475 protein-coding genes, 12 tRNA genes, 5 pseudogenes and 1 riboswitch are annotated in these 461373 nt (G+C 43.6%); of the genes and pseudogenes, 267 read left to right on the top strand and 225 right to left on the bottom strand.

Features of this window, described 5'->3' with window-relative positions:
• Nucleotides 1-174: 174 nt before the first annotated feature.
• Both NWF01_02630 and NWF01_02625 read left to right on the top strand, forming a co-directional pair.
• Nucleotides 175-1056 (top strand): VWA domain-containing protein, encoded by an 882-nt coding sequence (locus tag NWF01_02630; GenBank protein MCW4023913.1) that lies wholly within the window; start codon nt 175-177, stop codon nt 1054-1056.
• 2 nt (nt 1057-1058) lie between these two features.
• A complete protein-coding gene (locus NWF01_02625) occupies nt 1059-1535 on the top strand; it encodes a hypothetical protein (protein MCW4023912.1) in 477 nt (158 codons plus the stop codon).
• A gap of 22 nt (nt 1536-1557) precedes the next feature.
• Here NWF01_02625 and NWF01_02620 read toward each other — a convergent pair whose 3' ends face one another.
• Entirely contained in the window at nt 1558-2580 is a 1023-nt protein-coding gene (locus NWF01_02620; protein ID MCW4023911.1) for a Stp1/IreP family PP2C-type Ser/Thr phosphatase, read from the bottom strand.
• Nucleotides 2559-2921, bottom strand: coding sequence for a zinc ribbon domain-containing protein (locus NWF01_02615; GenBank protein ID MCW4023910.1), 363 nt, complete (start codon nt 2919-2921; stop codon nt 2559-2561). The genes NWF01_02620 and NWF01_02615 overlap by 22 nt, the downstream gene beginning before the upstream one ends.
• A gap of 152 nt (nt 2922-3073) precedes the next feature.
• On the opposite strand from NWF01_02615, the gene NWF01_02610 reads away from it, so the two are divergent.
• The 3 genes from NWF01_02610 to NWF01_02600 all read left to right on the top strand — a co-directional run bounded on the left by NWF01_02610 (nt 3074) and on the right by NWF01_02600 (nt 5933).
• Complete coding sequence (locus NWF01_02610) at nt 3074-3820, top strand: hypothetical protein (protein MCW4023909.1); 747 nt, start codon at nt 3074-3076, stop codon at nt 3818-3820.
• 123 nt (nt 3821-3943) lie between these two features.
• Nucleotides 3944-4891 (top strand): zinc ribbon domain-containing protein, encoded by a 948-nt coding sequence (locus NWF01_02605; protein MCW4023908.1) that lies wholly within the window; start codon nt 3944-3946, stop codon nt 4889-4891.
• A gap of 178 nt (nt 4892-5069) precedes the next feature.
• Complete coding sequence (locus tag NWF01_02600; protein ID MCW4023907.1) at nt 5070-5933, top strand: zinc ribbon domain-containing protein; 864 nt, start codon at nt 5070-5072, stop codon at nt 5931-5933.
• A 15-nt stretch (nt 5934-5948) separates the two neighbouring features.
• Here NWF01_02600 and NWF01_02595 read toward each other — a convergent pair whose 3' ends face one another.
• The gene (locus NWF01_02595; protein MCW4023906.1) at nt 5949-6536 is read right to left on the bottom strand and encodes a zinc ribbon domain-containing protein; all 588 of its coding nucleotides are present in this window, start codon (nt 6534-6536) and stop codon (nt 5949-5951) included.
• Nucleotides 6537-6759: 223 nt separating this feature from the next.
• Between NWF01_02595 and NWF01_02590 the strand changes: the two genes are divergently transcribed.
• Both NWF01_02590 and NWF01_02585 read left to right on the top strand, forming a co-directional pair.
• Nucleotides 6760-7641 carry a radical SAM protein gene (locus NWF01_02590; protein ID MCW4023905.1) on the top strand — a complete coding sequence of 294 codons (882 nt, stop codon included), beginning with the start codon at nt 6760-6762 and terminating at the stop codon, nt 7639-7641.
• A 382-nt stretch (nt 7642-8023) separates the two neighbouring features.
• Nucleotides 8024-9055, top strand: a complete 1032-nt coding sequence (locus tag NWF01_02585) for a radical SAM protein (protein MCW4023904.1) — start codon at nt 8024-8026, stop codon at nt 9053-9055.
• Nucleotides 9056-9130: 75 nt separating this feature from the next.
• Here the strand turns inward: NWF01_02585 and NWF01_02580 are convergent.
• From NWF01_02580 to NWF01_02555, 6 genes are all read right to left on the bottom strand, one after another.
• A tRNA-Ser gene (locus NWF01_02580) sits at nt 9131-9258 on the bottom strand.
• A 55-nt stretch (nt 9259-9313) separates the two neighbouring features.
• Entirely contained in the window at nt 9314-10339 is a 1026-nt protein-coding gene (locus NWF01_02575; protein ID MCW4023903.1) for an archaeosortase/exosortase family protein, read from the bottom strand.
• A 31-nt stretch (nt 10340-10370) separates the two neighbouring features.
• On the bottom strand, nt 10371-10985 hold the full coding sequence (locus tag NWF01_02570) for a DUF116 domain-containing protein (protein ID MCW4023902.1): 615 nt from the start codon (nt 10983-10985) through the stop codon (nt 10371-10373).
• Between the two features lie 78 nt (nt 10986-11063).
• Nucleotides 11064-12314 (bottom strand): Glu/Leu/Phe/Val dehydrogenase, encoded by a 1251-nt coding sequence (locus tag NWF01_02565; protein ID MCW4023901.1) that lies wholly within the window; start codon nt 12312-12314, stop codon nt 11064-11066.
• Nucleotides 12315-12602: 288 nt separating this feature from the next.
• A complete protein-coding gene (locus NWF01_02560) occupies nt 12603-13742 on the bottom strand; it encodes a hypothetical protein (protein ID MCW4023900.1) in 1140 nt (379 codons plus the stop codon).
• 144 nt (nt 13743-13886) lie between these two features.
• Nucleotides 13887-14984 (bottom strand): hypothetical protein, encoded by a 1098-nt coding sequence (locus NWF01_02555; protein ID MCW4023899.1) that lies wholly within the window; start codon nt 14982-14984, stop codon nt 13887-13889.
• Nucleotides 14985-15162: 178 nt separating this feature from the next.
• Between NWF01_02555 and NWF01_02550 the strand changes: the two genes are divergently transcribed.
• Nucleotides 15163-18477 carry a hypothetical protein gene (locus NWF01_02550; protein ID MCW4023898.1) on the top strand — a complete coding sequence of 1105 codons (3315 nt, stop codon included), beginning with the start codon at nt 15163-15165 and terminating at the stop codon, nt 18475-18477.
• A 72-nt stretch (nt 18478-18549) separates the two neighbouring features.
• Here NWF01_02550 and NWF01_02545 read toward each other — a convergent pair whose 3' ends face one another.
• The 8 genes from NWF01_02545 to NWF01_02510 all read right to left on the bottom strand — a co-directional run bounded on the left by NWF01_02545 (nt 18550) and on the right by NWF01_02510 (nt 25889).
• Nucleotides 18550-20160 carry a glutamate synthase-related protein gene (locus NWF01_02545; protein MCW4023897.1) on the bottom strand — a complete coding sequence of 537 codons (1611 nt, stop codon included), beginning with the start codon at nt 20158-20160 and terminating at the stop codon, nt 18550-18552.
• Between the two features lie 500 nt (nt 20161-20660).
• Nucleotides 20661-21890 carry a replication factor C large subunit gene (locus NWF01_02540; protein MCW4023896.1) on the bottom strand — a complete coding sequence of 410 codons (1230 nt, stop codon included), beginning with the start codon at nt 21888-21890 and terminating at the stop codon, nt 20661-20663.
• 1 nt (nt 21891) lies between these two features.
• Entirely contained in the window at nt 21892-22890 is a 999-nt protein-coding gene (locus NWF01_02535) for a replication factor C small subunit (protein MCW4023895.1), read from the bottom strand.
• A gap of 101 nt (nt 22891-22991) precedes the next feature.
• Nucleotides 22992-23324: a methionine--tRNA ligase subunit beta gene (metG, locus tag NWF01_02530; GenBank protein ID MCW4023894.1), complete on the bottom strand. Its 333-nt coding sequence runs from the start codon at nt 23322-23324 to the stop codon at nt 22992-22994.
• 39 nt (nt 23325-23363) lie between these two features.
• Nucleotides 23364-23990 carry a hypothetical protein gene (locus tag NWF01_02525; protein MCW4023893.1) on the bottom strand — a complete coding sequence of 209 codons (627 nt, stop codon included), beginning with the start codon at nt 23988-23990 and terminating at the stop codon, nt 23364-23366.
• 66 nt (nt 23991-24056) lie between these two features.
• Nucleotides 24057-24215, bottom strand: coding sequence for a hypothetical protein (locus NWF01_02520; protein ID MCW4023892.1), 159 nt, complete (start codon nt 24213-24215; stop codon nt 24057-24059).
• 149 nt (nt 24216-24364) lie between these two features.
• The gene (gene twy1, locus NWF01_02515; protein MCW4023891.1) at nt 24365-25324 is read right to left on the bottom strand and encodes a 4-demethylwyosine synthase TYW1; all 960 of its coding nucleotides are present in this window, start codon (nt 25322-25324) and stop codon (nt 24365-24367) included.
• 118 nt (nt 25325-25442) lie between these two features.
• Entirely contained in the window at nt 25443-25889 is a 447-nt protein-coding gene (locus NWF01_02510; GenBank protein MCW4023890.1) for an Lrp/AsnC family transcriptional regulator, read from the bottom strand.
• Nucleotides 25890-26091: 202 nt separating this feature from the next.
• On the opposite strand from NWF01_02510, the gene guaA reads away from it, so the two are divergent.
• The 5 genes from guaA to NWF01_02485 all read left to right on the top strand — a co-directional run bounded on the left by guaA (nt 26092) and on the right by NWF01_02485 (nt 31466).
• Entirely contained in the window at nt 26092-27642 is a 1551-nt protein-coding gene (gene guaA, locus NWF01_02505) for a glutamine-hydrolyzing GMP synthase (GenBank protein MCW4023889.1), read from the top strand.
• Nucleotides 27643-27783: 141 nt separating this feature from the next.
• Nucleotides 27784-29151 (top strand): phosphoglucosamine mutase, encoded by a 1368-nt coding sequence (gene glmM / locus NWF01_02500; GenBank protein ID MCW4023888.1) that lies wholly within the window; start codon nt 27784-27786, stop codon nt 29149-29151.
• 33 nt (nt 29152-29184) lie between these two features.
• Nucleotides 29185-30513, top strand: coding sequence for a 3-hydroxyacyl-CoA dehydrogenase NAD-binding domain-containing protein (locus NWF01_02495; GenBank protein ID MCW4023887.1), 1329 nt, complete (start codon nt 29185-29187; stop codon nt 30511-30513).
• Nucleotides 30510-31175, top strand: a complete 666-nt coding sequence (locus tag NWF01_02490; GenBank protein ID MCW4023886.1) for a Gfo/Idh/MocA family oxidoreductase — start codon at nt 30510-30512, stop codon at nt 31173-31175. Before NWF01_02495 ends, NWF01_02490 begins: the two co-directional genes overlap by 4 nt.
• A gap of 51 nt (nt 31176-31226) precedes the next feature.
• Nucleotides 31227-31466 (top strand): Gfo/Idh/MocA family oxidoreductase, encoded by a 240-nt coding sequence (locus tag NWF01_02485; GenBank protein ID MCW4023885.1) that lies wholly within the window; start codon nt 31227-31229, stop codon nt 31464-31466.
• Here the strand turns inward: NWF01_02485 and NWF01_02480 are convergent.
• Both NWF01_02480 and NWF01_02475 read right to left on the bottom strand, forming a co-directional pair.
• Nucleotides 31458-31727, bottom strand: a complete 270-nt coding sequence (locus NWF01_02480) for a Trm112 family protein (GenBank protein MCW4023884.1) — start codon at nt 31725-31727, stop codon at nt 31458-31460. The two genes, NWF01_02485 and NWF01_02480, sit on opposite strands and share 9 nt — an antisense overlap.
• Before the next feature lie 39 nt (nt 31728-31766).
• Entirely contained in the window at nt 31767-32624 is an 858-nt protein-coding gene (locus NWF01_02475; protein MCW4023883.1) for a class I SAM-dependent methyltransferase family protein, read from the bottom strand.
• Between the two features lie 79 nt (nt 32625-32703).
• Here NWF01_02475 and NWF01_02470 point away from each other — a divergent pair, with 79 nt between their 5' ends.
• Complete coding sequence (locus NWF01_02470) at nt 32704-32865, top strand: DNA-directed RNA polymerase subunit P (protein ID MCW4023882.1); 162 nt, start codon at nt 32704-32706, stop codon at nt 32863-32865.
• A gap of 51 nt (nt 32866-32916) precedes the next feature.
• Here NWF01_02470 and NWF01_02465 read toward each other — a convergent pair whose 3' ends face one another.
• The 3 genes from NWF01_02465 to cysK form a co-directional block, all read right to left on the bottom strand.
• Nucleotides 32917-33204, bottom strand: coding sequence for a hypothetical protein (locus NWF01_02465; GenBank protein MCW4023881.1), 288 nt, complete (start codon nt 33202-33204; stop codon nt 32917-32919).
• 174 nt (nt 33205-33378) lie between these two features.
• Entirely contained in the window at nt 33379-34428 is a 1050-nt protein-coding gene (locus NWF01_02460; GenBank protein ID MCW4023880.1) for a serine acetyltransferase, read from the bottom strand.
• Between the two features lie 63 nt (nt 34429-34491).
• Nucleotides 34492-35421 carry a cysteine synthase A gene (gene cysK / locus NWF01_02455; protein ID MCW4023879.1) on the bottom strand — a complete coding sequence of 310 codons (930 nt, stop codon included), beginning with the start codon at nt 35419-35421 and terminating at the stop codon, nt 34492-34494.
• 146 nt (nt 35422-35567) lie between these two features.
• On the opposite strand from cysK, the gene NWF01_02450 reads away from it, so the two are divergent.
• A tRNA-Leu gene (locus NWF01_02450) sits at nt 35568-35655 on the top strand.
• Nucleotides 35656-36006: 351 nt separating this feature from the next.
• Here NWF01_02450 and NWF01_02445 read toward each other — a convergent pair.
• Nucleotides 36007-36699, bottom strand: coding sequence for a hypothetical protein (locus tag NWF01_02445; GenBank protein MCW4023878.1), 693 nt, complete (start codon nt 36697-36699; stop codon nt 36007-36009).
• Nucleotides 36700-36867: 168 nt separating this feature from the next.
• Here NWF01_02445 and NWF01_02440 point away from each other — a divergent pair, with 168 nt between their 5' ends.
• Complete coding sequence (locus NWF01_02440; protein MCW4023877.1) at nt 36868-37449, top strand: hypothetical protein; 582 nt, start codon at nt 36868-36870, stop codon at nt 37447-37449.
• A 200-nt stretch (nt 37450-37649) separates the two neighbouring features.
• Here NWF01_02440 and NWF01_02435 read toward each other — a convergent pair whose 3' ends face one another.
• On the bottom strand, nt 37650-38324 hold the full coding sequence (locus NWF01_02435) for a winged helix-turn-helix transcriptional regulator (protein MCW4023876.1): 675 nt from the start codon (nt 38322-38324) through the stop codon (nt 37650-37652).
• Nucleotides 38325-38441: 117 nt separating this feature from the next.
• On the opposite strand from NWF01_02435, the gene NWF01_02430 reads away from it, so the two are divergent.
• Entirely contained in the window at nt 38442-38810 is a 369-nt protein-coding gene (locus NWF01_02430) for a hypothetical protein (protein ID MCW4023875.1), read from the top strand.
• Nucleotide 38811: 1 nt separating this feature from the next.
• Here NWF01_02430 and NWF01_02425 read toward each other — a convergent pair whose 3' ends face one another.
• A complete protein-coding gene (locus tag NWF01_02425; protein MCW4023874.1) occupies nt 38812-39282 on the bottom strand; it encodes a hypothetical protein in 471 nt (156 codons plus the stop codon).
• A 161-nt stretch (nt 39283-39443) separates the two neighbouring features.
• Between NWF01_02425 and NWF01_02420 the strand changes: the two genes are divergently transcribed.
• The 4 genes from NWF01_02420 to NWF01_02405 all read left to right on the top strand — a co-directional run bounded on the left by NWF01_02420 (nt 39444) and on the right by NWF01_02405 (nt 41718).
• On the top strand, nt 39444-40178 hold the full coding sequence (locus NWF01_02420; protein ID MCW4023873.1) for a DUF996 domain-containing protein: 735 nt from the start codon (nt 39444-39446) through the stop codon (nt 40176-40178).
• 252 nt (nt 40179-40430) lie between these two features.
• Nucleotides 40431-40886 (top strand): hypothetical protein, encoded by a 456-nt coding sequence (locus tag NWF01_02415; protein ID MCW4023872.1) that lies wholly within the window; start codon nt 40431-40433, stop codon nt 40884-40886.
• Nucleotides 40887-40997: 111 nt separating this feature from the next.
• Entirely contained in the window at nt 40998-41456 is a 459-nt protein-coding gene (locus NWF01_02410) for an Lrp/AsnC family transcriptional regulator (protein MCW4023871.1), read from the top strand.
• A gap of 100 nt (nt 41457-41556) precedes the next feature.
• The gene (locus NWF01_02405) at nt 41557-41718 is read left to right on the top strand and encodes a 50S ribosomal protein L40e (protein MCW4023870.1); all 162 of its coding nucleotides are present in this window, start codon (nt 41557-41559) and stop codon (nt 41716-41718) included.
• A gap of 39 nt (nt 41719-41757) precedes the next feature.
• Here the strand turns inward: NWF01_02405 and NWF01_02400 are convergent, their stop codons facing one another.
• The gene (locus tag NWF01_02400) at nt 41758-42003 is read right to left on the bottom strand and encodes a hypothetical protein (GenBank protein ID MCW4023869.1); all 246 of its coding nucleotides are present in this window, start codon (nt 42001-42003) and stop codon (nt 41758-41760) included.
• 118 nt (nt 42004-42121) lie between these two features.
• Nucleotides 42122-42532, bottom strand: coding sequence for an Lrp/AsnC family transcriptional regulator (locus NWF01_02395; GenBank protein MCW4023868.1), 411 nt, complete (start codon nt 42530-42532; stop codon nt 42122-42124).
• Nucleotides 42533-42753: 221 nt separating this feature from the next.
• Between NWF01_02395 and NWF01_02390 the strand changes: the two genes are divergently transcribed.
• The 11 genes from NWF01_02390 (at nt 42754) to NWF01_02340 (ending at nt 57697) form a co-directional block, all read left to right on the top strand.
• Nucleotides 42754-42963: a lysine biosynthesis protein LysW gene (locus NWF01_02390; GenBank protein MCW4023867.1), complete on the top strand. Its 210-nt coding sequence runs from the start codon at nt 42754-42756 to the stop codon at nt 42961-42963.
• A 73-nt stretch (nt 42964-43036) separates the two neighbouring features.
• Nucleotides 43037-44215, top strand: coding sequence for a hypothetical protein (locus NWF01_02385; protein ID MCW4023866.1), 1179 nt, complete (start codon nt 43037-43039; stop codon nt 44213-44215).
• Nucleotides 44216-44243: 28 nt separating this feature from the next.
• Nucleotides 44244-45293 carry an N-acetyl-gamma-glutamyl-phosphate reductase gene (gene argC, locus NWF01_02380; GenBank protein ID MCW4023865.1) on the top strand — a complete coding sequence of 350 codons (1050 nt, stop codon included), beginning with the start codon at nt 44244-44246 and terminating at the stop codon, nt 45291-45293.
• A 12-nt stretch (nt 45294-45305) separates the two neighbouring features.
• Complete coding sequence (locus NWF01_02375) at nt 45306-46112, top strand: [LysW]-aminoadipate/[LysW]-glutamate kinase (GenBank protein MCW4023864.1); 807 nt, start codon at nt 45306-45308, stop codon at nt 46110-46112.
• Entirely contained in the window at nt 46105-47322 is a 1218-nt protein-coding gene (locus tag NWF01_02370; GenBank protein ID MCW4023863.1) for an aspartate aminotransferase family protein, read from the top strand. Before NWF01_02375 ends, NWF01_02370 begins: the two co-directional genes overlap by 8 nt.
• Nucleotides 47285-48418, top strand: a complete 1134-nt coding sequence (locus NWF01_02365) for a M20/M25/M40 family metallo-hydrolase (protein MCW4023862.1) — start codon at nt 47285-47287, stop codon at nt 48416-48418. Before NWF01_02370 ends, NWF01_02365 begins: the two co-directional genes overlap by 38 nt.
• 88 nt (nt 48419-48506) lie before the next feature.
• Nucleotides 48507-52841 carry an AAA domain-containing protein gene (locus NWF01_02360; GenBank protein ID MCW4023861.1) on the top strand — a complete coding sequence of 1445 codons (4335 nt, stop codon included), beginning with the start codon at nt 48507-48509 and terminating at the stop codon, nt 52839-52841.
• A 187-nt stretch (nt 52842-53028) separates the two neighbouring features.
• The gene (locus NWF01_02355) at nt 53029-53967 is read left to right on the top strand and encodes a homoserine kinase (protein MCW4023860.1); all 939 of its coding nucleotides are present in this window, start codon (nt 53029-53031) and stop codon (nt 53965-53967) included.
• Nucleotides 53968-53979: 12 nt separating this feature from the next.
• Entirely contained in the window at nt 53980-55233 is a 1254-nt protein-coding gene (gene thrC / locus NWF01_02350; protein MCW4023859.1) for a threonine synthase, read from the top strand.
• A 5-nt stretch (nt 55234-55238) separates the two neighbouring features.
• A complete protein-coding gene (locus NWF01_02345) occupies nt 55239-56267 on the top strand; it encodes a homoserine dehydrogenase (protein ID MCW4023858.1) in 1029 nt (342 codons plus the stop codon).
• A 20-nt stretch (nt 56268-56287) separates the two neighbouring features.
• On the top strand, nt 56288-57697 hold the full coding sequence (locus tag NWF01_02340) for an aspartate kinase (protein MCW4023857.1): 1410 nt from the start codon (nt 56288-56290) through the stop codon (nt 57695-57697).
• Between the two features lie 12 nt (nt 57698-57709).
• Here the strand turns inward: NWF01_02340 and NWF01_02335 are convergent, their stop codons facing one another.
• The 4 genes from NWF01_02335 to NWF01_02320 form a co-directional block, all read right to left on the bottom strand.
• Entirely contained in the window at nt 57710-58198 is a 489-nt protein-coding gene (locus NWF01_02335) for a GIY-YIG nuclease family protein (protein ID MCW4023856.1), read from the bottom strand.
• A 17-nt stretch (nt 58199-58215) separates the two neighbouring features.
• The gene (locus NWF01_02330; protein MCW4023855.1) at nt 58216-60270 is read right to left on the bottom strand and encodes a thioredoxin domain-containing protein; all 2055 of its coding nucleotides are present in this window, start codon (nt 60268-60270) and stop codon (nt 58216-58218) included.
• Nucleotides 60271-60356: 86 nt separating this feature from the next.
• Complete coding sequence (gene queC, locus NWF01_02325; GenBank protein ID MCW4023854.1) at nt 60357-61013, bottom strand: 7-cyano-7-deazaguanine synthase QueC; 657 nt, start codon at nt 61011-61013, stop codon at nt 60357-60359.
• Entirely contained in the window at nt 61010-61531 is a 522-nt protein-coding gene (locus NWF01_02320; protein MCW4023853.1) for a QueT transporter family protein, read from the bottom strand. The genes queC and NWF01_02320 overlap by 4 nt, the downstream gene beginning before the upstream one ends.
• Nucleotides 61532-62067: 536 nt before the next feature.
• On the opposite strand from NWF01_02320, the gene NWF01_02315 reads away from it, so the two are divergent.
• On the top strand, nt 62068-63162 hold the full coding sequence (locus tag NWF01_02315) for a hypothetical protein (GenBank protein MCW4023852.1): 1095 nt from the start codon (nt 62068-62070) through the stop codon (nt 63160-63162).
• A gap of 4 nt (nt 63163-63166) precedes the next feature.
• Complete coding sequence (locus tag NWF01_02310) at nt 63167-63697, top strand: hypothetical protein (protein ID MCW4023851.1); 531 nt, start codon at nt 63167-63169, stop codon at nt 63695-63697.
• A gap of 39 nt (nt 63698-63736) precedes the next feature.
• Here the strand turns inward: NWF01_02310 and NWF01_02305 are convergent, their stop codons facing one another.
• Nucleotides 63737-64315 carry an ACT domain-containing protein gene (locus NWF01_02305; protein ID MCW4023850.1) on the bottom strand — a complete coding sequence of 193 codons (579 nt, stop codon included), beginning with the start codon at nt 64313-64315 and terminating at the stop codon, nt 63737-63739.
• Between the two features lie 123 nt (nt 64316-64438).
• Here NWF01_02305 and NWF01_02300 point away from each other — a divergent pair, with 123 nt between their 5' ends.
• The 7 genes from NWF01_02300 to NWF01_02270 all read left to right on the top strand — a co-directional run bounded on the left by NWF01_02300 (nt 64439) and on the right by NWF01_02270 (nt 74745).
• Nucleotides 64439-65644, top strand: a complete 1206-nt coding sequence (locus NWF01_02300; GenBank protein ID MCW4023849.1) for an argininosuccinate synthase — start codon at nt 64439-64441, stop codon at nt 65642-65644.
• A gap of 21 nt (nt 65645-65665) precedes the next feature.
• The gene (gene argH / locus NWF01_02295; protein ID MCW4023848.1) at nt 65666-67162 is read left to right on the top strand and encodes an argininosuccinate lyase; all 1497 of its coding nucleotides are present in this window, start codon (nt 65666-65668) and stop codon (nt 67160-67162) included.
• 36 nt (nt 67163-67198) lie between these two features.
• Entirely contained in the window at nt 67199-68347 is a 1149-nt protein-coding gene (gene carA / locus NWF01_02290) for a glutamine-hydrolyzing carbamoyl-phosphate synthase small subunit (protein MCW4023847.1), read from the top strand.
• Complete coding sequence (carB, locus tag NWF01_02285; GenBank protein MCW4023846.1) at nt 68347-71616, top strand: carbamoyl-phosphate synthase (glutamine-hydrolyzing) large subunit; 3270 nt, start codon at nt 68347-68349, stop codon at nt 71614-71616. Before carA ends, carB begins: the two co-directional genes overlap by 1 nt.
• Nucleotides 71617-72102: 486 nt before the next feature.
• Nucleotides 72103-73611, top strand: a complete 1509-nt coding sequence (locus NWF01_02280) for a homocysteine biosynthesis protein (GenBank protein ID MCW4023845.1) — start codon at nt 72103-72105, stop codon at nt 73609-73611.
• Between the two features lie 2 nt (nt 73612-73613).
• The gene (locus NWF01_02275) at nt 73614-74063 is read left to right on the top strand and encodes a 4Fe-4S dicluster domain-containing protein (protein MCW4023844.1); all 450 of its coding nucleotides are present in this window, start codon (nt 73614-73616) and stop codon (nt 74061-74063) included.
• Nucleotides 74044-74745, top strand: a complete 702-nt coding sequence (locus tag NWF01_02270) for a UPF0280 family protein (GenBank protein ID MCW4023843.1) — start codon at nt 74044-74046, stop codon at nt 74743-74745. The genes NWF01_02275 and NWF01_02270 overlap by 20 nt, the downstream gene beginning before the upstream one ends.
• A 4-nt stretch (nt 74746-74749) precedes the next feature.
• Here the strand turns inward: NWF01_02270 and NWF01_02265 are convergent, their stop codons facing one another.
• Nucleotides 74750-75145 (bottom strand): hypothetical protein, encoded by a 396-nt coding sequence (locus NWF01_02265; GenBank protein ID MCW4023842.1) that lies wholly within the window; start codon nt 75143-75145, stop codon nt 74750-74752.
• A gap of 153 nt (nt 75146-75298) precedes the next feature.
• Between NWF01_02265 and NWF01_02260 the strand changes: the two genes are divergently transcribed.
• Both NWF01_02260 and npdG read left to right on the top strand, forming a co-directional pair.
• The gene (locus NWF01_02260) at nt 75299-75781 is read left to right on the top strand and encodes an Ig-like domain-containing protein (GenBank protein ID MCW4023841.1); all 483 of its coding nucleotides are present in this window, start codon (nt 75299-75301) and stop codon (nt 75779-75781) included.
• A 378-nt stretch (nt 75782-76159) separates the two neighbouring features.
• Nucleotides 76160-76849, top strand: coding sequence for an NADPH-dependent F420 reductase (gene npdG / locus NWF01_02255; GenBank protein ID MCW4023840.1), 690 nt, complete (start codon nt 76160-76162; stop codon nt 76847-76849).
• A 3-nt stretch (nt 76850-76852) separates the two neighbouring features.
• Here npdG and cofC read toward each other — a convergent pair whose 3' ends face one another.
• The 4 genes from cofC to NWF01_02235 all read right to left on the bottom strand — a co-directional run bounded on the left by cofC (nt 76853) and on the right by NWF01_02235 (nt 80237).
• Nucleotides 76853-77500, bottom strand: a complete 648-nt coding sequence (cofC, locus tag NWF01_02250; GenBank protein MCW4023839.1) for a 2-phospho-L-lactate guanylyltransferase — start codon at nt 77498-77500, stop codon at nt 76853-76855.
• Nucleotides 77501-77598: 98 nt separating this feature from the next.
• The gene (locus tag NWF01_02245) at nt 77599-78594 is read right to left on the bottom strand and encodes a 5,10-methylenetetrahydromethanopterin reductase (protein MCW4023838.1); all 996 of its coding nucleotides are present in this window, start codon (nt 78592-78594) and stop codon (nt 77599-77601) included.
• Between the two features lies 1 nt (nt 78595).
• The gene (locus tag NWF01_02240; protein MCW4023837.1) at nt 78596-78907 is read right to left on the bottom strand and encodes a hypothetical protein; all 312 of its coding nucleotides are present in this window, start codon (nt 78905-78907) and stop codon (nt 78596-78598) included.
• A 217-nt stretch (nt 78908-79124) separates the two neighbouring features.
• Nucleotides 79125-80237 (bottom strand): hypothetical protein, encoded by a 1113-nt coding sequence (locus NWF01_02235; protein ID MCW4023836.1) that lies wholly within the window; start codon nt 80235-80237, stop codon nt 79125-79127.
• Between the two features lie 163 nt (nt 80238-80400).
• On the opposite strand from NWF01_02235, the gene cofE reads away from it, so the two are divergent.
• Both cofE and NWF01_02225 read left to right on the top strand, forming a co-directional pair.
• Entirely contained in the window at nt 80401-81192 is a 792-nt protein-coding gene (gene cofE, locus NWF01_02230; GenBank protein MCW4023835.1) for a coenzyme F420-0:L-glutamate ligase, read from the top strand.
• A gap of 49 nt (nt 81193-81241) precedes the next feature.
• Nucleotides 81242-81571 (top strand): SCP2 sterol-binding domain-containing protein, encoded by a 330-nt coding sequence (locus tag NWF01_02225; GenBank protein MCW4023834.1) that lies wholly within the window; start codon nt 81242-81244, stop codon nt 81569-81571.
• A 64-nt stretch (nt 81572-81635) separates the two neighbouring features.
• Here the strand turns inward: NWF01_02225 and NWF01_02220 are convergent, their stop codons facing one another.
• Entirely contained in the window at nt 81636-82799 is a 1164-nt protein-coding gene (locus NWF01_02220) for a cation:proton antiporter (GenBank protein MCW4023833.1), read from the bottom strand.
• 314 nt (nt 82800-83113) lie between these two features.
• Here NWF01_02220 and NWF01_02215 point away from each other — a divergent pair, with 314 nt between their 5' ends.
• Together NWF01_02215 and NWF01_02210 are read left to right on the top strand one after the other, a co-directional pair.
• The gene (locus tag NWF01_02215) at nt 83114-84073 is read left to right on the top strand and encodes a deoxyhypusine synthase (protein MCW4023832.1); all 960 of its coding nucleotides are present in this window, start codon (nt 83114-83116) and stop codon (nt 84071-84073) included.
• Nucleotides 84074-84146: 73 nt separating this feature from the next.
• Nucleotides 84147-84713 carry a helix-turn-helix domain-containing protein gene (locus NWF01_02210; GenBank protein MCW4023831.1) on the top strand — a complete coding sequence of 189 codons (567 nt, stop codon included), beginning with the start codon at nt 84147-84149 and terminating at the stop codon, nt 84711-84713.
• Between the two features lie 26 nt (nt 84714-84739).
• Here the strand turns inward: NWF01_02210 and NWF01_02205 are convergent, their stop codons facing one another.
• The 5 genes from NWF01_02205 to NWF01_02185 form a co-directional block, all read right to left on the bottom strand.
• On the bottom strand, nt 84740-85204 hold the full coding sequence (locus tag NWF01_02205; protein MCW4023830.1) for a DUF523 domain-containing protein: 465 nt from the start codon (nt 85202-85204) through the stop codon (nt 84740-84742).
• Nucleotides 85205-85276: 72 nt separating this feature from the next.
• A complete protein-coding gene (locus NWF01_02200) occupies nt 85277-86350 on the bottom strand; it encodes a deoxyhypusine synthase family protein (protein MCW4023829.1) in 1074 nt (357 codons plus the stop codon).
• 430 nt (nt 86351-86780) lie between these two features.
• On the bottom strand, nt 86781-87128 hold the full coding sequence (locus NWF01_02195) for a hypothetical protein (protein ID MCW4023828.1): 348 nt from the start codon (nt 87126-87128) through the stop codon (nt 86781-86783).
• A 91-nt stretch (nt 87129-87219) separates the two neighbouring features.
• Entirely contained in the window at nt 87220-89559 is a 2340-nt protein-coding gene (locus NWF01_02190; GenBank protein ID MCW4023827.1) for a hypothetical protein, read from the bottom strand.
• Nucleotides 89560-89680: 121 nt separating this feature from the next.
• Nucleotides 89681-91633, bottom strand: a complete 1953-nt coding sequence (locus NWF01_02185) for an arginine--tRNA ligase (GenBank protein MCW4023826.1) — start codon at nt 91631-91633, stop codon at nt 89681-89683.
• A gap of 79 nt (nt 91634-91712) precedes the next feature.
• On the opposite strand from NWF01_02185, the gene NWF01_02180 reads away from it, so the two are divergent.
• Nucleotides 91713-92561 (top strand): histone deacetylase, encoded by an 849-nt coding sequence (locus tag NWF01_02180; protein ID MCW4023825.1) that lies wholly within the window; start codon nt 91713-91715, stop codon nt 92559-92561.
• 16 nt (nt 92562-92577) lie between these two features.
• On the opposite strand, the gene NWF01_02175 is transcribed toward NWF01_02180, so the two are convergent.
• Nucleotides 92578-93201, bottom strand: a complete 624-nt coding sequence (locus NWF01_02175) for a 4Fe-4S dicluster domain-containing protein (protein MCW4023824.1) — start codon at nt 93199-93201, stop codon at nt 92578-92580.
• A gap of 207 nt (nt 93202-93408) precedes the next feature.
• Nucleotides 93409-94248, bottom strand: a complete 840-nt coding sequence (locus NWF01_02170) for an OB-fold nucleic acid binding domain-containing protein (protein ID MCW4023823.1) — start codon at nt 94246-94248, stop codon at nt 93409-93411.
• Between the two features lie 113 nt (nt 94249-94361).
• Here NWF01_02170 and NWF01_02165 point away from each other — a divergent pair, with 113 nt between their 5' ends.
• A complete protein-coding gene (locus tag NWF01_02165) occupies nt 94362-94616 on the top strand; it encodes a DUF131 domain-containing protein (GenBank protein ID MCW4023822.1) in 255 nt (84 codons plus the stop codon).
• Nucleotides 94617-94622: 6 nt separating this feature from the next.
• Complete coding sequence (locus NWF01_02160; protein MCW4023821.1) at nt 94623-94916, top strand: DUF131 domain-containing protein; 294 nt, start codon at nt 94623-94625, stop codon at nt 94914-94916.
• Nucleotides 94917-94918: 2 nt separating this feature from the next.
• Here the strand turns inward: NWF01_02160 and NWF01_02155 are convergent, their stop codons facing one another.
• The 3 genes from NWF01_02155 to NWF01_02145 are packed head-to-tail and all read right to left on the bottom strand — an operon-like array spanning nt 94919 to nt 96127.
• Nucleotides 94919-95041, bottom strand: a complete 123-nt coding sequence (locus tag NWF01_02155) for a hypothetical protein (GenBank protein MCW4023820.1) — start codon at nt 95039-95041, stop codon at nt 94919-94921.
• A 46-nt stretch (nt 95042-95087) separates the two neighbouring features.
• The gene (locus NWF01_02150) at nt 95088-95495 is read right to left on the bottom strand and encodes a hypothetical protein (protein ID MCW4023819.1); all 408 of its coding nucleotides are present in this window, start codon (nt 95493-95495) and stop codon (nt 95088-95090) included.
• Between the two features lie 35 nt (nt 95496-95530).
• Nucleotides 95531-96127 (bottom strand): Hsp20/alpha crystallin family protein, encoded by a 597-nt coding sequence (locus NWF01_02145; GenBank protein ID MCW4023818.1) that lies wholly within the window; start codon nt 96125-96127, stop codon nt 95531-95533.
• Between the two features lie 256 nt (nt 96128-96383).
• Here NWF01_02145 and NWF01_02140 point away from each other — a divergent pair, with 256 nt between their 5' ends.
• Complete coding sequence (locus NWF01_02140) at nt 96384-97160, top strand: AAA family ATPase (GenBank protein MCW4023817.1); 777 nt, start codon at nt 96384-96386, stop codon at nt 97158-97160.
• Between the two features lie 3 nt (nt 97161-97163).
• On the opposite strand, the gene NWF01_02135 is transcribed toward NWF01_02140, so the two are convergent.
• Entirely contained in the window at nt 97164-97538 is a 375-nt protein-coding gene (locus NWF01_02135; protein MCW4023816.1) for a hypothetical protein, read from the bottom strand.
• Nucleotides 97539-97608: 70 nt separating this feature from the next.
• Complete coding sequence (locus NWF01_02130; GenBank protein MCW4023815.1) at nt 97609-97902, bottom strand: hypothetical protein; 294 nt, start codon at nt 97900-97902, stop codon at nt 97609-97611.
• A 144-nt stretch (nt 97903-98046) separates the two neighbouring features.
• Between NWF01_02130 and tsaA the strand changes: the two genes are divergently transcribed.
• From tsaA to acsC, 8 genes and pseudogenes are all read left to right on the top strand, one after another.
• A complete protein-coding gene (gene tsaA / locus NWF01_02125; GenBank protein ID MCW4023814.1) occupies nt 98047-98532 on the top strand; it encodes a tRNA (N6-threonylcarbamoyladenosine(37)-N6)-methyltransferase TrmO in 486 nt (161 codons plus the stop codon).
• A gap of 92 nt (nt 98533-98624) precedes the next feature.
• Entirely contained in the window at nt 98625-99389 is a 765-nt protein-coding gene (locus tag NWF01_02120; protein MCW4023813.1) for an AAA family ATPase, read from the top strand.
• A gap of 140 nt (nt 99390-99529) precedes the next feature.
• Nucleotides 99530-101878, top strand: coding sequence for a CO dehydrogenase/acetyl-CoA synthase complex subunit alpha (gene cdhA, locus NWF01_02115; GenBank protein MCW4023812.1), 2349 nt, complete (start codon nt 99530-99532; stop codon nt 101876-101878).
• Between the two features lie 6 nt (nt 101879-101884).
• Complete coding sequence (gene cdhB / locus NWF01_02110; GenBank protein ID MCW4023811.1) at nt 101885-102430, top strand: CO dehydrogenase/acetyl-CoA synthase complex subunit epsilon; 546 nt, start codon at nt 101885-101887, stop codon at nt 102428-102430.
• Nucleotides 102431-102440: 10 nt separating this feature from the next.
• Nucleotides 102441-103841, top strand: coding sequence for a CO dehydrogenase/CO-methylating acetyl-CoA synthase complex subunit beta (gene cdhC, locus NWF01_02105; GenBank protein ID MCW4023810.1), 1401 nt, complete (start codon nt 102441-102443; stop codon nt 103839-103841).
• Nucleotides 103842-103847: 6 nt separating this feature from the next.
• Nucleotides 103848-105065 (top strand): CO dehydrogenase/acetyl-CoA synthase subunit delta, encoded by a 1218-nt coding sequence (cdhD, locus tag NWF01_02100; GenBank protein MCW4023809.1) that lies wholly within the window; start codon nt 103848-103850, stop codon nt 105063-105065.
• Between the two features lie 17 nt (nt 105066-105082).
• Entirely contained in the window at nt 105083-105241 is a 159-nt protein-coding gene (locus NWF01_02095) for a hypothetical protein (protein ID MCW4023808.1), read from the top strand.
• A 27-nt stretch (nt 105242-105268) separates the two neighbouring features.
• Nucleotides 105269-106501 (top strand): annotated as a pseudogene (acsC, locus tag NWF01_02090) (acetyl-CoA decarbonylase/synthase complex subunit gamma).
• A gap of 112 nt (nt 106502-106613) precedes the next feature.
• On the opposite strand, the gene NWF01_02085 reads toward acsC, so the two are convergent.
• Nucleotides 106614-107834: an ABC transporter permease gene (locus tag NWF01_02085; GenBank protein MCW4023807.1), complete on the bottom strand. Its 1221-nt coding sequence runs from the start codon at nt 107832-107834 to the stop codon at nt 106614-106616.
• The gene (locus NWF01_02080) at nt 107827-108582 is read right to left on the bottom strand and encodes an ABC transporter ATP-binding protein (GenBank protein MCW4023806.1); all 756 of its coding nucleotides are present in this window, start codon (nt 108580-108582) and stop codon (nt 107827-107829) included. Before NWF01_02080 ends, NWF01_02085 begins: the two co-directional genes overlap by 8 nt.
• Before the next feature lie 73 nt (nt 108583-108655).
• Between NWF01_02080 and NWF01_02075 the strand changes: the two genes are divergently transcribed.
• Together NWF01_02075 and NWF01_02070 are read left to right on the top strand one after the other, a co-directional pair.
• Nucleotides 108656-109489, top strand: coding sequence for a hypothetical protein (locus tag NWF01_02075; protein MCW4023805.1), 834 nt, complete (start codon nt 108656-108658; stop codon nt 109487-109489).
• Between the two features lie 75 nt (nt 109490-109564).
• Complete coding sequence (locus tag NWF01_02070) at nt 109565-110551, top strand: hypothetical protein (protein MCW4023804.1); 987 nt, start codon at nt 109565-109567, stop codon at nt 110549-110551.
• A 12-nt stretch (nt 110552-110563) separates the two neighbouring features.
• Here the strand turns inward: NWF01_02070 and NWF01_02065 are convergent, their stop codons facing one another.
• From NWF01_02065 to NWF01_02050, 4 genes are all read right to left on the bottom strand, one after another.
• Nucleotides 110564-111175: a hypothetical protein gene (locus tag NWF01_02065; protein ID MCW4023803.1), complete on the bottom strand. Its 612-nt coding sequence runs from the start codon at nt 111173-111175 to the stop codon at nt 110564-110566.
• Between the two features lie 148 nt (nt 111176-111323).
• A complete protein-coding gene (locus NWF01_02060) occupies nt 111324-112862 on the bottom strand; it encodes a hypothetical protein (protein MCW4023802.1) in 1539 nt (512 codons plus the stop codon).
• A gap of 118 nt (nt 112863-112980) precedes the next feature.
• A complete protein-coding gene (locus NWF01_02055) occupies nt 112981-114402 on the bottom strand; it encodes an RtcB family protein (GenBank protein MCW4023801.1) in 1422 nt (473 codons plus the stop codon).
• Nucleotides 114403-114508: 106 nt separating this feature from the next.
• Nucleotides 114509-115429 carry an MBL fold metallo-hydrolase gene (locus tag NWF01_02050; protein ID MCW4023800.1) on the bottom strand — a complete coding sequence of 307 codons (921 nt, stop codon included), beginning with the start codon at nt 115427-115429 and terminating at the stop codon, nt 114509-114511.
• A gap of 121 nt (nt 115430-115550) precedes the next feature.
• Between NWF01_02050 and NWF01_02045 the strand changes: the two genes are divergently transcribed.
• Complete coding sequence (locus tag NWF01_02045; protein MCW4023799.1) at nt 115551-116204, top strand: nucleoside monophosphate kinase; 654 nt, start codon at nt 115551-115553, stop codon at nt 116202-116204.
• Here NWF01_02045 and NWF01_02040 read toward each other — a convergent pair.
• Both NWF01_02040 and NWF01_02035 read right to left on the bottom strand, forming a co-directional pair.
• A complete protein-coding gene (locus NWF01_02040; GenBank protein MCW4023798.1) occupies nt 116201-116650 on the bottom strand; it encodes an archease in 450 nt (149 codons plus the stop codon). The two genes, NWF01_02045 and NWF01_02040, sit on opposite strands and share 4 nt — an antisense overlap.
• A 70-nt stretch (nt 116651-116720) precedes the next feature.
• Nucleotides 116721-117764, bottom strand: a complete 1044-nt coding sequence (locus tag NWF01_02035) for a M42 family metallopeptidase (protein ID MCW4023797.1) — start codon at nt 117762-117764, stop codon at nt 116721-116723.
• 263 nt (nt 117765-118027) lie between these two features.
• Between NWF01_02035 and hypA the strand changes: the two genes are divergently transcribed.
• The 4 genes from hypA to NWF01_02015 all read left to right on the top strand — a co-directional run bounded on the left by hypA (nt 118028) and on the right by NWF01_02015 (nt 120857).
• Nucleotides 118028-118429: a hydrogenase nickel incorporation protein HypA gene (gene hypA / locus NWF01_02030; GenBank protein MCW4023796.1), complete on the top strand. Its 402-nt coding sequence runs from the start codon at nt 118028-118030 to the stop codon at nt 118427-118429.
• Nucleotides 118429-119181: an Mrp/NBP35 family ATP-binding protein gene (locus NWF01_02025; protein ID MCW4023795.1), complete on the top strand. Its 753-nt coding sequence runs from the start codon at nt 118429-118431 to the stop codon at nt 119179-119181. The genes hypA and NWF01_02025 overlap by 1 nt, the downstream gene beginning before the upstream one ends.
• Nucleotides 119168-119908 carry an HAD family hydrolase gene (locus tag NWF01_02020; protein ID MCW4023794.1) on the top strand — a complete coding sequence of 247 codons (741 nt, stop codon included), beginning with the start codon at nt 119168-119170 and terminating at the stop codon, nt 119906-119908. Before NWF01_02025 ends, NWF01_02020 begins: the two co-directional genes overlap by 14 nt.
• An 82-nt stretch (nt 119909-119990) precedes the next feature.
• Nucleotides 119991-120857, top strand: coding sequence for a hypothetical protein (locus tag NWF01_02015; protein ID MCW4023793.1), 867 nt, complete (start codon nt 119991-119993; stop codon nt 120855-120857).
• Here the strand turns inward: NWF01_02015 and NWF01_02010 are convergent.
• Genes NWF01_02010 through NWF01_02000 form a run of 3 tightly spaced genes read right to left on the bottom strand, consistent with a single transcriptional unit; the run spans nt 120814 to nt 122650 of the window.
• Nucleotides 120814-121278: a CoA-binding protein gene (locus tag NWF01_02010; protein ID MCW4023792.1), complete on the bottom strand. Its 465-nt coding sequence runs from the start codon at nt 121276-121278 to the stop codon at nt 120814-120816. The genes NWF01_02015 and NWF01_02010 overlap by 44 nt on opposite strands.
• A gap of 10 nt (nt 121279-121288) precedes the next feature.
• Complete coding sequence (locus tag NWF01_02005) at nt 121289-122221, bottom strand: trypsin-like peptidase domain-containing protein (GenBank protein MCW4023791.1); 933 nt, start codon at nt 122219-122221, stop codon at nt 121289-121291.
• A 54-nt stretch (nt 122222-122275) separates the two neighbouring features.
• Nucleotides 122276-122650 carry a hypothetical protein gene (locus NWF01_02000; protein MCW4023790.1) on the bottom strand — a complete coding sequence of 125 codons (375 nt, stop codon included), beginning with the start codon at nt 122648-122650 and terminating at the stop codon, nt 122276-122278.
• 80 nt (nt 122651-122730) lie between these two features.
• Here NWF01_02000 and NWF01_01995 point away from each other — a divergent pair, with 80 nt between their 5' ends.
• On the top strand, nt 122731-123744 hold the full coding sequence (locus tag NWF01_01995; GenBank protein MCW4023789.1) for a hypothetical protein: 1014 nt from the start codon (nt 122731-122733) through the stop codon (nt 123742-123744).
• A 96-nt stretch (nt 123745-123840) separates the two neighbouring features.
• On the top strand, nt 123841-124590 hold the full coding sequence (locus tag NWF01_01990; protein MCW4023788.1) for an ATP/GTP-binding protein: 750 nt from the start codon (nt 123841-123843) through the stop codon (nt 124588-124590).
• Here NWF01_01990 and NWF01_01985 read toward each other — a convergent pair.
• Nucleotides 124587-125210: a DUF4443 domain-containing protein gene (locus NWF01_01985; protein MCW4023787.1), complete on the bottom strand. Its 624-nt coding sequence runs from the start codon at nt 125208-125210 to the stop codon at nt 124587-124589. The two genes, NWF01_01990 and NWF01_01985, sit on opposite strands and share 4 nt — an antisense overlap.
• 64 nt (nt 125211-125274) lie before the next feature.
• Nucleotides 125275-125652, bottom strand: a complete 378-nt coding sequence (locus NWF01_01980) for a Rid family detoxifying hydrolase (GenBank protein MCW4023786.1) — start codon at nt 125650-125652, stop codon at nt 125275-125277.
• A gap of 157 nt (nt 125653-125809) precedes the next feature.
• On the opposite strand from NWF01_01980, the gene metK reads away from it, so the two are divergent.
• Nucleotides 125810-126982 (top strand): methionine adenosyltransferase, encoded by a 1173-nt coding sequence (gene metK / locus NWF01_01975; protein ID MCW4023785.1) that lies wholly within the window; start codon nt 125810-125812, stop codon nt 126980-126982.
• A gap of 63 nt (nt 126983-127045) precedes the next feature.
• On the opposite strand, the gene NWF01_01970 is transcribed toward metK, so the two are convergent.
• Nucleotides 127046-127924 carry a TIM barrel protein gene (locus tag NWF01_01970; GenBank protein MCW4023784.1) on the bottom strand — a complete coding sequence of 293 codons (879 nt, stop codon included), beginning with the start codon at nt 127922-127924 and terminating at the stop codon, nt 127046-127048.
• 197 nt (nt 127925-128121) lie between these two features.
• Between NWF01_01970 and NWF01_01965 the strand changes: the two genes are divergently transcribed.
• A complete protein-coding gene (locus NWF01_01965; protein MCW4023783.1) occupies nt 128122-129087 on the top strand; it encodes a hypothetical protein in 966 nt (321 codons plus the stop codon).
• 27 nt (nt 129088-129114) lie between these two features.
• Here the strand turns inward: NWF01_01965 and NWF01_01960 are convergent, their stop codons facing one another.
• The 11 genes from NWF01_01960 to NWF01_01910 all read right to left on the bottom strand — a co-directional run bounded on the left by NWF01_01960 (nt 129115) and on the right by NWF01_01910 (nt 139494).
• A complete protein-coding gene (locus NWF01_01960; GenBank protein MCW4023782.1) occupies nt 129115-131328 on the bottom strand; it encodes a hypothetical protein in 2214 nt (737 codons plus the stop codon).
• Nucleotides 131303-131719, bottom strand: a complete 417-nt coding sequence (locus NWF01_01955; GenBank protein MCW4023781.1) for a hypothetical protein — start codon at nt 131717-131719, stop codon at nt 131303-131305. Before NWF01_01955 ends, NWF01_01960 begins: the two co-directional genes overlap by 26 nt.
• 10 nt (nt 131720-131729) lie before the next feature.
• On the bottom strand, nt 131730-132542 hold the full coding sequence (locus tag NWF01_01950; GenBank protein MCW4023780.1) for a type II secretion system F family protein: 813 nt from the start codon (nt 132540-132542) through the stop codon (nt 131730-131732).
• 6 nt (nt 132543-132548) lie between these two features.
• Nucleotides 132549-133499 (bottom strand): type II secretion system F family protein, encoded by a 951-nt coding sequence (locus NWF01_01945; protein MCW4023779.1) that lies wholly within the window; start codon nt 133497-133499, stop codon nt 132549-132551.
• Nucleotides 133496-135004, bottom strand: a complete 1509-nt coding sequence (locus tag NWF01_01940; protein ID MCW4023778.1) for a type II/IV secretion system ATPase subunit — start codon at nt 135002-135004, stop codon at nt 133496-133498. Before NWF01_01940 ends, NWF01_01945 begins: the two co-directional genes overlap by 4 nt.
• 161 nt (nt 135005-135165) lie before the next feature.
• Entirely contained in the window at nt 135166-135954 is a 789-nt protein-coding gene (locus tag NWF01_01935; protein MCW4023777.1) for an energy-coupling factor transporter transmembrane protein EcfT, read from the bottom strand.
• Nucleotides 135951-136772, bottom strand: a complete 822-nt coding sequence (locus tag NWF01_01930; protein ID MCW4023776.1) for an energy-coupling factor ABC transporter ATP-binding protein — start codon at nt 136770-136772, stop codon at nt 135951-135953. Before NWF01_01930 ends, NWF01_01935 begins: the two co-directional genes overlap by 4 nt.
• A complete protein-coding gene (locus NWF01_01925) occupies nt 136769-137620 on the bottom strand; it encodes an energy-coupling factor ABC transporter ATP-binding protein (GenBank protein MCW4023775.1) in 852 nt (283 codons plus the stop codon). Before NWF01_01925 ends, NWF01_01930 begins: the two co-directional genes overlap by 4 nt.
• A gap of 200 nt (nt 137621-137820) precedes the next feature.
• Complete coding sequence (locus NWF01_01920) at nt 137821-138825, bottom strand: DHH family phosphoesterase (GenBank protein MCW4023774.1); 1005 nt, start codon at nt 138823-138825, stop codon at nt 137821-137823.
• Nucleotides 138822-139109 (bottom strand): DUF3194 domain-containing protein, encoded by a 288-nt coding sequence (locus tag NWF01_01915; protein ID MCW4023773.1) that lies wholly within the window; start codon nt 139107-139109, stop codon nt 138822-138824. Before NWF01_01915 ends, NWF01_01920 begins: the two co-directional genes overlap by 4 nt.
• 10 nt (nt 139110-139119) lie before the next feature.
• Entirely contained in the window at nt 139120-139494 is a 375-nt protein-coding gene (locus NWF01_01910; protein ID MCW4023772.1) for a prefoldin subunit beta, read from the bottom strand.
• A gap of 148 nt (nt 139495-139642) precedes the next feature.
• Between NWF01_01910 and NWF01_01905 the strand changes: the two genes are divergently transcribed.
• Entirely contained in the window at nt 139643-139828 is a 186-nt protein-coding gene (locus tag NWF01_01905; protein ID MCW4023771.1) for a hypothetical protein, read from the top strand.
• Nucleotides 139829-140325: 497 nt separating this feature from the next.
• Here NWF01_01905 and glgP read toward each other — a convergent pair whose 3' ends face one another.
• Nucleotides 140326-142128, bottom strand: coding sequence for an alpha-glucan family phosphorylase (glgP, locus tag NWF01_01900; protein ID MCW4023770.1), 1803 nt, complete (start codon nt 142126-142128; stop codon nt 140326-140328).
• Nucleotides 142129-142264: 136 nt separating this feature from the next.
• On the opposite strand from glgP, the gene NWF01_01895 reads away from it, so the two are divergent.
• A complete protein-coding gene (locus NWF01_01895) occupies nt 142265-142822 on the top strand; it encodes a flavodoxin domain-containing protein (protein ID MCW4023769.1) in 558 nt (185 codons plus the stop codon).
• A 102-nt stretch (nt 142823-142924) separates the two neighbouring features.
• Nucleotides 142925-144274, top strand: a complete 1350-nt coding sequence (locus NWF01_01890; GenBank protein ID MCW4023768.1) for an MFS transporter — start codon at nt 142925-142927, stop codon at nt 144272-144274.
• Here the strand turns inward: NWF01_01890 and NWF01_01885 are convergent.
• Nucleotides 144268-144501 carry a NifU family protein gene (locus NWF01_01885; protein ID MCW4023767.1) on the bottom strand — a complete coding sequence of 78 codons (234 nt, stop codon included), beginning with the start codon at nt 144499-144501 and terminating at the stop codon, nt 144268-144270. The genes NWF01_01890 and NWF01_01885 overlap by 7 nt on opposite strands.
• Before the next feature lie 244 nt (nt 144502-144745).
• Between NWF01_01885 and NWF01_01880 the strand changes: the two genes are divergently transcribed.
• Nucleotides 144746-145507, top strand: a complete 762-nt coding sequence (locus NWF01_01880; protein ID MCW4023766.1) for a DUF1349 domain-containing protein — start codon at nt 144746-144748, stop codon at nt 145505-145507.
• A gap of 50 nt (nt 145508-145557) precedes the next feature.
• Here the strand turns inward: NWF01_01880 and NWF01_01875 are convergent.
• Nucleotides 145558-145636: transfer RNA gene (locus NWF01_01875), tRNA-Gly, on the bottom strand.
• 137 nt (nt 145637-145773) lie between these two features.
• On the opposite strand from NWF01_01875, the gene NWF01_01870 reads away from it, so the two are divergent.
• On the top strand, nt 145774-146067 hold the full coding sequence (locus NWF01_01870; protein MCW4023765.1) for a hypothetical protein: 294 nt from the start codon (nt 145774-145776) through the stop codon (nt 146065-146067).
• Nucleotides 146068-146147: 80 nt separating this feature from the next.
• Here NWF01_01870 and NWF01_01865 read toward each other — a convergent pair whose 3' ends face one another.
• Nucleotides 146148-147308 (bottom strand): mannosyltransferase family protein, encoded by a 1161-nt coding sequence (locus tag NWF01_01865; protein ID MCW4023764.1) that lies wholly within the window; start codon nt 147306-147308, stop codon nt 146148-146150.
• A 103-nt stretch (nt 147309-147411) separates the two neighbouring features.
• Between NWF01_01865 and NWF01_01860 the strand changes: the two genes are divergently transcribed.
• The gene (locus tag NWF01_01860) at nt 147412-148008 is read left to right on the top strand and encodes a DNA-3-methyladenine glycosylase (protein MCW4023763.1); all 597 of its coding nucleotides are present in this window, start codon (nt 147412-147414) and stop codon (nt 148006-148008) included.
• 9 nt (nt 148009-148017) lie between these two features.
• Here NWF01_01860 and NWF01_01855 read toward each other — a convergent pair.
• The 3 genes from NWF01_01855 to NWF01_01845 form a co-directional block, all read right to left on the bottom strand.
• A tRNA-Glu gene (locus NWF01_01855) sits at nt 148018-148092 on the bottom strand.
• Nucleotides 148093-148163: 71 nt separating this feature from the next.
• Complete coding sequence (locus NWF01_01850) at nt 148164-148727, bottom strand: hypothetical protein (GenBank protein ID MCW4023762.1); 564 nt, start codon at nt 148725-148727, stop codon at nt 148164-148166.
• 77 nt (nt 148728-148804) lie between these two features.
• Nucleotides 148805-150085, bottom strand: a complete 1281-nt coding sequence (locus tag NWF01_01845) for an HD domain-containing protein (GenBank protein ID MCW4023761.1) — start codon at nt 150083-150085, stop codon at nt 148805-148807.
• Nucleotides 150086-150160: 75 nt separating this feature from the next.
• Here NWF01_01845 and tmk point away from each other — a divergent pair, with 75 nt between their 5' ends.
• A complete protein-coding gene (gene tmk / locus NWF01_01840) occupies nt 150161-150778 on the top strand; it encodes a dTMP kinase (protein ID MCW4023760.1) in 618 nt (205 codons plus the stop codon).
• Nucleotides 150779-150940: 162 nt separating this feature from the next.
• Here the strand turns inward: tmk and NWF01_01835 are convergent, their stop codons facing one another.
• Nucleotides 150941-151690, bottom strand: a complete 750-nt coding sequence (locus tag NWF01_01835) for a TrmB family transcriptional regulator (GenBank protein ID MCW4023759.1) — start codon at nt 151688-151690, stop codon at nt 150941-150943.
• 119 nt (nt 151691-151809) lie between these two features.
• Here NWF01_01835 and NWF01_01830 point away from each other — a divergent pair, with 119 nt between their 5' ends.
• Genes NWF01_01830 through NWF01_01820 form a run of 3 tightly spaced genes read left to right on the top strand, consistent with a single transcriptional unit; the run spans nt 151810 to nt 154165 of the window.
• The gene (locus NWF01_01830) at nt 151810-153291 is read left to right on the top strand and encodes a radical SAM protein (protein MCW4023758.1); all 1482 of its coding nucleotides are present in this window, start codon (nt 151810-151812) and stop codon (nt 153289-153291) included.
• A gap of 22 nt (nt 153292-153313) precedes the next feature.
• Nucleotides 153314-153643, top strand: coding sequence for a hypothetical protein (locus tag NWF01_01825; GenBank protein MCW4023757.1), 330 nt, complete (start codon nt 153314-153316; stop codon nt 153641-153643).
• A gap of 42 nt (nt 153644-153685) precedes the next feature.
• Nucleotides 153686-154165 carry a hypothetical protein gene (locus NWF01_01820; protein ID MCW4023756.1) on the top strand — a complete coding sequence of 160 codons (480 nt, stop codon included), beginning with the start codon at nt 153686-153688 and terminating at the stop codon, nt 154163-154165.
• Here the strand turns inward: NWF01_01820 and NWF01_01815 are convergent.
• From NWF01_01815 to NWF01_01800, 4 genes are all read right to left on the bottom strand, one after another.
• Nucleotides 154162-154548, bottom strand: a complete 387-nt coding sequence (locus NWF01_01815) for a cyclophilin-like fold protein (protein ID MCW4023755.1) — start codon at nt 154546-154548, stop codon at nt 154162-154164. The genes NWF01_01820 and NWF01_01815 overlap by 4 nt on opposite strands.
• 215 nt (nt 154549-154763) lie before the next feature.
• A complete protein-coding gene (locus tag NWF01_01810; GenBank protein ID MCW4023754.1) occupies nt 154764-155015 on the bottom strand; it encodes a DUF2795 domain-containing protein in 252 nt (83 codons plus the stop codon).
• 46 nt (nt 155016-155061) lie between these two features.
• Nucleotides 155062-155205, bottom strand: coding sequence for an Em GEA1 (EM1) (locus NWF01_01805; protein MCW4023753.1), 144 nt, complete (start codon nt 155203-155205; stop codon nt 155062-155064).
• Nucleotides 155206-155343: 138 nt separating this feature from the next.
• Nucleotides 155344-155661, bottom strand: a complete 318-nt coding sequence (locus tag NWF01_01800) for a general stress protein B (GenBank protein ID MCW4023752.1) — start codon at nt 155659-155661, stop codon at nt 155344-155346.
• A gap of 210 nt (nt 155662-155871) precedes the next feature.
• Here NWF01_01800 and NWF01_01795 point away from each other — a divergent pair, with 210 nt between their 5' ends.
• Nucleotides 155872-158256 carry a PQQ-binding-like beta-propeller repeat protein gene (locus tag NWF01_01795; GenBank protein MCW4023751.1) on the top strand — a complete coding sequence of 795 codons (2385 nt, stop codon included), beginning with the start codon at nt 155872-155874 and terminating at the stop codon, nt 158254-158256.
• Nucleotides 158257-158296: 40 nt separating this feature from the next.
• Here the strand turns inward: NWF01_01795 and NWF01_01790 are convergent, their stop codons facing one another.
• The 6 genes from NWF01_01790 to NWF01_01765 all read right to left on the bottom strand — a co-directional run bounded on the left by NWF01_01790 (nt 158297) and on the right by NWF01_01765 (nt 163117).
• On the bottom strand, nt 158297-160132 hold the full coding sequence (locus tag NWF01_01790; protein ID MCW4023750.1) for a beta-propeller domain-containing protein: 1836 nt from the start codon (nt 160130-160132) through the stop codon (nt 158297-158299).
• A gap of 71 nt (nt 160133-160203) precedes the next feature.
• On the bottom strand, nt 160204-160650 hold the full coding sequence (locus tag NWF01_01785; protein MCW4023749.1) for a winged helix-turn-helix domain-containing protein: 447 nt from the start codon (nt 160648-160650) through the stop codon (nt 160204-160206).
• 128 nt (nt 160651-160778) lie between these two features.
• Nucleotides 160779-160857: transfer RNA gene (locus NWF01_01780), tRNA-Arg, on the bottom strand.
• A 137-nt stretch (nt 160858-160994) separates the two neighbouring features.
• Nucleotides 160995-161297: a DUF5658 family protein gene (locus NWF01_01775; protein MCW4023748.1), complete on the bottom strand. Its 303-nt coding sequence runs from the start codon at nt 161295-161297 to the stop codon at nt 160995-160997.
• Between the two features lie 192 nt (nt 161298-161489).
• Nucleotides 161490-161816, bottom strand: a complete 327-nt coding sequence (locus NWF01_01770; GenBank protein MCW4023747.1) for a four-helix bundle copper-binding protein — start codon at nt 161814-161816, stop codon at nt 161490-161492.
• A 407-nt stretch (nt 161817-162223) separates the two neighbouring features.
• Nucleotides 162224-163117, bottom strand: coding sequence for a glycosidase (locus tag NWF01_01765; GenBank protein ID MCW4023746.1), 894 nt, complete (start codon nt 163115-163117; stop codon nt 162224-162226).
• Between the two features lie 162 nt (nt 163118-163279).
• Between NWF01_01765 and NWF01_01760 the strand changes: the two genes are divergently transcribed.
• Together NWF01_01760 and NWF01_01755 are read left to right on the top strand one after the other, a co-directional pair.
• Nucleotides 163280-164470, top strand: coding sequence for a glycosyltransferase family 4 protein (locus NWF01_01760; GenBank protein MCW4023745.1), 1191 nt, complete (start codon nt 163280-163282; stop codon nt 164468-164470).
• A 52-nt stretch (nt 164471-164522) separates the two neighbouring features.
• Nucleotides 164523-165506, top strand: a complete 984-nt coding sequence (locus tag NWF01_01755; GenBank protein ID MCW4023744.1) for a glycosyltransferase — start codon at nt 164523-164525, stop codon at nt 165504-165506.
• On the opposite strand, the gene NWF01_01750 is transcribed toward NWF01_01755, so the two are convergent.
• The 3 genes from NWF01_01750 to NWF01_01740 form a co-directional block, all read right to left on the bottom strand.
• Complete coding sequence (locus NWF01_01750; GenBank protein MCW4023743.1) at nt 165496-166551, bottom strand: L-threonylcarbamoyladenylate synthase; 1056 nt, start codon at nt 166549-166551, stop codon at nt 165496-165498. The two genes, NWF01_01755 and NWF01_01750, sit on opposite strands and share 11 nt — an antisense overlap.
• Before the next feature lie 14 nt (nt 166552-166565).
• Nucleotides 166566-166931: a hypothetical protein gene (locus NWF01_01745; protein MCW4023742.1), complete on the bottom strand. Its 366-nt coding sequence runs from the start codon at nt 166929-166931 to the stop codon at nt 166566-166568.
• 376 nt (nt 166932-167307) lie between these two features.
• Nucleotides 167308-167460: a ribbon-helix-helix domain-containing protein gene (locus tag NWF01_01740; GenBank protein ID MCW4023741.1), complete on the bottom strand. Its 153-nt coding sequence runs from the start codon at nt 167458-167460 to the stop codon at nt 167308-167310.
• A gap of 102 nt (nt 167461-167562) precedes the next feature.
• On the opposite strand from NWF01_01740, the gene NWF01_01735 reads away from it, so the two are divergent.
• The 3 genes from NWF01_01735 to NWF01_01725 are packed head-to-tail and all read left to right on the top strand — an operon-like array spanning nt 167563 to nt 168082.
• Nucleotides 167563-167790, top strand: a complete 228-nt coding sequence (locus NWF01_01735; protein MCW4023740.1) for a hypothetical protein — start codon at nt 167563-167565, stop codon at nt 167788-167790.
• On the top strand, nt 167778-167957 hold the full coding sequence (locus NWF01_01730) for a hypothetical protein (GenBank protein MCW4023739.1): 180 nt from the start codon (nt 167778-167780) through the stop codon (nt 167955-167957). The genes NWF01_01735 and NWF01_01730 overlap by 13 nt, the downstream gene beginning before the upstream one ends.
• Nucleotides 167933-168082: a hypothetical protein gene (locus tag NWF01_01725; GenBank protein ID MCW4023738.1), complete on the top strand. Its 150-nt coding sequence runs from the start codon at nt 167933-167935 to the stop codon at nt 168080-168082. The genes NWF01_01730 and NWF01_01725 overlap by 25 nt, the downstream gene beginning before the upstream one ends.
• A 118-nt stretch (nt 168083-168200) precedes the next feature.
• On the opposite strand, the gene NWF01_01720 is transcribed toward NWF01_01725, so the two are convergent.
• The 4 genes from NWF01_01720 to NWF01_01705 form a co-directional block, all read right to left on the bottom strand.
• A complete protein-coding gene (locus NWF01_01720; protein ID MCW4023737.1) occupies nt 168201-169115 on the bottom strand; it encodes a hypothetical protein in 915 nt (304 codons plus the stop codon).
• Between the two features lie 5 nt (nt 169116-169120).
• Complete coding sequence (locus NWF01_01715; protein ID MCW4023736.1) at nt 169121-170083, bottom strand: ParB/RepB/Spo0J family partition protein; 963 nt, start codon at nt 170081-170083, stop codon at nt 169121-169123.
• Nucleotides 170058-171194 (bottom strand): DNA methyltransferase, encoded by a 1137-nt coding sequence (locus NWF01_01710; protein ID MCW4023735.1) that lies wholly within the window; start codon nt 171192-171194, stop codon nt 170058-170060. Before NWF01_01710 ends, NWF01_01715 begins: the two co-directional genes overlap by 26 nt.
• 110 nt (nt 171195-171304) lie before the next feature.
• Nucleotides 171305-171380: transfer RNA gene (locus tag NWF01_01705), tRNA-Met, on the bottom strand.
• A gap of 132 nt (nt 171381-171512) precedes the next feature.
• Between NWF01_01705 and NWF01_01700 the strand changes: the two genes are divergently transcribed.
• The 12 genes from NWF01_01700 to hisI all read left to right on the top strand — a co-directional run bounded on the left by NWF01_01700 (nt 171513) and on the right by hisI (nt 179871).
• Nucleotides 171513-172184, top strand: a complete 672-nt coding sequence (locus NWF01_01700; GenBank protein MCW4023734.1) for a PAC2 family protein — start codon at nt 171513-171515, stop codon at nt 172182-172184.
• A 12-nt stretch (nt 172185-172196) separates the two neighbouring features.
• Nucleotides 172197-172433 (top strand): hypothetical protein, encoded by a 237-nt coding sequence (locus NWF01_01695; protein MCW4023733.1) that lies wholly within the window; start codon nt 172197-172199, stop codon nt 172431-172433.
• A 174-nt stretch (nt 172434-172607) separates the two neighbouring features.
• Nucleotides 172608-173186 carry a hypothetical protein gene (locus NWF01_01690; GenBank protein ID MCW4023732.1) on the top strand — a complete coding sequence of 193 codons (579 nt, stop codon included), beginning with the start codon at nt 172608-172610 and terminating at the stop codon, nt 173184-173186.
• Nucleotides 173187-173231: 45 nt separating this feature from the next.
• Nucleotides 173232-173435, top strand: a complete 204-nt coding sequence (locus NWF01_01685) for a hypothetical protein (protein MCW4023731.1) — start codon at nt 173232-173234, stop codon at nt 173433-173435.
• Nucleotides 173423-174424 (top strand): ATP phosphoribosyltransferase, encoded by a 1002-nt coding sequence (hisG, locus tag NWF01_01680; protein ID MCW4023730.1) that lies wholly within the window; start codon nt 173423-173425, stop codon nt 174422-174424. Before NWF01_01685 ends, hisG begins: the two co-directional genes overlap by 13 nt.
• On the top strand, nt 174403-175704 hold the full coding sequence (hisD, locus tag NWF01_01675) for a histidinol dehydrogenase (GenBank protein ID MCW4023729.1): 1302 nt from the start codon (nt 174403-174405) through the stop codon (nt 175702-175704). Before hisG ends, hisD begins: the two co-directional genes overlap by 22 nt.
• Entirely contained in the window at nt 175701-176819 is a 1119-nt protein-coding gene (gene hisC / locus NWF01_01670) for a histidinol-phosphate transaminase (protein MCW4023728.1), read from the top strand. Before hisD ends, hisC begins: the two co-directional genes overlap by 4 nt.
• A 1-nt stretch (nt 176820) precedes the next feature.
• The gene (gene hisB / locus NWF01_01665; protein ID MCW4023727.1) at nt 176821-177396 is read left to right on the top strand and encodes an imidazoleglycerol-phosphate dehydratase HisB; all 576 of its coding nucleotides are present in this window, start codon (nt 176821-176823) and stop codon (nt 177394-177396) included.
• Nucleotides 177396-178001, top strand: coding sequence for an imidazole glycerol phosphate synthase subunit HisH (gene hisH / locus NWF01_01660; protein ID MCW4023726.1), 606 nt, complete (start codon nt 177396-177398; stop codon nt 177999-178001). Before hisB ends, hisH begins: the two co-directional genes overlap by 1 nt.
• A 7-nt stretch (nt 178002-178008) precedes the next feature.
• Nucleotides 178009-178734 carry a 1-(5-phosphoribosyl)-5-[(5-phosphoribosylamino)methylideneamino]imidazole-4-carboxamide isomerase gene (hisA, locus tag NWF01_01655; GenBank protein MCW4023725.1) on the top strand — a complete coding sequence of 242 codons (726 nt, stop codon included), beginning with the start codon at nt 178009-178011 and terminating at the stop codon, nt 178732-178734.
• A gap of 4 nt (nt 178735-178738) precedes the next feature.
• Nucleotides 178739-179542, top strand: a complete 804-nt coding sequence (gene hisF / locus NWF01_01650) for an imidazole glycerol phosphate synthase subunit HisF (GenBank protein MCW4023724.1) — start codon at nt 178739-178741, stop codon at nt 179540-179542.
• On the top strand, nt 179539-179871 hold the full coding sequence (gene hisI / locus NWF01_01645; GenBank protein ID MCW4023723.1) for a phosphoribosyl-AMP cyclohydrolase: 333 nt from the start codon (nt 179539-179541) through the stop codon (nt 179869-179871). The genes hisF and hisI overlap by 4 nt, the downstream gene beginning before the upstream one ends.
• Nucleotides 179872-179915: 44 nt before the next feature.
• Here hisI and NWF01_01640 read toward each other — a convergent pair whose 3' ends face one another.
• Entirely contained in the window at nt 179916-181001 is a 1086-nt protein-coding gene (locus NWF01_01640) for a hypothetical protein (GenBank protein MCW4023722.1), read from the bottom strand.
• A gap of 223 nt (nt 181002-181224) precedes the next feature.
• On the opposite strand from NWF01_01640, the gene amrS reads away from it, so the two are divergent.
• From amrS to prf1, 3 genes are all read left to right on the top strand, one after another.
• Entirely contained in the window at nt 181225-182280 is a 1056-nt protein-coding gene (gene amrS / locus NWF01_01635; GenBank protein MCW4023721.1) for an AmmeMemoRadiSam system radical SAM enzyme, read from the top strand.
• Nucleotides 182281-182418: 138 nt separating this feature from the next.
• Nucleotides 182419-183372: a formylmethanofuran--tetrahydromethanopterin N-formyltransferase gene (gene fhcD, locus NWF01_01630; protein ID MCW4023720.1), complete on the top strand. Its 954-nt coding sequence runs from the start codon at nt 182419-182421 to the stop codon at nt 183370-183372.
• 72 nt (nt 183373-183444) lie between these two features.
• Complete coding sequence (prf1, locus tag NWF01_01625; protein ID MCW4023719.1) at nt 183445-184713, top strand: peptide chain release factor aRF-1; 1269 nt, start codon at nt 183445-183447, stop codon at nt 184711-184713.
• Between the two features lie 127 nt (nt 184714-184840).
• Here the strand turns inward: prf1 and NWF01_01620 are convergent, their stop codons facing one another.
• Together NWF01_01620 and NWF01_01615 are read right to left on the bottom strand one after the other, a co-directional pair.
• The gene (locus tag NWF01_01620) at nt 184841-185917 is read right to left on the bottom strand and encodes a hypothetical protein (GenBank protein ID MCW4023718.1); all 1077 of its coding nucleotides are present in this window, start codon (nt 185915-185917) and stop codon (nt 184841-184843) included.
• A gap of 171 nt (nt 185918-186088) precedes the next feature.
• Nucleotides 186089-186406, bottom strand: a complete 318-nt coding sequence (locus NWF01_01615) for a ferredoxin family protein (protein ID MCW4023717.1) — start codon at nt 186404-186406, stop codon at nt 186089-186091.
• 106 nt (nt 186407-186512) lie between these two features.
• On the opposite strand from NWF01_01615, the gene NWF01_01610 reads away from it, so the two are divergent.
• Complete coding sequence (locus NWF01_01610) at nt 186513-187277, top strand: DNA primase (protein MCW4023716.1); 765 nt, start codon at nt 186513-186515, stop codon at nt 187275-187277.
• Here the strand turns inward: NWF01_01610 and NWF01_01605 are convergent.
• The 3 genes from NWF01_01605 to NWF01_01595 all read right to left on the bottom strand — a co-directional run bounded on the left by NWF01_01605 (nt 187274) and on the right by NWF01_01595 (nt 189600).
• A complete protein-coding gene (locus NWF01_01605; protein MCW4023715.1) occupies nt 187274-187651 on the bottom strand; it encodes a DUF2095 domain-containing protein in 378 nt (125 codons plus the stop codon). The two genes, NWF01_01610 and NWF01_01605, sit on opposite strands and share 4 nt — an antisense overlap.
• A 77-nt stretch (nt 187652-187728) precedes the next feature.
• Complete coding sequence (locus tag NWF01_01600; GenBank protein ID MCW4023714.1) at nt 187729-188337, bottom strand: nucleotidyltransferase domain-containing protein; 609 nt, start codon at nt 188335-188337, stop codon at nt 187729-187731.
• A gap of 12 nt (nt 188338-188349) precedes the next feature.
• Nucleotides 188350-189600, bottom strand: a complete 1251-nt coding sequence (locus NWF01_01595; protein MCW4023713.1) for a glycosyltransferase family 4 protein — start codon at nt 189598-189600, stop codon at nt 188350-188352.
• 161 nt (nt 189601-189761) lie between these two features.
• On the opposite strand from NWF01_01595, the gene NWF01_01590 reads away from it, so the two are divergent.
• Entirely contained in the window at nt 189762-190349 is a 588-nt protein-coding gene (locus tag NWF01_01590; GenBank protein MCW4023712.1) for a hypothetical protein, read from the top strand.
• Between the two features lie 54 nt (nt 190350-190403).
• Here NWF01_01590 and NWF01_01585 read toward each other — a convergent pair whose 3' ends face one another.
• Together NWF01_01585 and NWF01_01580 are read right to left on the bottom strand one after the other, a co-directional pair.
• The gene (locus NWF01_01585) at nt 190404-191390 is read right to left on the bottom strand and encodes a fructose-bisphosphatase class II family protein (protein ID MCW4023711.1); all 987 of its coding nucleotides are present in this window, start codon (nt 191388-191390) and stop codon (nt 190404-190406) included.
• A gap of 6 nt (nt 191391-191396) precedes the next feature.
• On the bottom strand, nt 191397-192314 hold the full coding sequence (locus NWF01_01580) for a DUF2090 domain-containing protein (GenBank protein ID MCW4023710.1): 918 nt from the start codon (nt 192312-192314) through the stop codon (nt 191397-191399).
• Nucleotides 192315-192448: 134 nt separating this feature from the next.
• On the opposite strand from NWF01_01580, the gene NWF01_01575 reads away from it, so the two are divergent.
• Both NWF01_01575 and NWF01_01570 read left to right on the top strand, forming a co-directional pair.
• Nucleotides 192449-192949, top strand: coding sequence for a hypothetical protein (locus NWF01_01575; GenBank protein ID MCW4023709.1), 501 nt, complete (start codon nt 192449-192451; stop codon nt 192947-192949).
• Nucleotides 192950-192994: 45 nt separating this feature from the next.
• Nucleotides 192995-193073 (top strand) — tRNA-Arg (locus tag NWF01_01570).
• Nucleotides 193074-193082: 9 nt separating this feature from the next.
• Here the strand turns inward: NWF01_01570 and NWF01_01565 are convergent.
• The 3 genes from NWF01_01565 to NWF01_01555 all read right to left on the bottom strand — a co-directional run bounded on the left by NWF01_01565 (nt 193083) and on the right by NWF01_01555 (nt 194774).
• On the bottom strand, nt 193083-193247 hold the full coding sequence (locus NWF01_01565) for a hypothetical protein (protein ID MCW4023708.1): 165 nt from the start codon (nt 193245-193247) through the stop codon (nt 193083-193085).
• A 139-nt stretch (nt 193248-193386) separates the two neighbouring features.
• Entirely contained in the window at nt 193387-194442 is a 1056-nt protein-coding gene (locus NWF01_01560) for a hypothetical protein (GenBank protein ID MCW4023707.1), read from the bottom strand.
• Between the two features lie 89 nt (nt 194443-194531).
• Nucleotides 194532-194774 carry a hypothetical protein gene (locus NWF01_01555; GenBank protein MCW4023706.1) on the bottom strand — a complete coding sequence of 81 codons (243 nt, stop codon included), beginning with the start codon at nt 194772-194774 and terminating at the stop codon, nt 194532-194534.
• A 140-nt stretch (nt 194775-194914) separates the two neighbouring features.
• Between NWF01_01555 and NWF01_01550 the strand changes: the two genes are divergently transcribed.
• The 3 genes from NWF01_01550 (at nt 194915) to NWF01_01540 (ending at nt 198679) form a co-directional block, all read left to right on the top strand.
• On the top strand, nt 194915-195841 hold the full coding sequence (locus NWF01_01550; protein ID MCW4023705.1) for a hypothetical protein: 927 nt from the start codon (nt 194915-194917) through the stop codon (nt 195839-195841).
• A 77-nt stretch (nt 195842-195918) separates the two neighbouring features.
• Nucleotides 195919-197262, top strand: a complete 1344-nt coding sequence (locus NWF01_01545) for a B12-binding domain-containing radical SAM protein (protein ID MCW4023704.1) — start codon at nt 195919-195921, stop codon at nt 197260-197262.
• An 85-nt stretch (nt 197263-197347) separates the two neighbouring features.
• Entirely contained in the window at nt 197348-198679 is a 1332-nt protein-coding gene (locus NWF01_01540; GenBank protein MCW4023703.1) for a coproporphyrinogen III oxidase family protein, read from the top strand.
• Nucleotides 198680-198740: 61 nt separating this feature from the next.
• Here NWF01_01540 and NWF01_01535 read toward each other — a convergent pair whose 3' ends face one another.
• A complete protein-coding gene (locus tag NWF01_01535) occupies nt 198741-199436 on the bottom strand; it encodes a hypothetical protein (GenBank protein MCW4023702.1) in 696 nt (231 codons plus the stop codon).
• 201 nt (nt 199437-199637) lie between these two features.
• On the bottom strand, nt 199638-201791 hold the full coding sequence (locus tag NWF01_01530; protein MCW4023701.1) for an RnfABCDGE type electron transport complex subunit D: 2154 nt from the start codon (nt 201789-201791) through the stop codon (nt 199638-199640).
• A gap of 251 nt (nt 201792-202042) precedes the next feature.
• Between NWF01_01530 and NWF01_01525 the strand changes: the two genes are divergently transcribed.
• Complete coding sequence (locus NWF01_01525) at nt 202043-203134, top strand: radical SAM protein (GenBank protein MCW4023700.1); 1092 nt, start codon at nt 202043-202045, stop codon at nt 203132-203134.
• 61 nt (nt 203135-203195) lie between these two features.
• Here NWF01_01525 and NWF01_01520 read toward each other — a convergent pair whose 3' ends face one another.
• A complete protein-coding gene (locus NWF01_01520; GenBank protein MCW4023699.1) occupies nt 203196-204242 on the bottom strand; it encodes a TrmO family methyltransferase in 1047 nt (348 codons plus the stop codon).
• 86 nt (nt 204243-204328) lie between these two features.
• On the opposite strand from NWF01_01520, the gene NWF01_01515 reads away from it, so the two are divergent.
• Together NWF01_01515 and NWF01_01510 are read left to right on the top strand one after the other, a co-directional pair.
• Nucleotides 204329-204838: a GyrI-like domain-containing protein gene (locus NWF01_01515; GenBank protein ID MCW4023698.1), complete on the top strand. Its 510-nt coding sequence runs from the start codon at nt 204329-204331 to the stop codon at nt 204836-204838.
• Complete coding sequence (locus tag NWF01_01510; GenBank protein MCW4023697.1) at nt 204835-205215, top strand: winged helix-turn-helix domain-containing protein; 381 nt, start codon at nt 204835-204837, stop codon at nt 205213-205215. The genes NWF01_01515 and NWF01_01510 overlap by 4 nt, the downstream gene beginning before the upstream one ends.
• Before the next feature lie 11 nt (nt 205216-205226).
• On the opposite strand, the gene NWF01_01505 is transcribed toward NWF01_01510, so the two are convergent.
• Together NWF01_01505 and NWF01_01500 are read right to left on the bottom strand one after the other, a co-directional pair.
• A complete protein-coding gene (locus tag NWF01_01505) occupies nt 205227-207347 on the bottom strand; it encodes a hypothetical protein (GenBank protein ID MCW4023696.1) in 2121 nt (706 codons plus the stop codon).
• Nucleotides 207348-207530: 183 nt separating this feature from the next.
• Complete coding sequence (locus NWF01_01500; protein MCW4023695.1) at nt 207531-209822, bottom strand: hypothetical protein; 2292 nt, start codon at nt 209820-209822, stop codon at nt 207531-207533.
• 122 nt (nt 209823-209944) lie between these two features.
• On the opposite strand from NWF01_01500, the gene NWF01_01495 reads away from it, so the two are divergent.
• Genes NWF01_01495 through NWF01_01485 form a run of 3 tightly spaced genes read left to right on the top strand, consistent with a single transcriptional unit; the run spans nt 209945 to nt 211735 of the window.
• Nucleotides 209945-210376, top strand: coding sequence for a cobalamin-dependent protein (locus tag NWF01_01495; protein ID MCW4023694.1), 432 nt, complete (start codon nt 209945-209947; stop codon nt 210374-210376).
• A gap of 19 nt (nt 210377-210395) precedes the next feature.
• The gene (locus NWF01_01490) at nt 210396-211304 is read left to right on the top strand and encodes a hypothetical protein (GenBank protein MCW4023693.1); all 909 of its coding nucleotides are present in this window, start codon (nt 210396-210398) and stop codon (nt 211302-211304) included.
• A gap of 41 nt (nt 211305-211345) precedes the next feature.
• Nucleotides 211346-211735, top strand: a complete 390-nt coding sequence (locus NWF01_01485) for a DUF1616 domain-containing protein (protein MCW4023692.1) — start codon at nt 211346-211348, stop codon at nt 211733-211735.
• Here the strand turns inward: NWF01_01485 and NWF01_01480 are convergent.
• A complete protein-coding gene (locus NWF01_01480) occupies nt 211703-213085 on the bottom strand; it encodes a cobalamin-dependent protein (GenBank protein ID MCW4023691.1) in 1383 nt (460 codons plus the stop codon). The two genes, NWF01_01485 and NWF01_01480, sit on opposite strands and share 33 nt — an antisense overlap.
• Nucleotides 213086-213170: 85 nt before the next feature.
• Nucleotides 213171-214556, bottom strand: a complete 1386-nt coding sequence (locus NWF01_01475; GenBank protein MCW4023690.1) for a cobalamin-dependent protein — start codon at nt 214554-214556, stop codon at nt 213171-213173.
• Between the two features lie 201 nt (nt 214557-214757).
• On the opposite strand from NWF01_01475, the gene NWF01_01470 reads away from it, so the two are divergent.
• Both NWF01_01470 and NWF01_01465 read left to right on the top strand, forming a co-directional pair.
• Nucleotides 214758-215819, top strand: coding sequence for a hypothetical protein (locus tag NWF01_01470; protein MCW4023689.1), 1062 nt, complete (start codon nt 214758-214760; stop codon nt 215817-215819).
• 229 nt (nt 215820-216048) lie between these two features.
• Nucleotides 216049-216696, top strand: a complete 648-nt coding sequence (locus NWF01_01465; protein ID MCW4023688.1) for a hypothetical protein — start codon at nt 216049-216051, stop codon at nt 216694-216696.
• A 12-nt stretch (nt 216697-216708) separates the two neighbouring features.
• Here NWF01_01465 and NWF01_01460 read toward each other — a convergent pair whose 3' ends face one another.
• Together NWF01_01460 and NWF01_01455 are read right to left on the bottom strand one after the other, a co-directional pair.
• Entirely contained in the window at nt 216709-217323 is a 615-nt protein-coding gene (locus NWF01_01460; GenBank protein MCW4023687.1) for a superoxide dismutase, read from the bottom strand.
• Nucleotides 217324-217426: 103 nt separating this feature from the next.
• On the bottom strand, nt 217427-217603 hold the full coding sequence (locus tag NWF01_01455; protein MCW4023686.1) for a hypothetical protein: 177 nt from the start codon (nt 217601-217603) through the stop codon (nt 217427-217429).
• Between the two features lie 183 nt (nt 217604-217786).
• Here NWF01_01455 and NWF01_01450 point away from each other — a divergent pair, with 183 nt between their 5' ends.
• A complete protein-coding gene (locus NWF01_01450) occupies nt 217787-218206 on the top strand; it encodes a small multi-drug export protein (protein ID MCW4023685.1) in 420 nt (139 codons plus the stop codon).
• A gap of 20 nt (nt 218207-218226) precedes the next feature.
• Here NWF01_01450 and NWF01_01445 read toward each other — a convergent pair whose 3' ends face one another.
• Complete coding sequence (locus tag NWF01_01445) at nt 218227-218775, bottom strand: LOG family protein (protein ID MCW4023684.1); 549 nt, start codon at nt 218773-218775, stop codon at nt 218227-218229.
• A 141-nt stretch (nt 218776-218916) separates the two neighbouring features.
• On the opposite strand from NWF01_01445, the gene NWF01_01440 reads away from it, so the two are divergent.
• Nucleotides 218917-219648: an ArsR family transcriptional regulator gene (locus tag NWF01_01440; GenBank protein ID MCW4023683.1), complete on the top strand. Its 732-nt coding sequence runs from the start codon at nt 218917-218919 to the stop codon at nt 219646-219648.
• A 101-nt stretch (nt 219649-219749) separates the two neighbouring features.
• Here the strand turns inward: NWF01_01440 and NWF01_01435 are convergent, their stop codons facing one another.
• From NWF01_01435 to NWF01_01425, 3 genes are read right to left on the bottom strand one after another with little or no spacing between them, the layout of a single operon-like run.
• Entirely contained in the window at nt 219750-220550 is an 801-nt protein-coding gene (locus tag NWF01_01435) for an ABC transporter permease (GenBank protein ID MCW4023682.1), read from the bottom strand.
• Complete coding sequence (locus NWF01_01430) at nt 220551-221348, bottom strand: ATP-binding cassette domain-containing protein (protein ID MCW4023681.1); 798 nt, start codon at nt 221346-221348, stop codon at nt 220551-220553.
• Between the two features lie 14 nt (nt 221349-221362).
• Nucleotides 221363-221803 carry a MarR family transcriptional regulator gene (locus tag NWF01_01425; GenBank protein ID MCW4023680.1) on the bottom strand — a complete coding sequence of 147 codons (441 nt, stop codon included), beginning with the start codon at nt 221801-221803 and terminating at the stop codon, nt 221363-221365.
• A 381-nt stretch (nt 221804-222184) separates the two neighbouring features.
• On the opposite strand from NWF01_01425, the gene NWF01_01420 reads away from it, so the two are divergent.
• The 4 genes from NWF01_01420 (at nt 222185) to NWF01_01405 (ending at nt 226251) form a co-directional block, all read left to right on the top strand.
• Nucleotides 222185-223294, top strand: coding sequence for an iron ABC transporter substrate-binding protein (locus tag NWF01_01420; GenBank protein MCW4023679.1), 1110 nt, complete (start codon nt 222185-222187; stop codon nt 223292-223294).
• Nucleotides 223295-223383: 89 nt separating this feature from the next.
• Nucleotides 223384-224430 carry an acetylserotonin O-methyltransferase gene (locus NWF01_01415; protein ID MCW4023678.1) on the top strand — a complete coding sequence of 349 codons (1047 nt, stop codon included), beginning with the start codon at nt 223384-223386 and terminating at the stop codon, nt 224428-224430.
• Between the two features lies 1 nt (nt 224431).
• Nucleotides 224432-225499, top strand: a complete 1068-nt coding sequence (locus NWF01_01410) for an iron ABC transporter permease (protein ID MCW4023677.1) — start codon at nt 224432-224434, stop codon at nt 225497-225499.
• Nucleotides 225496-226251: an ABC transporter ATP-binding protein gene (locus NWF01_01405; protein ID MCW4023676.1), complete on the top strand. Its 756-nt coding sequence runs from the start codon at nt 225496-225498 to the stop codon at nt 226249-226251. The genes NWF01_01410 and NWF01_01405 overlap by 4 nt, the downstream gene beginning before the upstream one ends.
• A 113-nt stretch (nt 226252-226364) precedes the next feature.
• Here the strand turns inward: NWF01_01405 and NWF01_01400 are convergent, their stop codons facing one another.
• Nucleotides 226365-228782 (bottom strand): DEAD/DEAH box helicase, encoded by a 2418-nt coding sequence (locus NWF01_01400; protein ID MCW4023675.1) that lies wholly within the window; start codon nt 228780-228782, stop codon nt 226365-226367.
• A gap of 104 nt (nt 228783-228886) precedes the next feature.
• Nucleotides 228887-228974: transfer RNA gene (locus NWF01_01395), tRNA-Leu, on the bottom strand.
• 153 nt (nt 228975-229127) lie between these two features.
• Here NWF01_01395 and NWF01_01390 point away from each other — a divergent pair.
• The 8 genes from NWF01_01390 to NWF01_01355 all read left to right on the top strand — a co-directional run bounded on the left by NWF01_01390 (nt 229128) and on the right by NWF01_01355 (nt 234302).
• A tRNA-Thr gene (locus NWF01_01390) sits at nt 229128-229204 on the top strand.
• Between the two features lie 59 nt (nt 229205-229263).
• Nucleotides 229264-229896: a chloramphenicol acetyltransferase gene (locus tag NWF01_01385; protein MCW4023674.1), complete on the top strand. Its 633-nt coding sequence runs from the start codon at nt 229264-229266 to the stop codon at nt 229894-229896.
• Between the two features lie 109 nt (nt 229897-230005).
• The gene (locus NWF01_01380; protein MCW4023673.1) at nt 230006-230449 is read left to right on the top strand and encodes a hypothetical protein; all 444 of its coding nucleotides are present in this window, start codon (nt 230006-230008) and stop codon (nt 230447-230449) included.
• 70 nt (nt 230450-230519) lie between these two features.
• On the top strand, nt 230520-230891 hold the full coding sequence (locus NWF01_01375) for a hypothetical protein (protein MCW4023672.1): 372 nt from the start codon (nt 230520-230522) through the stop codon (nt 230889-230891).
• Between the two features lie 35 nt (nt 230892-230926).
• Nucleotides 230927-231199: a hypothetical protein gene (locus tag NWF01_01370; protein MCW4023671.1), complete on the top strand. Its 273-nt coding sequence runs from the start codon at nt 230927-230929 to the stop codon at nt 231197-231199.
• The gene (locus tag NWF01_01365; GenBank protein ID MCW4023670.1) at nt 231192-231599 is read left to right on the top strand and encodes a hypothetical protein; all 408 of its coding nucleotides are present in this window, start codon (nt 231192-231194) and stop codon (nt 231597-231599) included. Before NWF01_01370 ends, NWF01_01365 begins: the two co-directional genes overlap by 8 nt.
• Nucleotides 231600-231705: 106 nt before the next feature.
• On the top strand, nt 231706-232377 hold the full coding sequence (locus tag NWF01_01360) for an endonuclease III (GenBank protein MCW4023669.1): 672 nt from the start codon (nt 231706-231708) through the stop codon (nt 232375-232377).
• A complete protein-coding gene (locus NWF01_01355; protein MCW4023668.1) occupies nt 232371-234302 on the top strand; it encodes a DEAD/DEAH box helicase family protein in 1932 nt (643 codons plus the stop codon). Before NWF01_01360 ends, NWF01_01355 begins: the two co-directional genes overlap by 7 nt.
• 3 nt (nt 234303-234305) lie before the next feature.
• On the opposite strand, the gene NWF01_01350 is transcribed toward NWF01_01355, so the two are convergent.
• On the bottom strand, nt 234306-235379 hold the full coding sequence (locus tag NWF01_01350) for a Clp1/GlmU family protein (GenBank protein MCW4023667.1): 1074 nt from the start codon (nt 235377-235379) through the stop codon (nt 234306-234308).
• Nucleotides 235372-236010, bottom strand: coding sequence for a hypothetical protein (locus NWF01_01345; protein MCW4023666.1), 639 nt, complete (start codon nt 236008-236010; stop codon nt 235372-235374). The genes NWF01_01350 and NWF01_01345 overlap by 8 nt, the downstream gene beginning before the upstream one ends.
• Before the next feature lie 78 nt (nt 236011-236088).
• Here NWF01_01345 and NWF01_01340 point away from each other — a divergent pair, with 78 nt between their 5' ends.
• The gene (locus tag NWF01_01340) at nt 236089-236784 is read left to right on the top strand and encodes an AAA family ATPase (protein MCW4023665.1); all 696 of its coding nucleotides are present in this window, start codon (nt 236089-236091) and stop codon (nt 236782-236784) included.
• 16 nt (nt 236785-236800) lie between these two features.
• Nucleotides 236801-237316: a CDP-2,3-bis-(O-geranylgeranyl)-sn-glycerol synthase gene (locus NWF01_01335; protein ID MCW4023664.1), complete on the top strand. Its 516-nt coding sequence runs from the start codon at nt 236801-236803 to the stop codon at nt 237314-237316.
• A gap of 182 nt (nt 237317-237498) precedes the next feature.
• Here the strand turns inward: NWF01_01335 and NWF01_01330 are convergent, their stop codons facing one another.
• Nucleotides 237499-237930 (bottom strand): hypothetical protein, encoded by a 432-nt coding sequence (locus NWF01_01330; protein MCW4023663.1) that lies wholly within the window; start codon nt 237928-237930, stop codon nt 237499-237501.
• Nucleotides 237931-238028: 98 nt separating this feature from the next.
• On the bottom strand, nt 238029-240104 hold the full coding sequence (gene topA / locus NWF01_01325; GenBank protein MCW4023662.1) for a DNA topoisomerase I: 2076 nt from the start codon (nt 240102-240104) through the stop codon (nt 238029-238031).
• Between the two features lie 695 nt (nt 240105-240799).
• Between topA and NWF01_01320 the strand changes: the two genes are divergently transcribed.
• Together NWF01_01320 and NWF01_01315 are read left to right on the top strand one after the other, a co-directional pair.
• On the top strand, nt 240800-243091 hold the full coding sequence (locus tag NWF01_01320; GenBank protein MCW4023661.1) for a hypothetical protein: 2292 nt from the start codon (nt 240800-240802) through the stop codon (nt 243089-243091).
• 29 nt (nt 243092-243120) lie between these two features.
• The gene (locus NWF01_01315) at nt 243121-243987 is read left to right on the top strand and encodes a hypothetical protein (GenBank protein ID MCW4023660.1); all 867 of its coding nucleotides are present in this window, start codon (nt 243121-243123) and stop codon (nt 243985-243987) included.
• Between the two features lie 5 nt (nt 243988-243992).
• Here the strand turns inward: NWF01_01315 and NWF01_01310 are convergent, their stop codons facing one another.
• The 3 genes from NWF01_01310 to NWF01_01300 form a co-directional block, all read right to left on the bottom strand.
• The gene (locus NWF01_01310; protein ID MCW4023659.1) at nt 243993-246716 is read right to left on the bottom strand and encodes a DNA-directed DNA polymerase I; all 2724 of its coding nucleotides are present in this window, start codon (nt 246714-246716) and stop codon (nt 243993-243995) included.
• 87 nt (nt 246717-246803) lie between these two features.
• Nucleotides 246804-246971, bottom strand: a complete 168-nt coding sequence (locus tag NWF01_01305; protein ID MCW4023658.1) for a hypothetical protein — start codon at nt 246969-246971, stop codon at nt 246804-246806.
• 34 nt (nt 246972-247005) lie between these two features.
• A complete protein-coding gene (locus NWF01_01300; GenBank protein ID MCW4023657.1) occupies nt 247006-247140 on the bottom strand; it encodes a hypothetical protein in 135 nt (44 codons plus the stop codon).
• 140 nt (nt 247141-247280) lie between these two features.
• On the opposite strand from NWF01_01300, the gene NWF01_01295 reads away from it, so the two are divergent.
• A complete protein-coding gene (locus tag NWF01_01295; protein MCW4023656.1) occupies nt 247281-248081 on the top strand; it encodes an orotidine 5'-phosphate decarboxylase in 801 nt (266 codons plus the stop codon).
• A gap of 5 nt (nt 248082-248086) precedes the next feature.
• Here NWF01_01295 and NWF01_01290 read toward each other — a convergent pair whose 3' ends face one another.
• Nucleotides 248087-248242 (bottom strand): type II toxin-antitoxin system ParD family antitoxin, encoded by a 156-nt coding sequence (locus NWF01_01290; GenBank protein MCW4023655.1) that lies wholly within the window; start codon nt 248240-248242, stop codon nt 248087-248089.
• 76 nt (nt 248243-248318) lie between these two features.
• On the bottom strand, nt 248319-248810 hold the full coding sequence (locus NWF01_01285; protein MCW4023654.1) for a 4Fe-4S dicluster domain-containing protein: 492 nt from the start codon (nt 248808-248810) through the stop codon (nt 248319-248321).
• Nucleotides 248811-249191: 381 nt separating this feature from the next.
• Between NWF01_01285 and NWF01_01280 the strand changes: the two genes are divergently transcribed.
• On the top strand, nt 249192-250142 hold the full coding sequence (locus NWF01_01280; protein ID MCW4023653.1) for a TIGR03560 family F420-dependent LLM class oxidoreductase: 951 nt from the start codon (nt 249192-249194) through the stop codon (nt 250140-250142).
• Here the strand turns inward: NWF01_01280 and NWF01_01275 are convergent, their stop codons facing one another.
• Nucleotides 250143-250493, bottom strand: coding sequence for a hypothetical protein (locus tag NWF01_01275; protein ID MCW4023652.1), 351 nt, complete (start codon nt 250491-250493; stop codon nt 250143-250145).
• 387 nt (nt 250494-250880) lie between these two features.
• Here NWF01_01275 and NWF01_01270 point away from each other — a divergent pair, with 387 nt between their 5' ends.
• The 4 genes from NWF01_01270 to amrB all read left to right on the top strand — a co-directional run bounded on the left by NWF01_01270 (nt 250881) and on the right by amrB (nt 255128).
• Nucleotides 250881-251942, top strand: coding sequence for a hypothetical protein (locus NWF01_01270; GenBank protein ID MCW4023651.1), 1062 nt, complete (start codon nt 250881-250883; stop codon nt 251940-251942).
• 255 nt (nt 251943-252197) lie between these two features.
• A complete protein-coding gene (locus NWF01_01265; GenBank protein MCW4023650.1) occupies nt 252198-253451 on the top strand; it encodes a phosphopyruvate hydratase in 1254 nt (417 codons plus the stop codon).
• Between the two features lie 15 nt (nt 253452-253466).
• Complete coding sequence (rpsB, locus tag NWF01_01260; protein ID MCW4023649.1) at nt 253467-254276, top strand: 30S ribosomal protein S2; 810 nt, start codon at nt 253467-253469, stop codon at nt 254274-254276.
• 6 nt (nt 254277-254282) lie between these two features.
• Nucleotides 254283-255128 carry an AmmeMemoRadiSam system protein B gene (gene amrB, locus NWF01_01255; GenBank protein ID MCW4023648.1) on the top strand — a complete coding sequence of 282 codons (846 nt, stop codon included), beginning with the start codon at nt 254283-254285 and terminating at the stop codon, nt 255126-255128.
• Nucleotide 255129: 1 nt separating this feature from the next.
• On the opposite strand, the gene NWF01_01250 is transcribed toward amrB, so the two are convergent.
• Nucleotides 255130-255783: a hypothetical protein gene (locus NWF01_01250; GenBank protein MCW4023647.1), complete on the bottom strand. Its 654-nt coding sequence runs from the start codon at nt 255781-255783 to the stop codon at nt 255130-255132.
• Between the two features lie 313 nt (nt 255784-256096).
• On the opposite strand from NWF01_01250, the gene NWF01_01245 reads away from it, so the two are divergent.
• The 3 genes from NWF01_01245 (at nt 256097) to NWF01_01235 (ending at nt 259968) form a co-directional block, all read left to right on the top strand.
• A complete protein-coding gene (locus tag NWF01_01245; protein ID MCW4023646.1) occupies nt 256097-257272 on the top strand; it encodes a hypothetical protein in 1176 nt (391 codons plus the stop codon).
• Between the two features lie 70 nt (nt 257273-257342).
• Nucleotides 257343-259097: a glycosyltransferase family 39 protein gene (locus NWF01_01240; GenBank protein ID MCW4023645.1), complete on the top strand. Its 1755-nt coding sequence runs from the start codon at nt 257343-257345 to the stop codon at nt 259095-259097.
• A gap of 133 nt (nt 259098-259230) precedes the next feature.
• Nucleotides 259231-259968: a glycosyltransferase family 2 protein gene (locus tag NWF01_01235; protein ID MCW4023644.1), complete on the top strand. Its 738-nt coding sequence runs from the start codon at nt 259231-259233 to the stop codon at nt 259966-259968.
• Between the two features lie 12 nt (nt 259969-259980).
• On the opposite strand, the gene NWF01_01230 is transcribed toward NWF01_01235, so the two are convergent.
• Complete coding sequence (locus tag NWF01_01230) at nt 259981-260502, bottom strand: hypothetical protein (protein MCW4023643.1); 522 nt, start codon at nt 260500-260502, stop codon at nt 259981-259983.
• Nucleotides 260503-260623: 121 nt separating this feature from the next.
• Here NWF01_01230 and NWF01_01225 point away from each other — a divergent pair, with 121 nt between their 5' ends.
• On the top strand, nt 260624-261013 hold the full coding sequence (locus NWF01_01225) for a zinc-ribbon domain-containing protein (GenBank protein ID MCW4023642.1): 390 nt from the start codon (nt 260624-260626) through the stop codon (nt 261011-261013).
• Here the strand turns inward: NWF01_01225 and NWF01_01220 are convergent.
• Nucleotides 261010-262149, bottom strand: a complete 1140-nt coding sequence (locus tag NWF01_01220) for a GH3 auxin-responsive promoter family protein (protein ID MCW4023641.1) — start codon at nt 262147-262149, stop codon at nt 261010-261012. The two genes, NWF01_01225 and NWF01_01220, sit on opposite strands and share 4 nt — an antisense overlap.
• A gap of 69 nt (nt 262150-262218) precedes the next feature.
• Here NWF01_01220 and NWF01_01215 point away from each other — a divergent pair, with 69 nt between their 5' ends.
• The 5 genes from NWF01_01215 (at nt 262219) to NWF01_01195 (ending at nt 267820) form a co-directional block, all read left to right on the top strand.
• Nucleotides 262219-263139, top strand: coding sequence for an S-methyl-5-thioribose-1-phosphate isomerase (locus tag NWF01_01215; protein ID MCW4023640.1), 921 nt, complete (start codon nt 262219-262221; stop codon nt 263137-263139).
• A 67-nt stretch (nt 263140-263206) separates the two neighbouring features.
• Nucleotides 263207-263560: an FYDLN acid domain-containing protein gene (locus tag NWF01_01210; protein MCW4023639.1), complete on the top strand. Its 354-nt coding sequence runs from the start codon at nt 263207-263209 to the stop codon at nt 263558-263560.
• On the top strand, nt 263554-265176 hold the full coding sequence (locus NWF01_01205) for a hypothetical protein (protein ID MCW4023638.1): 1623 nt from the start codon (nt 263554-263556) through the stop codon (nt 265174-265176). Before NWF01_01210 ends, NWF01_01205 begins: the two co-directional genes overlap by 7 nt.
• The gene (locus NWF01_01200; GenBank protein ID MCW4023637.1) at nt 265176-266510 is read left to right on the top strand and encodes a radical SAM protein; all 1335 of its coding nucleotides are present in this window, start codon (nt 265176-265178) and stop codon (nt 266508-266510) included. Before NWF01_01205 ends, NWF01_01200 begins: the two co-directional genes overlap by 1 nt.
• A 74-nt stretch (nt 266511-266584) precedes the next feature.
• Nucleotides 266585-267820, top strand: a complete 1236-nt coding sequence (locus tag NWF01_01195; GenBank protein ID MCW4023636.1) for a haloacid dehalogenase-like hydrolase — start codon at nt 266585-266587, stop codon at nt 267818-267820.
• Here the strand turns inward: NWF01_01195 and NWF01_01190 are convergent.
• A complete protein-coding gene (locus tag NWF01_01190) occupies nt 267812-268291 on the bottom strand; it encodes an MGMT family protein (GenBank protein ID MCW4023635.1) in 480 nt (159 codons plus the stop codon). The two genes, NWF01_01195 and NWF01_01190, sit on opposite strands and share 9 nt — an antisense overlap.
• 240 nt (nt 268292-268531) lie before the next feature.
• Here NWF01_01190 and NWF01_01185 point away from each other — a divergent pair, with 240 nt between their 5' ends.
• The 5 genes from NWF01_01185 to NWF01_01165 are packed head-to-tail and all read left to right on the top strand — an operon-like array spanning nt 268532 to nt 273580.
• Nucleotides 268532-269332, top strand: coding sequence for an isopentenyl phosphate kinase (locus NWF01_01185; GenBank protein ID MCW4023634.1), 801 nt, complete (start codon nt 268532-268534; stop codon nt 269330-269332).
• 4 nt (nt 269333-269336) lie between these two features.
• The gene (fni, locus tag NWF01_01180) at nt 269337-270437 is read left to right on the top strand and encodes a type 2 isopentenyl-diphosphate Delta-isomerase (GenBank protein MCW4023633.1); all 1101 of its coding nucleotides are present in this window, start codon (nt 269337-269339) and stop codon (nt 270435-270437) included.
• A gap of 1 nt (nt 270438) precedes the next feature.
• A complete protein-coding gene (locus tag NWF01_01175) occupies nt 270439-271509 on the top strand; it encodes a polyprenyl synthetase family protein (protein ID MCW4023632.1) in 1071 nt (356 codons plus the stop codon).
• Nucleotides 271510-271525: 16 nt separating this feature from the next.
• Nucleotides 271526-273277: a glutamate--tRNA ligase gene (locus tag NWF01_01170; protein ID MCW4023631.1), complete on the top strand. Its 1752-nt coding sequence runs from the start codon at nt 271526-271528 to the stop codon at nt 273275-273277.
• 12 nt (nt 273278-273289) lie between these two features.
• A complete protein-coding gene (locus NWF01_01165; protein MCW4023630.1) occupies nt 273290-273580 on the top strand; it encodes a signal recognition particle protein Srp19 in 291 nt (96 codons plus the stop codon).
• Between the two features lie 14 nt (nt 273581-273594).
• Here the strand turns inward: NWF01_01165 and NWF01_01160 are convergent, their stop codons facing one another.
• From NWF01_01160 to smc, 4 genes are all read right to left on the bottom strand, one after another.
• Nucleotides 273595-273987 carry a 30S ribosomal protein S8e gene (locus NWF01_01160; GenBank protein ID MCW4023629.1) on the bottom strand — a complete coding sequence of 131 codons (393 nt, stop codon included), beginning with the start codon at nt 273985-273987 and terminating at the stop codon, nt 273595-273597.
• Between the two features lie 448 nt (nt 273988-274435).
• Nucleotides 274436-275038, bottom strand: coding sequence for an SMC-Scp complex subunit ScpB (gene scpB / locus NWF01_01155; GenBank protein ID MCW4023628.1), 603 nt, complete (start codon nt 275036-275038; stop codon nt 274436-274438).
• Nucleotides 275010-275726: a hypothetical protein gene (locus tag NWF01_01150; protein MCW4023627.1), complete on the bottom strand. Its 717-nt coding sequence runs from the start codon at nt 275724-275726 to the stop codon at nt 275010-275012. The genes scpB and NWF01_01150 overlap by 29 nt, the downstream gene beginning before the upstream one ends.
• Nucleotides 275723-279277 (bottom strand): chromosome segregation protein SMC, encoded by a 3555-nt coding sequence (gene smc, locus NWF01_01145; GenBank protein MCW4023626.1) that lies wholly within the window; start codon nt 279275-279277, stop codon nt 275723-275725. Before smc ends, NWF01_01150 begins: the two co-directional genes overlap by 4 nt.
• Before the next feature lie 333 nt (nt 279278-279610).
• Here smc and NWF01_01140 point away from each other — a divergent pair, with 333 nt between their 5' ends.
• On the top strand, nt 279611-279832 hold the full coding sequence (locus NWF01_01140; protein MCW4023625.1) for a hypothetical protein: 222 nt from the start codon (nt 279611-279613) through the stop codon (nt 279830-279832).
• 42 nt (nt 279833-279874) lie between these two features.
• Here NWF01_01140 and NWF01_01135 read toward each other — a convergent pair whose 3' ends face one another.
• Nucleotides 279875-280375: a hypothetical protein gene (locus NWF01_01135; protein ID MCW4023624.1), complete on the bottom strand. Its 501-nt coding sequence runs from the start codon at nt 280373-280375 to the stop codon at nt 279875-279877.
• A gap of 130 nt (nt 280376-280505) precedes the next feature.
• On the opposite strand from NWF01_01135, the gene NWF01_01130 reads away from it, so the two are divergent.
• Entirely contained in the window at nt 280506-280874 is a 369-nt protein-coding gene (locus NWF01_01130) for a hypothetical protein (GenBank protein ID MCW4023623.1), read from the top strand.
• Between the two features lie 91 nt (nt 280875-280965).
• Nucleotides 280966-281253 carry a MoaD family protein gene (locus NWF01_01125; protein MCW4023622.1) on the top strand — a complete coding sequence of 96 codons (288 nt, stop codon included), beginning with the start codon at nt 280966-280968 and terminating at the stop codon, nt 281251-281253.
• Here NWF01_01125 and NWF01_01120 read toward each other — a convergent pair.
• Nucleotides 281250-282014: a sugar phosphate isomerase/epimerase gene (locus NWF01_01120; GenBank protein ID MCW4023621.1), complete on the bottom strand. Its 765-nt coding sequence runs from the start codon at nt 282012-282014 to the stop codon at nt 281250-281252. The genes NWF01_01125 and NWF01_01120 overlap by 4 nt on opposite strands.
• A gap of 460 nt (nt 282015-282474) precedes the next feature.
• Here NWF01_01120 and NWF01_01115 point away from each other — a divergent pair, with 460 nt between their 5' ends.
• From NWF01_01115 to NWF01_01090, 6 genes are all read left to right on the top strand, one after another.
• Nucleotides 282475-284310 carry a ribosome biogenesis/translation initiation ATPase RLI gene (locus tag NWF01_01115; protein MCW4023620.1) on the top strand — a complete coding sequence of 612 codons (1836 nt, stop codon included), beginning with the start codon at nt 282475-282477 and terminating at the stop codon, nt 284308-284310.
• Nucleotides 284311-284375: 65 nt separating this feature from the next.
• Complete coding sequence (locus NWF01_01110) at nt 284376-284969, top strand: hypothetical protein (protein MCW4023619.1); 594 nt, start codon at nt 284376-284378, stop codon at nt 284967-284969.
• A gap of 218 nt (nt 284970-285187) precedes the next feature.
• Nucleotides 285188-286195, top strand: a complete 1008-nt coding sequence (locus tag NWF01_01105) for a hypothetical protein (GenBank protein ID MCW4023618.1) — start codon at nt 285188-285190, stop codon at nt 286193-286195.
• A 477-nt stretch (nt 286196-286672) separates the two neighbouring features.
• Nucleotides 286673-287221 (top strand): THUMP domain-containing protein, encoded by a 549-nt coding sequence (locus NWF01_01100; protein MCW4023617.1) that lies wholly within the window; start codon nt 286673-286675, stop codon nt 287219-287221.
• A 121-nt stretch (nt 287222-287342) separates the two neighbouring features.
• Nucleotides 287343-288983 (top strand): thermosome subunit beta, encoded by a 1641-nt coding sequence (gene thsB, locus NWF01_01095; protein MCW4023616.1) that lies wholly within the window; start codon nt 287343-287345, stop codon nt 288981-288983.
• Between the two features lie 214 nt (nt 288984-289197).
• Nucleotides 289198-289272 (top strand) — tRNA-Glu (locus NWF01_01090).
• Between the two features lie 17 nt (nt 289273-289289).
• Here the strand turns inward: NWF01_01090 and NWF01_01085 are convergent.
• The gene (locus NWF01_01085) at nt 289290-289751 is read right to left on the bottom strand and encodes an ester cyclase (GenBank protein MCW4023615.1); all 462 of its coding nucleotides are present in this window, start codon (nt 289749-289751) and stop codon (nt 289290-289292) included.
• 209 nt (nt 289752-289960) lie between these two features.
• On the opposite strand from NWF01_01085, the gene mgtA reads away from it, so the two are divergent.
• A complete protein-coding gene (gene mgtA / locus NWF01_01080) occupies nt 289961-293026 on the top strand; it encodes a magnesium-translocating P-type ATPase (GenBank protein MCW4023614.1) in 3066 nt (1021 codons plus the stop codon).
• On the opposite strand, the gene NWF01_01075 is transcribed toward mgtA, so the two are convergent.
• Nucleotides 293023-293592 (bottom strand): PadR family transcriptional regulator, encoded by a 570-nt coding sequence (locus NWF01_01075; GenBank protein MCW4023613.1) that lies wholly within the window; start codon nt 293590-293592, stop codon nt 293023-293025. The genes mgtA and NWF01_01075 overlap by 4 nt on opposite strands.
• 89 nt (nt 293593-293681) lie before the next feature.
• Here NWF01_01075 and NWF01_01070 point away from each other — a divergent pair, with 89 nt between their 5' ends.
• Nucleotides 293682-294698: an ATP-binding cassette domain-containing protein gene (locus NWF01_01070; protein ID MCW4023612.1), complete on the top strand. Its 1017-nt coding sequence runs from the start codon at nt 293682-293684 to the stop codon at nt 294696-294698.
• A gap of 5 nt (nt 294699-294703) precedes the next feature.
• A complete protein-coding gene (locus NWF01_01065; GenBank protein ID MCW4023611.1) occupies nt 294704-295708 on the top strand; it encodes an ABC transporter permease in 1005 nt (334 codons plus the stop codon).
• 339 nt (nt 295709-296047) lie between these two features.
• Here NWF01_01065 and NWF01_01060 read toward each other — a convergent pair whose 3' ends face one another.
• Nucleotides 296048-296605 (bottom strand): hypothetical protein, encoded by a 558-nt coding sequence (locus tag NWF01_01060; protein MCW4023610.1) that lies wholly within the window; start codon nt 296603-296605, stop codon nt 296048-296050.
• Nucleotides 296606-296666: 61 nt separating this feature from the next.
• Nucleotides 296667-297089 (bottom strand): NEW3 domain-containing protein, encoded by a 423-nt coding sequence (locus NWF01_01055; GenBank protein ID MCW4023609.1) that lies wholly within the window; start codon nt 297087-297089, stop codon nt 296667-296669.
• Nucleotides 297090-297314: 225 nt separating this feature from the next.
• Between NWF01_01055 and NWF01_01050 the strand changes: the two genes are divergently transcribed.
• The 3 genes from NWF01_01050 to NWF01_01040 all read left to right on the top strand — a co-directional run bounded on the left by NWF01_01050 (nt 297315) and on the right by NWF01_01040 (nt 299542).
• Nucleotides 297315-297755: a 30S ribosomal protein S15 gene (locus tag NWF01_01050; GenBank protein ID MCW4023608.1), complete on the top strand. Its 441-nt coding sequence runs from the start codon at nt 297315-297317 to the stop codon at nt 297753-297755.
• Nucleotides 297756-297855: 100 nt separating this feature from the next.
• Nucleotides 297856-299322: a DHH family phosphoesterase gene (locus NWF01_01045; protein ID MCW4023607.1), complete on the top strand. Its 1467-nt coding sequence runs from the start codon at nt 297856-297858 to the stop codon at nt 299320-299322.
• A complete protein-coding gene (locus NWF01_01040; GenBank protein ID MCW4023606.1) occupies nt 299300-299542 on the top strand; it encodes a KEOPS complex subunit Pcc1 in 243 nt (80 codons plus the stop codon). Before NWF01_01045 ends, NWF01_01040 begins: the two co-directional genes overlap by 23 nt.
• A gap of 5 nt (nt 299543-299547) precedes the next feature.
• Here NWF01_01040 and NWF01_01035 read toward each other — a convergent pair whose 3' ends face one another.
• Both NWF01_01035 and NWF01_01030 read right to left on the bottom strand, forming a co-directional pair.
• Entirely contained in the window at nt 299548-300645 is a 1098-nt protein-coding gene (locus tag NWF01_01035) for a DNA topoisomerase IV subunit A (protein ID MCW4023605.1), read from the bottom strand.
• Nucleotides 300632-302257 (bottom strand): DNA topoisomerase VI subunit B, encoded by a 1626-nt coding sequence (locus NWF01_01030; GenBank protein MCW4023604.1) that lies wholly within the window; start codon nt 302255-302257, stop codon nt 300632-300634. Before NWF01_01030 ends, NWF01_01035 begins: the two co-directional genes overlap by 14 nt.
• Nucleotides 302258-302695: 438 nt before the next feature.
• Between NWF01_01030 and NWF01_01025 the strand changes: the two genes are divergently transcribed.
• Nucleotides 302696-303469 carry a HesA/MoeB/ThiF family protein gene (locus NWF01_01025; protein MCW4023603.1) on the top strand — a complete coding sequence of 258 codons (774 nt, stop codon included), beginning with the start codon at nt 302696-302698 and terminating at the stop codon, nt 303467-303469.
• Nucleotides 303470-303519: 50 nt separating this feature from the next.
• Here the strand turns inward: NWF01_01025 and NWF01_01020 are convergent, their stop codons facing one another.
• Nucleotides 303520-305076 (bottom strand): ATP-binding protein, encoded by a 1557-nt coding sequence (locus NWF01_01020; GenBank protein ID MCW4023602.1) that lies wholly within the window; start codon nt 305074-305076, stop codon nt 303520-303522.
• A gap of 177 nt (nt 305077-305253) precedes the next feature.
• Between NWF01_01020 and NWF01_01015 the strand changes: the two genes are divergently transcribed.
• A complete protein-coding gene (locus tag NWF01_01015) occupies nt 305254-306045 on the top strand; it encodes a hypothetical protein (GenBank protein ID MCW4023601.1) in 792 nt (263 codons plus the stop codon).
• A gap of 43 nt (nt 306046-306088) precedes the next feature.
• Here NWF01_01015 and ilvC read toward each other — a convergent pair whose 3' ends face one another.
• Nucleotides 306089-307150, bottom strand: coding sequence for a ketol-acid reductoisomerase (gene ilvC / locus NWF01_01010; GenBank protein ID MCW4023600.1), 1062 nt, complete (start codon nt 307148-307150; stop codon nt 306089-306091).
• A 188-nt stretch (nt 307151-307338) separates the two neighbouring features.
• On the opposite strand from ilvC, the gene NWF01_01005 reads away from it, so the two are divergent.
• On the top strand, nt 307339-307701 hold the full coding sequence (locus NWF01_01005; protein MCW4023599.1) for a PadR family transcriptional regulator: 363 nt from the start codon (nt 307339-307341) through the stop codon (nt 307699-307701).
• A 61-nt stretch (nt 307702-307762) separates the two neighbouring features.
• On the opposite strand, the gene NWF01_01000 is transcribed toward NWF01_01005, so the two are convergent.
• On the bottom strand, nt 307763-308248 hold the full coding sequence (locus NWF01_01000; protein ID MCW4023598.1) for a GyrI-like domain-containing protein: 486 nt from the start codon (nt 308246-308248) through the stop codon (nt 307763-307765).
• Nucleotides 308249-308346: 98 nt separating this feature from the next.
• On the opposite strand from NWF01_01000, the gene NWF01_00995 reads away from it, so the two are divergent.
• Nucleotides 308347-308820 (top strand): DUF3795 domain-containing protein, encoded by a 474-nt coding sequence (locus NWF01_00995; protein ID MCW4023597.1) that lies wholly within the window; start codon nt 308347-308349, stop codon nt 308818-308820.
• Between the two features lie 17 nt (nt 308821-308837).
• Here the strand turns inward: NWF01_00995 and NWF01_00990 are convergent, their stop codons facing one another.
• Nucleotides 308838-309746 (bottom strand): ornithine carbamoyltransferase, encoded by a 909-nt coding sequence (locus tag NWF01_00990; protein ID MCW4023596.1) that lies wholly within the window; start codon nt 309744-309746, stop codon nt 308838-308840.
• Nucleotides 309747-309850: 104 nt separating this feature from the next.
• Between NWF01_00990 and NWF01_00985 the strand changes: the two genes are divergently transcribed.
• On the top strand, nt 309851-310678 hold the full coding sequence (locus tag NWF01_00985) for a hypothetical protein (GenBank protein MCW4023595.1): 828 nt from the start codon (nt 309851-309853) through the stop codon (nt 310676-310678).
• A 3-nt stretch (nt 310679-310681) separates the two neighbouring features.
• Here the strand turns inward: NWF01_00985 and NWF01_00980 are convergent, their stop codons facing one another.
• Nucleotides 310682-311173, bottom strand: a complete 492-nt coding sequence (locus NWF01_00980; protein MCW4023594.1) for a hypothetical protein — start codon at nt 311171-311173, stop codon at nt 310682-310684.
• A gap of 187 nt (nt 311174-311360) precedes the next feature.
• Here NWF01_00980 and NWF01_00975 point away from each other — a divergent pair, with 187 nt between their 5' ends.
• The 6 genes from NWF01_00975 (at nt 311361) to NWF01_00950 (ending at nt 314471) form a co-directional block, all read left to right on the top strand.
• Nucleotides 311361-311531 (top strand): protein translocase SEC61 complex subunit gamma, encoded by a 171-nt coding sequence (locus tag NWF01_00975; protein MCW4023593.1) that lies wholly within the window; start codon nt 311361-311363, stop codon nt 311529-311531.
• A 13-nt stretch (nt 311532-311544) separates the two neighbouring features.
• Entirely contained in the window at nt 311545-312018 is a 474-nt protein-coding gene (locus NWF01_00970) for a transcription elongation factor Spt5 (protein MCW4023592.1), read from the top strand.
• Between the two features lie 9 nt (nt 312019-312027).
• Complete coding sequence (locus NWF01_00965) at nt 312028-312519, top strand: 50S ribosomal protein L11 (protein MCW4023591.1); 492 nt, start codon at nt 312028-312030, stop codon at nt 312517-312519.
• Between the two features lie 56 nt (nt 312520-312575).
• Nucleotides 312576-313226, top strand: coding sequence for a 50S ribosomal protein L1 (locus NWF01_00960; GenBank protein MCW4023590.1), 651 nt, complete (start codon nt 312576-312578; stop codon nt 313224-313226).
• 12 nt (nt 313227-313238) lie between these two features.
• Nucleotides 313239-314102 carry a 50S ribosomal protein L10 gene (locus NWF01_00955; protein ID MCW4023589.1) on the top strand — a complete coding sequence of 288 codons (864 nt, stop codon included), beginning with the start codon at nt 313239-313241 and terminating at the stop codon, nt 314100-314102.
• Between the two features lie 132 nt (nt 314103-314234).
• Entirely contained in the window at nt 314235-314471 is a 237-nt protein-coding gene (locus tag NWF01_00950; GenBank protein MCW4023588.1) for a winged helix-turn-helix transcriptional regulator, read from the top strand.
• Nucleotides 314472-314486: 15 nt separating this feature from the next.
• On the opposite strand, the gene NWF01_00945 is transcribed toward NWF01_00950, so the two are convergent.
• A tRNA-Thr gene (locus tag NWF01_00945) sits at nt 314487-314560 on the bottom strand.
• Between the two features lie 164 nt (nt 314561-314724).
• On the opposite strand from NWF01_00945, the gene NWF01_00940 reads away from it, so the two are divergent.
• Nucleotides 314725-315504 (top strand): winged helix-turn-helix domain-containing protein, encoded by a 780-nt coding sequence (locus NWF01_00940; GenBank protein ID MCW4023587.1) that lies wholly within the window; start codon nt 314725-314727, stop codon nt 315502-315504.
• A 216-nt stretch (nt 315505-315720) separates the two neighbouring features.
• Nucleotides 315721-316737, top strand: coding sequence for a nitrogen fixation protein NifH (locus tag NWF01_00935; GenBank protein MCW4023586.1), 1017 nt, complete (start codon nt 315721-315723; stop codon nt 316735-316737).
• 12 nt (nt 316738-316749) lie between these two features.
• Here NWF01_00935 and NWF01_00930 read toward each other — a convergent pair whose 3' ends face one another.
• Complete coding sequence (locus NWF01_00930) at nt 316750-317214, bottom strand: hypothetical protein (GenBank protein MCW4023585.1); 465 nt, start codon at nt 317212-317214, stop codon at nt 316750-316752.
• A 154-nt stretch (nt 317215-317368) separates the two neighbouring features.
• On the opposite strand from NWF01_00930, the gene NWF01_00925 reads away from it, so the two are divergent.
• The gene (locus NWF01_00925) at nt 317369-317827 is read left to right on the top strand and encodes a flavodoxin family protein (GenBank protein MCW4023584.1); all 459 of its coding nucleotides are present in this window, start codon (nt 317369-317371) and stop codon (nt 317825-317827) included.
• A gap of 4 nt (nt 317828-317831) precedes the next feature.
• Here the strand turns inward: NWF01_00925 and NWF01_00920 are convergent.
• Nucleotides 317832-317939: transfer RNA gene (locus tag NWF01_00920), tRNA-Met, on the bottom strand.
• Between the two features lie 218 nt (nt 317940-318157).
• On the opposite strand from NWF01_00920, the gene NWF01_00915 reads away from it, so the two are divergent.
• Nucleotides 318158-319396 (top strand): site-2 protease family protein, encoded by a 1239-nt coding sequence (locus NWF01_00915; protein MCW4023583.1) that lies wholly within the window; start codon nt 318158-318160, stop codon nt 319394-319396.
• Nucleotides 319397-319446: 50 nt separating this feature from the next.
• On the opposite strand, the gene rpiA is transcribed toward NWF01_00915, so the two are convergent.
• From rpiA to NWF01_00900, 3 genes are all read right to left on the bottom strand, one after another.
• Entirely contained in the window at nt 319447-320154 is a 708-nt protein-coding gene (rpiA, locus tag NWF01_00910; protein MCW4023582.1) for a ribose-5-phosphate isomerase RpiA, read from the bottom strand.
• Complete coding sequence (locus NWF01_00905; protein MCW4023581.1) at nt 320144-320905, bottom strand: hypothetical protein; 762 nt, start codon at nt 320903-320905, stop codon at nt 320144-320146. Before NWF01_00905 ends, rpiA begins: the two co-directional genes overlap by 11 nt.
• 161 nt (nt 320906-321066) lie before the next feature.
• Entirely contained in the window at nt 321067-322818 is a 1752-nt protein-coding gene (locus tag NWF01_00900) for a thiamine pyrophosphate-binding protein (GenBank protein ID MCW4023580.1), read from the bottom strand.
• Between the two features lie 124 nt (nt 322819-322942).
• Between NWF01_00900 and NWF01_00895 the strand changes: the two genes are divergently transcribed.
• The 4 genes from NWF01_00895 to gltA all read left to right on the top strand — a co-directional run bounded on the left by NWF01_00895 (nt 322943) and on the right by gltA (nt 327585).
• On the top strand, nt 322943-323875 hold the full coding sequence (locus NWF01_00895) for an FAD-dependent oxidoreductase (GenBank protein ID MCW4023579.1): 933 nt from the start codon (nt 322943-322945) through the stop codon (nt 323873-323875).
• Between the two features lie 257 nt (nt 323876-324132).
• Nucleotides 324133-325341: a hydrogenase iron-sulfur subunit gene (locus tag NWF01_00890; protein MCW4023578.1), complete on the top strand. Its 1209-nt coding sequence runs from the start codon at nt 324133-324135 to the stop codon at nt 325339-325341.
• Entirely contained in the window at nt 325341-326186 is an 846-nt protein-coding gene (locus NWF01_00885) for a sulfide/dihydroorotate dehydrogenase-like FAD/NAD-binding protein (protein MCW4023577.1), read from the top strand. Before NWF01_00890 ends, NWF01_00885 begins: the two co-directional genes overlap by 1 nt.
• A 34-nt stretch (nt 326187-326220) precedes the next feature.
• Nucleotides 326221-327585: an NADPH-dependent glutamate synthase gene (gene gltA / locus NWF01_00880; protein ID MCW4023576.1), complete on the top strand. Its 1365-nt coding sequence runs from the start codon at nt 326221-326223 to the stop codon at nt 327583-327585.
• Nucleotides 327586-327629: 44 nt separating this feature from the next.
• Here the strand turns inward: gltA and NWF01_00875 are convergent, their stop codons facing one another.
• Nucleotides 327630-328379, bottom strand: a complete 750-nt coding sequence (locus tag NWF01_00875) for a transcriptional regulator (GenBank protein MCW4023575.1) — start codon at nt 328377-328379, stop codon at nt 327630-327632.
• 283 nt (nt 328380-328662) lie between these two features.
• Between NWF01_00875 and mvk the strand changes: the two genes are divergently transcribed.
• From mvk to NWF01_00810, 13 genes are all read left to right on the top strand, one after another.
• Nucleotides 328663-329604, top strand: coding sequence for a mevalonate kinase (gene mvk, locus NWF01_00870; protein MCW4023574.1), 942 nt, complete (start codon nt 328663-328665; stop codon nt 329602-329604).
• A gap of 115 nt (nt 329605-329719) precedes the next feature.
• Nucleotides 329720-331027 (top strand): UbiD family decarboxylase, encoded by a 1308-nt coding sequence (locus tag NWF01_00865; GenBank protein ID MCW4023573.1) that lies wholly within the window; start codon nt 329720-329722, stop codon nt 331025-331027.
• Nucleotides 331028-331032: 5 nt separating this feature from the next.
• Nucleotides 331033-332232, top strand: coding sequence for an aconitase X catalytic domain-containing protein (locus NWF01_00860; GenBank protein MCW4023572.1), 1200 nt, complete (start codon nt 331033-331035; stop codon nt 332230-332232).
• Nucleotides 332220-332606: a DUF126 domain-containing protein gene (locus NWF01_00855; protein MCW4023571.1), complete on the top strand. Its 387-nt coding sequence runs from the start codon at nt 332220-332222 to the stop codon at nt 332604-332606. The genes NWF01_00860 and NWF01_00855 overlap by 13 nt, the downstream gene beginning before the upstream one ends.
• Before the next feature lie 87 nt (nt 332607-332693).
• Nucleotides 332694-332879 (top strand): zinc finger domain-containing protein, encoded by a 186-nt coding sequence (locus tag NWF01_00850; protein ID MCW4023570.1) that lies wholly within the window; start codon nt 332694-332696, stop codon nt 332877-332879.
• A gap of 11 nt (nt 332880-332890) precedes the next feature.
• Nucleotides 332891-333166, top strand: coding sequence for an elongation factor 1-beta (locus NWF01_00845; GenBank protein ID MCW4023569.1), 276 nt, complete (start codon nt 332891-332893; stop codon nt 333164-333166).
• A gap of 117 nt (nt 333167-333283) precedes the next feature.
• Entirely contained in the window at nt 333284-335455 is a 2172-nt protein-coding gene (locus NWF01_00840) for a CDC48 family AAA ATPase (protein MCW4023568.1), read from the top strand.
• Between the two features lie 16 nt (nt 335456-335471).
• Nucleotides 335472-335702 (top strand): hypothetical protein, encoded by a 231-nt coding sequence (locus NWF01_00835; GenBank protein MCW4023567.1) that lies wholly within the window; start codon nt 335472-335474, stop codon nt 335700-335702.
• A 204-nt stretch (nt 335703-335906) separates the two neighbouring features.
• Nucleotides 335907-337115, top strand: a complete 1209-nt coding sequence (locus tag NWF01_00830) for an NAD(P)/FAD-dependent oxidoreductase (GenBank protein MCW4023566.1) — start codon at nt 335907-335909, stop codon at nt 337113-337115.
• A gap of 34 nt (nt 337116-337149) precedes the next feature.
• Nucleotides 337150-337512 carry a peptidyl-tRNA hydrolase Pth2 gene (gene pth2, locus NWF01_00825; GenBank protein MCW4023565.1) on the top strand — a complete coding sequence of 121 codons (363 nt, stop codon included), beginning with the start codon at nt 337150-337152 and terminating at the stop codon, nt 337510-337512.
• A 9-nt stretch (nt 337513-337521) separates the two neighbouring features.
• Nucleotides 337522-338868: a tRNA pseudouridine(13) synthase TruD gene (truD, locus tag NWF01_00820; protein ID MCW4023564.1), complete on the top strand. Its 1347-nt coding sequence runs from the start codon at nt 337522-337524 to the stop codon at nt 338866-338868.
• Nucleotides 338869-338953: 85 nt separating this feature from the next.
• A complete protein-coding gene (gene proS, locus NWF01_00815) occupies nt 338954-340396 on the top strand; it encodes a proline--tRNA ligase (protein MCW4023563.1) in 1443 nt (480 codons plus the stop codon).
• A gap of 113 nt (nt 340397-340509) precedes the next feature.
• The gene (locus tag NWF01_00810) at nt 340510-341745 is read left to right on the top strand and encodes an aminotransferase class I/II-fold pyridoxal phosphate-dependent enzyme (protein MCW4023562.1); all 1236 of its coding nucleotides are present in this window, start codon (nt 340510-340512) and stop codon (nt 341743-341745) included.
• A 735-nt stretch (nt 341746-342480) separates the two neighbouring features.
• Here NWF01_00810 and ilvE read toward each other — a convergent pair.
• The 3 genes from ilvE to NWF01_00795 all read right to left on the bottom strand — a co-directional run bounded on the left by ilvE (nt 342481) and on the right by NWF01_00795 (nt 345568).
• A complete protein-coding gene (ilvE, locus tag NWF01_00805; protein MCW4023561.1) occupies nt 342481-343365 on the bottom strand; it encodes a branched-chain-amino-acid transaminase in 885 nt (294 codons plus the stop codon).
• 83 nt (nt 343366-343448) lie between these two features.
• Nucleotides 343449-345347: a threonine--tRNA ligase gene (locus NWF01_00800; GenBank protein MCW4023560.1), complete on the bottom strand. Its 1899-nt coding sequence runs from the start codon at nt 345345-345347 to the stop codon at nt 343449-343451.
• Between the two features lie 14 nt (nt 345348-345361).
• Nucleotides 345362-345568: a hypothetical protein gene (locus NWF01_00795; GenBank protein ID MCW4023559.1), complete on the bottom strand. Its 207-nt coding sequence runs from the start codon at nt 345566-345568 to the stop codon at nt 345362-345364.
• Nucleotides 345569-345748: 180 nt separating this feature from the next.
• Here NWF01_00795 and NWF01_00790 point away from each other — a divergent pair, with 180 nt between their 5' ends.
• Complete coding sequence (locus NWF01_00790) at nt 345749-346645, top strand: glycosyltransferase (protein MCW4023558.1); 897 nt, start codon at nt 345749-345751, stop codon at nt 346643-346645.
• A gap of 17 nt (nt 346646-346662) precedes the next feature.
• Here NWF01_00790 and NWF01_00785 read toward each other — a convergent pair whose 3' ends face one another.
• Nucleotides 346663-347583, bottom strand: coding sequence for a carbohydrate kinase family protein (locus tag NWF01_00785; GenBank protein MCW4023557.1), 921 nt, complete (start codon nt 347581-347583; stop codon nt 346663-346665).
• 140 nt (nt 347584-347723) lie between these two features.
• Nucleotides 347724-347800, top strand: a riboswitch (Fluoride riboswitch).
• 13 nt (nt 347801-347813) lie between these two features.
• Between NWF01_00785 and crcB the strand changes: the two genes are divergently transcribed.
• The gene (crcB, locus tag NWF01_00780; protein MCW4023556.1) at nt 347814-348203 is read left to right on the top strand and encodes a fluoride efflux transporter CrcB; all 390 of its coding nucleotides are present in this window, start codon (nt 347814-347816) and stop codon (nt 348201-348203) included.
• The gene (locus NWF01_00775; GenBank protein ID MCW4023555.1) at nt 348200-348511 is read left to right on the top strand and encodes a DUF190 domain-containing protein; all 312 of its coding nucleotides are present in this window, start codon (nt 348200-348202) and stop codon (nt 348509-348511) included. Before crcB ends, NWF01_00775 begins: the two co-directional genes overlap by 4 nt.
• Before the next feature lie 78 nt (nt 348512-348589).
• Here NWF01_00775 and NWF01_00770 read toward each other — a convergent pair whose 3' ends face one another.
• Nucleotides 348590-349696 (bottom strand): AbrB/MazE/SpoVT family DNA-binding domain-containing protein, encoded by a 1107-nt coding sequence (locus NWF01_00770; GenBank protein MCW4023554.1) that lies wholly within the window; start codon nt 349694-349696, stop codon nt 348590-348592.
• Between the two features lie 276 nt (nt 349697-349972).
• On the opposite strand from NWF01_00770, the gene NWF01_00765 reads away from it, so the two are divergent.
• The 6 genes from NWF01_00765 (at nt 349973) to NWF01_00740 (ending at nt 356448) form a co-directional block, all read left to right on the top strand.
• Entirely contained in the window at nt 349973-350416 is a 444-nt protein-coding gene (locus NWF01_00765) for a 4Fe-4S dicluster domain-containing protein (protein MCW4023553.1), read from the top strand.
• A complete protein-coding gene (locus tag NWF01_00760; protein MCW4023552.1) occupies nt 350416-351696 on the top strand; it encodes an FAD-dependent oxidoreductase in 1281 nt (426 codons plus the stop codon). The genes NWF01_00765 and NWF01_00760 overlap by 1 nt, the downstream gene beginning before the upstream one ends.
• Nucleotides 351696-352826 (top strand): glutamine amidotransferase family protein, encoded by a 1131-nt coding sequence (locus tag NWF01_00755; GenBank protein ID MCW4023551.1) that lies wholly within the window; start codon nt 351696-351698, stop codon nt 352824-352826. Before NWF01_00760 ends, NWF01_00755 begins: the two co-directional genes overlap by 1 nt.
• Nucleotides 352823-354334 carry a glutamate synthase-related protein gene (locus tag NWF01_00750; protein ID MCW4023550.1) on the top strand — a complete coding sequence of 504 codons (1512 nt, stop codon included), beginning with the start codon at nt 352823-352825 and terminating at the stop codon, nt 354332-354334. Before NWF01_00755 ends, NWF01_00750 begins: the two co-directional genes overlap by 4 nt.
• Before the next feature lie 85 nt (nt 354335-354419).
• A complete protein-coding gene (locus NWF01_00745; GenBank protein MCW4023549.1) occupies nt 354420-355145 on the top strand; it encodes a hypothetical protein in 726 nt (241 codons plus the stop codon).
• A gap of 133 nt (nt 355146-355278) precedes the next feature.
• Complete coding sequence (locus tag NWF01_00740; GenBank protein MCW4023548.1) at nt 355279-356448, top strand: right-handed parallel beta-helix repeat-containing protein; 1170 nt, start codon at nt 355279-355281, stop codon at nt 356446-356448.
• Nucleotides 356449-356452: 4 nt separating this feature from the next.
• Here the strand turns inward: NWF01_00740 and NWF01_00735 are convergent, their stop codons facing one another.
• The gene (locus NWF01_00735) at nt 356453-357616 is read right to left on the bottom strand and encodes a hypothetical protein (GenBank protein MCW4023547.1); all 1164 of its coding nucleotides are present in this window, start codon (nt 357614-357616) and stop codon (nt 356453-356455) included.
• 199 nt (nt 357617-357815) lie between these two features.
• Here NWF01_00735 and NWF01_00730 point away from each other — a divergent pair, with 199 nt between their 5' ends.
• Nucleotides 357816-358208, top strand: coding sequence for a hypothetical protein (locus NWF01_00730; GenBank protein MCW4023546.1), 393 nt, complete (start codon nt 357816-357818; stop codon nt 358206-358208).
• Here the strand turns inward: NWF01_00730 and NWF01_00725 are convergent.
• Together NWF01_00725 and NWF01_00720 are read right to left on the bottom strand one after the other, a co-directional pair.
• Entirely contained in the window at nt 358205-358747 is a 543-nt protein-coding gene (locus tag NWF01_00725; GenBank protein MCW4023545.1) for a flavodoxin family protein, read from the bottom strand. The two genes, NWF01_00730 and NWF01_00725, sit on opposite strands and share 4 nt — an antisense overlap.
• A 36-nt stretch (nt 358748-358783) precedes the next feature.
• Entirely contained in the window at nt 358784-359056 is a 273-nt protein-coding gene (locus tag NWF01_00720) for an acylphosphatase (GenBank protein ID MCW4023544.1), read from the bottom strand.
• Between the two features lie 139 nt (nt 359057-359195).
• On the opposite strand from NWF01_00720, the gene NWF01_00715 reads away from it, so the two are divergent.
• Complete coding sequence (locus NWF01_00715; protein ID MCW4023543.1) at nt 359196-359525, top strand: hypothetical protein; 330 nt, start codon at nt 359196-359198, stop codon at nt 359523-359525.
• On the opposite strand, the gene NWF01_00710 is transcribed toward NWF01_00715, so the two are convergent.
• Together NWF01_00710 and NWF01_00705 are read right to left on the bottom strand one after the other, a co-directional pair.
• Nucleotides 359512-359838 (bottom strand): arcadin 1, encoded by a 327-nt coding sequence (locus NWF01_00710; GenBank protein ID MCW4023542.1) that lies wholly within the window; start codon nt 359836-359838, stop codon nt 359512-359514. The two genes, NWF01_00715 and NWF01_00710, sit on opposite strands and share 14 nt — an antisense overlap.
• Before the next feature lie 46 nt (nt 359839-359884).
• Nucleotides 359885-360322, bottom strand: coding sequence for a hypothetical protein (locus tag NWF01_00705; protein MCW4023541.1), 438 nt, complete (start codon nt 360320-360322; stop codon nt 359885-359887).
• A 155-nt stretch (nt 360323-360477) separates the two neighbouring features.
• Between NWF01_00705 and NWF01_00700 the strand changes: the two genes are divergently transcribed.
• Both NWF01_00700 and NWF01_00695 read left to right on the top strand, forming a co-directional pair.
• Nucleotides 360478-361020, top strand: a complete 543-nt coding sequence (locus NWF01_00700; GenBank protein ID MCW4023540.1) for a DUF308 domain-containing protein — start codon at nt 360478-360480, stop codon at nt 361018-361020.
• 248 nt (nt 361021-361268) lie between these two features.
• A complete protein-coding gene (locus NWF01_00695; protein ID MCW4023539.1) occupies nt 361269-362288 on the top strand; it encodes an NERD domain-containing protein in 1020 nt (339 codons plus the stop codon).
• Here NWF01_00695 and NWF01_00690 read toward each other — a convergent pair.
• A complete protein-coding gene (locus NWF01_00690; GenBank protein ID MCW4023538.1) occupies nt 362271-362993 on the bottom strand; it encodes a hypothetical protein in 723 nt (240 codons plus the stop codon). The genes NWF01_00695 and NWF01_00690 overlap by 18 nt on opposite strands.
• Before the next feature lie 128 nt (nt 362994-363121).
• Between NWF01_00690 and NWF01_00685 the strand changes: the two genes are divergently transcribed.
• Nucleotides 363122-363820, top strand: coding sequence for a TIGR00266 family protein (locus NWF01_00685; protein ID MCW4023537.1), 699 nt, complete (start codon nt 363122-363124; stop codon nt 363818-363820).
• Between the two features lie 17 nt (nt 363821-363837).
• On the top strand, nt 363838-364200 hold the full coding sequence (locus NWF01_00680) for a DUF5518 domain-containing protein (GenBank protein MCW4023536.1): 363 nt from the start codon (nt 363838-363840) through the stop codon (nt 364198-364200).
• Between the two features lie 10 nt (nt 364201-364210).
• Here NWF01_00680 and NWF01_00675 read toward each other — a convergent pair whose 3' ends face one another.
• Together NWF01_00675 and NWF01_00670 are read right to left on the bottom strand one after the other, a co-directional pair.
• Nucleotides 364211-365755, bottom strand: coding sequence for an AMP phosphorylase (locus NWF01_00675; GenBank protein MCW4023535.1), 1545 nt, complete (start codon nt 365753-365755; stop codon nt 364211-364213).
• Between the two features lie 35 nt (nt 365756-365790).
• Nucleotides 365791-367734 (bottom strand): hypothetical protein, encoded by a 1944-nt coding sequence (locus tag NWF01_00670; protein ID MCW4023534.1) that lies wholly within the window; start codon nt 367732-367734, stop codon nt 365791-365793.
• A 108-nt stretch (nt 367735-367842) separates the two neighbouring features.
• Here NWF01_00670 and rbcL point away from each other — a divergent pair, with 108 nt between their 5' ends.
• From rbcL to NWF01_00655, 3 genes are all read left to right on the top strand, one after another.
• Entirely contained in the window at nt 367843-369066 is a 1224-nt protein-coding gene (gene rbcL, locus NWF01_00665) for a type III ribulose-bisphosphate carboxylase (GenBank protein MCW4023533.1), read from the top strand.
• A 57-nt stretch (nt 369067-369123) separates the two neighbouring features.
• Nucleotides 369124-369813 carry a zinc ribbon domain-containing protein gene (locus NWF01_00660; protein ID MCW4023532.1) on the top strand — a complete coding sequence of 230 codons (690 nt, stop codon included), beginning with the start codon at nt 369124-369126 and terminating at the stop codon, nt 369811-369813.
• Nucleotides 369814-370070: 257 nt separating this feature from the next.
• Nucleotides 370071-370214, top strand: coding sequence for a YHS domain-containing protein (locus tag NWF01_00655; GenBank protein ID MCW4023531.1), 144 nt, complete (start codon nt 370071-370073; stop codon nt 370212-370214).
• 33 nt (nt 370215-370247) lie between these two features.
• Here NWF01_00655 and NWF01_00650 read toward each other — a convergent pair whose 3' ends face one another.
• The 4 genes from NWF01_00650 to NWF01_00635 all read right to left on the bottom strand — a co-directional run bounded on the left by NWF01_00650 (nt 370248) and on the right by NWF01_00635 (nt 375032).
• Nucleotides 370248-371525, bottom strand: a complete 1278-nt coding sequence (locus NWF01_00650) for a DUF1015 domain-containing protein (GenBank protein MCW4023530.1) — start codon at nt 371523-371525, stop codon at nt 370248-370250.
• A gap of 135 nt (nt 371526-371660) precedes the next feature.
• Nucleotides 371661-372689: a hypothetical protein gene (locus NWF01_00645; protein MCW4023529.1), complete on the bottom strand. Its 1029-nt coding sequence runs from the start codon at nt 372687-372689 to the stop codon at nt 371661-371663.
• Nucleotides 372690-373056: 367 nt separating this feature from the next.
• Nucleotides 373057-373956 (bottom strand): hydroxyacid dehydrogenase, encoded by a 900-nt coding sequence (locus tag NWF01_00640; GenBank protein MCW4023528.1) that lies wholly within the window; start codon nt 373954-373956, stop codon nt 373057-373059.
• Nucleotides 373953-375032 carry an alanine--glyoxylate aminotransferase family protein gene (locus tag NWF01_00635; protein ID MCW4023527.1) on the bottom strand — a complete coding sequence of 360 codons (1080 nt, stop codon included), beginning with the start codon at nt 375030-375032 and terminating at the stop codon, nt 373953-373955. The genes NWF01_00640 and NWF01_00635 overlap by 4 nt, the downstream gene beginning before the upstream one ends.
• Nucleotides 375033-375233: 201 nt before the next feature.
• Here NWF01_00635 and rtcA point away from each other — a divergent pair, with 201 nt between their 5' ends.
• The 3 genes from rtcA to NWF01_00620 all read left to right on the top strand — a co-directional run bounded on the left by rtcA (nt 375234) and on the right by NWF01_00620 (nt 378503).
• Nucleotides 375234-376286 (top strand): RNA 3'-terminal phosphate cyclase, encoded by a 1053-nt coding sequence (rtcA, locus tag NWF01_00630; GenBank protein ID MCW4023526.1) that lies wholly within the window; start codon nt 375234-375236, stop codon nt 376284-376286.
• Nucleotides 376264-377328, top strand: a complete 1065-nt coding sequence (locus NWF01_00625; GenBank protein ID MCW4023525.1) for a class I SAM-dependent methyltransferase family protein — start codon at nt 376264-376266, stop codon at nt 377326-377328. Before rtcA ends, NWF01_00625 begins: the two co-directional genes overlap by 23 nt.
• Nucleotides 377329-377450: 122 nt before the next feature.
• The gene (locus tag NWF01_00620; protein MCW4023524.1) at nt 377451-378503 is read left to right on the top strand and encodes a flippase-like domain-containing protein; all 1053 of its coding nucleotides are present in this window, start codon (nt 377451-377453) and stop codon (nt 378501-378503) included.
• Here the strand turns inward: NWF01_00620 and NWF01_00615 are convergent.
• Together NWF01_00615 and NWF01_00610 are read right to left on the bottom strand one after the other, a co-directional pair.
• Nucleotides 378500-378925, bottom strand: a complete 426-nt coding sequence (locus NWF01_00615) for a DUF371 domain-containing protein (protein MCW4023523.1) — start codon at nt 378923-378925, stop codon at nt 378500-378502. The two genes, NWF01_00620 and NWF01_00615, sit on opposite strands and share 4 nt — an antisense overlap.
• The gene (locus NWF01_00610) at nt 378925-379890 is read right to left on the bottom strand and encodes a helix-turn-helix domain-containing protein (protein ID MCW4023522.1); all 966 of its coding nucleotides are present in this window, start codon (nt 379888-379890) and stop codon (nt 378925-378927) included. Before NWF01_00610 ends, NWF01_00615 begins: the two co-directional genes overlap by 1 nt.
• A gap of 196 nt (nt 379891-380086) precedes the next feature.
• Between NWF01_00610 and glmS the strand changes: the two genes are divergently transcribed.
• Together glmS and NWF01_00600 are read left to right on the top strand one after the other, a co-directional pair.
• The gene (gene glmS, locus NWF01_00605) at nt 380087-381916 is read left to right on the top strand and encodes a glutamine--fructose-6-phosphate transaminase (isomerizing) (protein MCW4023521.1); all 1830 of its coding nucleotides are present in this window, start codon (nt 380087-380089) and stop codon (nt 381914-381916) included.
• A gap of 56 nt (nt 381917-381972) precedes the next feature.
• Nucleotides 381973-382650 (top strand): protein-L-isoaspartate(D-aspartate) O-methyltransferase, encoded by a 678-nt coding sequence (locus NWF01_00600; protein MCW4023520.1) that lies wholly within the window; start codon nt 381973-381975, stop codon nt 382648-382650.
• Here the strand turns inward: NWF01_00600 and fen are convergent.
• Nucleotides 382647-383681, bottom strand: a complete 1035-nt coding sequence (fen, locus tag NWF01_00595) for a flap endonuclease-1 (protein MCW4023519.1) — start codon at nt 383679-383681, stop codon at nt 382647-382649. The two genes, NWF01_00600 and fen, sit on opposite strands and share 4 nt — an antisense overlap.
• 301 nt (nt 383682-383982) lie before the next feature.
• On the opposite strand from fen, the gene rplV reads away from it, so the two are divergent.
• The 18 genes and pseudogenes from rplV (at nt 383983) to NWF01_00505 (ending at nt 394344) form a co-directional block, all read left to right on the top strand.
• Nucleotides 383983-384459 carry a 50S ribosomal protein L22 gene (gene rplV / locus NWF01_00590; protein ID MCW4023518.1) on the top strand — a complete coding sequence of 159 codons (477 nt, stop codon included), beginning with the start codon at nt 383983-383985 and terminating at the stop codon, nt 384457-384459.
• Between the two features lie 2 nt (nt 384460-384461).
• A complete protein-coding gene (locus tag NWF01_00585) occupies nt 384462-385268 on the top strand; it encodes a 30S ribosomal protein S3 (protein ID MCW4023517.1) in 807 nt (268 codons plus the stop codon).
• Nucleotides 385268-385555, top strand: a complete 288-nt coding sequence (gene rpmC, locus NWF01_00580; GenBank protein ID MCW4023516.1) for a 50S ribosomal protein L29 — start codon at nt 385268-385270, stop codon at nt 385553-385555. The genes NWF01_00585 and rpmC overlap by 1 nt, the downstream gene beginning before the upstream one ends.
• Nucleotides 385552-385833 carry a ribonuclease P protein component 1 gene (locus tag NWF01_00575; GenBank protein MCW4023515.1) on the top strand — a complete coding sequence of 94 codons (282 nt, stop codon included), beginning with the start codon at nt 385552-385554 and terminating at the stop codon, nt 385831-385833. The genes rpmC and NWF01_00575 overlap by 4 nt, the downstream gene beginning before the upstream one ends.
• A 7-nt stretch (nt 385834-385840) precedes the next feature.
• Nucleotides 385841-386155 (top strand): 30S ribosomal protein S17, encoded by a 315-nt coding sequence (locus NWF01_00570; GenBank protein MCW4023514.1) that lies wholly within the window; start codon nt 385841-385843, stop codon nt 386153-386155.
• A 1-nt stretch (nt 386156) separates the two neighbouring features.
• Nucleotides 386157-386600 (top strand): 50S ribosomal protein L14, encoded by a 444-nt coding sequence (locus tag NWF01_00565; GenBank protein MCW4023513.1) that lies wholly within the window; start codon nt 386157-386159, stop codon nt 386598-386600.
• An 11-nt stretch (nt 386601-386611) separates the two neighbouring features.
• Nucleotides 386612-386974 (top strand): annotated as a pseudogene (rplX, locus tag NWF01_00560) (50S ribosomal protein L24).
• A 313-nt stretch (nt 386975-387287) separates the two neighbouring features.
• On the top strand, nt 387288-388043 hold the full coding sequence (locus NWF01_00555; protein ID MCW4023512.1) for a 30S ribosomal protein S4e: 756 nt from the start codon (nt 387288-387290) through the stop codon (nt 388041-388043).
• A 1-nt stretch (nt 388044) separates the two neighbouring features.
• Complete coding sequence (locus tag NWF01_00550) at nt 388045-388581, top strand: 50S ribosomal protein L5 (protein ID MCW4023511.1); 537 nt, start codon at nt 388045-388047, stop codon at nt 388579-388581.
• A gap of 11 nt (nt 388582-388592) precedes the next feature.
• Nucleotides 388593-388757, top strand: a complete 165-nt coding sequence (locus NWF01_00545; GenBank protein ID MCW4023510.1) for a 30S ribosomal protein S14 — start codon at nt 388593-388595, stop codon at nt 388755-388757.
• Between the two features lie 12 nt (nt 388758-388769).
• Nucleotides 388770-389153 (top strand): 30S ribosomal protein S8, encoded by a 384-nt coding sequence (locus NWF01_00540; GenBank protein MCW4023509.1) that lies wholly within the window; start codon nt 388770-388772, stop codon nt 389151-389153.
• Between the two features lie 10 nt (nt 389154-389163).
• On the top strand, nt 389164-389709 hold the full coding sequence (locus NWF01_00535) for a 50S ribosomal protein L6 (protein MCW4023508.1): 546 nt from the start codon (nt 389164-389166) through the stop codon (nt 389707-389709).
• Nucleotides 389709-390101, top strand: a pseudogene (locus NWF01_00530) (50S ribosomal protein L32e). The gene NWF01_00535 and the pseudogene NWF01_00530 overlap by 1 nt, the downstream one beginning before the upstream one ends.
• A gap of 167 nt (nt 390102-390268) precedes the next feature.
• Nucleotides 390269-390724 carry a 50S ribosomal protein L19e gene (locus NWF01_00525; GenBank protein MCW4023507.1) on the top strand — a complete coding sequence of 152 codons (456 nt, stop codon included), beginning with the start codon at nt 390269-390271 and terminating at the stop codon, nt 390722-390724.
• A 1-nt stretch (nt 390725) separates the two neighbouring features.
• On the top strand, nt 390726-391331 hold the full coding sequence (locus NWF01_00520) for a 50S ribosomal protein L18 (protein ID MCW4023506.1): 606 nt from the start codon (nt 390726-390728) through the stop codon (nt 391329-391331).
• Nucleotides 391328-391975 (top strand): 30S ribosomal protein S5, encoded by a 648-nt coding sequence (locus tag NWF01_00515; GenBank protein ID MCW4023505.1) that lies wholly within the window; start codon nt 391328-391330, stop codon nt 391973-391975. Before NWF01_00520 ends, NWF01_00515 begins: the two co-directional genes overlap by 4 nt.
• A 2-nt stretch (nt 391976-391977) precedes the next feature.
• Entirely contained in the window at nt 391978-392466 is a 489-nt protein-coding gene (locus NWF01_00510; GenBank protein MCW4023504.1) for a 50S ribosomal protein L30, read from the top strand.
• 231 nt (nt 392467-392697) lie between these two features.
• On the top strand, nt 392698-394344 hold the full coding sequence (locus NWF01_00505; GenBank protein ID MCW4023503.1) for a hypothetical protein: 1647 nt from the start codon (nt 392698-392700) through the stop codon (nt 394342-394344).
• Between the two features lie 103 nt (nt 394345-394447).
• Here the strand turns inward: NWF01_00505 and NWF01_00500 are convergent, their stop codons facing one another.
• Entirely contained in the window at nt 394448-395803 is a 1356-nt protein-coding gene (locus tag NWF01_00500; protein MCW4023502.1) for an MBL fold metallo-hydrolase, read from the bottom strand.
• A 161-nt stretch (nt 395804-395964) separates the two neighbouring features.
• On the opposite strand from NWF01_00500, the gene NWF01_00495 reads away from it, so the two are divergent.
• A complete protein-coding gene (locus NWF01_00495) occupies nt 395965-396411 on the top strand; it encodes a hypothetical protein (GenBank protein ID MCW4023501.1) in 447 nt (148 codons plus the stop codon).
• 7 nt (nt 396412-396418) lie between these two features.
• Here NWF01_00495 and NWF01_00490 read toward each other — a convergent pair whose 3' ends face one another.
• The gene (locus tag NWF01_00490; protein MCW4023500.1) at nt 396419-396985 is read right to left on the bottom strand and encodes a hypothetical protein; all 567 of its coding nucleotides are present in this window, start codon (nt 396983-396985) and stop codon (nt 396419-396421) included.
• Nucleotides 396986-397236: 251 nt separating this feature from the next.
• Here NWF01_00490 and NWF01_00485 point away from each other — a divergent pair, with 251 nt between their 5' ends.
• The 8 genes and pseudogenes from NWF01_00485 (at nt 397237) to ftsY (ending at nt 401129) form a co-directional block, all read left to right on the top strand.
• A complete protein-coding gene (locus tag NWF01_00485; protein MCW4023499.1) occupies nt 397237-397701 on the top strand; it encodes a 30S ribosomal protein S19e in 465 nt (154 codons plus the stop codon).
• Nucleotides 397698-398036 carry a DNA-binding protein gene (locus tag NWF01_00480; protein MCW4023498.1) on the top strand — a complete coding sequence of 113 codons (339 nt, stop codon included), beginning with the start codon at nt 397698-397700 and terminating at the stop codon, nt 398034-398036. Before NWF01_00485 ends, NWF01_00480 begins: the two co-directional genes overlap by 4 nt.
• Nucleotides 398037-398038: 2 nt before the next feature.
• On the top strand, nt 398039-398197 hold the full coding sequence (gene rpl39e, locus NWF01_00475) for a 50S ribosomal protein L39e (protein ID MCW4023497.1): 159 nt from the start codon (nt 398039-398041) through the stop codon (nt 398195-398197).
• Nucleotides 398198-398408: 211 nt separating this feature from the next.
• Nucleotides 398409-398690, top strand: coding sequence for a 50S ribosomal protein L31e (locus tag NWF01_00470; GenBank protein MCW4023496.1), 282 nt, complete (start codon nt 398409-398411; stop codon nt 398688-398690).
• Between the two features lie 57 nt (nt 398691-398747).
• Entirely contained in the window at nt 398748-399416 is a 669-nt protein-coding gene (locus NWF01_00465) for a translation initiation factor IF-6 (GenBank protein ID MCW4023495.1), read from the top strand.
• A gap of 122 nt (nt 399417-399538) precedes the next feature.
• On the top strand, nt 399539-399766 hold the full coding sequence (rpl18a, locus tag NWF01_00460; protein MCW4023494.1) for a 50S ribosomal protein L18Ae: 228 nt from the start codon (nt 399539-399541) through the stop codon (nt 399764-399766).
• A 3-nt stretch (nt 399767-399769) separates the two neighbouring features.
• The gene (gene pfdA, locus NWF01_00455) at nt 399770-400216 is read left to right on the top strand and encodes a prefoldin subunit alpha (protein ID MCW4023493.1); all 447 of its coding nucleotides are present in this window, start codon (nt 399770-399772) and stop codon (nt 400214-400216) included.
• A gap of 4 nt (nt 400217-400220) precedes the next feature.
• Nucleotides 400221-401129 (top strand): annotated as a pseudogene (gene ftsY, locus NWF01_00450) (signal recognition particle-docking protein FtsY).
• Nucleotides 401130-401151: 22 nt separating this feature from the next.
• Here the strand turns inward: ftsY and NWF01_00445 are convergent.
• The 10 genes and pseudogenes from NWF01_00445 to NWF01_00400 all read right to left on the bottom strand — a co-directional run bounded on the left by NWF01_00445 (nt 401152) and on the right by NWF01_00400 (nt 407982).
• Nucleotides 401152-401511 carry a hypothetical protein gene (locus NWF01_00445; protein MCW4023492.1) on the bottom strand — a complete coding sequence of 120 codons (360 nt, stop codon included), beginning with the start codon at nt 401509-401511 and terminating at the stop codon, nt 401152-401154.
• A gap of 47 nt (nt 401512-401558) precedes the next feature.
• On the bottom strand, nt 401559-401762 hold the full coding sequence (locus NWF01_00440) for a hypothetical protein (GenBank protein ID MCW4023491.1): 204 nt from the start codon (nt 401760-401762) through the stop codon (nt 401559-401561).
• A gap of 604 nt (nt 401763-402366) precedes the next feature.
• A complete protein-coding gene (locus tag NWF01_00435; GenBank protein ID MCW4023490.1) occupies nt 402367-402672 on the bottom strand; it encodes a YhbY family RNA-binding protein in 306 nt (101 codons plus the stop codon).
• Nucleotides 402672-403001, bottom strand: a complete 330-nt coding sequence (locus NWF01_00430) for a ribonuclease P (GenBank protein ID MCW4023489.1) — start codon at nt 402999-403001, stop codon at nt 402672-402674. The genes NWF01_00435 and NWF01_00430 overlap by 1 nt, the downstream gene beginning before the upstream one ends.
• Nucleotides 403002-403017: 16 nt before the next feature.
• Nucleotides 403018-403911, bottom strand: a complete 894-nt coding sequence (gene rfbD / locus NWF01_00425) for a dTDP-4-dehydrorhamnose reductase (GenBank protein ID MCW4023488.1) — start codon at nt 403909-403911, stop codon at nt 403018-403020.
• Nucleotides 403908-404915: a dTDP-glucose 4,6-dehydratase gene (gene rfbB, locus NWF01_00420; GenBank protein ID MCW4023487.1), complete on the bottom strand. Its 1008-nt coding sequence runs from the start codon at nt 404913-404915 to the stop codon at nt 403908-403910. Before rfbB ends, rfbD begins: the two co-directional genes overlap by 4 nt.
• Nucleotides 404916-404925: 10 nt before the next feature.
• The gene (locus tag NWF01_00415) at nt 404926-405429 is read right to left on the bottom strand and encodes a dTDP-4-dehydrorhamnose 3,5-epimerase family protein (GenBank protein MCW4023486.1); all 504 of its coding nucleotides are present in this window, start codon (nt 405427-405429) and stop codon (nt 404926-404928) included.
• A gap of 79 nt (nt 405430-405508) precedes the next feature.
• Nucleotides 405509-406567, bottom strand: a pseudogene (locus tag NWF01_00410) (glucose-1-phosphate thymidylyltransferase).
• 56 nt (nt 406568-406623) lie between these two features.
• Nucleotides 406624-407481, bottom strand: a complete 858-nt coding sequence (locus NWF01_00405; GenBank protein ID MCW4023485.1) for a nucleotide sugar dehydrogenase — start codon at nt 407479-407481, stop codon at nt 406624-406626.
• Between the two features lie 6 nt (nt 407482-407487).
• A complete protein-coding gene (locus NWF01_00400) occupies nt 407488-407982 on the bottom strand; it encodes a hypothetical protein (protein MCW4023484.1) in 495 nt (164 codons plus the stop codon).
• 550 nt (nt 407983-408532) lie between these two features.
• On the opposite strand from NWF01_00400, the gene NWF01_00395 reads away from it, so the two are divergent.
• The 4 genes from NWF01_00395 (at nt 408533) to NWF01_00380 (ending at nt 412519) form a co-directional block, all read left to right on the top strand.
• Nucleotides 408533-409288, top strand: a complete 756-nt coding sequence (locus NWF01_00395; GenBank protein MCW4023483.1) for a hypothetical protein — start codon at nt 408533-408535, stop codon at nt 409286-409288.
• A complete protein-coding gene (locus tag NWF01_00390; GenBank protein ID MCW4023482.1) occupies nt 409281-410216 on the top strand; it encodes a hypothetical protein in 936 nt (311 codons plus the stop codon). Before NWF01_00395 ends, NWF01_00390 begins: the two co-directional genes overlap by 8 nt.
• Entirely contained in the window at nt 410216-410692 is a 477-nt protein-coding gene (locus tag NWF01_00385) for a phosphopantetheine adenylyltransferase (GenBank protein MCW4023481.1), read from the top strand. Before NWF01_00390 ends, NWF01_00385 begins: the two co-directional genes overlap by 1 nt.
• 147 nt (nt 410693-410839) lie before the next feature.
• On the top strand, nt 410840-412519 hold the full coding sequence (locus tag NWF01_00380; GenBank protein ID MCW4023480.1) for a chloride channel protein: 1680 nt from the start codon (nt 410840-410842) through the stop codon (nt 412517-412519).
• Here the strand turns inward: NWF01_00380 and NWF01_00375 are convergent.
• A complete protein-coding gene (locus tag NWF01_00375) occupies nt 412516-413445 on the bottom strand; it encodes a ribbon-helix-helix protein, CopG family (protein MCW4023479.1) in 930 nt (309 codons plus the stop codon). The genes NWF01_00380 and NWF01_00375 overlap by 4 nt on opposite strands.
• Nucleotides 413446-413693: 248 nt before the next feature.
• Between NWF01_00375 and NWF01_00370 the strand changes: the two genes are divergently transcribed.
• Together NWF01_00370 and NWF01_00365 are read left to right on the top strand one after the other, a co-directional pair.
• Nucleotides 413694-414740 carry a hypothetical protein gene (locus tag NWF01_00370; GenBank protein ID MCW4023478.1) on the top strand — a complete coding sequence of 349 codons (1047 nt, stop codon included), beginning with the start codon at nt 413694-413696 and terminating at the stop codon, nt 414738-414740.
• A complete protein-coding gene (locus NWF01_00365) occupies nt 414737-417394 on the top strand; it encodes a hypothetical protein (protein ID MCW4023477.1) in 2658 nt (885 codons plus the stop codon). Before NWF01_00370 ends, NWF01_00365 begins: the two co-directional genes overlap by 4 nt.
• A gap of 13 nt (nt 417395-417407) precedes the next feature.
• Here the strand turns inward: NWF01_00365 and NWF01_00360 are convergent, their stop codons facing one another.
• A complete protein-coding gene (locus NWF01_00360) occupies nt 417408-419081 on the bottom strand; it encodes a hypothetical protein (protein ID MCW4023476.1) in 1674 nt (557 codons plus the stop codon).
• Nucleotides 419082-419136: 55 nt separating this feature from the next.
• Here NWF01_00360 and NWF01_00355 point away from each other — a divergent pair, with 55 nt between their 5' ends.
• Entirely contained in the window at nt 419137-421551 is a 2415-nt protein-coding gene (locus NWF01_00355) for a hypothetical protein (GenBank protein MCW4023475.1), read from the top strand.
• Nucleotides 421552-421556: 5 nt separating this feature from the next.
• Here NWF01_00355 and NWF01_00350 read toward each other — a convergent pair whose 3' ends face one another.
• From NWF01_00350 to larC, 3 genes are all read right to left on the bottom strand, one after another.
• Nucleotides 421557-422378 (bottom strand): hypothetical protein, encoded by an 822-nt coding sequence (locus NWF01_00350; GenBank protein ID MCW4023474.1) that lies wholly within the window; start codon nt 422376-422378, stop codon nt 421557-421559.
• Between the two features lie 115 nt (nt 422379-422493).
• Nucleotides 422494-423321, bottom strand: a complete 828-nt coding sequence (larE, locus tag NWF01_00345; protein MCW4023473.1) for an ATP-dependent sacrificial sulfur transferase LarE — start codon at nt 423319-423321, stop codon at nt 422494-422496.
• Nucleotides 423322-423336: 15 nt separating this feature from the next.
• Nucleotides 423337-424584, bottom strand: a complete 1248-nt coding sequence (gene larC / locus NWF01_00340; protein ID MCW4023472.1) for a nickel pincer cofactor biosynthesis protein LarC — start codon at nt 424582-424584, stop codon at nt 423337-423339.
• 69 nt (nt 424585-424653) lie between these two features.
• Here larC and larB point away from each other — a divergent pair, with 69 nt between their 5' ends.
• Nucleotides 424654-425439: a nickel pincer cofactor biosynthesis protein LarB gene (gene larB / locus NWF01_00335; protein ID MCW4023471.1), complete on the top strand. Its 786-nt coding sequence runs from the start codon at nt 424654-424656 to the stop codon at nt 425437-425439.
• Here larB and NWF01_00330 read toward each other — a convergent pair.
• Nucleotides 425436-425678 carry a hypothetical protein gene (locus NWF01_00330; GenBank protein ID MCW4023470.1) on the bottom strand — a complete coding sequence of 81 codons (243 nt, stop codon included), beginning with the start codon at nt 425676-425678 and terminating at the stop codon, nt 425436-425438. The two genes, larB and NWF01_00330, sit on opposite strands and share 4 nt — an antisense overlap.
• A gap of 218 nt (nt 425679-425896) precedes the next feature.
• Between NWF01_00330 and NWF01_00325 the strand changes: the two genes are divergently transcribed.
• Nucleotides 425897-426217: a hypothetical protein gene (locus NWF01_00325; protein MCW4023469.1), complete on the top strand. Its 321-nt coding sequence runs from the start codon at nt 425897-425899 to the stop codon at nt 426215-426217.
• A complete protein-coding gene (locus NWF01_00320; GenBank protein ID MCW4023468.1) occupies nt 426214-427272 on the top strand; it encodes a V-type ATPase subunit in 1059 nt (352 codons plus the stop codon). The genes NWF01_00325 and NWF01_00320 overlap by 4 nt, the downstream gene beginning before the upstream one ends.
• Before the next feature lie 242 nt (nt 427273-427514).
• On the opposite strand, the gene NWF01_00315 is transcribed toward NWF01_00320, so the two are convergent.
• From NWF01_00315 to NWF01_00280, 8 genes are all read right to left on the bottom strand, one after another.
• Complete coding sequence (locus NWF01_00315) at nt 427515-427859, bottom strand: ATP synthase subunit C (GenBank protein ID MCW4023467.1); 345 nt, start codon at nt 427857-427859, stop codon at nt 427515-427517.
• 82 nt (nt 427860-427941) lie between these two features.
• On the bottom strand, nt 427942-428088 hold the full coding sequence (locus NWF01_00310) for a hypothetical protein (GenBank protein MCW4023466.1): 147 nt from the start codon (nt 428086-428088) through the stop codon (nt 427942-427944).
• Between the two features lie 12 nt (nt 428089-428100).
• Nucleotides 428101-428541, bottom strand: coding sequence for a universal stress protein (locus NWF01_00305; GenBank protein ID MCW4023465.1), 441 nt, complete (start codon nt 428539-428541; stop codon nt 428101-428103).
• Nucleotides 428538-429170 carry a V-type ATP synthase subunit D gene (locus tag NWF01_00300; GenBank protein MCW4023464.1) on the bottom strand — a complete coding sequence of 211 codons (633 nt, stop codon included), beginning with the start codon at nt 429168-429170 and terminating at the stop codon, nt 428538-428540. Before NWF01_00300 ends, NWF01_00305 begins: the two co-directional genes overlap by 4 nt.
• A complete protein-coding gene (locus NWF01_00295) occupies nt 429160-430575 on the bottom strand; it encodes a V-type ATP synthase subunit B (protein ID MCW4023463.1) in 1416 nt (471 codons plus the stop codon). Before NWF01_00295 ends, NWF01_00300 begins: the two co-directional genes overlap by 11 nt.
• Nucleotides 430572-432344 (bottom strand): V-type ATP synthase subunit A, encoded by a 1773-nt coding sequence (locus NWF01_00290; protein ID MCW4023462.1) that lies wholly within the window; start codon nt 432342-432344, stop codon nt 430572-430574. Before NWF01_00290 ends, NWF01_00295 begins: the two co-directional genes overlap by 4 nt.
• A complete protein-coding gene (locus NWF01_00285; GenBank protein ID MCW4023461.1) occupies nt 432334-432969 on the bottom strand; it encodes a V-type ATP synthase subunit E in 636 nt (211 codons plus the stop codon). Before NWF01_00285 ends, NWF01_00290 begins: the two co-directional genes overlap by 11 nt.
• Nucleotides 432970-432971: 2 nt before the next feature.
• Complete coding sequence (locus NWF01_00280; protein ID MCW4023460.1) at nt 432972-433280, bottom strand: V-type ATP synthase subunit F; 309 nt, start codon at nt 433278-433280, stop codon at nt 432972-432974.
• Between the two features lie 57 nt (nt 433281-433337).
• On the opposite strand from NWF01_00280, the gene NWF01_00275 reads away from it, so the two are divergent.
• Complete coding sequence (locus tag NWF01_00275) at nt 433338-435353, top strand: V-type ATP synthase subunit I (GenBank protein ID MCW4023459.1); 2016 nt, start codon at nt 433338-433340, stop codon at nt 435351-435353.
• A gap of 70 nt (nt 435354-435423) precedes the next feature.
• On the opposite strand, the gene NWF01_00270 is transcribed toward NWF01_00275, so the two are convergent.
• From NWF01_00270 to NWF01_00240, 7 genes are read right to left on the bottom strand one after another with little or no spacing between them, the layout of a single operon-like run.
• The gene (locus NWF01_00270) at nt 435424-435906 is read right to left on the bottom strand and encodes a hypothetical protein (GenBank protein MCW4023458.1); all 483 of its coding nucleotides are present in this window, start codon (nt 435904-435906) and stop codon (nt 435424-435426) included.
• The gene (locus NWF01_00265) at nt 435903-437198 is read right to left on the bottom strand and encodes an FAD-dependent oxidoreductase (GenBank protein ID MCW4023457.1); all 1296 of its coding nucleotides are present in this window, start codon (nt 437196-437198) and stop codon (nt 435903-435905) included. The genes NWF01_00270 and NWF01_00265 overlap by 4 nt, the downstream gene beginning before the upstream one ends.
• Nucleotides 437195-437803: an L-2-amino-thiazoline-4-carboxylic acid hydrolase gene (locus tag NWF01_00260; protein ID MCW4023456.1), complete on the bottom strand. Its 609-nt coding sequence runs from the start codon at nt 437801-437803 to the stop codon at nt 437195-437197. The genes NWF01_00265 and NWF01_00260 overlap by 4 nt, the downstream gene beginning before the upstream one ends.
• Nucleotide 437804: 1 nt before the next feature.
• The gene (locus tag NWF01_00255) at nt 437805-440609 is read right to left on the bottom strand and encodes an AMP-binding protein (GenBank protein MCW4023455.1); all 2805 of its coding nucleotides are present in this window, start codon (nt 440607-440609) and stop codon (nt 437805-437807) included.
• Nucleotides 440597-441823, bottom strand: a complete 1227-nt coding sequence (locus tag NWF01_00250; protein MCW4023454.1) for a polysaccharide pyruvyl transferase family protein — start codon at nt 441821-441823, stop codon at nt 440597-440599. The genes NWF01_00255 and NWF01_00250 overlap by 13 nt, the downstream gene beginning before the upstream one ends.
• Before the next feature lie 23 nt (nt 441824-441846).
• A complete protein-coding gene (locus NWF01_00245; protein MCW4023453.1) occupies nt 441847-442413 on the bottom strand; it encodes a flavodoxin domain-containing protein in 567 nt (188 codons plus the stop codon).
• Nucleotides 442414-442466: 53 nt separating this feature from the next.
• Nucleotides 442467-443147, bottom strand: a complete 681-nt coding sequence (locus tag NWF01_00240) for a class I SAM-dependent methyltransferase (protein ID MCW4023452.1) — start codon at nt 443145-443147, stop codon at nt 442467-442469.
• Between the two features lie 105 nt (nt 443148-443252).
• Here NWF01_00240 and NWF01_00235 point away from each other — a divergent pair, with 105 nt between their 5' ends.
• Nucleotides 443253-443672 (top strand): MgtC/SapB family protein, encoded by a 420-nt coding sequence (locus tag NWF01_00235; GenBank protein ID MCW4023451.1) that lies wholly within the window; start codon nt 443253-443255, stop codon nt 443670-443672.
• A 162-nt stretch (nt 443673-443834) separates the two neighbouring features.
• Nucleotides 443835-444911 carry a hypothetical protein gene (locus tag NWF01_00230; protein MCW4023450.1) on the top strand — a complete coding sequence of 359 codons (1077 nt, stop codon included), beginning with the start codon at nt 443835-443837 and terminating at the stop codon, nt 444909-444911.
• 13 nt (nt 444912-444924) lie between these two features.
• Here the strand turns inward: NWF01_00230 and NWF01_00225 are convergent, their stop codons facing one another.
• The gene (locus NWF01_00225; protein ID MCW4023449.1) at nt 444925-446769 is read right to left on the bottom strand and encodes a hypothetical protein; all 1845 of its coding nucleotides are present in this window, start codon (nt 446767-446769) and stop codon (nt 444925-444927) included.
• Between the two features lie 172 nt (nt 446770-446941).
• On the opposite strand from NWF01_00225, the gene NWF01_00220 reads away from it, so the two are divergent.
• Nucleotides 446942-447442, top strand: a complete 501-nt coding sequence (locus NWF01_00220) for a GNAT family N-acetyltransferase (protein ID MCW4023448.1) — start codon at nt 446942-446944, stop codon at nt 447440-447442.
• 21 nt (nt 447443-447463) lie between these two features.
• Here the strand turns inward: NWF01_00220 and NWF01_00215 are convergent, their stop codons facing one another.
• The 7 genes from NWF01_00215 to NWF01_00185 all read right to left on the bottom strand — a co-directional run bounded on the left by NWF01_00215 (nt 447464) and on the right by NWF01_00185 (nt 454910).
• Nucleotides 447464-448465: a hypothetical protein gene (locus NWF01_00215; GenBank protein MCW4023447.1), complete on the bottom strand. Its 1002-nt coding sequence runs from the start codon at nt 448463-448465 to the stop codon at nt 447464-447466.
• Nucleotides 448466-448467: 2 nt separating this feature from the next.
• Nucleotides 448468-449922, bottom strand: coding sequence for a hypothetical protein (locus NWF01_00210; protein MCW4023446.1), 1455 nt, complete (start codon nt 449920-449922; stop codon nt 448468-448470).
• A gap of 211 nt (nt 449923-450133) precedes the next feature.
• The gene (locus NWF01_00205; GenBank protein MCW4023445.1) at nt 450134-451366 is read right to left on the bottom strand and encodes an FtsX-like permease family protein; all 1233 of its coding nucleotides are present in this window, start codon (nt 451364-451366) and stop codon (nt 450134-450136) included.
• A gap of 2 nt (nt 451367-451368) precedes the next feature.
• Nucleotides 451369-452973, bottom strand: coding sequence for a hypothetical protein (locus tag NWF01_00200; protein MCW4023444.1), 1605 nt, complete (start codon nt 452971-452973; stop codon nt 451369-451371).
• Nucleotides 452970-453995, bottom strand: coding sequence for an ABC transporter ATP-binding protein (locus NWF01_00195; GenBank protein ID MCW4023443.1), 1026 nt, complete (start codon nt 453993-453995; stop codon nt 452970-452972). The genes NWF01_00200 and NWF01_00195 overlap by 4 nt, the downstream gene beginning before the upstream one ends.
• A 299-nt stretch (nt 453996-454294) precedes the next feature.
• The gene (locus NWF01_00190) at nt 454295-454561 is read right to left on the bottom strand and encodes a hypothetical protein (GenBank protein MCW4023442.1); all 267 of its coding nucleotides are present in this window, start codon (nt 454559-454561) and stop codon (nt 454295-454297) included.
• 13 nt (nt 454562-454574) lie between these two features.
• On the bottom strand, nt 454575-454910 hold the full coding sequence (locus NWF01_00185) for a hypothetical protein (protein ID MCW4023441.1): 336 nt from the start codon (nt 454908-454910) through the stop codon (nt 454575-454577).
• 530 nt (nt 454911-455440) lie between these two features.
• Here NWF01_00185 and NWF01_00180 point away from each other — a divergent pair.
• Nucleotides 455441-461044: a DUF2341 domain-containing protein gene (locus NWF01_00180; GenBank protein ID MCW4023440.1), complete on the top strand. Its 5604-nt coding sequence runs from the start codon at nt 455441-455443 to the stop codon at nt 461042-461044.
• A 65-nt stretch (nt 461045-461109) separates the two neighbouring features.
• On the top strand, nt 461110-461373 hold a 264-nt coding region (locus NWF01_00175; protein MCW4023439.1), incomplete at its 3' end, for a BNR repeat-containing protein.

Here is a 461373-nt window from a genome sequence, read left to right as displayed (position 1 = left end):
CCACAAACCTTAAAGTGACTTATTGGCAAATAAGGAACTGCTGGTGTAAAAACGAAGCAAAAAGACAAGCGTAAACTGCAAATTATCATTGCAATAGCTATTCTTGTTACAGCAGGTATTGCCAGTTATCTATCAGTCTCTGGATCAGAAGGTAAATACGCGGTTTACTTGGTTTTGGATGTTTCTGGAAGCATGTCAAGTTCTTCAGGAACGGGGACTCAAACAAAAATTGATGCAGCAAAAGAAGCCGCATTAAACTTTGTGCAGGATGCTCAGGTGGGAACCAAACCTAACATACAAGTAGCTTTAATCTCATTTTCCGATAATGTGTATATTAATTGTCCCTTAACATCAGATGCCGCCAAATTAAATACTGCAATTAATCAACTCAGCTATATAGGTGGGACCGCGCTTGGGGATGGCTTGCAGGAAGCTGTGGATCAAATTAAAAATTCGAAAGACTCAGGCACTGCTTATTTTATTGTTTCAATGACCGACGGCTGCACTAACTCCGATAGAAGGTCCACGCCAGTAGATGCAGCAGATGATGCCGCAAACAACGGTATTACTGTTTATTCTGTAGCGTTTGGAGCTGATGCGGACATAATCACTTGCCAGCAAATTGCTATCCGCGGAAACCCCAGTGATCCAGACGCGGTTGCAAACTTTTATTTCTTTGCTGCTTCGGGGTCGCAGCTTGTTCAAAACTTCAAGCAGATAGCAACATCAGTGATTTCGCCCACTTTACATTATGGTTCACGTATACTGATGATGATAGCGATTCCTTTGATTTTGTTCCTTCCTGAACTTGAAAAAGGCGCAACCATCCTTACACGTGCAGTCCAAACGACAATCCTCAAAAGACCACCTACCGTGCAAGGAATAAGATGCCCCAACTGTGAACACATGAACAGGGCAGATGCAAAATTCTGCGGATCATGTCGTTCGCCGCTGTACCTTTCACATGCAACTTGTCCAAGATGCGGTGAACCTGTTAGACCCGGGGCAAAGTTTTGTGGGAAATGCAGGTTACGGCTAGAAACGGAGGAGGATTAATTATGCAAAAGTTTAGATGGTCTATGAAACATGAGTTCTGGAATAATTTTCCCCTGTTTCTCTGCGGTGTATACCTAATTTACATGGCAGGGTTTGATGATGGTTTATTTGTGTTAATCGCTGGTGATTTAACAAACAGGGTTTTGGTTACTATTGCAACAATGACTGCCGCGGGGGTTCCTGTGTTTTTTGCTATTGGAACCATTAAAAACAGCATTTTGATTGGAAGAGAAACCATCTATTTCTATGAAAAAATGTTAATGCACTGGTCTTTTTGGCTTTTTGCAGGTGTCTTCTGCTTCTTACTGGGAGGACTAAAAATTGCTCAAGCAGGCGCCGAAATGTCATCCGTTAGTATAATGGTAATGGTGATGAGTTTTCTTGCTGGTGCATACTTGGTTTACTACAGTTTACTATTTGCAGCAAAAATCAACTCGATAAAACAATGGTTCTTCAACCTCTTCCAACGCGGATACTAACTGAAAAAACATTTCAATACCTTTAATTTTTAAAGATGCGTTCAAGTGGCGGTGTTAAAACTATTGAGATATTATCTTTGCCGCCGCGGTCATTTGCCAAGTTTATGAGGTTTTTGCATGCTTCTTGAGTGTTTGGCGATGACAGGGTGATTTCTTGGATTTCTTTGTCTTTAACATGGTTAACTAAGCCGTCACAGCAAATTAGCAGTTGCTCATTATTACCCCACGGATATTCGTACGTGTCAACATTAACGTCTGCGTAAACGCCTACAACTCTTGTTATAACGTTTTTCTGCGGATGATATCTTGCTGCCTCTTCAGTTAATTGACCCTTATCAACCAGTTCCTGCACTAACGAGTGGTCTTTTGTTAGCTGGACTATTGTTTCGTCAGTGACTTTGTATGCTCTTGTGTCTCCAACATGTCCAATGTAGATTTTGTTCTGGTCCAGAATTGATGCAGTCATGGTTGTGCCCATGCCCTCACATTCAGGATGATCCATTGCATAGTTAAGGATGGCACTGTTTGCTTCTTTTAAGCTTGAAGATAAAGCAGTTTTGTAGTCAACTTCTTTAGGTGACATGAGCTGGGGGATTAACTGATTGACAACTGTGGCAACTCCTAATGCACTGGCGACTTCACCTTTACTGTGACCGCCCATGCCGTCAGCTACTATCATCAAAATTTTTTGGCTTGTCACACCACCTATTGTGGAGAACACTCTTGAGGCAAAAACGCTGTCCTCGTCGAGTTCTCTTACTTTTCCTATATCTGAAATGCAACTGATTTCGTTTGTTGAAAGAAAACTTTTTTTTGTTGCTTTTCTAAGCTTCAGAATCTTTTTTCTTTCCTCAGCGTAACTGCTTATGCTTATGGATAAGAGAATTGAGAAACCCACAATTATTGTTGATGAGAGAATGTCCAGAAGGTTGTACACTCCGCCGTGTGGCACAAAAAGCCAAAAAGCTGTAACTCCAACTACTGCCAGAACAGTAATTAAGATTGAAAGCTTTTTTGTGTAAGCTACTTTAATGGTTTTCCACATTTACGACAGAACCTCGCTGTGGATGAATTAGACGCGCCACATTTTGGGCAAGCAACACTGCTGGGTGCAGATGCAGTGCTGAGTAATTTTGCTCCACATGCTCGGCAGAATTTTGCGGCTGAAGTGTTTTTCTGTTTGCATTTCCAGCAGAGCACTTCTGCAGTTTTTTGATTGGATTTTGCAAGTTTTATTTTCTTTTTGGTTTTAAGAAGAAGAACCATGAAAATGCTTAGAAGAACAGCGGTTACGATTATCAAAACTATTGCTGCTATATTTAGTGCCTCAGGTAAATACGAAGCAGCCGCCGCTTTCCATTGAATAACGAGGTCTGAAATTTGCATGTTCAACCTTGTACTCATCTCTGGAATTTGATGAATAATGGATATGTCAAGTAGGTATTTAATTGGTTTGCGGTAATCAAGGGAACAGGGGATTACCCGCTCAATTTAAAAAGGGTTAATAGCAATATAAAAAATGGTTCTGGCGAAGAAAAATGAGTAACTACTGCGAAATCTGTGGAAAACCAAATAATGAAAAAGCTGCATTTTGCGAATCATGCGGAAGCCCCATCACAAAAGTAACCACTTCAAAGAGTACTCAGTCAACACCTTTTCAAGAACTCGCTTTTGGCTATTCCAGTTTAGCAAGTCAAGAAGTAGAAAATAAAGACAGTTTCACACTGCTGGATGTAACTTCACTGTTTAATCAGGAAAACCACAGACGAATACTGTGTGTTATTGTGAAGGGGTTAGCAAAAGTCATAGATGGACGCAACCTGCTAAGTATGCTCTTGTCTCATGTTACGTGGGATAAACAAAACACAAACTACAAGCAGTGTTTAACTGAGTTAAAAGAGCATTTAGACCAACAATACCCTTTTGCATTCTCTAACGCCCAAGAAAAAGAAGAAACAGGACTGCTGGTTAGCATAATAGACAACGGGGTCGTCACAGCCTTATGTATTGATGGTCCAAGACTTTTGCTGGTAAAAGAGAATGAGACAATTCAAACGTTTAAAGGAACCAAGACAGACCCCTACATCAGCATATCAATGGCAAAAGGAGATTATATTTGCCTAAGCAATCTTGATTTACCCCACGTAATTGGGCAGAAAGAAATAGTGGCTAAAGTCGCCAAGTTCAATAATCCTCAGGTTGCCTGTGATGAAATTGCAACGTTAGTGAACTCAAAAAAGTCTGGGCTTGCCCTTTCTTTGGCTATTGCTTGGTCAATAGTTTAATAGTTGCTTCTTTTTTGCTGTTTTATCTCGACATTTATTTTGATATTTTTTGTATTTTAAGAAAAATCTAAACTCCCTTTAATCGACAAACCTTAAAAAGGCAACGAGATATTATAGGATAATATGTCCCACAGACGATTTGCCAGTAAAGTGGTAGTAACTCTTCTATGTATATTTCTGCTTACAGCAATCGGTATCACTGTCGTTCAAGCAAAAACCCAAACAAAAACATGTTCTTTCTCAGTAAGTAACGATTGGATTTCAGGCAGTTTCAGTTCAACAATAAACATGACCACGGGAACAATCAGCCCTGGAGAAAAAGCAAATGTTTCCTGCACCTTGATCAATAGCAACCTAAACTTGGTATTGAACTTGGAAAACATAACGGGCATTTCAAGTGATAGCTTCTCTGGAAGTATTAATCCCATTAGTAAAGGAAACGCCACACTAACTGGTCTTAGTTACATATCCTCAACTGGCGAAAATATGAGTGTGCTTCTGAATTTTGAAGCATATATAAGTGGGATAGTTGCCAGTAACGGTACAACCAACAAAGCAAGCTTGACATGGGTGAATACAACAAGCCCCGGACTTACTTTAACAGCACCCAGCACCTCTAAAGAAGGAGATCTGGTTAGCCTAAGTTTAACCAATATAACTTACACGTTATCAATTGGTCTGTTAGCTCAAGGTGCAACTGAAACAATAACCCTAATTCCAGCTAATCAAGCTAGTTATGCTACTTCTTCCTCAGACGTAACACTAGACATGTCTGTAGTAAACCCATACTCAACTAACTGGCTCCTATGGGTTGTCGCGATAGTGCTAATTGCAGCTTGCAGCCTTGTCAGTGTCATGTTTGTTCGTGCCAAAAAAGAACTAAAAACCATAAAAACACAACCACCAAAACAAATCCCAACTCAACAAAACACGCCTGTCGTGCCAGCAGTCGCTCCCGCACCCGTAGTCAAACCAGCCCCAGCACAGCCTGCCATTATTAGATGCAAGAGTTGCGGTGCAGATAACAGGGGAACAGCGAAATTCTGTAGGAAATGCGGAAAACAACTTTAATTTTACCCGAACAAGTTACGGCTTGTTTTTTTGAACATCTGCCCCTTTTATAATAAAAGCTTAAGAAGCAAAAAGGTCAATAAAACATCTTAACACAATTGAGCAAAAAGCAAAATTTTGCTCTCAAGGCTGTAGAGGGTGAACTGGCTTAAACCATCCAAAAGCTGTTAACAATGATGTGTATGAGATAGCTGGAGGGCTGATCCTATCTATTATTGGTTCCTCTCTTTTGGGTTCATGGACAAAATATTCGATTGAATATTATGCATGTTTAGGTGTCATTCTTGTAGGAGTAGTAATCATCGTTTTCGGTATTTTCGGGATAATCACATCAACCATTATTTGCAACATAAACTATAAAAAATCACTTTTCATAAGGACAACAATAGCAGCAGCAGGAATAAGCCTGTTTTTTATAGGTTCAATTATTACCAGAAGTTTAGATAAATCCACATTTCAAAACAATATAGGTTTTGGAATATACCTACTCGGAATTATGGTTTCCATTTTTGGAGTAACAGGAACAATTGTTGACTGCTTAAACGGTTACCTAGATGCAGCCGCAATGTTTTGGATAAAACGTCGAAACCTCTTAACAAGATATGCTTGGGTTGTTGCTGTTGGAGCAGTTTTACTCTCTGTTGGCTTAATAACAGCAGACAACGTTGACAAGCATTCAATAATAAACAATATAGGTTACAATTTAGCCCTGCTGGGCATGCCGATTTGTGCATGTGGTGCCCTTGTCGAGTCAGGTGCTTTACTTGCAGATTACGGAAACTCTGTGCAATCCCGCAGAAAACTGATGCCCTACGCGAAGTCACCCGCCATGGTTAGATGCCCAAATTGCGGGTTTGAAATAGTGCCCGGTTTAGTTTACTGTGGCAAATGCGGTCACTACTTAGTACAACAAAAGCAACCAATGCTGACGCCAGGTACCGTACGGTGTTTCAGATGTGGCAAAATAAGCCCTGTAAAAAATCGGTTCTGCGGCAGATGTGGGGCGTCTCTAAAAGAAGAAGATGACACAAAAATCTACTAATCCACATATTTTCAGTTATGCTAGATGCACGGAGGTAGTGCAATCTCCACCGGTAGATGCCTTAATGCTGACTTTTACGTAATCTCCTCTGTTCCAGTCACCTGTTCCATATGACGTGGTTGGTAAGTGAATTTGTCCGTAGACGTGTTGATCTGGCTGAACTATTTGTTTCAGTAGCCCATATTGTTCTGGAGTAGATGGTAAACTGTAACTATCATAGGGGTTTCCGTTAAGATAAATCGAATCTATTAATTTAGGGGTCGAGTCAATGTTTTTGATGTCAATATTTATCCTGTATATTTCAGTCCCATAAGAATTATATGTGTCAGTGTAAATGTTGGCGAAAATAAGCGTTTCATGTCCAGCTTCACTGCCCAATAATATAAACGCTACTATGAGAATAATGATTAAAAAAATCAAGACCGTTTCCACTTTCCTAGCTATACGGGGTCTGTTTGAGGTTATCTGCAGTGGTGTTATAATGGGGGCTTTTGGTGGTGAAGCAGGGTATCTGTTATTTAGTCTAGGAATTGGTTTGCTGCAGTAATTGCAGTAAACTGCATCGTCAGGATTGGCTTTTCCACACGAAGGGCAAAACACCATAGACTCACAGCGAAGTCTAACTCGGCGTAAAAACAATTTAAGCCTTATGGGAAAACAAACCAAACATAAAATCGCCCTTAAACCTGTTTTCGTTAGTTTTCTGGTTCCCGTAACATATCAGGTTTGAACTTAGGATGGTGTTATATGTTTTCTTTCTAGTTTCATGATGATTTATAGACTAAAAGTAAGAAGACTTTAACTGTTGCCCAACTTGTACGTTTTTATGAAAAACTATGCTCAGACACTTTTGTACCTGTTATGGCTTGAACTAAAGAGAAGTGTATTCAAAACAAAATATTTCGCGGAAATCGATATCACGGATAATTGCAACCTCAGGTGTAAACACTGTTATCATTTTCAAGATAGAAAGGACCTTAAAACACAAGATCTCCCGATTTCTGTTTGGGAAAAAAGATTTGAAAACCTGTATAAGTCAGGCATAAGAGCTGTTTTACTGGTGGGCGGCGAGCCTGCGCTAAGACCAGACGTTTTAATGCTTGCAGATAAACTATTTCCATTAGTGTATGTTATAACAAACGGAACAATCAGAATACCAGACGAGTTTAAGCACAGATTGTTTGTTTCGATAGATGGATTATCAAAAACAAATGATGCCATTAGAGGCGAGGGCGTTTTTTCAAGGGTAATAAAAAATTATTCAGGAGATAAACGCGTTATCATCAATATGACCCTTACCAAAGATAACTACAAGGAACTTGACGGTGTCATAAAAATTGCAGATGAAAATGGATTTGATGGGGTAGTGTGTAACATATGTGCTGGTGGACTGGATTTTTCTTCATCTATGGTAGTCAAGGAAAACGAAAGAACCCCAATAGTTGAAGAATTAAAGAAAGCAAAGGCATTATACCCTAAGCGTTTCTTGATGACAAAAGCAATGATAAAATGGTATGAATATCCAGACCACACACGTGATTGCCCCTGGAGGGATGGTGCCCTTCATTTGGATGTTTCCTGGAACAAAAGAAGATGTTTTTCAAATGCAGATTGCACCAGCTGTGGCTGTTTAGCTGGGTCTTTTCAAACACCCCTAAAAATGCTTAGAGAATTAAGAAAAATGGTGAAGATATCAGTATACCCATAAGCAAATCACTGAAATCAGTAACATCATCGAGAGTTAGTCTTGTATGTTTTTTGGTGTTGGGGAAGAGATTAAAACTTTTTAGAATGATGGTGTCGCCAGAAATCTCGTTTTCTCCACAACTCTTTTTATGTCCACGTTGGACAGGCGAAACCCGTGCTATTACTTAGAAAGATGGAGTGGGCAAGACCTAATGGCATTAATAGAGTAACGTTAACTTGCGTAGAAATTAGGTTATCGCTTTTTCGAGGTTGACACATTGAAAAATATTTATTAGCAGATTTAGGCTGTATCATTAAGCGAACACATTCAACTGGATAACGCCAGTGCTGTGTTCGACATATTTTTGAATAAATCCAAGAACCATGATTGTACGGTGAGGCTTTTGAAAGCAACAGTAGCGGCAAACGCTTTTTCTCATTTTCTTAGAAATTTTGGAGAGCTAAAATTTGCCTTCCTTCAAGTTACAACTAGGTGCAATGCAATGTGCTTGGATAGATGCAACATTTGGGCTTCAAAACCCATTGACCTATCACTTGATGATGCAACATTTGCGGTTGATGTGCTTGCGAAAAATAGTTTTTCATTTATTTACTTCACAGGGGGCGAAACTGGGTTGTATCCTCATTTGGCTGAGGTATTGGCGTATGCAAAAAAGAAGGGCATGATAACTTCCATAACATCTAACGGCACGATTAGTCCGAACACTTTGATAGATATCAGCAAGAACTTGGATATTTTATCAGTTTCTGTTGATCACTATGATGAACGACTCTGGGATCAAGCAAAACATGTTGCCGGGATATCAAAAACGGCTAAGGAAACCATACGAGTTGCGAAAAAATGCGGATTAAGGTTATACGCCATCACTTTTCTTAATCCCACTTGGACAGTGAAAGATGTTGAACAAACCATCCATTACGTCAACGATCAATTAGGTATTTCATTTGCTATGTCATATCCTTACTTTTCCTTAAATGATGGAACATTCACCGTTGGGGGCAACTTGTCTTGCTCGCACTTTCAAACACAAAAGAACCTTAGAAACATGGTTGCCAAAGTCTTAGAAATGAAACTGCTTGGTTCCGATGTGGCAACGGTTTCTGGTTATCTAAGAGATGTGGTCAGTGCACATGACGGGTTGCCCATGCGTTACCCCTGCACAGCAGGAAGAACTTCACTGGTGATTGATTGTAACCTAGACGTTTTTCCCTGTTATATGCGCCAAAAAATATTCAACCTAAGAGATTGTCAAAATCTCAAAAACTGTTGTCCAGATACAACATGTGGAAGGGACATGTCCTGTTTTATTAATTGTTTCCGAGAAGCCTCTCTTGCTTCAAAGGGGGTTATCCTTAAAGCAGTCAGAGAAGAAATCTGTTCAAATCCGAAATTTTACCTAAAACTTCTAATGTAAACCTGTTAAGGTAAGTTTCTTTTTGTCTCTTGGGTTATTTCAACAAGTATCTTGGCTTTATTCGGGGCATAAGTTTGGCGCCGGGGAAGGGATTCGAACCCCTGCGAGCACAAAGCCCACCAGCTATCTTGCCTTACCTTTTGGTCTGGCTGCCCATTTTTTAGATCTCGAGGCTGGCGCGATAACCACTCCGCCACCCCGGCTCACCGTTAAAAGTTGCTGTGGTAGCTAAAAGAGTTTTCATTTAAAGAGGTGCCTTTACGTTTTTTTCATTGTTTTTTGTGTCTGTTTAGGTGCTTTGTGTTTTTGCCAAAGCATCAACCCCAAAATCAGAATCAGCGGGTAAACAATAATCCACGTCATCGAATACATGGGGCCAAAGTAGAAATGGAACTCCTGCACCTGCGCCGAGGTCTCACCAAAATTCATCCCCAACAAAAAAATCCACACAATCCTAAAAATATTAATCAAATACGTCACAGCCGCTCCCAAAGCAAAAAACCCTGCTTTAGCCTTCCAAGAAAGTGGTATCCGCTTCAAAAACAGCAAAGCAATCACCGTGAAAATAAGCAGGCTTTCAATTCCAGCGCATGGCCAAGCAATTTGAAACTGTGTGGTTCCTGATGTGCCCCAAACTTGGAGCGTTGGTGTCTGCGAAGTGTCCAGGCTTGTGTGGTACCCCATTACGGCAAGGACTGATTGGGCTACTGCTGCGGTTGTTGGAACAAAGATTTGAAAAGGCGTAAACTGTCCATACGGAAAAACATTATCGATAGTGTAGATTGCCCCGATTAAGACTGCAAAAAACACTGGAATGGCAAATGCTGCTAAACCCTTCTTCCCGTAAGCCAGAAAAATCATTATACAGAAAAATAACCCGAAAACTAGGTATTCTGTTGAAAGCGGCATCGATGAAGCCCAAGCTACCCCATTTTGAACAGAAAGAGTAGTTATTGCATTGTTTAGTCCACCATAAAACGACAAGACAACATACAAGATGGGAAGCAACAAGGAAATACCAAAAAGAATCCTTCTTACCCAGACTTTTTTGTCCAGCCTATTTGTTGGCAATGTGTCCCAGCCTAACATCAACTCCAATCCAATGAGCCAGATGAAGAATAACTCAAAAGTTCTACCCTTCCACAACGCTCCAAAAGAGTTTGGTTCAAGAAGACCCAGCAAAACAAACGCAGCTACAAAGGCAATCAGGGGTAGCAGCCGAATTTTGGTTTCGTGATTAATTTTTAATTTGAAAATTTGGGGTTTGGATTCTTGACTGTTCATTGTATACTTATTGGCTAAAGCTGAATTAAATCTAGAGGGTTTTTGTAAGGGTTTCCATGCTGAAAACCGTGTTGGCGCAACCGTTTTTAATCAACGGAATAGCTTGCCCAGCAACATTCATTGCTTCAAGCATTGGACCTAACAATCGGGTTTCTTCCCCGCAAGCAACACCCACAAGCCCCTCATAATGTGTTTTTGCCAAAATCTTGGGAATACAGGAACCACCGGGTAAGACATACACGTCATAGCCTTTCTGTTTGGCATATTGCTCTGCCTGATAAACTAGGCAGTCTGGGGAGCAATGTGCACAGGTGTAGGATGGAACTTCGGAGTTAAATTCTGCTTTGCATCGTCCATCCCTATATTTTCTGCTGCAGTGTGGAAGGAACAGGGCTCTTTTTTTGGTTTTTAGAAACTTTTTGCGTTCAATCATGTTGATTGCTTGTAAATCCAGTATGTCTTGTATGAGTACCAGTGAATCGTTTAGGTTGAGTCCTGTGGCTTCTTGGATTTTGAATTTTTTGTTTATGTCCATCAGCGTTGTGATTAAGGATTTATGCATGCCCTTCTGATAACTAACTGTTGCGAGTTCAGTAAAGAAAAATCGTGGAACCTTGGACAAGTCAAATGTGAACTTATAGGGCATAAGATAATTATCTCATTTTCAAGCTTAAAAAAATACCTGTGTCTTTTTTGGAATTAAATGTAACAGAAAGAAAAGTTGTTATGGCCATAGTCCCCGCGTTTTTATGGCATTTGCCACTCTACCCACACCCAACATCAAAGCACCCGTTCTCATGTCGCTTTCCTGCCGCGTCACAACTGCTTCCACATCATTAAACGCCTTGCTCATTTTCTCCTCAAGCTTACGATTCACCATCTCAAGCGTCCACTGCTCCCGCGTGAGGTTTTGCACCCACTCAAAATAGCTCACGGTTACGCCGCCACTGTTGGCGAGAATGTCAGGAATCAGATAGACACCTTTCTCGTCGAGGATTTTATCTGCTTCTGGCGTGGTTGGTCCATTAGCGGCTTCCGCAACCATCTCTGCTTTGATTTTGTCCGCGTTTTTACCCGTGATTTGCCCAGCCAAGGCTGCGGGTATGAGAACGTCACATTTTAGTTCAAGTAATTCTTGGTTACTGATGTTTCTGCTGCCCGGGTAGCCTTGCACAGAACCCGTTTTTTCTTTATACTCCAAAATGCCATGTGGATTTAATCCGTCCGGACAATAAATAGCGCCTGAGGAATCGCTTACCGCCACTACTTTGCAGCCAATTTCCCTTGCCGCTACCGCAGCGTGATATCCCACGTTTCCAAAGCCCTGAATGGCAACGCTGGCGCCTTTGAGTTTTAGACTGTTGTTTTGGGCTGCTTGTTTTATGCAGTGGATTACGCCTCTGCCTGTTGCTTCTACTCTGCCCCATGAACCCCCAATTTCAACAGGTTTTCCTGTGACGCTTTCGGGTACGCTGTAACCTTTGAGTTGACTGTACGTGTCCATTATCCAAGCCATAGTCTGCGCGTCCGTGTACATATCAGGAGCTGGAATGTCTCGTTGTGGACCAAGATAATCGTAAATTAAGCTGACGTAGCGTCGTGTTATGCGTTCTTGTTCGGGATTGCTTAGTTTTTTGGTGTCCACGCATACACCGCCTTTTGCGCCTCCAAAGGGAACATCTACAATAGCGCATTTCCAAGTCATCAGCATCGCTAAAGCAGTAACCTCATCCAACGTAACGTCGGGGTAGTAGCGGATGCCGCCCTTGAATGGACCATACGCATCCCAATGCTGCACGCGGACTCCTTGAAAAACACCTATTGCACCGTCGTCACGGTGAATATTTATGCTAACTGTAATGGAACGTTTAGGCTGGCTTAGCATCTGGTGGATGCCGCTGTCGAGTTGGAGTTTTTCTGCTGCCAGCCTGAGCTGTTCTTGTGCAACATTTAAGCTGCCTTGTTCTTGCGCCATAAAAGTGTCCCCCTAACAAGAAAATGTTAACAGTGCAGGACAAGTTAAGAGTTGCTCTTTGTCTGGTTGATGCTTCTGTATTCAAAAAACATTTTTTCAATATTTAATTGGTTGAAATTTCGTCATAGTGACCTGCCTCTTAGGGACTTCTTAGACCTCTCTCTATCTTTTGTGCATAGTTTGGCTATTAGGCTCCAAATAGAAACGCAGCTACCCCTACCCCTCTATCGTTTCTGCATAGTATTTCTAATAGGCTCCAAATAGGTGGCTAATAGGAATGTTGACGGTTTAAGGAGGTTTGGAATGTTTGAAACGTATAACAACAACCGCTGCTCCCGCCAGAACCGCCACAGCAACAACCACACCCGCCACAGAAAACAACCAAGAATTCACATCGCCATCACTCGAGGAAGATACACTGTAACCCAAAGGAACATAACGATAATCAACCTTAAAGCTCTCGATTGAAGACCCATACTGATTTCTGCCAGCTACACTTCCACCAATCAGGTAAAAAACATCATTAACTACTGCAACTTGAAAACTGTCGAGAGTATTTCCAAAAATAGCGTTAGGGTACTGCTTGGTTATGTATTCGGGGATTGTGTGGTTTGGATAGGGCATGTTGTCAAGTGTTTCTGTTTGGGGGTCAAATATTTGTATAACCTTTGGTGAGAAGAAATAGATTTTTTGTGGCGCATATTTGCCAGTTGTGGCTGCAGCACACCTACAATAATAATTAAGCTGAAGCTCGCCAATTGTTCTCCACTGATCTGTTTGGGGGTCATAGAATTGTATGTATCCTGCTCCAAAAACGTAAATCTTATCACCAATAGCAATTGCCATTGGGTCTAGTACTGGCTTGTTTAGTGATTGCTTAGTTTCCCATGTGTCTGTTGCGGGGTCGTAGGTTTCAATCAAGCTTGAAGTTGACCCGCCTATCAAGTAAATTTTACCATTAACTACGCATGCAGCTGGGTCAATTCTTGAGTGTGGGTCAGGTGTTATGCTTGACCAATGATTAGCGCTGGTGTCGTATACTTTATTGTTTAGCATGCCTTCCATGTAAACTCCATGTCCAAAAAAGTAGATGCTGTCACCAACTACACCTGTGGTAAATTGTGCAGGCTGGATTTCACCATCTCCCCAAGGTTTGTCAGAGGTTGCCGTTTTGGTTTCCCAACTGTTAGCCTGTGGGTCATATACGTAAACAGTACTTATCCATGTGTCTTTCAACACAAAGCTCAGACAATAAATTTTATCATCCACAGCAACAACACTACACAAGGTTTCTATCTCCTGCTCAGGCAAAGTCGTCCAAGAATTCGCCTCCAATTCTTCTGCAGCAAGGACCTGTGGAGATTCAGCTATGCAAAGAATGGCTAACAGAAGAAAGCAGTAAAGCACAAGCCAAGCCCTATTTGCCACTTCTCTATCCTCTAAGAAGGTATGGCAAGCTTTTGTCTTATAAGATTTGTTGATGGTGTCTTGAAATGTTTTATTGATAGCTGGTAACTGCATTTAAAAAACTATTTTTGGTGTATATAATAAACTCTAAATGAAAAACTGAATCTAAAGTAGCTGAGATTTGTTTTGTTTAGGTTTGCGGTAAAACATTAAAACCCCTACAGCAGCAATCACTACTGCGGCTACTATTATGCCTGCCACTGTGAAAACCAAAGACAAACCGCCACCTGCACCATCATTTGGGCTGGTTGCACTGTAGCCTAACGGAACATACATATAATCAATCATGTGACCGCTTCCTCCTCCGCCAATCAAGTAGAAAATATCCGCTATCACTGCGGTGTTAAAACTTTGGTAGTAGCCGATAGTTGAGAAAAACGGGTATGTGAATTTAGTTTCAACTGTTTCTGTTTGCGGATTAAAAACTAGTACTTTTTCGGTTCCAAACAGGTATATTTTTTGGGGTGCATACTTGCCTGATGTTGCGCCTTGGCCACAAACGTATCGTGTGTCTAACTTATACTCGGTAATTGTTCTCCACCTATCAGTTAAGGTGTCGTAGACTTGTATGTAGTCTCCTCCGAAAACATAGATTTTATTCTCAACGGCTACTGCGCTGGGGCGACCTGCAGGTTTGTTCATGGGTTGTTTGGTGGTCCATGTGTCTGTTGCTGGGTTGTAGGCTTCTACCAAAGTTGTTCCTGGCCCGTCTCCGCCGCCTCCCATAACATAAATTATATCGTTAACAGCACATGCAGACGGAGCATATCTTGAGTGTGGGTCTGGTGTTATGTTTGACCAGTGGTTGGTGTTGGTATCGTATACTTTGTTGTTTATGATGCCTTCTCTGTAAACTCCCGCTCCAAAGCAGTAAATCTTATCTTTGAATACTGCGGTGGCAAAGACTGCCGGCTGGATTGCTCCGTCCCAGGGCTTGTCAACTGATGGGTACTTTGTGTTCCATGTGCTTGTTTGTGGGTCATACACGATTACAAAGTTTTTGCCCGTGCTATCAAAACCAGTAGCATAAATTTTTCCATCAACAACTGCAACTGCAGCAAATAGCGTGTAGGGTTGCTCGGGCAGAACCGTCCATGTGTTCTCTGTTAACTCTTCAGTTGCAAAACTATTTGGCGTCTCAGCTATGCATAGAGTTGCTGCTAGTAGAGTGCAGCATAACACTAACCACGCCCTGTTTGCCACCTAACAAACCCCTGAAAAGGATATGGCAAACTTTTGTCTTATAAGATTTGTCAATATTGCAGGTAATGTGGGGTTTTTTTGCTTTTTCAAGTTTTCCGTTTTTTGGCAAAACCTTAAAAGACAAACGCCTGAAAAGGATGGTTAGCCAGCACATAGCTAATTAAGGCGGGGAAAAGTATTGGTTAAAACATTTAATCAGAAAACTCTTTTAACATTAATTATATCAGTTACCCTATTGATTGCTATTTATCCGTGCTCTTTTGCAGCGGCAGATTCTCCAAGTGTCCAAGAAAAAGCATTTCAGTTGCTTGGTGATGTTGCAGATGTTAACTTGGCTGCTTATGCGCCGTCGTTTAAGCCTGTGCAGGCAGAGTCGTATTTGTCTCTTGATAAGCAAACAAGTGAGGCTACTTTGGTGTCTGCGGACAGCAGTTTTAGGGTTAGGTATTCTTTTGTTGGAGATCGTTTGCAGATGCTTTTTGTCAGTCATAAAACAGGCGAGGTTGCCCTTAACAGTTTTAAAGCGGCTAGTGTTGTTGAGGATGCTAAAGGGTTCCTGTCAAGATACCAGGTCTACAGTAATGATTCTTTTTATGGGTCTCTAAATTCAATGCTGGATGATATGCCTGTCGATAATGCTTCTAAGACGCAGAGTGATTTGAGGTTGGATGTTGATATTAATTTGTTGCGTACTGAGTTTGTTTGGACATACGTTGATGCATCGGGTGTTGAGGCTCCTGTTAAGAATGTGGCTTTAACGTATGAGGATGGCTCTTTGAAGAGTTTTGTGGATAACTGGCAATTCTACACCGTTATGGGCGAGCCTAAGGTTTCAAGTGAGCAAGCTGTAGATTTGGCGCTTGCGACTACTGCGAATTTTTCTTATGCTTCGCCGTTGGGCGGTAATGTTACGGTTTCTGGTTTTAAAGTTGCCTCGGTGGGCAATGCTTCACTGTGCTACCTTAACTATCAAGAAACTGATTTAGCGCGTGGCGGTGACCCCTTTACACTTTATCCTGCATGGTTTGTTCCTATTGGCTTTGATCGGGTGTATCCCGGTGGGGTTTCAGGCGTTTACGTTCGGCTTTGGGCTGATATGGGCGAAATAAAAGAGATTGTTCCTATGGTTATTGGGCAGGAGGCGGGTGTTTCTGATGATTTTTCTGAGGCACCTGTGGTGGTTGAGCCAACTGAGATTGTATCTGATGCTGGTTTGCAGATGGTACATGCCGATTTCACACTGGTTTCTGTGGTTTTGGTTGCCTCCTTTTGTGTTTTGGGCATTTGTTTGCGTTCTCGCTTGGCAGGTTTAGTTGGGGTTGCTAGATTGCCTAGGTGGCGGTTTAAGCCGTTGACTGGTTTGCTGTGCGTTTTGATGGTGTCTAGTTTGGTTTTGGTTTTTGTTCCTTCAGCGGAGGCGTATTTGCCCAATCAGTCGGCGGGGTCATTGGTTTTCGGTTCAAGATACCAACAATTTAATGATTGGTCTGATGGAACGTATTTTGATGAGCCTGGGGCAGTAAATGAGGTGACAAATGCAGTGTATAATTATTTTGTTAATAGCCCTGAATATGATTCTACTTCAACTAAAAAGGAACTTGATTCAACGCAAAATCCAGATGTGCCATCTACTAATTTTACTAAGTCTGTTATGTTGAGTGATATTACTTATATGAGGCAGAATTATGATACTTTTTGTGCGCTCTATATTGGGCATATGAATGGCACTGGCAATTACTGGTTTGATAATTCAACGGGGGAAAATAATGTCCGTTGGGAAGATATTGAGCCTTTAACTTATGGTAAGACCTTTTTTGCTTGGAGCTGGACATGCTTTAGCGCAACTGGCAGGTCTGAGGGGTTAGCGCGCGGCTGGTTTGGAACGCGCTTGTATAGTAGCAGTAGTACTTGCTATCTGGGCTTTAATGAGGCTTCTCCTGCTTTGTCGGCAAGAAGTTTTAACTCTTCGACAGGGCTTGGCAAAGAGTTCATTACTCATTTTTATTATTATGCGCTCATGTATGAGTATACTGTTTATGATTCTTTAGATGAAGCTTCTTGGGATGTTTTTGGGGTTTCATACGCTAATTCACCGTTAACTGATTTTTCAACTTATTGGCCTGTTTATTCTCCTGGCATTCCTAACACTCCAGGTTGGCATGAGGGTTCTATGAATATTTTTGGCAATCCAAATATTTACTTAATAGAACGTATGCATGGTGCACCTCCATCCTTGCCTCAAGGTGATCCTACTGTTACTATTGTTGCTAGTTATTGGGATCAGGAATATGAGATGGAAATGTTTTTGTCAGTTCCCTTCTATATCGGCGGCTACATTTACTATAGCGGTTGGGATGTTGTGCCGATTTATCAGAATTTTTTGCCGGCGGCTGTCTATGAGGTTTATGTGCCTGAGTATCTTGAGGCTGAGGATATGTATTTTTGTGATGTCCTAGTTAGCGGTAATTATTATACGTCGGTTCCCTTCATTGTTGATGCGCGTTATTCTACGCAGCAGATTAGTGTTTTGTATGGGTTTGGCGTAAACGTTACTGCTGGTGAGGGCGGTGGGGTGTCGCCGTCTGGATTGACCGTTTGCAGTGGGTTGCCTGTGGAAATATCTGCAACACCCAATCAAGGTTGGGCTTTTGATTACTGGACTCTAAACGACCAATACTACAGTTCCGAATCAACTTTGGAGTTTGTTGCCTCTGAAAGCTGCGAGTTACATGCGGTATTTGCGCCTTGCTATACTTTGACGGTTCAGTATGGCGAGGGCGGGTATGCTTCTGCTGATGGCTCCACCTATGTTAATGGTTCATTGGCTACTGTTACTGCTTATCCAGATGAGGATTACCTTTTTGATTATTGGACAGTAAACCAAACTATTGCAGGCAGCAATAGCACGTTGCAGTTAATTATGGATGCTAACTATACGGTAACTGCCCACTTTTTAGATGTCTCACAGTTGCCTACCTGTCATTTAACCGTGCAAACTCAGGGCCCTGGGTCTGCGTACTCTTCTAGTTATCTTTATCTTGAGGATGATGTGGCAACAGTTTATGCTTCTGCAAACGGCGGATGCACGTTTATCGGCTGGACTGTGGATGGTAATCCTGCAGGGTTGAACAGTACTTTGACTGTGACTATGGATGCTAATCATACGGTGGTGGCTATGTTTGCTTATGATTGGGCGATGGTTGATTTTTACTTGACGGCTATGTATGGTTTTTATCAGCCTGTTACTGTAGATTTAACTATTGACGGCAACTATGTAGGCACCACAGTGGGCAATCATCGGGTTACTGAGGGTTATCACAGTTTGGAGGTTCCAGACGCTATTTATGTTAGTGGAAGCTGGCATTATTTTATTAGGTTCTCTTTGACAACGGATTTTGGTATGCTGTTGGAGAGCTGGACGGGTAACCCTGCCTCTGTTTTTATAGAAGACCAGACCTATTCAGGAAACTTGTACATAGCAGAATACACCTAACACCCACTTAACATAGCGCAACAAATAGAAATGTTGACAGCTTAAAAAAAGAAAAATAAGAAGAGGATGAGTTTAGTAGTCAAGAATTTTTTTGACTGCGTCGTTTTCAACTTCATGCGCCAATGGAATGCCTGTGACTTTTGTGGCAAGTTCGCTAAGACTCATGAGGTCACCGCGTGCAAGCAGATTCAGGTTCCATTTACGGTTGCCTGCCAGTAGCTGCTTTAAGCCAACTCCTACTCTGTCCATCAGATAGGTGTATACGCCGACGCTTTCCAGTGGAATTTCACTGAATCGTAGTCCATATTTTGCTTTTAGTTCGGGTAGGGCGATGAAGAATTTCTCTGGGGTTGAGCCGAACTTGTCAGTGAAGCTTCTTGGCAGTTTGCCTTCTGCTGCGAGTTGTTTGAAGTAGCTTGCTTTCATCGCCGCCGTGATTGGGCTGCGTCCCATCAAGACCGCTTTTACCATTGGTCCGTCTCCGAAGTTGCTCATTGCGATGGTTTTGAAGATGCTGCTTTCTTCGATGAATCCGCCTGCCATAACAAGGTCTGGAACGTACTTGCCTTTGCTCTTTAGAATCTGAGCACACTGCATAACGAGTGCTTGCAGATATAATGTTGGAATGCTCATTTCATCCATCATTGGCACTGGGCTCATTCCTGTTCCGCCGCCTGCGCCATCAAAGCTGAGCGCATCAATTTTTGCTTCAGATGCCCATTTCATTGTGTAGGCTACTGCTGTGGGTCGGTATGCGCCTGTTTTGAGGAAGACTCTTTTGGCGCCTTGCCTTCTGAGCCATTCTATGTCTTCTAAGAAGTTTTGTTCTTTGGGTATGTCTACTCTGCTGTGGCGTTCAAACGTGTTAAAGACGCCTTCTCGAAATGCTTGCTGAACCACTGGGTCTTCTGGGTCTGGAATGACAATGTAGCCTCGTTTTTTAAGCAGGATGGCTTTTTCGATATTTTTGAGGCGTACTTCTCCACCGATGGCTTTTGCACCTTGTCCCCATTTGCGTTCGATAATGTTGACTTCAAGTTTTGAAAGTGCATATGTGTCAATGCCTAATCTTTGGTCTTCAACGTTTGTTTGGATAATTACGTCACCGTATTTTCCATCCCAGAACTTGCGGAAGGATTCAACTCTTCGCTTAAGCTCGGGGGAATGAGTGACTTTTCCGTTAGTTAATTCTGATTGGACATCCATGCCGGCAATGTTTTCGCCAATGGTAACAGAAACACCTGCTAAAGCAGCACCAATGGCCAGTCCATCCCAGTTTGCTCGTGCGACTTCGGTTGAGCCAAATGCGCCTGTTAAGACGGGGAGTTTCAGGGACATTCCGCCAACTACGGTTTCAACGTTTGCGTTTGGGAATATGGCTGCTTCCGATGTTTCTTCTATTCCTTGCGCTTCAAGTAAGCCTGCTTGGATGCTTAGGTGTGACCAGTCTAAGCCAAAGTTTTTGAGTGCGCCTGCTGTGCTTGTTCCGAATTGTGAGGGTTCTGGGTAGAGTGCTTCGCGTCCTCGGAAGGCTGAGAGGCTGATTTCGCAGAGAACTGGGCAGTCGCGGATGCATATTGGGCACATGCCGCTGAGTGTGTTGGTGTCTTTTAGTCGTGTGTTTGTTCCACAGGTTGATTTACCGTTCAAAAATGAACTGTTTTTATGTACTCTTTCGTTCATTTGTTCATTTCTCCAAGTTCCACTATGATGTGTTACCACACTTGTGCAATTGTTCAGTATTTAGCCCTTATCAATAGCATATATGTGAAAAAATCAGTATTCATGCGAAATAAATGTAACAGTTGTACAATCATATACGTGACTAAAAAGACAAATGAAGTGAGAAAAACCCTAGACAAACGTCTAAAAATTCTGCATTAAACACTCAGGACAAACACAAGTAAACGGCAAATTCTTCGTAGCACAATTCTCCTTATACTTACATTTCTCACATCCAAAACTCTTCCCGCAAACCATACAGGTCTGCATAAACACAACCTCAGACTTCAAAATCTCCGAAACCGCAGCCGTAATCTTGTCAATATTATTAAAATTCTTGACACTAAACAAGCCCAAGTCACGATTATAATCCACACCCAACCTCAACAACGAAACAAATTTTTCTTTATCAAACCGTGGAAGCTTAAACCCTTTTTTATCCAAAACAATAACCATACAATTCAGAACCTGTCCATTTTAAGCAGAAAATCAACCTCTTCAGGCAAAAGACCCAAACCCAAAACAATCCCTTCTGAACTTGGTTTTTGCAGCATAATTTTGAGGAAAAGAACCACGTCTTTTTTTGCGGTTGCTTTGGAGATGTGGCATTGGGCTGCGATTTTTGCGCATATTTTGTCCAGTGTGGTGCGTTTGCTTTTTGTCCAGAAGAGTGTGATGATTTTTTCGGGTGGCGTTTTGATTTGGAAGGGCTTGTAGGATGTTGGGGCAACTGCGGCTGCCTGTGCCATTGTACTGTAGAAGTATTTGAGCAGGTGCCAGTTCTCCGTACCAATTCTGCCTCTAAACATGTCAGCTTTAGAAACAAGGTCATACGCTTCTGCCAACTCGTTGCAATCGGCGTATCTTCGGGGCAAATTGTCGCTAACTGACATTAAAAGCTCATCAAAATCCACATTTGAGCGGCTAAGCAAAATGTTAGCATCGGTTAAAGATTTAGCTGAAAAAAAGCTTGCAAGCGTTTCGTCCATGCTGATGTCTTTGTTGCGGTAGCTAAGCATCATCGTGTCCTTAGCGGTTAGCACCTTGTTTTCTTCACTTAACCCCTGAAGGTCATTAATGGCTGAGCGTACATCGCCACGGCTATTTTCCGCAATCCGCTCCAACGCCTCAAACTCTGCCTTTATGCCTTCAGCTTTGCAAATTCTCTGAAGCGCCAAGATGATTAGGGGTATGCGAACCTGTTGGAACCTGATTAGCAGGCACACTTTCTTGAGAGGGCGTAGCTTGCTTAGGTCGGGGTCGTTGGCTGCCATGATAACAGGGATGCGGGATTTTTCCACAATTTTTACAATTGCGCTTACTCCGCCGCGGTCTTCGTTGCCTGCGATGCCATCCACTTCATCCATGAACAGGATGTTTCCTTGGCTCCCAGACGAAAAAGTGTCCAGTGCGACAAAGGCTGTTGCTGGTCCCGCGATTTTGTTTATGGCCTTCTCAGTTCGTGTATCAGAAGCGTTCATTTCGATAACACGAAAATTAAACTCTTTAGAAGCAGCGTTTACAAGGGTTGTTTTGCCAACACCTGGTGGACCGTAGAGTAAAACGGCTTTTTTGGCGGTGCGTTTTTTGCCTTTGAACCATTCAATAAAGGTGGATTTGGCTTCTTCGTTACCTATGGCATCCGCTATTTTTTGCGGTCTGTACTTTTCAACCCAAAGCTCATTTTTCAAATTATTCGCCTAATGATTTTCCAAACTTAGCAAATTGAGCTAGCAGCGCGCTGAGTTGGATGTCGCTGTTTGCGCCCTGTGTTAGGCGGTAATCGTACTCCGCAATCAGATTGGTTAATTCAGCTTTCTGCTCAGGGGTAATGTAGGACATTTTCATTAGTTCCCGCTGAACCTGCTTGATGATTTCTGCACCTGAAAACCCAAAACTGCCAATCAAATCATACATCATTTTTCGAGCTTCCATAAAATCACCATTCAAAGCCTTGTTAATCATCATCTGCACCTGTTTGGGGCTAGCTTCGCCGACAACCTGCAAAACTGTTTTCTCATCCACGACTTTGTCCTCACGGTAAACCGCCGTAGTCTGCAACGTGTTAATCGCATGACGCAAATCACCCTCAGAGTAATCAACAATTCGCTCAGCTGCTTCAGGAGATAAAGTCACGTTTTCTTTGCTTGATATCCATAGCAAGTGGTCAATCATGGCTTTGCGGTCCAGTTTGGAGAAGCGAAAGATTGCACATCGGCTCTGGATGGGCTCAATGATTTTGCTGGATTGGTTACAGATTAGAATGAATCGGCTGGTTCGGCTGCTAGTCTCCATGATGCGCCTTAGCGCGGTTTGTGCGGCGCCAGTCATCTGGTCGCTTTCATCCAAAATGACAAGTGAAAATGGGATTTCGCCAAAGCTGGATCGGCTGTAACGTGAAAAGTCTTTGACGCGGTCGCGGACAGTGTCGATGCCTCTCTCGTCAGAAGCGTTAAGCTCTAAGGTGAAGTTTCTCCAGTTTTGCTGTCCGTAGAGTTCGTGGGCGATGCAAAGGGCAAGGGTGGTTTTGCCTGTGCCTGGGATGCCTGCGAACATGAGGTGTGGCATGGTTTTGGGGTTTTTCATGAATGCTTTGAGGCTTTCTACGATGTCTTTTAGGTCAACGACTTCGTCAAGTTTTTTGGGGCGGTACTTTTCAACCCACATCAATGCTTCTTGGTTTGCAGCCATAAAGTCACAATCCACAAATAATGATACAGATACGTTGCTTAATAGCTAATTATCTTTTCGTACCTGTATAACGCAAAAATCAAGTTTTGGCAGGTTTAGGTTTAACCGATTTTGCTGCCTTCCGCCACATCTTTCTCAGGCATAAGAACCGACACGTTCCCCTCATCATCCTCCGCAGCTAGCACCATACATTGAGATTCCAGCCCCGCCAACATCCGCTTCTGCAGGTTTATGAGAAAAACAACTTTTTTGCCCACAAGGTCTTCGGGCTGGTAATATTTTAGGAGTCCCGCGACTGCTTGGCGTTTTTCGGTTCCGAAGTCAGCGATGATTTTGATGAGTTTTTTGCTGTCTGGAACAGGTGTTGCCTCAATTATTTTACCTACTCGCAAATCAAGTTTTTCGAAGTCGGCAAATGTTATTTCTTCAGCCATGTAGTTCACGCTCAACGTTAAACTGTGTGTTTTGATATTTTACTTTGCTGGTTCAAACCGTTTTAACTGTTCCTCAAGTGATTCTCTGCGGATTTCTAAGGTTATGTCGCCGCGGGTGGTCTCGATGATTTTTCGGGCAACATCTTGCTTTCTACGTAGCCCCGGAACCAACATGTACGCCTCATCCAGCGCCATTAGTTCCATAAAGACTTCATCCATCAATTCAAGACATTCCTCGCCCCGTTTCACGTTACCCTCACGCAGAGCATCTAAAGCATACCGCCTATACTCGCCAACCACATCGGCTAAGCCCAAAACATACTCGACAGGGGGAACGCTGATTTCTTCTGGCTCAACAAAACGTGACTCAGTTATTAGTGTGTAGAATATGTTTGCTTCCGCGTATTCTTGCAGGGCGTCGCTAAACATTCCACTGTAGATTATGGCGGGATACTGGGTGGCTTGGGTTTGTAGGTTGCTGATTTGGTTTTTGGCGGTTGTTAACATTTTTTTTGCTTCATCCATTTTTCTTCTGTGGATGAGCAGTATGGCTTGTTTTGAAAGGCTGGTTGCTTGCCTCATGTTTTCTTGGGTTTCTTTTCGGATTTTGTCTTTTTGTTTTAAGTCTTCTTTTATGTCTCTCAAAACAGTGTTTAGTGTGGGCAAGTTCTTCACCTGTTTTTATAAAATCAACTGCTTATTTATTCTATTCCTACTTAGAAAGGTCACGTTTTATCTTTCAGACCATTGTTCCACTAATAGCTGGCGGTCTCCTACCTTGAAGCTGACTTTCACAAAAATTGAGTCTGCTCCTTTGAAGGGAAACATGCTGTCTTCAGCTAGGTCTTTTGGTATGTAGACTAGGTACTTGCCGTCTTTTCTTCTGAACAAGCGACCTTTCCCCTCGCTTACCACTAAATTCTCCTCTGCTAACTTGCTTAAAGCAAAACAACGTTCGGGTTTTCGTATTTAAGGTTATCCTTAAAATGTAGTGTAAGTTGTCATTTAAATGAAATTTTGTGGTAGAATTGAATTGTTTGCTATGGTTCAACTGCATTTGATTTTTTCAGTTGACTTAGCAGTACAACTCGGCTATCCGGTGACTCATCAATAACTCTATACCCTGTTTTCTCTGCCAAATCCGTCGCAAACGCCCTCACCTCACCATGAGTGGGCATGCTGTCAAAACCCAACCGCAAACTCGAAAACCCAATATGCATATACGCCTTAGCCTCAATATACGTCGGATTCGCCTTCGCTATTAACTTGGCATATTCATCAACCCTGTTCATATTGCGGTTCTTAACCAGAGTCATACGCGTAACAGTAGGACACCGAAAACTCTGCAACGACTCCAACGTCTCATTCAGCTTCTCCCAAGCCTCTGGAACCATTGGGCGACAAAGCTGCTTATACACCTGTTCATTTGGGGCACAAAGCGAAACATACAACTGACTGGGCTCTTTGGTTAGCTTCAAAAGCCTATTAGGCAAGGTTCCGTTGGAAACCAAAAACGTTGTCAATCCCCGCTTAAAAAAGCCCGCAATCAGCTCCCCCAGCGGCTCATATAACGTGGGCTCACCCGTCAGGCTGATTGCTACATGCTTGGGCTCTTGAGCTTCAACAAATTTCTTCCAATTCGTTTTCAGGTTGCCCTTATAGCCACTGAGTATTTTCTGTTGTGCTTTTAGGCTGCCTTCAATGATTTGTTGCACGCTGTCTTGATGGGGTATTGTAAGTTCATCCCATTTAACCTGTAAGTCCCCGTTTTGGGCGCGCCAACAAAACATGCACTGCTGAGTGCAACAATACAGTGACGGCGTCATCTGCATGCACCGATGGCTCTTGATTCCGTAAAACTTTTCCTTGTAGCAATTTCTGCCGTTAACTATGGATTCGTAGAGCCATTTGCAGCGTTTTACTGCAGAGTGGCTACCGACTATGTGATATTTCTGTTTTTTTAATGCTGTAACAAGCTGGTTTGGGATTGTTTCTTCCACGATTTGCCCAGTCCAAAGTTTTACTATTTTTACTGCTGGCTGCCTTTTAATATTGCGCTAAAAACCAAAGTTTACTCTAATCCATATGCGCAGAAGAATAATTGAGATGAAAGGGTGCTTATAGCAGGTTTTGGAAGTTTTCCTTAACTGTTGTTAGAACTACATGCGTGTTAGTTCTTTCAATATAAGGTAGTGCCAAAATGTGCTTTGTGAATGCTCCAAGGTCTTCGCGGTTTTTGAATTTGCCGATGATTACTGCATCAGTTGAACCTGTTACATCGTAGACTCCGCAGACGTTTGGGATTTTTGCGATTTCCATTTCCATTTCGACTAGTCTGCCTTTTGAAACGGTGATTTCGGTTACGACTGTTAGTTGGAAGCCTAGTTTTTCGTGGTCAAGAATTGCTGCGTAACCTTTGATTAGTCCTTCGTCTTCCATTTTTTTAATTCTTGATAGAACGGTGCCTACGGATACTCCTACGTTTTTGGCTATTTGTCTGCTTGAGAATCGGGCGTCTTCTAGGAGACCTTTGAGGATTTTAATGTCTGTTTCGTTTAACTCCATTTATATGCCTCTGTACATTCTTTCAGTTAACCGTATCTTTTTGAAACGTTTATTGTTATAAACAATCAATTATCTTAATAAAGATTCAGTTTATTATGTGCCAGTCAAATGATTAAAAATGCCTAAAACCATGTGGCAGAAAAAATAATTTGAGACAGCAATCTTAAATTACGAGCAAAACCCACAAATAGCCTGAAGCCCGATGCAAACAAAATACAACACCATACTTGTTCTGGATTTCGGAGGACAATACTGCCACCTAATCGGCAGACGAATACGCGAACAAGGCGTCTACTCAGAAATCGTTCCACACGACATAACCCCTCAAGAAATCCAAGCGCTCACCCAAAAATTCAACATTTGCGGCTTAATCTTCTCAGGTGGACCCTCCAGCGTCTATGACGAGAATGCTCCAAAAATTGACCCCCGCATTTTAGATTTGGATTTGCCAATTCTTGGTTTATGTTACGGGCACCAGTTGCTTGCACAACTGTCAAAGGGCAAAGTTGAGCCAGCAACCTGCAAAGAATACGGTATCGCACACATTAACGTCGACAAACCTGTCGGTGTGCTGTCGGGTTTGAGCTCAAAAGAGCAGGTTTGGATGAGCCACGGCGACACAGTCTACAATTTACCGTCGGAATTTGAACCCCTTGCCCACACAAACAGCTGTCCAGTAGCAGCTTTCCGACATAAAAACAAGCCAATATACGGTTTACAATGGCACCCTGAAGTAATCCACACTGAAAAAGGTGAATTAATGCTTAAAAACTTCATCTTTGAAGTGTGCAAATGCCAAGCTAACTGGCAAATGGAAGATTTAATTACAAAAATGGTGCAAGAACTCAAAACTGAAGTCGGAAACGACACAGCAATCATCGGCTTAAGCGGCGGAATCGACAGTAGCGTCGCCACGGCACTGGCAGCAACAGCATTAGGCGACAAGTTAACTGCAGTGTTTGTCGACCATGGCTTCATGCGTGCCGATGAGCCAGAGGAAATCCGACAGGCATTCTCAAAATTCAACATTAACTTCATCATCGCAGACGCTCAAGACCGCTTCATGAAACGCCTGCAAGGCATTGTTGAGCCTGAACAGAAACGCAAAATCATCGGCGAAGAATTCATCCGTGTCTTTGAGGAAATCGCGGTGAAATCAGATGCACAGTACCTTATTCAGGGAACCATTTATCCTGACAGAATTGAATCAGGTTTTCGTAAAAACAGCAACAAAATAAAATCCCACCACAACGTTGCAGGGCTTCCTGAAAAAATGAAGTTCAAAAAAATCCTCGAACCCCTGCGTGACCTCTACAAAGACGAGGTCAGAAAAGTCGCCAAAATGCTAGAGTTACCGCCAGAAATCGTTGGCAGGCAACCCTTTCCAGGTCCTGGTTTAGCAGTACGCATAATCGGGGAGTTGACGCCTGAAAAAGTCAAAATCACTCAGTTAGCCAACAAAATTGTGCGGCAAGAAATTGAACGTAACGGTTTAGCAGAGAACTTGTGGCAGTACTTTGCAGTTTTAACCGACACCAAAGCCACAGGCGTTAAAGGCGATGCGAGGGCGTATGGTTACGTGGTTGCAGTACGTACCGCAGAGAGCAGAGAGGCTATGACGGCAAGCTTTGCTAAGATTCCCTACCCTGTGCTGGAGGCTATTTCAACAAGGATAACCAACGAAATCCCGCAGGTTACCCGTGTAGTTTATGATATAACCCATAAGCCGCCTGCAACAATCGAGTGGGAATAAGAAACTCTGTACTCTCACCTCTTATTTTTTGCTTGTTGATAAATTAGGCGTATAAGCGGTTAACCATGTGCCTGTTCTGAAAGCGACTGAAACGTTTTAAAAACCCCTTCACCTTTCTCTTAACTATTCAAGGTAATTGTTATGAGTGCAAACAAGCTTTTCGGGACAAACGGGGTCAGAGGACTCGTAAACAAAGAGTTAACCGTTGAAATGGCAATCAAACTTGGCGCCGCAATAGGCACATTTTTTGGAAGAAAAAACCTCATCATCGGATATGACGCACGAACCAGCGGACCAATGTTTGCCAAAGCAGTAATGTCAGGCTTAACCGCAACAGGATGCAACGTGTTCATAGCAGGAATGGCATCCACACCCGCCCTACAGTTTTCCGTAAAAAACCACAAAATGGATGGCGGAGTAATAATAACCGCATCACATAACCCTCCAGAATACAACGGCATCAAAGTCATCTGGAGCGACGGCATAGAAACTAGTCATGAGCAGGAAGCAGAAATCGAAAAAATTTATTTTGATAACAAAATCGTTTATGCCGACTGGGACAAACTGGGCACGGTTCAAGAGTCATCAGGTATTAATGATGAGTATGTTGCAGCAATGAAAAAGCACGTTAATGTTGAAGCTATCTCAAAGAAAAAATTTCATGTTGTCGTAGATGCTGCAAACAGTGTAGGCGGAATAGCAACTCCAGTTTTGCTGCGTGAACTAGGCTGCAAAGTAACCACAATAAACGCTAACATTGACGGAACCTTCCCCGGACGCATGCCTGAACCCCGACCTGAAAACCTCAAAGACATGCCCCTTGTTGTCAAAGCCGTCGGCGCAGACATGGGCGTTGCCTTTGACGGAGATGCCGACCGCAGCATCTTCTGCGACGAGAACGGCACGATTTACTGGGGCGATAAAACCTTTGCAATCGTGATTAAACAGTATTTCCTCAAAAACCCAGGAGCCACAATTGTTACCCCCGTTAGTTCATCTACGCTAATCAAAGACACTGCCGAAGCATACAACGGCAAAATCGCATGGACCAAAGTTGGCAGCGTAACCGTCTCACAGAAAATGAAGGAAATAGACGCAGAACTTGGCGGGGAAGAAAACGGCGGAATCTTCTACAGACCACACCAGGCCGTGAGGGATGGTGCAATGACTACTGCGTTGCTTCTTGATATTATGACTCAGACGGGTCAATCGCTTTCACAGTTGGTTGCTGAGCAGCCTCAATACTTTATTGAAAAAGGCAAAATCGATTGCCCAGACGACAAAAAAGCCTTGGTGCAACAGGCAATTTATGAGCAGGTAAAAAATCTTAAAGTTAGCACGATTGATGGCGTGAAAATCTGGTTTGATGATGCCAGCGCGATTTTGATTCGTCCAAGCGGAACCGAACCAGTCTTCCGACTCTACGCTGAAGCTAAAAGCCAAGACAAAGCATTAAAGCTAGTAGAGGACTACACTTTACGGCTTAAAAACATCCTACAAACAGTTTAAGCCCAAACTGTCTCTCCACGGAGTAATCATGTAATGCCCTCAGCACTAGCCCTCACCCCCCAAGATCTTCTCACTTTCGAGAACCACTCAAACTACACCATTGCTGTTGTAGGTTGTGGGCAAAGAGGTGTTCTCTACGCGGACCAGTTTGCTGGGGCAGGCTTCAATGTTGTCTGCAGTGATGCTGACCAAAGCTTAGTGAAGCGGCTGGCTAAGGGTAAATCTGTTTTTGTTGAGCCTGAAGTGGAGAAAAACCTCAAAAAACACATCACCAAAGGAAACCTGAAGGCTTCAAACGAGATAAAAGACGTCGTTGCTAAAAGCGACATTGTTGTGCTGGCGGTTCCACTAAAAATTGATGACAAAAAAAATTCCCGTTCTCAAGAAATCGTTAACGTCTGCAAGCAGATTGGTTCGGTACTGCCTGAGGGTTCACTGGTTATTTATGGGGAAATCTCTGGGTTTGGACTCTTAGAGGGCATAATCAAGGAAACTTTGGAGAACACTTCGGGTTTAAGTGCTGGTAAAGATTTCGGTTTAGCATACGCACCCTACCCTAACAAACCCAATCATCATTTAGCATTTAACGTTGCCGCTCAAGACCCAGTCAGCCTCAATTGTGCCTGCACCGTTTTGTCTGTATTATCCCCAAATGTTGTGTCCATTGATAATGTTAGAGTTGCAGAGTTAACACAACTGTTTGAGGCAGTAAAAGATGATTTACAGTTAGCGTTGGCAAATGAGTTGGCTGTTTACTGTGAGAAAGCTGGAGTAGACTATTTTGAAATCCTAAAACTGCTCAACCTACCCAGCACCAGTTTTTATCCTGCAGTAAGCGAAGAAAAAAACAGTGACCAAATTTTCCTGATGCTTGAGAGCTCAGAAAACCTAAACACTACACTACGGTTGCCCACGCTGGCTAGACAAATTAATGAGGCAATGCTTAAGCATGGAGTAGCCTTAACGCAGGAAGCTCTTGTGGCTTGTGACAAAACACTTAGGCGCGCCAGAGTAGCCGTTTTTGGGGCAGTAAACCCCGACTCATCTACTGAGCAGTTTGCCAAGCTTTTAGTACAGAAAGGTGCCAAAACAAGAGTTTATGACCCCTTGCTTAGCAGAACTGATGTTTCAGAAACCTCAAGCATTTTAAAGAAAACCTCAAATGAAGCCTTCGAGGGCGTTGACTGCATTGTCATCTTTAGTAGAACAGAACAGTTTAAACGCTTAAATCTGAAGAAGATTCATACTTTGATGAAATCGCCCTGTGCGTTAGTAGATTTAATTGGTGTTGTGGAGCCTGTAAAGGTGGAAGCTGCAGGCTTCATCTACAGGGGTTTAGGTAGAGGTTTGAAGAAAAATTGAAGAAACTAGGCGTTGCCGTAATCGGAACAGGATTTTGGGGAAAAAACCACGCAAGAATCTACAAAGAACTGCCATCAACCGAACTAATTGCTATCTGCGACATTAACGCTGAACGGGCAAAAGCTATCGCAAACCAGTATGGCGTAGAAGCCTACACCAGCAGCCAAGAAATGCTTAAAAACGAAAAAATCGAGGCGCTCAGCATCTGCACGTGGTCAACAATTCTTGCCACTGAAGCATTAGCTGCGTTGCACGCTGGAAAACATGTTCTTGTAGAGAAACCCATGGCAACCAATACTACGCAAGCCTTGCAGCTTGTAGAAACCGCCAAACAAAACAATGTCCACCTAACCGTCGGTTTTCTGATGCGGTTTATTCCTGGGTTGCAAGCAATCCGTAAAGCAGTTGAATCAAAACAAATCGGTGACCTTGTTTGTGCTACTGCAAAGCGGGTTTCTCAGTGGCCTGAACGCATCGGCGATGTGGGTGTGGTTAAAGATACCGCGATTCATGATATTGACGTTATGCATTTCATTTCAAACGATGACCCCGTTTCAGTTTACGCGAAGATGGGTAGTCGAAAAATCCAAAAATTCGAGGATTACGCACAGATAATGCTGACTTATAAAGATGGCAAAAGCGCCTTTATCGAATCTAACTGACTCACACCATACAAAACCCGAACATTAATTGCAACAGGCAGCGAAGCCATAATGCGTCTTGACTACATCACGCAGGACCTGTGGATTGAGAAAAAAGACGAAACCGTTCAGCCCCGTTACCCCTTCCAGGAACCCTTAAAATGTGAACTGCAGCATTTCGTTGAATGCATAACTGAAAAGAAAACTCCCTTAATCACGGGTTTAGATGGACTGAAAGCTTTACAGGTTGCCGAAGCAGCGATAGAGTCATCTGCAAAAAATAAGGCAGTAGAAATAAAAAGTTTATTTTAGGTTGAAGGGTTTTCCTTCAGTCACAATTTTTTCTGGTGCTTTTTCTTTCCATTTTTTAAGGAACGGCAAATCCTCGGTGTCTTTGCGTAGCTCATCGGGAAGCATTTCTGGAATTTCATCGCGGATTGGGTACCAACGTAGGCATTTGGGGCAAACAATTACGCCTTCAACAACTTCATCTTTTTCTTCAAAAACGTGCAATTCCAGCGGGTGATGCTTGTCAATTGGGCAAGCCAAGATTTCCATTAATTTACGCTTCATACCTGTAAACTTCCGCTGTATAATTACTTGGTTTTGCTATTAAAACTTGGCTTTTCTACCGCTAAGATGAATGTCTAAAACGGTTTGATACCAGTTAGGTCCAGTACTCCTGATGATTCTGGCATAACTAACGCTGTAATCAAGACCCTCCAAAACATCACTAATTTTCTGCTTGGTTTTTTCTATGGCTTCATTGCGGTTTTCTGCGTGCTCAAAATCGTGGAAGTGAATCCAGCCGCCTGACGGTTTAAGCGTTTTAACAGCGTATGGCAAATATTCAAGTGCCAGTTCAGGAAGTGGCATCAAAACCCTGTCTGCTACACCTTGCAAGCCAATAACCGCCTCTTTAGCATCCCCTAGAAGCGAAATCACCCTACCCGAAACTCTGTTCAGCTTAACATTTTCTTGCATAAACTCAAAAGCGATAGGGTTAACATCAATCGAGTACACTTTGACACTTGGTTGGACTTTGGCAATTTCTATCGAGAAACAGCCTGCCCCCGCGAACATGTTAACCACTACTTCGCCGTTGCCAACTAAGCCTGCGATTCTACCCCGTTCAAACTGAAGACGCGGCGAAAAATAACATTTTTCAACATCAACCTTAAAGATGCAGCCTGCCTCCCGATGAACTGTAACTGTGCAGCCGTCACCAGCTAAGCATTCAAGTTTGCGAATCCGAAAATCGCCGCCGACTTGGCTTGTCTGCAAAAACACCGACTTAACGTTACGGTACAGGTTCATTATTGCTCGTGCAGCTTTATCTGCAGCTTCTCGGTTGTTGTTGGGAACTTTGATGATTGCTATATTGCCTACTACGTCATAGGAGTTGTAGATTTTGCTGGGTGCTCCTTGCCCAAGTGTGCGGTTGGCTCGCTCTTGCAGGCGTATTCTCAAATTAGGCTATCCGTCCAAGCTAAACTATTGGAAAGCTTTAAAAGCCAAATACTTTTCTTTGTAGGCAAAGGCGTTTCTTATGGAAAAGAGCGGAATTGTTTACGAATGCATCCGATGTGGCTCCCGGGTTCCTTCTGAAGAGTTGGAGCTCCGTGGCGGCGAAACTAAATGCATAATTTGCGGTTACAGAATTTTAAAGAAAGTTAAACCGCCAGTTGTTAAACGGGTTCAAACAAGATAAAAATGGAAAGCCCAGTTAAGAACTGAGCAATAGAATTTTTCTTTTTTTAGTTTAGTAGATTTCTTTGTCTCCGAGTTTACGCAGTGCCTTTCCTTTAATCTTCACTGGATCATCAAAGTCGTCTTCGGGCATTTTCTCAGTTGTTTGTCGTCTGACAGTTTCGCCGCAGATGCCTCCTGGAAGCAACCGGCGTTTCATGCACATTGAGTATGTGCAGTTTGCAACGTTGCAGGCTTCTTCGGTCCATCTACACCAAACTGAATCTCGTCGGTAGAATGCAGAGTTTTTAGCGCATTTAAAGGAACGACATGTTGGAGAACAAGGTTTTGATTGAGCCAAATCAATACACCCTCTAATCAAAAATCAATTCATAGACGTTTTTGACACATTTAAGATTCATTTCCCAAAAAAACCATATAAACCTTCTTGTTCGTCACTCAATAAAACAAAACTAACCCCACAAGCAGAACCATGTAATCTGCGTCTATCAAGGGAAAACAGGAAAAAGTAGGTCTATTTTTTGTGGTTGTTTTCTTTTTTGAACTTCAATTCAGGCGGCGCAATGGTGATTCGGGTGTCTGACGCGACAGGTGAAGTTATCCACACGTTTCCGCCGATAACCACGTTGTCGCCGATGATTGCCTGTGCCCCAAGCAGAGTTGCTCCAGAATAAATCACCACATTATTACCTATTGTTGGATGACGTTTCCTGCCCTTGATTATTTGTCCCTTCTCATCCTTGAGGAAGCTTAAGGCTCCAAGTGTTACGCCTTGATAGAGCTTGACGTTGTTGCCGATTTCGGTGGTTTCTCCAATCACCACGCCTGTGCCGTGGTCAATGAAGAAGTTTTTGCCGATTTTTGCGCCTGGGTGAATATCTATACCTGTTAGGGAATGAACGTGTTCGCTCATGATTCGGGGAATTACAGGTACACAGCGCAAGTAAAGCTCATGTGCGATTCGGTATGTAGTTATTGCAAGTACACAGGGGTAACTTAGAATGACTTCTTCTGTGCTCAGTGCTGCAGGGTCACCTGCATAAGCCGCCTCAATATCGCCGCGTAGTACCGCGCGTATTTCGGGAAGTTTCTCAAGCAATTCTTTAACTACTACTTGAGAACGTTTTTGGCAGAGGTCTTTGGGGCAATCGCTGATTTTCCTGCAGATGCACTTGAGGCTCTTTTCCACCTCATCAGTTAATCTTATGTAAACTGAATTGAGCGTGTTCCCAAGATGGTATCTTACGTTGGCTTTGCTGATTTCAGTTTTACCCAAATAGCCCGGAAAGAGCACTGTGAATAGGTCTTCTAAAATTTCGATGACTACCTTTTTTGAGGGAAGCTCTTTTCCTGCTAGGTGATCCATACCGCCAAAAGTTTCATAATTTGCCATCATTTCATCGACAAGTTTAGGTAACCCTGTTTCTACCCAGTTATCCTCAACAGTTTCCAAGTTTTCCATTAGAGCACTCAAGATTTTCTCTGGATTCCAACCTGCCGCCTCCAAGTTTTTATCGAGGCATTTTTCGCATTCTTTTGAGCACTCTGAGGTTTTCTTTGACATAAGCTTCCCTTTCTCAAAGTATTAGAGAAAGCAGAATATAAAAAAAGCGTAATAACCGAGAAATTATGTTGACTCTTGAAACAAAACAGTGCTTAAATAACGTTCCCCAGTGTCTGGTAAAATCACCACAACAAGTTTGCCGCTGTTTTCTTGACGTTTAGCAATTTGCAGAGCCGCATACACTGCTGCACCTGAAGAAATCCCTGCCAATATCCCCTCTTTCAGCGTCAATTGCCTTGCAGTCTGGATAGCATCCTCATCAGTAACCTGAAAAACCTCATCAACCAAATCCATCCTAAGCACATCAGGTTTAAAGCCAGCACCTATGCCCTGAATTTTATGCGGTCCTTTTTTGCCGCCGCTTAGCACTGCCGAGGATGCTGGTTCCACCGCTACCGTTTTGAAGCTGGGTTTAAGTGGCTTGATGTATTCTGCGATGCCTGTTATTGTTCCACCTGTGCCCACGCCCGCAACTATAATGTCAATTTTACCTTCGGTTGCATCCCAGATTTCTGGACCAGTTGTCTCTACATGCGCTTTAGGGTTTGCTGGATTCTTGAATTGCTGGGGCATAAAACTGTCTGGTGTGCTGGCAGCTAATTCTTCAGCTTTCTTGATAGCGCCGCCCATGCCGTTTATTCCAGGTGTCAGGACGATTTGGGCTCCGTAGGCTTTGAGCAGTGTGCGGCGTTCTATGCTCATATTTTCAGGCATGGTCAAAATCAGCTTGTAACCTTTCACTGCAGCTACCATGGCAAGACCAATGCCTGTGTTGCCGCTTGTGGGCTCAATTATTGTTGCACCCGGCTTGATTATGCCTTGTTTTTCAGCTTCTTCAATCATGCTTTTGCAGACGCGGTCTTTGATACTGCCGCCTGGGTTTCTTGCTTCCAGCTTGGCAACCACGGTGGCGCCCACGTTTTGGGTTAGCTTGTTTAAGCGTACCATGGGGGTTTTGCCGATTGTTTCCAAAATGTTACTGTCAATATCCATTTTTTCTGCAATCATCCTTAAAACAGCAAACGCTGCTCGCTTATGATACAATCAGCAATAGTTGATAATAAAGAAATCTGAATATGCCCACATAAACGGTAAAGCCTTTAAATGGGCTAGGTGTTTCTATATTGCGCTAACGTTGTGCGGAGGTCGCCCAGCATGGCCAACGGCGTAGGACTGAGGCTCCTATCCTGCAGAGGTTCGTGGGTTCAAATCCCACCCTCCGCACCAACAAAGAACCATTAGTTTAGCTCATTTTATGTTCGTTTTTAGTGCAAAACCGAGAAAATCGACTTTGATTTGAGCGCACAATTTGATTTCACTTGAGCGTTTAAACTGGCATTCCTTGGTTACTAAATCGGATGGGCGTTTCTATCGAAGAACGAAAAATAAAGTTGCCCTATTTTTATGGGGAAAAGTGAATAAAGTTTCTGTTGATTCTGGCAAACCCTATTGACGTTTGCTAAGCTTCAGGGATAGTTTCTGCGTTACTTGAGTTTATGGTAACCAACTTGAGAAAAAAGAAAGAAGGTTTACTGATTTCAACGAAGCCATAGATGGAACATCGACTGCCGTTTTTTTTCAAGCTATAATTTCGCGTCTTCTCTTAACGTCGTAGGCAATCCCTGTTACAACAACTAATATCATAACTATATCAGAAACATAGCCCAGAAGGGAAAGAATAGTATAGGAATTTGTTCCTTCTGCGTCAAACATTGTTAGAGGCCACCCAAAGATTGCTATTGCAACTGAAAACCAAAACATGATAACAAAGAGGATTAAAGTCCATGGCCATAACTTTGCAAGAATGTTAGCTGAGTTACCGCCTAGATGTGCATTCCACCAGTTTAACGGTTTGTTTATTCTAGTGGCGACGGCGCTGGCGACAACTCCGAGGACTAGTGGGGGAGTGCCACCTCCAACCAAAAAAAGTACAAGGCAGAGAAGTAACAAAACTAAAGGGCCGTATCTTTTTTGAACAAATGCAACTGCCCATATAGTGACAACTAAACCAACAAGTACTGCAAGAAGGCCTGAGATAAAAAAATTGGGGATAACCGTAAAGGCCGGTTCTGTTGCACCTATCCAAAATTTTTGCGCGGGACCAATCGCATCAATAACTAAGTCGCTTGGTGTTGTGTTACCTTGAAGTATTTCAAAGAAACCATGCTCCATGCCAGCTAGCCCAACAATAGCTCCAAGAGTAGATGCTATTATTCTTGTAGCGCTAATCTGCGTGTTATTTTGTTTTGGGATGGCTTTCTCCTCTTTCAATTTTATCCCGCCTCAAGAGAGTTATTTTGAACTTTTTAGTTTATATAATATTCCATGATTGTTTGGTGAGATGATTCATTCATGCCTCCGTGATTTTGTATATCTAGTTCAATTAGCAGCCACAAGTTTCATAAGCAAACTAGCATAAACTAACTAACGGTGTGTAGATTGAGGCTTTGGCCGCAGAAACGATGGAAACAAGTAATCCTAATACTACTAATTGCTCTTGTTGTAGTGTTCATTGTATTCATATCAATTGCGGGTATGTTGATGTCTGGCATGATTAACAGAGAAATCGTCAGTGAAGTCGAAATCTTAAACGCGGATGGCACCAAAACTGCGTTAATAGTGTATCAGCCAGGGTTTAGCAGTTCTCCAAGAGATTATTCTTATGCTTTCGCCGAGGGATTAGCCGCAAGCAATTGGAAGGTAGAAATCACCACAGCTAGCCCTCAAGCACCTTCCGACCTCTCCAAATACAGTCTAGTCACGTTTGCGTTTCCAGTGTATGGTGGAACCGCGGGAACAGCCGTCGTAAGCTACATCAACAGGATTGGCGACCTTGGGGGGGTTGACACGGTAATTCTTGCATGTGGCGGTGGAGACGTTAAAGAAAACTTGAATCCTCCTCTAAAACAGCAAGTCCAAGATGCAAACGGTAACTTCTATAAGGGGCTATCATTGTCTGCTCAAGATAGTTCAGGCTCGATGCAAATAATCCAACAAACCACAAGCAGCATTACTCCCTAACCCGATTGTAGATTCTTTGAAGTCCACCCGAGAATCTGCATGAAAAAACTTGGTCGCTTAATGCACAAGTTTGCTTTGGGATGGTTGGGAGATGGGCAGTTTGCTGTGTATGATGTTGCTTATCAACTACGTCTCTAATGCTGTCGCATGCTTGGTTACCAGTTCTGTCTCTTCAAAAGCCTGAAAGTTTAAACGCAAGTTTAAAACTTCCCTCCGCGCAACTCAACCAACCTTAATTGTTCACTAAATGAAAGAATCAGACTTCCAATGTCCACGGTTTTAAGGTTGTAGGCAACGTTTACACCTGTCTTCTCCGCACAGACATAACCCGCCTCTCTGAGCTGGTTTATTTGCCAAGTGAGCGCCTGCGAAGACAAACCTAATGTGGCTGCGATGTCTCGGTGCAGAGCATTTTCGTTTTGGGCTAAAATCAATAGAATCTGTCCTGTGGTTTGATGCCGCATAAGCGAAATCAGTTGCATATCTGTTTCTGAGAATGCACCCTGTAAAAAGAAGCGCACGTTTTGCCCATCCGCGTACGCTACAATCAAGCCTGCATGTCCAAGCACATCCAAATGATACTGCACCACACCAACAGACAAGCATAGCCCGTCACAGATTCCTCTGAAATGCACTCCTGGGTTATCTTTGATGAAAACGTAAATTTGGTTTCTGGTCGGCTGATTGAGGCAATCTGAGGCGTTGCTGTGTAAACCTGCGACAACAGCTATTGGGATTGTGCCCAGCTGGTGGAGGTTGTCACTGTTTTGTGGTGCAGTAAAAAAGTTGCTGGGCTCAGCGGAAGCTACGGTTACAAAGCAAGCTGAAAGCATCAAGATAACAAACATTATCACTGCAGTGTTTTTTTGGTTCAAGGAGCATCCAGCAAATTTTGGTGTTGCACTTATTTAATGAATTCTGTAAGGTACTGTACTACTGGTAAAGTCGTGTACCAGAATCCCTTTCTTTAGGTTTCACATTTACACCTGTAGGTGAACGAAACGTCGCAGATTCAAAAGAAAAAACGAAAACGGCAACTCACCACCATCGAGCAGATAACCGAAGACTCAGCAATCCAAAACGCTGCACAAGTTACAGAGGTTCTAAACGAGCTTGAAGCACAGGGAGTTAGCCTTGACATTCAGGTTTGTCCCAAATGCAAAAGCCCCAAGCTTAAGCGAGTGGAGAGCACAGGAGGCGATGTATTGGGAAATATGGGTTTGACACCGCCAAGTTACAAGTGCCTTGATTGTGGCTGGCAGGAACGGTTGGTTTTGAAGGCTACCAATAAACGGTGGAATGTTAAGGATGTTGAGTTAATCCGTGAAGCCATGGACCTCGAAGATGAACCATCCGAATAGCCTATTTTAATTCTTTAAGTAATGCTTTGGCTTCCTGTGACAGTTTAGGTCTGCTTCTCCCACTAATAACTAAAAACACCGTACCAATGGCGATAAGGGCAGCTCCAAAAAACACCACACTCAACGGCGGCACCCACCCAAACTGCAAAGTAACCGTGAACACAATCATGACAATTCCAATGATTATCATGGAGAGGTTGCTTTGGGATGCCGTTGCGTGCATGGCAAACTCTTTTTTTCCCTCATCCGTCACTTGGTAGTAGCCTTGTTTTTCCTCAATCATACCCGCGTTAGCGAGATAATTCCAGTCATAATGAAAGTGGCCATCAGATTTGTAGCCCAGCGCCGCGCAAATGTTTGATTTTACTCCAGGTTCAGCTTTGATTTTGCTGTTTGAAGCTGAATAGATGAAGTAGAGTAGTTTGGTTCGGGGTGACTGGATATCAGCGTTTATTCCGCGGGGCTTGGACAATTGTTTCACTCTGTCTCTATTTTTGGGTTCGAGTAAGATAAACCCAGCTATGTAGACTGCTTTTTATTGCGTAAGTTTTCCTTAAAAGTCTCTGTTTTTGTTGCTCTAACCCTTAGAGTCCCGTATCTAAATGTTAGGGCTATATCTGCCCTGTGCCTTCTATGGTTTTCAGAAATCAAATTAATGGAGGAAAAAACAAGATGGGAACAAGTTTCCAATACAGCAAAAATCTCGCCTGTGAAGGCGCAATACTAATGACCCTCACCATAATTCCTTACGTTGGCTGGGTTTTAGGTATCATCGGTGTATTTCTGCTGCTTAGAGGTCTTAAGGAGCTCTCAGGCTACTATCAAGACACTGACATATACAAGAACTCACTCACAGGTCTCAAATACTACATAGTTGCAATAATTGCGGCTGCCGTAGCAATACCAGCAATGATGATTGGTCTGGCATCAGTATCGCTTATCCCAGACTTTCCAGGATTTGGAGCAGTTGGATTTGCCGCCGGAATCGCAATCACTCTTGCAGCTATAGTTATCGCTTTCATATTCTACATACTCGCTGCTTCAAACCTAAAAAAAGCTCTCAACACACTGGCGCAAAAATCAGGTGAGCATTCATTTGAAACCGCAGCAACCTTCCTGTGGATAGGTGCTATCCTAACGATAGTGTTTGGGCTTGGTTTGCTCTTAATGCTGGTTGCTTGGATATTTGTGGTAGTTGGGTTCTTCTCAATGAAGCCCCCAGCAGGTACCTACCAGCCAAACGGGTACACAGCACAACAAGCACAAGCAACAACCACTCAGACTGCACGATACTGCCCTCACTGCGGCGCTCCTGTAGCCTCAGATGCCACCTACTGCGCACACTGCGGAAAACAGCTATCCACTTAAATCTTTAAAACCCTTTTTTCTTTTTTATTTTTTTTTGAGTAGTGGTTACCAACGACGTTAAGGTCACTGTTGTTAACAGTGCAATAATTATTTGTCTGTTGGATTGAAGCAGTTTTCCTGAAGGCATGAAACAGCGGTTGCTTGGTTATAAACTGTCATGTTAGCAAGAAAATATGCACGCTGCTTTTGTTGAGTCTTGCTGAAAAAATATAATACTCTGTTGTTCTCATCTTAACGTGCTGGTGCCCAAATATGCCTGTCTTAGTTAACTATCATTTTAGTCAACGATTTACTGTAAGCGCTAAAGAAGCCTTTGATTGGTGTACAGATTTTAGCCCACAAGATCACTGGTTAATGGGCGTAGAGAATGCCACGCGGGAAATCACGCAAATAACCGAGAACACAGTAATCTTAACCGATACTTTCCAAACACCCGAAGGCATTGTTGTAAAACAAAAACTCGTGCAACTCTACCCTGACGATTTAACTTGGACATGTACTCACCTAAGTGGACCAAACAGGCACTCACAATTCTTATACACGATTACGCCACAAGAAAAAACCGCTTCAACACTGACCTTTAACGCTAACTATCTAGAATGTGCTGAGCAAGCTGATGCGAAACTTGTAGCTGAGAATCTTTGTAAGGCTGATGCTGCTGCCTGGATGCTGTTGGCAAAATTCATGGAAACTGAACTTAAAAAATAGTTTTTTGTCTTCAGGAACAGTTTATTGATTACTTGCTTGGCAGTCAGATTCTTAAGTAACATAGCACTATGTAAACCTTAAAGTTAACAAACTAATCAATCAGTGACCACTTTGGAGCCATTAACTAAACGTTCAATCCAACTCTTAAAAACCCTCTACGAAAAAGGCAAATCCACAAGCACCTACACACTTAAAGTCAAACAAGATGAACTCTCCGACCAGCTAGGTGTCAGCCGTCAAGCCCTCAATGTGCACCTGCGCAAACTCAAAAACAGCGGCTACATTCGAACAGGCAGAGGATTCATTGATGTAACCGACAAAGGCTTGGCTGCCCTGAGCATATCAACTACGCCTGCATTTATTTTCCTCAAGATTTCTCCAATAAAACGCATACAGGTTTATGAGCAAATACGTGCCTTGAATGTTTCTAGAGCTTTTCGTGTTGCTGGGGAAGTTGACGCATTGATTATGGTTGAGCGTGAGAATCTTGATGAAATCCTTAAAAAACTCTACGCAATAGACGGCATTGAAGACACCCGCTCATACGTCACAATTGAAGTCATTAAATAGCCCAAACAGGTTTTTTACTGTCTTTTTTGTTTATCTTGCAAAAGGTATATTTGACACGTAGCCATGAAAGACTGTGCTAAAATAGAAGGTTCAGTATAAAATGCCGATATTAGACCCAATAAAGAAAACGTTAGCTCAAAAGCACAGGTTGTACATGAAAATCTGCAGAGACTGCGGTGCACGTAATGCGGCATCTGCTCTAAAATGTCGAAAATGTAAAGGCAAAAATCTCCGTTGGAAGAAACGTGAGATAGTAAAGTAAAACCCTGTTTTCTTTTATTTTCCTCTTACTTTAAAATATCTAAGTCAAATTTTTTGCTTTATAAATAGTCAGAGTTCCTTCTTCTTCCTTAAAAGATAAATTGCTTTTTTGCAAAATTTCTTTCAGCACTTGCTTGTCTGAGGTGTCAAGGTTTGCTTTTATCCGAAGCTGGTAGCTTGAAGTTTCGTCTTCTGAGTCTGCAATTAATGTTATGGCGACTTCATTTAGGCTCCTGCAAACAGAATTAAGTTCTCTGAGCATTGTTACAGCGTCAGATCTTTTCAAAAAATTCACCATTAACTTGTTAGTTGTTCTCAGAATTAAATTTATGCTGACTCAAAAATGATAAAAAAGTGATGTTTTTTGAATTAAAATTGATTGTAATATTTAATTTTTTACGGAGCTACCAACTGCGTAGTATTATCATAGTGTTGGTTTTCATGATTCCCTCCACGCGACGGATTCTCTCGATACATTCATTAACTTCTGCAACGTTCATGCCTCCAATTACTGCTACAATATCATACTCTCCAGTGACCTCGTAAATTGTTTCTACATTAGGAACAGCTTGAATAAGCTTTGAAACTTCATGAGTTGGATAAACTGGGTTTGTTGCAAGCAGGATTATGGCTTCTGCGCCTTCGGTTACTCCAATTTTCACAGTGAATTTTCGGATAATTCCTTCATCGTTTAGGGTTTTGATTCTTTTTCTGATGGCTCCTTCAGATAAGCCAACTTTGCTGCCTATTTCTCCAAACCCTGCTCTTCCATCGTCTTTGAGGATTTTTATTATTTTTTTATCCACTTCATCCATGAGGTTCGCCACTAACTGTTGTATATTTAAAAAATTTAACGATTTCTATTCTTGCCCTTGGATGGTTGGTTCGAAATCCGCTCTGTAATTGCTTATTTGAACATGGATTCGGTGGCTTGGCGGCTTGTCCTAAATAGAACATTTTAAAACCAAGCTGTAACAAATAAGTCACAACCTTTAAAAGTTAGCCAACTTTATTACAGAAGTCATTTCCAAAAAAAGTGGCGAATAAAATGATAAAACAAGCAAACACAAGCCTCAAAGCAAAATGTCCTGACTGCGACGCTGACCTAGACGTGCCAGCCGACACTGAGAAAGGAGAAATCGTAAGTTGCCCCGGATGCGGACTCGAACTTGAAGTCAAACAGGTAAAATGCGGCTGCGTTGACCTTCAAGAGCTAACCATTGAAGGCGAAGACTGGGGCGAATAAGAGTATTCTATTCACCTAAAATGGTTAATTCTCAATTTTTAAACAATATTTTTTAATCAAGGAGCCTGCAGCGATGAGCATTGCCTTACTCTACGAGCGCTCCGAAAACGACGAAAACGGCATAAAACAAACTGCACGTCAAATGGGCATAGACCTCACTTTTCTGCCCTTCCGCAAAATCGCGCTCTCAATCGGAAAAGATGGATTTTGTGCAAAAACCAAAGGCAAAGACTACACAGAAACAATCAACAACCCCGCCGTCGTGCTAAACCGTGCGCAGAGCAAAAACCGCCGTTTACAAGCCAGCTACTTCATGGAGCAACTGGGCAAAAAAACCCTAAACACCAGCCAATCAGAATTTGTCTGCTACAGCAAACTACGCACCCTGCTCAACCTCTGGAAGGCAGGTGTCCCAATTCCCCAAACCGTTTTTGTTCCCTGCGACGCATACGACACCTTAAAGAACGGCAAAGAAATCCATAACGAAAAAGACCTAGCCGAGCTTTTTGAGCAGCAAATTCCCCTTAGCGAAGGCATCGTGCTAAAAGCGGACGCTGGAACACACGGCAAAATGATAACGCTTGCTCAAACCAATGAGCAACTAATCGCCAACATTGGCGAAACCAAACCAACAATCATAAACCCACTCGGAGTTGTTGCGCAGGAAGTCATTCAGAAATGGTTCTACGACCTACGCATTATTGTTTATCAAGAAAAAGGCAAGCAGCCTGTTTGCTATCCTTTGGCGATGGCTCGTGCGGGCTTTAAGGATTTTCGCACAAATACCTTCTTAGGCAATTTGGTTTTTGGAGCTAAACTACCCAGTGGCATTCAAGATTTAGCTGTTAAAGCTGGAAAAACTCTTGGTGTGAGTAGTGAGGCATGGATTTTTGCGTTAGACGCTATGGTTAACGTGAAAGAAAACAAGCAAGTTGATGATGCTTGCCTTAAAGGTGAGTTAGAGAAGGCTGGGCAAGCTTTTGTTCCTGTCCAGAAAGTTAAGCAGGATGAGACGCGCTTAACCGATTTTGAGGCATGGAATACCCGTTTAGAGACTGCTTTCCAATCGTACTCGGGCAGTGAAAGCTACCAGAAAATCACAAAAGTGATTGAAAACAGCATAGAAAAAAATAAGAGCGCCTTGGTGTTTCATGAATCCAACTCATGTCCCGAGTTCTGGGAGAACACACGGTTGGCAACAGGGCTAAACGTGGCTGAGCCTCTGCTGAAAGCCGCACAAAGCTTAACTTAAAATAACCAAATCATAGGAGAAAAAAACAGTGAGAATTGGAATAATTGGTGGTTCAGGATACGTTGGCAGTGAACTGCTGCGCATATTGCTAATGCACCCTCAAGTAGAAGTGACTATGGTGACTTCACGTCAAAGCGCAGGCGAGTTCATCTTCAACATGCACCCTAACCTTCGCGGATTAACACAACTCAAATTTGTTCCTCAAGACATGGCGGAGTTGCAGAAAAACTGCGACTTAATCTTCACAGCCACCCCACATGGCGGCTCAGTAAACCTCGTCCCCAAACTCTTAGAAGCAGGACTAAAAGTCATCGACATGAGCGCCGACTTCCGCCTCAAAAACCCCGTTGACTACGAAACTTACTACGGCTGGAAACATGCTCACCCTGAAATGCTCAAAGACGCCGCCTACGGCTTACCCGAGCTACATCGGGAAGAAATCAAAAAAGCCAACCTTGTAGCCTGTGCGGGTTGCGAGGCAACAGCTGCAATCTTGGGATTAGCCCCAATAATTAAAGCTGGATTAGTTGACAAAGAAAAAATTGTGGTTGACCTCAAAGTGGGTTCCTCAGGTGGAGGCAGCAAACCCAACGTTGCCAGCCATCACCCCGAACGTGAAAACGGAGCACGCCCATACAAGGTCGTTGGGCACCGTCACATCGCCGAGGTCGAACAAGAACTTGCGCCTCTTGGTGGACCAGTAAAAATCTCATTCACACCCCACGCTGTAAACATGGTCCGCGGCATTTTAGCAACCATACACACGTTCCCAACGCAGCCCATTGCAAGCAAAGACCTTTGGAAAGCGCTACGCGGCATGTATGGCACTGAACCCTTCATACGCTTAGTCAAATACATCAAAGGACCATACCAGTTGCCTGACCCTAAAATCACTACGGGCACAAACTTTTGCGATGTCGGCTTTGAAATTGATGAGCACGCTAATCGTCTCATAATGTTCTCAGCCGTTGACAACATGGTTAAAGGCGCAGCGGGGCAGGGCGTACAGTGTCTTAACTTAATGATGGGAATTGATGAAACCACGGGCCTTAAAAGCACAGGATTCCACCCAATATAGGTGAACAAAATGTTGCTTGTTATCAAAATGGGCGGAAGCATCCTCAAAGAAGGCGCATCAAGCGACCTCGTAGCCGACCTTAAAGAAATCGCCAAAACCCACCACGTCGTTATAGTCCACGGCGGCGGCGCAGAGGTCACCGAAATCGCCAGCAAACTGGGTAAAGAACAAAAATTCATCATGAGCCCCGAAGGATTCCGCAGCCGATACACTGACAAAGAAACCATCGGAATCTACACCATGGTTATGGCGGGCAAAATGAACAAACAAATCGTTCTTGCTCTGCAAGCCCAAGGCATACCAGCGGTTGGTTTAAGCGGACTTGACGCAGCAATTTTGCAGGCTGAACGCAAAACCCGCCTCATCGTCGTTGACGAACGCGGACGCAAAAAAGTCATTGATGGTGGTTACACAGGTAAAATTACTCAAGTTAACACGGAACTGCTCAAGTTGCTCTTGGAGAAAGGCTACGTGCCCATTGTCACACCGATTGCGCTTAGTCAGGATTTTGAGTCACTTAATGTGGATGGCGACCGAACCGCAGCCATCGTTGCAGGAGCCCTAAAGGCTGACAAGCTCATTCTGCTAACCGATGTTGAAGGCTTAATCCTCAAAGGCGAGCGTGTACCAAAAATTGCTGCAACCGAAGTCAAGGAAGTTCTATCCAAAATCGGCGGCGGCATGAGCACTAAGGTTCACGCGGGATTAGAAGCGCTTAATCAGGGTGTCGGTGAGGTTTTGGTAACTTCGGGCACGGCTTCTGCTCCTATATCTTCGGTTCTTAATCATCAAGTTGGTACAGTGATAACCAGTGAATGACAAAGAAATAATGGATATTGAAACTCGTTACTTAGCTAACGTGTTTAGCAAAAAACCAGTGGTATTCACAAAAGGCAAAGGTGCATTACTGTGGGATATTAACGGGCGACAATACATTGATTGTGGAACCAGCTACGGCGTTGCGCTACTGGGTCATTGTCACCCAAAAGTCGTAGAAGCTGTCAAGGCACAGGTTGAACAACTCATCACCTGTCACAGCTGCTACTACAATGACAAACGCGCCGAATTCATTCAAAAACTGATATCTATAACCCCAAGCGGCTTAGACAAGGCATTTTTGTCAAACAGCGGTGCCGAATCTATTGAATGCGCTATAAAGGTTGCACGTAAATTTACAGGAAAAACCGAACTCATCGGCTTAATGGGTGCATTTCACGGCAAAACAATGGGTGCAGTATCTTTAACTTGGGACAAGAAATACCGTGAACCCTTCATGCCTCTTGTTCCTGACATGAAACATGTCCCAGCAGACAACATCGACAAACTCCGAGAAGCAATCACCGAAAAAACCGCAGCAGTCCTCATGGAGCCCATCCGCGGTGAAGGCGGAGTTCGTATTCCCTCTGACGGGTATCTGCAGGAAGTGCGGGAACTTTGCAACCAAAAAGGTGTCTTACTAATCTTTGATGAGGTTCAAACCAGTTTTGGACGCACAGGTAAACTGTTTGGTTGCCAAAACTGGAATGTTACACCTGACATTATGTGCCTTGCAAAACCTTTTGCTGGCGGCTTACCCATCGGCATAACCGTAGCCAAAGAAGAAATAATGGCGTCTCTGCGGATAGGTGAACATTCAACCACTTTCAGTGGCAGTCCACTTGTTTGCGCTGCAGGATGCGCCGCGATAGATGCTCTTGTGCAGGAGAAATTGGTTGACCGCGCAGCAGAGTTGGGCGCTTACTTTAAGGCTGGCTTAGAACAGTTGCAGGCTAAACACAAAATAATCAAGGAAGTCCGCGGTAAAGGCTTGATGCTTGGCATGGAACTGCGCTATGACGTGCTTGGCGTTATCTTAAAGGCGTTATCTAAGGGTGTGTTGGTGTTGGATGCTGGCAGAACTGTTGTTCGACTGCTTCCGCCGCTGGTTATTTCCAAAGAACAGATTGATTGTGTATTAACAGTTTTAGATGAGGTACTTGGAGAAGAAGAAAATGAGCGAGCAAACAGTAGCCGTACGGTTTCTAACTAACCTGCTGGGTATCTATAGCCCTTCAGGTAAAGAACAAGATATAGCTAACTTTCTAGTTAATCGAATGAAGCGTCTGGGTTTTGAAGTCGGCTTAGACACAATAGGTAACGTTATCGGTGTCGTCGGAGACGGCGAACCCGTAATTCTGCTATGTGGTCATATGGACACGGTTGCTGGACACATGCCCCTTCGCATCGAGGAAGGAAAACTCTATGCACGCGGTGCAGTCGATGCCAAAGGACCATTGGCTGCCATGATTATGGGTGCAATTGAGGCATCAAAAGAACCCAGCTTCAAAGGCAAAATTCTGGTCGCCAGCGTCGTGGAAGAGGAAGCAACAAGTAAAGGTGTTCGCCACCTAATCACACAGGGCATCAAGGCTGACTACGCCATTTTCGGTGAACCCAGCGGCGTAGAAAACATCACCATCGGCTACAAAGGACAAATCCAACTCAAAATCATAGTAAAAACCGAAACAGGACATGCTTCAACACCGTGGCTCTTTGATAACGCTTTGGATAAAGCCTATGAATTATGGGGTCAAATCAAATCTGCCTGCTCTTTCCCGTCCATTGACCCTCAGGAGACACCATTTACCTCAATCACCGTTTGTTTGGTTAAAATGGAGGGTGGTCAGGGTGACTCGGTGATTCCTTTTGAGGCAGAAATGATTCTTGACGTACGTGTACCTATACAGTTCACGACAACGCAAGTTTACGATAAAATGATAAAAATCATCGCCAACTACCAAACAGCAAACCCCACAGTCAGCATAAAACCCAGCGTTCAAGACACAGTAGAACCCTTTGAAGCTAACAAAGCCTCCCCGCTGGTACACATGTTGTCTGCGTCAGTGCGCAAGGTTCTATGTAAACCTGCTACGCTTCTGCGCAAAACAGGAACCGGTGACATGAACCTACTTGGAAAAGCCATGAACTTGCCAATCGTAACTTACGGACCAGGCGATGGGCATCTTGACCACACACCTGATGAGCACATAAAAATCCAAGACTACCTAGATGCCATCGCAATCTACAAAGAAATGTTGCTACGTCTCTCAGAGTTGCATAACAGCAAAAAAGCGCGTAAGAAATGATTTCCCAATTTTTTAGAAATGCCTTTTAAGGCTTAGCTGTTACTTTCGTATTCAAAATTATTTAACTAACGTGAAGGGGTGGCTATGGTTGAGTGATGATTACTTTGACATGGGCGATTCTGAGGAACATGTGCAGCCAAACGGGTTGCCTACTCTTCCAGCTTCAGGAATCGCCGAGTACATCCGCTTCAACTGTTGCCCCAGATTCTTCAAACTAAAACTTGACAGCAAAGACAAAAACAACCGCTGGAAAAACCAGTTCAAACCCATCAACCCCCTACTTTTCACTGCAGGAAAAGCCCTTGAAGAGAAAAAAGTAGCTGAAATCCAAACCAAAGCTGCCCATTATATTGATTTTAACAAATACGACCCGCACCTTCATGGGTGGGGGACAACTCAGGATTCTATGGATAATCTGCGTTATGTTATTGAGCAGCAGGTCTATGCTAGTGAAGGCGCCGATGACAAACCCGTTTTGCTCTATCAGGTTCCTATGATGGGGCAGATTGGTGTTTGGACGGTTAAAGGCATCTCTGACCTGATTGCAGTTTGGCCCATTAAAGACGGTAAGGTCAAGGTTAGAATTTTTGAGTTAAAGTCTTCTTGGAAAGAGCAGACTGCACATCGCATCCAAGTCGCAATTTACTACTTGCTTCTTTCAAAACAGTTAGCTGACCTAATTTCAAAAGTTGAGCTTGAAGGCGGCGTTATCAACAAAGAAACCGACTTAGAAAACCTCACGCCTGAGCATTTGCCCAAATTCAAGCTTGGTCCTCTGGTTCAAGATGTTGAGCGACTACTATCTGAGAATGGCGAGTTAAATCGTCTCCACAAAACCTCCATAGACGAGGTTGAGTATCAGCTTTGCTGGCGATGCGACAACTGCGGCTACAACGAATGCTGCATAATCGACGCGGTTGAACGCGAAAGCATATCCCTACTTAATCTGAGCCGTGGTGAACAAAACGCTCTAAAACACTACAGCATCACCGCCCTTGAAGATTTAGCCAAGCTCAAGCCTGTGCTACAACAAACCGACCTGCGACCCTACGAGTTCAAAGCTATCCCTGCAAAAGATAAACAAAAAGTGCAAGAACTCTCAACTGACCCCGTGGTCGGCACAAAACTTGACTGGCTAATCCAACGTGCCCAGTTCATGCTTGGAGGAATCCGTTCTGGTAGCCCAAACGCGAGCAAAACCCGCTACATGCCATGGTTAACAGGCACAGGCTATGGCAGCCTCCCCGAGGACAGCCCAATTCCCGGCTCAGACACCAATCTGCTCTCCAGTCCAGATGGCATGATTCGTGTGTACCTTTTCGTGGAATGGGATTACATGCTTGACGTTATCTCTCTTATCAGCGCCCGCGTAGACTGCACAAAACTCAAAGGCGAAGCCCCAAGCATCTCCAAAGTCATCAGCAGCCTGCCCGAATCACATCAAGACTGCCTCGATGAAGAAAAGAAACTGCTTGAAACCTTCTTTATCGAATTAACCGCTTCAATAAACAAGGTTGCCGCTGAAACTGGCAGCCCAGACGAAGCCCCCATTCACTTGTACTTTTTCAGCCGCCAAGAACGCGACCAACTAATGAAGGCCGTATGCCGCCAACAATCTGTCATGAGCGCACCCGCCGTGCGCGACCTACTGGGTCTGCGGCAAGCCATTGACCAACCAATGTTCTCCATACTTCAAGACGAAGTCGTGCACCGCAAAGCTCTGCGCTTCCATAGTTACGGTTTGCTGCCTGTGCTTGAGCAAGCTTGCTATTTTGGGCATGAGAACTGGATGGCTAAACGTCAAGACGGCACAACGGTGAATCTGCGCCAGATTTTTAATGACGGATTTTTCAACTATATGCTTCCTTTCCTAAGAAAACCCAATGGTGCCCTAAGTTTTCCCGGCAAAAAACTGGAGCACAAAGACGGCTTCTACCCTGCCCGTGCAATGTTCGGTGACCAGTTACCTATCGAGTACATTTGGGGTGCCAAAAACCGCCTAGACATGTACCAGGACAAGATTGAGCATAAGGTTTTGCTGGAAAAACACAAATGGTGTGATTATCCCATTCGTACTCGGCGCATAACTGATGAAGAACTCGGTTTGATGGGGGAGAAAATCTGTTTAGCACTTGAATGCATCGAACGTTCGCTCACCATCCGTAACCGAAGGCTGGGCAAAAAACCAATTCCTATCCCAAAAATTTCCGAGTTCACTTTGGGTGACTCTACTTTAGAGCGTAGTTGCCGAGAATTTTTAGATTTAGAATATTTCTCTAAGCGTCAAGAAATGTACCAATACTACGCGTTGCTGCCTTATCAGCGGGTGGCGTCGGGTCGTTCCCTAATTTTTGAGTGCACAGACGTGTTTGAGTCTGACCGCGAGTTCAAGGTTTACGGTAAACTGGTTTATGCTGGTTTGGGTTTGCCTAAGGCGGATTGTGTTGCTAATGCTTGTCGCATCACGGGTTCGGAGGGTTCAAGCAGTGGAGACTGGATGGTTGCTACCGAGTTGCAGCTTAATGGGCAGGGACAGTTTGAGGAAGTTACCAAGCGTGGGCCCTCAGAAGTTGAGAAGTCTGCGCGGGCTATTGTGCAAAAAGTTGACGTTAAAACCCTTGAAGTCGTGATTAACTTGGTTACTTGGCCAAGCGGTAGAGGCGGCAAATACAGTGCCTGGCACAACCTGCCCACAAGTGACCCTGAGAAAGCCAAAAAAGGTTACCTGCAACTCTTCGAAGCAGGCAGATACTATATTTTGGATGCCTTAGCTGATGACATCGTTTCTGACCGCGCCGCCAAAGGTCTTGACTATGCTGCTAACAACGTTCTCTATTTGCTTCTATCTCAGTATCTTGCCGGGAAAACTGGAACATCAGCCCACATTGCCCTACCCCGAGCAGGTGCAGAACCCTTCTTGAAATGGGTAAACAGTCGCCTTTTAAAACCCAAACCCGAACAAGCCCGATTCATAGACCGCATTTTTGGAGCTGAACAGGTTGTTATGCTTCAAGGTCCCCCAGGCACAGGCAAAACCGAAACACTGCAACTTGCGGTGCTCTCGCATGTGGCTGCACATCAGGCAAGGGGACGATGCAGGGTGTTGATGGTTGCGCCTACGCATAAGGCAATTGCAGAGTTTGTGGCTAAACTGGCACGATGCCTCAAAGATTATCGTGATGCTGGCGGAGCGGACCTCAAAGATCTCCACATTTACCGTGTGCTCAGTAGTAGCTCGTCTTTGGTGGAGCCTCTTGAAGGCGTAACTTACGTTAACTATAACGAGGACAAAAACGCCGTCAAGGAACTCACGGATTGTCTCATGAATCAATCCACTCTTAACGCTAGTCCCGCCGAGGCTTACCCAATGATACTGTGTCTCACGCCGCCGGGTTTGTATGGTCTTATGAAGAAAATCGGGGAGCAGGAACCACCATGGGGTGAAGCATTCTTTGACTTGCTAGTCGTGGATGAAGCAAGTATGATGCGACTACCCGAACTCATCCTTTCGGGTTCCTTCCTTACCAAAGGCAGCCAAATTCTCGTTGCAGGAGACCACCGCCAGCTCCCCCCAATTGTTTCGCATAACTGGGAAAAAGAAGACCGCCGCACACTCGAAGAAACCGCCTCCTTCCTCTCCGCCATGGACTTCCTGCGTTTACTACGAAACGAGGACCTTGGCTTGGAACGCATCAAATGCCAAAACCCCGCCGACATCACTGCCGTGCGCCTATGTGAGAGTCATCGATGCCACAGCATAGTTTCTGAGTTTTTGCGGGAATGGGTGTATGAGAAAGACGGCATTAATTTCCATTCAGACCAGCACCAAACCTTAACGGTTCAAGAGCCTAAAACCGAAGGATTAACCGTAGCGCTCTCACCTGAGAACGTGTTTGTCCTAATTGTGCATGATGAAGCCGAAAGCTTCCAATCAAACCTTGTCGAAGCCCAAATCGTTGAAGCCCTTGTCCGCAGCGTTCCCGAAGGCACCGTGGGCGTAGTTACCCCACATAACGCACAGAAAGGCTTGCTAAAAAACATGTTTGCAGATGCAGGTGTAAAAGCAAGGGTGGATACAGTGGAACGTTACCAAGGCGGAGAAGCCGACTTCATAATTATCAGCTCAACTGTGAGTGACCCTGACTATGTCAGAAGCGAAAGCGACTTCCTCCTAAACCTTAACCGTATCAACGTGGCGATTAGTCGCATGAAACAAAAACTCGTCGTGGTTGCCAGCCGTAGCATTTTTGAGTTTATGCCTCAGGAAGCCAAAGATTATGATAAGGCGATTTTGTGGCGGGGTATCGCGCAAACAGTGGGTTATACTGCTGACAAAAATCCTCAATGGACGGGGGCTCTAAGCGAGTTACTTGGTAAAGTAGCTTGTAATGCTAAGGTAGAGGTTTACGTTAAGGCGCAATAATTTCGTTTCCATATTGTACGCCTTCATATTTGCAGTCTATTAGGCGCCTATTAGTTAATCATTGCAGAAACGATAGAGGGGTCTACTTTCGCCTAAGAAGGGGCGTCGTATTGGCGGGTTTTTGTATAGCAACCTTAAAATTGATACGGTTCACTTAGCAGTGACTTAGAGTATGTGATGTTTGATGTTGCCTAAGCCAGTAACTGTTAGGGCACCTGCAACCACGGCGAATCTGGGTCCCGGGTTTGACATTTTCGGGTTAGCACTAGATTCCCCATGCGATATTGTAATGCTCACGCCAACCTCCGCATCAACCATAAAGATTTCAGTAACAGGGCTCCTGTCAAACACTATCTCGGTGTTGCCTGAAAAAAACACCGCGGGAATCGTAGCTAAAGCTATACTTACCCAATATAACATAGAGAATGGCTTAGACATTAAAGTCCACAAGGGCATCATGCCCGGTAAAGGATTAGGCAGCAGCGCTGCATCAGCAGCAGCCGTCGCATACGGACTCAACCAGCTCTACAAATTAGGATTAGATAATGATGAGTTAATCGCGTTTGCGGCAAAGGGTGAAGTGGCATCTGCAGGCAGCGCACATGCAGACAACGTTTCCCCCGCAATATGCGGAAACTTTACCATCATCAAAAACTTTACCCCAATAAAAGTCATCAACCTAACCGCGCCAGAAAATTTGCACCTCGCCGTTGCAACCCCCTACATCACCACACCCGCCAGCAAAACAAAAAAAGCCCGCATGGTCATACCAAAAATGGTTCCTCTCAAGAAACTGGTTCATAACACCAGCAAAGTAGCTTCCATCGCTGCTGGGTTTGCAGTGGGCGATGTAGATTTGATTGGGCAATCAATGGATGACGCCATTGTTGAGCCTGCACGGGCATCACTAATTCCGGGTTATCAAAAAATTAGGGAAAACGCCCTGGCAGCAGGGGCGTGTGGTGTAGCCATCAGCGGTGCTGGGCCTTCCATGCTGGCAATTGTTAACAGTAAAAAAGTGGATGCCCAAAAAGTTGCTCAAGCCCTCAAGGAAGGTTTTGGTTCGGCAGGTTGTGATTCAACGGCGTTTGCAACTAAGCCCGGAAAAGGAGTATGTGTAGTTTAAGAGGAATGTTTGATGAGCTTTCAGCAATGTATCAACTGTGGAACAAAATACGATATTGACCAGATTGTTTATTTCTGCCCCAAATGCGGCGACATCTTAGAAATAAAAATTGACCTAAACCAAGTAAAAGAAAACCTCAAAACCAGCAACTGGCAAAACACTCCTCTGTCAGTTTGGCGCTACCGCGACTTCTTGCCCATCCACGAAACCACACGATTAGTCACCCTAAGCGAAGGCGGAACAGGTCTACACCACAGCGTACGCTTAGGCAAAGAAATCGGCTTAAACAACCTCTACATCAAAAACGAAGGCGAAAACCCAACAGGCAGTTTCAAAGACCGAGGTATGACCGTTGGCGTAACCAAAGCCGCCGAACTTGGAGCACAACACGTCATCTGCGCATCCACAGGTAACACATCCGCAAGTCTCGCCGCCTATGCTGCTCGTGCAGGACTAAAATGTACAGTTCTTATCCCCTCAGGAAAAATCGCTTATGGCAAACTTTCTCAGGCGATGATTCACGGTGCAAAAGTGTTGCAGGTTAGAGGCAATTTTGACCAAGCCTTAGATTTCGTGTTAAAGTTGGCTGAGAAACACAAAAGTATCTATCTGCTTAACTCGATTAATCCGTTTCGTATTGAGGGACAAAAAAGCTTAGGCTTTGAAATCTGCGAACAACTACAAAATCAAGCCCCTGACCGAATAATTGTGCCCGTAGGCAACGCTGGAAACATCAGCGCAATCTGGAAAGGTATCAAAGAATTCCACGAATTAGGCTTCATAGATTCGCTTCCTAAAATGACGGGCATCCAAGCCTCAGGCTCCGCTCCAGTTGCCCAAGCCATAAAATCCAACAGCCAAACAATCACGCCAGTAACCAAACCTGAAACAATCGCAACCGCAATCCGCATCGGTGCACCCGTCAGCTGGAAAAAAGCAGTTAACGCAATCCGAGACTCAAACGGGACAGCTGAAACCGTGACTGATGAGGAGATTTTGGTTGCGCAAAAGCTCTTGGCGCGTGTTGAGGGCATTTTTGTTGAACCTGCCAGTGCTTCATCTATTGCTGGTTTAATGAAACTGGTGCGTAACGGCGTTATCGATAAGGATGAGCGGGTTGTCTGCGTGACAACTGGACACGGCTTAAAGGACCCTGATACTGCGATTAGTCAGTGTGAGAAGCCCGTTGAGGTTGACGCGGAGATTTCTGCTATTGAGGGCGCATTAGGCTTAAAAGTGCAGGATGCCATGACTGTTAGACAGTGAGTAGTATGAGGATAATCTTAGTTGGCTATGGTGTCGTGGGCAAAGGTGTCGCCACGATTCTTGCGCAAAGAACAATGGATAGAGCTAACGATTATGGGTTTAACCCAAAGATTGTTGCAATCGCCGACATAGACGGTGCAGTCATTAATTCCCGAGGGTTAAGCGCTGAAAAACTTGAACAAATCAAACAACGTGGTCGCCCAATTTCCGCAGACCCCGAGTTTGGTCATCCTGAACTTTCCGCGTTAGATGTGATTGAAACTGTTGAAGCCGAAGTTGTCGTGGAAGTAACTCCAGTTAACATTCAAACTGCTGAACCAGCCCTCAGCCACATCACCAAAGCCTTCAAAACAGGCAAACACGTGGTCACAACCAACAAGGGACCCTTAGCATTAGCAATGCCTGCCCTTACAGAACTGGCAGAATACAATAACGTGTTTTTGCGTTTCAGTGGGACAGTGGGCGGTGGAACCCCGATGCTAGAGTTCGCCAAGCGTTGCTTAGCAGGTGACCGAATTCTTGGAATCCGCGGCATACTTAATGGAACCACTAATTACATCCTAACCGAGATGGCGCAGAACCACGTGACCTTCCAGGATGCGTTGAGTTCTGCGCAGAAGCTTGGTTATGCTGAGCGGGAACCGTCGATGGATATTGATGGGTTTGATACTGCTTGTAAGGTTGTGATTTTGGCTAACTGGATTATGGGCAAAAAAGTTACCCTTAAAGATGTTGACCGAACAGGAATCCGTGATGTTACGCTGGACATGCTTGAGGATGCTTCTAAACGAGGTAACACGCTCAAGCTTATCGGCGCAATTGAAGGCGACAGCGTTTCTGTTAAACCCACAGAGATTCCTAAAACCAACCCGTTGTGCGTCAGCGGAGTTTTGAACGCGATAACTTTCCAGACTGAGTACGCGGCTGACCAAACCTTGATTGGTAGGGGTGCGTGTGGTATTGAGACTGCCAGTGCAGTTTTAAGAGACCTTTTAGATATTAGACATAAGTTAGCAACTAAAATGCTAAATTAACCGATTTAGAGGACAATGCAATGAATAAGATAGTGATGAAGTTTGGCGGAACCAGCGTTGGCACTGGCGAAAGCATTCGGCATGTAGCTGACTTGGTGACGCAAAACGCAAAGGACTGCAAAGTTGCCGTGGTTGTTTCAGCGTTAGCTGGCGTTACCAATGGCTTGCTTGAGGTGGCTTGTCAAGCTAAAAAAAACGACGAAAAAAGAATCCAAGCCTTCACAAAAGAACTCCTAAAAAAACACACAGATGCCATCACCACAGCCATAACCAGCAAACAAATTCAAAATGACGTTACCCAAATCACCGAAAAAACCATCGCGGAACTCGAAAAGGTCCTAACGGGTATCTGCTACGTCGGCGAGCTTACCCCTAAATCTAAAGATTACGTGGTTTCCTTTGGGGAACGATTATCCGCACCCATAGTTTGGGGCGCCATAAAAGACCACAAAGTTGACACGCAATGCTTCACAGGAAAAGAAGCAGGCATCGTCACCGACTCCAACTTTGGCGAAGCAACCCCCCTGATGAACTTCACCACGCACCTTATTCGTGAGCGGCTCGGTCCACTCTTTGAGAAGGGCGTAATTCCGGTTGTCACAGGGTTTATCGCTGCAGACCAAAACGGCGTGGTTACCACTGTGGGACGCGGCGGCTCAGATTATACAGCAACGATTTTGGGTGTTGCATTGCAGGCTGATGAGGTTTGGATTTGGACCGACGTGGACGGCATCATGACCACTGACCCCAAACTCGTCTCATCCGCAAAAATGATTCCACAGCTAAGCTATCAAGAAGCGGCGGAAATGGCGATTTTCGGCGCAAAAGCCATGCACCCTCGCGCGTTGGGACCAGTAATCAAAGAAAACATCCCCGTTAGAATCCGAAACACCGCAAACCCCCAAAACACAGGTACACTCATCACTAAAGAGCCAATTGTTGATGCAAAGGAAGTTGTCAAAGCCGTTGCCATGATAAAAGATGTTGCAATGCTTAACGTGAACGGGGCAGGAATGGTTGGTGCACCGGGAAGCTACGCTAAAGTCTTTGATGTGCTGGGCAAAAACAACATCAACGTCATGATGGTCTCCGTAGCGGTTTCCGAAGCCAACATCTCCCTGATAATCAAACGCGGACTCTTAGGCAGAGCAATCAGTAACATCGAAATTGCCCTTTTGGAGCGTGGCGGAATCGTCAGCGAAGTCACTGCGGAAGATGATGTTGCAGTCATTGCCGTTATGGGCGCGAACATGAAAGGCACCTTGGGCGTTGCCTCAAAAATCTTCAGCACAACCGCCAAGAAAGGCATAAACATCCGCATGATAGCGCAAGGCAGCTCTGAGCTTAACATTTCCTTTGTCGTCAAAGAAAAAGACGGTGTAGCAGTTGTCCGCGCAATACATGAAGAATTTAATTTAGATAAACTCTAAATTTTTCTTTTTTTAAGTCAGGTCAAACCCTTGCTTTTGAAGTGCTTCTAAGGCATCCTGCATTTCACTTAATGCTTCAGCCAACTCACACTCTATGCTTTGCATAGTCCACTGCTGCATGAACATTCCCAGAAAATCAAAGCTTTCAGCGTGAAACAGGTGGCTTTTGCAGTTGCAGTCGGAACAACCAAACCCCTCAATCGACAAGGCATTTTCACTTATTAGCTGGGCGATTTTGCATTCGTCGGCTTTGCCTTTTTCCAGATAGTGCACCTTAGTTACTTTTGCTGCTTCATCATTGAGTAGGTAGTCAATGTGCCAGAAGAGGCGTTTTTCTTTGCTCAGATGCCGCTTTACTCTTTGCTCTAGATTGTTTTGGGCTGAGCCTACATATGCGTATATGCCCTTTTGGAATGTGCGTGTTCCCAGTTTGCCAATCTTTATCTCAATTGGTTTGTCTATTTCGATTACCAAGACGTAGATGCCTTTCAACGTGCTCATCAAGGGAGCGTTTGGTGTTATGGTTTAATATCTTTTATTCCCAACAGCTCAAGCATCACCGCGATGCTGTTGGTTGCTGGTAGGCAGGTTTGGTTTTGGCATACGTATGCGGTTGCTTTGCCCTCAACTTGCTGGTAATCAATGTTTGGAGTTTTGAGTTGGATGACAATGTCTGGTAGGTAATGTGTTCTTAGCTGTTTGAGCATTTCTTGTGTATCAGCCGCTTTAATGTCGCCCACAACGACCACGCTGTAGGATTTCCCAATCAGAAAGGGCAGGTTCGCTATGAAGTATGTGTAGGCTTCGGGTGCGGTTTCGAGTTCACGTGCAAACGTTTGCATCATCTGGTTTGCCAACGAATCATACAGTGGTTCATTGAGTAGTCGGCTAAGCCACAACAAATCATGCAATGCAACCGAGTTGCCTGAGGGGATTGCGCCGTCATATAGTTGTTTGATTTTTGGCATGCCTGTTTGGGTTTCTGTGGTTTGGAAAAAGCCGCCTGTTTTTTGGTCCCAGAATTTGCTCATCATCTCTTTGGAGAGTTCGTCTGCTGCTTTGAGGTATTTTTCTTCAAACGTTGCCTCATACAGTTCAATTAAGCCGAAAATGAAGAAGGCATAATCATCTAAAAATCCTTCAATTGACACTTCGCCTTCAACGCTGCGGTGATAAAGCATGTTGCCCTTGTGCATTTGGGTTAAGATATAATCAGCGGTTTTCTTTGCAGCCTCCACATATTTGGGTTGGTTCAGTACGCTGGCGGTTTTGGCTAATGCTGCAATCATCAAGCCATTCCAGTCAGTGAGAACCTTGGTGTCTGTTGCTGGCGGGATACGTTTTTTCCTAACATCATAGATTTGGTTGAGGATTTTTCCCATTCTTAAAATCAGTTGCTCAAGAGTCAAATTGTTATTCTGAGCAATGCCCTCCAGAGGCATAGGCATGTGCAGAATGTTTTTACCTGTCCAGCTTCCCCGCTCCAAATAGTTACCTTCGGGTTTGAGCCAAAACAGCTCCGAAGCCAACGCAAAATCCTCCTCTGACAGCACATTTTGGATTTCCTGTGTTGTCCAAAGATAATACTTTCCTTCTTCTCCTTCGCTGTCTGCATCCTGAGCAGAATAAAACCCACCCTGTTCATCTTGCATATCTCTTAGGCAGTAATCCAAAACTTCCTTAGCCGTTATCATAAATTTGCCCGCGCCCGTAGCTTGATAAGCTTCAACATACGCCAACGCCAGCAAGGCTTGGTCGTAGAGCATTTTTTCAAAATGGGGCACCAGCCACTGCTCATCGGTGCTGTAGCGGTGAAAACCCAAGCCGACTTGGTCAAAGATTCCGCCCAAACGCATCAGCCGTAGCGTCTTCTCAGCCATCTCCAACGCCTTCTGCTCGCCAGTTTGCCTGTAGTAGCGTAGGAGGAAGAGGAGTTTGTGGGGCGTAGGAAACTTTGGGGCTGAACCAAATCCGCCATTATCTGGGTCAAAATCCAGCTTTAGCCTGTCAAAGGTGTCTTGCATAATTTGGCTGCCTAATTGTTCGGGTTCACGTTTTTCTTGAACACTAAATCGTGATTTAATATCTGCACCCACAGTTTCCAGTTGCGCCCGCTGATTTTTCCATGTCTGCGAAATGTGAGGTATAAGGTCTATCATGCCGATTACACCGGGTCTGGACTGTTTGGGTATGTAGCTGGCGGCAAGAAACGGGTTAAGACTCGGCGTCATTATGATGTGAAGTGGCCAGCCACAGCGTCTGCCCATCGCTTGGCAAACTGCCATGTACGTGGCGTCTAGATCGGGGCGTTCTTCGCGGTCAACCTTGATGCACACAAACGCGTTGTTGAGTAGGTCGGCGACTTGTTGGTCGTTGAAGCATTCTTGTTCCATGACGTGGCACCAGTGGCAGGTGCTGTAGCCGATGCTTAGAAAAATTGGTTTGTCTTCTGCTTTGGCTTTGTCAAGAGCTTCTTGACTCCATGGGTACCAGTCAACGGGGTTGTATGCGTGCTGTTGTAGGTAGGGGCTTTTTTGGTGGATTAGCCTGTTGGGTTTTGGGGTTGTGCTCAAAAAAAAGACTTCCTAATCAATATTGAGAGTGGTTTTATTTAACTGTAGAGAAAGAAAAAAGAGAATAAGCTAATTAAGCTGCTGAGTTAGGCTTCATAATCTGTTGGGTCTTTGACGCCTGCTTCTTTGAATGCTTTTTTGCGGTTCACGCAGGACTCACATTTTCCACAATGAGCTTCCCTGTCCAGATAGCATGACCATGTAAGTTGCAGGGGAACACCTAAAGTTGCGGCTTCTTTTAGTAATTCAGCTTTTTTCATGTTGCTAAAGGGCGCCTTTATTGTGATGTCTTCGTCTGTTCCCAGTTTGGCTGCTTTTTCAAAGGCTTCGTAGAATTCTCGTCTGCAATCAGGATAAAATGGTTCATCAGAACCTTGAGCGCCATAAAAAATCTCTTTGGCTCCAACCGTGACTGCGTATGCGACGGCAACAGAGAGGAAAATGGCGTTTCTGAAAGGAACAATGATTGGGCTGCTGAATTCGGCTGTTAGGGGGATTTCCCGGTTTACAAGGGAAGTTGCTTCGCCGAAGATGTCTTTTAGGTTGCTTAGGTCAATGATTTTAGTGTTGGTGTTTAGGCTTTTGGCGATTTTTTGTGCTGCTTGGGTTTCTTTTTCAGCTATTTGTCCATACTTGAAGGTTATCGGGTATATCTGGTATCCTTTTGTTTTTGCCCAGTACGCAACCGTGGCGGAGTCTGGTCCACCGCTTAGAACTATTACACATTTTTTGGGTGTGCTCACTTTTTCTTTTCCTCCTCAATTGGGAACCATTTTTCAAATATGCCTGTTCTTTTTAGAAGTTTAAACATGGGCCACCCAATAAGCGTGGTTACAATGAGGTTACCCACCATAACCCATCCTATCGTCGGCAACAACGGCATATCAAAAACGGCAGATAGCATCCAGCCTACTGTCGTGCCTAGCACAAGTGAATACGCAATGCATGTTGCCAGCACAGAGTAATCATTTCTCGTCCGTTTGTACACATAATAGACTACAAAGGCCATGACAAAGGATGGAATTGTGTTTAGCAAATCCACTAATCCAACTGTGGAAAAGACGTTTCCTATAAACACGCCTAATGTGTGTCCTAAAACACCCGCGAAACCGACCAAGGGCACAACTGCAAGCATGGCATCGGCAATGCGGATGTTTACTAGTCCAAAAGATAAATCCCCTAAAACGACAACAAGCGCTGCGTAGAGTGCAGCATACATGGCAATAAATGCTATGATTTTGGTTTTTACTCTATTTTGCAAGTTTCTCCATCTCCCGGGTTTTATTTTAGTTGGCGGAACGGGTAGGAGATTCCACTCACCCGCCAATAACGCAAAGCACTACAATAAAATATTAAAAACTTGCTGACAAAAAACGAGTTTTCCCCAAAAACTTCAGTTTGTTTATTGAAAATGTTGCTTGTTTTCGATGGTTACAGTGAATCCTGTTTGTTTGGTTGATGCTTCTGTATACGGAATTGTGCTTTTGCTCTTGCAGTAGACCTCTCTCTCTATCTTTTGTGCATAGTTTGGCTATTAGGCTCCAAATATAAACGCAGTTACCCCTACCCTCTATAGTTTCTGCAATGAATTTCTAATAGAACCAAATACGATTTGTGTGCTTCCGTATTAGCTGACTAGGTTTGAGAGACCTTCATAGGTTTTTATGTTGTGACTTGGAAGGGCTGATACCGCCAAATCTTATATGTGTAAATATATAATTGTTTACGCGGGGTAAAACTTGCTGTTTTATGTCCTCATCGCTTGGGTAAAGCCAAAAAACATCCGGAGCTGAAAGAATGAATATTAAAAAAAGTTTAGAGCACCGTGTCAAAGGATGGTTCCCTAAAGGGCCAAATATGCCTGATAAAATGAACCTTCAATACCGTCAAGTAGAGCCTTTTGCGAGTAAGCCTAAATCTAACATATGGAAAAATATTGCATTCATAACAGGTGTTATGGCTGTTGCTGTTTACCTCTACAGTATCGTTCTCTCAAAAGGTGATGTTTTTCTTTTTTTCGATTTTGATATACGCTTACTTTTTATCCCTGTTTTGATGAGTTGGGTTATCTTTTGGTTACGGCGCCAGCGTGGACTTCATGATTGGTACAGTGGACTATTGCTTACAAGTGCTATTGGAATGGTGATGGGGGCAGGTTTGCTTTTTTGGTTTGCCATTCTTGATTTCATCGGTTACTGGGTAATCTCAATTGTGAATGTATCAATTTTCGGTTTGCTGTATGCTTGGGCACAAGAAACCCCTCAGCAAAAAAGTCTTAACATGAAAAAAACACTTTGCATACTGTTGGCCATAGCAGGAATCATTATACTGAGTACCTCATTAACTGTTACAGGGCATATAGAAGACAAATTGACCACTTTGGACCAGTATGAGCGAATTTTCGGAAATAGCATCAAGTTAACGGAGGGATTACCCGACGTAGCGGCATCGGCAAATTTGACAAACCAAGACCAAGTTATCATATCTATTATTGTGGCTAGTAAAAATAGCGCTGCTGGTCGGTCAAATCTTGATTTAACGATCAGCAATCAACCAGTCGGTTCTAATCAAACAGCCACGGTATTTTTTCATGAAATATCCATTAATAACGATTTCTATAGAAGGTGGACTGCTCCAGAGAACGGAACATACTATTTCCTGCTACACTACAATTTTGTCGCAGAGGGCTTTGCCACGACCTACATAGCTAAGCATTGGGTCTCAAGCGAACTGGTGCCAACACAGGTTTACGCACCATTACTCGCCCAGTATATGCTTCCAACCTTAATTTCAGGTATTGCGCTTATAGTTGCTGCATCATTGATTCCTATACTAAGAAAGTTAGATGAACGCGGGCACCCAAAGTTTTCTGCCCACTCATCCAGGAGTTGAAGACATGACAGTTAAAGAAAACCTCAAAAATCGAATCAGGGGCTGGTTTCCCCAAAATCCTGTATCGATGGGTGCATGTGCTTTTAACATTGATGAAAACAAATTTGGGAAGTTGCAGGATTATCGGTCTATTCGTAGGCGTTTATACAAAAAATACATTATTCCTGTCTTTATAGTTGATGCAATCCTTCTTATGCTGAGTTATTACCTGATAAGTCTTGATTTAATTGCTTCTGGTATTTATGGCTCGGCAATATTGGGTGTAGTTCTTTCTCTTCTGTATTTTAATTTAATTTTAGATATTTATGTTAGAAGAAAGACCAGTTTAAACCACTTTCTTTATGATACTGTTCCCATTGTTGCTGTACTAACAATCCTGTGCAATTTTATTTTCTGGGGTTTAACGCTCACTAATCTGGTTAGCTATACCGCGCTCTATTTTGCAATTGGCTCTACGGCTTTTCTCGCTTTTTTCTACAGCTTAGCAATTGATTATCATATTAGGGGTAAAAAAGCAGTTACTGACTTAACGTAAAACAAATGAACATTTATCCCATGCCCACAAGTCCAAACCTTAGCTCACTAGGTTTGATAAGACTTCATAGGTTTTTAGGCTGTCCTTCTTCTCTACAACGATGATGGTTTCTGTCCAGCAACTGATGAACTCAACCATGTTCACATTCTGCTCAGCAAGGCGGTTGGCTAAAAACGCGACAACTCCCGGTGTTGCTTCCAGTTCTTCGGGGGAGTGTACAACTATCATGGTGCAGTTGTCGTGGCGGTCAAGGGTGCTTATGCGTGGGGGCATCTCGTTTTTGTCAAGTAAATACACGAATTTGTCGAGTAGGTCGACTTTCATTGCTTTTTTTTGGTTGATTTCTTTGGAGGTTATCATGACGGCTTTGCGGTCGTATACTGCGATGTTGCTTTTTTTGAGTAGGTGGCGGACTTTTTCTTCTCGTCTTTTTTTGTGTTTTTGGAGTTCTTCGGAGTAGCGGCGCAGGGCTGCTTTTACTGCGCTGGTGTTGGTGGTTTTTAGTTCGCCTTGGAGTTGCCTTGATAGTTCGCTGAGATTGACTATGCCCTGCTCTAGGGCTTCGAGTAGATATGGTTTGTTTTTGAGAAGTTCGCGGACGTTTTGTGCTATGGTCATCTTAAGTTGAGTGTACCAAATGAAACATTTAAAGCTTGTTAAGTAACAAAAAAGTCACAACCTTTAAAAATACAGCCCTCAACGTAAGGGGAAGATTCAAAACCGTAATTGGGGGAGCTAACCATAAAAGAAAAAATTGTGCTCGCTTACAGTGGCGGATTAGACACATCCGTGCTAATCAAGTACATTCAAGAAAAATACGACGCCGATGTGATAACTGTAACTGTCGACGTTGGACAACAAGAAGACCTTGAGGGTGCAGCATTAAAAGCCCAAAACCTCGGCGTCTACAAACACTTCTCCATTGACGCCAAAGACGAGTTTGCCAAAGACTACATTTTCCCAGCAATCAAAGCCAACGCGCTCTACGAGGGCAAATATCCCATAAGCACCAGTCTTTCCCGACCTCTAATCGCCAAGAAAATGGTTGAAATCGCCCAAGCCGAAGGCGCAACGGGTCTTGCACACGGTTGTACTGGACGCGGAAACGACCAAGTTCGCTTTGATATATCTCTTAGCAGTTTGGCACCCGGCAAAAAAGTCCTCGCGCCCATTCGTGAATGGGGCATGACCCGCGAAGAAGAAATGGAATATGCCAAAACCAAAGGCATCCACGTTTCTGAAAACGCTAAAAAATACAGTATAGATGCCAGTGTTTGGGGACGCGCCATCGAATGCGGTTTACTTGAGGATGCAAACAATATTCCCCCAGATGACGCTTACGAGTGGACTGTCGCGCCCGAGAAGGCACCTGATAAACCAGAAATCGTCACCATCGGTTTTGAGGCAGGTGTTCCCGTTTCTGTTAACGGCAAAAAGATGGTGCCGCTTGAGCTTGTAATGGAAGTTAACAAGATTGCTGGACGAAACGGTGTAGGACGAATCGACCATATTGAAGACCGACTCGTTGGCATCAAATCCCGTGAAGTTTACGAGTGCCCAGCTGCGCTTGTTATACTTGAAGCCCACAAAGATCTAGAAAAGATGGTCATGACACGTCACCAAGTTCTTTTCAAACAGCATGTTGATGCTGAATGGGTGTTTTTGGCTTATGCTGGTTTATGGGTCGACCCCTTAAAGGATGATTTGGATGCTTACATTAACAAGTCACAAGAAAACGTGACAGGCGAAGTTAAACTGAAACTCTACAAGGGCAGCATGATAGTTATCGGGCGCAGCTCACCATACTCGCTCTATGACAAGAACCTTGCAAACTATAACATCAAAACCAGTTTCAACCAGTCATACTCACATGGATTCATTGAACTGTGGGGCTTGCAAACCCGAATGTACAACAGCTTAAAGAAAGCTGCCGAGGACGCCAAGTAACCAAACAATGTTTGAGGGAGGTTGAGGGAAACGTCAAAGATGCTGCATGGAGGACGCTTGGGAAACGTGCGTGATGACGTTGCCAAGTTTGCCTCCTCTATCAAAGATGACGCACGATTAGCAGACGCTGTCGTCGCCATAAACAAGGCACATGTTGCTATGTTGATTGAACAAAAAATCATCCCACAACAAGACGGTGCAAAACTCCTCATAGCGCTGACCAAAAACGAGAAAATCCAGCTTGACCCCTCAAAAGAAGACGTTCACATGGCAGTTGAAGAAGTGGTTCTGGCAGAAACAGGTCCTGAAGTCGGCGGAAACTTGCACATTGCCAAAAGCCGAAATGACCAAGTTGCCACTGCCATACGCATGGAACTGCGCAACGAATTGCTCTGCCTAATGGACCTCACATTAAATATGCAGCAAGCAATGATTGAAACCGCAAACAAACACGTCAGCACAGTTATCTTAGAGTACACTCATCTTCAGCCCGCCCAACCAGTCACCTTTGGGCATTATCTTCTCTTACACATTAATGGGCTCACTCGAGACCTCCAACGGCTCCAAGCGGCTTATCAGCACGTGAACCTGTGTCCACTTGGCGCTGGCGCACTAGCAACCACAAGTTTCCCAATTAACCGCCAAACCACCGCAAACCTTCTCGGGTTTGATGAGGTGTTGGATAATTCGCTCGATGCAGTTGGTAGCCGAGACTTTATTGTGGAAACCGTTTCTGCGTTGGCGTTGATGGCTGTGAATTTGAGCCGTTTAGCTGAAGATTTCATTGTTTGGAGTTCACCCGAGTTTGGCGTGGTGGAGTTGCCTGACGAGTTCACCAGCACCAGCAGCATTATGCCTCAAAAGAAGAATCCTGAAGTTCTCGAAATAATTCGGGCACGAGCAAGTTACGCGCTTGGCGATTACGTGGTGTGCGCTGGGATTTTGAAGAGTTTACCCACCACTTATAATTTGGATTTGCAGGAAGTCACACCTAAACTATGGGCAACAATAGACAACCTCTCCAAATCCCTAACGATCCTAACCCAGCTAATTCCAAACATCAAAGTTACCCAAATCAAAGAGGACGACCCGGCAGCAGGGTTTGTTGGCGCAACCGAGCTGGCAAACATGCTTGTCCGCAAGTACAATGTACCCTTCCGTACAGCTCACAAAATCGTGGGTGCACTCGTGAAGGTGCTTATTGAGCAGGGAAAGACTCTGTCAGGTGCAATGCCAGATTTGCTGGCTAAATGTGCCTTGGAAGCTTCCAATTTAAAATTGAACGTTAAAAACGCTGATATCGTTGAATGCGCAAATCCCATCAAACTAATAGAAACCTATAAAGTTCAAGGCGGACCTTCAACGGCAGAGGTTAAAAAATCCTTAGTACTAAGCCAAAAGCGCATCGACACCTCCAAGGCAAGCATAGACAAACTCAAAAAAGGCATTGCTCAATCCCAAAAACTGCTACAGGACACGGTAACCTCTTATTCTGGGCTGGGTAGCTCAAAAACATAACACTTAAAAAGTTAAAATTGCAGGTTGAATAGGGCTTTGGTCCCACAAAATACATCCATCAAAAATAAGAAAGCTGTTCTGCTACTTGAAGACGGAACGTCATTTATCGGGAAAGGTTTTGGAGCAACAGGAAAAATCAGCGGGGAAGTCGTTTTTGCAACACAAATGGTCGGCTACCCCGAAGCACTCACTGACCCGTCCTATAAAGGGCAGATTTTAACATTCACTTATCCAATGGTTGGCAATTATGGTGTTCCAAGAAATGACATGGACCATGGGCTGCCACTGTTTTTTGAGTCCGACCACATCCAAGTCCAAGGCCTAATCATACATGAACTCTGCCATGAACCCTTTCATTGGGCATCCGCACGAACGCTGGACAAGTGGCTCAGCGACGAAGGCGTGCCGGACATTTACGGTGTGGACACCAGACGCTTAACCAAGAAACTGCGAACGCACGGTGTAATGCTGGGTATACTTCAAACTTTTGATGCAGGCGAAAAACCCGATTTGGAAGCGCTTCTAAATAACGGCAAAAACATCGCTGACCCCAACCAAACCGACCTAGTAAAAGAGGTCTCCGTCAAGAAACCCTGCAAATACACTGTAGATGGCGCAAAAAAAACCGTTGTCCTAATCGACTGCGGAGTAAAATACAACATAATCCGTAACCTGCTCAAGCGGGGAATAAACGTTGTCCGTGTTCCCTATGACACCTCAGTTGAGGAAGTTTTAAGCTACAACCCCGACGGTGTATTTCTCAGTAACGGACCTGGTAACCCTAAGAAATGTGTAAAAACAATCGAAACCATCCGAGAAGTTGCCGATAAGCTTCCTTTGATGGGAATTTGTTTAGGTGCACAAATTTTGGCTTTAGCCTTAGGTGCTGACACTTACAAGCTCAAGTTCGGTCACCGTGCACAAAACCAGCCCGCACTTGACCTAAACAATAACCGCTGCTACATAACCACTCAAAATCACGGGTACGCAATAGATATGGATTCCCTAAAGAGCACACCCTTGGAACCATGGTTTATTAACCCTAACGACAAAACCGCCGAGGGTATTAAGCACAAAAATAAGCCCATTTTTGCTGTGCAATGGCATCCCGAGGCATCTCCAGGACCCTACGATACCGAACTGTTGTTTGACAAGTTCGCAAAAACCTTGGAGGCAAGAGCTTAATGCCCAAGTTTGAATGGATCAAAAAAGTGTTGGTTCTGGGCAGTGGAGCCATCAAAATCGGTGAAGCCGCCGAGTTCGACTACAGCGGTAGCCAATGTCTAAAAGCCCTAACCGAAGAAGGCATAGAAACCGTATTAATTAACCCCAACATTGCAACCATCCAAACCGACCCCAGATTATCAGGCAAAGTGTACCTTCTTCCAGTAACGCCTGAATTTGTTGAGAAAGTCATCGTTAAAGAACGCCCAGATGGCATACTGCTGGGATTTGGCGGACAAACTGCACTTAACTGCGGCATTGAACTAGCAAAAACAGGTGTGCTTGACAAATACAACGTGAAAGTGCTGGGAACCCCCGTTTCAGCCATAGAAGACACGGGTGACCGCGAAAGATTCCGTCAGGCAATGCTCAAAGCTAACGTTACACCACTGAAAAGCAAATCCGCAACCAGTGTGCAGGCGGCTTTGGATGTTGCAGAGGAGATTGGTTATCCTGTTATTGTTCGTGTTGCTTACACTTTGGGCGGTAAAGGCTCAGGCGTAGCGCATGATGAGCGAGAACTCAAAGAAATTGCAACTCGTGGTTTAGCTCAGAGTCGTATCACTCAAGTTTTAATTGAGGAGTATGTGGGTCACTGGAAAGAAGTCGAGTACGAGGTTATGCGGGATTACGCGGGCAACTGCTTAACAGTGTGTAACATGGAAAACTTTGACCCCATGGGCGTACACACAGGCGACTCAATCGTTGTTGCACCATCTCAAACAATGAGCAACCGCGAATACCACCTAATACGTTCCACTTCACTAAATGCAATTCGAAGCTTAGGTATCGTGGGCGAATGCAACATTCAATGGGCACTGCACCCTAAGTCTGAGGAGTACCGCGTCATCGAAGTAAACTCCAGAATGTCTCGTAGCTCCGCGTTGGCAAGCAAAGTTACAGGTTACCCACTGGCTTATATCGCAACGAAACTCACTTTGGGCTATCTTTTGCCTGAACTGGTAAACAAAGTCACTGAAGTTACAACCGCTTGTTTCGAGCCAGCCCTTGACTACATCACCGTGAAGATTCCACGTTGGGACCTCCAGAAGTTCAAGAATGCTGACCGTCATGTTGGTCCACAGATGCGTAGTGTGGGGGAGGTAATGGCTATTGGTAGGTGTTTTGAGGAGGCACTTCAGAAAGCGGTTCGTATGCTGGACACGGGCAAGATTGGACTTGTCTGTAACCCTGAAGATTCAGAGCCCGAGTCGGAAGCCAAAATCCGTGATGCAATGGCAAACCCCACCGACGAGCGCCTATACAAAATAAGCAAAGCCCTCCGCATGGGCATTAGCATACCCGAACTCTACCGCATCAGCGGCATAGACCCCTTCTTCCTTCACAAAATCCAAAACATCCTTGACATGGAAACCAAACTCACCGAAATAAACCTCGCCGACCCATCAGCCGCAGAAATCGTCCGCGAAGCCAAACGCATCGGCTTCTCCGATGAACAAATTGCAGTATGCCAAGAAACCAAGGAAGACACAATCCGCACCTACCGCAAAAGCAACGGCATACTTCCAGTGGTTAAGCAGATTGACACATTAGCAGCGGAATGGCCAGCCAAAACCAACTATCTCTACATGACCTACGGCGGAGACGAAGATGACGTAGATTTTAGCAACAACCAAAGCAAAGTTGTCGTGCTTGGTGCAGGCGTTTTCCGTATCGGTTCTAGTGTTGAGTTTGACTGGTGCGGTGTTAACACGATTTGGGCGCTCAAAAAGAATGGCATAAAAGAAGCCATCATGGTAAACTATAACCCTGAAACCGTCAGCACAGACTATGACATATCAGACAAACTCTACTTTGAAGAACTCACCAAAGAACGCATTTTAGACATCTGCGACAAAGAAAACCCGCTCGGAGTAATCACCAGTGTAGGCGGACAAATTCCAAACAACCTCTCAATGCCCCTCTCAGATGCGGGCATAAACATTTTGGGAACCTCAGCGCAAAACGTGGACCTAGCCGAGGACCGCTCAAAATTCAGTGCGCTGCTTGACCAACTTGGCATAAAACAGCCTGGCTGGAGCAAACTGCTCTCCATTACCGAAGCTAAACGGTTCGCTGAGAAAATCGGGTACCCAGTTATCGTACGTCCAAGCTATGTACTGTCAGGTTCAGCTATGCGTGTGGCTTATAATGAGGCAGCGCTGGAGAACTTCCTAAAGCTTGCGGCAAAAGTTTCCCGAGACCACCCAGTGGTTATCAGCAAATTCATCAACCGCGCCAAAGAAGTCGAAGTTGACGGAGTCTCAGACGGCGAAAGTGTGCTGATTGGCGCTATCATGGAACACGTGGAAAACGCAGGCGTCCACAGCGGCGATGCAACCATGACCATTCCACCCCAAGCACTCAAACCTGAAGTTCAAAAGAAAATCGAAGAAGACACCATAAGCATCGTACGAGCCCTCAAAATCCACGGACCATACAACATACAATATCTCGTCAAGGACGACGTAGTCAACGTTATCGAATGCAACCTACGCGCGTCACGTTCTATGCCGTTTGTAAGCAAAACCCGCGGCGTAAACATGATTGAGCAGGCAACCTTGGCTATGTTGGGTAAAAAAATCACCGTAAACCTCTCACCCATGAAAATTGCGCCTCACGTGGGCGTTAAGGTTCCCCAATTCAGCTTTATGCGTCTTAGTGGAGCTGACCCAGTTTTGGGTGTGGAAATGCTTAGCACAGGCGAGGTGGCTTGTCTTGGCGAAAACTTTGCGGATGCCTTCTCTAAAGCGATGCAGGCAGCAGAGTTCACATTGCCTCCCAAAGACGGAGCCGTCTTACTCAGCGTTGGTGGGGACAAAACACGCAAACAACGTGTAATCCCGCTTGCTCAGGCTTTTGCCGATTTAGGCTTTAGACTCTACGCAACCGCGCACACTGCAGGTGTTCTTAACGAGGCAGGCATACAGACCAAGGTGCTCTATAAAGTCAACGAGGGAAACGACCCCAACATACTAGATTATCTGCAGGAACACAAAATCGACTTAGTCATCAACGTGCCCATGGCAAACAAACGCTCAAACATATCTGACATAATCACTGATGGTTATGTAATTCGGCGTCAAGCAGTAGAATTTAACATACCTGTAATCACTAACCTGCAGCTCGCCGCAGCGCTAGTGGATGTGCTTAAACAGAAAGACCAAAATGGCAACACAATACGCAGCCTCAACGAGTACATGGACAAGCTACCGTGGAAAGTCTGGTAGCATCAATCCAATTTTTTAAACGGGTATAGACGAGGATTGCTCCTCCAACTATAAAATTTAGGCATCCCCACATGAAGGCGACTTCATAATCGGCTGTACAGTCTGGGTAAAATAAGCTTGCTAAAATTAGATAATACGGAATAGCCGTTAGTATACCTGTCAAAAATAAGACAGCGCCCGCAGGTCTGCGGAAACGCTTACTTTTTATTGAAACTCCAATTCCACCCAACAGCAAACCAAGCATAATAACCGAAATTACAGGATAATATACGACGTGGATTCCTGCCTGCGTTGAATATACCCTGATGAATTGAAGCATATTTTACAACAGTGACTAATTTGTTTTGTTTTTTCTTAAAAGCTTTTACACACTCCAATTAATCAAGCCCAACTGGGCTTTTTTTCCAACTAATCCTATTAGGTTTTATCGGGAAAATATTATATTGCTGCACCACCTTCTCGATTGTTCACTAAAGGTAAGGCTAATTGTCAAACCCAAATACTCAAGGACGCACTATCGAAGAAATAAATGCCAAAATCAAAAAAGGCGACGTCCAAGTTCTTACCGCTGAGGAAATGAAAAAACTTGTTGAAAGCAGCGGCGTGGAAGTTGCCTATAAAGAAGTAGATGTGGTTACAACAGGTACCTTTGGCGCAATGTGCAGCTCAGGCGCACTAGTTAATCTTGGTCATTCTGACCCTCCAATCAAAATTGACCGTGCATGGTTTAATGACGTGGAAGTTTGTCACCCCGGAGCCGCAGTGGACCTGTATATTGGCGCATCAAACATGGATGAGAAGCATTCTTCTGAGTATGGTGGCGGTCACGTTATTCAAGATTTGGTGGCTGGTAAAGAAGTCGAGTTTAGAGCCACTGCCTACGGTACAGACTGCTACCCACGCACATCGGTAAAAACAACCCTTACCAAAGACGACCTCAACCAATTCTACCTGCTTAACTTCCGAAACTGCTACCAACGTTACAACTGCGCAGTAAACAGCAGCAACGAAATCATCTACACCTACATGAACAAGCTCCTGCCAAGATTCCGCAACGCCACCTTCTCAGGCGCAGGCGAACTCAACCCATTAATGAACGACCCCGACTACGAAACAATCGGGTTTGGCACCCGCATTTTTCTTGGCGGCGGACAAGGCTACGTTATCGGTGAGGGCACCCAGCATAGCCCCCAAAACCAAAACGGCACCCTGATGGTCAAAGGAGATGCAAAACAAATGAATCCAGAGTTTTTGCAGGGAGCCAGTTTCACCAAGTATGGCACCTCCATGTACGTTGGTTTAGGAGTTCCAATTCCACTTCTGAATTTGGGGTTGGCAAAGAAAACTGCGATACGTGACAGCCAAATCTTCACTGACATCGTGGATTACAGTGTACCAAGACGCAATCGCCCCACTTTTGGTAAGGTAAGCTACAAAGAACTCAAGTCAGGCTCAATCACAATCAACGACAAAAGAGTTCGTGTTAGCTCGCTGTCAAGTTTGAAGATGGCACGAAAGGTTGCGCAAACTCTCAAGGAATGGATTCAGGAAGGAAGCTTCTATTTGACTGCTCCTATAGAGCGTTTACCAACTGAAGCTACTGTTAAGCCCATGAGACAAACTGAAGAAATCCCCTTCGTGGTTAGTGTCATGCAATCAGCGGTTACATGTACTGAAGCTGAAGCTATTCAGGCAATTGCCGAACGTATGATTACCCAATCAGTTAACCACATAGTTGTTGTGGATGAGCAAAACAAACTGCTTGGCATCGTTACATCATGGGACGTTACACGTGCTATGGCAGAAGGCAAAAAAGCGCTCGCTGACATCGAAACTCGCCGTGTGTTCACTGCTAAACCTGATGAGCCCTTAGAAGTTGCTTCAAAACGGATGGCGCAGCATAGCATTTCAGCTTTACCTGTACTTGATATTGAGAATAAAGTGTTGGGTATTGTAACCTCTGAAGATGTAGCTAAACTGCTTGGGAGGAAATAGATGTGGGAAGAATACTTATCCGATTTAACGAAGAACAGTTTTCTGAACCCATTGCCTCAGAAATAATAATACAATACAAAGTTCCAATAGTGATTCTCTCAGCCCACATTAGCACTAAAGGCGGAGAAATCCTCGCTGAAGTCCCCGATGAATCAATGCAAAAAATCGTAGATGCCTTCCGAAAAAGAGGCGTAACCGTAACCGTGCCAAAACTCATCGAGGTAGACAAAGAAAAATGCTTTAGCTGCGGAAGCTGCATTGCCCTGTGCCCTGTCGAAGCTATCAGCTTTGGAAAAGACGGAACTGTAGAGTTTGATAAGGAACGCTGTGTTGGCAGTAGCTGCAGTATTTGTGTTGACGCTTGCCCTGCTAGAGCAATTAAATCTATCAAACCAAATAACAACGGTACCCACGTGGTTAAGGTAAAAAAACTTGACGGGGAACCTGATTAAAGAAAGCTTTACCTATAAAGAATCCCAATGTACCATAATTTCTGACCAGCAAAACGCGATAGACATAGCCAAAGAATCCATAAAACGCAACTATCAAGAACTCGAAAACTACGTTAAATCCCACCCGAAATTTCAACACACCCTAAAACCCCTACCCATCCCTAAAGCCCCTCTTGTTGCTAGGCTGATGGCACAGGCAGCCCAAAAAGCCGACGTTGGACCCATGGCGGCAGTTGCAGGTGTAATCGCCGATTTAGCCGTGCACGACATGATACAGGCTGGTTGCGGCGTGGCGGTTGTTGAGGACGGCGGAGAAATCTCAGCGCAATCTAACATACCCGTGGACGTCGCGGTTGCAATGGGCAATGAACCCCTATCGCGGCGGTTTGGTTTTAGGTTAACAGAGTTTCCTTTTGGTCTTGCGACGAGTTCTGGACGTTTTAGTCATGCGTTGAGTTTTGGGGATGCTGAAGCGGCAATCATTTTCTGCAAGGATGCAGGTTTGGCGGATGCTGCGGCAACAGCGGTTGGTAACGTGGTGAAAGGCGACGTGGCGACGGCGATTAAGGCTGGAATCGAATGGGCTTTAGCAATTGAGGGTGTGGAGGGTGTTATGATAATTTTTCAAGGACAAGTGGGAACCGCGGGAAAGATACCGCAAATAATCAAAATAGAGCCTTAACAAGCTAAGTAGTTTCATTTTCTAAAGGAGCTACATGTACGACAATTAATTCTTGTGTGGCTGAAATTATCGTTACTCTTATTCCCAGCGTGTCGTATGCTGCACCTGCAACCGCGGGATAGTTAAATGATTGTCCTTGTGAATTGACAATGAGCAGGTTTGCTTGCCCTGCGGGTTCGTATTTGAGTTCGTAGTTTGTGTCGTTGTGGTTGTAGGTGACTGATTGGTATAGGGCAAAGGTTAGGGTGGTGGGGTTTCCGTCCTGAGCGGGTTTGGTTAATGTCATGCCTACAAGGATGATGGCGAAGATTGCTATGCTTACTAAAAGGACAATAATTATTGCCTTTTTGATGTCAGGTGATTCTTGATTTTCATTAGCTATCATTGTTGATGACGACATGCTAATCATAGTTGGTGTGAAAATAAAAAAGTATTGACCCTTTTTTGTAATGATAACAATTTCTTATCTGGGCACTGCTTGAGACTATTATACGGGTGATTACAAAATATTATTAGGCAACTTCATAGTTAACGTAAACAGAGTGTTAGCGTTATGGGTAAAAAAAGAAGCTGTTTTTGTCTTTTCATCGTTATTTTAGCAGTCATGCTGTCTTTTGTAATAGTTACACAAGCCACTCCTACAGTTAGCATCAGCTTCTACAAGGATAATGGTTACGGCATGGGCGGTGACATTAACGGGTACTTTACTGCTAACGCCGCTGTTTCCGAAGATGTGATTCGCGTAGAATTTTACCTTGATGACGAACTACAACAAAACGACCTTACTGCTCCATTTAGTTGGTCGTTTAACACTGAAGATTACCCGCTGGGTGAGCATACAATAGAAGTTGTCGCCTACGACAGCGCCAACCAAACCGCGTCAGCATCAGCTACACGTAATTTTGTGTCCTTCCCCGTGGACTTTGTTGTTATCATAATTGTTGCGGTAATTGTTATCTTGATTGTCTCTTTAGCGGTGGCGATATACCGAGTACGTAAGCCTACTGGTAAAAATGCCACTAAAATTTGGCCTTGACAGCGCCTACTTCCTAACCCAAAAGTCCATAAAAACCCCAAACCAAGGCTATTCCTATGTATTTTGCAGCTTTTGATTTTTGTAGAAGTTGCTTTTTTCAAAGGTCATAGTTTGGTGGTGTTCTTTGAAATATTTGGACAAATGTAAAAGCTGCCTATTCAAAAGTGTCTGTAGCGGCGCAATTTGGTCAAGTAATTCCTCATTTCCAAAGACATAGTATATGGGGGACTTTTTCTTTTGCAAATCATCAACTACTGTATTGTTTTCCTTTTAGTAGTGAATGCTTATTTTTTACGGGAAGATAACCTTTTCATTTAATTTTGTAAACCTCCGAAGAGCTTAAAAAGCCACCTGCCAATTACCTACAGAGATACTCAAATGTCGAACCCAAATCCTAATCCAACAATTGCCATAATAGGTGGAACCGGTAGAGAAGGGAGCGCAATCGCAGGCAGATTCGCAAAAGCCGGATTACCCGTAATTATAGGTTCACGTGACCCCGCAAAAGCAAAATCCTTTGCAACTATGGTTAACTTAGAGTGTAAATTAGACGGTGTCACAGGGTGCACCAATTGTGAAGCAGCACAGAAAGCAGACATAATCATTTTGGCGGTTCCATATACTGCAATAAATCGTTCAATTGCAGAAATAAAAGATTGTACTGCTGGAAAAATAGTGATAAACATTGCATCATCACTTGACATGGAGAAAAAAACCCGCGCCTTCATCAACCCCACAGGCTCAATCGCCCAAGAAATCCAAACCTTCCTAGGTCCTGAAGCCAAAGTTATTGATGCTTTTCAAAACATTTGCCCTGAGCAACTTCTAAATTACACAGGAGACATCAAAACCGACGTGCTAGTTGTTGGCGGCGACAGAGCAACCCGCGACATAGTCATTAACCTCATTAACCGAACTGGAATCACTGCGTATGATGCGGGTCCAATACAGAACGCTGTTGCTGTTGAAACCTTAACCGCAGCACTCATCTACATCAACGTACGCTACAAGATTGTCGGTGCAGGCATCCACATAAGCGGTTTACCTCACCCTAACGAGAAACAATAACTTTCATTTATCCGCATTCTTTGCGGCTTTGAATTTTTCTAAAACCTGCCTACTTGCAGTGTTATTGTCAATTTTCAGTAGCAACTGCAAATCATCAACTGAATCAATATCTAACCCTGCACCCAAAGAATAATAGAATCTAACACGGACATCTCTACTTGTGGCTTCTTGCATGTGTTTATGGAAACTTTCAGGACCGAAACTGGCATGCACCAAATCAGGTGGTCTCTGGAAAAGAGCGTTAGTTCCCCAATCTTTGGAAGGCACCAAAACCACACATTGCCCAACAGAACCTAACTCTGCAAGCACGTTAATGTCTTTAGATGTTATAAGCGGTAAGTCTGCAGGTAAAACAAGCACCGCGTCTGCCTTGTTTTTAAGGCACCATGCAAAGGCTTCTTCAATGGCAAAGTTTAAGCCTCTGTGGGTTGGGGCAAAAAAGTCTACGTTAAATCGTTGTGCTATTGCTTTAACATTTGAGTCGTTGCTGACAACTAAAATGTTTGTGACTGTTGATGCTTTGAGGGCATACAGGACGTCTTGTAGCATTGTGATGGTTAGGGTTTTGCGTTGTTGGGTGTTTAAGTTTTGAGAGAGTCGCCTCTTAGAAGCTGTTATTTTTTTGACAGGCACAATGGCGTAGACAACCACATTCGACACCCCGAGCCATCATTAGCTTTAGTTTGTTTGGGATGGTTGCCTAAAAATATTTAGATGCCCCAAAAGAAAAAGGGGCAAAAATGTTGGGTTTATTTAAAGTGTGGAATGATTTTTTGACCAATCAAGTCAATTGATGCTTTAACGTTTGAGCCAATCGGTGAGCCTACAACAAACTGGCCAATGCCTATTTTCTGTAGTGCCGCGATTTTCTCGATACACATGTCTGGTGTGCCACAGATTGAAAAAGCGTTAAGCATTTCAGGTGTTACAGCTCCGATGGCTTTGGGGAAGTCTCCTGCTTTTAGTGCCGTGCGTAGTTCATCTGCTTTTGCAACGTCGATTTTGTGTTTTTCAAGAACTGCTGCGGGGCTACCTGCAACGATAAAGGCAACTACTGGCGCGGCTGCTTTGACTGCTTTCTTTGGGTCTTCGTTAACTGAAAATGATGTGTATGCGGTTATGTCAAAGTCTGCGGGTGATTTACCTGCTTGTTCGAGGCCTTGGTTTGCCATTTGAACTGCGAATTGGATGTCGCTTGGGTGGCTTGCATTGACTAGGACACCGTCACCGATTTTTCCTGCCATTTCCAGCATTTTTGGACCCTGAGCACCCACGTACACGGGGATTTTGTTTGCAACTTTAAAGTTCAGTTTGGCTCCTGAGGCTTTGAAGATGTCACCTTGGAACTCTACTTTCTCGCCTGCGGTTAGTTTGCGGAACATTTCAATGGATTCCCTGACTGCCGCCATTGGTTTGCCCATTTCTATGCCGACGGCTTCAAGAGTGGTTTTGTCTCCTGCACCTATACCTAAAACGACGCGTCCTGGGGCGAGTTCGTTTAGGGTGGCTATTGCTTGTGCGGTTATGACTGGGTTAACCATCCATGGGTTGGTGACGCCTGTTCCGAAGGTGATTTTGTTTGTGTAGAGTGCCGCTGCTGCTAAGGAGACATATACGTTGCGGTTGCCGTAGTGGTCGGTTACCCATAGGTTGTCAAATCCTTGCTTTTCAGCTTGCAGGGCGTATGCTGCTAATTTCCAGTATGCATCTTTGGGAACAAACTCTATTCCGAATTTAAGTGCCAACTTAATTTCCTCCCTTATACATCGTTTGAACTATCTGTTCAGCTAAACTAAGCATCTCCATTTTACTCAATGCAGCCACAGTTTTTTCTGCATCAAGCAACACGGCAGCTTCAAACAGGCAGATTAAGCCGTTTTTGGTGGCTGAGGTGCCGTTTTTCATGCCTAGAAGGATAGCTTGTGCCAGATTATTGGGCATTTTTGAGTCATTTTTTGCGCTTAAAATAACGCCGATTAACTGTTCAGATAGTGGACCCCACTTTTCAGCGGGAACTGTTTCGATAAGTTTTGAGTAATCCGTAAAGATTGCCTCCATTTTTAGAAAGGCTATGGGAGTGACCGCTTAAAAACGTGTCGTCAACACAAAAACCGCTCACTATACCCGACATTACTCAGTTCTTTTGTGTTTGGTCGATGCTTTTGTATACAAAAACAGTTTTTTTTTGGGTCAGAAATCAGCCGTTACCGACCTCCCCTCTATCGTTTCTGCAATGATTAACTATTTGGAGCCTAATAGACGCCAAATAGGTTGGCTATGTGGGTTTTGCTGATTTGCGTTTGTAGTGGTACACTATTATGGCTGAGGCTGCAATAACTATGCTTGCAACTGCTACACCAAGGATTATGGCGATGGTTTCAGTTATGAAGGGTTTGCTTTCAGTGATGTCCAGTTTGTAGCTTTCATTTATGGTCATGTACTGCTCTATTAGTGAGTTGGCTCCTCCAATAACATATAAAGCATCATTTGCCACCCCAATCCCGAAATAGTCTCGGTCAGTTGACATTGCAGATGCCTGAACCCAAGAGTCTGATTCAACAGTATAAACCCAAGTGCCCAAGACGCTTCCGCCAATGACATAGATTTTATTTTGTGACTCCTCTTGTACAGCTACTGCCTTTCCTGACCGCAAAGAAGTGGGAATTGCTGACGATTCATTGCTCCATGTGTCGGTTTTTGGGTCATAAACTTGAGTTTTATCGCTAACAATGGGTGTTACGGGATGAGCAATAAATCCGCCTATTAGGTATATTTTGTCTCCCACAACAGCGGAAGCATAATTTTGGACTGCGTGAGGCACAGGGGTTTTGGTAGACCACGTATCGGTTGCTATATCGTATACAGAATTCAAGTTAACAGTGTCTGTGCCATTATGTCCTCCTATCAGATAGATTTTCCCGTTAATGACATGTGCGTTTAACCCGTATCTGGGATTAGGCATTGAAGCTTTGGTGCTCCAGGTGTTTGTTTGGGGGTCATAAACTTCGTTTACTCCGGTTATTTCCCAACTGCCTATCTCCACAGAAATTTTACCAATTATGCATCCGCTTATACAGTAAATTTTGTTGTTATACGCGGCTATTCCAAAAGCGCCTCTTACAGTGGGCATTGGCTGTTTTGTTGTCCACGTGTTTGTAGATGGATCATACATTTCATTGCTGTGTGATTCAAGGTTTGTCTTTTTTATTTCTCCGCCGATGGCATATATTTTGTCTTGAACTACAGCTACGCCCAACTGGCTTCTGCCTGTCGGCATAGCTGCCTTTGTTTCCCAGCTGTCTTGAGTTGATGCTTGCGTGTAACTGGTTGATATAGCAAGACAAGTGATGAGCATTAAACAAAGGAGAATCGAGTGAACCTTATCCATTTCTGTTTCCTCAAAAAAAGTTTGTAATGCTTTTTTTATAATACTTTCTAAAATAAGGGGTATTCTGCTTTTCTAGAGACTGTTTTCTTCAGGAATTACTCCTTTAAGGCGTTTAACGCTTTTTCTGGGGAAAAGCAATATAGATAAGGTTGAACGTGTTTTTTTGCCAAGCAATTCAGGAGAAAAACAGACGTTGAACCCCGTACAAGTAATCCCAGTTGAAGGCTTGCCCCTAATAGAACCCGGCGATGACCTTGCACAGTTAATTGCGGATGCCACAAACAAAAAAGGCACACCTCTCCAGGAAAATGATGTGGTAGTAATCACTCATGTGGTTGTTTCCAAATCTGAAGGAACCATTGTAAACCTTGATACTATCACGCCGACAGAGCAGGCAATAGAGATAGCTCAGAAAACTGGCAAAGACCCTGTGATGGTTCAATTGGTTTTAGATGAATCAAAAGACCTTGTACGCGTAGGACCAAACAGCATAATAACTGAGACAAAAAGTGGGATTGTTTGTGCTAACGCGGGTGTTGACCGCTCAAACGTTTTAGGTGACCGAAACGCTGTTCCCCTTCCCAAAGATCCCAACTTATCCGCTAAAAAAATCCGCAAAAACATCAAACAAATCTTAGGCATCAATGTGGCTGTTATCGTTTCTGACACGCATGGGCGACCGTTTAGAATGGGAGAAATCAATGTGGCAGTGGGTGCTTCAGGCATTAAACCCATACGGGACCATCGTGGAGAAAAAGACCTGTTTGGTTATTCACTGAGAATTAAGCAAACTGCTGTGGCTGATGAGTTAGCTTCGGCGGCGGAACTGGTTATTGGGCAATCCTGTGAGGGTATTCCCGCAGCCATAATTAGGGGTTATCAGTATGAGGTGGAAGAAAACGTGACTGCCGCTGACCTTAACAGGCCCAAAGAAAAAGACCTCTTTAGGAAATAGCAAAGGTTCAAAAACCAAAACGCCCCTAAAAATGTTGAAGTGAAAGGAAATGGACGCAAAAACCCCAAAAGAATTCTTCGACAACGAATTGCCATCAAGATTTAACCCTGAAAAAGCAGCAGACATAGACGTGGTTGCTCAAATAAACATAAACGGTGAAAACAGCGGCAACTGGGTCGTCACTGTGAGAAACCAGAAAATAGATGTAACTGAGGGTGTTAATCCAGAGGCGGCGCTTACGTTGGAGATGGACGATGACGACTTCATGGATTTAGTCCACGACAGGCTAAGCGCGGAAAAAGCTTTTTTCACTGGCAGAGTAAAATTCAAAGGAAGCATCTCCTTAGCGCTTAAGCTGCGGGAAGCAGGTTTCCTATAAACTCCTCCTTTAAACTATCGGACAATCCCTATGCAGACTGCACAAGCTCCATATCGGGGCATGCTTATCCTGTATCTTTTTTGTAAGAGAACCGTATCAAATATGGCGTCAAAAATGAAGTTATGATAGTTGCAACTCCAATTATAGGTAACAGGAAATCGCTTAACACCCCAAGGTCCTTTCCAGTTTTCACAACGATAAAGGCGAACTCTCCAATTTGCGCCATTCCCAACCCAACTCTTAGAGCAATAGTCTTCTCGTAACCAAAGAGTCGTGTCCCAAACCCACAGCTAACAAGTTTGGTTCCTAAAACAGCCAAGGTTATAATGACTGCAGGAAGCCAGTACATGCCCATTTTTGAGATATCCATTAATGCACCCATTGAAACAAAAAATATGGCTCCAAAAACAAGCTGAAACGGCTCAATTTTACGGTTTATTTCTTCACGGACCTTTGAGCGGGCAACCACAACTCCGATGATGAATGCGCCGATAGCTGCTGAAAACCCAATCTGGGTAGCGATTATGGCAAAAACAAAGCAGACTCCAAGCATTAGGATGTAGACGATTTCTGTTTTTTCTGTTTTCGCAACGCGGTCAATGATTTTGGGAATAAAAAATCCGCCTACAATCAGTGTTCCACCGATGAAAATTATTAATTTGGCCACCAGCCAAAGAGAATCTGCTACAGAGATAACGTGTAAAACGGCGAGGTTTTGAAGCATCGCCAAAAGTATCACAACCACCACGTCCTCTACAACAAGCACACCCAACATTATGCTTGACGAGATTTCTTTCATTTTTCCAAGGTCGCCTAGAACTTTCGCGATTATTGTGGTGCTACTGCTGGCAAGCGCTGCGCCCAGAAAGAGTGTGTCATAAAATCCCCAATTCAGAAATGTGCCCAAAGCCCAACTAACAACAAGCATTAGAGTGATTTCTAACGCGGAAACCCCTATTACTACGCGTCCAATTGAGCGCAGTTTGGCTATGGGAAATTCTAATCCAATAGTGAAAAGGAGCAGAATGACGCCGATTTCTGCGAAGACGTTGAGGAAGTCGATGTTGGAGATGAGGCTAAAGGGTGGTGTGTATGGTCCGATGATTATGCCTGCAATTAGGTATCCGATGATTAGGGGCTGTTTGAGTTTGTAGAAAATCAGGGTTACAACTGATGCAATAACTAGTAGGACAGCAAGGTCAGTGATAATTTGTATCTCAAATCTCACAAATATACTGAAAATTTAGGGATAATAAACTTTTAGCAGTAAAAGTAAGAAGTAACCAGAAAAGGGCTTTTTGCCCAAATAAGCACTTAAATGAGGTTTTTTGGTGTCAGTTTATTAACTATGTCTTATGGTCTATCTTGTTTATCTGATGTTTACGTGGGTGTTACTGCTCCATAAACTCGTCTGCTGCACAGGCTACAAAGGTCGCAAGGCACCTGAGATTTACAGCAAAATCATCAATTGCATAGTCAATTAGGCTGTGCGAAGCCTTTTATCTTGGTTTTCTTCTTTGCAAGATGATAGAGGCAAGAATTATGGCAAAGCATGAAGCACACAAAATCCCAGTCAAAGACTACCAGTTCACCAAAGAAATGACCGTTAATGAGCTTGTGGAACAAATGGACGAAGCATGGGGCTTTACAGCGGGTAACCTCGCAACCGGCGTGTCAATCATGCAGGATATGATTTCTGACAAAAAATGTGTCAAATTCCTCTCATTCACCGCTGACATCATCGCCACAGGCACACGCGGCGTAATCCGCGAAATGGTTAAACGCAAAATGTGCGACGTCATCATAACCACCTGCGGAACCCTTGACCATGACGTTGCCCGATGCTGGAAAGACTACTACAAGGGCGACTTCATGATGAACGATTCCAAACTCTACCAAGAAGGCGTCAACCGCCTCGGAAACGTGCTTGTGCCAAATGACAGCTACGGCATAATTCTGGAAAAGAAAATCCAAGAACTCCTTACTGACCTCTACAATGAGGGCAAACGCGATCTTGGCACCACGGAGTTAGTCCGCGAAATCGGATTGCGATGTTGCAATGAATCCTCAATTTTGTACTGGGCAGCAAAAAACAACATTCCCATTCACGTACCAGGTATTACTGACGGTTCAGTTGGGTATCAATTATGGATGTTTAGTCAAGACCACAAAGACTTCCACATCAACCTGCTCAAAGATGAGGGACAATTAAGCGACCTAATGTTTGACTCCCCCAAAACTGGCGCACTCATCGTAGGCGGCGGAATCAGCAAACACCACACGATATGGTGGAACCAATTCAAAGACGGACTCGATTACGTCATTTATGTTTCTACTGCAGTGGAGTGGGACGGAAGCCTAAGCGGAGCCCGACCACGCGAAGCCGTCAGTTGGGGTAAGATTAATCAGAAGGCAAAAAAAGTCATGATAGAGGGCGATGCCACCGTAGTGTTGCCTATAATGGCTGCAGCATTAATACAAAGGCAAAGCAAGAAGCTGTAAGATTTCTTGTCAAGGAAGCTTTGTCAAGAAGTAATTTAAACAACATTAGTCCTAATCAAATTCAGGGCTAAAAATGACCAAACACAATGATGAAGCTGAAACAATCATATTTCAAGCACTTTCTCATCCCATGCGGCGTGCCATAATTGAACTCATAAACGCAAACCCCACGGGCACAGCATACACAGAGTTAATCACTGACTTGAGTTTGCCAACTGGAAAAATAAATTATCACCTTGAACAGTTAGCAGGGCTAATAGAGAAAAACGAACAACACCACTATATACTAACTCCCTTGGGCAAAAAAGCACTAAACCAACTCAAACAACTAAAAGTCGAACTCACCACAGAAGACGAAAAATACCTAAACCTTGCCCAAAAAAGCCAAAAAACCAGCCTAGAACCCACTTTAAAATCATTCTTAATCATAGGTATAATAGCATCATTAACAGTGATTTTCCTAACAACAGGTCTTTGCTTGCTGCTTTTGGTGCAAGGTGAACTTCCAACATTAATGCTTGCAGTGTTTATTCCAGGTATAATGATTGAAGTTGCAGTGTTTGCAACTTTGATTTATGCACTCCGTAACGCGCCAGCATGGCTCAGACGACTAGAAAAGAGGTTTCTGGCAACTCCATAACCTCATAATAGCCTTTCCCAAATTTTTTAGGTATGGTTTTGATTCTGAGATTTTGTAACTATTTTGGTAACCTTAATGCTATTTCTCTTTAGTAACGCACAGGTTACGCCATCGCCATTCTTGAATTTCTCCGTGAAGGTGCCGTCAAAAATTCTGCCACACCCACAAGAGGGGCTTTTCTCAGTCAACAACACCTCACTGGCACCAACAATTTTTACAAGCCTTAAAGCCTCATTGGCACCCCTGAGAAACTGCTCAGTCACATCAACGCCATCCATGTTGATCACTTTGGCTTTCCCATCCAATACGTCCGCGCCTGTACCGCCAACGATTTCCGCGGGAACCCTTGGAATCGGCAAGCCACCCATAACCTCAGGACAAATTGGGAACAGATTGCCTTTTTTGAATTCTTCAAGCAGTTCGAGTTGTTTCCAGTTTTTTCCCTCAAAATTACAGTTTATCCCTATGAGGCATGCACTAACTAGTTTCATGAAAACACCTAATTGCCAAGGAGAATTTAGGAGTTAGGGTTTACAAAAAGAAAAATGAAAAGAAAGGGCTTTTTATGCTTGTGGCATGTCTTTGAAGATCCAGCTCATGTCTGGACCTTTGCGTTTCTCAGTTACGCGCTCTGATAGTGCGTGGCAAATCAGAGGCAATGCAATGGTTGCGTCACAGTAGCAGACTGCACGTGTGCCTGTGGCGCTGTTGATTTTGCCCCAAGATATCGCCTCTTCCAGGGTGCATCCGCTCAGGCCGCCCCATTGGGGTGAGTCGGTGGTGAGTTGGATTGCGTATTTGTGGGGGTAGTAGTATTCTTGCAGGGATTTGCGTAGTCCGCCTTGTCTTCCTTGGACGCCTTTGTCCTCAGTCATTGGGCTGACGCTGATGGCGATGAGTTGGGTTAGGTCTTTGGGGACGCCTCCGCCGATGTAGACAACGCCTACTTCTTTGGTTTTTGTGCCTATCTGCACGAACTGGTCAAACTCTTTAACACTGTCAATGTGGACACTGTGACCTTGGTTCTTTGCTAAGAGGAAGGTTTCGCCATACGCGCTGTCAACCATGGCTGGGCTGAAAATGGGCACGCCATTAGCTGCTGCAACAGCTGTGATTGCTGGAATGTTCTTTTTGCCAAGGTACTTGCCAAGGCCGTGGAGAAATTCGGCGCTGGTGTACTGGTATTCTTGGCTGCAAGTCATGACGTAGTCGGTTACGAGTGTTTCCATTTCGCGGTAGTCTGTTTCTTTGCCGTAAACGTCATAGTAGCGGTTTACGTCGTCGTTGAGGAGTTGTGAGTCGTCAACCATGTGGTTGCCTTGGTAGTAGCCTAATCCCATGGCGTCAACGATGTCCTCAGACACGTTTGCGCCTGTGGAAACGAGCACGTCAATGAAACGGTTTTCCATTAGCCAGTTGATTATGGTCCATTGTCCCGCGGTGCTCATGCTGCCTGCAAAGCCCAACGCGATGACGGTGTCTTTTTCTTTTATCATGTTTTCCCATACGTCAACTGCTTCGCCTAGTTTGCGTCCTTGATAGGCGGTTTTGCTCATTTCTTTTAGTAATTGTGAGATTGGTTTCTGCTTGGTGACCTTTATTGCTTTAAGTTTCTTTTGGAAGTAGTCATTACTCATGTAAATGCACCTCGATGATAGTTAATGAGCTGATATTTGAAATTTGTTATTGCAAAAACAGTCAACACGTACATTCAAGTGATAAATCAGGTTCCCATTATGCCTATTTTGGAGCCATAGTTAATCATTTTTAGGTGCCCTGTAGTGTGTTTGAAAAGTAGGGGTTGTGTGAAGTTAAACCCAAATAGGGCAGTTGAAAAACAGGGGGTTGCCCTAATTGCCCATGGAGGGTTCCAGTTGTTTACAGCCAACTGGAAGGTTTAGCTTGCACACTACTGGGGGAGGGACGTTTTTAGCCCGGTTGTGGGTTAAAGTTTGTTCCCCAGTTTGAGTGGTACGTTTGTATAGGATGTACTAGACAAATATAAGTATTACGATTTATAAAAAAAGTAACACTATGTTGGATGTGTGATTTCTTACGTGCAGTCCCTCACTGGTGCATGCTAGTTTGCGTCGTTGTATTTGTTTTAAATTGCAGTTTTTTGCACCCTCGATTGTTGAATTGAGATAGATAGCCAAACGGATAAGACAACAAAAAGATTTCAAGCACACCAAGAATCCACGAAAAAGGCACACCTACAACCGTTTCTATAACTAAATTGATTGTGGAGAAAACCAGCAACAGAAAAATGCCGTTGAGCCAAAATCCAATTTCCCATCCTTCACAATTATACAACCGATGAATAACAATAATGTTTAGCACCCCCAAAATTATTGGTTGAATACCAAACATAGTAAAAAGGAAAAGCGCAAACCCCACTGGGGGCATGAAAAGCAAAAAGGCGCTTCGGGAAAAATCTAAAAACGCCTGAATAACAACTAGCGCAATCACTATCATAAATCCATGAATGAAAACCTGTTTAGAAAATTTAGGAGTTTTGTGCAATCCATTCACCTACTCTTTCTTCCGCGAGTCTGCCGCGTATTCCATAATCGTTTTCAACACTGTTCCAATAGGCTATCCAGCAACCGTTGAGCCCCATACTCTTGAAGAGGTTTAAGCCTTTTATTATAAAATCGGCTTGTGCCACATCATTATTTGTGGACATACCGAACTCTGAGATGACCACTTCTTTGTCGGTTATTTTTTGAAGGAACTGAATCATTCTCGGAGAAAGCGTTAGAAATGACTCCATAAAAACGTCATACCCAACAAAGTCAAGTTGTTTACTTAATTGCACGGGAACGTTGGGTCTGAGAAGGATGCCTGTTTCAAAGTTCGTGTAAAGCTTAGCCGAAGAACGGTAAGGTTCCACTAATGTGTAAAATTGTTGAAACTTGGTGAACAATTCGTCATCTGTGTATAGCGCGCCAGCAGCCCATGATGGAGATAATTCAGGTTCGTTAAGCATTTGAATGTAAGAGATGCGGTCTCCCCAGCGATTGAGATAATAGTTTACCTCCTCAACTTTATCGCGTTGATTGAGTATCAAAGCAACACTCAAGTTAAATCGTTGAGTTGCCATGATGAATTCGTCGGTTAAACTGTTAGAGATATGACTGGGGTCAGAGGGGTCGCAGACTAAATTCACTCGGACCACTTCAAAACCTAAAGATTGAATATTGGATACTTCATTGTAGATTTGCCCGACTCGGTCATACTCGTAAGCATAAGATACACCTACCTGAAAAGGCGAGTTTGCCTGATTGGATGAGGATGAAGCATGAAAGTAATATGGGAGAAAAATCTGGGTTAACCCCAAAACTACACATAAACCCATTATAAACAAACTCCGCACCATTTTATTATCCATGACTTTGATTATGCTTTGTTTGGTAAACCCAAATTTCTTGAAACACACTAATAATGTCACTAATACTATACCTAGCACTGCAGGAATAACAAGCCACATGGATAGCTGGTTTTTTGCTACAGAGAAGTAGATAGTTTTTGAAGCACAATTTCCGTCGGTGTCATTTGCATAAACTGTTATTCTATACGAGCCATCATCTAGCCCAGTCAACGTCGTGTTTCCAGTGATGGTTGCACTTGCTTGTCCGTTGAGACTGTAACCCATCCATGAAGCAGGTTTACTGATTTTAAAAGTTATAGGCACTTCATCAGAGGAATAAGTTTTACCTTCGGGACTAAGAATTGAGAGAGTAATTGGGTACATGCTAGCTTCTGATGAAATTTTGAGTAACCAACTGTTCTGTCCAGAAAAACAGACAATCACAAAGCCCCCATCAGTAGTTGCTTTGAAAGAAGATGTGGTCCCTATGGGTCCCTCGTAAGTGCTGTTCCATAAGCAATCACCCGAATCGTTTACTTTAACAAGTTCAGGGCTGGAATTTAAGGCTACAACATAGCTTCCATCTTCCATTTGCACCGCTGAAACAAACCCTTTGAAAGGCATATCTTCAAAATTGTGATACCACTTCTCATTTCCAAGTGCGTCAATTTTTATCAACCAAGGCACATCACCGCCGCTTACTTGCCACTCACCAATGCCCGTAAGCAAAAACCCGCCATCACCTGTTTCTATAACATCAGTAATATATCCAGCATCATCAGGGGCACCATAAGAGTACACTTTGCCCCATTCGGGGTTGCCATTTAGATTGAGCTTAGCACACCAAAATTTGTCTTTGTAGCTCCCTGCTATTATGCTGCCCTCATTGAATGTTGCTGTTACAGCGTAAACAGCATAGCCGCCCGTGAAATTCATCGTCCATAATGTGTTGCCTTCACCATCAGTTTTGAGAATCCACGCAACACCCGCCTCGTTACCTACTAGAACATAGTGACCATAAACTGTTTGTATACCAACCTGGACTCCACTAAAGCCTGAACTCTTTTGCCACTGAATGTTTCCTTCAGAATCGGTTTTAACAATCGTGCCCCCTTCTCCAAACAATATGAATCCCCAATCCGCAGTTTGGAATATTGAAACAATATTGTTATAGTTTCCAAAAACGTTATCATCATAAGACTTTCGCCACTGCTCATCGCCCAGTTCATTTGTTTTAATGAGTACAGCTTCTGAACCGAAAGGGTTACTACCTGCCAAGGCGTAACCGCCGTCGGAGGTCTGAATGACAACTGACGCTCTGATGTCGCCGTAATTTTTGTTCCATTCAGCAGAAGGTGTCACCGTTGCAGTCGTCAAGGAAGGTGCTAAAAAAATGAAAACTAAAGCAATAAATGCTAAGGCAAGAGCAGTTTTTTTTGGCCGCTTAAATGGGCTTTGGGCAAGGCTGTGCTTCAAGACTCGTAAGCTCCACTCGCCTAACAGTGTTAGGTTGTTCTGAATTTATAACTTGTGGAAAATCAACCAATTATGAGCAACTGGTAATAAACAAAAAACTATGGATTGATTGAGTGTTCAGTTACATTTTTTCAGGTGCAACTACGCCAATCAAATTCAACGCGTTCCCCATCACAATTCTGATAGCTTGCGTCAACGCAATCCGTGCATCACTAAGCTGGGGTGAATCAGCTTTAATCACAGGTAACGCATTATAAAACGTGTTAAACTTATCCGCGAGGGCATTTGCATAGTCTGCAATCATGCTGGGTTTTAAGTATTCTGTGGCTTCAATGAACATGTCTGGAAAACTTGCAAGATTTAGCACTAGTTCCCTCTCCAGCTTCTCTGTGAGCAATCCAAAATCAGGATTATGCTCCTCTTTTGTGGCTTTACGCAGGATGCTGCATGCACGGGCATGAGTGTACTGCACGTATGGGGCGCTGTTGGTTTCAAAATTGAGCACGCGTTCCCAAGTGAAAACCACAGGTTTAGTTGGGTCAACATCAACCAACGAATACCGAACTGCGCCGATGCCAACGAAATCAGCGATTTTGTGTTTTTCTTCCTCAGACAGCATGGGAGAACGCTTCGAAACTTCTTCGTAGGCACGGCTGACTGCTTCGTCTAATACTTCGTCAAAGGTGATGTAGTGTCCACGTCTACTACTCATCTTATAACCCGGCAGCGTAACCAGATTGTAGGCGAAATGAACAAAATTCTCCGCAAACTTGCTCTTCCCAAGTGCGTAAAGTGCAAGTTTTAGTTGCAGTTGTGCAAGGGATTGTTCCATGCCAATTACGTTGATGACTTTTTCTGCTTGGGCAAACTTCCAAAGCGTGTAGGCTACGTCACGGGTGGTGTAGAGTGTTGTGCCGTCTGCTCGCACCAAAGTTAAGGATGGAACTTCTGATTTCTGGTTTAACCCCAATTTCGGTTTCAAATTGAAGGTTTTAGCCACTTTTTCCGCGCCAAACGCAAGTACCCCTTCTTTATCAAAAACAAACCCTGACTGCTCCAACTGCTTCATTGCCTCATTAACTTGGCTGCTCCACACAAAATCACTTTCCCAATCCCACGAATCATAATAAACACCCACACGCGCCTGAGTCTTGCGAAAACCATCCAAGCACAAATCGCTAACTTCCCGAATAAGAGCCTTAGCTGCTGGTTCACCCTGCTCATAAGCCAAGTTTAGTTTGCCGATTTCTTGTTCAGGGTTTTCTTCTTTGCTGATTTTTTCGGAGAGAGCATCAAACAGCTGGGGCTGTTTTTCTTTGAGTTCAGCGGCGATTCCCGTCCATTCCGAGAGTTCCCCGTTAAACTTTGCCACTTCTGCGTCGTTTCCTGCTTCGGAAGCTGCTTTGGATGCTCTTTTGAGCCTGTTTATTTCGACTAGGCATGATGTGACGGTGTAAATTTCGCCAACAAACAGGTCAGATTTCTTGGTTGGCACGGGTTTGCCCAGTTTCTGGTAACCATAAGCAACCACAGAGGATTGCCTGCCCACATCGTCAATGTAATAGTGACTGGACACGTTGTGCCCGCGGAATTTTAGGATCCTTGCCAGTGCATCGCCAAGCATGGGGTTTCGGGCTTGCCCAATGTGGATGGGGTGCAGGGGGTTGACGCTGGTGTGTTCCACAATAATTTTTTTGGGCTGCTCTGTTTTTACAAATCCGTATTCGGATTTTAGCTGATTAATGGATTGAAGTGTTAACTCGGAGAATTTGGCGAAGTTTAGATGAAAATTGATGTATCCCGCTCCTGCAGAGGTGACTTTTTCAACCAAAACAGCGTTGGATAAATCTGCAGCCTTTACTATTTGCTCTGCTAATTCCAATGGTTTACGTTTTAGGTTTTTAGCCAGTTCAAAGCAAAGTGATGAAGCCAGTTGTCCATACTCGATGTTGGGCGTTTTTTTAAGTGTGCTTGCGGCTTCGATGGGTGTTTCTGGGAAAGCCGTTTTTATTGCTTGGGCTAGTATGGATTGTGCTTCTGCTCGGAACTCTGCAAAGGGATTTTGGGAAACCATGCTTTTTTCACTTAGGCGGTAAACTTAAGGGTAATGGATATATTTTAATGTAGAAGCTCTTCTGTGTGGGGCAGGCTAAATGAAAACAAAAATTGTCTTTGCAGAAAAAAGCTTGTGCTACGGAACATGGCATATCGAAGGTCCTCAAAGAATACGGGTCGCCCAAGAAATTCTTAAAGAAAAAGGCTACGAGTTTGTGGAACCAGAACCTGCAACTGAGGATGACTTGATGCTGGTGCATGATATGGACTACTTGTGGAACCTGAAAAAAGGTTTAGTTGAAGATTCCGACACGCCAGCTTACGATAACATTTACGAGTTTGCCAGACTTTCCGTGGGGGGAGCGTTACTTGCTGCAAAAATTGGGGGTTTCTCGTTTATGCGTCCACCTGGGCACCATGCTGGAGCGTCTGGTGCTGCCATGGGAAATTATTCACGTGGTTTTTGTTATCTAAACAATATTGCTGTTGCAGTGAAAGCTCAGGGTAAATCAACGTTAATTTTGGATATTGATGGGCATCACGGCAATGGCACACAGGAGATTTTTGAAGGTGACAAATCTGTGGTTTATGTGTCACTTCACCGTTCACCACATTACCCTGGAACAGGCTTAACTTCAGAGGGCAACGCAATAAACTATCCTTTACCAGTTGACTGCGGGGAAGAAATGTTTCTAAATGCATTGCAGAAAGCCTTAAGCGAGGTTGACTTAAGCAAGTTTGAGTCACTTGCTGTTTCCGTAGGGTTCGATACACACATGGGGGATTTGGCATCGTTGGGTTTAGAAACAAACAGTTTTGGAAAGATTGGAAAAATCATTGCTCAACTGAAAAAACCCACCTTTTTTGTTTTTGAAGGTGGCTATATTGGTGAACAAAACGGTTACGATTTAGATGCTTTCTTAAAAGGGTATGAAGAAAATCTTTAAAGGAAAATAAAAAAGATTATTCGCTTTTTTCGGCTTCTTCTTTCTTTTTCCTGTTCATTTTCTCAAGATTTTCTGAGATTTTCATTGACCGCTTCTCAGCTTCGGCAAGCAATGGTTTCCAGTCTTTGTTTTTAACAATGGTTTCCAGTTTTGCAATTTGTTCAGGCATATTTGTTAATGCATCATTGAATCGTTTGTCAGCTTCCTCATCTGTGCTTACTAGTGTGAGTGCTTCTTCTGGGCAGTTTTCGATACATTTTGGTTCGCCTCCGCACAGGTTGCATGCGATGGCTTTTCCAGTTTCAGGATGGATTGTTATTCCACCATGTTCACAAGCTTGAACACACCAATCACAGCCTTTGCATTTAGCTTCATCAATAACTAGTATTCCTGTACCTTCGGCTTGCATGATTGCTTTTTCTGGGCATGCTTTAACGCATCTTGCATCGTCACAGAAACGGCAGGATAACGCGAAATTTAGCACGGGCTTCATGCGGACGACTCGTATTCTGGAGAGGGTGGGATTCCAAACTTTTTCGCCTTTTTCCATGGTACAGGAGTATTCGCACAGTCCGCATCCAGTACATTTGCTGGGGTCAACTGATACAAATTTTCTTTGCTCGTTATTGGCTGATTGCATTTCATTATCAACCTGTTTATTGTTATCTTACACAGTTGTGTGCAATCATTTACTTTTAACCCTTACTTAAAAAATCTTTTTTTTTGATGATAAAAGTGGTTCTGCAACATCAAAAACCAGTTATTTTAACACTCCTTATCTTCAAAAGGCTAATGTAAACATCACTTCTTTGATACCCGTCAACTACTCAGATTCTTTAGTGTAGGCTTAAGGTTCCAAAATATTAGCCAGCACATTTGAGTCCACATGAAGCTCCAAACCGCCATTCTGGGCCTCCCTAACTCTGGCATTCACCAACTGCAACATAACCCCTGCCTTAAGCACTTTTTGTAGCTCCTCTGCTGTCTCATTCCAAGCAACCACATTAACTTGCCCAGAATCATCTACAAGAATAAACCGCAAAAATGAGCCATCCGACTGGTCATTTCTTGAAAACCTGCTCAACCCAGAAACCTCCTTGACAGTTCCCAAAAGAAAAACAGGCTGATTATCCCTGCTTAACTGGCTGATTTTAATGGCGAACTTTTCAGAGGTAGGGTACTGGCATGATGTCGAGTCTTGGATTTCAATTTTGCTTTTGGTTCCCATGTGCATCTCGGCTTTACCTGATCGGTCTGCTTTTGTGTAGCCGTGGCGCAGGCAAATGACCTGATTTGTTTTGAGTTGCCCGTTGTCAACCATGTCTGCTTTTTTGTCCCAAAGCACCACACGTAAAAGTCCATCACCATCAGCTAAAAACAAGGTAGCAAATTTACCTGATTTATCTCCCTTGCTAAAAGTTTTCGATGGAAAAACCGCCAGCAAACGCCCCTCAACAGTTACATCGTTTAAGCCAGCAAACAAATGCTTACTAGATAGGTTAGACGGGTAAAATCTGTTGTAGGGGATTTCTATGCCAAATCTCGCAGCAATCAACCGCAGCAGGGTTTCATCGCCCAGCAGTCCGCCTGACCGTTTTTTTTCTGTTTCCAAGTTTTCCATGATTTGCTGCTGAGTTATTTCGGGCTTTTTTGCTTGTATTTGCTGGATTATTTCGTTTGGGGTCATTTTGGGCGCTGTCAACCGTTAGGAGTTTGAGTTGCTTTAAGTTTTTGGTTTGTTTGCCTTTTGATTACCTTTATTAAAACGCTGCTTTCTAGTACACCTGCGGTTGAGAGCAAATGGATACATCTGCCTTTTTTTCTTTGGGCACCCTGCTGATTATAGTTGGAGTAATCGTGGTTATTTTAGCTGTTATTTTATCATCAACAAGCCGTGGGGACAGGGAAAAAGCCAAAGTTAAGGGTGCAGGAGTAGTGATGATTGGTCCTATCCCAATTATTTTTGGAACAGACAAAAAATCAGCAACAACTGTTGTGGCACTTGCTTTAGCGTTAACAATTATTTTGATTGTGTATTATTTGCTTGTGAGGTAACTGGAAATGACGGAAAATTATGAGGAAAATGGTGAGGGCACATTTTTTGGCAGAGGGTTTTGGTTGCTTTCTGCGGGATTAATTTTGATTTTTGTGGGGTTTGCAGTTGTGATTATTTCTTCTCTGTTGTCCAGTGCTGGTTCGGGTAGTGTGGGCGGTGTGATTCTTATTGGTCCAATACCGATTGTTTTTGGTTCGGGTCCTGATGCTGGTTGGCTTGTTTTAATCGGGGTTGTTATTACAATTTTGAGTTTAGTGTCTTTTTTGTTGCTGAATAGACGAAGAAAAATTATTGGTTAAGGTTACTCGTTTTCCTCTTCTTCATCTTTACCATAGTACGCATAAAGTAACATCAAAACTATGGTAATAAAAGATGTGCCCATGAGGACATAAATTATGTTACCGAAGTACGAGTTTAAGTCCAAGTTTGGTTCTCCTGTAAGTTTATCATATCAATACTAGTCTTCATATTTAAGCAGTAGCTTTTTTCCATTCATTCATCAACATGTCATAATTGCTGTCATCAGTTTCAATGTTTTCAAACCACCCCAGATTCTGAGCAATTTTCTGCGCCAATAAATGATAACACATGTGAGCTTTCTTATCCAAAACCCTAAAATAAAAATCATCACAAGGGCAAAACTCGGCTTCAGGCATGATAAGGTAGTCGCGTTCCTTGCCAATTACAATCCAAACTACTCTTTGGCTCGGCTGGAACATATATTTTTTCACACGACTTTCTTTAAGCGCATCCAACGCTTTGGTGAAGCGTTGCCCAAAAATCTCGTACAAATCAGTCAGATTGGTTCCTGACAGTTTGCCTGCTGCTTTTGCTTCTCTGCATATAGCGTTTAGCTTGTCAAGTTCGGAATCATTCATTGTTTGCACGCGGATAACGGGATGATGGTAGTGACCTATTTTATGTCGATTGGTTCGCCTTTAGGCTTGTTTTCTGTTTCGTTTTTAGGCAAAACCACTTCTAAGACACCATTTTTGTATGTTGAGGTTGCCTCTTTAGCTTTCACTTTAGCGGGCAATGCTACATCTTTATAGTATTTGTACTGGACTGTGTCAACTGAAATGGTTAAGGATTTTTCTGTTCCGTGAAGTTCAATATCGCTTTTATCCACACCTGGCAACTCTACAACCACACGAATTTCGCTTGAAGTATCAATTATGTCGACAAGCGGTTCACGTTCTTCTTTAACCTGAGGCAGCCCTTTCTGGTTTTTCTTTAGGTTGCCAAACTCCTGAATTTCTGGTTTGCCGTCAGAACCAATCTTCATGCTGTAACCATAAACAAAGGGTCCAAACTCTTTTTCTGTGCTGCCGTCAGGCAGTTTGCGTTCTTTAACGTACTCTTTTGGGATTTTCTGGCTGAAATCTTTGAATTCTTCTTCCATCATCTTTTCCATTTCGTGAAACATTTTGTCGATGTCGCTGAAAAATGGGTCTTTTGATGGACTTTTGCGTTTACGATACCCTTCAGGGTAATCTTCATCCGTTGACAAATTGCATTCACCCTATGAACAACAAACTAACCTTTCAGTATCCAATAAATTTTATGTAAAAATACTCAGATAACCAACATTAACCCATGCTGGTGTTTTCAAATTGGCATCAATAGTGCAACAAGCGAAATCGCCTCTGAAAAATCAAGTTATCATAAAGAAGCGGGATTAGCAGGCTCCCTCCTATTTAATAGGATTTTCAGGGAAAATGTAAATTAATTTGTTAAGTGATTACCTTTTAGAGTTTGTGATTGTTATGAAAATTGCTGTTTCTGGTAAAGGCGGCGTTGGTAAAACCCTTATCGCGGGGGGTTTAGCTAAGGGTTTCACAGACCGTGGATTAAAAACGATAGCTATTGATGCAGATTCTTCTCCCAATTTAGGCTTAACATTGGGGTTAACACCTGAGGAAACCCGAAAAATTGTTCCAATTTCCGAAAACAAACCGCTAGTAGATTCAAAAACTGACACTGGCTACTCAGGCGTATACAACCTTAACTTTCGAGTTGACGATATAGTAAAACAGTACGCTGTACCTACCCCATTGGGTGCAAACTTGATTGTAATGGGCACTGTTCATTCTATGGGTGCGGGTTGTATGTGTGCTCCAACAGCCGTTATCCGCGCACTTTTGCGTCATCTTGTTGTTGAACGGGGTGAAGCAGTGATTTTAGATCTTGAAGCCGGCGTGGAACACATCGGTAGAGGAACCGCAGAACAGGTTGATGCTCTGATAATTGTTGCTGACTCAAACTTGAAGTCATTAGAAATCGCCAAGCACATCAATGATATGGCGTTGGCTGCGGGTATGAAACAGCTATTTTTGGTGGGTAACCGTGTGATGAATGATGTCCAAAAAGAAGCTATTCAGAACTTTGCTGACCAAAACGGCATTGCTATGCTTGCGTTTGTGCCTTGGGACCAAGCGGTAATCGAAGCTGATATGATGGGGCAAACCCCGCTAAAAAACAAGGAAATTGCCGCAGTTAAAGCAATAGATGATATTTGTGAGCTTTTGTTAAAGAAGCCATAGCCACTATTTTTCCCATTTTGTAACGTATACTTTGCCGTTTTCGCCTCTAAATGCCCTGATTAATTCGCAATGTCTAAAAAACGCGAATTCCTGCTCCAGTTGCTCAGGTTTAATGTTCACAATTTTAAGCAGTTCGTCTCTTGTTATTTTGCCGTGGTCTTCTATAGCGCTGTAAATTTTCTGCTGCAACTCCGTCAAACCAGTGCTTCCTGTTTGTCCTAACTGTTTCCTAACGGATAGAGCTGATGCCACCGCTAGAGGGTCACAAGCTCTGGGTGGGTTCGTTTCATACATGTAACAGTCTTCGCATAGGATTTTGCCGTGTAAATTGTAGGCTTCGTCTTCTTTTAGGGGTGTGTTGCATCTTTGGCATTCCATCTTTTACCACATAGAACTATTGGATTTTTTCTGGTTTATGTATTTGCCTGTTTTTTCACTTTTTGTATATTTATAGTGTTTTTGCCACTTCACTTAATGGTTTCACTGGTCGTATTTCTGTTTTCATTAGTCCAAAGAATTTTGTGATTGCCTCTGGATTTGCTGCTTCTATTGTAAAAAAGCCCTTATGATCCATAGCGGTGTCTTGAGGGCAACTCATGTAGGCCGCTGTCAAGTTGATCCCTGCGTTTTTGATGTTTTGTTCTGAAAAGAGTTGTTTAACCATTGCTTTTCCTTCTGAAGTGTTTAAAGGACACTGCGCGGCGGGATGTGTATGTGTAGCTTCATACAGCAAAAACTTCACCTCCTACAACCATAAAAAACGGAACTATTTTCCTTACTGTGTTAAATTAATCGTGAATTTAAAACTTGTTAAAGTCGGAAAAACGCAGGAAAATTTTAAGGGTTACAACTGTTATTGCTGAGTTAGCTTGAGGAGTGACTGTAGCTGAATAAAATAACCTACATACCTATAGGCGTTATTCGCACGCCGTTTAAGGAACCAAAAAATGTTCCCATACAAGCCGCAGCATCCAAAGATACTTCGGGGACAATCGAAATATGCCCTCAATATGTGGAGGGTTTAAAAGACCTTGACGGTTTCTCCCATATCATCTTGCTGTATCATTTTCATCTGGTAACTGACTGTTCTTTGATGGTTAAACCCTTCCTTGACGATAAACTTCACGGGATTTTTGCAACCCGCGCGCCTGCTCGACCAAATAAAATCGGTTTCTCCGTAGTGAAACTTAAAAAAATAGAGCAAAATGTGCTGTTTGTTGAGAATCTTGATATTGTTGATGGCACTCCCTTGTTGGATATTAAACCTTATGTTCCAAAATTTGACCATCGAGAAACAGTTGAAATTGGCTGGTTTAGCAGCAAAATCAACAAGCTGCCTGAAACGCGGGATGACGGCAGATTCTGCAAGTAACCTTTAAACGTAGAAACCTTGTTGGCTTAACCATATACAATATATGCGAGTTTAAGCTAAGAAAACCGCAATAACAATTTGAGGTTTTAATATTGAAAACTCTTGTTACTGTTGGTCGCGGAGGAACCGGAAAATCCAGTTTTACAGCGTTAATGGCTAAATGTCTTATTGAAGCAGGCGTATCCCCTATTCTTCTAGTTGATGCTGACCCTGACCAAAACCTCGGCGAAATGCTGGGTGTAGAGCTAAAAGAAGCTGGAAAATCCACAATTGCAGACCTCATTGTTAGCACATTTATTGAGCATGGTGGTACAACTGTTGGTGTTCCTCCAACTCAGCGTATTGAGAGCAGGATTTGGGAAAACGGGCTCTATGAGGGTAACCATTTTGATTTTATGGCGGTTGGTACCAAATGGGTTGAAGGCTGCTATTGCATGCCAAACTCAGCCTTGAAAGGTGCTTTGGAATCTTTAACAAAAACCTACAAATTCGTGCTCATTGACTCCCCTGCTGGGCTTGAAAACCTCAACCGCAGAATCACATCAACAGTTAACGACATTTTTGAGGTGCTTGACCACTCCAAAAAATCTCTTGACCACGTGCGCCGGGCAGTTAGAATCATCAAAGAAGTTGACATGAAATATGAAAACTTTTACTTAGTTGGCGGTTACCGATTCCCAGAAGAACGGGGTGCCCTAGCTGAGCAAGAGCTTAAATTTAAGTATCTTGGAAAAATTGCTCCAGACGAGGCATTAGATGATTGTGTTTTGGCGGGTGAATCTTTGCTTGATTTACCTAGTGATAATGAAGCATACTTGTCGGTAAAAGCAATTCTGAAAACTTTAGGCTACATATAATCAACTTTTTTTTTAATATCTTTTGATTTACGGTTTTATTTCCTGTATAATTTGACGTGATTTTTATCTGGGCAATCTGGAAAGGTTTAAAAACTTTGTGACAATCGCATTTTATTAAAACCTTTACAGAGGTTCTCACTTTGACTAGTAAAAACGTCCGTGTTAAAATAGACGAAATGAAGACCAATATGGGTCAAATTAAAAACTTGGAATTATCCTTTGGCAAAGTTGTCACCGACAACTGGAATGAGCCAATGGGTCCAACCCCAATGCCTCATATAACCACCCTACGAGACTGGGACATGAAACTGCTAAACAAATACAAGCCCTTTTACATGCCTGACTGCGACCTCTGCTGTCTTTGCACATACGGAAAATGTGACTTGACAGCTGGAAAACGCGGTGCATGCGGGCTTAACATTGCCGACCAGTCTTCTCGTATCGTGCTTATTGCATGTTGTATTGGAGCTGCAACCCACAACGGTCATGCTAGGCACGTTGTTGACCACTTAATCGAGGTATATGGTCGCAAATTCCCGCTCAACGTAGGCGGCTTAAACGTGAAAGTTGAAGCGCCAGTAACCAGACTTGTCACAGGCGTAAAACCTGAAACCCTTGGCGACTTGGATGATATTTTATCATACACAGAATCACAAATTACCCATCTAGTTTCTGCAGCACACACAGGTCAAGAATCTAACAATTTAGATTTTGAATCCAAAGCATTCCACGCAGGCAGAATGGACCAAGTGGGTATGGAAATCGCAGACCTCTGTCAAATTTCAACCTTAGGCTTCCCAAAAGCAGACCCAGAAGCACCACTTATACAAATGGGCATCGGAACAGTTGATAACACAAAACCAGTTATCATGTGCATCGGTCACAACGTCGTGCCTTCCGTTGGAATTATCGATTACATGAAAGATCACAAACTCGACGATAAAATGGAAGTCGTCGGTCTATGTTGCACTGCCATTGACAACACAAGGTACTACGAACGTGCAAAAATTGTTGGTCCAATCTCTTGGGAACTCCGCTACATACGCGGCGGTTTCGCAGACGTAGTCGTCTTAGACGAACAATGTGTTCGAACTGACTGCAACTTAGAAGCTGAACGTGTCAAAGCTCCAGTTATTGCAGCATCTGAAAAGAACTGTATCGGCTACAAAGACCGTACAAATGATCCAGTAGACCAAATCGTAGATGATCTAGTCAGCTACAGAGTATCTGGTGTTCTGATCCTTGACCCAGAAAAAGTCGGTGAAGTCGCTGTTAGAGTAGCTCAAAAAGTTGCGCCTCTTCGCAAAAAGATGAAATCTCTGCCAGAGCTAGACCAAATTAAAGAACTCGCAAAGAAATGCCGCCACTGCAACCTATGCCAGAGAAGTTGCCCACAAGACCTTTCAATTGAACCAGCAGTACGCGCTGCAGCTGAAGGTGACTATTCCAAACTTGCAGCTCTATACGAAGCATGCATCGGTTGCGGAAGGTGCGAAGAAGCCTGCCCAGTTAAACTAGAAATCCACAGCTTCATACTCAAAGTCGGCGAAAAGAACATGCTTGAAGAGAAAAACTTCTGTCGCTCAGGCAGAGGTGCAGTCTCAGACGTCGAAATCAGAAGCGTCGGTGGTCCAATCGTACTCGGCGAAATTCCAGGAATTGTCGCATTAGTAGGTTGCGCTAACTACCCCAACGGTGGAAAAGACGTTTATGATATCGCCAGAGAATTCGCTTTACGCCGATACATAGTGTGCCTTACTGGTTGCTCAGCAATGTCTGCAGGCAGCTACAAGAATGAGGACGGCAAGACCCTCTACGAGGAATTCCCAGGCGGATTCGAAGCTGGAGGAGTACTCAACAATGGTTCATGCGTTTCAAATCCACACATTGCAGGTGCAGCAATCAAAGTAGCAAACATCTTTGCCAAACGAAACTTACGAGGTAACTACGAGGAAATCGCCGATTACATACACAACCGTGTAGGCGCAGTCGGTTTAGCTTGGGGTGCATACTCCCAGAAAGCAGCATCAATTGCATCAGGCTTCTGGAGCTTAGGTGTACCAGTCCTTGTAGGTCCACACGGCAGCAAATACCGCAGAATGCTTATGGGTAGATCAGACAAACCAGAAAACTGGGAAGTTTACGATGCCCGAACAGGCAACAAAGTAAACGTTGGTCCATGCCCCGAACACCTCTTCCAAACAGTCGAAACACCACAAGAAGCAATGGTGCAAATCGCAAAACTCTGCCTAAGACCAAACGACACATGGAAAGGACGTATGGGCAAACTAACCCACTACATCGACCTACACAAACGTCACTACGGCATAATGCCCCCAGACATCCACCAGTTCATCCGAACACCAGCTGACATACCAATCACAATGAAAGATGAAATAACCGAGATCCTGAAAGCAAAAGATTGGAAGGAATCAATAATTCCAGACCCAACAATGCTTCAGAGAATGGTAAGGAAAGTTAAGGAGTGATCATGAATGTCCTGTGAACCATGGCAATGTGCAGAAATAGCTGCAACTAAAAAAGCAAACCCAATCCAAAAACCCGAGATCGCAGTAGCAATGATCAAAAGAGCCGCCAGACCCCTTTTAGTTGTCGGCAGCAATGCCACTCAAAGGTGTATGGAAGGCAAACTACTCATTGACTACATAATTGACTTCGCAAACGCGTCCAAAGTTCAAGTAGTCGCAACAGCCCACATGGTCGGTGAATTCCTCAAACGAGGATACACCCCTGCAGGTTTCATGACTGCAATGGACATCGGCCAAAGAGTGGTTGACCCAACATGGCAAGGTATAGACGGCAAAGGCCACCCAGACCTAGTAATGTTTGTTGGTTTACCCTACTATATGGAAGCACTTATCCTATCAGGACTCAAACACTTTGCACCAGACCAGAAAACCATGACCCTTGACAACTTGTATCATCCACATGCAAGCTGGTCATTCCCCAACGCACGTCTAGACACATGGGCATCAAACCTCAAAGTCATGACCTCACAATTCAACCAAGGAGGAAACTAAGAAAATGTCAATGTTTAAAGATATACCAGTCGAAGTAGGCGTAATCTATGAAGGAGAACGTATCCGACGAAACGACATGCAAGTCGAACTCGGCGGTCCAACAGTCAAACAAAAGTTTGAACTGGCAAAAGTAAAACCCATGAATGAAATCGATGATGGCAAAATCACCATTATCGGACCAGACCTAAAAGACCTCAAAGAAGGCGGCGCACACCAACTCGGCATCCTCATTGAAGCAGCAGGCGCAAAACTCGATGCAGGCCTTGAAGGTGTCCTTGAAAGACGTATTCACGGCTATCTAAACTACGTCGAAGGTTTCATGCACTTAAACCAGCGCTATGACGTCTGGATGCGTTTAGGCAAAAAATCATTCCAGAAAGGCCTAAACAGCTTTGAAATAATGGGCAAAGTTCTCTACAGACTCTTCAAGAGCGAACTACCAATCGTTGAAAAACTACAAATAACCTTCATAACAGACGCTGACAAACTCGCCGAAGTATACCCACAAGCACTCCAAGCATATGAAGCACGTGACGCAAAAGCAAGAGGACTCAAAGACAGTGAAGTCGACACCTTCTACGGTTGTGTCCTATGTCAATCATTTGCTCCAAGCCACGTCTGTGTTATCACACCACAAAGATACAGTAACTGTGGTGCCATCAGCTGGTTTGACGGAAAAGCCTCAGCAAGCATTGACCCGAAAGGTCCAATCTTTGCAATTCCAAGAGGCGAAGTTATCAACGCAGAGAAAGGTGAATTCAGCGGCGCTAACGAAGCAGTAAAGAAACACAGCATGGGCGAGGTCACCAAAGTCTGGCTTTACACAGCATTTGACCATCCACACACTTCATGCGGATGCTTCGAAGCAGTAGCATTCTACATTCCAGAAGTTGACGGCTTAGCAGTAGTACACAGAGGCTTTAAAGGTGCAACAGTAAACGGTTTACCTTTCAGCACTCTAGCAGACTCAACAGCCGGCGGACGTCAAATTGACGGATTCCACGGTATGGCACTTGAGTACATGCGTAGCAGCAAATTCTTCGCAGCAGACGGTGGATGGAACCGAATCGTTTGGTTGCCAAAGGAAATCAAAGAAAAAGTCAAACAATATATTCCACAAGATGTCGTTGACAAGATTGCAACCGAAGACGACGCAAAGAACATTGAGGACCTTCAAGCATTCCTAAAGGAAAAGAGCCATCCAGTCGTCGAAAGATGGACAACAGAAGAAACTGCCGAAGAAGCAGAAGCAGCTCCTGAAGCACAAGCATTTGAGGGCATGCCCGTGATGACAACTTCATCTTTACCAATAAATGCTGGCGGCTTTAGAATAATTCTTAAAGATGCAAAAATCTATGCTTCCAAAGTTATCGTTAAACCCTTAAAAGAAGAAAAAGCAGAGAAACGGTGAGTTAACTTGGCGGACAATAAAAAAGACGAAGACAAACACGGTGGAATCGACGCAAACGACCTGTTGAAGCTTCTTGCGAAGTTTCAACACCTCGAACTCCACGACTTTGAAATGAGCGCAAGCAATCTAGAATTCAGAGTTGAGCCTGGCGTAGCTGCTCCAATGATGCCTAATGTCAAACTGCCTATTTCTATGCCAACAAAACCAGCTGCTTTAATGCAACAAACTTTCACACCGCCAATCGAAAAATACTCTGGTGAAATAGCAACAGTAAAACTTGGTGCAACAAAAAGTGAAGGCGGCACCCGTGGAAGAAGCATAACCATAGGTGGCGAAAAAGCACCTGCCTTCTACACTTTTGAAAGCTCCATCATAAACAAGCCAGTTGTCACCATGGACGTTTTCGACATGGCTGTGCCCTTGTCTAAAGCTGTCAAGATGCACGTTAAAGAAGTCCTGGACGACCCTGCGGCTTGGGCAAAACTTGCAGTTGAGAAATTCGGTGCAGACATGATTACCGTTCACTTAATCAGCATTGACCCCTTACTCAAAGACGCAACACCAAAATCAACACTAAAAACAATCGAAAACGTGTTGCAAGCAGTTGATGTTCCCCTTGTAATCGGTGGATGCGGTGACCCAGAAAAAGACACAGCCTTATTCGAAGAAGTAACTCAAGCTTTTCCAGGTGAAAGATTCCTTCTAAGCTCATTTACACGCGACATGAAAATAGAGAAAATTTCAAAACTTGCAAAACAAAACAACCATGCCGTATTAGCCTTCACTTCAATGGACTTAAACATGGCACGAGAATTGAACAGAAACCTTTATGATTACTTAGGTAAAGATGACATCGTTATGGACTTATCCACAGCTGCTTTAGGTTACGGTCTAGACTACGCTTTCACAAACATGGAACGCGGTAGACTCGCAGGCTTAATGGGAGACGGTGAACTTGCACATCCAATGTCCTCTGGAACAACCAATGCTTGGGCTGCACGTGAAGCTTGGCTAAAATTGGAGGACAGATGGGAACCACGCGAACTCAGAGGTCCACTTTGGGAAGTAAACACTACATTAACCCTACTGCTAGCAGGTGTAGACATGTTTATGATGATTCACCCAGCAGCAGTCAAGACCCTAAAAGACGTTATCAACAACTTATCCAGCGGTAAAAAAGCTGACCCCAGCAAATACTTAGACTGGGTTTCAGCCAAAATGTAAACTCGGAGGAAAAATGTATGAGTGAAAAAGCTACAAAGAAAGAATTAAGCCCAATAGACATTTACAAGTTGCTTCCAAAAACTAACTGTAAAGAATGCGGTCAAGAAAACTGTATGGCTTTTGCCACCAAAGTTGTTGCACGTGAAGCAAGCATTGAACAATGCAAACCCTTGTAGAAACCAGAACACGCAAAGAACTACAAAAAACTACAAGATATGCTCAAACCTCCAGTTAAAGAAGTAGTAATCGGTGCTGGTGACAATGCCCGTAAAATCGGTGGCAAACTTGTCATGTACCGACACGAATTCACATACTTTAACCCAACCGCAATCGCAGTTGATGTAACAGACGAAATGCCTGACGCAGAAGTTGACAGCCGCATAAAAAGTACAGAAAGTTTCAGCTACGAATACATCGGAAACGCTTTGAAACTTGACATGATTGCTGTTCGTTCAACTTCCGGTGACGCTGAGAAATTCAAGGCTTGTGTCAAAAAAGTTTCAGAAACAACCAAATTGCCCTTAATTCTCTGTGCTTTGAACCCTTCTGTTCTTGAAGCAGGTGTTATGGCAATACCGAAAGCAAGACCATTACTGTACGCTGCAACAATGGAAAACTGGAAAGACATGGCAGAATTAGCCTTAATGTACAACTGTCCACTTGTTGCTTCTGCACCTAACGACCTAAACAATCTTATGACCTTAGCTAAAACGTTGCAAACCTATGGTGTTCAAGACCTCGTTTTGGACCCTGGAACATTCTTTAATGATGGCTTAGCTGATACATTAAACAACTTTACAATGCTTCGCAGAAGCGCAACAAAACAAGGTAACGAATTAGCTGGTCTTCCATTGATTGGTTTACCCTTAACAGCTTGGGCAAACAAGGGTGAAATGGCTGATGACTTAGTCAAATGGCGTGAAGCCTACGTAGCCGGTATGCTTATCGTCCGTTTTGCAGACATTGTTATACTTCACACAACCGATGGATGGGCACAACTACCAGAAGTATTCCTAAGACAAAACATTTACACTGACCCACGCAAACCAGTTGCAGTTGCACCAGGTCTCAAAGTGTTCGGAACACCCGATGAAAACAGTCCAGTATTCTTCACATCAAACTTTGCCCTAACCTATTACACTGTAGCATCAGACATTGAAAGCAGCAAAACCAACGCTTACCTACTCGTAGTCGATGCAGAAGGCAGCGCAATCGACAGCGGTGTCGCAGGACGCAAACTAACAGCAGACAAAGTTGCAGACGCAATAAAATCCAGCGGTATCGAAGGCAAAGTCAAGCATCGCAAAATCATCATCCCAGGCAAAGCAAGCAGAATCAGCGGTGAAATCGAAGAATTATCCGGCTGGAAAGCCATGGTTGGTCCACGTGACTCAAGCGAGATACCTAAGTATCTTGTTGAGAAATGGCAACCATAAAACAACCTTTCTTTCCTTTTTTGATTTTATTTTTCAAGTTTGTCGTTTTATGTGTTTGTAGTGTGTAATGGGCAGGGCACAAGTGCGCCTAACAGAGCTTAGTGCGACATGCCTAATCGGTTATCCTGTCCTTTACCGTTGCCGCTGCCAAAGCAAAGAACAACACAGCAATGCCACCAATCACCAGAAACTCCAAGCCTAAATCACCGATGCCGTAGCCTTTGAGCATTATGCCCTCAAACAGTTTGTTTCCGTAATACATTGGCACGAACTTGGCGATAATTTGTACCCAATCTGGGAAACTGTTTACTGGAATCAGCATTCCACTTAATGCCATGCTTGGCAACGCGATTAATGGGGCCATCTGAACTGCCTGCAACTCATTTTTGGCAAAGTTCGAGAGGAAAACCGCAAGGAAAACATGCGCCAAAGCATACAGCACCGCGCCAAAGAACAAAAGGAAAATGTTGCCTTGAACAACCGCACCAAAAACGCCCACACCAATCACCAAAATAACACTTACCATAAGGATGCTAATCAGGAGAAGTGCAATGGAGAAACCTAGTAGTCTTTCTATGGCTGAGAGTGGTGTAGTGTAGATTCTTTGCAGTGTTCCAGAGGTGGCTTCTCGGGTGATTATGATAAGTGAAATTAACATGACAAGGAAAGTTAGTATAAACGCGATCACTGATGGAATGCTCACGTCAAGACCAGAATATTCCTCGCCTCCAAATGCAAACTGCTTATCAAGTGTTATGTCATCACCACTTCCAGACGAATTCTGCAGAGCGCTGTGTAGTGCTCCCATTATGCTTGCTTGATTTGCTGGTTCTGTTCCGTCAATGTATAGTGAAATTGTAGTGTCGACACTTGTATTGTTCTGGCTTAAGAAATTGGCAATGTCTGGTGGGAGGTCACTGATTCCTATATGTTGCAGACCTTGAGTTGCCATCGCGATCAGCAGTGCTTGCGAAAAATTTTCGGGAATACGAATTGCCCCACAGTATGTTCCGTTATCCACGCCTGCTTTGTTTTGCTCAAAACTGCCCAACGTTACTTTTACTCTGTCATCAGTCATCAACGAAGAGGTGATGTTGTCGCCAAAATGGAAGCTAAGTTCTCCAGAGCTAAATCCGCTATCCTGGTTATCCACCAAAATGGGGACATTTGTTGCTTCGCCGCCAAGAACAAACCCGAAAATAAGCATAATCAATGCTGGCATTGCAATCATCATGCCTAAAGTGCGCTTATCACGGGAAATCTGCTTAAGTACACGCCAAGCAACAGCCATAACTCGCGCAGATGAAAAACTCTTGTATTTACCATTATGCATCGGCAATTTCTCCTCCACTTAGTTTAATGAAAACCTCCTCAATCGTGGCAACACCATACTTGCGCTTGATTTCTTGCGGTGTCCCTTCTTCAATCAGCCTTCCAGCACGCATCAAACCAATCTTATCTGCCCTTTCAGCCTCATCCATCACATGTGAAGTCAAAACAATAGTCAAACCAGAATCCGCCAGTTTTCTAAAGTATTCCCAAAAAAACGCGCGCAAAACAGGGTCAATACCCACAGTTGCCTCATCCAAAAACACGATTTTTGGCTGATGTACGAGCGCGCAGGCGATGCTTGTTCTGCGTTTCATTCCGCCAGAAAGACTGGAAATCGTAGTTTTTCTTTTTTCGTCTAATCGCAGAATCGGTAAAAGCTCATTTAGCCGCGTTTCGAATTGGCTGCGTTTCATCTGGTAGAGTTTTGCGAAAAACCAAAGGTTCTGCTCGACTGTTAGGTCGTTGTAGATTGCGTATTCTTGTGGGGCAACTCCAATTTGGCTTGCTATGGCTCGGCGTTGTTTGGGCATTTCGTAGCCTAAGACTTTGATTTTGCCTGATGTTGGGTAGAGGCTGCCTGTTATCATGTTGATGGTTGTGGTTTTTCCTGAGCCGTTGGCGCCGATTAAGGCGTAGATTTCGCCTTGTTTTATTTTGAGGTTTAATCCGTTTACTGCGTGGATTTGTCCTTCTTTGTAGATTTTGGTTAGGTTTGAAGTTTCGATGGCTACTTCCAGGTTGTTTGCCAAGTTACCTCACTTGCCCCAACGGATATATGCCCCAGTATCTTATAGATTTGTTGTTACTTTTGGAGTGACAAAATTGAGCCAAGAACAGCAAGACAAACTAATCCATGCACTCTGCAAACTAGGCATGAGCAACTACCAAGCCAAAGTCTACTCAGCACTAGCATCACTAGGACCATCAAGCGTAACAGAAATACAACGAACTTCCACCGTACCCCGAACAAAAATCTACGAAATACTAGAACAGCTCATAGCAATGGGCGCTGTCGAATTCCAAAGTGGAAGACCCGTAATCTACAACGCTTTATCACCCAACATTCTCGTAGACCGCATGCGAAATTCTTACCTAAACGCAGCGGATGATGCTAATAGGATTCTTGCCGAAATGCAGCAGACCGAAAAAAGCACTGCTGAGGATGTGGTTTGGGTAGTTCGGGGAATGACTGCTGTACGCAGAAGGGCAGCACTCACTGTTGCTTCAGCTAAAAAACGTGTTATCATGGTTGAGCAGTATCCTCTTAATTTAATGCTTGCCACAAGTTCCATTCTAAAATCAATGATTCAAAAAAATGTGTATGTCAGTGCTGTTTGTGTAGTTAATGGTAGTCAGCGTTTAGACGAACGATTGAAGAGCGAAGAGTTTATCGAGTTTAGAAAAACAACGCCCATATCAAATATCGCAGGTCCTACTGATGACCTAACAGAGGCTTTCCGAAGAATGATTACGGCAATCTTGGCAAAGAAATCCAGTCTTATACTTGTGGATGACAAGGAAGCATTCCTGTTTATACCTGACTTAACTGACGATTCTAAAAGTGTAGGGTTGACTTTGAAGATTCCAGGGTTGCCTCTTATGCAGCGTATACTATTTGAGCGGATTATACAGCAGGGTACAGTGCCCATAAGATAACTTGCAAATACAAAATTGTTAATTTTGGGATTAGGTATTAATATTTAGGTGTGCCAATTTTAATGAAGATAACTAATGAGCAGACACATCATAGGTAATTATGGTAAAGCCACACTTGCCTTTTTGTTAACTTTAACTTTGCTAATCAGCGTAGCTGCTACTTTTCAAATTGTTTATGCTCAAAGTAGCGATTATTATCACATGACTTACTCTTGGAATTATCAAGGTTACTGGACTTGGAATCTAGATATTCCCAAAGCATTATATGACGCCTACAAATCCGTTTCCGAATATACACGCATTCAAAACGGCATTCAAGGCTATGGTTTTCTGGTCACAACACATGACAGTTACATCCAATCCTTAACTGACAAATTAACCCAAATCTCCGATGAGAATGGTTTCTCAGAATATGAAAAGGTCAGTTTTGCTCTGGCTTTTGTGCAAAGTTTACCCTACACTTCAGACGATGTAACCACTCTATGGGATGAGTACCCCAGATTTCCTATAGAGACTTTGGTGGATAATGGCGGAGACTGCGAGGATACCTCTATTCTTTTTGCTACAATTGTCAAACAGATGGGTTACGGTGTTGTCTTCATTAATCCCGAGGGACACTACGCGGTTGGAGTGCTAGGAGAGGACACACTTGAAGGGTACTACTGGACGTATCCAACTGGAAGCGACAACAGATATTACTACTGTGAAACTACAGGTAACGGTTTTGAAATCGGCGAATTACCCGACGATTACATAGGTGAAAAAGCCCACATTTACCCAATATATGAAAACCAGCAGTATGAACCAAACATCCAAATTCAACCAACAGATGAACCCCTACCGACAGCAGAACCAACAGGCACCTCAACAACACAACCAACAAACACTCATCCCCAAGACACAACAAGCGAACCTGACGACTTTTTCTTTTCTTTTATGGATGATTTAGGCATGTTCATCTTAGAAATCGGCTTAATCTTTATTGTTGTAATAGTAATTGTTGCTGTGGCTGTCTCAAAAACCCGTTCCACACAACCGCCACCTCCACCACCCACAATTTAGCCTTAAGGCAACTCAGTTGTTTTTGGGTTTCTGATTTTGCTTGTAGAGTTTTTTCTGGTACACTGACGACTTCAAACCCCTAATTTGCCCATGAGCCATCGCTTTTTGGCGCTCCAAATTTTTGATTCTAGCATACAGCTTTGACACTTTAGTTTTAGACGGAACCTTACGTTTAGGCAATCGGGCTGGTACAGGCGTGAAGGGTTTATCTTTTTCTTTTTTTGCACGTTTTACCTTCTTGAAGGGTACATCTTTGACTTTTTTGAAAACAACCATGCCCTCTTTAGGATTGACTTCCTGTACCTCCCAGCCAACATCCAACCATGCCTTAGTATGCGTGTTTCTTGCAGTATTGCTCCACCATGCCACCTCACGATAAGCTTCCATCGGCAAATTGCTACCTATCAATCCATCAATTCTTGCAAATGTAAGCTTCACAGTGTCTGTAAAGGCTGCCCTGAATTTTAGGTGGTTTGCAAGTCCGCTGTACTTTGATTTTGGGGTTGGAGAAACAACTCGTCTGGCACAGTTCAGGCAAAGCATAGCGTTGTAGTCGCCTGTTGAAACGTCGGGTACCATGCAGTCTTGACAGAACATGTGTTTGCATCGTTCGCACTTTCGCATGTATGAGGTTTGGATTACTCTGTGGCAAATTCCGCATTCATCTTTTATTTTTTTTCACGACCACACGTGTTTGGCTGGCAAAATTTGCTAAAGCAATATACTTTTGTTGAAATATTAATTTGTCCTCTAAAAATTTAGGTTTCCACGTTTAGATTGGGTTTTTTGGTTTCATTCTCAGAATCTGCTTTATCTCCACAAATACCAGTTTTACCATGTGTCGAGCTTGCTCATCAATTAGCAGTAGCAGTCCAAAGTAGATTCCTGCTCCTAAAGATGCTTTAAGTAAAGTAAAGACAAGTGTTGTTGTTTCAGGCAGTAAGAATAGTGTAGCTCCCATTACAACGCCGACAGCTAGATATTTTGCTATGTCTTTCATGTTGATGAATACTTTGCCTGCGTATTTGTGAACTAGCCAGTAACTTACAATCAAGTTAACCACATTCATGATTATTGCTATAACCCCAACATACTCCGCTACCACAACAGGATTGCTAATTGGAAACATCGTAATGGCAATGAAAGTTAACGGGATTGTTATGCCTGCTTGAAGATACGTAAGCGATAACGCCTTGAAAATTTTGCTTTTCAATAGTTCTCTGAGCGATATTTTTCCGCCAATATCAAAACTTTCCACGCCTGTCAAGTAGTTGATGTAAAATGTACTTACCAGCGATAGTACAGTAGCAACTGTTAGCATGATAAGCACTGGCCATGATTCTACATAATTTACGTTTAAAACTGTTAGTAACGATTTTGACATTGAAATCACCACCGTCGCTAAAGGAATCGCCATCATCATCGTTGTCGAAAAGGATGTTACAACATGCTTGTCTTCACAATTGTTTGACAACAGTTTTGGGTACAAGGCAAATGATAGGGAAGTTGCATAAGCAACCACGTTAATGAACATGCTTGCAGCAGTGTAATGTCCCAGTGAATCCTTGTTAACTGCATAAATCATGAATGCCTGTAGTGACAAGATTTGTGTTCCAATTGTGCTGTAAACAAAAACCGCTGAACCCTTTAGCCATTCAACCAAGTATGCAAATCGGATTTTTTCTTTAAGTGCATCTCTTAAGAGCCACATGTAGTAGGCTATCTGGACAAAGACAGCTATCAGTAAACTTGCCATGGCTCCTGAAAACAGCGTGTGAGAATCAATTACTGCAGCTGGTTCCCCTTTAATGAAGAGGAAAAACACCGTATATGCAATGGTAACTTTTATGATTTCATGAACCAGTAAGCCATATCCTGTAGTTTGCGGCTTAACAGAGCGTAAGCAGCTTTCTAGCATTATAGTCACATATGAAGTTAAAATCAGAAGGCTTGCAAATAGGAAAATATCAAAAAGCCCCGGGTTAACATTGAATGTTCCAAAATATATTGGGAGAAACACGCAGTACCCCACTGTTGCGGCTACTCCAAGGATAAGGTTTGCAGCTAAACCCGTTTTGATGCTGTTTTCTTTTCTTCTTGCAACAAACCGTGTTGTCCAAAATGGAAAGACACCTGTTAAGAAAAGGAAGGGTCCAATGGCAGTGTAAATAAATGACCAGTCACTAAACCCCTGTGTTGTCATGTTTCGGGTGAGTAGCAGGGTGAACGCTAATCCCGTGGCTACGCTAATCATTTGAGCAGTGAATATTATTAAGCCTGAATAGCGTACTCTGATTCCGTCATCAGCCAAGACATTTTCTCTCTGCGTTTGCGGGGTTGTCTATGGTTTATTGTATTGACTTATTCAATCTTTCAGATATACACTTCCCCTAATCTTTAGGAACTAACCCCAAAAAAAGAGGCAGTTGCTAGCCTTTAACGACTGCAACAGGCACTAAACGGGCAACCTTAGTTGCAATGCCCACTTTGTCGCTAACGTCAGCAACCACATCAACATTCTTATAAGCTGGGTCCGCTTCCTCAGCCAAAACCGACGCGCTTGCAGCACGCACAGCAATCCCCCGCTTCTCCAAACCTGTCTTGATGTCGCCGCCCCAATACTGACGCTTAGCTGCACTGCGACTCATCATTCTGCCTGCGCCATGTGCGGTGGAGCCAAAAGTTAAATCCATAGCTTTCTGACCACCAACCAGTACCCAACTGCTGGTTCCCATACTGCCTGGAATAAGCACGGGTTGTCCTTGGCTGCGGTAATCCTCTGGAACATCTGGGTGACCTGCTGGGAACGCGCGTGTTGCACCTTTACGGTGAACCCAAACCTTACGTTTTGTGCCTTGCTCATCTACTGTGTGAGTTTCAATCTTGGCAATATTGTGAGCCACATCATATACGAGGTTTAAACCGAATTTTTCGGGGTCAGAGTGGAAAACTTCTTGGAAGCTCTGCCTTACCCAATGCATGATGGCTTGGCGGTTAGCAAACGCGTAATTGACTGCGCAGCACATCGCCTCAAAATAGTCCCGTGCTTCACTGCTGTTTCCTGGTGCACAGGCAAGTTCACGGTCTGGCAGGGCTATTTTGTACTTTTGTGAGGCATGCTCCATAACGCGTAGGTAATCGCTGCAGACTTGGTGTCCATAGCCTCGTGAACCGCAATGAATCATAACCATTACTTGTCCTTCATGGGTTAAACCGAAGGTTTTGGCGGTTTGGGGGTTGAAGATTTTGTCTACTTTTTGGATTTCTAAAAAATGATTTCCTGAGCCCAACGTGCCAAGTTGTGTTAAGCCGCGGTTTTTAGCGGTTCTGGAAACCTTGTCAGGGTTGCCATTTGCCATAAACCCTTGTTCTTCACAGTGTTTAGCGTCTTGGCTCCATCCTAAACCTTGGTCGATTAGCCATTGGACGCCTTCAAGAACCAATTTGTCTAAGTCATTCATTGATACTCTGAAGTCTTTACGCCTGCTACCCAATCCCGATGGGACATTGCGGAAAATCGCTTCAGCTAACGAGGAGAGTTTTGGGTGCACATCCTTCTCGGAAAGATTAGTAGATAGTAATCTGACGCCACAGTTAATGTCATAGCCCACACCACCAGGACTGATAACTCCCTTCTCATAATCGGTAGCGGCGACGCCTCCAATTGGAAAACCGTACCCTTCATGTCCATCAGGCAATGTAACTGCATGCTTGTAGATGCCTGGAAGCTGCGCGACATTACTGCATTGCCACAGTGTACGGTCTGTCTGCATTTTTTCCAGTAATGCCTCATTTGCAAATATCATGCCTGGAACACGCATCTCGGACTTGTACTTGGGGATTTGCCACATGTAATCGTTGATTTTTTGTAGTGGAACCTTCTCTGGGTCTGCTCTGTTTTTGTTTTCGCCCAAAATATTCACCTTTCAAACAAAAGAATAATGGTGTTATAAAAGGTTATGAACCCGTGTTTGCCTGTTTGCTCTTTGCATACTCAACAAAGCCTCGGATGCAATTATCCAAAACAGTGACCGAATAAACACGGTGTGTCTTTACAAAATCAGCTACCTGATTGAGTGCTTTGTCTTTAGCAATTATGCGGTCACGAATTTCTTGATTGCTCTGGTTTTTCGCTACGCCATCAATGGCGATGTCTGCCCAGAGTTGCAGTTGTGTCTTGTAGTCTTTTAAGCGTCGAATCGGATTGTCCGCTTTGCCAAAGTGACTGTAGTAGAGCGCGGTGGGGTTTAGGCTGATGAGTTTGTCAAGCGAGTTCAGGGCTGATTCTAAACGGAAAGGCGGCGGCGTGGTTGGAACCGCAACATCAAACTCTGGGAAATACGTGCCCGCGGCGTCACCTGGAAAAACTCCTTCGTTGAATGATTCAAGAAAACTCAAATTGTGCGATGCGTGCCCCAGTGTCTCAAAAACTTTGAGGGTTTCGCCTTTGCCTAGATCAAGGGTGCCCTCGGTTAATGGTAAAATTCGTTCTTGGGGTACGGATTCGGGTTTGCCAAAAATTTCGCTTACATACCCTAAAACGGACTGTGAAGATGGCCAGAGACGTTCTGGATTAATCATGTGGGGTGCTCCGCGGGGGTGAACGATGACTTTTGCGTTTGGCAGGTGTTTTAGTAGGGTGCCTGTTCCGCCGCCGTGGTCAAGGTGAATGTGGGTTACTGCGACATATTTTATTTCATCAAATGGGACACCCAACTCTTTTAATCCCGATAGTAACTGCGGTATAGAGTTTGTTGGTCCTGACTCGACAAGGACAGTGTAGTCTGCTTTGATTATGTAGCTGCAGATGAGGTTTGGATAACCGCCTGTTTGCTGGTCAACCAGGTAGAGGTTTTTGCCGATTTGTTTAGTGTGCAAATAGTTTCGCCTCCAAACAATTGAGACTTTTATGTCATAAACATTTCCCAAAGGCTGATACACATAAAACTTTAATATGCTGCACTGCTGAAATGAAGTCTAAACAGGAGAGTAACAGAGTTTGAAAGCAATTATCTTTGGAGCTCCAGGCGCTGGAAAAGGCACATACTCCTCAAGACTTCAAACAAAATTTAACCTGGACGTTATTTCTACAGGCGATATTTTCCGTGAATTAATTAAAGGTGACTCCGAACTTGGCATGAAAGTAAGGAGTTTTGTTGAGAAAGGCGCTTTAGTTCCTGACAGTGTCGTTACTGAAGTTTTAAAGGACCGCCTAAGTAAGATTCCCGAAGGCAAAGGCTTCATGCTGGACGGTTACCCACGCACGATTGAACAAACAAAAAGTCTTGCACAAATCACAAAATTAGATGTGGTAATTCAGCTTGACGTGCCCGACTGGATAATCATTGAAAGATTAACCTCCCGTAGGCAATGTAAGAACTGTGGTGCAGTCTACAACGTCAAATTTCTAAAGCCCAAAGTTGAAGGTGTATGTGACAAATGTGGTGGACCACTTTATCAACGCGCAGATGATACTGAAGAAGTCATCAAAAACCGACTGCAGGTTTATGCAAATCAGACAAAACCGTTGGTTGAGTACTTTAAAGAACAAAAAATCCCCTTCGTCATTGCAGTCACTAAATCGTTGGATCAGCCGCCAGAACCAATCGTTGAAGACTTAGTTGTTCAACTCAAGCAGTTGAACATTTCTTAAATATCCAAAATAAACTCCAATAATACATTTTCTTTTTCTCTTATTACAACCATTCGATGATACGTCGGAGCCTTAATGGCTACTTTCTGCGGGTGCTTTTTCTCATCAAACTTTTCACCCCACACCGTCGCTTTAAACGAGAAACCTTCCGCAGTCTCGTTCCATTTGCTGATTTTGAACTTTGAAAAAAGCATGTCTTCGGTTTCAAACTTCACCAGCAAAGCCTCCAGCCAATTATACAGCAATGCATACTGGTCTTCAGCTTCAACCTCCAAAGTCTCCTGCACAGTCTGCACAATTTTATCTGTATCCGTCATGGTTTCAAACATAGCCAACGCCGCGTTCTCGTAGGCTTGGGACATGTTTTTTCCAAATGCTCTAATGTAAGCATCTGCAGTGTGTTCAAGAAACTCGAATTTGCCAGCGAATTTATCAGGTTTAGACATAACTTACCACTGTATAGGGGATTGCTTTGTTTTAAAATGCTTTTTGCCTAAAAAAGGAAGGAGAGCTTGTTTAGAAGTATTGGGTTGTGTTTTTGATTGATGCCGCTGTGAGTTTAGCCGCAGATTCTACATCTTTGAGGCTAACCATTCCTACTGGGCTGTGAATGTAACGTGCGGGAATTGCGATGCTTCCGCAGGGGATTCCTTGACGGGTTATGGTGATTCTTGCCGCGTCAGTGCTGCCTGGTAATCCTGCTTCAAGCTGGAAGGGTATTTTTTCTTCCTGTGCTGTGTCAATTAGCCAACGCAAAATTTTAGGATTCGCAATCAAACCCGAATCAGAAATCGTAACCGCAGGACCTTTACCGATTTTTATGGGTGTATCAAACTCGCGTACGCCCGGAACATCCCCTGCAACAGTAACATCTAGCGCCAGTGCGATGTCTGGGTCAACGCCGAAAGTTGCTCCTGCTGCTCCTCGTAAGCCAACTTCTTCTTGAACTGTGCCAACTGCGCAAACTGTGCAATCTGTTTTTTGCAGTAGTTTCATGGTTTCAATCATGGCTGCGCATCCTGCACGGTTGTCAAAGGCTTTTCCTGTAACGGCGTCTTTGTTTATTTGGGCATATTTTATGTCAAAGGCAATTGGGTCTCCAATAGTGATTCCCATTTTGCCCGCGTCCTCTTTGTTTTCGGCGCCTGCGTCAATGAAGAGGTCATCGTAGGTGATGATTTTTTTGCGTTCCTCTTCTTTTTGGATGTGGGGTGGCTTGGAGCCGATGATGCCTTGAAGTGGACCTTTTTTTGTGTGTATGACAACTTTTTGGGCTGGTAGGATGCGGTCGTCTATTCCGCCCATTTTTGCGAATTGGATGAAGCCGTCTTTGGTGATGTTTTTTACCATTAACCCCACTTCGTCCATGTGGGCTGCTATCATGATTTTGGGTGATTTCTGGTTGCCTTGTTTTATGGCAATCACGTTTTCCATTCTGTCAACTTTAACCTCGTCAACGTAAGGTTTTAAAAGTTGAACCATTAGGTCTTTGACTTGGTTTTCTCTGCCTGTTATTCCGCAGGCGTTGGAAAGTTTCTCTAAATTCTCGTTTATCGACAATAAGTGCGCCCTTCTGTTACTGTTTAGAAGGTTGAAGGCTTAATTATTAAATTGTTGCGGTCACAGCGGTTGTTAATCAGCATTTCTATTAGGCTCCAAATAGAAATTCAATGCAGAAACCATAGAGGGGTCTACAGAAAACCTAAGAGGGGAAGCTCTTAATGGCGACTTTTCAAGCCAAAAATTGACCTGTACCTAATAGAGCAACAGTTTTGACTTGCGAGATGCAAATTTTTAAATTATTCGCGAGTGATAGGCTTTTTATGCATGAATGGGCTTTAGCTGAATCGATAATCGCCACCGCCGTCAAGGTTGCAAGAGACGAAAATCTTGCAGAAGTCACGGATGTGACTGTGCGGATTGGCGAGATGCAGCAGGTTGAAGCGGGAATTCTACGGTTTGCTTTTTCACATCTTAAACCTGAAAGCCTAAAATCAGCACATTTTCACATTTTAAAGGCTAAAACAGCCCTCAAATGCCAAGTTTGTGGTAACACGTGGCAGTTTAGCCAAGCTAAGCTTGATAAAAATACTGCCGAAGCAATACATTTTGTTCCCGAAGTCGCACACACCTTCATAAAATGTCCAAAATGCGGTAGCCCTGATTTTGAAATCGTGAAAGGGCGCGGGGTTTGGCTTGAAAGTGTGAAAGGGGTTAAACAATAATGCTTGACCCACGAACAAGCGTGATTAGCCAACGTTTATCGGGGATAAGCAGAATTATTGCGGTTTCAAGCGGTAAAGGCGGCGTCGGGAAAAGCATGATAGCAACAACCCTTGCATTATCTTTGGTTAAGCAGGGTTGCACTGTTGGATTGTTTGATTTAGACTTCACCAGCCCCTCAACTCATGTAATATTGGGTGCCAAAAATCTTCAACCCATAGAAGAAAAAGGTCTAATTCCGCCAACAACAAGCGGAATCAAGTTCATGTCACTTATCTATTTTTCAGGCGACAACCCTGCCCCACTAAGAGGTACAGACGTTTCCAACGCTCTAATTGAGCTTTTAGCTGTCACACAATGGGGAAAACTAGATTTTCTCATCATCGACACCCCCCCTGGCATCGGCGATATCCTTCTTGACCTCATCAGATTCATTAAACGCATCGAATTCCTAATAATAACCACTCAATCCCTGCTTGCCTTTGAAACCGTCAAAAAACAGGTAAGCCTGCTTTGCGAACAAAAAGCCCAGTTTATAGGTGTAATCGAAAATATGAAACAAGGCACTTCACCGAGCATCCAGCAGGAAACTGCTCAGTTGAACCTGCGTTTTCTTGGGGAAGTCGGTTTTGACTCAGCAGTTGAAGATACTATCGGTAAGCCTTCCCAGCTTTTAGAGACCGCGGTGGGCAAAAAAGTTATGCAGATAACCCGCACAGTAATTCTCAAACAAGGGAAACATGATGGTTTGTAAAGCCATAATTTTCGATTACATCGGCACACTGGTGTACCCCAAAAATTACTCCATGAACCATTCAATGTTAACCCTGCACAAGGCACTGGTTGCTGAGGGCTTTGATGTTGAGCAAGAAAAATTTTTGAAAGCCTACAAGGCATCACACGAAAAGTTTCGGCTGGTGCGTTATGGGCAGTTCCGTGAAGTCACTAACGCGGTTTGGGTTTCAGAAACCCTCAATAGTTTAGGCTACCACACCAGCGTGGACGATGCCAAAATAAAAGTAGCGCTAAACATTTTTTTCAAAGATTTCATTGACTCTCTTGAACTGCGAGAAGGTGCAAAAGAACTGCTTAAACTGGCATCAGCGCACTGCAAGGTTGCGTTAATCTCAAACTTCACTTACGCCCCAGTGATTCATTGGAGCCTTCGAAAGTTTGGCATACACCGCTTTTTCAGTTTAGTTGTGGTTTCTCATGATTGTGGCTGGAGAAAACCTAGTCCAAACATTTTCAATATGGCTCTCAGCAAGCTTGGGGTGACTCCGCAGGAAGCAGTTTTTATCGGTGACAGCCCCATGGAGGACATTAAAGGTGCTTTGGAGATGGGTTTTAAAACGGTTTTTGTCTCTTCTCCTTTCAGCACTAAAGCTGACCTTGATGCAAGCAACCAAAAGCCTGACTTTTTCTTTGAGGATTTGAATGTTTTCTGCCACAATTTCTCCAGAGTTGTAGAATCAATTTGACATGATAATTTGTCTTGTTGCGTACACAAAAGTTATTAGTCTTGCAATAGACTTTTTTGTTGAAGTTAACGGTGCTTGTTAAGTGTCGTTTGAAGTCCAAGAATTACCCGATGTTATTAGAATAGTTGTCTTATTAAATCTGAGCAACAAAGCTAAAATTACAAAACCTCTTCTTAAAAAAAGACTCGATAAAGTCTGCGCCAGCTCCTGCATAGAAATGACTGAGCTAGACAAGGCACTAGCCGAGATGGATGGTGAAGGGCTACTTCAGCATCAAGGCAGATACATCCAGCTAACCCCGCAAGGACAAAAACTAGGCAAGGAATGGGAAAGCTTGCTTCTGAAAAAAGAGCCAATTATGGAAGTAGTGGCTGGATTAGTGGATGGTTCCATAACCAGTTTGGTTGTGATTCTTTCAGCGTTTATAGCGACATTAACGGGTAGTGCGGCTCTTTTAGGTGACCCTAAAACAGTGGTTTTCGCTGCTTTCTTAACTCTTAGCGCGGTTGCCATAACAAACTTTTCCAGTTTCCTACTTGGCGGCATCACCGAAGATTTTGCTGACATTTTAACTTTGCAGAACTTGATGAACTACAGCTTAAGCGACATACCAGACAAAAAAGAACGCGATAAATCACTGATAATGGTTCAAAAACTCTTCACGCTACTGGGTAAACAGATTCAACGCTCAAACATTTACGCCGCAATCATTTGTGGTGTGACAACGTTTGTGGCAGGAATAATCCCGATCTCAACATACCTGTTTTTGGAAGAGATAGCACCCTTTAACCTAATCCTGTCGCTGTCAATGGTTGCAGTCATCGTCGGAGTCTTTCTTGCACGGTATCGCTCAAAGAAAACTCGCATAAACTGGAAAGTAACCCTCTACGAAACATTAACAATCGTTATAATCGCAACGGTTGCTTCGCTACTGCTCGGCGGAGTTTAACCATTTTTCTGTGCTCAACCATCAAGCACCTATCCATAACAACAACCAACCCAGACTTTTCCGCAACTTCCGCAGCCTGCTCGTTAACAATTCCCATTTGCATCCAAACCACAAACGGAACACCCAACCGCTCCTTTAGCAAGGCGACTTGCTCTACAATCGGCAGTACATCTTGGGCTTTTCTGAAAATGTCCACGATTTGGATGGTTTTTTGGATTTCCGCTGGGACTTCAAGGAGGCTTCTGTAGCTTTTTTCTCCTAAAACCTCCACAACAAAGGGGTTAATGGGAATTATTTTGTAACCGCAGTTTTGCATGTACCCGCTGACTCTGTAGCTGTCTCTTGCTGGGTTATCTGATAATCCGACTACGGCTATGGTTTGGTATTTGGTTAGACTTTCTTTTATCTGGTTTTGGCTCATGACTATCCCCTTATGGTGCTTGGCTTAAGTTTAATTCAAAAAAGTGCTCCCTGCTATCTCGCAACGCGAAAATGTTTATGTCATCGCCGATTTTTCTTTTATGAATTTCAGCAACCAAATCATCTATGCGAGTGATTTCTCGGTTATCTACCTCTAAAATTATGTCACCTGCCTGCATTTGGGCAGCTTCCGCTGGGCTTCCCTCAGCAATTTTAGTAACTAAAACTCCATACTTAACTGGCAAGTCGTAGTAGCGTGCTATTTCAGGGGTTAAACTTAACCCTACAATGCCTATCCAGGGTCGTTTTGCTATGCCTTCGTTGATTATGCCGTTTGTGCAGGTTTTAGCTGAATTGATGGGGATGGCAAATCCGATGCCCTGAGCGAAGGGAATGATGGCAGTGTTTATGGCTATCACGTTTCCCTCAATATCCACTAAAGGACCGCCGCTGTTGCCGGGGTTAATTGAGGCATCAGTTTGGACAAGGTTTTCTATGAGTCCTCGGTCGGATTCGATGGTGCGGTTAATTGCGCTTATCACACCTGAAGTAACACTTGGTCCACCTGTTAATCCAAAGGGATTGCCAATGGCGTAAACTCGTTGTCCCATCCGTAGCTTGTCTGAATTGCCAAGCGTAGCTGCGGGCAGGTCTTTGGATTTTACTTTTATAACTGCCAAGTCATGCACTGAACAGGAACCTGCGATTGTGCCTTCTAAAACCTTGTTATTCCAGAGGGTAACTGTGATTTTTTCTGCTCCGCCGACCACGTGGTTGTTGGTTAAGATTAATCCTTTGGAGTCAATGATGGTGCCTGAACCCATTCCGCCGACGGGAACAGCTTGGTAGAAGTTGTTGACTAGTTTTACCGCGCTGATGTTTACTACGCTTCTGCTGACTTTTTCTATAACGTCAAGTACCGCGTTCTCGTCTTTAGGTGACATAGCTGTCTCAAAAAACTGCTGAGCTTTGGATTTAATAAAGCTTAACAGCCAAATTTATTGACAGAAACTGCAGGACTGTGCCCATTCTTGAGGCATTTCTTTTTGGCATAACTCGCAAAGTAACCCTTTTTGTCGGATTTTTTGACAGGCTTGACAGAAGAGTTTCATAACTTCCTTTTTCTTTTCTGGTTCTTTTATTAGGTAGGTGACCATTTGGTTGATGATAGGCTGGATTTCAGCTGCGTTTTCTATCTCGATAAGGTTGCCTCTGTCTCGGGTGATGTATCTGCTGACTGCTGATTGTGATAGACCCAAAATTTTAGCGGTTTGGTTCTCGTTTATTCCATGCTTTTCAACGATAACCCGTGCCATTATTGCCTTTACGGCGGGTAAAATCGTTTTGACTCCGACTTCACAGGGTAGTAGCAAGTTTTAGCCTCAATCCTGCTATTTTGCGGGAAAAATTATTTAAAGATGACGCATGACATATTTATGACACGTGTCATGGTGTGGTTACCAACAATCTGGCACTATTCAGCCTTCCACTCTTTCCCACCTTGGCACATGATATGGGGGGACGCAAAATAGGGAACGTCTTATCGCCTCAAAAAAAGAGCGATAAAAATCATGACCTGTCGGCAATGCTCAAGAGCCTCAATGATGAATGCAAAAATTGTTCACCATCCTCGCCTCTTGAATGCATAACCCGATGTCAAACTTGGAAACTAAAAAATGAGTTAAGGAAACTGCGCTCTGCAATCAATAACCCAACCTACATAAAAGACCTCTTTAATGTATTAAAAAACGAAACCCGCCTCCACATTCTAAAAGCACTCGTTAACGGCAGATATTCCGTAAGCCAGCTACAGCAGGAACTTAAAAAAACTGGGCACATCCACAGCCAAGATACTATAAACGTGGAATACCTGAATCCTTTATTGGCGGTTGGTTTAGCAACTGAAGCACGTGACCAATACTATGCAACAACGTTTGGTGGTCACCTAACACAGGTTATCGAGGATTTTCCAGAATTCGCAGAGGTTCTGCCTGCCCACTCAGAATGCAACGAAGAAACAATTCTTTACGCTTTACTTGCTGGTCCAAAAACTTTCGAAGCCATTGAAGCTTTACTTTCTTCCAAAATAGCATCCCGCACCTTAAAGCGGCTCAAGCAAGTCGGTTTAATCGTTACGCCAACAGAGCGGGATTACGTGTTCTTCTTTAAATCTAAACGTGACCCAAACAAAGAAACCCTAACTGAAACAGAAGAAAAAGTCTACAACGCAATCCCTGATACTGGGATTTCCGCGGGAAAAATTGCCAAAGAAACAGGACTGTCTATGCGTAGAATCTACAAGTACCTCCGTGGCCTTAAGGGCAAAAAACTGGTTTTTGTTAGAAAGACACCCAAAGAGTATGCGTTGACTGAGAAAGGGCAAAAACTTGCCAATGTTCTGCAGGGACTTCAAGAACTTGTTGAGGAAGTCATAACCTCTTCTGAGCAGGTAATCCAAAACTCTTAACACCCATTTTTGGGTGAATGTTTATTTTTTCTTTTAACAGGAAAGGTTATTTACTTTATTAGAATCGTTGACTATCAGGGAAAAATCTTGCCAGTTGTGTTTGTAATTGGAACCGCGGGGTCAGGGAAATCTCTTTTCACTGCATCATTTAGTGAATGGCTAAAAATGTCAAAACAAGATGTTGCCATCGTTAACTTGGATCCTGGCGCACTAAAACTGCCTTATTCACCAGATGTTGATGTCCGAAACTACGTTAACGTGGGTGATTTGATGGAAAAGTACAATCTTGGTCCAAACGGGGCTTTGATTATGGCTGCGGATTTGATTGCTGACGAAATCGAGAACCTGACCAGAGACATAAACGAGGTAAATGCGGATTTAGTGATTGTAGATACGCCTGGTCAAATGGAGTTGTTTGCTTTCCGAGCGAGTGGACCATACATAGTAAACGAGTTAACCAAGGAGCCTAAAGCGCTTGTTTATCTCTTTGACGCTGTTTTCTCAGTTAACCCCCTAAATTACGTCTCAAACATGTTCCTTTCCGCTGCAGTCTTTAACAGGTTTTTGCAGCCGCAGATTCATTTGCTTTCAAAAAGCGATTTGATTCCCAAAAAGGAACTTGAAGCCATCACCAGCTGGTCTAATCCAAGGGTTCTTGAAGAAGCGATTGATAAAAAACTTCAAGGCACAAAAGCTCTCTTTAGCAGAAACATGATGCAGGCAATTAACCGTTTGGGCTTAAAATTTTTGCTCAGTCCCATCTCCTCCAAAACCAACGCGGGCATGACAAACCTCAACATGGTGCTTGAGAGGATTTTGATGGAAGGCGAAAAATATACAACTTAATCGATAAGCGACCAGCTTGCTGCAAATGCTCCCCGCTTAGCCTTCATTGCGGATTCTGCGCCGGCAATGATTATAACATCGTTTTCTTGTGGTGATAGGTCTTGGTGGATTTCGCTTGCAGCTTTAGGATACAATTTTTCGATGTTATTGCTTACAGATTGGATGCTTAAGTTGTTATTTTTGAAAACAATAATCATGGCTTTTTGGGCACCCGCAATTATTGCTGCATCCCGCTGGTCAATACCTGATTTGACTTTATGCCCGGCATCTTTAACAAGGAAAGCATAGTTGTAATCTGAGGTTGCAAGTTCTGATTTTTCAACTTTTAGGCGTTTAGGAAAAACCTGTTCGAACTGTTGCCAAATTTCTAATCCTTTTTTTGATAGGGTGCAACCTTCTTTGGTGGTTTCAATTAGCTCGTATTTTCTTAATCGTCTAATTATGGTTCTAACCGCGCCATCTCCAACATTGAGTTTTTCTGCCATCTTATTTCTGCCCAATGGTTTTTGAGCCATTAACTCTAAGGCGTAGAAAATGTGAAAAACTGTAAAGGTAGTAGATGGTCCAGGAGCTTTTTTCCCAGCTATCTCACTGATTAGTTTCTTTAGCATTATAGCCATAACTTGCCCTTATCATATTTTAAGCATGTATTGCTTTTTAAAGTATAAGGTTCCCAATGCGGATTTATTGTTTGTAAGCAGTAACTGCTATCTCTATAAGGGCATTTGGCATCAGTTCAACGCCTGCTGTGACACGTGCGGGGGGTTCCTGCTCAAAATATTTTGCGTATTCAACATTAAAATCACTAAATAACGCCATCGAGGAAAGGTAAACCTGCACCTGCACAATGTCACTAAAACCGTAACCTGCAATTTCCAGTATAGCCTTAACATTTTTAATAACTTGACTGGTCTGCTGCTTAATATCCCCCACAAGAATCTTGCCTGTTTCAGGTTGAATTGCTATTTGTCCTGAAATAAAAAGAAAGTTACCTGCTTGCACTGCCTGATTGTAGGGTCCGACAGGTTTTGGGGCATTGGTTGATTTTATAATTTTTTTCATAACACTTCAGCATTAACTTATTTTTTAACGGTTAAAATGGTTTTTTCAAGGTTGTTGTTGATTGATTATTTGTTCTATTCGTATTTAGGAGAAAGGCTTTTAAGACGTACACAGGGTATTTACTTTTCAAACATGTTTAAAATTGAAGGGTTCTTGGATGAAAAGAGACGGAAAATATTTGTTTACCTCTGAATCAGTCGGCGAGGGTCACCCTGATAAGGTTGCAGACCAGATTTCTGACAGTGTCCTTGACGCAATCTTTAGCATTGACCCAAAAGCACGTGTAGACTGCGAAACCCTGGTCATGCAGGGAACAGTAATTATTACGGGTCAAATAACCACTAAAGTCAACGTAAATTACCCATGCATTGTACGTCAAACACTCAAAGAAATCGGCTTTGACAATGCCAAAGATGGCTTAGACTGGGAAACCTGCGGCATTCTAACATCCATCACTGAGCAGTCCCCAGACATTTCCATGGGTGTAACCGAAACCGAGGGTCACGAGCAGGGTGCTGGAGACCAAGGAATGGTTTTTGGGTACGCATCCAACGAAACAAAAGAGCTCATGCCCATGCCAATCCTTCTTGCGCAAAGACTTGTAAAACGATTGGCTGATGTAAGAAAACAGAAAATCATGCCCTATTTGCGTCCAGACTGCAAATCCCAAGTAACAATCGAATATGAGAATGGGAAACCAAAATGTGTCAAAACAGTGGTTATTGCAGCTCAAAACAACGGCTGCATTGATGAAGCCACATTAAAGAACGAAATCATCGAGAAAGTTATCAAAAGTGTTATTCCAGAAAACATGTTGGCTGAAGACGTTAAATACGTAATTAATGGTACAGGCAGATTTGTTATCGGCGGAACCCTTGCAGACTCAGGATTAACTGGACGAAAAATCATCGTAGACACTTATGGTGGTGTAGGCAGTCACGGCGGCGGATGCTTTAGCGGCAAAGATCCATCCAAAGTTGACCGCAGCGGATGTTACATGGCACGTTACATAGCCAAAAACATCGTTGCAGCAGGCTTAGCTGACCAATGCGAAACCCAAATCAGCTACGCAATCGGTGTTGCCCACCCAATCTCAGTGTTAGTTAACACTTTTGGCACAGGAAAACTGCCTGATGAGGAAATCTTGGCGTTGGTTAACCAAAACTTTGACATGAGACCCAAAGGAATCATCGACCAACTGCAACTGCTAAGACCAATATACAAGAAAACCGCTTGCTTTGGTCACTTTGGCAGAGACGATGCAGATTTCCCATGGGAAAAAACTGACAAGGCCGACGTTTTACGTAAGGCATTAGAAAAGAAAGCATAGCTTTCTTTTTTCTTTGTATTTTCCATTAAAATGTTTCATATTTTCAGTCAATAGCGTTAAAAGCTAATTTTTGTTTTGTGCTTTCCTTGCCGCCACTTCTTTTAGAGTGTCTCTCATTTTTATGGCATCAATATCCAAGATTGGTGATTCACAAATCATTGTAGGATGCATGCCAAACTCCAACAGAACATCCGCAAGCATTTCAAAGTCTGGTCCATAACGTTTCTCATCTAAAATGTGATGCCTACGTTCTCCTTGAGCGTTGAACTCTATTTTTGAAAAGTGACAATGCATGTTCTGGAGCGCTTTAGTTCCAAGCTCTTGTTCAATTTTTATTGCAACTTGTCGCATGTCTTCAACTTTCTTAAAACCGCCCAAGTTCCGAGCATGCAGGTGCCCCCAATCCACAACTAGTTGTGTGTTTTCTATTTCTCGGCAGATTGTAATGATTTCGTCAAGTGAGCCCACTTGAAATTTTCTGCCCATAGTTTCAGGACCAAGCTTAGTTTTCAAACCTAAACTGCTCATTTGGGCACTAACTTCTTTTAATGCTTTGAGACAGTTATTGAACGCGAAACTTTTCTCGAATCGTCCATAAAAGCCCACATGAAAAACCATAACATACGCGCCCATCCAATTAGCAGCAGTTGCAGCTCCAAGTAACCGTTCTTTGCTGGCTGCTACCACATCATCCTTCCCAGACAAATTAATGTAATAGGAGCCATGCATGCTCAGGCGTACATCGCTTTTTTTGGCCGCTACAGCTAGTTTTTCTGCTTCTTGCTGTTTTATTTGTGGTTTAGCGCCCCATCTTACTGCTTGATACTCAAAAGCGTCAAGTCCTTCCTCTCTTAATAATGCAGGAACATCTGATAGTTTGGCTTTAAGAATCCGAAAGGTAGGTGGGACTCCTGCGGGTCCAAATCGAGTTTGCTCTGCCATGGTTATCCTCTTTGTTAGGTTTTTATTCTTTGTTTCTTTTATTGTTTTAACATAGTGTGTGAATTTTGGATTGGAATTCAGAATTCTTAATTATTAAATTACAGTTAAAGGTATAGCACTAAATAATAAGAAATGCTTAAAGACACGTCTGCAAAATTATCTACTCAAAAATTAACAATTAAAGTTTGGACAAACGCATGGGTGAAAATGCAAAGAAAACTTTAGCATTATACAATGATAGTTGTGTTCAACTACTGTTAAGTAAGTTTTTGAGTGGAGAACTCAAAATGCTTGAGCCAGTTTTTGATGCTAAACTAGGCTACTATTATCCCGTGGTTGAAAACATCCTTTGTGACCCAACAAAAGTTGCTTCTTTCCTGAACGAACTATATGAAAACGGAATCTTAGAAAGAAAACCCTACGACAAAGTAATTCATTGCCCAAACTGCCACTCATTATCCATCACTTTCCGTTACTGTTGCCCATTCTGTAAATCATTTAACATAGAGCGAAGCTCACTTATCGAACACATAAAATGTGGCTACATGGATGTGGAAAAGAACTTCCGCACAAATGAAAGCCTGGTCTGTCCAAAATGCCATGACAACCTAAAAGTGGTTGATTCAGATTACCGCAAAGCCGGCGTCTGGTGTAACTGCAAAGACTGCGGAAAAAACTTTGATGTTCCAGTGACAGAAAACTTTTGCCGCAACTGCCACACTACATCCACTTTTGAAGATGCAGTTATTGAAGATGCTTACTCTTATTCGCTTAAAGAGGACATAAAAAACAATTCTTCACTGAGTTGGTTCTTGACTACTTCAATACAGCACTCTTTACTTAATCAAGGATTAACAATTGAGGATGAACCTTTCGTTTTAGGAAAATCAGGTGCAAAACATGCCTTCAGCATAGTGGCATATAATAAAGACCCACAAAGAAAAATCGTAGTGGATATAGCGACAAGCGACACAGCGGTTTCAGAGCAGCCCGTGATTTCTCTTTTCGCAAAGATTTTTGATGTCTCCCCCGAAAAAGCCTGCTTGGTGGCTATTCCCAAGCTAAGTGAGAACGCAAAGAAAATGGCTGAACTCTACAAGATTGTTACTATTGAAGCTAAAAACCTTGAAGAAGCTCTAACTCAGGTTAAACAAAACATCTAATTCTTCTTTTTCAGCTTAAACAAGGTTTTAGGAGTACACTGCCAAGTTTCCTCTTTCAGTAACCACTTTAATTACTCCTTGTGGTGAAGGGTACGGCAGGTCTTCAAAAAAGAACATGCTTGTTTCTCCAGCGTTAAGATATTCATCTTGATCAAATCGCTGGTGAACTGTGGCAGTATCTGTCCAGACTGCAACAATATGCATGGTTAAAGAACCCTCATTTTTTAGAGACATCAGGATTCCTGGCGGCGTATTCTGGTGCATCTGTACATAATCAACTTGCATAGTAAACGGGGAACCTGTAAAGCCCACCAGTTTTAGTTTCCAGACGCCTTCGGAATCGCGGAAGTCATCTGTTTCAAAAGTTATTATTTGGCTTTTATCATCGCTGGTGTTTGGTGTAGAATTTGAAGTGTACGCTAAGTAGCCATCTCCACCGGTTTGGTATGTTCCCGATGAGTAATTGAAGAGTTGAAGGTTGACGCTAACTGAGCTAGTGTTGAATGCTATGGCGGTTGCCCAATCAATTTCCAGCCATGGAATAACGTTTGAACTGCTGTAATCAGAACCAGTAAACTCCACCTGTGTTACGTAGCCAATTGACCAAGTGTTAAGAAGAACAGTGTCTATTTGCCAACTGTTTAAGCTTGACCCACTTTCTGTGCTTAAAAACCGAATTGTAAGGTCGCTTGTGGTCAAATAACTGCTGACTGACACGTTGTTCCAGCTGTTTGGCGCTAAAGAGGCAATAACTGTGTTCCAGGTGCCGTTCCAAACTTGAACTGCTAAGCTTGCCCCATGGCTCCAGCTTCCAGTGTATATGCAAAGTTGCTCGTTTTGTTTAGTGTAATCTATGTTTGTGAATTGTTCTTCAATGTTTATGGGTTGACTGGCGCTGTCCCATGTGTGGAGCAGTGTGCTTTCTATTTGCCATGAATCTTGTGTGTTGTCACCTGACTGGGAACCATCTGTGAACCTAATTGAGAAGGAGGCTGATGTGAGATACTTTGTGACTGAGAAATTGTTCCATGTGTCAGCTTTTAGACTTGATGAAACCGTTTGCCATGAAGAGCCATCCCACGCTTGCAACATCAGTGCTTCTGAGCTCATTTCGCCTGTTCTTACACATAACTGCTCGTTTGCACATGTGTAAACGGCTTTTTCCCAGTGTTCTTGGATGTCTATTTGGTAGCTGCTTGTTTGTGAGGTTGTTGCGTAAATGCTGTACTGATGGGTTCCTGTTTTTGCGTCGGCGGGGTCACGGGGTTTTGCGTAACTGTTTGTTTCGTCAATGTACTCTGAACCTTCTGTTGCGCTTGTGTAGTATAAGTAAAGGGTGCTATGGCTTGTTACAACCATAAGGATGTAATCTGTGTTGGGTTCGATTTTTGGTTCAACTGGAAAAGTTGCTTTGTGCCACTGAAGGGTTTTGCTAACTGTTACTGGGTTTGAAATGCCGTTTTCTATGATTCTAAAAGTGCTTTTTTGAACTATAACAACTTTGGCTTGCTTGTTTGCGGCGGAATGTTCTCCGTAGAAGGACACGCTTTTTATGGTGGTCTCGGTTGGTCCTGAAGTGAAAGCTTGACCGAATAGTCTATTGTTTGGGATTGAAACGTAAGATTTACCTTCTGCGGTGTTTCCAAAGGTTACATCTCCGCTAACCTGTGCTTCTTTTAATGTGTCATAAGTTGAATCGGAGGCTTGTTGAGCTGCAAAGTTACTTTGGCTCCCAACTACCGCAGAAGACGTATCAACCCAGTTCTGTGAGTTAAAGCCGCCAATTCCAACTTCAGACAGTTCATCTAATATGCCGTCAGGACCATACTGTTGAGCAGTAAAGTTTGATTGTAGTCCAGTGTTTGGGGAAGAATCCACGTCTGAGGCTTCATTTGATATTGGGTATGTGTCTTGTAAGCTTGATTCGCCACTTTGAAGAATCATGTAACTTTGGTCTGGCGATGTAAGGTTTGCAATTGTTCCGTTAATTAGTGTGGTTTGACTGCCTAAAGCGTAACTTAGGGGGGTTTGATACCAGTCAATCAATGAAGCATTAGCTGATTGTATGTTGACGTTTTCATGTATTCGGTCTAGGTCAAATTGGTTCATCTGATAACTCCAAAGCACCGTGTTACCAACCACAGTCACCAGTAAAGCTAAACTTAGCATTACCACTATAACAGTGCTGATGCCGCGCCTATTTTGCTTGAATGCTTTAAGGTGCCTTGTAATAGTCTTCAATATGTGTTCCTCGACTCGTTACAATGTTGATATCGTATGTTTGTCCTGAATTCCATTGATAAGTGACTGATAACCAATCGCTTGATTCCATCTCTAAGCTAAGAGGTGTTAAAATTTCACATCGGATATGGTTGATGTACACGTTTGAGATTTCAAGGTTAGACCTGCCGATGTTGTTCACGTAAATATCCACTGTGCCTGTTTGGCTGTTAAACCAAACATCCTCAACAACGAAGCGTTCTCCCATGTTATCTCGTAAGTTGCTTGTGATAACATATGCTGCTGAGATAACTCCTGACATAACCGCGACAGCAATCACCGTAAGTAACAGGTGACTGAGCACCGCCGAAATGGCACGTTTATCACGGATTAGACGTGAGAGTTTTTTCATTTTATTTCTCCTAAAGTAATAGTTTTAACGCTAGGTACCCTACAACCACTAACACTACGCTATGTTTTAATCCTGCACCTAACGAGCCTTCGCCCATTTTTCCAGCCACTAATCCTCCGAAGAGACCTTGGACTACAGTTAGCCTCAGGAAAGACTGCTCTAGAACGTTAAGAGGCATTTGAACTGTGAACAGTGAGTCCCCGTTTGTTTCCATAAAGAATGTTTTGAATAGGATGCCGATTGTGAAGACAAACACTAAAACTGCAATGTAGATGATGGCGATGTAGGGTCTGGTTTGTCCTCTGCGTTCTTTTTCCATTGTGATGGTTGACTGTATGAATTTGCCCATGGGGTCAAAGACTTTTTCTAGGTTTCCACCTGATTTGCTGGCTTCAATGATTACTGGGATAACTCGTTGGGTTAACTTTGTTCCTACCCGTTGTCCAAACGCTAAAAATGCCTCTTCAAAGCTGAGTCCCCATGACATTTGAATCGTCATCTTTTTGAGTTCTTTGCTTAATGGACCGTAATTGCGTTTTGCTGCGTCTTCAAGTGCTGCTGGCAGGGTCATGCCTGTTTGTTGGGCTTGGACTATGCTTCTAAACAGGTCAGGTAAGTGTTCATCGATTGAATTTTGCCATTTAGTGTTTATGTACTCAACAATTGAGATGGGCAAAAGCGCTATGGTGATTGCTAAAACAAAAAAGTCATCTAAAGCCAAAGTTGCACCAACAAACAAGTAACCTACCGCAACCGTAGCTACCGCTGCAATAACTGATGCGGCAATCACGATTTTTTTTGTGGTGCTTTTTATTTTTGGCATTTTTCTCTACCATTTAGGTGATGACATATCTAGCACAAGCAGAAACAGCACTGTGCCGATGGGAATCACAAAGTAAGTGAGCAGGATAAGCGTTAAATCTGGACCAAGCGAGCCAAATCCGCCTCCTAAAACCGACATAATCGAAACCATTATCGCCAATAACAAGGGGGCAGTCAGAAACAAAGCCACGTAAACTTCGGAGAGCAACGACAAGTTATCTGCATACTTTTTTAGCCGTAATTTTTTGTTGCTGCTTGCCCTTCGGAATCTTTCACGTAGATAGACTGAAAGGCTGCTTCCTGAATGAATAGTTGAAATTATTCCTTCCAATGTATCTTTTAGCATGCTTGAAGGGGTTTGTTTAGCAGTTTTTTCAAGTGCAGAAATAATGTCCAAACCAAACAGGTTCACGTCCCGCACAATTTCCTTAGCCTCAACTGATACAGCTAATGGCGTGTTTAATGTGGAGATGGAATTGAAGATTTTTTCAGGTGAGACACCTGCACTTGCCAAGATAGCCATGTACCCTGTTGCGAAGGGTAACTCATCTTCTACCTCGCGTTTATGTTTGTCTGCGAGATAAAGTGGGTAACTGTAAAAGCCAATCACCGTGACTGCTCCTGCAATCATGGCAGCTCCAAAACTTACAGCAACAATAATCATAAGCGGCATGCGGAGGGCAAACAGCAAAATGGGGCAAGCAACCGCGAAGATGACCCCGACAATGAGAGAGATGACAATTGTGAGGCTAACGTATGCTTTAAAGTTGGCTTTTAGGCCTGCTTTTGTTATTCCCGTGTCTAAGTCTTTGAAAACAGGCATGAATCGTCCTATTTTGTCGCCGATTAAACGATAAGACAGCGCCATGGAGCTTTCAAGCAGTGTTTTTTTCTGCTTTTGTACTGCCTCTTCTGTTTTGTCGGCTGTTTTTTTCCAGAGTTTGAGATTTGTTTTCAATTGTTTTTCATCTCTATTCTGGCTTTTTGGACTACACGGGTTGGGTTAATGTAATAATCTCTGATTACGTTGGTGACGTCTTTGTATTTTCTGATTCCTTGATTAACCATCCAATCCAGCACTGTTTTTCTTGCCAAAAGTTCTCTTTGCAGGTCCACCTCAGATACGCCTGCTTTTTGTCGGTTCTTTTCAAGCAGTCCACTGTTTCCTTGATAAGTGAACCTGTCAAATTTCTGGTCATAGCTAAATATTCTTTCAATTTCCAACTCGTTATTTTGAAGATTAAGCCCCTTCATTTCAGTAACAACTTTAGCTCGCCGCGCTGGTTTACCATTGACTTCTATTCTATCCATAACAATGAATACGTTGGTCATAGCAACCAGTGCACGGGGGATATTCATTGGTGCAGAGAGCAACCTGTTTATGACTGCCTCTACGGATTCAGCGTGAATGGTGCACATGCCAAGATGCCCTGTTGCCATAGCTTGAAATAACGTGTAGGCTTCGTCACCGCGGACTTCACCGACAATTATGTAGTCAGGTCTTTGTCGCACCGCTGCTCTTAGTAGGTCGTAGAGTGTTATGGTTTTGCTTTGTTTTTCGTCTATTTTAAAGTCAGCGCGTACCACTGAGGGAATCCAGTTTTCGTGAGGTAAGTTAATTTCTTGTGTGTCTTCGACACTGATGATTTTCATTTCTGGTCGGATAAACATGGATAGGCAGTTTAGAAGCGTGGTTTTTCCGCTTGCAACTCCACCTGCAACCATAACGGACGCGCGGTTCTCGATGAGGTACCACAAGTAAGCAGCCATTTCCGAGTTAATAGTTTTAAATGCTATCAAATCAGAAACTGTTAAGGGGTCAGCCTTGAAACGCCGTATAGTAAATGTTGAACCTCTCTTAGTTACCTCTTTTCCGTAAGTGAGTTGAATACGGCTTCCCTCTGGCAGAGAAGCATCAATTATTGGGTTGGATACGGAAATGGTTTTACCCGCCAAGTAAGCAAGACGTATAACAAATGAATCCAGCTCAGCGGCAGTGTTGAATTTGATGTTTGTGGGGATGGATTCGTAGAGTCGATGCCAAACGTAAACTGGAATGTTCACACCGTCAAGCGATATGTCCTCGATTAACGGGTCAACCATGAGGGGGTCAATTTTTCCAAAACCTACAAAATCCCGAATCAAAAAATATGAGAGCTTATCTACTGCTTCGGGGGCGATTTTGATTTTGTATTTTTTGATTATTTCTCTAATTTTCTGTTTAAGATAGTTCTCTGCTTTTTCTTTACTTTCAATTTCCTTAAAGTTAACCTCTATTTCTTCCATCAAAATGCTCTTGACTTCTTGGAGAGCTTGTTCCTCGTTTTTTTGTAATGTTGGCTCAATGATTTTGTAGAGCATTTTTTGGGTTTCTTTTTCTCTAACAACAGCTGCGTAAACGTAAGGTTCTCGGATTTGGTAAATTTCTTGAAAAGCAGCAGGTTTAGAGCTTTCGCTGTTCATGTTTGTGACAGCATGCGGCACCTGAAGTGTGTCGGCTACTGGTTTTTGCTGCTTTGAATCCGCTATTATGAGTCTCCTCCTTACCCTTGTCTGGGGCGCAAGCTTCTCACCAGTAAGGGTGTCTCAAATCTTAATAAGTTATATGGATTTGTGATAACTGATTAAGCCAAAAAGAAGCCGCTCAGAGACGGCACAGACACAAATAACCAGCTGTAAACAACCACAACCATGAGTCCAACAATTAATGCCAACAATGCATAATCGCCTCTGTGAAGTTTAAGTGAGTACAAGTTAGTCCGCTTCTTTGTTGCGCCCCAAGCGCGTGACTCCATCGCTTCAGCAAGTTCTAAGCTTCTGCGAATAGCCCCCACAATCAAAGGGATAAGCACAGGAACATAATTGCGGATACGCTTAAGCAAGTTACCCTTCTCTAGCTCTAATCCGCGGGCTTTTTGTGCATCCATAATGGTTTGGGCTTCTTCGGCTAGCACTGGAACAAACCGTACTGCTGTTGTAAACGCAAACGCGAACTCGTATGGAACACGGCTCTGCTCTAATGCCAAACCTAAATGGTCTGGAGATGTGGTTAAGAAGAAAACTGAGAAGGATTCAACCAAAACCACAAACCGCAAGGTCATAGCAGCGGCAGATTCTACGTCAAATGCTGTGAGTTGATAGTTTGACATGAAAAACTTTGTGCCAATGTTAACTATGAAGATGAAAGATGCTAAGAAAGCCGCGCCTCGTAGTGAACGTAGCCATTGTTTTTGGACGTGTGCCAGCAAAACAAAAGGCAACTGTAGCAGAAACAGTGCTATTAGTGGGATGATTTGGTAGAAGAGAATGGCGGCGACAAAAACGGCGATGACATAGATAAATTTCATTCGGGGATCCAGATTGTGTATGGGCGAGGATACTTTGCGGAATTTTAAGCCATCAAAAATGCTCATGCCCATCTCTCCTTTGCTCTTAGGATAGCCTCTTTAGCTTCATAGATGTCAATGATATCTTTAGGAAACCCAAACGCTTCAAGCTTTGTGAAAACCTGCGCTATCTGCGGCAAAACAATGGAGGATTCCTGTAGCAGTTTCGGGTTGGTTAATATTTCTTTGCCCCGACCATCCGCAACAATTCTGCCTTCCCTCATTAAAACAACGCGGGGGTTGCATTCAGCCACAAACTCCACATCATGCGTAACCGTGACCACGGTTTTCTTTTGTAATTGCATCTGTAAAATAAATTGCCGAAGCTTCTCTTTCTGCTCATGGTCCTGTCCAATGGTTGGTTCATCTAAAATCAGCGTCTGTGGGTTCCATGCTAAAACCGACGCTAAAGCGACACGTTTGCGTTCTCCTCCGCTGAGTAGGAACGGTGAGGTTTTGCGGTACTGGCTAAGTGATAGTAGGTTTAGTGCCCAAGTTATGCGGTTCTCAACCACGTCAGGTGCAAACCCAAAGTTTTTCAGTGCAAACGAGATTTCGTCTTCTACTGTTTCGCTGAAGAGTTGATGGTCAGGGTTTTGGAAGACAAAGCCCACATTTCTTGAAAGCGCTGCCACGCTGGTTTTAGTTGTTTCCACGCCGTCCACGCGTACAGCTCCGCTTGAAGGTTTAAGCAGCCCGTTGAAGTGTTTGACAAGTGTGGATTTTCCAGCGCCGTTCTGCCCCATTATCGCGACGAACTCGCCATCTTTAATGGTTAATGAGACGCCTTTTAGAGCTTCAATTTTGCTTTGGTAGGAATAGTGAATGTCTTCAGCGACTATCACTTTAGTTTTAGTGCCTCCATCAGTTGCTGCGCCAGCTCTTCTGAGGATAACGGGATGGTGTCGCCGAGTTTTAAGCCGTCTTTAAGGAGCAGTTCATAGAGTAGGGTGGCTTTAGGAACTCCAACTCCCATAAGCCGCGTTTCCTGTTTGCTGAGAATGTCACGTGGGTTACCTTCAAAAGCAACTTTACCCTTATCCATGACAATTAAGTGGTCAGTGTACTTGGCTGTTAAATCCAGCCTGTGCTCCACCAAAATAACCGTGATGCCCTGTTTCTTATTTAACTCGTAGATAACATCAAAAATTTTCTCTGCGCTAAGCGGGTCAAGAAATGAGGTGGGCTCATCCAAAACAATAATCTCGGGCTCCATGGCCAAAACCGCTGCTAAAGCCACCCGTTGCTGTTGCCCGCCTGAGATTTCATGTGGAGAACGTTCTCGTATGTCGTAGATTCCTGTTAAGTTCAGTGCCCAATCGACTTTTTTGCGGATTTCCTCACGGGGCATGCCCATGTTTTCTAAGCCAAATGCCACATCTTTTTCAATGGATAAGGCAAAGAGCTGGTTTTCTGGGTTTTGGAAGACAAAGCCCACGTGTTTTGCCATTTCGTAAGTGTGATGTTTGAGGGTTTCTGTGTCGGCGACTTTTATTTCGCCTGTTAGTTCGCCCTGATAGAAATGAGGTATTAGTCCGTTGAAGCATCGGCAGAGCGTGGTTTTTCCGCAACCACTTGGACCTGTGATTAGTACGAATTCGCCTTTGTTGATGCTAATTGAAACGTCCCGTATGGAGGGGTTTGTTGCTCCGGGGTATGTGTAGGTGAGGTTTTTTGTTTCAATTATCGCCATCTTTTTTGAGCCTGCATTCTTATGCGTATAGACTGCTTCATTTAAGCGTAGCTACTCATTTTTGAGTCTGCTTGTCTTCTGGTTTTTTCGTTTCTAAAGCGCTTTGACGTAATTAAGAATTTCCTATGAACTGTCTAAACAAAAATAAACACTCTAAACAGCCATATCAGGGTTTGCACTCTAACGCCACAAATTAAATGCTACTCAGTACCCTCGGTTTGAACTATTTTCTGTTTCAAAAGTTTAAGACACATCTTAAGTGCTTCATCAATTTCGCCGGTTCCACTCACGCCAGAAGCCATCGCGTGACCCCCACCAACTCCACCAAGCAACTCGCCCAACGGAACGGCAATGTCAGTTCCCAAATGAACCCCTGCCTGCTGGTGAAAATGGCGTGAGCACCGTAGGCTAATTTCGATTTTGTCTTCTTTCTTTCCAGCCACCGCAGACATGTGCGCCCCCAAATCAACCAAAGATTTAGCCGCTGATGCCTGATAAGCACTCACATGTGAGAGCGCGATAATCCAATCGTTAATTTTAATGATCTTTGCTCTTTTACAAGCTTTCAGCTTAGCTAAACGTTCAGAATTATCAATAGGTAGAGAAATCATCGCCAGCGTTTCCTGCGCATCTATCCCTGAATCCACCAAGGCTCCAAGGGCTTTTAGTGTGGCTGAGCTTGCAAGCGCAAAATGCCTTGTGTCAAAAGCTATTCCAATAAACATTGCCTTAGCCTCATTTAGAGTAGGCTTCACGTTTGCCTGCCGATACAAGTCATAAACCAACTCACAGGTTGCCGCAGCGTGTTCTTCGATTATGCAGACTTTGCAGGTGTTAACGGTTTCGGGGCTTGGTGCGTGATGGTCAATTATGACGACGGGTGCTGCGGATTTTTTTATGGCGTCGCTGACTTGGTCAAGTTGCTCAATTGTGTTAGTATCCATCAGGAAAAGCACATCAGCTGATTCAATGTTTGGTTTACAGTTCACCGTTATGGGTAATTGTTCAAGCAGACGTTTTGAGGGTTTATTGACGCCCTGAGGCGTGCCAATCTCCGAAATCAGGTCTGGCAAAAACCGTTTTAGCAAACATTGAAATGCATAAGCTGAACAAATCGCATCTGCATCAGCGTTTTTATGACAAAGTAATAACGCGAAACTGGCATTTTTTTCTTTTAATAAATCGATTATTTCTTGGAAGCTCATGATAGTTTTCTCAGATAGTTTTCGCTGGCTTTTTGGGCTTGGTTTGTAGCTTCTTTGACCAGGGTTTCCACGTTTACGTCTTGAACTTTAGGTGACAAAACCAGATTAACTTCAACTATTACGTTGACAGGTTTTTGTCCTTCAACTTCCACAACAATATCTAAGGTCTCAACTTGCTTGCTGGAAACTTTGGAAAGAATAAAGTTGCGGGCAGCGGTTTCTGCTATTTGGCAGAGCTGCTCAATTTGGTCAGTGGTTAACTCTGGAAAACCCAAGTCAACCACAGTGTTCACCTTAGGATAGGGGCTGCTGTGAAACTGGGCTGAGGTCTTCTTGAAGTTTGGCTTGTGCCTCTTTTACTTGACCACGTAACCGTTCTTCTTGTCTGCCAATAACGGTACTTCTTGTTTCCAAAAGGTCTTTTTGCTCAGTCAGTTCTTGAGAAACCTTTGCTTTGTCTGATTTTACAAGTAGTGAGCCAATGGCTTTGTAGATTACTGCATCATCAGCAGTTTTGCCAAGCTCAGTTATTGTGCGTTCAATCTCTGCTTTTTCCATTTCAACCTGTTGTTTCTGGGCTAAAACGGTTTGCAGGGTTTGCTGCAGTTGTTGCAGTCTGAGTAAGCGTTCTTGAACGTTAGGTGGTAATTTTGAAATTTCATCACTCATGCTCTTAACCTTCCGCATCAGCAAATAAGCAATGCAATAGATAAGTATTTCCAGTCAGAAAAATTTTACGCAAAAACCCAAACATCATCAGAAAATTGAAAAATTTAAAATACATCTTGATATCAAAATGAATCTGCAGGTGCAAGAAATGCCAAAAAGCGAATTTCTGTTTCTTCAGGTTCGCGCTTATGCAATTGTTTTTGTAGTGGTTTATGTGGTTCTTTTTTCGTATTTTTTGCCGATGTTGTTTCTAGTGCCCTTTTATGGGTTGCCCGCTCTTCTGGGTATAGCCGCAGGGTTTGGAGCTAGTTATTTTGCGCAGAAAAAATTCTGAAAGGCATCTCAGAAAATGGCGAGTTTAGGGGTAAAACCTCTGATTCTTTTTTCTACGTAACTTTTATTTTACTTATTACGTTAATGTTGTTCACAGGCTTTGGTCCTTTGTTTACTTTCGTGTATCATTATTCGCCGTTGATAGTTGTTTATACATCATCGGCATTCATTATTTTTTTAATCAGTTTTGTTCCAGCCTTTTTTGTCCACCAGTACCGTTCTATAAAACAGTGGCAACAGAAAAACCATAAAGAACTGCTCATTCAACGGGGCAGGTTTTCAAGCAAAATCTATGTTGCACCATCTACACCATAAAATCATGAAGACTTTTCTTCAAAAACAGTTCTATTTGTTGTCTATTTGGTTCCTATTAGAAATTCATTGCAGAAACTATAGAGGGGTCTAAAAAACTCCTAAGAGGGTTTGGTCCCTAATGGAGCATTTTCAAACCAAAAATTAGGATACTGGTTTCCAAGAAACCCCGAATGTGATTGGAGTTTAGATTAGGTAGGCTTCTGTTATGTATCGTCTCATGACCCATTGTGTTTGGAAGTAGTAAGCGATTTTGGCTATGCTGTTTTTCATTAGGGCTATCCAGTTGTCTCTACGGGTATAGTATGTTGGCACAATCAGGTATTCGAGTTTATTATATAGGTCTCGAAGTTCAACTTCTCGGCGTTCTGTGTCAGGTATGATTTCTCTTGGATGCGGACCAATCGCCCAGCCTGTGACGCCTTCAATGCAGCCCTCCATCCACCAGCCATCCAGCACACTAAAGTTGATAACTCCGTTGTGAGCGGCTTTCATTCCGCTGGTTCCAGAGGCTTCCATAGGCGGCAGAGGCGTGTTTAACCAAACGTCAACGCCTGAGGTGAGTTTGGCAGCGATTTCCATGTTATAATTTTCAAGGAAAACAATGTTGATTTGGTTTTTGAGTATGCGTGCGTAATCGTTGATTTGTTTTATTAGGTGCTTTCCTTCAGTGTCGTTTGGGTGGGCTTTTCCAGCAAAAATCATCTGAATTTTTTCGTTACGATTAATCTCTGCGAGCCTGTGCATGTCTGAAAAAATCAGTGTTGCCCGTTTGTAACCTGTTGCGCGACGTGCAAACCCAATTGTTAACGCCTGTGGATCCAATTTTACGCCGTTGGCTTTTTCCACGTAACCAAACAGGTCTGTTTTCGCTTTCATGTGCGCATCCCAGACGGGTCGGTTGGGGATTTCGCTAGCTTTGGCAAGTAGAATCGGCTCGTTGGTCCACGCAGGAATGTACTTGTCAAAGAGTTCGCGGAAGTGCAAGCATGTCCATGTATAACTGTGAACCCCATTGGTGACTGCGCGGATGTAGCGACCTGGGAAAAGTTTTCTTGAATACTCCACGTGTGCCAGTGAGACACCGTTAACGTACTTGCTTAGGTTTAGGGCTAAGTATGCCATGTTGAGGTTTTCTGTTCCTGCATACCTTGTAACGTCGGTTATCATGTATTCTTTACCGATAACTTCACGAGCTAAACCGTAGCTGAACTGGTCAAAAGCAGCCTCTACAGGACTGTGCGTTGTGAAGACACACATGTTCTTGACCTTTTCAGCATCTAAATTATTCGCCTTAAGCAACTCCAACGTTAGCAGACTTGAGTGCCCCTCGTTCATGTGATACTTTCGGATTTTAAACGGCAAATGCTTGAGCATTTTAACTCCGCCGATACCCAAAACAACCTCCTGTTTTAACCGATAGCGCTTATCGCCGCCATACAGGGTGTCAGTGATTCTTCTGTCCTGAGGTGCATTACCCTCCATGTCAGTGTCCAAAAACAGAATTGGCACCATTCCGCCAGTTACGCTTTGGTACTCGTAGAGCCATGCTTGAATTTTAACTTGTCTGCCTTCAATGCTAACGGTCACTGTGTCAGACATAAGTGTTAGTGTTTCTTTGGGGTTCCATTCATCAGGAAATTCTTGTTGTTCGCCCTGCTCAGTTATTTTCTGCTTAAAGTATCCCTTACGACTAACCAGCGTGATAGCAATCATACCTAAACGCAAATCCGCACTGGATTTTACAATGTCGCCTGCTAAAACACCAAGACCGCCACTGTAAGTGTGCATTTTACTGCTTATGCCAATTTCCATGGAAAAATAGGCGACACGGGGGTCTTCTAGGAAATGGTGCCTACAATTTTCACTGCAAAAACAGTAGGTTTTTCCGCCAAAGCTTTCACAAATGGTTTCAATTCGTGCTGCAACATTTTCTACATCGATTTGTATTCCGCAGACAGGGCATCTTAAAAACACATTGTTATCCAAAACCGGGCACCATCAAACAAACCGCTGTTTTTGTCATTGATATATCTATTGATTTGTTAAAAGCGGTTTCTCAATAAAATAAGTATCAACAGTTTAATAAACCATTTAACCCCCAAATATAGTGAGACACCCGAAAATGAAAACACTTATCATTTACGGCACACGTTACGGCGCAACCACCGACACTGCAGAAAAAATCGCAAAAGACCTGCAAGCAGAAGGTTTTGAAGTTAAACTGGCTGATGTGAAGAAGGAAAAAATCAAGGATATTTCCCCATTTGACCTTATCATAGTAGGTAGCGGCATGCAGATAACTAAGTGGGTGGGTGAAGTTGAGGATTTCATCAAAAAATTCAAAGACGAATTGTCACAAAAGAAGCTTGCAATTTTTGTTTCCTCGGGAAAAGCCACACTTGAGCGGGAGGGCAAAACAGAAGAAATAGAAAAACTCTACAAGCAAAACCTGCAAGACAAAGTAGACAAATACAACCTACATCCAATATCTGCAGCGATGTTTGGCGGCATCATGAATTTCAATAAAATGAACATTTTCTTCCGCAAAACCATGAGTGGGCAGAAAAAAGTTCTGGAGGACGCAGGCTTTAAAGAGGAACCTGCAGGTGTTTTTGACATGCGCAATATGGAAGAAATTCATGCATGGGCTAAAGACCTCGCTCAAAAAGCACGTCAATGAAGAAACTCGTGCATTCACAGAATTCTGCTAAATAAGTACCGTATTTTCTATTGGGAAATTAAAAATATCAGCGGTTGAGTTTTTTCTGGTTACGGTTAACGTATGCTTAAATCCAAATCGACCGCAAAAGCGTTCTTTATCATAATTTGTGTTATGGGTTTATTTGCTATTCTCAGTTCAACTATGTCAAAAAATCCTGTCCTAAAACCCTTCGCAACAAGCCTACACACTCCCGACAGCCTACTGGGCATCGTGGCTTCAGCCTCAACAATACCCGGCATCCTCATAAGCCTTCCAGCTGCTTCATTATCAGATATTTTTGGGCGCCGCAAGGTCTTGCTGTTTGCAGCTTTAGTGTTTGCTTCCGCACCGTTTCTGTATTTGGAAGTGGATTCTTGGTGGATGTTGGCGTTGGTGCGGTTTTATCACGGATTTGCAACAGCGATTTTTATGCCCGTAGCAGAAGCTTCCATAGCAGAATTGTACCCTGCAAAACGGGGTGAACGTATATCTCTTTTTAACTCTGCAACTGCAGTGGGTAGAGCGTTAGCCCCCTTTCTTGGTGGATACATTCTTTTTGCAACTAACCAGAGCTTTTTTACTCTGTATGTTGCAGTGGGCATTGCAGGAGTAACGGCGTTTATAATTGCATTATTGTTTTTGGCTGAAAAACGTGGTTTCAACCTGCAAGCTGCTCCTGAAAAGGCAACTAGAAAGATGTTTGACGGTTGGCTAACTATCATCAAAGACACCAGAATTTTAGGGGTTAGTTTTGTTCAGGCAACCCAGTATTTTGCTTTTGGCTCGGTTGAGTTTTTCTTGGTCGGCTACTTAACTGACGTGGCAGGGATGAACATGTTTTTGGTTGGAATAATCACAGGCAGCCAAATCATAGCCATGGTTATCGCACGGCCACTAATTGGGCGGGTTTCCGACAAAATAGGCCGCACAAAACCAATCAGTTTCGGAATAATTACCAGTTGTTTTCTGGTTGGTTTAATACCTTTCACCACCCACTTTGTTTTGCTACTGGTTCTAACGGTTGGATACGGTGTTTCGTTTGCTGCTGTTCTATCCTCAACTTCCCCGCTGATTTGCGACCTTGTTCCTTCAACACTGGTGGGTGCCTCCATGGGGTTGCTGTCCACGGTTATGGATGTTGGGCAAACGCTGGGGCCAATCGTTAGTGGGGTAATTTTTGCGTCAAGTTTTAGGTATTTAGGAATTTTTGTTTCGCTAAGTCTATTGCTTGTGGTTTCATTTTTTGTGTTTGTTACAACCAGGAAAAAGCAAGTTGACTCAACGTCTGAAAAGTGCTGTCGTTCTCTCTCTCTCTCTCGGAGATATAGTCACCCCACAGACAGAACTGGTCCAAAGAAATTTGAATTTAGCAAAATTGTCTGTTGCATTTATAAAAAGAGAAAATATAAAAAACAACTAATTGTTTACTGAACTGCATCTACGCGTGTGATTTCTGGAACCTGTGCTTTGATTATGCGTTCGATTCCTTGCTTTAGCGTCATTGTGGACATTGGGCAGCCTGCGCATGCGCCGCGTAGTCTAACTTGAACTACGGAGCCTACTATTGCTACAAAGTCAACGTCGCCGCCGTCAGCTTGAAGTTGGGGCTTTATTTCTGCTAGTGCATCTTTAACTCTTTTTTCGACACTATCGACCATTTTGCTTTTCACCACTTCAAACTTTGTGAACGAACTTTTTAAGCATTCCCCATTGCAGATACAATTTCCATAAATGATGCTTGACGGAAAAAACTCGTGATTACTTGGATTATTTTCATAAAATTCTAAATTTATGTCTTAAGGATGTTTTGTTTGGAAATTTTTTATCAAGTATTCGTTTTTCGATGATAATTCTTAAATATAAGCGCTAACCTTGTTATTTTGAGAAAGTGGAAGGATTCGAATGAACGGTAAATCACGTCTAGTTCTAGCGTTGCTGTTGGCAGCATTCTTAAGTTTTACAACGTTCAGTTGTGTTTTTGCAGATGTTGGATACAACGATGATTTCACATCAACCAACTTAAACAGTTTCTGGACAACTGCTGGTAGCACATCCGCTGTTTTCAATTTAACAGCTAACCCCGGATACCTAATAATAACTGCACCAACCGGTGTTGCTCTAGCACCTACTTCAAACTATGACGCTCCTCGAATACTTCAACCAGTAACAGGTAACTTTGAAGCTACCACTTGTGTTAGTGGTGATTTCTCTCAAAGTGGCTTCCGTGGTGGTCTGCTTATCTGGAAAGACACAGATAATTATATGCGCCTTGAAAAATGGGGCACAAACCAAGTTTTAATGTACGGAGTACTAGATGGAACTGTAAGTTATCAACAAGGAACCCTTCCAGACAGCTATAACCCACTATACCTAAAACTAGAAAAAAGTGGAACAACCATAACCGGCTCTTGGAGTTCAAACGGCATAGCATGGAACACCGTAAAATCATACACTTTCAACGCTGCAGACCCAGTGCAGATTGGATTATTCGCAATAAACGTTGGTTCAACAACATTCAACGCTGAATTTGACTACTTCCATATTGTACCTGGTGAAATCTTTGAACTACCTGAATACTCCATAGGCTTACTAGCAGTTCCCCTGGCGATGATGGCAGGTTTTGTCGTTTTCAGAAGTAGACAAAAAATCAAGCGTCCCTTCTAAATCTAAATTTTTTCAAGGATACAGTTTTTATAATTTTTAAAAAGATGTAGTGGTGCGGTCGCCGGGATTCGAACCCGGGATCATTAGCTTGGAAGGCTAATGTCCTAAACCAGACTAGACGACGACCGCGCTTGCATACATCATATTCAAAGGATATTTTAATCTTATCTTAGAAAACTTGGTATGTCGTGGCTGATTGTTGGATTCTTGATTTTTAAGGGAAGAGTATAACTACCTTTAAGCACTTGATACAGTGTTGAAGCACAATGTGCCCTGCAACCCATAAAATCTCAAACAATAAAATCAAAATCCTCACCAAAGACGCTAAAAAAATGGTCACAGGTCCCTACTACTGCCCCCAATGCCGAAAAGAGCACCTTCAGATTTTAGCAGATAACAAAAACAAGCTGGTTTATGTGGTTTGCAAATGCGGACTTGAAGAACAACTACCCTACGCACCTGTTTTTCAGCCTATTGATTATTACAACAAGTATAGGGATATGTGCAAGAAGAGGACGCTTAGCGACTGGCAGAAAGCTCAAAAGGAAAAGCAGCCGTAGCTTAGTAGTTAACCTTTGTTCTGAAAGCTATTGTGTAAGCTGTTTGTGAAATCTTGTTCTCGCTGCCTTTTTTATTTTTTTTAAATGTAGTAGCCGCCTAAAGCAAAAAGTGTTGTCCCAAGTATCATAATAGCAATGAAGATAGCTAACAAAAGTTTTCCCCATTTTTCGTTCTTGCACCATGCCCATGCAAAGCCCCAGTACAGAGGCAACATCGGCAAAGCGTACCGGTGGAGGTTTTTGGGGTCAGCATAAAACAACAGCATAATCACTATGACGGCAGCTAAAACCCAGTACTTCAAATCTTTTCTGTGATTTAATCCTAACATGAACTCTTTGATGGGAACCTTATCGTTTCGGGCAAACCAAATGAAAGGCAAAGCAATCAAAACCCCCTCAGCAATATACAACAACGCATACCCCACATTTTCTAGCGAAAAAGCAATCGGCTGAGCAGCATATGCACCCCAAATTTGGCTATACACAATTTCCCGAATAGGAAAAAGCCCCGTCAAAGCGTACCCGTAAACAGTAAACAGCAAATAAGGCAAAAAGATGCAAACCGATTGAACCACAGTGGTTTTAATTTTTCTCTTTTGCAGTCCAGCATAAACAAACGGTATCAGTATCATGAATCCGTTGCTGCGGGTTGCTGCTGCTAAAACGGCAAGAACAGTTGATTTACCGACGCTGCCGCGCTCCAGAAAATAAAATGCTCCCAGTGCAAATATCATGAAAAGGCTTTCTGAGTAAACGACAGAGTAAAACAGGGCACCTGGCCAAAAAGCGAAGAAAACTGTTGATATCAGGGAATATTTTTGGTTGTTAAAGATTGTTTGGGTTACTTTATAGAAGAGGATTAGGCAGGCAAAAAAGAGCAGATTGTTTATCAGAAATCCCGAAAGATAGTATGCTTGTTCTGGAAGCATAAAAGGCGTTAAGGGTGTTCCAAAAATACGCATTAGGGCAGGGTAGAGTGGAAAGAATGCCCAGTTTCCGCTTAAAGGGTCAGCGCCTGTGGGGTACCAGTTTACTGCGATAGTGTTGTACCACGCGGCGTCCCATTGGCTAAACAGGTTGATGAAGGGGCTGGTGGAGTTAGGGTTTGCCATGCCTGGACCAAACAGGCTGTAGCCAGCCGCGGCAGAGACAAATATGAGCAGGCGGGAGGATAAGCCGATTAGCAGTACCTTGCCCAATTCTGAAGAGTACACGTTTTCAAGTTTGCCAGCCAACCCCACCTGTTTGCACCCGTGTCAGGTAACCTCTAATTTACAAATCATATAAGGTTATACCGAAAAAGAGCAGCTAAACTTATTTGCACCAAAAACCCACTGTTTGGCTATGATTCTGCCCCGAACGTTTTACCAGCAAGACACCAACACAGTCACCAAAAACCTACTAGGCAAAATTCTAGTACACGAAACAGCCGAAGGAACAGTTGCTGGCAGGATTGTGGAAACCGAAGCCTACCGTGGACCCGAAGACCTCGCCGCTCACAGTTCAGGTGGCAGACGCACAGCCCGAAACGAAGTCATGTACGGCGAGAAAGGGCATGCGTATGTCTACTTTATCTATGGGTTGTATTTTTGCTTCAACGTAACTGCAGGCAATGTTGAGGGTAAGCCTGAGGCGGTGCTTTTTCGAGCGCTAGAGCCCGTGGAGGGTGAGGAGATTATGTTTAAGCGCCGAAAGGTAGTGCATGGAAAAGTGCCAAACCTTGCAAACGGTCCTAGCAGGCTGTGCATGGCAATGGATGTAACAAAAGCCCAAAACGGCATAGATATGACAACGCAGCCCCTCTACATCTTGGATGCGCCAGCAGTGCCAGCGGAGCAGATTGTGGAAACCACCCGTATCGGTGTAGAGTACGGTAAAGAATACAAAGACAAGCCTTGGCGATACTACATTAGGGATAACATGTTTGTTTCAAAAGTTTAGGGTGTTTAGTGCTCTGGCCGGGATTCGAACCCGGGTCGCCGACTCGAAAGGCCGGCATACTTGACCGGACTATACTACCAGAGCGCAAATTTTATGAAGCATCAAGCAGAATGCGACTTGTATCGAATAAACCTTACCCTTCCGAAAAAGAACTTTTAGGCTTTTCGTTTTGTCGTCTTGGTTTTTGGGGTTTTTTTGGGTTTAAACAGGTGTGCTGTGATTTGGTCGATTAGTTTGCTTTGGGCTTTACTGTTTTCTTCTAGTTTGTCAAGGCGTTTTTGCAGGTCGTTTGTGAAGAGTTTGCCTTCTATACGGTTGGCTGAACGGAACATTAGCAGCATACGGAAAACTTCTGGAATCGCTTTTTCCTGCTCCTCACCTGGAACCTGCTTTATTCCTGCACAAACCGAGAGCAAATCAATATAGTGTTCTTTAATTTTTACTTCCGCACTAACCGAAGGGTCTTTTGGAAAAGCTATGCTAAAAGGGGTTTGTTTGGCTAATTCGGCGGCTGTTGGGAAATGAATGATTATGTCGCCTCTTATCCATGAAGTCACAAACTCGGAGACAAAATTGCGGACTTCCTGCGGTGAGTACAGAAGGGGAGATTCTGATTTTGGCATCGGCGGCACTATGGGTATGGGTGCTGGTTCGGCTTTTCTTTTAATTCTAACACTTATGACTTTCTTGTCATCATTAACCGATGCTGGCTTGCTCATTTTTCTGTTCCCTTCCGTTAACCGCTAAATGTTATTCTCTATCTTTTTAAGCATGACTAGTATTTAAGAAAAAACATCTAAAACGAAATTTTTGCTGCAGAAGGAATCTTGCCAAGAATCTTTGCAGTTGCCTTCTCAACTTTTTCACGTTCCTCCACATTTGTGTAGACACGCAAAATGTTCATGAAACCTCGCAGGGTTTCAAAAATCTTTGAGGTTTCACTGAGTCGCTGCAGTTTTTTCTCTCCTGCCTTGCCGCGGTTAAACACAGGGATTTCCATGGGCTGCATAAGCATGGTTGGGTGATATGGCACGGATTGCACGGTTGGCACGTCAATATTTACCATGTCTGTGGGTATGCCTGCTTCTTTGGCGATTTCAACTCTTATCTTGTTACGGTAGGATTCTTGCCCAAAAAGGTTCGCGACCAAGTCGTCTTTTTCGTAAAACGTGCGTTCGTATGCGCATTTGAGCATTTTTCTGTGTTCTAAGTTGCTAATTATCTGCTGGGAGGCTTTGCATTGTTTAAGTTTTGCCCAAACCGTGTAATCATCCAGCGCCAAATATTCCTCGGGTGTTTTAAAATCTGTTAATCCTAATTCGGGGTTGGCTTTGTCCATGGCGGATGCAAGCATAATCTGAGCTGCCCTACCCACACGGTGAAAGTAGATGCTCTTGAAAGACTCAATCCGCGCGATAATAAAGGCTTCCAAAGCTGAGAGCGCACCCAGCTCAACTGCCAAGTTTTCTCCCATCACATCAAAAGCATGAATTAATCGGATGACATCGATGAAACCGTATTCTGCGCCTGTGTGGTAAGTGTCGCGAACGATGAAGTCCATTTTGTCCACGTCCACGGCGCTGCTGATGATTTGATTTAGGAATGCTTTGCTTTTTTTTTGCATTTTTCCAACCGCTAGCGCTGCGACTTCTTTGCGGTTAAAACCCAGCTTATCTAGTTCATCGCCGACTTCGCTTTTTTCAATAAGCCAAGACGTGTTATCTTCATGGGTTCTGCAAAGATTCTTATTTAGAAGATGTTCAAACACGTGTGAAAATGGTCCATGCCCAATATCATGGAGTAACGCGGCGATTCTGCAGGTTGCTATTTCCTGGTCATTGACCACTTGGGAAACATGCGGATTATCCAACACGTTACCTGCTAGGTACATGACGCCGACGCTGTGTTCAAATCGGGTGTGGTTTGCGCCTGGGTAAACGTATTCGCTACCCGCCAGTTGCCGTAGTCGCCTTAGCCGCTGCATTGGGTAGGAGTCGATGACGTGTTTTTCTGCTTCGGTAATGTAAACGTATCCGTGAACGGGGTCTTTGATTTCTCCCCAATAAGCTTTAGGCATAAATGGCGCTTCCAGATTTAAGTTATATTTATGGGGCTTCCTTATAATGTGTAACGCAATGGACCGTTGAGTATCATGGCAAAAAAGGGCATCTTCATAGTCATTGAGGGATTGGATGGAAGCGGAAAAACCACCCAAGCAAAACTCTTAGTAGAAAAACTCCAAAAAAACTACGAAGTCATTTTCACCACTGAGCCCAGCACTGGAAAAATCGGTAGCTTCATCCGCAGCAGCTACCTATACGACAACACACGCCTGCCAACCGAAGCCGAAGCCCTACTCTTCTCTGCTGACCGCATCGAACATTGCAAAGCTGAAATAGAACCCGCCCTAAACGAGGGAAAAGTTGTGGTTTGTGACCGCTACCTTTATTCAACAATAGCCTATCAGGGCAGTGCTGGACTTAGCACGGACTGGATAAAAACCATCAACGCCCGCGCCTTGCAGCCTGACTTTTACATTTTCCTTGATGTGGCACCTGAACGGGTTTTGGAGCGGTTGCAGCGTAAGCGGTCTGTTATGGAGACTTTGGAAACTCAGCAGAAAGTGCGGGATGTTTATTTGAAGTTTGTTGAGAAGGGTGATTTGGTTTTGGTTGAGGGAGATAAGCCCATTGAGGCTGTGGCTGAGGAGTTATACTGTAAAGTTTTAGATTTGCTTAAACTCGCCAAAGACTTCGGCTCCGACTTCTAATTTTGGTTTGGAAGTTGTCATTAGGGAACCTACCCCTCTATGGTTTCTGCATTGACTTTCTAATAGGCACCAAATAGACAGAGTTGACCTCTTCCTATCATTTCTGCATATGTTGGCTATTAGGCTCCAAATAGGTTTATTGTTTTAGTGAGGTGGGGTACGTTAGATTTTTTCTGAGGAATCCCACAAGAACTGGAAGTATTCCCGTGCAAACCCAACAAGACCCACATGATTACTCCAAATCACAAGGGTCGGCTTATCCTCGCCCAAAAACAACATGGCTTCTTTGCCGTCAGCGATGATTCCACCGCCAAACATATGGTCGCGCAGTCGCATCTCACTTACCGCTGCAAATTTTTTCACAAACGCCCAATCATCACTTGGACCAGCCGCCATAAACTTGAGGGAAACTGTCTTTTTTATGGTGTTAAACAATGGGTCAGCTAAGGTAAGTACGTTTTTGGCGAATTCTGGCGCGGCAACCACGATTTCTTTAGATGATTTAGATAGGACTTCTTCAAGCTTGTTTAAAACGGCTTGTTGCCCCCTTAAGATAAGCATGTCGGGACGTTCAAAAATCTCACGTTTTTCAAACAGTGGTTGCAGGTTTTCAGCAACTGTGTTTTCCCAGTTTTGGTACTTGTCTTCTAGGCGGAGTTTGGTGAAGCGTGCAGCTTCTAGGGGGGGTACTGGGAAGTATTTGGTGGGTCGGCTTTCTCCGCTTTTTAGCCATCCTTTTTCTTTTAGGCTGTTTAGGACTTCGTACATTTTGCTGTAGGGGACTTTGGCTTCTTGGCTGATTTCCATGGCGGTCATTTCTCCACCTTTTAGCAGTGTGATGTAGGCGTCTATTTCGTAGGCGTTTAACCCCATTTCACGCAGGGCTTCTCTTGTGGCTTCATTAATTGACACTTGGTTTCCCCCAACTCACCTTAGGAAATGTTTGGAAACATTATTATAAAGTCCACTGCTCTTAAGAGCTTCTACTAATAATTCACTTAGTGTGCAGAAGGATAAAAAAATTGAAAGACATAAAACCAACAAGAAGTCTCTGTCCTGAATGTCTAAAACCCATAGATGCAACCATCTTTGAGGATGACGGAAAAGTATTCATCAAAAAAGACTGCCCAGAACATGGGCACTTTCAAGAACTTTACTGGTCAGACTACGACCAATACGTCCGCGCAGAAAAATTCCGCTGCGACGGTGAAGGCGTGGAAAACCCTCGAACCCCCGAAAAACTGGGGTGCCCCGGCGACTGCGGACTTTGCCCTGACCACAAATCACACACTGCACTAGCAATCATAGACATCACCAATCGATGCAACTTAAAATGTCCTGTATGTTTTGCTAATGCGAACTATGCGGGATATGTGTATGAGCCTACTATGGAGCAGGTTGTGGGTATGCTTGAAAATCTGCGTTCAACCAAACCTGTGCCTGCGCAGGCGCTTCAGTTCAGCGGTGGAGAACCAACCATCCGCAAAGAACTCCCCGCGATGGCGCGCAAAGCCAAAGAACTCGGTTTTAATCATGTTGAAGTTAACACTAATGGTTTACGTATCTCTCAAGATGTCGAGTTTTGCAAGGAACTAAGAGAAGCAGGTGTCAGCACTATTTATCTGCAATTTGACGGCTTGACCTCTGATGTGTACAAGTACATCCGCGGCATTGACTTGCTTGACATCAAGATGAAGGCTATTGAGAACCTTCGCGCGACAGGCTGGAACAGCGTCGTCCTTGTCGTCACACTCGTAAAAGGAGTAAACGATGGGCAACTAGGTGACATCATAAACTTTGCCGCCAAAAACAGCGACGTCGTCAGATGCATAAATATTCAGCCAGTTTCTCTCTGCGGACGCCTGCCCCCTGATAAACGAGAAAAAATGCGCATCACCATCCCTGACTTCATGAAAAAAGTCGAAGAACAAACTGACGGCATCATAAAAACAGACGACTTCTACCCTGTTCCCGTGGTGGTACCCGTCTCTAAAGCTGTGGGAGCCATTAAAGACAAACGGTATGTTGAATTCACTGCTCATCCACACTGCGGCATGGCAACATTCGTGTTTGTTGAAAACGGTAAAATCACGCCAATCACACGGTACGGCAACATCGACAAATTCGTTGGTACCCTCCAAAGCGTCTACAATGATGCATCCAAAGGTAGCAAAACCCAAGCTAAAATCCGACTTGCAGGTGCATCCAGGCACATTAAATTCAGTTTTCTACGTAAATATGTGCTCAAAGTCCTCATGGATGGTGACTACAAGTCCCTTGGCGACTTTGCCCGTTCTGCAATTTTGATTTCCTCTATGCACTTTATGGATCCATACAATTTTGACCTTGAACGGGTGCAGCGCTGTGTTATTCACTATGCGGTTCCGGATGGTAGAATCATACCTTTCTGTACTATGAACTCTATCCACCGAGCTGAAGTGGAAAAGAAAATGGGTATTCCCATCAAAGAGTGGCAAGATAAACATAAGGTTGAAATAAGCCAGACAATCTAGAGTTGCCGAATAGTGATAAATTATGGGTGGAAAAAAGAAGATCGGCATAAAGCAGATGGAAAAGCAACAGGCTACTCAAAACGAAGCTAAAGCCGAGAAGAAAAAAGAAAAAGCAGCTGGCGGACAAAAAGAACGGAAAACAACCATTAACATTATTGCCCCAGATGCTAAAGACCAACGAATCGTCGCTGAAATAAAAAAGATGAACGTGCTTACGCCATACGCGGTGTCAACCAAGTACGGAATCCGAATCAGCACAGCCAAAGACTTTCTAGAGCAGCTTGAAGCAAACGGTGCAGTGCAACTGGTTTCTGGTAGTCACAACCTGAAAATCTACAAGCCAGCAGCCTAATATTTTTCGTTTTTCCCTTTTATTATTAAGGAGCGTTTCAAATTGAGTTTTCCAGATAGAGTGTACACAACAAAAGAAGTGCAAGAAGCCAAAGCCTTTGTAGACCAAGGCTACAAGCATGAAATAACAGTTGAGGGTACTACAAGTTTTACTGAAAAAGTTAACCAAACCCTAAACCTCATAGAAACCGCGGGGTGCAAAGACTTCTTTAGAACTTACATCCGAAAAATAATGGAAATCGACGGATTAACTCAGTTACGTGAAACTGAAGTTGCCATTTGGGCAAACAAGTTCGCCGTGGAAAACCCTGTTGATGCAGCCAGTCTTTTTGTCCAAAAAGCTTATCACATGAAAGAATATCTTGAAGGAGCACTTTACTATGGCGGTAACGCTGAAAAACGTTCCAACCAGAAACGTGTAGAATTTCTAAAAGCTCTCAAAGAGAAAAGCAGTGACTCAACTGTTAAAGATGAATGCACGCGACTGCTTGATATGTGGGCTGGCAGTGCATTGTCATTTTAAGCGTTTACTAGTTCTACTTTTATGGCTGTTCCGCTTTTAACTTGACTGAACATTTCTATGTTCTTTGTTATTTTTCCTAGCACACTAACTGGGCTGTATGGTTGAGATTTTCCGTAGAACACGCAAAGGGCGCTTCCCATTGGCCAAAACGCTATGGTTCCTGTTTCCACATTTGGTTTGGCTTTTTCTTCACCCATTTTTATGGGGATTTCAAAATAGATTTCCTCTTTGTATAGTGCCACTCTGCCCATTATTGGAAACTTGCGGGCAAGCATGTCTATGGTTCGGGGTGCAAGAAATCTTACCAGTTCCCCTTCTGCCTCGCCTAAACCTTCAATTATAAATTTGATTTTTATTCGTGAAACGCCTTCATCATTGCTCAAATTTTATCGTTCCTCCAAGAAAGCCATCCAATAACTGACAAGCAATGACTTTCATAGTATCAAAAGTTCCATATAACTGTTACATTAATCAAAAATTAAACAACAACAAAGCAACTAAACCCACTTGCCACTCTGTTCTACTGTAAACATAATTTCATGAAACCTGCAGTTAAAAGCCGCCAAACCGCTACTTAAAAAATGGTACTAAAAAAAAGTTATTCAATTTTCCCTATCTCTTTTGTTATATCAATAGGCGAACTATACCTTTTATCAGGCAACTTATCTATCATTTTCATCACGTTATCTGGAGCATTATTAGTTTTAGCGCTGCTTACCAGACCGCTTTTAGTGGCAGGATAATGTATGCCTGCAAGATACTTCTCAATTATAGCTGGGCTAACACGACCCGAATTGCCGCTTTTATCCGTGTACTCTTTGCGTCCCCTAAGACTTGTGGTTTCACCCATCACCTTTCACCTCCAAATATGGAAAAAGTTCAAAAACGTATTTTGGCTATTCATTTTCAAGTTCTTTTCCTTTCTGAATAAGCTTACGAACACGTTGTCCGCCTTTGCTTCCAATTTCACTATAAAACTCTTCTCCATGGGTTCGGGCAGTCTTTAATCCTCCCATCCTGCCTGCCTCTTCGACGGTCATCTTCCCCTATTTTCTGTCAGATGCCATTTCTGTTTTTCACCTCCAACCAAAAATTTAAGAAATTCATTGGAAAATAAACGAAAATCACTGATTCTTTAAAAGTAGTCTTGCTTAAAGCTAAAACGTTTTGAAAAAGAGTTATTCTTCTTCGCGTTTTTTTCCTGCTTGGATTAAACTCCTGACTCGTTGTCCTCCACGTTTACCTGCTTCTTCTAAGCTAGTTTTTCCTCTGGCTTCAGGAGTGCCTTCGTGCTGTTTTGCACGTTCAGAACCGCCTTTGCTGCCGATTTCGCTGTAAAATTCAGAACCACGCTCTTCAGCTACTTTTGTGCCGCCTTTACGTCCAATTTCTTCATAAAATTCTCGTCCGTGTGTCTCTGCGGTTCGTTCTCCGCCTCTTCTGCCTGCTTCAGCAACGGTCATTTTTCCTTTTCCTTTATTTTCATTTCTGCTCAAAACGTTTCACCCCCGTATATTTTTGGAGAAAAAGTAACAAGTTAAAAAAGCCCTGATTTGTTCTTAAAGCTATGTGGTTGTTTGGTAACAGCAACATGCGTTAGAGAGCTTTTGCATTTGGGTGGCTCTAAAACTTAAAGCAAGTTTAAGCCGTAACTTCAATTAATTTAATATATGCTAAACTCATGATTTTTCTCTTTAATGAAATATATGAAACCTCGTAGCTGGATACTGTTTGCTTTAATTGGGTTTGTTCTACTCCAAGCATGTTACACTACTCAAGTATCATGCGTTACAGCAAACGATAACTGGCAGTTCCGTTATGACACAAGCCGCAGTGGTTACACAACAGACAATGGAACATCAACAAATTCTGCACAGTTTCTGTGGAGTTATGGAACAGGAGCACCAGTTCAATGTTCTCCTGGAGTAGCTGATGGCATTGTTGTTGTTGGTTCAAGGGATGGTCATGTTTACGGATTTGACGTTGCTTCTGGAAAAACAAAATGGTGTTATCCAGCGGGCAGCCTCATAGAATTCTCTTCACCATCAATTATTGCTGGTCGCATCTACATCGGATCTATAAACGCCAGCGTCATTTGCTTAGACCTGTACACTGGTATGCCTTATTGGACAAGTTACGTTGAGGATGTGGTACGTTCCTCACCATTAATTGTTGATGACCACGTTTATGTTGGCTCAGCAGATTGCAACCTTTATTGTCTTAATGCTTCAAACGGCGCAGTAATATGGAAATACACAACCAATGGAGGGATCGATTCTTCACCTGCCTATGCTGATGGTATAGTGTATTTTGGTTCAATTGACTACCACACTTATGCTGTTAACGCATCATCTGGGGAGGAAATATGGAAAGTGTTTACTGTCCATGGTCTATGTTCACCCGCGGTACAAAATGGGCGTGTCTACCTTGGCTCCAACAATGGTTCAGTTTTATGCTTAAACGCTTACACAGGCGCGGGAATTTGGCAGTTTCACACGTCTGACTGGGTAGCTTCTTCTCCTGCACTTGCCTATGGGTGCGTTTACATTGGTTCAGATGACAACAACGTTTACTGCCTAAACGCGACAGATGGAACAATGATTTGGCAAACCGCCACTGAGTATTGGGTTTGGTCATCCCCCACCGTTTGTGAAGGCAACGTGTATGTTGGTTCAGATGACTACAGCATTTACTGTCTTGATGCTTACACTGGAGAAATTAAATGGAACTGGGAAACAAACGGTGCAATCCACTCATCCCCTGCAATCTTCAATAGCACCCTATATGTTGGTTCAGACGATTATAGCCTCTACGCTTTTCAATTATGCAATGCAACAGCAGATAATCCTGCCCCCAGAGTCTATGCCCGCCGAACAAATGCCACATTAATTTTTGATATGGTCTCCATTGTAGTGTTTGCGGTGATTCTTGCGGGTTTTGCCAAATTCTTATGGTCAAAACAAAAAAATCAAACACAACCTGCAGATACTTTAGAAAACAAAAAGGTACCTTGGTACATTGCACATTTTGATTTGATTGTGGTTTTGGCTATTTTGGGCTTTTCGTCCCTACATTTCATTAACTTAGGGAATATGACTCTTTGGGCAGCTGACGAGCAAACCTACACACAATACGCCTATCACATGCTCAAAACAGGTGATTACATTACACCTTGGAGTTTTGGTGGTCAATCAGTCTGGATTGGCAAGCCCCCACTACAAATGTGGCTGATTTCTCTTTCCTTCCAAGTTTTTGGAATAAACAACTTCGGCGCCCGCTTTTTCAGCGTAATCTTTAGCATGTTATCCTTGAGTATGCTTTACTTTTTAGGGAAAAAACTCTACAACCCATATGTTGGTGCACTGTCTGTTCTGGTTTTAGGCACATTTGCCAACTACATAGAATTCTCAAGACGCGCCATGATTGATGTGCAGCTTATATTTTTCATGATAGCAAGCATTTATGTTTTCATTCTAAGCAGAGAGCCAGGCAAGAACAGGAACCGCTACCTAATTTTGAGTGGTTTGCTTTTTGGTTTAGCTTTAATGACTAAGCAAGTTCAAGCCTTACTTATCCCCATAATCCTTTTAGGCTACTTGATACTGTCTGAGCGGAAAATACGGTTCGGCTTCAAACGTTTCATAGTTTTCTTGGGTATTGGTTTGCTGGTTTTTGCGCCTTGGGTTATAATCATGACTATTAAATTTGGGGAGGAATTTTGGCTTTGGACCTTTTTGTACTCTGGATATTTAAGAAGCGTGAACAGCCTTGAAGGACACGTAGGCGACTTCACCTACTACTTCCAGTACCTATACAACGGCGAAAACCTGCTCTGGGCAATCCTTCTGCCCTTTGCCACTGCTCTTTGTATCTTCAAAGGCTTCTTCAAAAAAGTAAAGGCTGACGTTTTGGTTTTTGTTTGGATAGCTGTTGTATTCTTAGTGTTTACTGTTGCGCAGACAAAACTTTACTGGTACATCTTGCCAGCGTATCCAGCATGTGCATTAGCAATCGGGAGCTTGCTCTACAAAATCTCTGAAAAACTCTACCCTTATTTGAAGACAAAGAAAATATCAGCAATAAAACGATAAAAAATAAAAAGGAAAAGAAGAGGGGGATAACCCTGCATTTTTACGAAAGTTCTATCTGAGCGATAAAGCCCATGTCTGTTAGGCTGTTGAGTTGCACTTTTTGTTCCGAGACCGTGTAGAGGGTGTTGTCTATGTATAGCGCTCGTGTAATCCAACTATTGTGCTCTGTAGTTGGGTTCACCTGAGCATCTATCTGGCTAATGGTGCCTTTCAGTTCAAAACCGCCACTCAAAGTCAAATCATACACGTATACGCCTTGCCAAACTGTGGTTCCATAGGAACTTGTTTTTCTCCAATCTTGGTCACCTTCATCTGTTGATATCTGTGCCAAATTAACTGGAAGCACCAGTAAATTCTTTGAACTATCAAATAGGAACGCTTTAGGGTCAGACAGTGCTGGAGAGTCAGTGCCTCTGTCGCCGATTTCAACTTTTGCCATCTGCTTGGGGTCATTAACGTTGCTGACATCAAAGAGGGACAATTTTAAGCCTTGATACAACGCGCTTTCATCTGTTTCAATGGTTTCTTTGCCGACGCCTATTAGATGTGTGTCATCGTATGGGTGTAGATAGTCAGAGTAGCCTGGAACTTTTAGTTCACCAAGAACATTTGGGTTGGTGGGTTGGCTTAGGTCTATTACGAAAAGTGGATCCACATTTTTGAAAGTCACTAAGTAGCATTTGTCGCCCATGAATCTGGCTGAATGCAGGCTTTCGCCTGAAGCAAGATTTTCAAGCTTACCCACAATTGATAGGTCCATGTTTAGGACGTAAACGTTGTTTTGCTGTTTTCCATCCCGCCAAACATTTGTTGCTGCTCTAAAGTAGCCATTGGACTCGTCCATGGAGTATTGGTTTAAAATGTTGCCGGGGATGTTTCCTTTTGCATCAAAGCTTAAGGTTTCTCCTTCAAGTTGGACCCTGTAGATTTCAGTGTTGGCTTCACTTTGTCCGCCTACAAGCGAGTATGTGGCTAGACCTGAGCAGGTAATGTACATGTTGTTTGTGGAAACGTAGAGGTTGCTGGCACCGCCCATCATTACAGTTAAGTTGGCTACTGTTTGCTCATTATTGTTGATGTTTATTCCAACTATTGAGGTGTAGCTAAAGTAGTTGCAGTAATTGTCTTCTTTGTCTATGTAGTATATCTGTGATGGCTGTATGCTAGTGCGTATATTGTCCTCGCACACTGTGGGTAACGTGGCTGTATCATTGATTACTTGGACGGGTTGATTCAGAACTGCATAGACATAGTTTCCTATCATTCTTGAGTTGAAATAGTTTCCGCTTGCCGAAAAGTCCCTGACGAGAACTGGGTTCATTTTGTCAGAAATGTCATAGATTTTAACAAAGGTTGAGGTGCTATAACTTTCAATTAAGTACATGTCTGTCGCTGTGCGTAGAGTGTTATTGCTTCCTAAAACAACTATTTTGGTGCTGTCTTGACTTAGGTATATGCCTGCTACTTCTGAGAATTCAGGCAATGTTATCTTTGAGAGAATGCTTGCATTTTGTGGGTTTGCATCCATTATGTAAACGCTGTGTTGTACGTTGGATGAGGCATAAATGAAGTAACCGTCTGTTTTCACTGTATCTGCTTCGTCAACTCCTGCAACTTGAATATTAGTGTTTGAGTACCTGGCTGAATCTCCTCCAGCCGCTTGTACGTCTTCGCTCATGTAGCTTGGGCACTTGTTTGGGTATCCATAGAGTGAATTGCTTTCAACAAAACTGTTCAATTCATCATAAGATGAGAAAGTCCGCAACGATACACCTGGCGTATACCCAAAATAAACCACCGCAGATAGCATCGAGGCTAAAAGGACTGCTAAAACCGCAAAAGTCCACGATTTCTTTTTAACTTCCTTGTTAAACATCTTTTCACCTACATTCCACATGTTTTTCTGATTCACTTATTGCCAAGCCTCAGTACATTTTGTCTCAGAGATTAGTACGGACGTAAAGACCAAAACCGCTGTGTTTCATACCATAAAACAATGCAGACCAAAGCGCCAAAGAGTGCAATAAAAAAGTTTTCACGTGAAAATCTTGAAACCATAAACAGCAAAAAAGCTCCATAGAAGGTTGTGAAGAAAATCGCGTAAAAAAGAAACCTTGGAAAAAGCACCTTGCCAAGTTTAACGTAGTGACGCAGAATTCCAATCTTTACTTCAGCAACTAAAGAGTAGTATCCGCCTACGTCTTGTTTTTTAACTAACCCTAATTCTCTGAGTTGCTCTAAATGGTGATTTGCAACACTGGAACTTGAAAACTTTAGGGCTTTTTGAACTTCGCGAACGCTAACCTGCCCGCCTTTCTTTAGTAAGTACCAGTACACTTTCCAAGCTTTGCCTCTTAGGGCATATTCGATTTCAACTTGCTTTTCAGCATCCACTTCAGCCTGCACCTGAACCGTACCTTCGTAGCCAAGGAATATAAGCCCAAGTATTAGTACATGAAAAAACAAGGTCAACCGTAAAAAGTGCAACAGAAATTGGTACAACATTAGATGCGGAAAGGGCGTGGCGGGCCCGCTGGGATTTGAACCCAGGACCTCCGGCTCCGCAGGCCGGTGTCATAATCCGTACTAGACGACAGGCCCCTGAAACTGGATTATAAAACAGTGACATACTAATAAAAACTTTGGAGAAACTTTGCTTTTCTGGATTAGACGAAGGCACACTTACTAAATGACAAATTAAGAGTACACCTAAAACAACTTTGCATTTGTTGCTGTGTTTATACCAGCATAAAGATTTGACCAATATTCCACGATACCACAACAGAAAACACTGTCAACATCAGAAACAGCGGAAACAGTCTTTTCCCGTAATAGCAAAGCAACCCACAGAAGGCGCCACCAAGCAGTTTTAGCGCTGATATTGGAAGAAAACCCACAGCGTTAACAATAGGATTTAACTCTACACCGCCAAGAGCAAAAATAATGTATGTGGATAAGAAATCAGCAAAAAGCAAAACCTCAACCAAAACCGTGCAAAACAACACTTTCTTAAAAATGCTCTCCAAAACAATCAACTCCAAATTTTAGCTCACAAAAAAGGGAAATTATCAGGTCGCCTGAAAAAAAGCACTCACCATTAACCACTGCCAAAATACCCCCCAAAAGTCCTAAACCCTGAAAAGTCAAATAGTCAAATGATGCTCAGGTATGGGTGGGCATGCACAAAACTGGACCCCACATAGGAGGTTAAGGTTTACTTGTTTTTTCACTGTTTACTTTGCCATTTCTCTGCATGACTCCGCACAGCGGCGGCAAACACTTGCACAATCTTTCATGAAATCATCTTCAAAGCGGTCACAGGTATCTGCGCATTCATCACAAATATCAGCAGTTATACTGCATGTTTGAGGATAATACGAAGAGTTTCTTAGCATGAAATCGGCGTTTAAGTTGCAGATTCTTGCGCAGTCCAAAATCAAGTTGACATGTTCAAGTTCAGCATGTTTGCCAGTCATTTTTAGGCATTTAACCGATGTTTCAGTGCATATTCTAAAACAGTCCACACAGTCTTGGATGCATTCTTTGACTTCTTGGCTCATAACATAAAGTGACTCTTGTATTCGTTCAAGCTGCTCAATTGTGCCTGTCATTTTTCCTACTATTGGTAACTCTGCGGGGACTGCTTCTTCATTTCTTAAATTGTCCTTTATTTTTTCCTTTTCAAAATTCATGTCTCTTGACTGGTTTTCTCTTGTGTCCAGTTTACTGTCATCTATATCAGGTTCAGATAAAGCCTTAACCTCCCTTGCCAACGCTAACAGCTAGTTTATGGTAGGAATTGTTATCGGGGCAAAACGTTGGAATCTTGGCTTAAAATAGTGATTTCGCGGTTTATTCTGGAACTGAACCGTTAGCGTTACATTAATTTTGGGTTTTGAACAATTTAAAAATTTGTGGGTTAAAGTCTGCCACAACACACCAAAAATAAAAGAATTGGAAAGTGCAGTTACTTCTTTGGCAGTAGCTCGTTTAGCTCGTAGCTTGCTCCACAAAGCACGGTGTCTGCTCCGCCATAGTACACTATGACTTGGTCATCGATTTGTACATTTCCGCAACTAAACACTACATTAGGTACAGTTCCCACGCATTCGTAGCCTTCGCAGGGTCTTAAGATTGGTTTTTCTGAGCGGTAGAGAACTTTTTCAGGATTATCCTTATCCAGTAATGCTGCACCAAGCGAATAATGCTTTGCCTTGTCAACTCCGTGATAAATGAAAAGCCAGCCTTCATTGAGCTCAATTGGCGTACCTGCTGCTCCAATTTTTAGGCTATCCCACATTTTATCACGGGGTTCCATTATTGATTTGAAGTCGTACCATCGTTTAAGGTCATCAGAGTAGGAAACACACAGGCTTGGTTCAACACGGTGAAACATCATGTATTTTCCGTCAACCTTACCTGGTAAAATCACAGCATCCTTATTTCTGATGCCTGGAAATGGTAATGTTCGCTCTTGCCAGTTCCAATTGTTTTTTACCAAGTCCTTGACGTCAATTGATGTCAAAGCTATCTGGTAGATAACTGGGAAATCATGATTTCGGTATGCTGTATATGCCATGATACATTTTTCGCCAATCAAGGATAACCGGGGGTCTTCACATCCGTCTCGCTCTGCATAGTGGGCAGGGTGAAAAACGGGTTCATTGAAGCGTTCAGTAATGTTTAAGCCGTCGTTGGAAACTGCGTATCCCAGTCTTGAAACGTAGTCGTCACCTTGCGCACGATATAGAATGTGTACTTGTCCGTTACTGTATATCGCTGCGGCGTTAAAGACGCATAGGTTTTCCCAATTATGTTCTTTTATGGGTTTTAATATAGGGTTTTTTTCAAACCTTTTCAATATTCCCCTCTCCCTCTCTGAAAAATCCCTTCACGGGGCGAAATATAAATCTAGATGTTTTCAAAAAAGCAAAAATCAGGCAAAAAATCGTGTTGTGGTTGTATGGATGCAGTCACATGTGCTTTTACGCCCTTTTAAGGGTATTAAGGATGGGATTTATGTTTGGAAGGGTACACCTCTGATTATTTTGCTTTGGCAAGCATAAAAAGTGTTGCTTATGTTAGTACTTACCCTCCAAGAAAATGTGGAATAGCAACATTTACGGCAGATTTAGTGGCGTCAATCAGCCAACAATACCTACTGGACCAAATGGTGGTTTCAATTGACGGACGCCAACTATTGCAAGGCTTCTATAGGAAAATTTATCATAAAATTAGACGGGACAACAAAGTAGACTATATCTGGATGGCAGATTACATAAACAAAACAAACGTTGAAGTCATAAACATCCAACACGAATTCGGAATCTTCGGCGGCGAATGGGGCAATAATATATGCGCTTTTTTAAGCAAAATAAAAAAACCTATAGTAACCACTCTGCACACCGTTCTTCCGGACTTCAACCCTGATGCTCTGCGTGTTTTTAACGAAATTATCAGCAAAAGTTCTGCAATTGTAGTTATGAACAAAATTAGCCGTTCGCTACTTGAATCCTACGACGTGCCCAAAGAGAAAATTTATCTAATTCCACATGGATGCCCTGATGTGCCCTTGGTTAGCAGTCAACAAGCTAAGTCTCTTCTCGGTTTAGAAGACAAATTGGTTCTTTCAACGTTTGGGCTCCTAAGCAAAGGCAAAGGCATCGAATACGTCATCAAAGCATTGCCAAAAATCCTAAAAAAACAGCCAAACACCGTTTACTACATTTTAGGCGTCACCCATCCTCAAGTCAAAAAAACCGAAGGTGAAACCTACCGAAATAGGCTACGCCAGTTAGCTAAAGATTTGGGTGTGCAAGACCACGTTAAATTTCTAAACAGGTTCCTAAAAAAAACCGAAATAATTACCTATCTCCAAGCTTCAGACGTGTACATTACCCCATATCTGTCTCCAAATCAAGTGAGTAGCGGAACATTATCTTACGCGCTGGGCGCTGGAAAAGCAGTTGTCTCTACACCATACTTACATGCTAAGGAAGCCTTAAGCGATGGACGTGGAGTCTTCTGCGGTTTCCAAGATTCCCAATCAATAGCTGACAGTGTACTTAGCATAGTAAGCAACCCCGTTTTTAAGAAAAGTTTAGAATCAAACGCATACCACTACAGCAGAGCCTTTACTTGGCCAATAGTGGCAAAACAATACCTTGACCTTTTTGACCAAATAACCCACAATATCGAGTTGAAGAGCCATTAGATTACCCAATATAACCCTGCGTTATCTACAATCAATCACCGACGAAACAGGCATGTTACAACACGCTAACTTCTCCATACCCAAACGTAAAGAAGGCTACACAACCGACGACAACTCACGTGCCCTAATAGTCTGCACTAGACATTACAGTTTAAAAGGTGACACAGTTTCTGCCCATTTAGCAAATGTGTATTTGGCCTTTCTTCAGTACATGCAAACCTCTGAGGGAAAATTTCATAATTACCTAAGTTACCCGCGGCATTTCCTAGACACAGACTGCTCCGATGACTGCTTAGGCAGGACCCTTTGGAGTTTAGGATGCACAATAAACTCTAACTTACCAAACGATTTACGGATAGTTTCAAAAGAACTCTTCGATGAATCCCTTCCTCAAATCTGGAATACCCACTCAATTAGAGGATACGCTTTTTGCATACTGGGGCTCTGCCATTACCATCAAACATACCCACAGGACAGTGGTCTTAAAGCTGACATAGAAAAATTAGCTGACAAAATTACCAAAAAATTCAGTGCAAACTCGAAAGAGGACTGGCAATGGTTCGAACAAACCTTAACCTATGACAACGCAAAACTTCCCCATGCACTCATCGAAGCCTATTTAGTGGTTAAAAAACCAGAATACCTAAGTGAAGGTTTGAATTCGCTGGATTTTCTTCTTAAAACCCAACTTATTAACGGTTCTTTTGTTCCAATAGGCAACAACGGCTGGTACCAACACGGAGGAACAAGGGCTGTTTATGACCAACAACCCTTAGAAGCTTCAGCCACTGTGGAAGCCACAGCCAGCGCATTTTACGCTACCAAAAAACCGTTTTATGCCAAGGTTGCCAGAGAAGTGTTTGATTGGTTTTTAGGTAAAAACACGCTAAAAGTCATGATGTACAATCCCGTAACTGGCGGATGCTTTGACGGCATTAACTCTGAACACGTAAACATGAACCAAGGCGCTGAATCTGCAATATCTTATTTGCTGGCGCGGCTGGAGATTGAGCGGTTAAAACAGTTTACACCTTGACAATGTGGTACCCTGAGGCTTTGCGCAGACGATTCATAACTGCTAAACCTAAGCCTTCACTGGACACGCCCTCAACAACAATAACATCTACGCCTTCACTGTCAAATTCTCTAAGCAAACCAAACAAGTTATGAGCAACAGAAGCCAAATCTTCATGTTTTCCCATTGACTTAACCACGTCCGCCTCAACATTTCTTGTCGTTTCCATTGTGGCTAAAACTCCAACTTTGCAGCCGTTTTGTTTGTAGGATTGTGTGAGTTCTTTGATTTTCTTCTCAACCACACCTTGTTCACCTTCAATTAGTACAACTTGGGCTTTGGGTGCGTAATGTTTATGCATCATTCCAGGAGAGCGTGACTCTTTGAGCGACAATTCTTTTTCTGAAGCCACAAACGGATGCAGCACAACTGTACCCAGAACAGCTTTGAGGGCTTCAAAGCTGATTCCGCCTGGACGCAAAAGCATCGGAGGCTCCACACTTAAATCCAAAACAGTAGATTCCACCCCTACACTGGTAGCGCCGCCATCCAATACTGCATCAATGCTGTCCTCTAAATCATCCAAAACGTGTTTAGCTGTGGTGGGACTGGGTTTTCCTGACAAATTTGCGCTTGGTGCCGCGATTGGGCAACTGCTCTGTCTGATTAATGCAAGTGCGACTGGGTGATTGGGCATTCGGATGGCGATTGTGTCTAAGCCTGCAACGGCTTCTTTTGGAACATTGTTTGAACGTTTAAACACTAAAGTTAGGGGTCCAGGCCAAAACTTACTCGTTAGCATCTCCGCAACCTTGGGCACTTCTTTGGCGAGTTTTTGGATTTGGTTGGTGTCTGCGATGTGTATGATTGGTGGATTATCCAGTGGGCGATTTTTAGCGGCAAATAGGTGTTGAACTGCCTCTCCGTTGAGGGCGTCTGCGCCCAAGCCATAGACGGTTTCGGTTGGGAACGCAACTAATCCGCCGCGTTGTATGATGTCTGCGGCGATTTGGATTTTTTCTGGTTCGGGATTGTTTGGGTTTATTTTGATGAGGCGGGTTTTCATTGGGTTCGCCATGGTTAGGCTGGAGTGGGCTCTTTTTGGGGTTGCATGACTTTTTCGAGCAGGCGCATAAAGAATTTTTGTGCATCCAACTCGCTGGCGCGTTCCAGATATATGGAGACCATCGCGATTTTGCCTTTTTTGGCTGCGATGTGCTCGGCAAACATGCGGGCAGATATCGCGTTTTTGTCGCCCATAAGAATTGAGGAAGTGACGGTTCCAAGGAGTTCGGCGGGTTTGGGTACAGCAACCGCGATGGTTCCCATCTTATCCACTCGTTCGCTGAGCAGGATTAGGATGCTGTTTTGTGCTTCCACATAAACTGCCAAAAACGTTGTGTCTCCAGCGGCTAATTCTTCTTTGATTACGTTGGCTCGATCCAAGCAAATCATCCCGCAACCCACAAAGTAACACCCAAAATAAAAAGCTTACACAAGAACCCGGGCATGTTGGGCTTTTGGTTTGGCTTAGGGTGCAAGTAGCGGGTTTTGATTGTGAAAATCAGCCATTACCGACCTCCCCTCTATAGGTTCTGCATTGTATTTCTAATAGGCTCCAAATATGCTGGTTGACCTCTCTCTCTATAGTTTCTGCATGGGTTGGCTATTAGGCTCCAAATAGGTTGCCAATGAACTGGGGCATAAAGAATAGCCCTGAGCAAAACATTTTTCCGCCCACTGGCAACAAAGGGGGTGTGGTTGGGATAAAAAGAATTTTCAGGAACAAAAAACCATATAGAAAAATCATAAAATAGGTGTATTATTGGTTCATTTCTTTTTTCATGCGGCAAACTGCTTGCTCGATTGCGTGGCTACGGTTTTGGAATGTAAAGTTTGAGACGTTTTGGTCTATCCATTCAAGCAAGCCGGAGTCGATTGATAGGCTGATTTTCTTTTTTGCTTTTCGTGGCATGGTTGATTATGGCTTGGCTAATTGTTTAAGTATTGTTGCTACTTTATCTTACTGTAAAATCTTTAATACTACTAAGTAATACTATTTGTAGTGTGGATAAAAATGCAGCTGTCCCCAAAGATACACCTGCCCCATTTGTCTATAAAAAATACAAAAGCATGGAAATGCCAATGCGGCTGCATAATCCCCAAAAAAGACGCGCAACTGTCGGGTGGTCCAAGTTACCCCAAAGGCTACCATGTGCATTGTCCGCAATGCGGCAGAGTGGTTGCTCAATACATAAGTCTAAAAGAAAACCCGTTAGGAGAAAAAGAAACATGGATAAAATAGCTATAATCGCCATTTACTTAGTCCCAGAAGCCAAAGAAACAGCAAACAGCCAAATAGAGACAGAAATCAGCGAAAGCCTCCAGTGTGATTGGCTGCTGAAAACCCATAAAGTAACTGTTCTCGAAAAGAGGGGGTCTGAAAAATGCAAAAAGCCACGTATAACGTAACAGGCATGACGTCAGAGCAGCAACGCGAACTATTCAAAGAATGCATCAACCAAACAGGCTTTACAGCTTTTATAAAAAATCAAAACAAAAAACAAACCCACTACACCTTCCACTACAAAAACTAAACAAACACCAAGTTCCCATAACAACTTACATATAAAAAATTAACCCACTAAACAAAAAACCCTGAAAATAGTGCTTCTTTTGACTAAAAAACTAATTTTATGTTTATCGGTTTGATTGTTAACTATGGACTTTCTGTTTCTGTAAAAATGTTTGGGCACTTTTTTGTATATCGGACCATTTGGTTACAACATCTAAGCCACTTTTCCAATAATCCTCAAATTGTGGAATCTTGGGGTCACGAAATATGTTGTCCCATTGGTTAGCAAGTAAAGAATTTAATGGTGGCAATTGATATTGCTGGTCTTTTGTATATATAAATCGTCCATGCACTGAAGTTGCAGTTAATTTATTGCAAATTACTCTTAATTCTATATTTATTCCATAATCTATCAGTTCCCCCCTAAGTCTTTCGAACTCATTTCGAAATCGTTCGTCGACAGATTCATCAAATACTCTGAGCAATCTAATTTGATCGACTCCAGTAATATCGCCATCTTTAATCGCGTTATAAATGACTTCAAAAACCTTTTTTGGTAAATTTTTTTCAATCCAAAATAAATATTCCTTACAGTTACGAAAGCATTTTTTTAGAGCAAGAATATTTCCAAAGGGTGCGTTAGGGGCGATTGCAGTATTATGATGAGATCTTATCTGTTCAATTGTTGGAGCTTTTGCAGCAATCATTAAATGCATCTGATTATCATTTATTATGTAAATCCCTATGCCATAGCGTGAACACTTCTCGATCACTCCAGGATATGAATACCGCACATCATCAATTATTGCTAAGTAGATATTAATTTCTGGAAATCTATTTTTAATGGTGATATATTTTTCTATCTGGCTTTCAGGTATGTCTTCAGTTGTCAAAATGTCCAAAATGAGTTCTTCATGGTTTTTTGCATAAACGTGTGGTCTCCATCGAATATCGTCGGAAATAGGAACATCTATGTGAACCTGGCATCTTTGTTTAAAATATTTTATGCAAGTGTTTTTTAGCATGTCTATTTGCTGTGTTGATAGACCCGCCATTATTTTCACTCTATTTTCCTAAGAGTGCTGTCAATTATCTTTCTAAGTTCTTTTAGTAGCGATGCCAAATTTTGTTTCCTTTGTTGATTTAGTCTGGCGTCCAAGTCATTGAGAGAATCTATTAATTGGGTGCACTGTTTCTCTACTCCAACACTTTCAATTGTAGGAACTGCTATTTTGTATGCATCGTCAATTGTATAATCTTCATCATCAATTACTCGAGCAATTGTTTTTTCCACTTTAACGTCTGATACTCCTTTCCTGCCAGCTGCAATAACTTTAGGTATTTTTCTGAAATCGGTTTCATTCTTTATTTTTCCATTTTCCCTTTTTTCTACAAATTTTTTAATTATCCCTTCATCTGAATGTTGTTGGTAGATGTTGGCATGGAATTTCTTTATTGAACGAATTGCGCCCATCATCTCTAGGAAAAAATCTTCAGAATATTTTGGCTTTTTTACTTCTTTTTCTTCCTCTTCCAAGATCATACTTTGGTATTCTAAAGGAAGTTTTAGCAGTTCTTTACATCTCTGTAAAGTGCTCACAGTCATTCCTGTTATCTTGGCAAGCTCTTTATCACTTTTGTCTGGGAATGCTTCCAGTATAACTTTCAGTTTTAATGCTGTAGGCATTAATTTCCAATCTTCTCGAACGTTGTGAATGTTAAACATGCGTAAAACATACTCGACTTTACTTGCAGGTCGTGCGATAATGTTAACAGGGATAGCTTTTAGATTTAGCCTTAACGCACAAAGCCATCGTCTTTCGCCGTCTACAAGCGTGTATTTCTCATTTTCTTTTTCAAAAACTGTTAGTGGAACAAGTATGCCTACTTCTTCAATAGATTCCTGTAGGGCTTGCATTTCGCTTTGAGGAAAAATAAGTCGAGGATTATCATCATTGCGTACTATCAGGTCAGGGTGGACTTGGGCAACTTCTCCCTCAGGTGGTACTTGTTGTCTTGACAATTGGTTCACCTGTTTGGTTATCTTTCTTTATCTTTTCAAACACATAAAGGTATTCGTGCGCTATGAGAAAATCAATTTTATTAAACCAAAATTCTGTTGATTTATCATTATGCTGTACTTTAATTATTATCTCTTTCAAAGAAAAACCTGCTTCTGAGAAAATATTTAAGACTTTAAAGCCGACAGGGACAACACACTTGTTTTTTCTCACGTCGCCAATTAGTACTCCACACTTTCCGTCGTCTTTTAGACATTGCCATATTTTGGTTGCAATCAAGTTAAGGTCTTGGCAAAATTTGTCCATACAATGTATTCGTGAGAGATCACCATCTATTGTTTCTGAGTATTGAAATGCATCAAAATAAGGTGGGTGGACTGCAGCAAAAGAAAACAAATTTGGAATATTTTTTTCTTGCAAGATTTTTTCTAGTTCTTTCGAATCTCCCAATTCTATAACGGGTGCTATATTTTTATCGAGCTTTTTAATGCAACTTTCCAGATTTTTTTCTTTAAGTTGAGACACCCTTTGTTTTGTCATTTCAATTGCAAAAGGGCTTATGTCTATGCCAATGCTTTTTCTGTCCATAAGCCATGCTTCAATTAAGGTTGTACCGCCTCCAACAAAGGGATCTATCACCCAATCACCTGGTTTTGTATAACGCAGCAATAAATTGCGTACAAGTTTTGGTGACCAATTCCCTCTGTAATCATTTTGGTGAACAGCCCAGTTCCCCCTATCCTTGAAATCCCAAACAGTAGTGTTTTCAAGAACAAAATTTTCTGGTTCCCATTTATCAATATTTTTTTTCCTGGCAAAAATTGGTTTTACTTTATTTGTTTCCACCAATTTACGAATGGCTCTTTCAACTACAGTCCAGCTAAAAAGTAATTTACCGTCAGGTAGACGATAGCGCTTCATTATCTGATTTGGACTTTTCCCTTCAGCTAACTGGTGTACAAAATCAATCGTCCACTTTTCCCATACATCTGGATGCTCTCTTTTTAGGTGAGGAACCAGCGCACGGTTACATATTTTTCCACAAAAACACTGTATTTTCCTAGAGTCGTTTTCATAGTAAACTTTTATGTCCTGCAGTAGGGGCTGGCTCATATATATCTGTTATATATTTGCGCTATACACTTTTAAAGATAGTCTGTACATATCAAACTATCAATTGGGATTTGTTGAGACTTTTTAGGTGGTTACTTAAAATTGTTTAGTAGCGGGGAGTAGATTTGAACTACCGATCTCTGGGTTATGAGCCCAGCGGGTTAATCCTGGCTACCCCACCCCGCTTCGATGTGTTGCGCGCTGTTTTTGGCGTGCATTCTATGTAGGGTGCGTCTCAGATATTAAAGGGTTTTTTTCTGTTTGTGGGAAAGGTTTTTAGTTATGGGGGTTACCCTACTGGAAAGGAAGGCATGCGTCATGATGGAGCCTATTATTCGTAAACTTTCCGAACCCGTCTTAGAGAATCCCATATTTGTTCAGGGACTGCCAGGTTTTGGCAACGTGGGACGCATCGCCGCGCATCTGCTCATCAACTTCTGCGACGCCAAACCGTTCGCGGAACTCTACGCTCCCAGCTTTCCCGATTACATCTCCATAACCAGCAAAGGCATCGCGCACCTGCCCCGATACGAATTCTACTCAGCCCCAATGGAAAAAAACACGCTAATCATCATGACAGGCGAAGTGCAGCCCAGCTTTGATGATGTAGTGGCGCATTATGTGGTCTGCCAAGAAGTCATCAAATTTGTTGAGTCATTAGGCTGCAAGTTTGTAGTTACCATGGGCGGCGTCCCCATCACAGAGGACAAGGCACAGGTGTACATTGCCGCGACCAACCAGCAGTTAGCCACAGAATTTATGGAAAAAGGCGCAGTTATTTACAGTAAAGGCAGAATTGTTGGCGGAACGGGTTTAACATTAGCATTGGCAAAAGAACACAAGCTTGACGGCGTATCTTTGCTGGGTGCGACTACTGGGTTTAGTGCCGATAAGGGCGCTGGACTTATGGTTTTTAAGTTCTTGATGAAGAGTTTAGGAAAAGAGATAAAAGAAGGATTAAAGGAAAACAGTGTTGTTGAGCAAGTTTAGAGAGGGTGCATGATGACGCAAAACCAAAACATTGAAAATCAGGCAGGTTTCCTGCAGTCTAAATTCAACCGCGTATTCATGATGCTAATCACAATGATTCTGATTTTTGCGGGTCCAACCTATGTGCCGTATGCCATGTTTGAAGTCGCAGGCATAAACTACATCGCCTCCATTCTGACAGGCTTAGTCCTGTTCATTGCGGGCTTGGGCTTGATGGTGTATCTGATAAAACAGAAAGTTATAACCTAAAATTTTGCCTCAGATACCCTAGGGTGCATCATCTAATCAGCAGTTAAGATTCTTCATCGGCACCCCTAAATCTATCCTCCATCCATTAAAGTTTTCTTACCCCATACACAATAATTCTGAAGCTATATTCACTATACACAAAGCATAAATGCAAAAACCAACGAACTACCAATTATGCTTGATGCCAAAAAAAAGCTCCAGGACCTAGACAAACCCGAAGAAACCAGACGAACCACAATCATCCTGGACAAAGAAGAACGCGAATTCATCGACAACCTAATCAAGCAAGGCAAAGAACCCGGCATCAAACCCCTCATCAGCAAAATGCTCGACGTTTACCGTAGCATGATGATTTATGACTGGCGCTTTCCAGGTGAATACTACTGCGGCATAAGCCGTGTCGCATTCATTAATGTGGAACTTGTTAATATTGCCCTGCAATATCTTCCCAAAGACAAATGGGTTGAAATGGGAAAAAACATGGGTGAAGCCCTCAGGGTCTCTATGGAAACTAGTCTTGACATTGACCTGTCCAATCAGGAAAACTGGGAAGACGTCTTTAAACGCCTACGCATCCAAGGATTTGGAGATTTTTACCTCAAAGACAAGTACCTGCTCATAAAAACCCCCTTTATCAATGACTCTCAAATCTGGGAAGGTCTCATGGAGGGGTTGCTGGGTATAAAATTGCAGACAAGAAACTCGGCGTCTCCACTGGTTTTTGAAATAAAAAACAACAGCACCCCCGTTTAGCTTGGCTTGTTGTTTAGTAGTTAAATATTAGGGGGGCAGATTTATATGGCAGGTAACGTTGTGGTGTGCTCAGTGGTGTATGATGAGGGATTATATTCATACAAGGCGATTGCGTTCATTAAAAGCAATCCAAAACCGTATAGCTTAACTAATACTTTGTTAGCTGTAGCCCTCAACATCAAAAATTCTTCAAAACAAAAAACAAACAGACCATTCTCTAAACTTGGTGAAAAATTATGGAAAAAATAAAATTTGCAATCCCAAAAGGTTCTCTGCAAAAAGCAACAGCAGAATTCTTCTCAAAATCAGGATTTAGAATAGGCTCATCCGACCGAACCTACCGCCCATCAATAAACGACCCCCAAATAGAAATGAAAGTCCTACGACCCCAAGAAATCCCCGTGTTTGTCAGCGAAGGCCTACAAGACCTTGGCATAACAGGCGAAGACTGGGTCAGAGAAAACCGCGCCGACGTTGAAGTTCTCCAGAATCTAGAATACGGAAAAATCCGCCTCGTCATAGCAGTCCCAAACAGTGTTCCCGAAGGCACAACACTTGGACAATTTATGGAATCCATTTGGAGCGAAGGCAAAAACTTCCGCGTCAGCACCGAATACCTAACAATAGCCAGCGAATACCTCAAAAGCACCCCCGAATACAAAGCCCGTTTTGGTGATGCTGACCCAATGCTTATGACGCCATGGTGGAGAAAAGGCGACAATCCCCGCGTAAAAATCTTCCTAAGCTTTGGCGCAACCGAAGCAAAGCCACCAGAAAACAGCGACTGCATCATGGATGTCACCGAAACAGGAACCACAATTGAAGCCAATAACCTGCGCATAATTGACACAGTCATGCGGTCCTCAGCGATTCTTATTGCAAACAAGAAAGCCTTACAAGACCCAGAGAAACGCGCTAAAATCTTTGACATTGTTGCGTTGCTCAAGGGTGTTGTGGATGGTTCTAAGAGGATTCATGTATTTATGAACGTCAAAAAAGAGAATCTGCAAACCTTGCTCACAGAGTTGCCTGCCTTGAAGAACCCAACTATTGCACCCTTGGCAGATGAGGAATGGGTTGGCGTTAACACGGTTATCGAAAAAGACAGCTTAATTGTGCTGTTGCCGAAAATCCGTAAAATCGCTCAGGGCTTGGTCGTGTATGAGCCGCGACAGGTTTTGGCGTTGGATGAGATTGGTCAAAGAGAGGAGAAAACGTGTCAAACAAAGTTGGAATAAAACTCTATAATTCCAAAAACCTTCCCTCTGACTGGTTTAAGAGGGAAAAAGCTGACCCGCAAGCCAGCCAAGCAGTGGAAGATAGCGTTAAAGAAATCATAAGCCAAGTAAAACAAAAAGGCGATGAGGCACTGCTGGAGTTTGCGCTAAAATTTGACAAGGCTAAATTGACAAGTACACGCCTGAAAGTATCAGAAGCAGAACTCGAGGAAGCCTACAAAATAATTTCTCCACAGCAGGTTGCAGCTTTAAAATTCATGAAAGAAAAAGTCGAAAACTTCCAAACACAACTGTTTAGCAAAACCAAAAACCAAACCCAAACCGACGGCATAACCGTAGAAACCAGCCTGCAGCCAATCGCAAGCGTGGGATGTTACGTGCCAGGTGGGCAAGCCTCTTACCCAAGCACTTTGGTTATGACTGCTGTTCCAGCTAAAGTTGCAGGCGTACCCCGAATCGTGGCGGTTTCTCCATCTGATGCGTTGGGAAACGTTAACCCTCTCGTGTTGGTTGTCGCAGACATTTGCAAGGTGGATGAGGTTTACAAGGTTGGAGGAGCCCAAGCAATAGCCGCGCTGGCTTACGGCACAGAAACAATTGCTCATGTGCAAAAAATTGTTGGTCCAGGCAGCAAATATGTTACCGCAGCCAAGGTTCTGGTTTCTCAAGACGTTGCTATTGACATGCCCGCTGGTCCCAGCGAGGTTTTGGTGATTGCCGACGAGACAGCGGATGCAAGATTGATTGCTTATGACATGATTTCACAGGCTGAACATGGCGGCGACAGCGTAGCCGGGTTGATTACAACTTCTGAGGCGTTAGTTGCTAAAGTGCAGGAAAACCTATCCGAACTTGCAGTTAAAGCTGAGCGAAGCGAAAAAATCATTGTTTCACTGGAAAAGTTTGGTTTCATAATCACATGCAAAAACCTCTCAGAAATGATAGAGTTAACTAACAAGTTCGCTGCTGAGCACCTTGAAGTGTTAGTGGCAAACCCCCAAGAGGTCGCAGAAAAACTCGTCGCGGGCTTAATTCTTCTGGGACCATACAGTCCAGTGCCGCTAAGTGACTATGGCAGCGGAACCAATCACGTACTGCCCACGGGAGCATTTGCCCAGTCCTTTTCAGGATTATCCGCATTTGACTACACACGGCGCGTTAGCATCGTAGAAGCTTCACAGCAAGGCTTAGAGCAAGTAAAAGAAAACATCAAAATCCTAACGACTGCTGAAAACCTTCCCAATCACTACAAAGCAATAGAGGCAAGATTCCAAAAATGAGCTCATATCAAAACTGGTTACAGCAAAAAAAGCAAAAACTCGCAGCAATAGACTGTTACTCAGCGGGAGCCACGCCTGAAACAGTCGCCAAAAACCTTGGCGTCTCAACAGATGAAATCGTCAAGCTCAACTTTAACGAGAGCTTCTTTGTTGACCGCAAAGAACAGGCAAAACTGGTGCGAGAACTCGCCGACGAGTTTGACCTGCGCATGTACCCCGAAGATGAAATCCCCAAATTCTTCAAAAAACTCTCAGGCTACATCGGTGCACCCGAAAACTGCCTCATAGTGGGCAACGGCAGCGACGAACTCATTGACCGCATAGTGCGGCTCTTCATTGAGGAAGGTGAAGTTGCGGTTTCTTTCTCTCCAACTTTCAGTATTCCACGTTTGTGCATCAAGCGGCAGAAGGGCGACTACATCGCGGTACCTTTACTTGATAATTTGCAGCTTAATGTGGCAGGACTAAAAGCACAATTCAACGAAAAAACAAGGCTTCTCTATATCTGTTCACCAAACAACCCAACCTCGACCCAATTCAAACCCGAAGACATCGCGGAATTAGCCAAAGCCTTCCCAGGTATTGTCATTTTGGATGAGGCGTATGGTGAGTTTGCGGATTACTCGTTTGTGCACCGAATCAGTGAGTTTCCTAACATGGTGATTTTGCGCACGTTCTCCAAAGCGTTTGGGCTCGCCGCGCTCAGGTTGGGTTATGCGGTTGCAAACCCTGAGTTAGCTAAACTTATCTCAGAAAAATCCCCCTTACCCTACCCGGTTAGTGGGTTTACGTTGCGTATGGGGGGCAAAATGCTTGACAACGTGGCTTTAATGACGACCGCCGCTGCAGAACTCATTGCAGAGCGGGGAAAGCTCATTAAAGCATTAAACCAAATAAACGGTGTAGTAGCCTTCGATTCGCAAGCCGACTTTCTGCTGGTGAACACTTCCAAGCCAGCTGATGAAGTTTACGAGAAACTGATGGCGAAAGGAATTATGCTCAAGAAATGGGGCAGCCCAATCCTGCGCTACGAAAACTGTTTCCGCGTAACCGTTGGCTTGCCTGAAATGAACCGCAAACTAATCGAGGCATTAAAACAAATTCAAAGTGACTAGTATGAGGACAGCACAAATTAGCCGTAAAACCAAAGAAACCGACGTGCAAGTATCCGTGAACTTAGACGGGGAAGGAAAAGCCCAAATTAGCACCAACATACCCTTCCTTGACCACATGCTCACCTCACTTGCCACACACAGCCTAATCGACATGACCGCATCCGTCAAAGGCGACCTAGTACACCACATGGTAGAAGACATCGCCATCGGCTTAGGCGAAGCCCTAAACAAGGCATTGGGCACACGAGAAGGTATCGTGCGGTTTGGCAACGCAGCCGCCCCAATGGATTGCTCACTTGCGTTTGCAGCCGTGGATTTAGTTAAGCGTCCCTACTTCAAAATCGACCTCAAACTAAGAGGACGAAAAGTAGAGGAAATGCCAACCGAAGACATCGTGCACTTCTTTGAATCCCTATCAACCAGTTTACAATCCAATGTGCACGTTTACATAGAATACGGCAGCAATGATCACCACAAAGCAGAAGCTGCAATCAAAGCCCTCGCGCTATCGCTAAGACAAGCGGTAGCCATAGACCCACGGCGTAAAGGTGTTCCAAGTAGTAAAGGTGCAATGTAGTGGCAAAAGCAGTAATCTTCGACTACGGCGTAGGCAACCTGCTCAGCCTCAAAACCGCTCTTGAAAAAGCAGGCTTAACCGCCACCATCGGCACAACAGCCGACGACCTCAAAGACGCAGACGCCCTTGCACTCCCAGGCGTAGGAAGCTTCACTGCGGCATCCTCAAAACTGGACGCCGTCAAAGAGGTTTTGCAGCAGAAAGTAGCAGATGGCACGCCCCTTTTAGGGATTTGCTTAGGCCTGCAGCTCTTTTTTGATTCCAGCGAGGAAGGTCCAGGCGAAGGCTTAGGCTTTTTTGGCGGCACAAATGTTTCCTTAAAGGGAAAGGTGAAAGTGCCTCATATGGGCTGGAACACGCTAGACATTGTCAAGCCAAACGAGCTCTTCAACGGCATCGAGAACGGCAGCTACGTCTACTTTGTGCACTCTCTCTATCCAGAGCCAACTGACAAATCCATAATCTGCACCAAAACCGAATATGAACAAACTTTCACATCCGCTGTAGCTAAAGGCAGCGTTTATGGTACACAATTTCACCCAGAAAAATCAGGCGAAATCGGATTAGCAATCCTACGTAACTTCGCCAAAATAGTCGTGAGGTAAACAAGGTATGCAGTTGATACCAGCTATAGATTTGATGAGCGGCAACATTGTACGGTTAACCCGCGGAGCAGCTGAAACCGCCAAAAACTACACCAGCCAATTTGGAACACCCCTGCAAGCTGCCCAGCGTTGGCAGTCTGAGGGCGCAGGCAAACTGCACATTATCGATTTGGATGCAGCATTTGGCATCGGCGACAACCGAGGCGTTATTGCTGAGATTGCCAAAAATGTTGCTTTACCCATTCAAGTCGGCGGCGGAATTCGCAGCGTTGAAACCGCAACTAAAGTGTTGCAAGCTGGCGTTAAGCAGGTGATACTGGGCGCTTTAGCATTCACTAACCCCGATGCCATCATTCAGATTCAGGAGAAATTCGGCAATGACTCCGTGATTGTGGCTTTAGATAATAAGGATGGTCAAATCATGGTTGAGGGCTGGCAAACCAAAACCGCCATGAACGTTGACTTGGCATTAGAAAAATACACCACGATGGGTGTGAGCACTTTCTTGATAACCAGCATCGCCCAAGACGGCATGCTCACAGGTCCCGACCTGCAAACCCTCAGCTCAGCCGCCATGTACCCAAACGCAAAAATCATCGCGGCAGGCGGCATCGACACCATCGGCGATTTAGAAGCGCTACGCGAAATCGGTTGTGAGGGCGCAGTTATTGGTAAAGCTCTATATGAGGGAAGATTCACGCTAAAAGAAGCAATACAAAAACTAGGAGCCTAACAAGATGCCATTAGCAAAACGTATAGTACCCTGTCTTGATGTTGACCACGGCAAAGTCGTCAAATGCATAAACTTTCTCAATCCTAAATGTGCAGGCGACCCAGTTGAGATGGCAAAACGCTACAGCGACGACGGCGCAGACGAACTTGTTTTTCTCGATATCACTGCTTCAAGTGAGAAACGCGATATCATGCGCAAGTACGTAGAAGGTGTCGCTAAAGCAATTAGCATCCCCTTCACTGTAGGCGGAGGAATCCGAAGCGTAGCCGACGCCCGCTCAGTGTTATGCAGTGGTGCAGACAAAGTCTCAGTAAACACGGCAGCAGTAGAAAACCCAAAGCTCATAACTGAACTTGCCGACGTTTTCGGACGCCAATGCGTTGTCTGCGCTATTGATGCTAAACGTAACCGCACCCCATCTGAGGGTAAAATTATGGTGGACACGGCTGAGGGTAAGTTGTGGTTTGAAGTTGTCACTTATGGGGGCAGAAAACCCACTGGTATTGACGCTTTGGCGTGGGCTATGCAGGCTGAACGGCTGGGTGCAGGTGAATTCCTCGTTACCTCGATGGATAAGGACGGCACAAAAGATGGCTACGACATCGAATTAACAAGGGAAATCAGTGAACGCACCAACGTTCCAGTCATTGCAAGCGGTGGAGCTGGAGAACCAAAGCACCTCTTAGATGTGTTCACTGATGGCAAGGCTGATGCGGCGTTGGCAGCTTCAATTTTTCACTATAATAGTTATCCTGTTCCAATTGTGAAGGATTATTTGCGTAAGGCGGGGGTGAATATTAGAACATGACCCCAACTGGGCTCTTAGAGAAACTTGACTTCAAAAAAGGCGACGGACTCATCCCCGTTGTAGTGCAAGACGCAAACACCAAAGCCGTGCTAATGCAAGCATACGCTAACCGCGAAGCCGTAGAACTTACGCTGAAAACCAAGAAAGCCACGTACTGGAGCCGAAGCCGCAGTGAAATCTGGGTAAAAGGCGAAACCAGTGGACACACACAAAAAGTCATCAGCGTCAGCACCGACTGCGATTACGATTCGCTACTGTACGTTGTTGAGCAAACTGGACCAGCCTGCCACACTGGCGAATACAGCTGCTTCTTCAACAAACTCTTCTAATTTTTTTTTTAAAAAAAAAGTTTGCCCCACTTATTTACACGAGACTATTTTGGAGTCTGACTTGTTTTTTGAGGAGGTGTTTTTCGTTTAAACATTATAAACCCTGCCAATGAACCAAGAGAAATAGCGCCAACAACTGCTATAAAACAGCTCATTTCCCATTCTTGCGGTGTTGCTGGAATGACATGATATAAAGAATGATCCTCGCCATCGTAGACTCTAAAGATAGTTGGTTGAGCTTGATAAACAAAAGACGCGACGCCGTTCTCATCAGCATAGACTGTATACGGCTTTATTCCGTTTGCTTCTACGGTTATCACTGCATTACTAATATTGTAAAACCGTGAATAAGTCTTATACGACACCCAAGTTGTGACTTGAAATGTAATGTTTTCGCCTATTTCGGGGTTTTGGGGATTCAAGGAACTAACGTAAACGCTATCTTGGGTGTTTAGACCGCTGAAAGTCCACCAAAACGGAACCCCAAATATTTGAATCAACAATAGGAAAACTGAAACACCGACCATAGCGCCAGCGTAAACGCTTCGGGTATAACAAAAGGTACTTCCAACTTGCCCATAATATTGTCTTGTTTTTTTAGTTAAAAAATATATAATGAAACTGATTGAAAAAATGTAAGTTGGTAAGACAAAATAATAGAACTCTGGTTGATTGGCGGCAACAGGTATTATTTTCCATACTAAATCGCGGATAAAACTTAATACAAGAAGAGCGCTCAGAAACACCATTATGGCGTGCCACAAATATTTTGAACAAACCTTACGAAGAACAAGTATTGACAAGGGCAGACTTGTCAAAGCAAAAAATCCAAGAAACCAAATTAAATACAGCCCTCTGGATACCCCAAATCCAAATATTACCATCATATAGGAAAAAAAGCCAACGATCAACGAACTAAAGAAAGCAACGTAACCAAACAAAGTCACGCCGTTCGGTTGAGTTCTGGGTTCTTTTTTACCTTCAGGTGCAATAGCAATCAAGATTAACCCTAGAATTAAAATTAATATTCCTACAACTATCCCATACCACGGAAAAGATATTATGTGATATATTCCGATTAAACTCAAAGATAAACCTGTTAATAATCCGATTTTTCTTACTTTACCCACTCTGATACAACACCTTTTGTTCTAACAAGAGTGTCATAGTCATTATCCTTCTATCTTTAGACCTAAAGGTTTCAGGGCTTACTCAACTTATTCACTACATAACGATGTAGTTATAACTATTAAGCATTTGAATAGCTAAAAAACGATGAATTCAACTTTGCCTTTGCGATTAAACTTTTAAACAGAACCGTTCTCTTTTAACTGCAGGGATTAGTGGAAATTTATGTCGCTTCATGAAGCAATGCTCTACGAAAAACAAGCCCAAAACAAAGTCAAATGCAACCTGTGCGCACGACGCTGCCTAATCAGTGATGGTGCAAGGGGGTTTTGTATGGTTCGCAAAAACCAAGAAGGCACACTCTACACACTCAATTACGGCAAAGCCGTTTCCATCGGTGTTGACCCCATCGGCAAAAAACCGCTCTCACACTTTAACCCTGGTGCTTCGGTACTCTCGTTTGCGGCTGCTGGCTGCAACTTTCGCTGTCAATTCTGTGATAATTGGATGATTAGCCAAAATCATGAGGTTGATGGGCGAGCTTTCACGCCAGAGCAAATTGTGAAGGCTGCACAAGACAGCAAATGTCAAGGAATCAGCTACACCTACACTGAACCCACAATCTTCATGGAATACGCCTACGACACCGCCAAACTCGCGCATGAAGCAGGCTTGTTTAACACGTTTGTAACCAACGGGTACATGACACCTGAAGCCGTAAAGACCATTGCGCCTTATTTGGATGCGGCAACTGTGGATTTTAAAGGTGGTGGAGACCCTGAATTTTACAGGTCTCAATCTGCGGTGCCTCACGTTGAAGCGATTTATGAGGCGCTAAAAGAGTTCAAACTAAACGGTATCCACCTTGAAATCACAAATTTGGTTGTGCCTAAAATCGGCGATGACATGAACAGGATTACTAAGTTGTCTGAGTGGATACGTGACAATTTGGGCAGGGACACGCCGTTTCATCTTTTGCGTTTTCATCCTGAGTATAAAATGACTGGTTTGCAGGCTACTCCCGTTGAGGATATGGAGCAAGCATATTTGACTGCTAAGGAGACTGGGCTAAATTATGTTTATCTTGGTAACGTTGCGGGGCATCCTGCAGAGAACACGTATTGCCCGAACTGTGGCACGGCAGTGATTAAACGCTTCAGCTTTGACATAACCGAATGGAACCTAACCGATAACATGAATTGTACCGTCTGCGGACGCCATCTCCCAATAAAAGGCAAAATGCACCCCTCAGGCATAACTTTTCCATCCTCAATTTTTTAACCATTAACATTTAACATGGAAAAAACAAGCTACCCTTTACAAAAACTCTTAAATTGTTCCATCTCGTAACTCACATGCAAGGTCTCTTCCATGTCAAACAACCAGCTTGAAATCCAACGATATGATGAAAGCGAAAAAATGTTTTATGTAAAAACCCCAAGTGGCAGCATTGTTCAAGTCGCAGACACTTTTGCAGAAATGTTCCCGCTATGGGTAGGGAGAGTTTTAATCACAGCCAAAAACGAGAAATGGGCGCAAATCGCTGGAAGCATAACCACCGGGTTTGCCACAAGCGTTATTGAAGCAACCGCAGAAGCAGCAATAGAACGCGCTATCCCAGCAGACCAAACACCAGACAAACGCCCAGGCGTGTATATTCAAATTTATAACCGTGACCGCTTTGAACTCAAAAACCAACTCATGCAACGCATTGGGCAGTGCACTTTAACCTGTCCAACAACTGCAGCGTTTAACGGGTTAGTCGGCAAACGTACTCTAAACGTTGGCAGTAGCCTTCGCTATTTTGGTGACGGCTTCCAAAAGAAAGCCATGTACGGTGGCAGGAAATGCTGGAAAATCCCAGTTATGGAAGGCAACTTCTATGTGGAAGATGGGTTTGGCGCGATGGAAGCAGTTGCAGGCGGCAACTTTATGATTTTCGCAAAAGACGCCGAGTCAGGTCTTCAAGCAGCCGAAGCCGCGGCAGATGCAATCCGTGCAAACGCTCCAGACGTGATCATGCAGTTCCCAGGTGGAATATGCCGTTCTGGAAGTAAAGCTGGTTCACTAAAATACAAACTTAAAGCTTCAACTAACCAAACTTACTGTCCAACACTGCGAACCATAGTGCCAGACACAGTGGTTCCAGAAGGCGTAAACTGTGTTTACGAAATCGTTATGAACGGCTTAACATTGGATGCAGTAAAGAAAGCCATGGCAGAAGGCGTCACCGCAGCAGTTTCTGTTCCAGGCGTCGTAAAGATTTCCGCTGGCAACTACGGCGGTAAACTTGGTCCTTTCAAGGCTTACCTGCGTGAAGCCATCGGGGTTCCAATGCCAAAACCTGAAGCCCCAGCAAAGGCTAAAGCGTAGCCTTCTTCTTTTTATGTCGCAACTTTTATTTTATCCTAATTAACGTTAGATAATAAAATTTAGTGAATTATGTTGAGCACCGCAAAAAAATCCTCTCTTGAGCTGTTTCGGCTTCGAAAAATGATCAATGCCTTAGCCAGCAAAGAGGGTAGCCACACAGAACTTATCACCATTTATGTGCCACCTGACAAGCAAATCAGCGACGCCGTTAACCTGCTACGCAACGAGTACGGCACAGCAAGCAACATCAAATCAAACGTGACAAGAAAAAACGTGCTTGACGCCATCACTAAAGCTCAACAAAAACTCAAACTCTTCAAAGACCCCGGCGAAAGGGGAATTGTAATCTTTACTGGTGCACGTCCTCAAGAGGGCGGTGGACCTGGAACTGAGCGCATGGAATCTTTCGTGATTGTTCCGCCTGAACCGATTCGTATTTTTCTGTATCGTTGTGATTCACGTTTTCATACTGAGCACCTGCAGGAGATGCTTAGGGAAAAAGAAACCTATGGTATTTTGCTTGTGGATGCTTCTGGCGCGACTATTGCTACTCTTGAGGGTAAGCGTTTGCAGATTGTTACTGAGATGCATTCGGGTGTTGCAGGTAAAACCCGTGCGGGTGGTCAGTCAGCTAGGCGTTATGAACGGTTGCGGGATATGCAGCTTAATGAGTATTTTGTTCGTGTGGGGCATCATGCTAACGAGATTTTTTTGCCTCTTGAAAACCTAAAAGGCATCATTTTGGGTGGTCCTGGACCAACCAAGTATGATTTTGAGAAGGGCGATTTTCTTAATTATCAGCTTAAAAAGAAAGTAATTGACATCGTTGACACGGCATATGTGGAGGAGCAAGGGGTTAAGGAAGTGGTGGATAAAGCCCCTGAAATAATGCGTAAAGTCCGCTACATCGAGGAGAAAGAAATCATGCAGAAATTCCTCTACGAAGTCGGACACGACAGCGGCATGATAACTTACGGTGAAGCTGAAGTTCGTCAAATGCTCCAAGCGGGCATGGTGCGCACGTTGATTGTTTCTGAAAACCTTGACATGACCCGCGTTACCATAAAATGCGGCGCCTGCAACAATGAAGAACAGCACACCGTAAAAAATGTGGATTTGCAAACTTTTGAGCAAAACATCTCGGGAAAACCCTGTAGCAAATGCAAAGCACCCTCATACACAATCGTGGATAAGCAGGACGTTATTGATGACTTAGCAGCGTTGGCAGAGATTTCTAATGCGGATGTTGAGGTTGTTTCCACGGAGACTGAGGAAGGTCAAATGCTAAAGAGTGCGTTTGGTGGTATCGCGGCGATTTTGCGGTATAAAATGCAGAGTTAAACTTGTGTTTGGTTGATGCTTTTGTATACGGAACGGGTTTTTGGCTTGGAAAAGCGTCAATAGCAACCTATCCCTCTATAGTTTTTGCAATGAGTTTCTATTTGGAGCCTAATAGGAATGGTATACTTTATTTTATTGGGGTTTTGTTGGGTGTATGTTTGAAATGGTACACTGTTATTGCCGCAACTGTAACGATTGCTGTTGCCACAACTGACCCAACAATCAGGCTTAAGTTTTCTACTGGACTTGGCTGAGGCGAATTATCACCAGATGGTTGTGCTGTACTGTAACCAGCTGGAGTATAGACCTCAACAATGTTTGTTGGGTTACCTGTGAGCGTGGAGACATCAAGGCTGCCGCCAATCACGTAGATTTTGTCATCTACAACTGCGACTGCGCAGCTGCTTCTTCTAGTTGGTGCATCAGCCATTTGACTCCACACATCAGATACAGGATCATGACAGAAAGTTGAATTAACCGCGGTAGTCTGCGCTAACCCATGAACAATACAACCACCAATAACATAGATGCGTTCTGGCACATACTGCCCTGTGGTGGCTGCTATGACTGATTCTGAGTATTTCTGGGGTATTGTTGCTCCTGTGGTCCATGTGTCAGTTGTTGTGTCATAGATCAGGTTTGTTCCATCTGAAAGTATGAAATAAATTTGTTTGTCAAGGCAGGTGGTTATGAAATAGTACCCAAACCCTGTAGGCATAGGCGCTAACGGTGTCCACGAGTTAGTTGCAGGGTCATACACTTGATTCTGATTATTTCCCTGACCTGCTCCACCGATAACGTATATTTTTCCGTCAACCACACTTGCACCCATAACCCTAGCATAGTAAGGTGGAACCTGTTTGGTTTCCCAAGTATCCGTTAGCGTGTTGTAGGCTTCATTTACGCCTTCACCTATTGTGTATATTGTAGTGTTTATTGCTGTGGCAGCAAAGAATTTTCCTCTGGGGGTTGGCATGGCTGTTTTTTGTGTCCATGCGTCTGTTGCAGGGTCGTACATGTAGGTGGATGAGTCCTGGAAAACATAGATTTTATCTTCAACAGCAACAGCTTTCATATCTCCAGTCTGCGGTATTGGCGTTTTAGTTTCCCATGTGTCTCCTGTTTGCTGCTCAGCATTAGCTATCAAGGCAGGGCTTAATGTTGCTAAAAGAGCAAAACAAAGCAACAGGGTGGCAAGTTTCATGATTTTTTTCACCACACCCAAATGAAACCCACTTCACTTATTAGCTTAATGCAAAAAACGTGCAAAACAAAAAGTGACCTGGAATTTTTGGCTTGAAAACTCGCCATTAAAACCTCTACCCTTCTATGGTTTCTGCAATGAATTACTAATAGGAACCAAATAGGCTGGTAGCTATGGGGGAACGGTGATTTTTATGGCTGCAGAGGGGCATTGCATTTCGCAGGCAAGGCACTGTATGCAGTCTTTTTCGCGTGTGGGGTCAGCTTTACGTTCCGATAGTGGATGTCCTGGCGTGTCAGCCCAATCATAAAGCGACACAGGACAAACATCAATACACACTCCATCACCTACACAACTATCCCAGTCCACGGCAACATTGGTTCCGTGAATACCAAGTTTTGCTGGTGGCTCAACTGGTCCCCAAACGCTGTGACCGTTATGTTCACTTACAACTTGTCGGTTTTTTTGAAAATCAGGATCAATAGGCAAAAAAATTCACCATTTAAAATTGAGTACGCGAGTGATATTAGGGTTTCTAGTGTAGGATACGTAAAGATTTTTTGAAACGAAAACAATAGTAACGTGGGGTTTTTGATTGACTCGGTATATCTTGCCTAGTGGAATGCGGTACGCGACACTTGAGGAACGAAAACAATTTTACATGAGCGAGTTTAACCTGCAAGCCATCGCAGAATGGCTCAAGACTAAACCAGGCAGGACATGGTTTGCAGTCATAATTGGCAGGCACACCAAAATTTACCCCGAAAAATATCGCCAAGATACATCAACCACAATCATAATTGACCAATACAGCAGTTTAGAAGATGTACAGAGGCAGATTTTGGATTTTTTGTCTGAAGCTGTTTACTATGATCGAAACATCTACGACCCAAATGACGAAAAAATTGGTCAGGAACTCGCCTTTGACTTGGACCCCGAAAACATCACCTGCCCAGTGCACGGCACATTAGCGGATAAGATGGCGAAAAATCAAGGGTTGAGTTTTTGCGAGTTGGAACTGGATATGGTTAGACAGGAAACAATTTGCCTCTATGAGTTTTTGGAGCAAACGTTCTCTGAGCTCACGGTGGTTTACTCGGGCAGGGGCTTTCACATTCACGTTCTTGACCAAGCCGCCTACGAATTATCCATGGTGGAGCGGCAGAAAATTGCTGAAAACGCCAAAGCCGCAGGGTTCCACATTGACGCTTGGGTGACCTCTGGAGAGATGCGCCTGATACGTTTGCCCTTTAGCCTAAACGGGTTAGTTTCAAGAATTGTGCTACCTCTTCAAAAAGATGAACTGGAAAAATTTGACCCTATCACGGATAAGCGGTGCGTGCCAAAATTTCTGATTTAGCTGAGCCCTGCTTCTTTGAAGTAGTAGTTGTCTTCTTTTTTGCATCCGAAACTGCGTAAGCCCTCATTTTTTAGTTGACAACGCATTTTCTTTGCGTCCTCACAGGATAATTCGCCTTTCTTTTCAAGGTAAGCGATTATTTCTTCTGCCTGCTCGTGAGTGTCGCATCTGCGGATAAAATCTACCGCTGAGGGTGAGAAATGACGGAACTTGTCAGGTATGGACTGTTCAAACTCCAGGGCATCTTGGAGTTCTTCAGCTTCTTCCTCGGGGGTTTTGCGTACGGCATCAATTGAGACTTTGTTTTCGCCTTCTTCAAGCTCATCGTATAGTTTGGGGAACATTTTCTTGAAGGATTTTTTTTCAATAGCCATAAACATCAACTACCGAAGCTGTTCACTATTTTACTGGGAAAAGTGGTTTAAGTGTTTTTTTACCCAAAAAAAGCAAACTACTCGGGAACAAAACGTGCAAATGGGTCACTTTCCAAAAGTCGCGCAAGCTCTTTTAACGTTAACCCCTTGATTTGGTCACCGAAAACCTCGCAACGACGCTTTTGCCCAGCCTCACCTGCGCTTCGAGCAACAATTTCAAGGCTGTAACGGTTGTGAGCGTAAATGTGCAATGATTGGAGGGTTTCGCCGTGCTTGTTTACGGCTGTCCATTGGGTTTTTTGGATTTTCACGTTTGCAGCTTTCAATTTAGATAAAACAGTTTCGGGCTTATCAGTGTACACGGCGATGTCGATGTCGCTTCCGCATCTTGCGGTTCCACGCCAAACACTTCCAATCAGCACAGGAGAGAAATCTTGCAAAACACGCATAATCGCCAAGGCATCCCTGCGCATCTCTAAAAGCTGAGTCTGCCGCGTTTGCCCCTCGTTTTCCTGCGCTATCTTGTCTAGCTCAAGGGCTACTTCAAGGTTGGAAGGCAAAAATTTTGTGCCAAGGGTCCTAGCGGCTTTTAGTTTGGCTTGCTTGTACTCTTTTTCAGCACCAAAATAAAGAAGAGTAGCAGCTTCCTTAGCTACAGTACATGCTAAGTTGGTTTCAGGCTTCAAAATCCACCAGCGCTAACGTTTAGCTACTTTCTCATATAGCTGAATGGTTTTTTCAGCGATACGATTCCACGTGAACTCTGCAAGCACTCGTTTCCTGCCGTTTTTACCAAACAATTCACGCCGCTCAGGGCTTTCAAGCGCGCTAATTACACCCCACGCAATGTCAGAGGGGTTGTTTGGGTCAATATGGTAGCCGCATTGTTCTTCGCCACAGCAAATTACGATTTCACGCATGCCGCTAACGCCAGCCGCACCGACTACGACAGCTTTTTCCATGCTCATGGCTTCCAACGCAACGATTCCGAATGGTTCGTAGTGGCTGGGGAAAACTGCTAAGTCGCAGGCTGCGTAGTGGTGTATGCGTTCTTCTTCGGAAATGAAGTCAAATCTGAATTTAACGTATTGTTCCAGTCGTATGGTTCGGGTTAGGTTCATCAGGTATTCTTGAAGTTCCCCAACACCGACAATCACGAGTTTGGCTTTGGGAATCTTTGTTAGAATATGTGGCATAGCCATAATCAGCTTATCCACTCCCTTAACCGCGACTAATCGGCCAAGGAACAAAATCATATGCTCATCATCTTTGATGCCATACAAGTTGCGGATTCGTTTAATTTGCTCTTTGGTAACTGTGGAGGGGTCATATTTTTGTGGGTCCACCCCGTTATAGCTGACCTCAATTTTCTCTTTAGGAAAACCAAGCTGGATTAGTTCATCTTTCATAGCATAAGAAACAGTAACTATCATATCCGCCATATTAGCCCCACGCAGTTCAATGTTGCTAACTACGCCTGAGCCGCCGCCAAGAGTTCTGCCCTTCTCGGTGGAATGCACATGAAAAACCAGCGGCAACCCTGTTTCACGTTTAACAGTCACGCCACCCATAACGGAGAGCCAATCATGCGCAACAACCACATCATACTTGATACCTTCCTTTTTCATGAGCTCGTTAATCATTTTTGCTGCCGAAAGATAATTGTAAACCATCAGTTTACCAAACAAATGCAAACCTCTGCCCCATTTTTTGATGTCATCAGCAATAACGTCAGGCAGCGAATCGGAAACGTCAATGTGGAAAGGGCGGTGGATTTCGATGCCTCGCCAGATTTCTCGGGTGGGCAATGTGCCTTCATCGTCGTTCATTGTGAAAACTGTAACATCATGGTCATTTAGGACGAATTTTCGTGTTATTTCTGCCGCGTAGGTTCCTAGACCACCCACGATTTTAGGTGGATATTCATAAACAAAAACAGCTATCTTCACTGGGTGTCACCATTTTAACGTTAGGTTCAGAATTAAATATACTTAGAGTGGTTATTTAAACCCTTCACGCATCCTAAAAACCGTCATTTTATAGATTATATTGAGGAAAACTTTGATTAGCTTGATTGTGTATTAGCTAACTAAGCAAGGTGCTTGTAAAATTGAGTTTATCGCCAATTAAAACAAAAATAATGGATTTCCTGTTAATCCAGACAGAACCACAAAAAGCAGCAGACATTGCGCAGGAAATCAAAGAAGAACCAAAAATGGTGACAATGCATCTGCTTGGCTTAATCCGCATGGGCTACGTCGTGACGCCTGAAAAAGGAAAATTCAAGGCCACAGAAAAAGGCAAAAAGGCAGTTGACAAGCCAGAAATCAGCAAAGAAAAAGCCCAAGCAATCTTAAGCTACAAACCCCACGACCAAGCATTCAGTTTCTACAGTGACGTTGACAAGCCAATGGGTATGCATGCTCATACCCTGCGAGACTTTGCAAACAAAATTGGAAGAATAGACACTAAAGCAGTAGAGTTCCATGTTGGCAGAGGAGACTTCCAAGCATGGTTCATCGGCATTGGCGATGCAGAATTGGCAAAGAAAACAAACCTGCTTAAAGAGAAAAAATTAGCTGGAGAGGCATTGCAAAGTGAACTGCAGCATATTGTTGAGCACCGCTATGTTGAGTTGGCAAAACTTGCAGGCCAACCCATAGATGAACAGGAACATCACCACGAACACGTACACTAAATTTTCTTAAAAACAATTTTTAAAAAGAGTAAAATAGGGAAAAAATTTCCCTGTCTACTTGGTAAATTGACTGTAGACGGGGTGACCTTTGAATTTAAGGATGGTTTCTGAGCGCTCCAGGGTTCCACTGGGCAATCTTGTACAGATTGACTGCACAATAGCGCCTTTTGAGGTGAATCTTACGCCGTCAAGCATTTCGCCTTTAGTTATGCCTGAGGCTGCAAAAATCATCTCGTTACCCTTAGCTAACTCGTCTTCAGTGTAAGTTTTGGTTACGTCCACACCTGCCGCTTTTAGCCTGTCCATTCTGCCCGCATCATCTTTTTTGTCCTTCCAAACCTTCACCAACATGGTACCGCCCAAGCATTTGACTGCAGTAGCTGCAATTGTGGCTTCTGCACCTGCACCAGCACCAACAAGCAAGTCAACACCTGATTCAGGTAAACAAGTAACGATAGAACCAGCGATGTCGCCGTCAGCGATTAGGATGATTCTTACACCCATTTTTCGTAGGCGCCCAAGCACTTCATCGTGTCGGGAGCGCTCCAACATTATTACGGTAAAGTTGGATAGTGGCTTGTTTTTGAGTTCAGAGATGGTTGTGACGATTTCTTCGATGGACATATCAAGATTGATTTTTCCTTTAGCTATGCCGTTGGTTGCCACTTTAAAGTAGTAACCATCATCAGGCAACACCTGCAGGCAACCTGAAGGAGCACACGCCAATGCAGAGATGGCATCCTTTTTACCTTTAGAAGTAGCAGTTGTTCCGTCAACTTGGTCAATAACAAATTCAACTTTAGGTCCGCTGCCAGTGCCTACTTTTTCGCGGTTGTTAAAGGCTGGGGCGTTGTCTTTGGGTCCCTCACAACAGATGACTTCTCCGTCAATCTCAGTTTGGTTTAGGACTGCACGTGAAAAGTCAAGGGCTGTTTGGTCAACTTTGTCTGGGTCACCTTTTCCGATGTGAAGTGCTGCTCCGACTGCGCCTGCTGTGGTGATTCTGGTTAAGGATGGAGATAGGGCTCTAAGAGAGGTCATGGTGCATCACTGTTTGCATTCGGCGAGCCAGAGTTGTGTAAACTCGCCATAGTTTTTAGCGATTTTTTCAACTGCTTGTGGACATGTGATTTTGCCTGCTTTAAACTCGGCTAGTGGTTCCCAGAAAATGGTTCTGCCAACCGCAAAGCCGATTACGCCTGAGATTTTTGCGCCTACTTTAAGCCATTCTTGAACTTTCTCTTTGGATTCTCCGCGTCCCAACGTGATAACGCCAACGTTTCTGCCGCCGCTTCTTGCTTGGCCAACTACGGCGTTTGCTGCTTCGGCTTTGTCGACGCCTTCGAGTTTCCAGATTGCTGGTTCTACGCCTGCGTCTTGGATTTCTTTTATACTGTCAACCATTAATTTAGGACGCAGGTTTTGGTCGTATTTTTCTTTGGAACCTTCCAAGTTTTCTAGTTGCAGTTTGGTTGCGGGCACGATTAGTTCAAAGAGGAATGCACGGTTTGATTTGTGCAGGTAATCGCTAAGAGTTTTAAGCTTTTCAAGCTGGCGCTTGTTCATTTCGGGGTCGCTTTGTGGGTTGTAGCGGACCAGAACTTTGACGAAGTTAGGTTCAAATTCTTCTATATGCTCAACAAATTTGTCGCCGTATTCGAAGTCGAATTCCTCTTGACCTGACTTTTCAACGGGCATTGCAAAAGTTAAGCCGTCTTTTTTGGCTTCCCACAAAACGCTGGTGCCAAATTCTTCATCCACCAGTAAACCCGCGATTTCTGGGGGTACATTGGTTTTTGTGGCAAGTCGGAAGCCTTCAAAAATCATTTTTTTGTAATCTTCAATCATTTTTTTCTCTTCAGGGGTTGGTTGTCGACCTTTTATACCGAACATTTTTTCAAGAAAAGATCCACGATGATCAAAAGCTAGAATTAATAATTCTTTTTGGGACCAGTCAATCGACATTTTTGTCACCTGTCCCACTACTGTGCACTTCTCAAATAAATTACTATTGTTTTTGGCAGACAATCAACTAAGCGGTCCCTCATGGAAAACGTGAAATAATAAGAAAAACAATAGAAACATCAAAGGGACCGAGGTTGGTTGACACCAAAATAGTCACAGTAAAGCTGCCAGAAGAAGTCTACAACGAATTAGCACTACGCATCCCCGAAGGCGACCGAAGCAGCTTCATAAGAGAAGCCATATCTGAAAAACTCCAAGTCACACCCAAACCCGATAAACTACTGGCGCTTGAAAAACGCGTTGGTAGGATGGAAGCTGAGTTTGGGCAAATCCGCAAATACTTGGCCGACCTGGAAATTATGACGTATCAGGAAGGCAAAATTAACCCACACAATTACGGCATCGACGAGTTGGACCACAAAATCATTGAGTACCTGCTCCATTACAAAGGAGCCACCACACCCGAACTGGCGGACTACATCAAAACTAACCGCTGGCTAGTGCTGAATCGGCTACTGAAAATTCAGAAAACCAGTAAAAAACAAAACGGCAAACCCATCATCTACTACTATGCAGGAGAAAAAGCAGGCAAAAAGAAGGCATGGTGGATAAACGAAGAAATAATCCAAGAATAACAAAGTACCTTTAAATTCCAAAGCAGTGTTTTTGTTGCAGCAGCGGGGCTCGTAGTCTAGCACGGATTAAGGCATCGGCCTCCGGAGCCGAGAATCCTGGGTTCAAATCCCAGCGGGCCCGCCACCATTCGCTTTAGTGTCCTGCGTGGCTGAAGAGGATTTTTGCTCCGCATTTGGGGCATTTATGATAAATTATTTGGTTTTTGCTGTCCCGTACAGCTTCCATTTCTTCATAGCATGTGGGACAAAGTCGCACTTGAGGCGTTTTCTCCATCATTCTCCCAGCTGGTTTACCCATTATTAACTTTAATTTAAAAGGCTTATAACCATTCCCTTTGGCTCAAAACCCCTTACCCAAAAACGCCTTTGCTATGTTAAAGTTAAAGCGCTTGTTCTTCATATAATGAAGACGGGCGTTGAGACATTAGATATAAAGCCTAATGCGGGAAGTAACCCAAAGTGTTAAGCACCCCACGGGTTAAGGCTGTGTCTTTGCAGACCAAATTGATGTTTTGCAGTATCTCCTGCGATGGCGAGAGATAATTGAAAACGGGCATAAATTGCCTCAGCGAAGGCTCCTCTATACCGAAATGGCGAATGTAAAACAGCATAGCCTGCGTTCGTGCGGCGAAGTGGGACATGAAATGTTTGATGCCGTATTTTTTGCAGTAACGGCACATTTTCTTGTATAGGGGATACATGTAGGATTCGTGCGGGTAGTAGGAGTAGGAACCGTCGGGTTTATGGTAAATAGCTTCATACTTTGGAATCAATTCGGGGTAGCGGTCAGCAAGGAATTTTTTGATACCTAACAATGAGCGAGTGTCCAAGGCGCCGCCTAAGATGTATTTGGCACCGTACTCTGCGGAGGCTTTAATCACGCCTTCCACGGTCTCATCATTGTCCGAGATGAAGGGCAGAATTGGAGAAAACCACACCCCAGCCTGCACACCAGCCGCGTTGAGTTTTCGGACTGCCTCAAGACGTTTCTGCGGTGGGGAAGCGTTGGGCTCAATTAGCTTGGCAAAATCTTCATCCAAAGTTGTTATGCTCAACGAAACCAGACAGGGTGCTTTTTTGCTAGCAGCTGATAAAACGTCGATGTCTCGCAGGACCATGTCGGATTTGGTTCCAAGCGAAAACGGTGTACTATAATCACAAAGAACCTGCAAAATTTTCCGAGTTAAACCCAACTCGCGTTCAACAGGCTGATACGCATCCATCGCCAAACCAATGGCGACCATACCCCGTTTTTTTAGCCCCGCCAGTTCTCTTACCAGAATTGGGGGCGCATTGGTTTTTGCGTAAACTTTCACTTGCTGCTGTGTGCCTTGGATGAATTGTTGTGTGCTGGTGTTGCAGTAGAGGCAGCCTATTGCGCAGTTTACGTAGGGGTCAAAGCAGTGTTTAGTCCAGAACCGCGTGTTTAAGATGCCGAGGTTGCCTAATGCGGTTTTGATGTGCATTTCTTGGTATTGTTGGGGCATATTCATCGCGAGCATGTATTTTCAACAATTTTATACTTATTAACCTTTAACCATCAAACCCCAAAAGGAAGAACACCCCGTAAAAATGCTGATTTTTAAGCCTCAACCCGCTGAGGTTTAGCAACAAAACACAACACAACAGCGATTAGGACAAGCAAAAGGAAAACGCCGCCTGTGATGGAGAGTGCCCAGTGGAAAAACGGTTCTGCGTGAAGCAGGTTTTTGGTTTGAAACGGAATCCAATATGCTGCTGAGAAAAGGACAAAAAAGGTTACGCCTACGGCTTGCAAAAGCAGGAAAAAACCTGTTGATTGACGGGTACTCAGAACGCGTGACATGCCTGATTTACCTAGATTAAAGGTTGGGAGGTAGCGTTTAAAAGAATTTCGATTGCAAAGGTGCAATAGAGCGTTTGTTTTAAATGTGACGTGTAGTTAATGTTTATTGGAGATTTTCGAGGCAAGGGGCAAGTGTAGAAATGACAGGTGTCAAGTTAAATCTGCCTGTGAAATTAGGTTTGTTACTGGTTGCGTTATCTTACTTTACTTTCACCATTTACGAGTTTCTCATAAACATCATACACGGCGGTGGACCATCATGGGGCTTTTGGATTTACGTAACCGATACCGCATCCGCTTTTGGTCTTGGCTTGAGGGTAGCAGCAGGGTTAATTGCTGTAGTCACTGTTGTAGCGTTTTTGTTTAGAGAAAAAATTGCGGTTCCCGAAGTTTTGTTGTCTCTTAAATGGCTACTTCTATTTGAGGCAGGCTACAATCTGGTCACGTTCTTTCCATCCACAGTCTGGGCAGTCCTGCAGGCTCAAAACTTCGGTGACCCCTACGCAGTTTTTATGTACTGGACACTACCCTGCGCGGTTGAATCCATAGCCATTCCCGCAGCGTTAGCAGTGCTGATTTTAAAAATTAGCCCAAACAAGCCAGCTAAAAACGCAATCCGATGGGCATTTATTGCTGGTGCAGTGTATCTTTTCGGGTTTTGGGTAAATAATTTTGGCAACTGGATTGGCGCAGTCATAGAAAGAGGAAATCAGTACCTAATCGCTGAGCCCTTAAACATTTTTAGCTTTGCTGTTACTGCTGTTGGATTGTTGACTTTGACAATTTATTCTGCTGTGATGGCAAAAAGAGCCACACGTGAAGATTTTGTTGCGGTCAGGGCTGCGGCTGTGATTTTGATAGGGCTGGGTTTGTACTATTTTGGGACGTATCTTCAGTGGATTGTGTTTGGCAATGTGGGTGGTTGGAGTATGTGGAATGCGTGGTTCCTTGGGCATAATGTTGATTTATGGATTATGATGTTGCCGATTCTTGGTTTACCACTGCTGTTTTACTCAGAAAAAACCCAAACCACCACAAAACCAAGCCAAACATCCGCAGCAACTTAATTCCAATAGTTATATTAAGTTGGGAACCAAAAATATTGATTTAACTTGACAGCAACATGCCGATTTGGGATAAAAAAATGATTTTATTAATGACCACTGCACCGCCATCGAATGCACCATGGTATCTTGGAAGAAAACTGCCCCCCTTAGGATTAGCGTTTGTTGCTGGCTACCTTGAAAAATGCGGTTTTGAAGTTGAAATATTGGACAATTACATGCTTAACAAGCCCATTGAGGAAGTTAAGCAGATTATTCAAACCAAAAAACCCCAAATCGTAGGCATGACTTGTGGCTCAGCAACCTATCAACGTTGCATCGAAACCGCCGCAGCAATTAAGGAGGTTGACCCAAACTGCAAAGTTGTCGTGGGTGGATGGCATGCTTCTTATTCCCCTGAAAGCCTAATTGAGCAACCCGTAATTGATTATGTTGTCATGGGTGAGGGGGAGCAGGCGATGGCTGAGCTTGCTAACTATATCAACACAGGCAAAGGCGTCCCTGACATAGCGGGTGTTGTTTACAGGAAAATGGGTCAAAACATAAAGAACCCCGCTAAATTCATCAAAGACATTGACTCGATTCCTTTTCCCGCACGGCACCTACTGCCAATGGATCAATATGGTAGACGAATTGAGTTTTTGGATGTAGAACCTGTTGACATAATGAGTGTTACACGTGGTTGCCCCTATAGTTGCGCTTACTGTGACATTGCACCCTTGTGGGGTAAGACCTGCCGAATGTTTAGCCCCAAACGAATCGTTGACGAAATGGAAGACTTGTCTAAGAATTTTGGCAGCAAAGGCGTCTACTTAATCAGTGACAACTTCACGCTTAAACAGAAAGAAACCTTGGAGTTTTGCCGTGAACTCAAAGAAAGAAATTTGGATATGCAGTGGGTTTGTGATACCCGCGTGGACTTAATTGACCCAGAGATGCTTTCTGCTATGAAAGATGCAGGATGCAAAACCATATGGTTTGGTTTAGAATCAGGTTCGCCGCCAATTCTTAAAAAAATCAATAAAGGCATAACAGTTGAGCAATCAGCTAAGGGAGTTCAGCTGTGTCACGATGCGGGAATCCAAGTTGCCTGCTCATTCATGATCGGCATCCCCGGCGAAACCATAAAGGACATGGAAACCACGCTCAAGTTTGCAAAGAAGATTGACCCTGACTGGTGTAGCTTTAACATTTTCCTGTCGTACCCGGGCAGCGTGTTGCATGAGGAAGTTTTAGCTAACCACTACTATGACCGTGTAGAGGACTTCATCTATTACGTGAAGACAAAGGAGTTTGATTTTGACCAAATGATGAAGATACAGCGGAGTATGCATGTGAGTTTTAACCGTTCACCTAAACGTATTTTGCGCAAAATACGCCGTGAAGGCGCTTTGCATGTTCTTAAACAAGTTCTCAAGATGTAAACAGGCTCAAACCACGTTTATTTTTTGTTTGTTTTGTTTCTGGTGTTTTAACGAAACTTTATTATACACATAAAACGATTTGAAAATGTCCGAAGGCCAAAAAATTATGGAAACAAAAACCGAGCAAAACAAAAAAGACGCCTTTGAAGCCAGAGAAACCTGGCCACCATACACCTACAGGGATTACCCTGACATAAAACCAGAAACCTATCAATCTTACATGAAGTTCCTTGACACTGAAAATACTTCTAACAGGCTAATGGAGCTTCAGCCATGGGTATCCTTTTGTGATTCAAGATGCGCATTCTGCTATTTCCCAACCACAGCCACAAACAAGGCAAGCGTGGACGAGTACCTTATTGCTCTCAAAAAAGAGCTAGGCATGTATGCTAAAACAAAATACGTAAAAACAAGCGTTTTTGACGAGATAGTTTTAGGTGGTGGAACCCCAAGCATCCTGTCAGCTGAGCAAATAATTGACATACTAGATTATTGTAAGGCAAACTTTACCACTAGTAAAGAATACTTCATTAAAGTAACCGGTTCATCTAAAACTTTGGCTCCACACAAAATTGAGAAACTCGCAGAATACGGAGTTTACCAACTAGACATGGGTGCCCAATCTTTTGACAACCAAGTCCGCAAGTTCCTTTGCCTACCCGACCCAGCAGAACACGTAGAAGAAGCCATCAAAACCGCGCGGAAACTGGGCATGTGTGTTTGTATCGACCTGATGTATAACCTGCCAGGACAAACAGTTGAAAGCTGGGTGGAAACCTTACAGAAAGCAATCGACTTAGACGTAGAAATTGACACATACCATTTGGAAATTCATCCTGGAACAGCATTAGACAAATCAATTAAAGCAGGAAAGGCACCACCACAAGGAGACGCCAAACACGGCGAAAAACTGTATCTGGCAGCATACGACCTGCTAACAAAAGCAGGCTACAAAGCTGTTGGACACGACCGATTCACAAGAGTTGAATGGCACGTACGAGAAAACTGCCTCAACGGTTGGCCATGGGGTGGCATATTAACCACTGGCGCAGGATGCTTCATGGGCTATCTGCAACGTTTCAGCTACTCTAACATTGAAGACATTAACCAATACATAGAAGCTGTAAAAACAGGTAAGTTCCCAATCAGCAGACTCTCAAAATCAAACGATGAAGACATGATGCGCAGAGAAATGAGTCGCCTCTACTTACGGTTACCAGTAAGCAAAGCCGAGTTCATGGAGAAATTCGGCAAACGACCAGAAGATGTCTTCCCAGAGCAAATCAAAAACCTTGTTGCAAAGGGCTTAATTGAAGTTAACGATGAAGAAGTTAAAATCACAAGGCTCGGTGACATCTGGAAAGGCAACATTGCTTGGGAATTCTCAAATCTTGACAAGAGCAAAAGCAAGCTCTAATTTTTTTCTTTTTTTAATTTCTAAAATTTTTAAAAAAAATAAAAAAAGGAAAGGGTTTGGTTTAGTATTTCTGTGTTGGGGTTATACCGTACCATGTCATTACTTTAGAGATGACTGGCGCGATAATGCCTAAGAGTATCAAAGGAAGCATTGTTGTGAACAGGGCAAAGCCTGGGTTGTTCTGAGTCATCCATGCACCGTAAGAGACAGTGTAGTTAAGGACGAAAGTGATGATGCCAACTGTGAGTGCTGCGGTTAAACCTGAGCCGAGCATACGTAGGAAGTTTGTTGAGCCATTGCATAGTGCACCTGCGATGTAGCCGATTAGTATACCGCCAATAATGTATGCGCCGATGAAGCTTGAGTCATTGAAGAGGTTTGGTAGATAAGAGTTAAGTGCGGCTCCGTTGATTGCGCCGTCTGAAACTGTGAATGGAAGGAAGTTTAGCATGTTTTCCCAGTTGTTGTATGCTGCGAATGCGATGTAGTATAGCGTGCCCATGATAAAGCCTGCTGCGCCTCCAGCCCATTTATTCCAAAGTAGGCCTAAGACGACAGGGATAGCGAAAACTACTATCAAGGCGAAACCGTGGGTTAGAATTGTGGTGATGACTGCTAAGGGGTGTGCGGATGTTCCTGCTGCCATGTCTGCTGGTGGAAATAGACCATCTAGTCCTGGACGGAAAATCGCTGGGAAAGCAATTATTAATAAACCGACAAGAACTGGAATTACTAAGCCCCAGAGAACGTCTTTCATTTTAAATTTTTCTGGTTCCGTATTTATCCCTCTTTTGATTCATTAATTGGCTCTGAGGCGTTTATAAATTTAATCCTTCGAACGTGCCCTTAAACCAAGATTAAGGCAAGTTTGAATAAAAAAAAATGGTCTTACAAAAACAAAGACAAAAAAATAAACAGACAACAAAAAAAGAAAAAGGGGTTAAAGCTTTTTCTTGGCTTATTCAGATTCGCCAGCAACTGTTTTTTCTGCACGGTTCTTCTTGAGAACTGACAGCTTTGAGACTTCTTCAAGTTTAGCTTCGCTCTTGGTTATGTCAAGACCTTCAACTAGTTGCTCACCGATTGATGAGCGGACAATAACTGTTGATTTGCCTGCTTCGCTACCAACTGAACCAACGGAGATATCAGCGAACTTTGAGCTGAAGTCTGGGCATGATAAGCACATGTTTTCAACTGCACTGCTGAGCTCTTTGACTGCGATTGCACTATCTTTTCCGTCAACTGTAACGATGAATTTACCTTTGCTAATCTGTGTCTTTTCTGCTGCATCTAAGTCAACGCCGAGTTTTGTCTTGATTTCTTCTTTTAGCTTGGGGTATTCGAAGTTTTCAAAGCAGAATAGGCCAATCATGGTCAATTCTAGGTCTGGAACGTCGGTCATCATTGCTTGCTGTACGCGTCTTGCTGCTCTGATTTCGCATGGTGTGCCGACTACTGCGATTTTGCGTTTGCCTTTAGCGATGAGTTCGCCTACCTTTGACATTAGGCGTACGCGCATGTATTTTGTGCCTTTAGCTTGGATGATGTCTTCTGCGCTTTCTGCGACGTATGCTTCTGAGAGGTAACCTTTGGTCTTCTTGACTACTATTGCAGAGTCAAAGATGCCTTTCTCCATGCCGGAAATCAGCAGGGCTGTTACCATACCACCGTCTTGTCCTTCGTATTTGCTCTTGGCTGAGAACATTTCTTTGTAAACGCCAATGTTTTCGTCTGGATTGCCGATAAGGAAGCTTTGTTCAATTGTTTCTTCATCTTCAGCAGTTAGCACTGTGTTTAGCAGGTTGCTCTTGAGGTCAATTCTTGATGGGCATATGAAGTTGCAGTTTCCACAGCCAGCACAGAAGTCAGCGTCAAGTTTGAGCAGTGTCTTCATATCTTGTTTGTCGCGTGCTTGTTTGATGAGAATTGGGCTAAGTTTGTTGCAGCATACGCTCATGCATGCACCACAGCGCATACATGGATAGGTTTTGATTTTGTCGAATTTCTTTGCTTTTGGAAGTGAGGGTTCTTTTCCGCCTTCCATTGGTTTTAGTCTGCCGATGCCGTCAATCTTTGGTGTGAGCAGGTTCATGATAAGTAGTGCTAGGAGTGAGCCGCCGAAGAAGTTCATGTATGTTTGAATTAGTACGGTGAGGACACCTAAGCCGACACCGAAGATTATTTGTCCGTAGCGGCCTACAGGCGTAGTCGCTGGGTCTGTTGCCATGAAGAAGCCCAAGAATATTGAGCTACCGATGAAAACAGTCCAGAGTAACCGTGTAATTAAGTCAACATCTGCATAAACAAAGGACAATATCAAAGACATAGCAGCAATTGAAACAAAGTATGCAAGAGTAATTCTCCATTTAATGTATCTGCGAGCAACTACGAATAGCGCAAGACCAGCAATTATAACAGCGATACTGCAGGCACCACCAGCCCAACCGTGGAATTTTTCAACAATCATGAGGTAGGCGAGGTCTGGTTGAGTTGTTAGATTTGGATTTCCAAAGCATGCACTCATAAATGTAGCAAATGAATCATAGCTTCCGAAAGCGGTTATTTTACCAGCGAGACGAGGCAGTTCCATGCCAATGTTGAGGTGGTTTGCAGCGATGAGAACTGAGCCAGCTCCGGGCAGGAAAACAAGGAATTTAGCAGCTGCAGCGGGGTTAACGTATTTTCGCCCAGCCATGTTTGCGACTTTTTTGAAGAGAACCATGCCGACCATGCTGATTAATGCAACATAAATTAGTGCTCCTGGTGCATCAACTGGAAGTCCTGCTTCGGTTGCCATTAAAGGTAAGCCTAAAGTGTAAGAGTCAGTGACTATTAAACCGAAAACTGCAGCAGACATGATGTTCAATTGGCTGTCTGATACAAGTTTAGCAAAGAGAACGTCAATTCCTACAGCGACACCAACAGAGATTAATGCGCATAAAATGAGGGTAAGTCCTAAGTTTATTGGAGCGACTGTTTCGAACATAGGACTTTGTGGCGTAACTGGCCACCAGATAATTGCTGATACGATTGTTACTGCTAATAGTGCAATGAAAGTGTAGGTCATTAGTCTATCTTTAGTCATAATTGAGTATTCTTTTGTTTGAGACATGATTTCAATTTCTCCTTGATTGAATGCTAAGCAAATTGGCATTGATAAGTTAATAAGACTTTCTAAAATGAAGCTACGCAATAGTCCGTAAGTTAAAACAAAACATAATTAGAGGTGCCCCAAGCTAAAAAGCAAGCTTTCAAGCATTAAAACTTCTAATAGTCACTTCTTTTGACTTAAAATCAAATATAGGATTTTTTATCGTAAATCTTATATCACTAAGCTTGTCTATTCACTGTCTGTTGAGATATATGAGCGGGAAAAGAGCACCATTATTCATGGTGGTTTGGCGCTGCACAAGAAATTGTGTTGGAAACTGCATGTATTGCAGTTATACTAAAGAGTACGCCAAGGATCAGGAATTAAGTACTGAAGAAGCAAAAAAGATGGTTGATGAAATCCACAATTTTGGCTCACATTGGTTTGGAATCAGTGGAGGAGAACCACTGGTCCGCCCAGACATTTTTGAAATCATCAAATATGCTCGGGAAGAACACGGCATGGAAGTTAGCCTCATAACAAGCGGTTTTGCGTGGGATGAAAAGAGATATGAAAATCTTCAAAAGTATGAAGTCCACACAGCCGTCAGCATTGATGGCAATGAGGAATCAAACGAAATTATCCGACGTAAAGGCAGTTATGCTAAAGCTGTAAGCGCTATGGATAAGCTTGGCAAGGTAGGATTACTGGACTGTATTGTCACAACCATGACAAAATACAACATTGAACACATGGCGCACCCTGCATACCTCGCAGAAAAATACAACGCTCGAATGATGGTTTACCACAACCTTGTCCCAGTTGGCAGAGCAGGCAGCAACATGCCAGACTTAGCGCCTACGCCTGACCAGTACGAAACAGCATTCAACGAAATTTATGATATTCAACGTAAACTTTACGGCAAAGTCAAAGTCAACGTTTACTCACCTTTCTACGCACGCATTGTCCGCCAGAAAAACCCAGTTGACTTCTGGGACTGGTACAATGAAGGCTACCTTGGTAGATGCACTATCGGCGGCAACTACATCGGCATCACCGAGAACGGTGACTACCGAAGCTGTGGATTCCACGAAGGTTACCGCATTGGCAACGTAAAAAATAAACACTTAAGCCAAGCATGGGAAGACCTCCAGCAAAGCCCACTACACATGAAACTACGCGACAAAAGCAACATCAAAGGCAAATGTGGCGTTTGTGAGTACCGCGAAATCTGCGGTGGATGCAGAACACGCGCTGAATACTACACAGGTGACTTGTTTGAGTCAGACCCAGCCTGCAATTACATCCCCAAAGTCCTCCGTGAGGACCCCAAGTATCTTGAGAAGATGCAGGCAAACCCATAAGCCAGCGGCATAACCTCTTTTCTTTATTTTATTTTTAGGATACTAAAAAAGAAATAGTGATTTAGGGTTTAATTAAAAACTTGCAGCTTTCACCGCCAGTTGCAATTGACTCTAAAAGTTCAACCTTGACAGGTTTTTCAAAGATTGCTTCAAAAAATTTCTGTCTGCATCCTACTCCGCATTGGCAGTAGTTTTTGTTGTCAAGGGGTTTTTCAGGGTTTTTTACCATGCAGTAGCATTTGAGTTGTTGATAAATTAGGGTATTATCGCTGGTTAATTCAATTTTTGAGGTGCTTGCGAACTTTTTGTTTAGGTTTTTCACATGCTCTTGCAGAGATGCTGGGTGTTTGTTTTTTAGTTCCTCGGCGGATTTTTGCAGATACGCAATTGAATCATAACATTTCCTGCCGCATTCATGCATAATTTCTATTGCTTTTTCTTTGCCTACTTTCTGTTCAAGCGCGACCATCAGGTTTTGGATTTTTTCGGGGTCTTTTGATTTGCCTATTTTCTGCTGGTTCCATGCCTCAAAAACCTCTTGGGCAGTCTGGATGCTTGTTTGCTCAGCTATAGTTTCGGCTAACCTGCCAATACGTCCCGAAGTGGGCAATTTACCGCTCTCTTGTGCTGATTCCTCTGTGAGTGCTTCTGGGTCAAAATCGCTATCGGGTATCCATTGGGGCCAGTTGGCGAGCCATTTTGGGATGTGGGGGTCTTTTACGCGGTCAGATACGGGGAAGTACGCTTTCAAGTCCAAGACTGGGGTACCGTCGTATGCATCTATCCAGGGAACTTTGACGATGCCTTTTTGTTCGTCTACGTCTAGGATGGCGCATGTTGTTATGGCAATGGGGTTGGGGCGGTATTCAGCTCTGCATGCAAAAACACCGGTTAATTTGTTTGCGTATGGTGGGGTTGTTTGGGTGATGTTGCGGCTTTCTTTGTTGTCGTGTTGGTTTGCCCACCAGATGACGATGACGTGGCTGAATTGGTTTAGTTGTTTTAGGGCGGGGTGGCAGGGTTCATAGATTTCTATGTTAAAGCCATCTTCGGCTGTGGTTACCTTGCCGATTGGTGTGAGGGTGAATTGTTGGTTGGGTTTTGTCATGGTTGTTCACGTGTTTATTTGTTGTTGGGGCAGATTTAAATATTCCTAGAAACATAGAACTATGTTCCTAAAAAAAGTGAATAACTATGGAGCCTACAATCACACCCAAAAAAAAGCTACAACTAATAGGATGCACCTACTACGGCAACCCCTTTCACACAGCCAAAGAATGGAGCACCCAAAACGAAATCGGCAAACTCTGGCAACAATTCATGACTCTATCCACAAAATACCAAACGCTTCTCTCAAAAATATGCCCAACCCCCATAGGCTACGAAGTCCACATCGAACCCGAAGAATACAAAACCACCCAAAACTACTACGTATTTGTAGGCATGGAAATCAACGAAATCAAAGAAGTCCCCTTAGAAACGGTCATAAAAATACTTCCCGAAACACACTACCTGCAGTTCACCACCAAAATGTCCAACAAAGATGAAGGCGCCACAATTTTTAATGAGTGGATGCCCAAACACGGCTATATTCAAGCATACCCCTACGTTATTGAAGCCTATGACTACCGCAGATTCAAAAGTGTAGATGACAGTGAATCCGAAATTGACTGGTACATACCCGTAAAGGAGAAACAACAATGACCGAAAAAACATCAACTGACCCTACGGGACAATCTTTTGTTGACATCCTAAACATAGCAAAAGCAATAGGCAATGAGAAAAGACTTCAAATCCTAATAACCCTGCAAACCGGACCAAAATCTTTTGATGCCTTAAAACACGAAACTCAACTCAAAAAAACCGCATTATCAAACCATCTGGCAATTCTGATTGAGCAGGAACTCATCAAGAAGCCTGAACACGGCAAATACCAGCTCACAGAAGATGGGAAAATCTTTCTTCAAGCAATCCAGACAGCCTACAACAAATCGGGCAGGTGGAAAAAGAGCCAAATTAGCATGCAGACCCACCAGTCTTCGGCACCGTTCATTGATGCTCTTTTTTCTAAGAAGGGCTAAGCAAATGGGCGTTAGGGCAAGGTTTTGATTTTGCAGATTACGTAATTGTTGTTTTCGTAGACCACATTTAGAATGTTTGACTCTGTTAGTTGCGGGTAAAAGCTGGGTTTATCGTAGACTATAAAGCCGATATTTTGGTCTTTAATGTAGTCCATAAAGCTTCGTGAATAAATGGTGTAGCTGGCTTGCACATCAAATACTGTTTTCATCTGGTCTAACGGTGGCATGTCAGGGTAGCTGGTTTTGGTGAAAGTTTCAATCTGATAAGTTAAAGATTGATTTTGCCCCAAAGCAATATCCGCAACAGGGAACTCCAGACGAAGATTATCCACCCATCCAGTTGCCACGGCACCAATGTTTCCCCAGCTTGGAAGCTGCCCAAGTTTTAGGGCAAAGGCAGCCTGATTTTTCTCGTCAAAAACTCCAAAGAAGTTATCGCTGACATCTGCACTTGTAAAATTAACAACGGTCCAGGCTACTTTTGTTGTGTTCTGCGCGTATTTCCAGGGGCTTTCCCAGTTTAAGACACCTGGAACATAGGCTTTTGTGCCATCGAAGGACAAGGAAAGGGTCATGCGGAAAGTTACATTGGTTATTTGGTCTTGTAGCGGCGTTATTGACCAGTCGTAGTTAATTGGGTACTTGTCGTTTGAAACTTGGATTTTCTGGGTTATGGCTATTTGTTGGTTGGAGTATGTGGTGTTTATTTGAGCAGTGTTATTTTGGGTATCTAAAGTGAATTGGCGGGTTAATTCGGAAAGGGAATAGTGGTATGATTGCCCGTTTTGGTTAAAGTAAATTGAGGTACCAGTTTTGTCAAAGACAAACATTCTCTGCCAGACACCATCAACATTAATTTGCAATTCATCAGAAATACTGCCTCTAGCATCATAAACCCTAAGCAAAGTTATAGGCGTCTCAACCTCGTCAGCCAAATCCAGCACACACTCCGCCGCCAGATTTCGTTGAACAATAGGGTCTTGAGCAGCAATAATCATCTTACCTGAGTATAACCCGAACCATTCACCTGGTTTTTCGGAGACAACAACTGTGGATGTGCCGGGGTAGTGTTCGCGTAGCCAGACTGCGGCATCGTAGGCAGTGTTGTCGGTTAATGAGTAGTAGTAGATACCGTCATGGATGCGAACGCCCACAGTTTCAAATCGTGTCACTGCAACAGCTGCCACTAAGACTATTAAGATAACAGTGAGTGTCTGTATTAGGCGTTTGCGGTTGGGATGTTTTTGGTAGGTTGAGAAGTACCATTCAAATATGAAAGCGCAGGCTATGCCTGCAAAGATTGCTGTGAATGGAACGATATAGTTGAGGAAACGTTCGAACGGCAAAAATAAGCCGATAAGGTAGGTTTGGGACAGCAAAAATGGCACAAAAAAGCCTAGGGCTATAAGTGCAAAAACGGTTAGGTTCTTGATTTTTCGGGCTTTGTAGAAGGCAGCAACCATGCCCAAGGCTGCAAGAACAATCAGGAACCCGTAGCTTAGGTATATTGATTGGGGGCTCACTAGGGGAATTTGGTAGGTCATTGAGCGGACTTCTGTTGCAAGGTGATAAGTGATAATGTCACCCAGATGAGGCAGAATTGTTGGTGAGTAGTACAATAAGAATGCTAAAGCGCCGCCTAAAATGACTGCAAGATAAACTTTTGAGAAGCGTCCTCTTGAACGGAAAAACGAAGCCAAAACCACAGGTCCCAAAATGAGAACAGCAAGAAACGTGGTTAACTGATGAGTAAGTACCATAGAGAATGTTAACATGAAAATCAGCAAGGTTGCCGCAGGGTCTTTTTTGTTAGATGACAAATAAAACATTAACATAACCAGAAGGGCAATGCTGGCAATGCTTGTGTAGGCACCCCAAAAGTTAAGGTCATAAAACGGCAGAATAATCATCATAAACGCGGCAGCAAAAACCCCGCTTTTTTTGCCAAAAAATCTTCCAGCGAGCAGGTAAACTGAAAAAATTAAAAGCCAATCAACCAGAACGGTTACGCATTTAAGCATAAAGATTGCCTGTTCAATGCTTGCGGCGCCTGTGAAGGATATGAAAGTTGAGAGCCAAACGTGGTAGAGAGGCGGATACCAAAAAACTTCACCTACGGGAATATGGCCCATGGCAAGAAACATTTCTGCCCGTGAGAGATGAACTGCTGGGTCGTTGCCGAGAACTAAGCCGTTGTTGGCTGAGATGAGGGCGTAGAGGAAAACAGAGGTTAGAGTGGAGAAAACCAGTATGAATATGGTTTCCAGAGAGATTTCTCTACCGTGAATTGTTACTTTAAGGATTTTTAGTTCCCCTTAACCTCTATTTGTTGAGAATATTGCAACTGCTTTATTAATAAATACCTGAGAAAACAGGGGGTCCTTGAAGAATTTTGGCAAAACACCAAGGTCACGAATTGCAATGTATGAAATGTTGTTTTCATCTATTGCTTGCTGGTAATCAAAAACCTCTATGGGTAAATCAGAAACTTTCTGAGTGTAAGTGCTCAGGTTATCATTTAGGATTTGTTCCATGTATGGGGTTTCTTCGTTGCTGAGTTGGTATGCGGTTGCAAACATTTCCACTTTCCCGCTGACTGCACGGTTGAAGCTGTAGTCTAAAACGTAGGGGTTGGAGCTTTGAGGGTTCTTGTCAGTAGGTTGCCCTTCTGTGAAGATGATTTGCCCGATGACGCGGGTGCCTGGGTCCAGGAAGGATAGTGACCCGTTTATGGGTTGGTCTTCAGGGTATCGGTAGCAGTAGTCTTTTGATTCAATTTGGAAGTCAATATCAGTGAGATAAACACCCGCAACAGTTGAGCTAAAAGCCACAGTTAGGTTCACAAACCTGCAGCCTTGGTACACGGTTGTTTGTTGTGTGAAGTTGAAAAACTGGTTTTCTCGCTCAACAGAAATCGTTACGGAATCAGAGCCATTTATGACTTGCATGTTTTTCACTGGAATATCAAGTAAACTGTTTAGGTCATCGCCTGTGCCGTTGTAGAAGTAAATCCAAGTGTTTTGGCTGTTAAAATTATAAAATGCGTATGGGTAGTAGTCACCTTCGATTTTTGATGAAATCATTGGGTTATGTCTGCCCATGTAGCCGCCGTCCTCGCGTATCTGAATTAAACCATTATCTACCACGTAGTCGGAATCAAGCAGATAACGGGCGGTTTCTGCAGGCTTAAACTCACGGGTAAGCGTCAAATATTCAGGCGGAACAGCACTAAGCGTAGGTCTTTGAGCAAAGCCTGAAAGCCACCAGCCATAATTAGCGTCAGCAACAATCACAGACCCCACAGGCGTATTATCCCTAATCCACTGTATACCCTCATAATTGGCATCAGTTACGGTCTGATAAAACATGGAAACCCCCGCACCTGTTGCAGGTGTTACAAATAATGGACTTGCAAGAAAAGCGAAAAGCAACATCGCCAACAAACTCATCGCGTAAACATTTTTCTTAGTTATCCGCGGGATTATGTGTGCTGCGAGTTTTCCGTATTCGGTTTGGAATTTATATGCGGTTTTTTGTTGGGCTACTGATTTTGAGATTGCTGAGGCTATAAAGGTTGATAAGTGGTCAATTAAAAGTGCAGTTACCATTATTACTGGCAAAATCGTGAAGTACAAAAACCTGTTATAATCTATGTAGAGGTGTAACAGGTAGCATTGTGTTGCAGCGGTTGGAATAAAAATCCAAACAAACATCCATAGCGCAGAGAAGTTTTTGAAGCGTCCATGATACTGCTTTGAAAAAATCCAAACTGCAGGAATGCATAAGAAAAGAGGAAGCACAATGTATAGAGGAATTATTTTTTGAGATAATAAGGCTAATTTTATTGCTTCAGAACCACCTGCACCGCCGCCATAATCGCTCAAGTAAGCAGGCACAATTTGCACCAGAAAAGGCAAAACCAGAACAGCACCAAAAACCATGGGCAAAAACCAGTTTAGTAGTTTTCGCCGTGGAAAATTGATTTTTTTGGAAAAAATCAGCCCTAAAAATATGGTTCCCATCATTGTTGCAACAAAGATTACCACGCTTAAGGAGTGTGTTAAAAACAATGAGCCTGCCAAAATAGAGGTTGCGGCTAGGAAAGTTTTTTTGGAGAAGCGTTCTTGCTGCAAAAGCAACGCGAACAGCAATGGAATTAGAAGTAGGGCTGCAATGTTTGGGTAGCCTGCCCAGAGAAGTGATTCAATATCAAAACGGGAGACGGCAACAAAGAAAGCCACAATAAATCCGACTTGTTCATTCCAAAGCGCTTTTGTTAACATGTATGAGGCTAAAACAGTTGTTGATGAAAGCAAAGCTACCCCCATAGTGTGTGCTAGGTAATCCGGCATTCCTGTCAGCATCATAATCATAGCGGTGTAGATGTGGTAGCCTGGAAAAGTTAAGGATAAACCACCGCCGATTTGGTAGAAGTTCCAAAGAAAATCCGTGTTGCCCTGATTTATGATTGAGTATATTATGCTGTTGTGTAAACCGATGTCTGCGCCTGAGGGAAAACCTGACCAAAGCATTAACATGACGCGGTAGATGAAGGAGAAAGCAAAAATGAACAAAAGCAACAGCAGTTTGTTTGAAATCTTAGCCATATCATCCTTCCTAAATTGTGGGTTTTTATTGTAAAGTTAATGCTTGTGCGTTAGAGTAAGTTTAAATATGAAATTCGAGTATAAAAAGCCCAGAGTTAAAAACGGAGAAAAAGGTGTTTAATATGTCGTGGCTAAAATCTATGATGGAAAAAGAGCCTCCAGAACCAGCGAATCCATTAGGCGTTGTCGTTATAGGCAATATCGAACCAGACATGCATGATACAGCAAAAGAAGCAGTCCGCAGAACACTCAAACGTGCAGGATTCAAAACAGTCGACGTTGGCAAAAGCGTTGCACCACAAGTTTTCGTTGACAAAGTCAAAGAAAGCAACGCAAATGTTATTGCACTCTCAGTAAACACTGTCCCTGCAAAGAACAACCTTTCAAAGCTAGACGAACTACTGAAGTCATCAGGCCTTAAAGGCAAAGTTGGCATCATCATGGGCGGCGCAGCAGTCAAGAAAGAAGACGCTGATGCAATGGGTGCACTCTTCGGCAAAAACAAGGAAGAAGCCGTAGAGTTAGCAAAGAAAGCGATGGCTGGCTCTCAATAAAAACATCAGTTGATGTAAAATGCAAAGATTCAATACCGAACAAAAAATCTACGAAATAGGAAAATTCAAAGTCGGCGGTCAACCAGGAGAACTGCCCACTTTCCTTATTGGCTCAATCTTTTGGCTAGGTCAAAAGATGGTTCAAGATGCAAACAAAGGCATTTTTGACGCCAAAATTGCAGAGCAAATTATCAACACAGTAGAAACACAAAGCGACATCACAGGTGTCCAGTTTGCTTATGACATTGTCGGCACAACTGAGACAGCTTTTGAGAAATACATTGACTTCGTTGCTGCACACAGCGACGCACCATTGATGCTCGATGCTATGAGTCCAAAGACTCGTATGCTGGCTGCAAACTTGGCAAAAAAGATGGGTTTAGCAGACAGGTGTCTGTACAACTCAGTCTATAAAGGCGTAACTGATGCTGAACTTGCAAACCTAAAGGAAAGCGGCGTTAAAATGTCCATAGTGCTAGCAGATGACCCCAAAGACACCTCCTTAGAGGGTAAAATGAAGGTTATCGAGGAAGCACTAGCATTGGCAGATCAAGGTGGCATCACCAAACCACTCATCGACACTGCAATTCCTGCTTATGCACCAGACATGGGAACTTCTGTACGTGTCATACCAATCATGAAAGAAAAGTATGGTCACCCAGTAGGCCTTGGCAGTGGCAACGTTGTCACAACCATGGGATGGGTAAAAGCAAATATTGCAAAAGAATTCCGTGCAGGATGCAGAACCGCAACAAACGCAATCATGCAAACAATGGGTTGCAACTGGTTAATGATTGGCCCAGCTGAACAAGCTGAATGGATTTTCCCAGCAGTCGCAGTTGTTGACACATACATTGCATCCGCAGCAGCAGACCTTGGTACAAGACCATTAGAAGAATCACACCCAATCTACAAACAATTCCTCTAATTCTCTTTTTATTTTTTGTTTAATTTTTTGAAGAGAAAAAATTGAAACCAATCAGATGGCTCATAACAATCATCGCGTTTACCCTTATCACCTTAGCTGGAGTTTACCTCATTTCAGGTGACTCCACGCTTTATGCAATTCGTTATGTTCTCAGTTTTATTTTTGTGGCTTTCCTGCCGGGTTACTGTTTAGTTAATATACTGTTTGTTAAAGGAGACAGGCTAGATTTAATTGAAGAACTTGTCCTGTCAGTTGCGCTAAGTTTTGGATTAGCTGGAATCGCAGGCCTATTTCTGGGATTATCTCCACTGGGCATTTACGTTAACACCGTAACAGTGACCCTTAGCGCGTTAACGTTGGCTCTTGCAGCAATCGCTTACATAAGAAAAATCAAGATTTTAAGAGAGCCTAATGTGCAAAGCACACAGTAAATAAGCAGTCGAAGTTTTCACAGCTGAAATCCCATAAAAACTTCCCTTACGCATCATACTAAGCACATAGCCAGGGCGCAAGTAGAAGTCTTGGTAGGCTTTATAGCGCAGTTTAACCAGTTGCTCCATGCTAAGCCATGGTGTTTCAAAGGTTGGAATAGAAGTATCATACTTGTCAAAATCTGTGACCCGCAGCCACCCGTTTTTGATAACTTGGTCATACATTGGGGTTCCAGGGTAGGGGGTAGCCACGTAAAAGCCCACATCGTCAGGGTTAAGTTCCTTGACGAAGTTGATGGTTTCTTTGGCGGTTTGCTCAGTTTCCCCGGGAAAACCAAGTACAACGTTGGCGATACGCATTAACCCAACCTCGTTGGCAATCTTGTAGGCTCTGCGGGTCTGGTCAAGCTTTATGCTCTTGTTCATCTTACCCAAAATCAACTCCGAACCCGACTCAACACCAAGCCAAACAGCTATGCATCCAGCATTTTTCATGGTTGTCATGAGTTCTCGGTCTACCATGTCCACGCGGGTTCCGCAGTCCCATTTCATGTCAAGTTTTCGGTCATGCAGTTCCTTGCAAATCTGCAGTACACGGTCTCGGTCAACACTAAAAGCGTCATCATAAAAAGTGACTTGGTCTACGCCGTATTTGTCGTGGACAAACTGCATCTCATCCACCACATTTTTGGCGCTACGCATACGATAACCTCTACCGAACATACGCACGGTACTGCAAAAATCACACCAGAATACACAACCGCGGCTTGAAACCAGCGGGAACAGGATTTGCCCATTGTGCTTCAAGTTTTCAAGCGGCAACAGGTGATGCGCTGGGAAGGGCAGTGAATCTAAGTCTTCTATGAAGGGGCGTTCGGCGTTGCGGATGATTTTTTCTCCATCTCGGTAGGTTATTCCCAGTACATTTTTGAAGCTTGATCGGGCTTCAAGTTTTTGTAGCAATTCAATGAAGGTTACTTCGCCTTCTTGTCTAACTACAACATCAAGGGCGGGGTACTCTCTTAGGGCATTTTCATCCCAAAACGACCCGTGAGAACCACCTAAAACAGTGACTGCTTCTGGCTGGACCTCTTTGGCTATGGTGATAAGTTTCATGGCGGACTTGTAGAGTAGCGTTGTTGCGGTTACGCCGATAAAATCTGAGGGCGTCTTTGCGATGCGCTCGCGGAAGCCTTCATAGTTGAGGTGGTCGGCTTGGCAGTCGATAACGGTGACTTTGTAACCTGCTTTCTCAGCAACCGCCCCAAGATACGCGATGCCCAACGGGATAAACGGAGGGTGCGAATGTACGCCTATCGGGTAAGGAGGGTTAACCAAAGTGATATTCATTGAATGCGCCTTGACGTGAAGAATTAGCTGTTGGATTAAATATATTACTTTCTTAAATCCGCTTTTTCCATTAAAAAAGGAAAAATTAGGAGAGTCTTATGTGCATTGCACGCAAAGCATACGCTGCCGAGGTTTTCAACCCTGAGCGACCATACGTTCCACCACGCCGTATCATACGTAACATGTAACTCGGGCGTAGGTAGAATTTCTGGAAACCCTTGTATCGGATGTCATGAAGTTTTTGCATACTCAACCATGGCGTCTCAAACGTTGGGTGTGCAGTGTCATACTTGTTAAAGTCAGTGATACGTAACCACCCGTTTTTGACGACTGTGTCATACATTGGCGTGCCCGGGTAGGGTGTAGCAATGTAAAAGCCGATGTCATCAGGGTTTAGTGAGTTAATGAAGTTGATTGTTTCCCAGGCGGTTTCCTCAGTTTCTCCGGGGAACCCAAGGACGGCGCTGGCAACAGTCATCATACCTGTTTTCTGCGACATTTTGAAGGCTTGGCGGATTTGGTCGCGGTTGATTTTCTTGTGCATTTCGCCAAGGATTTTCTCTGAACCCGACTCGACACCAAACCAGACGGTTAAGCATCCGTTATCTGCCATAGTCTGAAGCAACTCTTGATCAACAGCGTCCACGCGGGTCTCGCAGTCCCACTCCAGATTTAGTTTGCGGTTTTTAAGGTCTTGGCACAGTGCCAATGTGTGGGCTCGGTTCACTGTGAAAGCGTCATCATAGAAAGTGAATTGGCTTTGTCCGTATTTGTTGTGGAGAAACTCCATTTCATCTACAACTTTTTTGGGATTGCGGACACGATAACCTCTACCGAACATACGCACGGTACTGCAAAAATCACACCATTGAACGCAGCCGCGGCTGGTAACCAACGGGAAAATGGTTTTGCCCATTCGGTGAAAAGCGTCTAGTGGAAGTAGATGGTATGCGGGGGTGGGTAAGGAGTCAAGGTCGTGAAGGTATGGTCGGTCTTCGTTGCGGATGATTTTTCCGTCTTTGTTTCGGAAAGTGATGCCTAGCACATCTTCGAAGCTTGCTTGGTTTTTGATTTTTGAGAGTAACTCAACAAAGGTTAATTCGCCTTCTTTACGTACGATTACGTCAAGGCTTGGGCATTCGTTGAGGGCGTTTTCATCCCAGAAACTCACGTGGGAACCACCCATCATAGTTACTGCGTTTGGATGAACCTGCTTTGCTATGGTGATTATTTCTTTGGCGGGATTGTATAGGAGCGTGGTGGATGTTATGCCGACTACGTCTGCTTTAACTTCGGAGATTCGTGGTCTGAAAGATTCTGGTGTTAAGTGCTCGGCTTGGCAGTCGATAACGTTTACTTCGTGTCCTTCACGTTCCGCCATGGCGCCAAGATATGCCAGCCCTAAGGGTATGAATGCTGGGTGGGCATGGGCGTCTTTTGGGTAAGGAGGATTAATGAGAGTAACTTTCACTATTTTCCCCGCTTTTGTCTCTTAGTGTTGGTTTGTACGTTGAAATGGATTATATAGTTTTCCAACATCCCCCAGAAAACATGAAAAACCAGTAAAGAGGAAAAATCGCAGAAGATTAATGTTGACATTGCCGCGTTTGCACGTGTTTTGCAATAGGCTAATAAGTGAAGTGGGTTTCATTTGGGTGTGGTGAAAAAAATCATGAAACTTGCCACCCTGTTGCTTTGTTTTGCTCTTTTAGCAACATTAAGCCCTGCCTTGATAGCTAATGCTGAGCAGCAAACAGGAGACACATGGGGAACCAAAACAGCCACAGTCCAACAGGTAGGTGGTTTGGAGGCTGTTGCTGTGGGTGGTCAAATATTTATTTTCCACATGTTTTCCACTTACATGTATGACCCAGAAACTGATACGTTGACAAACAAAACGGCTATGCCTACGCCTAGGACAAGTTTTGCTATTGCAGCAGTAGACAACAAAATCTATCTGATAGGCGGAGAGGGATTAACTGATGCGACAAATGTTAATGAGGTCTATGACACACAAACAGACACTTGGGAAACAAAAAAGCCTTTTCCGTACACAAGTAACTTTGCAGATGCCTGTATTATAGGTGATAAAATCTATGTGGTACTCAATAAAGACATTCAACAGTATAACCCGGCAACAGATACTTGGAGAAAAATAACCACAATAAACAACAATGACATGAAGCAAAAACCTGTCAGCGTCAACGAGAAAATATACGTTATATCCAACATAGGTACCCTTATTTATGATACAAAAACGGGTGGGTGGAGCAGTGGTGCGCAGATGCCTGAGTTTTATAGCGGTGCAGGTGTCGTAGCTACTTCGGGGCAGTGTGCTCCTGAGAGAATTTATGTTTTAGGTGGGTATGTAGGGTTTGTTGAAAGTGTGGTGAATGCGACTTTTGTTTATGATGTTGCGTCTGATACGTGGGCTTTGGCGGCAAGTATGCCTACGGCACGGTTTGCTTTTGCTAACGCAATATTAAACGACAAAATTTATTGTATAGGTGGTGCGGTTGGCTGGTTTGAATATACGCAAGCTATTGATGTGTATACTCCTTTGGGTTATGGTACAGTTCCATCTGTCTCACCTAGCGACAATTCACACGAGCCAAGTCCAGTGGGCACTACAGTCTTGATTGTTGGGTCAGTTGTGGCAACAGCAATCGTTACAGTTGCGGCAATAACAGTGTACCATTTCAAACATACACCCAACAAAACCCCAATAAAATAAAGCATACCATTCCTATTTGGAGCCTAATAGCCAAAGTATGCAGAAAACATAGATAGAGGTCCACATTTCTATTTGGATGCTATTAGAAACTCATTGCAGAATCTATAGAGGGGTCTAAAGTCCTAAAAGGTGCGGTCTGTAATGGCTGATTTCGTGGTCAAAAGTGCCCTTAAGCGGTTAAGCAACTGTTATATTCGCTGACGCGCCATATCAATGCCGTGCGTTGGCTATGAGTGAAGCATCAAACAGCAAAGTAGTAATCATTCCACCCCAAGATGCTACCCTAAAAGTAAGTGACGTAACCGAAAAAATCATCAGTGGCATACTCGGCACAGGCGAGCTTGACGTCATCGGCATAGGCGATGCAATCTTTTTGGTGTGCTCAGCACTAAATTTTAGTTGTGAAATCGCCAAAATCTACATCAACCAAATCGGTATCGAACGTCTCGAATATCCAGATGTGGGAAGAACAGCCGCAGTTTTTGCACACTTAACCCAGGAGCAATCTGTGGATTATGAGCAATTAGTCGCAGAAGAAGAACAAGCTTTAGACAACATTGGCGAACGCACCATCAGTGTTAGCCGAGATGTTCCTGTTGAAAAACTTTTGACACGCAGTTTGATTGCTCTGGCAAAGTTTGATGAAATAAAAATCATCGCTGCTGGCGGCTCAATCACGGACGCGGTTTTGCTTGCCACTAAACTGACTTCAGGGCAAATCTCCAAAGACCCAGTCGGCGTTAAACTGATTCACATCTACTCAATTAACATGCGAAATGACCCCGCAAAAAAAATCTCTGCTATCTCAATTTACCTACAAAAAGGCATAACCACAGAGACAACAGATTTTTTAAAGAAAATAAAGAGTGGGCATTAAGCCCAATTGTGTTTATTGTACGATGCTAAGGTTTTTGTTGACTTTTTCCCAGTTCACGATGTTCCAGAAGGCATCAATGAATTTGGGGCGCGCATTTTTGTAGTCAAGATAGTACGCATGCTCCCAAACATCCACAACCATCAATATCTGGAAATTCGGGTACATGTTCACGTTGTGCTTTTCTATTTGCATAATGAGCGGTTTTTCGATGCATGGATGAACCGCCAACGCCGCCCAACCTGAACCTTCTACACTGTTAGCTACAGAGGCGAACTCTTTTTTGAAACGTTCAAAACTTCCAAAACCCGTGTTAATTAGGTCTGCTACCGCCCCATTAGGTGCTCCTCCACCACCTTTGCCTGCGGGTGCCATGTTTTCCCAGAAGGTTGTGTGCAGAAGATGTCCGCCGATGTGGAAGGAGAGTTCTTTTAGGGTTGATTTTAAGTCTAAGTCTGTGTTTTCTTGTTGGGCTTTTTCGAGTTTTTCAAAAATTTTGTTAGCGCCGTTCACGTAGCCTTGATGGTGCTTGTCGTGGTGCAGTGTTAATTGTTCTTCTGAAATGTAGGGTTCAAGCGCTTTATAGTCATAGGGGAGTTTTGGGAGAGTAAACCGTTTTACTTTTTCCATAAAATTTCACCAAAAACAGTTAAAACCAACTCACCTAACCTAATATACTTTACTTTAATTAGCGCTTGACTGTTACACTGCCTAACAGATAACAATGACCCTGTTAATGTGCTTGGAGTAGCCCAATGTCTTTCATGTAATCCATCAATGCCATCCTTAAAACTTCACTTTGACTAAGCCCAAACATTTTAGAGGTTTTCTCCAAAAAAACAACCTGTTCCCTACTTAAAACAACCTTTACCACGGCTTTCTTGGGCATCAAAGCAACCTCAAATTCCATTATGGTTCTGTTACGTTATATTGTTTATTCAGCATATACAATCAGAACTCAGCATATCCTAAAGAAAAAGCCTTACTGAAGCATCTATCCTTTTTGCTCTGTATGCTTTAAACCGAAATGTCTTCTCTGTCCCAAAAAATTAATATTGTCTCAAAAGCAATCCCTAAGCTGACGGATGTATAAGTGTACGAGTTACTCTTCTTCATACTGTTATCTTTAATCTTTGAAAGCGGTATGGGCATTTTATACGGTGTCGGAATTGGATATGAACCAATCATGGTTTTCTCAGCAGCCATACTGATTAACCTCATAACCATAGTGATAGCCGTCTCAGTAGTGGACCGCGTACTGAACTGGAAAAGGGGACTCAAAGACTGGATTGAACGAAGACTCGCAAGAGGAAGAAAACTCATCGACAAATACGGCTGCGTCGGCATAGTCATGGGCGTCTGCTTTCTCTCACCTATGCAACTCGCAATAGTTGGCAGGCTGGTCGGCATGAAACCCAGCAGACTCTACCCATCACTGATGGTGGCGACGTGTTTGGTGGCAACAGCCTATCTTGGTGTTGCTGTGGGCGTATTCAAATTCTTATTAGCATAAACCCAAACAAAGCCGTTTACTCATTTGAGTTTCTCAACACATTCCTCGGCAGTGCTAACAAAAGTTACCAGTTCAGCACAACACGACATTCCTGCTTGTTTCATTTTTTTATTAAACACTGGCTCATTTTTTAAACAAGAAATAACTGGCGACCAGAAATCACCCATAATAATTATCGCTTTAGGCTCCATCAACCCCTTATTGACGCTTTCAAGTGCAGCTGACAACTCCAGCAAAGTTCCAGTTCCACCAGGAAACACCACAAAAGCATCCGCCTCTTTAAGCATAATATTGATGCGTTCCGAAAAGCTGGCTGCAATAACTTCCTCATCAACAAACTCATTAGCGCTGCGTCCATCTTTTCCCCACGGATAACAGGTGACACCAATGGTTTTGCCGCCTGCTGATTTGGCTCCACGAGAAATATCTTCCATTGCACCACCAAACCCGCCAGAAATCACGGTGACGCCCCTCTCAGCGAGCATTTTGCCTAACCGAACTGTTTCTTCTTTTGTTTTTTGGCTTAAGTCTTTGTAGCTGCCGAAAATGCAGACTTTCTTTATCGTCATGAGCTATCGCTATTGATTTGCAGCTTCTTATTAATAGAACCTTCCTGAAATTTTTCAAACTTTCAGGTCTTGCCGGAAAATGGGGTTTGACTAATTATATAGTCAAAAAACCCTAAATCCAATAACCACCAAGTTACCTTTATGGACTCTGACCTATCCTCGCTCTACAAGATACTCAAAGACGAAAACCGCCAAACCATAATCCAAATACTAAACACAAAAGGCAGCGCCAGCTACACAGAACTTCTAGAAGCATCCGAAACCGGCAGTACCGGTCTGCTCAACTATCACCTAAAAATTTTAGGCGACCTCATCACGAAAAACCGTGCAGGACAATACATCCTCACCGAGAAAGGCAAAGTTGCCTCTTCAGTTCTGCACAATTTCGCCGAAGCTAACGCCGTCAGCAAACGCAAAAACCAAAAATTTTTCTGGTCGCTACTGGCTATAGGGCAAAGTGTGCTCTTTGCAAGTTTTATTGTGCTCTATCTATTGGGTTCCATTGACTATACACGGCTTATTCAAGCATCCGTTAACTGTGCTGTTGGCTTGCCCCTGTCCTATTTTGGGTACAAAATGATGATAAATCCGCCCCCGCTGGGTTCTGACAGGATGAAAAAACGCATGCGAACCGCTTACCCCTTGGGTGGGGCATGGTTAGGGTTTGCTTTCGCCTTCTTTGTGGCGGGGATAGTTCTGGCTACGTTTGCTAGACATCTGCTCAGTTTCTTTTGGACAGGTGAATATTTTGTTTTTATGCTGGTGGTTGCGCCCATGCTTGGTGCGGTTTGGGGCTACTGGGTTGGCAAACGTAACGGATTTAACAAGCCTAAATGGATGGTTTGGCTTGATGAAAAAACAGGCTTCGCCTAACCTATTTCTTGGTGCAGGAACTGGGCTTCGAACTAACTATAATTGACTTAAAAAAGAACAGTGTTTTTCCTGCTGTTCAAAAAAGAGTCAGGAATGGTTTTTTATAACACTACTCTGGGATAGAGTTTAGCGCCAATTAGCACTAAAACCGTCATTACTAAAAACAAGACTAAAATGTCCCAGCCTACACCAAACATGCTGGTTCCACCAACAACCATAAGCCCCCTCAAAGCATCCACGGTGTATGTGAGGGGGTTCAGTTTTGCGATGACTTGTAGCCATTCAGGCATCATCGATAACGGGTAGATGGCGTTGCTCGTGAAAAACATGGGCATAGTTAGTACTTGACCTATACCCATGAATCTTTCACGTGTTTTAACTAGCGAAGCAATGATAAGCGATAGTCCTGAGAATAATCCTGCTGATAATACTGCAACCAGAGAGACTAAGGCAAGGTTTATGGGGTTCCACATGATGCCTACGCCGACCAACAGCACGAGCACATATACTATAGCTACTTGGGAGAGTGCGCGCACACCAGCTGATAATGCTTTTCCCAGTACTAGAGCCGTGCGGGGTGTAGGGCTGACGAGGAATTTATGGATAACGCCCAAGTCCCTCTCCCAGATGATTGTTATACCGTAGAAGATGGCTATGAACAGGATACTTTGTGCTAAAATGCCTGGTGCCATAAACGCTATGTAGGATAATTCTCCTGTTGGTATGGCACGAAGTTGGCTGAAGACCGCACCAAAAACAAGCAACCATAATGCTGGCTGAATGGCACGGGTTAGCAGTTCCATAGGGTCATGACGGAGTTTTTTTACATCCATTTCCACTATGCTGATTGTTTTTTTGAAGAATCGAGCAACAGGGTTTTCAGTGAGCAGTTCTATTGTCATTTATGAAAGCCTCCGCGCTGTGCGTCGGGTTAGGGATGTTTCACGGAAATTTTCATTGCTGTCAAATGTTCCGTTAGTATAGTATGTAAAAACTTCTTCGAGGGTGGCGTTAGGTGTTTTTAGTTGGGCTTTTAGCTCTTTGGGGGTTCCTATGATAGCCAGTTTACCCTGATTCATTATGCCTATGCGACTGCAAAGACTGTCTGCTTCTTCCATATAGTGAGTAGTAATGAAAATTGTTGTGCCATAATCTTTCCGAAGTTTTTCTATGTGGTCCCAGACCACTTTGCGTCCAACAGGGTCTAATCCGATTGTGGGTTCATCTAAAAAGAGTACTTTAGGTCTGTGTAGCATTGATTGCGCAATTTCTAAACGTCGAATCATGCCTCCCGAATAGTTTTTCACCAACTTGTTTGCAGCTTCAGTGAGTCCCATGAATTCAAGGGATTCATCAATGAGTTTGTTGCGGCTGCTCCTAGGTATGTCGTACAGTTTAGCAAATACTGTGAGGTTTTCACGGGCGGTGAGAGAACCATCTGCTGAGAGGATTTGAGGAACGTATCCGATTAGGCGTCTGACTTGTGAGGCGTTGCGAGTTATTTCGTAGCCACCGATCGTTGCTGACCCTGATGTGGGAGGTAGCAGTGTAATTATCATTTTTATACTGGTCGTTTTGCCTGCTCCGTTGGGACCCAGTAAACCAAAGATTTCACCTTCTTCAACTGAGATGTTTAGGCTGTCTACGGCTTTAAAATCTCCGAATCTGCGCGAAAGGTTTGTTGTGGTTAAAATAGGCATTATATATGTCACGTTTATTGATTTGTTCTGAAAACTGACCGTAACTTTTCCATAGCTTCAAGGATGGCTTTGCAGTCTTCACTGTTTACACCCTCAAGTTTTTGCGATAGATACTTCATTGTTCCTTCTCTTGCGGTTTCTGTGATTTTTACTCCAAGGGGTGTGGTCTGTAGTTTTATTCTTCTACGGTCTGTGGGGTGTTCTTCGCGTTTGAGTAAGCCTTTGTGGAGAAGGTCATCTGCAAGTTTAGACATGGATGGCAGAGTGATTCCGATGTGTTCTGCGACTTGGGTGAGTGATGCTCCTGCATTTCGGTTTACAAAGTTTAGTGTGCGAAATTGGGGTACTGTGAGGTCATTTGTTCGTCGGCTGCGCATTTGGCTGCGGATGTCTTTCATGATTAGCGGTACAGTTTCGAGGATTTCTTTGGCGCATTCTTGGTTGGTTACAGTCAAATTAGTTTCACTTTCTAATGATTAGATTAACTAATTAATTAACTTTGTCGTGCTGCCTCTTCGTCAGCTACAGCTTCCATTAAGGCCTATTTGCGGTGTCTTATCGCTCAAATTGTCTCCTTTGTGCTTTGAGTGGCTGTTTTTATGTGAGTTGTGCTATTTTTGGTCTTTAGTTGTTCAACCGTGGATTAAATTATGTTCACTTAAGGTTTATTAGCCCTAATGGTATAGGCTGGATAATCCAACCAATTAGGGACGTTAAAAAATGAGTGTACAACATAGGAATCCCAAATTCATAGATACTTCTATGAATCCAAAAAATAAAACCGACGTTAATTGCCAATATGACCAACCTATACTTCGCATTGGAGGCACATTTTGATGAAAAAACTATATGTTGTTTTAGCTGTAGTCGCTATTGCTTTGATTGCAACTGTTTCTTTTGCCAGCCTTTATAATGCACCAGCATCTGAACCTGTATCAACAACTCAAGAGATTACCGACATGGCTGGTCGTACAGTAACTGTACCCACTAGCATAAACCGTGTTGTCGCAGTTAATACCGGTACCTTACGTTTACTCACTTATCTTGGTGCCAGCGACTTAATCTGTGCAGTCGAAGAAGTTGAAACAGACCCCAGTACGAGACCCTACTCAATAGCACACCCCGAATACGCTACTTTGCCATTGGTCGGTCCGGGTCACGGTGGAGATCCTGAACTTATTGGAGCCCAAAACCCAGACATTGTATTCAAAGCAGACGTTGATACCGCAAATCTTGACAACTTACAAACACAATTAGGTGTACCTGTTATCGGCATTGTCGCGCCTGGCATTGACTCACCTGAAGAAATTGACCTATTTTATGACGCGTTAAACCTCATGGGTCAAATACTAGATAAAGAAGATAGAGCAACTGAAATCATCAACTACATCGAAGGCATAGTTTCTGACCTCGATAGCCGAACATCTAGCATATCTGACACCGAAAAACTCTCTGTATATGTCGGCGGACTTTCATATCGTGGTACACACGGACTAATCTCAACTAGTGCATATTATGCACCATTTACTTTGACAAACGCCAAAAATGTAGTTACTGATGAAATGGTTCAAGGTGTCACCAATACCGTAAGTATAGACGCTGAAATTATTCCTGGACTCAATCCTGACGTTATGTTCATTGACTATGCTGGTTTTGTCCTCTGCAAGGACGACGTAGCTAACCACCCTGATGTATACAGCAATATGGTCGCAATACAAAACAATCGTGTTTACGGAGTAATGCCCTATGGTTCTTATGGGTCACAAATCGATGTAACCCTAACTGATGCATACTACGTGGGCACAATCTTGTACCCTGACCAGTTTGCAGACATAGACCCTGTTGAAAAAGCCAACGAAATCTACAACTTCCTATTAGGAATGTCACTATACGATGACGTAGCAGCAACTCTTGGTGCATTTGGTCCTGTGAACCTACTTCCTTAGGTGTAAATAAAATGCGTAAACCTTTGGAACAAAAAAATTTCCCCTCTTTCCTTTTTTAAAAAAATACCCTTAACGATGGAGTAGTAAAGATGAAAAACATAAACAACCTCTTAAGTTATCCCTCTCCCCAATCCAAAATATTTACTTCTACCGTGGGTGAGCCACTAAAAGGCTTACAGCGTTATTATGTGATAATGACTGCTTGGGAAAATGGAATATTTGAGTATACAGTTGCACCTAAAACATATCAAGAAATAGCCACACAATTCGGCTATCATGAGATAATGACTCAAATGTTTTGTGATGCCCTATCTGACATTGGGCTTCTAAGTAAAAAAGATGACAAATATGTTAACTCTTCATTAACACGTGTTTACTTGAACCATTCGTCTTCACGGTACATGCAAAACACGCTCAAAGATATGAAAATAAATGCTCAAATCTGGAGCCAATTACCAACTCTGCTTAAATATGGTCCAATTGTCAAAGAGAAAAACATGTTTAGTGATGGTCGCATTTTGCGAATCGCTGAATGGTCTGAAGCAGGTTCTGTTTGTAGCGTTATGGATGTTGTAACAAAAACTTTGAATATCAATCGTTGGACTCGTCTGCTTGATGTTGGCGGTGGGCATGGTCTTTATTCTATTGCTTTTGCTGCCCTAAACCCTCAGCTTGACGCTTTTGTTTTCGACCAACCCATTGTAACTCCTCTAACCCGTGAGTATATTAATGCTTACAAAGCGCAAAAAGTTCACGTGATTTCGGGAGACTTTAATGTGGATAGCATTGGGCAAGGTTATGATGCAATTTTTTCATCATTTAACCAAACTTGTAATGACCCCAAGTTTATTCCACAATTTGTCGATGCTCTAAATCCTGACGGTGACTTGATTGTACGCAGACACAAAGATAACCCTAAAGGAGACGCAATGCAAACGCTGGATTGGAACATAATCCACTATAAAGGAACAAAGCTTGGCAGAAAACCTCACTCATCTGACAAAATCATGCGTAAAGACGAATATGTTTCTCATCTAAAAGTAGCTGGCTTAGAAATTATAGACTGTAAACCCGTGGACAAGATGTCTGAAATAATTTTTGTACACAAACCTTCCACAGACAGGAGTGACCAGTAAAATGGTGAATAGCAAGATTGCACAAAAAGCAAGTAGTGACATGCCTGACTACAACAAATATATTGGAAAAAAGGTTATGTTCATAGTTGCTTGTGCTATTGCCTTAGTTGTTATTTTCTTGGTGGCTGTATCTATTGGTTCATCAAATCTTAGCATTTCTGAAGTGATTAGCCAAATAGCCAACCAAAGTGGCATAGCTTGGAGTATTCGGTTACCCCGTGTATTAGTGGGTGTAATTGCGGGTGCAATGCTAGCAGTTGCTGGTACAGTTATGCAGTGTTTACTTAAGAATCCTTTAAGTGAACCGTATACGCTTGGGCTTAGCCAAGCTGCTGCTTTCGGAGCAGCATTTGCAATTATGTTCTTAGGTGCCGGAGCAATGTTTAGCAGTTCCAGAGATGCTGTAGTAATAAGTAACCCCTATACTGTGACTATCTGTGCGTTTCTGTTCTCTTTAGTCTCCACCGGTGTTGTACTTGTCCTAACTAGACTAACTAAGGTTTCACCTGAAGCTATAGTTTTATCAGGTGTGGTTATGGGCTCAATCTTTATGGCAGCTCGTACTGCCCTGCAGTATTTCGCAAATGATGTGCAACTTGCTTCTATGGTTTATTGGACATTTGGCGATTTAAGCCGAATAACCTGGGATAATCTTACCCTAATCACTGTAGTGTCTTTACCTGTGCTTGGCTACTTCATTTATAACCGCTGGACCTACAATTCTATCAATGCAGGTATAGACACCGCAAGCAGTCTAGGTGTAAATGTTGACCGGCACATAACTGTAGGAATGGTTCTTGCTTCCCTTGTCGCTGCATTAATCGTTTCTCTAATGGGCGTTATCGGTTTTGTAGGCCTATTAGCACCACACATGGTTCGACGCGTGATTGGCTCTGACCACCGCTTCGTAATTCCCGCCTCCGCTTTAGCAGGTGCCCTCATATTAGTGCTTTCTGACACTCTAGGTCGAACTTTAATTTCTCCGCTAATTCTTCCTGTGGGTGTTATCACCTCTTTTCTAGGTGGACCACTGTTTCTGGCCATACTTATCAGGGGGTATAAGAAATGAAGCTAGAAATCAAAGACCTTGAATTTTCCTATAAAAACGGAAAAGTAGTGCTAGATAATATTCAAATGGAAGTCGGCGCAAATGAGCTTTTAACCATTTTAGGACCCAACGGTGTAGGCAAAACTACCCTGCTCAAATGTATTAATGGCCTTCTGAAATCGCGCAATGGCACTATTATGGTGGATGGTGAGGAAATCCGTAAAATGAGGCGCGTTGAGGTGGCTAAGCGGGTCGGGTATGTGGCTCAACGAGCTGAAGTTTGTCAGATTACCGTTTTTGACTCTGTTTTGCTGGGGCGAAAACCCCACATTACATGGGATGTTTCAAAAAGGGACCTTCAACTCGTAAAAGACATAATAGACAAGCTTGATTTAAACAAGTTTTCTTTAAAGTACATCGATGAAATTAGCGGTGGTGAACTTCAGAAGGTCCAAATTGCTCGTGCTTTAGTGCAGGAACCTAAAGTTTTGCTCTTAGATGAGCCTACCAGTAGTCTTGACTTGTGCAACCAGCACAGGATAATGTCTGCTCTTGTCAACGTTGTGAAACAAAATGATTTAACTGCAATCATGACTATGCACGACATTAATCTTGCTTTGCGGTACTCTGATAAATTCCTGATGATAAAAGACGGAACAATATTTGTTGCTGGTACTCATGAAGTAATAACTCCTCAAAACATCGAAGCAGTATATGACTTGCCTGTTGCGGTAGCAAACTATGCGGGTAGACCAGTAATAATTCCCGTCTAACTAATCTAAACTGTGGTATTCATCATCTGAGGTTCGTTTGGTGCAGGAGGTGGGATTCGAACCCACTAACGCCTACGTGATAAGTTAAACACGTTTTTGAAAGGGTTCTTAAGTTATTTAATTAAACGTTGCAAGATGATGTTTGCTGCCTTTTTATCTAATGGCTCGTTTCCGTTTCCGCATTTAGGCGAGTATATGCAGGATGGACAGCCTTCTTTGCATTCGCAGGTTTCAATCAACTTTAACGTTTTTTCTAATAGCGGTTTTATGTTTGAATAAAGGTTTTCTGAAATACCGATTCCTCCCTCAAAACCATCGTAAATGAAGATTGTTGGTTTTCCTGTGTCTGTATGCTCGGCTGTTGACATTCCGCCTATGTCCCAACGGTCACACATTGCAAACATTGGCGCCATCGCAATAATGGCATGTTCAAGAGCATGCAATCCACCCTCGAAATTCAAGCCTTTATCCTCAACTTCTTCTCTAATCTGTTCAGGAACAATAAACCACATACCAACCGTTGAGAAAGACGAAGAGGGCAAATCAAGCGTATGTTTTTTGATGATTACATCATTGGATTTAATTACGTATGAATGACAATTTTCAGTGATTATTAATTCGCCCAAAGAGGTTTTGAGGTTTGTTTGCGTTTCTTCCAATGTTTTCTTGATTGCTACTTCGACGCTTTTTTGTGTTTCAGTATAATAGTTGGTATTCTCTTTCCGAACCGTTGCAGTGAAATTGTGGAGATTTAGTTCTTCTGAGCGGTAGGTTTCGCCTTGATGTAGAAGGATTGCTCCTGCATGGGTTTCTTCATAAGCCTTGTTTAAGGGAAGTGTTTCAAGAATATGCCCATTGCAAAGTACATTCACTGTTTTTCCGCTAATACTTTCAAGATTAACAACTTTAGTTGCCCTTTCCAGCCCAGAGTAAGTCCAACCCTGCGCAGTTTTTTTCAGAAGGTTTTTTTGCACAAGGGCTCGACCGCTTTCTTTGAAGATCTCTGGAAAATATTTTTGGTCAGAATCGGTAAGCGGCAACTCGTCAGCTGCACACATAATATGACCTGAAGTAATTTTCAGATTGTGCAGGTTAATGATTGCTTGTTCATGGGGTCTATCAAAGAAGTCTTGTGGGTGCTTCATGAAATATTGGTCAAGAGGGTTTTGGAAAGCAACCAAGGTTACGGTTGAATCGTTTTTGTTTCTGCCTGCACGTCCAGCTTGCTGCCACGTAGATATGACTGTCCCTGGATAGCCCGAAATTATCACTGCGTCCAAAGAACCTATGTCGATGCCAAGCTCTAACGCGTTTGTTGAAACCAAACCGATTAAGTCCTTGGTTTTTAGACGATTCTCTATGTCACGTCGTTCTTGAGGAAGGTAGCCTGCCCTGTAGGCAGTTACTGAACCGTATAGCTTAGGCTTTCTTCGTTTTAGGTCTTCTTTAGTCCATCTTGTTATAAGCTCAGCCATTTGTCGTGAGGTTGTAAAGCAGAGGGTCTGCAGATTCTTCATGACGCTTACGGTTAGAAGGTCTTTGGTTTCTTGATGAGTAGATCGGCGAATTGTTTTTGCTGGATTAATGAAAGGTGGATTCCAAAATATGAACGATTTTTTACCCCTTGGGGAGCCATCGTTTGATATTATTTCGAAATCTTTTCCAGTTAGTTTCTTTGCGTGTTCCTGCGGGTTAGCTATGGTTGCTGATGAGAGTATGATTTGAGGGTCTGCATGGTAAAAATTGCAGATTCTTAGCAGTCTTCGTAGAAGCATGGCCACGTTTGAGCCAAAAACGCCTCGGTAAACATGCGCTTCATCAAGTATGATGTACTTTAAGTTTTGAAAAAAACCTCGCCAGAGCTTATGCCAAGGAAGGTACAGATGCAAACCATAAGGGTTAGTCAAAATTATCCTGGAATTTTCCCGTATAAACGCGCGCTGCTCTTTTGGTGTGTCACCATCATAAACGTTAGAATCTGCTTTGATGCCCGTGTCTTTCTCGATTTCCTGTAAAACTTTGAGCTGATCATTTGTTAGAGCTTTTGAGGGATAAATGTAGAGTGCTGTTGCTTTTTTATCGTTTATGAGGGCATCAAAAACGGGAATATTAAACGCCAAAGTTTTTCCTGACGCCGTATGGGTATTAATAATTACGTTTTTGCCTTGCCGTGCTTTGTTTATGGCTTCTGCCTGATGAGAATAAAATTTAATATTCTTACTTTGCAAATAGGCGCTTATGTTTTCTGGAAGGGATTCATCCAGTTCCCCATAACATGCGTCTTGTGCAGGAATTTCTTGAGTGTGCGCAATAGGGGTTTGTTGGGGTTGAACTTCTTGGGGGCTGGTTTCTGTCTTTGGGATGTTTACTGGTTTAGTCTGTGATGAATTATTGATTGGAGGTGGTCTGAAATTTTTTGGTTTGCTGCCTCGTGTTAGAAATGTGCCGCATTCTTTGCAGAATAAGCTCTGGCTGTATTCTTGGTGCGTGTGGGGTTTGCCACATTTTTTGCAGTAGTAATAAGTCGGCAACTTTTTTCAAACTAAATCATTAATATTATTATTAAAACGCTATTGCCCAAATCAGCTATTTACCCATTCAAGTACAGGAAGCTACAATGCGCCCAGATTATTTTTGGTGCAGGGGGTGGGATTCGAACCCACGAACGCCTGCGCGATAGGGTCCTAAGCCCTACTCCGTTGACCTGGCTTGGAGACCCCTGCACACCCATTTTTGCAGGTGAATTATTCAGTGTATCAGTTAGTTAATATGAAGTTTTCCACAGCAAAAAATGGTTCGGCGCTACTTTTTGTGTTTGTTAAACCGTAAGCATTTTATTGAGAAGACGCGTTGATTCATGAGCACAGTGTATTTGCGCCTTCGTAGCCTAGCCCGGTGGGGCGTTACCTTGGTAAGGTAATGGTCGCGGGTCCAAATCCCGCCGAAGGCTCCACACAAAAAATTATACCTAAAAATTTTTAAGCCCACAGCCGAAATTGACAAATGAGCTTTATGAAAACTAAACTGGATATCGAAAACTGGTCAAGAAGAGACCATTACAAGTATTTTGGCAGTTGTGATGACCCATACTTTGGCGTGGTTGTAAATGTTGACTGCACCGCTGCTTTTGCTAACAGCAAAAAACTTGGAGCCTCTTTCTTTCTTTACTACATGTATGAGTCGATTAAGGCTATGAACATGGTGGAGAATTTCCGCTACCGAATCATCGATGGCGAAGTCTGGGTGTTTGACCGAATACACGCAAGCACAACAGTTGCCAGAGCAGATTCTACATTTGGGTTTGCCCTCTTTGAGTACAACGGTGACTTCGATGATTTTGTAAAATGTGCCAAAGCGGAAATCAGCAAAATCCAGAAAATTTCGGGACTCAACGCGGCTGAAAACGCTCGTGTCGACGTGATACATTACACTACGTTGCCATGGTTTAGCTTTACAGGGTTTGTTCATGAAAGAAACATTAACCGTGGTCAGAGTATTCCTAAGGTGGCGTTTGGTAAATTTTTTGAGCAGAATGGCAGAAAACTGATGCCTGTTTCAATCAGTGCAAATCATGGGTTAGTGGATGCATACCATGTGAGCAAATATTTAGAATATTTTCAGGCTGGACTAAACAAAAACCCATAAGCCCAATCTGGAAGTTTCCCCGAGTGTCTGCTGTTTTTGTGTATCATATTTTATGAAGTTCAAACTTAAATACCAAAACAAATCAACCCCTAACCAAGCAGGGAACCCTTTGAGCGACGCAGAAACCCCCGATAACGCAGAGCAACTAAGCAAAAAACTAGACAAAATCCTGCATCGCCTCGACATGCTTGAAGCCTTAATTGTTGAAAAACCAGAATACGACGGCATAGCTGCTGCGTTGAAACTGACAAGGGCAGGCATAGGCATGTACGGTGAACCCCTCAAAATTGCCACTCGACTCAGGAAAGCCCAAAAATTTCTAGAACAAAAACAAATTGCCCAAGACGAAATCGCAAGGTACATAATTCAAGCTTTAGCTGTAAGAGGGCCTCTTAATATTTCAGCGATAACCCGCCAGGTCACTGCGATGAGGGGGAAAGCAAGCAGGCGCATTATAAGGGAACGAATTCAAAGATTGCTTAGCCAAAGCATCGTAACCAAAGACGACGGGAGCCCTCCAACTTATGACTTAACCTCTGATGCTGACCAGTAACTGGTCACTTCTGCTCAGAACACCTAACTAAAGTGACCATCCCATAATGGTAATAGAGGTGAATTAGAAAATGGCAAACAATGGAAAAATGGACAAAGAAATGGATGCACAAACCATAAAAGAAATCCTCGGTGTCGTCTCAACCGAAATCCCCTCCATGATAAAAAGCATCCTCTCCTCAGTTTTCAGCGAGGAAGCGGGACGAAACATGGGCAAAGCAGCCGCAGCCTACTACAGTGAACTCAAGAATGGTGGACTGCCTGAAACGGTCGCGGTGAAACTCACCGAAGAGTACATGCGAACCTTCACCAGTCTAGGTGATATGCTACGGAATATGGGTAAGAGCGGCTTTGGACACGGACATGACGACGAGTTTGGCGAACACATAAAACAACGCATCCACCAGAAAGTCCGAGAGAAAAACCAAGAGGCAGAGGAGTAATCATCCCCTCTCTCCTCATTTTGGAGCGGTAAAGCATGAGCGCAGTTACCATGATGAAGTCTATGGTTAAGTTGACGCCGCATATTTCTCTGCTGATTCTGAGCTTGCTGTGGGTATACCTCACGTTGGGCTTACGGGTTCGGCAGACACGTCGGGCGTTTGAGAAGCAACTCATAGGTGAGGGCATGTCGCGGGAAGATGCAAAGCGTTTAAGCAGCTGTTTTCAAGACCTCAAAGACAACCTAACAGCAACCGTTAGGGAAGCCTTAGTTGGAGGGTTCAGCTCCAACAGGTGGAACCATGAATAGAAGCCGCCAGATTCTGATTCTGCGGTTAAGCTTCTGGGTTGGTGCAGTCATCGACGGTGTAGTCGCGGTTCAAATGCTCCTGCCAGACTTTTGGGTAAACTTTAACGGATTAACAGCAGCTTCAAGTGGCGTCTTGAACTTTGCCTTGTTTACTGCCAGCGTTTTAATGTGGGGTTGGACAGCGCTACTGATATGGGCGGACAGAAAACCGATAGAGCGCAGGGGCATACTTTTGTTGACTGCGTTTCCCGTAGTTTTCGGGTTAGCGCTGAACAATGCTTTAGCTGCATGTTCAGGGTTAAGAACGGTGCAGTCTACTCTACCAACATTGGCGCTTCAGTGTGTTCTCGCGGGGCTGTTTGTGTTCAGCTATTTTAACTCACGCAGAGCAACAACGTAAACTGGTTTCTATTTTTTCATGTTTTTTCATTTTCCTGTTAAGATGGTATTTATAGCCAAACAAACCTTACTCTGCCAATATTCTAACGGTAAAATGAGGGCACAAGTTGACACAGACATGCGCAGCATCAATCCTAAACACATTAAAAGATACACTAGGCTTGCCCAGACTCGTAAAAGTCGGAGAAGACCCTTTCCAGATGCTGGTTGTCACGATTATTTCTCAAAACACCGCTGACATCAACACTGAACGCGCCTTCAAAAATCTCTCCCAGCACTTCGAAATAACCCCCAAGGTTCTGTCTGAGGCTTCTCTTGCCGAGATAGAACAGTGCATACGCGTTGGCGGATTATACAAAAACAAAGCCCAAACAATCCAGGCTGTCTCAAAAATTATCCAAGAAAAATATCGCGGTAACCTCAAACCTGTCTTGTCGTTGCCGCTTAACGAGGCAAGAAGGACGCTTATGGAAATGCCTGGTGTTGGACCAAAAACCGCCGATGTCGTGTTGCTTTTCTCCGCTAACCAGCCCACTATTCCCGTGGATACCCATGTTAATAGAGTGTCCAAACGGCTTGGGTTAACGCCTAAAGACGGGGATTATGAAAATGTTCGGCTGAGCTTGCAGAAACAGTTTGAGCCTAAAAATTTTTTGGCTGTACATTTGCTCTTGATTGCTTTGGGCAGAAAATACTGCAAAGCCCACAACCAACGCTGCGTAGAATGCACCGTTAACGCTTACTGCCCATCCAAAAGCACGGGAGATGCGCCATGTTGAATCTGCCTGCGAAAGTTTCTGATTATTTTCCTTACAGTAGCGTACGCATTCACCAAGACCAATTCATAAACACAATCCATACTGCAGTGAAAAACCGTCAATCCGTCCTCATCGAAGGCAGCAATGGACTGGGAAAAACCATCTCAGCACTTTCCGCATGCTTACCCATAGCCCAAGAAAAGAACCTAAAAATCCTCTACGTAGCCCGAACTCACAGTCAGCATGACCGCGTTATTGATGAGTTAAGATCAATTTACCGAAAGCAAAAAGTCACTGGCATCTCAATTCGAGGAAGAGGCGAAATGTGCCTCAATGTGTTTGCTGCAAAGGGCGCTTTTGACTCAAAATCCTTAATGGAGGTCTGTGAACTGCTAAAAGCAAAGGGGCGCTGTCCTTACTATGTAAATGTGGATGAGCGAACCTATGATTATTTGCAGCTTCAGCAGCAGGTTTGCATGCGTCCCTATATGGCTTCAGAGATTTTGAAGATTTGCAAGAAAAAAGAAGTTTGCCCCTACGAACTCGTCAAATCCTCGCTGTCTGATGCCCAAGTAATCGCGCTTAGTTACCTGTATGTTTTTGACCCTGTAATTCGCAACGCTTTTTTGAAGAATCTGGAAACGGAACTGGGCAAAATCATCCTTGTTGTGGACGAAGCCCACAACCTACCCGAAACCGCCATTGACATTTCCAGCAGTACCCTTTCACTTTTTGTGCTCAAGCAGGCTGAAATGGAAGCGCAACGTTTCGGAAACAAAGACATTGAAGCGTTTGCCGCTTTTTTCCGTGAAGAAGTTGAGAAATTAACCGCACATATTAGCCGTGAAGAAGTTATCTCACCCGACAGCATAATTGACATAATCCAAAAACAGGGAAACGTCTCTAACCCCCGCGACTTCTTTGAACACATGCACGAAGCAGGCAGCTCTATTAAGAAAATCTTGCTTGCAGAAGGCAAAAACCCCCGTAGTTACATTCACTCAATGGGCGAGTTTCTGTTGCGGTGGCTGGAAACAGTGGGTGACTCATCATTCATTAACGTTGCAAGCCGCTACTACAACAAGGAAAACAACAAAACCGCTAAACTCGAAATCGTAGCGCTTGACCCCTCAAAAATCACCGAGCCCGTTTTCAGCTCAACATACGCTAACGTAGTCATGTCAGGAACCCTGCAGCCTTTGGAGGCATACTTGAAAATTACCAAAATGCCCAAAAACTCAGCCCAATTCATAGCGCCATCCCCTTTTCCTAAAGAGCACATTTTCTCTGCCGTCTGCCTCGGTGTCACAACCTCCATGGAGAAGCGTACACCCTACATGTACAAAACCATGGTTAAACGCATAAAAGAAGTTGTGGAGAATACACCTACTAACACAGGAATTTTTGCGGCTTCTTATGAGGTGTTAAAGCAGCTTTTGGCTGAGGGCTTAGAGGCTGCGGTTTCCAAACCTCTGTTTTATGAGCGCAGGGGCATGCCGTCTAAGGCTAACGAGAAGATTGTGTCAGATTTTAAGGCGTTGGGTGACCGAGGTGGCGCCGTGTATCTTGGCGTGCAGGGTGGCAGGACTTCGGAAGGTGTGGATTTTCCTGGAAACCAGATGCACTCGGTTGTTGTTGTGGGTGTGCCTTATGCTGAACCGACCCCGCGGGTTAAAGCGCAGATTGATTATTACGAAAAATGTTTCTCTGGGTATGGTAGAGAATACGGTTATTTGTTACCTGCCATGAAAAAGTCCTCTCAAGCTGCAGGAAGACCTGTGCGCACATTAGACGATAAGGGCGCTATAATCTTTTTAGATTCACGTTTCTCTCAATATTACTGTCAACGTTTTCTGCCTTCATGGGTAACCAGTAGCATGAAGGTTCTGCATGATGTTGATGGAGTTTTAGGCAGCGAAATCGGTGGGTTTTTTGCTAAAAAATAGTCTTTAGCATTCAAGTTGTTTATCAAAGTGGACTTTGCCAACGGTGATTGTGCCGATGACTGTTTCCACGGGTGTGAACACTTTGAGTGCTTTTTTGCGCTTGTTTATCTCCATTAAAATGCCGATGCCTAAAAATTTGCCCAGTTTACTTTTGAAGCCTAAAAGCAAGCCTTTGTGTGCTTCTTTTTTTGATAGTGTGATGCCGTTTTCTATTTTGTACTGGTTCATGTAGAGGAGACGGACTTTGTCGTTTTTGAGGTATTTGCTGTAGCTTTTTTCGCGTAGTTTTTTGCGTTTTTCTGGGTTGCGTTCTTTAACGTTGATTGGTGTTTCAATGATTTTTATTGGTTTGTCGTTGATTTTTGAGAATAGAGACTCAAGTTCACTTTCGATTTTTACGCCTACAATCAAGTCAGGATTAATTTGCTCGATTAGACTAAGCTTGTACTTTATGGCTTCTTCACCGCAAACCCAGCCGTCCGTGTTTATAACTATGAACTCTGGATTTTTCTTTAAAATTTCTTCTTGTAGTTTACGGTATCCGTTTAATGTTTCATTAACTGCTTTTATTGGAGAGGTTACTCCTACAAAAAATGCGCCTTCAGGTTTAAGCGCGTATAGTTCCGTTGTAGGTTTAGCTGTTAAAGCATACCCTAATGTTCCAGGTGGGCCAATATCTGACTGTCCTATGTCTCCATCCAACACTGCGACACAACGTTTCGACACTACTAACTGGTTTACCAAGTAAGTGCACAGGCTGCTTTTTCCAGAATCAATCTTGCCTACAACAAGAATAATCGTAGGTTTTTTTTCCATGTTTAGCAGCATCTGGGCGGTCTCACTCCATGAAGACGGAATGGTGTTTCCTGGGACTTCTTGTACGCCAGCGTTTGTGCCCAACGAAATAGTCAGTTCTGCTTTATCAAGCAAATAAAAGGGTAACCGCTTGCCTTCTCTAACTAGAGCTTGACGGTTTTTTATATGGTAACCAAAAACTTCCACAACTCCACTGGTGACATTAACGCATGCAGGCCCATCTATTAACAGGGTTTTTCCTTGTTCGAAATTTTTAATCACATTTCGTGCCCCTTGAGTAGACCTTTCCATTTCTGCTTGCTATTCTGATGGCTGAGGCAATGTGCCTTAACCGTCTGCTGCGTATATTGTGGTTTAAGGGCAGGTTGGTTCCTGCTTCATCAACAATTTCTAATTTTACGTTTTGGGGCAGAGATTCATCTAGAGCTTCAACTACTTTTTTGTATACGGGAACACCGTTGCCTATTTTTATGAGAACCCCCTTGACCCCCAAATTCGTGTTTAAGACTTCTCTTGCCTTATACACTGCATCTTGTACGCTAAAACAGTTTTCTCTATAAATAACCTTTCCGTCAGCAACAACAGCAAACCCGATAACTTCACCTGGATCAATGCCGACCACGATTTTTTCATACGAGTCTTTTCCTTGTAAAATACGGTTTGCCTCAGTAAGTAGTCTTGGCAGTTCTTCTTCTGTACATCCGAAAATTAGGATTTTTTCAAAATTTACCTTGTCTTGTTCGGTTTGGGTTGTGATTACTGCTTTAACTTGGGCTGGTAGGGCTTGCCCCGGGATTAAGCTGAAAAAGGGGATGTTTTGTTCTTTTAACGCATTAACTATCAGAAAATATGCTTTTCCCTGAACTGTGGCAACTGCAACTTTTGCTCTCATAGGAGTTCCTTATAGGATAAGTTTAAGCGTAAATCACATTATTATTTTTGCACAATAAAATATCTAAAGTGCATACTCGTGTCTGAGAAACTCCAAACTGGCATAAAATGTGTTGACAACACCTTAGAAGGGGGTATTTCACCTCAAAGCATAACGCTGATTTATGGTGAACCCGAAACTGGTAAGTCCACTTTAGCAATGCAGGTTGCTTTCTACTGTGCGTTGCAGAACCGTAAGGTTCTCTACGTTGACTGTGATAACACTTTTGCTGCTCAGAGACTTATGCAAATCTCAGGGGACAAGTTTGAAGAGATAGCGCCTTTGATTCTTTTGGTGAAGCCGCTGGATTTTAAGGAGCAAACCGCCGTGGTTGACCACATAAGTGATTACACAGAGAAAAATTTTGGGTTAATAGTTATTGACACTTTTACTTCGCTTTATGGCGCTAAAGTAGCTGAGTATGACAAGAAAACTTTTAGCATAAATCGTGAATTAAACCGTCAACTGGCGATTTTGGCGCAATCAGTTAAGGTCCGAAAAATCCCTGTAATCATAACCAGTCAAGTCCGCAATGTGTTTGCTGGGGAAACTGTTAGTATTGCACCTGTGGCTAATCGAGTGTTGAAGTTTTGGGCTGACACAATAATTGACCTAAAACCAACTGAAAACACCCGCTTAATCAAGGCGGTAATTGAAAAATCATTAAAACCCGTTCAATCCACCTGTTATATACAAATAGGTGAAAACGGAATAAGTGATGCATCAAACCAGTAAACATGGTTGAAAATTCATGGAAATTGCCCTACTAATCATCACCGCATTACAATTCATCTTTCCAGCATATTGCGCAAACGCAGTGCCCGTGCTTGCAGGCGGTGGACAAAAAATGGATTTTGGCAAAAACTTCATTGACGGCAAAAGAATTTTTGGCAACAATAAAACTTTCCGTGGCTTCTTCTTTGGTTGGGCTGTAGGTGTGGGTGTTGGCTTGGTAGATTGGGTCGTTTTTGGTTTTCCCATTGTCTTGGCAATTTTGACTCCTCTTGGGGCGCTACTAGGTGATTTAACTGGCGCATTCATTAAACGACGATTAGATATTGCTCCGGGCGGTTTGCTTCCTGTGGTGGATCAGATTGATTTTGTGGTGGGTGCAATTGTGTTTTCGTTGCCTTACTTGTTCTTTATGGATGGGGGGTACTGGGTTAACTGGCAGGTTGCTTTGATTGTGCTGCTTATTACTCCGCCGATTCATCTGTTAACCAATTTCGGTGCTTACAAGCTGAAACTAAAACGTCACCCTTGGTGACTATATTTTAGTAGCCAAGCCAGTCAAAGTTTAGTTAGTGATAATTTTTCTGTGCCGCTGCAAATGTTTACGTCATCAAAATGGGTTACAAGTTTTGCTATCGACTCAAACAATGCTGAGTGGCTAACTAAAATTTTGTAATGAATAATTTTGGTATCAAACAAAAAGGAAAGAGGTTTTTCTTAGTTGTAGATATGGTTAATTTTCACGTATAGTCCGTATTCCAGAACTATGTATGATAAGAACATAAGCGTTATGCCTACCATCAGCAACATGTATGCCTGACGTGGTTTGTATGCGTTTTTTGTGCTTTGATAAACTGCAAATAAACCAGTGAAGCCTATTGCGTACATAAACGCTGAGATTATGTTTTCTGAAATGTATTGACCTGATAGGTCAGGATAGAACCAAATGAACTTGCTATTGTAGTACCCAATTGTTCCTGCACTGTTGGAAGTTAATGAGAATATTGTGCCGCCTATCAGCAGTATTGCAACAATTATGCCGCCTAAAACAATTGCTACTGTTGATGGCTTAAAAGATGACAGTTTTTCATACAGGTTGCCTACTGAGTAGGACGCGTCAGAAGTACCTTTCTTAACTTTTTTGGACATAGTGTGGTTCTCTTCCCTGCAATTTCTACATACTGGTTCCTTATCAAGTTTATGAATTTTTCTGCACACAGCACAGGTTATTGTTGCTTGAAAGCCTTCTACCCAGTTTTAGCTGGACACTGCGTATTAATGCATAGCCGCCAAGGATGCTTGGGTTTTAGCAGAACCTGAACAACTGGATAACCACAGTTTTTACACGGTGTGCTCAACGGTTTTATTATGCCTGTTTGTGGCAATGGAAAAGCCGCGCCGCATTTGCCTTCAAAATAGTTCGTGCATCCCACAAAGCGTTTTCCCGTTTTTTTGGAGTTCAGAATAACTAGCTTTCCAGTTTTGCATCGGGGGCAGGTTCCTAAAATTTTCTGGTTCAAATATGCCTTTTTTAAAGCCTGATTTAGCTGTGTACCAATAGCTACCTCGTTTTCTTTCAGCTCTTTTGTAACTGGCTTGAGGATTTCAAGCGCTGCAGAAAGCACGCTTTCTTTGTTGTTTTCGCCTTTTTGGATTTTATCCATTTTTTCTTCTATGCTTCGGGTTAGCTGTGGCGAGATTACGTTGGGGCAGTATTTTCTCAAAACCTCAATCACTTCTGAGCCTAAATCTGTGATTGTCATACTATCGGAGCCCTGCACATACTTTCGGTCATAAAGCGTCTGTATGGTGGCTGCACGGGTAGCTTTTGTGCCTAACTCTTCCTGCTCCATCTTTTTGAGCAAGCTTTTTGGGTTGTATCTGGCAGGGGGTTTGGTGTAGTTTTCTTTCATAGTGACTTTTTTAACCTTGACGATTTGTCCCTCAACCAGTGGTGGCAAAAACACGTTTTCTGCTTTCACATACGGCTTATAATACTCAATCCAGCCCTCGCTGAGTGTACGGGTTAATCTTAAACCAAACATGTTCCCGCTGATACTGACTTCAACTTGAATGCTCTGTTTCACAGCAGCATCTGCAAAAACCGACAAAAACCGCTTCACAATCAAATCAAAAATGTTGCGTTCTTGTGTGTTTAGCGCTTTTTCGGGCAGGTTTCCTGTGGGGTAAATCGCGGGGTGCGCGGGGTCAGTTTTGTTGCCTTCGTGTGGTTTTAGGCTGGGTTTGGCGAGGAGTTTGTTGGCTTGGGTTTTGTAGGTGTTGGTTTTTGCTAGTTTTTTAAGGATGTTTTTGTAGTTGATGTTTGCTGGGAGTTTTTGGCTGCTTGTTCGGGGGTACGAAATCAGGGCGTTAACGTAGAGTTTCTGCGCAATTTTTGAGGTAGTCATGGGGCTGTAGCGAAGATGACTATAGGCTTCACTTTGCAGTGTGCCTAAATCAAAAGGAACTGGCGGTTTTTGTAAAAACTCGTTTACTGCTACTTTTTCGATTTTGCCCTCTTTTGTTTTACATGAATCTAATGTGGTTTTGGCTTCTTCTTTGGTTTGAATAGGGTTTTTTAGGTAATCAAAATCAAACGTAAATTCGTCTATGAGGATTTTTGCAGTTAGTGTCCAGTATGGTGTGGCTACAAAAGCTTGGATGCTGTCCTCTTTGTCTTTAAGAAAATTCAGGGTTGGACCCTGCACTCTTCCCGTGCTCAAAGTTGCGTATTGTCCACTGCATCTTTTAACTGCGCCCGTTAATGCTCTAGACAGGTTAATGCCATAAAGCCAGTCTGCTTCATGCCTAGCTAATCCCGCTTCTATTTGAGCAAAATCTAATCTGGGCAGTAGATTTGTGTATGATTCAACTAGTTCTTCGTTTGTTAGGGTGGAATATTTCATGCGTTTAGCGGTTTTCTCTTTGCCTTGGCATGCATATTTGAGTATACAGTAGCCGATGATGCTTCCTTCAATGTCAAAGTCGCAGGCGTCCACAAAGTCCTTGGCGTTTTCTGCAAGTTTTGAGATGACTTTGAGCCATGTTTTGGTTTTTGAGGCTTTGCGGTCTGCTTGGTAAAGCGGAACCCACTGATAATCAAAAATTGGGAAGGTTTGTTTTTCTTTTTTTGTGCTCGTAACTGTGTAGAGGTGTCCTAAGGCTGGAACAACAATGATGTTGCTGCTTCTGTAGGCACTAAAAAATGGGGTGCCGTTTTCCCTGTTTTCTTTAGGCTTTCCAGCGGTATCCAGCGCCGCTGCTATTCGTCGGGCAGCATCTGGTTTTTCAGCTACAACTAACGTGTATTTTTCCAACACCATTAAACCAAGATAGCATTTAACTCAGGCTTAATTAAACTATTTTTAAGTATTTTTTGGTGGAGTCAAGTAAACCCTTGTTTAGCAACCAATAAATAATCCTTGTTTCATTATTACGGCAGTGAAACATACATTGCCGCAGAGAATTGTTTGCCATGGTTGCAACCATATTTTATATGAAGGTGCTGAGCTTAAGCCTCCGGATGAAATAATCCAAAAACACAATGGAAACTGTCCAAAATGTGGTCGTAAACTGTCTCTGTTGCCTCTTAACGTTGAAGTTAAACCTTTAAAATAACGTTTGAGTCTGATTTTACAATTGCCCAATGTGTCTAATGTTAGCATTGATGTTACTAATTAGAGTAGTGAAGTGGGCAAGCTTAACAAACTGCCTAAAATATGTAACCTAAGTTTCTGGTCAGCGTTAGTTGGTGGAGCAAAATTTAGCCTTACATGGCAGATAGTGTTCGCAACTTATTGTTTATCCTCTCGACCGCTTATAGGTCTTGAAAGCTTATGCTAAGCCAAGCCTGTCTGGCAAAGGTGAGCAAACAAAAAACCCCTAAAAAGGCTTATTTTAGCGTTTAATGGTTGATTTGTGTTGTTAGGATAGTACAGTTGTTTTTGGAAAGCCATAAATAAACGTCCAATGTGATAATTACCAGAAAATTACAGTTACATCATAGAGATGGCTCAATGTGGGTATAAATAAACAAAGTTCAAGTGGCTTAGCCGCATTAGGAAAACTTCGTATTCCAATAAATCACAGCACAGCACTAGCATATTCAGCATTAATTCTTATACTCTTTATCGCTTTCACGCTTCGCTTACTCCCAGTACGCTGGGAAATCCCTTCAGGATTCATTCACCTAAACGAGTTTGATCCCTACTACCAGTTCATGCTAACACAGCACATGGTTCAAGACGGTCTGCTTTCTCCATACCTAGGAAACGGCTGGACTAACATGCAAGTTTGGTTCCCCTTCGGATTAAACACTCAAACATCTCTACCTGCTCTGCCAATGACTGCAGCAGCTCTCTACAGTATAATATCTACACTTGGAATCCAAGTTGACCTAATGAGCTTCTGCGCAATGATACCCGTAATAATCGGCACATTATCATGCTTAATAATGTACTTCATCGGAAAAGACATGGGTGGAAGAACCCTTGGCTTATTCTCAGCGTTTATCTTGGCAATGGCTCCATCATGGCTTCAACGAAGCTCTCTGGGATTCTTTGACACTGAAATTCCTGGACTTTTGGGCTTATTGTTGTTCGTTTTCTTTTTCCTAAGAGCAATTGACGGTAACAAAACTTTGCGTTCCTCCCTAATTTACTCCGTTTGCTCTGCACTTGCTTTAGCCTATTTCATGAGCGGTTGGGGTGCAGCCTTTTACCTGTTAGACCTCACTGTCCTGTTTGTTATTGTACTAATTGCCCTAAGACGCTATACGCCTAGACTGCTGCTTAGTTACAGCATTGTCTTTGGTTTATCCCTGCTTATAGCTACTAAGGTTCCATATATTTCACTGGATTATCTTGTTGGAGGACCAATCCTTCCAGTTGCAGCAGGTTTCATCTTATTGCTAATCGCAGAAGTTCTACGCAACAACCTAAGCGCCAGAACCAAAACCATACTTACAGGCGGCTCAATTGCAGTTATAGCTGGTGTCTTTGTCGTTTTGGGTGCAATGGGTGTATTAAGTGACATTGCAGGCAAATTCATCTCAGTCGTAAACCCATTAGTTCGTTCAGCAGCACCCCTAATTGCATCAGTAGCTGAGCAAACAATTCCAAGCTGGGGTGGCCTTTACTATGAAACTGGCATTATGATTCTGTTTTTCCTGTTTGGCTTATTCTTTGTGCTACGAAACCCAACGAACAGAAACATTTTCCTGCTTCTCTTCAGTTTTTCCGCGCTTTACTTCTCCGCTTCGATGGTGCGTTTACTTGTCCTATTTGCTCCAGCCTTTGCTCTCCTTGTAGGACTGGGAATCATTAACATGCTTAAGCCATTCTTTACTATAATCAAAGAATCATCAAATCTTTCAGTGAAAGCAAAACGTAAATTTGTCCGAGTAAACAAGGAATATAGTGCAATTGCAATCTTGTTTATTTTCATAATCTTGGTGTCATGCTTTGCTCTTACGCCCCAAGCTACCTATGCTCAACCAAGAGCTATACATGGAGCATACGCGCCAACGTCAATCAGTTCAGCAAGCTTACCCATTATACCCTCTGAAACAGCACCAGAATGGATCAATGCTCTTAGCTGGTGCCAAAACAACCTTCAACAGTCAGATGTGGTTGTTGCTTGGTGGGACTATGGCAACTGGTTAAGCTATCTTGGCAATGTTACAACGCTGTGTGATAACACTACGGCAAACAGTACACAAATAGAGAACGTTGGTTTCATCTACATGGCTAATGAAACTCAATCATTAAAGATGCTGTCTCATTACAACCCTGACAGAACACAGTACGTACTGGTTTTTACTACCATACAGATCAGCCAATCCAGCAGTTCTACAACTAGTTACCAGTACACCGCCAGCTTCTCACAATACGGCGACGAGCAAAAGTGGGCATGGATGGCCAGAATTTCAGGCTCAGCAATGCAAAGATTCATAGACACTGGTTACATACCCGCATCTCTGGGTTGGGAAGACGAAACATCCTTCCAGAACATAACCTCATCAGGTACATACGAGTGGACTGACCAGGGTTTAAACTCAACAATATACAAACTGCTAAGCTACACCAAACAACTATACTGTAACGAGGTTTCAGAGAACCTTAACCAATATGGTATCGTGTTGTCACCTGACGTAGCCGCAGAGACGCCAATGTTCTTTAAGCCAGCTTTCATCTCAGGCTTAGACACAAGCCCCTATCAGTACAATGGACTCGTACCGCTCGTTGGTATATATGAGATTGACTGGCAAGGATATCAACAAGCCATCGCTAATGGAACAGTTAAACCCTAACAGCGGGATGAGCGCAAGGAAGCGAGGTAATGTTTCCTAAGGTTCCAGACCAACACAAACCCAGCAAGCCCTTAATTCCCAATGGAATAGGCGTACTCTACGTCCTATTCACAACTGTGTACCTTTTTCTTTTGTACTTTACAAGCTATGAGAAAGGTGTAAACGCTGTTTCTGCACCCTTAACTTTAGCAGTTTGTATTTTATTTGGCGGCTTTATGGGGCTGCTGGATGATTGGATGGACCTCAAATGGCGCTACAAAGCCTTCATGCCCCTCATTGCTGCGCTGCCGCTGATTTACTTTGCACAGGCCATGGATGCACGAACAACAATTTCTTTACCCTTTGTTGGCACATTTGATTTTGGCATAACCTACTTCTACATAATAATTCCATTAATCGTGATGATAATTACTAACACAGTAAACATGCTGGGTGGTTTAAATGGGCTGGAAACCTTGTGCCCCGCGGTTGTACTGACAGGGTTAATGATCATTTCCCCCACATCTTATCTTTTGATGCTTGGACCTTTACTGTTTTGGCTGATTCTTGCGGTCTTGAATCTGCAGGGAAAACTTTTCGTAGGCAACTCTGGTTCATTTGCCATTGGTCTAACCATTGCCTCCTTTGCCGTGATAGCTGATTTAAAACTAAGCTTAGCCATCTCCATGATTCCCTACATCTTCAACTCATCCTTGATTTTGTTGATGGTTTTCTTCACTCACCACAAAGCACACATGACCATCAAAGACGGCAAACTTTGCTCTGACAACAAACGCAGCCTTGTCACTCTAATCACTTATAAACGACCTTTAACCGAACGGCAAGTCGTAGCAATAGTAGCCACAACAGTTGCTGTATCTACTTTGATAGCTGCAGTAATTCAACTATTAAGCTAAAAAAGCTACATTAGGAAACGTTCAAGTTTAGTTAACCCGATAATCTCATCAAAACTCAAACCCAACGCATCCAGCACTTGGTCAAAAGTAGAATTCAAATATTCAATATACTTCTCCACATCAACCTCGTTTCTGGAGGCTAACTCAACAGGTTTCACGCCAGAGTTAGGGTCATCACTGCTATGGGATGAAGGCTTCAAGACTTTAACAAAACTAATCAAATCCCCTGCCCGTGGCTCCTTACCGTTTTTCTGCAAAATCCTAGCCGCCTTAACATGCTGAGGCGTAGTTTTAGTGTACTTTGCCAAATCATCCCCCAGCACAACATGGAACGCCAACTCGTTAATGTCTGCCCATTCTCTACGTTTAAGTGTCATGTAGCGTTGTCGCACGATGCCTGCGATGTCTTTTTTGGCTTGCTCGAAATCCGCTGGGTTCTTCACTTGGGCAAGGCGTTCTTTCATGTTGTTGAAGGCGTCTTTGATAAAGATTGGAATATGCTTCTTCTTACCCGTTAGTCCCTTCACATCTACGCTGCCATCCTCAAGAACGCCTAAATAATTCTTTTTACGACTGCTAAAAACCGCGTAACGATACGTCTTTTCCATGTCGATACCCATTCCTAATTCGTGCTCGGTGTAGTGAACCACATCCTCGATTTGTTCTTTGGATGGGTTTTTGAGGAAAAGGCTGTCGGTGTCACCGTAGAGTACCTGAATGCCTACGCTTCGGCAGTGGTTGAGGATTTGGGTGATGCTGTAGCGTCCAATAGCGGCGGTGGCTTCTGCGACGGGGGGACAGTAAAGGTCAAAGCTGTCCGCGCCAAACACGCCATAACTAGCATTCAAAATGACTTTAAGCGCGCCCTGCGCGATACTATACCAGCTTCGCAGTTCAGGCGGTAAGGTTTTGTCTTTGGCGCGGCTTTTGTACCAGCGTACACGTAAATCACGTAGTGCCCCAATCAGTAGGCTTTCCATGGCGCGCTGTTTTTTGCATACCCAGTGTGGCGTATCAGGTATCATGTGGCTTTTGCATTCGGGGTGGTCGCAATCGATGGATTGGTAGCCGAGGTTCCAGACTTTAATGATGGAGGGGTACAGGCTGGGAAAGTCCATAACTGCCACGTTGAAGTGCACGCCTGGGACTGGTTCGACCACGATTGCGCCTTTGTATTTTTTGCCTTTGATGATGGCGGTGGTGGTTGTTTTGCCTTTTTTGGTTAGGATTTCTTGTGCGTTGGGGATGAGCATGTTGCGTTTTCGGTGCTCGCGGTGCATGAAGTTGCGGATCCAGCGGCTGACGCCTTGGCGACTCACGTCTTCCATGGGCATGCTGCTGATGCGCGCGAGAACCAGCATGAGTTTCATGGCGGAGTCTTCTTCGACGCTGGTTAATTTGTAGGTGATTTCTGAGTCCCGCATACAGTAAGCTGCGAGTTCGCTGTAGTTGAGGTCGCCAAAGGCTTTGTCAATGTGGATCTTTGGGGTGCCAATTAAAGCGCTACCAACATCGTCGAGGCTAACGTCTTTGTATTTGCCGCCGTACGCGTAAATCTGCACGGAACGGTTGAAGAAGAACTTGTATAGGTCAATGTGAATGCCATATTTGAGGAGGCAGACGCGTTTGCCAACTTCGATTGGTATGTCTTTTTTGTAAAAACCCAAATTGTGGGCGCGGTGCACAAGGTAGCGTAGGTCAAAATCGTCACCGTTAAACGTTAAAACGAAGGGGTACTCCCACAAGACATCAAAGACTTTTCGGATGAGCTCCTCCTCGGTTTCGCAGTACTCCACTTCCATGCCCGCCGTCAATGAGGGGTCGCCCAATTCCATACCTTCACGTTTGAGCACCAAAACCCGTTGCTCGCCATCGCTGCTATAAACTGAGCAAGCAATAACTGGGCACGCTCCCTCTCTTGCGTCAGGTACACGATTAGACAAGGGCGAGTAAACTTCAATGTCAATGGCGGCTCTGCGGAATTTGGGCGCGGGGTACTCGAGCAGTTTTGCCCAGTTTTCCGCATACTCCTGCTCCTCGGTTGTGGCGTCTGCAAAGAGGTTTTTTATAGTGTTTAATGTCTCGTTGGTTTCTTCCAAAAATACGGGTTCCAGATTGCAGTTTTGGACTTGGTAAATCATGCCTGGAATCAGGTTGCGGTCGTAAATGTATGATTGGTAATACTTGATTTTGGACTCCCAAACTTGGATTTGTTCGGCTGGTGTGTTGGTGGCTTTGGGGCAGTCCTCTGGGATAATATCGCGGATGGTGCCAGACGGTTTGCCGCCGATGGCTAAGGGGTCGCCTGTAACGATTTTTGTAACCGAAACCATTTTGTTGTCTAAGGGATCCATTTTTTGTTGTGTTTCAAAATGGTCAAAGCCTTCATGCTCAACTATGCGTTTAACCTTTTGTAGGTCACATTCAGGCAGGTTCGTTAAACAGTACGGTTTATGCTCGGTGTTATCGTACCAGAAATAAATCTGCCCTGACACTGGCTCATATAATTTGATAACTGCCTTCTTTTTGCGTCCATCATAAAACGCTGAAACAAAATATGACGCTGGCAAGTAATCAGGGGCAAGTGGCGGGTAGGGCTGTTTTTCTCGGGTTACGTGTTTTGTGCCTTCAATGGTTGGTGTTTGGGTTTTTGGCGCTTGCGCTTTAGGTTCTTCTTTAACCTGTTTAGGCTCTGGTGTGCCAAAATAGTCTAGGAGTGTGCGCGCCATCCAATTGTAACCTAGCCAAACTATTGGTTGTTGCTACTAAAATCTTTAGTTACCAAAAACAGCAAGACTACAAGGAAAAAATGCACTTTATTCACTATAATATTGACCATGCGTAGACAGTAAATCTTCTTCATGCATCTCGCGACGATGCTTATCAACGGATTTTTTATCATCAAAAATTTTTCCGCATTCCGGGCACATGTATTGCCCCGCTTTTGTTTCTGGTGTGCTTTTGCGTTTGACTGCTTGGCTCAAAAATTCACCTCCAAAAAATCCCCTAAATTAGCAGTTATTGTTCGTGCTCGTTTTCTTCCTCAAGCAGTTTTCGAACACGTGGACTGCTTCTTGCGCTTCCCAGACGACCAGTCTCAGACACACTCGTTTTTTCCTTCTCCATGTCTTCCCTGTTTTGTCTTCGCGCCAAATCACTCACCTCTATTCAAAGGGAATCTTAACTTTTAATTATGTGGTAAAATCTTCTTAAATGTATGTGACTGTGAAAATTCACCTACAGTCCCCTTGACTTAAAAATCTCCAACAGGGACCTGTGGCACCGTAAAGGTTATGACCACAAACACCAAAGTTACAACAGTGATACCCGTGTCCTTTAAGGTTAAAATGCAGGAAGCCGCAAAAAGCAAAAACTCCAAAATCGTCCTAGCACTGGATTTTCCATTCGAAGCCAACGTTAACCGTGACAAAATGCTCTCAAAAGCCCAACAAATCCTCAAAGCCGTCCACCCCTACGTTTGCGCAGTTAAATTCAACCATCACCTCACTTTGCCGCTGGGCTTGTTTGATGGCGTGGCCGAGCTGGTTGAGCAGATTCGCGGCGCAGGAATGCTGGCAATTATGGACGCAAAAGTTAACGATATTGGCAACACGAATCAGGTGATTGCGGATTACTACTTCTCTGCGGGGTTTGATGCGATTATCGCTAATCCGTTTGTTGGTTGGGATGAGGGGTTAAAGCCGCTTTTTGAAGTTGCACGTCGCTCAAACCCTGGAGTTATCCTCCTTACTTATATGAGCCATAAAGGCGCATCTGAAGGCTACGGGCAAACAATCATCGACCCAGAAACCTGCCAAAAAACCAGCCAGTACCTCTTATTTGCCAAAAAAGCCCTTAAATGGGGTGCCGACGGAGTGGTTGTTGGCGCGACGGTTCCGCAGAAAATCGCTGAAGTCAAAGCCATCCTTGGCAGCCAAGTGCCGATTTACTCTCCGGGGGTTGGCGCGCAGGGCGGCGGTGCTGAAGAAGCAGTTAAGGCTGGTGCAAGTTATCTTATTGTTGGCAGAGAAATTGTTTCTGCATCTGACCCAGCAGTTGTGGCGTCGCGGTTGTGTAGTTGTACGCGGTTTTAAGTGTTTTATCTTCCGCGTTTGTTTTCCCAGAGTTCTTTCTTTAGCAGATCGCGTACGGCTGAGCGTATGACGCTGCTGCGGCTTGGGTACATGTTTGACCTTACAAGTTCATCTAAGCCTTCAAGGTAGGCTTCTGGTAGTAGGACTGTGACTAGTTTCATTTTTTTCCCTCTCAAACTATAATATGCATTAAACATGCCGGTAAATATAAGAGTTAACGCTAGACCCACAAAAACATCAAGGCTTAGCCTGAAGTTGATGTTTACGTCTTTCTTTAGCCCGCATCTCCTGGAAAAACGAGGTTACAAGCTTGTGGCTTTTTTGACTGTTACGCTTGTCATTAACAGAGACAACCCGCGGTATCTTGCCAAACTTCTCCACCGTGCCATCTTCACGTTTTCGCTCAACTTGTATGCAGTCATCAACCATGCAACTCATCACGCAGGCACCGCAGTAAACGCATAGGTCCTCAATAATTTTTACACCATCATTGCTCCAGTAAAGCGCGTTTGTTGGGCAAGCATCTATGCAATATTTACATTGTACACCGACGCAAGTGTAGGGGTTAATTGAAATTTTGCCTTCACTGAAAACTTCTTTAACTCCTGTTGGCTCGAGCATTTCTTTGCGTCGTTCTTGCCGTTCTTTTTCTTCGGTTTTTTCCTCTTTCTCAGCACTGTCTGAAATTAAGCCGAATATGTCGATGGGTGAAGAGGACTTGTCTGGCATTTTTCATCATCAACGGCGTGTTTAAAGATAATATTTGGTTTGGGAATTATAATTACTTATCTAAGCAAAAAGTAGATTTTAACTGGAAAATAGTTATGTGTTGTTTTTTGGTTTGTTTGGTTGGGTGTTTGACACAATAGTTTATTATATCTTGATTCTTACTATATTGTGTCTCGTGTTAGAAGGTATGGCTATTGGGGGCAATTAAAATATTATTAAGGGACCTTCAACAAAAAGTTGATAGCATATTATACAAATGTGAATATATCAAAGAATGCAACAAAGTAACACCCCAATGTTGGGATGGGGGCAACAGTTACTGCGGCGAATACAAAAAGAGGCTCTGCCAAGCTAAACTCAAAAAAACCGAGGTCAAACTCATTGGGCAAACTAAACTTTGGGGTTTTTCTCCCCTTCTACGGCTACAAAATGCCATCCAACCCAGCAGAGCAAATCAGCACCCTAAAACAAATCGTGCTGAAATGTGAAAAACTGGGGTATGATTCCGTCTGGATAGACGACCACCTAATGTACAAAAACATGCCCATTCTTGAAGCATGGACCACCCTCTCCGCACTTGCAACACAAACCCGCAAAATCCGCTTAGGCACCATGGTGACCTGCAACCCTTATCGCAATCCTGCGTTGCTGGCAAAAATGGCGGCAACCGTAGATATCCTCTCAAATGGAAGGCTTGACGTGGGCATCGGGGCTGGCGTACAAAAAAAGGAACACAACGCCTACGGCATAACCTTTCCACAAACTGCATCTCGTATTGAACGTTTAGGCGAAACTTTAGAAATTATGAAAAAGCTCTGGACAGAGCAAACCGCCAATTTCTCAGGCAAATATTACAAGCTCAAAAATGCCGTTTGTGAACCCAAACCCCTCCAGAAACCACACCCGCCCCTTGTGGTTGGAGGAAGCGGCGAAAAACTAACCCTAAAAGTCACCGCCAAATACGCCGACCGCTTCGACTGGGGCTTCATACCCACACTTGAAGAGTACCAGCATAAACTCTTCGTTTTGGAGCGTCACTGCAAAGAAGTTGGCAGAAACTTTGAAGAAATCGAGAAGTCCTGCTGGCCCGGCTACCAAGTCGTTATAGGAGAAGACCAAAAAAGCTTCAAAGCCCACGCAGAAAAACTAATGCAGAAAGGAACAAGCCTTGAGGACTTTAAGAAAACAAATCTGGCGGGTACACCTGAGGAGTGCAGGGAGAAGCTTGCTGTTTTTGAAGATTTGGGTGTTTCGTATTTTATGCTGTTTTTCAGTGACCTACCCGATTTTGCTAACTTGGAGCTGTTCGCAAAAACCGTGATTAAAGCGTAGTTATAGGTCGCCTTTTGCTATATGCGCGAGTTCATGGCGGATGATTTCATTGAACGAGTGATACGGGTTCTGCCTGACCAGAATGATATAGTCCGCGTTTAGATTTTCTTCCCCGTTAAACACACACGCATCTGTACCTTCCCGTGTCAGCGTGCGTCCCCACTCCAGAATTTCCCTCTCCAAATCTTCCGGGCAATTAAGACGCAAAAGTACGTGCTCAAAATCCTCATCTTCCACCCTAAACGCTGCAATCTTAGGCATTGGCTCTTGGCTAAGCGTTTTCCATTGCTGGATTAGTTGGGTTTTGGGGATACATTCAGCTTTAAGGTTGAGCCCTTCAATCAAAACCAAAATTAAACCTCTGGGTAATCTGGGCGTTTTTGGGGGTAAAAGTGTTTGCAGTTACATGGCGATAACAACAAATCGGAGCTATCACAAAGAAATGATTTTGCTATTTTTTTGGTGGAGCCTGAGTTAGTCAGGCCGTTTGGCTTGGGTATTATTAAGTTTGTATAAAAAAGGTGAATTGAGCTGAAAAAGTTTTGTAATTCAGGGTTATGGGTGATTGGGGGTTTTGTGATAAAATTTAAAAGCGTATTTATTGCATCATTTGATGGTTTGTAGGTGAGGCAATTTCGAAAATTAGCGTTCGCAGTTACACTTCTAACTATTGTGCTTTTATGTCCATTTTTACACGTAAATGCCAAGACACCCACTTTAGAAAACACTTGGCAAACCATGACATCTATGCCTACAGCTAGGCAAGGTTTAGGCGTTGCTGTAGTGGATGGCAAAATATATGCCATCGGCGGTAGAGACGGAGTTAATGAAATGTATGATCCATCTTCGGATACTTGGACAACAAAAACGCCAATGCCGAAAAACAAAGCCTATTTTGGAATTGCAGCCTATGAGAATAAAATATACTGCGTTGGCGGCATGGGAGAGGTACAGGCAAACTTTGTTTACAATACAAAAACCGACAGCTGGGCATCAATCGCAGATTTGCCTATTCCCGTATGGTATATCTGCGCAAATATTGTTGACGGAAAACTCTACGTGATGGGCGGACAACTAAATAATGCCTCGACGGGTTATTCTACTAACGCCAATCAAGTTTATAACATTGCCACTGATTCGTGGACAACAGCAACCCCTCTACCTAAAGCCACTCAGTCTTATGTTTCAACTGTGATTAACGGAAAAATCTGGGTAATAGGTATACACAACGAGCATAAAATAGCTGGTGACATGCAAATTTATGATCCTGTTAATGACTCCTGGGCTATAAAGTCTGGTGCTTGGAATCCGTCCTCAAGTGGTGTTCTTACGTCGGGTGTTTTTGCTCCGCAGAGGTTTTATCAATTAGGTGGTACTGATGGCATTTTTTTTAAGAGTTGGAACAAGGTTTATGATCCGTCAAATGATTCGTGGAGTGAGGGTGCTGCTATGCCTACTGCTAGAGGATGGTTGGGTGTTGCAGTTGTAGATGATGTTATTTATGCAATTGGTGGCAAAGGAGAAGACATAAACCCAACACCGCCTCTTGCCACAGTTGAACGATACATTCCTTTCGGCTATAGCAATACTCCTTTGGTGACCACCATTCTCCCTCCAACTGCCTCCGCCAATGATAATCCGTCTGCCGTGTCAACAAGTACTCCAACTGGTGGTTCTTCTGGTGATGAGCAATCCTCTTTTCCAACGACCGCTATAGTTGCTGTTGCAGGCGCAGTTATTGCAGTTACTGGCGTTACGGTGTATCATTTTAAGCACACCCACAAAGCCTCGCAGACTTAGCAACCAACAGTTCTATTTACCAACCTATTTGGAGCCTAATAGCCAAAGTATGCAGAAACATAGAGAGGGGAGCTAACAGGTCTATTTGGTTCCTATTAGAAATTCATTGCAGAAACCATAGAGGGGTCTCTTCAACGGCAAGTTTTCTTTGTTAGGGCGGTGTAGTATGCGGGTTAGGGGTCTCTGATGGTTTTGAGGTTCCGAAACATAAAATAAGCTGTTGATAAAAGTTATAGCCTCTTGAGGAACGATAACGTGTCATCAGTCATTGAAGACCTTATCCCACGAAAAGTTTTCAACAACCGCGGAGAAGAAACCATAGAAGTTGACGTAATAACCACAGGCGGATTCGGAAGAGCCGCAGCGCCCGCAGGAAAAAGCCGTGGAAAAGCCGAAGTAGTGTACTATCCTACAGGCGGCGTTGACGCAGCCATAAAAAAAGTCGATGAAATAATCTCGGCTGAACTTGCAGGGTTAAATGCTGATTTTCAAGAAGAAATCGACAGCACACTGCATGAGCTTGATGGCACAAACGACTTCAAAAACATCGGCGGAAACACTGCATTTGCAATTTCGCTTGCAAACGCCGAAGCAGCCGCAAACTCACATGGACAATTACTATTCCAGTTTCTGGGCGGAAACGCAGCAACAACCATGCCATATCCACTTGGCAACTGCATAAGCGGCGGCGCACACGCAAGAGGCAAAGCCCCCGACATCCAAGAATATCTAGCACTGCCCTATGGTGCTGAAACCTTCCTAGAAGCTGTAACCGCAAACGCCCTGATTCACAAGAAAATTGGGGATTCACTAAAAAAGAAAAGCACCACCTTCAACGGCGGCAAAAGCGACGAAGGTGCCTGGATAGCCAACATTGACACCGTGGATGCCTTTGAGGTCATTGCAAAAGCCTGTGAGGAAGCTGGCAATGAGATGGATTTTGAATGTGGCTTTGGTTTAGATGTTGCGGCTTCATCATTTTGGAAGGCGCGAGAGGAAAAGTACATTTACAGTAATGAAGGCAAAAAACGTGATACTGCCGAGCAGCTTGAGTTCATGCTGGAACTTATCGAGAAGTATCACTTGGCTTATGTTGAAGACCCATTTCATGAGGAAGACTTTGAAAGCTTTGCTGAATTGACCAGAAAGGCAAAGAACTGCTTAATTTGTGGCGATGATTTATTCACAACTAACACTGAAAGGTTAAATAATGGAATAAAGATTAACGCTGGAAACGCAATCATAATAAAAGTCAACCAGATAGGAACCTTAACCGATGCAGCTGAAACAATCGAAATGGCTCAGCGTCACGGTTACCAGCCAGTTGTGTCCCATCGAAGCGGTGATACAACCGATTGGCATATAGCTCACCTTGCGGTTGCCTATAAATGCCCAATAATCAAAACAGGCGTTGTGGAAGGCGCAAGAATCGCGAAACTCAACGAGTTAATCCGCATCGAGCAGTTCCTTGATACACGTGCCAAAATGGCAGATTTAAAAGTACGATAAAAGAAGAGATAATGTATGGCAGAAGATCAATCAAAAGAAAATATTCCGGTAGAGGAAGAACAACCAGAAGAAGCCCAAGCCGAAGAAGAACAAGTTGAGCAGGTAGAAGAAGTTCAAGAAGAAGTCCCAGTTGAAGTTGAAGAAGAAATAGCTGAAGCTGAGGAAGAAACACAAGAAGAAGAGCAAATTGAGGTTCAGCCACCAACTGAAGAACTTTTGCTTCCACGTGACACAATGCTCTCTGCAGGTATTCACATCGGCACAAGGATGAAAACCCTTGATATGGAACCCTTCATCTACAGAATCCGCCCAGACGGATTATTTGTACTGGACGTAAAAAAGACAGATGACCGCATCAGAGTTGCAGCCAAGTTCCTGTCCCGCTATGAACCCGCAAAGGTCGCGGTTACAGCAACAAGACTCTACGCGCATGAACCAATCAAAAAGTTCTGCCAACTAACAGGCGCAACCCCAATCATCGGCAGATTCATCCCAGGTTCACTCTCAAACCCACAATACCCAAACAGAGTTGACCCAGAAATCATTGTTGTCTCTGACCCACGCGCAGACGCGCAAGCAGTCAAAGAAGCTAGCAAAGTCGGTATACCAATCGTTGCATTATGTAGCACAGACAACGAATTTTCAGGCGTAGACTTTGTTATCCCAACCAATAACAAAGGCAGACGCGCATTAGCAGTCATATTCTGGCTCCTCGCACGCCAAATCCTACGCGAACGCGGTGAAATCGCACCAGACAAAGACCCAGTAGCATCCATCGAAGACTTTGAAGCCAAAATAACCAAAGAAGATGATGAGGAAGGTTAGCTATCTATGATTCGGCGTCCAGTTGTTGCCGGTCAATTTTACGAAGGCGACGCCGAACCCCTCAAATCCCAACTTAAATCTTGTTTTCTAAGCAGTTTAGGTCCAGGAAAACTTCCCACCCCTAACTTGCATATTCATCCCCGACGCTTAGTCGGTTTAATTTGTCCCCATGCGGGCTACATGTATTCTGGTGCTGTTGCAGCATCCGCTTATTACGAGTTAGCTGTGGATGGCTTGCCTAATACCGTGATTATTTTAGGTCCAAACCACACAGGGTATGGTAGTGCGCTTGGGTTGATGCGTGAAGGTGAATGGCAAACCCCACTTGGTAATGTTCAAGTTGACACTGCAGTTGCCGATGAGATTTTAAAAGAAACCCGCGTGGTTGAAGTTGACGAGTTATCTCACAGATTTGAGCACTCAATAGAGGTACAGTTGCCTTTTCTACAGTTCCTCTACGGAAACTCCTTCAAGTTTGTGCCTATCTGTTTTCAGATGCAGGATTATCAGAGTGCAGTGGAGGTCGGCAGGGCGCTGGTGGAAACTTTGGATACAAAAAACGCGGTGGTTATCGCTTCATCTGACATGACGCATTATGAACCTGCCAAAGTGGCTTTTGCAAAAGACCAAGCTGCCTTAAAGTTTGTACTTGAAGGAGATTCTAAAGGCTTTTATGAAACTGTGGAAAACCAAAACATAACTGCCTGCGGTTTTGCACCAATAACATCGCTGATAACTTATGCCACTGGTGTGGGTGCTAAAGCTAAAATGCTCAATTACCACAATAGCGGTGATGTTTCAGGTGACTATTCAAGCGTGGTTGGGTATGCAGCGGTTAGTTTTGGAAAATAATTTACATTGAGTCCCAACGTTCTAAGGCTTGCTGGCGTTTCTTTTCTTCTTTAAGCTCATGTAGCTCCTTAAAGATTTCCAGTGCAGATGCATATTGTATATTGTATTTTTGGATTGTTTGTTGCATTTCAGGTGTCCAATCCAGCAAGTGAGGATAATATGGTGTGATTTGTTCGGTGTCTTTTACTTGCATAAACCAGAACTCACCAAACTCTCCTGCGTTTCCATCAGCGGTTACTTGAAAGCCGAAATCCTGCAAAATCATGCCTAACTGTCCAAGAGCACATCTTACCGCGCAGTCGACAGATTCAGGGTACTTATCAGCTACTTGGACGTACTGATTTATTGATGTTGTTGGGTTGGGTTTTTTGTGCCACCAAACTTCGGGTTTATCGATGGCTTGTTGGATTGTTTTTTCAGCGTTAAAGACCAACTCGTTTAGGTTTGTCTTCATGTTGGCTATTTTTTCTTCTTTCATTTTCAGGGTTACTTCGGGGTATTTGGTGATGTATTCTTTGATGGTTTTGCGGTACCATTCTCTGGCAAAGCAGGTTGTTTGGGCGAGGAAGTCCAGTTTTAGTTTTTCCATGGTTGCATTGAAGGGGTAGATTTGGTTTTCTTTGTTTTCGATTAATGTATCTATGTCTTGTGCCATTTTCGAGAACCCGCTAGTTCTTGAAGCATTAAAAATATTGTTTTATGTTATAAGCATTTTTATTAACGGTTGATTACTTTAAGGCACTCTTCTGATTTTATAATAAATGCGAAAACCTAAAGCGTATAATTGCTTCATGTTCTGCTGATAAAATTCATAAGAACAAAAATTTGGGTTCAAAAACTTCTTATCTGCGCTTAAACATAACTCTTGAGCACAAAGGGGAAATAGGCTGTTCAACTTTGAGTTAAATAGACGCGAAATAGCCGTTTTGGTTAGTTTACTTGCCTGCTCCTTTATTATTAGACTTTTATTGTTTTCACAGCAAGGTTACCAAATTGACACTACTGACTTTAGAATTTGGTCTCAAAACGCATTCGCGATGGGCATACGACCTTTTTATGTTAACTCAGCCTTTATTGACTATCCACCACTTAATATCTACTTCTTTTGGATAATTGGCGCATTCGCAAAAACGTTTCCAATAATTCACATTGATAACTGGGTTAAGCTGTTACCCAACCTTTTTGATTTAGCAACCGCAGCACTAATTTTTTTCTACACACGAAAACACGTTAGCTTCAAGCTTTCAGTATTAGCCACTGCACTGTACGCTTTCAACCCCACCGTAATCTACAACGCCGCCGTTTGGGGACAGTTTGATGCAATCTACACGTTTTTCCTTATGTTGTCCCTTATTTTAGCGTTGAAGTCTAATCCTAAACTTTCAGCTGTAGCTATGGCAGTTGCAATCTTAACTAAACCTCAAGCTGTGGCTTTACTGCCGCTTGTAGCTCTTTTAATTTATAAAAAAAGCGGAATCAAAAAACTACTTTATTCCACTGCAATATTTGTAGCAACAGTTTTCATTACTGTTTTGCCTTTTGACTGGGGAACCAGTGGGAATCCTGTAAGTTTTCTAAGCAACATTTACTTTGGCGCCTATCAAGGCTACACTTACACTTCGATTAACGCCTTCAACTTGTGGGGACTCGTTGGCATGTGGGCTTCTGACGCCAACTTTTTTGTCATAGGCTGGGTAATGTTTGGTTCCGTTGCAGCGTTTATTTTGTACTTTGTCCATAAGCGCTTTAACGTTTCCACTGAAGTTTTAGCGTTTTTTGCGGCCTTCATGTTGCTGTTTGCCTTCTTTATGTTTCCAACCAGAATCCACGAGCGTTACCTGTTTCCAGCAATAAGTATGCTTGCATTGATGTTTCCGCTTCTCAAAAAGACGCGACCACTATACATTGGAATAACTGCTACATTATTTGTAAATCAGGCGTACGTTCTCTACTGGCTTAGAACATCATACCCTAATGTTGGACCTAACCTTACAGGTGACCCAGTGGTTCTAGTGGTAGGTGTTATTAACTTAATACTGTTCTTATACGGTATAGTGCTTGCTCTGGATGAGTTAATAATGAACAGGAAGAATCAATCCAACGACTCAATCAAACCGTCAGGAGGAAAACCTGTCAATTCTTAACTTCATCCATAACAGGGCAAAAATACATTTTGACTTAAACGTAACCAAGCGGGACATAACCGCTATTGTTTTGCTCTGCATAGTTTTCCTCTCAATTGCCACCTACAATTTGGGTTACACACAGACTCCGACAACAACCCTCACGGCATCAGATGGACAAAGTTTCTATGTAGATTTTGGGCATCCAGTTGAGGTTAAATCGGTGGTTTTTCTGCTTAAAGGCGGTGCCATAAACGCTTCAACACAAGTTGGGACACCTGATAATTGGAATGGCGCAACCTACTATGTAACTTGGCGTTATGAAAGTAGCCAATGGAAAGAGGACTACTATAAATGGCATGAACAAGGCATCCCCCAAGTTACCCAATACCTACGATTCGACTTTGGCACGGTAGGCACCTATAACACAACAATCGCTGAAATCGCAGTGATCGACGAAAACAATCAAACAGTTCCCATAGAATCGCTGGTTAATTTAGGCGCTGGCAACCCAAACTTTCAAGCCTTCTTTGACGAGCAAACCATGATTCAGTACCCCAGTGATTACATGTCAAACACGTATTTTGATGAAATCTACTTTGTACGAACCGCCGAACAGTACCTGAACCTGCAAATACCCTACGAATGGACGCATCCCCCGCTGGGCAAACTCATTCAAGCCTTAGGAATAGTTACGTTTGGTTTCAGCCCGTTTGGTTGGCGAATCATGGGCGTAATATTTGCTATGCTTATGATTCCGTTGATTTACCTGATGGGTAAGAAATTGTTTGGAACTTGGATTGGCGGGTTTTCAGCGGCGTTTCTGTTAACCTTTGACTTCATGCACTTTACTATGGCACGTATGGGCACGGCTGACACGTATCTTGTGTTCTTTTCAGTGGCTTCACAACTGCTTTTTCTGATTTACTTTAGAAATGTTCTCAAAGAGGGCTGGCAAACAAGCACTGTGCCACTGTTTTTGGCGGTGCTCTTTTTCACGCTTAGTTTTGCAACAAAATGGATTGCGCTATACGGCTTAATCGCGGAGTTGCTGATTTTGGCAGCGTTGAGATTTAAAGAGGTAAAAGCCTTAAACGTAAAACTGTACGACCGATTTTACGCTTTCACAAACCATCCCTACTCATATCTTATAGGGTTTCTCTTCATCGCCGCTGCCATATACTTTGCACTATACATTCCTGATATGCTTGCCGGTCGCTCATTTCTTGATGTGCTTAACACGCAAGTTGGAATGTACAGTTACCACTCACAGCTAACTGCAACTCACTCATTTTCGTCTCCATGGTACACTTGGCCTTTAATGTTTGACCCCTTCAGTAGTGCAACTCATGTTCCTTTATGGCTTGAGTCTGCAAGTTTACCCTACAATTTCAAATCAACCATTGTGCTGCTGGGTAACCCTGCGGTTTGGTGGGTTGGATTCGCCGCGGTGCTCGCTCTTACAGGACTGTTTTTGGGCAGAGGAGGATATTATTTGATTAAAAACTGGCGCGCAAACAAAAATGATGCCCCCAAGGTTCCTTTAAAAATCAATTTACCCACGATTTTCATATTGACTTTCTTTTTTATCCAGTGGGTACCCTACATTTTGATTTCCAGAGTGGTCTTCATTTATCATTTCTACTTATGTATACCATTTATGATGCTGGCAACAACATACTTCATAAACAAGATATGGCGCCACCCCATAGGAAAACTAGCGACCTTACTCTATTTTGCACTGGTGGTCACGATGTTTGTACTGTTTTACCCTGTAATCTCAGGTGAACCCACAACAACCTCTACAATTGACAGCTTGAAATGGTTTAGCGGATGGCTTTTCTAAAACTATCCGTGAAGTAAAATTACCTTTTTTATCTTAATCTCGGAAATGTTTTTTATAAGCCATTGATTATATGGAAGAATATTTGCGGTGACAAATTTACAAGCAACACAAACCCGGTATGGGTAATATAACAATGACTTCACAATTTGATGAATTAGTGGATGTTTCCGTGGTTTTTCCAGCCCACAACGAAGCAAAACAGTTGGAGACTGCTGTATTGCAAGTTGACCAAGCGCTCAAAGAAACAGGTTACACTTACGAAATTATTGTAGCTGAAGACGGTAGCACCGATGGCACAGACACGCTGGCAGATGCGTTATCTAAAAAAATGCCTCAAGTCAAACATATCCACGGTGAGCAACGTCTTGGACGAGGCAGAGCGCTTAATGCTACCTTCAAAAAATCTCAAGGAAAAATATTTGTTTACATGGATGTTGACTTGGCAACTGATCTTAATTATCTAAAAGAGCTGGTTGACAGTATAAAGATTGAAGGCTACGATTTCTCAACTGGCTCAAGAATGTTGCAGCAAAGCAAGGTTGAACGAAGCGGCACAAGAAGCTTAGCTTCTAAAAGCTACAATTTTTTGGTTCGCCTATTTTTAGGTTCAAAAATCAAAGACCATCAATGCGGCTTTAAAGCTTTCAAACGAGAACCAACCCTAAAACTCATCGATGAAGTGCAAGCTCCACACTGGTTTTGGGATACAGAAATCCTTGTGCGTGCCCAACGTAGTGGTTACAAGGTTAAAGAGATTGCTGTGGACTGGATAAGCGGCAGTGACACCAAAGTTAAACTGTTCCATGATTCATGGAGCATGTTTAGGCAAGTTATTTCTCTTTGGTGGACTATCCATTTTAAAAAGAAGTAACCCCTCAAATATTTACCGGGTTTTGTCTCTTTGTCGTTTCCACCTGTAACCTAACGCAACAAATGCTCGCGTAGTAAGCGAAAGCCCCATAACCATAATTATTCCTGCCCAAAACACAAACCAGTTAGTAACCGACGGAGATGTTACAAGATAAACCGAGACAAGATATGCAGAGCCAAACCATGAAACAAGGTTTCCAACATTTTCAGCAATTTTTCTGTGCAACGAATGAAACATTAATCTAAGCAATAAAATTATGACTTCAATAACGCCTACGCCTAAACAGAACTCAAACCATGCACGATACAGGTTAATGTGGGTGGCTGGGTTTGCGGGTGCTGGCAGAGAAATTGATGTTGATGGAACCTGAGTGATTGTGAAGTTTTTGAAGAAGTTTATTATGTCATCAAAAAGGTTTCCTGGGTACGCAAGATAGATTGCTCCAATCAGAATCAACACTGAACCAAAAGACACAGAAGAAAATATCCATTCATGCTGGAACTGCAATTTTTTTAAATGCTGGTTGACTGACAATTTTTCTTCCTGACGTAGTCATTTGCTAGTTATTCTTCTTGAAAATAAATTTTTTCATTACAAGCGTTCAATGAATATTTTAAATACTTAAACTTGCTAAAAATAAATGGGGTCAAAAATTATGTCATTCTGTCCTAAATGTGGCAACAAGGTCGACGAAAACATGATGTTCTGCCCCAAATGCGGGGCGTCACTGAAAGGGCAAGCGCCAATTCCGCCTGCTCCGCCACAGCCTTACCGAAATGAGAAAGCAGAAAAAAACGAGAAAAATGAGCATAACGAAAAAGGCGAAAAACATGAAAAAGGCGAGTACAGTTATGTCGGCTGGTTAATCGGGGGGTTAGTGATGATTATTATCGGCGGATTTGCTATCCTGAGTTTTCTAAACTTTATACCTGCAAACGTGATTGGCGCCATAACTTTGCTAACCGTTGGAATAGTTATCCTTATTGTAGCCTTGATTGTCTCGCGGACCGCTAGAAAACGAAACCCTCGCCCGCTCATATCTTAAATAAGCCAGCCCACCACGGCTCGGTACAGACGGTGCTCCAGCAATACAAGGGGCTTGTTTCTTCCGAAAACACGGAAATAATTTTTACCTGCCGACTCAATCATGTCGCCGATTTCGTAGCGTGGGAACATGCAGCTTGAAATAACCAGCCTACCCCATTCACCACGTTTCAACTCATACAACATCTTAACGCCCCTGCCGGTTGTCACTTCAAAAAGGTACGCGTCATAATTAGGCGAAATATAAGGCAAATCATCCAGTTGCTGCCCAAAAACGCCCTCAGTAGCCGAATACATCTCTACAATAGGCACATCACCAAAATACTTCCTCAAAACAGGACCATACTTGAAATGGATTTTGCGAACGCTGGTGCAAAACATCGCCTGCAACTTCCAGAGGTCAGCGGGTTTTTTGCCGTGTTTGTGCTGCATGTAACGGGCAAACGATAAAATTACGGGTGTAACTCCCATGGTTGCCGTAACATCTTGGTTTTTTGCCTTCTGATAAACCAACTCAAAACGTTTCTCCCAATCAGCCCTTCCAATCCCTGAGCCCACAGCATCAATTTCCTCTTGCCTTGGCAATAGGCTCACACGGTCAAACATTGGGTTTAGCCGTGCGTACGTTCCTGAACTGTACCCGTAAGTGACTTCTTTGCCGTTCTGATCCATCACGTGCACGCTGGAGGGAAAATTCAAATTCAAAATAACCCCTGAGAACACCTCAAAATTCTCCTTTTTCAGCGCGTAATTGATTAAGCCTCTTGCGCCGCAGGTAAAAATCTGCTTCAGATGCGTGGGCGTCGCTGGCAAAACCTTGGCTTTTCCTGTTGAACCCCGCGTCATAACCCAGCAGTCAGGTGCTTCAGGCAAAAAAGCCCTAAAATTGCCCTTTTTCACCTTTGCAAGATAGGGCTGCATGTCTGCGTAGTTTATGATTGGAAAGTTTTTCTGGTACTCGCTGATGGTTTTTGTGTTTGCTGCATTGTGGGTTTTGCCGTAATCGGTTTGTGCGTATTTCGTTAAGAGTTCAGCTAAAACTTGTTCTTGTGCCTTCTGTGGGTTTTCAAGCGAAGTGTACCATGGTCCAATGATGGGTTGCAGGATGCTGTTTACGGCTTCATTTTGGGTTAGCATAAGCCTCGATATCTTCTTGTTATGAATTTGCTTATATGTTTCACTGCCCAACTCCTAAGTGAACCAGCCATGAAAGAAATTGTAGATGCCGTCGCAGACAAAATCCGCAAGCTCCAAGTTCAAGGAGCAAGAAACGTGGCAATCGCCGCAGTACAAGCTCTCCAAGAAGGCGCCACGCAATCCAACGCCAAAAACAAAACCGAATTTCTTGCTGAGCTTTCAGAGGCGCAAAAAGTGCTGTTTGCCACCCGCGATACCGAACCACTAATGCGTAACGCGGTAAGGTGGGTAATCAGCCAAGTCCAAGCCAGCCGCCACGAAAAAATTGCGGATTTAACCCAAACAGTCGATGCTAACGTCCAGCAATTCCTTGTAGATTTGAATGCTGCCCGCGAATCAATCGCTGAAACAGGAGCCAAACGCATCAAAGACGGCATGACAATTTTCACCCATTGCCACTCAACAACCGCAACAAGGCTGCTTGCAAAAGCCAAACGCGACGGCAAAACTTTCAAGGTAATCTGCACCGAAACCCGCCCCGCCTTCCAAGGCAGAATAACCGCCCGCGAAATGGTGGAACTCGGCGTGGACACAACATTTATTGTGGATTCAGCAGCGCGCACCTTCATGAAACAGGTGGACATGGTTATCGTTGGCGCCGATGGCATCACTTCTGAGGGTAATGTGGTTAACAAAATCGGCACAGGCAGCATCGCCGTGTTGGCTAATGAGGCGCGTAAGCCGTTTTATGTGGTTTCGGAACTGCTCAAGTTTAACCCCGAAACTATACAGGGTGCAACTGAAAAAATTGAGCAACGCAGCCCCGAGGAAGTCTGGAAAGATGCGCCAGTTGGGCTTTGCGTGCGAAACCCCGCTTTTGATGTGACCCCGCATAAGTATATCCATGGTTTAATCTGTGAAGAAGGTATAGTTCCTGTGCAGAGCGTGGTTGAGGTTGTTAGGCGAAGGTACCCGTGGATTCTAAACTAACCCGCAAATGGGTTGCAGCGTTATTTGGGGTTAACATTTAAATCTGCAAGTCAGTTACAGTTTTTTAATGAAAATCTTCTCAGTGCTGGGAGCCATTGCAGCATGTATCGCATTGTTTTTTGCAGTAATTTTTGCGCTCGCCGCCTCCGTGGTGGCAACAACGTCAAGGCTGGCAACCAGCGGCATACTTTTCGCGGTGGGGTTAGTGTTGATTTTAGCGGTCTATTACATAGAACGCAAACCAAAAACAGTTATTCAGCATCTTGAGCTTTCAGGGAAAATGGCAGGTGCCGCAATTAAGTGCCCCAACTGCTCCGCCTCGGTTGACGCCAACAAAATCAAAATTGTCTCAGGTGTTCCCTACGCGACTTGTCCTTACTGCGGCACAACATTTGAAGTTACTGAGGAACCAAAATGGTAAAACGAGCGTTTGTTTTGGTAGTTATTCTTGTTTTAGCTGCCTTGTGCATGGTTGGGTTTGCTGATGCGCAGGATAGAGTGTACAGTTTTGACCATCAATGGGCACAGATTTTCATTAACCAAGACGGCACAATTGACCTAATATACAATCTAACATTAACATTGCATTCAGGAAACCAAATCAGCTCCATCGATATTGGACAGCCCAAAGCCGACTTCACACGAGGCACCGCTCTTGACCAGTACGGAAACACACTGCAAACAAGCGATGCAAGTAGCGGCTCAAACTATGCAGTAAACGTAAAATTAAATGAGCCTCTGACCGCTGGGGAAAGCATCTGGTTCACCCTAACCACCAACGTCGCAGGAATGATTTACAATGACACTACAAACCCGGGCAATTTTGGCATGCAATTCGCGCCAGAATGGATGTCTGTGCCAATTAGTGATGTTCGTGTTCAAATCGTTCTGCCGCCAGATGTCCCCGTGGATGAGGTTAAAACTCCTGCTGACGCTTTCTACAATGGCACCTCTACGGTTGAGGGTAGATTGGCGGTTTACTGGGAAAAACCTGTTTTGCAGGCAAATGAGCAGTGGCTTTTAGGCGTTTCTTTTCCCAGCAGGTATCTGCCAGATTATAATCCGTCGTCTGATGGTTTTGGATTTGACGCATTTACCCTTTTCATTATTATTGGGGCTGTATTTTTTGCAGTTATCGCAGTAATTATTGCGATAGGTGCTGCCCGTAAAGCTAAGTATTCGTCTCCGAAAATCAGCATGGAAACCCTTGGCATAAAACGTGGCTTAACCGCTCCTGAAGCATCATATCTGCTTGGGCTAAAACCTACCCAAATCGTCACCGAAATTCTCTACAGCCTGCTTAAGAAAAAAGCAGTCTGGGCACAACAAGCAAAACCCTTAAAGCTCCAAGTTCTCCCGCCATACGAAGACAAAATTGGGCCCAAAGACACGCCACTGCGCTACTACGAAATTGACTTCTTAGGCGCGCTAAAATCTGATGGCACATTGGATGAGGAAAAGCTTGCGGCTGCCGTCACGTTTTTGGAGGAAACGGTTGAGCAGAAAATGCAGGGGTTTAGTCGAAAAGACACAGTGGACTATTACCGCAGAATTGTAGCGGAGGCATGGACTCAGGTGACGCAGGCTGGAACCGTTGAGTTGGCATCCAACGCTTACGATGAGCAGCTACTGTGGCTTATGCTTGACCCCGAGCAGAAAACCAAAACTGAGACCGCTTTTCAAAACCGAGTTTTCATGCCAAACCCGCTGTGGTTCTGGTGGTGGTACAACTACACCATCTATCACCCTCACCCAACAATTCACCCAAACATCCAATCACCCACACAAACCCCACAACCAGCCGCAATTCCCGGGGCAGAATTCGCTAACAACGTCGCAACCGCCCTGGAAGGAACCGCAAACGGCATCGTGGTAAACCTTGAAAAATTCGCCAACGCCATCGTTTCGCCTCCGCCAAAAACCAGCCATGAACCAGCCCATCACAAAGCCGACTGCGTTTGCGCCTGTGCAGCGTGTGCTTGCGCGTGTGCGTGTGTGTCTTGTGCTTGTGCCTGTGCGGGTGGAGGTGTGCACTAATGAGTCTGTTTAAAAAAGAAAAAATTCCCACTGGACGCTTCATGTACCGAGGAAAAGACAAATTCGCGGGCATGTCACTGCAACTTAGAGTTGAAGCTGGTGGTCGGGGCGTTATGGTGATTAATGCCAACACTGTTCTGCACCTAAACCAGACCGCAACCGCTTATGCATACTACTTCATGCAAGGATTAACACAAAATGAAGTGGTTAAAAAAATTGGTAAAATGTACCGTGTAAACGCCAAAACTGCGGAAGATGACTACCAAAAACTGGTCTACAACATCAGCACGCTGGCGCAAACCGAAAAAATTGACCCCGTCACGTTTTTGGAAATTGAAAAGGAAGAACCTTTCACATACCAGTATGCCGCCCCGCTTAGGATGGATTTGGCTTTAACTTTCCAGTGCCAAAACAACTGCGTACACTGCTACGCGGGAGGACCACACAAAACTGAAGAATTATCAACGGTGCAGTGGAAGCAGGTTATCGATAAACTCAGCGCGGTCGGTGTGTTCATTTTAACTTTTACAGGTGGAGAACCCACCCTACGCGAGGATTTACCCGAGTTGCTACTGTATGCTCAGGATAAGGGCTTAGTGACTGGGCTTATCTCAAATGGGCGACGCCTCAAAGACAAAGATTACGTGGGGTTGCTTGAGCGGTCAGGGCTGGATTTTGTCCAAATTACCCTTGAATCGCATAAAGCTGATGTTCATGATAAAATGACGGGTGCAGTGGGAAGCTGGGCTGAAACCGTTGCGGGCATAAGAAACGCGGCGCAATCACAAATTTACGTTTCAACCAATACCACGCTAAGCAAACAAAATAGTGCCGATTTTTTGGTAACCATTGACTTTATCAAGAGCCTTGGAGTGGACGCTTTTGGTTGCAACAGCCTAATCTATTCGGGTAGGGCTAACGATGCCAGTGAACAATTCGCCTTAACTGTGGACGATTTGAAGATACTTTTGCCTCAAATTCGTGACAAAGCAAACCTGTTGGGGTTGAAGTTTTTGTGGTACACGCCCACGCAGTACTGTCAGTTTGACCCGTTGCAGTTTGGTTTGGGCGTGAAATCTTGCACTGCTGCGATGATTACGGCGTGTGTAGGTCCAAACGGGGATGTTTACCCCTGTCAAAGCTACTTTGAAAGCTTAGGTAACATATTATCTGAGTCGTGGGAGAAAATCTGGAACAATCCTTTGGCGCGGAAGCTTCGTAGCAGAGGGTTTGCGCCGCCTAAATGTGAGGATTGTGGACAATTGCAGGTTTGTGGTGGCGGTTGCCCCTTAGAGTTACAGAATAAGAAGCATCAGTGTAGCCCGAACAGTTGATTTATTTCTAATGAAGACCAGTTATAGTAACGTAACGTTTAACGTTAGGCTTCCAAGTTTATGCTGTGAAGTCAATGAGTAGAGCGGACGCGGGTAGAGTTGCAATTTTCGACGTTGAAGGAGTGCTGATTCCCAAAAACCGCTTCTTTTTTGAAGTAGCAAAAAGCAAAAGCGTCTGGACACTACTAAAAGTCTGCATTATCGGTTTTCTATACGGCGTAAGCCTGCTTAGACTGGAATTTTCTTTAAGGCAAATTTTCAAAAATTTAAAAGGCGCAAAAATCGCTACCATGGAACAAATTTTTCAAGATATTCCTGCAACGCCGTTACTGCGAAGTTTCATGGAAGAGCTGAAACTGCGTAAATTCCGGATTGTTTTGATTAGCTCGGGGGTGCCTACTTTTCTAGTTAGAAAATTAGCGGATAACATCGGCGCTGATGACGCTTTCGGAATTGACTTAGAAGTTAACGGTGACGCCATAACTGGCCAAATCAGCGGTGACGTAATTAAATCAAATGGAAAACTGGAAATCTGCCAAAAACTTCTAAACATCCAATCACTGCCACAAAATACTGCAGTTGTAATTACAGATGACCGAAATAACTCATGTCTTTTTCTGCCAAACGTCCAAAAAATCGCTTTCCACCCTGACTCTCTCTTAAGAATAAAAGCCGACAATGTTGTAACGGGCAAGCTTGCCTCACTTTTGCCAGTTATCGATGGGCAACGTGTTCGTTGGCGTTTTCCATCCGCAAACGAAATGATACGCGAAAACATTCACGCGGCAGGATTTTTTATTCCCGTCATCGTTGATTTAATCGGGTTATATGCAACTGTGGGTATGATTCTTGCGGTTTCTTTGGTGTATTTAATTTCGGAGCTTTCACGTTTAGGCAAACGGAATCTGCCTCTGATTTCCAGTATAACTCGTCATGCGGCTTCACAGATTGAACTTTACGGTTTTGTTGCTGCTCCACTCTACTTTGCAACGGGAATCTTGCTTACCCTGCTCTTGTTCCCCTCATACGCAAGCGGAGCTGCGATTGCAATATTTGCACTTGGCGATAGCACCGCATCAATTTTTGGGGGCATCTTTGGAAAACGTATACCGTATAACAAGGGTAAAACTTTAGCTGGCACCTTATCAGGGTTCTTTTTTGCTTTCTTAGCAGGAACCTTTTTTGTACCGCCGCTTTTCGCATTGGCTGGTGCAGCGTTTGCCATGGCAATTGAATCTTTACCGCTGCCCCTTAACGATAATATTGTGATTCCCGTTTCAACAGGGCTCTTTTTGACCTTACTACTCTAACTTGGCAAGGGCTTTTTCATAATTTTTAACCTTAAAGTTTTTGCCTTTAGCCATCACGTTGTGCCCTTCCTGCTCCAGCAACACCTTTTGCTTCTCTACGCCGCCCGGATACTTCTCGTTCACGACTCCGCCTGTTTTGAGGGTTCTCCAATACGGCGTAATATCCTCTTGCCCCAATTGACGCTGTTCTTCTGCAGCATGCGCGGAGACCCAACTGAAAATTCCTGTAGTTATCGGGCAGGCAATGGTGGCGCTGTGCTTTTGGGCGAGGGCTAGGCGGATTTCGTTTATGGTTGTTAGTTTGCCTTTAGGTACTTTTTTCATGAGTTGGTTTACTTCGGTTGGCGCAGGAATAACGATTGTTCCTGTTCCCCATTTAGATGCTAAACGGTCAGGAATTTGCTCCACTTTAGGCAAGCCATTTGCGTCATTGAGTTTTTCTTGCCAAGTCTTCTTCTTTTTCTTGGGCAAAAAATTCACCAATAAACTATTGTTTTCTGTAGCTTAGAAACTTTTCTTGTACTGTTTGGGGCGTCTGCTTTTTTTGAGTTGAAACTCATTTCCAGAATAGCTGTTTCTTTGCTTGTTTGAGAAATTTTGTGGTCTTTTTTGAGGCAGTTTTAAGCGTTTAGGGGACTATGCTTTTTCTGTAATTTTCGGTAATGCTTTTCAATGAGTGTTAAATTATTTCAGGTGAAGGAGCACTAAAAGTTGAACGAGGCAAAACCAATAATTCTTAAACTCGGCGGCTCAGCCATTACTGACAAAACTGCTGAAGCAAGCCCAAAAACACAAATCATAAACCGCCTAGCTGAAGAAATCAAACGGGCAGACCTAGACAACCTAATTATTGTTCACGGCGGCGGAAGTTTTGGTCACCCAACAGCAGCAAAATACAACATAAAAGAAGGCTACAAAGATGACCCAACACAAAAATTCGGTTTTGCTGAAACCCACCACATGATGACAGTTTTAAACGGGTTGGTTATGGATGCGTTGATTTGGCATGAAAGTCCTGCCGTAAGCATCGCGCCTTCATCTTGCATAGTTACAGAAGCGGGCAAAATCAAATGTTTCGATGAAACTGTGCTTAAAGCCATGTCCAAAATGGTTCTCACACCCGTTTTCTACGGTGATGCCGTGATGGATGAAAAACTGGGTTTCACAGTTCTCTCCGGAGATGCGCTTGTTGCGTATCTTGCTTTGAAGTATAAAGCCGAAAAAATCGTTGTAGGCGTTGACACTGATGGTCTCTTTGATGAAGACCCCAAAGTTAACCCCGACGCTAAACCCTACAAGAAACTTTCTTTGGCAGAGCTCAAGGCGATTCAGCCTAAACTGGGCAAAGCTCAAGGTCAAGACGTTACAGGTGGCATGGCAGGAAAAATCGCTGAGTTAATCCCCGCGATTGAGGCAGGTGTGCATGTTACTGTTACGGGTGCAACTAAGGGCTTGTCGATTTTCCGAGCCTTAACGGACCAAAGTGTTTTGGGTACTGAAATAGAGAAGTAGTAAAATGGTTGAATCAACTGAGAAACGCAAAGCGGACCACATAAAAATCTGCTTGGATGAAAAAGCCCAAGCTAAAAAAGCTACTTCAGGCTTTGAAGACATCCAGTTTGTGCATCGGGCGCTTCCTGAAATAGACAAAAAACAGGTTAACCTCCAAACTGCGTTTCTTGGAAAAAAATTTTCAGCCCCAATAATCGTGGGTGCAATGACAGGCGGAACAGCTCAGGCAACAGAAATTAATGCTTCAATCGCTCAGGCAGTTGAGCATCTGGGGTTAGGCATGGGTTTGGGAAGCCAACGTGCCGCCATCGAAGACGAAAAATTAATAGACACTTTTTCTGTTGCACGAAAAAAAGCACCCAACGCCTTTCTCATCGCCAACATCGGCGGCGTCCAACTCGTGCATGGATATGGCGTAAAAGAAGTTCGAAGAGTCGTTGAAATGATAGATGCAGACGCCGTGGCGATTCACCTAAACGCTTTGCAGGAGGCAATTCAACCTGAAGGGCAAACCAGCTTTAAGGGTGTTTTAGCCAAAATCGGTGAGGTTGCGGGTGAGCTTGATTTGCCTGTTATTGTTAAGGAGACAGGTGCGGGCATTTCAGCTGAAGACGCCAAAGCTTTAGAAGTTGCGGGTGTAGCTGCCATTGATGTTAATGGTGTAGGCGGAACCAGTTTTGCGGCGGTGGAGTATTACCGTTCCGAAGAAAAAGAGCGGGTTCAACGTTATCTTGGTGAAGCATTCTGGGACTGGGGCATCCCCACAGCAATAAGCCTCATCGAAATCGCCCAAACAGTAAAAATCCCAATAATCGCATCAGGCGGCATACGAAGCGGCACCGACATAGCCAAAGCCCTCGCGCTCAATGCTAACTTAGCAAGCATCTCCCAGCCAATCCTTAAAGCAGCAGTGTTGGGTGCAAAAGAAACCGAAGTCAAACTTTCCTGCCTGATTGAGGAGTTGCGTAATGCCCTGTTTTTGGTGGGTGCAGAAAAGCTGGATGATTTAGCAGAAACTCCGCTGGTTATCACGGGCAAGACGGGACAGTGGCTTTCCGCCAGAGGGTTTAATCTGCAAAAATACGCAAACCGAGGAGTACACTAAAATGGATATTGAACGTTTTCTTCTGGAAGTAGCGCCGCAAATTGACAAAGCAATCGAAAAATACATTCCCAGAAAATTTTCTAAAGACGCAGTTTTGTTCAAGGTTACTCCGCCAATGTACAGCTACAACCTTGAACCCCTAAACAAGGCAATTGCGGATCCAATCTGGGACATGCTTAATCGTGGCGGAAAACGCTGGCGACCTGCACTGTTTTTGCTGATTTGTGACGCGCTGGGCAAAAAAGATGATTACTGTGTTGACTTCGCCATCATCCCAGAGGTCATCCACAATGGAACTTTAGTTGTTGATGATATTGAGGATTCCTCAGAGATGCGCCGCGGTAAACCCTGTACCCACAAAATCTTCGACGTAGATGTCGCCATTAATGCAGGAAACGCAATGTACTACCTGCCACTGCTGCCCATCATGGCAAACCGCGACAAGCTCTCAGCTGAAATCCAGCGGGACTCCTACGAAGTTTATGTTCAGGAAATGCTGAACCTGAGCATGGGACAAGCCATGGATATTGCATGGCACAAAGGAGCCGCAAACGCTGATAACCTAACAGAGAAGGATTATTTGCAAATGTGTGCCTACAAAACAGGCACGCTGGCGCGGATGGCCGCCAAACTCGCAGCTGTTCTGTCAGGTGCTGAACCAGCGTTAGTTGAAAAACTGGGCAGGTTCGCCGAGAGCATTGGTGTGGCGTTTCAGATGCAAGATGACATTTTAGACTTATCCGGCACAGAGTTTGCCAAGAAAAAAGGCGGTGTCGGTGGCGACATCAGCGAAGGTAAACGTTCCTTGCTTGTTATTTACACGTTGCAGCAAGCCTCAACTGATGATAAGGAGAGGTTGCTGGAGATTTTGGGTATGCACACTTTTGACCAAGCCCTACGTGACGAAGCCATTTCGATAATTAAGAAGTGTGGCGCGTTTGAGTATGTCAAAGGGGTTGCGGAGCGGATGGTTTTGGATAGTTGGACTGAGGTGGATAAGCTTCTGCCTACGCCGCAGGCTAAGGAAAAATTAAAAGCGTTCGCTGAATTCTTGATTACGCGAAACATGTAGTTTCAGGACAATTCCATTGACACTTAATCAGGACCTTGAACTTAAAGAGTTAATTCGAAAAGCTGCCCTGCTAAACGCGGTTTCTCATGGTGGCAAAGCCCAAGCAGGCGCGCTGGTGGGCAAGATTTTAGGTGAAAAATCAGAGTTGCGTAGCCGCGTTAAGGAACTTTCCGCGGTTATCGTTGAGGTTGTTGCTGAGGTTAATGGGTTGCCTCTTTCTGAGCAGAAGGCAATTGTGGAGCAGAACTGGCCTGAAACCCAAAAGAAACCTGAAACTGAAGAAAAGAAACTGCCGCCTCTGCCCAATGCGGAAAAATACAAGACCATAACCACGCGTTTTTCGCCAAACCCTGACTGCGTATTACACTTAGGCTCAGCCCGCGCTATTGTGCTCAGCCACGAATATGCCCGCATGTACAATGGCAAATTCATTCTACGTTTTGAGGACACTGACCCTAAAACCAAAAAACCCAGACTCGAATACTACGACAACATCCGCAAAGACCTAAAAGGGCTCGGCTGCAAAGTTGATGAGGAATATATCCAAAGCGACCGCCTTGAAATCTACTACAAATACGTGGAACAGATGATTGGGGATGGCAACGCTTACGTGTGTGAGTGTGCCCCTGAAGATTTCCACAACAAAACCCTTGAAAAACAGCCTTGCCCCTGCCGCAACATAGCTCCCAATGAGCAGTTGGAGCGTTGGCATAAAATGCTTGGCGGCGGCTACAAGGAAGGCGAAGCGGTGGTTCGGGTTAAAACTGACATTGCGCATCCAAACCCTGCCGTGCGTGACTGGCCTGCCCTGCGAATCATTGACACCGTGAAGTATCCGCATCCACGCGTAGGCAGCAAATACATTCTCTGGCCCCTCTATAACTTAGCCGCGGGCGTAGATGACCACCTAATGGGCATGACCCACATAATCCGCGGAAAAGAACACTACACCAACATGGTACGCCAAAAATACATGTACCAACATTTTGGCTGGGAATACCCAGAAGCCATACATTACGGTAGACTAAAAATCACCGGTGCCGCGCTGTCAAAATCCAAAATTGTTGCGGGCATAAAAGAAGGTGACTTTGAGGACTTTGATGACCCACGTTTGGGCACGTTTGCTGCTCTTAAAAAACGTGGCATAACACCTGACGCTATTAAGAAAATGATAATTGATGTGGGCATTAAACCCAATGATGTTACGTTGAGCTGGGAGAACTTGTACGCTTATAACCGTAAAATCCTTGACGCGTCAAGCAACCGCTACTTCTTCGTAGCCCAACCCGTCACACTCCAAGTTACAGGATTGCCAAAAGTGTTCCACGCTAAGTTGCCATTGCATCCTGAGCATACAGAACGGGGCTTCCGTGAGTATCTTGTTAAGCCTGAAGGCACTGAGGCGGCGGTGGAGTTTTGGATTAGCCAAAAAGACGCACAAACAATGCAACCAAACCAGACCATGCGCTTGATGGAGCTGTTTAACATTCAAATCCAAACAGTAACCGACAAGGATGTTACCGCTGTCTACGCCAGCGAATCTTACGAGGAAGTGCGCAAACTCAAGGTTCAACTTATCCAGTGGATACCCAAAGGCAGTGAGTACCCCGCCGAAGTAATTCAGCAAGATGCCACAGCAATTGAGGGCTACGCGGAGTCTGCTTGCAAAAAGTTAAAGCCAGACGATATCATACAGTTTGAACGGTTCGGCTTCGTAAGAGTAAACGAGGTCGCCCAAAAATTAGTCGTTTACTACGCCCAAAAATAGGAGAAAAACATCATGCGCAAACTTGACCAAGCCATCATTTGGCCCGTATACTTTGACGTCAACAAAACCCGAAAAGAAGGACGCCGCGTACCCAAAAACATGGCAGTCTCTCTCCCAAAAATTTTAGAGCTTCAAGAAGCCGCAAACCGTTTGGGCTTAGGCTACGAGGTGGATTTGGAGGATCATTTTCCACAGCAACCATGGATTAAATCTGGTTCTATACGGGTGGATAAGAAAGAGCCCAAAGAAGTCATAATCCAAAAACTAGCAAAACAATTAATAAAAATTAAAAATGAAAATTAGGAAAAGCAAAAAAATTATGCTTTTTCTTTGATTAGAACAGCGTTGATTACGCCGTCATTGCCTGGTCTTGATGTGACCTTAGCTAAACCGAGGCTTGTCTCGATTTCTGCGCCCTTGGTGATTACGCCTCTTCGGTTGTAATCGACGTTGGCGATGTTTCGGACAACGCGGACGATTTCAGTTTTCTCAGTTGTGCCCGTTTTGGGGTCTGTGACTGAGGCAAACTTTTCTGTTAAAACTTTAACTTTTGTACTGCCGCCGCATCCTCTGCTGAACTTACGTTTTGGTTCGCCAAGAACTGTTTCAGCAGGGAATCCGCCTGCTTCATACTTTTTCTTTTCGCGGTAAGCGCGTTTTTTTCCGCCTGTGCTTTTTCTTTTACGCATTGAACCGTGCCAAACTGACATTTTACATTTCCCTTATTATGTTAAATTGCGAATCAGTAAAACCGACAATTTCAATATAAAGGTATCCATTAATACATTGTTGTTTTGTTTGCTGTTCTGTATTTTATTGGTTTTTTTAATAGGCACCTCATTCAGTTAGAATAAGTCGGCATGCTGAGACATAATATCACAGAATTGCAAGCAGGATACCACCGACATGGCCTGCAACACTCTGCTACGTTATGGCCCAGCATTTTTACCGGTGATTACTAAATACAAAAACATGCTTATTTCCATCTCGGTTGAGAAAAAAATCTCAAAATGTCTCAAAACTTGCAAAAATACGGTAATTTTATGCCTATTTTTCCTTTACCGTAAAGAAGGCAAAAATCAGTTACATTTTAGACATAAAGATGATTATTTGCTGTCAAAAAGACGCATCTTTAAAATTGGGAAACAAAGATTAAGCTTATTGATTTTGTCCCTCTTCTTTTATTGTATCGCCAAAAATCTTCTTCAACTCTCTTTTCATCAACGATGGATCCTGTGTTAAGCCAAAGTAGTCTGAGAAGTAACTGGTGGTTTTCAGCGCTAAGTTTCTGCCGTTTCGCTCAGACGCAATTAATCCCATGTCTTTGAGCATTTTTACGTGTCCGTATGTGTGTTGTCCTCGTACGTCTATGACGCGTTTTTGGGCAATAGGTTGACGAAACGCAATGTATGAGAGTGTTTTTAGGGGTCCAGAAGAGAGTAGTGGACGGTTTACCAGTTTTTTGATTAGTGGGGTGAATTCGGCTTTAACCTGTAAGACGTAGCGCTCATCGCGTAGCTCCAAAATCTCCAGCGCTGTACTTCTTGAGGTGTACTCTGCTTTGAGGGTGTCGCAGTATTTTTTGGCTTTCTTTTTTGAGCGGCTGCCCATTACTTGTGCTATCTCGTTTAGGTCAAGGGGGCGCCCTGCAACGTAGAGAGCTGCCTCTATTAGTGCAAGTTGATGTTTGCGTTTTTCTTCTTCAACTACCGCTTCGTCTTCTTTTTTGGTTTCAACTGTTTGATTTTTGGGCTTTTCCAACGCTTACTTTCCCCACTGCAATGTAGAGTTCTTCTGTTTCCTCATTTTGCCATAGGCTAACTAAACCGTCCTGCGCAAGGAACAAGAGGTAAATGAATGTTCTTAAAGCTTCAATTCTTGTCATGCCCTTAGTTAAAGTTGTGAAATCAATAATGCCTTGACCATGCACCTTCTCTTTAAGCAATTCATAGAGCTGGTCAACTTGCAGCTCCAACTCAGCTATGAAGCGGTCAAACTGCGGCAACAAATCCGTCACTGCAGGCAAAACCGGTTGCTGAACAACCACACGGTCCATGTTTAGTCCTTTCTCGCCTTTTAACACGTCATCAAGTACCTCAAGTAGGTGCTGAATTGTGGTTGAGGTTAATTCATGACGCAGGGGCAGAAATAGAGGTGGCGGAACGAAGTCGTGTGGTATCTTTGGCGGTGGCGCTGGAGGCTCTTGGAGTGTGAGTAGCAGTTTTGATTTCATCAAGTAAATTAAAGCTGAACTGTCCAGTGCTACTCCTGAAGCGCGAAAGTCAACATTGCCCTGTTGTTCCATCTGGCTGAGAAACGACCGCAACAGATACGCAATGTTTACGTTCCATGGAGTGAGTTTATCGATTCTGCTAAGTTCAAAAAGAATGTTTAGCGGGGGTCTAAGATAGAACGGTCGCCTGACGGGTGCTTGGTGGTGTTCGGTCAATGTTTAGCCTCCTCCGATGGAAACTTGGCTGTTACCACATTTGAGACTCCATTGCGTTCATAGACGCCGTAAACCTTCTGTGCCTTGTTAACCATTTCAGGGCGCAGTGATATGACTACAAACTGGATTTTTCCTGCTTCCTCACGCAACACCTCAGCGAGTTTGGTTGTGTGAAAAGCGTCTAAGTGCGCGTCAACCTCGTCAAAAATGTAAAATGATGCTGGCGTGAAACCTTTGAGCGCAAAAATGAAGCTGACTGCTGAAACACTGCGTTCGCCACCGCTAGCCCCGCTTACGGTGATTTGGGGTTTGTTGGGGAACTGCACTATCATGTCGATGCCGCCTTCAAATGGGTCATCGGGGTTTTCCAGTTTTAGTGTTGCATTGCCGCCGCCGGATATCTTTTCAAAGTAATAGTTGAGTTCTGTGTTAATTTTTTCAAAGGCTGTCATGAACACATTGCGTTTCTTTGCTTCAATTTGGTCCATGAACTGCACAATAGCCTGTTTCTCACGTTCCAACTCGTTTAGACGCACGGATAATTCGCGATATCTTGCAATCTGTTCATCATAATGCGCTGCTGCAAGTTGATTAATCGCTCCTATTCTTTCAAGCTCATACTGCATCATGCGAATTGTAGTTTCGGCTTCTTCAACTAATCGCTGATCCACATGCACAGGCTGCTCATAACCCAACGCAGAGAGCTGATTTTGGAACTGTTGCATGCGCAACTCACTGGTTTGCAAGCTAATCTGAAGCTGATTAAGAAGCCTGTCCGCCTGCTCATATTCCGCATCAAAAACCCGCAGTTCCGCGTCTATAACATCAATTTGGCTGGTGAACTTTTTAGATTCTTCCCTTGCCGACAAAACAGCTTGTGATAGCTCCACGCGGGTCTTTTCTAGTTCTTCCAGTTCCTGCTTCACTTGGTCATGTTCCACTGTGGCGTCTGCGATGTCTTTTTCAGTTTTCTTTTGTTGCTGCTCAATCTTGGTAAGCTGGATTTTTGTGTTCTTATATCCTGGTCGTAGCACGCGGTCAAACTGGGATTGTCGCGTGTTGATTTCGGTTTGGTTTGTTCCAAGTTGCTGGCGTAGATTGTTTATTTCTTCGCCGATTTTTTCGCGTTGAACCTCAAGTTCCTGAATGTGTCCTACGTCAGTTTTTAGTTTAAGAGCGGCTATTTCGGCTTGGATTTTTTTGAGGCTGTTTTTTATTTTGTTGCGTTCGTTGAGGTACATGTGCATGCGGCCTTTAAGCGCTGCACCTTCACGCTCCAGTTTGCCGCCCAGTTTTTCGGTGTGTCTGACGTTAAGTTGGGTTCTTTTTACGCCGCGTTTGATTCGGATTATTTCTCTATCTAGTGTGGCTATGTTTTCTGATAAGCGGGTGATTTCGATTTTGGTGTGCTCGATTTCTTCCTCGATGGTTTTGATGTCTGTTCCGCGCTGGGTTAGGTGTGTTTGGAGTGCTTTGACTGCTTCATCGAGGCTTTTTATGGCGTTTTCGCTTGGGATAATATTTGAGAAGTCGATGGGTGCACGGTAATAGCCGCTTTCAAAAGCACCTGGCTCGTAGAGGTCACCGTTTACGGTTACTGCTCGGTAACCTTGGTTTGATAATGCAAACGCTGCCTTATCAGTTGCTGCAACAATTGTGTCGCCTAAAACGTAGTTGACTGCTAACTCGTAGTCTTTCTCGTACTTCACAAATTGGCTAAGTGCGCCGACTGCGCCTTCACGTTTGGGTGTTTCTTTGGTTTTGGGGTTTATTGCGCCTTGTAGAGGAATGATTTTTACTCTGCCCAGCTTCATACGCTTAAGAGTTTCCGCACAAGTAAACGCGACATCAATATCCTTCACAATTAAAGCGTCAAGCCAACCCACAGCCGCAGCGTTAATTGCCTTTTTGTAGTTTTTGTCAATCTTTATCAGGCTGCGCAGTCTACCATAAACGCCGTTAATTGCGCCTACATCGCCCATTTCCTCAATCTGCCGCAGTGCTTTTTCTTCCGCTGCAATTGTTGACGCTAAATCTTTTTGGGTGGCAAACTCAATTACGGCTTCTTTTGCTGAGCCAGCGATGCGGTTTGCTTCGGTGATTTCTTTTTCTACGGCTTCTTTTTGAGCTATTTTGCGTTCAATGGTGGCTTCAAGGTTTTTGTATTGTTGTTTTTGGTCTTTTTGTACCTGTTCCAGTTCGGAGAGGGCTTTTTCGATTTCAGCAAGGCTGGCTACGAATTTTTCTTTGCGTACGTTTAGGTTTTTGAGTCTACCATTGCTAATACGTAGCGCTGCTTTGTCTTTGCTGTATTCAGAACGCAAATAAACTATTCTTTTTAGTCCGCTGTCCATGTCTGTTTCTAAACTGCGGATTTGCTGGTTGTTATCCCCCAAGCCTTCCCAAAGCGCCGCGGTTTCCTTTGCTAACGCTTCGTGCTCCTCACTTTTCTCAGATATTTGTTTTTTGATTTTTTCATATTCACTTCTATAAGTGCGGATTTTGAGGCGGTTATCTTGGATTTCCTGTCTTAACATTTCATGCTGGCTTATGTTGTTTTCTTTGACGCGTTTTAGGCTTTCAAAACTGGCTTGTCCTGAATTGATTTTTGTGGTTAACTCGGTTAATCTGGATTTTAATTCGCCGATTTTTATTTGGACCTTTAGGATTTCTGAGCCGCCTGCTTCAAGGTTTTCGCCGCTGAGTTTTCTCCATTCGCCCTCAATTTCGTGGCGTTTTGTACGGCGTAGTTCTCTTTGTTCGCGCAGTTTTTCAACGCGGGCTTTGACTTTTTCTGTTTGCTCAGTGTTATCCTTGATTTTACTGTTGAGCTGGTTTATGTCATTTGAAATTTTGATTGCTTGGAACTTTTTTGTTTCGTTCTGGATAAAGCTGTACCGCAGGAGTTGGTTGCGTTCGCGTTCCAAGTCGTCGAGGCGTTTTTGTACCTCGTCAATTCTGCCCATGGCAGTGCGAATTGAGATATCTGCTGTGCGCAGTTTTTCTTCTGCCTCAGCTTTTTCTGCATCATATTGTCCGATGCCGACGAGGTCTTCGATGATTTTTCTTCTTTCCGCGGGGTTAATGTCTGTTAATCGTGTGATTGTGCCCTGTGGGATGATGTTTTGGCTCATGCTGCTGATGGCTGCCATTGAGAGGGTTTCAATGATTTGGGTGCGGCTCATTCTTCTGCCGTTGAGACGATAAACGCTTTGTCCGTTACGAAAGACTTCACGGGACACTGTCACGGTGGTTGTGTCGATGGGCATTACGCCGTCGGAATTGTCAAATTGGAGTACGACTTTTGCCATTTTGGCTTTATCTTGCCCTGCGGTTGAGGACCCGTGAAAAATCAGTTTGGAGGCGTTTTCAGCTCGCATGCGTCTGGTGCTAAGTTCGCCCAGCGAAAAAAGTACAGCGTCCATGATGTTGGTTTTGCCGCTTCCGTTCGGGCCAGTAATTGCGGTGAAGCCTTTGTCGAGATTTACCTTTACTGTTTGTGGCCCAAAAGACTTAAAGCCTTTCACTTCGATTTTTTTTATATAGGGCACTTAGTCTTAACCTCTCATCCGAAAGCATGAACTTTGTTTTAATCATCACGTATGCAACCATATAAAAGCTTATACCATACCTTCAAGGTTTGCACGAATATGAGATATTTTGCTGAATCCCTCTGTTTTGATGGGAAATATTTTCGGTTGGGTCTGGCTTGTATAGTGTTTGCTGTTTGTTAAGGTGACTGTTTAGGGGTGATAACTGATTTATTTATGGCGAAAAATCTTTAAAAATCTCCTCTAAAAACGGTTTTTTTGAGCGAATACTTAAAAGCCCCCAAAACCAAGATTAATCTAACAACAAGTTTTGAGAATATCAAGGTGAATTTGATGAGTTTCGGAACTGCAATGAAAAACCTTGGGACAATCCCTGAAGTCTTGACGCTGGCACTGCTGGTTTCTTCAATCTTTGCCTTGTTCTACTTAGACATGAGCATGGAATATAGAATCGGCGTTACAGCACTGGTTTTTGCTGTTGCAATACTTTCAAGCATAACAACTCAAATATTAAGAGTGCTAAAAGAAATAAAAAAAGGCAAAAACCCCCAATAACCCCGAATTTATGAAAGACATTCATTAAGAAATTCGCTAGCCCTATTCCTTGTTCTTACTTACCCATTCAGCCAACGTTACCCTATTGGTGTTATCTTGTTTTTCAACCATCACAATGTCCCTGTTTGCCAACCGAGCAACCACACGGTGAGTTTTAACTCTTGACAGTTTAGTTTTCCAACCGATTTCTTTTTGCAACAAACTACCCCTATCTGAGTCGACAAGAGCTTGAACCACTTTACGTTCGTCCTCATTTAGCACTTTTAGGATAGCCTCCAAAGTTTGTTTATTTTCAACTTGAGGCTGGGCTGGCTGTGTTGTGGTTGATTTTTTGATTTCTGGGAAAGCAACTGCGTAAATGGCGATTGCTACCGATATTGCCAAAGGAACCGCGAAAAGCAGTAACTCTAAAGTGCGCACGGTTTGTGCATTTTGACCCATGTGTCCATGGTTATTGCTAAATTCGTTGGTTGAAAACAAAAACAAGCCAGTAACGCTTACAGCAATTAACAAGAGAACAATAACTAAGAGGTTTTTTTGCATGTTTCAACGCTGAAAAATATTGTTTCATTGGCGCTTATAAGTTGTTTCACTTTTTGAAACAACCTGTTTCAGCCAACATCTAAACCAGCCCTTCCCAATAAGAAACTTGAAAGTTGGGAGGTGAAAAGGAATGAACAAAAACGCAATACTGTTGGTTAGTGTGGTGTTAGGAATAGTTCTTCTTGTACCTTTAGCCGCTGCTGCACCTTCATTAATGCAAAACCAAACTGGCGATACACTTCAAACCCAAGACCAATTGCAAACCCTCGACTGCGACGGGACAGGAGCACAAACTGGAACCTGCCAGCAAAACCAGACCCAGCAATGTCAGCAAACAAGAAACTGCACAAACACCTGTGCTTGCAGCGGAAACTGCAATGGAACACAAACTCAAGCGCAGACCTGCCTACAACAAAGCACTCAAGCATGCAACACAAACACGTATCAACATGGCAACCAAAACCAGTGCCAGAATCAACAAAAAAGTAATGCACCCTAAACACCTTTCTTTCTGCACCTTTTTTCTAAAAACCAAAAACTAACGAAACATTAATTTTCACACAACAATAAACATACCACGGTCAAATGTAATGAATATTCAAGTCCTGTTTTTTACAACCCTGCGAGAAATCGTTAACAAAAAAGAGGACACCCTGCAATTCACAGGCGATACAGTCACAGTTGCCAATGTTTTGGGGGTTCTCTCCGAAAAATACGGGGCAAACTTTAGAGATTACGTTTTTGACAAAACAGGTAAGCCACGGAGATTTTTGCAGTTCTTAATTAACGGAAATAACACAGCCACAAAGGATGGCTTAGAAACCCTGCTCCATGATTGTGATGTGTTGGCGATTTTGCCTCCGGTTGGCGGTGGCTAAAAATGGGCAAGCAGTCCCTCAAAAAACGCTTTAGTTTTGGCGATTTCTGCCATGCTGGTTTTGTGGTCAAGTTCCAGCGTTATTGGTCCAGTGTAACCAAAATCATGTAACCGCGTCAGGAACCATGTGAGGTCAGGGTTTTCTGCTGTGAAGGGTTTGTGGGCTTTGTTTGCCATGTGCACGTTGCAGATGCGTTTTCCATACTTTTCAACCAGATTTTTTAGCTCTTTAGTTTCCAATGCGTGACAAACATCAAAAGTTATTCCCATGTCCCCATCATCAATTATGCCCAGTACCTCTTCAAGCTGCTCCACGTTTTTACCAAAACCCGTGGACACGTAAGAGAGGTTTTCCAGCGCCAACTTGATGCCGAACTGCTTGGCGAAGGGTTTGATTTCCCCAAAAATTCCCTCTAAGCACTTCTGTCTGACCTGTTTGGGCAAGTGCTTATCAATGTTTGAATGTACCGTCATGATTGGAGCATTTAGGGCGTGGGCGCATTCCAGCGAGATTTTTCCATAATAAACCGCACGATGCACCTCAACGGGGTCTTTTACATGAAGTGTGGCTGAATGTAGCGTTAAACAGTTGAGGTGGGTTTGTGCGAGGAGTTTTTGTTCTCGGTACACGTCGGTGTCGTTTTCTTTTTTGACGCTTTTCATGTTGAACTCGATGTTTTCAAAACCCAACTGCTTCACGGCAGCAAAATTTTCTTCTAAGCTGAGGCGGCTAAAGATTCCGTTTGACAGGCTAAGTTTCATAGGGGTTCCCTGGATGTTTTTGTGGTTTGTGGCATAAATGGGTGTCGCGTATCAGTAATCAAGGAAATGGAGCGTTAAACAATTGTTCTAAAGAAACCTAACATGCTCTTGTTCTATTTTCGATTTAGTGTCTTTGGTTGTTGTGCTAGAAAGTTGTGAAAAAACCCTAATTTTATGAGTTTATGGTTTTGAATTAACGACATTTGTCGAACCTCAACGTTTAAACAATTCCTCAGATAGGTAAGATAAATGCTGGTTTATGACTGGAGGTGAATGAGAATGATATTTGAAGAAGAAGATGAATGGGAAGAAGGCGACGACGAAGAATGGGAAGAAGAAGAATGGTAACCTAAGCCGTAACAACAAAATTTTTATTCTTTATTTTAGAACTTTCGAATAACGCACTTTTAAACCCCAAATTTAATAACCATCCACTCTGATTTCATAACACGACGCATCCATGACCCGAATTGCCGTATTAAACGAAAACAAATGCAAAGTAAAAAAATGCAACCAGCTCTGCGTAAACTTTTGCCCAATGGTAAGAAGCCGCGTAGAAGCCATACGAATCGAAGGCAACAAAGCCATTATCAGCGAAACCCTCTGCAGCGGTTGCGGCATCTGCGTCAAAAAATGCCCCTTCAAAGCCATCAACATCGTGAATTTGCCCGATGAACTGGAAAAAGACTGTAGCCACCGTTTTGGAGAAAACAGCTTCAAACTGTACCGCTTACCTACGCCAACCGCGGGGCTTGTGCTGGGTCTTCTGGGACAAAACGGCATCGGAAAAAGCACCACACTAAAAGTTTTCAGCGGAGAAATCAAACCCAACCTTGGCAAATTCGATGAGCCACCAGACTGGCCAGAAATCACCACATTTTACCGAGGCAGCAGCCTACAAGAATACTTCCAAAAAATCAGCCAAAAAAACCTCAAAGTCAGCCACAAACCACAATACGTCGACAAAATCCCCAAAGCAATCACAGGCAAAGTCAGCGATTTGCTAGGGCGAGTTGACGAACGTGGCCAGTTAAAGGCAATTGTTAAAGCTCTTGAACTTGAGAAAGTTTGGGACCGCAACCTAGACATTCTTAGCGGCGGCGAATTGCAACGGGTGGCAGTGGCGGCGGCGCTTAGCCGAGATGCCGACGTTTACCTCTTCGACGAACCCTCAAGCTACTTGGACGTGAATCAGCGATTACAAGTCGCAAAGGCAATCCGCAGTCTCAAGGAACTAAACAAAACCATAATCGTCGCCGAGCACGACCTCGCAATCATCGATTACCTCAGCGACCAGATTTGCGTGTTTTACGGGGAGCCCGGAGTTTATGGTGTCGTATCTCATGTGCATGGTGTCCGAACAGGCATCAACATTTACCTACAAGGCTACATCCCCGACGAGAACATCATGTTCCGAAAAGAAAGCATCGTTTTCCACGAAAAACCCCCAAGTGCTGGTCAAAACATTGGGCAAACCCTTCTAAATTGGGGAAGCATGGAGAAAACCTTCCAAGGCTTCAAACTCAACATTGAACCCGGAGAAATCAAACAAGGCGAAATCGTTGGAATCCTTGGACCAAACGGCATCGGCAAAACCACCTTTGTCAAAATCCTCGCGGGCGTTGAGGAAACCGATGACAAAACCAAATTTGGCGAATTAACCGTTAGCTACAAGCCACAGTACATCGCCCCTGATTACCCCGGTACTGTGCAGGACCTTTTGATGAGTGTGGCTAAGGAAAACTTTGTTTCAAGCTGGTACAAAACCGAAATTGCCCAGCCCCTACGGTTGCAGGCTTTGATGGACCGCAACATCATGGAACTCAGCGGTGGAGAACTCCAAAAAGTCGCCATAGCCGCGTGCCTGAGCCGCAAATGTGACCTGTTCTTGCTTGACGAGCCCAGCGCTTATCTTGATGTGGATGAGCGTTTGAACATGGCAAAAACTCTGCGGCGTGTTGTGGAAGCGCATGGTACTCCCGCGTTTGTGGTTGAACACGATGTGGTCACTCAGGACTTTATCGCAGACAGACTCATGGTTTTCAACGGGGAACCCGGCATCAGCGGTACTGCTCATCCACCCATGAGCCTCAGAGAGGGCATGAACAGTTTCCTCAAAGAAATGGACATCACCTTCCGCCGTGACTCAACAACGTTCCGACCCCGCGTGAACAAGGAAGGCAGCCAAATGGACGTGTTCCAAAAAGGCATCGGGGAGTACTACTACACCAAAATTGAAAAAGACAAGGACGAAAAAGAAGACAAAACCAAAACCGCAGCTAAACCCAAAAAATAATTCCCTATTTTGGTATCACAAATTTTTTATTGAGAACGTTATCAATAAATGGGTGCTGACAAGAAATGGCTGACTCCCTAACTATAGCGTTAAACGTTTTAACCCTACTTGGAACAGCCTCATTCATGATAGTCATAGCGTATATGGCCTCAAACTTTCTACATAGACCAAAAATCGCCAAATACAAGCACCTAACACCTGTAGTGCTTGGCTTAACCCTTGGTTTGCTTGCCATTTATGGCACCTTAACAGGCATTAAACTGGAAAACGGAACCATCATCAACGTGCGTGAACTTGCCGCAATGATTGCAGGTGTAACAGGCGGACCAATAGGCGGCGTCATCGCAGGACTAATCGGAGGCATACACCGCTACACCGTCGGAGGAGCAACCGCGCTACCCTGCACAATCAGCACAATTGGCATCGGGCTGGTTTCAGGATTGGTTTCCTTGAAAATGTTTGGAAAACTATACCTGCTCAAAGGTGCAGTTTTGGGTATTGCTTGTGAAGCTGCTGCGATGGGCTTGATTTTGGTGTTGGTATCCCCGTTTGATACGGCGTTAATGATTGTAGAATGGATAACAATTCCCATGATTGCGGCAAACGCTCTTGGGTTGATGTTGTGGCTGTACGTGTTTAACAACTGGAAAAAAACCTAAAAACAATTTGCTTTTTGAGTGGGCAATTATTTTTCCAGTTATCTTTTTGGCAAACCCACTAATGGTTTTCTAAAGCATAGAGTCAATTTGTTTTTAGATTTTGAGATAGCCCGCTTCTTAGGTGACCGCAAGCTTATTAACTACATAACCAACCCTAAACTATGCGGTCTATGGCTATATCAAGAATTAAATCTTGCATAAGAAACAAATGGACACGCATGTATACTATAATTACAGTAATGTTGGTTATTGCTTCATTTTTAACAATATATTTTGCCAACAGTCCACCATTAGAAATACCCCCTAATCAGCCAATAGTTATAGGCGCTGGACACGCGTGGAATTATACAATTGATAAAACAAGGGTAACCTTCAATATCCCTGAGCATTCAATCGATATTAGAGTTACTTTAAACGTCACACAATGGGATACCTGTTTTTTATATGCTCTTTTACCCTTTAAGGTATTAAGTGTTAATGCATATGCAGTTTACAATAATTTTCAGTACCCTTTGTCAACATACTATCCAAATCATGATGATGAGTGGAAAGAAATAGGTACTTTTGATAGCCACTTTTCAGTTATGCCCCAAGGGTTTTCAATAATTAACGCATCTTTACAACCTGGCAACGAAATCAAATGGGTGCATGAGCTTGAAATAGGTGCTTATGTGAAAACTGATTCTTCACTTTTAGCTATCGACGATTCAATGGATGGTCGAAAAACAGCAATTTATACATTTTTTGGCGGCAATACAGAATGGACAGATGAAATGATTTCATTTACAGGTTCCCTTGGTCAATATGTAATTAATCAACCGTTCATAGTCCAAATTGGGCTACCGTCATCTTATTATTTATCCAATAGTCAACCCGCGCCAATTGAATATTTTGTAAATAGCGATAGCAGATGGCTTATGTTTTCAATGGATTTCTTAAACGGTTCATATGCACAAACACTTGTCTGTAATTTTGAATCACCCCAGTCAAGCAGACAATTTCTAGTATTTTTATCAGGTGTTCTTGTTACCTTGTCTGTAACATTTGCACTTCAACCCTTTAGAGAAAGTATACTTTTTAAAATCAGAAATAGTCAGGAGAATAACGGTGCTGAAAACAATCAATCAATGACCCCGCAGGAAGTCAATAAAGAAAGTAATAAAACAGAAAATGAAGATAAACATGAACCAATCAAGAATAAAAACAGAATTTCTAAAAGCAAATAGAGGCAGAAAAGTTCAACGAAGAAACACAATCAAAAGCTTTGAAAGAGGATTAAATGTATCTGTAGTACGGTTATCACAAAATTTTTAAGAGAAAAAATTCCAACCCTTTTTTATTTGTTTTATTTTTAAACTTAAAAGATTAAAGCTCTAAATAATCCACCAACCTATTTGGTTCCTATTAGAAACTCCATGCAGAAACCATAGAGGGGTAGGCGTGGATTGTGTTTCTATTAGGCTCCTAATAGCCAACCTATGCAGAAAACCTATAGAGGGAGGTCATTATTGGTGCGTTTTCAAGCCAAAAATCAGGTGCTCTGCAGGTTTGTGTGTGGGTAAGGATTAAATTGTTGGGGGCTGGTTTTTGTTTTGGGATGATGTGAGGCGACGGCTTTGAGCTTACGCTGTGATAGCACGTCAATATTCACTGACCACCAGACTTCTAGTGAAAAGATACAATAGCCACAGACTCATCCCTTCATGGTGGTGAACAGAATCCTCAAAGAATTCAACTTACTTGCTTCCTGTGCACGTGGCAACGAACGCGCAATGTGCAACGAACTCCTATACGTCCTCAAAGATGATATAGGTGACCAAGAAGCCAAAGCCAGCAAAACAGGCATACGCGGCTTAGTCTGTGCCAAAACCAGCCTCGACCCGCTTGATGCCATAGAAAAATTCCGCACCATTTTAGCTGAGCGACCTTTCGAGTTTCGATATGCTCTGCGCATAATCCCCATCCAGCAAGTTGTCCCAACTGATTTAGAAGAAATCAAAAAAGCTGCAAACGAGATGGCACAAAAAATCGGTGAGTCACAGACATTTCGCGTAACCGTGGAAAAACGCTACACCAGTCTGCACTCAACTGACATCATCAACGCCGCTGCTGGTGATATTAAAGCCACAGTGGACCTACACAATCCCGACTTAATCTTGCTCGTTGAGGTTTTGGGTAACTTTACGGGTTTGTCCTTGATTGCGCCCAGCGATGTTTTGGGCGTGGTTAAAGAAAAAATGATGCCCAGTTAACGATTGAGGTTTTTCTAAAAATCATTAATCCTTATTCTGACGCGGGTTAAGGTTTATATTGGGGTTTGGTTTTTGCTTATTTCCGAATTAAACAAAATTCTGGAAAAGTAGGGATAATAACATGGCATATTTAACAACAACCGGTTCAGGACAACCCGTACTAATCCTTAAAGAAGGAACAACCCGCAGCCGCGGAAAAGAAGCCCAAAAAAACAACATTATGGCAGCACAAGTAATCGGTGAAGTCCTAAAAACCACACTTGGACCACGAGGAATGGACAAAATGCTCATTGACAGTCTCGGTGACATAACCATCACCAACGACGGAGCAACAATCCTCAAAGAAATCGACGTAGAACATCCAGCAGCCAAGATGATGGTTGAAATCGCCAAAACACAAGACGACATGGTCGGCGACGGAACAACCACCGCCGTAGTGCTTGCAAGCGAACTTCTCAAAAAATCCGAAGAACTCCTCGAACAAAACATTCACCCAACCGTAATGGTTAGCGGCTACCGAAAAGCAGCAGCCAAAGCCATCGAAATCGTTGGTCAAATCGCAACCCCAATTGACACAAACGACAAAAAAACACTACTCAAAGTAGCATTGACCTCAACCAGCAGCAAAGCAGTCGGTGCAGCAAAAGAACATCTGGCTCAAATCAGCATTGACGCAGTAAGTCAGATTGCTGAAAAACGCGGCGACAAAATCCTTGCAGACATCGACAACATCCAAATGGTCAAGAAAACAGGCAAAAGCCTGATGGAAACACAGCTTATCAAAGGCATAGTTGTTGACAAAGAAATCGTTAACCCAGGCATGCCCAAACAAAAAGAAAACGCAAAAATCGCACTTTTAGACTCAGCACTTGAAATCGAGAAAACCGAAATCAGCGCAGAAATCCGCATACGCGACCCAACCCAAATGAAAGCTTTCCTTGACCAAGAAAACACCATGATGGAAGACATGGTCAAAAAAGTCAAAGCCTCAGGCGCCCAAGTTATATTCTGCCAAAAAGGCATCGACGACATGGTCCAGCACTTTCTTGCAAAAGAAGGCATCATTGCAGCACGCCGTGTAAAAGAATCCGACATGGAAAAACTCTCACGTGCAACAGGCGCAAGAATCGTCTCAAACATTGACGACCTCAAAGCAACAGACCTTGGCATGGCAGGCTTAGTTGAGGAACGCAAAATCGGCGATGACAAAATGATTTTCGTCGAAAAATGCAAAGACCCCCACAGCGTAGCCATCCTTATCCGTGCGGGCTTAGAACGCATGGTTGACGAAGCAGAACGCGCAATGACCGATTCACTCTCAGTCGTTTCTGACGTTATCGAGAACGGCAAAATCGTTGCAGGCGGAGGCGCAGTTGAAATCGAAGTAGCTAAAGAACTTCGTAAGTACGCAACCAAAGTCGGCGGACGCGAACAACTTGCAGTTGAAGCATTCGCAGACGCAGTCGAAGTCATCCCAAGAACCTTAGCAGAAAATGCAGGCTTAGAACCAATTGACATCCTTGTTGAATTACGCAGCTCACACGACAAAGAAGACGGCAAAAACCAAGGCATAAACATCTTCACAGGCAAAATCCAAAACAGCATCGACAACGGCGTCATCGAGCCATCAGTCGTCAAAGAGCAAGCAATCAAATCCGCAGCTGAATCAGCAGCTATGATACTTCGCATTGACGATGTCATCACTGCCAAAGCACCCAAAGGCGGTCCAGGTGGCCCCGGCGGAATGCCCGGCATGGAATAAAACTCCCCCTTAACTTTTATTTTTTTTATTTTTCTTTGTTCAAGTATTTCTCACTTATCTTTTCGCATATTTTTGGTCTGCCACGCGATATCAAAATCGTGTTACCACAAAACCACATGGTTCATCTATGTAATGGACACCTTTTTGCTGCAATTACCTGCTTTGTTGAGGGGAAAGTAAATTAATAGAGTCTAAATTTATGTACGGAAGTTATGCTCTGGTAGTATAGTCCGGTCAAGTATAGCGGCCTCTCGAGTCGCGGACCCGGGTTCGAATCCCGGCCAGAGCACTAAATCTCTTTTTGTGCTATGGTGTGTTTGCTTCTTCGGGAAAGAGTTTTAGTCCTTTTTGGGTGTATTCTATGAATCCTAATTGTTTAAAGAAGTCGACTTGGTCATCCACTTCTCCGCCTTCAACAAGTTTCCCGTTTACCACGCGGAAAAAGAAAACCATGGGCAAAGTTACTTTCTTGCCTGTCGGTGGCAACGGTACTCCGAAAAGGTTCCAGTGGCCTGTATGTGTGCCTGTTGCTATAACGTGAACCCAGACTTTATCCTCTTCAGCTATCATGTCCTGAATTGCTTCATGCCAATCGGGAAACCCATTGAAAGCCAAAGTGAACAACTGCTTAAAATTTTCTCGACCCTTCTGCTGATGTGTATGGTCTACATAATCAGGTGCAACTAACTCATCAAAAACATCCAGCTGACGCGCGTTATAGGCTTCAATGAACCTGCGAATAATTCTCTTATTTTCTTGAGCTGACATAAAAACCATTATTCCTAACAATTAGGTTAGGTTTACGAAATTTAACATTTGTCTTTTCATGAATATGATAGCTTGCACGTGTGGAAAATATGTTGGTTTAGGGCTTTTTTCTGTGTGCTTTTAGAAACTGTTTTAAGATTGATGATGACGTATGCTGTAGGTTTAATCTGCATTGCACTGGCGCGATACAAACATGGAGGAAACTTGCTGTGAGCAAACCAGACTTTTCAAACGGGAGTGCACCCGAGGAAACTCAAACCACAGCGCAGCCTCTACTAACTATTGATGAGTTACTCGGCAAGCCAGTTAACGAATTAATCACCCGTTTAGAAACATCCACTTCTGGACTTAGCTCTGAAGAAGCTGAGCAGCGTCTTGAAGTTTATGGCGCAAACGAGCTGGCAAAGAAAAAGAAGCACTCTGCAGTCGTGGATTTTCTCTCCAACTTCAAAAGTCCTCTTGTAATTATCTTGATGGTTGCGGGCTTAATCTCGGGCATTCTTGGCGAGTTGCCTAACATGGTGATTATTTTCTCCATAGTTTTCCTCAGCGTCATTTTAGATTACTATCAGGAATCTAAAGCTGAGAAAGCCGCAGAAACCCTCAAAGAAGCCGTAACCACCACCGCAACCGCGCTTCGAGACGGCGCAAAACAAGAAGTAAAACTCCACGACATTGTTCCAGGTGACATCGTGTTTCTATCCGCAGGAGACATCACTCCCGCAGACTCCCGAGTTATTAACGCCAAAGACCTATTCATCAACCAGTCAGCCCTCACAGGCGAATCTTTTCCAGTTGAAAAAACCTCCACGCCAGTAAAAACTAAAGATGCCGCAGTAACGGAGTGGACTAATTACCTTTTCATGGGAACCTCAGTTGTCAGCGGCAGCGCAACCGCCCTTGTTGTCCGTACAGGCGGCTTAACTGAGTATGGTAAAATCGCCAAAAAACTGGTTCAAAAACCACCAGACACAGAATTTGAGAAAGGCATCCGAGGCTTTGGTTTTCTTATCATGCAGGTCACGATTTTACTGGTGCTTTTCGTATTCATGGTAAACGCTCTGCTTCACCCCGACACAAATGGCATCCTAAATGCGTTGCTTTTTGCAGTAGCATTAGCTGTGGGTTTGACCCCTGAACTGTTGCCTATGATTATCACCGTTAACCTCTCCAGAGGCGCCATAAGCATGTCCAAAAAAGGCGTTATCGTCAAGCGACTCGCGTCTATTGAGAACTTTGGCAGCATGAACGTGCTTTGCACTGACAAGACTGGCACATTGACAGAGAATAAAATCAGGCTTGTGTTGCATGTGGATGCTGAGGGAAAAGATGACGACCGCGTGCTTCTTCACGGTTACCTAAACAGTTACTACCAGACAGGCTTAAAGAGCCCGATGGATGAGGCAATTCTTGAGCACGAAAAAATCGACACCGCAGGTTACATGAAAATTGATGAAGTGCCCTTCGATTTTGTTCGACGCCGAGTCAGTGTAGTGGTGGAAAAAGACCGCCAACGCTTCTTTATCGCCAAGGGTGCACCAGAAGAAATCATTAAAGTCAGTTCTTTCTGCGAATTAGACGGCTTGCTCCTTGATTTTACTGATGAAATCCGCAAAAAAGCTGAGCAGAAATACTTCGATTTAAGTTCGGAAGGCTTCCGTGTTCTTGGTGTTGGCTACAAGAAACTTCGAGAAGAAAAACCCGTATACACCGTTAACGACGAGTGCGACATGGTTTTTATGGGGTTCGTGGCGTTTTTGGACCCACCCAAAGAAACAGCCAAAGAATCCATAGAACTGCTGGGCAAGGCTGGGATAGAACTCAAGGTTCTTACAGGTGACAATGAACTTGTTGCAAGAAAAACCTGCGAAGCTCTGGGCTTTGAGGTTAAAGGTGTCGCGTTAGGTAGTGAAATATCCCAAATGGACGATGACGCATTAGCACGAGTTGCCGAAGAATCTAACGTTTTTGCAAGAGTCACCCCAATACAAAAAGACCGCATAATCACAATTCTAAAAAACAACGGTCACGTGGTCGGCTTCATGGGCGACGGCATCAACGATGCACCCTCACTGCGAACCGCCGATGTCGGCATCTCCGTGAACAATGCGGTGGATGTTGCAAAAGAATCCGCTGACATCATTCTACTCAAGAACGACTTAACCGTGCTTGCTAAAGGTGTGTTTGAAGGCCGCAAAACCTTTGGCAACACCATGAAGTATGTTATGATGGGCGTAAGCTCAAACTTTGGCAACATGTTTAGTGTTGCAGGTGCCTCTTTGATTTTGCCTCTGTTGGGTTTTAACTTCTTTCCCATGTTGCCAATTCAGATTCTGCTAAACAACCTTCTCTATGACATTTCCCAATCCACCATAACCACCGATAATGTGGATGATGAGTATGTGGAAAAACCCAAACGCTGGGACATCAGCTACATAAAACGCTTCATGATGACTCTTGGACCGGTTAGTTCACTATTTGACTTCATCACATTTTTTGTCTTGATATTTGCTTTCCTGCCGCTTATACCCTCAGTCATGCTGATGGCTGACCCTGACCTACCCGGTCGCCTATTCCAAACCGCGTGGTTCTTAGAATCCCTAATAACACAGGCAGTGGTCATATTTGCAATTAGAACCCGCATATCACCGTTCTGGAAGAGTAAACCCAGCAAATACCTTATTCTAAGCAGCGCAGCCGTAATCGCCGTAGCCATAGCCATTCCCTTTACAATCTTAGGTGACCAATACTTCCTGTTCGTTCAGCCACCCCTCGAATTCTTCTTGTTTTTGATTATAATAACTGTGTCTTATCTGGGTCTTGCTGAGGTCATGAAGTACTGGTTCTTTAAGCATAATGCTTACCGTATAGAGCAGGTTTTGGTTCCAAAGAAACGAGGCTTATATCTTAGCAAGCGAGCTCGACTGGTTCAGGATGTGGTAGCAGTTGTTTGTTTACGCGAAGAAGATGAAATCTCTATTGATTCACTCATCGAGGATTTGGTTCGAAGCCTAAACTACCCCATAAACACTGACGAGGTAATTCAGAATCTGCATCATCTACGCCGTACAGGTTTGATCAATATCGAGTGGCGCGAACGCACAATAAAACGAGAAAGCACCCTCAAGCCCTACGTGACCCAGTTTGTTATGACCCAAGAAATCTGGCCGATGGTACGTGAGGACTGGATAAGAGTGAACAAGGCAGTTCTGGAGAAGCACAAAGTCGTTAATGAAGAATACGCGGAACTGTTGGTACCCAAGCAATCCAGCTAAGTTTTTTCAGGCTGGTTTTTTCTTGCCTCAGCTAATTTCTTGTTAATATCTTTTAGTTGTTCCTGCTGCATTTTTATTGACTGCAAAAGATGCTTTTTTGCATCTTCCAGTTGTTGAAAGGTTCTTTCTTCTTTTTCTTCAAGAAACGCTGCAAACGGGGAATGAGTTGGCATCGTGAACGCTTCAGGCTCAATCTTGAGAACGTCAACAGCGAACTCTTTAAAGAGAGAGTACATGTTGTTGGTGATTTCGCTTTGTTTCTCTAGGGCGTTTTTGAGGATTAGTTTACCTGATTGGGTGATTTTGTAAATTTTTATTTTTCTACCCGTTTTTGTGCTCCATTCGCCTTTGATGTAGTGGGCTTTTTCAAGGTTGGCAAGGATGGGGTAGACTCCGCCGGGGGTGGGGCTCCAAAATCCTTTGGTACGGTCTTTAATTTCTTTCATTAGTTCGTAGCCGTGGGCGGGTTTTCGGTTGAGAAGGATGAGGACGCCGATTCGGATGTAGCCTTTTTGGGCTTCTTTCATCCAGTTGGCGGTTACTTTGTCTTGTTTGTTTGGTTGCATTATGGTCTGTCAAATTAAATGTTCACAGGAATATTTATATTTTAACGCGATATATTGCGTTCAATAATATCAAGAATGGTGACAACGTTTTGGACCAAAACATCATCGAAGTAAACAACCTAACCAAAGCCTTCGGCAAATTCACCGCAGTAGACGACATAAGCTTTAACGTCAAAAAAGGCGAAATATTTGGTTTACTAGGTCCCAACGGTGCAGGAAAAAGCACCACACTGCGTGTTCTAGCCACGCTCGCTCGCCCAACCAAGGGTACAGCAACCATCGGCGGCTATGATGTCGTCAAAAACGACAACGCCGTCCGCCGGCTCATAGGCATCGTCAGCGAAAAAATGATAATCTACAACCGCCTAACCGCCAAAGAAAACCTGTACTTCTTTGGCAGTCTCTTTAACATTCCCAAAGATGCGTTAAACAAACGCATAGATGACTTACTTGAACTTGTTCAACTAACCAAATGGAAAAATGCGCAGGTTGACACCTTCTCAACTGGTATGCGCCAACGCATGAACGTAGTCCGTGCACTCCTAAACATGCCCCAAGTGCTCTTTCTTGATGAGCCTACACTGGGTTTGGATCCTCAAACATCTGTGGAGATACGGGATTTCATAAAGAAGCTGAATCAGGAAAACGGAACCACCGTGGTTTTAACCACGCACATGATGGTTGACGCGGATTTGCTCTGTGACCGCATCGCAATTGTGGACCACGGCAAAATCATCGCACTAGACACATCCACGAATCTTAAAAAAATCATTTCTGGCTCTGACACCATGATAATCAAGCTGGAAGTTGCCAACCTCTCCCCTGACATGATAGAATCCATCAAGGCGCTACCCTGCGTGGATGCAGCCACACAAGAAAACGCTACCCGCCTACACCTCATCGTGCATGGTGAAGAAGCCTTCAACTCAATAATTGACATAGTCAGAAGCAAAGGCGGCAAAATCATCTCCATGGAAAACCTACAACCCACATTGGAAGACGTGTTTTTGCATATTACAGGGCATGAGGTTCGTGATAATGCAAACCAGAAAATCCATGACCCTGACCCCAAACGGTTTGGCATGGTGCCAAAAAGAGTGAGGTAATTTAGATGACAGCAAAAGATGTAATAAATCACAGTTTAAGAATCGCTTGGAAAGACACCGTGGAACTCTACCGCAACCGCCTCGGCTTAGTGCTGCTGGTAGTTATGCCCCTGTTCATGATGGTAATGGTCGGATTCATTTATCCCTCAGGCGGCGTGAGTTTAAACAATGCAGCCATCGGACTGGTAAATGATGACTCAGGCGTAGGCGGCAATACGCTGCCCAGCCAAGCCTTCATAGCCGCGCTGCAAGGCATTAACCAGCAGGCTGATTTGATGAACCTGCAAAATGCCTCCAGCATAATCGACGTAAAAGAGCAGATTCAGCGAGGCACCCTAAGTGGCGCCATAATAATTCCTGAAAACTTCACAGCTAGCATGCTAAGCGGACAGCAGGGTACAATAATCATTATGACTGACCAGTCAAATCCGCAGATTTCCGCAACCATCCAAGGCGTCCTTTCAGGTGTCTTTAGCGAAATGGGTACCCAAACTGCACTGGCAAACCTCAACACGACAAACATCGCCATCGTAGAACCCTACGACATAGCCTCTGCAGGTGTAGTCGAAGGCAGCACCAACTACTTTGACTTCATCGCCCCAGGCATCATGGCAATGACCGTAATGATGAGCGTCATGACAGGTCTACCCGTAGCAATTAGCATGGAAAAAGAAATCGGAACCATGGACGGCATGATGGTCGCACCAATTAATCGCCTCTCGATTCTGCTGGGCAAAACCTTAGCACAAACCGCACGTGGGCTGCTTCAGGGCGCAATTATCTTGGGCTTAGCGATTGGCATCTTCGGAGTCACCATCCACGGCAGCATTCTGCTCGTGTTCGGGCTGCTGTTGTTGGGCGTGTTTAGCTTTGTCGGCTTAGGTATAGTCATAACCAGCTTCACTAAGGACCAGGAAACTGCGCAGATGCTCATGATGACCCTGATGTTCCCCATGATGTTCCTCAGCGGTGTGTTCTTCCCAATCCAGAACATGCCCGCATTCATGTAAACCATCGCCCACTTCCTACCGCTAACTTACGCAGCAGACGCACTACGCAAAGTCATGGTGCTGGGCGCAGGCATACCACAAATCACAACCGAACTCGTCGTCCTCATAGCCTTCGGAATCGTCATGATAGCAATCGCATTGCCTGTCTTCAAAAAAATGATGACACGATAAAAATCCCTTCAATTTTTTATTTGTTTATTTTTAAACTTAAACGATTAAAGCTCTGAATAATTCGCAAACCTATTTGGAGCCTATTAGCCAAAGTATGCAGAAAACCTATAGAGGGGTAGAGCCCTAATAGCGGTTTTCCCAACCAAAAAATAGGGTGTGCCCTTGAGGTTAGTTTTGGGGTTTGCGTTTTTCTTGGTGTATTCGAGCTACTTCTGCTTTCCATTTGCCTTCCCAACTGTCCCAGCCTGTCTTAACAAGGCTTTCTCGCAGATGAGGCGCTTCCGCAACCCAATCAACAAAGGCAAAGAAGCGTTTTTTGTCACGCAGTATTTCTTCGGGAACACCTTTTTCTATGCACCAGCGAATGTAGGCTTTATCAGTTTGCACTGCGAGCTCGCCAGTGGATTCGACTTTTTGCACGTTAAAACCTTGGTTTTTGAGGTGCTCAATCACGCCTGAGAGCACATACTCAGAGCAGACTTTGATGCATGTGTCACTGTCGGGTTGCATGACTGAAACGATTTCATTTGCGATTCGCACAGCGTCAGAAAGATATTTTTTGCTTTGAAAGTTTGGCGATTGAAAAGACGACACTGAAATGCGGCGTTCCAGCAACATGGGGTCTGGCGGTTTTAGAACACAAACTACCACGCCCAAGAGCAGGTCGCTCCATCCTGCTGAGTCAATCCAGATGGTTTTGTTGGAGAGGTAACAGTTTAACGCCAAACATGTTCACTGTCAGTAACTATGGGTTGCTTTGTTTTTCTATCTTTTGCTAAACAAAGAGCTACGACACGGTGCACAGGGCGATATTTGTGTTCCAATGGTAACTGCCAGCTAACGCATCTGCAGGCACAGTTAACGTTAAAGTTCCAGTAGCAGAGGATCCAGCCTGCAACACCTTGTTTTCAAGTGAAAAATTAAGCGTCCAGCCAGAGGGCAACTCTGAAACAGCCATGTTTATGTGGAGGTCTGATTCTGCATTGTTGGTTATTGTGACTGTTTTGGTGTTGCAACCAAAATCAACGTTGCCCCAGCGAAGCGGAATTGAAGAATCACTACTGCTGTATAAGGTGCTATCTCCGTCTATTGTTATGGTTACATCTTGAATTGCAGGGGCACCCATACATAAACTGCTAATCAGCAAAGTACAAACCATAAAGGCTGCGGTTATGGTTAGCAGTAAAAGTTGGAACCCCCTCTTCTGCACGTTTATTCCCTCTCTCTTCTAGAGACCCAGCGAAAAATGGGGGCTGGATGATTTATAGATTTTTTCAAATAAGCGGTTGCTCGATTGCATTAATTAAACAATTCAACACGCTGTTTCACTGATAATTGTACGCTAAAGTGATGTTACAAACATGTTTTTGGCTGAAGTAAGCACTAGATTAAAATATTTGTCTTTAGTGGTTATTGCAGAGTTTAAGGTGTAAAGATGCCAAAACAGGAAAAAGGAAAATCACATTCAACAAGACCAGTAAGCCGCAGACCCCCAAGCTGGTGCAAGTACCAGCCTGAAGAGGTTGAAGCTTTTGTTATTCGTCTTGCTAAAGAAGGGCACTCAATGAGTAGCATAGGTACAGTCTTACGAGACCAATACGCAATCCCACTGGTTAAACCCATAGTGGGCAAAAGCGTAAGTGAGATTCTTGAAGCAGCAGGTCTTGAGCCATCAATGCCCGAAGACCTTGCCAACTTGGTGAAAAAAGCCAACGGTCTTGCAGTTCACATGGAGAAAAACAAAAAAGACCTCCACAACAAACGCAACATGCAAGTTATCGAGGCAAGAATCCACAAACTTTCACGCTACTACAAACGTGAAGGCGTGGTCGCAAAGAACTGGAAGTACGAAGCAAAAATCGCTTCAATCTTCTAAACCATCCTTTTCTTTCGGTTTAATCCCTTTTGCTTTCTGTGTCTTAATACGTGAGCTTTAAATCTAAACAAACCGTCTTTTATGTTCCAAAGTGAGCCGCATGCCAATTAAACAAGAACAAATCGAGCAATTCCAAAAATCCGCTCAAGTAGCCGCAAAAGTCATCACCGAAACCGTTGCCAAAGACGGCTTTATCCACGTGTTTTCACATTTGGATGCTGATGGTATTGCAGCAGCAGGAGTAATCGGTAAAGCACTCTTTAGACTGGGCGCGCGTTTTCGTATTCGCATCACTCAGTGGGTAGATGAGAAAATTGTCGGCGAAATCGTAGCGGACAAACCTCAACTGGTTATTTTCACTGATTTTGGCAGCGGCTATCTTGACCTTCTTAACCAAAAAATTCCCAACACCAAAATCACAATACTTGACCACCACCAAATCGCAAGAACACTAACCAATCCAAACCATGTACAAGTTAACCCGCACGTTTACGGAATTGATGGCGCCACAGAAGTTAGCGGTTCGGGTGTTGCATATTTTGTTGCTAAGGCTATGAATCATTCAAACGTGGATTTAGCACCAATCGCGTTAATTGGTGCATTGGGTGATATGCAGGATCATTATGACCAGCGTGCCCTTGGTGGCTTAAACGAGCTGATTGTGGATGATGCGGTTGCGGCGGGTTTGGTTAAGGTGGTTAAGGACTTAACGTTTTTTGGCAGAGAAACACGGGCAATTCACAAGATGCTTGCTACCACAACTAACCCGTTCATTCCAGGCTTGAGCGGTGAGGAAGACAAAGCCTTAGCGTTTATGGTGAGCCTAAACATTCCCATAAAGCAGGGCGAAAAATTCCGTGCACTTAGCGACCTAAACGATGAAGAACGAAAAAAGCTCTGCTCAGCTCTTGCAGACCATCTGCTATCTAAAAAGATGCACTTAGAAGTTGATAGCCTAATTGGCCACATTTACGTGCTGACACATGAGGAAGCTAACACTGCACTGCGTGATGGCAGGGAATTTGCGGTTATTTTGAACTCGACAGGACGCATGGACCGTCCAAGCTTGGGCATTGCAATTTGCATGGGCGACCGCACCGCCGCATTATCAGAGGCTAACAAGATTTTGGAGGATTACCGCAAGAGCATCAACAAGTATCTTGGCTGGGTTATGGAAAAGCCTGAACGCATGAAAGAACTCAGCAACATCTACGTTATTAACGGCGAGGACTTTATCAACGAAAAAATCATTGGCACCGTCAGCTCCATCATCGTAAACAGCCTGCCAAACACGGAAAAACCCGTCATCGCATACTCAAAAGTAGAAGGAGAAAACGCAGTCAAATTCTCCTCACGAACCAGTGATACAGCAGTCCGCAAAGGCGTCAACCTCGGCGAAGTCATGCGGTTAGCATCCGAACAAAGCGAAGGCAAAGGCGGAGGACACAACATCGCAGCAGGCGCACAGTGCCCCTTAGAAAAAGTTGATGGATTTGTCAAAATTGTTGATGAATTAATCGGGCGGCAATTAAAGGGCGAGAAACTTGGAAGCCAAAATAGTGCTTAATTACGTTGACGAAAAAGCGGCGCAGGCTGTTGCAGATGCGGTTTCGCCTGACAATTTTAAAGCTCCCGCGGGTTTAACTGTTAAAACCTGCCGAGAAGGCAACGCTGTAGTTACTGAGATTGTGTGTCAGGGAAAACTTGCCACTTTCACGGCTACCATTGATGATTTGCTTTTTTGTGTCTCAACTGCAGAAAAAACGCTTAAAATGCTGGAAAAATAAAAAGGTTATTTCTTTTTTGTTTTGGGTTTCTGCTCCAGTTTTGCGGGCAAATACTCATCCACAATGTAGGTTAAGCCGTATCTGCTGAAAGCTTCAAGCTCCGTCTTGCGCTTAATTTTTAGGAACATTTTGATTTCGCGTTGCCAGACTGGGTCGTTTTGGTATCTGGGGTCTCGCTGCAGTTCATAGAGACGTTTAATGTCCACATCATCCAGAGGATCAGTTGGCAACTTGTAATCAACAATATCGCTTGCCCAAACCCCACTCCAAATCGCGTCAGGAGTGTTAAGCTCTCTTAAGTGTGCGGCGTTGGCTGAGCCAGAGATGATGACTTGGGCAATGTGCATTCCCCAGGGGTCACCGTCAGTGAGAATGTAAACGGGCAAGTTGAGTTCGTCGTGGAGGCGGCGGATGAAACTGCGGGTTTGCCTTGGAGCTTGACCACCACAGGAGATTAGCAGGGATTTGTGTTTGTTGTGAACATTTTCTTCAATGAATCGGGTAAAGAGCGCACCTTTCTCAATGGCTATGACCTTATCAGCGCTGGTTTCCACGAACTCAGAGGAGGTTACTGCTGGACCAATAAGCACGCCGTCTGGATGACTTGTCAGGTTCACAGTTTTTCCTTCATAACCTGGGACGGTGTAGCTGATTTCTAAATCACCAAAAATTGCGCTGCGTTCTTCGGGGAAGATGCTGAAGTCTTCTCTTGCATAGCCTGTGAGGGTTTCAAGGTCGGTGATGATGTTATTTGATTCTTGTTGGTCGTTAAAAGTCATTTCGTAGGCTTGTGCTGAGTAGTAGACATCTCTTAAGGTGCTGGTTTTGCGTTGACTGGTTAGTTCGTTGCTAAACATTGCAACCCAAGCGAGCTGTGTGAAGGGTCGTATGTGGCGGATGTTGCGGGCGCTTCTGCCCACGCTTTTCTCGCCAAGAATGTATTGGCGCACGTTTTCGTCGTAGGTGATGTTTTCTGTGCTGCGGCTGGGCATGTTTACTGTTGGAAAGACACCTTGGTCAAGCTGATTATAGATGGATGTTCCAAAGGTTTTGAGTCCTTTGAGAACCTCTTGCTTTCGTTCGCTGATTTTAGCTTTCTTCATTGCCATACTTTTGTACACTCTTTAACAGTTTATCTATGTCAGGAATTTTTTCTTGCCCAGCAAGCATAGCTGAAAACTGGGCGATTTTAGGCAAGTATTTGCTAAAGATGCCCAACCGTTTCTTTTCCATGTGAACATGCTCTTGACGAGCCAAAAAGTGCCCAAGCTGCCTTGAAACCTCCCTGAGCGCGTTAGCTTCTTCTTTACGCACTTCGGGGCGGTCAGATATGAATTCTTTGCCCACGGTTTTGTATGGGACTTTGGTGCTGCAAACATGCACAACAATTGCGATGGGCATGTCTGAAGTAACTTTGTAGCGTCGCCAATTCATAGATTGAATAACTTTGAAAGACACGTCGCTGGCTTCATCATAGAGCAGCGGGATTTTGTTTGCGAAGCGGTAAACTACAAAATTGCTCCGTTTTGGAACGTCTCCGCCGTATGCTATAGCCATCTCCACAATGAAGGGGTGCCCCGCATACGTTGAGGGTTTGCGTTGATAAACCACAAGCTGCTCAGGATTCAACTCCTTCATAACACCAGCTTTCAAAAGCTCCTCCCCCACTGGCGAGAGACAATTGGCATCTGGCGGCAGAAACTCTTTGTATTTTTTGAGGTTCTGCATGAGCCTTACGATTTCTTCATGGGAGAGCTTTTTGGGATTTTTTTGCTTACTGAGTTGCATGTTTTGACCGCATTGAGCACATTTGGGTTTTCCATCAACCCAGTTCAGCTGTTCAAATGTGCGTTTTCCATGCTGGGTACAGGTCGCAGTGGTTAAGCCGCTGAAAAGCAAGAATTTCTGCGCGGTGATATCTCCAACTCGATGGAAATGTCCTTTGAGAAAATCTAGCATGTTATCGTAGGGTGTTACTTGGATTATTCGTTGCAGGAGTTCTACGTCTACGCCGTAGGGGTGCGGCATTGTTTCTTTGGGGGGCTCGGGCATGGCGGTTGTTGCGCGTTTAAATTTGTAGAGTCTGCCTTTGGGGTCAACAAAGGTGATGTTGGCGTATGGGTTAAACATGGCAGTCTGCTTAAAGTACTCCAAAATTTTCGGCATAGCCCTAAGATAATCGCCTTCTAAAGTGAACTCCACAATGGTGCCACGCCAATTATCCTTGTTCATAAGGACTTTTCGTTCCAGAATTATTGGGCGGTTTCGCTGAATGTCAATCATCAGCTTGAAACTGTAAATTTTTGATGACCCACCCGTGCAGGAGGTTACGATAACGGGTTGATGCGTTGTGACTTGCCCGTGTAGAACCGCCATTTTTCCGCCTAAGCCAAAAGTTCCACGCATCTGTTTGAGTTTGTATTTGGAGCCGTAGAGGACTTGCCCAAATGCGGAGGGTATGAATCTGGGCTGGATTCCTGAGCCGTTGTCTTCAACTCGGAGCTTGTAAATCTGCGTTTCTTTGGTGGCTTCCGATTCAAAAGAGAGACGCACGTAAATGTCAGGTGGGATTTTTTGGCTCTCCGCCGCGTCAAGACTGTTTTCTACGATTTCTCGGAGCGCAACAAATATGGCTCTAGATGGGTTGGTTAAGCCTGCTATGTCGCGGTTTCTGTAGAAAAAATCGGATGCACTAATTTCTTCAAATGTTGCTATTGCCAGACCCGAACACCACTTTCCCCGTGAATTCTCCCTTTTTTGCTAATTTATATTTGGTTCTGGTTCTTTAAGTTAACTCTAAAATAAACCAGAAAAATGCCATAGATAAAAAAGGCAAATTGAAGTGGTAATGGAGAAAGTTGCTGTAAACAAGAAAAACCAGGAGATACACCATCAGAAATTGACAGGTTTCTGCAACTAATGGCAAACTAGGCACATGTAAACACACCAGCACAACTAAAAACCCTGAAAGGGCAACACATTTTTGGATTAAAACACTCCAATATGAGCCTCCTCTTAGGAATCCCTTAGACCCCTCTATGGTTTCTGCATTGTATTTCTAATAGGCTCCAAATAGATAGGTTATGGTGTCGTGATGCGGTAATTAAGTAAAAAGCAAATATAACACACCCACCAACATTTGAGTGAAGAATGATGGATTTAGACGAACAAGACACATTTGTAAAGCAGTTTTACAAGCGTCAAATCACACTCAAAGAGCTTGGTGAGAGTGGTCAGCAGCGGCTTTCAAAATCCAAAGTTGCTGTGGTAGGCGTTGGTGGTCTTGGAACAGTTTCCTCGCTGTATCTTACACTTGTCGGTGTAGGTTACCTGCGTCTTATTGACCATGATACGGTTGAAACCCAGAATCTTCATCGCCAAATTCTCTACACCAAAGACGAGCTTCACTACCCAAAAGCGGCAGTCGCAGCCCAAAAACTCCAAAAACACAACCCCCTAATCAAAATTGAGGCAGTACCCGAAAACGTGAACGCCCAAAACGTTGAAAAACTCCTCGACGGTATGGACTGCGTGGTGGATGGGTTGGATAACATGCAAACCCGCTACTTGGTAAACCGTGTCTGTGTAAAGCACAAGATTCCCTACGTTTTTGCTGCTGCAGTAGGTATTGAGGGTAACATTTCCGTGTTTTCGCCGCCTGAAACAGGTTGTCTTGAATGTTTAATGCCTAACGTTTCTGACTCAGACTTGATAAATTGCAATACTCGAGGTGTGATTGGCGCAACTCCCGGAATTATTGGCAGTTTGCAGGCGATGGAAACCATAAAACTCCTTTCAGGTGTTGGAAGTACTCTTAAGGGTAAAGTGTTGGTGTGTGATTTTACTGACATGGACTTTACCAGAATTGATATTGCAAAAAACCAAAATTGCCCTGTTTGCCACAAAAAAACTGCTTGCTCAACATGAACAGCTGGCTTGGCTGTTTGCAGGGAAATTATGCCAGAACCTAAATCCGTCTAAAGCCGTAGCCTTCCGTTTTCTATAGTGTAGGCTGATTTGCGTTTATTCTGAGTGGGAAGGTTGACTGTGAATTTGGTTCCTTTGCCCTCTTGGCTTTCAAAACTTATTGTTCCTCCCTGAGCTTCAACCAGACGCTTAACAACTGCTAAGCCAAATCCCTGGCCCTTTGACTTAGTTGTAAACAGCGGCGTGAACAGTTTATCCTGTATTTCTTTGGGGATACCTACGCCTGTGTCTTGGATGGTTATTGCAAATTTGTCTGGGTCCTTGTCTCGGCTGGTTTTTATGGATAGTTTGCCGCCTTCAGGCATAGCTTGTATTGCGTTGGTTGCTAGATTTAGTAGTACGCGTTTTAGAAGGGTTGGGTCAGTTTTTATTTTGGGCAGTTTGGGGTCAAAATATGCTGCCGCTTCAATATTGGATGGGATATTTAGGGTGGACAGTGTGTTTGCGATTAGCGTTTTTAGGTTCACTTCAACAATTTCCAGTTTCAACGGACGTGCATAATCCTGTAAATCCGAAACAATTTTGTCCACATAGCTTATCTGCTCTAAAATGGAATCTGCTTCTTGTATTGCTTCACTTCTATCAGCACTTTTAGGCAAATTGTTTAGGTTATTTTTTATTAAAAACATCGAGGACATAATTGATTGTAGAGGGTTGCGGATGTCATGCCCAACCATGCCTGCTGTTTGACCAATTGTTAAAAGCCGTTTTATTTTCTCCTCCTCGGTTTTGTCTTCTACAATAATTATGACTCCTAATGTTGAGGGATAAGTTGAGATTTCAAAAATTGCGGCGCGCCCAGTTTGTCTGCTTGTGGTTTTCATCATGAAACGTGCGGGACTTTTTTCTTGCAAGGACTCAAAGTAGGGTGTAACATTAACAGTGTCCATTTCAGGTAGAATATCGTAAATTTTTTTTCCCAGTGCTTCTTTAGCTGTGACTTTCGTGATTTCCTCTGCTGCTTTGTTCCAGTGTATAACGTTTAGTTCCCAGTCGGTGGCGATGAATGCTTCCCCAAAGCTTTCATATAGTTCACGGTAGCTTTGTTCGCTTTCACGGATTTTTCTTGTTCTTTCTTCTACGAGTTTTTCGAGGTTTTTGGTGTATTCTTCAAGTTTTTTCTGAAGTTCCTTACGCTGGTTAATGTCTACCCCATATACTGTGATGCCTTCGTGTGAGGGGAAAACTGTGAATTCTCTGTATCCAGTGTTGGCATAGATGGTTTTCCATTCAAACCGTTTCACTTTCCTTTTGTACATTGCCTCACAATAGTATTTTGAAATATCAGTTCCAAGGAAATTTGGGAAGGTTTCCCAAAAATTTTTACCCATTAAATCTTTTGGGGCAAGACCAAAATCGTTAGCGGTTTTTTTGTTTAGGTAAATAAAATTCCAATCTTTGTCAAATGCGCTGATGTAATCATCAATGCTTTCTAGGATGTCCCATGCAATTTTATACTTGTCTCGCCGTGTTTTTCTTTTAGAAACCTTTACTCTTGTGCCTTCTACGGCGTGTTGGTTATTTAAAAAATCAGAAGCCTGACCCATTATAGGTCATCCTAAAAGAAAATATGTACATCTAAAAAGAAAAATGTTTGTTATTTGGCCTGTTTGTTTGCAAAAGGCAGTTCACTTTAACTTACCTCTCCCCCGTCTAGAAAGGTAGTTTGAGAGGCAGTTTAAATAGGCAAAACAGACGTAACGGGTTTCCAGAAGTGTATGCAAATGCAACAGAGCCTAATAATCAACCCATCCACAATACAAAAAAACCTGCCAAGCAAAGCAAAGACACTGCAAACCACTAACACCCAGTTCACTTTTAATATATCAAACATTGACGAACTTTTTCCAGGATTTAAAACAGGAGACTTCGCAGTATTATATGGACCCCAAACATTAACTTCACTGGCTTCCCTGCTTTGCGTTCGTGCCCAACTGCCAACACAGATGGGTGGATTAGAAAGCGATGTTGTTTTCATCGATTGCGCAAGCAGCTCCTCGCTTTCAAAAATAGGTGACATGGCACAAAACCAGCAACTAAACGCCACAGCAGCACTTGAAGCTATTCACAATATCCGCGTTTACTCAGCTTACCGTTTAACCTCTGTTATAATGGAAAAACTGCAACAAACCGTAGAATCTTGCGACGCTAAACTCGTGGTGCTCTCTGATATAGCAAACCCCTTCTTACAAGAAAACGTCAATGACCAAGAAGCCAAAGCAGTCTACGGCCAACTCATGAGTTACCTCGCAAACTTTGCAAAAAAACATCATATTATCATAATCGCAACCTACTTACCACATGAAGGCACCACAAGAAACAGCTTTCTGCAAGAAATAACCTCTGCAAAAGCAAACACAGTGCTACGCTTCACCAAAACCCCTTACACCAAAGAAGTCGAACTGGAAAAGCATCCCTCCTACATTTTAGGCGTTGCCGATTTAACCTCTGAAAATCAAGTATTAACAGATTTCACGGGTGGAGCCACAAATCGCTCAAACTATTTCCTGATGTAAAAAAATAAAAATGTTGAAAAAGCGGCTTTTCAGCCACTATATTTTATTTCTTTGGTGTGTTTGGACGCAGACTGCGGACAGTTTCTCCTGCACGCCACATTTCGCTGCTGCCCATTGCTTTGAGTTCGTCAGCAAGTTTCTGCCTGTAATCTGGAGCCTTGCTTTTATCCAAAACGATGTGTGTTTCTTCTCCTGCCGCGACAAGGTCGTAGAGTGAGTCAAACACGGGTTGAGTTGCGCTGCGGAAGCGTTCTCTCCAGCGAAGAGCACCGATGCGTGCGGTTTCACTGCAGTTGTTGTACATCCAGTCCATGCCGTTCTCGTCGACAAGGCGAATAAGGCTCTGTGTGAGTTCTTCAACAGTTTCGTTGAATGCTTCACTTGGGCTGTGACCATGTGCACGTAGGGTGTTGTATTGTGCTTCCAGTATGCCTTCCAATGCGCCCATTAGTGTGCCGCGTTCTCCTGTTAGGTCGCTGTAGACTTCTTTTTCAAAGGTGGTTGGGAAGAGGTATCCGCTGCCTATGGCGATGCCGAGTGCTTTTGCGCGGTTTTCTGCTTTGCCTGTTGCGTCTTGGAAAACTGCAAAGCTGCTGTTTATGCCGCTTCCGTCAACAAAGTTTCTGCGGACGCTGGTGCCGCTGCCTTTTGGCGCGACCAAAATCACGTCGACATCGTTTGGTGGGATGACACCTGTTTGTTCTTTGTAGACGATGCTAAATCCGTGGCTGAAGTAGAGGGCATCACCAGCCTTTAGGAGGGCTTTGATTTTTGGCCATACCACCTTTTGTCCTGCATCTGTGAGTAGGAACATTTTGATGGTTCCTTTTTTGGCTGCTTCTTCGAGCGGGAACAGGTTTACGCCTGGTTTCCATCCGTCAGCTACTGCTTTGTCCCATTCTTTTTTGAATATGCCTTCTTTTTCTTGCCCAATGATTACATTAACTCCGTTGTCTCTCATGTTTAGTGATTGGGCTTGACCTTGAATTCCATAGCCAAGCGAAACAACAACTTCATCTTTTAGAATTTCTTGGGCTTGTGCTACTGTAAACTCTTTGCGGGTTATGACGTCTTCTTGGACGCCGCCGAAATCCATTTTTACCATTTTTGGTTTCCTCAGCAAAGAGTTTAGTGGATGAGATAATTAAGAATTGTCCCCGTTGTTTGTTGCAAAAGGCGTGGTTTTTGGGGTTTTGGGTGCCTTTTAGCTTTAGCTTCTGACTCTAACTCCGACTTGAAATTAACTTTATCCGATATATCCACCGATGCATAAAGCAAAATGGAAGGATAAACTTGCTAACAAACAAAAAAGCAATTGACACAATACTAAAAGGCCTAAAAGAACGCATAATCAAAGACTTCCTAGACCTAATCGTTCTCAGTGAACTCAAAACAGGTTCTTTAAGCGGCTACGATATAATATCAGTTGTTTTCCGTAGATACCGCTTCCTCCTAAGCGCAGGAACCGTGTACTCGCTCCTCTACAAGCTGGAACGGGACGGTTTAATTGACAGTTTCCTAAGCGAAAAAAAGAAAGTGTACCGTTTAACCAATCATGGACAATTCACAATTGATACCATAATGAGTGAACAATTCATTAAGTGTGGTGAAGAAGCTTTTAGGAAAACCTATGATGTAACATTTATCGGCATCTAACCAAAAAAACACCTTTGAAGCAAATGGGGTACGGCTCTAACAAAAATCGCCGTTTCCCGATTTAGTAATCTCTTATTTTAAGCCATAAGTCAAAAAGCCATTCTTTGGGGTTTTCTATATGCCAGTTGGTGTGCTCTTCAAGGTCACCTGTGACCCAGCCGTATTCTTCTTTTGAAACACTTGCCTGAGTGTAACCTGAAGATTCAACAAGTTCAATTAGGTTCTTCCAGCTTTGAGTTATGTCGGATAAGTTGTTGCCTTTTAAAACAGCGAATAATCCTCCGGGGAGCGTTTTGATTTCTGCTTTTTTTGGTCTGTTTATGTCTTGGTTGATTGTTAGGTAGTATTCATAGCCGTGAGGTTCTGTTTTGTTTGATATGTAGATGTTTCTTCCAAATAATCGAGCGTTTTCCTTGGGTATGTCGTTTTGTTTTGCTAATTCCAAGATTTTCCTATATGCTTCTTCTTCAGGTGTATTGCTTAAGGAATAGGCATGTATGGCTTTCATAGGTTTTAGGCGTTCCAATAAAATTAAGGCATTACTCAAGTCTTTAGTCCCCCTAAATACATTTGCGTTGTTATTGTTTTTAAAACTTTGCATTTTTAGTGAAAACCCTTAAGTAAATCAATAAATATTGCACAAGTATGAGTCAAAAATTCACCGCTGATTTAATCGCACCATGTGGAATGAACTGCGGCATCTGCAAAGCATACCTTGCCTACTCACGAGGCGTTCCGCGCAAAAAAGGTCAAGTAACCCACTGCACAGGCTGCATTGCAAGAGACAAAAACTGCGCCTTTATCAAACGAGACTGCGAAAAAATCAGAAAAAAACAAATCCGCTTCTGCCACGAATGCCCCGACATGCCCTGCATGAGGTTAGCCAAAATAGATGAACTCTACCGCACACGCTACGGCATGAGCATGGTTGAAAACCAAAAGTTCATCAAAGAAAATGGTATGGAGAAATTCCTCAAAAGTCAAGCTGAACGGTATCTTTGCCCCAACTGTGGAGACGTGGTTTCAGTGCATGATGGCAAATGCTACAAATGCGGCTTTCAAGGAGAAAAACCCAAAACTTCAAACCCAAAGTACCGTTGGGTGCCCAACAAAAAATAGCTCTCTTTGTTGTTGCCTTACTTCATCAGAGTTAGAAAGATTGCTTTGGCTGAGTAGAGCCTATTTTCTGCCTGCTCAAAAATCACCGATTTGGCGCTGTTGATGGCTTCTGCATCTATTTCGTATCCGCGGTGAATGGGCATGTCATACATAACATAAGCGTTGCTGCCCGCTAGCAGTTGCAAGTTGATTTGATAGGGCATCATGAGTTTGACGCGTTTGGCTTTTTCCTGCTCAAACTTGGGGTCAGTGAAAAACTCCATATCCACCCAAGTGTCCGTGTACACAAAATCCGCATCAGACACAGCCGACTTCACATCCAATGTGGACTCCCAAAGCCCCGATTGCTTAGCTTCCTCCAAGATTTCCTCATCTCGGGCGGCTTCATTAAAAATCGGCGTAACCGTTGTTAGTTTGATGCCTGTTTTTGTGGCGGCTTCAATTAGGCTGTTGGTAACGTTGTTGTGCACGCCAATGTAGACAAGTTTTGCACCGCTGAGTTTGCCAAGTTTTTCTTTAATGGTGATTAGGTCTGCAAGCGCTTGGCTGGGATGGTACATGTCGTCGCATCCGTTAATGACTGGTACACGAGAGGCATCTGCCATTTTTAGCAGGTCAGAATTGTGCAATAGACGCGCCATTATGCAGTCCACGTTACGGGACAAATACTTGATTTCGTCGGCTATGTCTGATAAGGTGAAGTTGCTGCTTCGCCAATCCATATACAAGCCGTGACCGCCCAGCTGAGTCATGGCAACCTCAAAAGAAACCCGTGTGCGCGTGCTGGTTTTCTGGAAAACCAAGGCTGTGGATTTGCCCTCTAAAGCTTTAGCGTACTTTTTGGGGTTCTGCTTTACCTCTATTGCTAAGTCGACGAGGTTGTTGAGTTGCTGGCTTGTGAGTTCTTTGAAGTTAATCAGATGCATAATTCTGCGCCTACAATTACTGCACAACAAACCTAGCAATTATAAGCTTTATGCAAAACCTTTTACCCCGTTATCAGCTACAACATACCCAAAGGAACCCCGCCATGAACCTACTGGTCGCATCAAACAAGGACCCTGCAAGCCTAAACATCAAAGAACAAATCCTCAAAACCTACCCCTTCCAAAAAACCACCAACACCTACCAACAAAACCCCACCTACACAGCAAACATCAATGGAAAAAACATCACCTTGGCAACTCTCAATGAGGAATCCATCAACGCCCAGTATCTCCCAACGGATTTTCCTGATGCAAACTTGATTGTTTTTATTTCGCGCCACAGCAGCCAAAGCGGCAAACCAACCTTGACGGTGCATGTTCCGGGAAACTTTAGCGTTGCAGAATTTGGAGGCTTACACAAAACCGTGTCTGTGGCACCAGCCGTTGCGATGCAGACGGCGCTTAAAGCGCTTGCTCAGATGAAGCAGAAACTCAATCTCGCCTACGAGGTCTCATACGAGGTTACTCATCATGGACCTTCGCTGGATGTACCCGCCATGTTTGTGGAATTGGGCAGTTCCGAGTTGCAGTGGAGTGACCCGACTGCAGCGGGGGCAGTGGCGTTTGCGGCGATTCAGGCAATCACAAAGACCCTATTTCATAGCGGTTGTCCTGTTGCTATTGGTATAGGCGGAACCCATTATAACCAAAAATTCACCCAGCTTGCGCTTGAAGATAAAGCCATTTTTGGGCACATGGTTCCAAAGTACGCTATTCAAAACTTGGACAAGGCGCTTTTGTTGCAGTGTATTCAAAAAACCCTTGAAAAGCCTTCTTTGGTGTTGTTGGATTGGAAGGGCATAAAAAGCCAAGAAAAACCCGCAGTGCTGTCAGCGCTTGAATCTACACAATTAAGAATCGAAAAAATATAGTCTTTAAGCGTTTTGGATTATGTGCATTACTATGACTATGTAAAATGTTACGGCAAAAGCAGGATGCAGAAAACGCCATTGCTTGTAGAGTTTCACTACGCCCAAATTCAAAAGCATACCTGTTGCAACCAGCAAAACCATCGTCGAATACAATACTATTCCTGTGCCTAAATCAGGGTAAAAAGCTACTGGTCTTGTTATTTGATGTACAAAATGAATCGATACAAGTAGAACCGCAAGCAAATTTCCAATCATGTGCAGGTTTAAAATTGTTTTTAGGTGTTCTATTTTTTTGTGTTTAATTATTGGGAGAAGTGGTGTGGTAAAAGCAATGTATAGTGCGCCAGCCCAGCCGATCCAATGTGTCAAGGAATGTGTTGCGCCCAGAATGGTGACTTGGACAAAGGGTAACCTTGCTATTTGTAAGAAAACTATTGCTTCGATGATAATTATTGATAAAATAATTAGCCATAAAACAAAAGTAAGCTTATTCACAATAAAAACCTCAAAACAGATGAATAATTCAAAGTTACTCAAACATAAAAATGTTGACACTGGATTTTGAGTGACCCTTTTTATGTAACTTTCAATGCTTGGAAAATTAAAACTTGCAAAACAGCTTTAACCTTGGTTCACAGTAATGTTTATTATTATTAAGTGAAACATGAGTGTGCGGTAAACAATGGGCGTACGATCATTCATAGAGCAATGCGCTAGAACACTGAAGCTTTCAATTAAACCCGGACGAGAAGAACTTTGGCTCTCAGTCAAAATAAGCTTCCTTGGTATAGGTGCAATTGGTCTAATAGGTTACGTAATTAAACTCATATCGTTTGCAGTTGGTAGAGCATAAAAGGGAAAACATCATGGAAAAGAAAGAAGCCCAGGAACAAGCAAAAATTTTCGTGGTTAAAACAACCACCGGGCAGGAACGAAACGTTGCACGATTAATTACTGCAAAGGTTGAAATGACAAAAATCCCCATAAAAGCACTTCTGGTTCCAGACACCCTAAAAGGATACGTTTTCATAGAAGCAGACGGGCCCCACCTTGTCGAAGAAGCAATAGCGGGATTAAGACATGTGCGCTCAAGAATCCCTGGTCTAGTCAGCTTTAACGAAATAGAACGCTATATCGTGCGTAAACCAGTAATGGAAGACCTAAACGAGGATGATGTAGTCGAAATCACTGGTGGACCATTCAAGGGTATGCGTGCAAAAATCACAAGACTTGACAAATCTAAAGGCGAAGTAACCCTCGAACTTCTTGAGGCAACCTTTACTTTACCCATCACAGTTCACTCAGATTATGTAAAACTGGTTGAAAAAGCAAAAGCATAGTGAAGAAATATGGCAGAAACTAAAGTTGTAGAACTACTCGTCAGCGGCGGACAAGCAAACGCGGGTCCACCACTTGGTCCAGCACTTGGTCCACTTGGTGTGAACATTGTGGCCATTGTCAACAAGATTAACGAGTTAACCAAGGATTACTCTGGCATGAGAGTTCCAGTGAAAATCAGTGTTAACACCGAAGACAAAACCTTCGAGGTATCCATTGGCACACCGACAACATCCGCATTGCTCGTTGCTGAATTACACGTTGAAAAAGGCTCAGGAACACCCAACTCCGTAAAAGTCGGCGACCTCTCAATGGAGCAGATCGTGCGCATTGCAAAGATTAAGCGTCCAGAACTGTTGGCGCCAACTCTTAAAGCTGCGGCAAAGGAGATTTTAGGAACCTGCGTGAGCGTCGGCGTGACCGCTGAAGGCAAAGACCCCCGTGAAGTACAAAAAGAAATCGATGCTGGTAGTTACGCAGAACTATTTAGCAACGAGAAATAATTAGGCGAATATTTTTATAAGTGGGTTCCAATCCCTCATTGCACGAGGCTAAAAAATTGCCCTTAGATAAGAAGACTCTATCAGAAGCATTAAAGCAGGCAAAGGCGCAATCTGGCGAACACAAATTCAACCAGACCATAGACATGATACTAGACATTCAAGAAATCGACATGAAAGCGCCAGAAGGCAAAATCCAAGAAATGGTGGAATTGCCACACGAAACCAGCAAACCAAACAAAATATGCGTTATCGCCCAAGGCGAATTCGCCGTTAAAGCCAAAAACTCAGCCGTTGACCATGTTGTTGAACGCGCTGACCTTGAAGATTTAATCGGCAAAAAGAAGGACCTGCGTAAACTCGCGACCCAATATGACGTTTTCATTGCGGAAGCACCTTTGATGCCGCTTGTCGGTAGAGTTTTAGGTCCAGTGCTTGGTCCCAGAGGCAAAATGCCCATTCCTGTTCCACCAAACGCTGACCTTGCAGCAATAACCGCTAAACACCGCAAAACCGTTCTTGTTCGCATGCGTGCTCAACCTATAATTCAGGTGCCTGTTGGTGGTATGCAGATGAATGAGGATGAAGTGGTTGATAACATGTTGGCTGTTCTACGTGTCTTAGATGGAAAACTTAAGCGTGGTCTTAAAAACGTAAAGTTTGCTTTCATCAAGACATCAATGGGTGAGCCTGTTAAAATTAAACCTTAGAGGAAACACAGAATGCCGTCTCAACAAGTGTTAGAGCAAAAAAGCGTTGAAATCGAAGCAATAAAAGGTATACTTAAAGAGTACAAAAGCATCGGCATAGCTGACCTGAAAAAGGTTCGCGCGTCACAGCTTCAAGAACTCAAAAAAACCATGGGTGACAAAGTTTACCTGCGTGTTCTAAAGAATACGCTCATAAAAATTGCTATTGACGAACTACAAATAAGCGAGCTTAAAGAGCTTGAAGCATACCTTGAAGGCTCAAACGTTTACCTGTTCACAAATCTAAACCCATTCAAGCTTGCCCTAATGCTTGATCAGGGTAAAGTGAAAACCACCGCTAAATCAGGCGACATAGCCGCAGAAGACGTGGTTGTTCCAGCAGGAAACACTGGTCAACCACCAGGTCCAGTTATCAGCCAACTAAACGCAGCTGGCTTACCAACTCGCATTGAATCAGGTAGTGTTTGGGTGTCCAAAGACACATTGGTTGTCCGTAAAGGCGAACCAATTAATGAGCGTCTTGCTGGTGTCCTCTCAAAACTTGGCATAAAAGCCGTTGAGTTGGGTTTATCCATGCGTGTCGTGCTCGATGAAGGCATGATTATCAGCGCAGACAAACTCAGCATTGACCTTGCAGCTACACGCAAAAGCATCGAAGACCTAAACGCAGAAGCATTCGCATTAGCAATGGGCATATCTTACCCAACCAAAGAAACCATCGAGCCACTACTGCAAACTGCTCACCAAAAAGCATTGGCTCTTTCGATTAGCGCAGATATTCCAACAAAGGAAACCATCGGCGACTTAATCCGCAAAGCCAACATGCAAATGACCAGCGTAAACAGCGCGGTCGAAAAAGTTAAGCCCAAAGCTTAAACCTCTTTTCTTTTCCTTTTGTTTTCTTTTTCCTGTAAAATCCATCCCGTATATGGGTCTGTTGTTTGCTTGTTTTTTACCGCAAAAATAAAATAAGCCAACTCTGCATAACAGAACCAGAGGTTGACTTAGGTGAAACTCAACAAGGTTGATGAAGCAATTGTTAAAACCCTCAAAGCTGAAGGTAAAGAATTAACCATGCAGGAACTCGCTGACAAAACAGCCCTGCCACCAAAAAAGATTTTCCGTTCACTAAAAAAACTTTTCGAACATGAAATGGTTGATACTAAGGCTCGAAAATACAAGTTGCTTAAGGAGAAGCCATCAGACGGAAAAGGTGAAGAAGCAACCGAAACCGACGAAGAATAATTTTTTTATTTTGAGAGCCTCGAGCGGGCTTTGCTCCCGCGGCCTGCTGCTTACAAGGCAGCCGCTCCACTGGGCTGAGCTATCGAGGCACCCAACAACTACCCAGATTATCACAACACATTAAAACATACCCAAATAAAAGTTACTCTTTAGAAAAACCACATTTTTCTTCATTCATAGTTATTCTAAAAACAGTTATAGAGAATCAATAAGAACCCAAATGTTTTAAGTACATTAAGCATACATTCAAGCCATGGCTATTCCAAGTTATGAACGAATGCTCCTTCCTTTTCTGAAATTTATATGTGATAAAAAAGAGCATTCATTATCAGAAACTATTGAACATATCTGTAGCATATTTTCATTAACTGATGAAGAAAGAATTGCCAAGAAGGCAACAGGGGGTTTATTAGTTAATAACCGCGTTGCATGGGCTAGGACATACCTTGGAAAAGCAAAACTTTTAGAGGGCACCAAAAGAGGTTACTTTAAAATAACACAAAGAGGTCTTGACCTTCTAAAGGAAAATCCTTCAGAAATAACTGATACTTCTCTAAAACGTTTTTCTGAATTCGCTTATTTCTTGAATCCAGCCAAAGATATACAAAAACATGTTATCACAAAAGAAAAACCTATTGAGAAAATTCCAAAACATAATGAACTACGCGATATGATTTATGAAATAGGTAAGATTGAAGGAAAAATCGCCGAAGTTGAATACACTATAGATAATTGGCGATTGGATGCTGTCTGGAAAACTATTCCTACAGGTAACCCAAAGTGGGCTTTTGAGGTTCAGCTCGCTGGAAACTTTTATGAAGCTTTAACAAAACTTAAGCATGCTTGGGATAAATGGAATAGCACGCCCTTTTTAGTTACCACAGAAAAATATGCGGCACAAGCAACAATACTTCTTGAAGGATCTTTTCATGAAATGAGAGACATTGCAAGGATAGTAACATGGGATAAAATAGTTAGCCTTCATAAATGTCTACAGGAAGCCCATAAAATAAAATCAGAAATCAGATTTTAATGTCAACATTTCCATTTCTCGTCTATTTGGTGCCTATTAGTAATTCATTGCAGAAGCTGTATAGGGGAGGTCAATAATGGCTACTTTTCACTTCAAAAGGCTGTGCTTTCTTTTGTTGATAGTTCTTTGTTGGGTGCTTGTTTTGGCTGTTCTTTGTTTACGAAAAAACAATAAGCCTCTTCAACAAACATTATTGTTAGACATGGTGTATGATAGTTGAAAGGCGTAGATGTTTGGAGAAAAATGCTGCAGCAAGCCCCAATAGATTGGCTTTTGGAAATTGACAATCCATCAGTGAAATACTTCACACTAACCGAGCTCTTGGACTATCCCCTTGATAATTATGAGGTTATGGAAGCAAAACGTGCCATAATGAAACTGGGCGTGGTGCCGCAGATATTGTCCAAACAGCACATTCAGGGCTACTGGACAATCCCTCAATCATTTTACACCAGCAAATACCAAGGAACCTCATGGCAACTCCTAATCCTAGCCGAACTCGGCGCCGAACGAGCCGACGACAGAATAAAAAGCGCCTGCGAATTCATCCTCAAAAACAGTCAAGATCCCGAAAGCAGCGGATCCTCCATGTATGCTTCTATGCGTACAGGCGGCGGTAGACACAGTGCAGTAATCCCATGCCTAACTGGTAACATGGTTTGGAGCCTAATCCGTCTGGGGTATCTGCATGATGAGCGTGTGCAAGCCGCAATTAACTGGATAACCGCGTATCAACGCTTCGATGATGCTGAAGCTGAACCTCCCGCTGGGTGGCCTTATGATGAGTTCGAAATGTGTTTTGGCAAACATACCTGCCACATGGGCGCAGTCAAAGCCCTAAAAGCCCTCTCGGAAATTCCCCTTGAGCGCCAAACCCCAGAAGTGCAAGCAACCATCCGAAACGGCGTCGAATACCTGCTCAAACACCACATTTTCAAACGCAGTCACGACCTAAACCGCATCTCCAAACCCGGCTGGCTACTTTTTGGTTTTCCATTAATGTACCAAACTGATGTGCTTGAGGTGTTGGGACTCCTTACCAAACTGGGCTACAAGGATTCACGGATGCAGGAGGCAGTGGATTTAGTTCATTCAAAGATGCAGCCTAATGGGACCTGGCTTTTGGAGAACACCTACAATGGGCGGTTTAATGTGGATATTGAACGTAAAGGTGCCCCTAGTAAGTGGATAACATTTAACGCATTAAAAGCGCTGAAAAGATGGTATCTTTAGCCATCTTTGGGTTTATTTGAATAAGCCGCGTTTGGTTTTTACTGGTATTTTGTTGTCTATGCCTTTGACTTTTGTGTAGTGTTTGTAGAATTCGTAGATTTGCTCCATTTCCTTGCTGTAAGTAAAAGAATGCACCACTACCTCTTCCAAGTTAAAGTTTAGTGATAGGCTGTGACCTGAAAAAACAAACAGTTCCTCCTGAGGCTTATCCGTTAAAATCACCGTAACAACATCCCCCGCCATCAACTTATCCGCCAAAGTCTGCCCACTCTCAAAAGCCTCACTCAAACAAATACCACCACCATACCCAAAAACCACAAACGGCGCCCCATCACGGATAACCGCGCAACTTGCAAAATCCGCAGCCTGCATGTTCTGTTTGGCTTTTAGGGCACTAAATTCTTCTTTGCCCAGTTGGACTACGAGGTAGTTGTACCAGTTTTTTGAGTCGTCGTTTCGGATGTGAAAGAACTGCATCTAAACCCCAACAAGCTCAAGGTTTTCAGCCTAAATAACCCTTTGCATAGAACTTCCTTTTCATTTAAAAAATCCAGCATAAGAACTATTTAGGTAAGCCTTAATTCGATATCCTGCTCTTTCTTTATCATAAACGAAAGTCGTGTTGTATCCCATGAAATCGTTAATTGTTGTGTATTCCTATCATCATTTTAATACCCAAAAAATAGCTGAGGTTTTCGCCAAAATTCTTGAAGCCGAAATTAAAACGCCTCAGAACACAAACCCTGCTGCACTTCAGGATTATGATTTAGTGGGTTTTGGCGCGGGAATAGACAGCGGAAAACACTACAAGCCACTTCTTGACCTCGCCGATGCCCTGCCCAACGCCGCAGGCAAGAAAGCATTCATCTTTTCAACAAGCGGTTGGGCAACAAAAGAGTACATGCTAAAATGTCACGCTGCACTGCGAGAAAAACTGCAAGCCAAAGGCTATACAATAATCGACGAGTTTAACTGTGCAGGTCTGGACACTAACAGTTTCCTCAAATTGTTTGGCGGAATGAACAAGGGCAGACCTAACGATAAAGACCTCAAATATGCTGAGGAATTTGCCCAGAAATTACTGAGGTGAACTTTGGTGCCGGGAGCGGGATTCGAGCCCGCGACTTCTGGGTAGGGGCGCTTGGCCCTGTGACTCTCCAGATTATGAGTCTGGCGCCCTAGCCAGGCTAGGCTACCCCGGCACTGTGCCTGGTTTTTTGTGCTGATGTCCTTGTAGTTTATTTTCATTCATTTAAACCTTTAACAGGCAACAAGAAAATATAGCCTTCATAATTGTTCCAACTAAAGCAGGTTTTGGATTCTGGGTTTCCGCCCATTTGCCTATTTTTTGTATGTGCCTTTTCGGTGTTGTTGGGAAACTTTCATAAATATCTTGAATATTAAAACGATTAGATAATGCATGGCAACCCCAACAGAAAACTCCCCTCAAACGGAGGAAACAGAACAACGCAGAATCGAATTCAAGTTCCCGTTTCTAATAGTGCGAACCAAACGGTTCGGCGTGGTCTTTGACAAACTTGGTTCGCTTCGTGCTTCACGTTACATTTCGTGGCTGTTTCTTGCATCTGTTCCCTTTGTTGCAGGAACTGCGATTTACCTGTTCATCATTAGCCTCATCAATCTTCTCAGTAATCCCGCTGTTGGGCAAGTTGCGCGTGACATGGGTCCTGGCTCGATTCTTTTGTTGCCGGGTATTAATCCGATGTTGCCCATTGTTTACGGATGGATTGCTATTGTTGTTGCGATAGTAATCCATGAAGGCGCGCATGGGATAATTGCCCGAAACGTAGGGCTCGATGTTAAGTCAAGTGGACTGCTATTCTTTTTTGTAATACCTATAGGTGCCTTTGTGGATGTTGATGAAGAACAAATAAAGAAAGCCAAGGCACGGCCTTCGCTAAAAGTTATGGCGGGAGGCGTCGGGGCAAATGTCATTTTGGGTGCGGTTTGCCTTGCAGCTTTGCTGTTACTTGTTGGAAGTTTGGCGCCTGTAGTCGATGGTGTCTACATTAACAGCGTCACCGAGGGGATGCCTGCTCAAACTGCTGGGTTGATGCCAGAGGACGTGATTATTTCAATCGATAACATGACAATCGGTGACATTACACACTTAAGAGAGGTTTTAGACAGCAAAACCGCTGGGGACACAATCAATGTTACTGTGGCAAGAGGCGACACTTGGCAGTACAATTACTCAACCACAGTTAATTTAACCATGTCAGAAAACCGCACAGTTATGGGAATCACTGGTTTTGACTTGCAAACTGAGGCACGACTGGACAACTACCGCACGTTTTCCATAGACCGGCTTGCCTTGTATATTGTTCCTCCAACGCTTGCGGAGGGTGTGGTTCCATATTCTGATTTTCTGGCACAGTTTTACTCAAGCCCTCTTGGGTCTTCATGGTCGATAGTTGCTAACACGCTGTTTTGGGTTTGGTTTGTAAACTTTAATCTTGCAGTATTTAACGCGTTGCCAATCTATCCGTTGGATGGCGGCAGAATTTTTGACATAACCCTCAAAAGGTTCCTTGGCGGCAAAATAAGTGAAAAAACAATCCGTTCAATAACCTTGGGTGTAACTGCTGTCTGCGTAATTCTTGTCATCTCAGTGGTTGTGCTCCCGTTTATTATGTAACTGCTGCAAGAAGCACCCTTAACTTGGGAATTAGAAACTCATTTAACAAATTATTTTTTGGTGATTTTATCAACACAGCTACTGCTTGCGACATAGACAATATCGGTTAAGCCGTTAAACAAGCCGTTCTCAATTACGCCTGGAATCATGTTCAATTCCCGTTCCAGCAATGCTGAATCCTTGATTTCCCCAAATACAGCATCAATTATGATATTGCCGTTATCAGTGATGATCGGTCCCAGTTTGCCTTTGCCCTCTCGGACTACGGGGACACCGCCCCAGTCCATAATTTTGCGTTTCACCAATGCAAGAGCAAACGGCAAAACCTCAACGGGTACGCCTTGGTTGTTTTCGCCTAAAACTTTGACTTTTTTTGTTTCATCCACAATGATGATGTTTTGTTTGCTTGCGGCAGCCACGATTTTTTCTCGCAGAAGTGCTGCGCCCATGCCCTTAATCAAGGCAAGTTCGGGTGTGACTTGGTCTGCGCCGTCAATAGTTACGTTGATTATGGGGTGCTCATCCAGCGTGGTTACTGGAACGCAATGTTGTACTGCCAGTTGGAAGGCTTGTGCGGATGAGGGTATGCCGAAAATGTGTAGGTTCTCGTTTTTGATGCGTTGTCCTAACGCTTCAATGGCAAACGCTACTGTGGTTCCGCTGCCTAAACCTACAATAGAATTGTCTTGGACATGTTTGACTGCTTCTAGTGCGGCTTTCTTTTTTTGTTCCGCAATTAATTCAGGGTTAGCTTTCAATTTCCATCTGTCCTAGTCGGTCTAAAACTTTCTCTACTTCACTTCTAATGTTTTCGATGCGTTTTTCTGCTTCGGTTTTTGGTGTTTCCTGTTTTTCAGTGCGTGGTTTAGGCTTGCGTTTGGGTTTCTGCTCCGTTACTTCCGAAGTTTCCTCAACTTCTTCTTCCTCTTCTTCGTCAGTTTCCTCTTCCATCTGCACTGGCGCCTTAGTTAATCCTGGCACCTTAACAGGGATTTCTCTGATTGGTTTAACATCAATTCGTGTGCGTAACTCATCCACTTTAGTAGTTAACTCGCCAAACCGTTCACTAAACAGCGTCATCAAGTCTGCTTGCATGCTTTCCAACTCATGCAGAGCGATTATGCTTTCGTCTTTGGCGATGGATTCTTTGATTGAGTTCATGCGGGATTTGTAGCTGCCTGCAAGTCTTTCTCTTTCGGTTTCAGTGATTTTTCCTTCAACTTGTGCCTCATACAAGCGGCGTATTGCATCGCTTAGAATTTCTCGTTCTAAATCCAAAATGCGCAATTCGTTTTTGGCGCTTGAAGCAGTTGTTGCTTGGATGGTTCGGGATAGTCTGTACGGAATATTTGTGGCTGCTGTCTCCAAGTTTGCCGGTTTCTGTTCAGGCTGCTTGGGTTTTTTCTCGCGCCGTCTCATGGCATAAATAATTAACACACAGGCGGTTATAGCGATAATAATCACTAAAGCTACGCCAATAACGCCTAATGGGTCATCATACCATGCCATGCATGCTATCCTCTGTACTCTGATTGCATACGCAATATATATAAATTAATATAAAGAGGTAGCCATCGCTTTTAAGTTTAAAACCCAAAAAAGCATTCAAAAACACCATTTCTTGTAAGCCACTGATGTACCTGCCAAAGACTACTAATTTACTTAATTGATTAGAATCGTTTAGGATCCGTTTCAATATCCACAATCGTTGCCCGCTCAGTCTTTAGTGCTCTATCCACAGCATCCTCAAGCATGCTTGGCTCAGTCACCTTGATGCCTTCCCCGCCCGCGCTTTTGGCAAATTCTGCAAAATCATAATTGTACAAATCCGTTTGCCAGTTCTGATAGCCTTCAACTTTTTGTTCCTGCATAATCATCCCAAACTTACCATTGTTTAAAACAAACACTTTCACGGGCAAATCATACTTGAGTGCCGTTACGAAGTCACCCATAACCATCGTGAAGCCGCCATCACCTGTCACGCAAACAATTTGTCGCTCTGGATACGCCAACGCCGCCGCTAACGCGCCTGGGAAACCAAAACCCATAGTCGCCAAAATCCCCGTCATCACCATTTTCTGGGTCTTTTTCATTTGGAAGTTTCTGCCAAACCACCAACTGTTCTCTCCCGCATCTAGTGAAATCACGGCGTCGGATGCGATTTTTTGGTTTAAAACTTTGATGATGTAGGGTGGTCTGATGGGTCTTTGCTGAGCGTCTGCTTCACGCTGGAGTTGGTTTATCCAGTTTTGTTTTAGTCCTTCAATCTCCTCTCTGTAGCCTTGATTTTTCTTCTCTCTGACTTTTGCGGTTAATTTGGGTATGAGCACTGCGCTGTTACCCAGCAATCCAGCCTCAACAGGGTATTTTTTAGCCATCATTAACGGATTAATCTCAATCTGCACCATGCGCTTCTTGGGCAACTGTGACAAATCCGCAAACGACACGCCAATGGCAATCATCAAATCAGCTTTAGCCATCAATGATGCCGCTGCGGTTGAGCCGATTCCGCCATGGCAACCTACACTCAAGCCCTCCAATTCGTTAACTACACCTTTAGCCCTAAACGTGGTGATAACAGGCGCTGAAATCTTCTCTGCTAAAGCCAGCAGTTTTTTGCCTTGTCCACGGCAGCCAAAACCCGCCACAATCACGGGACGTTCAGCATTGTCAATTATTTCTGCGGCTTTTTTAATCAAAAACTCCTCCTGACCATATGCTAAATTCGGCATGCGCCCCTCCAACGGCAAAATCTCGGTTTTGTAAGGCAATTTCTGTACGTCATTGGGAACGCCGATGTGAGCTACGCCCCTGTCTAATAGTGCGTGTTTGATTGCTAAGGTTGCAAGCATGGTGGTTTGGTCGGGGCTCATGATGATTTTGTTAAAGACACAGATGGGCTCAAAAAATTCGTACTGGTCAATCTCCTGCAAGCTGCCCGGACCAATTAGTTGCCGAGCAACCAGCCCCGTAAGCGCCAAAACAGGTGAGCGGTCTAAACTGGCATCATACAGACCCGTAGCCAAATTGGTGGTTCCAGGACCAGAAATCCCTAGGCAAGCAGCCACATGCCCCGTGAGTTTTCCATACGCAGAAGCCATAAACGCCGCGGTCTGTTCATGTCTAACCTGCAGGTACTTGACTTTGTTGTTTTTGCGTATTACATCCACAATGCCCAAGGTTGAGGTGCCTGGGATGCCAAAAACATACTGCACGCCCCACTCAGCGATTTGGTCAATGAGCACTTCGGAAACTGTGCGTTCCTGCATTTCAGGCTGAGTTTTTTCTGCTAAGAGTGCAAATTCTGTTTTTGGTGCGCCACAGACTGGGCAAACCCATTCGTTGGGTAATTCAGAAAACTTTTTGTCTTCTTTTTCTTCATCATAAACGTAGTTGCAGATTATACATCGGTACTTAGCCATAAGAGTGCCCCTAAAAGGTGAATACCTAAAGTTAGCCCGTTCTGCTTAATCAGTTTATTGGATTAGTAAAACGAACAATTCATAAACACCCCATCATACATAAAATTGTAGAGTTGTGCAGTTTATGGAAAATTGGGATGTCATAATAGTTGGTGTTGGCTCCGCAGGCTTATCCGCAGGCATATATGCGGTTCGCAGTGGGCTGAAAACTTTGATTTTGGATGAAAAATTTGCGGGCGGAACCATATCTGACGCGCCAATGGTTGTTAATTATCCTGGATTTGCCGAAATCAGCGGTGGTGAACTGGCAGAAAAAATGACTACGCATGCCCGAAAACTTGGTGTAGTAATCCATGACATTGAACCTGTTGTTAGCATGGACTTGAAGGGGGAAACCAAAACCGTAACCACCCCCACGGCGACATATCAAGCCAAAGCGGTAATCATTTCACAGGGCTCCCACTACAAGGAACTGGGTGCAAAAGGTGAAAAAGAGTTCAAAGGCAGAGGCGTAAGTTACTGTGGCGTTTGTGATGGTCCCTTTTTTAAAGGCAAAAAAGTCATGGTTGTCGGCGGTGGAAACTCTGCATGCATAACCACGCTTTACCTGTCCGCAATCGCCGAGCAGGTCACAGTTGTTCACAGACGAGACCGCTTCCGCGCCGAAGAATCCATAGCCAATGATGTAGCCTCAAAAGCCAACGTTAACATCATGTGGAACACGGAAATTGAAGAAATAAAAGGCGACAAAAAAGTAACCACTGTAACCCTCAAAAACAACCAAACCAGCCAATTAACCCAGCAGGATGTAGCTGCCGTGTTTGTGCAGGTGGGTGAGGTACCAAACAGTCAAATCGCCCAAGATTCAGGCGTGGAAGTCAACGAGCACGGCTACATAAAAATTGACATCAATCAAAAAACCAATTTGCCTGGGGTTTTCGCGGCAGGAGATGTAACCAGTCATCCTGTTAAGCAGGTGGGCACGGCAGTTGGACAGGGCATCACTGCGGCGCTGGAAGCTTATGCCTTCATTAAGAGGCCTTATTACAAGAAATAATTGCGGCTTTTGTTCTAGTGTGCAGTTTATTTTTGTTTTCCTATTTTAATGTTGATTATTTTAGTTAGTTTTTGAACGCCTGCCCTTTAAAACAACCTTAAGCTGAGCACTGCTCTTAAGATGGCAAAAGTATATACGTATTTTCAGAAAATCGTGGATAAGGTATTTATCATTCAAGAGTCCTTCTCACTCTTTCAATTACTCAAGCTGACAGCTTAGAATCAAAAATACAGCAGAAAATAAAGTGAGGATTTGGAATGAGTGAAGAATGTCTTGCTGTTGTAGAAATTAATCAGGATTTGTGCAGTAGATGTTATGTTTGCAAATCCATCTGTCCGTATGACGCCATAAAAGCTGACGAAACGGGCAAAGTGGAAATCCAAAGCAAAGACTGCCAAGTCTGTGGAATCTGCTACAGTGCCTGCCCATCTGCTGCAATAAAAATGCAGTATTACAATTATGACAATCTTTCAGAATATGTTAAAAAAGCCCGCGAACACGCTCCTGACGTGGAAACGCTGGTTTTGATGTGTCGAGGAAACTCGCCTTCAACAGGTGAAGTTCAAGATATACTCCACGCTCAAAACATAAACGTGGACAACTTTATCGCACTACGATTACCATGCGCGGGACGAGTACCAACAGACTTTATTTTCGAATCCTTAAACTCTGGCATAAAACATATCATCTCAATCCAGTGCGAGGACCAATTCTGCCGCTATAAAGAAGGCACAAAAATCAACACCCGCAGGCTTGTTCTTGCCAAAGATGTCCTAAAACAACTGGGCTTTGACGATGATGCTGTTAAAGTAATAAAGTTCTCACGCAAAGCAGTCTACGACGTACAAGAATGTGTCGGATGCGACAAATGCATCTTCATCTGCCCCTACGGCGCCATCGAGTTTGAACCGTTCGCAACACCCAAAGTAAATTTGGATAAATGTGTTGGTTGCGGTGCATGCCAACTGGTTTGTCCACACCACGCAATCCAAGTGAAGGGCTTTGAGTTCGAAAATGTGCTCAACCGCTACGGCAGTGCTGCTGAAGCGTTGAAGGCTAAAAATGGTGGTCCAGCGGTTTTGGCGTTTGTTTGTCAGTGGTCTGAGTTCTCAGCGTTGGATAATCCTAACAAAGTGTTTGAGGGCAAAAACGTGCTAACCCTTGAAGTTCCATGCTTCAAATCCCTTGACCCCGTACACATCGTAAACGCACTACAATGCGGCTTTGACGGCGTCATGGGCGTGGTTTGCCCCGAAAAAGACTGCAAACTGCAAGAAGGACGCGACACTGCCGAACGCAACGTTGCTGCACTCAAAGTTGCCCTCAAAAAGCTTGGATTGCTTGACCGTTTCGCTCTCTATGAGGAATCCCCAAGATGCCAAGGTGACTTCCAAGCAAAACTGGATGAGTTCTACCAAAAAATCTCTGCCTTACCTAAACAGGAAGTAAAATTGGAGGATGCATAATGTACACGATAGTGACTAAATCTGAGCCTGTTCCAAAAATTAAGGTCTTTGAAGTTGACGCCCCAGACATTGCTGCCAAGGCACAGCCGGGACAATTCTTAATCGTAATCAACGGGCAAAAAGGCGAACGCATACCCCTCACCATCAGCGGGTATGACCGCCAAAAAGGCACGGTATCATTTGCTTTTCATGAAGTAGGCAAAACCACCAAAGACCTTGGCACCCTAAAGCAGGGTGAATCAATCGACACTGTAACTGGTCCACTTGGAAACCCCTCTGAAATCAAAAAATATGGCAAGGTTCTCTGTGTGGGTGGAAGCGTCATGATAGCACCGCTACTTTTGCAGTCTAAGGCTATGAAGGAAGCTGGTAACCACGTAACCACTGTGTTGGGTGCACGAACCAAAGAGTTCATCATGATGGAAGACTTAGCTAAACAATACAGTGACAAAGTCTACATCGCAACCGATGATGGCTCAGCAGGCTACAAGGGCTTAGATTTTCTTGCTGAACTGCTAAAAACAGAAAAGTTCGATTACTGCGTGGTTATGGGACCAGTAATTCTCATGAAGGACGTAAGTGAAATCACCAAGCCCTACAGCATCCCAACAATCGTGACAACCACCCCAATAATGATTGACGGCATGGGCATGTGCGGCGTCTGCCGTGTCACAGTGGATGGTAAAATGAAGTTTGGATGCGTGGATGGTCCAGAATTTGATGGTCACAAAGTTGATTTTGACGAGTTGATTCTTCGCCAACGAACAATGTTGCCTGAAGAGAGGCTGAGCAGTGTTTTGGCGGAGTTAAAAGCAAGAGGAGGATGCAAGTGTGGTGGACACTAAACCAAAACCCAAACTAAACAAGAAAGCAGTTGAAATGGCAAAGCAAGACCCCAAAGTGCGTGCTAAAAACTTTAGCGAAGTCGCATTGGGCTACACTGAAGAAGAAGCACAAGAAGAAGCAAGCCGCTGCCTACAATGCCCCAACCCCCTCTGCAGAACAGGCTGCCCCGTAGAAGTTCCAATTCCACAATTCATCAAAGCCATCAAAGAAAAGAACTACGCCGAAGGCATCCGAATCATCAAAACCAAAAACGCCCTACCCGCCGTCTGCGGACGTGTTTGCCCACAGGAAGAACAATGCCAAAAGAAATGCGTCATCGGCAGAATGGGTGAACCCGTAAGCATCGGACGATTAGAACGCTTCCTTGCTGACTGGGAACGAGACAACGGCTTCCAACTTCCTCCAAAAGCACCATCTACAGGCAAAAAAGTTGCAATTGTCGGTGCAGGACCCGCAGGATTAACAGTCGCAGCAGACCTTGTCAAGCTTGGACACGAAATCACCATGTTTGAAGCCCTACATGTGGGCGGCGGAGTGCTCATGTACGGTATCCCCGAATTCAGATTACCCAAAAAAATAGTGCAAAACGAAGTAAACTATGTACAAAAACTCGGTGTTGACCTCCGATTAGGCAACCTCATCGGCAGAATCCACACCATACCCGAACTAATGAAAGAAGGCGGCTATGATGCAGTCTTCATCGGCAGCGGCGCAGGACTACCCTCATTCACTGGTTGCTCTGGTGAAAACCTCGGCGGCATCTACAGCGCAAACGAATTCCTAATCCGCGTTAACCTTATGAAAGCCTTTGCATTCCCCGAATACGATACTCCAATCCGCATTGGCAAACACGTAGTAGTCATCGGCGGCGGAAACGTAGCCATGGACTGCGCTCGATGTAGCATGCGACTGGGCTCTGATGTGTGTCTACTGTACAGGCGTTCACGAGCAGAACTGCCCGCACGTAACGAAGAAATCGAGAACGCAGAAGAAGAAGGCTTAGTCTGCAAATTCCTCGCAGCACCTTTAGAGTTTTATGGTGACGAGAAAGGCTGGGTAAAAGCCATGAAATGCATCGCCATGGAACTAACCGAGCCAGACGAGCGTGGCAGACGAGGCGTAAGAAAGGTTCCAGGTAGCGAATTCGTAATGGATGTTGACACCGTAATCATCGCGATTGGACAAACACCAAACCCCATTATCCAACGCACGACCGAGGGCTTACAAAGCGACCAACGCCATGGAACAATCTGCGTTGACGAAGACGGCAAAACCAGTCTTGAAGGCGTCTATGCAGGCGGAGACGTTGCCACAGGAGCAGCAACCGTAATTAGCGCCATGGGAGCAGGCAACCGCGCAGCCAAAGCCATGCACGAATACCTGATGAACAAAAAATAGTTCGCCTATTTTTAGGCAATTTTTTCTTTATTTTTCAACTTCTGTTATTGTTTTAGCGCCAGTTTCTTTCTTATCCTTGCGATGCCCTCAATTAATGCTATTCCCAAAAACGCATAAATGATGCCGCTTATGAGTTGACCTGCTAAATTAAGAGGTATCATACTGTGGCTGTAACCATACTTACTGATTGGAACGGATTCAGTGTAAAGTTCACCGGTTATGTTTATGTTAGCAAGAAACATTAAAGCTAAAAAAGCTGAAAGCAACACAAACACCACCAACGCAGGCTTAAACAAATCATACATGTCATGTGAACGGGCACGCCGAATCGTTAGTATCCACATTGCTAAGCTTGGCACAAACAAGCCGTACAAAAAGTTGGAATAGCCAAAAACAGGCAATACACTGGGTGCGACAGTGAGGTTTTGAAGGGAAACAAAACTTGCCCACCAAAACAGTGGATTCGCTACAGTGAGAACAACACCAAATAACCCGATAAGTGTGGCATCCACCATCCGTAGGCTGCTGGGTTCTTTTTTCTTTTCAGGAAAAGTTAACAAAAACTGCGCTGCCAGCACTCCTTTTTCTGTGAGAGCGTACTGCCCGTTTGAGTTTTTGGTGATGAGGTCGCCAAGAGCTTTGAGGTGGTAGTTGATTTTTCCTGTGCTTTCTGACTCAGCATAACTCATCAGGTCAGTGTAGGTGAGGTTTTTGCGTTCGTTTAACGCCAATACTATCTTGCGTCTAATCGGATGTTTTAGCACATCTCGGAAGGAATCAAAATCCACGCTCATCTGTAACACTGCCGACTGAGAAATGGTCCGGAGCAATTTAAGAATATTTGACTAACCGTCTTGTCAAAGATTAGTCAAACATACCCTGCTAATTTCCATTCTATTTGCCGCCTATTTGGAGCCTATTAGAAATTCAATGCAGAAACCATAGAGGGGAGGGTCCAAAAATAGCGTGTTTTCCAATCCAAAAGTATGAAGAAAACAGCCCTCCACCGTTGCCTGAAAAGAATGTTTTTATCTGTAAGTGGGGTATCAGCTTATCCACACTTAAAGGTGAACATAAATGGGTAAAGGTTCAGGTTATGGAAAAGTCATACTATTTGGCGAGCACTTCGTAGTTCACGACGTGCCCGGCATCGTATCCGCTATTGATTCATCAACAGATGCAGAAGTAACAAAAGCCCAAAAGGGCCTTAACGTGCGTGATGAACGCAAAACCGCCAAAGGCTACAGCGAAGAAAAACGCCTACAGCAAATCGAATCCATCGAACGCATGCTAAAAGCAATGGAGCTTGACCCCAAAACAGCCTTGGACATCTGGATAGGCGGTTCACTGCCTGGTTTTAGCGGTTTGGGCGCTTCAGCAGCCAGCAGCGTCGCAATCGCACGAGCCATCAGCGAAGAACTCAACCTCAACATACCAAACGACAAAATCAACGCCATCGCATACGAAGCCGAAAAAGCATACGCAGGCAACCCCAGCGGCATAGACAACACCGCAGCGACATATGGCGGCTTGATGTGGTTTAAGAAAAACCCCGCGGGTGGACAAGACCTTGTTGAGCGGCTTCATATTCATCGGCCAGTGGAAATCGTGATTGGCAGCACAGGCAAAGTCGCCAACACCAAAGCAATGGTTGAAGGCGTCGCCGAACGCAAAAAGAAAGACCCCGCAAAATATGACCCGCTCTTTAAACAAGCTGAAAACCTCGCCGTAGCAGGACGCAAAGCGCTCGAAGCAGGAGACCTCAAAAAAGTCGGCGACTTAATGAACGAAAACCACCGCATACTCCAAGAAATTGGTGTATCCAGCAAAGAACTCGACCTACTGGTGGACATGGCACGCAAACAAGGCGCTTTTGGGGCAAAACTTACAGGCGGCGGAGGCGGAGGCTGCATGGTTGCGCTCACACCGGGCAAGGACTTGCAGGGCAAAGTTGCGTCTGCGTTTAAGACTGCGGGTTATGAGTTTTTAGCCACCAAAATCGGTGTAGTAACCTATTAGTTGTGAATGGGCTTTTTAGCTTCCTTTTTTGTTTTTTTGTTGTTATTTTTTTCTGGATGGTTTTCCAAAACCTATAAACGTGCACTTTTGAATAGTGAAATCAAGGCGAACCAAAATGGGCTTACGAACCTTCATCGAAGAATTACAAAGTAAGGGCGAATTAACCAAAATCACAAAGCCCGTCTCAACCGAGTACGAGATGGCGGGCATAATCAACGCACTGGGCGAGCGCCCCGTGTATTTTGAAAACGTCAAAGAATCCAGCATCCCAGTCGTTGCCGGATTGGTCTCCAGTAAACAACTGATTTCCCGCGCATTAGGCACAGGTAACAATTTGCTGCCTAAACTTCTAAACGCAATCGAAAACCCCAAAGCCCCCACCGTGGTGGAGCAGGGTGCATGCCAAGAAGTCGTAGAAACCAACGTTGACCTAACCGCATTGCCCATTATGCGTTATACTGAGAAAGACGGCGGCAAATACATCGCCTCAGCAGTTTCAATAATTAAAGACCCAGAGTTTAAAACCCAAAACATCTGCTTCCATCGCCTCATGCTAAAAGACAAAAACCACTTCGTAGCCCGAATCGTGGAACGCCGAGGCACCGACTCTGCACTGGCAAAGGCTGGTGGTGAACTTGACATCGCCATTTGCATAGGCAACTCAACAGCAACACTGCTCTCAGCAGCGACAACGATGCCTATGGGCGTGGATGAGTTGGGTATGGCTAACGCGTTGGAGCAGACGGATGTGGTTAAATGCAAAACCCTTGACCTTAACGTTCCTGCAGACTGCGAGTTTGTGCTTGAAGGCAAAATAACTAAAGAGATGGCTTCTGAGGGTCCCTTCTTGGATTTGACAGGTATTGAAGACCGTGTCAGACAGCAGCACGTAATAGAAATCAAAAAAGTAACCCGCCGAAAAAACCCAATATACCAAACAATCCTTGCAGGCAAAAACGAGCACAAATTCCTAATGGGCATGCCAAAAGAACCCACCATCTACAAAGAAGTCAGCAAAGTCTGCAACTGCAAAGACGTCTACATTACACCCGGCGGATGCAGCTGGCTACACGCGGTTGTGCAAATCAAAAAACAAGACCCAGATGATGGTAAAAAGGCGATTGCAGCCACCTTCAAAGGACACGGTTCCCTCAAACACTGCGTCATCGTGGATGAAGACATTAACATTTATGACCCACACGACGTAGAATGGGCAATAGCCACAAGATTCCAAGCAGACAAAAACGCGGTAATCCTCTCCAACCAGCCCGGCAGCAGTCTTGACCCCTCAGGTGACCTATCAGAGGGCAAAAAAGCCACCACTGCCAAGGCAGGCTTAGACGCAACAGCGCCATTGGTCTCAACGGGCAAGGGCTTTAAGAAACTGGATTACATTAAAGTTGACTTAAACAAGTACCTGTGATAATTATGGAGTTAACAAGGCAAGAAGAAGCAATGCTCAAAGGCGAACAGGGATATGCCGTGCGGAAAAGCATGGAAATTCTGGTTGCGTTGGGAGATATTTTTGGTGCAAAAAGCCTAATTGACGTTGGCAGCGTCCAAGTCGCAGGCGTCAGCTACCACAATCTGGGTGATGCTGGACTGGAATTTTTGGATTCGCTGGCAAAAGATGGCAGAGTCAAAGTCCTAACAACGCTCAACCCTGCAGGTATGGACTTAGACAATTGGCAGCAACTCGGAATCAGCCCTGATTTCGCAGAAAAACAAAAACTCGTAATCCAAGCCTTTGAAAAAATGGGTATCCTCGTAAGCTGCACATGTACACCCTATCTCATCGGAAACCTGCCCCTGTTTGGTGAGCACCTTGCATGGTCAGAAAGCAGCGCCGTAACCTTTGCGAACTCGGTGATTGGCGCAAGAACCAACCGAGAAGGCGGACCCTCAGCACTCGCGGCAGCCTTTGTGGGTAAAACCCCATGCTACGGCTTGCATTTGGACGAGAACCGTGTGCCAGATGTGCGTGTTCAAGTTGACGCTGAAATAGGTAAACTCTCCGATTGGGGCGCGCTTGGGTACGCGATTGGTAAGAAGGCGGAAAACAAAATCCCCTACATCACAGGTATCAAAACTGCATCGTTGGATGAGTTGAAATCATTTGGCGCAAGTTTAGTCACGTATGGAGCTAAGCCCCTGTTTTACATTGATGGTGTTACGCCAGCCGCAGAATTGCAGCCCAAACCCCAAGAATCTGTCACGATTGAGGCAGCCGATATCAAAGCAGCCTACGACCACATAAACGATGAAGTAGAAGACATTGACTTTGTCTGCGTCGGATGCCCCCACTGTTCAATCAAAGAAATCGAAGAAATCGCTGACTTAATCAAAGGCAAAAAAGTTGCAGCGGGCACGGAACTTTGGGTTGCAACGTCTCGAACCGCCAAACAGCTTTCGGACAAACGCGGCTACACAGCAATCATCGAGCAAGCGGGCGACAAATTCGCCTGTGACACCTGCATGGCAGTTGCGCCATTGAAGGGTAGGTTTAAGGCGTTGGCAACTACGTCGGCGAAGGGTTGTTTCTATTCAAGACATAATCTTATGAAAACAAAAATGGGCAGCATGCGCGAATGCGTAAATGCAGCGGTGACTGGAAAATGGAACAATTAAACGGAAGAATAATTTACAAGGGCAAAGCCGAAGCAGAAGCACTTGTCACATCAATGCCAATTAGCTTCTACGGTGGCGTTGACCCCAATACAGGTGTAATCCTTGAGAAAGGACACGAACTCCAAGGCATAAGCATCAAAGACAAAATCTTAGTGTTCCCGCAGGGCAAAGGCTCAACAGTAGGCAGCTACACACTATACCGCCTCAAAAAGAACGGAGTAGCCCCAGCAGGAATGATAAACAAAGAAACCGAAACCATCGTAGCAGTCGGAGCAATCATCAGTGAAATTCCCTTCGTAGACAAAATCGACATAAGCAAAATCAAAACAGGTAACAAAGTCGTTATTGAAAAAGAAACTGTCTCAATTCAGTAGCTTCTTCTTTTCTCTTTTGATTTTTGTTTTTTTAGCATAGCAGATATAAGGAAGCCCAACAATATTCACGGCACAGAAGTGTCGTTTATGACTGAAAGACAAGCATTATCCATGGTTACCTGCACCAGCTGCGGTAAACCAATTGCGCCAGGAAGCGAAGCTACAAAATTCCTGTGCCCAAACTGCGGAGAAATCCAGATTAAACGCGACGGAAAATGCCGCAAATTCGGCAGAACCTATAGGTGCCCCAAATGCGGGTTCCAAGGACCATAAGGTGAATAGTGATGGGCGCAATTCTTGTTGTTTACAAGGTTTTTCCTGAAGACATCGTCGAAGACTTTGAACCTATGAAAGAAAAAGTCAAAGCAATCCTTCCCGAGTCCGCCGCTATTGAAGGCTGGGGAACCGAGGATGTTGCTTTTGGTCTCAAAGCTCTGCTTGTTCAGATTCGTTTTCCCGAAGACAAGATGGGCATAGTTGAAGAATTCGAGGTTGCACTCGGAAAAATCCCAGGTGTTAGCCAAGCAGAATCTTTCAACATTCGCAGAACCAGCCGTTAAAGCTGCCATCTGCACCTAAACCTACACCTAAACCCTTTTCTTTTAGCTTCCTTTAAGTTTATATAGGTATAAACCAAAAGAAACAGTGCATCAATTTATCAGGAGACATATTTAGCGATGAGTGAAGTTCAATTACGTGTTGGAGACGCAAGGCAGCGTGATGTTGGTAGAGGTATTGCACGCATTGACCAGCGAACCATGCAGAAACTGGAAATAAGCGCAGGAGACGTTATCGAAATCGTTAACAAACGCACAACCAGCGCGATTGCATGGCCCGCGTACAGTGAAGACCAGAACCGTGACATAATCAGAATTGATGGGTTCACACGCAAAAACTGCGGCGTAGCCATAAACGAATACGTCGTTATCCGACCCGCCAAAGTCAAAACCGCGCTGAGCCTCACGCTTGCGCCTGTGGATATGCGTTTAAACGTTGATGATGACTTCACCAATTTTGTCAAAAACCGCTTGATGGAGCGCACCTTAGTTGAAGGCGACACCACGCTGGTTATGATGCTTGGTCACGCAATCCCCTTTACAGTATCCAAAACCCGACCCCATGGCATAATCAAAGTAACCGCGGAAACCCGCCTAACAATCCTAAACGAACCCGCACCCGAAGGCAAAGGCTTACCCCGCACAACCTACGAAGACATCGGCGGACTCCACGAAGAAATCCAACGCGTCAGAGAAATGGTAGAGTTGCCCCTACGCCACCCTGAACTTTTCCAGCGCCTCGGAATCGAACCACCCAAAGGTGTACTCCTACACGGACCACCAGGATGCGGCAAAACCCTGCTTGCCCGAGCAGTCGCTAACGAGTCCGAAGCCAACTTCTACAGCATAAACGGTCCCGAAATCATGAGCAAATTCTACGGCGAATCCGAAGCCCGATTACGCGAGATTTTCCAGCAAGCCCAACAAAACGCACCCAGCATAATCTTTGTTGATGAGCTTGATGCAATTGCGCCTAAACGTGAAGAAGTCACAGGCGAAGTGGAACGCCGTGTTGTTGCGCAACTCTTAGCTTTGATGGATGGGTTAGGTGGAAGAGGTAACGTCATAGTTATTGGAGCCACAAACCGTCCAGGCGCACTTGACCCTGCACTTCGCAGACCAGGAAGGTTTGACCGTGAAATCGAAATTGCCGTCCCCGACAAGAAAGGACGCTACGAAGTTCTGCAGATCCACCCCCGCGGGATGCCTCTTGCAGAGGGAGTTGACCTCAAAAAACTCGCAGATATGACCCATGGCTACACAGGCGCTGACCTGTCCTCGCTGGGACGGGAAACCGCCATGAAAGCCCTAAGACGCTACTTGCCCCAAATCAACCTTGAAGAGGAACGGATTCCTCCTGAAGTGCTAGAGAAAATGGAGGTTAACATGGATGATTTCATGGGTGCCTACAAAGAAGTTACACCAACCGCTATGCGTGAAGTTTACATTGAAGTTTCATCTGTGCATTGGGAAGACGCAGGTGGATTAGATGATGTTAAACAGCACCTAAAAGAAGCAGTGGAATGGCCAATTAAAACCCCTGAACTGTTCACTCGTCTGGGTATTCGCGCACCAAAAGGTATACTACTGTATGGTCCACCTGGCTGTGGCAAAACCCTGCTGGCACGAGCAGTAGCTACTGAATCCGAAGCCAACTTCATATCCATTAAGGGTCCTGAAGTTTTCAGCAAATGGGTAGGCGAATCCGAAAAAGCCATCCGTGAAGTCTTCCGCAAAGCCCGCATGGCAGCCCCAGCAGTCATATTCCTTGACGAAATCGATTCTCTAACACCACGACGTGGCATGGGCATGAGCGACAGCGGCGTTTCAGAACGTGTTATCAGCCAACTCCTAACCGAAATGGACGGCATCACTACCCTTCACGATATCGTAGTTATCGCAGCGACTAACCGACCTGACATGGTGGATTCCGCTGTGATTCGACCCGGCAGATTTGACCGCCTAATCTACGTACCTGAACCTGACGAAAAGAGCCGAGCGCAAATCTTTAAGCTCTACACAAAGGGAATGCCTCTCGGAAAAGACGTGGACCTAAACCAGCTTGCGTTGGTGACTAAGTATTATTCTGGCGCAGATATTGAATCATTATGCCGTGAAGCTGCTATGCATGCATTGCGTCGAGACGTGAAGACCACTGAGGTTTTCATGGCTGATTTCCAAGATGCAATGAAAGAGATGGGTCCATCAATTACGCCGGATATGGAGAAATGGTACAAGAGTTTCATGGCGCAAATCCGTCAAGTACAAAAACCAGCAACACCAGTAACATAAGAGAAGCGAAACAAACATGCCACAGATAAAAACTTGGAAAACCCGCCCCTCCCATTATGTCGCGTTAGAAATCCTCAGGAAAAAAGGCGACATGACCGATGATGACCTATTTAACCAGTTAAAAGACGAGTTTGAAGACATGGGCTTTAAAGACTTCAACGATTTACTGCTCAAACTTGAAGTCAGCCAAAAAATCCGTCTATCCTCCATGTCACGAGGCAAACGACGCATCGAACTCGTCCACTAAATCCCTTTTCCATTTTTAAAACATTTTTTGTTGTTTTTCTGTTCCATCCCTTTGAGCAGTGACTGTTTTGACCTGAAAATTGCCATTAGGGACCGCCTCCCTCTATAGGTTTCTGCAATGAATTTCTAATAGGCTCCAAATAGACAGCAAATAGTTGTTTCTTATATAGCACAGTCAACAGATAACCCATACGTGAGATGCCCAATGCAGACAGACGCTCTAATAATCGGCGGTGGCCCAGTTGGTTCCTACGCTGCGCTTCAGTTAGCTAAGTTGGGCGTTAATGCGGAAGTGTTTGAAGAGCACGCCACTATTGGGTTGCCTTCGCACTGCACAGGACACATAAGCATCAAAAGTCTGCGAGCCGCAGGATACTATCCATTGCCAAACGGCATTGTGGAGAACACGTTTAACGTAGCCAACTTTTACTCGCCCCAAGGCACCAAATTTGCCCTCAAACTCAAAACGCCCGTTACGTGTGCTTTGAATCGGGCAAAATTCGACCAACACATCGCCTCTCAAGCCCAAACCGCAGGCGCAACCTACCACCTTGACACGCCTGTGCAATCCCTAATCCTGAAAAATGGGGCAGTTAAAGGTGTGAACCTAAAAGACGGCACCTCTGTCTCCTCAAAAATCGTGCTTGACTGCGAAGGCATCTCCTCACGGCTTCTACATCAATCAGGACTAAAATCGTTCAAACCTTCAGGGCTCGTGTACGGAGTTGAAGCTGAAGTTGACAGGGTGCAGAATGTTGAGGCGCATGCGGTTGAGGTTTATCTCGGGCAGAGCGTGGCGGATGGGTTTTATGGTTGGGTGGTCCCGCGACCAGACGGCACAGCAAAAGTGGGCTTAGCAACCGCCACTGGCAACCCCAAGGCACTGCTTGAACGGTTAATGACAAAGCATCCCATCGCCAAAACCCAACTTGCGGGTTCAAAAATAGTCAAAATCAACTATCACGCCCTCACCTTGGGTGGACCAATCAGCAAAGCATACACTGACGGGTTCTTAGCAGTAGGCGACTGCGCCTCACAGGTGAAGCCAACCACAGGCGGCGGCGTCATTTTCGGGTTAACCTGCGCCAAAATCGCCGCGGAAGAAGCCGCAACAGCCCTCAAAGCTGGCGATGTCTCCCAAACTGCGCTTGCTCAGTACCAGAAACGCTGCAATGAAACTCTACATTTTGACGTTGCAGTTATGCTTCGTCTACGAAAATTCCTCAACTCGCTCTCGGATACGAAGTTGGATGAGGTTTTGCGTGTCTGCAAAAGGTTGGGCGTTGATGGGGCATTGGCAAGTGTGGAGGAGATTGATTTTCAGGGTCAAATGATACTGCAGGTTGCAAAGAAGCCTGCGATGGCTGCGGCGTTGGCGTATTTTGTTTGGACTTATTTGACTGCAAAGCCTTAAAATCTTCCACACCAAATTATCGTCGGGAAGAACAATGAGCGAATTTGACTACAAGCAGGTGCTGGTGTTCCGCAAAGACCTACAAATGAGTAAAGGCAAAATCGCGGCTCAGGCAGGACACGCAGCTGTTTCCAGCGCGCAGGACGCTTATGTGCATCATAAGAAGTGGTGGGAAGAGTGGCTCTACGAGGGGCAACGAAAAATTGCGGTGAAGGTTCCCAGCGAAAAAGAACTCAGCGAATTGGAAGAAGCCGCAGATGATTTAGGTTTGCCACATGCCCTAATTATTGACCGTGGATTGACCGAGATTCCAGAGGGTACAGTGACCTGTCTTGGGATTGGTCCAGCCCCATCTGATAAAATTGACCGTTTAACTGGGAAGCTTCCACTTCTATAGGCGAATGCCTTGCAGGCTCCAGAAATCGACAAAATTCTTGGAATGGAAATTTATGCTTCAACCACCGAGGGTACTGGCGGCGCAATCCGAAAAAGCATTGACGATTTTGTCGTGCAAGAAGTTCTTGTGGACGGCACAAAAGCCCAAATTGATGGCACGGTTCCCAGCCGCGCCTTGTGTTCCTCGCAGAACCGGCAGAGGTTTTTGCTTTGCAGCTTGGTGAAGCGGGACTGGGACACGTTACTTGCAGTGAAAAACCTTGCAAAAGCGTTGGGGGTTGAGACTGTGCGTGTGCAGGCTGCGGGAATCAAAGATGCTAAAGCCGTAACTGCTCAGCATTTAACGCTTGAGAACGTGTCCGCAGAAGAAGCAGCCAAAGTTGACATTAAAGACATCAAATTAACTCCCATCGGCTATATCCGTGAAGCCCTCACAGCATATTACCTACTGGGAAACAGCTTCACCATAAACATCACCGAACTACAAGTCCCCAAAGAAACCATAGAAGCACAAATCAGTCAAACCATGCAGCAAATCAATGCGGCAGGCGGCATACCCAACTTTTATGGGCACCAACGCTTCGGCACTGCACGCCCAATCACCCATGTTGTTGGCAAACACCTAATCCAAGACGACTACGAAGGCGCAGCGATGGCTTTTCTGGCTCAACCCAGCAAGTATGAGCGCGAAACGTCAAGGCAGGCACGCACTAACCTGCAAGAAACCCGTGACTTCAAAGCTGCCCTCCAAGAATTCCCCGTGCCACTTCGTTATGAACGCTACATGCTAATGCACCTATCCGAAAATCCAACAGATTTTGCAGGTGCATTCCGCAGGTTACCCCAAAAGTTGCTTTCGCTGTTTGTTCAGGCGCAGCAGTCGTTTTTGTTTAACCGTTTCCTTAGCGAACGCATCAAAGCAGACTTGCCCCTCAATGAGGCGTTGCTGGGGGATTTTGTTGTTGGAGTTGAACGCAACGGGCTGCCAATGGCGAACACGGCGGAAATTGCAACAGAGGCGCGATTATCAAAAGTCAATGAGGCAATGGCAGCGGGGCGGATGCGTGTGGCGTTGCCCATGTTTGGTGCCAAAGGCAAACTGTCGGGTGGCGTGATGGGGGAAATTGAGCAGCGCGTGCTCGACGAGGAAGGCGTCAAGGTGCGGGCGGTTAACGAGTTCTCTTACTTGGGTGGCAAAGGCGGCGTAAGGGCAGCATTAACACCTGTGAAGGACTTCAAAGCCGAGGTTTCAGAGGAAAAAGCCACTTTGAGTTTCACGCTACATCGGGGCTGCTATGCAACGGTGCTTTTACGGGAAATCATTAAACCAGAAAACCCAATAGCTGCAGGCTTCTAAATTTTTGTAATGTACCTTTTTTTCTTAAAAGTGCCCGTTATGGTTTTATACACAACCCACATAAGACAAGGCAAAGGGAATCGTTATGTCTGATATTGGGGTTACCGTTAAGAAAAGCGAGAATTTTAGCGAATGGTACGTTGAAGTCATCCTAAAGGCAGGGCTTGCTGATTATGCGCCTGTGAAGGGCTGCATGATTATCCGCGAAGACGCCATCGCCATGTGGGAAAAAATCCAAGAAATCCTCAACAAAAAAATCAAAGCCACAGGACACAAAAACGTGTACTTCCCAATGTTCATACCCGAAGGCTTTCTTAAAAAAGAAGCCGAACACTTCGCAGGATTCACCCCCGAAGTTGCATGGATTACACAGGGCGGAGAAACTCCCTTAGAGGAAAAACTCGCAGTGCGTCCCACCAGCGAAACCATCATGTACTCCACATTTGGCAAGTGGATTCGGAGTTGGCGGGATTTGCCGCTGAAAATCAATCAATGGTGCAACATTGTCCGCTGGGAAACTAAAGCGACGAAGTTGTTTTTGCGTACCCGCGAGTTTTTGTGGCAGGAAGGCCACACCGCACATGCCACCAAAGAAGAAGCCGAAGAAGAGGTCATGTATGCCCTGCACATGTATCAGGGCATAATGGAGAACTATCTTGCAATCCCAGTAATCATAGGCATAAAAACGGAGAGCGAAAAATTCCCAGGCGCAGAATACACCACCGCACTGGAAGCCATGATGCCAGACGGAAAAGCACTTCAAATGGGAACCAGCCACAATCTGGGGCAGCACTTCGCAAAAATGTTTGACATAAAATACATCGGCGAGGACAAGCAAGACCATCTTGTTTGGCAGACCAGCTGGGGCATCACCACACGCACCATCGGTGCACTCACGATGATTCATGGCGACGACAAAGGCTTGGTTTTGCCGCCAAAAGTTGCACCTGTTCATGTTGTTATTGTGCCTATTCCATTCAAGGGTCAAGAAGCCGACGCAATCGCTGCTAAAACCAAAGAAATCCAGACAATCCTGCAAGCCAAAGGCTACAGTGTGGTTTTGGATGACCGTAACGAGTACACGCCTGGCTGGAAGTTTAACCAGTGGGAACTCAAAGGCGTCCCAGTACGCATCGAAGTTGGTCCCCGAGACGTCAAAAATGGGCAAGTTGTAATGGTAAGGCGCGATAACAAGCAAAAACTCTTCGTTAAAGACGCCGACATCCCCGCAACCATTGACCAGTTAATGACCAATATTCAAGCTGACATGCTAACCAAAGCCCGCCAAGTCATGCAGGATTTAACCACATCCGTGCAAACCTATGATGAACTCAAAAACGTGATTGTCTCCAAAGGTGGCTTTGTCAAAGCAGCATGGTGCGGCAGCGCAGAGTGTGAAGCTAAGGTTAAAGAGGAAACTGGTGCAACCATCCGAGTCCGTCCATTCCAGAAAGAAGTTCCCTCGTGCGGCTGTGTTTATTGTGGAAGAAAGGCAGAGGAAAACGTGTTTTTCGCAAGGTCCTATTAGGTCCTGTTTTCTTTTTTCATTTTTTTTCGGTTTAATCGCTTAACTATACGTGCTGTAGTGGGTAAGCTTTATTTTTTTGGTTGTTCTAAGGTTCGGGTTACAGGTAACCCTACTTGGCAATCAAAGTCACTAACCGCGCAAAAAACATTGAGTATGCCATACGTGACGTTATGGTTTACACTAAACAACTCATTAAAGATGGGAAAAAAATTTATTACCTAAACATCGGCGACCCCGCCGCATTCGATTTCAAGACACCTGCCAGCTTTAAAGAAGCCGCATGCAACGCCATAGCCAACGAGGACAATTTCTACTCTCCCTCCGAGGGCATGCCCGAGCTAAGGCAAGCAGTCGCACATAAGGAGAAAAAAATCAATAACGTTGACATAACAGCTGATGACGTGCTGGTTACCGATGGCATATCTGAAGGTATCCAGATGCTTTTGGGCGCGATTGTGGAGAAGGGTGACGAAATACTCGTTCCAGGACCAACATATCCACCCTATATTTCCTATACGCAATTCTTTGACGGAACACCCATTTCATACGAAACCATCGAAGCGGAAAACTGGCACCCAAACATTGATGATTTACGCAAAAAAATCACTCCCAAAACACGCGCCATCGTAATCATAAACCCAAACAACCCTACAGGCGCAGTCTATGACAAAAAAACACTTAAAGAAATAATAGACCTCGCAGGTGAGCATAACTTGCCAGTGTTTAGTGACGAAATTTATGACCAGTTAACCTATGAGGGCGAGTTCGCCAGTGCCGCAAACATTTCTAAAGATGTGCCCGTGGTTGGTTTGAACGGGTTTAGCAAAGTTTACCAGATGACGGGTTGGCGATTGGGCTACATGTACTTTAAAGGTGAGGGAAAACAGCTTGAACAGCTCAAGGACGGTGTAGAAAAACAATGCAGGAGTCGAATATGTGCCAATACACCCGTGCAAATCGCCGCAACCGCTGCACTCAATGGTCCGCAAGATTTTGTCAAAGACATCGTGGACAGGTTACGTCAACGCCGAGACTTCTCATATAAACGGCTAAACGAAATTGAGGGCATAAGCACCAGCAAACCCGAGGGAGCGTTTTACATTTTCCCTAAAATCCATGAGGTCGGCACAAGATGGAAAACAGACATGGATTTCGTTGCGGAACTGCTTAAGGAAACAGGCGTGCTTATTGTGAACGGTTCAGGGTTTGACCCAATCTATGGTAATGGGCATGCAAGAATAGTGTTTTTGCCGCCTATTGATGTGCTTGAGGAAGCCTACAATGCGTTGGAGCAGTTTATGAAAAAGAAACCCCAAAAGTCGGTGCCAGAGCACGTGGGCAAGGGCTAAATTTTTCTTCTAATTCCCTTTAGGCTCTATAGTTTTTTTATATTCTATATAAGATATGCTAATTAGTTTTCGTCACTGAAAGGTTTTGGAGAGACAGACGTGAGAACACATTCGAAGCTTTTTTGGTCTGAGGTTGGTCCTATCCGTAGTAGCTTTGTTTTAGGCGGCCCCCTGTCTAAATCCGTGTTTTTACTCCTTGAATGCTAGGACCAACTGCCAGACCCCTTGGTGGATGTACAGGTCACTGTTGAGTTTAAAATACAGGTTATACGTAGTATCAGGGTTTTTGTGCTATTGTAATCTCAAAACTGCCCATTTCAGTTAAATAAGCCCCTTTGAAGGGTTCCAATCTTTCTTTTTATCACGTTAAAAAATAGGTAAGTCAAAAAAATTAGATTTTACCGTAACACTGTAGTTCTACAGGGGGTTCATATTCTACCTAGACAAGTCTAATTAGTTTTCACCGCACAAAAGGTTCTCTGGAGAAAGAAAGGTGAAGGCATACTCAAAAAACTTTTTTCGGTCTAAGGTTGGTTCTACCTGTAGCAACATAATTTAGGCACCTGCACGCTAACTTTTAGATTCCCTTGAGGGTAGAACCAGCTGAAGACCTCCCAGTTAAACTATCGCCACCTCCTTAAAACAATACAACAGAAAGGAAGAGAGCGGCAAAGTATGCCCTTGCCGACTTCTATATTTTGTAGCCACCTACTAAATTTACAAACAATCTTTTAGTTAGATTTCTGTGCCGTTGGCTGGGTCAGCTATGACTTTTTGGAACTCCGCCATCAACCGTTTGGTAACTGGTCCCGGTTTGCCTTCGCCGACTGGGCGTTTGTTGACTTCGCGGATTGGGATAACTTCCATGGCGGTTCCTGTGAAGAATGCTTCGTCAGCAGTGAATATCATAAATGGCGTCAGGTTGGTTATTGTCAGTTTTATGCCCAATTTTTGGCATAGTTGCGTGACGACTTCAGCAGTGATTCCAGCGAGTGCGCCTGTTGAGGATGGTGGAGTCATGACTTCGCCGTTGGTGACGATGAACACGTTTTCGCCTACGCCCTCAGCGATGTAACCGTTGCTTTCTAAGCAGATAGCTTCGTCAACTCCTGCAGCATTGGCTTCAATTTTTCCCATAACACTGTTTAGGTAGTTGAGGGATTTGATTTCATGCGTGGTTGCATCCACCGGGTTTCTTCTAACCCAACTGAACATGGTGGTGATTCCTGCTTCTATAGCGTTGCCTGAGCGGATGTTAATGGTGTCAGCAATGATTATGATGGATGCTTGAGGGCATTTTCGGGGGTCAAGTCCTAAATCGCCTATTCCTCGTGTTGCAATTAGGCGGATGTAGGAGTCTTTCATGTTGTTTTTTCGCAGAGTTTCAATTATGGCTTGGTTCATTTCTTCTTTGGTTATTGGGATTTTGAGTGTGATTGCATGTGCGGAGCGGTAGAGGCGGTCAATGTGCTCTTTAAGCTTGAAGACTACGCCTTTGTATGCTCGGATGCCTTCAAACACGCCATCTCCATAGAGAAAACCATGGTCATAGACGGAAATTTTTGCTTCACTTTTGGGATAGTATTTGCCGTCTATGTAAACTTGTAGTTCATTGCTCATTTGTCTTTCACTTCACGATAACTGCTTCAATATTGTTCGATTATTTGATAAGGATTGCCTCAATGAACCATATATTTCATTTGTCAACCGTGAAACTGTGGACGCTTGGACAGATACATCGGCAGCGGTAATGGCTTGAAAGGTTTACACGCGATTTTCTCGGTGACTTTGCTGATTAGCTGTTCTGTGGTCAGTTTTTCCTGTTTGCCCTTCTGCTCGCGGTCACGAACTGAAAGCATGCCCGACTCTATTTCTTTCTCGCCCACCACGATGATATAGGGTACCCATTCCTGCTCAGCTTCACGAATCTTCTTCTGCAGCGTCGAGGCTGAATCGTCAATGTCCACACGAATGCTGTGAGCGCAGATTTGTTCGGCTAACTGCTCTACTTTATCCATGAACTTGTCTGAAATCGGAATCAACCGTACCTGCGTCGGCGAGAGCCACAACGGAAGCATTGGGGATTTGCCTGTCATTTGTTCACGGTATGCTTTTTCCAGTAGCGCATAGATGTCTCGTTCAATGGCGCCGCTTGGGCTGCAGTGCAATATCAGTGGGTGCTGTTTTTCACCTTTTTCGTCTACGTATGTGATGCCGTAGCGTTTGGCATTTTCGACGTCGATTTGGTCAGTGCTCAGAGCTGCGGCTTTGTCTTGGTTATCCACAAAGTTAAGGTCCCATTTTAAGGCGAAGTAGAAGAAACGTTCATTCCAAACTTCGGCAAGAATGGGCTTACCGAACTTTTGCACTAAGCCAGTGATGAAGTCTTTGTGTTCTGCGTAGAAGTCTTTGGTGAAGCGCATGGCAATCTCATAATCATCCTTTACCAAGCCAATATTGTCTAGCACATCGATGCATAGGTCAAAGCGAATCATAAACTCGGATTTTGCCTGCTCAAGGTCAGTGCAAAAAGCGTGACAGTCAGGCATGGTGAATGCGCGAAGCCTCTTTAACCCGACAACTTCACCGCTCTTTTCTCGGCGGAAACTGTACCTTGTAAGCTCGTAGAGTTTAACGGGCATCTGCTTGTAACTAAACTGGGCATCATGAGCCATAAGGAACTGCCCAAAGCATGCAGCAAACCGCAAGAAGAGTTCTTTATCTTCGGATTTGAGCACGTACTGCCGCGCTGGGAACCTGTTTAGGTAGCTGGATAGGCTTGGATGGTTGAAGTCATACATTAATGGGGTTTCTACTTCCATGCCACCATACGCGGAAATCCTAGCCGAAACATACTGCTCCAGCAAGGATTTTATTAGGCGTCCTTTGGGGTACCAGCGGATGTTGCCTGGGTCGCTGCCTGGCTCATAATCCGCAATTTCCAGCCTTTTCATGAGTTGCACATGTGGCGGCATAACTGTGACTGCGCGTGCCTTTTTGATTTCGTATTGCGCAAATTTTTGCAGGTTACTTTTCCCTTTGAACTTGTATTCTCCAATTGGCACAAGCGAGCCATCAGTCTGGAGAACATGCCAGAAGGATTTTAGGGTGTCTTCGGCTTTGAGTGCTGCGGAAACTGGTTCTTCCTCTTTTTTAGCTTCACCCGTAGCAGCTTCCGCTTGGGGTGCCGGTGTGGGTGCGTAGGAGCGTGCCTGCTCAGCCAACGGGTGCCCCTTAATGGAGATGGTGAATTGCTTATTCCATCCAAACGGTGCACGATATGTTTCTATACCCTTTTCTTTAGCGTAGGTTTCCATTGCTTTGATGATTTTGAGGGCTTCGTTTGGTTGGGAAAGCTTGCTGCTTAGGTGTGCAAAGGGGTAGATGAGGATTTTGTTGACTTTGAGTTTGCCAAGAAAAGCGCGGACGTCATTGATGGCTTTCTGTGCCATTTCAGTGTTGTCGCCTTCTTCAACGGCGGTGAATAAAACCACGACTTCTTCAACGCGGGTTTCTTTTTTCTCAGCTTCCTCTGCGATGCTGATTTCTTTTTCAACGGGAACAAAAACTATGGAGTTTGAGTGTAACTGTAGAATCCTCATGTGCAATTCATCCTTTAGCCAAAGCGCCACTTGTCAAGTTGCTTGTCTTTTTTGCTTTTCTTTTTGTATTCTTTGTAGTGTTCTTTGCATAGGTAAGCACGTTTTTCTGCGCCGCTAACCCTTAAGCCAGCAGCCTTGACTTTGTCTGCTGATATTGAGCGTGCAGCTTCACTGTCGCATCCTGAAACGTTACAGTTAATGCCTTTTTCTATTTTGCCCAAATCGTTTCGCCTGTGCTTGTCTTATTGATGGGTTATTGTGTATTGCGTTTAGAGATATATGTTTTGCAATTTTCAATCTTGTTTCTTTGGGTTGATTTTTTGTTTTTGTGGTAAAGTTAAAAATTAAGTTAAACACAAATGTACTTAATCCTATAATAAATCTCTCTTGGATGGAAAACGTTGGACGACACGATCACCTCAAAAGACAAAGTGATATTAGGTATCAGAAATGTTGCCTCATTTTTACCAAAACTTGGGCTGGTCAAAAAACCCCGCTACCACAAAGATGGCGTAAGCTTTGTTGTTCCCGTTAAAGATGAGGAACAATGGATTAAAGCCAGCCTTCTCTCAATTGTTGATGTCGCTGACGAAATCATCGTTGTAGACAGCAGCGCAGAAGATAACACCACAAAAATCATCCAAGACCTCGCCGCACAATACAGCAAAATTAAACACATACGCTTCTACTGGCAAGGTGCCAACGCTTTCGCGCTTTCATGCCACATCGGCTTAACATGCACAAGTTATCGATGGGTTTTCAAATGGGACAGCGACTACGTTATAAAAAGCAAAGAGGCACTGCAGGAATGGATTGGACGCCTAAACAGGTTGGATAAGAACCGTTACTACGTGATTGATGTGCCCCGTATAAATTTGGAAGTTGACCTGAACAGTCAACCCAAAAGTTGCCCCTTTGGCATCTATGAGGCCCGCATTTTTACTTTTAGTCCTGAACTGCGTTGGCAACTCAAAGACAACTCGTGGGAACAAGTTACAGGTGACAGCATTTGGGGGCACCGTTTTCCACCATGGTATAAGATTCTGCGGTGGCATGAACCCTACATTTTCCACTGCAACATCAAAACCCCCAAACGTATGCTTATGCGCATGTTCTGGAACTTCCAAGTAAACCGTGACCCCCGCTTCAATAGTCTAGAAGAGTACACTCGTTTTCATGTAAAGCAGGATTGGAATATGACATTTGAGGAAGGGCAAAAGAAAGCAATGGAGATTTACCGCAAAGACACTGTCCCGTATGATAAAGCAAAATACGGAGAGTTACCCAAGATTTTGTAGGAAATGCAAAAGCAAAACTAGTTTTCTTTTTTGAAGATTTTATTTGCCCGCCAGTAAATATCCTGCGGGTTTCCAAAATAGGTGGGACCTAACCCTTCAACAACCAATGATGCCGCCGCGGAACCCACACACGCGCACCAAAGCGGCTCTTTTTTCTGGATGTATTCAGTTATGAAACCTCCTATGAAGACATCTCCTGCACCTGTTGGGTCAACAAGCACTTCGGATTGGCAGGCGGGTATATTATGTTGGGCTCCTTGAGTTGACAGCAGTGCGCCTTTGGTTCCCATGGTGATAATCACTGTTTCGACGCCTAAATCATGCACTTCTTTGATTGCCCTGCCCAGTTCAGTTTGCCCAGTTAACAGGGTAATCTCATCTATTGAGGACTTGTAAACGTTGATGAGCTCCAAAATTTTCTTGTCAACTTGCTCTTTTATTCCAACTTTTCCCTTGTCATCAAAACTTCGCAGTATCCCCTGAGGGTCAAGTGAGAGCATGTCCGCGCAGCTTTTTAGTTGTTCTGCAACTTCGTAGCTGACTTCGCCTGCTATAGGTGCTATGTGAATCGCTTTTGAGTGGAAATTGCTGGGTAAATCTTCTATGGTGATTGGGGATGTTTGCCCTTTAAGTGTCAGGGTGCGCTCGCTGAGGTCACTGCTGTATTGAAGCTGAAAACTGGTTGATTGCTCATTTGGGGATATTTTGACTGCAGAAGTGTTTATGCCTTCTTGCTGTAGCCACCAAAGGTATGCTTGGGGAAAATCTTCTCCGATTTTAGAGATGACTGCGGGTAAAGCGCAAAGATGCTTGACAGCAAATGAAGTATACGTGGTTGCGCCGCCTAAAACCCTGAAGGGCTGTGTTCTGCTTGGAAGCATTATGGTGTCTATGCAGAGGTGCCCAACTACTGCTACGTCAAAGGTTTCAAGCGTCATCTTTTATGTCAAGTGTTGATTATGGAATGGTGATATATAGGAATTAGCTTAAAGCAAAGTAGATGAATCAGCTATTTTTAGGTACAAAATGGTGCAATCCACTGTTTGGCTGCGATAAACTTAAAATCTTGCAAAAGAGAAATTGAGGTGGCTATGGCATTAGCCAAGGCAGAAGCCTAAACCGCGCCAATAAGCTGCTGATAATGCCTACCAAACGATGAGGTTAAGACATGAAAATGATAGAATTCCTCCTCTTGGCAGCTGGCGCAGTAGCAGGCGCATACCTAAGATACATAATTGTAGAATCACCCAAAACCTTCTACGGCTTACCCCTAAACGTTTTAGCCGTAAACATTGCAGGCAGCTTCGTTTTAGGTCTATTCTCAGTGTTGGCGTTGACTTTGAATTTGGACTCAAAATACACCCTACTAACCGCCGTGGGTTTCTGTGGCTCTTTTACAACAATGAGTTCCTTTGCACTGGAAACCAGCAATCTCTTGGATGCGAACAGATTTAGCCTTCTTGCACTAAACATACTAGCAAACGTTAGCTTATCTTTAGCTGCGGTCATGGGTGGCAGAGCCTTAGGCGACGTTATAATGGAGAGGTTGGTTCGTTGAGGCAAAAAATGTGGGACTTAACGATTCGTATCAAAAAGAACGATGAGTTAGGCGGTAAACGATTACAAACCCTGATTATGGAACTGCTTGTCAAAAACAAAATCGAGGGTGCAACAGTGTGGACTGGCGTGAACGGGTTCGGTAAACGCGGAAAATCCACAATGCACCTTGAAGGAGTCCAAATCAACATGCCCCTAATCATCGAAGTCATCGACCTGCAAGAAAAACTGGAACCTATACTGCCCGAACTCAAACAAGTAATCGGCGATGACGGATTAGTGACTATACAAGAAACATACGTCATCTAACCTTGCCCTTTGCTTTCAGGTAGACCCCTCTATGGTTTCTGCATAGACTTTCTAATAGGCTCCAAATAGGTTGGTGGATTATTTGTATGTTAATGTTGAGCAGAGTTCCTCCACGGTTCGGTTTAGCGTGAGTTCTGCCATGTTTTTGCTGTAGTCCATTATGCGACGTTCGCTGTCAAAAATCAGCCTGAGTACACTGAGCACGTTGGGGTCAAGTTTTTTGCTGGACATGAGTAGTATAAGCGCGTTTTCTAGGGGTATCATGGATTCACGTTTGCTGATTAGTTTTTCTGCGTCTTTGTAGTCGCGTTTGAAGAGTGCTCTGATTGAGTCATCGTAGAGTTGATGGGCTTGTGTGCTAAAGTTTACGAGTTGGTTATAGATTTCTTCGTCTATGGGTTCTTTGATGTAGAGGGTTTCTTCATTGATGAGTTTTTGAAGCGTGAATAGGTTTGTGATTATGTTCATGGCGTTATCGCCGATGCTTTCTATGTCATTTACTGCGATGCGGTAGAGCAGGAACTCTTTGGGGTTACGGAAACCCAATTCACGATACAAATTACGCTCTATGCCGTATTTTAGTTGCCTGATAATGTATAAGCCAAGGCGGTTAACGTCGTTGTGGGCATTGTTTACGCTGTCGCGTAGGCTGGTGTTTTGGTCTTTTAGGGCTGAGATGGCGTCGCGGTTTGCGGAGAGTGCCACGATTGCCATTCTGCGGACGGCTTTTTCGATGGGGAATTCGCTGTGTTTGATTAGGATTTGCAGGGTTATTTCGTCTGCTGTTTCTTCGATTATTTCTGAGCCTAAGAAGTTGTCTCGGGCTAGGGTTTTTATTTCGTTTTTGTATTTGGTGATTCCTTCGGGTGGGTTTTTGAAGTGTACTCGGATTATGTCAGCTCCGATAGCGTATAATGCCCGTATCATACGTATTGTTGCTTCTAGGGTTTCTTTGGGGTCTACGTTGACGTAGTATTCTTTGGGTTTTAAGCTGTCGTCTTGTCCGTTTTTTTCCATTATTTTTCTGGGGATGAGGTTGAGTGTGGAGTTGGGTTGTAGGCTGAAGGCTATTTCGCTTCCTCGTTTTAGGCCTATGTCTTCTACCCATTCTTTGGGTAGGCTGATGATGTAGCTGCCTCTTCCTGTACATTGGACTCGTCTGTAGCCTAGGTCTTTTTCTGCCATTTTATGTTCCCTTTGGTATATATTTCATGTATATTACATGTCTCATTAACTTACATATAAATGATTTTCAGTAAGGTTATATAGAATACATGATACTTGATGGCGAAAATGCCCCGTAGTAGTGGATAAAATGTCAGTTAACACATGTAAAGCAATAATCAAAAAAGGTGAGCAAACAACAACAAGCAAAGGCGTACTATGCACAAAAGACGCCGAATTACATGTTTTTATGCTCACCCGCTCACGCTAAACAAATAAAAAACCCGAGGTTTAATCATGAAAAAAATATTCGCAAAACAAGAGGTCTGTATCGGCTGCGGACTCTGTGAAGTATACTGCACAGTAGCCCACTCAAAATCAAAAGACATAATCAAAGCCTACACCAGCGAACAACCCAAACCCATCAGCCGCGTAACCGTCCAACGCGACAAACCCGTTAGCTTCGCAATTCAGTGCCGCCACTGCCAAGACGCCCCATGCGTAACCGCCTGCCTAGCAGGAGCAATGACTAAAGACCCCAAAACAGGCGAAGTAAAACACAACAAAGACAAATGCATAGGCTGCTGGACCTGCATAATGGTTTGCCCCTATGGCGCCATAAAAATGGACAAAGAAGGCCATGTAGTAGCAAAATGCGACCTATGCCAAGGATTAACCGAACCAGCTTGTGTTGCCAACTGCCCAAATGAGGCATTGGTCTTCAAAGAGGTGAAACCCTAATGCCAAAGTACGTTATTATTGGAGCTTCAGCCGCCGGTGTAGGCGCTGTTGAAGCCATACGAAAAATCGACCCCAAAGGCAGCATAGCCATTATCACAGAAGAACAATGTGCAGATTACAGTCGCCCAATGATTAGCGATTACGTCAGCGGAAAAGCAGACGTTAACAAAATGAAATGCAAAGACGACAGTTTCTGGACAACAAACAATGCCCAAGCATGTCTTGGCAAAAAAGCCGTCAGCCTAAACACAGCCGAAAAAACCGTTAGCTTAGCTGATGGCGAAAAAATAAGCTATGAGAAACTTTTGATTGCAACAGGCGGCAAGCCCTTTGTTCCAAAGATGGAAGGTCAAGAAAAAGACGGCGTATTCACATTCACAACAATCGCGGACGCGATAAGTTTAGCTGAAAAAATCGATGCCATACAAGCCAAAACCGCCGTTGTTATCGGTGCAGGCTTAATCGGCATCAGCGTAACCGACGCGTTAACCAAGCGTGGATTAAAAGTTACTGTGGTTGAGTTGCAGGATAAAATCCTAAGTTTGCTTCTTGACGCCACAGCATCTGACATAGTTGAAGCCCAAATCCGAGCATCAGGCGTAAACTTTGCAACTGGACAATCCGTCACAAAAATCATTGGCAAAGACGGTAACGAAGGTGTAGTTGGTGGAGTAATCACAACCAAAGGCGTCACTATACCCTGTGATATCGTGATTGCAGCAATCGGTGTTATCCCCCGAACCGAGCTAGCCACAGGAACCGACCTTAAAACCAACCGAGGCATAATCGTGGACAATTACATGCAAACCAACATACCCGACATATACGCAAGCGGGGACGTGGCGGAAGCGTACGATTTTGTGCTAAAGCAGAATCGGCTTTTACCGCTCTGGCCTCTTGCAGTGTTGGAAGGTCAAACTGCAGGTTACAACATGGCAGGCTCTAAAACCATGTACTGTGGTGGAACCAACATGAGCAGTCTGAAGTATTTTGGTGTTCCAATCGTGTCAATTGGCATGGCAAACCCCAAAGATGACCCAACCCTTGAAATCCTCACAAAACATGAACCCCAAAAAGGTGTCTACCAGAAAATCGTGCTAAAAGACAACTTTATCGTAGGATTAACTTTGCTTGGTAACATCAGTAAGGCAGGTTTGCTCTATAAATTAATGAAGGAAGCGGTGAACGTGAAAAAGTATAAGCCAAGACTGTTGGCCGATGATTTCTCACTGGCAGCGTTGCCTGCAAGTTTACAAAAGAAAATAGGTGTGACCATATAATGGACAGTAATGACTTCAAAATAATGTACCCGTTCGGGCAAGAAAAAGACATTTCAGGCTGCGCCATCTTTGCAATGATGGATACAAGTGGCAAACAGATCAGCTCAAAAGACCCCGTACGCGCAATAGCCAACATGCATGACCGCGGCAACGGCTTAGGCGGAGGCTTTGCAGTTTACGGACTATATCCCCAATTCAAAGATTACTATGCAATGCACATCATGTACCTTAGTCGTGACGCTAAAGAAAAAACTGACCGCACCCTTGCATCACGATTTGACATAACCTATGACGAAGAAATGCAAACTCGACACGCAAACGTACACAACCCCCCCAAAATGTGGCGCTACTTTGTACAACCCAAAAAACACCGACCCGAAGGCCAATCCGAAGAAGACTACATCATCGATGCCGTAATGCGCATAAACACTGAAACAGGCAAAGCCTTCGTGTTTAGCAGCGGCAAAGACATGGGCGTCTTCAAAGGCGTCGGCTTCCCTGAGGACGTAGCAGACTTCTTCTGTCTTGAAGATTACAAAGGCTACCTCTGGACATGCCACAGCCGTTTCCCAACAAACACACCCGGATGGTGGGGCGGAGCACACCCATTTAACATTTTGGACTGGTCAGTGGTTCACAACGGTGAACTTTCCAGCTACGGCATAAACCGTCGCTACCTAGAAATGTACGGTTATAAATGCACCCTGCAAACCGACACTGAAGTCTTAGCCTACGCGGTAGACCTGTTGATGCGCAGACAAAAACTGCCCATTGAATTAGTAACCAAAGTGTTTGCTTCTCCACTGTGGAGCGAAATCGACAGCATGGAGCCAAAACAGGCAGAACTGCTGCGTGGTCTGCGACAAACTTATGGTAGCCTACTCATGAATGGTCCATTTAGTATAGTGATTGCTCATCAGGGCGAAATGATAGGTTTAACTGACCGCATCAAGCTTCGACCCATGGTTGCTGCAACCAAAGGTGATGTACTGTTTATGTCATCTGAAGAAGCGGCTATTCGCTTGGTTTCTCCACAACTAGACAAGTTCTGGACTCCAAGAGGCGGCGAACCCGTGATTGGCAGACTAAAAACCCTAAAAACCAAAACCCTTGGAGGCGTAACTCAATGAAAAGCTATGTTCAACCCGAATACTTAGTTGAACGCGACGAAAAACGATGCATAAAATGCAAAGTATGCATTAACCAGTGCACATACGACACACACTACTACGACGAAGAAACAGACCGCATCTGCAGCAAAGACGAAAACTGCGTTAACTGCCAACGATGCGTCACCTTCTGCCCAACACACGCCATAACCATCCGCAAAAACCCCACCGCAAACCGCGAAAACGCCAACTGGAACATGGAAGCCATCCGCGACCTCAAACGCCAAGCTGAAAGCGGTGCAGTCATCCTAACTGGCATGGGCTGTGACAAACCCAACTACACCTATTGGGACCGACTACTACTAAACGCCAGCCAAGTCACAAACCCATCCATTGACCCCCTACGAGAACCAATGGAAATCCGCACATACCTTGGCACAAAACCAGACAAACTAGACATTGCATACGAAAATGATGCACCAGTACTCAAAACCAAACTAACACCTCAACTTTGCATAGACACTCCGATAATGTTCTCGGCAATGTCTTATGGCGCAATCAGCCTAAACGTTCACCAAGCCTTAGCACGGGCAGCAACTGAATGTGGTACATACTTTAACACGGGCGAGGGCGGCTTAGACCAGTCCCTCTACAAGTATGGTTTGCACTCCATTGTTCAGGTTGCTTCAGGACGCTTTGGTGTGCACTCCAAATATCTAAACGCAGGTGCAGCTGTGGAAATCAAAATTGGACAAGGTGCAAAACCAGGCATCGGCGGACACTTACCTGGAGAAAAAGTCACTGAGCTTGTGGCAAAAACCCGCATGATACCTACTGGTGCAGACGCGCTCTCACCTTACCCACAACACGACATCTACTCAATCGAAGACCTGCGACAATTAATCTATGCACTAAAAGAAGCAACCAATTACACCAAACCAATCATAGTGAAAGTTTCCGCCGTCCACAACATCGCAGCAATTGCAAGCGGTATGGTACGGGCAGGCGCAGACATTATTGCTATGGATGGTGTTCGAGGTTCAACAGGTGCGGCTCCTAAAGCTATCCGTGACAACGTGGGCATACCCATCGAGTTGGCACTGGCACAGGTTGACCAGCGGCTACGTGATGAAGGCATACGCAACCATGCCTCAGTTGTTGTAGCAGGTGGCTTCCGTAGTTCCTCGGATGTGTTTAAGGCAATTGCGTTGGGCGCTGATGCAGTGTACCTTGGTACTGCCGCGTTAGTTGCCATCGGCTGCAGTGTCTGTCAACGGTGCTACACTGGAAAGTGTCCATGGGGTATTGCGACAAGTGATCCGTGGATTAGCAAACGTGTCAACCCCGATATTGCAACCCGACGATTAGTGAACATGCTTCACGGTTGGAGCCACGAAATCAAAGACATGATGGGCGGCATGGACATCAACGCTATTGAAAGCTTACGCGGTAACCGCTTAGCGCTTCGTGCTGTCGGCTTAACTGATACTGAGCTGAAGATTTTAGGCGTTAAAATGGCAGGAGAATAAAACAATGAGTGACCAACAAAAAACAAAGTTAGAATTACCTGAAGAGTACAGTTGAAGAGTAAAAATTGAAGGCAAAACCGCAACAGTGGACTCTGAAGACTTATACTACAAAGACCTAAACTGCATACTACGACAAATCGTAAGCAACTCTAACGTAGAAAAACTTGTAATCAACAATGTTTGCGGACAACGCTATATCGGAACCGACCTCAACAAAAACCTGCAAATCGAAATCCACGGCACACCAGGCAACGACTTGGGCGCTTTCATGAGTGGACCCAAAGTAATAGTTCACGGCAGTGCACAGGATGCAAGCGGTAACACTATGGATGAAGGCGAAATAGTTGTTGAAGGTCACGCAGGTGACTTAACAGGGCACTCCATGCGAGGCGGCAAAATCTTTGTCCGCGACAACGTGGGCTTCCGCGTTGGCATCCACATGAAGCAGTACCAAAAGAAAACCCCCAAAATTGTTGTTGGACAAACAGCCGGCGACTTTTTGGCGGAGTACATGGCAGGCGGCATCATCGTTATTTTGGGCTTAGACCTAAAAGATGGCGAGAAGAGCAATGCACGGTTCGTTGCGACAGGTATGCACGGCGGCGTCATCTACGAGCGCGGAGACATCTTAACCCCCGAGTTGGGCACTAAGACTTTACCTGCGGGTAAACGTGACATGCAAGTCATCGAAGCCCTAGTCAAAGAGTACGCGGCACACTTCGGAATGGATTCAAAGGAAATCCTAAACAAGCCCTTCCTAAAGATTCTGCCAATCTCAAAGCGTCCATACGCAAAACTCTACAGCCACTAACCCCCTATTCTCATTTTTGTTTTCTTTTTAGTCAGGAAAATTTGACTTAGCTTAGTCAAGAAATCTTGACAAAAAATCTTTAATATTATATTTTTTCAGCTTTAATTGAAAATGTGATGATTGGGGATAAAAAATGAAATTTGTAGTTGTTGTTTTCGTTGTTATTTTATTGGTTTCTTCTGTATTTGGGGCTTCTGTAGTGTTTTCAACATTCACTTCTTCCCCGACTCCTAAAAATCAGGTGTATGATATTGCTGTTCCAGATGATTATTCAACAATCACTGAGGCAATAGGCAACGCAACCATTGGAGATACCGTACTTGTAAGGGCTGGAACTTATTCAGAAACCCAGTTTATACTCGATAAACCTCTAACATTGATAAGTGAAGAGGGTGCAACTGTGCAGGTAATTATAACCACCCCCATGGTCACTGTATATAATCTGTATATTCCTGAAGTTGTGCCCGACTTAGGAATAAAAATTGAGTCTAGCAACGTGGAACTATCCGGGTTCACAATTTCTTCAACAGGTGGAATTTCTGCAATAGGTGACCATATCAAAATTTCAGATAACATTTTTTCATTTGATTCCGGCGCAGTTAATTTAGAGGGTTCATACTTTACACTCTCAAAAAACACTATACCCACATCCGTAGAAATTGTTGGTTCTTATCAAACTATCAGTGACAACACAATTTCTGGAGAATTAACCTGCACAGGTTCATTTTGTACAATTGCAAGAAATAATCTTGGTCGAGAACAGGGTCAGATAATCACCCTAAAAGGTTCAACCAACATAATCGAGGAAAACACCTTCTACTGCATTTACTTACAGGATTCCTCCTCAAACAACATAATCAACAATGTCTGCACTACCATTTGGCTTGGTATTTACAGTTCTGTTGATTGCTCAAATAATACCATTACTGGAAATCTGATGCAAGGACCAGGACCTTCTGGCATCATAATGGGCAAAGGCGAAAACAATGTCTTCTATCATAATTATATCACCGATTTTAACAGATACGGAATTGTTATTGGCGGTACCGAACTAATTGCACAAAACAATCTTTTCTATTACAATGTACTTACGAGTAATCATAAGAATTACAGGCTTAACTGGGATGTGATCCAAAGCGTTAACAGTTGGGATAATGGGCAGGTTGGCAATTACTGGAGCGATTATACGGGCACTGACGGAAATGGCGATGGCGTTGGCGATACACCTTACATAATAAAAAGCAATAGGGATAATTATCCGCTAATCACTATGCCTTTTGACATTAACCATGTTAAAGTTTAACCATTTACTTTTCGACTATTGTTCCGTTCCAGTAAATCAGCCTATCATAGGGCAGAGTTACCGGATAGTTATCTGTCAAGGTTTCATACACAATATCAAGGCTTGGACCATGATTTTCCAGTTGCACGTTTAGGCTGTTCCATATTTGCGATGTCAGCGAGTCAGCAGGCCATTTTCCCCATATGTACCCGTCGGGTCTTCTAAAATCGTACCCGTAATCTCTGGGAAGCACATATGCTGTGGTGGCTGGTGGGTTTGGTTGATGGGTTTTTTTGTATTCCCAAAAGTTTTTCATGGCTTGCAGATGTTCATTGGTTAATCCGCCATATTCTGCCTCGGTGTGGTCAGTGGCTGAGTTGAAAACTGCAATGTATTTGGCGCCATTATCATACGCGTAAACCATATCTTCGTATATTTGCTGGGGTGTATCAATGAAGTCCTGATAGTTTGACCAAGTCAACATTGCTCCCCACTCCTTCTGTTGCGCCGTTGCTGCTCCCCTGCACAGCCCCGTTGGAATTTCTTTGCTGTCTGTCCCGATGTACTCGGCAAACACTACATCATAACTTGCTGCATAATCGTACCAGTAAAGCGTGTAATCTGAAGTGAACAGTTTTAGTTCTGGGGGTTCATAGTGGCTGCTGTAGTTGCTAAGGAAGTAGCCTAAATGGAGAATGTAGGTATTGGCTGCTTCTGTGTAGGTTGTTGCTTTGGAAACATCCACGGAGTGAGCGCCATCAATTAGTTTCCCGCCCACTTCATCAAACAGGTAAACTCCCAAAAAACTATCCCCGTACTTTTGAGTGGCGTCTCTAAAGAAGTTCTCATCTGGTCCTCTAGGCGGAACTAAATCGTTGCTGTTGGAAAATCCAACATAAATTATGAAGCTTAGGTCTTTTTGGTAGATGTAATCACAAACTCTGCCCAGCGCCTCAGCATCAGTGGTTAGGTTTAGTGAACCCAGAATTACAAAGTTAACATAATCTGAGACTGTGTCTATTATGTGAATAGCTGTTTCTTCGCCGCCGTAGGCAATATTCATGCCCACATAAACCTCTCTGGAACCCGCAGGTTTAGCTGCGAAATATACAGCGGCACCAGTAGCTAAGGTCAACGTTAAAATAAGAACAGTGACCAAAAATGCCTTTGCTTTCCTCTGTTCACCCAAACTTAACCCTCATCTCAACCTTTACTAAAAAACAGTTGAGTACTCCTAAAATTATGCCAGTTTAAGAACTTAAAATTATTGGAAAAAACGTGTAAACCATAAAAAACAACAGTTAGCAGATGCAAAAAAGGATTTGGTTTGGTTTTGCCTAATTATTTATTAAGTTTCTTAGCTAGTATGGGTTTAAAGGGTATCTGCTTTGAGTGCTGACAAAGAAAAACTTGGTCAACTGCTCCAAAAAGTCGAAGAACTCACAGGTCAACTAAGCAAAATCCAAACGGAACTACGCACAGTTTCTGCTTCTCTAAAAAGCCTCGCAGTGGGACAAATCACTCAACCATCAACATCAAACCCTGCATCAGCGATGCCGTCAGGAAAAACCCGCACACTGGATGATATTCGCATGTCCTTCCCTGAAGAACTTGAAACACGCATGGGTTTTGAAGATAAAGGAGAATACGTGATGATTAAACCTAAAGAGTATCTGGGTACAAATTTTGTAAGGGTCGCGTCGGCAGTGCGGGATATGGGTGGCGAGTACATCAGCGCAGGCAAAGAAAGCCATTTTCGCGTGCCAAAAAAGAAACCTTAAGATAGCTTGAGGTTTTTGCCCAATTCGAAAGCTTGGTTTAGTGTTTCTGGTTGCTTTTTTATTTCTGCCCGTTCATAAGCAGACGGCAACAGTACATCCGCTAAAGTCATTTCTAAATATTTGAAGGACAGTTTAAACATGTCAACTGTGGGTTTGCAGGCTTCTGCACCTTCCGCGGATGGAACAACCAAAACAGCCCGCTTCCTTTTCAGCTTCATCGACGCGACGTATGGGCGAAGGCGGTCAATTAGCAGTTTCATTTTTGCAGAGGAACCATACCAGTACAGGGGTGTCCCAAAAACCAAAACGTCGGCTTCCTCAAGTTTGGGGTAGAGTGTTTGCATTTGGTCTTTTAGTGTGCATTGGTTGTTGCCCCGTTTGCAGGCTCTGCAGTCGATGCAGGGCAAAATTTCTGTTCTGTAGAGGTAAATTTTTTCGGTACTGGCTCCCTTTTCTTGTGCGCCTTTCAAAATTGCATCTACAAGCAAGTCCGTGTTGCTTTCTTTTCGGGGGTTGCCCACTAAACCAAGAACCTTCATAGGCAAACATGTGCACTTTATGATTTAACCGTTAAGTTAGACTATTTGAAAATCAGCAAATTCGCCCTTAAACGGTTCCCACGACACCTGTGCATCCGTCACTTTTGCCCTTATCGTGCCCTCTTTGCAGTAATGCACCATCTCTTCCACGGCGGCTTGTTCGCCCTCAAAAGTAGCTTCCACTCTGCCATCGGGCAAGTTGCGAACCCAACCTGTTACACCAAATTTTTTAGCTAACCGCTTAGTGTTTTGCCTAAAATAAACGCCCTGAACTAGTCCCGTTACGTACACGTGTGCTCGTGTGTTCATGAGGTATGGTTTGGTATGCGGGGTTTTTAGGGTTTATGCTTGGCTTTAACTTGCCTCTCCACGGTTTAGATGGGTCTTTTGAAGACTTGACTTAAAAGGAATTTACCCCAAAGAAGACCTGTGAGGCGAAAAAGTGTTAGTGAACAGTGGAAAATTGATGGTTTACAGTTCAGGTAGCACAAAAACACAAACCAGATTGGATGCAGTAACATCTGCAGCTCAGCAAACCGCAAAACAGTTGAATTTGGGTTTTGAGTTGGTAAGCCTCAAATGCACAGGCTCACCCATCTACGTTTATTATGAGGAAGGAAACGGCGGGGAACCTGTTCCGTTGTATTGTGATGATGGAAAAATGTCAGGTTTAGAGGAAATAAGCGGTGCAATACGGAACATGATGTTTGTGCTCTCATTTCACCCTAAGCATACAGCATTAGCATCGCTGCGAAATGAAGTGCTTAAACTTTCATGAACCGGATTGATTGGTTCTCCAGCACGACCTCATAGACTTGGTTTACGTCAAAGGTTATGCCAAAACTGTCGTACTCTGGTTCAGTGAGGAATAGAATGATTTTAGGCGTTGCCATTTGGGTTCGCTGGGGTAGGAAAGGCATTTGCTGTTGAAGCGCCTGCATGACTTCTTGCGCCATTTTTGCCTCGTCAGACTGGGGTCTTAACACGTACGGGTTAACTTCGCGTTCTTCCAGCAGTTCGATTCTTTTGCCTAAGTTACCGTCTAAATCTTTTGTGGATTCAATCTTGTTTACGCGTACACGAAACATCATTATCGCTCTCGATTAATAGAAAATGTAAAGACCCAAATTTAATGCTTTACACCAAAAAAGCTGCTTCACGCTGACCAAGGAACCGTCCAAACTGCAAATTCTTCAGTGACCCAACAATTTTCTCCAATTCCACACTGGCTTTAGGGGTTTGGATTTCTTGGAGATTGCAGAAACGCACAAACGTCATCTTGTCTCGCCCCGCAGCAAACCGCATGTACTCACCCAACCCCTCAAAGCAGGATTCCCTGCCTAGTTTCTGCCACAACTCCAGCGAATCCCCCACTATGCGCTCCATGAAATCCGCTGTGCCCAACACCTGCTTTTTTCCTGCAACGTAGAAGAGGAGTTGTGTGGTGGTTTTGGGTGGAACTTGGCTTTTGCGGATGAACACGTGGGTGCCAAGGGTGGTTTTGTTTTTTTGGGTTAAGCGGTTCCAGTATTTTTCGTTAACTGTTAAAATGTAGGCGTAGTGGTCATTCTCCAACTTGTTTCTTCCCCACTTGTTATTTCGGTGGTTTATGGAGATAACGTTTTCGCAAAAGATGGTCGCTTAGATAGTTGCTGTTTTGTTTGCTTAGCATTAATTTTTATTTCAGTTTGTGTCTTAAATTCAAGGTTTTACCGCAGGAGTTTTTTGTTTTGAGCAATGAGAAGTCTGCAGCTGGATATAGAGTTTTAGAAATTATTCTGGGAATTTTCGCGTTGGCAGTGGGCATTTTAGCCTTGATTTATCCAACCATAACTGTTGTTACCCTAGTGGTTCTGTTTGGAATAGCATTAATTGCAGTAGGAATCTTGCGGCTTGCAACAGCATACACATCACAACTTCCAGACTCAGCTAGGTCAAGCAATGCAGTAATAGGCGTAATAGCACTTATTGTAGGCTTGTTGGTCGTATTTTTTCCAGAGTTTGCAACGATTTCTTTAACGATTTTAATCGGAATTGGTCTTTTGATTTACGCAATCGGGCGTCTAGTCGTTGGTGGAGCAGCAACTAATCTAAATGGGGCTCTAAGAGCACTAATTATTCTGTTTGGCATCTTGGTCGCGGTGTTTGCTTTGATTGTAATATTTTTCCCTGTCGTCGGAATTTTTACCTACGCCTTTTTTGTTTCACTTGCCCTCATCCTAATCGGCATGGACAGCATAGCCTCAGGAATAGTCGGTATTCCCCTTACCTAAAAATTATTTTGCCCAAACAAAATATGCCAACGCTAAAAATACAATACTGACTGCAACCATGGACTAATCCAAGCAGTCAACGGTTTTTGCCAGCTGTGCGTCTAGCTGTAGCCCCGTTAGAGATAGTTTGTTTTGGGATGTAGACAAGTCGAGTTCATTTATTATAGACAAAAATAATATTGGAAAGTAGCTTTTTGCATAGCTATAAATCTTCAATCCACATAATTAACCAGACGAGAATGTGTTAGATGCCAAAGCTCTCGCTAAAACGCAAACCGCAAAGCCAAAAGAAACAACCAAAGACAGCTGAGCCACAAGATGCTGCAAAAGAAACATCACAGCAACCTAATTTGGAATCTACTGCTGAAGAGCAAATCATCGTGGAAGCCAAAGTTGCGCCAGAGCAGAAAACTGACGTTAAAACTGAAGCAGACCAACCAAAAGAGCAATCACAAACTGCAAACAAACCCACAAAAAAAGAGAAAAAATCAAAGAAAGAAAAACCCAAAGAAGAACCAAAAAAAGCATCTCTAAAAATAGTCAAGGGCTCCAGTAGCTTTGTTAAAAAGCAGAAAAGAAAATACCTCGCCTTTACGGTTTTGTGTATTGTTGTTTTCTGTTTACTTTTGGTGGTTTTTTGTGTTCGAGCGATTTTGCTGTTTTCGTTGGACATTTTTGAAATCGCGGGTTTGCTTGCTTGTATTGCACCTGCTGCTTTAGCTTACTTTTTCATGCACAAGTACAGGGTGTACAGCGGTGGTGCTGATGGTGAAAAAGCGGTTAATCATCAACTAAAAAACAACTTAACCAGCGATTACACCCTAATCAACAACCTCTACCTCAAAGACAAAGGAGGAGACATCGACCACATCCTGCTTGCCCCAAACGGTGTGTTCGTGTTGGAAACCAAGAATTGGAAGGGCAAAATTAGCTGTTATGGGGATGTTTGGCAGCGAGAGGGGATGCGTGACATGGGGAGTCCAAGTCGGCAGGTTCGAAGAAATGCTGCCAAAATCAAACGCATTATTGATGTTGCGCCTCAACTGCGGGATTTGAATGTTTACGTGGGGGGCATAGTGGTTTTCACTAACAACCATGCCACTTTGGAATTAAAGAGTCCCACGGTAGCAGTGGTTAAGGCTCAAAACTTGACCAGTTACATAACTAAATTGCAAACCAACAGGTTTTACACTAAAAAGCAGCTTGAAGAAATACAAAAAGAACTCTTTAACCCTAACGTGAAGCGAGTTTTAAGGCGTAATTTTTAGCCAGTCACGGCGTTTTATGTGCGCAAAGGTAGTTATGCACGTTACTAGAAGTGTGCCGATTAGGAAAGAGTTGAACAGTAAATTATTGAGGCTTCCAACTGTCCAAATAGTGATAGCAAAGAGAAGATACACTGAAAGTATCCCCATAACTATTTGGGTACCAAAGATTATTTTGCGTCCACGGTAAGCTTGACGTTTTAGCCAGTTTAATCCTGATTCAACGCGCTTATTTACGTCTGGTAAATCATCCAAAAACAGGGTTAAACCACCTAAAACAAAGAAGCGCCCAATGTTAACGGGAACATCGTTGGTTCCAACCAAGAAGAGATTAACTATGGAAACGGGTGTGAAGGCAACCACGTAGATGCAGGCTAAAATCAGAACTGCAAAGCCATAGACGTAATGATGGAACAGGAAACGTCCCGTGTGGATTGCGCGTCCGATACTGGCGCTGGGAAAAATGTTAACAAGTGCAGCTATAACCATTATCCAGAGCAGATTGCCGTCGGCAAGGTAGGGTTCAAAAGGATGCCAGTATGGTGCAGCACGGTAGAAACCTGCGAGGAGTTCGGTTGCGCAGGCGATTGTGAAGAAGGCGTTGAAGATTAGTGCTAAACTATATGTTTTTTTTATTACTTTAAATGCAGAGTGCTTTGTTAAGCCACGAACCATTATTCTTGCCAAACCTGAAACTATTATTTGCAATTGTGCAGCAGGAAGCTATTATAAGTAACGCATAAAACCCCTTAAAACACCCATTTTGCTCTTTGACCCTGCAAGTTATCCATAAATTCTTAAACTAGAATAAAGTAACCCAGATAGAAGTGAAAGAGATGAAGTTTGAAGTTAAATACAAACCCTCATACGCTATGCTACTCACTCAACTTGACCCAGGCGAAACCATCACCGCAGAATCAGGCGCAATGACCTACATGAACCCAAACATTGAAGTCCACACAAGAAAACGCGAAAAAAGCCTGCTTGGCAGTATAGGCTTAAAACTCTTGGGCGGGCAATCCTTTTGGGTTAACGATTACACTGCTGTCAATGGCCCCGGAGAAGCCGCTTTTGTAGCAGCACCAGTTGGTGATATAGAAAAACTTGAAGTCACCCCCGGTAGAGGCTACGTTATCCAGAAATCCGCATATATCGCTTCCACGCAGGGCATAGACTTAGACGTGAAATGGGAAGGCTTCACTAAAGGTCTCTTTGGACAAGGCTTGTTTATGATTAAAGCCACAGGAAGTGGGCAACTTTTCATTAACACTTTTGGAGCCATAGACGTGCACACCCTGCAGCCGGGGCAAACCTTGATTGTGGATAACTTCCATTTGGTCGGGTTTAGTGACTCCTGTAGCTACAGAGTCACACGGTTTGGCGGCTTAAAAGAAACACTGTTTAGTGGCGAGGGCTTAGTCACCCAGATTACAGGTCCCGGAGAAGTGCATATTCAGACCAAGAACCTGCGTGAGTTCAGTGAGTGGCTTTGGACACTGCTTGAACCTAAAGTAAGAGCAACACGCGCACGATAAAACAGCGGTGAAAAGTCATGTTTGGTGGCACAATGCTGGGAACAGTTGTTGGCTTTATAGTTGTTGTAGCGTTAGCTTTGTTTGCTCCAGTAGTTGGATTGATAATAGGCGGCTTCATCGGTGGTTTAGTAGCGGGATTAATTGCGGGTGGTGCACTTAGAGGCGCACTTGCAGGTTTTGTTGCTGGTGTTTTGGGCGCGGCGGTGATTGCATTGCTTGGCTTCTTTAACCTGATAGTTATGGGTGGTTCTTTGTTTGGCGTCTTGGGCGCTATCGCTGGAGGTTTAGTTGGGATTGTAGCAACAATCATAGCCTTGATAGTGGGCGCGATAATTCCAGCAATCGGTGGCTTTATCGGCGGCGCAATCAGACACCTTTAACCCTTTTTTTTTATCTATCAAGCATAAACGTCTTGGTTTGTGGCAGTTTCTCAGGAACACGGTCCAGAACCATTTTTTCCTCTTCTTTTCTGCTCAGAACAATTGGCGAAAGCCGTTTTGCAAGTTTAAGAGCCGCCTCCAGTTTGCTTGCGCGTTCAGCATAAACCTCCAAAAGCATGCTGTCTTTACGCACCGTTTCTCCAAGTTTAGCATGAAGCCGCACACCAGCACCTTTTTCTTTAGGTGCACCCGCTACACGAGCAATACGAACAATGTCCTCTGTGCTAAGCCAAAGAACCCGCCCAGCCTGTTCTGAACGTACAACAGCATGTTCTTTGCCAACAGGTAAATCGTCAGGTTTAACATTGGGGTTTCCGCCCTGAGCTGCAATGATTTCTCGCATTTTCTGTTCTGCTTTTCCTGAATCCAACATATCTTCGGCTTTTGCTATACCGTTTTCGATGCCGACCATTTCAAAAAGCATGCTTGCCAGTCCCACAGCTTTTTCGCGAAGGTCAGAAGGACCCTGCCCCATTAGGGTATAGAGGGCTTCTTGGGCTTCCAGACAGGGACCAATGCTGTAGCCTAAGGGTTGGTCGCCAAAGGTTAATGCGCACTGAATGTTTAGTCCAAGGCGTTTACCTAAGTCCACAAAATCAGAGGCAAGCGTGTAGGCTTCTTGTCTTGTCTTGATTTTTGCTCCTACCCCTGTTGGGATGTCAATGGCCACGTGTGTTGCGCCAATGGCTTTTTTCTTGCTTAATATTGAGGGTAAAAGCATTGGGTCAATACCTAAGGGGTACTCGACTTGAATGAAGAGATCATCGGCTGGTGCAAGTTCCAGTGAGCCCCCCCAAACAAGGCAAGCATTAGTTTTTTTAACTACCTCCATGATTTCGCTGGTTTCAAGCTTGACTGGGCATAGGGTTTCCATGCGGTCAGCAGTTCCTGCAGGTGAAGTGATTGCGCGTGAGGAGGTTTTGGGAATTGTGAATCCCGCAGCGGCAACAATGGGCACTACAAGCATGCTGGTTTTGTCGCCTGGGATGCCGCCTACACTGTGCTTGTCAAGGATTGGTCCTTTGCCAAAGTTGAGAGTTTTTCCTGTGGCAACCATAGCTCGGCTTAATGCCTCATTTTCGCTTGTGCTAAGCCCGTAAATGCTAAGAGCCGTTAGGAACCCCGCGATTTCCACGGTGCTCAGGTGCCGTTCAACTACATCTTTAACGATGGCTACAAGGTCTTGTTCTCTGAGGCGTTCACCGCGTAGTTTAGCTCGGATGTGCATGAGTGATTCAGGGTAATTTGCCAGTTCCACGTTGACTTCTGTGTCTTCTTTGATGTTTAAGGCTGATGCGGTTTCTTGATACAGTCCGATGCGGTTTTGGGGAAAAATTGTTGCGATGTTGGCTATGGTAATCATTTCTCGACTACCAAAGCTTATGCGTATACGGTCGCTACTGTGTATACCTAAAGTATTAGCGCTTTCTTGGCTTAGAATGGCAAAACGGATTCCGCCTGAGGAGATGTGTAGGATTTCTGCAATTAACTTCAAAGGTACCACTGTGAAATATTAGATGACGGGGAAAGTTAAATTTCAACTGGTTCCTCTTTTCTGCTTCTTAAATAAAAAATCAAAACCAAACCAGCAATCGCTCCTGAGGTAGCAATTGATAATCCAATGAACAGTTTAGCATCATCAGGTTTGTTTGTGGGTGATGCTGTGGGCGTTATGGTTGCTGTCGGCGTCGTAGTTGCTGTGCTGTTTGATGAGGAAACTGGAAAAGTCGAAGAGTAAACAGTTATGTTTTGGTTCGCATGCACATTACTAAACATGTAAGAGCCCTTCTCTTGACCTGACCCATTTACAATTTGGTCGCCATTAATTATAATCTCTGTTATTACACAACCCCGATTTGGCGTAAAAACAAAGCTTGCAGCATCTCCTTCATGCACTGTTAACGTTCCAGATGGCGCTATTTGACAGTGGTCATCCGCCAAAGCTGTGATGGTGTAGGTGGATTTAGCTGTTATGTCTGCAGAAAGATATATTCTTGAAGACGGCAAAGAGGACAATAGAGTCGCGTTTTCTATCGAGTTACAGTCCGAGGCAAACGTTAACAGCCAGGTTCCACTGGTTGGCAAATCATAAGTTACAGGTGATGACCCATAGAGGAAGTTGAAAACGCCGGGATTTAGAACGCTAACTGTTAGCTGATTACTTGTCAGGTTGATGTTTGAGATTTCCCCATCAATAATGTTGTTTACATCTTCGTATCGTAAGTCTTGAATGGGTACTGCAACTGAACCATTCACTGGAACCATTGACAAATACATCATCAAGCAAGCAGCATTAGCGGTTGCTTCTGGGGAAGCATTTACATTTGAAGTTTGAGAGAACATCCCTGAATGGTACAAGCTGCTTCTCTTGAGTAACGCCCACGCAGGCAAGTTGGTAGAATTATTGCCGTTGAGCATTTCTTGCATTGTTGCTTTCATGCTATCCGTCATTAAAGGGGTTAACCCAAGCATTGCTGCCCAAGATGTAATTGTATTTTGTAGTCTAGTTTGAGTGTTAACGCCTAAGCCAGCATGCACAATGACATATTTGAGCCATTGTGGGCTATCCCATTGACTTGAAAGCAACCGAGTTTGTAGGTCAATAAGTAAATTGTTAGTGTTTGCTGTGTCAGGGTTATAATGGTAGAGTTCCCAGATTATCTGGTTAAATCCGCCTACTTCACACTCGAAATCTTCACGACTCAACGAGTACTGATAAAACATGCCTTCCTCACTGGTCAGCGTGTTCCACAGGTTAGTGTTTGTCCACTCCCACCATTTTTCTGCTTCAGATAATGCTTCAGTGATTCCAGCCTTGTAAAATTCCAAAAACATCTGCACTGTTTGACCGCCTTCATCATAGTATCTACCATTGCCTGATGCAGATGTGTCATTTTTAACCCAAAGAGGCGGTTTAAAATTATCTACAGCAGTTTTGAAGCTATTGTATGCAGTATTTAGGTCCCATTTAGCTGTGTCATAATTGAGGCTATCTGCAAGAGTGTAGGCGTAAACCATGTAGCGGTCATACACTGAAAAAGCAGGGTAACCTTGACTGTTATCCGTTTTGGGAAGCTTGTTTTGCATCATGGGTGTTGCATCAAGGGCAGCTTTAATGGTTGTTTGGTTTATAGAAACATCAAACTTTTGCATCACGTAGTACCAATAAAATATTTGCATCCAATCAACCGATGAAGGCCGATTTAAATCGTCAACTACTTTTTGCAATTGGCTTACGTTTGTTTGACCAAGCACGATTCCATCATAGCAGATTTGAGGACTTTGTAGCCAACCCCCGTGTGAGGCAACATTGTTTATGAGCGTTTGGATTTCTGCTGCTGAGCCACCTGAGTAATTCACGGCTGCTTGGGCGGGAAGTATTGGAGATTGGGAAATTAATGTAGGTGTTAAAACAGACAGCAGTAAGGTTGCTAAAAGTATTGAGGTAATTATGCGAAGTTTTGGCTTACCCATTTTTAATCCTTTCAACTTATTTCATGCTTACAAGCTTTTAAGGTCTTTGAAAAAACCGATTAGCATTTTAAGACAAAACCCAATAGCATACCAGTGGGGAAAACTGTTTTGAAGTACCTAGATTTTGTAGATTTAACGTATAAGCCCTCAAAAACAGACTTAATCTGCACCTTTAAAGTTGAGTCTGAAGATATCAGCCTAAACGAAGCTGCAGGAGCAATCGCAGCAGAAAGCAGCATTGGAACATGGACGGAGCTGTCCACGATGCACCCGTATGTGGAAAAACTCGCCGCGCATGTCTATAGCATCCAAGGTGACACTGTAGAAATCGCGTATCCTATAGAACTTTTCGAGCAAGGTAACATGCCCAACATTTTAAGCAGTATTGCAGGAAACGTGTTTGGGCTTAAAGCAATAAAAAATCTGAAACTGATGGACATAAAATTCCCCAACATACTAACCAAGGGGTTTATGGGTCCACAATTCGGCATAGAGGGCATCCGCAAGCTCCTAAAAATCCCCAAACGCCCCCTTGTAGGAACCATAATTAAGCCTAAACTGGGCTTAAAAACCGTTGACCACGCAAAAGTAGCCTATGACGCGTGGGCAGGCGGCTGCGACGTAGTAAAAGACGACGAAAACCTGAGCAGCCAAAACTTTAACCAGTTCCAACAGCGACTAGAACAAACCCTTTCAGCTCGTGATAAGGCAGAGAAAGAAACTGGTGAACGCAAAGTCTACATGATAAATATCAGTGCAGAAACTGACGTTATGATTAAACGTGCCGAATCCGTGGTGGCTGAGGGTGGCGAGTACGTGATGGTTGACATTTTAACCTGTGGATGGTCAGCACTACAGAATCTTCGTAAACAGAACTTTAACCTTGTTATTCACGCGCATAGGGCAGGACACGCAGCCTTCACCAAGAACCCTCTACACGGCATCGCCATGCGTCCCATAGCAACAGTATCGCGACTAATTGGTGTTGACCAGTTGCATGTGGGAACAATAGTGGGCAAAATGTCTGAAACCAAGCAAGAAGTACTGGAAAACATTGATGCTTGCAAAGCACCACTGGGCACGGTTTCTGCGGTTTTGCCTGTGGCTTCAGGTGGCGTGCATCCACGGCTTGTACCCGAGCTTTTAGGCTATTTTGGTAATGATGTTGTTATTCAGGCAGGCGGCGGAATTCATGGTCACCCAGACGGCACAGTGGCAGGTGCAGTGGCGATGCGTCAAGCAGTTGACGCAGCAATGCTGAATAAACCTCTTGAGGAATACGCGAAAAATCACAAGGAACTCTTGTTTGCTTTGAACCAATGGAAAAACTAGGCACCATAAACCCAAAACTATTACTTACTCTTGTAATGGTTTTTTCTTGTGAGCGATATGTCATTTTGTGGAAAATGCGGAAAACAATCAGAAACAAGCATGAAATTCTGTTCAAACTGTGGCGCACCCTTAATGGAGCTGCCGCTGCCGCCGCCACCCCCAGACACTGAAACACCACAAAGTTCACCTCTTCCCCCGCCTCCACCACCAGCCCAAAACAACAGCGGAGAAAGCATCATGGGTGTTTTACTGCTTAGGAAGTCTAAATCATTTGGAAGGTACGACACTTACACGGGAGTTGTCACTAATCAACGCTTCATTTTTGCCCAGATGACCAGCCAAATGGTGACCCAAGCCGTAAAAGATGCCCAGCAGCAAGCAAAAGCAGACGGCAAAGGCTTTTTTGGGCAATGGGCAAACCAGCTTAAAGCATCTTTTGGTTATACGCAACGTTACCTTACGATGCAGCCAGACGCGATTTTAGCGGAAACCCCTGGCAACTACGCTTACAACAACAGCACTATCAGCGAAGTTAAGTTGAAACTAAAAAACCTCTACAACAACAATGACCAAGTACAAAGTCACGAATTTGAGCTTGAAGTAAAATCCGCCATGGGTAAATCCGAGTTTAAAATGGATGAAAACAATGACTACGTAAAAATGCTAAAATCAGTCTACGGCGACAAAGTCAAAATGCCTTTTGGCTACTTCTCGAAAGGCGGTTTTAACATCAAAATCGGATTTTAAGCTAACTTGGTCATTAATTTCTTTCTTTATTAAATCAACACAACCTGCCAAAAGATCAGTCTATTTGGAGCCTATTAGAAAGTCCTTGCAGAAACTATAGAGGGTCACTAATGGCACTTTTTCAAACCAATAACTCAGCAGGTAACACCGTAACTTTTGATAGCAACAGAGGGGTTTGGGTTCAGTTTTGGGTTTAGTTACCATTAACGTTAAGTATTAGTTGCAAGAATAGGATTCTGAAGGTTCAGATTACACTAATGTTTAGAGATCCAGTTTGTGGAATGAATTTAGACGAAAGTACCGCTAAATACAAAATCACCTATCAAGGTGAAACATACTATTTCTGTAGTGTGCAGTGCAAAAAAAAGTTTAAGCGGCATCAAACAAAATTCGTCAAATAAGCAACATAAAAAAGAAAAGGCGGTAAAAGTAGCTTAAAGCTTATCTTTTGATGAAATATCCATCATCATAAGCCCTGAAACCATCTTCGGATAAAAGTCAGTGCTTTTCTCAGGCAACCGCTCATGCATCTGCGCAATCTCCCAAACCGTCTGCGGCATAATCGGATTAACCAAAAATGCCACCTCAGCTTCGCCATTATCGACTTTTTCAACTGCAGCTTTGGTCCAGCGTACAAAGAGGATATCCTGGTCAATGTTGAGTTCGCCAGTTTTCATAATTGCCTTAAAAACAACGTCTCGCAGAATAACAACGTCAAAAAGTTTTGTTTCTTTGGAGGTTTTAGCGTTAACAAACTCGTACACGCTCTCTTTATGCTTTAGTAGCAATCCGTATGCTTTGGTTTTGGTATATATACAAAATGCGTGCTCATTGCTGTGACTCTGCAAAAACGCCTCTAAACCCGTAACTGTGTGCTCAACCTCAGAGACCACGAAGAATTTGCTAATTTGCGTTAGCATCTCATCGGTTAAGACAGTTTTGGTTAGGAGACGGTGAGTGGGCAGAATAATTAATCCTTCATCCTCAACAGGAACAATAAGACCAATGTGAAAATTAAACGCATAATCTGCATCAGTAAAGCCTTTTTGTCGCATCTCATTTCGGTAAGCTACTGCACTCTCATAGCGGTGGTGACCATCAGCGATAACCAGTTTTTTCTGCGCCATAGCTTCCTGCAAAAACGCGACTTTCTCGGGGCTGTTAATCATCCATATAGAATGTGTAACGTTGAAGGCGTCAACAACTTGGAATATAGGCTTTGTTTTTGTGATTTCCTCAAATAGGTTAACCGTTGCCTTCTCTGGGTCGGAGTATATGAAAAAGACTGGTTCAAGGTCTTTTTGGATTGTCCGCAACATGTTTAAGCGGTCAAGTTTGGGTCCGGAAAACGTGATTTCATGCGGAAAAATCTCTTTCTCTTCATAGCTGCAAAGTCTAACTGCTGCAATCATGCCAGTTCGCGCACAGGTTTTACCATCCAGCGTATACTCTTGGCGAATCACAAAAAACGCTGACTGCGCTTCCTTTGCCATAACGTTTTCGCTGAGCCATTTCTGAATGCGTTGATGTACAACTTCGTAGCGGTTAGGTTCAGTGGGCAGAACAAGGCGGCAGTAATTGTAGGGTGACTGTTCATAATATTTCTGTTGCATTTTGGCGTCGATTTTGTCGTAGGGTTGAGTGATTAAGGTTTCTGGGTTTCCAGCCTGTTCTGTGTAGCGTATTGCCTTGAAGGGTCTAATGTCAACCAAGAGTATTCAATCCACAGTTTTTTCTAATTCTTCAATAACTCTTTTAGCTATAAGCTCTCCGATAGACTTCTTGCCCTTTAAATATAAAAATAAATAATGAAATTTCAAATACTGATAACAGAAATTTGAACTATGCTAGTTTGTGCCCTGTCTCTTTTTGACAACTATGATTGTTGCAGCGATTATGATGAGGCATGCAATGGCTAAAGCTATGGGTAAAATGTTTGGGTTTTGTGGTGTATCAGTCTCTGGGGGCGGGGTGCTGGTTTGCGAAGGGGCGTCGTCTGCGCCGTAGCTTGCCTCTGTGGAGATGCCGTCAGGCTGTCCTGTATCCGCTCGAATCACCGCTGTGATGGAAGTTACGCCGCCTGGGTAAACTTTGTCTAGTCCCATGCGGATAACCCAGAATGGATAGAGCAATCCCTCCCGCGGGGCATAATACAGCTCCGTAAGAATAGACTTATCCACCACCACAACATCTCTAACTGTTTCATTACCCGAAGTCCACCACGTCTTAGCAGCCTCCTCCTTAGCAATACTTATCGCTGCCGCTTCATCCACATTAACACTTGAACTACCAATCTCATAACGATTCCAACTATCAGCAAAAGACCGCAAAACTCCATTGACAAAATGGAACGATATGATATCGTGACGGTTATAAACACCGTTTACTGATCTGCTCCATGTGATTAATTCACTTCGGGTACCCGCCTTATCAACATCAATGTCAACAACCAACTGCGTGTCGCCCATTGTTTTTGAAACGTTACTAAACTGCTTCCCAAGCGAAAACATGTCAAGAGAACTGATTAAATGCTGCACGTAAGAAACATCATATTTAGCTTGGTAACGCTCAAGAATGGCTTTTGCTTCCTCGACAGTGCTGGCTTTTGCGTCAACAAAAACAGACCGCGCCCCTTCACCATAGGCTTCTATTGAGTAAAAAGAATGCCCTGAACTAGCATAATGATCCACACTAAACTCATTTCCTCCAGATGCAAAACTGTAAAGTGTGCTCTCCAAGTTTTTTGTTCGATCACCCACAGTGTTGACACCAGCTAAACTGTATTTGCTTATATCAATCCCTAAAATGTCTCGCATAAACGCCAAATCCTCAGCTCTAAAAGAGTCCTCAACAGCAAACACACAAGACACCTGCATGACAATAGGCAACAACACTAACAAAATTAACGAGCAAACACTTGCCTTTTTCAACAACACTAAAGACTTCAACTTAAGAATAAACATAGACAACAGCATATATTATCTAAAATATTAAAAAGGTTTTAATTTTTTTACACTACTAAAAAGCAAGTTGACCTATGCATTTTTAATTCAACATTACTGATTTACAATTTATTACATAAAAATCACCGCCAATTTTTTTTTATCACTCCCCTCCCAATAAGGTCTTAGACAAGCATATCGCAGAAGAACCAAACTACTCTGAGCAAAGTTAATTGAGTGCCTTAACTCGTTTTGTATATCGCATTCCTTAAAGGCTTAATGCCAACCAAAACGGTTCAATTCAAGGTTTTTCTAATTCTTCAATAACACGTTTAGCTATAAGCACGCCGGCTTTCTGTTGAGCTTCAACGGTTTGAGCACCAACATGGGGTGTTGCAATCACGTTAGGAAGCGAAAGCAACTTGTAACCTTTAGGCGGAGGCTCCTGCTCAAAAACATCCAACGCAGCAGCACGAACTTTACCTGAAACCAAGGCTTGATAGAGTGCTTCTTGGTCAATTACGCCGCCGCGGGAGCAGTCCACAATCATTACGCCATCTTTCATCATGTCAAACTCTCGTGTTGAGAGCATGTGTCTTGTTATGGGACTAAGGGGCACGTGGATGGTGATGAAGTCGGCTTTAGGAAGCATCTCACCCAAGGGCACAAAGCGGTCATGCACACATTCCTCCACGCCTAATACATTCATGCCAAGCGAGATTGCCATGCGCTCAACGGCTCTGCCAATATAGCCACAACCGATGACGCCTAAGGTTTTACCGCTCAGCTCCATGCCCATTAGGGCTTCTTTTTCCCATTTGCCCTCCCGCAGGCTAATGGTACCCTGCACGATTCCACGTGCCAAAGCCAACAAGTAACCAATTGTTAGTTCAGCAACACTAAGGTAAGAAACATGGGGCGTATTGACAAGGGTGATGCCCATTTGGCGGGTTTTTTCGTAGTCCACGTTGTCTAAGCCTTCGCCTGCTCTCCCGATGACACGCAGTTTTTTCGCATTCTCAAGCAGTTCACCTTTGACTTTGGTTGCACTACGCACAATTAACGCATCATATTCGCCGATGATTTTGGGCAACTCAGTTTTGGGGATGTCCCATGCTTTTGTGACTTGGTAGCCTTTTTCCTCAAGAAGCGCTATGCCTTCTTGGGAAATCTTGTCGCTTACCAAGACTTTAAAGCTCAAGCAGGAAGACTCCAAATTTCATCAATGAGCGCGATGACTTGTTTTATGCCTTCTAAGTTCCATTCACCTAAGTGTCCAATTCGGAAGGTTTGTTCCGCCAATTTGCCGTAGCCACCACTAATCATGAAGCCTCTTTCTTCAAGTTTCTGGTTAAGTTCTTTCACGTTTTTGCCCATAGTGTTTCTGATGCAGCTAACAGTGACGGATTCGTATCCTGGTTCTGGAAACATTTCAAAATGCTTCTTTGCCCAAGCCTGTGTATAGTGTGCCATGTCAAGGTGACGCTGATAAACTTTGGGATAAGTTTCCTCCAGCAGCATGTCTAAGCGTTTATCAAGTGCATACAATAAGGGTATGCATGGTGTGAAAGGCGTCTGATGCTTCTTCTCAAACTCAAACAGATCAACCATATCCGTGTAGGTGCCTCTGTTTGGAACCTGGTTTGCACGTTCAATTGCGCGGTCATTAACCAACGCGATTGCTAAACCAGGTGGGAGCGCGAAACATTTCTGTGATGAAGTAAAGACTACGTCGCAGCCTATTTCTTGAGGTAAAATCCAATCACCAGCCATGCTGGAAACTGCGTCGACACAGAACATTACGTCGGGGTAGTCTTTGCGGATTAGTTTGCCGATTTCTGCGATGGGACTGCGTACGCCTGTGGAGGATTCGTTGTGGCAGACTGTGACGGTGTCGTAGCCGCCGCCTTCGAGTTTTTCGGCGACCATTTCGGGTTTAATTGCTTTGCCCATTTCTACTTCGATTATGTCGGTTTGTTTACCGCAAGCCGTCACGGTTTTTGCGCAGCGTTTGCTAAAAGCGCCGTTTACGCATGCGAGTGCTTTTTGTTTTACGATGCTTCTTCCGATGATGTCAAACCAGAGTGTTCCTGATGATGTGGTTACGGTTGGTTTGATGTCTTGGGGTAATTGGAAGAATTGGGTGAGTTTAGAGGTGATTCCTCCGTATAGGTCCACGAATTCTTTGTTTCTGTGACTAATCATGTATTGGGCTTGTTCTTCAAGGATTGGTTTACTTACTTCGGTTGGACCTGGAATCAACAGTTTCTTATGCATAAACTAAACCTTCAACAATCAAGGCTAAACCTAAAAATATAAGCCTTATGCGGCAAAAAACAGCACCTAAAAGTAAAAACTGCCAAAACAAAAGCCAACAAAAACATTAACCACGCCATTTTTGGGTTCTACTGCGCTCTAACAAGTATACGGTAAAATTGCCTGTGAGTTTTTTAAACTGAAATGATATAAACCTCATGTATGTTTGAAATTGACGGTAGCCAAAAAAGCGGAAGCGGCACAATTCTTCGCCTCTCAATAGCATTAGCCGCAATACGTGGGCAACCCTTACACATTATCAACATTCGCCAAAACCGCCCCAAACCAGGATTAAAACACCAGCACCTCGAATCCGTGCTCACTGCAGTAAAACTATGCAATGCCAAACTGGAAGGTGCCGTTTTGGGTTCAAAAGAGCTCTGGTTTACACCCAAAAAAATCTGCGGCGGCAACATTGAAGCCATAATTGAAACCGCAGGTAGCATCCCCATGCTTTTCCTCTCAGTTTTACCCATCTGCGCCTACGCCAAAACCCCAGTGCGACTTCATGTGGCCAAAGGCGGAACCGACACGTTGCATGCGCCAACAATCAATTACATGCGAAATGTTCTGCTTCCTGCCCTTGCGCGGGCGGGTGTTGAGGCAGAAATCATGGTTGACCGCTACGGGTATTACCCTAAAGGCAACGGCGAAGCCACGCTTACGGTTAAACCTGCAAAACTGAAACCCCTAAATATGGTGCCTTTTGGTAAACCCGACATAGTAAACGGTGTTTCAGTATGTACATATCTGGCTGACCGTAATGTTGCAGAACGTCAAGCCAAAGCCGCAAGCGAAGTTTTGACCCAAAAAGGCTACCCCAACAACATCAAAATCATCAACGACCAATCAAACCCCATACAAAAAGGCAGCTCAATCGTGCTCTGGGCAAAAGATGCCAACGGGAACTTTTTGGGTGCGGACTCGATTGGGGAATTACGTAAAACCGCGGAAGCCGTAGGCAAAGAGGCTGCAGAAAAAATCCTCACCGAATTGGTAGCGGGCGCGTCGGTGGATATGTTTTTGGCAGATATGCTGATTCCTTACATGGCGCTTACGGATGGGAAATCGGTGATTTATGCCCGCGAAATTTCTGAGCATATCGAGTCCAACCTTTGGCTTATGGAGAAATTGCTTGGTGTTGGGTTTAATGTTAAAAGGGAAGGCAACCTCTACAGAATAGAGAAGACCGATGCCGCAAGCAGTATGTCTTAAAGTTTCAAAAATTGATGGCGAAAAAACCATTGCGTTAGCTAGTAAACTGGGCATTATGGACAAGACGCTTATTATTCAGCGAGATGAAACTTCGCTTTGGATCCCCCTAATTGGGCAACCTGACGCAGAGGTCATGGAAAAATTTGAGCAAATTTCAAGCCTGCAAGTTGAAACAGCAGATTTCACAGAAAAAATTCAACACGAAAAAACCCTCACCCAAGCCCTAAGCAGTCAACTCCCCCCTGAACTGCTTCCAAACCTGCCCCACGCAATGGATGTAATCGGTGACATAGCCATAATAGACATTCCCCCGCAACTCAAAGAGTACGAGAGCCTGATTGGCGCGGCAGTACTGGAGACCCAGAAAAACGTGAAAACCGTGCTGGCAAAAGCAGGTGACATATCTGGGACTTTTCGTGTTCGCGATTACACATTTATCGCGGGCGAAAACAAAACCCACACGATCCATAGGGAATACGGTTGTCAATATCACGTGGACATTGCCAAAGCATACTTCTCCCCAAGACTCTCTACTGAGCACCAACGCGTAGCATACCTTGTCCAAGCGGATGAAACTGTGGTGGACTTGTTTGCGGGTGTTGGACCCTTTGCAGTGCTGATTGTAAAAACCCAAAAAGCTGCCAAGGTTTATGGGGTTGACCTAAACCCTGATGCAGTGCAGTTTTTAGAGCAAAATGTTCACCTAAACAAGGTAGCTGATAGGGTTTTCCCTGTTTTGGGTGACGCACGAGAAATCGCAAAAACACAGCTCAAAGGCGCTGCGGATAGGGTAATTATGAATCTGCCTGAAACTGCCATCGACTTTGTGGATGCCGCATGTAACGCTCTAAAGCCCTCGGGTGGTGTGGTGCATTTTTACGGGTTTGTTCGTCAACCTGATACGATTGAGGATTTGCAGCAGCAGTTTTCTTATCTGGTGGAGAAAAATGGGCGTGTTCTTCAAAGTTTTCTTTGTGTTCGAAGTATTCGCGAAACTGCGCCGTTTGAATCTCAAGTGGTTTTAGATGCCCAAATCCGTTAGCGCCTATGACTTGTGGCTTCTAAGGTTGGGATTGCAGTTTTTGTTGCCTTACCTATAATTATCACGGTTGCGCTGTTGAAAGTCAATTTAACTAACAAGCAGAGACCTTTGGAGAATACCCTTTGAATTTGTCAGCTAAACGTTTGCGCACCCTGCTCGTTCCCGTGCAAGCTGCAGTAAGCATCTTAATACTGTATTTGCTATTTCAAAACGTCAACTTAACCCAAGCAGCAAACATCCTAAGCAACACAAACATACCCCTACTTGCCACATCCATAGTTTTCTTTATCCTTTCATCGTTTGCAATCGGTTTTGCACTTCAAGGAGCCCTAAAAGCCCTCAAAGCTGCACCACGCTTCAAAAATACCATGTTAGCAAACTTTGGCGGGCAACTCTTAAGTGACGTAACCCCTGCAAAATCAGGCTACTTTGCAACTCCAGTACTGCTTAACCAACTTGAAGCTGTACCCATTGAGAAAGGCTTAATGAGTGTTATGGCCGTTGGCGCTGGCAACTTTTTTGTAAAAGCATCTTTTTCCACGATTGCATTGCTTTACTTTTTAATGCGCATTCCCAGTAACGTGATTGATTCGTCTATTACTAATGCGTTGCTTGCAGGTATATTGGTGCTTTTAGCCTGTGGAGTAGGCTTGACAATTTTGGTTTGGACTAATTATTTCTCTGGGTTACTTCTCAAACTTTGCAAATTACCCCTTGTCGGTATTGTAATTAAGAAGCTTCAGGAAGTCCGTTCAATGTTCACAAATGACAAGGCGGCACTGCGTAGTTCCTTAAAAGTTATTGTTGTCTCCGTGTTGGGTTCTATCATTTTCAGCGGAATTTCCTTAATTTTGTTAGCTCAAGCTATCGGAATGGCTGAACCCACATTCATAGATATGCTATTTATGGGACCACTAACTGCCGCTTTCATGTATGTACCCATAACTTTTGCGGGGCTTGGTCTGCAAGAAGCCGCTTATGCATTCCTATTAACAGGTATAAGTGCCCAGCCAACGGTGATTCTTCCTTACGCCATAACATTCGCGTTGCTAGTTAGACTAATAGCAACAACAACTGACTTAGTTGGTTTGCCAGCGGTTCTAAAAACAAGCACTGGATTAATAGGAAAAATCCACAACAAATTTTCTAAAAAACCTCAAGAACCCACCGCTTAGGCTAAAGTTAGCGTTATCTCAACTTTTTGGTTTGGATTTTTCAATTTTTCAACCATTTCCCTTGGCATGTCCACTGAGGCTTTATCCGCACAAACCGCCATTGTTCTCTCAGAGGAAAAATCGCTCTTTCGCACAACAATCTCCTCCTTGCTGGTTAAGGATAGTTTAGGTGAGCCACGCGCCGTAACCTGCCATGATACGTCGTCAATTTTCATCTGGATTGTTAGTTTGGTGTTTGAATCTTGAAGTTTGGTTTTAAATTCTTCTGAAAAATCCGCCACTGCATTATCTGCACCAACAGCCACAATGCAATCCCCCTTTTTTGTTAGGTTCTCGTCTTTGGTGAACATGAGCGTGGTCGGGTGCAGTGCTGAAATGTTAGGATGACCGTGCGCTACAATTTTCTCAATTATGGCGGGCATTATTCAGCAACCTCAACAGAATCCACTTTGCCGTCTCCATCAAGGTCAAATCCTGAAATGACCACGGCAAACGAGTCTTTGTCACGGTAAGTTTCTAGGGTTTTTTTCCAAAAACTGGTCAGCGCCAGCACGCAGGCTTTGGTGCCCACTGCCTTGTTGCCTGCCAACACGATGATTCGTTTGTTCTTGTCCCATGGATTTACAATTTTGGCAACCAACCCTGACATGTCAGCAGTGTAGATACGGGTGGTTTTCTGGGATGCTAAGCCTCCAAGTAAGAAGCCCTGCTTGCTGGATTGCATTATGAATTTGATGGGTAAGTGTTCGTTGATTTCCTGTGTCAGCAGATTTGTTCCTGGTCCGCCCACTAGGATGAGGTTGTTTTTCTCTTCTTTTTCCACTTTCACATCAACGTCTAGTTTCACGGCAAACTCTGTGGGCATCTTGGCGAATTGCCCCATAAACAGTGCCAGATGTGCTGAGTAATGTCCGTCTCTGGCGCTGGTTTTGAAAGGTCCATGCGGTAAGGGGCTGCCCACAACGATTTTTCCATCAAACACCCCGTTTACATCAATATATTCTGTGAAGAATTGTTGTAAGGTTTCGTCTAGGGTAGGAGCATAGAGGTTTTGAATGGGTTTGTAGGGTGTTGGAAACTCGATTCCAAAAGCGGGGGAGACAACTTTGTAGTAGTGTGCCGTTGCTCCTTTACGTTTTTCTTCACGGGAAACCACTATAACTCCTGCTCGTGCAAGTTTTCGAATGTGGTAGTATATTTTTTGTTCATGCATGCCTAGTTGGCGCGCGATTTCGTATGGGTAGCTTTCTTTTTTTGAGAGGATGGTTAGGATTTTCCAGCTTAGGGTGCCTAGTGCCATTTTGAATTTTTGGGGGTTGTTGATTAGGGTGATTTCTTTGATTTCTTGTGTGTTGTCTTTGTTTTGCAGGAGTATTTTTTTGTCCATTTTTGTGTTCGATTTATCTGTCTCTGATGTACTATAAAAAAGTTTATAATGGTTAGTTGATCAACCGCTTATATACATCCTTTGCAGGCAAAAACTCCAAGATAACCCTGAAAAAAACTTTTTAGTAGTCAAACAATAATCCTAAAAATCCTTATTAGCCCTCCAAAGCACCCACAAATATAAAGGAAGAAAAAATATGTGTGGCATTTTCGGATGCGTCCTCAAAGAGGATAATGCAGCGCCAATAATCCATTCTTGCCTAAAACACCTTGAATACCGAGGATACGACTCAGTAGGCATAGCAACAATCAGTGACAATAACCTTTTTCTTAAAAAAGACCAAGGAAAAATCGATGATGTAAACCGTCTTCTAAATCTGAATGATTTACCGGGCAACATCGGCATTGGACATACTCGATGGGCAACCCATGGTGCCCCCCTCAAAGTAAACGCGCACCCGCACACAGACTGTACAGGACAAATTGTTGTTGTTCACAACGGTATTATTGAAAACTTTTTGGAGCTAAAAGCTGAACTACAAAATTTGGGGCACACATTTGTTTCCAAAACTGACACTGAAGTTATGGCTCATTTAATCGAAGAAGCCCTAAAGCAGAATCCAAAGCTTACTCTGCAAGGTGCCGTGCAGGAGAGCCTCAAGCGAATTGAAGGCTCCTACGCATTTGCCATAATCAGCACACATGAACCAGACAAGATAATCTGCGCCAGAAACGAAAGCCCGCTGGTTTTAGGTGTTAACGGTCAGGGTGTTTTCTGTGCCTCGGATATCCCTGCGTTTTTGCAAATAACCAACAAGGCAGTCACAATAAACAATGGTGAAATCGTTATTCTTACACCGCAAGGATATGAGATACGGAAAATCTCTGATTTCAGCATTGTGCAGCGTGAACCTCACCTTGTTCAATGGACTGCTGAGATGGCTGTAAAGCATGGTTATCCGCATTTTATGATTAAAGAAATCCATGAGCAACCAGAAACTTTGCGTAACACGTTGCGTTTGCAAGATAACTATTTAGATTTAATTACAACTTTTCTTGACCGAGCCAATGAAGTTTTCCTTGTTGCATGCGGAACAAGTTACCACGCCTGCCTAGCAGCGTCATACATGTTTAGTAAACTTGCGTTTTTGCCCACTTACCCTGTGTACGCATCCGAGTTTGTTGAGCAACACGGCAAATCTGTAAATATTGATAGTACAATCCTAGCCGTTAGCCAGTCAGGAGAAACAGCCGACACCCTATCCGCGTTAACCTGTGCTCAGCAGCGTGCTGCAACAATTCTGGGTTTAACTAACGTTATCGGCAGTACACTCACTAGAGTTAGCCGAGTCTACATTGGTACCCAGGCAGGTCCCGAGATTGGGGTTGCAGCAACAAAAACCTTCACGTCCCAGCTTTCGGTTTTGGCACAGTTAGCGCTTCGTTTGTCTAAGAAACGGGGAAAGATTTCTCAGGATGAGATGGATTGTTTGCAGGAAAAACTGCTCAAGATTCCAGATTTTGTAGATGAGATTGTTGCTAAACAGGAGAAAAAAGTCGAACAAATTGCCAAGAAATACGCGGATACTAAAGTGTTCTTTTTCCTTGGCAGAGGTATCAATACTGCCACTGCGTATGAAGGCAGACTAAAACTTATGGAAATCGCATACATTCCAAGTATCGCGTTTCCAGCAGGAGAAAGCAAGCATGGTCCTATCAGCCTTATCGAGCCAGAGTTTCCCGTGATTTTTGTTTGCCCCAAAGATGACTGCCATAAAACCTTGATTGGCAACATCATGGAAATGAAAGCAAGAGGTGCATCCATAATCGCCATAATCGAGGAAGGTGATGAAGAAATAAAATCGCTCGCGGACGACTACATTGAGGTCCCGAAGGGGATTCCCACGGTTCTCTCCCCTATTCCCTACGTTGTGCCACTGCAACTGCTCGCGTACTATGTGTCTCTTGAGAAAAAGCTTAACCCTGACATGCCAAGAAATCTAGCAAAATCAGTAACCGTAAAGTAGCCAAGCCATCGCATGCATGGATATCGTTAAAAAGCTTCTCCCTCTCTTTCTTACTTATGCAGCGGTCAGATTGGGATAAGCTAATTGATAACTTGAAATGGCAAGGCATACTAAAAACAGAAAAAACCATAAAAGCCCTATGTAATGTACCCCGAGCTCGTTTTCTGCCTCAAGACAAGCAAGAATACGCCGCTGCTGATGTTCCTTTACCGCTTGGGTTTGGACAAACCATCTCAGCGCCTCACATGGTTTCTATAATGAATGAAGCCTTGAACTTGGCAGTAGGTCACAAGGTGCTGGAGGTTGGTGCAGGTTCAGGCTGGCATGCTGCCACCATCGCAGAACTCATCGCCCCAAGAGATGTACCCCGAAGCGAATGGGGGCACATCTACACAGTGGAAATTGTGCAGTCACTGGCTGAGCAGGCAAGAAAAAGCATCCTAAATGCGGGATACGGTGACCGAGTGACAATCGTTAATGCAGATGGCTCAAAGGGTTATTCTGAAAAGGCACCATTTGACCGCATAGTAGTAACCGCCGCTGCGCCAGAGGTTCCTCCTCCATTACTGGATCAGTTAAAATCAGGTGGAACAATGGTGATTCCGGTTGGTAAAGCCGCTTTGTTCCAAAGTTTAATGCGTTTAACTAAGGATTTTGATGACAATGTTAGCCAGGAAAATCTGGGTGGCGTCGCGTTTGTTCCTTTAACAGGCAAATTTGGACAAAGTTTTTAGCCAAACCATTTGTCCAGAGAAGTTTTTCCCTTCTGCTTTTTACTCCCTTCCATCATTTTATCCAACGATTTCTTAACTCGCTCTTCCGAAAAATCTTTTTGATGACACAAGAAATCAATAATGCCTTCAACGTTGGGGTCTTTCCAGTTTAACTCGTATTTGTCTGTGACCTGAGGGTGAAGGAAAATTTCGCGGATTTCCGCGGGTTCACAGGGGAACGTGGCGTTTTTGATGTGGGGTATTGTGTTTTCTAATGTGCTATGTTGTTTTATGAGTTTAAGTGCGGTTTTGGGGCCTAAGCCTTTGATGCCGTCAGGGTTAAAATCTGTACCAATCAAGATGGCAACATCAATTAATTGCTCATAAGTTAAGTCCGTTTCAGATAGTGCTTTGGCTAGTTCAATTACCTCAGGTACAATGTCAATATAGAGGTTTTTGCTTGTAAGTTTGCGTCTGCCCGAAATCGTTACGTTACGCAAAAGTTTAGGTGCACCAAACAGTAAGCTGTCATAGTCTTGGCTTGCGCAATAATCGGCATCACCACTTTTAGTCATAAACGCTGCCTGTGCCTCTCCTTCACTGGGCGCCAAAATGTATGGCAACCCCATTAAGCCCAACAGTTTTTGGGCGTCATCTTTCATGTAATCCTTCATGGTCATGGTTGCTTGGGCATACCTGCGCATTTTTGTTGTGTCCCCTTTTTTGGCTGCTTTCTCGTAATGTATGGTTGCTTCAACCTTGATTTGTTTGCGTCGTTCAATTTCTGCAGCTTTTAGGGTAGGGGGAATACCATCAAAAACGTAAACAGGTTTAATTCCCATCTCGATAAGGTTGCTGGTTCGGTAAAATAGGCCGCTTAGGTGGCTGGTGATTTTTCCCATACTATCTTGTAGTGGTGTACCGTCGGGTTGACGTATGATTGCTAAGAACTGGTATATTGCGTTGAATGCATCTATAGCTACTATTTTACCACTTAAATCTTCAAGTTTTATGGGGGTTTTTGGTACTATGTCTTTGAAGTCTACACCCAAAATGTGCACCGCATAGACATAGGCAAGAAACTTATTAATAAAATTTGATAAATCAGGGTTTTAATGTTTTTTCTAAACACTACACAAACTGCTAATTTAGCTGGTTTGATCTGTTGAGTTGTGTCTTTTTGGGTAAACTATAAAAGGATAGATGTACTCCCAAAGTTGTACACCTCGCGACTCGAAATTCGTACCATCAGTGGAAACTAACCTAGTCAATTGAGACTAAAAAGTAGTTGTGATACGGAAAGCCATATAAATCGCTTTTACGTGTTTGATTGCGCATCAGGAGAAATAATAAATGCCAAAATGGGGATACTCAGTAATCGAAGAAACGCTCAATCCAGAAAAAACAGCGAAAGCCAGCGGCAGAGAGGTCAAGGTATCCCACAAAGCCGCAAGAGAAATCTGCCGTTCACTTAAAGGTATGATGCTCAGTAACGCTAAAGAATACCTGCGGGATGTGACAGAAAAGAAACGTGCCGTTCCATACGCAAGGTACACTAAAAAACTGGGGCACAGACATGGTGTTGACGGGAAATTCGCAGGACGATACCCAATCAAAGCAGCGGGCGTGGTTCTTAACGTTTTGAAAGCAGCCCAAGCCAACGCAGAAAACAAAGGCTTAGATGTTGAACGCCTTCGAATTATTCACGCTTCGGCCTATCCAGGTATGAAGCAGAAGCGTTACACTCCCAGAGCACATGGTCGTGCTTCACCAAAATATAATGTTTTAACACACATCGAAATTGTTCTTGACGAAAAACCAGGAGAATAAGAATGTCTATCGTTAAACGTTTTATAACAGAGTCAATCAAACGCACAGAAATTGACGAGTACTTACAGAAAAAACTTGAACGTGCAGGATACGGCGGAGTAAACCTTTCCAAAACACCGTTGGGTACCCACGTAGTCATCTATGCCATGAGACCAGGATTAGTTATTGGTCGCGGCGGAGAAACAATCAAAGAACTCGCACAATCTCTTGAAACTAATTTTAAATTATCTAACCCTCAAATCAGCGTTTCAGAAATCGAAGTTCCTGAATTCAACGCGCACGTGGTAGCCTCCAAAGTTGCATCAGCACTTGAGCGAGGTGTTCATTTTAGACGTGCAGGCTTTTGGGCACTCAACCAAGTTATGGAAGCAGGCGCACTTGGCGCAGAAATCGTTATCAGCGGAAAACTTCGCACTGAACGCGCAAGATTTGAAAAATTCCGTGCTGGATACTTCCCAAGATGTGGAGAACCAGCGCTTCGTGCAATGAAAAAAGCTGAAGCTCATGTTCAACTTAAACCAGGCATGCTTGGTATACGCGTTAAGATTATGCCGCCAGATGCATACTTCCCGGATAAAATCGACGTTGTACCACCTCCACCCGAAGAAGAAAAACCCTATGAGGAAACAGTAGAAGCCACTCCTGCACAAGAGACAGTGCAAGCGCAACCTGAGCCAGAACCTGAACCAGAAACAAACGTTGTAACCAAAGAAGTAACCGATGAGGCACCCGCAGAACCCCAACCAGCACCAGCTCCCGAAGCTGCCCCTGCTGAAGAGGAACCTGCCAAAGAGGAGGAAAAACAGTAATGCCGATTTTACGCGTAAAAGAAATCACCAGTATGTCTGCTGAGGATCGCACAAAAAAACTTGTAGAATTACGCGCTGAACTTTCCAGATTGCGAACAATGACTCACGCTGGTGGCTCAGTGGAGAATCCCACCAGAATCTATGAACTACGCAAAGCAATAGCGAAAGTCCTAACAATTGAAAATCAAGAGAAAAAGAAACCATCAAAAAAACCTGAAAAGCCTGAACCCGCTGCTGCAAAGAAACAGTCAACATCTAAGGCTAAAAAGGAGAAAGCTTCTAAATGAGAATAACCCCTAGTATTATACAGTCTGAACTTATCGGCACAAGAGCAATGGTTGTAAAAAGCCCCAATGTTGACTATATGGGCTTAGCTGGGAAAGTTATTGATGAATCAAAAAATACTCTCACAATTTTGGATGAAGGTAAATCCAAACGATTGGTAAAAGATTCTTGTATCTTCAACTTCACCATGACCGATAACACGGTGGTTGAACTTGACGGTTCTCTTTTAGTTGGAAGACCAGAAGACAGATTAAAAAAAACAGTAAAGAGGCTATGGTAAATTGTCTTTGACATTTAAAAAACCCAAGAAAACCTGTGACGACCGCAACTGCCCATTCCATGGTACACTAGCCATAAGAGGCAGAGTTCTTGACGGAATAGTCCGCACAGCAAAAATGGATAAAACAGTGATTGTAGACCGAGAATTCATGGAGTTCTCATCAAAATTCGTACGTTACGAACGTAGACGTGGTCACATTCCATCTCACAACCCACCATGCTTAGACGTTAAAGAAGGCGACCGAGTGAGAATTGCAGAATGCCGACCAATCAGCAAAACCGTCTCGTTTGTTGTAGTTGAAAAATTAGGAGAGGAAAAGTAAAATGTGTGCGGCAAAGGCAAAGCAGAGAGCCCTCACAGCAAAAGGTATGCTGTCTCACGGACAAAACATTAGCCGTGGGCTTCACACTGGTTCCGAAATGAGATGCACTGATAACACAGGCGCACGTGTCCTGCGTTTAATCCAAGCAATGGGCTACAAAGGGCGCCTAAGACGTTATCCATCAGCAACTGTCGGCGACAAAGTCACAGTTTCAGTACGCCAAGGTAGTCCAGATATGCGTAAAAAGATTTTCCAAGCCGTAATTGTACGTCAAAAGAAATCTTTCCGCAGAATCGATGGTGTCTGGATTCAGTTTGAGGATAACGCAGCAGTAATCATTACTCCTGAAGGCGAAATGAAAGGCTCCGAAATTCGTGGTCCAGTCGCCAGAGAAGCAGCTGAGCGTTGGCCAAGAATAGCAAGCGCTTCAAGCATAATAGTGTAGGTGAATAAGAGATGCAGAAAACAAACTCAGTAAAAAATCCGCGTAAACAAAGAAAACGACTATTTAACGCGCCTGCGCATATTCGCCACAAGTGCATGGCTGCTCCGCTTTCCAAGGAATTAGCTGTACAGAAGGGCGTGAAAACTCTCCCAGTCCGCAAAGGTGACACAGTAAAGATTCAACGTGGAGACCACAAAGGATTTGAAGGCAAAGTTTCACGAATCGACCTTAAACACTTCCGAATATACATGGAAGGTTTAACACGGGAAAAAACTGATGGAACAAACATTTTCTTAGCAGTTCACCCCTCCAAAGTCATGATTAGAAACCTTAACCTTGACGATAAATGGCGCAAAAACATAATCAACAGAAAAGAAGCACCGCCATCAAAGAAAGAAAAAGAAGAAAAAGTCAAAGTAAAGGCAACACCACCCGCAAAGAAAGCCAAAGTTGAAGAGGAAAAACCTGTGGCAGTTGCAGAAGAGCAACCTACAGAAGTAGAAGCTCCTGTCGCAAAGAATGCACCTGCAAAGAAACCCGCCGCAAAAGCTACCTCAAAGAAGGAAGTTAAGCCAAAAGCAGCAAAGAAAGCTCCAGCAAAAGAAGAAGCTGAGGAAGAGCCCAAGAAAGCTGCAAAATCTCGCGCTAAACCTAAAACCTCTAAAAAAGTAGAGGGAGGACAATAAAATGGGACGAAGAGGAAAAACAGCAAGGCTAAAACGTAAGCCAGCACCAAAATACTGGCCTATTCACAGAAAAGAGCTACCTTGGATAGTAAAACCATCATCTGGACCTCACTCGCTCCAAGACTGCTTACCCTTAACGCTTGTTCTACGTGACATGCTTGAGGTTGCAGACAACCGCAGAGAAGGCAGATTAATCCTAACTGAAGGTAAAGTATTGGTTAACGGCAAAGTTGTCAAGAAAGATGATTATCCTGTCGGTTTAATGGATGTCATCTCCATGCCTGTTGCTGACAAATATTACCGTGTTATACCATCACACAAGGGTCTATTCCTGTTTCCAATAAGCAAAGAAGAAGCAAACTTCAAACTAGCCCGTGTTGAAGACAAAAAGACTGCTACAAACGCAGTTCAAATTGCCCTACACAATGGCTCAAACATGCTAATACAAGTTGCAGACATCAAAAACCCAGTTGAAGTAACATACGAAACATTTGACGTGCTCAAAATTAACTTAGAAGATCAGCAAGTCACTGAAGCATTAAAAGTCAAAGAAGGAAACTTGGCAGTACTTACAGGCGGAAAGAACATTGGTAAAATCGGTAGAATCGTTGAAATCGAAAAAACCGAAGCTAAAAAACGCCGCCAAGCACTAGTAGTCATTGAGGACGCTCAAGGTGCAAAATACCAAACAATCCTTGACTTCGTGTTTTCCATAGGAGAAACCGAACCTCTAATAGCATTACCGGAGGCTGCATGATTTGTCTGAAGATTTCACTCAAATCTGGCAAGAGCATCCAATGCGTCAGCCAAGAATTGAAAAAGTAGTTGTCAACTTAAACGCTGGCAAATCAGGTGAACCACTGGAGAAAGCTTCCCGCGTACTAAAAGAAATCACTGACCAAAACCCAGTTAAACGAAGAGCCAAGAAAAGCATCAGAGACTTCGGCATTCGTGAAGGCGAATCAATCGCTGTTGTAGTGACTCTTAGACGCCAAAAAGCAATAGACTTCCTAAAGAAAGTCCTGCCAATTGTCGATAACAAAGTCTCAAAAAGATCCTTTGATGAATTCGGCAACTTCTCTTTTGGCTTAAAAGAACACATCGAAATCCCGGGTGTCAGATATGACCCTGATGTGGGTATCTTCGGAATGGACATTTGTGTCACCGTGAACCGTCCAGGGCAACGAATCAAGACACGCCGAAAGCAGAACAAACATGTCGGTCTAAAGCACAAGTTAACGCCTGAAGAATCAATGTTCTTCATTAAGCAATTGTTAGGAGTAGAACTTGTTTAGAGGGTGAATGTATGGGAAAACAGCAATTAAAGAAAGAACGAAAATACGGAAAAGGTGTACGTCCATGCGTAAGATGCGGCTCATACGGTCCAGTCATCAGACGTTACGATTTGTACCTGTGCAGACATTGTTTCCGAGAAGCTGCACCAAAATTAGGATTCAAAAAATATGAGTAGGAGCAAAAAGCAATGGACACTTTAACAAATGGTTTGATAACAATCATCAACAACGAAATGCGCAACAAACGTGAATGCATCATCAGCCCTGCCTCTAAACTCCTCGGACGAGTTCTACGCATCATGCAACTCAACGGTTACCTAGGAGAATTCGAATTCATCGACGACGGCAGATCAGGCAAATTCAAGGTACAACTATTAGGCAGAATCAACAAATGCGGTGCTGTAAAGCCACGCTTTGCAGTTAAATCAACCGAATTCGAGGAATGGGAAAAGAAATTCCTTCCATCAAGAGACGTCGGCATCATGGTTGTCTCCACATCCAAAGGAGTCATCGCACACAAAAGTGCAGAAGAAAAGAACGTGGGAGGAAGGCTACTAGCCTTCGTGTATTAAGGTGGTTCACATGCGTTTACCTGAAGTATCCCGAATCGTTCAAGTCCCCGATGATGTGGATGTCACAGTAGCAGGAAAAGTCGTTACTGTTAAAGGCACAAAAGGCACCCTGATACGAGACTTCTCACATGCATCCGTAGAAATGGAAGGACAAGGTAAAGAAGTCAAAATCTGGGCAAAATGGCCCCGCAAAAAAGAATCCGCATTAGTCGGCACACTTGAATCACACATTAAAAACATGATAAAAGGCGTAACAAGCGGCTACACTTACAAGATGAAGATTGTGTTCTCTCACTTTCCCATCTCAGTGAAAGTACAAGGTCGCTCCGTCCTCATTGAAAACTTCACAGGCGAAAGACGACCAAGACACGTAAAAATCCTCGGCGACGTTAAAGTAAAAATAGACAACGAAGACGTGGTTATTGAGGGTATCAACTTAGAACAAGTCAGCCAAACAGCCGCAAACATTGAACAATCAACCAAAGTCCGCGGAAAAGACCCAAGAGTTTTCCTTGACGGTATTTACGTTTACGAACAAAATGAAGGAATGGCATAATGTCAGAAAACAATTCACCAACCCCACGCAGAGCATTACGCTTACGACAACGCATAAAAAGCAAGAAACCAGCCTTCGTAAGACCAGAAAGCTGGCGCTATGACAAATTTAGCGAAAGCTGGCGAAGACCACGCGGTTTAGACAATAAAGTCCGCCAAAAAGTTAAGGGTTGGCCACCAATGCCCAGTTCGGGCTATAAAGGTCCCAAAGCAACCCGTGGCTTGCACCCCTCTGGATACCGCGAAGTGATAGTTAACAATGTTGCTGACCTATCAACTATTGACCCAGCAACCCAAGCTGCAAGAATCGGACGCACTGTTGGCAAACGAAAACGAGCATTAATCATTGAAGCAGCAAAAAACCTCAAAATCAAGGTTTTAAACGTTAAAATCACTGCTGAGATAGAAGAGCCCGAAGAAGGCGCTGAAGAGGAAGTCGAAGAGGAAAAGAAAGCAGAAAAACCAAAAGCTGAAAAGAAAGAAAAGAAGAAAGAAGCGCCAAAAAAAGAGAAGGCAAAACCTAAAGAAAAATCTAAAGCCAAAAAGGGAGAAAAGAAACAATGACCGACCTAAGTAGTCAGCGCCGTTTAGCTGCTCAAATCCTCAAAGTTGGGAAGAATCGTGTCTGGATAAATCCTGAACGAATGGACGATGTTGAAGGCGCAATTACAAGAGAAGAAATCCGCAAGCTGATTCATGAAAAAATAATTGTTTCATTGCCAGCAGCGGGCGTGAGCAGAGGACGCGCAAAAACCATTCAGGCAAAGAAACGCTTGGGTAGACGCCAAGGTGCTGGTAGTTATACTGGTTCTAGCACAGCCAAAGTTACCAAGAAGGATGCTTGGATGCTTAAGATTCGTGCTTTGCGTCGTAAACTGCGTGAACTTAAAGCTAACCGCGTAATCACTGAAGAAACCTACACGGAATTTTACAGGATGGCGGGCAGTGGACGTTTTGAATCAATTGCTGATTTAGAACGTAACTTAAAAGCTAAAGATTTATGGAGGAAACGTTAAGATGGCAAAAAGTGCAAATTACCGATTACAACTGAGACGTAGAAGAGAAGGCAAAACTGACTATCAAGCGCGCAAAGGCTTTGTTATATCTGGCAGACCCCGCTTGGTTGTTCGTGGTTCACTGAAAAACGCTAACGTACAAATCGTCATTACAAAAACTGAAGGTGACCAAGTGTTAGCTGCAGCAAACAGCCGCGAACTCGTCAAGAGTTTTGGTTGGAAAGCAGCAACAGGAAACACTTCCGCAGCATACTTAACAGGTTTAATCTGTGGTTTACGTGCCAAATCAAATGGCATTGAAGAAGCAATTTTGGATATCGGGTTGGTTTCGCCGACTAAAGGTTCCAAAATCTTTGCTATGCTCAACGGAGTGGTTGACGGCGGCGTGGATATTCCATTTAGCGAGGAAAAACTTGTTAAAGAACGCTACAAGGGTGAGCAAGTTGCTAAATATGCAAAGAGTTTAGGTGTAGGCTCAGATGAGTACAACGCTAAATTCTCAAAATACTTGGCGCAGGGTCTTGCACCTGAAAAGTTGCCTGAGCACTTTACCAAAGTTAAAGCCGAAATTGTGGCTTCATTCAAAAAGGGTGAGAAGAAAGCATGAGTCGACAACAAGGAGATAGAAGAACCGTTAATTTAGAAGAATGGGTTCCTAAAACACGCCTTGGAAAAATGATCCAAGAAGGTAAAATCACAACCATCGAAGACGTTTTCCTAAGCGGCATAAAAATCAGCGAACCCCAAATAGTAGATGCCCTTCTACCTGACCTTCAGGAAGAAGTCATCAACGTTAACTTGGTACAGAAACAAACTGACGCAGGCGAAAAATCACGCTTCAAAGCAATCGTCGCAGTCGGCAACAGAGACGGCTACATCGGCCTTGGCAACGGAAAAGCTGGTCAAGTCCGCAATGCCATCGAGAAAGCCGCAGCAAACGCAAGAATCAACATTGTTCCAGTTAAACGTGGATGCGGAAGTTGGGAATGCGGTTGCGGAAAACCTCACTCAGTTCCATTCCAAGTGGAAGGAAAATGTGGCGGTGTCCGTGTCGTTATTGTTCCTGGTCCAAGAGGTTTAGGATTGGTCAGCAGCGAAGTAGCCAAAGTAATTTTGGGCTTAGCTGGAATCAAAGACCTATGGATGAGAAGCTACGGCTCCACAAGAACAGTGCCCTCTTATGCATGCGCTATCTTTGACGGATTAACCAAAACATACAATTTGATTACTCAGCAGGATTGGGTGAAATAGAAATGTCGCAAGAAACACAAGCATATACACCTTTACTCGTGGTTAAAATCCGCGGTATAGTTAGAGCACAACGCGAAACACGAGAAACACTCAAGTTCCTACACTTAGAACACACAAACCATGCAGTACTAATTGACAACCGCCCAGCATACAAAGGTATGCTTCAACGTGTCAACAGCTACGTAACCTGGGGCGAAGCAGACAAAGCAACCATTGCAGAGCTAATCCAGAAACGTGGACGCTTAGCAGGCAACAACAAAGTCACTGAGGAATACCTGCAAAAAGCTGGATTCCAAAACTTTGAGGAACTTGCCGACGCCATAATGGCTGGTAAAGTCGAATTTGCAAAATTAGCGCTCACGGTTCCAGTGTTTAAGTTGCATCCGCCACGCAAAGGCTTTAAGGGTAACACCAAAAAGAGCTTCCGCGCAGGCGGCGAAGCAGGAAACCGCGGTGCAGCAATAAACGACCTCGTTAAACGCATGGTCTAAACAGCCAGCGTATTTTCTTAATTTTTATTTTTTTATATTCTTTAGCTGTAGTTTATTTCACCCATTGAAAAATACAAACACCACTTCACATTGCAAACCCCCAAACAAATTCAAGGATAACTCGCGAAATGCCAATGTGTCTGTCACTTTCCATTGAAGAGGTTTTTTCTGAGGGCGGATTTAGCAAAGGCTTAAGTTGGCTTTGCTTCCTTAAACTATTGAGGGATAATCATGAAGTCTTGTTTAACTGTTTTTTTGATTGTTACTTTACTTGCTGCATTAGTTATGGTAAATTTTGGTGCTGTGCAAGCAGCAAGCAACGTTTCAGGCATAATAACCACTGATACCACTTGGACAAAAACCGGAAGCCCCTACGAACTCACAGGAAACGTGCTCATCAACCACGGCGTAACCCTCACTATTGAAGCAGGTGCCACTGTGAACTTCAATGGTTATGAACTAATGGTGAACGGCACCTTAATTGCACGCGGTGCCAGCGGAGAAGAAATTCACTTCAACGGTGGAGAACTGGAATTAACCCCCTTTAGTACGCCTTGGGATGAGGCAACTGGAACAGGAAGCATAATTGATTACTGCATATCAAGTTCAACTTTGCTGTGTAGCTGGGACACAAAAATCAGCAACAGCTATATCGATGGTAGAGTTTGCGTCAGTGGTAACTATTCAATAATTATAGGAAACACAATTACTCAAGGTGTTGCTATCAGTACTTACAGTTCAGGAAACATCACTAATAACATAATTATGGGTACAAACGCTATATCAGGAAAATCTATTGAAACAAGCAATGGTAATCCAGTAATAACCCATAACACCATCCAGAATGGAATATTTATCGGAGCTCCTGGAGGTAATCGTCGTGCATCTGCCACAGTTTCATACAATACCATAAATGGAGATGTCAGTATAGCCGATGACTCAGTTATTTCATATAACACTATAACAAGTGACGTTTTGCTTTCAGGCGAGTCAATACTGACTTCTAACATGATATCTGGTGAGGTAACTGTTACTGGTCGTAATGTCACAATTTTAGAGAACACCATAAGCGGTGGCGATGCAGGAGTTAGTTTGCCTGATGCAGGTATGTACTCAAGTGCCACAGTGACAATTGCTGGAAACACAATTTTTGACTGTGGAACTGGAATTTATGTTGGCGAGAATTTTTATATCCGTGGCTCAGAAGTTTGGGGTTCTAATGATGCAGCCATCACTGATAATTTGATTTATAATTGCACTTACGGAATCCATACAAAATCGAATGCAACTGCTGAAAAAAACACGGTAGTTTACAATACTTATGGTATCAAAGGTGGTCTTCTTCAGTATAACTTGATTGCCTACAACACTTGCGGGGTACTGGGCGCAACCAAATCCAACTATAACAGCATATATGGCAACTCTCAATACAATATGGATTTAGGTTCTCCAGGTGGTGGCATGATGGGCGGCTATGTAGTAAGTGATGTAGATGCAACCAATAATTGGTGGGGAACCACGGATTCCTCAGCGATAAACCAAACTTTCTATGATTATTACACAGATTTCATACTTGGAAAAGTAATATACATCCCCTTCCTAACTGCGCCTGACCCGCAAACACCCACCTCAACAACTATACCCTCGTTCACTTCCATCCCAACGCTGTCTCCTGCTTCACCAACTGCATCGCCAATCCAAATCCAAACCAGCACGTCCCCGGGCACAACAACTCCAAGTGCAACAACAGAAAACCCGATCTTCTTTGGATTACCCATAGACTGGGTCATAGCAGTAGTCATAGTTGTTGCTATCATTGCAGTTTTAGCTGTGGTTCTTTTCAGAAGAAAGCCACAAACACACCCAATCAAACCCTAACATTTTTTGGGTTGAAAAAGCGCCAATCGTGACCTCCCCTCTATCGTTTCTGCAATGATTAACTAATAGGCTCCAAATAGGCGGCAAATATGTGGTGGAGTGTTTATTTTATGATGTATTCTTTTGCGACTTGGATGGTTTGCACGTTTTGGTAGCACTGACCAAAAAGTTCCTGATGCTCAGTATGCACTGGAAATAGCCGTTTGGGTGCGATATAATTTATCATTTCTACAAGTTGGTCTTTGCTGATGTGCCCTGATGCGTGGATTTGGTGGAACTGCATGCCGAAATGGTTGAGCCAGTTATGCATTACTTCGTCTTGGATGTCTTCTTCGCTGAAAGGTTCGCTCATGCTGTGGATGAATTGGCTGCCCAGCTTGGGTTTGATATCGACAAGTTCAGTGAACTGGTTAAACTCTAAATCCATCACCAATTTGCCCTGATTCTTTTGAATATCCCTATCAGTTACCATCTTGTCCATAAACGCGCGGTCCCAAACAAAATAGTCCTTTTCGCAGTGATTGCCTGTCTTCTTTTTTTTGTAATAAATCAGGATGTCTTTGTCTTTGACGGGGTCAGGAACTGAGAGATGCTCATCTTTTAGCAGTTTCGTGATTAAATAAGCCGTTTTGGGCGTTATCACTAGTTGTCTGCCTGTTTTTTTGCAAACGCTATAGAAGGTTTTGAAGCGGTCTATGTCGCGTCCTGCATGCATCACAAAAACTGCTTTGCTGGTTTCTGAAACGATTTTGCTGCTGTGTTGCTTAACCCGTGCTTCGGAATAGTTCTGCCGAGTTTCTCGTGGTGCCATACGTGTGCCTTCACAAATCATAGCTACAGGCTGGGCAGCTTTGGCTTTTTCAATAAAGTTTTCAGTTAAATCCTTGCGTGGACCATGCCTTCGAACGTCGCCAGTGTAAACTATTGCTCCTGCAGAAGTGTGGATTATGAAACCGTATGCGGCGGGAATGGAGTGGTCAACCGCTATAGGCTCCACAGTTAAGTTGCCTACCGTGATTTGTTCGCCTGTTCGGAACTGCCTGTAGGGGTGCTCGCCGAAATTGAAGAAGCCTCCTGTTTCTTCCATGCATTCCATAAACAGTTTTGTGCCACACCCAAGGTAAACGGGGATTGTTTTGTCTAAAAACTGCACGTGTGATACGTGGTCAGAGTGGGCGTGGCTGAGAAAAACCGCGTCAACAGTGGGTTCTTGGTAAGATAAGTCTGTGGATGTGAGCATTTCCTTGTCGTATAAGCCCGGAATTTTTGGCAGCATGTTAAACTCGAAGTAGTCGCCTAAGCCGTTGATGCCTCTTGGGGCAAGCCAGCCTGTGAAGTATTCCTGCCCAAAAGTGAAGCTCTGTCCAAAATCAAGAAAAATCTTGGTTTTTCCATCTTGGAGCAGTATTTTATTGCCGCCGATTTCGCCTACTCCACCGTAAAACGTGAGTTTAACCATTGCCGCTCAATAGGAGTCTGTGTTTTGCATTTATTAGTTTATTGTATATAACAAAATGCTCTTAGTTGTGATTCTTTTGTGGCTGCATTTAGCAACAACACACTCTTAAATCGGTTGCTCGCCAAATTATTAATCAGCAGTTTACCCCTGGTGAACCTTGAATGGCTAAATCCGAATTAATTATTATAATAGCCATCATAATTATCGTAGCAGCGGGTAGCGTGGCTACATACGTTTTTTTAGCTCAACTGGGCACTCCATCAGGATTTAACGGCAAAGACCTTTACGTTGGCGAATACGGGTTTGGGTCAACTTCAAGTGTTACTTCTCCTGGTGTAACAATGACTTTCACTGTTGGACAAACCGTAACAATAACTCTTCATAACGTTGGCGAAAAAGCTCACAACTGGGCAATAGTTGATGCTAAATCTCCAACAGCAATCGTGCTTTGGAACGCTCAAATCGCAAACGCAAGCAATCCCGTTGCACCAGACGATTCGATTTCAGTAACTTTCACTATTGATAACGCCGGAAGCTACTACTACATAAGTCAAGTCGGTGATGATGTCTCTTTAGGAATATGGGGTGTAGTTACCGTTAACCCCTAACCGTACCCTATTGCTCAGCGTTACTTGTTAGCTGCTTAATTTTTTCCAGTCTATCCCTCCAGCCCAAAAACAGGTACATTTCGCTGGCAACTGAAAGTGGCATAACTGCAAAGTCTTTGCCAAACACGTAAATATGCTGAGATATAAACTCAAAAACTCCTCCCCAGTTGTGTCCATCTATCTTAAAGCGTATGTTCCCCTGAACTTTTATGGGTACACCGTGAAGACTAAAATTAAAACCGTAGCTTCTGACATAAACTGGGCACTCTTTTCTGTTGATTATGGTTTTTCTTTTAAGTTGGTATGTTTGAAAGTTTAAGGGTTGAGGCTTAAACTCTTGCATTATTTGGTACATTTTTTCAGCGTTAATTGTTGAGCAAACAATTTCTATCTCGTCCAGTTCAACTTCTATTCCTTGTAATCTTTCTGCTAAACTGCCAAATATTGTCCAGTTAACGTTTTTGCCTTCTAATTTTTCGTTGAGGATAAGTAATGCTTGCATGTACTCTTTTGGAATAAAAGTTGCCTCGTGTTGCTGTTGCCTGCAGGGGTTTTGGTCATTTGGCAAAAACAATTTTTTATCCTCAAAGGGCTAACTCTTAGAAATACTTTTAAGGGTATGTGGTTGCTTGGTAGTTGTAACAAAACCTGCAGTATTTAACAAGAAACCCTGAACAAAAACCTTAAAGGAACCTGATTTCGCTGTAGAGTCTAATCGTGGAACAAGGGTTTTTGAGCAACGAAGTTTTGTTGGTTATTCAGAGAATATTTATATTAGGCGTCTCTGTTTTACTGCAAGGAAAAACCATAAGGGACAAGAGTAAATTGACAACTCCTCATGATGTTCCAGCATCAAAATACATAGACCGATTAGCAAAGTATCTTAGGGAAAACGTTGACGAAGTTCAACCACTCCCATGGTCAGCAATCGCTAAAACAGGCACCCATGTTGAAAAACAACCCCAGAATGCAAACTGGTGGTACATACGCGCCGCATCTGTTCTGCGTAAAGTTTACGTTCACGGTCCAATCGGGCTAGAAGCTCTTCGCGCTGACTATGGCGGAAGAAAAAACCGCGGTAGCAAAACAGACAAAGTTACCAAAGCTGGCGGAAGCGCTATTCGTAAAGTTCTTCAGCAACTTGAATCAGCAGGTTTAGTCCAAGTTGTGAGACCTAAAGGACGTGTAGTTACTCCGAAGGGTCGCAAGTTGATGCAAGAAGTTGCTGGTGATTTGCAGAAAGAACTGGTTAAAGTTGTCCCTGAACTGAAGAAGTATCAAGGCGAATAAATGAGATGTCGGATGCAGAGCTTGAAGCAATTCGCAAAAGAAAACTTTTGTCGATGCAGCAAAAAGTAAGTGCTGAAGATAAACAAGCTCAAGCCGAACAACAAATTGAAGCTCAAAAACAGGCTCTTCTCAGGCAAATATTGAGCCCTGAAGCGCGGGAAAGACTAAATAACCTGAAAATGGTTAAAGCCGAGTTTATTGAGCAGCTCGAGTTGCAGTTAATTCAGATGGCACAGACAGGCAAAATGCCTATACCGCTCTCTGACGCGCAGCTTAAGCAAATCCTAGTTCAGCTTCAATCTCGGAAGCGAGACATAAAAATTACGAGGATATGAAAATGGCACGTGTAAAACCAACCGCAAAAAAACGCAGGCTAGCTAAAGCTGGCAAATCATCAGTGTCTGTTCCAACTTGGGTTATGGCCAGAACTGACGGTACAGTTAGAGTTAATCCTAAAAGCAGACGCAACTGGCGTATGAGCAAAATAAAGCCTTAGGTGTAAGATAATGGCAAAAGAAAACAAACAACAATTAGAAACAGAAGAAATTACTGATGAAGAATTAGAGGCAGAACTAAACGAGGAAGAAGCCATAGAAGAAACAGCAATACAAGAGCCAACTGAAGCAAAACCCTCAGAGCAAGAAGCTGCTGAGGAAGTAAAGCCAAAGAAAAAGAAGAAAGAAGAGGACGAATTTGTTGAGGAACGCATATACACTGTTCCACTGCAAAAAGCAAACATTCGCCCACCAAAGAAACGTTCACCACGCGCCATGCAACTGCTCAAAATTTTCATGGTTAAACACATGAAACTTGACGTTCGCGTTGACGAGGACGAAGACGCAGAAGATTTGCCACAGTTGATTGTAGCCCCAGAAGTTAACGAGAAAATCTGGAGCAAAGGCATCGAAAAGCCCCCCCGCCGAATCCGTGTGCGCGCAGCCAAAGACAAAGACGGCAACGTTACGGTTTTCCTCGCTGAAAACCAGTAATTTCTTATTTCTTTAAATAATTCTTTGTTTAACTGATTTTATACTGGTGAATTGTTCGTGACTGTTTACTTGTCCAGCATCGTTGGAAGCCCCAGCATCGGCGTGTACTCTTTGGCAACTGAAAACGTAGTTGCCATACCTATTATGGTTCCTAAAAAGAAAGCCCAAGAATTTGCAGACTGGCTCAAAGTCAAACTTATCCACACCTCCATCAGCGGAAGCGTCCTCATCGGCGCTTTAGCATGCGCAAACAACAACGGCATGCTACTCCCAAACAGCATACGCGAAGAAGAACTCGAACACATCAAAGAAGGCTACAGCGGCAACATCACCGTTATGGCAACCAAAAAAACCGCGTACGGCAACCTTGTTCTTACTAACGATAAAGGCGCAGTAGCGGATCCCCGCCTAAAACCTACTGAAATACAGAAAATTTCTGACACGTTAGGTGTGGAAGTTGTTCAGACTGAAATCGCTGGGTTACCCTACGTGGGCTCATTGGCTTGCGCAACTAACAAGGGTGTGCTGGCTCATCCGATGCTAAAAGAGGAAGAAAAGAAAACGCTGGAAAGCGTTTTTAAAGTTCCAGTGGATGTGGGCACGGTTAATTGTGGTGTTCCTTATGTTGGAACGGGATTGATTGGTAATAGTGGTGCTGCGGTTGCTGGCTCCATGACAACTGGTCCTGAAATGTTCATTATTGAACACGCTTTGGACACTTTATAATTCCTGCTTTTTCCATTTTTGAAGTGCGCGCAAAATGAACCCCAAAATGCTGTAGTCCCACTTTTTTGGTGAATATGTTTATAATTGGGAATGCAAAGATGTTGTGCAGGAAGATGAGTTAAATGAAAGTTTTCAAAGTAACGGGCCAAATCAGCAAGCCTGAGCTTAACACTCCATTCGCTAAAGAAGTGATGGCTGAGAAAAAAGAGCATGCCGTAGAGAAAGTTTATGCTGAAATCGGCAGCAAGCACCGTGTCAGAAGGTACCACATAAAAATCACTTCAGCCGAAGAAGTCTCTGAAGAAAACATTGAAAACCCAATTCTTAAAAAAATGCTCTCTGAGGCATAAGCTTTGGCAGTTCACGACCACAGCCACGATGAAGAAGAACTTCGCAAGCTCAGCATGGAAATGCGCTACCTTGAACAAACCGCTGAAACCCTTCAGCAACGCATCAGCATGATTAATGCTGCCATAAACGACTTAACCTATGCCAACGAAACCTTAGAAGGCATAGAGAAGGAAAAAGAAAACTCTGAACTTCTTATTCCAATCGGCGGAAGCGCATACATGAAATTTAAGCTCGCCGACTCTGACAAAGTAATAATCTCTCTTGGCGCAGGCGTCTCGGTTGAAAAAACCTTAGCTGAAGCAAAAGCAACAATAAAAGAGCGCACTGAAGAGCTTGAAAAAACTCTGCAAGCTGGACAACAGCAGTTCCAGCAGGTTGCGGAACGTTTAGGTTCAAGCCGAAACCGCGCTCAAACAATACTTGCCAACGTACGAGAAGGGAAACAGTAAAACAATGTTTGAGAAGCTTAAGTCCGGTTTCAAAGGCCTAGTCTCAAAAGTAACAACAACCGAACTTAAAGCTGAAAACATTAACCCAATTCTTTCAGATTTTAAAATGAGCCTTGCCGAAAACGATGTGGCCTTCCCCGTTGCAGACAAAATCTGCGATGAACTTGAAAAACGCTTAACCGGCTACCAAGTTAAACGCATGGAAGACCGCAAAAAAATCGTCGAAGATAACCTTAGGCAAGTTCTCTTGGATGTTATGCTTACAAAAAACCAAATAAATTTCCTAAACCTAATTGAGGAGAAACGCAAGAAAAAAGAGCCATTTTCTATCCTGTTTGTCGGCATTAACGGCACAGGAAAAACCACCACAATCGCCAAAGTTGCCCAGTTCCTCAAAGACAAGGGAATCTCGGTGGTTTTGGCAGGTGCTGACACTTACCGTGCAGGCTCAATTGAGCAGCTTGAAGAGCACGCTAAACGCTTGGGTCTGCGTGTAATTAAGCATACGTATGGCGCTGACCCAGCCGCAGTTGCTTTTGACACAATCAGCCACGCAAAAGCGCACGGTGTAAACGTGGTTTTGATTGACACTGCGGGTAGAATGTAAACTAACCAGAACTTAATGAATGAGTTGATTAAGGTGAAACGTGTGGTTAAGCCTGACTTGACTGTTTTCACTGTGGACTCACTGATTGGCAACGATGCGGTTATGCAGGCGGAAGAGTTCAACAGTGCCGTGGGCATTGATGCAACAATTCTCACTAAAGTTGATGCGGACGTGAAAGGGGGTTCCGCGCTCAGTGTAACTTATGTTACGACTAAGCCTATCTTGTTTATTGGGGTAGGTCAAACCTACAAGGATTTAGAGCTGTTTAATCCTGAAAAATTCGTTAACATGGTTCTACGTGCTTGATTCTTACGGGTGGGCTTTTCTGTTAGGTTTCTTCTAACTCGACAAGTTTAAAGCGGATTTTGGTTGGATAAACCCAATATGCTCCAATGAAGTCCCCCATGTTCTGGTTAACATCTAAAGCCTCAAAGAAACCCAAAAACGCCTCATCCACACCTGCAGTGCTCTTTGACGTGTAAACTTTAAGATTAACCAAGACCTCCTTGTCAATTGTTAAATCCTGCATGGAAATCTCCTCTGGGACCTCAACAGAAAACATGAGCCCCAATAAGGAGTCCATCACGGCGGCTTTGCGGATTTTCTCGTTTTTACTTTTTACGGTGACTACTCTTTGGTCAAAAACTCTAAAATTCCAATCTGACGTGGCATCAAAAGAAGTAGACATAAAATTCACAAAATAAACAAAGAAAAACCCCTTAAAAAAGATGCGGACTATTTTTTCTTCCAGTTTTCTGGGTCACGCAGGTTCTGCACTGGAGAGTCCGTGTTAAACCCCTGTGTTGTTTGGGCTTTCTGCCTGTATTTTATTTCGGCAACTTTGGCTTTGCCTTCTTTGCTGCTGAGTTCCACGCTGTTTTCCAGTTTATGTATGGTTTTGCCGATTCTGCGTTGTCCACGGGTTGTTATTGGTCTCATTTTTCTTCAACAGCATAATTGGTTATTTTGTATTTTTAGATTTTGCCTCAATTAATTAAAAGTCTTGGCAATTTTTTCACTGTTGTGTTTTTGTTTAGGGAGAAGAAAAAGAAGTGTTAAGTAAGTCAAGCCCTGTGCCTCTTCCAGATAAGGGTTAGAACGCTGAGGGGAACATCCTTATCCTTTATTGGCTGCCAGACTTACTTAACTGTGGCTGGCTACTTCCTCTTTCACTTTGGCTCTGAAATACTCATGCCCATCTAAAAATATAAAATAATGTGGTTGCATGATGATACAACAAACAGAAAACCGCTAACAGGCTTAACTAAGTGTTATTGCTCACAGAAGCTACTTTATGTTCTTAAAATCGTAACCGCAATTATCGCAGACATACATAGCCAAATAGAAATACGAGTTTTCTATTTTTCTTGCGGGTTTAGCAATTTTTTTTCCACATTTGGGGCAATTAACCATCTTAGCGCACTCTATATATAAAAATCAGGCAAAAAAGAATATCAAGATTTGTTGTCTCACAGATGTAACAATCTTTGGCTTAAAAAAAATAAAACCCAAACGGGTGGTTAGGTTCAGTGAACTGCCATGTTTAGGCAGGTTTTGTGGTCTCTGGCTTTCTGCGTTTGCGGAACAGTATGAAAACGTGCCCTCTAACCTCAACCAGCGCCGCCTCAGTTTGCTCTGCTGCGGCTGTTGCAATTTTTTCTGCAGTGTTATCGCCTACTAAGGCAGCGGGAAGTATGCGGATTTTTACCATTTTGTTTTTTTGTAATTGTTTTTCGATTTCAGCTACCAACTGCGTGGTCAAGCCTTCTTTTCCAACCCAAACTGTTGGGTTTTCGTCTTTAAGGACGTGCCGCACATGGCGTTTCATTCGTGTTGTTATTTCGTTCATTATTTTTTTTCCTTCTTGTTTAGCATGTAGCGGCTTTGACATCCGCAGTTTAAACATGTAACTACAACGTGAGGTTCTCGTTTTTGTTGAATTCTCACTCTGCAATTGTAACCATGCACCAGCAGACTATTACATTTTTTGCACAATCTACGCCTGTACTCTTTGGGCAAAGATACTCTTGCGGACATCGCAATCCTTCGAGCCAACTCAATGTAGCGCCTGCAAAGCGCGGGGTTAGTTTTCACTTGTGCCTCAGCTAAGCTAAATAGTGTGTCTATGCGTTGCCTTGCAATCTGCTTAATCGATGAGGATTTTGTTTCTTTTTTCAACACAAGTCACATAAAATCAGGTTTTTTGGTCTACAATCTCTCTTTTCAACTGCTGCACTGCCCCGTAAATCTCCATCGGCTTACATTTTAGTGTACACTGGGCTTTCACGGTGCTAAGTGATGAATCTACGGGACGTTTTGCTGGCCAAGTGAAAATGGATGCTTCAACTGGTTCAATATAGTTAATACTCAACCCGAAAGCGTCGGCGATTTTTTGGGCAAACTCATAGCGGCTAATCCGTGAAGCACCACACAAATGGAATGTGCCTGTGAGTTTTCGCTCAACCGCTTCAAGAGTCATCTCTGCCAAGTTAGTGTTAAGTGTTGGTGTGTTCCATTGGTCGGTGACTATGCGGATTTTTTCACACCTTCGAAGCTGTTCGATAACCCAGAGTGCAAAATTGATTTTTCCCGCTGCTGGGGTGGCTCCGTAAATGACGCTGGGACGCGCAATAAAGTAGTTTGGCAGTAAGTCTTTGACTACTTGTTCTGCTTTGAGTTTGGTTAAGCCGTAATAGTTGATGGGGTCTGGCGTGTCGGTTTCGGTGTAGTTGCCTTTTTTGCCGCTGAAAACGTAATCTGTCGAAATATAAACTAGATACGAGCCTACATCCTGCACGGACTGCACGATATTTTCGGTTCCTTCAACGTTGATTTTCCATGCAAGACTCTGATTCTGCTCACACTTGTCCACGTCAGTTAATGTTGCAGCATGAACCACAGCGTCAGGTTTAACTTTCTCAAAAACCTCTTTCACCATTGCCCTGTCAGCAACATCCATTTTCACGTATTTGCCGTAAACGCTGAGTTCTTGAATGTCTGAGGCGTAAACATCAAAACCCCGCTCAAGTGCCATCTTGGCAAGCTTGGACCCATACAGTCCGCTTGCGCCCGTAATTAGCAGTTTCAATGAAGTCCACCAATCTTCCAGGGCGTGGGATGCAAGATTACGTCAGTTGCAAACGGACTCCACCAGTGCTCATTATTTAGGTACCATGTGATGGTTGACTCCAAAGATTCTTCAAACTTGTGCTTTGGCACCCACCCAAGCTCTTGCCTTAGTTTGGATGAGTCTAAGCTGTAGCGTGTGTCATGTCCAGGGCGGTCTTCTACAAACGTGATTAAGCTTTCAGGCTTGTTGAGTTGGCTGATGATTTTTTTAGCTATGGTAATGTTTGTTACTTCGTTGCCTGCGGATACGTTGTAGATTTCGCCTGCTTTGCCCTTCTCCAGAACTGTTGCAACAGCTGAGCAGTGATCCTCAACGTGTATCCAGTCGCGAACGTTTTGTCCAGTGCCGTAAATGGGAATCGGCAAATCACGCAGGGTGCGGATAACGGTTTTGGGAATAAGTTTTTCAGGTAGCTGGTATGGACCAAAATTGTTGGTGCAGCGGGTAATAACCACGTTTAAGCCGAAGGTTTTGTGGTATGAGAGCACGAACATGTCCGCGGCGGCTTTTGAAGCTGAGTATGGGTTGCCTGGTCTTGGCGGCGTGTTCTCGGTAAATGAGCCTTCAATGGCTTCTCCGTAAACCTCGTCTGTTGAAACCTGCAGAAACCTTGCTTTATGGTTGTGTCTTCTGATGGATTCGAGGATGGTGTATGTGCCGATGGTGTTGTTTTGCAGGAATATGTAGGGGTCAGCGATGCTTCTGTCAACGTGTGTTTCCGCGGCGATGTTCACTATCATGTCTACTTGATGGATTAGCCTGTTCATGAGTTGGGGGTTGCAGATATCGCCTTTTATGAAAGTGTACTGTTTATTGTTCTCTATGTCTTTTAGGTTGGCTGGGTTAGCGCCAATCCCGATTTTGTCAACGTTAATCAGTTCCCAATCTGGATAGTTTGCAAGTAGGTACTTGCAAAAGTTGCTTCCGATAAACCCTAAACCGCCAGTCACTAAAACCTTCATAACATTTCACCTACTTGTTTGGTGAGAGATTCCAATCCCAAACTTTACCAACCCGACAATCCTTCTCATTACCATTAACAGATTTAGGAATCAATGTGGGGTCATTCCATGCTCTGCGTTCCTCATCTGGGTCTTGTGGATTATACAGGTTAGTTGTAAAATAAAGCAGCATCGCGGGCTCAACACCCACAGCTTTGAAACCATGCCAGTACTGCCCTGGAACACGGACAATCTGCATGGCCGCATCGCTGGAGATGACTTCGTCTAGTTCGCCGCTTTCATCATCGTAAACACCGATTTTGATTTGTCCCTTTAAAACCAGAAAGTAATCCACTTGCCCCCGCAGGTGCCTGTGCCATGCCCTGATAATGCTTGGGTAAGTGATTGAGCAGTTAGCTTGGGCGATTTTGTCTTCGCCAAAAAGGTCTTTCCAGTCTGTTCGCATTACCTCTGAAAAGATGTCTCTTTCGTCTGGGAAACGTTTTATCGGCTTAATTATTAACCCTTTAAGCATGGCTGTTCTTTCCTTAGTGACGTGATTTGTTAATAACATAGTTCCTTTGTACGCTTTATAACGGTTTTTATTTAGTTATTTACACTTCCACTTCAGAATAATCTCCCACATGCAAACGAATGGTTCTGTTCCGCTGGTTCCGTGTGACCTTCGCGTTTTTTCCAATCAAACTATCCTCTAAACGTTCTACATCCTTAATGGTGACATAATCCTGAATCACACAATACTGCACGTTAGAATTACTAATTACCGAACAATCGCCCACGCTCGTGTAAGGACCAATAAAACTGTTCTCTACAACCACGTTTTTGCCAATCACACATGGTCCTCGTATGGTGCTGTTGGTTATCTTTGCGGTTTCTTCCACTTTCACTCTGCCATCAACTGTGCTACAGGACAACTCGCCTTTCACGTCAGTTTGGACAAACTCGTCAAGGATCTTTGCATTAGCCGAGAGGATGTCATCTTTTTTGCCTGTGTCCAGCCACCACGAATTAAGTATTTCCGCTTTAACTTTTAGTCCCATGTTTATCATTTCTTGGATAGCGTCAGTAATTTCCAACTCACCGCGCCATGAAGGCTTAATCTTTTCAATTGCATCATGCACTTTGCTTGAGAAGAAGTAAGTCCCGATGATTGCGAGGTTGCCCATGTAGGTTTTTGGTTTCTCCACGAGCTTTAGGATGTTGCCTTCCTTGTCTAAAATTGCGATGCCAAAACTGGATGGATTCTCAACTGGTTTTAAAATAATGAGTGCATCAAGTTTTTCCTGCTTAAACTTCTTGGTGAATCCGCTTAAGCCCTGTCCCGTGACGTTATCACCAAGGCACATGATAAATGAGTCATCGCCTAAAAATTTCTCAGCCGTCTTAACCGCATGCGCCAACCCAAGGGGTTATTGAGGAATATATCTTACATTTAGGTTCCATGTAGCACCATCTTTCACATAATCCTCGACGTATTGCCCTGTTTCATGTGCGGTGATTATTCCAACTTTTTTGATGCTGGTTGATGCTACTTGGTCTAGAACATAGCCGAGGATGGGTTTGTTTGCTACTGGTATAAGCTGTTTTGCACAGGTAAACGTTAAAGGTCGAAGCCTAGTTCCTTTTCCGCCGCTGAGTACAAGCGCCTTCATGCAATCTAACCTCTGATACCTTCTGTTAAGGGCGAATTGCTGTTAAAGGTCTTTCGCTATTTGCCCTCTTTAGGATAGCCAAGACCTATGGCTCGAAACCGCATTTTTTCGCCAAACACCTTTGCGTCATAGATTCGTCTGCCGTCAACCAGAACTGGCGTTTTCATGTTAACAATGAAGTCTTCAGGTTCGAGTTGCTTGAACTCTTCCCACTCCGTAACCAACACCGCACAGTCTGCGCCGCAGAGACAATCCCTAGCAGATTTGGCATATGTGATTTTGTCGCCAAAAATTCCTTGGGCAACACCCATCGCCACGGGGTCATATGCTTTTACATCTGCGCCTTCTGTTAGAAGTTGCTCAACTATTGGAATTACTCGGGCTTCCCTCATATCGTCTGTGTCTGCTTTAAATGACAACCCCAATAGAGATACCGTTTTGCCCTTCAGTGGCGCATTTAGCAGTTCTTTGCAGAGCGTCACGGCTTTAAGTGGTTGAGTGTGGTTGACATTTTCCACTTCTTCCAAAAGATCTAAGGGGTAACCGAGCGATTTTGCTGCGGCGATTAAGGCTTTGATGTCTTTGGGGAAACATGAGCCGCCATAGCCTAAGCCCGCATTCAAAAACAGTCCGCCGATGCGTTTGTCCATGCCCATGGCTGCTGCTACGACTTTTACGTCTGCGCCTGGGATTTTTTCGCACAGATTTGCCATGGTGTTGATGAAGCTGATTTTTGTGGCTAGGAAGCTGTTGCTGGCGTATTTGATGAGTTCAGCGGTTGCGAGGCTGGTTCGGATTACTGTGGGTAGGTCTTTGCCGTAGAATGCTTCGTACAGGGTGGCTACTTGGTCGCCTGCTTTCTGATTATGTGAGCCAATTACGATGCGGTCGGGATGGAAGAGGTCTTCAAACACGTTGCCCTACCTCAAAAACTCAGGATTCATACATAAACCAAAATCAACACCCACTTTTTTGCCCGAAACCGCCTCAAGCGTACTTAGTACTATGCCCTGAGTGGTGCCTGGAACCACTGTGCTTTTGACGATAACCACGTGGTAGCCTGTTTTTTGTTTTAGGGCTTCTCCGATTTCCCGCGCAGCCATCTCGATGTATTTTAGGTCGATGCTGCCATCTGAGAGGCTTGGGGTGCCCACGGCAATGAATGTGAGGTCTGAATCAAAAATCGCCTGCTTGGTCTGGTTTGATAAGGCTTTAAGAGTGCCTTCTTTAATTGATTTATTTAAAAGCTCATCTAGTCCGGGCTCATGAAACGGCGCAATTCCATGGCTGATTTTTTCTGCTTTTTCAGCAATTGCATCTGATGCAGTGACGTTAAAGCCTCTGCTGGCAAACCCAACCGCAGTGCACAAACCAACATAACCAACGCCTATAACTGAAATTTTTGGAAACTTCAAAGCATACAAATCCTATATTGTGACTGATACAACGATTTTTTCTCACCTATATAAGGGTTTAAAGGTTCAGTTGCTCACCAAAAGGTATCTGTTTTGGTTGAAAAAGGTGCCAATAGACCCTCCTCTATCGTTTCTGCAATGAATTACTATTTGGAGCCTAATAGGCTGCTAATAGGAATGTAAAATGAACGTACGCCTTCCCAGAAAAACTATTCAACATTTGTTTTTTTCGATTTTTTGAAAATTAACAGCAACAGGATTGGACAAAAATAAGTTGGGCGGTTACTAAACTTAAAACAATTAATATGGCAACGGTAGCAGACTGTATTTTTTATTTACTTTGCCCATGTTGCAGCTTCAACTTTTTAGAGTTATAAGGTTTACCCAATTGTGGTTTCTATTATAGAGGGGAACTATAGGTGTGAAAGCCATTATTCTCTTAAAAGGCAAGTTTTTACTGTTTAAACATGTTTAAACTATTCATAGAGAAGTTTTATTTATGGTGCCCTTGTTTGGAGAGGGTTAACCCCTTTAAATGGAGCAAAAAATAATGAAACTAAGAACCTTAGATGTTGCAGTGATTGGTATTTGTTCAGCCCTTTATGCCGTATTTGGAATTTTAACCGCAAACTTCAATTTTCTGGGCATAGGATTTTTGCCTGCTGTAGTAATACCTGCAGTTTTTGCCGCACTGTTTGGTCCATGGGTGGGCGGATTTAGCGGTGCAATTGGCATCTTCGTAAGAGACATGTTTGTCCATGGAAATGCCGCTTTAAGCCTCATAGCCGGGGTTCCCGCAAACTTCATACTGTTCTTTCTAATTGGTTACATATCCTGTCGAAACATCAGCCTAAAGCAAGCCCTTGCAGGTGTAACGATAGCGGCTGTTGGTCTGCTTGTTCCTTCAATAGTTTTTCTGCCAGACTTTGTTTCATACACTGGCTTATCAGCAGAAACGTTCTTGCTGACTTTTGTTTTAACAATAGTTTTGAGCCTTGCCGCTATTGCTGTTGCTGCTTTCCGTTGGAAGGAATGGCGAAGTTACGCCATAGGCGCAGTGGTTGGACAAATTGCAGGAGGTCTTCTGCTTTCTGTTACTGTGTGGGCCATTAGTCCATATTTCATCTCGTTCTTCGGAGCACCGCTAGCTGCTTCTTTGATTCTGCCCATTTTTGTTTGGACGCTTGCCACTGAAATTCCATTCATTCTGCTTTTGGGGCCACCAATAATAAAAGCTGTTCACAAAGCATTTCCCTCTCTCCAATCCAGAAATAAAACAGTAAGAATAGGCGGAACCATTGACTAAAACAGCTAAAGCCTTCGCTCCTGGAGCAATCTCCAGCTTTTTTCAAATCAACGATTCTCAAAACGGCAAACCCCTAACTAACCCAGAAAAAATGGGTGCATGGGGCGGCGGCTTTGGTTTAGCGAAAGGAACAACCACCACCCTAACCATAGAAAAAACACAAAAAAGTAGCGTCAACGTTTTCATAAACCAAAAACCCGTAGCCCAAGCCTGCGCCACTCACAAAGTTGCAGAGAAGCTGTTATCTAAAATCTCTGAGAAATACGAGGTGACGATTGAGCATCAAGTTGAGTTGCCTATTGGTATGGGCTTTGGCACCAGCGCTGCGGGCGCATTAACTACCGGATTGGCGCTTTCAGATGCTTTGGGTTTACCTTTAACGGTTAATCAAATCGGCAAAATCGCACATGTCGTCGATATTGAATGCAAAACTGGACTGGGCACGGTGAGTTCTTTGACGTTTGGCGGAAAATGCATTCTGGTCACAAAGCCGGGTGCACCGGGAATCTGTCAAACAGACCAAATCCCCATAAGCCCAAAATACGTGCTTGTTGCTGGCTTTTTTAACACTAAAATCTCCAAGAACGAAATCTTTTCCAATCCACAACGCAAGCAAAAAATAAACCGCGTAGGCAAAAATACCCTCAAAAATATTCAAAAGGTTCCCTGCTTAGAAAATTTTCTTTCTTGTTGCTGGGAGTTCTCGGAGAAGTCGGGGTTTGCAACGGAAAATGTTCGGCGCTTGGCTGCTTTGGGATTGGATGCTGGCGGGGTTGGCTGTGCGCAGAACATGATTGGGGAGGCTGTACATTGTTTGGTTGCTGAGGAAAAGGCGGGTTTTGTGGCGCAAGCTTTTATGCAGGTTTTGCCTAAAGAGAACGTTATAGTTTCAAAGCTTGACGCTTTAGGTGTAAGACTGATAAAATGATGCAGTTCAAAAGAGTTGCAGTCGGCGGAACCTTTGATGAACTACATAGGGGACACAAAGCCCTACTTACTCGTGCTTTCGAAGTTGGCGGGCATGTGGTTATCGGTTTAACCTCTGACACGTTTGTTTCTAAACTGCACAAAACCCACCAAACTAGCCCTTACAATAAACGATTAAACGAGTTAATGGCTTACCTTCAAGCACAAGGGTTAGCAGATAGAGCTGATGTTGAAGCATTAAACGACCCTTTCGGTTCAGCAGCAACTGACAACAGCATTGACGCAATAGTGGTAAGCAAAGAAACCTATCCGATAGCAGAAAAAATCAATCAAAAACGCAAAAACACCAACCTATCCCCTCTCGAAATAGTAACTGTAGGCATGGTTCCAGCGGAAAATCATGTTCCAATTTCAACCACACGGATTTGCGGTGGCGAAATTGACCGGGAAGGGCACCTGCTGAAAACACGTGGGTAACTCGGTTTTTTGAGGCGTAAGTAGCGCGCGGAACCTTTTTTGAGTTTTTGTATCTTGATGTGGCTTGTTTTGGGTTGTTTTGGGTAAAAAAACCTGATATAATGTGTTAAACTTTATATGGTATATCTTGCTGTGTCGAGCCTGAAAATGAGTAGAATTAGTGAAGGCTTAGAGTATTACTTGCTGGTTGTCGGAGTTGGTTTAATAGCTGCCTCTGTTTCAACTAGCTTTTACCTTCTCTATCAGCAACTATGGAGCCTAACCGAACAAGCCTTAACCATCTCAGTATTCCTAATTGTTCCCCTGTCATTTCTGGCAATAGGCTTACCATATTTTCTGGTTAAACGCTTCGCAAAAAACAAAAACACTGGTTCAGGCACCCACACCGTGCTTGAAGCCTACCATTTAACAAACGGCGAAATCAACCTTGAGGATTCCTTAGTAAAACCCACCGCTGGAATGCTAACTATTGGCTTAGGTGGAAGTGCAGGTCCTGAAGGTCCCAGTTTGCTGGTGGGCGGCGGGGTTGCCTCTGCGATCGCAAGACGATTTAAAATTCACTCTGATTTGCGAAGACGCCTCTTTATTGCGGGTGCCGCGGCTGGATTGGCTGCAACTTTCCGCACTCCCTTGACGGGTATTTTGTTTGCTTTAGAAATTCCCTACAAAAACGATTTGGACAGGGAAACTTTCATTGAAGCTGTTGTGGCCTCTGTTCCAGCGTACCTGTTCTCAATAGCTGTATTGGGCAGTGAACCAATTTTTGGTCCAGTATTAACCACGGAGATAACTTATGACGCAATTCTGCTCTCTTTATTACTGGGCATAATTTGCGGTTTATATGCTGTGTTCTTCACCAAAACGTTTGCTTGGATGGGCGAGGTAAGCTTTAAAATAAGAAAAAAAGTCGGTAACGCGGGTCTAATTTGCATTGCAGCCTCTTTTTTGAGTATTTCAGGCATCTTGTCACTATACACCATCGGAGTTGGCTTAAACTTTACAAGTGCAATCATTCAGGGAACAAGCCTTAGCCTTCTTGCTGTGGTCTTAATTGTTTTGCTGAAAACTTTCGCGACATCCTTCACTCTCAATTTTGGTGGAAGCGGTGGATTATTCTTCCCAACAATTGTTATAGGCTCAGGCATAGGCTACATTTTTGCTCAACTTTTCAACGTAAACTATGCTGTAATGTTCGTAGCAGTGGGCATGGCCGCGCTGGTTGGAGCAACACATAAAGTCCTGCTAACCCCTGTTGCTTTCGTGGTGGAAACGTTAGGTGGACTTTTCGCTATACCCGCTTTGCTTGCTAACGTGGTAAGTTATGTAGTATCAGGAAAACACTCGTTCTATCCTCTTCAGCCTAGAACACGGCTAAAAGCTGAAGAGTTAGCTTTGGAGCGTTTCTTCCTTAGAGCCCAAAAAGTGGTGCCTGAAAAACTAAAGAAAACAACCCTGAAGGATACCATGACCCGAACACCTGTTTACCTTCATCATGGTAGCACTGTGAAGGATGCGCTGATTATTTTTGAAGACACAAAACTACGTGTTCTTCCAGTAGTGGACAATTTAGGACATGTAATTGGAGTGCTCAACTTGGAGGACATAGGCTTTATTGATGTTTCACGGCATTCCCTTAATCTATCCAAAACCATTCTGCATAGCCCCGTGCTTGTTAGAGAACAAACCAGTCTTGAAGAAACCGCCCGGTTAATGTTGGAAACTCAGCAAGACCATCTTTTCGTGGAGAATGATGATGGTTCTTTGATTGGTGTGGTTTCAGGTATTGATGTGGTCAAAAAAATCGTGGAGTTACTGTCTGGCTCTTAAATTATTTTTCCAATAACGTTGATTGGTTTAGGGATTAATGCTTTGAGATCTTCAAGTTTTTCAGGATTAACCGTAACCAAAACCACAGTGGCTGGGCCCGCAGTTTTCTCCAAATCCACCCCTTGAACCTCACTAAACTTTAACTGTTTACCAACAGCAAACGCCATCATCTTTGCTTCATTAGCAATCCCAAGACTACCAACCGCTACAATGTCATGTACATATTTCCTTTGCGATAGCGAAACCACATTTTTCAAATCAGCAATCTCACCGTGAACCTCCGCAGGAATCACCTCATCACCAACTTTAGGCTTACCAACCGCAACAACCAAGTCACCTGGCACAGTTTTTCCCAGTCGTAGCTCGTTTTCGTTTGCAAACCCAATCACCGTTAAGCCCGCACCCGTCTGCACGGTTTCAAAATTGTCCTCTGTGTTTTCCAGCAAAACCTGATTAGGCTCCAAACCCAGAACCCGTGTCTCTCTGCGTATGCCCTCTAAAATTTCGTTTCCAGTCGGTTCCTGCTCAACACCCAAAGTGACTGAAAGCAAAAGGGGGAAGGCTCCCGTTGCAGTAACATCCATCAATGCGACTCTAGCCAAAAATTTGCCTAAGACTTTGCCGTCAACCTTGACTTTATCCATCATTTTTGGTTCAACCGCGCCAGACGAGGTGGAGCCCACAACAACTGCGTGCCCCGTGGGGACTTTCATGATTGATACGTCACCTCTTCGAGTGTAGACTATTTGGGCGGGTTTGATTTGGAAGCTTAGGGGTCGTAGCATGGTGCCCGCGTTTTCCATCAGGTGTAGGTAGACGGTTAATGCTTGGCGCATGATTTCTGAGCGGCTTAAACTGTGTTTTTCAGATAGCGTGTCCACTTCTGAGAGTAGTTTGTCTGGTAAACGGACATTAACAATTTTCATAATTATTTCAGCTCGCGCGCGTGTGGTTACTAGCATAAAACTCCTAATAACATTACCGTTAAATTCTAAAAATAACCGTTGCTTTGTCTTAAGTTGTTCATAGTTTTAAGGCCTGAGAAATGGCTTGTTAGTATACATTAATCTGTTAGAACTGTATCTAAATTTACATGGTTGGAAGCCTATTTAAGAGTGAAAAACACAAACGTTATATTCATCGTACAATAAAAAAAAACCGAGGGAAGCCTAAAATGAGGAACAAGCTAATCGCGTTAAGTATAACTGTCTTATTAATTATAAGCTCACTGAGTTATATCGCTGCATTTACCCCAGCTTCAGCAGCGGTTGGTCAAGGAAGCTGGATAACCAAATACACAATTTCTGATTACAACACTGGTCAAGTCATTATTGACAGAGACTTTCAAGCTAATACAATAAGTGGTACTGGCTCAATTATTGATGGTGCCACAATAAAAGTTGCTGTAACCATAAAAATTTCTGTTAATAACCCTTCAACAAGCTTAACTTTAAGCACAGAATTAACTAAATCTTCACTTGATCATCTTTGGGAACAAACCAACGGTTACCCCTTAGGTTCAGGTTATAACCCAAGTTCGCAATCTTTCTCTTTCCCTGAAACTGCAGGAACCTTAACGTTGAATTGTATAGGAAAAGCATCTGGGAAAGTTGCTCAAACCTATGGTGATGTAACCCTTCACAAAGCAGTTCCAATAACCGTTATCGCATTAAAAGACCCCAACGGCGCAACTCTTGATGCTGTTCAACCAAAAATAACTGATGCAAAAATCGACCAATACAACAACCTGCTAGGTCAGGCACAATCCACCTATAGTTCACTGCAAAGCCAAGGTGTCGACGCATCTTTCTTAGCAATGTACAATAGTGTGATTCAGCAATCTCAGGAAGCAGCTAACGCCGGGTTAGCTGATACCGCGATAGCAATGCTAAAAAGCCTAAACATTTCTGCTCCACCAACACAGCTTATGCAAATGTTATTCCTTCCATTAGTTGCAGTGTTCGCAGTCATTGCGGTTCTTTTTGCTTTCTTGTTCTTCCGAAACAGAGGCAAAGCCAGCTACATCAAAATGATGGTTGAAGATCAAATCAAGGATTTAGAAGGGCTAAGTATGCGTGCACAAAGAATAGACCGAAACTTAGCTGCAAACTTGGCAAACATCAAGCAACGTTTAGAAGATTCCGTAGGTGCCGATGAGGACCAAGGATATGATGAAGGTTATGATGATTCAAGAGGATACGGCGGAGGATATAGATATTGAGAATATACCAAAATAGTGTTCAAGTCGTTGGGCTTGGTTCAGCAGGAACCAACATTGTCGAAGCTTTCATGAACAACCAAAAAACAATGGACTTACTAAAACATGACATTACCAGAATTTCCCTATTAGCCATCGACATTGCTGACCCTGAAATTAGAAGTCTTCAAGAAAACTATGAATCCTTAATGAAACAGATGGTAAAATCAGGCATCCCCAAAGAACGCCTACGTCTTGTGGCGCAATCAGTAAAGTTCCCAACCGCCGAAGCCATGTTTGATTTCATCAACATAAAATACAACGAATACCTTGTCGGCGAAGGAGCCAAAATCCAAGAGTTCATCCCCTGGCTCAATTCAACAATGGCTATTCCTCCAATGGCCGGTGGCGCTGGCAGACGACGAGCGCTTGCAAAAGCCATTTACGCCCTTAACTATTACCAGCTTGGCATAATCAAAAGCAGCATAAACGTCTTCAAAGAACAAGCCCTCTCATCAATCATGACGCCCACAATCATTCTGGTTTACGGTTTAGGAGGAGGAACCGGCAGCGGCTTATTCTTTGACTTCGCAAGGCACCTGCGAAAAGTCCTCGGCTCAGGCGTCCCAATAATCGCTTTTGTTATCACTCCATGTGGAGGCGATGACCCACCAGCAAAAGGTTGTTCCGCTTTCACAGCGATGAGCGAGCAAGCTTTGATTCTTAACAAGGATTATAACGAGTTTGTCTGCAAAGAGTACGGTGACTTTTACCGTAACCCATTAAACGCTCTAATTTACCTGCCGTTGTTGCCTGCATTCTCTAAAGTTGGCGACATCGTAACTGCAAGGCATGAGCTTGACGAGATGGTCGTTGATATGCTCTATGTGCTTATGGATTTTGACTTGGCAGACCTCATGGGCGGCATCGGAACAGAAGTAGGCTTAACCAACAATTATGCTCACACAATTGGTCTCTACAAAGTTATCTATCCAGTAGACAATTACATTTCAGCCTTCAAACTAAACTTTGAAAGCCTAATGCTTATGCATGACCACCGCCTCGAAAAACTTGACGTAATGGATGAAATCTTTAACATTCTACAAGTAAACTATGGCTTAATCCGGCAGCTTTACATGAACTACCTCATCCAAACAGGCACGTTTGCTGAGGAACAGTTCGAGGACAAGTTGCGTTCACTGGTATTTAGTAATCCACGCTTAGAAGACGACTTAGAACTGCACGTTAAAGGCATAGAGTTGCAAGCTAAATCTTGGATGAGTGACCTGTCAAGGTATTTGTCAACAATAAAGATGATGGGCAAGATTGGTCCAGTTGAAGAAGCCATCATTGACTTGACGCTTCATAAGGAAGGCTCAAGAAAAGTTGACAACTTAGAATCTCTTGTAACAAACCTGACAAAGACCCACCTTGAATTCTCTGACAAGAAAGCAGACATATGCGACAGACTACGCCAGTTAATCCCAAGCTCACAAGTATTCACGCTACGCCAAAAAATCATCCTCGAAGACTTTATCAACATAGTTGAACTCTCCGAAAAATCCTTAGACATCCTCAAATTCTACGATGAAACACGCTACCTTGCAGAATCACTTGAACGATTCTACGAAGTTCTCCCAGAAGCGGAATTCCAACTAGCCGAAATCCGAGACATCAAATCTGAACTTGCAACAATTTACCTGCTCATCCAGTTAATGCTTCGTACACCTCAAGACGAAATCAAAATGATTGACGAGCACTTAGCATACGTTAGCGGAATTATTTCCAGACGTATGGAACGCAGAAGTGACCAGGAAAACGAGGTTATCCGCGTCCAAGAAGGCAAACGCCGCAAAGAATTTGACCGCATCAAATTTGAACGTGAACAAAGAAAAACATTTAGCAACAAACGTTACGCCCGCGAACAACTGATAAACATTGACCGCCAACTAAAACGCATGGACGAGGAAGAAGCAATCGTTCTGGAGGACCTACAGAAAGTCGATGACACTTTAATGTTCTATGACATGCTCTCCAAACGTTTCGAGTTGGTTGCAGATTACCGCAAGCGTCTAGCCAAAATCGTTGAAATCAACAAGGATTATCAAGAAAAAATGGCTGAAATCGTCAAGCCAAAGAAGTACTTTGAAAAATGCTCTGAACTAACAGAAACCGAGCAGATGAGAATAGTCTTTAAAATACTCAAAGAACAAGAAGAAACCCTCACACCCGAAGTCATATTCAAAGACATCCTTGACATGGACCACTACAAAGACTACCTCAAAAGCGTCGTACGCGTCTTTAAGACCCCAAGTGTCATGGGTTTCAAGCCAATCTACAAAACCGACTACATCTGGGTAACAATCACTGCGCCACCTCGAATGTGGACTGATGACATGTCACAGGAAGTGTACGCTTCACTTGCAGGCTACGTAACCAGTGAAGTTTCAAGAACCATCACTGTGCGTGTTGTCGATTCAAGAGATGCATGGACAACCAGAATTCTAGTGGTTGGCGCAAGAGGACGACCAGAAGACCTTGAAGCATACGACGAAATGCAACTGCTATACCAGAAATCAAGCGACTTCGAACGACACCTATCTCGCTCGTACCTGCTTGAACACGGAATCAGCGCAGCACAAGTAATCAAAGACATAAACAATGAAAACGGCAAATAAAAAAAATAATTAACTACTGAGGAGTTTTTGGCTCCTCATTTCCTAAATTTTCAACATTTTGCGTTTCTTGTTCTACCTGATTTTTCTTTTCTGTTTCAGTTTTTTCTGGTTCTGTTGAAGCTACGTTTTCAACTTGTGTTTGTTCCTCTATCCATTCTGGTTCCTGCTCAGTTTTGGGTTCTGCTTCAGGGACAAGTTCCGCGGTTGTTGTTTCTGCCTCAGGTGTCTCCGTAATGATTGCTTCTGTGGCTTCTGGTTCCTGTTTTTCTTCAACAACAGTTTCCTTTGTGTTTTCTTCAACGGGTTTTTTTGCTCTTGTTTTTCTGGTTCTTCCTGTCGGTTTTTCTTGTTTTGTTCTGTTTCTTTTAGGTTCTTCTTCTGTTTTCTCCTCTGGCTCTGTAGCTTCAATTACTGGTTCTGATACTGTCTCTATTTCAGGTGTGCTTTCAATATTTTTAATGATAGTTGCTTGCTCAGCTTCTTCAAGGGGCATAATTATAGTTGGATCCTCTTCCACGATTTCTGTTTCTGGCTCTGGTGGCAGGGGAATTTCTGGCGGTGGCGGGTCTTTGCCTGTAATTTTGTAAGTCATGCCTAACCATTGATTATCAGTTATGAATTGTTCTTTAACCGCTTTGTCTTTCATCGATTGGACTGTTTCTTCTATGGGCGCAAACATTTTTACAAGGTCAAAGCCGCCTACTAAAAGTGCAATGTCTATTCGGTCATTTTCTTCTTCAACATAGACTGGTTCAGTTACCATAATTGTTTGTATGTTAGCTAAGTTTTTGAAGCAGTTCGCTATTGCTAACTCAACTTTTCCCTGCGTAACTTTTTCTTTAAGGCCTAAAGGTATGCGTACAATTGCATAGATTATTTTTGAATCCGCCAAATCATAAGTTAAAAGAGGTTTTAACAGGGTAGTGCTAATCATGTTTTCTATTGAACCATAAATCTGCAGGCTTGCCCCCGTAGACAGCAGAACAGTGAACATTTTGGAGTCAAACAGTTTGGCTAATTCGCTTACTTCTTGCGCAACTTTGTCTTTAGATAGCAGCAGTTCCATAAAGTAATTGGTGACGCTGTTGCCTGTTATGACGCTGCCGCTTCTGTCTACTCCAATGTAGCTTTCAAGGTTATCTCGGTTAACAAGTATAACTGTTGTCAAATCTTTGGAGGCACATGTTCCAATGGATGCTACCATGTTAAATTGGCTATCCATAGGCTGAACCTGAGATGGCAACAACGCTATCGCAACCGAGTTTACATTCAATTCTTTTAACTGTAAAACTAACATCGGCAAAAGCGCACTTCCCATGCCATCCCATGTAGAAGAAACTATAATGGCTGTTTTTAGTTTCTCTATCTGTTGCTGCTTTAGGCGTGACGCAATTCTGTTGCCTGACTTTGCAACGTTAAACCAGAAGTGTGTATCTGCCTTGTTTAAACTGATGGTGTTGCTGATGAAATCTTTTGCGGCTGGGTTCCATTTAACAATGTCTTTGCTTGATTTGCTGATGAATAGGGGTAAAACGTTATTTTTACTGATGAACGGGGCGTTAAGAATAATCTTGCCAGGGTATTCACTAATGCTGACAATAGCTTTCCTTGGCGAACTTAACTGGCTTCTGGCAATTTGGCTGAGGTCTTCAATGCCATCTGAGACTGTTTCTGCCTTTTTTGACATTTTTTCTCGATAAGCTTAAGAGTGTATTAACAAAATAAGGTTTTAGGTAAAAGAATTGGAACAGGGGCTAAGCCAGACTAAGAAAGAAAAAAAGTCACGTTTCAAGATTGGACTCCGCAAAAAAAAGCAACCTAAAAACCAAGAAATCGAGCCAATGCCTCTGAAATTATTCACGCTCGTTTTAACGCTTGTAAGCATGGCTTTGGCTATGTCTTTTTTGCAAATGTTTCCTCAGCCTTTGCCGTTGGTTTTGGCTGGTTTAATTGCTTTTGGTGTTTATAATAATCCCCGATTGGGCATGACTGTTGGCGGTCTGCTTATCGGGTTTGGTTTAATTTATCACTTAGCTACAGTTGATTTTATCGCATCATTGGGCGGCACAATTACGCGTGTTGCTTTCGTGGCTATCTGGATTGCTTTGTTTATTATTTTTCCCCTGTTTGTCGATAAACAAAAAACTGTTATCGCTTTAGATTTAGGAATTATAGCTTCGATGGTGTTGTTTTTCTCAGGATTTTACTTTTTGGCAATACCCTTAATTTTAGCCTCTGTCGTCTTTTTTAAACGTAAATCACTCTTAACCTTAGGTTACTACGTTATAATTACCGTCCCACTTCAAATCGTGCAGTACTATACACATATCCTTACCATCACCCAGAGCGACTGGTGGACGGTGTCTGGTTCTGCCCCAACAGTATTTGTGCCTTTAACCTCAGTTCTTTCCAGCTCACAGCAAGCTATGGATCAGTTCAGGTTGTATGACACTTCAAAAGTTGCAACCACAATTATGGACCAATTAACAAACAATCCCGTCTCAGTTGAGAGACCTTTATCTGCAGCTTTCAGGCAGTATCTTGATTCTTTTCCCGGTATCATACTTTTTATAATAATCATTGTCGGTGTGGCAATTGCCTTAATCTATTTATCAGGTATTTTGATGGAAAGAACTAACCTGGTCTATGCAGACAGGCTTTTTATGCCTTTGATGGCTTCAATTATTGCTGCATTATTCTTTATCTTCTTAAATGTCCTGCAGACTTCTTTAGCATACACTGCTGTAGATGCGCCGTCAACGTTTATTTTGGCTGCAATAGCAACGCTTCTGTTGACTGTTCCCGTGTCTTTTCTGACGTTTTCACCTAAAAAATTAGCTACCCTTGACATGATTAAAGAGCGAACAGCACAACTTTCTGACAAGCATGGTTACATTGAATCTCAAATTGTTGATGTCAGAAGTAATCTTCCAGTTGCTATTGGACCCGCAGAAGCCAAAGCTACTGTATTGCGTGATAAAATTGACGAGGTTAATGGTAAAACGCAGGGTAATTTCTATAGGGCTACCGATTTAGATGGGGTTTATGATGACCTAACCTATAATGTTAACCCAGTTATTGATGATGTGGAAAACGAACTGCACATTTCCTTAATAGAGTATCAAGCCTTGGCAAACACTCAATATACTGCTTGGATGACAAAACTCAAAGACATCGGCTTAGAATTCAAAGTTAAAACGCCACATGCCTTCTACGCTGAGTTACCTGTGGATGCTAAAGTACAAAGCATAAAAGAAACTCTAGAAAATGGGCGCGCTCTAACCTCTGAACTAATAAAAACAGTTGACCCAATATACAATGTTGTACGAAACCTCTACGATCCCACACTTCCTAAAGAGTGCCCTGCAACACTTTATGCAACCAAAAAACTTGAAACCAAAGAACCCTGGCTTGGCATAGATGCAATGTATGGTGCCCTCAACAATTGGCGAAGACAATACAAAGATGAAATTTCCCAATCTATCGAAAATTTGGAGAGATCTTTAGACCCCATAATTGCATTAGGAAACCGAAGCGCAAGCTTAGCGCCATTGCTTGGCAATGATTTGTCCAACGTTTTAGGTTACGCCAAAAAGGCTGACATGATAAAAACACAGGCAGAACAAAGACCCTTAAACATCCTAAGTTTGCTTAGGCTAAAAGAGTTAATGGATAATTTCCAAGAAATATCCCGTGACCTCTTCAAGGTTTTTGACCAGAAACTGACAACTGAACAGCAAGAAATCGAGGCGTTGTTACCTACATCTGCCTATCAATGGGAGAAAAACGCTAACTTACACGAGCGTATGTCAAATGCACTGCGGGTTTTGTTCAATCCGAACTGCGGCGTTAATGAGGTTATGGATGAGCTTCCCAAATACTATAGTTACTTAACCGAAATAGAAGACACTTTGAAAGCTTACCGAATCCGCAAAGAGTTCCTGCTCAACTACCCCATGGCTGAACGGGTAATTCTGGAACAACTAAAACACAAAACCACTGTTCCCCCATCTGACTTGCCCTTTGCCCCAAAATTCGCCGCTGAATACCTATACGTGTTCTACATAAAAAATTACCCCGAATACCATTTGGATAAAGAAAAAACAGTGCTCACCAAAAGACCCCCAGAAACCCCAAATACTCCCTTTAACAACTAAAACCTTTACAGCTGGTTTTGGGGTACATCAAAAATTTTGAACCTTATTTCAGGCTGGCTTAACTCAATCATTGTTAATTCTATCTTTGTTGTTTTAGCCTCAAAATCTTGAATTTCACTTTTGACAACAACAGCTTTTCCTGAAGCTTTCGAGAGAATACATGCTATAGCACTGCTTTGTAGGCAACCGATTAACTCGTGAGTTCTGGGAAGTTTTTGGGTTTCCCGGCAGATATCATTTAGCATGCTGCCTTTAAGGTCAACTGTTACTCGGTTGCCTTCCATTTTTATTTCTGCTTCCCGTGCAAGCTGCATAGTTTCAACCATAAGCTTGGGAAAGGTTCTCTCTACATAGCCCATGTGAGTTTTAGCAAAAGGTATACCTGTCTCTTTTTCCATCATCTGCGTTAAAGCTAAGCCAGGTGGGGTTACGTAGATTCCGTTTTTGCGGTCAGTTATGAGTTTATCGTTTATTTCTTCCGATTTTGGAATTTGGGTTTTCCCTTTAGGAATAAAAACTGTGCTTGATTGTAAATCACTTAAGCTTTCAGGGGGCATATAGTACCCCTTTTCGGTTAAGTTCAATTCGACAAGAACCCGTTCCAGATTACTTGAACTTGTATTTGCCAGCGCGTTGAGCATTGTGATAGGTACATGTTTGGTGGGTTTAATGTAAAATAAAATAAGACTCCAGAAAACAAGCGTCACACCACAAATCACCAGAAACGATGACGCATAAAATGCCGAGAGAATAACTAACGCTAAACCAATGGCAAACATTGCAATTGTAGCTGTTTGAACAAGGTTTAGTCTGGCTTTTTTTTGCATGTGGCATCGCTTAGGGTTGTTGTTTAATGTTTAATTTTTTGGTTATTTATCTCTTTATTATTATTTTTTAAAATAATTAATCGCATGTTTCCTGCAGTTTTTATTTGTTTCACGTTTATGCACTGTTTTTGCTGGAAAGCATACTTCCAGTTCTGTATCCTTCAGCGTCAACTGTTACATACCTAAAACCCAACACCTTAAGCTGTGTTGTGATCTTATCCAAAATTTTGTTTTCAAAAAGCAGTTTCTGCTCAGTTTTCTCAACTTCTATCCTAGCCAACCCATTATGGTCACGGACACGAAGCTGCCTCACACCTGCAATTTTTTTTATTACCTGTTCTGCTTTTCGGATTCTCTCCAGCCTCTCAGCAGTAATTTTTTCGTTGAACGGAATCCTTGAAGCTAAACACGCATTAGATGGCTTATCCTGAACCTTCAGTTCCAACTTTGTGGCAATCTGCCTTATTTCCTCTTTGGAAAAGCCTATCTCAACCCATGGTGAATAAGCATAGCTTGTTTCTTTTACTGCCTGGAATCCTGGTCTATGCCCTTTCAAGTCGCTGATGTTTGTGCCTTCAAAAACTACTTCAAAACCCAATTTTTCAGCAACTTTTTTCAGTTCAGCCAATAATGCTTTCTTGCAGTAATAACAGCGGTTCTCAGAGTTTTCAACAAAATTTTCGTCATCCAACTCATTGGTTTTAACAACTATCAATTTGATGCCGATTTCTCTTGCTGCATCTTTTGCCTCTTTTAGCTCTTCTGTAGTATACGTCGGTGACTGCGCAGTAGCAGCCACAGCTTTTTTGCCTAAAACTTTATGGCACACAGCCGCCAGCGTTGAGCTGTCCACTCCGCCTGAAAAAGCCACAACTGCTCCGCCTTTGCCAGTTTTTTTGATGTACTCTTCAATGTTAGCGATTTTCTTTTCCAGTTTGTTCATGGATTATTCCTTGGTTTACAGGTTTTTCTTTGCGTTTTCTGTTGCGAGTTCCATGAGTTCTCTTAGGGGTGTTCTGGTTTTTTCTGCCAGTTTCTTTAGGTCTTCATATTCGGGTTTGATGCGGATGATTCTGCCCTTTTGGTCTTTAGAAATCTTCACCCTCACAGTTTCCAAGTTGCCCATCAAAAGCAAATCTACACTGCATACCTCGCGAGCTATGATGTGTCTTTGACAAAAATGCACTCTTACCCCCAAAGTGCCTGTTTCATTAATCAAAACTTGTGAGAGGCGCTGTGCGTCTTTTTGCTCGGCAATAACTTTGATTATGTGTCCTGGCCTGTTCTTTTTAGTGAACATTGGAATCACGCTAACGTCTTTGGCTCCTTCGCTGAGCAGCTTGTCAATGGTGTACCCGATGATTTCTCCTGTGGCATCATCAATGTTTGTTTCTAAAACAGCGATTTCGTCCTCAAAAATTTCCTTCGCTACTGGATTACCCAGTATAAACCTCAACACTGTGGGCATCTGCTCAAACTCCTTGGTTCCCGTACCATAACCAACACGTAACGGAACAAGCGAAGGATAAAAGGGGGTAACTTCATCCACTAAATTAACCAAAATAGCTACACCCGTCGGAGTTGCAAGCTCAGCCTCAATTGGTCCACCATGAAACGGAAAATTCTTCGACTGCAAGATAGCCAAAGTTGCAGGAGCAGGAACCGAAACGATACCATGAGAAAACTTTATGATTCCTCCACCAACCGCCAAGGGTGTAGCATAAATTTTTGCATCAAACAAGCCCAAATCATCTGCAGCAACAGCCACACCAAGAATTTCCGCGGCAGTATCAACCAAAGCTACCTCATGTAGGTGTGCGTCTGCAAAGGAGGTTTTATGCAGGTTTGCCTCTACCCCACCAAGTGTTCGGATGGTTTTGGATGCAAACTGTCTGGCTTTATCTGTCAAGTTAAGGGTGCTTGCGGTTTTTTCTACTATGTCAATGAGTTGGTTGCCGTGGCGTTTGTTGGCGGTTTCTGAGGTGGTGTCGATTTGGGTGGCTTGGAATTCGCCGCGCATTACCTTGCCTGTTTTTATTTGGATATTGCTGTAACCATACTCGGGTTTTTCCAGAGATTTTATGGAGTAAACAACTTTGTCTATGTTTGCTCCAAGGTCTATTAGAGCTCCAAGAATCATGTCTCCTGCAACGCCTGAGGCTTGGCAATCAATTAGCAGAATTTTATTGTTTTCAATCATTTTCATCACAAAAACCGCTTATTCAGGCAAGCCATAACAAATATATGGTTAAGGCATTTTAAGTATTAACTGTTTATGTTTTCCATCAAAGACGTTCTATGTAAAGTTGCTGCTGGCGAGCTTTCTCTTGAAGATGCAGAAAAAGCTCTAAAATTGCTCTCCATTGACGAAGTCGGCTGTTTAGCCAAACTTGACGGCAATCGGGAAATCAGAAAAGGTGTTCCTGAAATTATTTTAGCTGAAGGCAAATCCCCATGTGACGTAGCTGAAATATCAGCTAAAATGATAGATAAGACAGGCAGAGTCATAATCAGCAGATGCAACGGAGCACATGTGGAGGCAGTCAAAGAACGATTTGGCGCCGATGCGCTGGTAACGGTTAATGATAAAGCCAAAATGATAGTGCTTAAAAAACAAGATTTTACCCAAACTGCAAGCGGCGGGCGTGTTGGTCTTTTAACGGCTGGAACCTCCGATGTTGCTGTAGCTGAGGAAGCACGCATAATCTGTGAAGAAATGGGTTGCACAGTTTTTTTCACCTATGATGTGGGTGTAGCTGGGATTCACAGGTTAATTGAACCAGTAAAAGAGCTGATTCAGGCGGATGTTGATGTGGTTGTGGTTGTTGCGGGGCGAGAGGGCGCGTTAGCGACAGTTGTGGCAGGTCTATTTGATGTTCCAGTGGTTGCGGTTCCCACATCTAATAGTTACGGGTTTGGTGAGAAGGGTCTTAGTGCGCTTATGGCAATGCTTCAGTCCTGCTCACTAGGTTTGGCAGTTGTTAATGTTGATGGCGGTGTAGCTGCGGGTGCGATGGCTGGTTTGATTGCTAATCGAGCTGCAAAATTTAGAAAGGGTTAACTTGTTATTTGGGTTAGCAGAGTAACTCGGTTTTTTAGGATGCTGATTAGTTTTTTTGTGTCTTCGATGTAGGCAAGTGTTAGGTTGAGGGTGTTTTGGTCGGTTTTGCAGGTTGCGAAGTTGAATTTTGCGCTTGCGGTTAAGAGTTTTAGTTCGTCGTCGATTTCTTCAAAGATGCGTGCGACTTGTCTTTCTTTGAAGAGGTTGTTTTGTGTTTGTTGTTGGTTGTTTGTGTCCATTTTCGCACTTTCTATGTGTTTTATGTTGTGTATGTGTGGTGACTCTAATATTTAAGTAACACGATTATTAATAAAAGTATTACTGTTTATTGATGGTTTAGAATATACAGTTAAAGTCTTAATGTATTTTTCAAAAGATTCAAAGTCAAAAAACAGATGGTGAAGTGAAAACCTTTAGAACCAGAATGTTGTAGCATTATTATCACAGTTGTGAAAATATGGAAAAAGTTTGGGATGAACTAAAAAAAATCGAGGCACAAGCAGGACAAATCAAGCTTGACGCCCAAACTAAATCCCAAGAAATAGTTGCCGTTGCACAAAAGGAAGCCGAAAAACTTGTTGCAAACAGTGACACATACGCCCAAGAGGAAGCCCAAAACCTCTACAACAACGCGGTAAAGGAAGCCAACAAAAACCGTGAAGAACTCCTAAAGCTCAACCAAACCGAAGCTGAAAAACTTCAGGCTCAAGCCGAAAAAAAGCTTTCAAAAGCAGTTACTGTAATCGTTAATGGTGTTCTTGGAGAAAACAAAGTTTGACCCAAACCAGCCGTTACGCAAGCGTTCTCGCACTGATTGGAGCCGAGCGTAGCAGGATTCTTTCCGAATCAAAAATAAAAGCTTTAGCAGAAAACATGAGCTTATCCGAGTTTGCGACGCAGTTGCATGACACGATTTATCAGGAAAAAATCAGCAAACTTTCCCTGCCTCTTACCAGTAGAAAACTTGAGCGAGCTTTTAATGAAACCCTGCTTGACACTGAAATAAAAATCATCAAAAAATGCCCCAAACAAGCAGCAAACTACCTTTCAATGTACCTTCTCAAAGTTGAAGTTGAAAACATTAAAGCCCTAATAAAAGCTACTGCAGCAAAACAAAACCCTGAAGAGAGAGCTTCAAAAATTTACGTTTCCGTAGAGCATTACTTCAAAAACCATGCCTTAATAGAGGATGCAGCTAAATCATCTGATTTGCAATCGCTTGTGGTGTCCTTGAAGGGTTCGCCGTTTTATTCTGCTTTGCGTTTTGGGCTGGAGTTTTTTGAAGAGACTGGTTCCACAGTTGGTTTTGATGTGCATTTGGATAAAGAGTTTTATGAGCGGTTTTTTGAAGCGTATTGTGCTCTTCCTAAAAAGGAGCAGTCTTACGCTAAAGTCTATGCAATCATGGAGTATGACGGTTACGTGTTACTTTCGCTGTTACGTGGCAAATATTTGGGGTATGGTAGTAACTGGTTAAGGTTGGCGGTTCCAAACAAAACTTTTAACCTCTCCAAAGATGTCCTTGAAGACATCATATCAGCAGAGGATTTTGATTCAGCTCTTAGTCTTATGCAGAAAACTGAGTACAAAAAATTCTTCTCTAAAGCCGCTACTCCTGAAGAGGCGGTTTCTAATGCTGAGCGCAACTTCAAGTCAGCAATTCTGGAGGATGCAAAAGGCAGACGGATTGGGAAACTATTCAACATTGGTGTGCCTCTATCTTTTATGGTGCAAAAACAAGTGGAAGCTCACAATCTCTCCATAATTAGTTTGGGCATAGAGGGCGAGCAAAATCCAGAGGACATTTTGCATCACTTGAACCTGATTGCTTAGCGGGTTCGGGAAGCGCTGGCTGTTTGGCTTATTTGTGCTCTCTTAGCCTATGCGTTTCCAACATACTAATAGCTTGAAAAGTCGCCATTAGTACCCCCCTCTATATGTTTTCTGCATGAGTTGACTATTAGGCTCCAAATAGACGGCAAATATGTGATGGTTGGTTAGAGAAGAAAAATGGTTTCGTGCAGGACAAAAAACTGCAGAGTTCCAAAGGGACAGTAGGGTTTATTTTTTGGGTTCTAAAGTTTGAGCCAGAGTAGGATACCCATAATTAAACCGTAAATTGCAAGAGCTTCAGCCAGCGCCACGATAAGGAAGCTTCTGAAGAATGTTTCAGGCTTCTCGGCAAGAGCGCTCACTGCAGCGCTGCCAACTGATGAAATTGCAAGACCAGCAGCAATACCTGTTAATCCCACGGCTAATCCAGCGCTTAAAGCTAAGCCTATTTTGTCGTATAGTGCACTTTCAACAACGTCGGTTGTGGATTCTTGTGCAGGAGAGACATTTATCGCAAAAGCGATGCTTGCAACAGACATTACTAATATGGGAAGAACAAGCAATATTAAAGCATATTTAAGCTTCAATTTTATTCAAACCTCAGTAAACAAAACACAACAGTTTACTAATATTAACTTTTTTCTTTGAAATATCTTAAAAATGTATAATTTAGCCCCCGATAGTTTCGCCAAGGGCTTGAGCGTCTTTTTTTATTTTTTTGATTTTTTCACGAATATCCTGCATTGCTTGTTGAGATAAAAATTCGATGTTTTGATTGAAGCTTTGATAGTCAACTAATAGTTTATCACTTATCAATTGCTTCACCAACTATTTTATAACCAGCACTGGACAAGAGGCATGCTCAATTACGCGTTCGGCAACGCTGCCAATCAGAATACGCTCTGCACCTCTACGACCATACGTGCCCATCACTATCAAATCAGCAGAGTTTTTAGCAAAATTCACAATTTGCTCAACAGGGTTGCCTTTTGCAATCATGGAATCGGCTTTGATGTTTTCTTTTTCTGCCAAATCCAAAACGTAGTTGGTGTATCTTTCACCGTCCTGTTTTAGGTCTGCTTCAGCGTTTTCACGAGTGGTTACTTTTGAAATCTGGTCTAACACCAATGTATCAATAACAAACAATGCAGTTACTTGGGCACCAAATACTTTGGCTATGCTTATTCCGTATTCTGCAGCGCGCATACTATAGTCTGAGCCGTCAGTGGGAATCAGGATTTTTTTTATTTCATGAAATGGGGTTATCATTTTGTTTGCTCCTTTATCATGCTTTTAATTCGTTTTGTACGTACAAATTCTTCGCGGTCTTTTTCTTCCAGCACAAGCGCAATCTCTTTGACGGTATTTTGGTACTTTGGAATAAGAACGTAGGTTAACGCGTTTACTCGTCTCTGGGTTTTGCCCACGTCATCTGCAAGCTGAAAAGCGGTGCCTTCTGCCTGAGCCAGCTTAGCGACTAAGTCGAGAATATGATAAAATTGCTTAAACGCAGAGTCTAAATCTGAGGTGGTGTTGGCAAAGCCGTAATCGGGTTTAACGTCTTTTCCTTCTTGGAACTCAACGATAGGAACAGTGACGCCCATGACACTACGGAAATCAATCAGAAAATCAGCTTCTAAACTGGTAGCCACAGCCGCATTTGCGATAGTATCAGAACCCTTTGCAAGGTATGCCTGCCTTAAACGCTCAAGAGCTTTAGCAGTAGCTTCAGATAGTTCTTCTCTTGCCCGTTGCGCCTCATAAATGCTGTTACGTAACTCCCGCAATAGAACATCTTTTTTCCGCTCTAATATTTCTTTGCCAGACTCCGCTAGTTTGAGGGTTTTTTTGGTTTGAATCAGGTTAATTCTTGTTGGGCTGATGTTCTCAAGTGACAACGGAGGGTTCTCCTACTTGTCCTTCACGCTTGGGAAAATATTTTTCAACATATTCTTTGTGTATGCTGGTTAATTCTTCCTCATGCAACAGTGACAGCGTATCCCACGCAATTTGTAAGGTTTGCTCGATACTACGGTTTTCATTTCTGCCCTGATTAATCAAGGCTTTCTCGAAGCGGTCACCAAAATGAAGGTAATCCTTGTCGCGGCTGACTAAGCCTTCCTCGCCGATGATAGTTGCAAGAGATTTGACGGAGTTGTATTGGGCGTATGCTGCGTATAGTTGGCTTGCTACGTCGTGATGGTCTTCGCGGGTTCGTCCTTTGCCAATGCCATCCTTCATCAACCTTGAAAGGCTTGTTGAGATGTTAATTGGCGGGTAAATGCCCTGTTTTTCCAGAGAGCGGGACAACACGATTTGTCCTTCGGTGATGTAGCCGGTTAAGTCGGGAATAGGGTGGGTGATGTCATCGTTTGGCATGGTTAAGATGGGCATTTGGGTGATGCTGCCTTTTTTGCCCACGATTCTGCCTGCGCGCTCATAGATGCTGGCTAGGTCGCTGTACATGTAGCCTGGGTAGCCTTTTCGGCTGGGCACTTCTTCCATAGACGCACTAACTTCCCTGAGGGCTTCACAGTAGTTGGTCATGTCAGTGATAATTACCAGAACATGCGTGTCTTTTTCATAAGCTAAGTATTCGGCTAAGGTTAAGCCTGCTCTTGGAGTGATGATACGTTCAACTGGGGGGTCATCAGCCAAGTTCAGAAACATCGCCACATTCTTGATTGCGCCTGTTGCTTCAAAGCTTTCGCGGAAAAATGCTGCGTCATCATGTTCCAAACCCAGCGCGATGAAAACAATAGAGAAATCTTCGCTGCCGCCGCCTCGGATTTGGGCTTGACGGACAATTTGGGAAGCTAAAAAGTTGTGGGAAAGACCCGGACCGCTGAAAACGGGCAGTTTTTGTCCGCGTACAAGGCTGCTGAGGCAGTCGATGGCGGAGATGCCTGTTTGAATGAAGTCTCTTGGGTACTCGCGGGCTGTTGGGTTTAGTGGGAAGCCGTTTACGTCGCGTTTTTCTTCGGTGAAAAATCTTGGGTGCCCATCGATGGGTTCGCCAAAACTGTTCATGACGCGTCCAAGCATTTCGGTGGAGACTGGAACCTCAAGGGGGCGTCCGAGGAAGCGTGTGCGGGTTTCGGAAGGAGAAAGCCCAGTGGTGCCCTCAAAAACCTGAACGGTTACGGCTTTTTTGGTGACTTGGATTACTCTGCCTATGCGGGTTTCGCCTGTTTGGGTTTTTACGGAAACCAACTCTTCAAAGCCAACGCCCTTAACGTTTTCAACTACGAGAATTGGACCAGAAATTGATGCTACACCCTTGTATTCTAAACCTATACTCATCTCAATGATGCCTCCAGTTCTTCAAAACGGTGACGCATAAGCGATTCTAAATCATCCAAAACGCTGACTTTTTCGTTTGGCACGTTAGTTTTAATGCGCATAATTTCTTGCAAAACAGGCAGCTTGGTGATTTTGAAAATCGGTGCACCTTTGGCAATGACTTTTTCTGAGAGCATGTGGAAGTTAACGATGATTTTGAGCATTTTGAACTGTTTTTTTGGGCTGCAGTAGGTATCGATGGGGTCAAGCGCGTTTTGCTGCAGGAACGCGATGCGGATGATGCGGGCGGTTTCTAGAATTAGACGTTGCCTGTCGGGGAGAGCTTCTGGACCTACCAGTTTAACGATGTTTTGCAACTCGTCCTCTGCTTGTAGAATCCTCATGGCTTCACTGCGGTAACGGTGCCACTCCCGGTCAATGTTTAGGCTCCACCACCCCTCCAGTTGGTCAATGTAGCCGCTGTAGCTTTGCATCCAATTAATCGCAGGGTAATGTCTTGCATCAGCTAAGGCGGGATCAAGCGCCCAGAAAACCCTTGTAAAACGCTTAGTATGCTGCGTAACTGGTTCAGAGAAGTCTCCGCCTGGAGGAGAAACCGCTCCGATAGCACAAATAGAACCCTCACGCTTATCCGAACCCAAAGTCTGCACCGCGCCTGTACGCTCATAAAATTCTGCAAGACGAGACGGCAGATAGCTTGGGAAACCTTCCTCAGCAGGCATTTCTTCAAGTCGCCCTGAAACTTCACGCAAAGCTTCTGCCCAGCGACTGGTTGAGTCCGCCATTAACGCTACGGAGTAACCCATGTCACGATAATACTCTGCGAGGGTAATGCCAGTGTAGATGCTGGCTTCTCTTGCTGAGACGGGCATGTTACTTGTGTTGGCGATGAGGATAGTGCGTTCCATTAAGGGGTGCCCAGTGGAGGGGTCAGTGAGTTCGGGAAAGCTGGTGAGCACATCAACCATTTCGTTGCCGCGTTCCCCGCAACCCACGTAAATAATCAGGTTTGCATCAGACCATTTGGCAAGTTGCTGTTGAGTGATGGTTTTTCCTGTTCCAAAACCACCCGGAATTGCTGCGCTACCGCCCCGCACTATCGGAAATAGCGTATCAATTACGCGTTGACCAGTGATTAAGGGTACAGTTGAGGGAAGACGCTTGGAGAAGGGTCGGGGTTTGCGCACTGGCCACCGTTGAAGCATAGCTATCTCGGTTTTTTTGCCCTCAGGCGACTCAACCACAACAAGCGGCTCCTCGATTGTGTAGTTGCCTTTGGGTTCAATGTGTGCGATTTTTCCCTGCACACCAAATGGCACAAGAATACGGTGCTCAATCAGGTCGGTTTCTTCTACCACACCTATTACATCACCAGCGCTGACTCTATCGCCGACTTTAACTGCGGGTTCAAAGAACCATCGTTTGTCTCTGGAAAGAGGTGAAACTTTTTGAGATTGCTGAATAAACGCGCCACCCTGGTCTCGCATCACCTCAAGCGGACGTTGAATGCCATCAAAAACTTGACTTACTAATCCAGGGGCAAGCTCAACAGAGAGAGGGTTTCCTGTACCAACCACTGGCTCGTCGAGCTTGAGCATTGCCGTGTTTTGGTAAACTTGAATGGTTGCGTTGTCGCCTTCGAGGCGGATAATCTCGCCGATTAAACCTTGACTGCCGACTTCGACCAGTTCGTACATGACAGCATCTTTCATGCCGTTAGCTTCAACAACTGGTCCTACAACGCGGATGATTTTGCCTTTAACTGGCAAGTTTTGGGTCCTCCTTTGCGAAAAGAATCTTTGCAACTTCAACGCGTAATACAGGTTTGAGTTCTTCAAGCCTGTGGTCCAAAGTGTTATCCCACACTATTTTGCCATCCTCCGCTTGAATAATGCAGCCACCTAAGCAGCCAATTGACTCTTTAGATAATTGGAGGTTAAGGTTAAGTTTTTTGGACAAGTGCTCAAGTTTTTCCTGTACTAACCATTCTTTATCTTGAGCGCTAACTTGAACAATCAAGTTTTTTGAGCCGATTTTCTGTGAAGACTCCTCTATCTGCTTTAATAGGTAAGTTTGATATTTTTTGGTTTTAACAAAATCCGTTAAACTACCAAGAGCTTTCTGAAATGCTTCATTGACCATTTCTTCTTTTGCCGTCAGCAATCGGTTACGCATTTCTACCTCGGTAAGGGAAGCAATTCTACGTTGTTCCGCATCTGCCTTAATGTTTGCCTGCGCTATGGTTTTAGCGTAGGCTTTTTCGGCTTCTGCTTTTGCCTGTTTTAGGGTTTCTTTTGCTTGGGTTTCAGCCGCTGCTATTACGGCTTCTGATTCCTTTTGCACATCACCCAGTATCTGGGTTGCAATAGCTGAGATGCCATTTTTAACGCTCAAGGTTACATTCTAACTCCTAAAGATTTACTTACCAACTGAGAAATCGAAGTTTCACCGCCCCCGCCTTTACCTGAAGGAAACTCTACAATTAACGGCACGGGTCTCTCTTTGCGTATTTTGCTGATTTCTTGCTGAATTTGGGGCTCGCTAGAGAAGTCTTGGCTGAGAATAATTATCGCTAAGTCCCTGCGGGTTAACGCTTCTTTGAGCGCATCTAATGTTTGTTTTGGTGAATTTGCTTCCTTGCCTAGTACCCCCACTAGCCTGAAACCGGTTATCATCTGATTATCGCCGATTGCGATGCATTTCATGCGCTCACCGAGATGAAAGTTTAAGTTTGGGTTAATTTACATTTTGTTAGAATAATCATGATTCGCTCAGAGAGAGTAGCTGCTACATCGATTATCTGCGTCAAAGAAGACGTTGAGCAATTACTTGAAGCGCTAAGCGGATTTGGAGAGTTCCACATTGAACAAACAGGAGAAACCTCCGTTCAGTACAAACAAAACATCCAACAAGCTGAACAATCTCTTGCAACAGTGGAAGAAATCACAAAACATGTAGAAACAGAAAAACCCCGTCTCCTTGACACCTTCAAAACCATAGAGCCGCAGGCGACACAAATCACCGCGGAAAATTGGCAGTCACTACTGGTGTCAACGAGTCAAGAGGTACAAAAATTAAAAAACCAATTCGACGAGCACACCACTGCATTGACCAATCTTGAACAGGAAAATTCTGAACGCACTCAAGTTAAAGGCAGACTTACAATAATGAAGAATATGGGTGCTGATCTTGAAGCCATAGAAAACCTCAAACTAATCCATATTGAAATCGCAAAGGTTCCAATCAGAAACGTGGATAAACTGGAAACGGCACTTTCAAGCCTCCCAGCGTATTTTAACCGATGCTCCTTAAACAAGGAAGCAGATTATGCATGTATAGCCATGCCCAGCAAGTTTAGGGCAGAAGTAGAAAAAATCCTAAAAATGCATCATGCAGAATCCATCCAAATCCCACAAGACCTGCCATCTAACGTGGATGAAGCCTTAAAACAGGTTAATCAGCAGTTAGATGAGAATGCTAAAAAAGAAAAAACCTTTAAAGCTGAAATCAAAAAACTTGGAAAAGAAAACAGGGCAAACATCACGGTTTGGAGAGAAACCATACAGAACATTTTGGAACTGCTTAAAGCTGAAGAAAAGTTTCTGCAGTCAGAACGCTTAGCAACCGTGAATGGGTACGTTCCCGAAAAAAAGTTTGAAGCGCTTGGCGAGAAGGTTAAAGATACCTTGGGCGAGAAAGCCTTAGTTCTCGAGAACACCAACGCAAAATTTGAGGACCATCCCACAAAATTCAACCATAACCGTTTTGTACGTCCCTTTGAAGAAATCACCAAACTCTACGGCGTGCCTACGTACAGCGAATTTGACCCCACACCAATCCTTGCCATCACATTCCCGCTTATCTTCGGGTTAATGTTTGGTGACATTGGCCACGGCTTAGTGCTCCTGGTGGGAGGCGCAGCAGTCGGGTTTTTGATGAAAAACAATCAGTCCATCCGCAATGTAGGCTGGATTTTGGCAGCATGTGGTATAGGCGCAATTGTAGCGGGTGCCCTGTTTGACGAGTTCTTTGGCATAGCAATTCACCCGTTATGGATGAGCCCGTTTCATGATGTGCTGACGTTTCTGATTTTCAGTATGATAGTGGGAGTTATACAGATTGAGAGTGGTTTTGTGCTGGAGATGGCAAATTACCTCTTTAAACACAAAATAGTAGATGCCCTGTTGGATTCAGTGCCAAAAATCGCCTTCTACATCGGCTCAGTCTACCTAATCGCGACCTGCCAGTTAGATTTTGGGAAATGGTTCCAAGGTCCAGTTTTAGCGGTGATTATACCCTTTATAATTCTGGTTATAGGCAAACCCATCGTCGCCAAGGTGCACAAACCAAAAATCACTCAAGAACACGACGGCGAAGAAGAACACAATTCGCTTGGTGAACGACTCTTTGAAGGAGGAGACCTAGTCACAAGGCTACTTAGCAACACGATTTCGTACTCACGTATTTTGGCGTTACTTATGGCGCACTGGGCACTACTGCTGGTAGTTTACTCAATCTCAGGCTTAGTAGGAACTGCAAACCCACTCACGCTAATCCTAAGCGGAGTCATCGTGGTTTTTGGAAACATTTTCGTGCTTGCGCTGGAAGGCTTAATCGTCTTCATCCACACTATGAGACTGCACTTCTACGAGTGGTTCAGCAAATTCTATCAAGGTACAGGAACACCTTTCCAGCCGTTTAAACAAAACTTCACCTACACAACGGTGACCTTCAAGAAAAAAGCCGAAAATACCCCGTCAAATGCCAAAACAGTTTAACCAACATATTTGGTTCCTATTAGTAATTCATTGCAGAAACGATAGAGGGAGTGTCCCTAATGGCGCCTTTTCAAGCCATTAAATTCTTTTGTAAGGTTAGCGTGTTTTTGCCAGCAAGAGTTCGCCACCGAAGCGCACCCGTGTAGACAGAGAAAACTAAAACTCCGACTAGCAAAGTAGCCTTCAAAACCGTGAACTCTTGGTATAAGGAATATGCAATTAACGCGGTGGGCAATGCACTAAGCAACCAGTAGTTAATCGCAAAGACATGTAGTGCTCGTTTGTTAACGTTTGCTGTGCCGCCTTTTCTAAAGAAGAGGTAGGGGAGTTTGCCCATGCCGATGGTACAGTTTTTGCAGTAGTAGCAGGTTACGCAGCCTTTTTTGCCCATCACATAAAAGATAAGAAAAGCAACTGCTGCGAAGTAAAGAAGTGCTGCCCAAAGGTTAAACAGTGCACAAGCCAGAGCCGCCAAACCAACCCAGACAATAACGATTAGGTTTCCCAGCAGCAGTCCGCTTGTGGTGTAGTATTTCCTGTTACTTTCAGTCAATTCTTGTTTTCGCCTTTTTCTTGGAGGATTTTTCTTGCCACTTTAAGGGATAGCGCCATGGTAGTTAACATTGCTGGCAACCCCTGCGACTGCGGCAACAGTGAGAGGTCAGCAACCCAAAGATTCCTTGGCAGCCAAGATGGATGCATAGAGGCAACATCCGTTTTTGTAAGAGGAACTGTTCCGCCCAGATGCCCGCCATGAATCATGCCGTCAACAAACGGACCAGACACACCTGCTGCTTGCATTATCTGTTTGGCTTGCGCTTTGGCTTTGGATAGGTTTTGTTTGTCTTTGGGGGTTAATGATTTGGTTACTGTGCCATCAGCGTTTACCGTGCCCTGCGCGGAATCCGCCAACTTAATCATCATACCCACCCTATCCTCAGCGCCAACGTTTTTCCATGGTTTATAGAACCAGTACGAGAGCAAATCAAAGTAGGGCGAGAGAATGTAATTTTCTTCTTTGATGTACCATGCCATAGGTGCCTCCTCTAGCATCCTTGACCCCTTCAGCACGCCACCCACCGTCAAAACCACATCCACCCAGAGATTGTCGCGCGCAGGCAACCCCGACGCCTTCAAAATCTGTGCTGTACCAATGCCGCCTGCCGAGAGCACCACCACGTCCGCGCTGATTTGCTGTCCCTTAGAAGTTAAAACGCCCGTTGCACGGTTGCCTTCTAAGAGCACTTTTTCCACCTTGACATCGGTTTTCAAAGTGATACCTTTGCCGAGTTGTTCTTGGTAGAGGCGTCGGCTGTCCCATTTAGCGCCTGTATCACAGCCCAATTCACAGTAACCACATCCAACACACTTAGAAAAATCTACAACCTTGGGTGTGGGTTGCGGTGATAAGCCAAGTTGTTGTGCTTTTTCGTACATGAGTTGTGTTAGGGGACGCCATTTCTCTTTAGGTGTGGTTGTGATTTTGAGGGCTTGCTCAATTTCCGCAAACTCGGCTGATAAGTCCAGCCCGATTTCATTTAAGCCGTTTGTTGCCTTAATCATGCAACCGCAGGATATGCTGGTGCAGCCTCCCTCAGTTAAGCCTCGAAAAATAACCATGTCTTCATCTGAACGGGTAACCCCGTAATGCGAAAATACACGTTTAATCGCTTTTTCGTCTTTAATCAGAAATGAGCCACGCAGAGGGCTAAACCATGAAACCTTATGCGACAAGGGACTAAACGGCTTACCCGCTTCCAGAAGAGTGACTTCAAAGCCATTTTTTGCAAGCTCACAAGCGGTTGTTGCGCCTCCCGCGCCAGACCCAACCACAACTGCCCTCACACCGTTGCCTCCTTTGGGGTAAATTGCAGTGTTGCCCTGCAGTTCTGGCAGCCGCCCGTCATGTACTTCACAAACTTCATAGTCACATTGGGTTGTAGCCCGCTTATAACGCCTTCATCGGTAGCGCACAGGATTTCACAGGTAAACTCGGAATATTCCTTTGAAAGTGCACAGCGGTCAATAATTGCCACTGCAGATGAACTGTTAAGCCATTGTAGATGAAACGATATGCCTAACACGCGGTAGAGAATCTTGGCGGCGCGCTCCAAATCCGCAGGGTTATCGCCCACGCCCAGCTGAGCACGGGTTTTTCTGCCTATACGTTGCCCAACCAAAAAGAGTGCTTCTCTGCCCTGCTGGATGGCTTGTTCATGTCCAAGTGCCTGTTCTAGCATCTTGACTAGTTTGGTGTGGGTTTGAGCCATCGCAGCTCTCTGCTCGTGGATGCTCTCTTGGGGCATTTGGGGAAAGTCAACCTTTTGGAACACATCCGCAGGAATTAAGGCTTTGAGTGCCTCTGTGATTTGCTTATTGATGCTTTGAAGTTCTCTTTTGATGAGAAAGCCAGGTGTCCACCACTCCAAAAACCTAAGCCGCAGCCCCATGCTAATCAGCCTTCTCCACACCGCCCACATGTACCTCACCTTCAACGGGTTCGTTGCTGTATAGGGCTTTGATGATTTGGGCGTTTTTCTGGGCGATTATGGCTCGTTTAGGCTTCAAGTTAGGGGTTAACTCGCCGCTTTCGATGCCTAAATTGTTTGGAAGAATTGCCCAACGCTTAACTTTTTCAGGGTGAGAGAGACCCTTGTTCATTTCTTCCACTGCATTATCAATGGCGGCGAGGACGGCTGGGTTGTAGTGTTTTTTTTCCACCCACACAATTGCAGTGCAAAACGGTTTAGATTCGCCTACCAGTAAAGCCTCATTGACATCTGGCAATCCCCGTATCATGCCTTCGATTTTGTCAGAGTAAATACATTTGCCGTAGGAGGTTTTGATGACTTCTTTTTTACGTCCAAAAATGATGAGGCTGCCCTCTTTGGTTAGTTTGCCGATGTCACCAGTCATAAGCCAGCCATCATTTAAGGGTGACCCAATGGAGCGGTCAAAGTAACCCACAGTCACCTGTGGACCTTTAACCATAATCTCCCCATCCTTAGCAATTCTTACCTGCGTAAAGGGCATGGGTTCACCCACAGTGCCAAGCCTGTTTTTGCCGTATCGGTTCATGGTTACCAGCGGCGCTTCCGTTAAACCGTAAGCGTCATGGATTTCAATTCCTATTTCACGGTAGTCTCTTAGAAGGCTGTCACTGGAGCTTGCCGAACCAACAATTAACTGCTCACACTTGTTTAAGCCAGCACGGCTGAGAAGCATGTTCCGCAGAGTCCGTCGCAGTAAATTTTTGAGTAGGCTGTTTTTAGTGTTAAGGTAGAATCTTCCGAGCCTGTTTTTTTCTAGAGCTTCCCAGATTTTCTCGTAAATACGTGGAACCGCAAAGAAAATTGTTGGTCGGACATGGGGCAGTTCTTGTTGGAGTCTGCGGAAATCTTCTAGGAAGTAGATATCTGTGGAGGCTGGTGCGTAGTATGGTGAGTAAGTTGCAAGGATTCCTTCAACCACGTGTCCCATCGGCAGAAATGACATGTAAACATTTTTTCGAATACGGGCTTTCCAAGACGTAATGGACACCAGCGATTCAGCCATGTACCGCAAGTTATCATGTCTATAAACTGCACCTTTAGGCTTACCCGTTGTACCCGACGAGTAACGCAACGTTGCAATGTCACCAAATCCGATGGGAGCCCGCACAGCCACTTTTTCTGCGCCTTTTCCTTTGGTAAGGAAGTCTTCCCAAGAAACCACGGGTCTTTGCATGTTTGCGGGGATTGGGTTGCGGCAGATAGAAACAATGGGTATGTCTGATTCAAGTTCTTTAACACGCGCCAAGAGGCTGGGCATGCCTACAAAGAAGAGTTTGGCGCCACTGGCTTTGAGAACCTCATTGATATCTGCTGGGGGCGCGGTGTAGTATAGAGGTACACTGATTGCGCCTGCGAGTCCAATGGCGATGTCTACTGCGAAGTATTTGGTGCTGTTTAAGCCAGTTAACGCCACGTGGTCACCTACCCCGATGTCCATGGCTTTAAGCGCGCTGGTTGCTGCCAAAATTTCGTTTCGCATTTCCTGTGCGGTTTTCTTAACAGTTTTGCCCTCGGTTAGGTCATAATAGGTGATGGGGTGGCTTTTGCTCTCCAACCTGTAGAGCACCTGCTCGTGCACGGTGCGGTCGGACCGGTGGAAGAAACTGTTGTAAACCGCAAACTCAAGCAACCGCGGCATGACTTTGCGCCAGTTAAAATCGTATTGTCCTATTAGGCGGTCGGTGTTGTCACGGTTGAAGACACGGTTTTCCCTAAAATATGGCGCTAACGAAAGAAGCGTATCCACCGTTCGTTGATTCCCAGTGAAGGCGCGTTGGATTTTAAGCAGGGCTTTCATGGCGGAGGTGGACATGGGTATGCAGACGGCGCGGGGTAGCTTCCAGTAAAGGTTGGTTTGTGCCCATTTCTGTGCGAACTCCATAAGCTCACCAAGCCGCGGAAGCCTCTCATTGGGCACTGTTAGATGGAAGGTTTTTCCTTGGGCTTTTGCCTCAAAAGTTAACTGCACAACAGCTTTGGCGACGTAATCCACGGGGACAATGTTTAGTTTTAGGTTTTTGCTGACGGGTAAAACGTGCAGTTTGCCCATTAGGTAGAGCTTCATGGGGAAGTAGAGGGTGTTGAAGGTTTTGATAACGCCCGTTTCTGAGTCGCCGACTACCATGGATGGACGAAAAACCGATATGGGCAACTCAGCTTTGGCGTTCTGTATGAGTTTTTCGCCTTCGTATTTGGTGTGTTCATAAGTTGAGTAAAACCCAAACTCGTCGGTTAACTGGTCTTCAGTTATGGTTCCCGTTGCACCGCCCGCCACGTACGCCGTGGAAACATGCGACAGTCGCTCTAAATGATGCTTTTTTGCTTCACGGGCAAAAGCGATGACGTTGGCTGTTCCTTGCACGTTGGTTATCCTGAGCACATCTAATGGAAGAATCCGCCAATCAGCCACCGTATGGATAATGTGGGTGGTTTTTTGAGCAACATTAGTGTACTCTTTTGGGGTTAAGCCGAGGTGGAGTTTAGAAACATCACCGTTTACCGCGTGGATTCGGGTTCCAAGCGAGTTGACCAGTTCGGGGTAATCCCACCATTCCCGCATCAGTTTAGCTTTGGCATCCTGCATGCTGCGGGCTCGGACAAGCGCGACGATTTCTGTATCCTCTTTTTGGATGAGGTTTTTGGCTATTTGGGTCGCGATGAACCCGTTAGCCCCAGTCAGCAGAATTGTTCTCAATTTAACCACTTGGGATAGTTTGATTCTATGTAGGCTTTTAACAGTTGAGGGTTTCGTTTTTCACGTGCCTCATAGTCAGCATAGCCCTTTTTGAGTTTAGCCTTTATAGTTTCATATTCCCTAAAGAGGGTTTCAACATTATCACTTAGTTTCTTGTAACGGTTGGGGTCTTCATGGTCAACAAACAACTCCGAAATTTCCAAGTCCGCATACAAGTCCTTGATTCGCAAGTCATGACCAATAGCGGTTTGAGGAACCAAACTGGGTAATGATAGCACACCCGCGTGGTAACGAGACGTAATGAGCATCTCTAAGCTCCGAAGAACACTGGTCATTTGTGAGGCATTAAAGTTAATAGAACTGAAAACTTTAGTTCTGTCCGCATGTTTCATGTGCTGCTGGATCCGCTTTGTAAATGCGGTGTCTAAGCCTTCCATGCTCAGCAACGCGATGTCTTTGTCATATTTTTCTATGATTTCATCTGCTTGCACTGCCAAAACATCAATTAGTAACCCACTTTTTTCTTGACAGGCTTTTGAGTGCTGGTAATAGTAGGGCCATCGATAACAGGACGCACGTGGACCAAAAGGACGTATCTGGGCAGGCCACAAGTAAATGTCTTCAGCCGCTATGCCAACCACACGAGATGCCTCAGGCCATGTTTGTTTGAGCAGGTTTTGGTCTTGAGGCTTAGGATTAAAGGCAAACGCATTATCAGCTGTTACTTCAATGGGCGCGGTTACCTGCCAGTTCCGAAGCCGCTCTGCTGCCTGCTGTGTTCTTGCCAAGATAAGGTCGGTTTTGCTTGCTTCACGGCGGATTAACCAGCGATTAAAACGTGAAGCTTCCCCAGCGTCTATGGAGTAGGCGAGGCAGGGTTTTTTCATGGAATGTGCATATCTTGTGGCAAGCAAATAGCCCCAAAGAAGCGCTGAACTCCACGTGTCCATATAGCAGCTGCCTTCGACAAGCACTATCAAATCATTCTGCCTAACGTATCTCCAAACGTCATAGAAGAATATGGCGGGGTTTACGGTTTTGATTTTCAGGTTGGGTGCTTCTTTGAGGTAGCGTCGCAGGTTTGTCTCATTTAGAGAGGGCACGGTGATAACGGCGTCGGGACCCATGATTGAGCGGATTTCATCAATGCAAACCAGAAGTTTAGCTTCCGCTCCCGTGTTGTTTGCCCCGTTGTAGCCAACTAGCAAAATTTTCGGCTTCACCCTCTAACCGCCTCCCTTGAACTTTATTGTTTGGCTTTTTTGGCAAGCTCTACTGCCCAGTTGTGTATCTGGATCCAATCACGCAAGTCATAAACACCGGATTCGATTTCTTTGAAGTTGTACTTTTGAAGCTGTGACTTGTAACCTAACTCCATAGATTTACGTGTAAAAAAGCTCATCTTGTTAAAGTTTAGGACTCCACCAAAATACCCAGTCATTATCGGCTTTAGATGATACTTTAAGATTTTGTCATCTAACCCAATTTTCTGGGTTCGGACAACAAGATCAACTTTCCCTAATTTCTCTTCAATTGGTTTTAGTGTGCAAATAAATAAAGCTACTTTCTTGTTTTCTAAAGTTTTCTGGAATTTCTTAACAAAATCCTCAACAGCACCAACCCAATTACCCAACGCCATACCGCTACCAACAACAATCAGCTCGTACTGGGTGATGTCTTGGATTTTTTCCTTCTGAGCATCAACTGCTATTACGTCAATATTTTCTTCTTTTAGGGTTTGTGTGATTCTTTCTGCAACTTCTGCTGTTGAACCGTACCGTGTCCCGTAGACAATTAAAGTTTTTAAACTCAAGTTGATTCACCTCGCTTGTTATAAAATAAAACAGGATGTTTAAAAGGAATCATCTACGAGATTGACTGCCCTTTAAGGGATTTTTTTAGGATATAAAACGCGGAGTTAAAAGCAGCAGGGTTCACCTTTACTTTGCCCATTTCCTCTTCTAACTGCTCAAGCAACTTTAATGCGGCTGAATTGTTTGCATATTTACGGCGTAAGGTGCCCATTTGCTTTTCTAAGGGTTTGTAGAAGTCGGTCCACCAAGCATCGGGGGGTAATAAGACCGTTTCAACAAGTCGGTATCCTATTTGGGGTATTTTTGGGATTGAATCTTTAGCGGATGATATTTGATAATGAATGACTAGGTAACCGTTGGGCTTGAGTAGGCTGCGCCAATTTTTGAGTTCTGATTCAAAATCAAATGTTGAAATCACGCCCTCTGACCAGACAACATCAAAACTTTCAGACGGTAACCCCGACTCAACCACAGATACGCAGATAGCTTTAACGCGACTTGACAGTTTCTTCTGGACTATTTTCTTGTTAAATGCATCTATACAAGAAGAATCAACATCAATGCCAACCACTTCACCACCGCTGAGCCTTGCCAATTCAAGCGTGGGGAGACCTGAGCCACATCCAATGTCAAGTATCCGAGGCTTATCCACTTTAGGCAGTTTAAGGAAGGCTTTTTGGGTATACTTGAGAAGATTTGCTCTTATTTGCTCGATTTCGTCAAGCACAACCATAAGTCATCACAACCAATATTTCAAAAAAACATTTATGTTTTTCAACTCTACCCCACTTTTTTGGCAATAAGTAAGTTTAATATCAAAAATACCTCTAATCTAATTATGCAATCAATTCTTGATTTTTACACACTGCTCAGTTTGCTTATAGCTTTGGCTCTGGGTGGACTGGTGGGTTTGGAGAGGCAAATAAGCCACAAACACGCTGGACTACGCACCCACATGCTCGTTAGCTTAGGCTCCTGCCTATTCACCATGACCTCCATCAGTTTCAGCATGGATCCAGCCCGAATCGCCGCAGGCATCGTAGCAGGAATCGGCTTCATCGGAGCAGGTGCCATCTGGGCAGAAAAAGATAAAGTGCAAGGCATAACCACCGCGGCGAGCCTGTGGGCTACAGCCGCCATTGGCTTAACTGTTGGTGTAGGTGATTACCCGTTGGCTGGGGCTGTGGCGTTGTTGGTGTTTTTGGTTTTGGTAAGTAGGCACCCGTTGAGTAAAATTGGGCTTGAAGAAGAAACATAACAGGTTTTGCCATTTTGGCTTGGATTTTTCTTTTGGGGTAGAAAAACTTTTCAACACATGTAATAACTATTCCGTGGGAAGCCCTAAATTGAAACCACTGATGAACCCGCTTTCATTGAAAAAACAGCAACTTGAGCACTCGTTGGAAACAGGAGAATAACTGTGAACACAGCTAAATCAAAATCTATTCTAAGTGTAGAATTGTGTGAACCTACCCCGTTGTCTGTAGAAGAGAAAGCGGTGTTTGCACCCTATTTGGAGTTGCAAGGGTTATCTTCTGATTTTTTGGATATAATCACTAACATCCCGAATCGTACCCGCGTATTAAAGGTCTGGTCAAAAAACAGAGAATTATTAGGCATCACAACCGTGCTCTTAACCCCTACCGTTTTTATGAAACATTGCTTTGGTCAAGGCAATCATATTGGAACAAACAACACATTCTTCTTCGCGGAAAACGCCTGTAAATCTGATGTTTTAAATGCCCTGTTTAGAAAGCTGTTAGAGTTAAGGCAGATGGGTTTGTACATAGGTTTTATTGACGACAATTTGATTTGTGATTTTAAGCGTGCCCTGGATGGGATAAGTTATCAGGTTGCCAACAAAGTAATGGAAACGGGTTCTATTGCTGCTCATAATTCTGATGCCGCAAAAACACTGCTTGAAAATCACAGCCACCTTTCACGACAGATTAACAGGTTCCGTAACAAGGGCGGCGAAATATGTGTTCACGAAGGCACTGTTAAAGATGAGTTGTCCGCTGCTTTTGTGAAATGTTGCAAATCTTCATACCTAAAAAACCCTCATCCTGGAGCCTCTATTAACGTGGAGGCTTACGGCGAGCATGTTAGGAATTTTATTGAGAATTACCCTTCAACCTTACAGATTTACGCCAAACTAAACGGACAGGTTGTTGGCGTACAGATTTTCATAAAACACAAAAACTATCTTGAATTAACCGAAGGCGGCTTTTTAGCAGACACTTACCACGCTTACGAGAACATCATTTTGGCTTCAGTGCAGTATGCTGCTGAGCATAATTTTGAAAGAGTCAGCTACGGACTGGTTTTAAATCAGACCAAAGATCGCCTTTTAGATAAGAACACGCGAAAACCTATCTACATGATAACCATGGGTGCTGCAATGCATCCAACCGCTTCTGGACATATGGACCCTAAAACTCAGTTTCCTCAGCTTTACTGGAAGGAACGAAGCACCTTTCCAGAAAGCCCACTGTAACGCTACTATACACTCACAATTTTAATGTGGAACCTTTAGTGATGGCAAGGCATATCAGCGCATAGACAACTGAAGGAGCCGACCAGTAGGGAAACTCCAGCTCATAACATCTCTTGAAGCGGTATGGGTCAACATTTGTAAGACCTTTTTCCTTTAGAGCCTGCTCGTAGTTTTCCCGTGAAGGCACACCTGACAGGGCAAAAATGCTGTGTCCCTCATGGGAGGCTTTTTTCTCCGAAGACTTGTTACGGAAAACAGGAGCGTTTACCTGCTCAGCTATATTGGTGGGGAACAGAAATGGCAGTGAATCGGGATGTTTTACGCTGGATGAGAAAAAGGCGTTGTGGTCGGGGTACTTTTTTGAAAATGCATAATTACGTAGCCAATTGATTCCTTTTTTGACGAGCGCAGGCACTTCTTTTGGGGTTTGGTCAAGCCAATCTACACCCGTGTCTTGGCGGATTGTCCACAGGTTGAGAAGTGTGTTGATGGATAGTGCCGTGGTGAACTTGCGGTCATTATGATGTTGCCTGCTCAACGTGGCGTCTGTTTCTAAGGATGCGCCATCCCAAAACGCATACTCGCCCTCACACTGGACAGAGGACAAGAGGTACTCAGTGATTTTGGTTCGCGCAGTTGGTAAAAGAAGGTCCCTGATTTGCTGCACTAATTCAGCCTTACCTCTCTGATGGGGCTGTTGGAGTATGTAGACTGTGCGGGAAATAAAGAAAAAGGCGAGAAAAGGTGAAGGATAGTAAAGCAGTAAAAGGTCGGGTTTATCCATGATGGCACCTGACTTGAGCGCCCAAACCAGAAACTTGGCGGTGTTCTTTACTAAGGCAGGAAACTCTTCAGCCTCACAGGGAAATGATTCTGCAAGGGCACTTTTCATTGCAGCATAGACAAAGTTTGCTGACACACTAACGTCGAGGTTGTTTACGTTAAAGGGCATCTTGTAATAGTGCTCTATACCCTGGAGGTTTCCTTGAGCAGTAGCAGCCCAGGTAGTCAACAGCATAAACTCGGACGTACCAGCGCCTTCTTTCTCAATTTCCCAGAGAAATTCACGGATAGCATAAAAAGTCCTGGGGTCAATCGCATTAACATTCTTGTCATTACTGAATGGGCGATAGGCATACTCCACTGCATGATAAGCGAGCTTGTTGAAGTCAAAATTATTCGCCGACCAAGCCGACCACAACTCTGGAAAAGCCCCTCTGAGTTGGAACAGAGAAGACCCAAGCGTCCAGTTAAGCGCGGAATCATCAAAATCGGCTGGTAGACAAAATAAAGCTGAGGAGCGTTTGGGTTCATTAGAAGGATGATGCACCCCATTATCGGGTTGTGTAGAGGATTTTGAGAATGGCTTTGTTATTTTTTCTTTGGATTTATCAATGGCTTTCCACATTGGATAAGCAGCCGTCAAATTCCCGGCATTTGAAACCCATTTTCCGTCAATTTTTTGTTGTTTCCAGAACAGAAATAAAGGGTCATCGGGTTCTCGGGTGTGGTCGTGAAAGTCGATGAGGTTTTTCACGGTGTCTTCGAGATGGAAATCCTGAAGGTAATCTGTGTTATCTTTGAATGCTTCAAGGAGTAAATCTAAAGTCCAAAACGAGACAAACGCGTTGTTGTCAGGGAGCCTTAGTCGGGGAGACCTTTTCGTATAGTTGTGCAGGTTAAAGGGGTCAGTGTAAATGTAGGACTCAAAAAGGCCTTTTATTTTTTCGTTGAACCCCAAGAATAGAAAGCGCCTTGACGTTTGATGCTGGCTTTTTTGAATCTGTTTTGTGAGCCTTTGGTAAAGTTGTTTTTCGTCAGGGTTTTGGTTTTTTAGGTGCTTTTCTTTCTGGTTCATAGTTTGGCTCAACGTAATTAGTGATTTGCTCTTGAAGGTGATTTAACCCTCAATAGTTGGTGCCGCTTTTTAAGGTATTCTAAAGGCAAGCGCACGGTTGATATAAGCGCCTATAAGCATGATTACTTAAAGTGATTGACAAACGAAGCAGGAACTTAAACGGTAGAAAAACATGACAAAACCTGATGGACACAATTTGAAAATGCAAAAAATCGGCAAAAGCGAACGCCTTTTGTTTAGTTTTCTGGGGTTCCGCTTCTTCTGGAACGGCGCAGATGGAAACGCCATACCAATGTTGCCCAGTAATCCTGCTTGGCTTGCGTCTCTGATAGTGATTCCATATATGCTCTCCTCTTTGATTAACGTGCACGATTCTGGTGGAGTAAAATATTTCATCAAAGAAGCAAACGAAGTTGTGGGAACTGCCAGTTTGAAGGTGCATCAAGACACGCTAAAACTACAGGGCTTGGCGGTTTTGCCACTTAAAAGGAAACGTGGCATCGGCTTTTTTGTTCTTGCGGAGGCAGAAAAGTTTGCCAAGCAGATGAAGCTACAGTGGTTGGAGGTTGAGGTGCTGAGCGGTAATGTTTCTGCGCAGAGGCTTTATTTGAAATTTGGCTTCAAAATTTATGCTAAAGGAAGAATGGCACTTGTTTTTAGAAAACAGATTTGAACACGCAATTGAGCTTACACGTTATTTTATGAACTTAACTTTTGGATGATTCGCTCCACAGGCGCATTGACCCACGCTCTCAACGCAGATTTGTCTGCCTGTTTTGTATCTTACCAGCGGCAGGGCCTTTGAGAAGTTGGTAATCACTAACTCGCCTCTTGCGCCTTTTGTTGCTTGGCGTAATAGTTGGGCTTCGGTTTTGCCCTCGGGAAGTATCTCTGGGATGCAGGTGTCTAACCAGACGTGAACTCCGCTGTGGCTTTGGCATTCTGACCATAAAGCCATGTGTTCAATAGGTGAGTACACTTCAAAGGTTTCCATGTTTGAATAGGCTTCCAACTGGTTTGTTGTGTCTTCACCAAAGAAGATGACCACACGCAACTTAGATAGCGCCGATTTGACTGAGGTGCCTACTGTTTTTAGTTTCTCTGCAAGGGCAACGGCGTTTCTTTTTGAGGCAAAAATTGTGGTGGGTTGTCTTTTTTGGATAAAGTTTATCCATGACATGCCAAGGGCGTCATACCACTCCAAGGAACCGTTTATGAATTCTAAGCCGCAGTTTTTGGATGCGTCTGCGTATGACCAAAGGTATGGCATAAATGATGAGATATGTGGGGGTGTATCAACAACCGTCAAAACTATGTCGCCTGCATGTAACCCTACAGTTTGGCTTAATCTTGACAGCAGGGGAGCAATATTCATGAAGTCCTCTCCACTGTAAGGATACCACTCATGCACATCGAATTTGTCATGTCCTAAAAACCACTGGCTAACTGGAGCGACACTGATGGTGTTGGGTCGTGTTCGGGTTGTTTCAAACAGGGTTTTTCGGGTTAGGTACGGGAGCTGGTTTAGGTCGTTGATGTTTTGGATTTGGTTTATGTTGAAGTGCGTGTTTTTCCATAATTTTTTGTACATTTCTGATTGATAGGCTCTTGTGAGGGTTTCTTTTAGTTTTAGTTCCTGTGCCGTCTCGTCTTGGGAAGTGAATTGTTGCCATTTTTGAAGTTCAACCATTATCATGTTTATTCACCTTCGTAAATTATGCTCCCTGCAACTGTTGCCTGTTTACCCCTGCAAAGAAGAGCCTCAACAGCCACTTTTGGCTCAGCCAATATCTTGTTCTCAAGCCCAGTCTTAATAACGTCTATCTCCAAAACCCGCTGAGAAATCTCTTCTACAAACCCCTCGTGACTGCCAATTTCCATGTTAGGTTCTAAGCGTATTGTAAGCTTTGGGCGGTGCCCTTCTCGGCTGATTTGTAGCTGCCAGCGTTTTGCTTGTCCATGGTTTGTTTTGGATAGCGCCTTCTCTTCTAGCTGCTTGAAGGGGAAGCGAATTGCACCCAAACTGACAACAGAGGTGTCGGCGCGTCTGGGAACTTTGATGCGTGGATGAGTAATTCCGCAACCACAGGGTTCAGTACCGACCACCTGAATTAAATCGCCGAAGCGGTAACGAATCAAAGGCAAAGCTTCACCAAAGGTTGTAAGAACAAATTCGCCTCTTTGACCCGCTTGTGCTTTCCACAGAGGTATCGCTTTTGGTACGTATGCGCTGTCTTGGTGTTCTTTTTCTAGTTCGGGTTCTGGAATTATTTCTGGTAGGCAAATGTCAAGCCAAATATGCATCCCGTTATGCATGCGGCATTCAACAGATGGCGGCATAAACTCTGTAAAGGCGTAAATTTCAAACGGTTCTAAACCATAAACCCTATTGAGAACTTCACGGTAGGGGTCAAGGGGTTCGCCGCCAAATATGCCCCATTTAAATGTGGTGAGGTCTTTGGGTTGAATCTTTTTAACACGTGTTATCAAATATAAAAGCAGATTTTTGGGGGTTTTATGTTCTCTGAATTGCTGTTTTACTGTTTCAGGAGCAGTTTCCTCTATAATTTCTGCTAATCGTGCCGCTAAACTTGGAAAGGCAAGCATAACGTTTGGTTTGGTGTCAAATGTGAAATTGAATATTTCATCATCATCTGTTTGAGTAAGAGAAATGGTGAGGTTTTGTATAGAATGTTCGTGTTCTATTCCGCGAATAGAGTTAAAGATTGCAAGACCATCTTCAAGATACGGCGGCGGAGCGGTGACGGTTACAAATTTAAGGTTGCCTTCTGTGGGAAGCATATTGTAGAGCCTATCGCGAATTTGCATAAAAACTTCGATGTCTCTGCGGCCATACGGTAACCACTTTGACAAACCAGTTGTGCCCGTAGTTGAGAACCAATGCACTGGTTTTGAGCACAAAATTTTGTCAATCGGCTGCTCGTATAGGGCACTGCGGACTTCTTTGCTTGTTGTATAAGGGAGTTCAGAGAAGTCCTCGTAGGTTGTGATTTCTTTTACATTAATGCCTGCAGCAACCCATTTTGCATTATACAAGCTCGATGTGCTGGCACGTTCTAACGTTTTGTAGTGGAGTAAATTTTGCATGCTAAGTTCAGCTAATTTGTCTAGCGGAAGACTTAGAATATCCATCAGTATACCGCCGAGCAGTTTTGATTAAACTTTGAGTTAGCGAGGGGAGGATTGTTTGTGATTTTATGGATTTGCTGGTCGGGCAACTTAAGATTAGTCAATGTTTTGGTACCGTAAGTTTAACCGTATTAATTCTTATATATAATATTTGAGCCCTAAAAACCTAAAAGACAGTTTTCTCAAGTTGTTCAGAATTCAGATAAGCAGCAGCCTATTCGGTTTTTAATGCGACCACAGGATCCAACCTTGATGCTCTCCACGAAGGATACAATCCAGAAATCATGCTCAAACATACACAGATTCCCCAAGTGAAAATAAGGTACCAAATGTCAAAACTGGGAATAATCTGCACCTGAAGGTCTGGTCCAACGCCATTTGGCTGAAATGTGATGTTTTGCCCTAAAATAGCGCTCATCCCATAGGATAAGCCAACTCCAAAAACCACTCCTATTATGCCACCAATTATGCCGATTATTGTTGCTTCGTATAGGAATAAACTAAGAATCAGTTGTCTATTGTAGCCTAACGCTTTTAGTAAGCCAATCTCTTTAATGCGTTCCATCACTGAAGTTTGAAGGGTTGTTATGATTCCCACAGACGCAACCAGTAAAGAAACAAGAGCTACAAGATTTATGAAAAGATAAACCCCGTCGGTTATTCTGTTAATAGTTTCAGAGATTGTCTGAGGGGAAATTATAACCAAGTCATTGCCGTATTGTTCGCGGATGCTGTCAAGTACCGCTGAGTTCGCTTCAGGATTTAAAGAAATAACATAAAGACCATCATAGCTGTCACCACGATTAAACATTTTTTGCGCTGCAGAAGTTGAAACAAATGACATCTGATCAGCTGGTATAACAGCACTGCCAAGATAGTTCAGTTGTCCCCTGACAACAAAGGACTTTTCAATCACGGCGGGTTTTTGGTTTTCATATCCTTGATAAACAACCGTAACGGTTCCGCCTTGACTTGCAAAGACACCGCTTTTATCTGGGAGACGCGACAATTCATTTCCTAAAACCACTCCAAGGTTATCTGTTTGGGAGACGTATGTTCCAGAAGCAAAGCTTAAGGTTGGGAATAGTAGGGGAAGCTTGGTTTGTTCGATACCCTGCACTATTGTTGTCTGTTCAGTGCCTTGTGAACGAAGCGTAGTTACTTGTTGAACATAGGGAATTGTTTCTTGAACACCCTCTATCTGAGAAATCTTGACCGCAAGAGTATCATCAATTGTGATGCTCCCGCTTCTAGCAGTTATAATTAGAACATTGGCGCCCAGAGAGCTAAACTGGTCATCGACAAAATTAGTAAAACCGTTGCCGGTACCGTTTATAGCAACTAACAAACTTGCACCCATAATAACCATTAGTATGGTTAGTCCTGTACGGACACGGCGCTCTTTTAACGCTTCAAAAGAAAGACGTATTATCTGAAAAGGATTCATCTTTACGCCCTGACAGTGTTGCCTTTACTGAGTCGGCTTCGATAAAGTACAATCATTAAGCATGCTGCGATTGCAATTACTGATATTAGTAAACCCAATTCAGGTAAGCCAAGGGCGCCATTTTCTTCGGTGACTGTTTGGTCGCCCATTTTTACTTGCAGGTTAAAGGTGTAGTTGAATGAGTAATCGACGTTTTGGTCATTTCTATAATCAATTCTCAAAGTAACAGGATAGGTACCAGTTGCTGTAGCTTTATCCACATTTGCTGACAAAGTAAAAGGTGATTGCGAGTTTGCATCTACATCGCCAATGTATACTGAACTTTCCGATGTCAAGTCTAAAACAGCATTAGTCAAAATAGTTGCGTTGACATATAGGGCAGGCACGTTGCCTCGATTAAGAAGCGTTGTGGTTATCTCAATCTTTGACCCGTTAACACCCACTGCGGGGTTAACCACGCTATCGTAAACGCCTAATTCAACGTTTCCAACTATCACTAAACCAACTGAGAATTGATAGTTTTGCGTTTGCCCATAATCGTCACGACAAACAACCGTGAAAGCGCTGCTGAAAGTGTTTCCAATCGATGCATAAGGCGCATACAACACTACTGGAACAGTCAAATTATCACCCACGCCTAAAGAATTAAAGGACCATTGGGTTTTGCCTGAAGCAACTAATGGAGGAGGTACCGTGTAGGTTAAGTCTAATGATGAAAAATCTGCCTCGCCATCATTTGTTAATGTTATGTTAACTTGATTGTCAAAACCTGCTTTTATGCGGTCATTAGAAACTGATAGCTCTAAAGAAACAGGTGACTGAACATCAAAAGACGTTACCGCCCAACTGCCACTGTTTTGAGTATCACCTAACCAGCTGGCGTTAACTGTCCAGTGACCAGCAGTTAAGGGACCGTATGAATAATTAAAGAAGCCATCTAGTTTTGTTGTTATGGTCTGGTTGAATTTGTTTCCGTTGGGTTCTTGGAAAGCCAAAGTTATGTTGGCGTCTTCAATTGCGGGATTTAGGCTGCCTGATAATTTTACTTGATCACCACTGTTTAATATAGCGGGGGATGCTGACACTACAATGGCCGATGGGGTGTCTGAAATTGTGCAGGTTACGTTTAGGGGTTGAGTTAGCCTTTGAGTGTTATTGAGCAGTTGAACAGGTGAATAAGTAACATTTAACGGAAGTTGATAGGTTCCTGGTAAAGCGTCATCTTTGATGTTTAAATGGAACGTCAGAGTGAAAAAGCCCATAGAAGAAACCTGATCGGCAGGGGTTAGCAGTTCTACTACTTCAGGTACCCCCGCTGCTGTAGCGTTTGGGTTTCCATAAATATCCGTGAAATAAGAACCCTCAAGCGATAAAACACCAGAGATACCATTGATTGAACTGCCGGGGTACAAATTTTGTATTTCAACTATCAGAGGCACCCCTTCAGATCCTGGACCAACATTTATTGGGGCATTAAGACTTTGACCCCACACTACCCGATTAACTTGCAGGGAAGCCGCCTCTTGACTAAACACAGGAACTACTAAAGAGAAACTAAGAAGCATTAACGACAGAACTATAACTAACTTTTTACATTGTATTTTCATGCAAACACCTCAACGCCTGTTTGTTCTTCCTTAAGAATTCTTCCATCTCTGAAATAAATAATTTTATCTGTTTTTTTTGCAACTTCAAGGTCATGCGTAACAACTACTATTGTGGTTTGTTTTTCAGAATTCAGGTTTCTTAGAAAAGCCATAATTTCGTGGCCTGTCTTAGAATCCAAGTTTCCAGTTGGTTCATCAGCAAGGATTATTTCGGGTTCATTAATAAGCGCCCGGCAAATGGCAATGCGTTGCTGCTCGCCTCCACTGAGCGTTTTTGGTTTCACGGCTATCTTGTTGCTTAAATGAACCGTTTCTAGAAGAGCAGAAATTTTTTTGGCGCGTTCCTCTTTTGAGTAACCCTTCACTAACGCGGGCAACTCCAAGTTGCGGATTACACTTGACCGGGCAATTAGGTTGTATGCTTGGAAAATGAATCCTAATTTTTCGTTTCGCAGTTTGGCAAGTTCATCTTGGTTTAGAGCGGAAATATCTACGCCGTCAATGAGTATTTGTCCAGAAGTGGGCTTGTCAAGAGCGCCTAGCAGGTTTAGCAGGGTTGATTTTCCGCTGCCTGAAGGACCCATTATCGCGACGAATTCGCCTTTTTGTATGGTTAGGTCTATGTTTTTGACTGCTGGTACAGTGTTTGCGCCTAGGATGTAGTCTTTTGAGGCATTGATTGTTTGAATTGCGTATGGGCTGTTGCTTTCGGTTGTTATGGCCGTCATTTTACTTTTCGGAGGTTCAACTATAAAGATGCAAACCGCTAAAAGGGCACCTATCAGCATTGAAGACAGACTGGTGATGGTTGAGTTTAAGCTGAGACTGCCGCTTGTATAGTATATTATGCCAGCGGCGCCGCCCAGAGCAACAGATACAACAGCCACGATAAGGGCGGAATAATAAGCAGTCTTTTTTGACCTAAAAAGACCCACGGCACTAAACAAAATTAAGCCTGCCTGCGCCAACAAAAACGCCACACCCATATACTGCGGAAAAATCTGCTCAAAACTATAAAGCAAATACGCATCAAAAATCAGGCAACCAGCTAACAGGGCTAAAGCTAACCAGACAGAAAAACGGTTGCTTAGTTTTCGAGTTATACCATACCCACCCAGTTTAGTTGCTAGTTACTGATTGTAAATACAAGTTTAACTTAATAATTTGGTGGGTCCAGCATGACTATTTCAAAAGAGTTTCGAAATAAAAACGCGGTTGCTAAGGTTTGTAGTTAAAACTTGAGCAAAGGGCAAGTACTGGCAAACAGCAAATGTATAATGATGCTATTGAAACATTTAAAACAGTAAAAAATGGGTCAAAACTATTTTATATTTCTATATTCCTTCATTTTGATTAGAAAAGTCAAGATAAATGCAAGCACTGTAGCAGTTATCGAAGCATTTTCTCCAGCAGCAACATACGCTGACACACCAGTTATGCCCCCTACAATAGCGCTATCAATAATCTGATCACACAGCACATCAAACTTGCTGGATTTTGACGAAACACCCGCACGACAAGCGTTAATAATATGTAAACTTTCAGTCAATACTAACATAATCTTGACAAAAAAGCTCTGCTTTTCCATCCTGTTTTACTCCTTATTTTGCTTGAACTGGTGCATTTTTTTTCTGCAGATCTTCAGTATTGTGCTTTCTAAGTCCAAAGGGTTTTTCTTGACTGCTTAATATTTTAAGAGCTTGCAACAGAAGAACGGTTTTTTGGTCCTCCTGGTTTAGGACAATCATCCTTACCCTGCCAAAACGGCGCTCAGAAACAATACCTTCCCGCTCAAGAATCTTCACATTACGATTAACCTCAATGTACGTGCTGTTAATTTTTGTAACAAGCCCCATAATGTTAAGTGATTTCTCTTTTTGTAAAGTTTTAAGAATCCTTTGCCTACAACCAGAAGTTAACAATTTCTCCAAATTCATATTTAACTGCTCTCCAATGAGGTTGGCTTATTTGGTTTTATTAGCTTTTAAGCTAAACGGATTGTTTCGGTAGGGGAGAGGTAAGTAAAAGTAAAACATGTCCCTACTGGATTAATTATTTCTCATAAAAGTTAACATATATTATATCTTCCTTCTTTGCTAATGGTATTTATAGATAATTCTTTAGAAGGCTTGCTTTGCACTTATTTTTATTTTTTCTTTTCAGTGTAGTCAGGATTATCTAAAGCGATTTCTCTAACATGTCTTTGAATAAGCGTATATAGTCTTTCTAAACAACCCATAATAACCCTCAGTGAAAGTTATTGTTGATTTTTTTGCTTACGTCCAGAACATCAAATAATTCTCTGGATATGCCTTTCACAACCTTAGACTTGTAGTGACCTTTGAGTTTTAAGCTAAACGAAGTGTTTCAGAAGTTAATTAAGCTAAAAGGGTGATTCTGTAAGTTTTCGTCTTCCTTAAAGCTTGATTGCATACAATAGACGTGTAAAAAAGGAGATTATGCTAAAATGGTTTGGTGTGCTCAATATGATGATTGGAGTTGTAGAAAAAGTCACGTTATAAAAGGTGTAGCAGGAGCTGGAACAAACTATCAAGTTGCGATGAATATTCATTATGGTTTAGGTTCTGACTATCAAGAAGATGTCTACTTAAGTGGAATATGTAAAAACGATTTCAGCGATATCCGTTTTACTGTTTATAATGGTGTATCGGAATCCAGTTTAAATTATTGGATAGAATCTATTGATGAACAAAACGATGTTGCTAAGGTTTGGGTAAAAATAACTGAAAACCTTGACAATGACTGCACCATCTATCTATACTACGGTAATTCTTCTGCTACCAGTGAAAGCAATGGTGCCTCCACTTTTGATTTCTTTGACGACTTTACCTCTAGTCCAAATAACTGGACTCTTAGCGGTGCCCAGATTACAAATGGTAAATTGGTGCTCGTAAGTGGTGGTGGCACGTTTCAATATGCTATGAAAGAAAGGCCAGCTAATTTAGACAATTATAGGTTTAGGTTAAAAGCTCAATCTTTTTTGACCAATTGTGGCTGGGGCGCGTACCCAAGAGCATCACACAACCCCCCGTGCACTTCTTACTCACCTTACTATTATGTTCCCTTCTTTGAGGTGTTTGACTATTGGTATGCACGTGATCATCATGCCTATTACCATGCACCTGATGGTGGATGCACTGACCCTAGATCAGACTATTCTGTTGATCCAGACTGGCATACATATGAAGTAAGGAAGTCCGGTAATAACTACAGCCATTGCTATGATGATAGCCAAACGGGAACGGTATACTGCACAACACCTGAAACAGGCAACTGGGTTGCTTTTACGCCATTAGGAGGTGCACCAGCAGCCAACACTAACTTTGACTGGGTATTTCTAGGCAAATATTTAGAAAATGGACCTTACCATGATAATACTTGGACAACTGGTATTCCAAATGTATCGGTTAACTGGTATGACTTAAATTGGAGTTATAGAAAAGGGCACGTCATTTTAGGCAGCCAAGGAGCGGGTTCTAATTACCCAATACAAATAAATGTTCATTACGGTGAAGGCAATGATTCAGGTTCAGATGTTTATGTAGGTAGCAATTGTGTATCTGATTTTCGGGATATTCGTTTTACTGGTTCAGATGGTATTTCAAGCTTAAGTTACTGGATCGAATCAATCGACAACGACGTAGCTAAAGTATGGGTTAATGTAGCCGATAACTTGGATGAAGATCAAATTATTTACTTATATTACGGCAATTCTGATGCTGAAACGATGAGCGATGGTACAGCAACATTTCCATTTTTTGATGATTTTAATTATAGCCCAAATAATTGGACTCTTAGTGGTACACAGATTGATGATGGAAATTTGGTTCTTGTTGGTGGGGTGAGTGAGTTTCAGTATGCACAGAAAACAAGGCCATTGAATATGGATGATTATAGGTTCAGATTTAAAGTGAAGTCCTTGTTAACTAATGGTGGTTGGGCTGCATATCCAAGAGCAACGCATGATCCACCAACAGTTTCGTCACCGCCTTACTATTATGAGCCATTCTTTAGAGTATACGACTACTACAACACTAACTTAACATTAGTTGGTTATGACACTACAGATGAAGGAAGCACTTCTCCAGAGATGCAAAACCCTAAAGATACCAACTGGCATATAGTAGAAATAACTAAGTCGGGTTCCAGTTACACTGCTAGATGGGATCAACTTAGCGCAACAAGAACATGCACTACACCAGAAGAGGGCGCAACAATTGCCTTTTCGCCATATTCACATGCACCAAACAATCATACATACATTGACTGGGTGTTTCTAGGCAAATATGTTGAAACGGAACCAGCGCATTCAATTTGGGAACCAGAATCTACGCTTGGTTGGTTTAGTCAGGATTGGAGTCACCGAAAAAATCATACAATATACGGCGTAGTTGGCGCTGGAACAAACTATCAAGTCTCATTAAATATTCATTATAGCTGGGGTAATGACTCAAAAGATCATGTGTATCTTGGCAACATTTGCAAAAATGACTTTAGCGATATCCGATTCACAGGTTCAGATGGAACTTCACAATTAGCCTATTGGATAGAATCCATAGAAAACGACACAGCAAAAATCTGGGTAAAAATAGATGACGTTCTAGGTGATTCAGAGACCGGGTACGACCGCACTATTTTCATATATTACGGAAACGCATCAGCAACAAGTGAAAGCAGTGGCACTGACACGTTTGTTTTCTTCGATGATTTTTCAAGCACAAATAATTGGACATTGAGTGGTGGAACTGCCATTACTGACGGCAACTTGGTAATTTCAGGTGCAGGAAACGAAACCCAATACGCACAAAAAACAAGACCAGAAAACATGGATAACTATAGGTTTAAATTTAAAGTTAAGTCTAACCTAACTAATGGTGGATGGGCAGCATATCCCGCTGGAAAAGACCCCCTATTTACGTCTGGACAGCCTAATGCACCCTATTTCAGAGTAAGTGACTATGACAGCTCTAATCTAACACTTGTCGATTACGTTACAGCAGATGGGGAAAACTGTACCACTTTGCCTGAAATGGAGACACCGAAAGATACCGACTGGCACACTGTTGAAATAACCAAAACGGATTCCAGCTACACTGCTCGATGGGATGACCAAAGTGCAATAGCAATATGTGATACAGCAGAAAACGGCTCTGTTATTGCATTTACGCCATATGGTGCTGCACCCAACAACGATACGCTCATTGACTGGGTGTTTATGGCTAAATATATGCAAAATGAACCTGACCATGCTGAAGACGGGCAAACTCAACCAGAAGAACAGTCCATTGCTTGGAGTAGCCAATATGATGACTGGACACACAGAAAAGAACACGTGATAAGTGGTGCTTTTGGGGCTGGAGAAAACTATACAGTTGCTATTACTTTGCATAACGGTGCAGGCTACGATTATCAGGGTGATGTTTACCTGTTTGGGATGGCACAAGATGATTTCAAAGACATCAGATTCACTGGTTGGAATGAGGCAACACAAAACCAGACACCCCTGAATTACTGGATAGAATCAATTGACAATGATACAGCTAAAGTCTGGGTTAAACTGAATGAGACTTTGGATGATGACTGCACGGTTTTCCTGTATTATGGTAACAGTGACCCCGAACTTACAAGTGAAAGCAATGGCGCTGAAACATTTGACTTTTTTGATGACTTTTCGTCTAGCCCAAATAATTGGACTTTGAGTGGTGAAACTGCCATTGCTGATGGGAACTTGAAGATTTCGGGTGCAGGAAATGAAACTCAGTATGCACAGAAAGCAAGGCCAGAGAGCATGGATAATTACCGGTTCAAGTTTAAGGTTAAGTCACAGTTGACCAGCGGTGGATGGGCAATTTATACCAGAAATGCAAGTAATGCACCCTTCTTTAAAGCAAGTGACTACTCAAACGAGAACTTGACCTTGGTTGACTACGTTACTGCTGATAATGGAACTACCTCTCCCGAAATGGTCAACCCTAAAGACACAGATTGGCATACTGTTGAAGTTACAAAGTTTAACTCCATCTATACTACCCGATGGGACCAGTTAAGTGCAATGAGAACCTGCAGTACAGCTGAGAACGGCTCAACAATTACCTTTGCGCCCATAGGAAACCCCGACAATGACACATATTTTGATTGGGTATTCATGCATCGATACGTCGAAACTGAACCCACACATCAGGATAGTTGGAAAACTGAGACGCACCACTGGTTTAATGATAAATGGAGCAGCCGAAAAAGCCACACGATTCACGGTGCAGTTGGAGCAGGAACAGACTATCAAATTGCAGTGATTGTGCATCATGGCATGGGTAACGATTCTGGGTCAGAGGTTTACTTGGATGAAATCGGCAATGAAGACTTTAGTGATTTGCGGTTTACAAGCTCAGATGGCCTAACGTCACTATCGTATTGGATTGAATCCGTAGAAAATGACACTGCGCTTGTTTGGGTTAAGATTGCAGAGAGTTTAGGTGATGCTGAAAATGCTTATGACCGTACCTTGCACATGTACTATGGCAATCCTACTGCTCTTAGTGAGAGTGACCCGTATGAAACGTTTGTGTTCTTTGATGACTTTAACGGCGCGGTGCTTGATGACAGTAAATGGTTTGTTGACATTTTCTCTGATCCTTTCTTTGGCATATGGGATCAAGCTAGTTACGCGGTAGAGTATAGCAAGCTGGTTTTGACCGCTCCACCGGACAGTTTTTCAGAGGTGGAAATCACCTGCAAAGAAGCCTACCCCAACTGCGGTTTACGGATGAAAGCAAGAGCCTCATCCAACAGTGGCATAGTCAACTTAGGTGGATCATTGATTAGACCGTACGCTGATGAGTTAGGCTGGGTATTCACTCATGGTTATGGATTACTGCTGCCTAACGTAGGAGCTTCCTTAACCGTAGGCCAATGGAGAACCTACTTCATCAACTACTACCAAAACACTGGACAATTCCAAGAAGGACAAGACCTCCACGTAGACTACACCAGCTACACTACACAAGACCTAGAGTTTAGACCATACTTTGCATGTGGCGTCGCTGAATGGAACGTTGAATACTGCTACCTAGAAATAGACTGGATAGCAGTAAAAAAATGCACAAACTCAAGCCTAGAACCATATCACGAAGACCAATGGACCAGACACGGACCATCAAGCATAGAAAACATCACACCTGTAGGAGGCAACATAAGTCCTGTCTTTAATTCTGTTAGTAACACAATATGGCTAAAAGATGAAGTGACTGGATTATCAGATTTTGTTATCTACAATGGTGGAGGAAATGGCATAGTTTCTACTGCAAAGTGGGATGAACAAAAATGGGAAACTGACAAAACCAATGGAGGCATAATCCATATTGGAAATCCCTCAACTCAAACATACTGTCCGCTAATTGAAAATCTTATAATCGATGGAAATAATATGCCCAATCAAGTTGGAATTGTCATTGAAAATACGCGGGGTGCCCAAATAAGAAACGTTACAATCAAAGATTGCGAAGTAGGAATTCTGATAAAAAATGGCAGCGATGACGAACGTTATAGTGAAGCAACAAACATCACAAATGTAACTATGATAAACGTTAAAAAAGGGATCGTTTTTAACTCGAAAAAGGAAGGCTCGGACAACAGTAAAAGTTTTGCTTATACGTTCATTGATGCGGTTGACATAAAGCTAAAGATAGACAGACCAGGTGCTATTGGAATTGAACTAGGTGGTAACGATGAGAACAGTGGTATAGAAGATACGCTTTATGGTTCGCTAATCACTGGACTAATTAGATTGAATAGTCGAGATGCTGTCGGCATAAGAGTAAACAAGCAATGTTCAATTACTGGTGCATGGGTGGGTTTAGTAGTTGTTAATGGTTATGTACCTGATGGCTTCGGTGTATCCTTAAATACTGACGACGATTACTTGGCAGATGTCAAAATGAACTGCAATTTCATTATCAAGTACCGTAACATCAATAGCAGACATTTTCAAACATCAAATCAGGGTGATCAAACTAGTAACAACCCCGGCAAAATAATCTTTACACCCTTTTAATTTTTTTTTTTAAAAAAAATATATAAGCCCAGTTTCCCTTTTGGACTATCATAAGGAAACTTAAATTGACAAAAATGTTAAAAGTTACACCTTTCATATTGTTTTTACTTTTACTAATTTGTAATTATACTGTTGCCCAATCAAGCAGTTTAACATGGGATATACAAACGATATCTTCCGAGGGAACAATTGGGGCTAGTTCTTTAGCCTTAGACTCGGCAGATAATCCTCACATATGCTACAGTGAACATCCGAAACAAGATCACACTATTGCAGACGTATTAGTTTATGCTCATTGGAACGGAACTGCTTGGAGCACACAAAAAATA

The organism is Candidatus Bathyarchaeota archaeon (genome assembly GCA_026014585.1).
In the GTDB taxonomy this organism is placed as follows: domain Archaea; phylum Thermoproteota; class Bathyarchaeia; order Bathyarchaeales; family Bathycorpusculaceae; genus Bathycorpusculum.
This window is presented reverse-complemented; position numbering and strand designations above follow the sequence as displayed.

Bases quoted from the DNA above. Each gene is read 5' to 3' on its own strand.
- NWF01_02625 (MCW4023912.1), top strand. From the start codon at position 1,059: ATGCAAAAGTTTAGATGGTCTATGAAACATGAGTTCTGGAATAATTTT.
- NWF01_02620 (MCW4023911.1), bottom strand. From the start codon at position 2,580: ATGTGGAAAACCATTAAAGTAGCTTACACAAAAAAGCTTTCAATCTTA.
- NWF01_02615 (MCW4023910.1), bottom strand. From the start codon at position 2,921: ATGCAAATTTCAGACCTCGTTATTCAATGGAAAGCGGCGGCTGCTTCG.
- NWF01_02610 (MCW4023909.1), top strand. From the start codon at position 3,074: ATGAGTAACTACTGCGAAATCTGTGGAAAACCAAATAATGAAAAAGCT.
- NWF01_02605 (MCW4023908.1), top strand. From the start codon at position 3,944: ATGTCCCACAGACGATTTGCCAGTAAAGTGGTAGTAACTCTTCTATGT.
- NWF01_02595 (MCW4023906.1), bottom strand. From the start codon at position 6,536: ATGGTGTTTTGCCCTTCGTGTGGAAAAGCCAATCCTGACGATGCAGTT.
- NWF01_02590 (MCW4023905.1), top strand. From the start codon at position 6,760: ATGAAAAACTATGCTCAGACACTTTTGTACCTGTTATGGCTTGAACTA.
- NWF01_02575 (MCW4023903.1), bottom strand. From the start codon at position 10,339: ATGAACAGTCAAGAATCCAAACCCCAAATTTTCAAATTAAAAATTAAT.
- NWF01_02570 (MCW4023902.1), bottom strand. From the start codon at position 10,985: ATGCCCTATAAGTTCACATTTGACTTGTCCAAGGTTCCACGATTTTTC.
- NWF01_02565 (MCW4023901.1), bottom strand. From the start codon at position 12,314: ATGGCGCAAGAACAAGGCAGCTTAAATGTTGCACAAGAACAGCTCAGG.
- NWF01_02545 (MCW4023897.1), bottom strand. From the start codon at position 20,160: ATGAACGAAAGAGTACATAAAAACAGTTCATTTTTGAACGGTAAATCA.
- NWF01_02535 (MCW4023895.1), bottom strand. From the start codon at position 22,890: ATGGCTGCAAACCAAGAAGCATTGATGTGGGTTGAAAAGTACCGCCCC.
- metG (MCW4023894.1), bottom strand. From the start codon at position 23,324: ATGGCTGAAGAAATAACATTTGCCGACTTCGAAAAACTTGATTTGCGA.
- NWF01_02510 (MCW4023890.1), bottom strand. From the start codon at position 25,889: ATGGAGTTAAACGAAACAGACATTAAAATCCTCAAAGGTCTCCTAGAA.
- guaA (MCW4023889.1), top strand. From the start codon at position 26,092: ATGCAAACAAAATACAACACCATACTTGTTCTGGATTTCGGAGGACAA.
- glmM (MCW4023888.1), top strand. From the start codon at position 27,784: ATGAGTGCAAACAAGCTTTTCGGGACAAACGGGGTCAGAGGACTCGTA.
- NWF01_02495 (MCW4023887.1), top strand. From the start codon at position 29,185: ATGCCCTCAGCACTAGCCCTCACCCCCCAAGATCTTCTCACTTTCGAG.
- NWF01_02485 (MCW4023885.1), top strand. From the start codon at position 31,227: ATGCGTCTTGACTACATCACGCAGGACCTGTGGATTGAGAAAAAAGAC.
- NWF01_02480 (MCW4023884.1), bottom strand. From the start codon at position 31,727: ATGAAGCGTAAATTAATGGAAATCTTGGCTTGCCCAATTGACAAGCAT.
- NWF01_02470 (MCW4023882.1), top strand. From the start codon at position 32,704: ATGGAAAAGAGCGGAATTGTTTACGAATGCATCCGATGTGGCTCCCGG.
- NWF01_02460 (MCW4023880.1), bottom strand. From the start codon at position 34,428: ATGTCAAAGAAAACCTCAGAGTGCTCAAAAGAATGCGAAAAATGCCTC.
- cysK (MCW4023879.1), bottom strand. From the start codon at position 35,421: ATGGATATTGACAGTAACATTTTGGAAACAATCGGCAAAACCCCCATG.
- NWF01_02420 (MCW4023873.1), top strand. From the start codon at position 39,444: ATGGTTTTCAGAAATCAAATTAATGGAGGAAAAAACAAGATGGGAACA.
- NWF01_02415 (MCW4023872.1), top strand. From the start codon at position 40,431: ATGCCTGTCTTAGTTAACTATCATTTTAGTCAACGATTTACTGTAAGC.
- NWF01_02405 (MCW4023870.1), top strand. From the start codon at position 41,557: ATGCCGATATTAGACCCAATAAAGAAAACGTTAGCTCAAAAGCACAGG.
- NWF01_02395 (MCW4023868.1), bottom strand. From the start codon at position 42,532: ATGGATGAAGTGGATAAAAAAATAATAAAAATCCTCAAAGACGATGGA.
- NWF01_02385 (MCW4023866.1), top strand. From the start codon at position 43,037: ATGAGCATTGCCTTACTCTACGAGCGCTCCGAAAACGACGAAAACGGC.
- NWF01_02365 (MCW4023862.1), top strand. From the start codon at position 47,285: ATGAGCGAGCAAACAGTAGCCGTACGGTTTCTAACTAACCTGCTGGGT.
- thrC (MCW4023859.1), top strand. From the start codon at position 53,980: ATGAGCTTTCAGCAATGTATCAACTGTGGAACAAAATACGATATTGAC.
- NWF01_02345 (MCW4023858.1), top strand. From the start codon at position 55,239: ATGAGGATAATCTTAGTTGGCTATGGTGTCGTGGGCAAAGGTGTCGCC.
- NWF01_02340 (MCW4023857.1), top strand. From the start codon at position 56,288: ATGAATAAGATAGTGATGAAGTTTGGCGGAACCAGCGTTGGCACTGGC.
- NWF01_02335 (MCW4023856.1), bottom strand. From the start codon at position 58,198: ATGAGCACGTTGAAAGGCATCTACGTCTTGGTAATCGAAATAGACAAA.
- NWF01_02315 (MCW4023852.1), top strand. From the start codon at position 62,068: ATGAATATTAAAAAAAGTTTAGAGCACCGTGTCAAAGGATGGTTCCCT.
- NWF01_02310 (MCW4023851.1), top strand. From the start codon at position 63,167: ATGACAGTTAAAGAAAACCTCAAAAATCGAATCAGGGGCTGGTTTCCC.
- NWF01_02305 (MCW4023850.1), bottom strand. From the start codon at position 64,315: ATGACCATAGCACAAAACGTCCGCGAACTTCTCAAAAACAAACCATAT.
- carB (MCW4023846.1), top strand. From the start codon at position 68,347: ATGCCCAAGTTTGAATGGATCAAAAAAGTGTTGGTTCTGGGCAGTGGA.
- NWF01_02265 (MCW4023842.1), bottom strand. From the start codon at position 75,145: ATGTCGTCATCAACAATGATAGCTAATGAAAATCAAGAATCACCTGAC.
- NWF01_02260 (MCW4023841.1), top strand. From the start codon at position 75,299: ATGGGTAAAAAAAGAAGCTGTTTTTGTCTTTTCATCGTTATTTTAGCA.
- npdG (MCW4023840.1), top strand. From the start codon at position 76,160: ATGTCGAACCCAAATCCTAATCCAACAATTGCCATAATAGGTGGAACC.
- NWF01_02240 (MCW4023837.1), bottom strand. From the start codon at position 78,907: ATGGAGGCAATCTTTACGGATTACTCAAAACTTATCGAAACAGTTCCC.
- NWF01_02235 (MCW4023836.1), bottom strand. From the start codon at position 80,237: ATGGATAAGGTTCACTCGATTCTCCTTTGTTTAATGCTCATCACTTGT.
- NWF01_02225 (MCW4023834.1), top strand. From the start codon at position 81,242: ATGGACGCAAAAACCCCAAAAGAATTCTTCGACAACGAATTGCCATCA.
- NWF01_02215 (MCW4023832.1), top strand. From the start codon at position 83,114: ATGGCAAAGCATGAAGCACACAAAATCCCAGTCAAAGACTACCAGTTC.
- NWF01_02210 (MCW4023831.1), top strand. From the start codon at position 84,147: ATGACCAAACACAATGATGAAGCTGAAACAATCATATTTCAAGCACTT.
- NWF01_02205 (MCW4023830.1), bottom strand. From the start codon at position 85,204: ATGAAACTAGTTAGTGCATGCCTCATAGGGATAAACTGTAATTTTGAG.
- NWF01_02200 (MCW4023829.1), bottom strand. From the start codon at position 86,350: ATGAGTAATGACTACTTCCAAAAGAAACTTAAAGCAATAAAGGTCACC.
- NWF01_02185 (MCW4023826.1), bottom strand. From the start codon at position 91,633: ATGGTTTCCCAAAATCCCTTTGCAGAGTTCCGAGCAGAAGCACAATCC.
- NWF01_02180 (MCW4023825.1), top strand. From the start codon at position 91,713: ATGAAAACAAAAATTGTCTTTGCAGAAAAAAGCTTGTGCTACGGAACA.
- NWF01_02175 (MCW4023824.1), bottom strand. From the start codon at position 93,201: ATGCAATCAGCCAATAACGAGCAAAGAAAATTTGTATCAGTTGACCCC.
- NWF01_02170 (MCW4023823.1), bottom strand. From the start codon at position 94,248: ATGACCCCAAACGAAATAATCCAGCAAATACAAGCAAAAAAGCCCGAA.
- NWF01_02165 (MCW4023822.1), top strand. From the start codon at position 94,362: ATGGATACATCTGCCTTTTTTTCTTTGGGCACCCTGCTGATTATAGTT.
- NWF01_02160 (MCW4023821.1), top strand. From the start codon at position 94,623: ATGACGGAAAATTATGAGGAAAATGGTGAGGGCACATTTTTTGGCAGA.
- NWF01_02150 (MCW4023819.1), bottom strand. From the start codon at position 95,495: ATGAATGATTCCGAACTTGACAAGCTAAACGCTATATGCAGAGAAGCA.
- NWF01_02140 (MCW4023817.1), top strand. From the start codon at position 96,384: ATGAAAATTGCTGTTTCTGGTAAAGGCGGCGTTGGTAAAACCCTTATC.
- NWF01_02135 (MCW4023816.1), bottom strand. From the start codon at position 97,538: ATGGAATGCCAAAGATGCAACACACCCCTAAAAGAAGACGAAGCCTAC.
- cdhB (MCW4023811.1), top strand. From the start codon at position 101,885: ATGTCCTGTGAACCATGGCAATGTGCAGAAATAGCTGCAACTAAAAAA.
- cdhC (MCW4023810.1), top strand. From the start codon at position 102,441: ATGTTTAAAGATATACCAGTCGAAGTAGGCGTAATCTATGAAGGAGAA.
- NWF01_02095 (MCW4023808.1), top strand. From the start codon at position 105,083: ATGAGTGAAAAAGCTACAAAGAAAGAATTAAGCCCAATAGACATTTAC.
- NWF01_02085 (MCW4023807.1), bottom strand. From the start codon at position 107,834: ATGCATAATGGTAAATACAAGAGTTTTTCATCTGCGCGAGTTATGGCT.
- NWF01_02070 (MCW4023804.1), top strand. From the start codon at position 109,565: ATGAGCAGACACATCATAGGTAATTATGGTAAAGCCACACTTGCCTTT.
- NWF01_02065 (MCW4023803.1), bottom strand. From the start codon at position 111,175: ATGCGAAAGTGCGAACGATGCAAACACATGTTCTGTCAAGACTGCATG.
- NWF01_02055 (MCW4023801.1), bottom strand. From the start codon at position 114,402: ATGTGGCAAATCCCCAAGTACAAGTCCGAGATGCGTGTTCCAGGCATG.
- NWF01_02040 (MCW4023798.1), bottom strand. From the start codon at position 116,650: ATGTCTAAACCTGATAAATTCGCTGGCAAATTCGAGTTTCTTGAACAC.
- hypA (MCW4023796.1), top strand. From the start codon at position 118,028: ATGCATGAATGGGCTTTAGCTGAATCGATAATCGCCACCGCCGTCAAG.
- NWF01_02025 (MCW4023795.1), top strand. From the start codon at position 118,429: ATGCTTGACCCACGAACAAGCGTGATTAGCCAACGTTTATCGGGGATA.
- NWF01_02020 (MCW4023794.1), top strand. From the start codon at position 119,168: ATGATGGTTTGTAAAGCCATAATTTTCGATTACATCGGCACACTGGTG.
- NWF01_02010 (MCW4023792.1), bottom strand. From the start codon at position 121,278: ATGAGCCAAAACCAGATAAAAGAAAGTCTAACCAAATACCAAACCATA.
- NWF01_02005 (MCW4023791.1), bottom strand. From the start codon at position 122,221: ATGTCACCTAAAGACGAGAACGCGGTACTTGACGTTATAGAAAAAGTC.
- NWF01_01985 (MCW4023787.1), bottom strand. From the start codon at position 125,210: ATGGCTATAATGCTAAAGAAACTAATCAGTGAGATAGCTGGGAAAAAA.
- NWF01_01980 (MCW4023786.1), bottom strand. From the start codon at position 125,652: ATGAAAAAAATTATAAAATCAACCAATGCCCCAAAACCTGTCGGACCC.
- metK (MCW4023785.1), top strand. From the start codon at position 125,810: ATGAAAAGAGACGGAAAATATTTGTTTACCTCTGAATCAGTCGGCGAG.
- NWF01_01970 (MCW4023784.1), bottom strand. From the start codon at position 127,924: ATGGCAGAGCAAACTCGATTTGGACCCGCAGGAGTCCCACCTACCTTT.
- NWF01_01965 (MCW4023783.1), top strand. From the start codon at position 128,122: ATGGGTGAAAATGCAAAGAAAACTTTAGCATTATACAATGATAGTTGT.
- NWF01_01955 (MCW4023781.1), bottom strand. From the start codon at position 131,719: ATGAAAAAACTCTCACGTCTAATCCGTGATAAACGTGCCATTTCGGCG.
- NWF01_01950 (MCW4023780.1), bottom strand. From the start codon at position 132,542: ATGCCAAAAATAAAAAGCACCACAAAAAAAATCGTGATTGCCGCATCA.
- NWF01_01940 (MCW4023778.1), bottom strand. From the start codon at position 135,004: ATGAACAGCGAAAGCTCTAAACCTGCTGCTTTTCAAGAAATTTACCAA.
- NWF01_01935 (MCW4023777.1), bottom strand. From the start codon at position 135,954: ATGAGCATTTTTGATGGCTTAAAATTCCGCAAAGTATCCTCGCCCATA.
- NWF01_01925 (MCW4023775.1), bottom strand. From the start codon at position 137,620: ATGGCGATAATTGAAACAAAAAACCTCACCTACACATACCCCGGAGCA.
- NWF01_01920 (MCW4023774.1), bottom strand. From the start codon at position 138,825: ATGAGCTTCCAAGAAATAATCGATTTATTAAAAGAAAAAAATGCCAGT.
- NWF01_01910 (MCW4023772.1), bottom strand. From the start codon at position 139,494: ATGAGTGATGAAATTTCAAAATTACCACCTAACGTTCAAGAACGCTTA.
- NWF01_01905 (MCW4023771.1), top strand. From the start codon at position 139,643: ATGCCAAAAAGCGAATTTCTGTTTCTTCAGGTTCGCGCTTATGCAATT.
- NWF01_01895 (MCW4023769.1), top strand. From the start codon at position 142,265: ATGAAAACACTTATCATTTACGGCACACGTTACGGCGCAACCACCGAC.
- NWF01_01890 (MCW4023768.1), top strand. From the start codon at position 142,925: ATGCTTAAATCCAAATCGACCGCAAAAGCGTTCTTTATCATAATTTGT.
- NWF01_01885 (MCW4023767.1), bottom strand. From the start codon at position 144,501: ATGGTCGATAGTGTCGAAAAAAGAGTTAAAGATGCACTAGCAGAAATA.
- NWF01_01880 (MCW4023766.1), top strand. From the start codon at position 144,746: ATGAACGGTAAATCACGTCTAGTTCTAGCGTTGCTGTTGGCAGCATTC.
- NWF01_01870 (MCW4023765.1), top strand. From the start codon at position 145,774: ATGTGCCCTGCAACCCATAAAATCTCAAACAATAAAATCAAAATCCTC.
- NWF01_01860 (MCW4023763.1), top strand. From the start codon at position 147,412: ATGATTCTGCCCCGAACGTTTTACCAGCAAGACACCAACACAGTCACC.
- NWF01_01850 (MCW4023762.1), bottom strand. From the start codon at position 148,727: ATGAGCAAGCCAGCATCGGTTAATGATGACAAGAAAGTCATAAGTGTT.
- NWF01_01845 (MCW4023761.1), bottom strand. From the start codon at position 150,085: ATGCCTAAAGCTTATTGGGGAGAAATCAAAGACCCCGTTCACGGATAC.
- tmk (MCW4023760.1), top strand. From the start codon at position 150,161: ATGGCAAAAAAGGGCATCTTCATAGTCATTGAGGGATTGGATGGAAGC.
- NWF01_01825 (MCW4023757.1), top strand. From the start codon at position 153,314: ATGGGTGGAAAAAAGAAGATCGGCATAAAGCAGATGGAAAAGCAACAG.
- NWF01_01810 (MCW4023754.1), bottom strand. From the start codon at position 155,015: ATGGGTGAAACCACAAGTCTTAGGGGACGCAAAGAGTACACGGATAAA.
- NWF01_01805 (MCW4023753.1), bottom strand. From the start codon at position 155,205: ATGACCGTCGAAGAGGCAGGCAGGATGGGAGGATTAAAGACTGCCCGA.
- NWF01_01795 (MCW4023751.1), top strand. From the start codon at position 155,872: ATGAAACCTCGTAGCTGGATACTGTTTGCTTTAATTGGGTTTGTTCTA.
- NWF01_01790 (MCW4023750.1), bottom strand. From the start codon at position 160,132: ATGTTTAACAAGGAAGTTAAAAAGAAATCGTGGACTTTTGCGGTTTTA.
- NWF01_01770 (MCW4023747.1), bottom strand. From the start codon at position 161,816: ATGAGCCAAGAAGTCAAAGAATGCATCCAAGACTGTGTGGACTGTTTT.
- NWF01_01755 (MCW4023744.1), top strand. From the start codon at position 164,523: ATGTTACAACACGCTAACTTCTCCATACCCAAACGTAAAGAAGGCTAC.
- NWF01_01750 (MCW4023743.1), bottom strand. From the start codon at position 166,551: ATGAAAACCCGCCTCATCAAAATAAACCCAAACAATCCCGAACCAGAA.
- NWF01_01740 (MCW4023741.1), bottom strand. From the start codon at position 167,460: ATGCCACGAAAAGCAAAAAAGAAAATCAGCCTATCAATCGACTCCGGC.
- NWF01_01735 (MCW4023740.1), top strand. From the start codon at position 167,563: ATGCAGCTGTCCCCAAAGATACACCTGCCCCATTTGTCTATAAAAAAT.
- NWF01_01730 (MCW4023739.1), top strand. From the start codon at position 167,778: ATGGATAAAATAGCTATAATCGCCATTTACTTAGTCCCAGAAGCCAAA.
- NWF01_01725 (MCW4023738.1), top strand. From the start codon at position 167,933: ATGCAAAAAGCCACGTATAACGTAACAGGCATGACGTCAGAGCAGCAA.
- NWF01_01720 (MCW4023737.1), bottom strand. From the start codon at position 169,115: ATGGCGGGTCTATCAACACAGCAAATAGACATGCTAAAAAACACTTGC.
- NWF01_01710 (MCW4023735.1), bottom strand. From the start codon at position 171,194: ATGAGCCAGCCCCTACTGCAGGACATAAAAGTTTACTATGAAAACGAC.
- NWF01_01700 (MCW4023734.1), top strand. From the start codon at position 171,513: ATGATGGAGCCTATTATTCGTAAACTTTCCGAACCCGTCTTAGAGAAT.
- NWF01_01695 (MCW4023733.1), top strand. From the start codon at position 172,197: ATGACGCAAAACCAAAACATTGAAAATCAGGCAGGTTTCCTGCAGTCT.
- NWF01_01690 (MCW4023732.1), top strand. From the start codon at position 172,608: ATGCTTGATGCCAAAAAAAAGCTCCAGGACCTAGACAAACCCGAAGAA.
- NWF01_01685 (MCW4023731.1), top strand. From the start codon at position 173,232: ATGGCAGGTAACGTTGTGGTGTGCTCAGTGGTGTATGATGAGGGATTA.
- hisG (MCW4023730.1), top strand. From the start codon at position 173,423: ATGGAAAAAATAAAATTTGCAATCCCAAAAGGTTCTCTGCAAAAAGCA.
- hisC (MCW4023728.1), top strand. From the start codon at position 175,701: ATGAGCTCATATCAAAACTGGTTACAGCAAAAAAAGCAAAAACTCGCA.
- hisB (MCW4023727.1), top strand. From the start codon at position 176,821: ATGAGGACAGCACAAATTAGCCGTAAAACCAAAGAAACCGACGTGCAA.
- hisA (MCW4023725.1), top strand. From the start codon at position 178,009: ATGCAGTTGATACCAGCTATAGATTTGATGAGCGGCAACATTGTACGG.
- hisF (MCW4023724.1), top strand. From the start codon at position 178,739: ATGCCATTAGCAAAACGTATAGTACCCTGTCTTGATGTTGACCACGGC.
- hisI (MCW4023723.1), top strand. From the start codon at position 179,539: ATGACCCCAACTGGGCTCTTAGAGAAACTTGACTTCAAAAAAGGCGAC.
- amrS (MCW4023721.1), top strand. From the start codon at position 181,225: ATGTCGCTTCATGAAGCAATGCTCTACGAAAAACAAGCCCAAAACAAA.
- fhcD (MCW4023720.1), top strand. From the start codon at position 182,419: ATGTTTTATGTAAAAACCCCAAGTGGCAGCATTGTTCAAGTCGCAGAC.
- NWF01_01620 (MCW4023718.1), bottom strand. From the start codon at position 185,917: ATGAAACTTGCCACCCTGTTGCTTTGTTTTGCTCTTTTAGCAACATTA.
- NWF01_01605 (MCW4023715.1), bottom strand. From the start codon at position 187,651: ATGGCTATTGAAAAAAAATCCTTCAAGAAAATGTTCCCCAAACTATAC.
- NWF01_01585 (MCW4023711.1), bottom strand. From the start codon at position 191,390: ATGACCTCTCTTAGAGCCCTATCTCCATCCTTAACCAGAATCACCACA.
- NWF01_01580 (MCW4023710.1), bottom strand. From the start codon at position 192,314: ATGTCGATTGACTGGTCCCAAAAAGAATTATTAATTCTAGCTTTTGAT.
- NWF01_01565 (MCW4023708.1), bottom strand. From the start codon at position 193,247: ATGGGTAAACCAGCTGGGAGAATGATGGAGAAAACGCCTCAAGTGCGA.
- NWF01_01560 (MCW4023707.1), bottom strand. From the start codon at position 194,442: ATGAATATGCCCCAACAATACCAAGAAATGCACATCAAAACCGCATTA.
- NWF01_01555 (MCW4023706.1), bottom strand. From the start codon at position 194,774: ATGTCACGCGTTCTGAGTACCCGTCAATCAACAGGTTTTTTCCTGCTT.
- NWF01_01550 (MCW4023705.1), top strand. From the start codon at position 194,915: ATGACAGGTGTCAAGTTAAATCTGCCTGTGAAATTAGGTTTGTTACTG.
- NWF01_01545 (MCW4023704.1), top strand. From the start codon at position 195,919: ATGATTTTATTAATGACCACTGCACCGCCATCGAATGCACCATGGTAT.
- NWF01_01540 (MCW4023703.1), top strand. From the start codon at position 197,348: ATGTCCGAAGGCCAAAAAATTATGGAAACAAAAACCGAGCAAAACAAA.
- NWF01_01535 (MCW4023702.1), bottom strand. From the start codon at position 199,436: ATGAAAGACGTTCTCTGGGGCTTAGTAATTCCAGTTCTTGTCGGTTTA.
- NWF01_01530 (MCW4023701.1), bottom strand. From the start codon at position 201,791: ATGTCTCAAACAAAAGAATACTCAATTATGACTAAAGATAGACTAATG.
- NWF01_01525 (MCW4023700.1), top strand. From the start codon at position 202,043: ATGAGCGGGAAAAGAGCACCATTATTCATGGTGGTTTGGCGCTGCACA.
- NWF01_01520 (MCW4023699.1), bottom strand. From the start codon at position 204,242: ATGACAAAACCCAACCAACAATTCACCCTCACACCAATCGGCAAGGTA.
- NWF01_01515 (MCW4023698.1), top strand. From the start codon at position 204,329: ATGGAGCCTACAATCACACCCAAAAAAAAGCTACAACTAATAGGATGC.
- NWF01_01510 (MCW4023697.1), top strand. From the start codon at position 204,835: ATGACCGAAAAAACATCAACTGACCCTACGGGACAATCTTTTGTTGAC.
- NWF01_01505 (MCW4023696.1), bottom strand. From the start codon at position 207,347: ATGGGCCATATTCCCGTAGGTGAAGTTTTTTGGTATCCGCCTCTCTAC.
- NWF01_01500 (MCW4023695.1), bottom strand. From the start codon at position 209,822: ATGGCTAAGATTTCAAACAAACTGCTGTTGCTTTTGTTCATTTTTGCT.
- NWF01_01495 (MCW4023694.1), top strand. From the start codon at position 209,945: ATGTCGTGGCTAAAATCTATGATGGAAAAAGAGCCTCCAGAACCAGCG.
- NWF01_01490 (MCW4023693.1), top strand. From the start codon at position 210,396: ATGCAAAGATTCAATACCGAACAAAAAATCTACGAAATAGGAAAATTC.
- NWF01_01480 (MCW4023691.1), bottom strand. From the start codon at position 213,085: ATGAATATCACTTTGGTTAACCCTCCTTACCCGATAGGCGTACATTCG.
- NWF01_01470 (MCW4023689.1), top strand. From the start codon at position 214,758: ATGAAACTTGCCACCCTGTTGCTTTGTTTTGCTCTTTTAGCAACATTA.
- NWF01_01465 (MCW4023688.1), top strand. From the start codon at position 216,049: ATGAGTGAAGCATCAAACAGCAAAGTAGTAATCATTCCACCCCAAGAT.
- NWF01_01460 (MCW4023687.1), bottom strand. From the start codon at position 217,323: ATGGAAAAAGTAAAACGGTTTACTCTCCCAAAACTCCCCTATGACTAT.
- NWF01_01455 (MCW4023686.1), bottom strand. From the start codon at position 217,603: ATGGAATTTGAGGTTGCTTTGATGCCCAAGAAAGCCGTGGTAAAGGTT.
- NWF01_01445 (MCW4023684.1), bottom strand. From the start codon at position 218,775: ATGACGATAAAGAAAGTCTGCATTTTCGGCAGCTACAAAGACTTAAGC.
- NWF01_01440 (MCW4023683.1), top strand. From the start codon at position 218,917: ATGGACTCTGACCTATCCTCGCTCTACAAGATACTCAAAGACGAAAAC.
- NWF01_01435 (MCW4023682.1), bottom strand. From the start codon at position 220,550: ATGACAATAGAACTGCTCACTGAAAACCCTGTTGCTCGATTCTTCAAA.
- NWF01_01430 (MCW4023681.1), bottom strand. From the start codon at position 221,348: ATGCCTATTTTAACCACAACAAACCTTTCGCGCAGATTCGGAGATTTT.
- NWF01_01420 (MCW4023679.1), top strand. From the start codon at position 222,185: ATGAAAAAACTATATGTTGTTTTAGCTGTAGTCGCTATTGCTTTGATT.
- NWF01_01415 (MCW4023678.1), top strand. From the start codon at position 223,384: ATGAAAAACATAAACAACCTCTTAAGTTATCCCTCTCCCCAATCCAAA.
- NWF01_01410 (MCW4023677.1), top strand. From the start codon at position 224,432: ATGGTGAATAGCAAGATTGCACAAAAAGCAAGTAGTGACATGCCTGAC.
- NWF01_01405 (MCW4023676.1), top strand. From the start codon at position 225,496: ATGAAGCTAGAAATCAAAGACCTTGAATTTTCCTATAAAAACGGAAAA.
- NWF01_01385 (MCW4023674.1), top strand. From the start codon at position 229,264: ATGAAAACTAAACTGGATATCGAAAACTGGTCAAGAAGAGACCATTAC.
- NWF01_01375 (MCW4023672.1), top strand. From the start codon at position 230,520: ATGGCAAACAATGGAAAAATGGACAAAGAAATGGATGCACAAACCATA.
- NWF01_01370 (MCW4023671.1), top strand. From the start codon at position 230,927: ATGAGCGCAGTTACCATGATGAAGTCTATGGTTAAGTTGACGCCGCAT.
- NWF01_01365 (MCW4023670.1), top strand. From the start codon at position 231,192: ATGAATAGAAGCCGCCAGATTCTGATTCTGCGGTTAAGCTTCTGGGTT.
- NWF01_01355 (MCW4023668.1), top strand. From the start codon at position 232,371: ATGTTGAATCTGCCTGCGAAAGTTTCTGATTATTTTCCTTACAGTAGC.
- NWF01_01345 (MCW4023666.1), bottom strand. From the start codon at position 236,010: ATGAGAGCAAAAGTTGCAGTTGCCACAGTTCAGGGAAAAGCATATTTT.
- NWF01_01335 (MCW4023664.1), top strand. From the start codon at position 236,801: ATGGAAATTGCCCTACTAATCATCACCGCATTACAATTCATCTTTCCA.
- NWF01_01330 (MCW4023663.1), bottom strand. From the start codon at position 237,930: ATGTCCAAAAAAGTTAAGAAAGGTACTTCTGACGCGTCCTACTCAGTA.
- topA (MCW4023662.1), bottom strand. From the start codon at position 240,104: ATGGTGTTGGAAAAATACACGTTAGTTGTAGCTGAAAAACCAGATGCT.
- NWF01_01315 (MCW4023660.1), top strand. From the start codon at position 243,121: ATGTTTCCTAAGGTTCCAGACCAACACAAACCCAGCAAGCCCTTAATT.
- NWF01_01310 (MCW4023659.1), bottom strand. From the start codon at position 246,716: ATGGCGCGCACACTCCTAGACTATTTTGGCACACCAGAGCCTAAACAG.
- NWF01_01295 (MCW4023656.1), top strand. From the start codon at position 247,281: ATGACCACAAACACCAAAGTTACAACAGTGATACCCGTGTCCTTTAAG.
- NWF01_01290 (MCW4023655.1), bottom strand. From the start codon at position 248,242: ATGAAACTAGTCACAGTCCTACTACCAGAAGCCTACCTTGAAGGCTTA.
- NWF01_01285 (MCW4023654.1), bottom strand. From the start codon at position 248,810: ATGCCAGACAAGTCCTCTTCACCCATCGACATATTCGGCTTAATTTCA.
- NWF01_01270 (MCW4023651.1), top strand. From the start codon at position 250,881: ATGACATCTATGCCTACAGCTAGGCAAGGTTTAGGCGTTGCTGTAGTG.
- rpsB (MCW4023649.1), top strand. From the start codon at position 253,467: ATGGCAGAAGATCAATCAAAAGAAAATATTCCGGTAGAGGAAGAACAA.
- amrB (MCW4023648.1), top strand. From the start codon at position 254,283: ATGATTCGGCGTCCAGTTGTTGCCGGTCAATTTTACGAAGGCGACGCC.
- NWF01_01250 (MCW4023647.1), bottom strand. From the start codon at position 255,783: ATGGCACAAGACATAGATACATTAATCGAAAACAAAGAAAACCAAATC.
- NWF01_01235 (MCW4023644.1), top strand. From the start codon at position 259,231: ATGACTTCACAATTTGATGAATTAGTGGATGTTTCCGTGGTTTTTCCA.
- NWF01_01225 (MCW4023642.1), top strand. From the start codon at position 260,624: ATGTCATTCTGTCCTAAATGTGGCAACAAGGTCGACGAAAACATGATG.
- NWF01_01220 (MCW4023641.1), bottom strand. From the start codon at position 262,149: ATGCTAACCCAAAATGAAGCCGTAAACAGCATCCTGCAACCCATCATT.
- NWF01_01215 (MCW4023640.1), top strand. From the start codon at position 262,219: ATGAAAGAAATTGTAGATGCCGTCGCAGACAAAATCCGCAAGCTCCAA.
- NWF01_01210 (MCW4023639.1), top strand. From the start codon at position 263,207: ATGAAAATCTTCTCAGTGCTGGGAGCCATTGCAGCATGTATCGCATTG.
- NWF01_01205 (MCW4023638.1), top strand. From the start codon at position 263,554: ATGGTAAAACGAGCGTTTGTTTTGGTAGTTATTCTTGTTTTAGCTGCC.
- NWF01_01200 (MCW4023637.1), top strand. From the start codon at position 265,176: ATGAGTCTGTTTAAAAAAGAAAAAATTCCCACTGGACGCTTCATGTAC.
- NWF01_01195 (MCW4023636.1), top strand. From the start codon at position 266,585: ATGAGTAGAGCGGACGCGGGTAGAGTTGCAATTTTCGACGTTGAAGGA.
- fni (MCW4023633.1), top strand. From the start codon at position 269,337: ATGGTTGAATCAACTGAGAAACGCAAAGCGGACCACATAAAAATCTGC.
- NWF01_01175 (MCW4023632.1), top strand. From the start codon at position 270,439: ATGGATATTGAACGTTTTCTTCTGGAAGTAGCGCCGCAAATTGACAAA.
- NWF01_01165 (MCW4023630.1), top strand. From the start codon at position 273,290: ATGCGCAAACTTGACCAAGCCATCATTTGGCCCGTATACTTTGACGTC.
- NWF01_01160 (MCW4023629.1), bottom strand. From the start codon at position 273,987: ATGTCAGTTTGGCACGGTTCAATGCGTAAAAGAAAAAGCACAGGCGGA.
- NWF01_01140 (MCW4023625.1), top strand. From the start codon at position 279,611: ATGAGTTTCGGAACTGCAATGAAAAACCTTGGGACAATCCCTGAAGTC.
- NWF01_01135 (MCW4023624.1), bottom strand. From the start codon at position 280,375: ATGCAAAAAAACCTCTTAGTTATTGTTCTCTTGTTAATTGCTGTAAGC.
- NWF01_01130 (MCW4023623.1), top strand. From the start codon at position 280,506: ATGAACAAAAACGCAATACTGTTGGTTAGTGTGGTGTTAGGAATAGTT.
- NWF01_01125 (MCW4023622.1), top strand. From the start codon at position 280,966: ATGAATATTCAAGTCCTGTTTTTTACAACCCTGCGAGAAATCGTTAAC.
- NWF01_01120 (MCW4023621.1), bottom strand. From the start codon at position 282,014: ATGAAACTTAGCCTGTCAAACGGAATCTTTAGCCGCCTCAGCTTAGAA.
- NWF01_01115 (MCW4023620.1), top strand. From the start codon at position 282,475: ATGACCCGAATTGCCGTATTAAACGAAAACAAATGCAAAGTAAAAAAA.
- NWF01_01110 (MCW4023619.1), top strand. From the start codon at position 284,376: ATGGCTGACTCCCTAACTATAGCGTTAAACGTTTTAACCCTACTTGGA.
- NWF01_01105 (MCW4023618.1), top strand. From the start codon at position 285,188: ATGTATACTATAATTACAGTAATGTTGGTTATTGCTTCATTTTTAACA.
- NWF01_01100 (MCW4023617.1), top strand. From the start codon at position 286,673: ATGGTGGTGAACAGAATCCTCAAAGAATTCAACTTACTTGCTTCCTGT.
- thsB (MCW4023616.1), top strand. From the start codon at position 287,343: ATGGCATATTTAACAACAACCGGTTCAGGACAACCCGTACTAATCCTT.
- NWF01_01085 (MCW4023615.1), bottom strand. From the start codon at position 289,751: ATGTCAGCTCAAGAAAATAAGAGAATTATTCGCAGGTTCATTGAAGCC.
- NWF01_01075 (MCW4023613.1), bottom strand. From the start codon at position 293,592: ATGCAACCAAACAAACAAGACAAAGTAACCGCCAACTGGATGAAAGAA.
- NWF01_01065 (MCW4023611.1), top strand. From the start codon at position 294,704: ATGACAGCAAAAGATGTAATAAATCACAGTTTAAGAATCGCTTGGAAA.
- NWF01_01050 (MCW4023608.1), top strand. From the start codon at position 297,315: ATGCCAAAACAGGAAAAAGGAAAATCACATTCAACAAGACCAGTAAGC.
- NWF01_01045 (MCW4023607.1), top strand. From the start codon at position 297,856: ATGCCAATTAAACAAGAACAAATCGAGCAATTCCAAAAATCCGCTCAA.
- NWF01_01035 (MCW4023605.1), bottom strand. From the start codon at position 300,645: ATGAAGAAAGCTAAAATCAGCGAACGAAAGCAAGAGGTTCTCAAAGGA.
- NWF01_01025 (MCW4023603.1), top strand. From the start codon at position 302,696: ATGGATTTAGACGAACAAGACACATTTGTAAAGCAGTTTTACAAGCGT.
- NWF01_01020 (MCW4023602.1), bottom strand. From the start codon at position 305,076: ATGGGTCAGGCTTCTGATTTTTTAAATAACCAACACGCCGTAGAAGGC.
- NWF01_01015 (MCW4023601.1), top strand. From the start codon at position 305,254: ATGCAACAGAGCCTAATAATCAACCCATCCACAATACAAAAAAACCTG.
- ilvC (MCW4023600.1), bottom strand. From the start codon at position 307,150: ATGGTAAAAATGGATTTCGGCGGCGTCCAAGAAGACGTCATAACCCGC.
- NWF01_00995 (MCW4023597.1), top strand. From the start codon at position 308,347: ATGAGTCAAAAATTCACCGCTGATTTAATCGCACCATGTGGAATGAAC.
- NWF01_00990 (MCW4023596.1), bottom strand. From the start codon at position 309,746: ATGCATCTGATTAACTTCAAAGAACTCACAAGCCAGCAACTCAACAAC.
- NWF01_00985 (MCW4023595.1), top strand. From the start codon at position 309,851: ATGAACCTACTGGTCGCATCAAACAAGGACCCTGCAAGCCTAAACATC.
- NWF01_00975 (MCW4023593.1), top strand. From the start codon at position 311,361: ATGGGCGTACGATCATTCATAGAGCAATGCGCTAGAACACTGAAGCTT.
- NWF01_00970 (MCW4023592.1), top strand. From the start codon at position 311,545: ATGGAAAAGAAAGAAGCCCAGGAACAAGCAAAAATTTTCGTGGTTAAA.
- NWF01_00965 (MCW4023591.1), top strand. From the start codon at position 312,028: ATGGCAGAAACTAAAGTTGTAGAACTACTCGTCAGCGGCGGACAAGCA.
- NWF01_00955 (MCW4023589.1), top strand. From the start codon at position 313,239: ATGCCGTCTCAACAAGTGTTAGAGCAAAAAAGCGTTGAAATCGAAGCA.
- NWF01_00940 (MCW4023587.1), top strand. From the start codon at position 314,725: ATGGCTATTCCAAGTTATGAACGAATGCTCCTTCCTTTTCTGAAATTT.
- NWF01_00930 (MCW4023585.1), bottom strand. From the start codon at position 317,214: ATGCAGTTCTTTCACATCCGAAACGACGACTCAAAAAACTGGTACAAC.
- NWF01_00925 (MCW4023584.1), top strand. From the start codon at position 317,369: ATGAAATCGTTAATTGTTGTGTATTCCTATCATCATTTTAATACCCAA.
- NWF01_00915 (MCW4023583.1), top strand. From the start codon at position 318,158: ATGGCAACCCCAACAGAAAACTCCCCTCAAACGGAGGAAACAGAACAA.
- NWF01_00905 (MCW4023581.1), bottom strand. From the start codon at position 320,905: ATGGCATGGTATGATGACCCATTAGGCGTTATTGGCGTAGCTTTAGTG.
- NWF01_00900 (MCW4023580.1), bottom strand. From the start codon at position 322,818: ATGGCTAAGTACCGATGTATAATCTGCAACTACGTTTATGATGAAGAA.
- NWF01_00895 (MCW4023579.1), top strand. From the start codon at position 322,943: ATGGAAAATTGGGATGTCATAATAGTTGGTGTTGGCTCCGCAGGCTTA.
- NWF01_00890 (MCW4023578.1), top strand. From the start codon at position 324,133: ATGAGTGAAGAATGTCTTGCTGTTGTAGAAATTAATCAGGATTTGTGC.
- NWF01_00885 (MCW4023577.1), top strand. From the start codon at position 325,341: ATGTACACGATAGTGACTAAATCTGAGCCTGTTCCAAAAATTAAGGTC.
- gltA (MCW4023576.1), top strand. From the start codon at position 326,221: ATGGCAAAGCAAGACCCCAAAGTGCGTGCTAAAAACTTTAGCGAAGTC.
- NWF01_00875 (MCW4023575.1), bottom strand. From the start codon at position 328,379: ATGAGCGTGGATTTTGATTCCTTCCGAGATGTGCTAAAACATCCGATT.
- mvk (MCW4023574.1), top strand. From the start codon at position 328,663: ATGGGTAAAGGTTCAGGTTATGGAAAAGTCATACTATTTGGCGAGCAC.
- NWF01_00865 (MCW4023573.1), top strand. From the start codon at position 329,720: ATGGGCTTACGAACCTTCATCGAAGAATTACAAAGTAAGGGCGAATTA.
- NWF01_00860 (MCW4023572.1), top strand. From the start codon at position 331,033: ATGGAGTTAACAAGGCAAGAAGAAGCAATGCTCAAAGGCGAACAGGGA.
- NWF01_00855 (MCW4023571.1), top strand. From the start codon at position 332,220: ATGGAACAATTAAACGGAAGAATAATTTACAAGGGCAAAGCCGAAGCA.
- NWF01_00850 (MCW4023570.1), top strand. From the start codon at position 332,694: ATGACTGAAAGACAAGCATTATCCATGGTTACCTGCACCAGCTGCGGT.
- NWF01_00845 (MCW4023569.1), top strand. From the start codon at position 332,891: ATGGGCGCAATTCTTGTTGTTTACAAGGTTTTTCCTGAAGACATCGTC.
- NWF01_00840 (MCW4023568.1), top strand. From the start codon at position 333,284: ATGAGTGAAGTTCAATTACGTGTTGGAGACGCAAGGCAGCGTGATGTT.
- NWF01_00835 (MCW4023567.1), top strand. From the start codon at position 335,472: ATGCCACAGATAAAAACTTGGAAAACCCGCCCCTCCCATTATGTCGCG.
- NWF01_00830 (MCW4023566.1), top strand. From the start codon at position 335,907: ATGCAGACAGACGCTCTAATAATCGGCGGTGGCCCAGTTGGTTCCTAC.
- pth2 (MCW4023565.1), top strand. From the start codon at position 337,150: ATGAGCGAATTTGACTACAAGCAGGTGCTGGTGTTCCGCAAAGACCTA.
- proS (MCW4023563.1), top strand. From the start codon at position 338,954: ATGTCTGATATTGGGGTTACCGTTAAGAAAAGCGAGAATTTTAGCGAA.
- ilvE (MCW4023561.1), bottom strand. From the start codon at position 343,365: ATGAGCAATGAACTACAAGTTTACATAGACGGCAAATACTATCCCAAA.
- NWF01_00800 (MCW4023560.1), bottom strand. From the start codon at position 345,347: ATGAGGATTCTACAGTTACACTCAAACTCCATAGTTTTTGTTCCCGTT.
- NWF01_00785 (MCW4023557.1), bottom strand. From the start codon at position 347,583: ATGACGCTTGAAACCTTTGACGTAGCAGTAGTTGGGCACCTCTGCATA.
- crcB (MCW4023556.1), top strand. From the start codon at position 347,814: ATGAAAATGATAGAATTCCTCCTCTTGGCAGCTGGCGCAGTAGCAGGC.
- NWF01_00770 (MCW4023554.1), bottom strand. From the start codon at position 349,696: ATGGCAGAAAAAGACCTAGGCTACAGACGAGTCCAATGTACAGGAAGA.
- NWF01_00765 (MCW4023553.1), top strand. From the start codon at position 349,973: ATGAAAAAAATATTCGCAAAACAAGAGGTCTGTATCGGCTGCGGACTC.
- NWF01_00760 (MCW4023552.1), top strand. From the start codon at position 350,416: ATGCCAAAGTACGTTATTATTGGAGCTTCAGCCGCCGGTGTAGGCGCT.
- NWF01_00755 (MCW4023551.1), top strand. From the start codon at position 351,696: ATGGACAGTAATGACTTCAAAATAATGTACCCGTTCGGGCAAGAAAAA.
- NWF01_00750 (MCW4023550.1), top strand. From the start codon at position 352,823: ATGAAAAGCTATGTTCAACCCGAATACTTAGTTGAACGCGACGAAAAA.
- NWF01_00740 (MCW4023548.1), top strand. From the start codon at position 355,279: ATGAAATTTGTAGTTGTTGTTTTCGTTGTTATTTTATTGGTTTCTTCT.
- NWF01_00725 (MCW4023545.1), bottom strand. From the start codon at position 358,747: ATGAAGGTTCTTGGTTTAGTGGGCAACCCCCGAAAAGAAAGCAACACG.
- NWF01_00720 (MCW4023544.1), bottom strand. From the start codon at position 359,056: ATGAACACACGAGCACACGTGTACGTAACGGGACTAGTTCAGGGCGTT.
- NWF01_00710 (MCW4023542.1), bottom strand. From the start codon at position 359,838: ATGATGTTTCGTGTACGCGTAAACAAGATTGAATCCACAAAAGATTTA.
- NWF01_00695 (MCW4023539.1), top strand. From the start codon at position 361,269: ATGCCAAAGCTCTCGCTAAAACGCAAACCGCAAAGCCAAAAGAAACAA.
- NWF01_00685 (MCW4023537.1), top strand. From the start codon at position 363,122: ATGAAGTTTGAAGTTAAATACAAACCCTCATACGCTATGCTACTCACT.
- NWF01_00680 (MCW4023536.1), top strand. From the start codon at position 363,838: ATGTTTGGTGGCACAATGCTGGGAACAGTTGTTGGCTTTATAGTTGTT.
- NWF01_00670 (MCW4023534.1), bottom strand. From the start codon at position 367,734: ATGGGTAAGCCAAAACTTCGCATAATTACCTCAATACTTTTAGCAACC.
- NWF01_00660 (MCW4023532.1), top strand. From the start codon at position 369,124: ATGTCATTTTGTGGAAAATGCGGAAAACAATCAGAAACAAGCATGAAA.
- NWF01_00655 (MCW4023531.1), top strand. From the start codon at position 370,071: ATGTTTAGAGATCCAGTTTGTGGAATGAATTTAGACGAAAGTACCGCT.
- NWF01_00645 (MCW4023529.1), bottom strand. From the start codon at position 372,689: ATGCAGGTGTCTTGTGTGTTTGCTGTTGAGGACTCTTTTAGAGCTGAG.
- NWF01_00635 (MCW4023527.1), bottom strand. From the start codon at position 375,032: ATGCATAAGAAACTGTTGATTCCAGGTCCAACCGAAGTAAGTAAACCA.
- rtcA (MCW4023526.1), top strand. From the start codon at position 375,234: ATGTTTGAAATTGACGGTAGCCAAAAAAGCGGAAGCGGCACAATTCTT.
- NWF01_00625 (MCW4023525.1), top strand. From the start codon at position 376,264: ATGCCGCAAGCAGTATGTCTTAAAGTTTCAAAAATTGATGGCGAAAAA.
- NWF01_00615 (MCW4023523.1), bottom strand. From the start codon at position 378,925: ATGCCCGCCATAATTGAGAAAATTGTAGCGCACGGTCATCCTAACATT.
- NWF01_00610 (MCW4023522.1), bottom strand. From the start codon at position 379,890: ATGGACAAAAAAATACTCCTGCAAAACAAAGACAACACACAAGAAATC.
- glmS (MCW4023521.1), top strand. From the start codon at position 380,087: ATGTGTGGCATTTTCGGATGCGTCCTCAAAGAGGATAATGCAGCGCCA.
- NWF01_00600 (MCW4023520.1), top strand. From the start codon at position 381,973: ATGCAGCGGTCAGATTGGGATAAGCTAATTGATAACTTGAAATGGCAA.
- rplV (MCW4023518.1), top strand. From the start codon at position 383,983: ATGCCAAAATGGGGATACTCAGTAATCGAAGAAACGCTCAATCCAGAA.
- NWF01_00585 (MCW4023517.1), top strand. From the start codon at position 384,462: ATGTCTATCGTTAAACGTTTTATAACAGAGTCAATCAAACGCACAGAA.
- rpmC (MCW4023516.1), top strand. From the start codon at position 385,268: ATGCCGATTTTACGCGTAAAAGAAATCACCAGTATGTCTGCTGAGGAT.
- NWF01_00575 (MCW4023515.1), top strand. From the start codon at position 385,552: ATGAGAATAACCCCTAGTATTATACAGTCTGAACTTATCGGCACAAGA.
- NWF01_00565 (MCW4023513.1), top strand. From the start codon at position 386,157: ATGTGTGCGGCAAAGGCAAAGCAGAGAGCCCTCACAGCAAAAGGTATG.
- NWF01_00555 (MCW4023512.1), top strand. From the start codon at position 387,288: ATGGGACGAAGAGGAAAAACAGCAAGGCTAAAACGTAAGCCAGCACCA.
- NWF01_00545 (MCW4023510.1), top strand. From the start codon at position 388,593: ATGGGAAAACAGCAATTAAAGAAAGAACGAAAATACGGAAAAGGTGTA.
- NWF01_00540 (MCW4023509.1), top strand. From the start codon at position 388,770: ATGGACACTTTAACAAATGGTTTGATAACAATCATCAACAACGAAATG.
- NWF01_00535 (MCW4023508.1), top strand. From the start codon at position 389,164: ATGCGTTTACCTGAAGTATCCCGAATCGTTCAAGTCCCCGATGATGTG.
- NWF01_00525 (MCW4023507.1), top strand. From the start codon at position 390,269: ATGACCGACCTAAGTAGTCAGCGCCGTTTAGCTGCTCAAATCCTCAAA.
- NWF01_00520 (MCW4023506.1), top strand. From the start codon at position 390,726: ATGGCAAAAAGTGCAAATTACCGATTACAACTGAGACGTAGAAGAGAA.
- NWF01_00515 (MCW4023505.1), top strand. From the start codon at position 391,328: ATGAGTCGACAACAAGGAGATAGAAGAACCGTTAATTTAGAAGAATGG.
- NWF01_00510 (MCW4023504.1), top strand. From the start codon at position 391,978: ATGTCGCAAGAAACACAAGCATATACACCTTTACTCGTGGTTAAAATC.
- NWF01_00505 (MCW4023503.1), top strand. From the start codon at position 392,698: ATGAAGTCTTGTTTAACTGTTTTTTTGATTGTTACTTTACTTGCTGCA.
- NWF01_00500 (MCW4023502.1), bottom strand. From the start codon at position 395,803: ATGGTTAAACTCACGTTTTACGGTGGAGTAGGCGAAATCGGCGGCAAT.
- NWF01_00495 (MCW4023501.1), top strand. From the start codon at position 395,965: ATGGCTAAATCCGAATTAATTATTATAATAGCCATCATAATTATCGTA.
- rpl39e (MCW4023497.1), top strand. From the start codon at position 398,039: ATGGCACGTGTAAAACCAACCGCAAAAAAACGCAGGCTAGCTAAAGCT.
- rpl18a (MCW4023494.1), top strand. From the start codon at position 399,539: ATGAAAGTTTTCAAAGTAACGGGCCAAATCAGCAAGCCTGAGCTTAAC.
- NWF01_00445 (MCW4023492.1), bottom strand. From the start codon at position 401,511: ATGTCTACTTCTTTTGATGCCACGTCAGATTGGAATTTTAGAGTTTTT.
- NWF01_00440 (MCW4023491.1), bottom strand. From the start codon at position 401,762: ATGAGACCAATAACAACCCGTGGACAACGCAGAATCGGCAAAACCATA.
- NWF01_00435 (MCW4023490.1), bottom strand. From the start codon at position 402,672: ATGAACGAAATAACAACACGAATGAAACGCCATGTGCGGCACGTCCTT.
- rfbB (MCW4023487.1), bottom strand. From the start codon at position 404,915: ATGAAGGTTTTAGTGACTGGCGGTTTAGGGTTTATCGGAAGCAACTTT.
- NWF01_00415 (MCW4023486.1), bottom strand. From the start codon at position 405,429: ATGCTTAAAGGGTTAATAATTAAGCCGATAAAACGTTTCCCAGACGAA.
- NWF01_00395 (MCW4023483.1), top strand. From the start codon at position 408,533: ATGAAACTAAGAACCTTAGATGTTGCAGTGATTGGTATTTGTTCAGCC.
- NWF01_00385 (MCW4023481.1), top strand. From the start codon at position 410,216: ATGCAGTTCAAAAGAGTTGCAGTCGGCGGAACCTTTGATGAACTACAT.
- NWF01_00380 (MCW4023480.1), top strand. From the start codon at position 410,840: ATGAGTAGAATTAGTGAAGGCTTAGAGTATTACTTGCTGGTTGTCGGA.
- NWF01_00375 (MCW4023479.1), bottom strand. From the start codon at position 413,445: ATGAAAATTGTTAATGTCCGTTTACCAGACAAACTACTCTCAGAAGTG.
- NWF01_00370 (MCW4023478.1), top strand. From the start codon at position 413,694: ATGAGGAACAAGCTAATCGCGTTAAGTATAACTGTCTTATTAATTATA.
- NWF01_00360 (MCW4023476.1), bottom strand. From the start codon at position 419,081: ATGTCAAAAAAGGCAGAAACAGTCTCAGATGGCATTGAAGACCTCAGC.
- NWF01_00350 (MCW4023474.1), bottom strand. From the start codon at position 422,378: ATGCAAAAAAAAGCCAGACTAAACCTTGTTCAAACAGCTACAATTGCA.
- larE (MCW4023473.1), bottom strand. From the start codon at position 423,321: ATGAACAAACTGGAAAAGAAAATCGCTAACATTGAAGAGTACATCAAA.
- larC (MCW4023472.1), bottom strand. From the start codon at position 424,584: ATGAAAATGATTGAAAACAATAAAATTCTGCTAATTGATTGCCAAGCC.
- larB (MCW4023471.1), top strand. From the start codon at position 424,654: ATGTTTTCCATCAAAGACGTTCTATGTAAAGTTGCTGCTGGCGAGCTT.
- NWF01_00330 (MCW4023470.1), bottom strand. From the start codon at position 425,678: ATGGACACAAACAACCAACAACAAACACAAAACAACCTCTTCAAAGAA.
- NWF01_00325 (MCW4023469.1), top strand. From the start codon at position 425,897: ATGGAAAAAGTTTGGGATGAACTAAAAAAAATCGAGGCACAAGCAGGA.
- NWF01_00305 (MCW4023465.1), bottom strand. From the start codon at position 428,541: ATGATAACCCCATTTCATGAAATAAAAAAAATCCTGATTCCCACTGAC.
- NWF01_00295 (MCW4023463.1), bottom strand. From the start codon at position 430,575: ATGAGTATAGGTTTAGAATACAAGGGTGTAGCATCAATTTCTGGTCCA.
- NWF01_00280 (MCW4023460.1), bottom strand. From the start codon at position 433,280: ATGAAATGCATCGCAATCGGCGATAATCAGATGATAACCGGTTTCAGG.
- NWF01_00275 (MCW4023459.1), top strand. From the start codon at position 433,338: ATGATTCGCTCAGAGAGAGTAGCTGCTACATCGATTATCTGCGTCAAA.
- NWF01_00260 (MCW4023456.1), bottom strand. From the start codon at position 437,803: ATGGGGCTGCGGCTTAGGTTTTTGGAGTGGTGGACACCTGGCTTTCTC.
- NWF01_00240 (MCW4023452.1), bottom strand. From the start codon at position 443,147: ATGGTTGTGCTTGACGAAATCGAGCAAATAAGAGCAAATCTTCTCAAG.
- NWF01_00235 (MCW4023451.1), top strand. From the start codon at position 443,253: ATGCAATCAATTCTTGATTTTTACACACTGCTCAGTTTGCTTATAGCT.
- NWF01_00225 (MCW4023449.1), bottom strand. From the start codon at position 446,769: ATGAACCAGAAAGAAAAGCACCTAAAAAACCAAAACCCTGACGAAAAA.
- NWF01_00220 (MCW4023448.1), top strand. From the start codon at position 446,942: ATGACAAAACCTGATGGACACAATTTGAAAATGCAAAAAATCGGCAAA.
- NWF01_00215 (MCW4023447.1), bottom strand. From the start codon at position 448,465: ATGATAATGGTTGAACTTCAAAAATGGCAACAATTCACTTCCCAAGAC.
- NWF01_00210 (MCW4023446.1), bottom strand. From the start codon at position 449,922: ATGGATATTCTAAGTCTTCCGCTAGACAAATTAGCTGAACTTAGCATG.
- NWF01_00205 (MCW4023445.1), bottom strand. From the start codon at position 451,366: ATGAATCCTTTTCAGATAATACGTCTTTCTTTTGAAGCGTTAAAAGAG.
- NWF01_00200 (MCW4023444.1), bottom strand. From the start codon at position 452,973: ATGAAAATACAATGTAAAAAGTTAGTTATAGTTCTGTCGTTAATGCTT.
- NWF01_00190 (MCW4023442.1), bottom strand. From the start codon at position 454,561: ATGGAAAAGCAGAGCTTTTTTGTCAAGATTATGTTAGTATTGACTGAA.
- NWF01_00185 (MCW4023441.1), bottom strand. From the start codon at position 454,910: ATGAATTTGGAGAAATTGTTAACTTCTGGTTGTAGGCAAAGGATTCTT.
- NWF01_00180 (MCW4023440.1), top strand. From the start codon at position 455,441: ATGGTTTGGTGTGCTCAATATGATGATTGGAGTTGTAGAAAAAGTCAC.